405 protein-coding genes, 5 tRNA genes, 4 rRNA genes and 1 riboswitch (1 of these 415 cut by a window edge) are annotated in these 461,373 nt (G+C 38.2%); of the genes, 251 read left to right on the plus strand and 163 right to left on the minus strand.

All coding sequences use genetic code 11. The annotated features are described in order from the left end of the window. Window positions 1–48 precede the first annotated feature (48 nt). From ACJVDH_RS19765 to ACJVDH_RS19775, 3 genes are read right to left on the minus strand one after another with little or no spacing between them, the layout of a single operon-like run. Entirely contained in the window at window positions 49–462 is a 414-nt protein-coding gene (locus ACJVDH_RS19765) for a cupin domain-containing protein (RefSeq protein WP_443945128.1), read from the minus strand. 10 nt (window positions 463–472) lie between these two features. After that, complete coding sequence (locus ACJVDH_RS19770) at window positions 473–1,381, minus strand: helix-turn-helix domain-containing protein (RefSeq protein WP_443945129.1); 909 nt, start codon at window positions 1,379–1,381, stop codon at window positions 473–475. Window positions 1,382–1,399: 18 nt separating this feature from the next. Then, window positions 1,400–2,125: a carboxymuconolactone decarboxylase family protein gene (locus ACJVDH_RS19775; RefSeq protein WP_443945130.1), complete on the minus strand. Its 726-nt coding sequence runs from the start codon at window positions 2,123–2,125 to the stop codon at window positions 1,400–1,402. Between the two features lie 362 nt (window positions 2,126–2,487). On the opposite strand from ACJVDH_RS19775, the gene ACJVDH_RS19780 reads away from it, so the two are divergent. The 6 genes from ACJVDH_RS19780 (at window position 2,488) to ACJVDH_RS19805 (ending at window position 6,435) form a co-directional block, all read left to right on the plus strand. Then, on the plus strand, window positions 2,488–3,108 hold the full coding sequence (locus ACJVDH_RS19780; RefSeq protein ID WP_443945131.1) for a TetR/AcrR family transcriptional regulator: 621 nt from the start codon (window positions 2,488–2,490) through the stop codon (window positions 3,106–3,108). Between the two features lie 93 nt (window positions 3,109–3,201). Next, entirely contained in the window at window positions 3,202–3,987 is a 786-nt protein-coding gene (locus ACJVDH_RS19785) for an SDR family oxidoreductase (protein ID WP_443945132.1), read from the plus strand. A 233-nt stretch (window positions 3,988–4,220) separates the two neighbouring features. Next, window positions 4,221–4,583: a VOC family protein gene (locus ACJVDH_RS19790; protein WP_443945133.1), complete on the plus strand. Its 363-nt coding sequence runs from the start codon at window positions 4,221–4,223 to the stop codon at window positions 4,581–4,583. A gap of 6 nt (window positions 4,584–4,589) precedes the next feature. Continuing rightward, window positions 4,590–5,027, plus strand: coding sequence for an EVE domain-containing protein (locus ACJVDH_RS19795; protein WP_443945134.1), 438 nt, complete (start codon window positions 4,590–4,592; stop codon window positions 5,025–5,027). Then, complete coding sequence (locus ACJVDH_RS19800; protein ID WP_443945135.1) at window positions 5,020–5,481, plus strand: MarR family winged helix-turn-helix transcriptional regulator; 462 nt, start codon at window positions 5,020–5,022, stop codon at window positions 5,479–5,481. The genes ACJVDH_RS19795 and ACJVDH_RS19800 overlap by 8 nt, the downstream gene beginning before the upstream one ends. Before the next feature lie 111 nt (window positions 5,482–5,592). Beyond that, on the plus strand, window positions 5,593–6,435 hold the full coding sequence (locus tag ACJVDH_RS19805) for an alpha/beta fold hydrolase (RefSeq protein WP_443945136.1): 843 nt from the start codon (window positions 5,593–5,595) through the stop codon (window positions 6,433–6,435). 106 nt (window positions 6,436–6,541) lie between these two features. Here the strand turns inward: ACJVDH_RS19805 and ACJVDH_RS19810 are convergent, their stop codons facing one another. Together ACJVDH_RS19810 and ACJVDH_RS19815 are read right to left on the minus strand one after the other, a co-directional pair. Next, window positions 6,542–7,387 (minus strand): hypothetical protein, encoded by an 846-nt coding sequence (locus ACJVDH_RS19810; protein WP_443945137.1) that lies wholly within the window; start codon window positions 7,385–7,387, stop codon window positions 6,542–6,544. A 429-nt stretch (window positions 7,388–7,816) separates the two neighbouring features. Further along, entirely contained in the window at window positions 7,817–8,200 is a 384-nt protein-coding gene (locus ACJVDH_RS19815) for a winged helix-turn-helix transcriptional regulator (RefSeq protein WP_443945138.1), read from the minus strand. Window positions 8,201–8,352: 152 nt separating this feature from the next. Between ACJVDH_RS19815 and ACJVDH_RS19820 the strand changes: the two genes are divergently transcribed. Next, window positions 8,353–8,955, plus strand: a complete 603-nt coding sequence (locus ACJVDH_RS19820; protein ID WP_443945139.1) for a nitroreductase family protein — start codon at window positions 8,353–8,355, stop codon at window positions 8,953–8,955. A gap of 155 nt (window positions 8,956–9,110) precedes the next feature. Further along, a complete protein-coding gene (locus tag ACJVDH_RS19825; protein ID WP_443945140.1) occupies window positions 9,111–9,566 on the plus strand; it encodes a hypothetical protein in 456 nt (151 codons plus the stop codon). Window positions 9,567–9,637: 71 nt separating this feature from the next. Here the strand turns inward: ACJVDH_RS19825 and ACJVDH_RS19830 are convergent, their stop codons facing one another. Continuing rightward, window positions 9,638–10,249, minus strand: coding sequence for a GIN domain-containing protein (locus tag ACJVDH_RS19830; RefSeq protein ID WP_443945141.1), 612 nt, complete (start codon window positions 10,247–10,249; stop codon window positions 9,638–9,640). 324 nt (window positions 10,250–10,573) lie between these two features. Here ACJVDH_RS19830 and ACJVDH_RS19835 point away from each other — a divergent pair. From ACJVDH_RS19835 to ACJVDH_RS19860, 6 genes are all read left to right on the plus strand, one after another. Beyond that, window positions 10,574–10,645: transfer RNA gene (locus ACJVDH_RS19835), tRNA-Arg, on the plus strand. 512 nt (window positions 10,646–11,157) lie between these two features. Continuing rightward, window positions 11,158–11,313, plus strand: a complete 156-nt coding sequence (locus tag ACJVDH_RS19840; protein WP_443947640.1) for a helix-turn-helix domain-containing protein — start codon at window positions 11,158–11,160, stop codon at window positions 11,311–11,313. 181 nt (window positions 11,314–11,494) lie between these two features. Further along, entirely contained in the window at window positions 11,495–11,695 is a 201-nt protein-coding gene (locus tag ACJVDH_RS19845) for a hypothetical protein (protein WP_443945142.1), read from the plus strand. A 122-nt stretch (window positions 11,696–11,817) separates the two neighbouring features. Beyond that, window positions 11,818–14,178 (plus strand): outer membrane beta-barrel protein, encoded by a 2,361-nt coding sequence (locus ACJVDH_RS19850; RefSeq protein ID WP_443945143.1) that lies wholly within the window; start codon window positions 11,818–11,820, stop codon window positions 14,176–14,178. Between the two features lie 8 nt (window positions 14,179–14,186). After that, window positions 14,187–14,360, plus strand: a complete 174-nt coding sequence (locus ACJVDH_RS19855; RefSeq protein ID WP_443945144.1) for a hypothetical protein — start codon at window positions 14,187–14,189, stop codon at window positions 14,358–14,360. 1,108 nt (window positions 14,361–15,468) lie between these two features. After that, entirely contained in the window at window positions 15,469–16,191 is a 723-nt protein-coding gene (locus tag ACJVDH_RS19860; protein ID WP_443945145.1) for an SDR family oxidoreductase, read from the plus strand. Window positions 16,192–16,258: 67 nt separating this feature from the next. On the opposite strand, the gene metG is transcribed toward ACJVDH_RS19860, so the two are convergent. Then, window positions 16,259–18,367: a methionine--tRNA ligase gene (metG, locus tag ACJVDH_RS19865; protein ID WP_443945146.1), complete on the minus strand. Its 2,109-nt coding sequence runs from the start codon at window positions 18,365–18,367 to the stop codon at window positions 16,259–16,261. A gap of 41 nt (window positions 18,368–18,408) precedes the next feature. On the opposite strand from metG, the gene ACJVDH_RS19870 reads away from it, so the two are divergent. The 4 genes from ACJVDH_RS19870 to ACJVDH_RS19885 all read left to right on the plus strand — a co-directional run bounded on the left by ACJVDH_RS19870 (window position 18,409) and on the right by ACJVDH_RS19885 (window position 22,460). Beyond that, complete coding sequence (locus tag ACJVDH_RS19870) at window positions 18,409–19,323, plus strand: S66 peptidase family protein (protein ID WP_443945147.1); 915 nt, start codon at window positions 18,409–18,411, stop codon at window positions 19,321–19,323. Continuing rightward, window positions 19,310–19,717 carry a DoxX family protein gene (locus ACJVDH_RS19875; protein WP_443945148.1) on the plus strand — a complete coding sequence of 136 codons (408 nt, stop codon included), beginning with the start codon at window positions 19,310–19,312 and terminating at the stop codon, window positions 19,715–19,717. The genes ACJVDH_RS19870 and ACJVDH_RS19875 overlap by 14 nt, the downstream gene beginning before the upstream one ends. A gap of 300 nt (window positions 19,718–20,017) precedes the next feature. Then, on the plus strand, window positions 20,018–20,689 hold the full coding sequence (locus ACJVDH_RS19880; RefSeq protein WP_443945149.1) for a hypothetical protein: 672 nt from the start codon (window positions 20,018–20,020) through the stop codon (window positions 20,687–20,689). 262 nt (window positions 20,690–20,951) lie between these two features. Then, entirely contained in the window at window positions 20,952–22,460 is a 1,509-nt protein-coding gene (locus ACJVDH_RS19885; protein ID WP_443945150.1) for a hypothetical protein, read from the plus strand. A 542-nt stretch (window positions 22,461–23,002) separates the two neighbouring features. Here ACJVDH_RS19885 and ACJVDH_RS19890 read toward each other — a convergent pair. From ACJVDH_RS19890 to ACJVDH_RS19935, 10 genes are all read right to left on the minus strand, one after another. Continuing rightward, window positions 23,003–24,481: a RagB/SusD family nutrient uptake outer membrane protein gene (locus ACJVDH_RS19890; protein ID WP_443945151.1), complete on the minus strand. Its 1,479-nt coding sequence runs from the start codon at window positions 24,479–24,481 to the stop codon at window positions 23,003–23,005. Between the two features lie 18 nt (window positions 24,482–24,499). After that, entirely contained in the window at window positions 24,500–27,658 is a 3,159-nt protein-coding gene (locus ACJVDH_RS19895) for a SusC/RagA family TonB-linked outer membrane protein (protein ID WP_443945152.1), read from the minus strand. A 494-nt stretch (window positions 27,659–28,152) separates the two neighbouring features. Then, window positions 28,153–28,824: a hypothetical protein gene (locus tag ACJVDH_RS19900; RefSeq protein ID WP_443945153.1), complete on the minus strand. Its 672-nt coding sequence runs from the start codon at window positions 28,822–28,824 to the stop codon at window positions 28,153–28,155. A 52-nt stretch (window positions 28,825–28,876) separates the two neighbouring features. After that, window positions 28,877–30,268: a RagB/SusD family nutrient uptake outer membrane protein gene (locus tag ACJVDH_RS19905; RefSeq protein ID WP_443945154.1), complete on the minus strand. Its 1,392-nt coding sequence runs from the start codon at window positions 30,266–30,268 to the stop codon at window positions 28,877–28,879. A 17-nt stretch (window positions 30,269–30,285) separates the two neighbouring features. Continuing rightward, entirely contained in the window at window positions 30,286–33,339 is a 3,054-nt protein-coding gene (locus tag ACJVDH_RS19910; RefSeq protein WP_443945155.1) for a SusC/RagA family TonB-linked outer membrane protein, read from the minus strand. Window positions 33,340–33,750: 411 nt separating this feature from the next. Next, entirely contained in the window at window positions 33,751–35,190 is a 1,440-nt protein-coding gene (locus ACJVDH_RS19915) for a SusD/RagB family nutrient-binding outer membrane lipoprotein (RefSeq protein ID WP_443945156.1), read from the minus strand. Between the two features lie 12 nt (window positions 35,191–35,202). Then, complete coding sequence (locus ACJVDH_RS19920; RefSeq protein ID WP_443945157.1) at window positions 35,203–38,439, minus strand: SusC/RagA family TonB-linked outer membrane protein; 3,237 nt, start codon at window positions 38,437–38,439, stop codon at window positions 35,203–35,205. Window positions 38,440–39,042: 603 nt separating this feature from the next. After that, window positions 39,043–40,467: a SusD/RagB family nutrient-binding outer membrane lipoprotein gene (locus tag ACJVDH_RS19925; protein ID WP_443945158.1), complete on the minus strand. Its 1,425-nt coding sequence runs from the start codon at window positions 40,465–40,467 to the stop codon at window positions 39,043–39,045. A 21-nt stretch (window positions 40,468–40,488) separates the two neighbouring features. Further along, window positions 40,489–43,719: a SusC/RagA family TonB-linked outer membrane protein gene (locus ACJVDH_RS19930; RefSeq protein ID WP_443945159.1), complete on the minus strand. Its 3,231-nt coding sequence runs from the start codon at window positions 43,717–43,719 to the stop codon at window positions 40,489–40,491. 499 nt (window positions 43,720–44,218) lie between these two features. Further along, window positions 44,219–46,714, minus strand: a complete 2,496-nt coding sequence (locus tag ACJVDH_RS19935) for a M14 metallopeptidase family protein (protein WP_443945160.1) — start codon at window positions 46,712–46,714, stop codon at window positions 44,219–44,221. Between the two features lie 85 nt (window positions 46,715–46,799). Between ACJVDH_RS19935 and ACJVDH_RS19940 the strand changes: the two genes are divergently transcribed. Continuing rightward, window positions 46,800–48,101, plus strand: a complete 1,302-nt coding sequence (locus ACJVDH_RS19940) for a UDP-N-acetylmuramoyl-tripeptide--D-alanyl-D-alanine ligase (RefSeq protein WP_443945161.1) — start codon at window positions 46,800–46,802, stop codon at window positions 48,099–48,101. A 189-nt stretch (window positions 48,102–48,290) separates the two neighbouring features. Here the strand turns inward: ACJVDH_RS19940 and ACJVDH_RS19945 are convergent, their stop codons facing one another. The 3 genes from ACJVDH_RS19945 to ACJVDH_RS19955 are packed head-to-tail and all read right to left on the minus strand — an operon-like array spanning window position 48,291 to window position 51,437. Continuing rightward, complete coding sequence (locus ACJVDH_RS19945) at window positions 48,291–48,782, minus strand: gliding motility lipoprotein GldH (RefSeq protein WP_443945162.1); 492 nt, start codon at window positions 48,780–48,782, stop codon at window positions 48,291–48,293. Continuing rightward, complete coding sequence (gene ricT, locus ACJVDH_RS19950) at window positions 48,751–50,286, minus strand: regulatory iron-sulfur-containing complex subunit RicT (RefSeq protein WP_443945163.1); 1,536 nt, start codon at window positions 50,284–50,286, stop codon at window positions 48,751–48,753. The genes ACJVDH_RS19945 and ricT overlap by 32 nt, the downstream gene beginning before the upstream one ends. A gap of 2 nt (window positions 50,287–50,288) precedes the next feature. Further along, window positions 50,289–51,437, minus strand: a complete 1,149-nt coding sequence (locus tag ACJVDH_RS19955; protein WP_443945164.1) for a DNA polymerase III subunit — start codon at window positions 51,435–51,437, stop codon at window positions 50,289–50,291. Between the two features lie 277 nt (window positions 51,438–51,714). On the opposite strand from ACJVDH_RS19955, the gene ruvX reads away from it, so the two are divergent. From ruvX to ACJVDH_RS19990, 7 genes are all read left to right on the plus strand, one after another. Further along, window positions 51,715–52,131, plus strand: coding sequence for a Holliday junction resolvase RuvX (ruvX, locus tag ACJVDH_RS19960; protein WP_443945165.1), 417 nt, complete (start codon window positions 51,715–51,717; stop codon window positions 52,129–52,131). Between the two features lie 8 nt (window positions 52,132–52,139). After that, window positions 52,140–52,775: an O-methyltransferase gene (locus ACJVDH_RS19965; protein WP_443945166.1), complete on the plus strand. Its 636-nt coding sequence runs from the start codon at window positions 52,140–52,142 to the stop codon at window positions 52,773–52,775. Between the two features lie 47 nt (window positions 52,776–52,822). Continuing rightward, window positions 52,823–53,491: a glucosaminidase domain-containing protein gene (locus tag ACJVDH_RS19970; RefSeq protein ID WP_443945167.1), complete on the plus strand. Its 669-nt coding sequence runs from the start codon at window positions 52,823–52,825 to the stop codon at window positions 53,489–53,491. 22 nt (window positions 53,492–53,513) lie between these two features. Continuing rightward, on the plus strand, window positions 53,514–54,350 hold the full coding sequence (locus ACJVDH_RS19975; RefSeq protein WP_443945168.1) for a glucosaminidase domain-containing protein: 837 nt from the start codon (window positions 53,514–53,516) through the stop codon (window positions 54,348–54,350). Window positions 54,351–54,398: 48 nt separating this feature from the next. Beyond that, window positions 54,399–55,154 carry a hypothetical protein gene (locus ACJVDH_RS19980; RefSeq protein WP_443945169.1) on the plus strand — a complete coding sequence of 252 codons (756 nt, stop codon included), beginning with the start codon at window positions 54,399–54,401 and terminating at the stop codon, window positions 55,152–55,154. After that, window positions 55,151–55,474, plus strand: coding sequence for a hypothetical protein (locus tag ACJVDH_RS19985; protein ID WP_443945170.1), 324 nt, complete (start codon window positions 55,151–55,153; stop codon window positions 55,472–55,474). Before ACJVDH_RS19980 ends, ACJVDH_RS19985 begins: the two co-directional genes overlap by 4 nt. A 144-nt stretch (window positions 55,475–55,618) precedes the next feature. Next, entirely contained in the window at window positions 55,619–56,632 is a 1,014-nt protein-coding gene (locus ACJVDH_RS19990; RefSeq protein WP_443945171.1) for a DUF3078 domain-containing protein, read from the plus strand. Window positions 56,633–56,654: 22 nt separating this feature from the next. Here the strand turns inward: ACJVDH_RS19990 and ACJVDH_RS19995 are convergent, their stop codons facing one another. Next, window positions 56,655–57,362 carry a hypothetical protein gene (locus tag ACJVDH_RS19995; RefSeq protein ID WP_443945172.1) on the minus strand — a complete coding sequence of 236 codons (708 nt, stop codon included), beginning with the start codon at window positions 57,360–57,362 and terminating at the stop codon, window positions 56,655–56,657. 96 nt (window positions 57,363–57,458) lie between these two features. Between ACJVDH_RS19995 and ACJVDH_RS20000 the strand changes: the two genes are divergently transcribed. The 11 genes from ACJVDH_RS20000 to ACJVDH_RS20050 all read left to right on the plus strand — a co-directional run bounded on the left by ACJVDH_RS20000 (window position 57,459) and on the right by ACJVDH_RS20050 (window position 66,518). Beyond that, window positions 57,459–58,451 carry a helix-turn-helix transcriptional regulator gene (locus ACJVDH_RS20000; protein WP_443945173.1) on the plus strand — a complete coding sequence of 331 codons (993 nt, stop codon included), beginning with the start codon at window positions 57,459–57,461 and terminating at the stop codon, window positions 58,449–58,451. A gap of 288 nt (window positions 58,452–58,739) precedes the next feature. Next, window positions 58,740–60,080 carry a signal recognition particle protein gene (gene ffh, locus ACJVDH_RS20005; protein ID WP_443945174.1) on the plus strand — a complete coding sequence of 447 codons (1,341 nt, stop codon included), beginning with the start codon at window positions 58,740–58,742 and terminating at the stop codon, window positions 60,078–60,080. Between the two features lie 166 nt (window positions 60,081–60,246). Beyond that, window positions 60,247–61,785, plus strand: a complete 1,539-nt coding sequence (locus ACJVDH_RS20010) for a YifB family Mg chelatase-like AAA ATPase (protein WP_443945175.1) — start codon at window positions 60,247–60,249, stop codon at window positions 61,783–61,785. A 174-nt stretch (window positions 61,786–61,959) separates the two neighbouring features. Continuing rightward, on the plus strand, window positions 61,960–62,370 hold the full coding sequence (locus ACJVDH_RS20015) for a GxxExxY protein (RefSeq protein WP_443945176.1): 411 nt from the start codon (window positions 61,960–61,962) through the stop codon (window positions 62,368–62,370). Window positions 62,371–62,675: 305 nt separating this feature from the next. Further along, window positions 62,676–62,984 carry a hypothetical protein gene (locus tag ACJVDH_RS20020; protein ID WP_443945177.1) on the plus strand — a complete coding sequence of 103 codons (309 nt, stop codon included), beginning with the start codon at window positions 62,676–62,678 and terminating at the stop codon, window positions 62,982–62,984. A 1-nt stretch (window position 62,985) separates the two neighbouring features. After that, window positions 62,986–63,708, plus strand: a complete 723-nt coding sequence (locus ACJVDH_RS20025; RefSeq protein ID WP_443945178.1) for a DUF2931 family protein — start codon at window positions 62,986–62,988, stop codon at window positions 63,706–63,708. A gap of 12 nt (window positions 63,709–63,720) precedes the next feature. Next, window positions 63,721–64,212, plus strand: coding sequence for a hypothetical protein (locus tag ACJVDH_RS20030; protein ID WP_443945179.1), 492 nt, complete (start codon window positions 63,721–63,723; stop codon window positions 64,210–64,212). Next, the gene (locus ACJVDH_RS20035; RefSeq protein WP_443945180.1) at window positions 64,209–64,517 is read left to right on the plus strand and encodes a hypothetical protein; all 309 of its coding nucleotides are present in this window, start codon (window positions 64,209–64,211) and stop codon (window positions 64,515–64,517) included. The genes ACJVDH_RS20030 and ACJVDH_RS20035 overlap by 4 nt, the downstream gene beginning before the upstream one ends. Window positions 64,518–64,717: 200 nt before the next feature. Further along, a complete protein-coding gene (locus ACJVDH_RS20040) occupies window positions 64,718–65,092 on the plus strand; it encodes a hypothetical protein (RefSeq protein ID WP_443945181.1) in 375 nt (124 codons plus the stop codon). 93 nt (window positions 65,093–65,185) lie between these two features. Then, complete coding sequence (locus tag ACJVDH_RS20045) at window positions 65,186–65,755, plus strand: Crp/Fnr family transcriptional regulator (protein ID WP_443945182.1); 570 nt, start codon at window positions 65,186–65,188, stop codon at window positions 65,753–65,755. Between the two features lie 85 nt (window positions 65,756–65,840). Further along, a complete protein-coding gene (locus tag ACJVDH_RS20050) occupies window positions 65,841–66,518 on the plus strand; it encodes a type 1 glutamine amidotransferase domain-containing protein (protein WP_443945183.1) in 678 nt (225 codons plus the stop codon). Window positions 66,519–66,580: 62 nt separating this feature from the next. On the opposite strand, the gene ACJVDH_RS20055 is transcribed toward ACJVDH_RS20050, so the two are convergent. Next, the gene (locus ACJVDH_RS20055; protein ID WP_443945184.1) at window positions 66,581–66,844 is read right to left on the minus strand and encodes a hypothetical protein; all 264 of its coding nucleotides are present in this window, start codon (window positions 66,842–66,844) and stop codon (window positions 66,581–66,583) included. 118 nt (window positions 66,845–66,962) lie between these two features. Between ACJVDH_RS20055 and ACJVDH_RS20060 the strand changes: the two genes are divergently transcribed. Then, window positions 66,963–68,345, plus strand: coding sequence for an MBL fold metallo-hydrolase (locus ACJVDH_RS20060; protein ID WP_443945185.1), 1,383 nt, complete (start codon window positions 66,963–66,965; stop codon window positions 68,343–68,345). Between the two features lie 8 nt (window positions 68,346–68,353). Here the strand turns inward: ACJVDH_RS20060 and ACJVDH_RS20065 are convergent, their stop codons facing one another. Next, complete coding sequence (locus tag ACJVDH_RS20065; protein ID WP_443945186.1) at window positions 68,354–69,601, minus strand: glutamate-5-semialdehyde dehydrogenase; 1,248 nt, start codon at window positions 69,599–69,601, stop codon at window positions 68,354–68,356. A 162-nt stretch (window positions 69,602–69,763) separates the two neighbouring features. Continuing rightward, window positions 69,764–70,843, minus strand: a complete 1,080-nt coding sequence (proB, locus tag ACJVDH_RS20070) for a glutamate 5-kinase (RefSeq protein ID WP_443945187.1) — start codon at window positions 70,841–70,843, stop codon at window positions 69,764–69,766. A gap of 179 nt (window positions 70,844–71,022) precedes the next feature. Between proB and ACJVDH_RS20075 the strand changes: the two genes are divergently transcribed. Both ACJVDH_RS20075 and def read left to right on the plus strand, forming a co-directional pair. Next, a complete protein-coding gene (locus tag ACJVDH_RS20075; protein ID WP_443945188.1) occupies window positions 71,023–72,255 on the plus strand; it encodes a M16 family metallopeptidase in 1,233 nt (410 codons plus the stop codon). Between the two features lie 114 nt (window positions 72,256–72,369). Next, complete coding sequence (gene def / locus ACJVDH_RS20080; protein WP_443945189.1) at window positions 72,370–72,930, plus strand: peptide deformylase; 561 nt, start codon at window positions 72,370–72,372, stop codon at window positions 72,928–72,930. 52 nt (window positions 72,931–72,982) lie between these two features. Here def and ACJVDH_RS20085 read toward each other — a convergent pair whose 3' ends face one another. From ACJVDH_RS20085 to ACJVDH_RS20095, 3 genes are read right to left on the minus strand one after another with little or no spacing between them, the layout of a single operon-like run. Beyond that, on the minus strand, window positions 72,983–73,627 hold the full coding sequence (locus ACJVDH_RS20085; protein WP_443945190.1) for a hypothetical protein: 645 nt from the start codon (window positions 73,625–73,627) through the stop codon (window positions 72,983–72,985). A 53-nt stretch (window positions 73,628–73,680) separates the two neighbouring features. Then, complete coding sequence (locus ACJVDH_RS20090) at window positions 73,681–73,926, minus strand: NifU family protein (protein ID WP_443945191.1); 246 nt, start codon at window positions 73,924–73,926, stop codon at window positions 73,681–73,683. 41 nt (window positions 73,927–73,967) lie between these two features. Next, window positions 73,968–75,041, minus strand: coding sequence for an Mrp/NBP35 family ATP-binding protein (locus ACJVDH_RS20095; RefSeq protein WP_443947641.1), 1,074 nt, complete (start codon window positions 75,039–75,041; stop codon window positions 73,968–73,970). A 168-nt stretch (window positions 75,042–75,209) separates the two neighbouring features. Here ACJVDH_RS20095 and ACJVDH_RS20100 point away from each other — a divergent pair, with 168 nt between their 5' ends. The 8 genes from ACJVDH_RS20100 (at window position 75,210) to ACJVDH_RS20135 (ending at window position 83,102) form a co-directional block, all read left to right on the plus strand. Further along, a complete protein-coding gene (locus tag ACJVDH_RS20100) occupies window positions 75,210–77,330 on the plus strand; it encodes a transglycosylase domain-containing protein (protein ID WP_443945192.1) in 2,121 nt (706 codons plus the stop codon). Window positions 77,331–77,355: 25 nt separating this feature from the next. Further along, window positions 77,356–77,892 carry a hypoxanthine phosphoribosyltransferase gene (hpt, locus tag ACJVDH_RS20105; RefSeq protein WP_443945193.1) on the plus strand — a complete coding sequence of 179 codons (537 nt, stop codon included), beginning with the start codon at window positions 77,356–77,358 and terminating at the stop codon, window positions 77,890–77,892. Window positions 77,893–77,974: 82 nt separating this feature from the next. After that, window positions 77,975–78,634, plus strand: a complete 660-nt coding sequence (locus ACJVDH_RS20110) for a phosphatidylserine decarboxylase family protein (RefSeq protein ID WP_443945194.1) — start codon at window positions 77,975–77,977, stop codon at window positions 78,632–78,634. Window positions 78,635–78,770: 136 nt separating this feature from the next. Next, window positions 78,771–79,073: a DUF2752 domain-containing protein gene (locus ACJVDH_RS20115; RefSeq protein WP_443945195.1), complete on the plus strand. Its 303-nt coding sequence runs from the start codon at window positions 78,771–78,773 to the stop codon at window positions 79,071–79,073. Window positions 79,074–79,077: 4 nt separating this feature from the next. Next, a complete protein-coding gene (locus ACJVDH_RS20120) occupies window positions 79,078–79,464 on the plus strand; it encodes a TM2 domain-containing protein (RefSeq protein WP_443945196.1) in 387 nt (128 codons plus the stop codon). 174 nt (window positions 79,465–79,638) lie between these two features. Then, on the plus strand, window positions 79,639–80,736 hold the full coding sequence (locus tag ACJVDH_RS20125; protein ID WP_443945197.1) for a Nif3-like dinuclear metal center hexameric protein: 1,098 nt from the start codon (window positions 79,639–79,641) through the stop codon (window positions 80,734–80,736). Further along, window positions 80,737–81,480 carry a zinc ribbon domain-containing protein gene (locus ACJVDH_RS20130; protein ID WP_443945198.1) on the plus strand — a complete coding sequence of 248 codons (744 nt, stop codon included), beginning with the start codon at window positions 80,737–80,739 and terminating at the stop codon, window positions 81,478–81,480. A 137-nt stretch (window positions 81,481–81,617) separates the two neighbouring features. Further along, window positions 81,618–83,102, plus strand: a complete 1,485-nt coding sequence (locus ACJVDH_RS20135; protein ID WP_443945199.1) for a tetratricopeptide repeat protein — start codon at window positions 81,618–81,620, stop codon at window positions 83,100–83,102. Here the strand turns inward: ACJVDH_RS20135 and ACJVDH_RS20140 are convergent. From ACJVDH_RS20140 to rsfS, 4 genes are all read right to left on the minus strand, one after another. Then, window positions 83,099–84,172, minus strand: coding sequence for a 3-oxoacyl-ACP synthase III family protein (locus ACJVDH_RS20140; RefSeq protein WP_443945200.1), 1,074 nt, complete (start codon window positions 84,170–84,172; stop codon window positions 83,099–83,101). The genes ACJVDH_RS20135 and ACJVDH_RS20140 overlap by 4 nt on opposite strands. Window positions 84,173–84,241: 69 nt before the next feature. After that, window positions 84,242–84,886 (minus strand): LutC/YkgG family protein, encoded by a 645-nt coding sequence (locus tag ACJVDH_RS20145; protein ID WP_443947642.1) that lies wholly within the window; start codon window positions 84,884–84,886, stop codon window positions 84,242–84,244. 66 nt (window positions 84,887–84,952) lie between these two features. Then, complete coding sequence (ftsH, locus tag ACJVDH_RS20150; protein WP_443945201.1) at window positions 84,953–86,959, minus strand: ATP-dependent zinc metalloprotease FtsH; 2,007 nt, start codon at window positions 86,957–86,959, stop codon at window positions 84,953–84,955. A gap of 27 nt (window positions 86,960–86,986) precedes the next feature. Beyond that, window positions 86,987–87,361, minus strand: a complete 375-nt coding sequence (rsfS, locus tag ACJVDH_RS20155) for a ribosome silencing factor (protein WP_443945202.1) — start codon at window positions 87,359–87,361, stop codon at window positions 86,987–86,989. A 44-nt stretch (window positions 87,362–87,405) separates the two neighbouring features. Between rsfS and ACJVDH_RS20160 the strand changes: the two genes are divergently transcribed. From ACJVDH_RS20160 to pfkA, 4 genes are all read left to right on the plus strand, one after another. Further along, window positions 87,406–88,194, plus strand: a complete 789-nt coding sequence (locus ACJVDH_RS20160) for a biotin--[acetyl-CoA-carboxylase] ligase (protein ID WP_443945203.1) — start codon at window positions 87,406–87,408, stop codon at window positions 88,192–88,194. After that, complete coding sequence (locus ACJVDH_RS20165; protein WP_443945204.1) at window positions 88,191–88,640, plus strand: protein-disulfide reductase DsbD domain-containing protein; 450 nt, start codon at window positions 88,191–88,193, stop codon at window positions 88,638–88,640. Before ACJVDH_RS20160 ends, ACJVDH_RS20165 begins: the two co-directional genes overlap by 4 nt. Window positions 88,641–88,788: 148 nt before the next feature. Beyond that, window positions 88,789–90,498, plus strand: coding sequence for a protein-disulfide reductase DsbD family protein (locus tag ACJVDH_RS20170; protein ID WP_443945205.1), 1,710 nt, complete (start codon window positions 88,789–88,791; stop codon window positions 90,496–90,498). After that, the gene (pfkA, locus tag ACJVDH_RS20175) at window positions 90,491–91,474 is read left to right on the plus strand and encodes a 6-phosphofructokinase (RefSeq protein WP_443945206.1); all 984 of its coding nucleotides are present in this window, start codon (window positions 90,491–90,493) and stop codon (window positions 91,472–91,474) included. Before ACJVDH_RS20170 ends, pfkA begins: the two co-directional genes overlap by 8 nt. A 42-nt stretch (window positions 91,475–91,516) precedes the next feature. Here the strand turns inward: pfkA and ACJVDH_RS20180 are convergent, their stop codons facing one another. Together ACJVDH_RS20180 and ACJVDH_RS20185 are read right to left on the minus strand one after the other, a co-directional pair. After that, window positions 91,517–91,843 (minus strand): heavy metal-binding domain-containing protein, encoded by a 327-nt coding sequence (locus tag ACJVDH_RS20180; RefSeq protein WP_443945207.1) that lies wholly within the window; start codon window positions 91,841–91,843, stop codon window positions 91,517–91,519. 81 nt (window positions 91,844–91,924) lie between these two features. Next, a complete protein-coding gene (locus ACJVDH_RS20185) occupies window positions 91,925–92,446 on the minus strand; it encodes a 5' nucleotidase, NT5C type (protein WP_443945208.1) in 522 nt (173 codons plus the stop codon). 145 nt (window positions 92,447–92,591) lie between these two features. On the opposite strand from ACJVDH_RS20185, the gene ACJVDH_RS20190 reads away from it, so the two are divergent. The 8 genes from ACJVDH_RS20190 to ACJVDH_RS20225 all read left to right on the plus strand — a co-directional run bounded on the left by ACJVDH_RS20190 (window position 92,592) and on the right by ACJVDH_RS20225 (window position 100,843). Then, complete coding sequence (locus tag ACJVDH_RS20190; protein ID WP_443945209.1) at window positions 92,592–93,137, plus strand: 30S ribosomal protein S16; 546 nt, start codon at window positions 92,592–92,594, stop codon at window positions 93,135–93,137. Between the two features lie 135 nt (window positions 93,138–93,272). After that, the gene (gene rimM, locus ACJVDH_RS20195; RefSeq protein WP_443945210.1) at window positions 93,273–93,800 is read left to right on the plus strand and encodes a ribosome maturation factor RimM; all 528 of its coding nucleotides are present in this window, start codon (window positions 93,273–93,275) and stop codon (window positions 93,798–93,800) included. Between the two features lie 40 nt (window positions 93,801–93,840). Beyond that, on the plus strand, window positions 93,841–94,461 hold the full coding sequence (locus ACJVDH_RS20200) for a hypothetical protein (RefSeq protein WP_443945211.1): 621 nt from the start codon (window positions 93,841–93,843) through the stop codon (window positions 94,459–94,461). A 48-nt stretch (window positions 94,462–94,509) separates the two neighbouring features. Continuing rightward, a complete protein-coding gene (gene trmD, locus ACJVDH_RS20205; protein ID WP_443945212.1) occupies window positions 94,510–95,184 on the plus strand; it encodes a tRNA (guanosine(37)-N1)-methyltransferase TrmD in 675 nt (224 codons plus the stop codon). 138 nt (window positions 95,185–95,322) lie between these two features. Continuing rightward, on the plus strand, window positions 95,323–95,670 hold the full coding sequence (gene rplS, locus ACJVDH_RS20210) for a 50S ribosomal protein L19 (RefSeq protein WP_443945213.1): 348 nt from the start codon (window positions 95,323–95,325) through the stop codon (window positions 95,668–95,670). A gap of 127 nt (window positions 95,671–95,797) precedes the next feature. Further along, complete coding sequence (locus ACJVDH_RS20215) at window positions 95,798–96,970, plus strand: mechanosensitive ion channel family protein (RefSeq protein WP_443945214.1); 1,173 nt, start codon at window positions 95,798–95,800, stop codon at window positions 96,968–96,970. An 83-nt stretch (window positions 96,971–97,053) separates the two neighbouring features. Beyond that, window positions 97,054–100,392, plus strand: a complete 3,339-nt coding sequence (gene mfd, locus ACJVDH_RS20220; RefSeq protein WP_443945215.1) for a transcription-repair coupling factor — start codon at window positions 97,054–97,056, stop codon at window positions 100,390–100,392. 241 nt (window positions 100,393–100,633) lie between these two features. After that, the gene (locus ACJVDH_RS20225) at window positions 100,634–100,843 is read left to right on the plus strand and encodes a DUF3820 family protein (RefSeq protein WP_443945216.1); all 210 of its coding nucleotides are present in this window, start codon (window positions 100,634–100,636) and stop codon (window positions 100,841–100,843) included. Window positions 100,844–100,881: 38 nt separating this feature from the next. On the opposite strand, the gene ACJVDH_RS20230 is transcribed toward ACJVDH_RS20225, so the two are convergent. Next, a complete protein-coding gene (locus ACJVDH_RS20230; RefSeq protein ID WP_443945217.1) occupies window positions 100,882–101,598 on the minus strand; it encodes a DsbA family oxidoreductase in 717 nt (238 codons plus the stop codon). Window positions 101,599–101,713: 115 nt separating this feature from the next. Then, the gene (locus ACJVDH_RS20235) at window positions 101,714–104,398 is read right to left on the minus strand and encodes a M14 family metallopeptidase (protein WP_443945218.1); all 2,685 of its coding nucleotides are present in this window, start codon (window positions 104,396–104,398) and stop codon (window positions 101,714–101,716) included. A 171-nt stretch (window positions 104,399–104,569) separates the two neighbouring features. Continuing rightward, window positions 104,570–104,769: riboswitch (cobalamin riboswitch) on the plus strand. A gap of 173 nt (window positions 104,770–104,942) precedes the next feature. On the opposite strand from ACJVDH_RS20235, the gene metE reads away from it, so the two are divergent. The 3 genes from metE (at window position 104,943) to ACJVDH_RS20250 (ending at window position 108,501) form a co-directional block, all read left to right on the plus strand. Continuing rightward, complete coding sequence (metE, locus tag ACJVDH_RS20240) at window positions 104,943–107,261, plus strand: 5-methyltetrahydropteroyltriglutamate--homocysteine S-methyltransferase (protein ID WP_443945219.1); 2,319 nt, start codon at window positions 104,943–104,945, stop codon at window positions 107,259–107,261. A gap of 111 nt (window positions 107,262–107,372) precedes the next feature. Then, window positions 107,373–107,759 (plus strand): acyl-CoA thioesterase, encoded by a 387-nt coding sequence (locus tag ACJVDH_RS20245; protein ID WP_443945220.1) that lies wholly within the window; start codon window positions 107,373–107,375, stop codon window positions 107,757–107,759. 70 nt (window positions 107,760–107,829) lie between these two features. Continuing rightward, window positions 107,830–108,501, plus strand: a complete 672-nt coding sequence (locus tag ACJVDH_RS20250) for a class I SAM-dependent methyltransferase (RefSeq protein WP_443945221.1) — start codon at window positions 107,830–107,832, stop codon at window positions 108,499–108,501. Between the two features lie 3 nt (window positions 108,502–108,504). Here the strand turns inward: ACJVDH_RS20250 and ACJVDH_RS20255 are convergent, their stop codons facing one another. Genes ACJVDH_RS20255 through ACJVDH_RS20265 form a run of 3 tightly spaced genes read right to left on the minus strand, consistent with a single transcriptional unit; the run spans window position 108,505 to window position 110,466 of the window. Next, on the minus strand, window positions 108,505–109,314 hold the full coding sequence (locus tag ACJVDH_RS20255) for a phosphatidate cytidylyltransferase (RefSeq protein ID WP_443945222.1): 810 nt from the start codon (window positions 109,312–109,314) through the stop codon (window positions 108,505–108,507). A gap of 38 nt (window positions 109,315–109,352) precedes the next feature. Beyond that, entirely contained in the window at window positions 109,353–109,559 is a 207-nt protein-coding gene (locus ACJVDH_RS20260) for a putative signal transducing protein (protein WP_443945223.1), read from the minus strand. Continuing rightward, window positions 109,540–110,466: a lysostaphin resistance A-like protein gene (locus tag ACJVDH_RS20265; protein WP_443945224.1), complete on the minus strand. Its 927-nt coding sequence runs from the start codon at window positions 110,464–110,466 to the stop codon at window positions 109,540–109,542. Before ACJVDH_RS20265 ends, ACJVDH_RS20260 begins: the two co-directional genes overlap by 20 nt. Before the next feature lie 46 nt (window positions 110,467–110,512). Between ACJVDH_RS20265 and dusB the strand changes: the two genes are divergently transcribed. Together dusB and apaG are read left to right on the plus strand one after the other, a co-directional pair. Next, window positions 110,513–111,520 carry a tRNA dihydrouridine synthase DusB gene (dusB, locus tag ACJVDH_RS20270; RefSeq protein ID WP_443945225.1) on the plus strand — a complete coding sequence of 336 codons (1,008 nt, stop codon included), beginning with the start codon at window positions 110,513–110,515 and terminating at the stop codon, window positions 111,518–111,520. 35 nt (window positions 111,521–111,555) lie between these two features. Then, on the plus strand, window positions 111,556–111,942 hold the full coding sequence (gene apaG / locus ACJVDH_RS20275) for a Co2+/Mg2+ efflux protein ApaG (RefSeq protein WP_443945226.1): 387 nt from the start codon (window positions 111,556–111,558) through the stop codon (window positions 111,940–111,942). A gap of 73 nt (window positions 111,943–112,015) precedes the next feature. Here apaG and ACJVDH_RS20280 read toward each other — a convergent pair whose 3' ends face one another. Together ACJVDH_RS20280 and purU are read right to left on the minus strand one after the other, a co-directional pair. Next, window positions 112,016–112,711, minus strand: coding sequence for a zinc metallopeptidase (locus tag ACJVDH_RS20280; protein ID WP_443945227.1), 696 nt, complete (start codon window positions 112,709–112,711; stop codon window positions 112,016–112,018). 530 nt (window positions 112,712–113,241) lie between these two features. Continuing rightward, window positions 113,242–114,081: a formyltetrahydrofolate deformylase gene (purU, locus tag ACJVDH_RS20285; RefSeq protein ID WP_443945228.1), complete on the minus strand. Its 840-nt coding sequence runs from the start codon at window positions 114,079–114,081 to the stop codon at window positions 113,242–113,244. Between the two features lie 194 nt (window positions 114,082–114,275). Between purU and rmuC the strand changes: the two genes are divergently transcribed. Next, the gene (rmuC, locus tag ACJVDH_RS20290; RefSeq protein WP_443945229.1) at window positions 114,276–115,652 is read left to right on the plus strand and encodes a DNA recombination protein RmuC; all 1,377 of its coding nucleotides are present in this window, start codon (window positions 114,276–114,278) and stop codon (window positions 115,650–115,652) included. Window positions 115,653–115,661: 9 nt separating this feature from the next. Here the strand turns inward: rmuC and ACJVDH_RS20295 are convergent, their stop codons facing one another. From ACJVDH_RS20295 to nadA, 4 genes are all read right to left on the minus strand, one after another. Next, window positions 115,662–116,651: a type IV toxin-antitoxin system AbiEi family antitoxin gene (locus ACJVDH_RS20295; protein ID WP_443945230.1), complete on the minus strand. Its 990-nt coding sequence runs from the start codon at window positions 116,649–116,651 to the stop codon at window positions 115,662–115,664. Window positions 116,652–116,809: 158 nt separating this feature from the next. Then, a complete protein-coding gene (thiL, locus tag ACJVDH_RS20300; protein ID WP_443945231.1) occupies window positions 116,810–117,850 on the minus strand; it encodes a thiamine-phosphate kinase in 1,041 nt (346 codons plus the stop codon). Between the two features lie 49 nt (window positions 117,851–117,899). Beyond that, on the minus strand, window positions 117,900–119,126 hold the full coding sequence (locus tag ACJVDH_RS20305) for a dicarboxylate/amino acid:cation symporter (RefSeq protein WP_443945232.1): 1,227 nt from the start codon (window positions 119,124–119,126) through the stop codon (window positions 117,900–117,902). A 50-nt stretch (window positions 119,127–119,176) separates the two neighbouring features. Then, a complete protein-coding gene (gene nadA / locus ACJVDH_RS20310; protein WP_443945233.1) occupies window positions 119,177–120,172 on the minus strand; it encodes a quinolinate synthase NadA in 996 nt (331 codons plus the stop codon). Between the two features lie 454 nt (window positions 120,173–120,626). On the opposite strand from nadA, the gene nadB reads away from it, so the two are divergent. Both nadB and ACJVDH_RS20320 read left to right on the plus strand, forming a co-directional pair. Further along, a complete protein-coding gene (gene nadB / locus ACJVDH_RS20315; RefSeq protein ID WP_443945234.1) occupies window positions 120,627–122,213 on the plus strand; it encodes an L-aspartate oxidase in 1,587 nt (528 codons plus the stop codon). Between the two features lie 23 nt (window positions 122,214–122,236). Further along, the gene (locus ACJVDH_RS20320; RefSeq protein WP_443945235.1) at window positions 122,237–122,749 is read left to right on the plus strand and encodes a gamma carbonic anhydrase family protein; all 513 of its coding nucleotides are present in this window, start codon (window positions 122,237–122,239) and stop codon (window positions 122,747–122,749) included. Window positions 122,750–122,752: 3 nt separating this feature from the next. Here ACJVDH_RS20320 and ACJVDH_RS20325 read toward each other — a convergent pair whose 3' ends face one another. The 4 genes from ACJVDH_RS20325 to ACJVDH_RS20340 all read right to left on the minus strand — a co-directional run bounded on the left by ACJVDH_RS20325 (window position 122,753) and on the right by ACJVDH_RS20340 (window position 129,204). After that, window positions 122,753–124,393 carry an Ig-like domain-containing protein gene (locus ACJVDH_RS20325; protein ID WP_443945236.1) on the minus strand — a complete coding sequence of 547 codons (1,641 nt, stop codon included), beginning with the start codon at window positions 124,391–124,393 and terminating at the stop codon, window positions 122,753–122,755. Between the two features lie 122 nt (window positions 124,394–124,515). Then, window positions 124,516–126,378 (minus strand): tRNA uridine-5-carboxymethylaminomethyl(34) synthesis enzyme MnmG, encoded by a 1,863-nt coding sequence (mnmG, locus tag ACJVDH_RS20330; RefSeq protein WP_443945237.1) that lies wholly within the window; start codon window positions 126,376–126,378, stop codon window positions 124,516–124,518. Between the two features lie 100 nt (window positions 126,379–126,478). Then, the gene (locus ACJVDH_RS20335) at window positions 126,479–128,338 is read right to left on the minus strand and encodes an ABC-F family ATP-binding cassette domain-containing protein (RefSeq protein ID WP_443945238.1); all 1,860 of its coding nucleotides are present in this window, start codon (window positions 128,336–128,338) and stop codon (window positions 126,479–126,481) included. A 242-nt stretch (window positions 128,339–128,580) separates the two neighbouring features. Then, a complete protein-coding gene (locus tag ACJVDH_RS20340; RefSeq protein WP_443945239.1) occupies window positions 128,581–129,204 on the minus strand; it encodes a GIN domain-containing protein in 624 nt (207 codons plus the stop codon). Between the two features lie 236 nt (window positions 129,205–129,440). Between ACJVDH_RS20340 and ACJVDH_RS20345 the strand changes: the two genes are divergently transcribed. Then, window positions 129,441–130,640, plus strand: a complete 1,200-nt coding sequence (locus tag ACJVDH_RS20345) for a threonine aldolase family protein (RefSeq protein ID WP_443945240.1) — start codon at window positions 129,441–129,443, stop codon at window positions 130,638–130,640. On the opposite strand, the gene ybeY is transcribed toward ACJVDH_RS20345, so the two are convergent. Both ybeY and ACJVDH_RS20355 read right to left on the minus strand, forming a co-directional pair. Beyond that, window positions 130,641–131,081: an rRNA maturation RNase YbeY gene (gene ybeY / locus ACJVDH_RS20350; protein ID WP_443945241.1), complete on the minus strand. Its 441-nt coding sequence runs from the start codon at window positions 131,079–131,081 to the stop codon at window positions 130,641–130,643. It lies immediately after the preceding gene. A gap of 65 nt (window positions 131,082–131,146) precedes the next feature. After that, window positions 131,147–134,458, minus strand: a complete 3,312-nt coding sequence (locus ACJVDH_RS20355; RefSeq protein WP_443945242.1) for a DUF4175 family protein — start codon at window positions 134,456–134,458, stop codon at window positions 131,147–131,149. A gap of 201 nt (window positions 134,459–134,659) precedes the next feature. On the opposite strand from ACJVDH_RS20355, the gene ACJVDH_RS20360 reads away from it, so the two are divergent. Beyond that, window positions 134,660–135,445 (plus strand): glycerophosphodiester phosphodiesterase, encoded by a 786-nt coding sequence (locus ACJVDH_RS20360; RefSeq protein WP_443945243.1) that lies wholly within the window; start codon window positions 134,660–134,662, stop codon window positions 135,443–135,445. A 44-nt stretch (window positions 135,446–135,489) separates the two neighbouring features. Here ACJVDH_RS20360 and ACJVDH_RS20365 read toward each other — a convergent pair whose 3' ends face one another. Next, the gene (locus tag ACJVDH_RS20365) at window positions 135,490–136,662 is read right to left on the minus strand and encodes an MFS transporter (RefSeq protein ID WP_443945244.1); all 1,173 of its coding nucleotides are present in this window, start codon (window positions 136,660–136,662) and stop codon (window positions 135,490–135,492) included. Between the two features lie 100 nt (window positions 136,663–136,762). Between ACJVDH_RS20365 and ACJVDH_RS20370 the strand changes: the two genes are divergently transcribed. Both ACJVDH_RS20370 and ACJVDH_RS20375 read left to right on the plus strand, forming a co-directional pair. Then, the gene (locus ACJVDH_RS20370; protein WP_443945245.1) at window positions 136,763–137,155 is read left to right on the plus strand and encodes a winged helix-turn-helix transcriptional regulator; all 393 of its coding nucleotides are present in this window, start codon (window positions 136,763–136,765) and stop codon (window positions 137,153–137,155) included. Window positions 137,156–137,223: 68 nt separating this feature from the next. Next, the gene (locus ACJVDH_RS20375; RefSeq protein ID WP_443945246.1) at window positions 137,224–139,593 is read left to right on the plus strand and encodes a phosphocholine-specific phospholipase C; all 2,370 of its coding nucleotides are present in this window, start codon (window positions 137,224–137,226) and stop codon (window positions 139,591–139,593) included. Between the two features lie 35 nt (window positions 139,594–139,628). Here the strand turns inward: ACJVDH_RS20375 and ACJVDH_RS20380 are convergent, their stop codons facing one another. Together ACJVDH_RS20380 and ACJVDH_RS20385 are read right to left on the minus strand one after the other, a co-directional pair. Next, a complete protein-coding gene (locus tag ACJVDH_RS20380) occupies window positions 139,629–140,198 on the minus strand; it encodes a DUF2911 domain-containing protein (RefSeq protein WP_443945247.1) in 570 nt (189 codons plus the stop codon). Between the two features lie 59 nt (window positions 140,199–140,257). After that, window positions 140,258–140,443 carry a hypothetical protein gene (locus ACJVDH_RS20385; protein ID WP_443945248.1) on the minus strand — a complete coding sequence of 62 codons (186 nt, stop codon included), beginning with the start codon at window positions 140,441–140,443 and terminating at the stop codon, window positions 140,258–140,260. A gap of 314 nt (window positions 140,444–140,757) precedes the next feature. Here ACJVDH_RS20385 and ACJVDH_RS20390 point away from each other — a divergent pair, with 314 nt between their 5' ends. The 5 genes from ACJVDH_RS20390 (at window position 140,758) to ACJVDH_RS20410 (ending at window position 148,149) form a co-directional block, all read left to right on the plus strand. Beyond that, on the plus strand, window positions 140,758–141,384 hold the full coding sequence (locus tag ACJVDH_RS20390; RefSeq protein WP_443945249.1) for a TetR/AcrR family transcriptional regulator: 627 nt from the start codon (window positions 140,758–140,760) through the stop codon (window positions 141,382–141,384). Continuing rightward, window positions 141,381–142,700 carry a TolC family protein gene (locus tag ACJVDH_RS20395; protein ID WP_443945250.1) on the plus strand — a complete coding sequence of 440 codons (1,320 nt, stop codon included), beginning with the start codon at window positions 141,381–141,383 and terminating at the stop codon, window positions 142,698–142,700. Before ACJVDH_RS20390 ends, ACJVDH_RS20395 begins: the two co-directional genes overlap by 4 nt. A gap of 8 nt (window positions 142,701–142,708) precedes the next feature. Then, window positions 142,709–143,746 (plus strand): HlyD family secretion protein, encoded by a 1,038-nt coding sequence (locus tag ACJVDH_RS20400; protein WP_443945251.1) that lies wholly within the window; start codon window positions 142,709–142,711, stop codon window positions 143,744–143,746. Window positions 143,747–143,754: 8 nt separating this feature from the next. Then, window positions 143,755–145,302 carry a DHA2 family efflux MFS transporter permease subunit gene (locus ACJVDH_RS20405; protein WP_443945252.1) on the plus strand — a complete coding sequence of 516 codons (1,548 nt, stop codon included), beginning with the start codon at window positions 143,755–143,757 and terminating at the stop codon, window positions 145,300–145,302. 261 nt (window positions 145,303–145,563) lie between these two features. Continuing rightward, window positions 145,564–148,149, plus strand: coding sequence for a phosphoenolpyruvate carboxylase (locus ACJVDH_RS20410; protein WP_443945253.1), 2,586 nt, complete (start codon window positions 145,564–145,566; stop codon window positions 148,147–148,149). Window positions 148,150–148,372: 223 nt separating this feature from the next. Here ACJVDH_RS20410 and ACJVDH_RS20415 read toward each other — a convergent pair whose 3' ends face one another. The 5 genes from ACJVDH_RS20415 to ACJVDH_RS20435 all read right to left on the minus strand — a co-directional run bounded on the left by ACJVDH_RS20415 (window position 148,373) and on the right by ACJVDH_RS20435 (window position 153,442). After that, window positions 148,373–148,621 carry a DUF6952 family protein gene (locus ACJVDH_RS20415; RefSeq protein WP_443945254.1) on the minus strand — a complete coding sequence of 83 codons (249 nt, stop codon included), beginning with the start codon at window positions 148,619–148,621 and terminating at the stop codon, window positions 148,373–148,375. Next, complete coding sequence (locus ACJVDH_RS20420) at window positions 148,621–148,929, minus strand: thioredoxin family protein (protein ID WP_443945255.1); 309 nt, start codon at window positions 148,927–148,929, stop codon at window positions 148,621–148,623. The genes ACJVDH_RS20415 and ACJVDH_RS20420 overlap by 1 nt, the downstream gene beginning before the upstream one ends. Window positions 148,930–148,943: 14 nt before the next feature. Next, complete coding sequence (locus tag ACJVDH_RS20425) at window positions 148,944–149,576, minus strand: peroxiredoxin (protein WP_443945256.1); 633 nt, start codon at window positions 149,574–149,576, stop codon at window positions 148,944–148,946. Window positions 149,577–149,791: 215 nt separating this feature from the next. Next, a complete protein-coding gene (locus tag ACJVDH_RS20430; RefSeq protein WP_443945257.1) occupies window positions 149,792–152,170 on the minus strand; it encodes a prolyl oligopeptidase family serine peptidase in 2,379 nt (792 codons plus the stop codon). An 81-nt stretch (window positions 152,171–152,251) separates the two neighbouring features. After that, window positions 152,252–153,442: a hypothetical protein gene (locus ACJVDH_RS20435; RefSeq protein ID WP_443945258.1), complete on the minus strand. Its 1,191-nt coding sequence runs from the start codon at window positions 153,440–153,442 to the stop codon at window positions 152,252–152,254. A gap of 151 nt (window positions 153,443–153,593) precedes the next feature. Between ACJVDH_RS20435 and ACJVDH_RS20440 the strand changes: the two genes are divergently transcribed. Beyond that, entirely contained in the window at window positions 153,594–154,118 is a 525-nt protein-coding gene (locus tag ACJVDH_RS20440; RefSeq protein WP_443945259.1) for a YfiT family bacillithiol transferase, read from the plus strand. Here ACJVDH_RS20440 and ACJVDH_RS20445 read toward each other — a convergent pair whose 3' ends face one another. From ACJVDH_RS20445 to ACJVDH_RS20475, 7 genes are all read right to left on the minus strand, one after another. Further along, window positions 154,119–154,841, minus strand: coding sequence for a heavy-metal-associated domain-containing protein (locus ACJVDH_RS20445; protein ID WP_443945260.1), 723 nt, complete (start codon window positions 154,839–154,841; stop codon window positions 154,119–154,121). Between the two features lie 100 nt (window positions 154,842–154,941). Then, entirely contained in the window at window positions 154,942–155,769 is an 828-nt protein-coding gene (gene ygiD, locus ACJVDH_RS20450) for a 4,5-DOPA dioxygenase extradiol (RefSeq protein WP_443945261.1), read from the minus strand. A 105-nt stretch (window positions 155,770–155,874) separates the two neighbouring features. Beyond that, a complete protein-coding gene (locus ACJVDH_RS20455) occupies window positions 155,875–156,414 on the minus strand; it encodes a helix-turn-helix domain-containing protein (RefSeq protein WP_443945262.1) in 540 nt (179 codons plus the stop codon). 20 nt (window positions 156,415–156,434) lie between these two features. Then, entirely contained in the window at window positions 156,435–156,938 is a 504-nt protein-coding gene (locus ACJVDH_RS20460) for a DUF3347 domain-containing protein (protein WP_443945263.1), read from the minus strand. Window positions 156,939–156,943: 5 nt separating this feature from the next. Continuing rightward, a complete protein-coding gene (locus tag ACJVDH_RS20465) occupies window positions 156,944–157,759 on the minus strand; it encodes a hypothetical protein (protein WP_443945264.1) in 816 nt (271 codons plus the stop codon). Continuing rightward, entirely contained in the window at window positions 157,759–158,295 is a 537-nt protein-coding gene (locus ACJVDH_RS20470) for a heavy-metal-associated domain-containing protein (protein ID WP_443945265.1), read from the minus strand. Before ACJVDH_RS20470 ends, ACJVDH_RS20465 begins: the two co-directional genes overlap by 1 nt. Before the next feature lie 121 nt (window positions 158,296–158,416). Then, complete coding sequence (locus ACJVDH_RS20475; RefSeq protein ID WP_443945266.1) at window positions 158,417–158,818, minus strand: HYC_CC_PP family protein; 402 nt, start codon at window positions 158,816–158,818, stop codon at window positions 158,417–158,419. An 86-nt stretch (window positions 158,819–158,904) separates the two neighbouring features. Between ACJVDH_RS20475 and ACJVDH_RS20480 the strand changes: the two genes are divergently transcribed. Then, on the plus strand, window positions 158,905–159,621 hold the full coding sequence (locus ACJVDH_RS20480; RefSeq protein ID WP_443945267.1) for a peptidylprolyl isomerase: 717 nt from the start codon (window positions 158,905–158,907) through the stop codon (window positions 159,619–159,621). Window positions 159,622–159,623: 2 nt separating this feature from the next. Continuing rightward, window positions 159,624–160,391, plus strand: coding sequence for an exodeoxyribonuclease III (locus tag ACJVDH_RS20485; protein WP_443945268.1), 768 nt, complete (start codon window positions 159,624–159,626; stop codon window positions 160,389–160,391). 3 nt (window positions 160,392–160,394) lie between these two features. On the opposite strand, the gene ACJVDH_RS20490 is transcribed toward ACJVDH_RS20485, so the two are convergent. From ACJVDH_RS20490 to ACJVDH_RS20535, 10 genes are all read right to left on the minus strand, one after another. After that, on the minus strand, window positions 160,395–160,553 hold the full coding sequence (locus tag ACJVDH_RS20490) for a hypothetical protein (RefSeq protein ID WP_443945269.1): 159 nt from the start codon (window positions 160,551–160,553) through the stop codon (window positions 160,395–160,397). A gap of 11 nt (window positions 160,554–160,564) precedes the next feature. After that, window positions 160,565–161,125, minus strand: a complete 561-nt coding sequence (locus ACJVDH_RS20495) for a 5-formyltetrahydrofolate cyclo-ligase (protein WP_443945270.1) — start codon at window positions 161,123–161,125, stop codon at window positions 160,565–160,567. 105 nt (window positions 161,126–161,230) lie between these two features. Continuing rightward, window positions 161,231–161,791, minus strand: a complete 561-nt coding sequence (gene efp, locus ACJVDH_RS20500; protein ID WP_443945271.1) for an elongation factor P — start codon at window positions 161,789–161,791, stop codon at window positions 161,231–161,233. 168 nt (window positions 161,792–161,959) lie between these two features. Beyond that, a complete protein-coding gene (gene efp / locus ACJVDH_RS20505) occupies window positions 161,960–162,520 on the minus strand; it encodes an elongation factor P (protein WP_443945272.1) in 561 nt (186 codons plus the stop codon). Window positions 162,521–162,918: 398 nt separating this feature from the next. After that, window positions 162,919–163,530 carry an ABC transporter ATP-binding protein gene (locus ACJVDH_RS20510; RefSeq protein WP_443945273.1) on the minus strand — a complete coding sequence of 204 codons (612 nt, stop codon included), beginning with the start codon at window positions 163,528–163,530 and terminating at the stop codon, window positions 162,919–162,921. A gap of 9 nt (window positions 163,531–163,539) precedes the next feature. After that, on the minus strand, window positions 163,540–163,998 hold the full coding sequence (locus tag ACJVDH_RS20515) for a GNAT family N-acetyltransferase (protein ID WP_443945274.1): 459 nt from the start codon (window positions 163,996–163,998) through the stop codon (window positions 163,540–163,542). A 21-nt stretch (window positions 163,999–164,019) separates the two neighbouring features. Then, complete coding sequence (gene lpxA / locus ACJVDH_RS20520; protein WP_443945275.1) at window positions 164,020–164,805, minus strand: acyl-ACP--UDP-N-acetylglucosamine O-acyltransferase; 786 nt, start codon at window positions 164,803–164,805, stop codon at window positions 164,020–164,022. A 3-nt stretch (window positions 164,806–164,808) separates the two neighbouring features. Next, a complete protein-coding gene (locus ACJVDH_RS20525) occupies window positions 164,809–166,221 on the minus strand; it encodes a bifunctional UDP-3-O-[3-hydroxymyristoyl] N-acetylglucosamine deacetylase/3-hydroxyacyl-ACP dehydratase (RefSeq protein ID WP_443945276.1) in 1,413 nt (470 codons plus the stop codon). Continuing rightward, window positions 166,211–167,287 (minus strand): UDP-3-O-(3-hydroxymyristoyl)glucosamine N-acyltransferase, encoded by a 1,077-nt coding sequence (gene lpxD / locus ACJVDH_RS20530; RefSeq protein ID WP_443945277.1) that lies wholly within the window; start codon window positions 167,285–167,287, stop codon window positions 166,211–166,213. Before lpxD ends, ACJVDH_RS20525 begins: the two co-directional genes overlap by 11 nt. Before the next feature lie 121 nt (window positions 167,288–167,408). Further along, window positions 167,409–168,632, minus strand: a complete 1,224-nt coding sequence (locus ACJVDH_RS20535; protein WP_443945278.1) for an HD domain-containing protein — start codon at window positions 168,630–168,632, stop codon at window positions 167,409–167,411. A 111-nt stretch (window positions 168,633–168,743) separates the two neighbouring features. Here ACJVDH_RS20535 and porX point away from each other — a divergent pair, with 111 nt between their 5' ends. The 4 genes from porX to ACJVDH_RS20555 all read left to right on the plus strand — a co-directional run bounded on the left by porX (window position 168,744) and on the right by ACJVDH_RS20555 (window position 172,940). Next, window positions 168,744–170,297 (plus strand): T9SS response regulator signal transducer PorX, encoded by a 1,554-nt coding sequence (porX, locus tag ACJVDH_RS20540; RefSeq protein ID WP_443945279.1) that lies wholly within the window; start codon window positions 168,744–168,746, stop codon window positions 170,295–170,297. 119 nt (window positions 170,298–170,416) lie between these two features. Then, window positions 170,417–170,839: a tRNA (adenosine(37)-N6)-threonylcarbamoyltransferase complex ATPase subunit type 1 TsaE gene (tsaE, locus tag ACJVDH_RS20545; RefSeq protein ID WP_443945280.1), complete on the plus strand. Its 423-nt coding sequence runs from the start codon at window positions 170,417–170,419 to the stop codon at window positions 170,837–170,839. A 67-nt stretch (window positions 170,840–170,906) separates the two neighbouring features. Further along, window positions 170,907–172,136, plus strand: coding sequence for an alanine dehydrogenase (locus tag ACJVDH_RS20550; RefSeq protein ID WP_443945281.1), 1,230 nt, complete (start codon window positions 170,907–170,909; stop codon window positions 172,134–172,136). Between the two features lie 120 nt (window positions 172,137–172,256). Beyond that, window positions 172,257–172,940, plus strand: coding sequence for a M15 family metallopeptidase (locus tag ACJVDH_RS20555; protein ID WP_443945282.1), 684 nt, complete (start codon window positions 172,257–172,259; stop codon window positions 172,938–172,940). Here ACJVDH_RS20555 and ACJVDH_RS20560 read toward each other — a convergent pair. The 3 genes from ACJVDH_RS20560 to ACJVDH_RS20570 all read right to left on the minus strand — a co-directional run bounded on the left by ACJVDH_RS20560 (window position 172,935) and on the right by ACJVDH_RS20570 (window position 175,887). Continuing rightward, complete coding sequence (locus ACJVDH_RS20560) at window positions 172,935–173,432, minus strand: histidine phosphatase family protein (protein WP_443945283.1); 498 nt, start codon at window positions 173,430–173,432, stop codon at window positions 172,935–172,937. The two genes, ACJVDH_RS20555 and ACJVDH_RS20560, sit on opposite strands and share 6 nt — an antisense overlap. 65 nt (window positions 173,433–173,497) lie before the next feature. Further along, on the minus strand, window positions 173,498–174,538 hold the full coding sequence (locus ACJVDH_RS20565; protein WP_443945284.1) for an aminotransferase class I/II-fold pyridoxal phosphate-dependent enzyme: 1,041 nt from the start codon (window positions 174,536–174,538) through the stop codon (window positions 173,498–173,500). Between the two features lie 20 nt (window positions 174,539–174,558). Further along, window positions 174,559–175,887, minus strand: a complete 1,329-nt coding sequence (locus ACJVDH_RS20570; protein WP_443945285.1) for a D-alanyl-D-alanine carboxypeptidase/D-alanyl-D-alanine-endopeptidase — start codon at window positions 175,885–175,887, stop codon at window positions 174,559–174,561. Between the two features lie 239 nt (window positions 175,888–176,126). On the opposite strand from ACJVDH_RS20570, the gene ACJVDH_RS20575 reads away from it, so the two are divergent. The 4 genes from ACJVDH_RS20575 (at window position 176,127) to ACJVDH_RS20590 (ending at window position 180,771) form a co-directional block, all read left to right on the plus strand. Then, a complete protein-coding gene (locus tag ACJVDH_RS20575; protein WP_443945286.1) occupies window positions 176,127–178,643 on the plus strand; it encodes a zinc-dependent metalloprotease in 2,517 nt (838 codons plus the stop codon). A gap of 292 nt (window positions 178,644–178,935) precedes the next feature. Beyond that, window positions 178,936–179,859, plus strand: coding sequence for a hypothetical protein (locus tag ACJVDH_RS20580; RefSeq protein WP_443945287.1), 924 nt, complete (start codon window positions 178,936–178,938; stop codon window positions 179,857–179,859). A gap of 104 nt (window positions 179,860–179,963) precedes the next feature. Beyond that, the gene (locus ACJVDH_RS20585; RefSeq protein ID WP_443945288.1) at window positions 179,964–180,155 is read left to right on the plus strand and encodes a cold-shock protein; all 192 of its coding nucleotides are present in this window, start codon (window positions 179,964–179,966) and stop codon (window positions 180,153–180,155) included. Window positions 180,156–180,240: 85 nt separating this feature from the next. Continuing rightward, the gene (locus ACJVDH_RS20590) at window positions 180,241–180,771 is read left to right on the plus strand and encodes an RBBP9/YdeN family alpha/beta hydrolase (protein ID WP_443945289.1); all 531 of its coding nucleotides are present in this window, start codon (window positions 180,241–180,243) and stop codon (window positions 180,769–180,771) included. 28 nt (window positions 180,772–180,799) lie between these two features. Here the strand turns inward: ACJVDH_RS20590 and ACJVDH_RS20595 are convergent, their stop codons facing one another. Genes ACJVDH_RS20595 through ACJVDH_RS20615 form a run of 5 tightly spaced genes read right to left on the minus strand, consistent with a single transcriptional unit; the run spans window position 180,800 to window position 183,869 of the window. After that, window positions 180,800–181,120, minus strand: coding sequence for a DMT family transporter (locus ACJVDH_RS20595; RefSeq protein ID WP_443945290.1), 321 nt, complete (start codon window positions 181,118–181,120; stop codon window positions 180,800–180,802). A gap of 51 nt (window positions 181,121–181,171) precedes the next feature. Further along, window positions 181,172–181,738 (minus strand): Crp/Fnr family transcriptional regulator, encoded by a 567-nt coding sequence (locus ACJVDH_RS20600; protein WP_443945291.1) that lies wholly within the window; start codon window positions 181,736–181,738, stop codon window positions 181,172–181,174. A 23-nt stretch (window positions 181,739–181,761) separates the two neighbouring features. Beyond that, window positions 181,762–182,184 carry a hotdog fold thioesterase gene (locus tag ACJVDH_RS20605; protein WP_443945292.1) on the minus strand — a complete coding sequence of 141 codons (423 nt, stop codon included), beginning with the start codon at window positions 182,182–182,184 and terminating at the stop codon, window positions 181,762–181,764. Then, window positions 182,174–182,683 (minus strand): DinB family protein, encoded by a 510-nt coding sequence (locus ACJVDH_RS20610; protein ID WP_443945293.1) that lies wholly within the window; start codon window positions 182,681–182,683, stop codon window positions 182,174–182,176. The genes ACJVDH_RS20605 and ACJVDH_RS20610 overlap by 11 nt, the downstream gene beginning before the upstream one ends. Beyond that, window positions 182,664–183,869, minus strand: coding sequence for a sensor histidine kinase (locus tag ACJVDH_RS20615; protein ID WP_443945294.1), 1,206 nt, complete (start codon window positions 183,867–183,869; stop codon window positions 182,664–182,666). Before ACJVDH_RS20615 ends, ACJVDH_RS20610 begins: the two co-directional genes overlap by 20 nt. 224 nt (window positions 183,870–184,093) lie before the next feature. Here ACJVDH_RS20615 and gltX point away from each other — a divergent pair, with 224 nt between their 5' ends. The 8 genes from gltX to ACJVDH_RS20655 all read left to right on the plus strand — a co-directional run bounded on the left by gltX (window position 184,094) and on the right by ACJVDH_RS20655 (window position 193,614). Next, window positions 184,094–185,602 carry a glutamate--tRNA ligase gene (gene gltX / locus ACJVDH_RS20620; RefSeq protein ID WP_443945295.1) on the plus strand — a complete coding sequence of 503 codons (1,509 nt, stop codon included), beginning with the start codon at window positions 184,094–184,096 and terminating at the stop codon, window positions 185,600–185,602. 177 nt (window positions 185,603–185,779) lie between these two features. After that, complete coding sequence (ypfJ, locus tag ACJVDH_RS20625; protein WP_443945296.1) at window positions 185,780–186,622, plus strand: KPN_02809 family neutral zinc metallopeptidase; 843 nt, start codon at window positions 185,780–185,782, stop codon at window positions 186,620–186,622. A gap of 96 nt (window positions 186,623–186,718) precedes the next feature. Next, complete coding sequence (locus ACJVDH_RS20630) at window positions 186,719–187,843, plus strand: sensor histidine kinase (RefSeq protein WP_443945297.1); 1,125 nt, start codon at window positions 186,719–186,721, stop codon at window positions 187,841–187,843. Between the two features lie 18 nt (window positions 187,844–187,861). After that, window positions 187,862–191,452, plus strand: coding sequence for a response regulator (locus ACJVDH_RS20635; protein WP_443945298.1), 3,591 nt, complete (start codon window positions 187,862–187,864; stop codon window positions 191,450–191,452). 14 nt (window positions 191,453–191,466) lie between these two features. Next, window positions 191,467–191,838 (plus strand): response regulator, encoded by a 372-nt coding sequence (locus ACJVDH_RS20640; protein ID WP_443945299.1) that lies wholly within the window; start codon window positions 191,467–191,469, stop codon window positions 191,836–191,838. Between the two features lie 2 nt (window positions 191,839–191,840). Further along, on the plus strand, window positions 191,841–192,659 hold the full coding sequence (locus tag ACJVDH_RS20645) for a CheR family methyltransferase (RefSeq protein WP_443945300.1): 819 nt from the start codon (window positions 191,841–191,843) through the stop codon (window positions 192,657–192,659). Beyond that, the gene (locus ACJVDH_RS20650; RefSeq protein WP_443945301.1) at window positions 192,644–193,225 is read left to right on the plus strand and encodes a chemotaxis protein CheB; all 582 of its coding nucleotides are present in this window, start codon (window positions 192,644–192,646) and stop codon (window positions 193,223–193,225) included. The genes ACJVDH_RS20645 and ACJVDH_RS20650 overlap by 16 nt, the downstream gene beginning before the upstream one ends. A 26-nt stretch (window positions 193,226–193,251) precedes the next feature. Beyond that, window positions 193,252–193,614 (plus strand): response regulator, encoded by a 363-nt coding sequence (locus ACJVDH_RS20655; protein WP_443945302.1) that lies wholly within the window; start codon window positions 193,252–193,254, stop codon window positions 193,612–193,614. A 7-nt stretch (window positions 193,615–193,621) separates the two neighbouring features. On the opposite strand, the gene ACJVDH_RS20660 is transcribed toward ACJVDH_RS20655, so the two are convergent. From ACJVDH_RS20660 to ACJVDH_RS20675, 4 genes are all read right to left on the minus strand, one after another. Continuing rightward, on the minus strand, window positions 193,622–194,578 hold the full coding sequence (locus ACJVDH_RS20660; RefSeq protein WP_443945303.1) for a DUF3137 domain-containing protein: 957 nt from the start codon (window positions 194,576–194,578) through the stop codon (window positions 193,622–193,624). After that, window positions 194,578–195,132: a LemA family protein gene (locus tag ACJVDH_RS20665; RefSeq protein ID WP_443945304.1), complete on the minus strand. Its 555-nt coding sequence runs from the start codon at window positions 195,130–195,132 to the stop codon at window positions 194,578–194,580. The genes ACJVDH_RS20660 and ACJVDH_RS20665 overlap by 1 nt, the downstream gene beginning before the upstream one ends. Before the next feature lie 47 nt (window positions 195,133–195,179). Beyond that, complete coding sequence (locus ACJVDH_RS20670) at window positions 195,180–196,991, minus strand: hypothetical protein (protein ID WP_443945305.1); 1,812 nt, start codon at window positions 196,989–196,991, stop codon at window positions 195,180–195,182. A 100-nt stretch (window positions 196,992–197,091) separates the two neighbouring features. Continuing rightward, entirely contained in the window at window positions 197,092–198,873 is a 1,782-nt protein-coding gene (locus ACJVDH_RS20675; protein ID WP_443945306.1) for a hypothetical protein, read from the minus strand. Window positions 198,874–199,087: 214 nt separating this feature from the next. On the opposite strand from ACJVDH_RS20675, the gene miaB reads away from it, so the two are divergent. The 19 genes from miaB (at window position 199,088) to rrf (ACJVDH_RS20770) (ending at window position 224,320) form a co-directional block, all read left to right on the plus strand. Then, on the plus strand, window positions 199,088–200,503 hold the full coding sequence (miaB, locus tag ACJVDH_RS20680) for a tRNA (N6-isopentenyl adenosine(37)-C2)-methylthiotransferase MiaB (RefSeq protein WP_443945307.1): 1,416 nt from the start codon (window positions 199,088–199,090) through the stop codon (window positions 200,501–200,503). Window positions 200,504–200,618: 115 nt separating this feature from the next. Continuing rightward, window positions 200,619–201,857 carry a sigma-54 interaction domain-containing protein gene (locus ACJVDH_RS20685; RefSeq protein WP_443945308.1) on the plus strand — a complete coding sequence of 413 codons (1,239 nt, stop codon included), beginning with the start codon at window positions 200,619–200,621 and terminating at the stop codon, window positions 201,855–201,857. Between the two features lie 33 nt (window positions 201,858–201,890). After that, window positions 201,891–202,394, plus strand: a complete 504-nt coding sequence (locus ACJVDH_RS20690) for an LptE family protein (protein WP_443945309.1) — start codon at window positions 201,891–201,893, stop codon at window positions 202,392–202,394. Between the two features lie 75 nt (window positions 202,395–202,469). Next, window positions 202,470–203,435, plus strand: a complete 966-nt coding sequence (locus ACJVDH_RS20695) for a hypothetical protein (RefSeq protein ID WP_443945310.1) — start codon at window positions 202,470–202,472, stop codon at window positions 203,433–203,435. A gap of 14 nt (window positions 203,436–203,449) precedes the next feature. After that, complete coding sequence (gene secG / locus ACJVDH_RS20700; protein ID WP_443945311.1) at window positions 203,450–203,803, plus strand: preprotein translocase subunit SecG; 354 nt, start codon at window positions 203,450–203,452, stop codon at window positions 203,801–203,803. 501 nt (window positions 203,804–204,304) lie between these two features. Next, window positions 204,305–204,595: a co-chaperone GroES gene (locus ACJVDH_RS20705; protein WP_443945312.1), complete on the plus strand. Its 291-nt coding sequence runs from the start codon at window positions 204,305–204,307 to the stop codon at window positions 204,593–204,595. A gap of 142 nt (window positions 204,596–204,737) precedes the next feature. After that, complete coding sequence (gene groL, locus ACJVDH_RS20710) at window positions 204,738–206,375, plus strand: chaperonin GroEL (protein ID WP_443945313.1); 1,638 nt, start codon at window positions 204,738–204,740, stop codon at window positions 206,373–206,375. A 296-nt stretch (window positions 206,376–206,671) separates the two neighbouring features. Beyond that, entirely contained in the window at window positions 206,672–212,617 is a 5,946-nt protein-coding gene (locus ACJVDH_RS20715; RefSeq protein ID WP_443945314.1) for a PKD domain-containing protein, read from the plus strand. Window positions 212,618–212,628: 11 nt separating this feature from the next. Then, window positions 212,629–213,636: a PorP/SprF family type IX secretion system membrane protein gene (locus tag ACJVDH_RS20720; RefSeq protein WP_443945315.1), complete on the plus strand. Its 1,008-nt coding sequence runs from the start codon at window positions 212,629–212,631 to the stop codon at window positions 213,634–213,636. Between the two features lie 20 nt (window positions 213,637–213,656). Further along, window positions 213,657–214,316, plus strand: a complete 660-nt coding sequence (locus ACJVDH_RS20725) for an MgtC/SapB family protein (RefSeq protein ID WP_443945316.1) — start codon at window positions 213,657–213,659, stop codon at window positions 214,314–214,316. Between the two features lie 70 nt (window positions 214,317–214,386). Beyond that, a complete protein-coding gene (locus ACJVDH_RS20730; protein ID WP_443945317.1) occupies window positions 214,387–215,814 on the plus strand; it encodes an L-serine ammonia-lyase in 1,428 nt (475 codons plus the stop codon). A gap of 105 nt (window positions 215,815–215,919) precedes the next feature. After that, complete coding sequence (locus ACJVDH_RS20735; protein ID WP_443945318.1) at window positions 215,920–217,113, plus strand: aminopeptidase C; 1,194 nt, start codon at window positions 215,920–215,922, stop codon at window positions 217,111–217,113. Window positions 217,114–218,085: 972 nt separating this feature from the next. Continuing rightward, complete coding sequence (locus ACJVDH_RS20740; RefSeq protein WP_443945319.1) at window positions 218,086–218,397, plus strand: hypothetical protein; 312 nt, start codon at window positions 218,086–218,088, stop codon at window positions 218,395–218,397. A 223-nt stretch (window positions 218,398–218,620) separates the two neighbouring features. Further along, window positions 218,621–220,140: ribosomal RNA gene (locus tag ACJVDH_RS20745) — 16S ribosomal RNA — on the plus strand. A gap of 208 nt (window positions 220,141–220,348) precedes the next feature. After that, window positions 220,349–220,423 (plus strand) — tRNA-Ile (locus tag ACJVDH_RS20750). Window positions 220,424–220,434: 11 nt separating this feature from the next. Further along, window positions 220,435–220,508 (plus strand) — tRNA-Ala (locus ACJVDH_RS20755). Between the two features lie 388 nt (window positions 220,509–220,896). Further along, window positions 220,897–223,772: ribosomal RNA gene (locus ACJVDH_RS20760) — 23S ribosomal RNA — on the plus strand. A 141-nt stretch (window positions 223,773–223,913) separates the two neighbouring features. After that, window positions 223,914–224,025 (plus strand): 5S ribosomal RNA (gene rrf, locus ACJVDH_RS20765). Between the two features lie 183 nt (window positions 224,026–224,208). Continuing rightward, window positions 224,209–224,320 (plus strand): 5S ribosomal RNA (gene rrf, locus ACJVDH_RS20770). The 16S, 23S and 5S rRNA genes sit together here with 2 tRNA genes alongside, the layout of an rRNA operon. A 185-nt stretch (window positions 224,321–224,505) precedes the next feature. On the opposite strand, the gene ACJVDH_RS20775 is transcribed toward rrf (ACJVDH_RS20770), so the two are convergent. The 9 genes from ACJVDH_RS20775 to ACJVDH_RS20815 all read right to left on the minus strand — a co-directional run bounded on the left by ACJVDH_RS20775 (window position 224,506) and on the right by ACJVDH_RS20815 (window position 230,851). Continuing rightward, the gene (locus ACJVDH_RS20775; RefSeq protein ID WP_443945320.1) at window positions 224,506–225,417 is read right to left on the minus strand and encodes an AEC family transporter; all 912 of its coding nucleotides are present in this window, start codon (window positions 225,415–225,417) and stop codon (window positions 224,506–224,508) included. A gap of 23 nt (window positions 225,418–225,440) precedes the next feature. Next, window positions 225,441–226,673: a DEAD/DEAH box helicase gene (locus ACJVDH_RS20780; protein WP_443945321.1), complete on the minus strand. Its 1,233-nt coding sequence runs from the start codon at window positions 226,671–226,673 to the stop codon at window positions 225,441–225,443. Between the two features lie 288 nt (window positions 226,674–226,961). Further along, window positions 226,962–227,381, minus strand: coding sequence for an Hsp20/alpha crystallin family protein (locus ACJVDH_RS20785; RefSeq protein ID WP_443945322.1), 420 nt, complete (start codon window positions 227,379–227,381; stop codon window positions 226,962–226,964). Window positions 227,382–227,422: 41 nt separating this feature from the next. Next, window positions 227,423–227,644: a hypothetical protein gene (locus ACJVDH_RS20790; protein ID WP_443945323.1), complete on the minus strand. Its 222-nt coding sequence runs from the start codon at window positions 227,642–227,644 to the stop codon at window positions 227,423–227,425. Between the two features lies 1 nt (window position 227,645). Next, window positions 227,646–227,909 (minus strand): hypothetical protein, encoded by a 264-nt coding sequence (locus ACJVDH_RS20795; protein ID WP_443945324.1) that lies wholly within the window; start codon window positions 227,907–227,909, stop codon window positions 227,646–227,648. Between the two features lie 171 nt (window positions 227,910–228,080). Continuing rightward, on the minus strand, window positions 228,081–228,422 hold the full coding sequence (locus ACJVDH_RS20800; protein WP_443945325.1) for a hypothetical protein: 342 nt from the start codon (window positions 228,420–228,422) through the stop codon (window positions 228,081–228,083). A gap of 9 nt (window positions 228,423–228,431) precedes the next feature. Beyond that, window positions 228,432–228,983, minus strand: a complete 552-nt coding sequence (locus tag ACJVDH_RS20805; protein ID WP_443945326.1) for an RNA polymerase sigma factor — start codon at window positions 228,981–228,983, stop codon at window positions 228,432–228,434. A 101-nt stretch (window positions 228,984–229,084) separates the two neighbouring features. Continuing rightward, window positions 229,085–230,005 (minus strand): TolB family protein, encoded by a 921-nt coding sequence (locus tag ACJVDH_RS20810; protein WP_443945327.1) that lies wholly within the window; start codon window positions 230,003–230,005, stop codon window positions 229,085–229,087. An 87-nt stretch (window positions 230,006–230,092) separates the two neighbouring features. Further along, the gene (locus tag ACJVDH_RS20815) at window positions 230,093–230,851 is read right to left on the minus strand and encodes a DUF4197 domain-containing protein (protein ID WP_443945328.1); all 759 of its coding nucleotides are present in this window, start codon (window positions 230,849–230,851) and stop codon (window positions 230,093–230,095) included. A gap of 168 nt (window positions 230,852–231,019) precedes the next feature. Here ACJVDH_RS20815 and ACJVDH_RS20820 point away from each other — a divergent pair, with 168 nt between their 5' ends. The 3 genes from ACJVDH_RS20820 to ACJVDH_RS20830 are packed head-to-tail and all read left to right on the plus strand — an operon-like array spanning window position 231,020 to window position 233,479. Next, window positions 231,020–231,598, plus strand: a complete 579-nt coding sequence (locus tag ACJVDH_RS20820) for an RNA polymerase sigma factor (protein ID WP_443945329.1) — start codon at window positions 231,020–231,022, stop codon at window positions 231,596–231,598. Beyond that, a complete protein-coding gene (locus ACJVDH_RS20825; protein ID WP_443945330.1) occupies window positions 231,591–232,832 on the plus strand; it encodes an energy transducer TonB in 1,242 nt (413 codons plus the stop codon). Before ACJVDH_RS20820 ends, ACJVDH_RS20825 begins: the two co-directional genes overlap by 8 nt. Window positions 232,833–232,864: 32 nt before the next feature. Then, complete coding sequence (locus ACJVDH_RS20830) at window positions 232,865–233,479, plus strand: FMN-binding negative transcriptional regulator (RefSeq protein WP_443945331.1); 615 nt, start codon at window positions 232,865–232,867, stop codon at window positions 233,477–233,479. A gap of 91 nt (window positions 233,480–233,570) precedes the next feature. Here the strand turns inward: ACJVDH_RS20830 and ACJVDH_RS20835 are convergent, their stop codons facing one another. From ACJVDH_RS20835 to ACJVDH_RS20875, 9 genes are all read right to left on the minus strand, one after another. Next, complete coding sequence (locus tag ACJVDH_RS20835; RefSeq protein ID WP_443945332.1) at window positions 233,571–234,581, minus strand: inorganic phosphate transporter; 1,011 nt, start codon at window positions 234,579–234,581, stop codon at window positions 233,571–233,573. Between the two features lie 12 nt (window positions 234,582–234,593). Next, a complete protein-coding gene (locus ACJVDH_RS20840) occupies window positions 234,594–235,235 on the minus strand; it encodes a DUF47 domain-containing protein (RefSeq protein WP_443945333.1) in 642 nt (213 codons plus the stop codon). A 277-nt stretch (window positions 235,236–235,512) separates the two neighbouring features. Continuing rightward, entirely contained in the window at window positions 235,513–236,550 is a 1,038-nt protein-coding gene (locus tag ACJVDH_RS20845; RefSeq protein WP_443945334.1) for a sensor histidine kinase, read from the minus strand. Between the two features lie 88 nt (window positions 236,551–236,638). Continuing rightward, window positions 236,639–237,403 carry a TIGR03915 family putative DNA repair protein gene (locus ACJVDH_RS20850; RefSeq protein WP_443945335.1) on the minus strand — a complete coding sequence of 255 codons (765 nt, stop codon included), beginning with the start codon at window positions 237,401–237,403 and terminating at the stop codon, window positions 236,639–236,641. 2 nt (window positions 237,404–237,405) lie between these two features. Next, window positions 237,406–238,662: a putative DNA modification/repair radical SAM protein gene (locus ACJVDH_RS20855; RefSeq protein ID WP_443945336.1), complete on the minus strand. Its 1,257-nt coding sequence runs from the start codon at window positions 238,660–238,662 to the stop codon at window positions 237,406–237,408. A gap of 88 nt (window positions 238,663–238,750) precedes the next feature. Next, on the minus strand, window positions 238,751–239,398 hold the full coding sequence (locus ACJVDH_RS20860) for an HD domain-containing protein (protein ID WP_443947643.1): 648 nt from the start codon (window positions 239,396–239,398) through the stop codon (window positions 238,751–238,753). Window positions 239,399–239,464: 66 nt separating this feature from the next. After that, complete coding sequence (locus tag ACJVDH_RS20865) at window positions 239,465–239,743, minus strand: helix-turn-helix domain-containing protein (RefSeq protein WP_443945337.1); 279 nt, start codon at window positions 239,741–239,743, stop codon at window positions 239,465–239,467. A gap of 144 nt (window positions 239,744–239,887) precedes the next feature. Beyond that, on the minus strand, window positions 239,888–240,382 hold the full coding sequence (locus ACJVDH_RS20870) for a hypothetical protein (protein ID WP_443945338.1): 495 nt from the start codon (window positions 240,380–240,382) through the stop codon (window positions 239,888–239,890). Window positions 240,383–240,451: 69 nt separating this feature from the next. Then, entirely contained in the window at window positions 240,452–241,630 is a 1,179-nt protein-coding gene (locus ACJVDH_RS20875) for a THUMP domain-containing class I SAM-dependent RNA methyltransferase (protein WP_443945339.1), read from the minus strand. A 59-nt stretch (window positions 241,631–241,689) separates the two neighbouring features. Here ACJVDH_RS20875 and ACJVDH_RS20880 point away from each other — a divergent pair, with 59 nt between their 5' ends. From ACJVDH_RS20880 to ACJVDH_RS20890, 3 genes are all read left to right on the plus strand, one after another. Further along, entirely contained in the window at window positions 241,690–242,058 is a 369-nt protein-coding gene (locus ACJVDH_RS20880; protein WP_443947644.1) for a DUF3127 domain-containing protein, read from the plus strand. 226 nt (window positions 242,059–242,284) lie between these two features. Next, window positions 242,285–244,120: a sensor histidine kinase gene (locus ACJVDH_RS20885; RefSeq protein ID WP_443945340.1), complete on the plus strand. Its 1,836-nt coding sequence runs from the start codon at window positions 242,285–242,287 to the stop codon at window positions 244,118–244,120. 172 nt (window positions 244,121–244,292) lie between these two features. Beyond that, window positions 244,293–244,988, plus strand: coding sequence for a response regulator transcription factor (locus ACJVDH_RS20890; RefSeq protein WP_443945341.1), 696 nt, complete (start codon window positions 244,293–244,295; stop codon window positions 244,986–244,988). A gap of 76 nt (window positions 244,989–245,064) precedes the next feature. Here ACJVDH_RS20890 and ACJVDH_RS20895 read toward each other — a convergent pair whose 3' ends face one another. Both ACJVDH_RS20895 and mqnB read right to left on the minus strand, forming a co-directional pair. Further along, complete coding sequence (locus ACJVDH_RS20895; protein WP_443945342.1) at window positions 245,065–245,913, minus strand: menaquinone biosynthesis family protein; 849 nt, start codon at window positions 245,911–245,913, stop codon at window positions 245,065–245,067. 40 nt (window positions 245,914–245,953) lie between these two features. Beyond that, entirely contained in the window at window positions 245,954–246,580 is a 627-nt protein-coding gene (mqnB, locus tag ACJVDH_RS20900) for a futalosine hydrolase (protein ID WP_443945343.1), read from the minus strand. Between the two features lie 98 nt (window positions 246,581–246,678). Here mqnB and ACJVDH_RS20905 point away from each other — a divergent pair, with 98 nt between their 5' ends. The 4 genes from ACJVDH_RS20905 (at window position 246,679) to ACJVDH_RS20920 (ending at window position 252,623) form a co-directional block, all read left to right on the plus strand. Next, on the plus strand, window positions 246,679–247,089 hold the full coding sequence (locus tag ACJVDH_RS20905; protein WP_443945344.1) for a 6-pyruvoyl trahydropterin synthase family protein: 411 nt from the start codon (window positions 246,679–246,681) through the stop codon (window positions 247,087–247,089). A gap of 8 nt (window positions 247,090–247,097) precedes the next feature. Then, window positions 247,098–247,733, plus strand: coding sequence for a GTP cyclohydrolase I FolE (gene folE, locus ACJVDH_RS20910; RefSeq protein WP_443945345.1), 636 nt, complete (start codon window positions 247,098–247,100; stop codon window positions 247,731–247,733). Between the two features lie 142 nt (window positions 247,734–247,875). After that, window positions 247,876–248,757, plus strand: coding sequence for an ACP S-malonyltransferase (gene fabD / locus ACJVDH_RS20915; RefSeq protein WP_443945346.1), 882 nt, complete (start codon window positions 247,876–247,878; stop codon window positions 248,755–248,757). Between the two features lie 134 nt (window positions 248,758–248,891). Next, on the plus strand, window positions 248,892–252,623 hold the full coding sequence (locus ACJVDH_RS20920; RefSeq protein ID WP_443945347.1) for an ATP-binding protein: 3,732 nt from the start codon (window positions 248,892–248,894) through the stop codon (window positions 252,621–252,623). A gap of 44 nt (window positions 252,624–252,667) precedes the next feature. Here ACJVDH_RS20920 and ACJVDH_RS20925 read toward each other — a convergent pair whose 3' ends face one another. Beyond that, the gene (locus ACJVDH_RS20925) at window positions 252,668–253,570 is read right to left on the minus strand and encodes a hypothetical protein (protein WP_443945348.1); all 903 of its coding nucleotides are present in this window, start codon (window positions 253,568–253,570) and stop codon (window positions 252,668–252,670) included. Between the two features lie 204 nt (window positions 253,571–253,774). On the opposite strand from ACJVDH_RS20925, the gene ACJVDH_RS20930 reads away from it, so the two are divergent. Then, window positions 253,775–255,316, plus strand: a complete 1,542-nt coding sequence (locus ACJVDH_RS20930) for a glycoside hydrolase family 10 protein (protein WP_443945349.1) — start codon at window positions 253,775–253,777, stop codon at window positions 255,314–255,316. Here ACJVDH_RS20930 and ACJVDH_RS20935 read toward each other — a convergent pair whose 3' ends face one another. The 3 genes from ACJVDH_RS20935 to ACJVDH_RS20945 all read right to left on the minus strand — a co-directional run bounded on the left by ACJVDH_RS20935 (window position 255,317) and on the right by ACJVDH_RS20945 (window position 259,466). After that, complete coding sequence (locus tag ACJVDH_RS20935) at window positions 255,317–256,477, minus strand: acyltransferase family protein (protein ID WP_443945350.1); 1,161 nt, start codon at window positions 256,475–256,477, stop codon at window positions 255,317–255,319. It abuts the gene before it with no gap. Between the two features lie 134 nt (window positions 256,478–256,611). Beyond that, complete coding sequence (nagB, locus tag ACJVDH_RS20940) at window positions 256,612–258,537, minus strand: glucosamine-6-phosphate deaminase (protein ID WP_443945351.1); 1,926 nt, start codon at window positions 258,535–258,537, stop codon at window positions 256,612–256,614. A 182-nt stretch (window positions 258,538–258,719) separates the two neighbouring features. Then, on the minus strand, window positions 258,720–259,466 hold the full coding sequence (locus ACJVDH_RS20945; RefSeq protein ID WP_443945352.1) for a DeoR/GlpR family DNA-binding transcription regulator: 747 nt from the start codon (window positions 259,464–259,466) through the stop codon (window positions 258,720–258,722). A 259-nt stretch (window positions 259,467–259,725) separates the two neighbouring features. On the opposite strand from ACJVDH_RS20945, the gene ACJVDH_RS20950 reads away from it, so the two are divergent. The 3 genes from ACJVDH_RS20950 to ACJVDH_RS20960 are packed head-to-tail and all read left to right on the plus strand — an operon-like array spanning window position 259,726 to window position 265,187. Continuing rightward, window positions 259,726–262,809 carry a SusC/RagA family TonB-linked outer membrane protein gene (locus ACJVDH_RS20950; protein WP_443945353.1) on the plus strand — a complete coding sequence of 1,028 codons (3,084 nt, stop codon included), beginning with the start codon at window positions 259,726–259,728 and terminating at the stop codon, window positions 262,807–262,809. Window positions 262,810–262,820: 11 nt separating this feature from the next. Continuing rightward, the gene (locus ACJVDH_RS20955; RefSeq protein WP_443945354.1) at window positions 262,821–264,371 is read left to right on the plus strand and encodes a SusD/RagB family nutrient-binding outer membrane lipoprotein; all 1,551 of its coding nucleotides are present in this window, start codon (window positions 262,821–262,823) and stop codon (window positions 264,369–264,371) included. A gap of 21 nt (window positions 264,372–264,392) precedes the next feature. Further along, window positions 264,393–265,187 (plus strand): hypothetical protein, encoded by a 795-nt coding sequence (locus ACJVDH_RS20960; RefSeq protein WP_443945355.1) that lies wholly within the window; start codon window positions 264,393–264,395, stop codon window positions 265,185–265,187. A gap of 106 nt (window positions 265,188–265,293) precedes the next feature. Here the strand turns inward: ACJVDH_RS20960 and ACJVDH_RS20965 are convergent, their stop codons facing one another. After that, entirely contained in the window at window positions 265,294–265,896 is a 603-nt protein-coding gene (locus tag ACJVDH_RS20965; RefSeq protein ID WP_443945356.1) for a porin family protein, read from the minus strand. 243 nt (window positions 265,897–266,139) lie between these two features. Here ACJVDH_RS20965 and ACJVDH_RS20970 point away from each other — a divergent pair, with 243 nt between their 5' ends. From ACJVDH_RS20970 to ACJVDH_RS20990, 5 genes are all read left to right on the plus strand, one after another. Next, entirely contained in the window at window positions 266,140–266,355 is a 216-nt protein-coding gene (locus tag ACJVDH_RS20970; protein ID WP_443945357.1) for a hypothetical protein, read from the plus strand. 198 nt (window positions 266,356–266,553) lie between these two features. After that, window positions 266,554–268,245: a S41 family peptidase gene (locus ACJVDH_RS20975; protein ID WP_443945358.1), complete on the plus strand. Its 1,692-nt coding sequence runs from the start codon at window positions 266,554–266,556 to the stop codon at window positions 268,243–268,245. A gap of 77 nt (window positions 268,246–268,322) precedes the next feature. Next, window positions 268,323–268,637, plus strand: a complete 315-nt coding sequence (locus ACJVDH_RS20980; protein WP_443945359.1) for a hypothetical protein — start codon at window positions 268,323–268,325, stop codon at window positions 268,635–268,637. Between the two features lie 78 nt (window positions 268,638–268,715). Then, window positions 268,716–270,998: a GH92 family glycosyl hydrolase gene (locus tag ACJVDH_RS20985; protein WP_443945360.1), complete on the plus strand. Its 2,283-nt coding sequence runs from the start codon at window positions 268,716–268,718 to the stop codon at window positions 270,996–270,998. A 9-nt stretch (window positions 270,999–271,007) separates the two neighbouring features. Next, on the plus strand, window positions 271,008–273,611 hold the full coding sequence (locus ACJVDH_RS20990; protein WP_443945361.1) for a glycoside hydrolase family 2 protein: 2,604 nt from the start codon (window positions 271,008–271,010) through the stop codon (window positions 273,609–273,611). A gap of 309 nt (window positions 273,612–273,920) precedes the next feature. Here the strand turns inward: ACJVDH_RS20990 and ACJVDH_RS20995 are convergent, their stop codons facing one another. From ACJVDH_RS20995 to ACJVDH_RS21005, 3 genes are all read right to left on the minus strand, one after another. Beyond that, on the minus strand, window positions 273,921–274,247 hold the full coding sequence (locus ACJVDH_RS20995) for a 2Fe-2S iron-sulfur cluster-binding protein (RefSeq protein WP_443945362.1): 327 nt from the start codon (window positions 274,245–274,247) through the stop codon (window positions 273,921–273,923). Window positions 274,248–274,286: 39 nt separating this feature from the next. Then, window positions 274,287–275,297: an NAD(P)/FAD-dependent oxidoreductase gene (locus ACJVDH_RS21000; protein WP_443945363.1), complete on the minus strand. Its 1,011-nt coding sequence runs from the start codon at window positions 275,295–275,297 to the stop codon at window positions 274,287–274,289. Between the two features lie 560 nt (window positions 275,298–275,857). After that, on the minus strand, window positions 275,858–277,912 hold the full coding sequence (locus tag ACJVDH_RS21005; protein WP_443945364.1) for a prolyl oligopeptidase family serine peptidase: 2,055 nt from the start codon (window positions 277,910–277,912) through the stop codon (window positions 275,858–275,860). Between the two features lie 295 nt (window positions 277,913–278,207). On the opposite strand from ACJVDH_RS21005, the gene ACJVDH_RS21010 reads away from it, so the two are divergent. The 6 genes from ACJVDH_RS21010 (at window position 278,208) to ACJVDH_RS21035 (ending at window position 285,618) form a co-directional block, all read left to right on the plus strand. Next, entirely contained in the window at window positions 278,208–281,426 is a 3,219-nt protein-coding gene (locus ACJVDH_RS21010) for a SusC/RagA family TonB-linked outer membrane protein (protein WP_443945365.1), read from the plus strand. Window positions 281,427–281,444: 18 nt separating this feature from the next. Further along, window positions 281,445–282,983: a RagB/SusD family nutrient uptake outer membrane protein gene (locus tag ACJVDH_RS21015; RefSeq protein ID WP_443945366.1), complete on the plus strand. Its 1,539-nt coding sequence runs from the start codon at window positions 281,445–281,447 to the stop codon at window positions 282,981–282,983. A gap of 120 nt (window positions 282,984–283,103) precedes the next feature. Further along, window positions 283,104–283,868: a UDP-2,3-diacylglucosamine diphosphatase gene (locus tag ACJVDH_RS21020; protein WP_443945367.1), complete on the plus strand. Its 765-nt coding sequence runs from the start codon at window positions 283,104–283,106 to the stop codon at window positions 283,866–283,868. 256 nt (window positions 283,869–284,124) lie between these two features. Further along, the gene (prfA, locus tag ACJVDH_RS21025) at window positions 284,125–285,198 is read left to right on the plus strand and encodes a peptide chain release factor 1 (protein WP_443945368.1); all 1,074 of its coding nucleotides are present in this window, start codon (window positions 284,125–284,127) and stop codon (window positions 285,196–285,198) included. Between the two features lie 116 nt (window positions 285,199–285,314). Beyond that, window positions 285,315–285,388 (plus strand) — tRNA-Asp (locus tag ACJVDH_RS21030). 156 nt (window positions 285,389–285,544) lie between these two features. Beyond that, window positions 285,545–285,618: transfer RNA gene (locus ACJVDH_RS21035), tRNA-Asp, on the plus strand. 63 nt (window positions 285,619–285,681) lie between these two features. Here ACJVDH_RS21035 and ACJVDH_RS21040 read toward each other — a convergent pair. From ACJVDH_RS21040 to ACJVDH_RS21070, 7 genes are all read right to left on the minus strand, one after another. Next, a complete protein-coding gene (locus ACJVDH_RS21040) occupies window positions 285,682–285,933 on the minus strand; it encodes a hypothetical protein (protein WP_443945369.1) in 252 nt (83 codons plus the stop codon). 25 nt (window positions 285,934–285,958) lie between these two features. Continuing rightward, window positions 285,959–286,237: a hypothetical protein gene (locus ACJVDH_RS21045; protein ID WP_443945370.1), complete on the minus strand. Its 279-nt coding sequence runs from the start codon at window positions 286,235–286,237 to the stop codon at window positions 285,959–285,961. Window positions 286,238–286,944: 707 nt separating this feature from the next. Next, on the minus strand, window positions 286,945–290,073 hold the full coding sequence (locus tag ACJVDH_RS21050) for an efflux RND transporter permease subunit (protein ID WP_443945371.1): 3,129 nt from the start codon (window positions 290,071–290,073) through the stop codon (window positions 286,945–286,947). A 26-nt stretch (window positions 290,074–290,099) separates the two neighbouring features. After that, complete coding sequence (locus ACJVDH_RS21055; protein ID WP_443945372.1) at window positions 290,100–291,197, minus strand: efflux RND transporter periplasmic adaptor subunit; 1,098 nt, start codon at window positions 291,195–291,197, stop codon at window positions 290,100–290,102. A 5-nt stretch (window positions 291,198–291,202) separates the two neighbouring features. Next, on the minus strand, window positions 291,203–292,474 hold the full coding sequence (locus ACJVDH_RS21060) for a TolC family protein (RefSeq protein ID WP_443945373.1): 1,272 nt from the start codon (window positions 292,472–292,474) through the stop codon (window positions 291,203–291,205). Between the two features lie 57 nt (window positions 292,475–292,531). Continuing rightward, entirely contained in the window at window positions 292,532–293,884 is a 1,353-nt protein-coding gene (locus tag ACJVDH_RS21065) for a sensor histidine kinase (RefSeq protein WP_443945374.1), read from the minus strand. Then, the gene (locus ACJVDH_RS21070) at window positions 293,884–294,561 is read right to left on the minus strand and encodes a response regulator transcription factor (protein WP_443945375.1); all 678 of its coding nucleotides are present in this window, start codon (window positions 294,559–294,561) and stop codon (window positions 293,884–293,886) included. Before ACJVDH_RS21070 ends, ACJVDH_RS21065 begins: the two co-directional genes overlap by 1 nt. Window positions 294,562–294,694: 133 nt before the next feature. Between ACJVDH_RS21070 and ACJVDH_RS21075 the strand changes: the two genes are divergently transcribed. Then, window positions 294,695–295,768: a PAS domain-containing sensor histidine kinase gene (locus ACJVDH_RS21075; RefSeq protein ID WP_443945376.1), complete on the plus strand. Its 1,074-nt coding sequence runs from the start codon at window positions 294,695–294,697 to the stop codon at window positions 295,766–295,768. On the opposite strand, the gene ACJVDH_RS21080 is transcribed toward ACJVDH_RS21075, so the two are convergent. Further along, a complete protein-coding gene (locus ACJVDH_RS21080) occupies window positions 295,769–296,857 on the minus strand; it encodes a glycoside hydrolase family 5 protein (RefSeq protein WP_443945377.1) in 1,089 nt (362 codons plus the stop codon). 50 nt (window positions 296,858–296,907) lie between these two features. Here ACJVDH_RS21080 and ACJVDH_RS21085 point away from each other — a divergent pair, with 50 nt between their 5' ends. From ACJVDH_RS21085 to ACJVDH_RS21105, 5 genes are read left to right on the plus strand one after another with little or no spacing between them, the layout of a single operon-like run. Then, the gene (locus tag ACJVDH_RS21085; protein ID WP_443945378.1) at window positions 296,908–298,266 is read left to right on the plus strand and encodes a hypothetical protein; all 1,359 of its coding nucleotides are present in this window, start codon (window positions 296,908–296,910) and stop codon (window positions 298,264–298,266) included. Between the two features lie 29 nt (window positions 298,267–298,295). Next, the gene (locus ACJVDH_RS21090) at window positions 298,296–300,287 is read left to right on the plus strand and encodes a cellulose biosynthesis cyclic di-GMP-binding regulatory protein BcsB (protein ID WP_443945379.1); all 1,992 of its coding nucleotides are present in this window, start codon (window positions 298,296–298,298) and stop codon (window positions 300,285–300,287) included. A gap of 4 nt (window positions 300,288–300,291) precedes the next feature. Next, window positions 300,292–301,122, plus strand: a complete 831-nt coding sequence (locus tag ACJVDH_RS21095; protein ID WP_443945380.1) for a hypothetical protein — start codon at window positions 300,292–300,294, stop codon at window positions 301,120–301,122. Then, window positions 301,122–302,981: a glycosyltransferase family 2 protein gene (locus ACJVDH_RS21100; RefSeq protein ID WP_443945381.1), complete on the plus strand. Its 1,860-nt coding sequence runs from the start codon at window positions 301,122–301,124 to the stop codon at window positions 302,979–302,981. The genes ACJVDH_RS21095 and ACJVDH_RS21100 overlap by 1 nt, the downstream gene beginning before the upstream one ends. Then, window positions 302,978–304,549 (plus strand): hypothetical protein, encoded by a 1,572-nt coding sequence (locus tag ACJVDH_RS21105; RefSeq protein ID WP_443945382.1) that lies wholly within the window; start codon window positions 302,978–302,980, stop codon window positions 304,547–304,549. Before ACJVDH_RS21100 ends, ACJVDH_RS21105 begins: the two co-directional genes overlap by 4 nt. Window positions 304,550–304,582: 33 nt before the next feature. On the opposite strand, the gene ACJVDH_RS21110 is transcribed toward ACJVDH_RS21105, so the two are convergent. Next, window positions 304,583–304,927 carry a hypothetical protein gene (locus ACJVDH_RS21110; protein WP_443945383.1) on the minus strand — a complete coding sequence of 115 codons (345 nt, stop codon included), beginning with the start codon at window positions 304,925–304,927 and terminating at the stop codon, window positions 304,583–304,585. Window positions 304,928–305,042: 115 nt separating this feature from the next. On the opposite strand from ACJVDH_RS21110, the gene ACJVDH_RS21115 reads away from it, so the two are divergent. The 5 genes from ACJVDH_RS21115 (at window position 305,043) to ACJVDH_RS21135 (ending at window position 310,023) form a co-directional block, all read left to right on the plus strand. Further along, on the plus strand, window positions 305,043–305,576 hold the full coding sequence (locus ACJVDH_RS21115; protein ID WP_443945384.1) for a superoxide dismutase family protein: 534 nt from the start codon (window positions 305,043–305,045) through the stop codon (window positions 305,574–305,576). A gap of 97 nt (window positions 305,577–305,673) precedes the next feature. Continuing rightward, the gene (locus tag ACJVDH_RS21120) at window positions 305,674–306,201 is read left to right on the plus strand and encodes a biopolymer transporter ExbD (RefSeq protein WP_443945385.1); all 528 of its coding nucleotides are present in this window, start codon (window positions 305,674–305,676) and stop codon (window positions 306,199–306,201) included. 283 nt (window positions 306,202–306,484) lie between these two features. Further along, window positions 306,485–306,691 (plus strand): hypothetical protein, encoded by a 207-nt coding sequence (locus ACJVDH_RS21125; protein ID WP_443945386.1) that lies wholly within the window; start codon window positions 306,485–306,487, stop codon window positions 306,689–306,691. Window positions 306,692–306,746: 55 nt separating this feature from the next. Next, complete coding sequence (locus tag ACJVDH_RS21130; protein WP_443945387.1) at window positions 306,747–307,907, plus strand: HlyD family secretion protein; 1,161 nt, start codon at window positions 306,747–306,749, stop codon at window positions 307,905–307,907. Between the two features lie 4 nt (window positions 307,908–307,911). Further along, window positions 307,912–310,023 carry a peptidase domain-containing ABC transporter gene (locus ACJVDH_RS21135; protein WP_443945388.1) on the plus strand — a complete coding sequence of 704 codons (2,112 nt, stop codon included), beginning with the start codon at window positions 307,912–307,914 and terminating at the stop codon, window positions 310,021–310,023. A 71-nt stretch (window positions 310,024–310,094) separates the two neighbouring features. Here ACJVDH_RS21135 and metK read toward each other — a convergent pair whose 3' ends face one another. After that, entirely contained in the window at window positions 310,095–311,345 is a 1,251-nt protein-coding gene (metK, locus tag ACJVDH_RS21140; protein WP_443945389.1) for a methionine adenosyltransferase, read from the minus strand. A 223-nt stretch (window positions 311,346–311,568) separates the two neighbouring features. On the opposite strand from metK, the gene ACJVDH_RS21145 reads away from it, so the two are divergent. From ACJVDH_RS21145 to ACJVDH_RS21285, 29 genes are all read left to right on the plus strand, one after another. Further along, complete coding sequence (locus ACJVDH_RS21145; protein ID WP_443945390.1) at window positions 311,569–312,450, plus strand: diacylglycerol/lipid kinase family protein; 882 nt, start codon at window positions 311,569–311,571, stop codon at window positions 312,448–312,450. Window positions 312,451–312,462: 12 nt separating this feature from the next. Continuing rightward, a complete protein-coding gene (locus ACJVDH_RS21150) occupies window positions 312,463–312,810 on the plus strand; it encodes a translation initiation factor (RefSeq protein WP_443945391.1) in 348 nt (115 codons plus the stop codon). Between the two features lie 248 nt (window positions 312,811–313,058). Further along, the gene (gene pckA, locus ACJVDH_RS21155) at window positions 313,059–314,621 is read left to right on the plus strand and encodes a phosphoenolpyruvate carboxykinase (ATP) (RefSeq protein ID WP_443945392.1); all 1,563 of its coding nucleotides are present in this window, start codon (window positions 313,059–313,061) and stop codon (window positions 314,619–314,621) included. A 332-nt stretch (window positions 314,622–314,953) separates the two neighbouring features. After that, the gene (locus ACJVDH_RS21160; RefSeq protein ID WP_443947645.1) at window positions 314,954–315,784 is read left to right on the plus strand and encodes a MotA/TolQ/ExbB proton channel family protein; all 831 of its coding nucleotides are present in this window, start codon (window positions 314,954–314,956) and stop codon (window positions 315,782–315,784) included. An 81-nt stretch (window positions 315,785–315,865) separates the two neighbouring features. Further along, on the plus strand, window positions 315,866–316,477 hold the full coding sequence (locus ACJVDH_RS21165) for a biopolymer transporter ExbD (protein ID WP_443945393.1): 612 nt from the start codon (window positions 315,866–315,868) through the stop codon (window positions 316,475–316,477). A gap of 6 nt (window positions 316,478–316,483) precedes the next feature. Beyond that, window positions 316,484–316,990, plus strand: a complete 507-nt coding sequence (locus ACJVDH_RS21170) for an ExbD/TolR family protein (protein ID WP_443945394.1) — start codon at window positions 316,484–316,486, stop codon at window positions 316,988–316,990. An 18-nt stretch (window positions 316,991–317,008) separates the two neighbouring features. After that, entirely contained in the window at window positions 317,009–317,830 is an 822-nt protein-coding gene (locus ACJVDH_RS21175) for an energy transducer TonB (RefSeq protein ID WP_443945395.1), read from the plus strand. Between the two features lie 236 nt (window positions 317,831–318,066). Further along, entirely contained in the window at window positions 318,067–318,972 is a 906-nt protein-coding gene (locus tag ACJVDH_RS21180) for a PstS family phosphate ABC transporter substrate-binding protein (RefSeq protein ID WP_443945396.1), read from the plus strand. 74 nt (window positions 318,973–319,046) lie between these two features. Then, a complete protein-coding gene (locus ACJVDH_RS21185; protein ID WP_443945397.1) occupies window positions 319,047–320,762 on the plus strand; it encodes a tetratricopeptide repeat protein in 1,716 nt (571 codons plus the stop codon). A gap of 82 nt (window positions 320,763–320,844) precedes the next feature. Then, window positions 320,845–321,216 carry an NADH-quinone oxidoreductase subunit A gene (locus ACJVDH_RS21190; RefSeq protein ID WP_443945398.1) on the plus strand — a complete coding sequence of 124 codons (372 nt, stop codon included), beginning with the start codon at window positions 320,845–320,847 and terminating at the stop codon, window positions 321,214–321,216. Between the two features lie 208 nt (window positions 321,217–321,424). Beyond that, the gene (locus ACJVDH_RS21195; protein WP_183765736.1) at window positions 321,425–321,967 is read left to right on the plus strand and encodes an NADH-quinone oxidoreductase subunit B; all 543 of its coding nucleotides are present in this window, start codon (window positions 321,425–321,427) and stop codon (window positions 321,965–321,967) included. Further along, on the plus strand, window positions 321,967–322,467 hold the full coding sequence (locus ACJVDH_RS21200) for an NADH-quinone oxidoreductase subunit C (RefSeq protein ID WP_443945399.1): 501 nt from the start codon (window positions 321,967–321,969) through the stop codon (window positions 322,465–322,467). Before ACJVDH_RS21195 ends, ACJVDH_RS21200 begins: the two co-directional genes overlap by 1 nt. A 3-nt stretch (window positions 322,468–322,470) precedes the next feature. Continuing rightward, window positions 322,471–323,685 carry an NADH-quinone oxidoreductase subunit D gene (locus ACJVDH_RS21205; protein ID WP_443945400.1) on the plus strand — a complete coding sequence of 405 codons (1,215 nt, stop codon included), beginning with the start codon at window positions 322,471–322,473 and terminating at the stop codon, window positions 323,683–323,685. Beyond that, window positions 323,678–324,190 carry an NADH-quinone oxidoreductase subunit NuoE family protein gene (locus ACJVDH_RS21210; RefSeq protein ID WP_443945401.1) on the plus strand — a complete coding sequence of 171 codons (513 nt, stop codon included), beginning with the start codon at window positions 323,678–323,680 and terminating at the stop codon, window positions 324,188–324,190. The genes ACJVDH_RS21205 and ACJVDH_RS21210 overlap by 8 nt, the downstream gene beginning before the upstream one ends. A 74-nt stretch (window positions 324,191–324,264) precedes the next feature. Beyond that, window positions 324,265–325,632, plus strand: a complete 1,368-nt coding sequence (nuoF, locus tag ACJVDH_RS21215) for an NADH-quinone oxidoreductase subunit NuoF (RefSeq protein ID WP_443945402.1) — start codon at window positions 324,265–324,267, stop codon at window positions 325,630–325,632. Between the two features lie 132 nt (window positions 325,633–325,764). Then, window positions 325,765–326,775: a 2Fe-2S iron-sulfur cluster-binding protein gene (locus tag ACJVDH_RS21220; protein ID WP_443945403.1), complete on the plus strand. Its 1,011-nt coding sequence runs from the start codon at window positions 325,765–325,767 to the stop codon at window positions 326,773–326,775. After that, the gene (gene nuoH / locus ACJVDH_RS21225; RefSeq protein ID WP_443945404.1) at window positions 326,775–327,812 is read left to right on the plus strand and encodes an NADH-quinone oxidoreductase subunit NuoH; all 1,038 of its coding nucleotides are present in this window, start codon (window positions 326,775–326,777) and stop codon (window positions 327,810–327,812) included. Before ACJVDH_RS21220 ends, nuoH begins: the two co-directional genes overlap by 1 nt. A 2-nt stretch (window positions 327,813–327,814) precedes the next feature. Further along, window positions 327,815–328,318, plus strand: coding sequence for a NuoI/complex I 23 kDa subunit family protein (locus tag ACJVDH_RS21230; protein WP_443945405.1), 504 nt, complete (start codon window positions 327,815–327,817; stop codon window positions 328,316–328,318). A gap of 103 nt (window positions 328,319–328,421) precedes the next feature. Continuing rightward, window positions 328,422–328,925 (plus strand): NADH-quinone oxidoreductase subunit J family protein, encoded by a 504-nt coding sequence (locus ACJVDH_RS21235; protein ID WP_443945406.1) that lies wholly within the window; start codon window positions 328,422–328,424, stop codon window positions 328,923–328,925. Next, window positions 328,925–329,254, plus strand: coding sequence for an NADH-quinone oxidoreductase subunit NuoK (gene nuoK, locus ACJVDH_RS21240; RefSeq protein ID WP_443945407.1), 330 nt, complete (start codon window positions 328,925–328,927; stop codon window positions 329,252–329,254). The genes ACJVDH_RS21235 and nuoK overlap by 1 nt, the downstream gene beginning before the upstream one ends. A gap of 19 nt (window positions 329,255–329,273) precedes the next feature. Further along, entirely contained in the window at window positions 329,274–331,163 is a 1,890-nt protein-coding gene (gene nuoL, locus ACJVDH_RS21245) for an NADH-quinone oxidoreductase subunit L (protein ID WP_443947646.1), read from the plus strand. A 19-nt stretch (window positions 331,164–331,182) separates the two neighbouring features. Continuing rightward, window positions 331,183–332,646 carry a complex I subunit 4 family protein gene (locus ACJVDH_RS21250; RefSeq protein ID WP_443945408.1) on the plus strand — a complete coding sequence of 488 codons (1,464 nt, stop codon included), beginning with the start codon at window positions 331,183–331,185 and terminating at the stop codon, window positions 332,644–332,646. Between the two features lie 3 nt (window positions 332,647–332,649). Beyond that, entirely contained in the window at window positions 332,650–334,023 is a 1,374-nt protein-coding gene (locus ACJVDH_RS21255; protein WP_443945409.1) for an NADH-quinone oxidoreductase subunit N, read from the plus strand. 48 nt (window positions 334,024–334,071) lie between these two features. Next, complete coding sequence (locus tag ACJVDH_RS21260; RefSeq protein ID WP_443945410.1) at window positions 334,072–334,731, plus strand: DedA family protein; 660 nt, start codon at window positions 334,072–334,074, stop codon at window positions 334,729–334,731. 3 nt (window positions 334,732–334,734) lie between these two features. Beyond that, window positions 334,735–335,286, plus strand: coding sequence for an inorganic diphosphatase (locus ACJVDH_RS21265; RefSeq protein ID WP_443945411.1), 552 nt, complete (start codon window positions 334,735–334,737; stop codon window positions 335,284–335,286). After that, window positions 335,286–336,713, plus strand: coding sequence for a hemolysin family protein (locus ACJVDH_RS21270; RefSeq protein ID WP_443945412.1), 1,428 nt, complete (start codon window positions 335,286–335,288; stop codon window positions 336,711–336,713). The genes ACJVDH_RS21265 and ACJVDH_RS21270 overlap by 1 nt, the downstream gene beginning before the upstream one ends. A gap of 8 nt (window positions 336,714–336,721) precedes the next feature. Then, window positions 336,722–337,435 (plus strand): 16S rRNA (uracil(1498)-N(3))-methyltransferase, encoded by a 714-nt coding sequence (locus tag ACJVDH_RS21275; RefSeq protein WP_443945413.1) that lies wholly within the window; start codon window positions 336,722–336,724, stop codon window positions 337,433–337,435. Between the two features lie 128 nt (window positions 337,436–337,563). Continuing rightward, window positions 337,564–338,148, plus strand: a complete 585-nt coding sequence (locus ACJVDH_RS21280) for a DUF4159 domain-containing protein (RefSeq protein ID WP_443945414.1) — start codon at window positions 337,564–337,566, stop codon at window positions 338,146–338,148. 1 nt (window position 338,149) lies between these two features. Next, the gene (locus ACJVDH_RS21285) at window positions 338,150–338,650 is read left to right on the plus strand and encodes an acetyl-CoA carboxylase biotin carboxyl carrier protein subunit (protein WP_443945415.1); all 501 of its coding nucleotides are present in this window, start codon (window positions 338,150–338,152) and stop codon (window positions 338,648–338,650) included. Window positions 338,651–338,703: 53 nt separating this feature from the next. On the opposite strand, the gene ACJVDH_RS21290 is transcribed toward ACJVDH_RS21285, so the two are convergent. After that, window positions 338,704–340,386, minus strand: coding sequence for an SUMF1/EgtB/PvdO family nonheme iron enzyme (locus ACJVDH_RS21290; protein ID WP_443945416.1), 1,683 nt, complete (start codon window positions 340,384–340,386; stop codon window positions 338,704–338,706). Window positions 340,387–340,979: 593 nt separating this feature from the next. Between ACJVDH_RS21290 and porV the strand changes: the two genes are divergently transcribed. Together porV and ispF are read left to right on the plus strand one after the other, a co-directional pair. Further along, entirely contained in the window at window positions 340,980–342,170 is a 1,191-nt protein-coding gene (gene porV, locus ACJVDH_RS21295) for a type IX secretion system outer membrane channel protein PorV (RefSeq protein WP_443945417.1), read from the plus strand. Between the two features lie 4 nt (window positions 342,171–342,174). Continuing rightward, on the plus strand, window positions 342,175–342,651 hold the full coding sequence (gene ispF / locus ACJVDH_RS21300; protein WP_443945418.1) for a 2-C-methyl-D-erythritol 2,4-cyclodiphosphate synthase: 477 nt from the start codon (window positions 342,175–342,177) through the stop codon (window positions 342,649–342,651). Window positions 342,652–342,692: 41 nt separating this feature from the next. Here the strand turns inward: ispF and ACJVDH_RS21305 are convergent, their stop codons facing one another. The 10 genes from ACJVDH_RS21305 to ACJVDH_RS21350 form a co-directional block, all read right to left on the minus strand. Next, complete coding sequence (locus ACJVDH_RS21305) at window positions 342,693–346,097, minus strand: glycosyltransferase (RefSeq protein WP_443945419.1); 3,405 nt, start codon at window positions 346,095–346,097, stop codon at window positions 342,693–342,695. A gap of 203 nt (window positions 346,098–346,300) precedes the next feature. Further along, a complete protein-coding gene (locus ACJVDH_RS21310) occupies window positions 346,301–347,170 on the minus strand; it encodes a pirin family protein (protein ID WP_443945420.1) in 870 nt (289 codons plus the stop codon). A gap of 75 nt (window positions 347,171–347,245) precedes the next feature. Continuing rightward, window positions 347,246–347,776: a YceI family protein gene (locus ACJVDH_RS21315; protein WP_443945421.1), complete on the minus strand. Its 531-nt coding sequence runs from the start codon at window positions 347,774–347,776 to the stop codon at window positions 347,246–347,248. Window positions 347,777–347,919: 143 nt separating this feature from the next. After that, window positions 347,920–348,510, minus strand: coding sequence for a Crp/Fnr family transcriptional regulator (locus ACJVDH_RS21320; RefSeq protein ID WP_443945422.1), 591 nt, complete (start codon window positions 348,508–348,510; stop codon window positions 347,920–347,922). A gap of 12 nt (window positions 348,511–348,522) precedes the next feature. Then, the gene (locus tag ACJVDH_RS21325) at window positions 348,523–348,681 is read right to left on the minus strand and encodes a FeoB-associated Cys-rich membrane protein (protein ID WP_443945423.1); all 159 of its coding nucleotides are present in this window, start codon (window positions 348,679–348,681) and stop codon (window positions 348,523–348,525) included. Window positions 348,682–348,755: 74 nt separating this feature from the next. Then, window positions 348,756–349,943 (minus strand): hypothetical protein, encoded by a 1,188-nt coding sequence (locus tag ACJVDH_RS21330; protein ID WP_443945424.1) that lies wholly within the window; start codon window positions 349,941–349,943, stop codon window positions 348,756–348,758. 10 nt (window positions 349,944–349,953) lie between these two features. Next, window positions 349,954–350,772, minus strand: coding sequence for a type 1 glutamine amidotransferase (locus tag ACJVDH_RS21335; protein ID WP_443945425.1), 819 nt, complete (start codon window positions 350,770–350,772; stop codon window positions 349,954–349,956). Then, window positions 350,773–351,873 carry a carboxylate-amine ligase gene (locus ACJVDH_RS21340; protein WP_443945426.1) on the minus strand — a complete coding sequence of 367 codons (1,101 nt, stop codon included), beginning with the start codon at window positions 351,871–351,873 and terminating at the stop codon, window positions 350,773–350,775. A gap of 24 nt (window positions 351,874–351,897) precedes the next feature. After that, complete coding sequence (locus tag ACJVDH_RS21345) at window positions 351,898–352,989, minus strand: ATP-grasp domain-containing protein (RefSeq protein WP_443945427.1); 1,092 nt, start codon at window positions 352,987–352,989, stop codon at window positions 351,898–351,900. A 102-nt stretch (window positions 352,990–353,091) separates the two neighbouring features. Further along, complete coding sequence (locus ACJVDH_RS21350) at window positions 353,092–353,796, minus strand: esterase family protein (RefSeq protein WP_443945428.1); 705 nt, start codon at window positions 353,794–353,796, stop codon at window positions 353,092–353,094. 150 nt (window positions 353,797–353,946) lie between these two features. Here ACJVDH_RS21350 and ACJVDH_RS21355 point away from each other — a divergent pair, with 150 nt between their 5' ends. Next, window positions 353,947–354,756, plus strand: coding sequence for an alpha/beta hydrolase (locus ACJVDH_RS21355; protein ID WP_443945429.1), 810 nt, complete (start codon window positions 353,947–353,949; stop codon window positions 354,754–354,756). A 47-nt stretch (window positions 354,757–354,803) separates the two neighbouring features. On the opposite strand, the gene ACJVDH_RS21360 is transcribed toward ACJVDH_RS21355, so the two are convergent. Both ACJVDH_RS21360 and ACJVDH_RS21365 read right to left on the minus strand, forming a co-directional pair. Continuing rightward, a complete protein-coding gene (locus tag ACJVDH_RS21360) occupies window positions 354,804–355,484 on the minus strand; it encodes a TIGR02117 family protein (protein WP_443945430.1) in 681 nt (226 codons plus the stop codon). Between the two features lie 31 nt (window positions 355,485–355,515). Further along, window positions 355,516–357,015 carry a M28 family metallopeptidase gene (locus ACJVDH_RS21365; RefSeq protein WP_443945431.1) on the minus strand — a complete coding sequence of 500 codons (1,500 nt, stop codon included), beginning with the start codon at window positions 357,013–357,015 and terminating at the stop codon, window positions 355,516–355,518. A 243-nt stretch (window positions 357,016–357,258) separates the two neighbouring features. On the opposite strand from ACJVDH_RS21365, the gene typA reads away from it, so the two are divergent. The 5 genes from typA to ACJVDH_RS21390 all read left to right on the plus strand — a co-directional run bounded on the left by typA (window position 357,259) and on the right by ACJVDH_RS21390 (window position 362,335). Continuing rightward, a complete protein-coding gene (gene typA / locus ACJVDH_RS21370; protein ID WP_443945432.1) occupies window positions 357,259–359,055 on the plus strand; it encodes a translational GTPase TypA in 1,797 nt (598 codons plus the stop codon). A gap of 99 nt (window positions 359,056–359,154) precedes the next feature. Further along, on the plus strand, window positions 359,155–360,030 hold the full coding sequence (locus tag ACJVDH_RS21375; protein WP_443945433.1) for a lysophospholipid acyltransferase family protein: 876 nt from the start codon (window positions 359,155–359,157) through the stop codon (window positions 360,028–360,030). A gap of 2 nt (window positions 360,031–360,032) precedes the next feature. Further along, the gene (locus ACJVDH_RS21380) at window positions 360,033–360,641 is read left to right on the plus strand and encodes a serine hydrolase (RefSeq protein WP_443945434.1); all 609 of its coding nucleotides are present in this window, start codon (window positions 360,033–360,035) and stop codon (window positions 360,639–360,641) included. After that, window positions 360,613–361,233: a serine hydrolase domain-containing protein gene (locus ACJVDH_RS21385; protein ID WP_443945435.1), complete on the plus strand. Its 621-nt coding sequence runs from the start codon at window positions 360,613–360,615 to the stop codon at window positions 361,231–361,233. The genes ACJVDH_RS21380 and ACJVDH_RS21385 overlap by 29 nt, the downstream gene beginning before the upstream one ends. Window positions 361,234–361,291: 58 nt before the next feature. After that, window positions 361,292–362,335, plus strand: a complete 1,044-nt coding sequence (locus ACJVDH_RS21390; RefSeq protein ID WP_443945436.1) for a hypothetical protein — start codon at window positions 361,292–361,294, stop codon at window positions 362,333–362,335. 88 nt (window positions 362,336–362,423) lie between these two features. On the opposite strand, the gene ACJVDH_RS21395 is transcribed toward ACJVDH_RS21390, so the two are convergent. The 3 genes from ACJVDH_RS21395 to ACJVDH_RS21405 all read right to left on the minus strand — a co-directional run bounded on the left by ACJVDH_RS21395 (window position 362,424) and on the right by ACJVDH_RS21405 (window position 365,591). After that, complete coding sequence (locus ACJVDH_RS21395; RefSeq protein ID WP_443945437.1) at window positions 362,424–362,984, minus strand: type 1 glutamine amidotransferase domain-containing protein; 561 nt, start codon at window positions 362,982–362,984, stop codon at window positions 362,424–362,426. Window positions 362,985–363,080: 96 nt separating this feature from the next. Further along, on the minus strand, window positions 363,081–363,827 hold the full coding sequence (locus ACJVDH_RS21400; protein ID WP_443945438.1) for a glycosyltransferase family 2 protein: 747 nt from the start codon (window positions 363,825–363,827) through the stop codon (window positions 363,081–363,083). Window positions 363,828–364,319: 492 nt separating this feature from the next. Next, window positions 364,320–365,591: a glycosyltransferase family 4 protein gene (locus ACJVDH_RS21405; protein WP_443945439.1), complete on the minus strand. Its 1,272-nt coding sequence runs from the start codon at window positions 365,589–365,591 to the stop codon at window positions 364,320–364,322. 75 nt (window positions 365,592–365,666) lie between these two features. On the opposite strand from ACJVDH_RS21405, the gene ACJVDH_RS21410 reads away from it, so the two are divergent. Beyond that, window positions 365,667–368,864 (plus strand): S41 family peptidase, encoded by a 3,198-nt coding sequence (locus tag ACJVDH_RS21410; RefSeq protein WP_443945440.1) that lies wholly within the window; start codon window positions 365,667–365,669, stop codon window positions 368,862–368,864. Between the two features lie 111 nt (window positions 368,865–368,975). Beyond that, complete coding sequence (locus ACJVDH_RS21415; protein WP_443945441.1) at window positions 368,976–369,725, plus strand: methyltransferase domain-containing protein; 750 nt, start codon at window positions 368,976–368,978, stop codon at window positions 369,723–369,725. A gap of 10 nt (window positions 369,726–369,735) precedes the next feature. On the opposite strand, the gene ACJVDH_RS21420 is transcribed toward ACJVDH_RS21415, so the two are convergent. From ACJVDH_RS21420 to ACJVDH_RS21470, 11 genes are all read right to left on the minus strand, one after another. After that, on the minus strand, window positions 369,736–371,187 hold the full coding sequence (locus tag ACJVDH_RS21420; protein WP_443945442.1) for an alpha-L-fucosidase: 1,452 nt from the start codon (window positions 371,185–371,187) through the stop codon (window positions 369,736–369,738). Window positions 371,188–371,252: 65 nt separating this feature from the next. Then, window positions 371,253–372,155, minus strand: coding sequence for a sugar transferase (locus tag ACJVDH_RS21425; protein WP_443945443.1), 903 nt, complete (start codon window positions 372,153–372,155; stop codon window positions 371,253–371,255). 1 nt (window position 372,156) lies between these two features. Then, a complete protein-coding gene (locus ACJVDH_RS21430; RefSeq protein WP_443945444.1) occupies window positions 372,157–372,930 on the minus strand; it encodes a class I SAM-dependent methyltransferase in 774 nt (257 codons plus the stop codon). Between the two features lie 91 nt (window positions 372,931–373,021). Continuing rightward, on the minus strand, window positions 373,022–373,669 hold the full coding sequence (locus ACJVDH_RS21435) for an FkbM family methyltransferase (protein ID WP_443945445.1): 648 nt from the start codon (window positions 373,667–373,669) through the stop codon (window positions 373,022–373,024). Then, a complete protein-coding gene (locus tag ACJVDH_RS21440) occupies window positions 373,666–374,985 on the minus strand; it encodes a flippase (protein WP_443945446.1) in 1,320 nt (439 codons plus the stop codon). Before ACJVDH_RS21440 ends, ACJVDH_RS21435 begins: the two co-directional genes overlap by 4 nt. 31 nt (window positions 374,986–375,016) lie before the next feature. After that, complete coding sequence (locus ACJVDH_RS21445; protein ID WP_443945447.1) at window positions 375,017–375,673, minus strand: hypothetical protein; 657 nt, start codon at window positions 375,671–375,673, stop codon at window positions 375,017–375,019. Between the two features lie 39 nt (window positions 375,674–375,712). Next, complete coding sequence (locus ACJVDH_RS21450) at window positions 375,713–376,231, minus strand: DinB family protein (protein ID WP_443945448.1); 519 nt, start codon at window positions 376,229–376,231, stop codon at window positions 375,713–375,715. Between the two features lie 22 nt (window positions 376,232–376,253). Continuing rightward, on the minus strand, window positions 376,254–376,952 hold the full coding sequence (locus ACJVDH_RS21455) for a YjjG family noncanonical pyrimidine nucleotidase (RefSeq protein ID WP_443945449.1): 699 nt from the start codon (window positions 376,950–376,952) through the stop codon (window positions 376,254–376,256). 38 nt (window positions 376,953–376,990) lie between these two features. Next, window positions 376,991–377,635, minus strand: coding sequence for a uracil phosphoribosyltransferase (gene upp, locus ACJVDH_RS21460; RefSeq protein ID WP_443945450.1), 645 nt, complete (start codon window positions 377,633–377,635; stop codon window positions 376,991–376,993). A 77-nt stretch (window positions 377,636–377,712) separates the two neighbouring features. Then, the gene (locus tag ACJVDH_RS21465) at window positions 377,713–378,969 is read right to left on the minus strand and encodes a DUF7033 domain-containing protein (protein ID WP_443945451.1); all 1,257 of its coding nucleotides are present in this window, start codon (window positions 378,967–378,969) and stop codon (window positions 377,713–377,715) included. A 130-nt stretch (window positions 378,970–379,099) separates the two neighbouring features. Continuing rightward, a complete protein-coding gene (locus ACJVDH_RS21470) occupies window positions 379,100–379,606 on the minus strand; it encodes a DUF6702 family protein (protein WP_443945452.1) in 507 nt (168 codons plus the stop codon). A 210-nt stretch (window positions 379,607–379,816) separates the two neighbouring features. Here ACJVDH_RS21470 and ACJVDH_RS21475 point away from each other — a divergent pair, with 210 nt between their 5' ends. From ACJVDH_RS21475 to ACJVDH_RS21500, 6 genes are all read left to right on the plus strand, one after another. Then, on the plus strand, window positions 379,817–380,401 hold the full coding sequence (locus ACJVDH_RS21475) for a HupE/UreJ family protein (RefSeq protein WP_443945453.1): 585 nt from the start codon (window positions 379,817–379,819) through the stop codon (window positions 380,399–380,401). A 10-nt stretch (window positions 380,402–380,411) separates the two neighbouring features. Beyond that, the gene (locus ACJVDH_RS21480; RefSeq protein WP_443945454.1) at window positions 380,412–382,784 is read left to right on the plus strand and encodes a M1 family metallopeptidase; all 2,373 of its coding nucleotides are present in this window, start codon (window positions 380,412–380,414) and stop codon (window positions 382,782–382,784) included. A 175-nt stretch (window positions 382,785–382,959) separates the two neighbouring features. Beyond that, window positions 382,960–385,002 (plus strand): excinuclease ABC subunit UvrB, encoded by a 2,043-nt coding sequence (gene uvrB / locus ACJVDH_RS21485; RefSeq protein ID WP_443945455.1) that lies wholly within the window; start codon window positions 382,960–382,962, stop codon window positions 385,000–385,002. Between the two features lie 70 nt (window positions 385,003–385,072). Then, window positions 385,073–386,368, plus strand: coding sequence for a DUF3472 domain-containing protein (locus ACJVDH_RS21490; RefSeq protein ID WP_443945456.1), 1,296 nt, complete (start codon window positions 385,073–385,075; stop codon window positions 386,366–386,368). A gap of 37 nt (window positions 386,369–386,405) precedes the next feature. Beyond that, window positions 386,406–386,603 carry a YwbE family protein gene (locus tag ACJVDH_RS21495; protein ID WP_443947647.1) on the plus strand — a complete coding sequence of 66 codons (198 nt, stop codon included), beginning with the start codon at window positions 386,406–386,408 and terminating at the stop codon, window positions 386,601–386,603. 123 nt (window positions 386,604–386,726) lie between these two features. After that, complete coding sequence (locus ACJVDH_RS21500) at window positions 386,727–386,978, plus strand: DUF4834 family protein (RefSeq protein ID WP_443945457.1); 252 nt, start codon at window positions 386,727–386,729, stop codon at window positions 386,976–386,978. Between the two features lie 28 nt (window positions 386,979–387,006). Here ACJVDH_RS21500 and ACJVDH_RS21505 read toward each other — a convergent pair whose 3' ends face one another. The 5 genes from ACJVDH_RS21505 to ACJVDH_RS21525 form a co-directional block, all read right to left on the minus strand. After that, a complete protein-coding gene (locus tag ACJVDH_RS21505) occupies window positions 387,007–387,468 on the minus strand; it encodes an SRPBCC family protein (RefSeq protein ID WP_443945458.1) in 462 nt (153 codons plus the stop codon). Between the two features lie 10 nt (window positions 387,469–387,478). Beyond that, window positions 387,479–388,402, minus strand: coding sequence for a TIGR01777 family oxidoreductase (locus ACJVDH_RS21510; RefSeq protein WP_443945459.1), 924 nt, complete (start codon window positions 388,400–388,402; stop codon window positions 387,479–387,481). Further along, the gene (locus tag ACJVDH_RS21515; RefSeq protein ID WP_443945460.1) at window positions 388,399–389,220 is read right to left on the minus strand and encodes a DUF393 domain-containing protein; all 822 of its coding nucleotides are present in this window, start codon (window positions 389,218–389,220) and stop codon (window positions 388,399–388,401) included. Before ACJVDH_RS21515 ends, ACJVDH_RS21510 begins: the two co-directional genes overlap by 4 nt. Window positions 389,221–389,295: 75 nt before the next feature. After that, a complete protein-coding gene (locus ACJVDH_RS21520; RefSeq protein WP_443945461.1) occupies window positions 389,296–389,802 on the minus strand; it encodes a GbsR/MarR family transcriptional regulator in 507 nt (168 codons plus the stop codon). A 55-nt stretch (window positions 389,803–389,857) separates the two neighbouring features. After that, window positions 389,858–390,946 carry an alginate lyase family protein gene (locus ACJVDH_RS21525; protein WP_443945462.1) on the minus strand — a complete coding sequence of 363 codons (1,089 nt, stop codon included), beginning with the start codon at window positions 390,944–390,946 and terminating at the stop codon, window positions 389,858–389,860. A 129-nt stretch (window positions 390,947–391,075) separates the two neighbouring features. On the opposite strand from ACJVDH_RS21525, the gene ACJVDH_RS21530 reads away from it, so the two are divergent. From ACJVDH_RS21530 to ACJVDH_RS21580, 11 genes are all read left to right on the plus strand, one after another. Then, on the plus strand, window positions 391,076–393,565 hold the full coding sequence (locus tag ACJVDH_RS21530; protein ID WP_443945463.1) for a YfhO family protein: 2,490 nt from the start codon (window positions 391,076–391,078) through the stop codon (window positions 393,563–393,565). A gap of 318 nt (window positions 393,566–393,883) precedes the next feature. Beyond that, on the plus strand, window positions 393,884–394,738 hold the full coding sequence (locus ACJVDH_RS21535) for a UDP-2,3-diacylglucosamine diphosphatase (protein WP_443945464.1): 855 nt from the start codon (window positions 393,884–393,886) through the stop codon (window positions 394,736–394,738). A gap of 22 nt (window positions 394,739–394,760) precedes the next feature. Further along, window positions 394,761–395,750 (plus strand): glycosyltransferase family protein, encoded by a 990-nt coding sequence (locus ACJVDH_RS21540; RefSeq protein ID WP_443945465.1) that lies wholly within the window; start codon window positions 394,761–394,763, stop codon window positions 395,748–395,750. Window positions 395,751–395,825: 75 nt separating this feature from the next. Beyond that, window positions 395,826–396,806 carry a DUF6427 family protein gene (locus tag ACJVDH_RS21545; protein WP_443945466.1) on the plus strand — a complete coding sequence of 327 codons (981 nt, stop codon included), beginning with the start codon at window positions 395,826–395,828 and terminating at the stop codon, window positions 396,804–396,806. 147 nt (window positions 396,807–396,953) lie between these two features. Beyond that, the gene (locus ACJVDH_RS21550) at window positions 396,954–397,688 is read left to right on the plus strand and encodes a type III pantothenate kinase (protein WP_443945467.1); all 735 of its coding nucleotides are present in this window, start codon (window positions 396,954–396,956) and stop codon (window positions 397,686–397,688) included. Window position 397,689: 1 nt separating this feature from the next. Next, window positions 397,690–398,985, plus strand: a complete 1,296-nt coding sequence (locus tag ACJVDH_RS21555; RefSeq protein WP_443945468.1) for a hypothetical protein — start codon at window positions 397,690–397,692, stop codon at window positions 398,983–398,985. Between the two features lie 8 nt (window positions 398,986–398,993). Next, on the plus strand, window positions 398,994–399,557 hold the full coding sequence (locus ACJVDH_RS21560) for a hypothetical protein (protein WP_443945469.1): 564 nt from the start codon (window positions 398,994–398,996) through the stop codon (window positions 399,555–399,557). A gap of 228 nt (window positions 399,558–399,785) precedes the next feature. Continuing rightward, the gene (locus ACJVDH_RS21565) at window positions 399,786–401,861 is read left to right on the plus strand and encodes a SurA N-terminal domain-containing protein (protein ID WP_443945470.1); all 2,076 of its coding nucleotides are present in this window, start codon (window positions 399,786–399,788) and stop codon (window positions 401,859–401,861) included. Window positions 401,862–401,925: 64 nt separating this feature from the next. Beyond that, window positions 401,926–402,441 (plus strand): DUF2480 family protein, encoded by a 516-nt coding sequence (locus tag ACJVDH_RS21570; RefSeq protein WP_443945471.1) that lies wholly within the window; start codon window positions 401,926–401,928, stop codon window positions 402,439–402,441. A gap of 127 nt (window positions 402,442–402,568) precedes the next feature. Beyond that, window positions 402,569–403,345: a DUF3108 domain-containing protein gene (locus ACJVDH_RS21575; RefSeq protein WP_443945472.1), complete on the plus strand. Its 777-nt coding sequence runs from the start codon at window positions 402,569–402,571 to the stop codon at window positions 403,343–403,345. A gap of 2 nt (window positions 403,346–403,347) precedes the next feature. Further along, window positions 403,348–403,911 (plus strand): DUF3109 family protein, encoded by a 564-nt coding sequence (locus tag ACJVDH_RS21580; protein ID WP_443947648.1) that lies wholly within the window; start codon window positions 403,348–403,350, stop codon window positions 403,909–403,911. Between the two features lie 33 nt (window positions 403,912–403,944). Here the strand turns inward: ACJVDH_RS21580 and ACJVDH_RS21585 are convergent, their stop codons facing one another. Continuing rightward, window positions 403,945–404,598, minus strand: coding sequence for a LexA family transcriptional regulator (locus tag ACJVDH_RS21585; protein ID WP_443945473.1), 654 nt, complete (start codon window positions 404,596–404,598; stop codon window positions 403,945–403,947). Between the two features lie 97 nt (window positions 404,599–404,695). On the opposite strand from ACJVDH_RS21585, the gene ACJVDH_RS21590 reads away from it, so the two are divergent. From ACJVDH_RS21590 to ACJVDH_RS21700, 23 genes are all read left to right on the plus strand, one after another. Beyond that, window positions 404,696–405,829: a hypothetical protein gene (locus tag ACJVDH_RS21590; RefSeq protein ID WP_443945474.1), complete on the plus strand. Its 1,134-nt coding sequence runs from the start codon at window positions 404,696–404,698 to the stop codon at window positions 405,827–405,829. A gap of 207 nt (window positions 405,830–406,036) precedes the next feature. Continuing rightward, window positions 406,037–407,089 carry a dTDP-glucose 4,6-dehydratase gene (gene rfbB, locus ACJVDH_RS21595; RefSeq protein WP_443945475.1) on the plus strand — a complete coding sequence of 351 codons (1,053 nt, stop codon included), beginning with the start codon at window positions 406,037–406,039 and terminating at the stop codon, window positions 407,087–407,089. Window positions 407,090–407,092: 3 nt separating this feature from the next. Beyond that, entirely contained in the window at window positions 407,093–407,641 is a 549-nt protein-coding gene (gene rfbC / locus ACJVDH_RS21600) for a dTDP-4-dehydrorhamnose 3,5-epimerase (protein ID WP_443945476.1), read from the plus strand. Then, complete coding sequence (gene rfbD, locus ACJVDH_RS21605; RefSeq protein WP_443945477.1) at window positions 407,634–408,494, plus strand: dTDP-4-dehydrorhamnose reductase; 861 nt, start codon at window positions 407,634–407,636, stop codon at window positions 408,492–408,494. The genes rfbC and rfbD overlap by 8 nt, the downstream gene beginning before the upstream one ends. 50 nt (window positions 408,495–408,544) lie before the next feature. Next, window positions 408,545–409,405: a glucose-1-phosphate thymidylyltransferase RfbA gene (gene rfbA / locus ACJVDH_RS21610; protein WP_443945478.1), complete on the plus strand. Its 861-nt coding sequence runs from the start codon at window positions 408,545–408,547 to the stop codon at window positions 409,403–409,405. A gap of 111 nt (window positions 409,406–409,516) precedes the next feature. After that, a complete protein-coding gene (locus ACJVDH_RS21615) occupies window positions 409,517–410,791 on the plus strand; it encodes a nucleotide sugar dehydrogenase (protein ID WP_443945479.1) in 1,275 nt (424 codons plus the stop codon). 160 nt (window positions 410,792–410,951) lie between these two features. Beyond that, entirely contained in the window at window positions 410,952–412,088 is a 1,137-nt protein-coding gene (gmd, locus tag ACJVDH_RS21620) for a GDP-mannose 4,6-dehydratase (RefSeq protein ID WP_443945480.1), read from the plus strand. Window positions 412,089–412,541: 453 nt separating this feature from the next. Next, on the plus strand, window positions 412,542–413,291 hold the full coding sequence (locus ACJVDH_RS21625) for a tyrosine-protein phosphatase (protein WP_443945481.1): 750 nt from the start codon (window positions 412,542–412,544) through the stop codon (window positions 413,289–413,291). Window positions 413,292–413,482: 191 nt separating this feature from the next. Beyond that, window positions 413,483–415,975 carry an SLBB domain-containing protein gene (locus ACJVDH_RS21630; RefSeq protein WP_443945482.1) on the plus strand — a complete coding sequence of 831 codons (2,493 nt, stop codon included), beginning with the start codon at window positions 413,483–413,485 and terminating at the stop codon, window positions 415,973–415,975. Between the two features lie 2 nt (window positions 415,976–415,977). Beyond that, window positions 415,978–417,042, plus strand: coding sequence for a lipopolysaccharide biosynthesis protein (locus ACJVDH_RS21635; protein ID WP_443945483.1), 1,065 nt, complete (start codon window positions 415,978–415,980; stop codon window positions 417,040–417,042). Then, complete coding sequence (locus ACJVDH_RS21640) at window positions 417,043–418,494, plus strand: flippase (protein ID WP_443945484.1); 1,452 nt, start codon at window positions 417,043–417,045, stop codon at window positions 418,492–418,494. Between the two features lies 1 nt (window position 418,495). Then, on the plus strand, window positions 418,496–419,308 hold the full coding sequence (locus ACJVDH_RS21645; protein ID WP_443945485.1) for a DUF5672 family protein: 813 nt from the start codon (window positions 418,496–418,498) through the stop codon (window positions 419,306–419,308). A gap of 34 nt (window positions 419,309–419,342) precedes the next feature. Continuing rightward, complete coding sequence (locus ACJVDH_RS21650) at window positions 419,343–420,320, plus strand: glycosyltransferase (protein WP_443945486.1); 978 nt, start codon at window positions 419,343–419,345, stop codon at window positions 420,318–420,320. Beyond that, window positions 420,317–421,261 (plus strand): glycosyltransferase family 2 protein, encoded by a 945-nt coding sequence (locus tag ACJVDH_RS21655; RefSeq protein WP_443945487.1) that lies wholly within the window; start codon window positions 420,317–420,319, stop codon window positions 421,259–421,261. Before ACJVDH_RS21650 ends, ACJVDH_RS21655 begins: the two co-directional genes overlap by 4 nt. Continuing rightward, a complete protein-coding gene (locus tag ACJVDH_RS21660; RefSeq protein WP_443945488.1) occupies window positions 421,261–422,562 on the plus strand; it encodes an O-antigen polymerase in 1,302 nt (433 codons plus the stop codon). The genes ACJVDH_RS21655 and ACJVDH_RS21660 overlap by 1 nt, the downstream gene beginning before the upstream one ends. A gap of 1 nt (window position 422,563) precedes the next feature. Then, the gene (locus ACJVDH_RS21665) at window positions 422,564–423,550 is read left to right on the plus strand and encodes a glycosyltransferase (protein ID WP_443945489.1); all 987 of its coding nucleotides are present in this window, start codon (window positions 422,564–422,566) and stop codon (window positions 423,548–423,550) included. Between the two features lie 29 nt (window positions 423,551–423,579). After that, complete coding sequence (locus ACJVDH_RS21670; RefSeq protein WP_443945490.1) at window positions 423,580–424,593, plus strand: glycosyltransferase family 4 protein; 1,014 nt, start codon at window positions 423,580–423,582, stop codon at window positions 424,591–424,593. Continuing rightward, window positions 424,590–425,339, plus strand: a complete 750-nt coding sequence (locus ACJVDH_RS21675) for a glycosyltransferase family 2 protein (protein ID WP_443945491.1) — start codon at window positions 424,590–424,592, stop codon at window positions 425,337–425,339. The genes ACJVDH_RS21670 and ACJVDH_RS21675 overlap by 4 nt, the downstream gene beginning before the upstream one ends. Then, window positions 425,336–426,223: an NAD-dependent epimerase/dehydratase family protein gene (locus ACJVDH_RS21680; protein ID WP_443945492.1), complete on the plus strand. Its 888-nt coding sequence runs from the start codon at window positions 425,336–425,338 to the stop codon at window positions 426,221–426,223. Before ACJVDH_RS21675 ends, ACJVDH_RS21680 begins: the two co-directional genes overlap by 4 nt. Then, window positions 426,220–427,197 (plus strand): UDP-GlcNAc--UDP-phosphate GlcNAc-1-phosphate transferase, encoded by a 978-nt coding sequence (locus ACJVDH_RS21685; protein ID WP_443945493.1) that lies wholly within the window; start codon window positions 426,220–426,222, stop codon window positions 427,195–427,197. The genes ACJVDH_RS21680 and ACJVDH_RS21685 overlap by 4 nt, the downstream gene beginning before the upstream one ends. A 69-nt stretch (window positions 427,198–427,266) precedes the next feature. After that, on the plus strand, window positions 427,267–429,156 hold the full coding sequence (locus ACJVDH_RS21690) for a polysaccharide biosynthesis protein (protein WP_443945494.1): 1,890 nt from the start codon (window positions 427,267–427,269) through the stop codon (window positions 429,154–429,156). Then, entirely contained in the window at window positions 429,143–430,774 is a 1,632-nt protein-coding gene (locus ACJVDH_RS21695) for a gliding motility protein RemB (protein ID WP_443945495.1), read from the plus strand. The genes ACJVDH_RS21690 and ACJVDH_RS21695 overlap by 14 nt, the downstream gene beginning before the upstream one ends. 15 nt (window positions 430,775–430,789) lie before the next feature. Beyond that, a complete protein-coding gene (locus ACJVDH_RS21700) occupies window positions 430,790–431,428 on the plus strand; it encodes a class I SAM-dependent methyltransferase (RefSeq protein WP_443945496.1) in 639 nt (212 codons plus the stop codon). Here the strand turns inward: ACJVDH_RS21700 and ACJVDH_RS21705 are convergent. Next, the gene (locus tag ACJVDH_RS21705) at window positions 431,420–432,169 is read right to left on the minus strand and encodes a polysaccharide deacetylase family protein (protein ID WP_443945497.1); all 750 of its coding nucleotides are present in this window, start codon (window positions 432,167–432,169) and stop codon (window positions 431,420–431,422) included. The genes ACJVDH_RS21700 and ACJVDH_RS21705 overlap by 9 nt on opposite strands. Window positions 432,170–432,521: 352 nt before the next feature. Between ACJVDH_RS21705 and ACJVDH_RS21710 the strand changes: the two genes are divergently transcribed. From ACJVDH_RS21710 to ACJVDH_RS21805, 20 genes are all read left to right on the plus strand, one after another. Next, complete coding sequence (locus ACJVDH_RS21710; RefSeq protein ID WP_443945498.1) at window positions 432,522–434,243, plus strand: capsule assembly Wzi family protein; 1,722 nt, start codon at window positions 432,522–432,524, stop codon at window positions 434,241–434,243. A gap of 125 nt (window positions 434,244–434,368) precedes the next feature. Continuing rightward, on the plus strand, window positions 434,369–435,178 hold the full coding sequence (locus tag ACJVDH_RS21715) for a polysaccharide biosynthesis/export family protein (RefSeq protein ID WP_443945499.1): 810 nt from the start codon (window positions 434,369–434,371) through the stop codon (window positions 435,176–435,178). Between the two features lie 15 nt (window positions 435,179–435,193). Beyond that, a complete protein-coding gene (locus tag ACJVDH_RS21720; protein WP_443945500.1) occupies window positions 435,194–437,551 on the plus strand; it encodes a GumC family protein in 2,358 nt (785 codons plus the stop codon). 13 nt (window positions 437,552–437,564) lie between these two features. After that, complete coding sequence (gene gmd / locus ACJVDH_RS21725; RefSeq protein WP_443945501.1) at window positions 437,565–438,692, plus strand: GDP-mannose 4,6-dehydratase; 1,128 nt, start codon at window positions 437,565–437,567, stop codon at window positions 438,690–438,692. Continuing rightward, complete coding sequence (locus ACJVDH_RS21730; RefSeq protein WP_443945502.1) at window positions 438,692–439,642, plus strand: GDP-L-fucose synthase family protein; 951 nt, start codon at window positions 438,692–438,694, stop codon at window positions 439,640–439,642. Before gmd (ACJVDH_RS21725) ends, ACJVDH_RS21730 begins: the two co-directional genes overlap by 1 nt. Further along, a complete protein-coding gene (locus ACJVDH_RS21735) occupies window positions 439,643–440,674 on the plus strand; it encodes an FAD-binding oxidoreductase (protein WP_443945503.1) in 1,032 nt (343 codons plus the stop codon). Between the two features lie 9 nt (window positions 440,675–440,683). Next, complete coding sequence (gene rfbF / locus ACJVDH_RS21740; protein ID WP_443945504.1) at window positions 440,684–441,460, plus strand: glucose-1-phosphate cytidylyltransferase; 777 nt, start codon at window positions 440,684–440,686, stop codon at window positions 441,458–441,460. Between the two features lies 1 nt (window position 441,461). Further along, window positions 441,462–442,553, plus strand: coding sequence for a CDP-glucose 4,6-dehydratase (gene rfbG / locus ACJVDH_RS21745; protein WP_443945505.1), 1,092 nt, complete (start codon window positions 441,462–441,464; stop codon window positions 442,551–442,553). Beyond that, window positions 442,541–443,431 (plus strand): NAD-dependent epimerase/dehydratase family protein, encoded by an 891-nt coding sequence (locus ACJVDH_RS21750; protein WP_443945506.1) that lies wholly within the window; start codon window positions 442,541–442,543, stop codon window positions 443,429–443,431. The genes rfbG and ACJVDH_RS21750 overlap by 13 nt, the downstream gene beginning before the upstream one ends. Before the next feature lie 7 nt (window positions 443,432–443,438). Next, window positions 443,439–444,704, plus strand: a complete 1,266-nt coding sequence (gene rfbH / locus ACJVDH_RS21755; protein WP_443945507.1) for a lipopolysaccharide biosynthesis protein RfbH — start codon at window positions 443,439–443,441, stop codon at window positions 444,702–444,704. A gap of 15 nt (window positions 444,705–444,719) precedes the next feature. Next, window positions 444,720–446,039, plus strand: a complete 1,320-nt coding sequence (locus ACJVDH_RS21760; RefSeq protein ID WP_443945508.1) for a hypothetical protein — start codon at window positions 444,720–444,722, stop codon at window positions 446,037–446,039. Next, a complete protein-coding gene (locus tag ACJVDH_RS21765) occupies window positions 446,023–447,087 on the plus strand; it encodes a glycosyltransferase family 2 protein (protein WP_443945509.1) in 1,065 nt (354 codons plus the stop codon). The genes ACJVDH_RS21760 and ACJVDH_RS21765 overlap by 17 nt, the downstream gene beginning before the upstream one ends. Window positions 447,088–447,220: 133 nt before the next feature. Beyond that, window positions 447,221–447,697, plus strand: a complete 477-nt coding sequence (locus ACJVDH_RS21770; RefSeq protein WP_443945510.1) for an acyltransferase — start codon at window positions 447,221–447,223, stop codon at window positions 447,695–447,697. Between the two features lie 3 nt (window positions 447,698–447,700). Continuing rightward, entirely contained in the window at window positions 447,701–448,579 is an 879-nt protein-coding gene (locus ACJVDH_RS21775) for an alpha-1,2-fucosyltransferase (protein ID WP_443945511.1), read from the plus strand. 42 nt (window positions 448,580–448,621) lie between these two features. After that, entirely contained in the window at window positions 448,622–449,938 is a 1,317-nt protein-coding gene (locus tag ACJVDH_RS21780; RefSeq protein ID WP_443945512.1) for a glycosyltransferase, read from the plus strand. A 16-nt stretch (window positions 449,939–449,954) separates the two neighbouring features. Then, window positions 449,955–451,052, plus strand: a complete 1,098-nt coding sequence (locus ACJVDH_RS21785) for a hypothetical protein (RefSeq protein WP_443945513.1) — start codon at window positions 449,955–449,957, stop codon at window positions 451,050–451,052. Then, on the plus strand, window positions 451,049–452,143 hold the full coding sequence (locus ACJVDH_RS21790) for a glycosyltransferase family 4 protein (protein WP_443945514.1): 1,095 nt from the start codon (window positions 451,049–451,051) through the stop codon (window positions 452,141–452,143). Before ACJVDH_RS21785 ends, ACJVDH_RS21790 begins: the two co-directional genes overlap by 4 nt. Further along, on the plus strand, window positions 452,137–452,907 hold the full coding sequence (locus ACJVDH_RS21795; RefSeq protein WP_443945515.1) for a WecB/TagA/CpsF family glycosyltransferase: 771 nt from the start codon (window positions 452,137–452,139) through the stop codon (window positions 452,905–452,907). Before ACJVDH_RS21790 ends, ACJVDH_RS21795 begins: the two co-directional genes overlap by 7 nt. 22 nt (window positions 452,908–452,929) lie before the next feature. After that, window positions 452,930–454,012 (plus strand): mannose-1-phosphate guanylyltransferase, encoded by a 1,083-nt coding sequence (locus tag ACJVDH_RS21800; protein ID WP_443945516.1) that lies wholly within the window; start codon window positions 452,930–452,932, stop codon window positions 454,010–454,012. A gap of 156 nt (window positions 454,013–454,168) precedes the next feature. Continuing rightward, the gene (locus ACJVDH_RS21805; RefSeq protein WP_443945517.1) at window positions 454,169–455,560 is read left to right on the plus strand and encodes an undecaprenyl-phosphate glucose phosphotransferase; all 1,392 of its coding nucleotides are present in this window, start codon (window positions 454,169–454,171) and stop codon (window positions 455,558–455,560) included. A gap of 71 nt (window positions 455,561–455,631) precedes the next feature. Here ACJVDH_RS21805 and dxs read toward each other — a convergent pair whose 3' ends face one another. After that, window positions 455,632–457,560, minus strand: a complete 1,929-nt coding sequence (gene dxs, locus ACJVDH_RS21810) for a 1-deoxy-D-xylulose-5-phosphate synthase (RefSeq protein ID WP_443945518.1) — start codon at window positions 457,558–457,560, stop codon at window positions 455,632–455,634. 211 nt (window positions 457,561–457,771) lie between these two features. Here dxs and ACJVDH_RS21815 point away from each other — a divergent pair, with 211 nt between their 5' ends. Beyond that, complete coding sequence (locus ACJVDH_RS21815; protein ID WP_443945519.1) at window positions 457,772–458,515, plus strand: segregation and condensation protein A; 744 nt, start codon at window positions 457,772–457,774, stop codon at window positions 458,513–458,515. A gap of 93 nt (window positions 458,516–458,608) precedes the next feature. Here ACJVDH_RS21815 and ACJVDH_RS21820 read toward each other — a convergent pair whose 3' ends face one another. The 3 genes in view from ACJVDH_RS21820 to ACJVDH_RS21830 are tightly spaced (each overlapping or abutting the next) and all read right to left on the minus strand, a layout consistent with a single transcriptional unit that may run on beyond the window. Then, entirely contained in the window at window positions 458,609–459,112 is a 504-nt protein-coding gene (locus tag ACJVDH_RS21820) for a hypothetical protein (protein ID WP_443945520.1), read from the minus strand. Beyond that, a complete protein-coding gene (locus ACJVDH_RS21825; protein ID WP_443945521.1) occupies window positions 459,105–460,379 on the minus strand; it encodes a condensation domain-containing protein in 1,275 nt (424 codons plus the stop codon). The genes ACJVDH_RS21820 and ACJVDH_RS21825 overlap by 8 nt, the downstream gene beginning before the upstream one ends. Continuing rightward, window positions 460,376–461,373: the 3' portion of a condensation domain-containing protein gene (locus tag ACJVDH_RS21830; RefSeq protein WP_443945522.1), read on the minus strand. Its footprint extends 283 nt past the window's final position; only the last 998 of its 1,281 coding nucleotides appear in the window; its start codon lies off the right edge, out of view; its stop codon occupies window positions 460,376–460,378. The genes ACJVDH_RS21825 and ACJVDH_RS21830 overlap by 4 nt, the downstream gene beginning before the upstream one ends.

A 461,373-nucleotide genomic window follows, 5' to 3' on the forward strand; every position in this document is an offset into this window, starting at 1 on the left:
TCTTCTGCTGTTACCGCAGAAAACCATTTTACATGTTCTAGTCCAACTCTATCCGAAATGGAAATATGCCCCAGCCGTTTTTTGTCTGTTACACCATTCCAATGCTTCGTATCTGGCGGAATAAACAACATCTCCCTTTTTGATCAACTGATTACGTTTGCCTTCTTGCTGATAAAAACCTTCTCCATCTGTAACATACAGAATTTGTTCTGCGCCGGGGTGCGTATGCCAGTTGTTTCTTGCGCCAGGCTCCAGAACGAAATTTTCTAAAGTATAATTTTTTGGTAATGTAACGTGTTTTAAATAACCTGTGCCTTTGTAATGTATAGAATCAAGCTGGGTATATGCCGCCAAATCTATGCCTCCAGAAATTTTATCCGCTTTTGCGGATGGTTTCAAATGCCCGCACGAAAACAAAACTGCCCTTGCAATCACAGCCAGTGGAAGAGAAATCTTTTTCATCGTAAACAGGTTAATTCGCTTTTTGGTGAGCTTGCCGGTAAACACTTGGCGATTGACCAACCAATTGTTTAAAAAGGCGGGTAAAATGCGGTGGATTTTTAAATCCAAGCTCGTAAGCAATTTCGCTGATGGGCTTATCCGGCGCATGCACTTTTTCTTTTGCCAGGTCTATAATTTTATGGTGTATGTATTCTTGCGCAGTTCTGCCGGTTTGTTTTTTAACCAAATCGCCAAAATAATTTGCAGAAAGATGAAGCGCATCTGCGCAATACGCTACACTCGGCAAGCCAATATCCATTGGTTTTTCAGAAAGAAAATAGGCCTGAAGCAAGTCTTCAAACAGCACAAACACATCTTTATGCACATCTTCTCTGGTGATAAACTGCCTGTCGTAGAAACGGGTACAATAATTCAGAAAAAGCTCAATATTATTGATAATCAAATTCCTGCTGTGCTGATCAATTGGATTTTCCAACTCATAGCGTATTTTATTGAAACACTCTAAAACAAGTAAACGCTCTTTTTTGGAAAGGTGAAGCGCTTCATTAGAATCATAAGCGAAAAAACCATACTGATGAATTTTTTTGCCTAATGATGAACCACGGATCAAATCAGGGTGAAAAACCAAAGCCCAACCTTGCGGCTGAATCAGTTCCGGACTGCGTTCTAAACCCAAAATTTGCCCTGGCGCAATAAACAAAAGCGTTTCATCTTCATAATCGTATTTATTTCGCCCATACGTAAATTCGCCGCATTTGGTATCTTTCAAAAACACTATATACAGTTCAGAAATGTACTGCTCTGCCAGAATGCGGCTAGAGCGCGATTGATCAATTACACTTACCATTGGGTGCAGTGTGTCTTGACCGCGTTCGCGGTTAAATTGTGCCACACTTTCCATTACCCTAATTTTGTTCATGCCTGTCAGAATTATAGGTTACTTACTTTGAAGAATTTTTGTCCAAACCGCCCGTGCAGAATCGGCTTGTTGCCGACTAATTTGCTGTTCAATTTCTTCAAATATGCCTTCCATCTGGCTTTTAGAAATTCCGGTATTCATGCCCATACTGATGTGACTTTGTAGCTGTGCCGATGTTCCGTTCATTGCGGCCAAAGCAGCAATAGTCACGATTTCACGTTGCTGAAAATTCAACACTTCGCTGGCAAAAACATCGGCGAAAAGATGTTCTTTCAAAAAAGCATCAATCCGCGGTGCGAATTCGCCAAATCCGGATGCAGGTTTTGCCTGTGGCATTTTAGTGAGGTTTTCCAATACTTTTCTACCCGTTTCATATCGGCCAGAAGTATCTGTAACCGGTTGATCATCTTTACCTGTAACATCCATTTTTCCATTCGCTTTTCGCGTTTCCAAAACTTCTCTAAAAACAGCAATCGCGTTAAGGCTTCGTGGAAAACCGCAATACGCATACAGCTGTACCAAAGCTTCTTTAATTTCATTTATGGTGAGGCCAGCATCCAGCGCATTATGCAGTTCAGAATTCAGTTTTTCTGTATTTCCGACAGCCGTTAAAGCAGATAAACTTGCTAAACTGCGCTGTTGTGCGTTTAAAGAATGGGGTGTGTTTTCTTGTGCGTTCATAATTTTGGTGTTGAATAGCAGAATTAAAAGCAGCATACTGTATGCAAAAATTTTTCTGTTCATTGGCTTTTACTTTTTATTTACTATCGCCTCTGGCAAACAGTGCGCTAGACGAATTATTTTTTCCTGATGTTTATCTACTTGATTTTTACAACTGTTGAGTACAATAACTGGCAAAATAGCTGCGAGAAAAATTAAACGTAATCTACGTTTCATCGGTTTTCTTTTTGGTTAATGATTGATCATGTGATCAGATGTACGCAAATCTCTATTTTCTGCATGAAGCCTGCTTACACAAATTACGGTTTTATTTACCCTTTTTACAGATCGTGTCGGTAAAGCTTTAGAAATTACTTTTATCCTACGGATAATTAAATTTAATGGCAAGCTGTAGAAAAATTATAAATGACATTAATTTGAAACGTATGTTTCAGATTTGTTTTATGTTTGTCTCATTCAAAATTGAAATGGCCAGAAATGTAGAGTTTAACGAAGCAGCAGCAATACAGAAAGCGATGGAAGTTTTCTGGGAGAAAGGCTATCATGGCACTTCGCTTCGCGATCTTACCGATGCTATGAAAATCAACAGCAGCAGTTTATACAATACCATTGGCGATAAACAGGAACTTTTTGTGCGTTGCGTACGCCATTATACAGAGATCAGAAAAAAAGACCTCGAAACACGCGAAAAAGAAACTGGCTCTGCGTTAGAAATTTTGAAGAAATATATTGACGATGCCGTTAACGTAATCATTACCGGAGAGAATAGTTGCATGGCAATTAAAACCGCATTTGAAGGAGCAACCGATGATGTACGGGTTAAAACAATTCTTAAAGCGGATAGTGATCTGGCATACCAATTCATCAGAGACAACATTGCGCGCGCAATGGAAAATGGCGAAATTTCAAATGATGAAGAACCAGAATTGCTTGCCGATTATTTTAATAGCACCTGGACAGGTTGGCACGAATCTTACTTGTTGCACCAGGATCCAGTAAAAATCAAAAAGATGGCGCAGTATTTTGTTAAACAACTGATCAAATAATTTTTTTTCCCGCTATCTGAAACAATTGTTTCAGATAAAAGCTATACACCGCTAATTTTGAAACAAACATTACAGAATAAATAAAAACAGAACATGACTACAGAAAAAATTCACCAGGATTTATCAGGAAAAATTGCCCTGGTAACGGGCGGTACAAAAGGAATTGGCAAAGCAATTGCCGATAAACTTGCAGCACAGGGCGCCAAAGTAATTACCACTGCACGAAACACTGCAGAAGAAAATGAACATCACTTCATTGCAGCAGATTTAACAAAAGCCGGGGATGTTGCCTCACTAACAGAAACCATTAATCGTGAATTTGGTGGCATAGACATTTTGATTAATAATGTTGGCGGTTTGACTACGCCAGGCGGTGGCTTCAGCACACTAACAGATGAACACTGGGAAAATGAATTGCAACTTAACCTCATTTCCGGAATCCGCCTGGATAGAGCGCTTTTACCGGCTATGATAGAGAAAAAAAATGGCGTAATTGTGCACATTTCATCTGTTGCGGGCAGACAAGCATTATGGAACTTAAACATGGCGTATGCGGTTTCTAAAGCCGCCTTAAACAGCTATAGCAAAACTTTAGCTACAGAACTGGCGCCTAAAGGCGTAAGGGTTTTAACCGTTTCGCCCGGTGCAACCAAAACTCCGCCAATGGAAAAATTTGTGCGTGATTACGCTGCCGCTGCTTCAATTTCTATTGATGACGCGATGACGCAACTGATGGTACAAACCGGAGGAATCCCGATGGGAAGAATGGCCGAGCCAACAGAAGTTGCAAATCTGGTACATTTTCTGGTTTCGCCCGCAGCGGCATATCTAACCGGAAGTATTTATGCCATTGATGGCGGAAGTTTGCCGGTAATTTGACCGATCAAAATTTACAGTCACCTTATCCTTTTAATAACAAAATTTCTAAGTGGGGCAGATACATTCGTATTTCTGCCCCTTTTTTTGGGTGAGTTTTTTACACAAGAAACTCAACAAACTTCTATCGCCTGATTACTCTAATTAAGCTTTAACAAACTCAGAAAAATTAAAAATTAAATTGATTTGTTTTTTGTTGTCGCGCATACTATATTTGTGACAACAAATATAAAAATATGAGAAAATTGACATTTACATCTCTTCAGGTAAGAGATCTGGAACTTTCAAAAGACTTTTATACCAACAAACTGGGCTTTGAAATTGCCGATGCATCAAACCCGGCGGCATGCATATTTAAGTACAATGATGGCGAAGCGAGTTTCGCGATTCGTACGCCTATTGGCGATATCGTTGGCAAAGAACTTGGTGTTGGTGCGTCACTTTGGTTTGCCATAGATGGTGAAGTTGAAGATTTACGCACCGATCTATTGGCCAAAGACGTTCTGGTTTTAACACCGGTACAGCAGACTCCTTTTGGAAAAATCATTGTGGTAAGAGATCCGGACGGATATAACATCACTTTTTTGCAAAGCAATTAAATGGTAATGAACGCCACCAAAAACAAATACTGGATTATTGTAGCCTCTAAAGATCATGTGCAGAATGCTTTGCAACAAGGCATTGCGCAAGCTTGCCACGGCAAAAAATCTCGTTTACTAAGGATGCAAAAAAACGATCTGGTTGTTTTTTACTCGGCTAAACAAACGATGGGAAAACCACAAACATGCCAGGCATTTACGGCTATAGGCAAAGTTGCCGATGATGATATTTACCACGTACAACTTTCAGATCATTTTTGTCCATCGCGTAGGGCAATTGATTTTCTGCCTGCCCGCGAAGTATCCATTTTACCCTTAATTGCCGGATTGAATTTTATAAAAAATAAAAAAAGCTGGGGATTTCCTTTCCGATATGGTTTCTTTGAAATTCAAAAAGAAGATTTTAATTTAATTGCGGAAACGATGCTGAACGATCATGAATAAAGATATTGAATTTCAATTTAAACGGCCGGAAGATAGTCCGGGTTATCTTTTGGGCCAGCTAACGCTCTTATGGCAAAGAAAACACAAACGCATTTTAGATCCGCTTGATCTAACACAAACCCAATTTGTACTTCTAGCTGCCGTAGCCTGGCTCTCTAAAACCAGCGATTCTGTAACACAAGTAGATATTGCCAACCAGGGAAATGCAGACCGAATGATGGTTTCTAAAGTCTTACGAACACTAGAAGAAAAGAAATTTCTAATCAGGATGGCGCACAAAACTGATACGCGTGCGAAGATTGTGCGTCTTACACAATCTGGAGCTGAAGTTTTGCAGAAAGCCATGCTGGCCGTAGAACTTGCCGATCAGGAATTTTTCTCTAGTCTTGAAGCAAATACACCTGCATTTAATGCCGCGATGCTGAAAATTATACAGAGCAACCCAGCCGTATAACCTAGGTTTAGGTATCAGAATTTTCGGCAATAGTTTAATTTGCCCATAAAGGGATTTTCTTGGATAAACCGGACAAAACTCATAGTTTCGGCCCTATAATTTTCAACGCTCATGAAACGCCATCTCATTCAAAACGCTGCTCTTATTCTCGCTTTCATTTGCAAATCGACCATATCTTTTAGTCAGAAGCACTTTACAGACCCTATTGAAATGGACAGTTTACGTTTTATCAAAACGCGTAAACAAATGGATGTGTTGGCTGTAGATCAATTCACTTCTGCGCATTTCTCGTATAAAAATATCTCGATGCCATATCGATTGCTTTTGCCCGAAGTTGAATCAAAAGCAATCAAATATCCGTTGGTAATCACTTTGCACAACTCTTCCAGAATTGGAACAGATAATCAAGCGCAGCTGGAAAATCTGGCGAAAATATGGTTGCGAGAAGATATTCGTAAAGATTTCCCTTGCTTTGTTTTGGCGCCACAATTTTCTGAACGCTCTTCTGTTTACCACGAAAATGAGGAGGGTTTACTTGTTTCCAATCCTTCAACAGAGGTTGCTGAACTGAGTAAACTGATTGATCTGATTGTTAAACAACATCCAAACATCGATCAAAAACGGATTTATTTGATTGGATATTCTATGGGCGGCTCTACCGTGCAAAACTTGTTGCGTTACCAAGACAAAAAAATTGCTGCGGTGGTTTGTATTGCAGCGGTTCCAGATTTTACGGCTACAGATTATCTTCAAAAATGCCCGATTTGGTTAATTCACGGCGCAATGGATACAGAAAATCCTTTCGCCGGAAGCGTTGCGCTTGACAAAAAATTTCAACAGAATCCGTACATGCGTTTTACGGAGTTTACTCATCTGAACCACAATAACATTGTAATTCCATTTTTGCTCAATAGGCAACTTCCGGAATGGTTGTTTAGCTGGAAAAAGCAATAGTAGAGAATTACAACCCGCAAACTTTATTGCAAAGATCAGTAAAATAAATTTCTAGTTTTCTTAGAAGCGCATCTTTAAATAAACAACATTTTATACCTTTAGAAAATTAATTGTTCGACAGGCGATATTCGATATTTATCGTACTGCCATAGCTGCTTACCTTATTGTATTTGAAAAATGTTTCATATTCATTCGGCATTTCAATTACAATTTGATGTTCATTTTCCCAATATGCATTTATCGGGAGTCTTTCGCCTCTGGCTGAATAAATTACCCCTGAACCGCCTCGAAGCGAAATCACAACATAAGTTAAAACACATTCGCCCGAGCCGCTGATTTCCAGCCTCAAACTGGAGAACCCATCTGGCGAGGTTTTTTCGTATATCCGCCACTTAGAAGTATATTTCTGATATTCTTCATCACTGTATTCTCGCTGCTTTGTGCCCGTAACCACAATATGTTTGCTTACGGTGATTACACCCTCATCTGCGATGAGTTTATCCCTCATAGCCTGCCATTTTGCAAGCATTTCTTTTAAGATCGCTACATTTTCCTGCTCTTCAGGAGCATCTTCATAAATAGCCAAATAGTTCTCTATATTATTGAACAGAATAACTCCCTTATAATCTGGAACAAGCATTTGTGAAACCCCTGCTTTGACTTGGTCAGTTAGCTCAATTTCATATCCTGTGTGTGTATGAATATACTTTTTAAACCGCGGAACATTTTTAAACCCCAAATGCTTAAGCAACCTGTCTAATCTGTTCTTAATTCTACCGGATCTTGATTTTTGGATGTCTATTTGGGTACGTTCAATTTCGCTCAAATAGAATTCCTTCATCGGGTTATAGTCGTCAAAAGCAATTCCGTCTATGTGGTTTTCAATTAAATAATTAAGTGTAGCGAGCAAGACAAGCTTATTTCTTTCGCGTTCTTCTTTTGAGTAAGCCAAGGGAGCGTATTTTTAAATAATTTGTTTAGGTTAACTTTCTACAAGATACATTTTCTGATCGATTACTCATTTCTCTGATCTCATCGATGGTTTATTATCGTTTAAGATTTTTATAGTTCCAGTCTAAATTCGGATCAATAAAAAAAGACTTCAGACATGAAAAATCAGTATTCATCTTCCAGAAATCCGGCGCAAAGTTTTACACCATTCAAAAACGTTGACCGCACTGTAGAAACTTTTAAATGCCTGCACTAAACGGCCAGAAACAAAATCCAATTGATGTTTGGCATATTGCAAAAAGCTGTTCAGATTCTGGATCAGCTGGAGCATCTTTCAATTCACAAATGTAATTTTGAACAATTGATTTCTGCACTTAAAATAATGCGATTGAAGAAGTACGCTGGGTAGCGAAGTTTTAAATTTTTGATATCAGGTTTCTTCCAAAACAGTACAATCCATCGCTTCATCTGGTAAAAAAAGTATATTTTGATTTTGCATGCCTGTTTCGTGGCCCCATTTTGCAATGGCCAACAATAAGGGAATTAAAGTTTGGCCAAAATGTGTCAATTCATAATCTACTTTAAGCGGTGGTTTTGTATTATGAGCCGTTCTGCTAATTAAACCATCATCTTCAAGCTCTTTCAACTGTAAACTTAAAGTCCTTTCTGTAACCATTGGGATTTCACGCCTTAATTCGCTATACCTTTTTTTCGCCATCAGATGAATCAAAATTACCGCTTTCCATTTTCCACCAATATATTTCATGGTTAGACTGGTGCTGCATGGATACTTTTTATTTTCTATACTGTACATAAGCTACTATCAATTTTGACCGTTATTGCAAAGGTAAATTGCAGAGTATACTTTTGCAACTATAAAAAGTATAGTTTGTTTTATATCTCGATTGAGCGATAAAATAAACCAATTAAACATCCATAAATTTTAATCCTTAATTTAAAAACAGTATGAGTTTTTTAGAGATTGCCAAACGCAGATATGCGACCAAAAAATACGATTCATCGCAAAAACTATCGGACGATCAGATCGAAGCACTTAAAGAAATTATTCGTTTAAGTCCGTCTTCTATAAACAGTCAGCCCTGGAAATTCACATTTGTAACCCAGCCAGAAGTAAAAGAAAAACTTGCGGCTCAATCTTACATGAATGAAAATTCTATTAATGACGTTAGTCTTCTTGTTGTATTTAGTGTGTTGGATGAGATTGAAGATCTGGAAAGCCGCAACCTTTCTATTTTGCCAGAAGCCTGGGTAAATGGTTTTTATCGTCCAATGGTGAAATCGAGAGGTGAAGCCGCAACAAAATCCTGGATGGAAAATCAGGTTTACCTTTCGCTTGGATTTTTTCTGAGTGCATGTGCCAGCATGGGCTTAGATGCAACACCAATGGAAGGCATTAACCGCCAGGCATATAAAGAAATTCTGAATCAGGACGGTTTCTCACCTCTTTTTGCCGTTACAGTAGGTTATGCTGATCTCACCGATTATATGCATCCTTCTGTTCATCCAAAAAACCGCTTCGCATTAGACGAAGTCGTTACGTCAATTTAAAACGTTTTCGCGTGTCTGTGGTTTTGTAACTGCAGACACGTTATTGGCGTCTAATTTTGCCTTCCAGATTTATAATCGGTTTTATCTGCTTAATCTCTTATCTTGGCTTAACTAAGCTACTGGTTAAAATCTGTAAACGCATCTCTGGTTAAGCAATGAAAAAATTGATCTTTAGATTTTGGAAAAATAATATTTTGATCAGTATTTTACTGTTTATTTTATACAGAGTATTTATTGCTGAATCAAACACAACAGACGACAGCTTCCTGGGTACTGTCATTTACATTATGGAAATTCTGCTCAATCTAGGCTTTTCTATTGTATACTTTATCGCAATGCTGATCTGTTCTGCTGCATTTTTTCTAAACCTGATTCCGAAAATTGTACAACGCTATTTCCTTTCCTTTCTTTCGTTTTTAGGCTTGCCGATAATTGGAGTAACCTGCATTGCAATTGTAGTTATTCGTAATTATCTAACGTTTCAGTATAGTCCTTTTATTACGCTATTTTGTTTTTCGCTAATTTATCTGTTTGTTACTGTGTTTCAATTTTTCCGGTTCCGCAGGAAAGTAGAGGTATTGCATAACAATCTTGTGCCTGAAAAACTTTAACCTCCGAAACAGAACCTTTACACATAAAAAAAGCCGCCCAAATGGGCAGCTTATTAACGTTTTGAAGTATTTTATTTGGATAAAGTCATGGCATTTTGTTCTGCGATCAGAATGGCTTCAGGTGTATATGAAGTTCCTTTAATTGCGGTAAAATCTGTAAGTTTTACATTCTTCATATTGCTGGCTATCATGGTGCTTTGTACAGCAGTACCGTTTAATTTCAACACTGCATCTTCCTTTACAACAGTATATAAACTTTCTGCAGTGGTATTGATTTTCGCTGTAGCGCTCTGACTTAAGAACAACTGAAGGTTTTTTACATCAAAATTCTTTCTAGTTACCACAACAGATTGGCCGTATGCTTCAATCCTTTCCAAATCCTTTACAGTAATGTTTAATGTTACTTGTGTAGTTTCCATTGAATTGATAAAAAGTGTTCTTCCATCTGTGGTTACAGAGGTTTTTGATGCATCGTAATTGCTATCGCCTTCTACTTTTTGAGTATCGCCTTGCGTTAAAACAACCTTTACATTTCCACTTACCCAAATTCTGTTGAATTTAGCGCGATCTAAAGTTTTTGTTTCGGTTTTAACTGGCTCTGAAGCGAATGTTGCCACGGCTGATGAAGTTAATACTACTGCTGTTACTGCTGCTGCGAATAATGTTTTTGCTAAAGTTTTCATATCTTTTATATTTTAGGTTTTTGTTATTGTTTTGATATTAAGACGCCATCAGGCCGCAAACGTTGCAGGCAAAAAGTGCGTATTATACCAGCTTCAATAAGCGCTAGACCAACACACGAAATTTCTCGACGAAAACTTGTACAACGAATAATGTTATACCGAAAATAATTACCAAATGATTGTAATGCATCTAACTTTAATGAAATATGTTGACTGAATCGAGAAAAGACGCGTGTCTTTTTATCATTGGGGATCCTTTGCAGGCAAAAAATTGACTGCGCAGGCGTAAAAACTTTTGTTATATTTGCGCTGCTCACAGAGCTTGGTCCCGTAGTTCAACGGATAGAATAGAAGTTTCCTAAACTTTAGATATGAGTTCGATTCTCGTCGGGACCACCCCTTTTGCCAGTAGTTACATATAGCTGCTGGCTTTTTTGTTTCAAGGGGCTAGAAAAGTAGCATACAAATATTGCTTTCAATACTCAATGTATCTGCTTGCATAAGGTAAAAAAGAGAAACAACTCTAAATGTCGCTCAATTAGGTGTTCATACACAATGTCTATTAATCTGTTTTCATATGATTGTCAATGTTATGTGGCGAAAACATTTTTTGTTGATTGTTAACCACATTTGCACTTGGATTTGTGTTCAATAGGCTCAATTTTAGGAATCACTAATGAAATTGAGCTTATAGACGTGTTAAGGTACTGGCTTATATAGTATTGTGCAATTCAAGAATTTGTGATCTTAGCCTACAAGGATAAACAATTTGGGAATAATTTATTGTGTTTAGTTAGTAATTTATTTGTGTTTTGAATATATTAGCATTGTCTTATCTCTCAATTACAAAAAAGGAAGTAGGTTAGTAATTAAAACTCTGAGAAAACAACAAGAATTAAACACATTATATTGCTTTTAAACATGGAATAACGGTCGAAGCTTACGCCAATATTGAAAATGGACGATTTGAAATCAATACTAGCAAGCTTTATTTAATCAGTTTAATTCTTGGCGTTAAAGCATCTAAAATAATTGAGTCTGCAGAAAATCAAGAAACCAAATAAAAATTAATATTCTCAGAAAGAGTTATTAACCCTAATTTATTCTTAGGCTTAAAGTTTGCATCGTATATCAGTTTTGTACATAAATTCGTTCTATGTCCGGCCGACATGAGGGAATGCTGAAAACCTTTCAAATAGTAAGCAAAATAACCAGCCAAATTAACTGGCGAAATCTCAAAAAACTATGTTACGCACTAAAAAAATTTTATTGTTCGTTGCCTTGGGAGCAATGTTCGCTCAGGCAGCAAGCTTGGTTACTCCTAAAACTGCCTCTGCACAAGAAGAAACATTAGCCGCCGAAAACGGCAGTTGCTATCCTGCGAAAAGTCATATTTGCGGTCTTAACGGACACAACTATAATGACAAATCTTACCAAGGCGGTTAGTCTAAATAAAGAGTCTGATAATCTTCGGACTCTTTATTTTTTAAGCGGACTAGGCCGGGCACATTATTCGTAAATTACCAACAGGTGACAATATACTCTACCCTCAGAGCTAAAATGACTAAATGAAATTCCTATACACAATATTATTCTTACTGCCATTCGCATCATTTAGCCAAACCAAATCGATAAAAATACAACTTACAGATTCAATTTCCACACGACCTATTAGCAACGCTTCAGCCGAATTGATAAGTAAGGTGACAAACAAACAGACCAACGCCATAACCAATTCCAAGGGAATTGCATTGCTAAATCCTACAGTCAATGGAAAATATCAGCTTTCCGTCAAAGCTTTGGGTTACAAGGAAGCCAAAAAATCATTTGCAATAACTAGTTTGACTAAAGATACTTTGGTTATAAATATTGCTTTAACTGAAACATCGACAAGTCTTTCAGATGTCAATATTTCTACCCAGAAAAAAATAATAAAGCGCGAAATAGATCGACTTATTTACAAAGTATCGGATGATCCTGATAGCAAATCCCTGTCACTATTTGAAGTATTGAGAAAAGTCCCATTAATATCGATAGATGGTGAAAAAAATATACGCATCAAGGGATTTGCTAACTTTAAAGTATTCATTGATAACAAACCATCCGCATTGTTTGTAAGAAACATTGCTGATGCATTAAGGAACATTCCTGCCAGTTCAATTTTAAGAATTGAGGTTATCACCTCTCCCCCCGTTAAATACGATGCAGAAGGGCTAGGAGGAATCATTAATATTGTGATGATTAAAAAGGAAAGTGACCTATACACTGCAAAATTTGGTGTAAGATATGTCACTCCTGACGGCCCATCAGGAAATGCCGCCTTCTCATACGCTAAAAAGAAATTTGGCTTTTCTGTAAATGGTGGGATTTCCCAAATTAAATCACCAGAAACAGAAAGTATCCTGATTCGCCTATCAAAAACAAATAACGATAGTTTTATTCAAAACAGTTTAAACCGCTCTAATAACAATTTCCAATACGGCCAGTTTAGTTCGAGTTATCAATTTGATTCTTTGAAACTATTAACGGTATCGGCAAGCATAAATGGTAATAATGGCAAGAATTACACAAGACAAGCTTCGAGGCTGTCAAATAACAATGCTCTCTTGGAAAGTTATGATCTAAATTATAATGATATCAATTCCTCTTTATCATTCGATGTTAACACTAACTATGAGATTAAGTTCAGAAAAAACAGCGAAAGGTTTATTACTTTCTCCTACAGCTACGCCCAAGGAAATGACAAACTGGATAATAATTCAGATCAGTTTTCCACTAATCAACCATTAAATAATACACAGTTCAATGGAGCAGGCAGAAAGGAAAACACATTTCAGATGGATTTATCATATCCAATCAAAAAAGTTCAGATAGAAGCAGGATTAAAAGCGATACTAAGAACCAATTTCAGTGATTATTGGTCTCGAACGTCAACCAACTACATCTACAATAATTTCATTTACGACCAAAATGTTTACAGCTTTTACAATTCTTATTTGTTCACAACAAAGTCCACAGACATAAAAGCAGGGTTGAGGCTTGAGAGAACAACCTCAAACATCGAAGGACTTGAGAGCAATTCCTCCCTAAAGCCATATTTTAGCTTTATTCCGGCATTATCTGTTCAACAGAAACTGTCTGAAGCTAATTCAATTACAGCAAGCTATACAAAGAGATTAGAGCGTCCAGGTATTTGGGAGCTTAATCCCTTTATCAATAATATCGATCCTCGGAATATTTCTTTCGGAAATCCTTTTCTTACCTCTTCCATGACCAATAATTTTGAACTTTATTATAACTATTCGGGTAAAGTATCACTTGATGTGGGGGCAGATTATTCATTCTCAAAAGGCAATATTGAAATTGTAAATCTATTTGATCCCATTACGAATGTATTTCAATCTACCTATCAAAATGGTAGCAGAAAAAGGAATTTTGGGGCTAATATCAGCTTAAGTTTTAAGCCTGGTAAATCGACAAGCGCAAACCTGAACGCTTCGGCTACAAACAATAAAATAGAGGGGCAGCTTAATAACAATTATTACTCAAATTCAGGTACAACTTATAATATATACAGCTCGATTTCTAAAAGATTTGATAAAAACTTTAGAATAAATATGAATGGTTCATATAATAATGGAATCATACTGCTTCAGGGTAAAACTTCCCAAATTTTTACCTACTCTGCCACCATTACAAAATCACTACTAAAAAACAACCTAAATATTACTGCATCAACAACAAACCCTTTCCGCAAGTATCGGTACCTTAATAATGAAAGATTTACAGTTGATTCTTACCAAACTATGAGGCTACAGAATTATGCCCGTCAATTCTCATTGGGAATTAATTACAAGTTCGGCAAGCAAAAAGAAGTGGTAAAGGAAAGCAGTAAGACCATCACCAATGATGACCTAAAACCTCATTAAAAATTCAAATGAAAAAACCTTGGTATAAAAAAGATTTCATCTTTTATCCACTCGTTATGGGTATGAGTGCAGGAATATATTTTCTGGTTGCCAACCTGATCAACCCTAAACCGACTACAGCCAATCTGAAACCTTTACCGACACTTTCGAAAAAACTGAAAACTGACGATAAGATACTTTAACTTCAGAATATTTCTGACACAACAAACACGCTTAAAACCTTTCTTACAAATCAGAAAGAAAAAAACATTGCAATTGTATTGATTGATGGTGGATGTTCTGTGTGTCTTCAAACATTATTTAATTGGAAGATTTTTATAGAAAAAAACCATATTGATAAAAACCGCATCGTTTTTATTGGGTATGACGCATCGGTAAAACAACTTAACTATTCGATGAAGAAAGTTGTTAAGCTCGATTCTGAAATGTATGCAGATAATTCCTATTTATTGGGCAAATTAAATATGATTGGACAAGATAGCGACCTTAAAACACTAATTAATTGATGATAGGTTTTGTTGGCGAAGGTTTTTTGTCTAGTTTTTTGACGAATAAAAGCTTTAGATTACATGTCTAAAGCACTCATTAAAAATAGGAGTAAGCTACAGTATGACAATGATCAACCTGTCGTACTGCTTTTCCAGAACATTTTTTAGAAACATATTCGGGTTATGGAAATCTTATACGCTCCGTCACTACTACTAACTTGAATCCTTAGACCGCTGCTTTCAGAATGTGGGTGAATGGCCGGAAAGTTGGCGATCTTTATATTGGTGCAGGTTGTTTTCGCTTGGTAGGGCTCAAAAAAAAATCACTGATTAGGCTTTCAGGAACTTTTGTCAAGGTGAATTGTCTATTGGAATTTGATATGATGCATATCGTTCAATCTGTTCAAGTATTGGAGTGTTTTATTTTGAGTTAATAAGTCCCGTTATTTAGCTCTGATACAGGTAAATACATAGCCTAAAGGCGTTTCGAAAATTATTTTTTTGTATAAAAATCGATTGACATACTTTATAAGGATAAATAAAAGGTAAAATAATTTGATTCGGAATAATCAATTTTGAATTGATTCACTTTGATTATGTCTTAAGGGTGAATTTTTCTCGTCGGGACCACTTTTTTAAATTTGATTAAAATAAAAGAGGGCTGAAAGCCCTTTTATCTTTAAGTACATTTTTGAGTCTGGAAATCCCTAAAAAACCAAAATCTTCATCATTAAAAAACTGTACTACTCACCATAATAAATACTTTCAATAGTCTGATCTTTGATTATCAATTTAATAGAAGATGAAACTAGCAAATAATAAAATCCTGATTACAGGTGGCGCAAGCGGAATTGGTTTAGGCCTTGCAGAGCGTTTTATACATGAAAATAATACCGTTATCATTTGTGGAAGACGCGAATCTGCTTTAATGGAAGCGGCTGAGAAACTACCGTCGGTGATCACCAAAGTATGCGATTTATCACTCGAAGCAGACCGAATAGACTTATACGAATGGATTGCTGAAAACCATAGCGACTTAAATGTACTGATCAATAACGCAGGGATTCAAAACTGGATGAATATTAGCGATACTGATTTTTACGAAAAAAGCAGCGCAGAAATCACCACCAATATTCTGGCACCTTTACATTTAACAAAATTATTCAGCAACCTAAATATGCTTGACACGATTATAAATGTGACTTCCGGGCTCGCATTTGTCCCACTTTCTTCCGTTCCCGTATATTGTGGTACAAAAGCGTTTATGCGTTCGTTTACACTTTCTCTTCGCCACAGTTTAAAAGATTCTGCGGTTGAAGTGATCGAAATGATTCCGCCAGCGTTGAACACAGATTTGGGTGGTAAAGGTATTCACAACAACTTCCCTTCGGTAAGTGAATTTGTATCTTCTGTATTCGAACAACTAAAAGATGGAAAAACAGAGCTCACTTTTGGTACCAGTGCCGATAGGGCAGAAGCCAATAACGAAACGATTACGGATTATTTCAATCGGATGAATCCATAAAAATTTCGCCGATAAAAAAAGCGCCATTTAACTTATCGTTAAATGGCGCTTTATGTAAAAGAAGAATTTATCGGATTACGCTTCCATTTTGAAAATGCTCGGTCGGTGATACAAATACCAGTTTACCTTCCGCATTTTCTGCCATTAAAATCATTCCTTGAGATACGATTCCTTTGATTTCTCTTGGTGCAAGATTAACAATCATGCTTACTTGTTTACCAATAATATCTTCCGGCTTGTAATGCTCGGCTATACCAGAAACAACTATACGCTCGTCAATTCCGGTATTTACCGTCAATTTTAAAAGCTTTTTAGTTTTTTCAACTTTTTCTGCTGCAATAATCGTCGCTACACGGATATCCATCGCTGAGAAATCATCAAACTGAATGTTCTCTTTCGCCGGAACAGCCACAGCAGCACCTGCAGCATTACTCGCTTTGCTTTGATTTAATTTCTCAATCTGGAAATCAATTTCTGCATCTTCAATTTTCTCAAATAAAAGAGTTGCCTCGCCAATTGCATGACCGCGTTTAATCAGGTTGATTTGACCTGCATCTGCCCAATCATGTCCACCGTTTTTCAGCATATGCATCAATTTTTCAGCAGTAAATGGTAAGAAAGGTTCAATCAGAATCTGAATATTGGCAGCAATTTGAAGAGAGATGTGCAAAATAGTGCGCACCCGATCTTCATCCGTCTTAATCAATTTCCAAGGTTCTGTTTCTGCAAGATATTTATTGCCCAAACGTGCTACATTCATCACTTCGGCCAAAGCCTCACGGAAGCGATAATTTTCTATTGATGCCGATATTTTTGCCGGATAAGATGCCAATTCGTCAATCACAGCCTGATCTACAGGTGTAATTTCCATACAAGTTGGTACAGAGCCGCCAAAGTATTTATGCGTCAGCACCACAACACGGTTTACAAAATTGCCCAGAATGGCAACCAGTTCATTGTTATTGCGTGCCTGAAAATCTTTCCAGGTAAAATCGTTATCTTTAGTTTCGGGAGCAGTAGCCGTTAAAACATAACGAAGAACATCTTGCTTACCTTCAAACTCGCGCAGGTATTCGTTTAACCAAACGGCCCAGTTTTTGGAAGTCGATATTTTTTGACCTTCGAGATTTAAAAATTCATTCGCCGGAACGTTATCTGCAAGCGTATATCCGCCATGCGCCATTAACATTGCCGGGAAAATGATACAATGGAAAACGATGTTGTCTTTACCAATAAAATGAACCAATTTGGTTTCGTCACTTTTCCAATATTCTTCCCAACCACATTTATCATTGTTGAAATTACTGATGTAATACTCTTCTGCCATCGGGTTCCAAACATCCAATTTTGCATAATTGCACAACTCTTTGGTTGCAGAAATATATCCGATAGGTGCATCAAACCAAACGTATAAAACTTTTCCTTCGGCATCTCTAAGCGGAACACGGATTCCCCAATCTAAATCGCGCGTCATTGCACGCGGCTGTAAACCGGCATTAAGCCAACTCTGGCATTGCCCGTAAACATTTGGACGCCATTCTTTGTGCCCTTCAATATATTCGCGCAGTTGGCCTTCATATTTATCCAAAGGTAAAAACCAGTTTTTAGTTTCTTTTAAAATGGGTTTACTTCCGGATAATGTAGACTTTGGATTGATCAGATCGGTTGCATTCAACGTTGATCCGCAGTTTTCACATTGATCGCCATAGGCATTTTCATTGCCACATTTCGGGCAGGTACCCGTTATATATCTATCGGCAAGAAACTGTTTCGCAGTTTCATCATAATACTGTTCTGTTACTTCCTCGGTAAATACGCCTTTATCATAAAGCGTGGTGAAGAAATCTGCAGCAGTTTGGTGATGGGTTTGCGAAGATGTGCGGTGGTAAATATCAAATGAGATTCCAAATTCTTTAAAAGAATCGCCAATAATTTTATGGTATTTATCTACAATTTCTTGTGGCGTTACACCTTCGCGTTTAGCTTTAAGTGTAATCGGAACGCCGTTTTCATCAGAACCGCAAACAAACTTTACGTCTCTTTTTGTCGACCTTAAATAACGGGCATAAATATCTGCAGGTACATATACGCCGGCCAAATGCCCAATATGAACAGGCCCATTGGTGTAGGGAAGGGCAGCGGTAACGGTATATCGTTTTATTTTATTATTATCCAAAACAATTTTTATTATTTTGGCAAAGATAAGTGTTTTTATAGATGATTAAGCAGCCCCCGTATTTAAAAAAAGGAGATAAGATAGCCTTGGTTTGCCCGGCTAAAAAATTGCCAAAAAAGATTGATTTCGCATTGCAAATACTCAGAAACTGGGGATTGGAAGTTGTAATAGGAAAAAGCCTGTATGCCAGCCATCATCAGTTTGCCGGAAGTGATGCTTTACGTGCTGAAGACATACAGACGTTTCTGGATGATGTGTCTATCAAAGCCATTATTGCCGGCAGAGGTGGTTATGGCACCATCCGAATCATAGACCAGCTTGATTTTACGGTGTTTAAACAACATCCGAAATGGGTTGTCGGTTTTAGTGACATCACGGTGTTACTTTCGCATATTATTGCTGAAACGGGAACCCAATGTATTCATGCGCAAATGCCTTATACTTTTGATGAAGCCACACCAAAGTCTTTAGAAGCACTTAGAAAATCTTTATTTGGCGAAACTCTTGAATACAGCTATCATAGCGTATTTAAAAATCGTTCGGGAACTTGTTCAGGTAACTTAATTGGTGGAAATCTGACCCTTCTTTGCATGATGCAGGGCTCTTTATCTGAAATGGATTTTGATGGGAAAATTCTTTTTCTTGAAGACGTTGGCGAACAGGAATATGCAATAGACCGGATGATGCGTATGTTGCAACGTGCAGGAAAATTAAAAAACCTGAAAGGGTTAATTGTTGGTGCATTTAATGAAATTGTGGAAGAAAAAATTTCGTTCGGACAAACTGCGGAAGAAGTCATTTTGGATGCAGTTCGGGAATATGATTTTCCGGTATGCTTTAATTTCCCGACAGGCCATATAGATAATAACCTGAGTATGGTGCTTGGTGCCGATATTACACTTCAAATAGAAGAAAAAAACGTTCAATTCAAATATATCAATAATGGCAATTTTTGACAATTTAGGGAAGTACCGCAATACAGGTTTGTTGTTGCTGCGCTTAGGTGTGGGCTCAATGTTTATTATACATGGTTTTCCGAAACTGGCTGGAGGACCAAACGGCTGGGTAGGTTTAGGTGGAAGTATGAAAGTAATTGGAGTTGATTTTCTTCCGGTTTTCTGGGGATTTATGGCAGCCGCCACTGAAACTTTCGGCGGTTTTCTATTAATCGTAGGCCTTTCTTACCGCCCTGTATGTATTCTGTTAGTTTTCACGATGATTATTGCCACAATGGTACACTTAAATAAAGGCGATGGAATTGGCGGCGCCAGTCATGCCATAGAATTGGGCATCGTATTTTTCAGTTTGATTTTTATCGGACCGGGAAAATATAGTGTGGATAAGAAGTAGGAGATGGCTTTCCTTCACAATGATTCGGCTATTATGTTGTAAATATTTTTCTATAAACAACCAGCGTCATTCTATTTATGAGCCTCTACAAATCGATTAACTATGTTTTAAAATTAATTTCTGAAATCAAAATCTATGGGACTTAAAATTGGAGCATTATAGAGACTGCAAGATGACTGTAAATAATACATGCCGCCTATAGAGATGTATAATTTAGCCAGTATTTCCTGCATGGAAAGATCTATTTATGCTTTGAAGAACAAGCGCTTATGATTACTTTTATACAAAAAACTAATCAAAATGAAAAAAAGCATTTTAGCCGCGGCCCTGTTAAGTATATCTGCTTACAGAAGTAATGCTCAATTTAAAATAAGTCAGGATTTAAACGGAACGCCTATCGAAACCAGAGTTGCAGGAGACGTCGTAGGAAGTATTTATTTATATGATGATTTTTACAAGGGGCATGCTTTGGAGGAAAATAATACGTATTACGACAATCTTGATTTGCGATACGACATACAGGCTGATCGTGTTAGTTTTAAAAACAAATATGGGGCAGAATTTGCGTTCAAGAATCCAATAAAAGAGTTTAAGATCAGTCGCTCAAAAACGGATCCCCAGGTAGTTTTAACTTTTAGAAATGGATTTCCTCCAATTGGAGAATTTACGGAAAAAAGCTATTATCAAGTATTGAACGATGGCAATACAGTAGCGCTTAAAAAACTAAAAAAATCAATTGTAGAGAGTACGCAATACGGTTTAGCAAAAACACAAAAAAATTTTGTTACTTCCGAGCAGTATTTTATTTTTTCGAAAGGAAAGATGATCAAAATCAAGCGTGATAAAAAAAGTATAATCGATGCCTTAGATTCGCATAAAGAGGAATTGTCGAGATTCATTGGGGAGAATGCCCTCAGTTTTAAAAAAGACGAAGACTTATCCAAGCTGTTTGACTATTATAATACGCTGTAAATATAAACCTCTAACCATTTGAGCAAAATAATTGGATACAGTATAGATTCGACAACAAATAATAAATTACACATAAGTTAGTGCTGTATTTGCATTCAAACAACTGTTAATCACCGGAATACAAACAATAAATCAACTACACAATTGAATGGTTCAACATTCATAAAGAAAAGTGTACGATCTATGTACCCCGGAACCCTTTTCAAATCTTTTTTGAGTATTTTGTCTTTAAATCAGACAATAAACGTAAGCTAAAAAAGGTATGAAAAGACAAAAACCACTTACATTAATCGTGTTGGCATTTATCATCTCGGGAATGGTCTCTTGTAAGAAGGGGCTAGAGACTGACAATCAATCAACATTATTGAAGCCAGAAAACAGATTGGCAGGCACGCCCGCCTATGCCTTTGATTGGGAAAACTCAGATTTTATGCCAACCCCAGCTGGAAGTGCGGCAATACCTGTTCCATGGGGCTCGGGAGCAAGTAGACAATTTACAGTTGAGATTGCTAATGACTATAAGTCTGTCAATGGCTGGACATTGGTTTACAATACATTTAATACGTCAGTGCCACAAGATAGACTATACTTTATTCTTTACAATAAATATAGGGGTTTGTTAAGGATGTATTATTATCTTCCAAACACGACCAATTTGATTGCTTCAGCCAATATCGTACATAAACTAGGTATTGAAGGAATGTACGCATCGTCATCTCCAATTATGAATTTTGCGGGCGCTCAGGTTGTAGACTTCAATAGCAATTCGGGTTTTGCATCAACATTGGAACAATGGCAGGTTGCGCCGGCTACTTGGTATGCATTCGAATATGAGTTGGCTTACGATCCGAATCTTTATGCACAAAGTTTTGGTACACTAAATTTTATTTGGCCAATTACTTCGAATCAAATTACTCAGGTTGCTATCAATGGAACCATTACCGGAACGCTTACAGGCAATATATCAACCCCCGGACTGGATTTAACTGTATCACCTACCATATCAATTAACAATGGATCACAACTCACAATTAAAGGAGACAGTGATGTAGAAAAAGCAAAACCATCGATAGCCAGTCAACTGTACAGCTCTTTAAAAAACTTGGTAGCCGGTAAATTAACCAGTGCGTTGGGAGGCGTTGTAGAAAATATATTTAGCGGTATATTTGGCGGTAAAAATGATGCCAGTTCAGACAATGTTAGTTTAAAGATTGACGCTTCTGTATCTTTAACAGGTACAATGACCAGCAATGTTTTACTAAGTGCAGGTGCGCTCAGCGTTCCTGGATACAACCAAGCTTTCACTCCAGGTTTTACACCGCTTTATAATGATGTTTTAGGTGTATTTTATCTTTCAAATAAACCAATTATGGAAGAGGTTGTACATATTATCCCTCAAAAAGATAGCTTTGGAAACTATATCACACCTAAAAGGCAATACGTATATAGTCCTCGCATATCAAGTTTAAACCTAATTTTTAATCCTTCTGTTTTAAATATCGCAACGATACAAAATATCAGATATCAGGCCGTATTACACTATTCTGATATGTACGAAATGGTTGGTGGACATGAAACTGTTGGAGAGAGCCAATATGTTATTGGTTCCACTGTGGGCACAACCGGCCAGGGAGGAGGCGTGGTAGGTGTACGTGTAACGTTTGATGTTGTCCCAAATGATGGCAGCCCTAAAAGTGTAATCACTAAAACTTTCGCAGTGAATGTCGAAACGTCTGAGGTTACTGATCCAGAAGGTGAAGATCAGTGGTAGATACAGGGCTGCTAATGATATAACATTTTAAATTGGGAAAGAGGCTGTCATCTGGAGGCAGTCTCTTTTGTATTTCTATAGTTTTTCCGCAGGCACGGCAGTCGCACGTCCTTTCAAATCTTCAGATTCCTATTCATAAAAGCTTACAGGACCGTTGGAAAAACTTGCATCTATTAATCGTTCCGGACTCATCATAAGTAAGATGGTAAGTTAATTAGCCAAAAATACCAACTGAAAACTATTTTTTGGTTGCCTGACTGGTATACTAAAATACAAAAACTAAGGCAGTAAGGCAACCATACGCCGAAGTCTAATTTAAAAGCTGTTTTATAGTCAATAATAACATGTGTTCAAATCGCACCTACACCCGAACAATTCAGCAATCAAGTTTTTGGGGAAATGACACGCAATTCCAGTTGTCGGTTCTGGTTGCACGCCGGACAATTGTTTAATTCTGTCGGAAGAAAAAAGATTAACAGATTCTATTATAAAAAAACCGTCTCACAAGTACTTGTGAGACGGTTTTTTTATTGTATTAGAGACTACCAGTTAACTGCCGGGTTGTAATTAACTTCATTTAATGGAATAGGGAAAGTGTATCTGGCATCTGCAACCGGAATTGCGGAACCAGCTCCAAATGAAGGAAGTGGGGTGGCCTTTCTAGCAAGATCATTGTAGCGAAAACCTTCGCCGAGAAGTTCAATTCTTCTTTCTTTAAGAATAGTAGCGGCCAATTCTGTCCCAGTTGCTAAAGTTCCAAAGTTATAACTTGCGTCAGAACGTTTGCGTACTGCGTCTAACAATGCTCTAGATCGTACCAAGTTGCCACCTGACGCTAATGCCTCTGCTTCAGCCACATTTAGTAAAACCTCAGAGTAACGAATCATTGGGGCATAGTCCAAATATGGAGAAGTAGCGGAGTACTTGCTTAAAATACGAACAGTATTAGTTGCAGAGAGTGCATAATTTGCAGTAAGAGCAGATTTGCGTGCATCTGTTGATGGCCATATTGGATCAACATAAATACCTGTTCCTGTTTGATTGAGGTAAAACTCAAGATTTCCCACGTTATAGTAATAACCAAATTGATTCTGAGTGCCCGGCGCATTTGTATCTGCAAAAGGGAATGAAAAAATTGATTCTGACGTCGTAAATGGTGTTGCAAAAACACTTGCAATATTGGCTTGCAATGCATGCGCAGTTCTTGCTGTATTTGTAAATGGCGCTACGCTAGGTACAATTTTATTGCCTTCTGTAATGACTTGAGCATAATTTCCCATTGTAAGATATACACGGGTTTTTAAGGCAATAGCTGTGTTTTTATGTGCTCTTGTAGTTCTCAACAAAGCTGTACCATAAGTATCGGGTAAACCTGTTTCAGCATCGTTTAAGTCTTGCAAAATTTGGGCATATATTTGTGCAACAGAACTGCTTCTCAACTCATTATTTGCTGAAGATTGTTCTGCAGTTAATCGCAAAGGTAACCCTCTGGATGCACCAGCATCAGATACGTATGGTTTTGCAAAAATCTGTACCAGCCCGAAATAGGTCAATGCACGGATAAATTTTGCCTCAGCACTATAGTTTGCATAAAGAGCTGGTGTAAGAACGCTTTGATTTGCATCCAGTCCTTTAAGGAAAATATTCACCCGATTGATTGTGAGATACCCTTGTGTCCAAAAATTGTTGACGTAAGTATCAGTTGAGGTTGTTGTTCCCTGATAAACATTATAGCCAGTAACATTATTTGATGTACGGTTTATAAATTCTTCCGCTCTGATATCGTTATATATCTGGTAACGGCCGCCATATAAAGCACCGTTCTTTGCTGACGTATAAAGTCCGTTTACTAAAGCTTCGATACGGGCGGGAGATTCATAGTCATTGGCGTCAGACAATGACAATTCTGGAGCGGCAGTTAAAAAATCTTTCTTGCAAGAAGATATCGCCGTAACCAACGGGATTGCAACAATGGCCATTTTTATAAGTTGCAACTTATATGATTTGATGTGATTTTTCATGTGTATTCTCTTTAAATATTACAAACCTAAGCTGATACCGAATGTGAACTGTCTTCCTTGAGGAATACTATTACGTTCAACACCACTCGCTAAATTTGAGTTTCCATTTGATGAAATTTCAGGGTCAACGCCTGTATAACCGGTAATGATAAACGCATTGTTAACCTGCGCATAAACTCTTAAACTGGAAATACCACTTTTTCCGAAAACGCTCTTTGGTACCTTATACCCCAAAGTTGCAGACTGCAGACGTAAGAAATCTCCTTTTTCAACATTTGCCTCAATCGGAAATGATGAACCATTAGAGATATTATCACCATAAACTACTCTAGGAATATCGGTATTCGTGTTAGTCGGTGTCCATGCATTTAAGGCTTCGGTAGAGTTATTCCAGAAACGTTGATCCAACAAACCTGCTCTTGAACCATTATAGATATAATTTCCGCCAGAATAAGTAAACATTATATTCAAATCAAAGTCGCCATATCTGAAAGTATTGTTAAAACCTCCATACCATTTAGGTAAAGTACTACCCAAAATCTGCTGATCTCCAGCTACAGAACTCGCAACAGTTCCATCCAAATATGTCCAGGCATTTGCACCACCTTGATGTAAATATTGTACTTGCTGCCCTGCTTTGTTAATGAAAATTCTTCTTCCATTTGCAGGATTTACGCCTGCTGTTGGTACTGCGAAAATACTTCCAATGGGATAACCAACACGTGTTACACTGGCAGTCTCTAGGCCGCCTGTAGATCCTGTAATTTGTGTTACCCCTGGTGCTAAGGCAGTTACTTCGTTTTTAATTGTTGTAAAATTCAAGGAAGTTGTCCAGCTGAACTTAGATCCACGAACAGGTGAGCCACTTAGTGCAAATTCAAAACCTCTGTTATACATTGAACCAATATTCTGAAGAATAGAGTTATCTGGAATACCTTTAGATGGTGCCTGAGGAACACTCAAAATTAGGTTATCGATGTTTTTGTTAAAATAATCTGCTTCAAAAGTAATCCGGTCACGCAATAAGCCAATAGTTAAACCAATATCTGTCTGCTTACTGGTTTCCCATTTAAGGTCTTTATTTCCCGCCTGATTGAAGGCCCAACTTAAAGCAGCTGGTCCATAAATACTTGATCCATAGGTGTTGTAAGTATTGTATGCAGCAATATTTCCGTTACCTACTTTGCCATAACTTGCACGCAAACGAAGGGAATTTACAGTTTTACCCAGGGAAGAATTTTTAAAAAATTCTTCCTGTCCAATTTCCCACGCTACAGAGCCACCACCAAATGTTCCGAATCGGTTGGTTTCATCAAAGGCAGAGTTTCCATCTCTCCTAATATTTCCACTAATGAAGTAGCGCCCTTTATAATTATAACTTGCACTAGCTAGGTATGCCTCGTAGGCATTTTGTGTAATTCCATTCCCTCCAGCCACGTTTGTTGTAAACGTTCCTTCGTAGTTAGTAAAGAAACTTGGATCTGCCAAACCTTGTCTTACTGACCCCCAGTTGATTGTTCTTGTTTTCTGAACATCAGACCCTAATGAAATGTTGAAATTATGTTCTCCATTTATAGATTTGTTATAAGATAGCGTGTTAATCCAATTCCAATTATTTCTACGTGCGGTATTATTATAAGCGTAGCCTACAAAGGAATATCCATCGCCATTTATCGGATTCCAAAATTGAATGTTCTCGGTGTTACTTCTATCCCATGAATAAGTAGTTTTGAAAATCAAACCGTCCATTAACTTGATCTCGGCACCTAAATTTGCAAGTAGACGAGTGGTTTCTGAAGAGTTTACATCCTTATCAATTAAAACCGCTGGGTTAGACCATGTGGTTGCAATTAAATTGTTTCCATTACCGGTTGCATTGGCTAAAACACTATAAGATCCATCGTTATTATACGGTCTTAAGTTTGGCGCCAACGCAATAGCAATACGCCCTAAACCGGATGAGTTAAATGCAGAACCTGATGAGGAACCACTGTTTGGAGACGCATTAAAACTGTTGTTGTAATTCATATTTAACAACAATTTCAACCAGTTTGTTGCCTGATGCGTGAGGTTAGCTCGGCCAGAATATCTCTTAAAAGAGTTTGCTTTTAGGAAACCATCCTGATCAGTTAAACCGCCTGATAAATAATAGACTGTTTTATCGGTACCTCCAGAAACAGTTACATTATGGTTTTGCGAATAAGCTGTACGATAGACTACGTCATACCATTTTGTATCCACAACAGATCCATCTGCATTGTAATTTGGAAAGAAACTATTCCCATTTGCATCTCTCTGTGATGCAGTAACTGCATTTGGATTTAATGCCAATGCATTTTTTACCGCTGCATTTTTCGAATCTATATACTGTTGGGCATTTAAAAGTTCTGGTAAACGAACAGCATTTGAAACGCCAACCCAACCATCGTAGCTAACTTTAGCCTGACCTGATTTACCACGTTTCGTGGTAATCACCAGTACACCGGCAGCGGCACGAGAACCGTATAATGAGGTAGACGCAGCATCTTTTAAGATATCAATGGTTTCTATATCTGCTGGGTTAATGTCTCCCAAAGGATTGTTCGTTGCAGAGTTTGCAGATGCATCTGCAGTAGGGTATGGAATTCCATCAACAACAACTAATGGAAATGAGCTCAATGAAATTGAACTTACCCCACGTACTCTGATAACAGGTGGGTTATTTAGCAAACCATTTGGCTGTATAATACTCACCCCAGCGGCTTGTCCAGTTAAACCCTGAACAAAACTCTGTACGGGTTTATCTTTAAGATCATCACCTTTCACACTTGATGCCGCACCCGCAAAATCTTTTCTTTTTATTGTTCCGTACCCGGTTACAATGACATCATTCAAATTCTGCGAATCGCTCTCTAACGCTATGTTAACTGTATTTGAAGAACCAAGTGTTCTAGATTGCGTTGTAAAACCAACGAAAGCGAATTCAAGTGTAGTTGCAGCTGAATTAACTTTAAGAGTGTATTTACCATCTGCGCCGGTTGTGGTTCCTCCGGTTGCACCCTTGATTCTAACACTTACGCCAGGTAATGGCATGCCATCTTCCTTCCCCGTAACTGTTCCTGAGATTGTTCTATTCTGAGCCATTGCACTTGATGCAAATAGCAGGAATATGAACAAACTTTGTAGAAGTTTTTTCATAAAAATTTAAGTTTGGATTAGTTAATAATTAACCTAAGATAAACGAAGTAATTTGTATTACAAATTTTACACAAAGTTTTTTTAGTGTATAATTGATAATTTTTATAGTAAATCGAATTAGCCTAGTCTATTTCGAAGATTTTTAACAAAAGAAAGCCAAATGTATTATTCAAAAAGACTCAAATACGAGTATTTATTAATAAGGATTCATTTTTATCACGAAAATTAGACTCAAAAGTGGCCGTAGCAACGCCGGAAAATTGGCTTAGACAGATAAACATTTAAATTATTTCATTTCTGCAAATAAAATAAGCTTTCATTAACGAACCGCCCAAAATAATGCAATTATCATACAATATTAAAATCAAATTAGAAATTAAGGCCAACATTTCATAAAGACAATCGAATGAAATGATCAAAAACTAAAAAAAAAACGGACTTGACTGTTTAAGCCAAATCCGTTATATACTTAAGTTAAAAAAATACGTTATTCTTTATAATCCATTATAATAAACAAATAATTGAGCTAAGGATTCGTCTTTATTAAAGTTGGTCTTATTATCTTTAATGAAAGTTTCAACTTCGGACTGATGCTTAGACATCAAACTTAGAATTTTAGATTTAGAAGGCTTAACCAATGTGAGTTCGTTTTTTTCTTTATCGAAAACATAAAGTTCGTTCTTATCCAATAACGTTTTGGTAATGGTAGCAGAGTTATAGGTTTTTTCTTCCCAAATCACTTTCCATTGTCTTTTCAGAAGGGTTAATGATCCATCAGCCAAAACCTGGAAATACGTTTCGCCGGTAGTGTGTGATGTATTCGGAAATCCACGACGGAAGATTTTAGCTGATTTTCCATCTGCCCCTGAAAAACTGATTGAGGAGACATTATCAGTAAATATAAGGCTAGTGCCATCCTTACCCTTAAACAACACCTGCTGATCAAGTAAATTAATGTTTAGAGGAACGTCTTTATAGACTTTTCCACCTTGCAACTCGACTGTACCTGGCATCCAGTCTTCGTAAAGCAGTGGATTACCTGATGCTTCAATTCCTTGACTTGCTCTAAACGGTCGCCCGGCGGCATCTTCTAAAATTTGTTGCGCGTTGGCTGCTGTACCCATGGATAAGACAGCTATTAAAAGTACTACAAAATGCTTTCTCATATATCAAAAATAAAAAACCCTTCAGTTAAACTGAAGGGTTTCATAAAATTTATTACCAACCGGCATTTTGAGTCATTGGATTTCTATCCTGCTCAGCCTGAGGGATTGGAAAAACACGTCTGAAATTAGTATATGGTACAGAAGCAACTGATGCATTCCTTCCGGTAATATCACGTTTTAATCTGTTTAACGTAGGGAAACGATCGCCTTCAAAAGCAAGTTCTTTTCTTCTTTCGGTAATGATACGCTCGAAAAGTGCTGTACCTGTCTCTGTAATTGTTGATGAAGGATCTCTTTGTGCAACCAATGTCTGCAAATTAGTAACCGCATCTGTTGTTCTGCCTAAATTATAGGCTGCTTCTGCCGCGATTAAATACATTTCAGAGGTACGCAATACTTTTTTTCCGCCGTATAAACTAATGTTGTTTATCTTATTTATGATATAAGCAGGGTTTTCCGCACGTGCTCTTGTACCCACAGTAATCAAGCCTTTTCTTAAATCTGTTGCAGAGAAACTATTGTAAAATGCAGCAGATGTCAGTCCATCTCCGTAGCCCAACTGGTTATAGAAATATGGAAGTTCATCGAAACCAGCATTATCAATCTGATCAGAAATCACCTCAAAAAGTGTTTCATAAGTTTGTGGCGTTGCAGCTGTCCAGTAGTTGGTAAAGTTACCAAGCGTAAGCAATGCTCTTCCAGAATTTGTGATTACTGATCTTGACTGATCATAAGCCAACTGATAGCTTGCAGCAGTACCTTTATACAAATTTACCTTTGCAGATAAAGCCAATGCAGAATACTTGCTAAATCTAGATGCATTTTGTGTAATAGTCATTAAAGTAAAGGCCTGATCCAAATCTGCCTGAATGCGATCGTAAACTTGTTGAACTGTTGAACGCTGTGGCTTTCCATCGATATTGAAATCCAATACAATTGGAACACCAAGGCCTGCTGGGTTATCTGTGTAAGGACGAGCGAAGGCTTTAACCAATTCAAAATACATTAATGCACGAATAGCGTATGCCTCACCTTTATACTGATTAACATTTGCCTGACTCGTAACAGCCGGTGTAGAGTTGATGATGTTATTTGCTCTCAAAATAACCATGTATGCATTTTGCCAAACACCCAATACATCAGCATTGTTAATTACATAGTTGTAGTTGTTCTGACCGGTGTAACGACCAGAGTTACGCGTTGAAACAAATACATTATCTGCCATTAAATCGCCCATCAATGGAATAGCTCTTCCATAAAGTGTTGAAACCCTTAATCCTGCATATGTACCGGTTAATGCCGTTAATACATCTGTTTCAGTTTTTAAAGCATCTTTTGCATCAATTGAAGTTGCAGGCGGCTGGTCAAAAAATTCTTTTTTGCATGAAGACACCATAAGTGTACTCATCACCAGACCTGAATATATGATATATTTAAAATTCATTTTCATTTCTTTTCTTATTAAAATCCAACATTCACACCGAAAGTAACGGTTTTTGGAATGAACAACTCAAAGTTGTTTGTTCCACCCGTACCGCCAGCTTCTGGGTCATAAGGTAATTTTTTATCTCTTGTGAAAGTCAAAAGGTTTGAACCACGTGCATATACACGTACCGTTGATAAATGCGCTTTGCTCACCCATTCAGATGGAAGGCTATAGCTTAAGGTCACATCTCTTAAACGCAAGAAGTCACCTTTGTACAACATACGATCAGATACTGCGAATGAGTTGGTTCCTGAACCATAAACCATTTTTGGAACATCAGTGATGTCTCCAGGTTTTTGCCAACGGCCAAGTTCAGTAGCACTTTGGTTGTATGAGCCTAAGTATGCGCCACCACTGTTTTGATATTGATAAAAGCCATTATATATCCAGTTTCCATAGCTATAATAGAATAAGGCATCTAAACCAATTCCTTTATACGTTAAAGTGGTTCCAAAACTACCAAAACCTTTTGGTGCAGCAGATTTACCTAATAATACGCGTTGCGCCTGTCCGTAAGTTTCCGTTACAGTTGTTTTAGATGCATCTGTATACCATTGAGGCATACCATTAGCTGGATTCACACCCGCATATTGAGGTAAGTAGAATGATTGGTAATCAACCCCAACCTGACGGATGAATGGGCTAGAAATTTGCTTGTCTGCGATCAGATTAGTTGTAGTATTTTTGTTTAACGCAATGTTAAAGTTCAAACTCCATTCAAAATCTGCAGTTTTTATTGGTGAACCATTCAAAGTTAACTCAATACCACGGTTACGAAGACCGCCGGCATTATTGGTATAACTAGAGAAACCTGTAGTATAAGATACGTTAACAGGCAAAAGCAAGCTTGATGACTGACGATTGTAATAATCGAAAGATGCTGTTAAACGGTTTTTGAAGAAACCAAGATCAGTACCAACATCAAAACTTTTTGTTTTTTCCCAAGTTAGGCTGCTCACTCCATACTGAGTTGGCCCGCTACCGATAGCACCATTATATACGAAGTTGTAACCTGTTCTTGTTAAACCATATAAAGTTCTCCAAGCATTGTATGCTGTACCAGCATTACCTGTAATACCATATGAAGCACGTACTTTAAATTGACTTAACCAGTTAAGATCTTTAATAAAATCTTCCTGCTCTGCATTCCATGTACCACCTACAGACCAGAAATTTCCATATAGGTTATCGACACCAAACTTTGATGATGCATCGCGTCTGAAACTACCTGAAACAACATATCGGTTTTTGTATGAGATATCTCCTAATGCTAACAATGATCCGAATGTATATACCTGATCAGTACCAGTAGTTGAAATTGGTGTAGCACCAACGCTAGGAACCTGATAATTTGTATTCAAAGGAACATTATATGCTGCAACACCTATAGAATAGTAGTTAGACTTCTGAGCCTCATAACCTGCTTTCACATTTGCAGTGAAATCTTTATTGGCATCTAAGTCTACATGGTAGTCCACCAAGTTGGTCCAAACCCAATTGAAATAACGGGTATAATTACGGTAAGTTCTACCACCTACACTACGTCCATCACCATAAGTTGGATTGTTATAAGAAGACTCTTCTATGTTATTATAGTCAATACCGTACTTAGTAGAGAATTTTAAATTCGGAAGTAATTTATATTCCGCAGAAAACGACGTAATTGCTTTTTGAGTATTGTTGGTTCCGTTGTCAAGATCAATAATCGCAAGTGGATTAAATAATCCAGCTCCCGGAGCTAAACCACCCGAAATATTTGGTGAACCATCTGCATTTCTTGCAGGTAGATCTGGCATGATAAATAGTGAACTCAATACCGGGTTACCGAAAGCACCGCCATTTAATAAAGACTTAGTTCTTGAGGTAGAAAGCAAAAGGTTTACACCGAAAGATAATTTTTCGTCAAGCTTATGTTTCAAATTCAAGTTTGCTGAGTAACGATCAAATTTAGAACGTTGCACTGTCGCATCCTGAGTAAAATAACCTCCACCAAAGTGAAATTGAGTTTTATCATTTCCACCATCAGCAGACAGGTTATAACTTTGCTGCTTTCCTGTTCTGGTTACTTCATCGTACCAATTGGTGTTTTGATTAGGGTTGATCTCAAAACCATCAGGAGAAATGATGAAATCTCTAACATTCGCTGGCGTTAAGCCGTATGCAGTAACTAGATCAGGTCTGTTTAATAAACCCTCTCCGATCAAAGTAATATTCTCCTCAGTAGTTAACGGACGTGTTGTATCGTTGAAAGTTCCTGGTTTTACAAAACCTGACTCTGCATCCAATCTAATTTTCGTTTTACCCGCTTTACCACTTTTTGTTGTAATCAAAACCACACCGTTGGCTCCACGAGAACCATAGATAGCAGTTGAAGCTGCATCTTTAAGCACAGTCATGTTTTCGATGTCGTTCGGGTTAATACCTGCTAAAGCATTTGCAGTAGTGGTATTGTTTGAAAGATCACCAGAATTGATTGGAATTCCATCAATTACATATAAGGGATCAGAAGATCCGGAAATCGAACCAAGACCACGAATTCTAATCGACTGAGCAGCACCCGGTTGACCAGAAGCACCTACCGATTGCAAACCTGCAACGCGGCCTTGCAAAGCCTTATCAACAGAAGTGAATGGCGTTTGCTCTAATACTTTTGCTGTAACGGTAGCCGTAGATCCGGTTGATCTTGCTTTGGTTGTAGAACCATAACCTGTTACGACAACATCCGTTAGGGACTTAGAATCAGATACTAATTTTACGCTTGCCGTATTTCCAGACACAGCGAGGCTCTGTGTAAAATAGCCTATGTAAGTAAATTCTAAAGTTGGAGTTTGGGAAGCAACTTTAATGGTGAACTTTCCATCAGGACCGGTTTGGGTGCCGTTTTTGCCACCTTTGAGTCTAACCGACACGCCTGGCATCGGTAAACCATCTTCCTGTGAGGTAACTGTACCTGTGATTGTTCGCTCTTGTGCCATTGCTACACTAGCAACAAGCAGAAGCACGAACAAACTTTGTAGAAGTTTTTTCATGAAATTTAAGTAAGTTAATGATTAGTATTATTTAAGGTTCTAAATATAAGGCTGTTTGTGAATATCTTTTAACATTTTTTAACAACAAAGTTTATATATGATTTTCAAATGACAATTTTTAGATGAGATTTTTGTCTTTTTTCCTATACACTAATAATTCAAAATGCCCTTTTTTAAACACTAAAGGCATATTTTAAGAACATTTCAAACAGTAAATTGCCAAAATACGATAGTATTTTTTTTTGATTTTGAATGCCAAAAATTAGGATACTGAGACGATTTCAATCCTGCTTTATTGAAGATGAAATTTCCAAAAACATTAATAACGACAAATAATTTGAGGTATAAGTGTGTGGAAAAAACAAAAAGCCGGCATTGTATGCCGGCTTCAAAAGAAATTTCAATCTTATTTTAAAATTTATCCCAAAATAATTTGGTGGTTACAACATCGCCTCCAATTTTTGATGCCGCAGCAGATCTGTTTACTTCGTTTACATTCTGCTCCTTAACGGGATAGGTAAATCGTACCGGGAATGCCGTCAAGGCATCTGTGGCATCTTCAAGTGCCGGAAAATCCAATCTTCGTTGTTCCACCCAGGCATCAATCCCACGGTTGTATAATGCCAACCATTTTTGCGTCCCAATCTTTTGCTTCCAGCCTCCTGTCGCTGTTGCATAAGCAACAGAAGTTTGAGCAAGATACGTTGCAGCACTTGCTGCAGTACCACCCCAATCTAAAATTGAAGCTGTTATCGCATTGTTATAAAAAGTAGCAGCACTACCGCCAACGCTATAACCACGTTCTGCAGCTTCTGCCAGTAAAAATTGCACTTCGGCAACGTCAATAAGTGCCCCAGGAAAATCGGCTTTAGTGATGGTAACGGCCGGAGCAGAAAAATTGGCATAAGGGCTACTTTCTCCAGAATTCCCACCAGAATATCCGCCATTTGGATCTAAAGTAAAATAAAATGGCCTTCTTGGGTCGGCGAGTGTATTCATTTGCGTGGTGATTGTTGTATTTGCCACAAAATCTAACCTACCACTTTGCACCAAATCTACCCAGATTGGATTGGTATTCGGCGTAATCGTAGTATATGGGTAACGTGCATTATCTGCATTCGGATTGCCTGAAGAATAGGTAAATACGCCCGAAGTTACGGCAGCTTCTGCTGCAGTTTTAGCGGCTGCCGGATCAGCATCTGCAAGCGTTATTGCGATCTTCAATTTAAGTGAATTTGCCAGCTTTTTCCAGCTTGCTGCGTCACCAGCATAGATCGCATCCGCTGCACCTAAAGTATTCGAACCCGAATTCAAATCTGCAATATCCGTATCTAAGCGAGTCAATAAATTTTTCAAAATTGTTAACCCGTCATCATATTTAGGAAATACATTATCAATATTCAAAGCTTCCGTGTAAGGAACATCTCCGAAGGTTGTAACTACGTAATACCAGGTGTAAGCTTCCAGAATATCTGTAATAGCCAACTGGTTTTTTAGGTCGGCTGAAGATTTACCTTCGGTAGCTGCTACTCTCTTGGATTCGTCCAGGTTTTTTAACACATCCCGGTAAAATGCATTCCATAAATTATCCGGAATGGTTCTGGTTTGTAAATCATACTGACTCTCATCAATATAAGTTGTTTCCTGCCATTGTTGTTCGATCAATCTAAAAATATTGAGATTTACATTGGATGAAGAAACTGTATTCACAAGGCGTCTTTGTGCATTTGTGAATAACGATATAGAGGACACGTTTAACGGGTGTTTCGGATCGACATTTACAGAAGTAATATCTTTCTTACATGCGCCGACAAACAATATGGTTATTAAGGCTAATACTATCTTTTTCATGGTCATTCAGAATTAAAATCTAACTTTTAAATTGAAGGCAAAACTTCTAACACTTGGGTAAGAACCTACCTGGTAACCTTGTACGTTACCGAAACTTAATCCATCTTCAGGATCCGCATTCGGCAGATTTTTATGGATAATCCACAAGTTTCTTCCGATTAGAGAGAGGTCAACACCTTTAACTGGTCCTAACTTACTTACAAATGTTTTAGGCAGTGAATAGCCAAAAACAACTTCTCTCAATTTGATAAAACTGGCATCATAAACGAATGCTGCCGATGGAAGGCGTCTATATCCGTACGATCCAAATTCAGAATTGGTCACCCTTGTTGTATTGGGTGAACCATCTGCCATAACTCCTGGATTAATAAATCCGCCGCCCTGGCTGATCGGTAAACGAGAAGGGTTTCCTAAGTCGTTAATTCCTGCTGTTTCTTCATACATACCTGTTGCCAAACCATAATATTGGTCTAAAGAAAATACACTTCCGCCTTTTCTGAAATCTAAAAGAAAGCTTAAACTAAAATCCTTGAATTTAAAGGCATTATTAATACCGCCAATCCAATCTGGGTTCATATTTCCAATCACTTCGTTTGATGTGGCCGATTGCGCATAGCGACCATTTGCCTGCACAACTTTTTCTCCATTCAAATACACAAAATTACTCCCGCGGATAGTTCCAAATGGCTGTCCTAATGTTGCATTAACACTAACACCTCCCTGAAAACTTTGGATTAAAAGATTTTGAGCTTCATTTCCTGATGCATCTTTAAACAACTCGGTAACTTTATTGCTGTTTTTGGTCCAGTTTACATTGATTTTCCATTCGAAATTGCTTGTTTTCACAGGCGTACCGTTTAAGGAAAGCTCAACACCCTGATTCACTACACTACCAGAATTAAGGTATTGAGAATTGTAGCCTGTTGAGGTGGAAAGACTAACGGGAAGAATTTGATTAACTGTTTTCGTGTTGTAGTATGTCACATCTAAGCCCAACCGGTTGTTTAAAAAAGAGGCTTCTAAACCAATCTCTTTACTTTTTGTTCTTTCTGGCTTTAGATTAGGGTTGTTTTTAATCAATGGTGCAGAAGTCTGAGATCTTCCGCCTATTGGGGTGATCAATGTATACGTATCCATCAAGCTGTATATCGGTGCATCAGAACCAACTTCTGCATAATTTGCCCGAAGTTTTGCATAAGACAACCACTTATAATCTTTAAGCATCTCAGAAAACGTATATCCAAGAGACACCGAAGGATAATAATATACGTTATTGCCATCCGGCAGGGTAGAAGAAACATCTCTACGAATGGTTCCGTCCAAAGTAAGCATGTTCTTATACGTAAAGGAAGCACCTGCAAATACACCATGCACCTCGCGATTCAAATCCTGTTCAACCGGTGCTTCAATCGGGCTTGCAGAATTGCTTAAAGAATAAATTCCCGGAACACCCAAACCGCCGTTCGTAATGGCGTATGTAGATTGTGTTCTTTGCTTTCTGATGTTTAAACCCAAAAGACCTTTAAAATTTAAGTCCGTTGAAATGTTCCGATCAAAATTGGCCAAGAAATCTACATTCGACTCTTTGTAATCTTCAAGATATTTGGAATAGAGTGGAACATCCAAACTGCCAATTGCCTGTCTTTCTTCCTGAAGCTGGTTATATGTATCCAGAGAGTATCTACCCATTAAATTTAACCACGGTGTAACTTTGTAATTCAGATTTACGTTTCCCAAATACCGATTACGGGTATCTGTTTCATAATTTTCATACCTGGCGAAATATGGATTGTCCCAGTAAATTGGCTTTGTTCCTGTAAGATCAGACCAGTTCCAGGTTACATTTTTTCCTGTTCTAAGATAAGCTTGCTCCAGCTCTTTCACATCCACATTGTTTTGCCACCATTGCCTGAAATTGGTTGCCGGATTGTATACACCATTTCCATTATAACCTGTACCATAACGCCCTTTACCATCAATATTGAAGTAATTGACGTCTGCGCCTACGGTAAGTTTGTCGGTAATATTATAGGTAGCGCCGAAATTGAATACATTTTTTTGAATATGGGAGTTGGGTAAAATCCCATTTTGATCATCTCGGTTAAAGCCGATTTTATACGTTCCTTTATCGTAGCTATTGGTTAAAATAATGCTCTGATTATTGGAAACCGGACTTTCAAAAAATGTAGTTGGATCATTTGCACCTGCAACCCAAGGCGTTGCTTTTCTGTAATTTGGCGACGAAGGATCAAATGCATCCCATTGATAAACCAGAAGGCTAGGATCAAATTTTGCACCATACGAAGCATCTTCCGTTAATGGCGCCACCAAATCTAAAATTCCATCTCCGTTAATATCTGCAGAATTGAAATAGGCATCTTCATCCGGTCCGTAATATGGTCCGTAACCTCCGCCGTATTGTTTCTGATATTTCGGAAAAGTTGATTTATCGATACGAGAATATGTTACTCCAGCATTTACTGTGATATTTAGCCCCGATTTTCCTTTTTTAGTTGTGATTAAGATCACGCCATTACTTCCTCTTGATCCGTAAAGTGCAGAAGCGGCCGCACCTTTAAGCACGGTAATATTCTCTACATCATCAGGATTAATATCCGAAGCCGGATTTCCATAATCATAACCTCCGGCACCACTCGTTTGTCCTGATGTATTCATATTTGTGTTGGCCACTGGAACACCATCAATTACAAAAAGTGCCTGATTGTTACCCGTAATAGACTTAACGCCCCTAACAACGATATTGGTAGATCCCCCCATGGTATTATTCTGGCGAATTTCCAAACCTGAAACTTTGCCAGATAAACTGCTACCCAAATTTGGAGATCTGTTTTCACTCACCGCCGCACCATCCAGCGTTTGGGCAGCATAGGCAACCTCATTCCGGTTTCTTTGAATTCCGAGTGCAGTTACCACAACTTCTCCTAATGCTTTTGCATCATCCATAAGTGAGACATTAATTACATTAGATTGGCCAATTGGTTTCACCTGAGCGGCAAAGCCGATTGAAGAAAATTCCAGACTGGTAGATCCTTCTGGTACAACTATTGAAAATTTTCCGTCAGATCCTGTAGATGTTCCTCCGGTTTTTCCAACAATTTTTACACTTACACCTGGCAATGGGAGATTGTCTGCCTGCGAAGTTACCGTACCTGTTATTGTTCGATTTTGGGCATATGCCGAGGCTGTAAAGCACAACAAAATGAACAAACTTTGTAGTAGTTTTTTCATAGATTTAGGTAGTTAGTTTTAATTAATGAATATGCAATATACTTCAACTACTCATTTAAATGAAATCATACGACAACCAGCGTAAGTAATTAATACGCAAAAACACACAAAAACATTCTGCTAAAGCATTATTAATAATACAAAAAACCAAAATCACAACAGTTAGTGTATACTTCAACAGGGAATACAATGCCCAATACGTATTAAAAAAGCATAATATTGTTATAAAATGAAAGCCAGACCTGACATTTAAGAAAAAAAAATAAAAAATTTATACACTATTTAAAGTAACCATAGGCAATCGACCAGAAAAAACAGAAAAAGATCAACAAATTAGCAACAACAATATCGATACACTAAGAACAAACCAGGCAAAGAGGAATTTTTCAAGATTGTGATGCTTACAATATCTGAACGAAAACAAAATTAAGAAGAGAAGCACCGTTACATTGAGCAAGACGGCTGAACGTTCTCTAATCCAAATTTCGCAACAAATCCCAACCAAAGGCAGCTTTTATTTTTTGAAGTCCAGTAACTTGCAAATCAAAGCAGGCAAAAAAAGCCGGTCTTCGACCGGCTTATGAAAAATTAAAACCTTCTAAATTAGAATAGATCCCAAAAAATCTTCGTACCAACTCCATCTCCACCAATTGAAACAGAGGCACTTTCAACGTTTTGTTGGTTTAGCGTGCGCTCACTTGTAGGATAAGTTAAACGCAGCGGGAAAACACTTACAGCTTGTGCAGCGGGCACAAGTACTGGGTAATCTAAGCGCCTGTATTCAATCCACGAATCATAACCGCGATTATAAAGCGCCAGGTATTTTTGTTCACCGATTTTTTGCTTATAATTTCCTGTGGCGGTAGCATATGCAACTCCTGTCTGTGCCAAATAAATTGTTGCTTGCGCAGCAGTTCCGCCCCAATATTCAATAGAGGCGGTGATTGCATTTGTATAATGCTCTGCGGCAGATCCGGCAATTCCCCAACGTTCTGCGGCTTCCGCCAGAATAAACTCAACCTCCGAATAATCAAGCAAGATTGCTTCAAAATCGGGAGCGATAATCATGTCGCTAACATGCGATAAATCTGCGAAAAGATTATTAGAACCCGCATTTCCGCCAACATATCCTCCTGAAGCAGCTTCTGTAAAATAAAATGACCTACGGGGATCATTAAGTGCATTCATTTTATCAATAATTGTAGCTCCGGCAACATAATCTTGTCTGCTGGTATAAAGCGAATTTAAGTTGGTCGAAATTGGGTTATTGTTAGGCGTTGCGGTTTGGTACGCAAACACAGCATTGTCTGCATTACTGGTAAATGCTCCGGAGTATGCAGCTAGAATTTCTGCCTGTGCAGTTGCAGGGTCTACATCCGCAACGGTTATAGCCAACTTAAGTTTCAAGCTATTTGCAAACTTAATCCATGCAGCGTTATCTCCATTATATAATAAATCAGCCGAATCAAAACTGCTATTTCCAATGGTTAGCAGTGCAATAGCAGCATCAAGCCGGCGAAAAAGATCGGCATAGATATCTGCAGCCCGATCGTAAACAGGCCTGTTTACATCACTAAGCGCTTCGCTATACGGAATGTCTCCCCAAGTGTTTACCAAAATGGACCAGGTATACACGGAAGTAATTTCAGTTAATGCAACTCTATTATTTTTTACCGCTGAGGTGAGCGTTGCATCTGCTTCTGTAATTGTTTTGCTCTCTTTTAGATCCATTAAAACTTCACGATACATTGGCGTCCAATAATTTAATGGGATATTTCGCGTAGTAATATTGTACCTCGGCTCATCCTGATAAGTTGTAGCTGCCCACTGTTGCGTCCAGAAACGGAATACGTTGATGTTAACACTGGGTGTGGTTTGATTGTCTGTCAAGGATTTTAATGCATTGGAAAAAAGCGATGCAGCTGAAACTGTTACGGGATTTTTCTGATCGATATTGTATTCTCCAAGATTCTTCGCACAGGATGCCAACAGCATCACTGGCAATATATAAATGAATATTTTTTTCATGATTATTAGCTTAATTAATGGTTAGAACCTGAATTTGAAGTTAAAACCTAGTGTTCTTACAGAAGGATAGGCGCCACTTTGATAACCCTGTATGTTTCCGGAGCTCAAACCTGCTTCAGGATCAGAATAGGGAACGTTTTTATGAATGATCCATAAATTTCGTCCAACCAATGATACGTCTACTCCTTTTAAAACTTTTTCATCACCCAACCATTTTTTAGGAAAAGAAAAAGTTAAAGCTGCCTCTCTAAGTTTGATGTAGCCAGAATCGTAAACGAAAGCTTCTTGTGGATTATTTGAATATCCGTAAGGTGTAACCGAGTTATCATATGCCTCTACCCGTACAGTATTGGGGCTTCCATCTGCAGTAACGCCTGGCAAAACAACACCGCCTCCCTGACTAATTGGAAGCCTCTGCGGATTACCCAAATCGTTCAAACCAGCAGATTCTGGATAAAGGCCGGTAGCTTGTCCATAGTACTGATCGAGCGAAAATATACTTCCACCTTTGCGTATATCTACCAGAAAACTCAGCCCTATATTTTTGTATTTAAAATTGTTTTGAATGCCGCCGGTCCAATCGGGGTTTACATTACCAATAACTTGATTTGCATCTGTTAATGCATAGTAACCGTCGTCTCCAACAATTTTATTTCCATTTGCGTCATATTGAAAACCTACACCTCTTAATGTTCCAAATGGTTGCCCAACTGTTGCATTTAATGTTACACCTCCTTGAAATGAAGCCAGCTGCAAGTTTTCAGTGCCTTCATAAAGCTCAATTACTTTATTTCTGTTCCGGGCAAAATTAATGTTCATGCGCCAGGAGAAATTGGCATTCTGAACGGGTACAAAAAAAGCAGAAATCTCTATCCCTTGATTTCTTACCGTACCCGCATTTACAAACATCTGACCAAATCCGGTTGTTGTAGAAACATCAACTGCCATAATCTGATCTATTGAATTTGAACGGTAATAACTGAAATCAAAACCAATACGCGATTTAAAGAAATTCATTTCTAAACCGGCCTCAATACTTTTAGTGCGTTCTGGTCTGAGGTTCGCGTTATTTAAAATACTTCTTACAGACGCAAGACTATTGCCATTAAAACCTGTGTTCAATACGTACGTCTGATACACCTGTAAAGCTGAACCACTACTACCTACTTCTGCATAGTTTAGTCTTGCCTTACCATAACTTAACCACGTGGACTCTTTCAATAAGTTTGAAAACAGGAAGCTGCCCGCAATAGATGGATAATAAAAGGTATTATTATCAGCCGGCAACGTTGTAGATACATCGCGGCGAATCGTTCCTTCAACAAATACCAATTCTTTATATCCAAAATTTGCACTTGCAAAAATACCGTCAATTGCTGTTCTGCTATACGTTTCTGTAGGCGCGAGTATCGGATTTACGGAATTCGATAATGAATATAAACCTTCGGCAATCAACCCACCGTTGGTAGCAGCGAGTATAGAAGATTCGTTACCTCTACGCAGATTTGTTCCCAACAAGCCTTTAAAACTAATATCGTTTGAAATTTTCTTGTTGAAATTGGCAATCAAATCAAAATTCGTTTCAGAATAAGTTCTGTTGTATCTTGAATACGAAGCCAAATCTGCCCCGCCTATAGCCAAACGTTCTTCTTGAAATTCGTTTGAACCATCATAACTTACTCTTCCTAAAAAATCTAACCATTCTAAAAGTTTCCAGGTTAAGGCAACATTACCAAAATACCTGTTTCTTGTATCATTTTCATAATTTTCATACCTGGTCCAATATGGATTATTTGAATATATCGGGCTGGTTGCCGAAATATCCGACCAATTCCAGGTTGTGTTGTTGCCTGTTCTCTCATAAGCGGTTTTAAGCTCCTGAACGTCCACATTGGTTTGCCACCATTGTCTGAATTGCTGGTTTACATTTAACCCGTCATAACCTGTTCCGTATCTTCCTAAACCTACGATTTGTGAGAAATTTGCATTGGCACTTAAATTTAAATTTTTGGTAATCTCATGATCCGCTCCGAAATTAAACAAGTTTTTACCAATCTTACTGTTTGGCAATACACCACTTTCATCACTTCTTGAATAACCCGCCTTAAAAGTAGTTTTATCACTTCCGCCAACAATATTGATACTTTGTAATGACGTTACAGCAGTTTTATAAAAAGTACTCGGATCATTTGGTGCAGCCACCCAAGGTGTTGCAATGCCATAAGTAGGAGAAGTTGGATCGAATGCACTCCATTGATATACCAATCTGTTTGGATCAAATGCCGCTCCATAAGAGGCATCCTCCGTAAATGGAGTTACATCGCTTAATCCATTACCAAAAACATCATTATACCAAAAATTCCCATCTGGAGATGGATAACCAGTTCTGCTATATTGGTTAACATAACCTGCACCATATTCATTTTGATATTTTGCAAAAGTACTTTTATCTATGTTTCCGAAAGTGAGACCGCTGTTAATGGTGATACCCAAAGAATTCCTTCTACCTTTTTTGGTCGTAATCATAATTACACCGTTTGCGGCACGCGATCCGTAAAGTGCTGTAGCTGCTGCTCCTTTTAAAACGTTCACAGATTCGATATCATCAGGGTTGATATCTGCAGCCGCACTACCGTAATCATAACCACCTCTTCCAGTTGTTTGATCAGAGGTGTTCGTGTTTGCATTACTTACTGGCACACCGTCTACAACAAAAAGCGCCTGATTGTTACCCGTTAATGACTTTGTACCGCGCATAACGACATTAGTTGAGCCGCCCATCGTGTTAGACTGTTTAATTTCTAGGCCTGCCACTTTACCAGATAGCCCATTCACAAAATTGTTGTCGCTTGTACGCGTCAGGTCTGTTCCTTTTACTTCTTGCGCAGCGTAACTTAATTCGCTTTTCTTACGCTCAATACCCAATGCCGTCACAACAACTTCACCTAAAGCCTGTGCATCTTCGGCAAGAGCTACAGTAATAACGTTAGATTGTCCTAATGTTTTTACCTGAGTAGTATACCCAATTGAAGAGAACTCCAAACTGGTAGCTCCCGGTGGTACAATGATTGAAAATTTGCCATCAGGACCTGTTGATGTACCTCCGGTTTTGCCAACCACTTTGACACTTACACCGGGCAATGCAAGCTTGTCTGCCTGCGAAGTTACGGTACCAGTAACCGTTCGGTTTTGAGCATAAGCTGAGGCTGTGATGCACGACAAAACGAACATGATTTGTAGTAGTTTTTTCATAGATTTTCACTAGTTAGTTTTAATAAAATATTACAGCAATATATGCCAACTACGTATTTTTATAAAATTAACCGCGAAATAAGACGTAATAGAATTACACCAAATCATCTATTTAGGAATAATAACGTATAGTTAAAAATACACTTCTGCAGTTTTAACTGTCATATCACAAAACGAAAACCTCAAAAACCACTATTTACACCAAACCAACATGGATTCTAAAAAAACGACTTACTAAATTTTATTTTATTCTTAAAAAATGTAAAATTTTAGTTAAAGAACTGTTAAATTTTCGAGAACATCCTTAGATAGCGACTTAAATAAAATCTATAAGGAAGAACGACTGGTTTGAACAAATAGTAATGAATTGGGGGCAGTAAATCTCCAGACGTGAACAAGAATAAACATTTAAATATCGTAGAAATAAAGACAAATAGAACACCTTATTTGTGGTTTACAGCAAAACCCTTTAAAATTTATTTCTTTTATTGGTTTATACTCAGTAATTACAAAAAACAATATTGCCGAAAAGCGTCTTACCATTCTCCCAAAAGTTACGGAACAATGGATCGTTTGCTAGATAGACAACCTGCCCACGACCAAAATCTTGCACACCGATTAATAAACCAGTTTTTAATTCTTCGCGCACTTTTTTGCCCACTACACCGGCCATTAAACTTTTCTCATTTACGGTACCAACATTCCAGCCTTTGCTAAAAGGCTCATAAATTTTACGATCTGTTTTAAGCGAATAATAGGTTTTGCCTATCCCATACGCAAAAGGATGGGAGGCATCCAGATTAATGCTATAAATTGCTCCAGGAATGGAATAATCATAATCGTCTTTATCTTTATCTTTAAAAAGCAAAGTGCTTACACTCGCTTTTTCTTCCTTTTTTACAGGTTCTTCTTTCCTCTTAATATCAAAACCTTTCTTCTCTAAAACAGATTCAATCGCATCTTCCATTAGAATCAATTTGCCTCCTTTATTGATCCATGTAGAAAGGCCTTCGCCAATGAAATTGCTATAAGAGCCATCGGGTAGAATAAGTGTATTGATTTTCGTAATATCAAGATTGTTAATATCCCGTGCAGCAATAATAGATGGATTTAAGCCTAAATCGTGCTCCAGAAAAAACCAAACCTCACCAAAAGCGAGTGAAGATACTTCATTTCCAGACACCACCGCAACCTTAGGTTGCTTTAAAAGCGGATAAACATTAGAACCGAAATCTTTTCCTTTTTCTACAAAACCGCTGCCCGTGGCCAGAATTGGCTTTTGAAAATAATTTGTGACCGAAATAATTTTCTCTTTCAATCCTCTAACGCTACGCTCATTTTCTGCGCGCAATACAATAAGCGTTCCTGCAGCATAATCTTTTCCGCCAACAGAAAATGGCTGATCTGCTTGTCTAACTTTGATATTTTCCTTCTGCAAAGCAATTAGAAGCATAATATCTTCAGTTCCGCCCCAATTAAATAACCAGGCAAGCGGCTTTGCTAATTCAGAAGAAATTCCTTTAGGTTCTTCCAATTCGCGATACTTTCCGTTTAAACTTTCTTTACTGGCATAAGCCTTTAAGCCATAAACATACGGAAGCGACCAGGCGGTAATATCATACGTGTTAGAATCGGTTACAATCGTTTGTGGTTCAAGCAAAACATTAGCCAACACAGCTTTAGATTGCTGCATATTTACAATCAAATCATTTCGACTCAGCGTAAAAGTTTCCTCTTTTTTCGAATTGTAATCGTAGCCTTTTGCAGTTTTCTCTCCGCCAAAACCAAATTCAATTTTATTTTTGCTTAGCAATTCTGTGAGCTTTTTTAATCTGGATAAATTACCGGCTTTAATTACAAATGTTCTGTATGCACCTGGCGGCTGAGTAAAAGATTGTTGAAAGTAGGCTTTATATTTTTCTAACAACTTATTGTGATTTGCAGACACCACCTCTAATGTAGACATGCCGGTGGTAAAATGATGCGCGATACGATCTTTCAACGTTAAGGTATCGCCATCGCTTGTTATTACCGATAAACCTGCCCGGATGCCGCCCTGCTCATACGTCATTCCAATAGCGCCGTTGTATAGTGGATAGGTATCGCCATAAGATGGATAAAGCAAATCGAAGCGTTCCTTTGTAAAATATTTCCATCCCTGTTCATCAAAATACTTTGCGTTATTTTTCCCGACCGTGATCTGAAATTCTCGCTGCCACGGCGTTATATCCTGATGAATCGGCTCTGCTGCAGGTGCGAAATAATATGGCTGATCGTAGCCCTGTTCATGAAAATCTACATGAACCTGTGGCATCCACATATTGTAAAGCGCTAAACGCTGCTGGCTTTCCAATTGTGTTTGCCACGCCCAATCCCGGTTTAAATCGAAATAATAATGATTTGCGCGTCCACCTGGCCAAGGTTCAATATGCTCTCTGGAATATGGATCTGGATTTGGTTTCGTCCCAGCAACGCTATTATAGTAATTTACATAACGATCTCTTCCATCTGGATTTAGACATGGATCTATTGCCACAATCGTATTCTTTAACCATTCTTTAACTTCTGGATTTTTTCCGGTTGCCAATGTGAATAGCATTTTCATTGCTGTTTCTGTAGAATTTGCCTCATTACCATGAACGTTATAGCTTAACCACAAAATTGCAGGCTGCGCAGCTAAATTTACCAATGCAGCAGAAGTTGTGGTGAGTTTAAGGTTGTTCGCTCTAATTTGTTCAAGCTTTGAAATGTTATCTTCAGAAGATACAATAGCAACCAATAAAGGCCTTCCTTCATTGCTTTTACCATACTCTATTAACTTTATGTTTTTTGGAGAAGCCTGTGCAACTAGCCTAAAATATTCTGCTACTTTATGATGAGGCGTAAAATGTGTTCCCAGTTCGTATCCCAAAAACTCGTCCGGATTTTTAACCTGGGCACTTAGCAAGTGTATAGAAATTACACTTAGCAGCCACAGCACAAACATTTTCTTCATAAAAACAATAATTTTAACTAATGTAGTAATTTTGTTTTTTCTTGTTGCTAAAGCTTAATTTTACAGCATAATTTTTACCAGGCCCATGATCACGACCGAAGAACTTTACCAATTTTACCTTAAAAACCCATCCGTATCTACCGATACCAGAAACATCGGCCACGGAACTATTTTCTTTGCATTAAAAGGTGACAATTTCGACGCCAATAAATTTGCACAACAAGCGATAGACAACGGAGCCGCTTTTGCTGTAGTTGATAACGCGCAATATGCAACGGGAAAACAGTTTCTATTGGTAAACGATTCGTTAACGGCTTTACAAGATCTGGCCAGGCACCACCGAAAACAACTTTCAATTCCGGTTGTCGGGCTTACCGGAAGCAATGGAAAAACCACCAGCAAAGAGTTGATTAATGCGGTATTGAGCCAAAAATTTAAAACTTTTGCAACTGCAGGCAATCTAAATAATCACATTGGCGTGCCTCTGTCAATTTTGTCTATTCAATCTGACGTAGAAATCGCCGTTATTGAAATGGGCGCAAACCACCAAAAAGAAATTGAATTGCTCTGCACCATTGCACAACCAACTCATGGAATTATTACAAATGTAGGCATGGCACATCTGGACGGCTTTGGCGGATTTGAAGGCGTAAAAAAGGGAAAAGCAGAGCTATATACATACTTAAAAAATACACAAGGTTATACTTTTGTGAATCGGGATAACGCGCATTTACTCGAAATGAGCGAAGCTGCCGGCCTTAATAAAATTATTTATTATGGCACAGAGCTAGGCAATGCCATACAGGGAACGTTGCAGAAAAGCGATCCATTTATAGAGATCAACTGGACCAATCACGATCAATTCTCAACAGCAAAAACAAATCTTACGGGAAGTTATAATTTCGAGAATGTGTTGGCCGCTATTTGCATAGGCGATTTTTTTGATATGGAAACTGAAGCTATAAACCTTGGACTTCAAAATTACCAGCCCAACAACAATCGTTCTCAACTGACAAAAACCGCACACAATACAGTAATCTGCGATTTTTACAACGCCAATCCAAGCAGCATGGCCGCTGCACTAAATAACATTTCAACCTTATCTGCAAACCGTAAAACGGCCATTCTGGGAGATATGTTTGAGCTTGGACCAGAATCTGCCCCTCAGCATCAGCTTATTGCCAAACAGGCACAAGAAAGCGGTTTAGACGAAGTGATTTTGATTGGCCAATACTTTTATGCTTTAAAAGATCAAATTGACGCCGTCTATTTCGCAACACCAGCAGAGGCGGCAGATTATTTGCAAAAAAAGCAGATTGAAGATCATTTAATATTGCTTAAAGGATCGCGCGGTATGAAACTGGAAAATCTGTTGCAATACCTTTAAAATTAGAAGAGCAGGTTTCTGCGCTAAAATTATCGCCAGTCCTGCTTTCCGCTCTACTCCGAAAAATTGGGTGAATCGACTATAATTGATAAATAAAAAGAAAAACGTCTTATAGATGATCAATTAGCTAGTCGATACATCATTGGATCACAAAGAATATTCACAAAGCATTGTTAAACCATGTGTTGATTATTTTGCCTGTTCAATTAGGAATCCAGCATCACAAATTTCAGCAAGTGGATTATCGCGCATATTTTGTTCAATTTCAATGCTAAACTTACCTTTATGGGGAAAATGGTAATTGGTTAACACGGGCAAAGTATAATTAAATATATTACCTGATCCGCTTCCCAACCATTCACCATCATTTTTTGCCAATTTGTATTGATACCGTTTAGTTAGGGTATTTTTGCCGTCTTTAAAATGAATCAATACAAAGATATTGGCGTAGCGATAATCTGCTGTATGCCTCAGTTTGAAAAAAACATTGTACGGTTTAGTGTCATCGGCAATATCAAAAGTTGTTACAATATGATTCCTGTACGTCCATTTACGTTCAGGAATCTCTGAATTTGTGTCTACAACATTTGTGGTGCAGCTGGAAAAAAAAGCAACCACAATCAAAAAAAAGTTAACAAAAGAAAATCTTTTATTCTGCAGAAGGTTTCGGTTCAGCGTCATTGCTATTGTTTTTCCGGTTATTGTTCTTTCTTCTGTTGTTCCTGTTGCGATTTTTATTTGGTTCGCCTTTTGGGCCGTCTATTGTTCCAGCAGCATTTTCGGCCTTAACCACAGGTTTTGCAGCGGCATTTTGCTGGCCTTGTGGTTTATCTACCGGCCGCTGTGGTTTTGGCTGATTTGTTTGTTGCTTTTTAGGTGCATTTGCCTGTTGGGCTTTTTGCTGATTCGGATTTTGTTGCTTAGGCGATTGCTGCTTGGGAGCCGACTGTTGCGGCTTCTGTTGTGCATTTTGTGGCCCTTTATTTTGAACCGGTTGATTGCGTTCCGTACCTGGCGTACGCTCTCTACGGTTTTGATTTTGATTGCGGTTATTCCCTTTCTGGTTTTTATTTCTGTTTCTAGAGCGTTCATCCAAACGGGTTAAACTGTCTTGTCCAACTACATTTTCGTAATCGAAAGATTTTTCGACCACAACTGGTGCCGCAACCTGAATAGCTTCTTCTCTTAAATTCGGAACCTTTTTGCCTTGTTTATTTAAGGCCATGATTTCCTTTACGCGCGCTGCAGATACCGGAATCCAGTTTTCATCATTCGGATAACTGAACCACATTACTTTTTTGAAAATATCCGTTTTTTGGTGACGGGCATAACCAATTTCTGTATCTAAATTGTCGATACGATCTGGAATATCTTTTAAAGCATCCAAATAGGTATCCAATTCATAGTTTAAACAACATTTCAACTTTCCGCACTGGCCGGCAAGCTTTAATGTGTTAAGGGATAAATTCTGATATCTGGCCGCAGCTGTAGAAACGGTTTTAAAATTGGTAAGCCAGGTAGAACAACAAAGTTCGCGGCCACAAGAACCAATTCCGCCTAAACGTCCGGCTTCCTGCCGCATACCAATTTGCCTCATTTCAATCCTAATGCGGAAAGTTTCGGCCATTTTTTTAATCAGTTCCCTAAAATCTACACGACCGTCCGCTGTATAGAAAAATGTCGCTTTAGTCTTATCTGCCTGATAATCTACATCGCTAATTTTCATAGACAAGCGCAGATCCAGCGCCAATTTACGCGCCTTATGCATGGTTTCCCATTCCATTTCTTTCGCAGCGTTCCATTTTTCTACATCGGCTTCTGTTGCTTTACGGTAGATTTTCTTGGTCACCTGATCAAGCGTTGTTTTTCTGCGCTTCATCTGTACGCGAACCAATTCTCCGGTAAGCGAAACGTGACCAACATCATAACCGCCCGTTGGGCCTTCTACAGCTACAAGCTCGCCAATTTCCAGATAGACATTATCGCTGTTGACAAAAAATTCTTTACGAGAACCTTTAAATTTTATTTCGGTAACCTGAAAAGGTTTATAACTAGAGGGCATATCCAGGTTGGATAGCCAATCGTGAACTTCCATTGTTGAGCACCCACTGGTGCCACATGAGCCATTACTTTTGCATCCTTTGGGGGTGCAACCACCTCCCGTAGAACAACTTCCACATCCCATAACTAATTGTATATATATTGAGTCCCCGAAGGGAGCGTTTTAAACTTGATAATTTTTACCAATTGTAAAGATACATCTAAAAACAGAATTTTTGGATTCGCATTCCGTTCTATATGATAATGAGCCTTTTCTAACTCGGCAATAATGGCTTCTGCCATCGGCAATGAAAGCACGTGCGAACTAAGCTTTTTTGCCGTTTCTAATGTAAGTGGAGGCAGTTTTACCAGTGCTTCTGCGCCACTTAAAATGAGGCAACATTCTCTTAAATAATTAATGCCGTAACGTAAAAAATTCTTTTGATTTTCTCGTCCCCATTTGGCCATATCGTCAGTAAAATCAATTAAATCCGGCACTTTATTTCCAAAACCCATGCGCAGCCAGCTGGTAAAAGTTCCGGAACTATCGGTTTGGCTGTCTGCAGCCAATGCCTTAGCTTCAATTAAATTTCCATCGGCCAGAAAAGCATAATCAATAGCCTGATGCTCTGTAAGTCCGCTGTGCTCTAAAAGAAAACCAGATACTTCTTCGCTACTAAGCTTCGGAATTTTCACAATTTGTGTACGCGACAAAATGGTACTCAAAATCTGATCCTGGCTCTGTGCAACCAAAATAAACAAAGTATTTGCAGGCGGTTCTTCTATCAGTTTTAATAGCGCATTGCCGGCCTTATCCAAATACTCTGGCAGCCACATGATCAACACTTTAGTGCCTGCTTCAAAAGCTTTAAAGCTAAGTTTCTTTATAATATCGTGGCATTCTGCAATATTAATATTGGCCTGTTTGTTTGCTGCATCTAATTTAGAGCGCCATATATCCATATCAAAATAAGGATCCTGTACAAGCATATTGCGCCAGTCTTCCAAGACATCAACTGCGGTTTTTACACTTGCAGAGGCAAAAAACGGATAAGAGAAATGTAGATCGGGATGAATGTAACGTTCATATTTTCTGCAGCTGGCACACTGCCCGCAACTGTCGTCTCCATCACGTTCCAAACAATTAATATACTGAGCATAAGCAATTGCCAGCGCTAAAGCACCCGAACCAACCGGCGATAAAAAAAGCTGTGCATGACTAATCCTGTTCTCCTTTACAGTTTGAACCAAATGTTGCTTAATCTTTTCCTGCCCGATGATGTTTTTAAATTGCATTTGGTGCAAAATAAGAAATAGATGTGAGAATCGGGATATCCCTTTCCAGATTTGACGATCGGTATACGCACTGGCTTTTTGCCGTTAACAAAAATCGCTTCTCTTCTTTAAGCATCAAATTAGTTTTTCGAGGAAACAAACCAACGTTAAAAAACTGACCAAAAGGGCTTTACATAAAATACAAAACCATTTTTTCAAAAAACCCTACCTTTGGTTTTTTGAAAATTGAAATGCGCTTTTGCCGCAATACACAAAACGCCGCTCCATTAGTACAAATATGGCCCGAATACTTGCCTTCGATTATGGTACAAAACGCATCGGCATTGCCGTGACTGATCCTTTGCAGATTATTGCAACCGGACTGGATACCGTGCACCCTAAAGATGCGATTGAATACCTCAAAAAATATATGCTGACAGAAGAGGTAGAGGCTTTTGTACTCGGCGATCCAAAACAAATGGACGGAACAGACTCAGACTCTAAACAACATGTAAAAGGTTTTTCAACTTTGTTGAAAAAAGCTTTTCCGTCTATTCCACAACATTGGACAGACGAACGCTTTACTTCTAAAATGGCGCAGCAAACCATAATGCAAAGCGGACTTAAAAAATCAGACCGCAGAGATAAAGACCGCGTCGATACGATTGCGGCGACAATTATTTTACAATATTTTATGGAAAGCAACCGTTTATAACCGAATACATGAGCCTGATAAACGAAGATTTACAACACCTTTTATTGCAATACTGTGCACCAGAAAGCAAACTGCTGCAACGGATTGATCGCGAAACAAATCTAAAAGTATTGATGCCCAGAATGCTTTCCGGCCATTACCAAGGCAGAGTTTTGAGCTTTCTGAGCAAAATGATTTCGCCAAAAAGAATACTGGAAGTGGGCACCTTTACAGGTTATGCCACCTTGTGCCTAGCAGAAGGTTTGACAAAAGATGGCCTTTTATACACGCTGGATATTAATGTTGAACTTGAAGACATGGTGCGCGGATATTTTGAAGAATCGCCATATAATGCGCAGATTAATTACATCCTTGGCGATGCCACAAAAACAATACAAGAATTAAATGAATCTTTTGATCTGGTCTTTATTGATGCAGATAAGAAAAACAACGGCACTTATTACGATCTGATCTTCGATCGTGTACGCCCCGGAGGAATTATCATTGTGGATAATGTACTGTGGAGTGGAAAAGTACTTCATAACCAACAAGATAAAGACACCAAGAATATAACTAATTTTAATGATAAGATCGCTGCGGATGAACGGGTAGAAAAATTGATACTTCCCGTTAGAGATGGATTGTTTGTGATTAGAAAACATTAACAAACCTTCATTGCATGTAAAATGCAGTGATAACAACAAAAAAATACATGAAAAAACTATTAACTTTTTGCCTCGTTCTCTTTACCACAATTGTTGCTAAAGCACAAGACACCGAAGATTATATTGAAGAACATGTGGATTATGCACAAGAATTGATGCACGATCATAAAATCCCGGCAAGCATTATCCTGGCCGTTGCCATACATGAATCTGCCGCTGGCAACAGCCGTATTGCCCAGCATCTGAACAACCATTTTGGTGTAAAAGGCCCAAACAACAATGAAGAAATTAAGTCTGCCTATCGCGATTATTCTAACGCCGATGAATCTTATAGTCACTTTGTAGAAATTATGGAAACCCGCGCTCCATTTAATAACCTTTTTGAAAAATACGATCAGTATGATTATCAAGGTTGGGCGAGAGGAATTCAACGTTCAGGATATGCACAGAGCAGAACCTGGGCAAATCAGGTAATCGCTATTGTAAAAAAATATGACTTGTACCAGTTTGATGAACGTCCGGAAGATTACAAAGAACCGGTTTACAAAGCGCCGGTTAAACATAAAAAACGTTCGTCATCCAGAATTTACATTGTAAAATCTGGCGACAATCTGGGCGCCATTGCCAAAAAGAAAAAAACGACTATAAAAGCCCTTATGCAAAAAAACGGCCTTAAAAAATCCAATTTAAAGATTGGCCAAAAGCTAAGATATTAACCGCCACACCACAATCCATATAATGAAATTAAAATTCCTCTATTTAGCCTTTATTGCAATTATTTTCAGCGCCTGCTCTACACGTAAATATGCTAAAAACAATAAGCAGATAGAAAAAGCTTCGAACAAAGCCAACAACAACAGCTATAAAAGCTACAATACGCTCAGTTATATTGATGAATTTAAAGCGGTAGCGATAGAGGAAATGAATGCCTACGGTATTCCTGCAAGTATTACGCTGGCACAGGGCATTTTAGAATCCGGAAGCGGGAACAGTGATCTGGCCAAATATGCAAATAATCACTTCGGTATAAAATGTACATCAGACTGGAGAGGTAAAAACTACTTTAAAGATGACGATCAAAAAAATGATTGTTTTAGAGTATATAAAGATGCGCGCGAATCTTTCAAAGACCACTCTGAATTTTTAAAGCGTAAGCGTTATAGCCCGCTTTTTCAACTGGATAAAAATGATTACAAAAGCTGGGCCCGCGGTTTAAAAGATGCTGGTTACGCAACCAACCCTCGCTATCCAGAAATGCTGATCAATATGATTGAGAAATATGAACTTTATCAGTACGATCAGTCTGAAAACGAAAAGCAAAAGCTTGCTCGCGAAGACCGCGTATTTACACAGATTAATCAAAATATCCCTCAGGAAAAAAAGAAATTTACACCTGTAACTACACCGCCGCCAGGTGCTCAACCTATTCTTGCAGACGGCACTTATACCGTGGTGAAAGGCGACACGTTATACAATATATCCAAAAGATTTAATTTATCTGTAGATGAATTGAAAATGCTGAACGGCATAACAGATGACGGAATTAAACTGGGACAAGTGCTCAAGGTTAAATAATGTTAATCTAAAACCGTAACCGGTTGTTATTTGTAGTTTTGTAAACTGATGAAACTTTTTGCCCGCTTATTTTTATTGTTGATCATTTTCTCATCCAAATTATTGGCACAAAACCACCCTGTGCAGGGCGTAGTTATTGATAAGGAAACCAAGCAGCGATTGGCGAAAGTTTATATCTATAATCTACGTACCGGCGATGGCTTGTACAACAATACCAAAGGCGAATTTAGTACGTATGCAATCCCCGGCGATACTTTAGTTGCCGCGCTAACGGGATATGGTGTAGATACAATGGTTTTTAAAGGCCAGTCTGCGGCTTATTTTCAGTTAAAATCTATTGGTATCCGTTTGCGCGATGTAATTGTACGCGATAAAAAATTAACGCCGCAAGAACGTTACGAAAAAAGCGTGAAAGAGTTTCGTTATGCTACCGAAAAGGGGAGCAGCAGAGATTTGCTAAACCTGGGCAATGGAGGTGTTGGACTTGGAATTGATGCCATTTACAATCTTTTAAGCCGCCAGGGAAGAAATGCACGCCACTTACAGAAAATACTGGAGAAGGATTACCGTGAAGATCTGATTGATTTTCGTTTCAATGCCACATTGGTACAAAGAGTTTTGGGAATCAAAGGAGCAGAGCTTGATGATTTTATGTTGCAATACAGACCAACATATCAGTTTGTGCTGGATGCAAATGATTATGCTTTCAGCATGTTTATCCGCAATGCCTATAAAAATTACAAAATCAATCCGCGGGCATTATCCCTTCCAAAACTACCAGTGCTAACCATAGAAAAACTGTGAGAAAAATTTTGGTTGTTAAGAAGCTCCCTGCAGCGGGAATGGCTTTATTTCCTTTCATTTTGGTAAAATATGAAGCGCTTAAAAAAGACATCATTATCATCAATCACGAACGGATTCATTTAAGGCAACAATTAGAATTACTCATTTTTCCCTTCTATCTATTGTATCTTCTGAATTACCTGATTAACCTTCTGCGTTTCAGAAACCACGATCTGGCCTATCGCAATATTATTTTCGAAAAAGAAGCTTATCAGTTTGAAAACGACTTAACCTACCTCAAAAAAAGAAACTGGTTTGGCTGGTTGCGCTGTAAATTCTAGCGTCCAGAGCAGAAAAATATTGTTTTCAACGCCGTTAAAATCTGCTTATAAAATCAATAAAATACTTAAAATGAATTGTAATAGGCCGGCTTCATTTTGTTAAAACCTTTTTATCTATAAATATTTTCTTTTTCTTTGTATACAATGAAAAACATTTTAGTGCCTATCATCCCCATTCTACTATTATGCTCCAGCCGGTTGTACGCCCAGGAAGTGGATACCATTCCAATTAATACACAAGGTATGGATATCAAGCTAAAAAGGAGTCCGCTGCCAAGCAGACAAAACCCTTTAAACTTTGAACCGGTAAAAATTCCGCCCTTTATTGTAAACGCAAAAGTGAATTACTGGAAAACCAAAACAAATGTTGGTATAAACGTAAATCAAGCTTCTTTTAGTAACAACTGGAAAGGTGGTGGTGTAAACTCACTAGCGGTGGGCGGACTTGTAAACTATAAAGCAGAATACAACAAAAACAATTATAGTTATGTAAGTGAGGTTATTTTGCAATATGGGAAAGTTAAAAATAAAGATCAGGTACAAAAGAAAACCACAGATAGGATTTACTGGGATAACTCTGCGTCCTTTCAATTGTCCAAAAACTGGTATTTCTACGGGTCAATCAACTTCCAATCTCAGTTTGATAGCGGTTTTTCTTATGCAACAGTTGATAATGTAGAAACCGGCACACTCATTTCAAAATTTATGGGACCAGGATACTTAACAGAATCTGTCGGTTTTGAATATAAACCAAATAAATACTTTTCTTCCAGAATTGGTACAGGTACGGCACGCCAGACTTTTGTATTAGATGATGCAATTTACAGTGCGCCAGCAACGCCATTAACCACGGCTTATGGTGTAGAAAGAGGTAAAAAAGTACTAAACGAACTCGCTTTTCAGGTAGTTACGAATTACGAAAAGGAAATTGTTAAAAATGCCACTCTAAAAGCCAAATACTTATTGTTTATTCCTTACAAAGATGTGGCCTGGAAAAAGATAGATCACCGTTTGGATATTTCTCTTGTAGCAAAAATTAACAGCTTTATGAATACCAGTTTAACTGGCGTAGTCCTGTTTGATGACGATACAGGTACAGATAAAATACAGGCCAGCCAAACACTTGCGCTTGGCTTTGCCTTCGTATTTCCGAGATAATTTCATGCTTTATTGGTAAAAACTACCAATAAGGCATACTTACAATTTGATTAAGGCCGACGCCTTTACCTTTCAAATATTGCTTAAATCTTTTTACAGAACTGCTTTTCCCGGTAAGGTAAAATGCCGCATCTTTCCACATTTCCCAGCATTTCGGATGCATATTATCCATCCAGGTTAATGCATTTTGTGCAGGCATAGATGAATTTGTGCTAACCGTATCAATTCTTAATACCAAATGATCTACTGCATCGGCATTTTCTTCTTCAACTTCCAGTATACCAAAATATTCGCCTCCGCTTTGCATGGCAACTTTGCCAAAACACTCGTATAAACCCAAACTGGTTTCATCGCCAAAGAAAAAGTGTTGATCGTTATGGGTGTTAAATTTGACTTTAGCATTGTCTATTACAAAATCAAATGAATTTCCCAAATCAATGCGTTTTGCAAATTCATTTCCGTAGCCTGAGCCGCTTAAATAAAATATGACCTGGAAAATATTTTTTTCGACATTAAAATCAGAGATGGAAAACTGCCTGTAATCTTCGGCACTCACTTTAAATATAATTTCGCCACCGGCCTGAAAAGCTGTATTTTCAGCATCACATTTAAAACTCACCCGTTTTATATTTTTGCCCAGCATTTCTATTTGGACAACGCTCGCAGTATGTATATTGTCGTTGATAATCTTCTCTATCGGATCTACCAACCAGCCTGTTGTTTTGGACATAGTATGATAATGTTTAGTAACTTTGGGCAAAAGTAGTTGTCAAATACCCAAGCTATTTTACACAAGAAGGAGTAAAGTTTATACCAAAGGGATTTTATGGCGTTAAGTATTTTTGATAATCAGAACCAGCAATATATTGTAAACAGCTTTTGCGACGCAGAAATATCACAACCTTTGGTAACAGAAAGGCGAGAGAAATTCAGCTTTCCTTTTGGCGATGCAGAAATTATTCAGATTGCCTTTTCGGGGATTTTTATCATTTATGGCGATGTAATTGTGCGCGAAAAGCGCTTGCGCGTTAAATCTTTTGACGAACCAGATTTGGTTGAGCTTCATTTTTCACTAACCGGTGGCGGAACAATGGAAAACTTCCTCACCAATAAAACACATTGCATTAAGCCAAACCATCATCTTATAGTATACACACCAGATTTTGATGGCATCGCCGATTTCCAAACAAATAACAATTGTAAATTTTTTGAAGTACATTTCCAGCGCGACAAATTTATTGATCTGACCTGTGAAAGCAGTATACTACTTAAAAAATTTGCCGATGAGGTTGCTGCCAGCAAAGCTGTAGAGATTTCTGAAGAAAGTTTACCGATAAGTTTGGCCATGTATACTTGCATACAGGATATTATGAACTGCAAAGTTACGGGCGGTTTAAAACTCTTGTTCCTACAATCCAAATGTTTAGAATTATTGGCTTTACAAGCCGAAGCTTTTGAGCTGGCCCATCAGAAAGAAGAAAAACAATGCTTAAGATCAGGTTACGACAAAGACCGGATTGAGTTTGCAAAAGATTATTTGATTGAACATGCAGCAGAACCTCCATCATTAATGGAGCTGGCCAAACTTGCAGGCATTAATGAATTTAAGCTGAAACAGGGCTTCAAAGAAACTTTTCAGAACACAGTTTTTGGTTATCTGAGCGATTATAAAATGATGAAAGCCAAAGAACTTTTGCTTGAAGGTGCAAAAGACATTAAAAATATTTCTGATGAACTCGGTTATTCTTCTGTTCAGCATTTTAGTACTGCCTTCAACAAAAAATTTGGGATTAGTCCGGGGAAAGTTAGGAAAGCTTAAAAGCTGCTGAACGCCAGATACTAAACCCGATTGCAGCGGAAATACTTTTTGTTTTTTCACAAAAAGATTGGAGTGAAAAGCGGGACTGTAGTATCCAAAAATGCACAAACTTTAATTTTCTAATGGAAACAGAAACTATACAATGCATAATACTGCTCAATCTAAAACTTTTTGCGTTTAAAGTTTTAGATTGAGCAGCAAATATTTACAAGCAAATTTGATACATTTGCCTTTTATTAAAAACAAGTGGCTTTTTGCAATGGCAATTGGCTTTTAGCTTAAAAAAAGATGTTTGATAATTTACAGGACAAGCTAGACAGAGCATTTAAAGTATTAAAAGGTCAGGGCAGCATTACCGAGATCAACGTGGCGGAAACCATGAAAGAGATCCGTAAAGCACTGTTAGATGCCGACGTTAACTATAAAACGGCCAAAACATTTACAGATGATGTGCGGCAAAAAGCATTGGGACAGAATGTATTAACTTCTGTTTCTCCGGGCCAACTGTTAACCAAGATCATGAATGATGAGCTTGCTGCGTTAATGGGCGGAGAAGTAACTGAACTGGAAACCAAAGCAAACCCAACCATTATTTTAATTGCAGGTTTAAATGGTGCCGGTAAAACAACTTTTGCAGGTAAACTGGCATTGCATTTAAAAGGCAAAGGCAAGAAACCTTTATTGGTGGCTGGAGATATGTATCGTCCGGCGGCAGTAGATCAGTTGGAGGTTTTGGCTACATCTGTTGGGGTTTCTGTATACGCAAACCGCGATTCTAAAGATCCTGTAGGCATTGCGCTTGAAGGTATTGAACATGGTAAACAAAATGGGAATAATGTAATTATTATTGATACGGCTGGCCGTTTGGCAATTGACGAATCTTTAATGAATGAAATTTCTGAGGTAAAGGCGAAAACCAATCCGCATGAAATTTTATTTGTAGTGGATTCCATGACCGGGCAAGATGCCGTAAATACAGCAAAAGTATTTAACGATCGTTTGGATTTTACCGGCGTTGTATTAACCAAATTGGATGGTGATACACGTGGTGGTGCGGCACTCTCAATTAAATCTGTTGTCAATAAACCCATTAAATTTATTGGTACAGGAGAGAAGATGGAGGCACTTGATGTGTTTTATCCAGACCGTATGGCTTCTCGTATTTTGGGAATGGGCGATGTGGTTTCTCTGGTTGAACGTGCTCAAATGCAGTTTGACGAGAAACAAGCTGCAGAACTTCAGAAAAAAATACGCAAGAATAAATTCGATTTCAACGATTTTTATAGCCAGATTCAGCAAATCAAAAAAATGGGCAACATGAAAGATTTGATGGGCATGATTCCGGGAGTAGGAAAGATGATGAAGAATGTTGATGTTCCGGATGATGCGTTTAAATCTATTGAAGCCATTATTAGTTCGATGACACCTTTTGAAAAGGAAAATCCGGATGCAATACAACAAAGCAGACGTTTGCGCATTGCAAACGGATCTGGAACCAAGGTTGAAGAAGTAACGAAGTTGCTGAAACAATTTGAGGATATGCGGAAGATGATGAAACAATTCTCCAATCCGGCGGCCGCAGCAGCCATGATGAAAGGCATGCCAAAAATGCCAATGGGCAAACGATAAACTCGAAATTAAACCATATACATCCCGATCATTTCCTGGTCGGGATTTTTTTATTTATAGCTTTTTTGCTTGTGCATAAAATTTGAAAAATTACTTATCTTAGGCTTATCTCCAAATTATTCATCCCTGGATAATTTTCCATCCCAGAAACCTTCAATTCACTTAAATGCTGGTAAAAACATACGGCAGTGCGGTTTATGGCATTGATGCTTTAACCATTACGATAGAAATTAGTATAGGCAAGGGCAATAAATATTTCATCGTTGGATTGCCAGATAATGCTGTAAAAGAAAGTCTGCAACGTGTAGAAAGTGCGATACAAATCTCTGGATTTAAAATGCCTCGACAACGGATATTGGTGAACCTGGCACCGGCCGATATTAGAAAAGAAGGCTCTGCCTATGATTTGCCCATTGCCATTGGAATTTTAGCGGCATCAGGGCAAATCCCGCACCAGGAAATTGGTGATTACTTCATCATGGGCGAATTGTCTTTAGACGGAAATATTCAATCGATTAAAGGTGCGTTGCCCATCGCTGTGCAAGCAAAAAATGAAGGACTTAGAGGTTTTATTTTACCAAAACAAAATTCAAGAGAAGCGGCAATTGTAGATGCATTAGATATTTATGGGATGGAAAACCTAACGCAGGTGATTGCATTTTTCAATAAAAGCGGCCATTTCGAAACCGTTCAGGTAGATACCAGTGCAGAATTTTTAAAAAACGTTGGCAATTATGAACATGATTTTTCTGACGTGAAGGGGCAGGAAAACATCAAAAGAGCACTTGAAATTGCTGCCGCGGGTGGCCATAATGTAATCTTAATTGGCCCGCCTGGCGCCGGAAAAACCATGCTGGCAAAACGGCTGCCAACCATTTTACCACCACTGAACTTAAATGAAGCTTTAGAAACCACAAAAATACACTCTGTTGCCGGAAAACTTCCAACTACAGATGCATTGATGACCGTCAGGCCATATCAATCTCCGCACCATACCATTTCTGATGTTGCGCTTGTTGGTGGAGGAATAAATCCGCAGCCTGGAGAAATTTCGTTGGCACATAACGGCGTACTATTTCTGGATGAACTGCCAGAATTTAAAAGAACGGTATTGGAAGTGATGCGGCAACCACTGGAAGATCGAAAAGTTTCTATATCAAGGGCGCGTTTTTCCGTAGAATATCCGGCAAGTTTTATGTTGATTGCTTCTATGAATCCTTGTCCTTGCGGATTTTACAATCACCCGGAAAAAGAATGCGTATGTGCACCAGGCATTGTACAAAAGTATCTGAGTAAAATATCTGGTCCGTTGTTAGATCGGATTGATCTACATGTAGAAGTTACACCCGTTAATTTTTCTGAATTGGTTTCTTTTGGCGATACCGAAAAAAGTACATCTATCCGCGAACGCGTAATTGCAGCAAGAACCATACAAGATAGTCGCTTTGCGTTACATCCAGATTTACATTACAATGCGCAAATGAGCCCGAAAATGGTTAGAACTGTTTGTAATATAGATTCTGCCGGAATTAATCTTTTGAAGACAGCAATGGAAAGATTGGGGTTATCTGCGCGGGCATATGACCGGATTTTAAAAGTTGCACGCACCATAGCCGACTTAGCGGGTAGTGAAAATATAGAGCTTGAGCATTTGGCTGAAGCAATTAATTACCGCAGCCTCGATCGTGATGGCTGGGCAGGTTAATCCGTTTAACAGGTTAATCCGTTTAATATGTGTCAAAATGAAACCAATACTGCAGATCATTTATGCTAGGCTATTAAAATGAAACAAACCATATAGACATAGAGAAAGGAAAATAGTTGAACTGTAAAAGCTATATGTTCTATGCAAACTTCGCTAACCTCAAATTAACTCACCATGCCAACAAAAAGCTATCTTAGAGAATTAACGTATAACGTCCTGGGTGCAGCAATTGAAGTACACAAAGTGCTCGGACCAGGACTATTAGAAAATATTTATCATCAGTGCCTTAGTCATGAACTCCATAGCCGTGGAATCTCATTTGCATCTGACTTATCGATCCCGGTATTTTATAAAGAAATAGAAGTCAATACCAATCTAAAATGCGACCTTTTTGTAGATAATCTACTCGTTGTCGAATTAAAAGCGGTGACTAAAATGGAGCCGATATTTGAAGCTCAAATTCTAACTTATATGAAACTACTGGAAGCTCCGCAAGGATTACTCATCAATTTCAACACTGTAAATATTTTCAATCAGGGACAGAAAACATTTGTGAACGACTTTTATCGCTTTCTGGGCGATTAAGCAATAAACATAGTATAATTTTGATTAATCGAGCTTTTCATTAACTTTAAATATCTAATGAAAAACGCTAATCATGATTCTAAAGTCAACCATTCAACAAGAACCCGCCCTTCAACATTCTTCTATTCAAAGAATTAATCTATCGCCAATAGAGCATTTTCATCGTTTTTTTTATTGAATCACCGAAACACTTACACTTGAAAATCATGCTCTGAATATCCTGTATATAGGCACCAGGCCATCTGGGAAATTCAGTTTTATAGATAAGTAAACCTGACAATAGCACGCTTGCCTACATGGAAATAATGAAAGAAGAAAAAGATAAAGAAATCGCGAAGCAGAAAAACAGTAACCTAAGTGTTTTGCTCATTTTTGCGAATTGTATTTTACTGTTTTTTTTTACAACGATTTTGGATAGAGGACAAAAACTTGAAGAAGGTTTAGCTGTATCCGGACTAATTTTTATTGTACTACTTGGCGGGTATGCCTTCACTTATCACGGAAAAGGATACCGAACCGGCAAATGGCTTTTCGGTATCGCTGTATTAGCCGCTTTAATTCTTTACGGTTTATTGTGGTACGCAACACAATTGGGCCACGCTTTTGCGCACTAACATGAAAATTAACAATCTAAATAAGTTCTACATCGCATTAGGTATTTTACTTATTGTCAGTTGTATCTATAAGTTTATAGGTTACAAAAGCTGGGAACGATACTATTATTTTGCCGATGCGAGTGCGCCAAATACATATCCGGTACATGTGCGCAATTGTTATTTCATCACCGCTGATGAAGGTGATTTTGCAGTAGTCAACACAGAAGAAGTCAATAACTTTCAGTCTATATGGGGATGGGATTATTATTCGCCAAATGCAAGAGAAAAATTCCGAACACCAGAAAAGTTGGTTATTGAATATGCTTCCTACCGCGATTCTAAATTCTACTCGGATACACTAAAACTACCGAAAGAAAAAATTTTGGCTATTTTCAAAGCTTCAGAACATAACAACACGCAGATTCCTTTGTCTGGTAGAAACGGAGATATATATGGATTAAGATTTGCCGTTGGGATTGCCAACAACGGAAATATTTTACTTTGGTTACACGGCCGAAATATGGAAAAATTGATTTTAAAAACCCGCATTGCCGCCAGAGAACCAAAAGGAGATCAAACCTATTTTGAGTCACGATTACCTAAAGCAATCTACCTAAAACGGGTTTTTGAAAATTTACCAGATAGCGTAAAACAAAGCTTTGAACAAGGTTTAGATGCGAATGCCAATTATGCCGACAGCCCAAGCCGTTATATAGACCGAAACCGCGATATGTGGAAATGATAAAACTCATCGATGGATACCTCAAATCAATCTCCAGCTGCACACTTGCAGAAGAAACTTCGCAAAAGACTAAAACAATGGTTGCTTATGGCTTTTACTGTTGCATTGTGCACTAGTATTCAAATTCTCTGGGCTGCACCGGATGCAATGTCTTCTGCAGATTTAAGCTCGTCGCCACTCGGTTATTTGCATTGGCTTTGCATTTTACCTATCTCTATAACTTTAGCTCTAAATAATTGGTTTGGCAAACACCAAACCACTATAAACTGGCAACTGACAATCCTCACCGGATTTATGGTTTTGTATTGGCTTTCTGTTAATTACGTAGAATTTGTTGATCGAGAAGCCAGCTGGAGCACATTTTCTACAACAGAAAGCTGGTATGCAACAGTCATGATTTCGAGACTTCCAATTGGCGTTTGCGGCGTTGTTTTTATTTTATCGATGTATTTTCTTCTGGAGAAAGCCGAAAGCGATCTAAAACAAAACATCAGCTGCAGATGATATCCAAATCTATTGTTATTCAAATCCTCATCCGCTTTGCATTTTTAATTGTGCCATTGCTGGCCATTTATCTGTTGATGGTGTTTACATACAATCCGCATGCGCGTTGCGTTGGCAACGAACATCGCCACACCATGGGTCCAATCGCTTATGTAATTATTGCCGTTACAATTGCCGCTGTCTGGTGCTTCGCTATATTCACAGAAATTACAATCAGAGTATTTAAAAAAAACACAAGAATGGGCTACCTGCTTATTTTCACATTGGTTTTTGCTGGCGCATGCACTATATTTCTATTATGCTAAGAGATAAACTAATTCAGAAAGAAAACCACTTTTTATTCTTGTAAAACACATTTTCTAAAATCCGTTTGAAGCAAAATTTCTGCACCAGGTATTTATACCTATATTAAATACCATTTTTATTTTGGCACACCTGTTGTAATAGCGCTGTTACATTTACTAACTTAAACAGGGCAGGAGTGCCAATCAAAAAACTCAATCCTATGAAAAAGACAATTCAAATGTTAAGCATGTTTCTAATTGCGCTCACAGTTATGGCTTCTTGTAAAAAAGACACAGATCCGGCAGATACCGATTTTTTTGTTGGTACATATAACGGAACTGTTTCTTATACCAACGGAAGTAATACCATTAATAGTTCTGATGGCCGTGTTACCGTAAGTAAAGTTGGTGAGACGTATAGTTTTTATTTTGGCAACAATATCCCGGATATAACCGGCGTAAAATTTGCTAAAGATGGAGACAACAATTATGTAAGTATCGGGACAGGTTTAACTGGAATCCGGATCAATGAAAGTTCGCTAAATTTACTGGTGAGTAAAGATGGGCAAACCTGGACTGCCGATTGCAAAAGATAAAATTTAAAAATCCCGGGTTAATCCGGGATTTTTTTTGACCATATACCATCTGCAGCTGTACAGTAAAAGTTAAAATTTATTTAGCTTTAGGCCATGAGCCTCGAATTGAGAAAACATCTTGAAGAAATCATTAACCTGAGCGATCAGGAGTTTGCTGCGATTAACGATTGTTTTAAGTCAAAAAAATTAAAAAAAAATCAGTTTCTAATTCAGGAAGACGAGCAGGTAAACAATCTATATTTCGTGATTAAAGGTTTGCTTAAAGCAACCTATCTGGATCAGAATGGCAAAGAATACATTATCCAGTTTGCGATGGAGAAATGGTGGGTTTCTGATTTTCAGGCCTTCTATCAAAACCATCCGTCAAACATCAATATCATTTGTCTCGAAAATGTTGAGCTTCTTTCCATCTCTAAAGAAAACTTAGAAGAATTGTGCAGCAAGAGCCATAAAATGGAACATTTTTTCAGAATTAAAAACAGTTTTGGCTATGTAGCATTGCAACAACGGATATTGTCTTTACTCAGCACCAACGCCCGCGAGCGGTTTGATCAACTCATTAAACAATATCCGCAGCTTATGCAGCGTGTTTCTAAAACTTTAATTGCTTCCTATCTCGGCATTTCCAGAGAAACCCTAAGTCGATTACATTCAAAATCGTGATCTGCCGCACAATAAACTTGTGATGTATATCCTGTATAACCACACCAACTCATCCTAAATTTGTTGTACAAGAAAAAAATACATCATGAACAAGAAAATTTTATTCGTGCTTACAAGTCACGACGAATTGGGAAATACAGGTTTAAAAACAGGATTTTGGTCAGAAGAATTGGCCGCTCCGTATTATACACTTAAGGATAAAGGGATAGACATTACACTTTCATCTCCAAAAGGCGGGCAGCCACCTATCGATCCGAAAAGTGAAGATCCATCATTTCAAACCGATACAACAAGAAGAATGGATGAGGACAGTGTTCTTCTTGAAAAACTAAAACACACCATCCCTTTGGATGAGGTGAAAATGGAAGATTATGATGCAGTTTTTTATCCGGGAGGCCACGGCCCGCTTTGGGATCTTGCAGAAAGTAAAGTCTCTCAAAAACTTATTGCAGAATTTTATACCGCAAATAAACCATTAGGATTTGTTTGTCATGCACCCGGCGTATTAAAAGATGTAAAAATTAACGGAAAAGCGCTTGTGAACGGTAAAAATGTTACCGGCTTTACCAATACCGAAGAAGAAGCTGTTCAACTTACAGATGTTGTCCCTTTTTTAGTTGAAGATATGTTGATCCGGAATGGCGGTAAATATTCTAAAATTGAAGATTGGCAGCCTTATGCCGTAGTAGATGACTTGTTGGTAACCGGACAAAACCCGGCATCATCAGAAAAAGTTGCAGAAGAACTTCTAAAATTGATCTAGGCTTTTGAATGGAGTCATTTTATACAAGTTTGATCTTGTATAAAATGACTTTCTACACCTTCTTAAAGTTCATCTTCGTCTTCTTCCTCGGGAACATAAGCGATAATGGCTTGCCCAATGGCGTTCACTTCTTCATCTTCCTCAAAAATAGGAAGTTCAGTTTTGTAATCCATTTTTAACCAAATAGAAGAAGTATCTTTAACAATCTGGATATATTCTTTGCCATTTTTAAAAATCGTATAGGTATCGTTTCCTTCGGGGAATACTGCATAAGTCTGTTCGCCAACTTCTACATCAAAAGGTTCTTGCATAATTGTTTTTTTCATCAAATATAAAACTATGTTTTTGAAGCAGATGTAAAGTTCATCGCTAAAAAATTACCTCATCCTGTTTCATAATCGAGCCATTTATACTACTTTACGGCTTAATTACCTATTTAAAGAAATGAAGTTAACGTTTTGGGGCGCTGCGCAACAGGTAACCGGAAGTATGCACTTGCTCGAAATCGGGCAGTATAAAATATTGATAGATTGTGGTTTGGATTACGAGAAAGAAACCTATCAGGAAGAAAATCTCCAGTTTCCGTTTAACCCTGCAAGCATTAATTTGGTTATTCTTACACATGCGCATATAGACCACACCGGCAATTTACCAACGCTGGTTCGCTTGGGCTTTGAAGGACAGGTTTTGTGTACTTCAGCAACTGCAGATTTAGCCGCAATTCTATTGACTGATACGGTAAACATTTTTTTAAGAAAAGAAGGCAGAAAACCACGAAGCAAACGCGGCCATTTTAGCGGCCCAAAACCCTTGTATCTTCAGAAACATGTAATGGATACGATTGATCGCTTTGTAACCATCGGATTCGACAAACCTTTCAGAATTAATGGCAACATCAGTTTAACTTTTATCCCGATGGGACATTTATTGGGCGCAGCGGCAGCAGTGCTTACGATAAATGATAATGGGGAAGAAAAAAAGATTGCCTTTACCGGCGATATTGGCCGAGAAAATTATCCTGTTCTGATCAATCCTCAACCTTTGCCACCTGTAGATTATCTGGTGAGTGAATCTACTTACGGAGGGCGCTTGCACACCAAAACGGAAACCTTGGAAGAAAGGCTTGTACGCGAAATTAATGAAGCTTGTATAAAAACGCCAGGAAGGTTAATTATTCCGGCATTTAGTATCGGCCGTACGCAATCGCTCGTTTTCGCGTTGAACCAGATTTTTACTAAAGGTTTATTGCCACCTGTTCAGATTTTTGTAGATAGCCCAATGGCCATTCAAGCTACTGAGGTTTACCGCAAACACCACAATCTCGTTAACCAGGAAGCTAAAGATTTTTATCAAAAAATGGGCGATGAATTTGAGTTTGAACATCTGGCTTATGTTCACACAATGAAAGAAAGCAAAGATGTTTCCAACTACTTTGATCCCTGCATTATTATATCTTCTGCTGGTATGTTAGAAGGTGGCCGCATTCAAGATCATTTGTATTACAATATTCAGAATTACTACTGCACCATTTTGTTTATCGGCTATTGCGCAAAAGGAACGCTGGGCTATAAATTACTGCGCGGAGATCCAATTGTTCGAATCAAAGACAGAGAAATGATGGTGTATGCTACAATTCGGCAAACGGATTTACTGAGCGGACACGGAGATCATGACGATTTGGTAAAAACAGCTAAGCAAACCGGGAAACCGAAACAAGTATTTCTGGTGCATGGCGAAGATTCTAGCTTAAACAGCTTATCTCTTGCCTTGCAAGAAGAAGGTTTTAATGTGTCTATTCCAAACCGTGGCGAATCTTTTACGATATAGTTTGCAGATTAGTTTCTAATTTGCCCGTTTCCCTGCACAATCCATTTATAACTGGTTAATTCTTGCAAACCCATTGGTCCGCGGGCATGTAATTTCTGTGTACTAATGCCAATTTCTGCGCCCAAACCAAATTGAGCGCCATCCGTAAATCCGGTAGAAGCATTTGCATACACCGCAGCAGCATCTACCTGATTAAGGAATTGCGCTATATGCGTTGCATTTTCAGAAATTATGGCTTCACTATGTTTAGAACTGTAATCAGCAATGTGATTTAAAGCTGCCTCAAAATCATCAACCACCTTAACAGCCATTTTTAACGATAAAAACTCTGTTCCGAAATGTTCTGGCTTCGCCCGATGAAGCAAAGCATCGGGATATGTATTTAGCAGCACTTCATAACTTTTATCATCTGCAAATAACGTTACTTCTCCATCAGCCAAAGGCGATAAAAGGGCAGGAATATCATTTACCCGACTTTCATCGATTAACACACAATCTAGCGCGTTACAAACAGAAACCCTACGTGTTTTGGCATTAAAGATAATTGCTTTCCCTTTTTCCAGATCGCCAAAGGCATCAAAATAGGTATGTACAATTCCAGCTCCGGTTTCAATTACCGGAATCTTACTGTTTTCGCGCACGTAATTGATCAATGATTGGCTTCCTCTCGGAATCAAAACATCAATAAAACCGCGCGCTTGAAGCAATGCTTCTGTTGCAGGCCGATCGGCAGGCAATAAAGTAAGTACATCGCGGTTAATCTGATGCTGTTCTAAAACACTGTGAATTACAGCTGCTATGGCCAGATTAGATAGCTCTGCATCGCTTCCACCTTTAAGTACCGCAACATTTCCGGTTTTGAAACAAAGAGAAAATACATCGGCCGTTACATTCGGCCGCGCCTCGTAAATTACACCAACAACACCCAACGGAACGCTAATTTTTTGAATATGAAGATGGTTATCCAGATTTTTATCCGATAAAATTTCGCCGAGCGGACTGGCCAATGCAATTACGTTTTCAATGTCTTTGGCAATATCTGCAATGCGTGCAGCGGTTAATTTTAGACGATCGTATTTCGGATCGTTCTGCGGCATTTTACTCAGGTCTTTAGCGTTCGCAAACAAAATACTATCGGTTTGCTGAACAAGCGCCAAAGATAAATCGGACAGCACAAGGTTGATTTTATCTTTAGATAATGTGGTTAAGACTCTTGACGCCATTTTAGCGCGTTCGAAATATGTTGTGTATGGCATAGATTTTAATACATTTTTAAGCGCAAGGAAGATAAATTCTTCCTTTGGATTAACCACCGAGTGAGCCAAGTTTTCACAGAGGAATACAGAGTGACTTTTTTTAGCATCAGGTTATCAACTCAGGTATGAAAACTTTCCGCTTTTACCTTTCTGTTTTCCCCCTCAAATTACCGAATAAAAATAATCATAATGAACCAGGGCTTTTTCCTTTTTCTGCCCAACACATTCTCTGGCTTTATCGGCACCATATTCTGCAATTCCCAAGCCAATTAGCTGATCTTGTTCATCAATAATTTTAATGATATCGCCTTTTAAAAAATCTGTTTTGATTTCAATAATTCCAACGGGCAACAAACTAGTTGCTTTTCCTGAAGTTAGAACCGCTTTTGCGCCGTTATTTAATCGAACAACTCCGGTGGCTGCAGTTTCTGAATGTGCAATCCACTTTTTCTTTCCCGATTTACTTTTTTCCGGAACAAAGTGTGTATGAATCAATCTGGCATCAAGCAAATCTGTCAAAACCTGATCTCTTGTTCCATTCGCAATATGAACATGTATACCAAGTTTGGCCACTTTATGCGCCATTGTTGTTTTAGTAATCATTCCGCCACGCCCGAAAGATGATTTTCCGGTACTGATAAAAGAGGCAAGATTAGAAACCGAGCCCGTAATTTCTTCAATTACCGTGGAGCTTTCCAGCTTCGGATCTCCGTTATAAATCCCATCAACGTTAGAAAGAATAACCAGCGCATCGGCATTTAGCATAGAAGCAATCAACCCGGCGAGTTCATCGTTATCGGTAAACATCAACTCTGTAACCGAAACCACATCATTTTCATTAACTACTGGGATCACTTCATTTTGAAGCAGAATTTGCAGGCAGTTTTTCATGTTCAGGTAATGCGCCCGGTCGCGAAAATCTTCTTTTGTAACCAGCACCTGCGCACATTGCAAAGCATGCTCAACAAAAAAATTAGAATAGGTATTAATCAATTTTACTTGCCCGATAGCTGCAAGAAGCTGGCGTGTAGTTACGGAATCCTGTTTTTCAGAAACTTTAATTAAACTTCTGCCAGAAGCCACGGCACCAGATGAAACCAATATAACCTCTATTCCTTGTTTTTTAATTTGCGCAAGTTGATCAACCAAATGTCTGATGCGCAACTCATCGGGCAATCCATCTGCCCGGGTGAGTACGTTAGAACCAACTTTGACTACCAATTTTTTATACGCTAACTTCATTTTATTAAACAATATGCGATTAAGAACGGCAATTTAACATCATTTTTCATTAAAATAGCTGGAATGACGGGATGGTCTTCATTTTTAACAAATTGGCAATATTTACACTCCTTAATGGGCTTTCAAAATTACATCAGTCAGAAAAACCACAATAAATAGTTCTGTATCTTTGCCGGTCAATGGAATACAATGTTCACACTTTGCCCAACGGAATCCGTTTGTTGCACGTACCTTCGGCATCTACTATATCTCATGCCTGTATAATTGTCAATACCGGATCACGCGATGAGCCTGAAAATAAGGCCGGTTTAGCACATTTTATAGAGCATCTGATTTTTAAACGCACAGAAAAAAGAAGCACAACGCAGATTTTAAACCGATTGGAAAGTGTTGGTGCCGATTTGAATGCATATACAACAAAAGAATACACCTGTGTACATGCATCATTTCTCAATCCTTATCTCGATCGTACACTAGACCTTTTTAATGATATCATCTTTCATTCTACCTTCCCTGCAGAGGAAATGGAGAAAGAAAAAGAAGTTGTACTGGATGAAATTGCATCTTATCTGGATCAACCTGAAGAAGCCATCAATGATGATTTTGAAGACATGCTTTTTTCTGGTCACCCGCTGGGAAACAATATTCTAGGAACTGTAAATTCTGTTAAAGGATTTACGAGAGAAGATGTACTAAATTTCAGGAAAAAGAACTACCTCACCAATGAAATCGTAGTTGCTGTAATTGGCAATTACGCTTTTAAAAATTTTGTATCTAAAGGAACAAAATACTTTAGTGATGTTGCGGAAAATAGTGGAAAACGAAACCGAAAAACGCCAGACATACTTCCGGTTTTTAACAAAACAATTTACAAACCTATAATGCAAAACCATTGCATAATAGGCGCACAGACGTATTCTACACACCATTCATTAAAAGCCGGGTTGATGTTGCTGAACAATCATTTCGGCGGAAACGGAATGAGTTCTGTACTTAATCTTCAGATTCGGGAGAAACATGGCATTGCGTATACCATTGAATCTAGTTTTTCGCCAATGAGCGATAGTGGAATTTTCTCTATTTATTTCGGAACCGACAAAGAGAAGCATCACCGTGCATTAAAGTTGATTTTAAAAGAAATCCAAAAATTAAGAGACAATTCGCTCAATGAAATACAGTTGCAGAAAGCGAAAAATAAATTTATAGGTCAGATTGCGCTAGGCGAAGAAAACCGAATTGGGTTGATTATCGCTATGGCCAAAAGCCTGATCGATCACGACAGAATTGATTCTATCGAAGAAGTGTTTGAAAAAGTAAACCGCGTAAGCACTACAGAAATTGCCCAAATTGCGAATGAAGTTTTGAATATTGAAGCCCTTAATGTCTTCACTTTCGCACCAATAGAGGAATAATTCATATTTTTGTATTTCCGGGTAAATTTTACCCTTTAAAGAATAGGCTGGAAAAATAAATTCTGGCGAAAGTTTTTACAATAACGCAGGTCTCAATCTGCAAAAACAATAACAATGAAATTACCAATAGTGGCTTACGGAGATCCCGTATTAAAAAAAGTTGGACAAGAAATAAACGAGGAATATCCTGAATTGAAACAACTGATCAGTGATATGTTCGATACCATGTACAATGCAAATGGGGTAGGATTGGCTGCACCTCAAATTGGCTTGCCAATTCGTTTGTTTATTGTAGATACTGGCGAAGATGAAGATGGTACGCCAGGTTATAAACGTGTGTTCATTAATGCGCAAATTGTAGAAGAAACCGGCGAGCCATGGGCTTTTAATGAAGGCTGTTTAAGTATTCCAGATATCCGGGAAAACATTATGCGCAAACCCAATATCAAAATCAATTATCTGGATGAAAATTTTGTAGAGCATACAGATGACGTAGACGGTTTGCCTGCACGTGTGATACAGCATGAATATGATCATATAGAAGGAAAACTATTTACAGATAAAGTAAGTGTTTTGCGCAAAACGATGATCAAATCAAAGTTAGATGCCATATCTAAAGGCAATATCAGAACAGAATACAAAATGAAGTTCCCAAATAAAAGTAAAAAGAGATAGTATTTAAACAGAAAAAGCCACTTACGTGGCTTTTTTTATATTTAAGATTTTCTTATTCATTATCAGCGCTTCGGCTCTTATCGCCATCAAATATTTGCTGCATCAGTTTTCCCCACGCAAAAGGATTAAGTAAAGGAATAGTTTGAACCATGTTTTTATTCACCATCCTATCGAAATTATAGCGGTAATTCTGACTCGAAATTTCGCCAGCATCTCTTGGTAATGTTTGAACCATTCCGTTTAATGCTGCTCTTGAAAGGTTTTTCTTCGCAATAGCCATGTCATCATCCGCAATTTTCATGGTTAAAAAGGCGCGTGTAAATTCTTCTGTAGTTGCCCATGGAAAAACTTTCACGGTTGGCAAATTCATCACTTCTACTTTAAGCTTAACCATTATAGTATACTTACTATCAGGTGTACTTTTCGGGATTATAGTAGAGAATTTTTTGTAACCAATGGCGGTAAACAAGATTGTATCACCGGGATTTACAATAAAACTAAAATAGCCGCGGTAATCGGCCGCAACTCTTTTACTGTTTTGAGAAAGATTGGTTATGGTTACGTAAGGTATTACATTGGTGCTATCAATATCGGTGATAATCCCCGAAAATTGAATCAATTTTTCCTGTTCCGGCTTCTGTTGGGCAAGAGCGGTTATGGAAAAAAATAAGAAAAACAGTATAGCACAATATTTCATTAGCACAAAAGTAACCCTAATACTAAAACCAGCTTGTTAAATTGTGTTAAAGCCTATTCTTGTTCTGCCATGTTAACGGCCACTACAGAAGTAATCTCTGGAACAGCTTTCATAATTGCTTGTTCTATACCCGATTTCATCGTCATAAAACTCATTGGACATGACCCGCAATTTCCTAAAAGCTTCAACTTGACAACCTTGTCGTCGGTAATTTCTTCAACAGAAACATTACCCCCATCTGCCAATAAGTATGGTCTTATGGTTTCCAATGCCTGTTCAACTCGCTCTGTTAAATTCATTATCTGTGTTTTTTAAAAAGTATAAAAATAGTATTTTTTTGTTAATTAACGACTTGCGCATTGTGTATTGACACTTGTTGCGCAATTTTGCTGGCAATATCTCCAAAAACAACGTCCAAAACTTCACTTTCATTTAGTGACACGGGCAAGCCCTGGTCGCCACCTTCGGCGATGCTTTGTACAATCGGAATTTCTCCCAGAAAAGGCACATCAAAGTCTTCAGCCAATTTACGTCCGCCACCTTTACCAAAAATATAGTATTTATTTTCTGGCAGTTCAGCAGGTGTAAAATAAGACATATTTTCTATAACGCCCAAAACCGGAATATCAATTCCAGGCATTCTAAACATTGCCAATCCTTTATGTGTATCCGCAAGTGCAACTTGTTGTGGTGTTGTAACCACAATAGCTCCTGAGATTGGGAAACTTTGTGTTATAGTAATATGAATATCGCCTGTTCCCGGTGGAAGATCTACAATCAGATAATCCAATTCGCCCCAACTTGCATCGTTAAATAATTGTTTAATCGCATTTGATGCCATTGGCCCTCGCCAGGGAACGGGCTGACCCGGATCTGCAAAAAAACCTAAAGACAATAATTTGATTCCATATTTTTCTATCGGCAAAATTTTCGTTTTGCCATCTGCTGTTTCTTCTGCAGAAGGCTTGGCATGTACCAGATCAAACATTGTAGGTACAGAAGGACCATAAATATCTGCATCTATTAAGCCTACTTTTGCACCATCTTTAGCCAAAACTACCGCAAGATTACTTGCCACAGTTGATTTGCCTACGCCCCCTTTACCGGAAGAAACCAAAATGATGTTCTTGATGTTATCTAAGGAAGAAGTGTTGATTGGCTGAGTAACTCTGGATGTTACATTGATCGTAATATCTGCCTCTGCCGAAACAAAATGCTTAATTGCATTGGTACATGCATTTTTTAACATGTCTTTCATCGGGCAGGCAGGAGTAGTAAGCTCTAAGGTAAAACTGACCTTGTGGTCAACGATCTGTAAATCCTTAATCATGTTTAAGGTAACCAAATCCTTTTTCAGATCCGGATCTTCAACATTTTTAAGAGCATCCAAAACTTGTTGGGGGCGTATTTGCATCATATTAATTAAAATTCAAAATTAACAAAACATAGCCACAAATACTTTTATTTAGGGTTTTTAACTGTAATTTTAACACGAAATAAACATTTGATTGTTACGTTTAAGCATTTAACCTTTTTTCAGCAATTTATGCAAATACCGAAAATTAACATTCCCAAAAAATATTTGAAGATTGGAGCCTGGATTTTAGGTGTTTTTTTACTGCTTTTCTTTGCACTTGGCGCGGTAGCATATAGTAAACGTGAAGCCTTGCTTAAAAAAATGGTCGCTAAAGCGATAGCAAAAGCCGACAAAGATTACGGGCTGGAAGTAAAGATTGGCTCTGCCGGATTTGCCGGACTGAGTACCGTTAAAATGACCAACCTTTCTGTTGTACCAAAAGACCGCGACACACTTTCAAACATTGCTGAAATGAGCATTAGCGTTCGCTTGTTCCCGCTTTTGGTCGGCAATGTAAAACTCTCTGATGTAGTGCTCAAAAACGGTTATGTTAGTGTGGTTTTTAAAGATTCTACCAGCAATATCGATTTTATCCTTAAAAGAAAAAAGAAAGACAGCACAGAAACCAAGAGCAAAGTAGATCTTTCTGAAATTGCCAGTAATTTATTGAATCAGGTATTGTACAAAATCCCTGATGATATGGATGTAAAAGACATGGTTTTTAACCTGAATGATCATGACACAGCCAAACTAAGCTTTGCTACAAATGCAGTTATTGACAATGGCGATCTGCGCTCTACCATAGATGTAAACCATGGAGAAGCCCGCTGGCATGTGGATGGATTGGTAAAACCAGGAAAAAGACAACTGAGTTTTCGCGCTTATGCCGATGGCAAAAAACTTGAATTACCTTATTTAAACAATAAACTGCATGCGAAACTTAGCTTTGACACCTTACAAACCGAATTAAAAGATGCCCGTTACAGCGGCGGAGATTATAAAATATCTGGATCGTGGGCAGTTAAAAATATGCTCATCAACCAAACCCGTATTGCGAGCAACGATATTGTGGTTCCGAACGCAAAACTGGATGCCGACATTTTAGTAGGATCTAATTACCTGGCTTTAGACAGCAGCTCAACTGCATATATCAAAAATGCCTCAATACATCCTTTTGTTAAGTATACATTGGGTAAAAATAAAATTTACGAGTTAAAACTAAATGCAGAAGAACAAGATGCTCAAAGCATTTTCGAGGCTTTTCCGCAAGGTTTGTTTGAATCATTAGACGGCCTAAAAGTCCAGGGGAAATTAAAATACAACTTGAATTTTTATCTGGATACAGCCATTCCGGATAGTGTTCGCTTCAGCAGTTCACTCTCGCCGGTAGATTTTAAAATTCTACATTGGGGAAAAACAGATCTTCAAAAGATTAACAGCACTTTTGTTTACACACCATATGAATACGGAAAGCCAATGCGCGATATTACCATTGGCCCGCAAAATCCAAATTTTACACCTTTAACCTCCATTTCAAACAACTTTAAAAATGCTGTTCTAACCGCAGAAGATCCATCTTTCTTTACCCACAATGGCTTTGTAGAAGAATCAATCCGGAAATCGATCGCTGTTAACTTCAAAGAAAAAAAGTTTAAAAGAGGTGGCAGCACCATCAGCATGCAGCTGGTTAAAAATGTATATCTAAGCCGCCAGAAAACTTTAGCCAGAAAAGCCGAAGAAATTTTGATTGTATGGCTTATCGAACACAACCATCTGATTAGCAAACAACGCATGTTAGAAGTGTATTTTAATATTATGGAACTTGGCCAAAACATTTACGGTATCGGAGAAGCTTCGCGGTATTATTTTGGTAAACATCCTGCTGATCTAACCATTGGCGAAGGCTTATTTCTGGCCAGCATTGTACCTAAACCTAAAGCGGCAATGTATAAATTCGTATCAGACGGAAGTTTAAAACCATATATGTTCAACTACTTCCGGTTTATGGGAAATATTATGGCCAGAAGAGGTTTAACCCCGGCAGATACGTCTGGCTATGGCTTTTATAATGTACGTTTAAGAGAAGGTTTACGCCGCTATCTTGCACCCGACACTGCGGCTGTTGACACAACCATCTTTGACGATGACGACGATGCAGCGCCTGTAATTATGCAAGACAAAAACAAAAATTTATTTGACCGGATTTTTGGTTCTGGGAAAAAAGATACGGTAGAAGCGAAACCCGCCGACACAACAAAATCAAAAAAACAGTTAAGACAAGAACGCAGAGAGCAACGTAAAAGAGAAAAAGAGCTGGAGAAACAAAATACTCCGGCAGGCCAATAATCAAAACAATAGAATTTAATATAACATGCAAACAGTAGAAGTAGGGGACAGAACTTTTGAACTTTTTTTAGAAAACGACGCTATCAACAAAAAAAACAGGCTTATTGCCACGCAAATAAACCTGGCGTATGAGAATAAATGCCCACTATTTATCGGCATTTTAAACGGAAGCTTTTTGTTTATGGCAGATTTGATTAAAGAAGTTGAGGTACCCTGCGAAGTTGCTTTTATGCGCGTAGCTTCTTATTCTGGCACAGAAAGTACAGGAAATGTAAAAGAATTGATTGGCCTGCCAGAAAATATCGAAAACAGACATATTATCCTCGTAGAAGATATTGTAGATACCGGTTTAACATTAACCCACATCATAAAAGAAGTAAAAAAGAAAAAGCCGGCTTCGCTAAAAGTTTGCTCGTTATTGGTTAAACCGGCTTCTTTACAATATGAGATAGAAGAGCTGGAATATATTGGCTTTGAAATTCCGAATGAATTTGTAGTAGGCTATGGATTAGATTACGACGGATTAGGCCGCAATCTGAAAGATATTTACAGAACTCGTTAATCCACACCAATCAAAATCCAAGAAAAAACGCTAATTGCGATTGATATATTTTTCGCACCTTTGTTCTAAAATCTCTATTACAATGACGATACATAAAGAAGGCTACACAACTATTGCCATCACTGTTTTACTTATTTTCGTAATCAACGCTGTTGTCGATTATAAATATTATGACATTACCTGGCTAAGGTGGTTTATCTATATTTTTTCTGCAGGATTATTCATCATTGTTTTACAATTTTTTCGCAACCCAAGCCGCAGTTTCTCTTCAGGAGAAAATCTTGTAATCTGCCCCGCAGATGGCAAAGTTGTGGTAATTGAAGAAACCGAAGAAGGCGAATATTTTAAAGATAAACGCTTACAGGTTTCTATTTTCATGTCGCCGGTAAATGTTCACATCAACAGAAATCCAATTTCTGGTGTTGTAAAATTCTTCAAATATCATCCCGGCAAATACCTTGCAGCGTGGAATCCGAAATCTTCTACAGAAAATGAACGTACTACAACAGTTGTAGAACACAAAAACGGAACACCGGTTTTATTTCGTCAAATTGCTGGTGCATTGGCGCGTCGTATTGTGTGGTATGTTAAAGAAGGAGACCAGGTTACACAGGCAGAACAATTTGGTTTCATCAAATTCGGTTCTCGTGTAGATGTTTTTCTTCCGGTAGGTACAAAAGTAAACGTTTCTCTTAACGATGTTGTAAAAGGCGGCATTACAACGCTTGCCGAGCTGTCTTAACAGCAAACGGCTTTCTTTTAAATTTTCAAACTTCTGGCTTAACACTTTTTATCCTGTACATTCCTATTTAGAATACTAAATCCTTTGTTGCAAAATGTTGTAACATTTGAAATACGAAACACTCTAATTATTGTAAATGAAACAGATAAGAAGGCTAAATTTCGAAACTTTGTTTTGGCTCACAGCAATACTTTTGCTGGCGTTAAGCAATAGTCAAGAGCATCATTTTACGCTTTGCCCAATTGCAAATATGGGCTTTGAAAATTGGTGTCCGGGTTGTGGTTTAGGCAGATCGATAGGCGATATTTTACATGGCCGGTTTATCGAGAGCTTTCATCACCATTGGTTTGGCTTTCCTGCGTTACTCATTATCATTTACAGAGTGTACACGCTTTTAAAAGGAAAAAAAGTAATTAAGATTTCAACCACAAACACATAGAAAAATGGACATATTTCAATCTCCTCTAATGTCGTTACCAGGTATAACGCCAGAAGAATATTCATATTTACAACAAGCCACTACAGGTTTAAATGAACAGCAGCTGCGCAACTTCTTGATGATTTATGCAAGCAGACGAAAACAAGCTTCAGAAATACTTATTCTGGCACTTATTGGCTTCTTCGGTTTTGCCGGTATCCACAGATTTGTAATCGGGCAGGTAGGCATGGGCATTTTATATCTGCTAACCGGCGGTCTTTGCGCCATCGGAACCATAGTAGACATTATCAACCACAAAAGCTTAACTTTTGAGTACAATCAGAAAATGGTATTTGAAAGCTTACAAATGTTGCGCATGGGCGGTTTCCAAACCAAACCATCAGAATTTTAAGCAAAGCAAGTTCAGTGCAAATCACAATGTACTGCCCCGCTATACATTACAAGTCCGCACCCGAAAAAAACGGGTTGCGGACTTTTCATTTCTATCGGGTTTAATTTACGCAGGCATCTGCCATTAAACCCCATCATAGTTTACAAACAAAAAGCAAATACATATCTTTATAAAATGAAGTTAGCGGAAATCACAAACTACCTGGAAAGCATTGCGCCTTTAAACTATCAGGAAGATTACGACAATTCTGGTTTAATTGTTGGCGATCCGAATATGGAAATCAGAGCGGCCCTGGTTGCTTTAGATTGTGTAGAAAAAATTGTTGACGAAGCAATATCAACAGGTTGCAATCTCATCATTACACACCATCCAATTGTTTTTAAAGGTTTAAAAAAATTTAACGGCAAAACCTACGTAGAACGTGTGGTTATGAAAGCCATACAAAACAATATAGCCTTGTATGCCATACACACCAATTTGGATAGTATTCATACCGGAGTAAACGCTCGGATTTGTGAACGTTTAGGTTTAACCGGCACAAAAATACTATCACCAAAAACAGGTATTTTAAAAAAGCTGGTCACGTATTGTCCGTTGGCACAAGCAGAGCAACTTCGTTCGGCTTTGTTTTATGCGGGTGCCGGCAACATTGGCAATTATAGCGAGTGCAGTTTTAATGCGCAGGGTTTTGGCACATTTAAAGGCAATGATCAGTCTGATCCATTTGTTGGCGAACGCAATATTCGCCATCGCGAAGAAGAGACACGTTTAGAAATGGTATATCCGGTACAAGCCGAACGAAAAATATTGCTTGCCTTATTCGAAAACCATCCTTACGAAGAAATTGCATATGACATTTACCAGCTCGAAAACAAACACCAACTGGTAGGATCTGGAATGGTTGGCTGGCTGGAATATGATATGGACGGGTATGATTTTTTACACTTGGTAAAAGACCGTATGCAGGCCAGAGTAGTTCGGCATACCGAATTGCCTCCAAAACGGATTAAAAAAGTTGCGGTGTGTGGTGGCTCAGGAAGTTTTTTACTCAGAGAAGCCATCGCTGCCGGCGCAGATGCTTTCATTACTGCAGATTTTAAATATCATGAATTTTTTGATGCAGAAGAAAAACTTGTGATTGCAGACATCGGACACTTTGAAACTGAACAATTTACCTCAGATTTATTGCTTGAAATTATTCGGAAAAAATTTACTAACTTTGCAATCCGTTTAACGGAGCAAAATACAAACCCCATAAAATACTTGTTTTAAATGGAACAAACCGTAGAGCAAAAGCTAAAAGCTTTATACGAATTACAAAATATCCACACTAAAATTGATAAAATCCGTCAGGTAAGAGGTGAGCTTCCAATGGAAGTTGCTGATCTTGAAGATGATGTATTAGGTTTAGAAACTAGAATCCAAAAAATTAAAGGTGAGCTTGATGATTTGGAGGATGCAATTGTAACCCGTAAAAACACCATCAAAGATGCTCAAGCCAATATCAAAAGATATGATTCTCAATTAAAAGAGGTTAAAAATAACCGTGAATACGATGCTTTAACTAAAGAAATTGAAATTCAAGGTCTTGATATCCAAGTTTCTGAAAAGAAAATCAAGGAGCATGGGTTTGAAATCACTTCTAAAACCGACGTTTACAATGCTGCTTTAGCAGATTTAGACGGCCGTAAAAAAGATTTAGATGTGAAAAAAGCAGAACTTGATGTAATCACTGCAGAAACTGAAAAGGATGAAGACGATTTGATTACCAAAGCCAATAAAGCGGAAACTCAAATAGAAGACCGTTTATTGGTTGCATACAAACGTTTACGTAAAAATGCAATTAATGGCTTAGCTGTTGTAACTATCGATCGCGATTCTTGTTCAGGATGTTTCAACCAGATTCCGCCTCAACGCCAATTGGATATCCGTCAGCGCAAAAAAATTATTGTTTGCGAACATTGCGGTCGTATCCTGGTAGATGAAGCATTAACTCACGAAGTTGCTGAAGCATAATTTGCAGATACTGCATATAACAGAAACGGCTCCGAAAGAATACTTCGGAGCCGTTTCTGTTTGTATTTAAAACAAGAAGTGTATTTTAACGTTTATCCCTAAACGTTTTAAACCAAGCAAAGACGGCCTTTGTGTATATGTCCAGAATACGATTACTATTCCTTTTTATTTCGATTAACCTGCCAACGGCACTTTTCGCCAACTTCGATTTCAACACCAATTGTCAAAACGCATATAGAAGCATTTTTGAGCTTAAACTCGGTAATGCAAAAGCCTATATCAACACAGAAAAGAAAGCGCATCCAGACAACTCAATGATTCCATTGCTGGAGAATTATGTGGATTACTTCACCTTGCTGACCTCCAATAGTAAAGATGATTTTGACCGACTTAAAGCAAATAAATCCATTCGGTTGGATAAAATTGGCAACGGCGATAAGAGTTCTCCGTACTATTTGTTTGCCCAAGCAGAAATTAATCTTCAGTGGGCTTTAATCCGCAGCCGTTTCGGCGAATTTTTCAATGCAGCAATGGAAATCAGGCGCGCCAATAATCTACTTAAAGACAATACTAAAAAATTTCCTGATTTTCTATTAAATTTTAAGGGTTTAGCATTAATAAACGCTGTACTGGGAAATTTGCCAGATGGCGCACTAAAAACGGCATTAGCAACCTTTGGCTTTAAAGGCAATATGCAAAGCGGCTTAGATATGTTTGAAAAACTGACCAATGAGCTGCCTAAAAGCCAGTATTCTGCTTTTTACAATGAAACCGTTTTCTACTATTTATATGTACTTACGGATGTTGCTCATGATGATTCCTCATTTGCAAAAACGATGAAATATACGGATCACATCTCCGATACGAGTTTACTCAAAAGCTATCTTAAAGCATATGTTAGTGTGAAAACCGGCCACAGTGACGAAGCCATTGCAATTTTGAGTCGCAAACCAGAAAGTACCGTTTATCAGCCTTACCCTTATCTCGATTACCTGGAAGGTATAGCGAGATTAAATAAACTAGAACCATCTGCAGCTGCATGTTTTAACCGTTTTTTACAAAATACAAAAGGCACAGACTATATTAAAGATGCAAACCTTCATCTTGGCTGGCTATCGCTTATTAACGGCAACAAAACGGCTTATAACACTTTTATAGACAGGGTAAAATCTAAAGGCTATACTTACGCTGAGCGCGATAAACAAGCGCTGAATGAGGCCAATGATGATGCTCCGAATGTGGCTTTACTCAAAGCACGTCTTCTTGCTGATGGTGGTTACATGGAGAAAGCAGAACAAAGCCTTTCCACAAAAAGTATAAATTCCTTTTCCACGCAGAAAGACAAAACTGAATTTAATTACCGAATGGCGAGAATAAAAGATGCTTTAGGCCAATTTGATGCCGCTTTGATCTACTACCAGCAAACTATAAATGCAGGTAAATCACTCAAATACTATTTCGCTGCAAATGCAGCTTTACAAATGGGCAGGATTTATGAAAGAAAACAAAACATCGCAAAAGCAAAAGCATCTTATACGCTCGCCATTGCGATGAAAAACCACCAATACGAAAGTAGTATTGAAAGTGAGGCAAAAACAGCTATAAAACGCTTAAATAATTAAAATTTGTGAATGAATGCATTGATGTGCATGCCCGCACCAACAGAAGCGAAAACAGCTACATCTCCTGGCTTAACACCGTAACCCTTGACTTTACCTTTCAATACCAAATCTAAAAGTGTTGGTACGGTAGCTACAGAACTGTTGCCAAGCCATGAAATCGTCATTGGAACCAGGTTATCCGGAACGGTTTCTTTTCCATACAATTTAAATAACCGTTTCATTATAGCAGAATCCATTTTTCCATTGGCTTGATGAACGAAAACAATATCGATATCTTCAACATCTAAACCAGATTTATCTATAGCTTTTTTAATCACCTGAGGCACCTGTACAACTGCAAATTCATACAATTTACGTCCATTCATTTTTAGGTAATAATTGCCGCTGGTTTCATCTGGATTAAAGCCTTTACCCATGGTTAGTAAACTGGCGTAATTAGAATGGGTTTCTGTTTTGTGGGCAAGCAATCCTTTCGGCGTTTCACTTTCTTCGGCTTCAAAAATTACCGCACCGGCACCGTCAGAAAAAATCATACTGTCGCGATCATGCGGATCTATGATTCTGCTCAGTGTTTCTGCACCGATAACCAAAACGCGTTTGGCATCGCCACTTTTAATATAATAATTGGCTTGTATTGCACCTTGTACCCAACCAGGACACCCGAATATTAAATCATATGCTACACAGTCAGGATTAACAATACCAATTTGTTCTTTTACTTTTGCTGCCAGAGAAGGAAGAATATCAATTCTGTTCGTATCAACACGAAGATCACCGAAGTTATGGCAGAAAATAATATAATCCAGACTTTCTTTATCTATACCTGCATTTTCGATTGCTGCCTCGGCAGCTTTGGCGCCCATATCATGGTTGAGCAATTCTTTACAGGCATATCTTCGCTCAACAATTTCAGTGATTTCAGAAAACTTATGGATAATCTCCGCGTTTCCCTTTTCCATCTTATTCCCATTCTCAAAGAAAGTCGAATTTAAAAATTCATTACCGGAAATAATATTTTCTGGAATATAGCTTCCAGTCCCGCTAATGACAGTATTTATTAATTTGCTCATAAATTATACTACATACCAAATCGGTATGCAGTATAAAACTATAGTTTAAAAATTAAATAAAGAAATTTTTTAACTAAAATCATCAATTAAAAATACAAACAACTCTTTAGGACCATGTGCGCCAAGAACGAGTGTTTTTTCAATATCTGCAGTACGACTGGGGCCCGTAATGTTACTGATCATACTTGGAATCTGATTTCCATACTTCACCTTAAGTAAAGAAAAGGCATCTTTCAAGTCTAATACCAACTGACTGGTTTTGGCAATTACAATGTGATGGTGCGGAAAAATACTCAATCTTCTGCCTGCTGCATTTGCATTACTCACCATAACACTACCGTTTCTTGCGATAAGAGATTCACAAAGCGTAATACCAACTTCGGCCTGATCAAAATCTTTATCGGTTTGATAGAAAGGAAATTCATATTTAGAAAGAAATTCTTGCAGTTCTGGTTCCCAGCAATAAATTTTACGCCACTTAAACTGATCTGCCAATTGGAGCATATTTTCGATAAAATCGATTCCATCCTCGCAAAAAATAAAATTTCCGGATACAGCCGCCAATTGTTCGGCAAATACAACCTCTAAAGGATCTGTGTTTAATGGATACAATCGGCTTTCTTCCAAATTGGGATAAGGATTTTCCTTTTTTTCCAAAAGGGCTTTCCTAATCTTTTTGAGCATTTGTTCTTTAGCAGTTGTATTTTCCTTCATCATTAAAAAAAAGCTTCCCTAGTTTTGAGAACTAGGGAAGCAAATGTATTGTTTTTGAAATTATAATTATGCTTCTACAGGAGTAATTTGTCCTGGCGTACCACTTTCAGCTTCATTTTCAAATAAACGTTTTCCGAAAATGGCTTCTAAATCATCTTTAAAAAGCACTTCTTTTTCGATCAGAATATCTGCAAGCTGAATTAGCTTATCTTTGTTGTCTTCAAGCAATTTGATTGCTCTTTGATATTGGCCTTCAATCAATGTAGAGATTTCGCGATCGATGGTTAAGGCAGTGTCTTCAGAATATGGTTTTGAGAAGTTATATTCATTCTGACCTGAAGAATCGTAATAGGTGATATTTCCAAGCTTATCGTTCAAACCATAAATGGTTACCATTGCACGCGCTTGTTTGTTTACTTTTTCCAAATCGCTCAAAGCGCCGGTAGATATCGTATCGAACATTACTTTTTCTGCAGCTCTTCCGCCCATCGTTGCACACATTTCATCCAACATTTGGTGCGGACGAACAATTAAACGTTCTTCCGGCAAATACCAGGCTGCGCCTAAACTTTGTCCGCGCGGCACAATAGTTACCTTAATAAGCGGAGCTGCGTGTTCCAACAACCAACTCACAGTTGCGTGGCCAGCCTCATGAATCGCAATTGCGCGTTTTTCACTTGGCGTGATAATTTTGTTTTTCTTTTCAAGGCCTCCAACAATACGGTCAACAGCATCTAAGAAATCTTGTTTATCAACTGCCGATTTATTTTTACGTGCTGCAATCAAAGCCGCTTCATTACAAACATTTGCAATATCTGCACCAGAAAAGCCAGGAGTTTGTTTAGCTAAAAATTCGGTATCCAATTCTTCAGATTTTTTAAGCGGGCCAATATGAACCTCGAAAATCTGTTTACGTTCTACAACATCCGGCAAGTCTACATATATCTGTCTGTCAAAACGACCTGCTCTTAACAATGCTTTATCTAAAACGTCTGCTCTGTTGGTTGCTGCAAGAATAATAACATGTGTATTGGTACCAAAACCATCCATTTCAACCAACAATTGGTTTAATGTATTTTCTCTTTCATCATTACCTCCCATTACACCATTCTTACCGCGTGCGCGACCTATCGCATCAATTTCATCGATAAAAATGATACATGGTGATTTATCTTTTGCTTGTTTAAACAAATCGCGAACGCGTGATGCACCAACACCTACGAACATTTCTACGAAGTCAGATCCTGAAAGTGAGAAAAATGGAACTTGAGCCTCGCCGGCAACAGCCTTTGCAAGCAAGGTTTTACCTGTACCTGGTGAACCTACCAACAATGCTCCTTTTGGTATTTTTCCACCTAAATCGGTATATTTTTTTGGATTTTTAAGAAAATCCACAATTTCCATTACTTCTGTTTTGGCTTCTTCCAATCCGGCAACATCGTTAAATGTTATGCTTACCTGGCTTTCTTTATCGAATAACTGCGCCTTTGATTTTCCAATACTGAAAATCTGACCACCGCCGCCAGCGCCACCGCCCATTCTACGCATCATAAAAATCCAGAAACCAATCAGCAACAATACCGGAAGGATGATACTTAAAAACCAACTTGCTAATGGATTGCTCCGACTTGTTTTTTCGGCTACAATTCTTCCGCGATCTGCCGGAAGATCTTTTTGAGATTCTACCAACTGTTTGTCCAATCCATCCATTGTTCCGGCGTTAAAATAAACTGGCGGATTAGAATTTACATTTAAAGAACTATTGGTTTTATAGGCTTTATATTCTGGTTTATCCAGACTTGCTTTTTTAAGATAAACCTCGGCTCTAACCAGGTCATCAGATTTGTAGGCAACTACTTTTTCAACGTCGCCGGCTACCAACATTTTTTCAAATGTAGGGTAGGTAATTTCTTTCCCGCCGTCTCCGCTCAAAAGATATTGAGCAGCAACAATGGCCACAATAATCGCCGCGTAAACCCAGAAAATATTGAATTTTGATCCTTTCTGTGGTTTTTTAGGGATATTGGGCATTCTTCTCCCGGGTTTCTCGTTTTTATTTTGCTTATCGTTCATCTGTTTTTCAAAAATTAATTTTGGAAATTAAGCACTCTGATAGTTGGTGCTTTCGGCATCGCCCCAAAGTTCTTCGATGCCATAAAAGTGACGTTTTTCCGTCTTGAAGATGTGTACAACCACATCAAAATAATCAAGAATAACCCAATCTGCAGATTCAAATCCTTCTTTATGTCTGGGATCCGTCTGCGTGGCTTTATAAATCTCTTTTTCTACGCTATCGGCGATAGCCTTTACCTGAGTCCCGGAGTTGGCACTCGTAATAATAAAATAATCCGCTACAGAAGTATGAATATCCCGAAGGTCTAACCGCACTATATCTTCGCCTTTTTTCTCTTGGATGCCATGAACGGCCAATTCAGAAAGGTATGTTGAAAGGGTTACTATTTTCTTTTTTACCATTAAAATGCTTTAATTTTGGAATTACAATATTATAAATTCAACACTTGCAAAATAACACTTTTTCGACACTATTTGTTGGTCAAAATTTAATCAAATTAAAAGAAGTTGATTCTACTAATAACTTTTTAAAAAATTTGTTGTCAAATTCCGAGCCATTAACAGAAGGAACTGTAATTATGGCAGATAATCAGTTTGCCGGCCGTGGACAACAAGGTAATGTCTGGCTTTCAATGCCTGGAAAGAATATCAGCATGAGCTTGTATTTTAAACCGTTTTTCTTGCCTTTACAAAAACAGTTTTACCTTAATATCATCACTAGTTTAGCGGTAAGCGAAGCTTTATCGCTTTTTATACCTGAGGGAATATCGGTTAAATGGCCAAATGACATTTACCATTACAACAAAAAACTAGGCGGAATACTAATTGAGAACAGCCTGTCAGGCATTATGATTAAATCAACCATTATCGGCATTGGCATAAATGTTAATCAAGGCATTTTTAACGCAGATATTGAACAAAAAGCTGCTTCAGTCATTCAAATTTTACAAAAAGAAATCCATTTGAATGACATTATCGATAAAATATTTGTTTTAATGGAAAAATACTACCTAATTTTGAAATCAGGTGGTTATAAAACGCTCCACGAACACTATCTCAATCGGCTGTACAACTTTAAAGTTAAAGCGAATTATAAATCAGGAAGCGATTATTTTGATGGAACGATCGAAGGTATAGATGAAGATGGGCGGTTAGTTGTTGAAGTAAATGGAGATCAAAGATACTTCAATTTTAAAGAAATAGAATTTTTACACTCAATAAATACACACAAATGAAAAAAATCACATTAATCCTGGCAATGGTAATGTTTACTGTTGCAGGCGCTTTTGCTCAGATTGAGAAACCCGTAACCTGGGCCTACACAGCAAAAAAAGTTGGCAATAATGAAGCAGTTGTTTACATTAAAGCGTCTATTGAAGACAGATGGCACATTTATTCTCAAAATGTGAAAGATGGCGGCCCCGTTAAAACAACATTTACTTTCTCTCCGTCTAAAGACTTTGCCTTGGTAGGAAAAACAGCAGAACCAAAAGCCATTGTGAAATACGAAGATACCTTCAAAATGAACGTAGCATATTTCGAAAATGCTGTGATTTTTCAGCAAAGAATTAAATTGAATAAAGGCGCTACCGCAGTAAAAGGCAAAGTAGAATACATGGTGTGTAACGACAAACAATGTTTGCCTCCGGAAGAAGTTGAATTTAGCGTTCCCGTTAAATAACTGACAATTAATTATTTACAAACAGTCCCGTTTTTTATTGGGACTGTTTCTTTTTAAAGTAAAATCTCCCTAATGTTTAGTGCGATAAACCGTTGATTGATAAATTATTCTTAATTTCACGCTCCAAAACTCACACACAAACACACAAATGAAAAAGATTTTATTTTTTACTTTAATGGCGGCGCTATTTCTCATGCTTCCTGCTGTTAAAAGTTACGCATTAGTAACTCAAGACACCACCCTGACCGCACCACCAGACGATATGGTGTTTACTGAAGTTGGTTCTGCACAAGATAGCGCAGCCAATGCATTGGTTAAAGATTCTGTAAGCACAGATACGGTAAAGAAAACCCAAACTTCTCCTGTAGAAAAAACCACAACAGATAACTCAGAAAAACTAACGCTTTGGCAAACTTTTATTAAAGGGTTGATTGGCGGCTTTCTGGCCTTCTTAATGCCTTGTATTTTTCCAATGGTTCCGCTTACAATCAGCTATTTTACAAAAAGAGCCGGAAGCAGACAAAAGGGGATAGGCCAGGCACTTATTTACGGCGCATCCATAATTGTAATTTATGTCGTTTTTGGCTTGCTCATTACCTTACTTTTCGGTTCAGGAAAATTAAATGAACTGAGCAGCAGTGGGTGGTTTAATCTTGCATTTTTTATTTTACTCGTAGTATTTGCAATCTCATTTTTTGGGGCATTTGAAATTACCCTACCAAGCTCTTTTGTAAATAAAATTGATCAAAAAGCGGATTCAAGCAAAGGTTTAGGCGGCATTTTCTTTATGGCTGCTTCTCTTGCATTAGTTTCTTTCTCTTGCACAGGTCCAATTATTGGCACATTACTGGTAGAAGCAAGTTCAAAAGGAAACATTTTAGGCCCTGCGGTAGGAATGTTTGGTTTTGCATTAGCACTGGCATTACCATTTACACTGTCAGCGATTTTCCCTGGATTTTTAAGCAGTATGCCAAAATCCGGCGGATGGTTAAATAGCGTAAAGGTATGTTTAGGTTTTCTAGAATTGGCTTTGGCATTGAAATTTTTATCTGCTGCGGATTTAGTTTGGCACTGGGAGTGGTTTGACAGAGAGATTTTCCTATCCTTATGGATCGTAATATTTATTTTGATGGGTATTTATCTGCTTGGCAAAATCAAGTTTTCTCATGACAGTGACGTTCCATACGTATCGGTTCCAAGACTATTTTTTGCAATCATCTCATTTTCATTTGCCATGTACATTGTACCTGGTTTGTGGGGTGCGCCTGTAAATATTTTAAGCGGTCTTGCGCCACCATTCAATACCCAAGATTTTGTACTTGGAGGCAACTCTTCCGCATCAGCAAATACAACGCCCTCCGGATTTCCCGCTCAGGTAAAATACAGCGACTTACTACATCCACCACGTGGGTTTAATGCTTTCTTTGACCTTGAAGAAGGATTGGAGTATGCAAAAAAAGTCAATAAACCTGTAATGATTGATTTTACCGGGCATGCTTGCGTAAATTGCCGCGAAATGGAAGACCGGGTTTGGATAAATCCAGAAGTGGGCCGTTTAATTAAAGACGAATTTGTTTTAATTCAACTATATGTGGACGAAAGATCTGTACAAATGCCTGCTGAAAAAGTACATAGATCAGAAATTCTACGTAAAGACACCAAAGATCTCGGAACTTGGAACGCTGATTTTCAGGCAACAAATTATAATGCAAACTCACAACCATTTTATGTTCTTACCGGACAAGACCTAAAACCTCTTGTTCAGCCGCAAGGCGCAATATTTGACGCTAAAGAATATGCTGCATACTTACAAAGTGCGTTAGATGTATTCAAAAGCCAAAAAAAAGCAAATGAATAAAATACAGAATATAGGCGTTCTAACTTCTGGAGGAGATTCTCCGGGCATGAATGCTGCCATTAGGGCCGTAGTACGGACCTCGATTTATTATGACATACAAGTAACCGGATTTATCCGTGGTTACGAAGGATTGATTAACAATGATTTCATCCCAATGGACAGAAAATCTGTTGCAAACATCATTCAACGTGGAGGAACCATCCTTAAAACTGCACGTAGTGAGGCATTCAGAACACCTGAAGGACGGAAAATTGCTTATGAAAATTTAAAAGCCCACGGCATTGATGCACTTGTTGTTATTGGTGGCGATGGAACCTTCACCGGTGCGAATGTTTTCTCAGAAGAGTTTGACTTCCCCATTATGGGAATGCCGGGCACTATTGATAACGATTTGGCAGGAACAGACTTTACTATTGGTTACGATTCTGCACTAAATACTGTTATTGATGCCGTTGACCGTATCCGCGATACTGCAGAATCTCACGACCGTCTATTCATCGTTGAAGTAATGGGACGTGATTCTGGATTAATCGCTTTGCGAAGCGGAATTGGTGCCGGTGCAGAAGCGATTATGATTCCGGAAGCAAATATGAATGCAGATGACATTTTACACAAACTGGAACACAGCCGCAAAGACAAATCTTCAAAAATCATTATCGTTGCAGAAGGCGATGATGCTGGCGGAGCATTTAAAGTAGGCGAGATCCTTCAAAAGAATTATCCGCATTACGATACTAAAGTTTCTGTTTTGGGCCATATTCAACGCGGTGGAAAACCAACTTGTATGGATCGCGTTTTGGCTAGTCAACTTGGTGTTGCTGCAGTTGAAGGCTTAGTAAATGGCGAACGCGGTAAAATGGCTGGTATAATCGATAAAGAAATTGTTTTCACACCTTTCGATCATGCAATCAAACATATTGATGCCGAAAAGGTAAGTACCAGATGGTTGAAATTAATTGATATTCTATCGTTTTAAAAAGAGAAAGTCCCGCCAAATAAATTTAGCGGGACTTTTTACTTATAAATCTTCCAGTATTACGGCGGTTCCGCTGGCGGTTACCATAAGCATACTGCCACCCTGGCCAACGGTTTCATAATCTAAATCGACACCAACAATTGCGTTTGCGCCCATTGCAGATGCATATTGCTGCATTTCGTTTACGGCTATATCTTTTCCTTCTCGCAATACGCGCTCATAAGAACCAGAACGGCCACCAACAATATCGCGGATTCCGGCAAACAAATCTTTGAAGATATTTGCACCTATAATGGTTTCTCCAGTGACCAGACCAATGTATTTTACTATTCTTTTGCCCTCAACAGAAGGCGTTGTGGTTACTAACATAGTTTTGTATTTGTTTTTAGAACGGCAAAATCCAGAAATGTTACATCTTTTCGCAACACAAATGCAGATTAGCTTTTAAAATTACAGCAATAAATCGCCAATTTCCTTCCAGGTATTTACCCTTTCATATTCGTTAATGAGTAAGTTGTGCGGGGAAGTAAACAACAGTGGCCGGCCATCAAAATTGGTGAAATTTTTAATTCTGTCGTCAATAATAATATCTGCGCGCACAATTTTATTGCCACAGAACATAATGTGTTGCCAGTCAATAAACGGAAAATGATCTGCTAACCAATCGTATTTATCCGTGAGCGAATTTCTAAATTCCATCGCCGCAGAAACAATATATACGTCGTACTTTTCTTGAAGGGCTTTAATGACGGTTTGGCTGTCGGCAATAACTTCTAAATCGCGAAAGAAACCAGGCTCGTTAATATATTCAAACCATTTGCGGTTTACTTCTTCGGGTACGTGATGATATATTTCGTTTCCGGCATCAATCTTTAAATCTAATGGAACGTTATAATCTCGGTTGTATAATTTTATAAATTTTGTTAGAGCGTCGGCAATTACCTCGTCCATATCAATTGCAATTCTTTTCATTCGTATATTCTGGTTCTGTGCTGGTAAATATGCTGAAAACAAAGAAATTAAACTATGTTTTTAATTTCCAGTATTTTAGTTATCTTTGCAGCCCCGCAGTACGAAGCTCCGGGAACTATGTTGAATACATAATCAAAACTAAGAAATGGCAACTAAAATCAGATTGCAAAGATTCGGTAAAAAAGGAAAACCTTTTTTCCACGTAGTGGTAGCAGATTCTCGTGCTCCACGTGATGGTAAATTCATTGAGCGTTTAGGTTCTTATAACCCAAACACCAATCCTGCTACTATCGATATTAATTTCGACAAAGCTTTAGACTGGGTAACCAAAGGTGCTGAGCCTACGGATACTGCTCGCGCAATTTTATCTTACAAAGGTGTTTTATATAAAAAACACTTAGAAGGTGGCGTGAAAAAAGGTGCTTTAACTCAAGAACAAGCAGATGAAAAATTTGCAACTTGGTTAGATGCGAAGTCTGGCAAAATCTCTGGTAAAACAGAAGGCTTGGCAACTTCAAAAGCAGAAGCACGTAAAACTGCTTTAGCAGCAGAAGCGAAGAAAAAAGAAGACAGAGCAGCAGCTATTGCAGCTAAAAATGCTCCGGTTGCAGAAGAAGTTGTTGAAGAAACTCCTGAAGCGACTGAAGAAGCTCCTGCAGCAGAAGCAACTAAAGAAGAAGGCGCAGAATAATTTAATTTATTTTGATGCAACAAATAGCGCCCCGATTTATCGAGGCGCTATTTCTATTTTAAGACAAAAGCTATAAAAATCTGCGTTCGGGAACATTCCAAAACCCAGAAAAGCACAAAAACCCTTTCGGTAAACATGAAACACGAAGAAGCATTTTATATTGGCTACGTTACAAAAACTCGCGGATTAAAAGGAGAAGTTCAGTTATTTTTTGAATTTGACGATTACGAACAACTCGCCTTTGATATTGTTTTTGCCGATATGAATGGGAAGTTAGTGCCTTACTTTGTTTCATCAGCAAAACTTCAGGCCAATAAAACAGGTTATTTTAACTTTGACGACATCGACCACATCGATAAGGCACAACCTCTTTTAAAAAAGAAATTGTATTTACCGCTTTCACAAATGCCAGAACGTGGCGAAGACGAGTTTTACTATACAGATCTTAAAGGTTTTATAGCTGTAGATGAAATTTTGGGCGAGCTTGGCGAAATTCTGGAAGTGCATGAATATCCGCAACAGTTTGTTGCTTCTGTAATGTATAAGGATACCGAGATTCTTTTTCCTTTGAATGAAGATTTTATCGTAGAAATAGATGACGAAGAAAAAAGATTAAACCTGGATTTACCAGACGGCCTTTTGGATATTTATCTTCAGCAATAAACACCGTAAACTTTTCTACAGGCTTTTCCGTTTTACTTGCATGAGGCAGGTTTTAATTCTAATCATTGTAATATTGGTCTGGTTTGGTTGCAAGCCTGAGAAACGCAATACAAAAAATGCGGTTACAGAAAATAAAGGGAATATTGTAAAAAAACCAACCTTGCAGGATTCTGTTGAACAGGCCTCAACCAAAATTTTAACTGCGCTTAAAAACAAAGATTATCCGGCCTTTGCAGCAACTTTTCATCCGGTAGATGGCGTTCGCTTTTCTCCTTACGGGTATATTGATCCAACACATAAACATATTTTAGGAAAAGATTTTAGCGAAGCAATAGCCAAAAACTGGACCTTAACCTGGGGACATTATGACGGGAGCGGAGAGGCCATTAAACTTAAAGTAAAACCCTATATAGAGCAATATATCTACAACGCCGACTACCTAAATGCAGATGAAAAAAGTTTTGATGATTTTATTGGCAAAGGAAATACCATAAACAACCTGAAAGAATCCTATCCAAATCTCCACTTTATAGAATATTATTTTAAAGGCAAAGACGAAAAAAACAAAGGTTTAGACTGGACCAGCTTAAAACTTGTTTTCAAAAAGTTAGAGAACCAGTATTATCTGGTGGCGATCATCCACGATCAATGGACGATTTAATGTTTTCCGATTGATAAATAATTTGCCCATTAAACTTACCTTTGCGCCATGCGTTTTGATATCATAACCGTTATACCCGGCTTGCTAGAAAGCCCTTTTGCCCATTCTATTTTACAGCGTGCACAGAAGAAAGGAATTGCCGAAATTTTTGTACATAACCTTCGCGATTATTCTACACATAAACAAAAAAGTGTAGACGATTACCAATACGGTGGCGGCAGCGGAATGGTAATGATGATTGAACCCTTTGCAAACTGCATTGAAAAGTTACAGGCAGAACGCGAATACGATGAGATCATCTTTATGAGTCCGGATGGAGTAACCCTAAATCAAAGCATGGCCAATGAATTATCGGATAAAAAAAATATCATGATTCTTTGCGGCCACTATAAAGGAATTGACCAGCGTATACGAGACATTTATGTAACACGTGAAATTTCTGTTGGCGATTATGTGTTAAGCGGAGGAGAACTTCCGGCTGCGATTGTTGTAGATGCAGTTGTTCGTTTAATCCCTGGGGTGTTAAACGATGAAACCTCTGCGCTATCGGACAGTTTTCAAGGCGAATTATTAGACGCACCTGTATATACACGCCCGGCAGATTGGAAAGGCCATAAAGTGCCCGAAATTTTACTCAGCGGACACGAGGCAAAAGTGAATGAATGGCGCCATGAACAGGCGCTGGAGCGTACACAGAAACGACGCCCTGACCTTTTGAAATAGAAGCAATTAACCCTTTGAAATGTGGATTTCAAAAAGATTGTGGAAAAAATTAAAATAGACTTTTTTATTCCAAAAAAATTACCTAATATTGCAATCCGAATTTCACGGGTTGAAATATCGATTTAATAGCTTAAAATCATGGATTTAGTAAAATTTGTTGAAGAGCAGGCCATCGCGAAAAAAGATTTCCCTGCGTTCAAGTCTGGCGATACAGTGAGCGTACACTATAAAATTCGCGAAGGTAATAAAGAACGTATTCAGATTTACCAAGGTGTTGTTATACAACGTAATAGTGCGGGTGCAAACGAAACTTTCACCGTTCGTAAAATGAGCAACGGTATTGGTGTTGAGCGTATCTTCCCTTTCAGTTCTCCAAACATCGAGAAAGTGGAAGTGAATAGCTATGGTAAAGTTCGTAGAGCAAAATTATTCTACCTACGTGCTTTAACTGGTAAAGCTGCTCGTATCAAATCTAAAAGAGTATAATTTATACCATTATATAAAAAACCTCCCCGATAATTTATCTGGGAGGTTTTTTTGTTTAGCAAAATTTTGCGTGTCATCATCTCGCAAAGCGATTTAAAAAGCGCTTTAACCAATTTTTTATGTCAGCATGCTAGATTATTCCATTTTTAACGAAGTGTTCTGGGGAAATACAATAAAAGAATATTGCCTCTTCGGAACCATTTTTTTATTAGGAATTATATTTAAAACCATTGTTTCCCGTTTGCTTAGCAAATTATTGTTTAAGCTTTTTCAGCGCTTTTCGAGCCAGGGACATGACGATACTTTTGTAGAATTGTTATTGAAGCCAATTGAGGTTTTTATCCTTTTTGGCACGCTTTATCTTTCTATCAATCAACTTAAACACCCGCTTGAAGTTGCCATTTTCCATTACCATAAAATGGTTGGGAAAAACAAAGAATTAATTCCGGTTACTTTAGGCGAATGTATAGACCGCATTTTTCTTTTTCTGATTATTTTATCCATCTTTTGGATCATCTTGAGAATTATTGACTTTATCAGTCATGTACTTTCTTATCGCGCCTCTTTAACAGCAAATAAATCAGACGATCAACTGGTTCCATTTTTAAAAGAACTGTTCAAAACCATTGTTGTATTTATTGGTTTTTTTACGCTGCTGGGTTTCGTTTTCGAAGTAAATGTCCTCACACTGATCACTGGTTTAGGTATCGGCGGTATCGCCATCGCATTAGCAGCAAAAGAAAGCCTGGAAAATCTACTCGGTTCATTTACTATTTTTCTGGACAAACCTTTTGTAGTTGGCGATCTGGTAAAAGTAGACGGAGTTGAAGGAACAGTAGAAAAAGTTGGTTTTAGAAGCACGCTGATCAGAACATCAGAAAAAACGATGGCTACGATTCCAAACAAAGGAATGATTGATGGTGTGCTGGAAAACATGAGTCTTAGAAACTTCAGACGCGTAAAATTTTCATTCGGAATTACATACGAAACCGATGCCGAAACCATTAAAAAAATTGTAGGCGAAATTAAAAGCTACATCCGTGAACACGAAGCGACAAGCGCAGATGGAAATGCATATTTTGAAGGTTTTGGAGATTCTGCTTTAAATATTGAAGTGATTTATTTTGTTTCGATTACGGCCTACAACGACTATTTAACGGTGAAAGAAGAAATCAATTTCAAAATTATGGAGATTGTAATGCGCAACAAGTCTGATTTTGCCTATCCAACACAGCGCTTGATCAGTGATCAGACAACGCATACAGATCATAAAGAAGTAGGCAACGATACGATGGATTAATTATACACCAATAAATTGTCTCTGGCGTATAAAACCTTTGCTTCAATTGTGGGTTAATTAAAGATATACCTTAAATTTGCGCCTTGAATATTCGCGATTTAATAAACAGATACAAAACCGATGAACGGGTAACTGGCTTTACGCAAGCGTTAAACAGTTCTAAAAATCCTAAAATTCAATTAAAGGGTTTGGTGGGTTCATCAGACGCAGTTGTTGCGCTATCCTCCTATTTTCTTTTGCACAAACCAATGCTTTTTATTTTTCCCGATAGGGAAGAAGCGGCATATTTCCAATCCGATCTGGAAAGTATTTTGGATAAACAAGTCTTGTTATTTCCTTCTTCTTACCGTAAATCTTTTGATTTTACGCAAGTAGATACGGCGAATGTTTTGGCCAGGGCCGAAGTTTTAAATGAATTGAACCACGATTCTGAATATGGAAAAATTGTGGTTTCTTATCCCGAAGCTATTGCCGAAAAAGTAATTGACCGTTCTGCACTCGAAAAAAACACACTGGAAATCTCTCTCGGCGCTAAATTGGGCATAGATTTTATCAATGAATTTTTAATTGATTACGATTTTGACCGCAGCGATTTTGTGTATGAACCGGGGCAATTTTCTATCCGTGGTGGTATTGTAGATATTTTTTCTTTTTCTTCTGATCTGCCTTACCGCATCGAGTTTTTTGGCGATGAAGTAGAAAGCATCAGAAGTTTCGAAATAGAAAGCCAGCTTTCGGTTTCCGATGTAAAATCATTAACAATTGTTCCAAATGTACAAGCTAAATTTCTGACCGAAAGCAACATTAGTATTCTAGATTATATAGATGCAGATACGCAACTCTGGTTTAAGGATGTAGAATTTACTTTAGATATTGTTAAAGGCGGTTTTAAGAAAGCGGTAGAACTGTGGAAAGCTTTGTCTTTGGCAGATAAGGCACAAAACCCCGAATGGATTGATCCTAAATTTGCATTTACAGACGAGCGTTTGCTTGGAGATCATCTTCAGGATTTTCCTATAACAGAGTTCGGCAAGCAATTTTTTTATAAAACAGATTTACGTTTCGAGTTTGAAACCAAACCACAACCTTCTTTCAATAAAGACTTTAATTTACTGATCCACAATCTAAAAGAAAATGAGAAAGAAGGAATCATAAATTTCATCTTTACAGATTCTCCAAAGCAGGTTGAACGGCTATATGCCATTTTAGAAGACATTGATAAAACCGCAAAGTTTACACCGGTAAACAGTATGTTGCGCGAGGGTTTTATCGATCCAAAACTGGATCTGGCCTTTTATACCGATCACCAGATTTTTGATCGTTACTACAAATACAAACTCAAAAAAGGTTATCAGCGCAGTCAGGCTATAACATTAAAAGAACTTCGGGAACTAAAACCCGGAGATTATGTTACCCATATTGATCATGGAATTGGAAAATATGCCGGTTTAGAAAAAGTAGAAGTAAACGGCAAAACCCAGGAAATGATTCGTTTGGTTTATGCAGATAATGATTTGCTTTATGTAAACATCAATTCGTTAAACCGCATTGCAAAATATAGCGGCAAAGATGGTGGCGCACCAAAAATGAATAAGCTGGGTACCGATGCCTGGGACAAACTGAAAAAGACCACTAAAAAAAAAGTTAAAGACATAGCCCGCGATTTAATTAAGCTTTATGCGCTTAGGAAAACGCAGGCCGGAACTGCCTTTTCTCCTGATGGCTATATGCAAACCGAACTGGAAGCTTCATTTATCTATGAAGATACGCCAGATCAATTAAAAGCCACTCAAGATGTTAAAAAGGATATGGAATCGCCACATCCAATGGATCGGTTGGTTTGTGGTGATGTAGGTTTCGGTAAAACTGAAATTGCCGTACGTGCAGCTTTCAAAGCGGTTGCAGAAGGCAAACAAGCTGCAATACTGGTTCCAACAACAATTCTTGCACTACAGCATTTTAAAACCTTTTCTTCGCGTTTAAAAGATTTTCCCGTAACGGTAGATTATATAAACCGTTTTAAAACCAGCAAACAGATTAAAGATACTTTGGCAGAGGCTGCCGCGGGTAAAGTAGACGTATTGATCGGAACACATCGTTTATTGAGTAAAGATGTGAAGTTTAAAGATCTGGGCATCATGATTATTGATGAAGAACAGAAATTTGGCGTAACCGCTAAAGAAAAATTAAAAGCTTTGCGGGTAAATGTAGATACGCTTACGCTAACCGCAACACCAATTCCAAGAACACTTCACTTTTCATTAATGGGCGCAAGAGATTTGTCTATCATCAGCACGCCACCACCAAACCGGCAACCCGTTAGCACAGAATTGCATGTATTTAACGATAAATTGATTCAAGAAGCGGTACAATTTGAACTGGATCGTGGCGGACAGGTATTTTTTATTCACAATAGGGTGAATGATTTGCCTCAATTGGGTGGACTAATCAAAAAACTGGTTCCAAAGGCACGTATAGGCATTGCACACGGGCAATTAGATGGAGATGCGCTGGAAGATGTAATGCTCGACTTCATCAATGGGGAAAAAGACGTTCTTGTGGCAACAACAATTATCGAAGCGGGTCTGGATATACCAAATGCCAATACCATAATCATAAACCATGCGCACATGTTCGGTTTAAGTGATCTTCACCAAATGCGCGGCCGTGTTGGACGGAGCAATAAAAAAGCCTTTTGTTATTTACTATCTCCGCCACTTTCTACTTTAACTTCTGAAGCGAGAAAAAGACTAAGTGCAATTGAAGAATTTTCTGATCTTGGCAGTGGTTTTAACGTTGCAATGAGAGATTTGGATATTCGAGGAAGCGGAAATCTACTTGGAGCAGAACAAAGTGGATTCATCGCAGAAATTGGTTTTGAAATGTACCACAAGATTTTGGATGAAGCCATTCAGGAACTCAAAGAAGCTGAATTTAAAGGCCTCTTTGAGAATGAGCCTGCAAGGCCTTTTGTAGGTTTTACACAAATCGATACAGATCTGGAATTGTATATTCCAGACGCATACATAACCAACATAACAGAGCGATATAATCTGTATACAGAATTATCCAAACTGGATACCGAAAACGAACTGAACATTTTTGAAAAGGATCTTGCAGATCGTTTCGGCCCGGTTCCACCGCAGGTAAAAACCATGTTGAGCGTTGTTCGTTTACAATGGCTGGGTAAAAAACTTGGTTTTGAGAAAATCAGTTTTAAGAAAAATACGCTGCGCGGATATTTCCTGAGCGACAAACAATCGGCCTACTTTGATTCTGAAATTTTTAATAAAATCCTGAATTTCGCACAAAATCACCCAAGAATGTGCAATTTAAAAGAAGTTAAAAACACTTTGAGAATTGCATTCGATAATATCGCGACGGTGGAAGAAGCTATTCAAGTTTTAGAACTAATTGATTAAAAACGTTAATTGAGTCAGCCTGTTGACGGAATTAAGGTTTTAACGTCAATCACTTTTTTTGGAGAACCTAAGACCAACACGAGATTGATTTAGTTGAGGTAAAAGACGGCCAGTTAACTGCGGTTGATTTTAAATGGACCAATCAAAAGAAGAAAGTGCCCGGCTTTTTTGCCAAAAACTACCCGAATGCATCTTTCACCATAATAAATAAAGACAATTACTTAGATTTTATCATTTAAAAATGGATCCAAAACTGCTGATCGATTTAGTGAATATGAAAATGCCTTACGGGAAGTATAAAGGATATTTAATTTGCAATATCCCTGAAAGTTATTTGCTTTGGTATAAAGACAAAGGTTTTCCTAAAGGAAAATTAGGTGATTTAATGGCCACAATGTTTGAAATTAGAGTAAATGGCCTGGAATATTTATTAACGCCGTTAAAACGGTAAATTAGCAGAACATACAAGTTACGTTCTGCTAATAAATTTTAAATTTCACAGCCATTTTCGTCGCAAATTGCGTCATCACTTTTGTTTAATGAAGTCCATGTAGTTTTTGGCTGCGCCGCTTTCCACTCATTAAAACCTTTTGTTAATGCTTCTTTAAAAGCATCTACTGGTTGCGCGCCAGAAATGGCAAATTTTCTGTCTAGCACAAAAAATGGAACACCTCTTACGCCAATATTTTGCGCTTCATAAAGATCGTAACGAACAGCTTCTTTGAACTCTTCTCCAGATAACATATTCTCTGTTTCAGACCGGTCGAGGCCAATTTCTGCAGCAATGTCAAGTAAAATGCTCAGCTCGCCGATATTTTTTCCATGTACAAAGTGTGCTTCAAAAAAAGCTTCCTCCGCTGCATTTTGTAAACCATGTTTAGCTGCTAAATGGATAACCCGATGTGCATTAAATGTATTTGCTGGGATATTGGTGTCAAAATTAATGGTTAAACCAGTATTTGCCGCCATATCTACCACCTGTTTAGTCATCTGTTTAGCCTGCGCTACGCTCATTCCTTTGCTTTTAGACAGATGTTCGTAAACATTTTCGTTAGTGGTGTTGTGGTATTCCGGACTTAACTGGAAGCTCTTCCATTCAACATCAATTTCATTTTTAAAAGGCAATTGTTCTATTGCTTTCTCAAAATGGCTTTTACCAATATAACAAAAAGGACACATTACGTCCGACCAGATTTCTACTTTCATACCGCAAAATTATGCTGAAAAACCGGCCAGATGGTAAGCTAAAAGTAAAGTTAACGCCAGACAATGGCAACATTGCCAGGCGTTAACATCAGAATAATTTTCCGGCCAGCTGTATTTATTGTTTGTATAACTGGTTAAACAATAACTTAAATGTTCCATGCGTTTGTGCCCTGAAGGTAATTTCAGGCCCGAAAGCATACAGTGTTCCTTTGCCAATCTGAGATTGAAAACTGGTTATGCCATCTTTTAGATAGGCTTGACCCCATGCCCAGCCACTGCGAAGTGCCGTATTAGAATTAAACCACATAAGCGGTTCAATTTTGTACGCTGATGATGAAGATGTGTCGATTCTAAAAACCGGACTTTCATCAAAGTAAACATCTGTAAATTTATCTAAACCCCAGTTCGCAGCTTTCGCCTGATCAATTTCTGTCTGCAGAACACTTCCTGGGATATAGTATTTTTCATCCGGAAGTTTAGTTTCCTTTCCACCAATGTTTTCTACTATTGCATTTTTAACCGGCAATCCCAATTGATAGGCAAGATTTGTACTGCTGCCCATCGTCACAATGCGGCCGCCATCTTCCATAAATTTTTTAAGCTGAGGGATAGAATTTTCGGAAGTAATTCTGCCAATACGATTTTTATATTCTTCGGGAACATCTTCCGGTTTAGGGCCAAAATTGCGCATACTACTATTTGCACCAACAGCCGGAATTGCTCCGCCAACAAAAACAATTACGTCGTATTTGGATTTCAGGTTTCCGGCATCAATATCTTTTGCGTAAACCAGTTCTACCGCATAATGGTATTGTTCCATCATCCACCTAATCCATCCAGAAGGCATAGAACCTCCATAAACATCCCAAAGAGCAATCCTGGCTTTTGACACTTTAGCTTTATTTTTTGGTTCATTTCCAGCTGTCGATTTTACATTCGCTTTTTGCAAAACCCCAATTGCTTTAGCCGAACTTTTTACATAAAAATTTCCATTGGATAAATCTCTCTCTACCGCGATATCTGCATTCAAAAGATCGTTCACCGCGGTAAAAGAATCATTTTGCTTTGCGCTAAGAATAAATCCTTTCCCTTTCGCAACGGTATTTTCAGGGGATAGCAATACACCGGTTTCCAAAATTTTGAATGGCCCGGAAAAATCATTTAGTATACGATCAAATTTCACATTCATCAGATAAGCTAGAGTCCAACCAGCAGCATCATAAGGCGCAATCGGTGGCCCGCCTGGATATTTGAAATCATTCGGGTGATCTTGTGGTTCAAACATATCAAGAACGTGTGGCCTGAAAGCCTGATTGGTTTTCACGATATAACTTCCGGCAGGATATTTTTTCCCTTCTACAGTAAAATCTGCAGTTGCTTTCTGAACAACAATTCCGGTTTTAATGAGCGCATTTAAGAACTTAATTGCCGTATTAAAATCTGGCTGATTTGCCGAAAGAATATATCCGCGTGCATCGCGGTTTGCCGGGTTATTCATTACCGTATCAAAAGCTTTCATGCTAAAAGAACGGCGGCCGCTAAAATCTGCATTTTTAGGTTCGGCTTTATCTGCAGCCGTTATTGCATCTATTTTTTTAGGAGAGAAAGACCAATTGTCCTTTTGCCCTCTTTCTATAGAATTTTTGCCCATCTGATAAATGTTGTACAGCAGCTCGTCTCGATAACGTTGTGCATAACCCAATACAGCATAATTAAGCGAAACAGAATAATCTATAGAGTTTTTAAAATACCATTTGCGGGGCGTAACAGGGTTTGGTGTATCGCCACTTGGCAGCAAACGAGAAGGTACCAAAGGAATTTCTGATGGTGTCGGACTGCCGATAATTTCTGTAAGTAAACCCACCATATTGTGAAAATAGGTGGTTGTACGCAAACCGCCATTGTACCAGGTAGAATAAACAGAACCGCCGCGTTGCGTATAACCCGGCTTGTGTTCTACATTCATTCTATTGTGCATAGCGGCACCAACGGCGTCAAGACTGGTTAAAATAGTCGGATCAAAAACATAGTTGAAAGGATCTCTGTACGGAGGACCTGCAACGACAGTTCCCGCGGGCCCCGTTTGATGGTGATTATACATAATCTGCGGAATCCACTCTACAAACAACTGTCGCCCGATATTTTGCGTTTCTTTGAGGTTAAGCATAAAAAAGTCCCGGTTGTTGTCGTGTCCGGCATATTTCTCATATAGGCGAGGCAAACCAGACAAGCTTCTTTTTTTAGGGTCTTTCTCTCTCATATACCAATTGCTCACCAGCTCTTGTCCATCAGGATTTGCATGTGTAAATAAGATGATTACGTTATCCAAAATCCGCATGGTTTCGGGATCGGTTTTAGATGCAAATTGATACGCCGTTTCGATCAATTGATGTGCGCCAACTGTTTCCGTTGCATGTAAACCGCCGTCAATCCAAACCACCGCTTTACCTTCTTGCGCCAACTTTTTTGCGTCTTCGTCGCTAAGTTGGGCTTGGGCCAATTTTTGCGAAATTTGCTTATAGCGCTCGAGATTTTCGATATTTTTTGGGGAAGAAACAACCAACATATATTGGGTTCTGCCTTCTTCAGTTTTACCGATATCGACTAATTTGACACGTTTAGACGTTTGCGCCAATTTTTTAAAATAAGCTTCGGTTTGTGTATACGTAGCCAGCTGGTAATCGTCTCCAATATTAAAACCAAAATGGGATTTTGGATCGGGCACTTCCTGCGCAAAAGTTTGTGCGCTTGCTGCCACTAAAAAGACCAGTAAGAGCTTTTTAAAGTAGTTTTTGATCATAGTTTGGGTTTGTTGATACTCAAATATACTGTAGAAAAATTTTTATAAACGGCTTGCGCTAAATTTGTTACTTTAAATTTTTGGAACAGTAAGATGCATTAAAAACGATATTTCCTGAAATCCTGCGCCCGAATGTCTACATTTGCCTTTGATGTAAGTTCTTAACTTTATTTTTCATCAACCAGTATAGGTTCCCGATGCGGATCGGGATTAAAAGGGAATCGTGTGAAAATCACGAGCTGTCGCGCAACTGTAAATCTTGTCCATCAGGACAACGATCTTATCAAAATGCCACTGTTTCAAAACATCGGAATGGGAAGGCGATAAGATTGGAGATAAGTCAGGAGACCTGCCATTATTGAATTGACGATGCTTTCGCGGTATGAAGCAATTGGTCAGGTCTGATAGGTACAGGATAAATTAAATTTATTCAATTTCTGCGCCCATTTTTTGGTGTGCTGTTGCCTTCTGCTTTCCAATTTTTTCTGCCCAGGCAATATAGAAAAGAACTTTTAACGATTTATTTACTTAATCTTTAAAAGCAATGCAAACGCAAAACTTAGGCTACCCGCGCATTGGTAGTCACCGCGAACTGAAGAAAATCTGCGAAAATTATTGGGCAGAAAAAACCGGATTGAAAAACGTACTTCAGGTAGGAAAAAACATTCGCCACGAAAATTGGCAATTACAGAAAGATGCCGGAATTGATGTTATTCCGTCTAACGATTTCTCCTTTTATGATCACGTACTTGATCATTCTTTGATGTTTGGCGCCATCCCGAAAAGGTATAACGAAGTAATTCTGAAAAAGGGAAATGCAGAGCTTGATCTGTACTTTGCTATGGCGCGCGGCTATCAAAAAGATGGTTTGGATGTAGTTGCAATGGAAATGACCAAATGGTTTGATACCAATTACCACTACATTGTTCCGGAATTTTACAAAGACCAGCCTTTTAAACTATTTTCGACAAAAATTATCGACGAGTTTTATGAAGCCAAACAATTGGGCATTATCACTAAACCAGTGTTAATCGGCCCTGTTTCTTACCTTTTGCTTGGCAAAGAAAAAGAAGCTGGCTTTGAACGGATTGATTTAATTCAAAATCTCCTTCCGGTATATCTCGAAATTCTTACCCGCCTTAAAGCACTTGATGTGCAATATATTCAGTTTGATGAGCCTTTCCTAACGCTAGATTTATCGGAGAAAGCGAAAGCCGCACTTCAATATGTATATGCAGAAATCAGAAAAGCTTTTCCGAAACTAAAAATCGTTTTGGCTACATATTTCGAAAACCTGGGCGAAAATACAGGTTTGGCAACAGCTTTACCGATAGATGTTTTACATGTAGATTTGGTTCGCGGAGCAGATCAGTTAACTACAGTAATCCAATCTTTGCAACCTGAACAGACACTTTCTCTCGGACTTGTGGACGGCCGCAACATTTGGAAAAATGATTTCGAAAAATCGTTAGCCGTGATCGAAACAGCAACAAAACAACTCGGCACAGAACGCGTCTGGATTTCGCCTTCCTGTTCATTAATCCACTCGCCAGTAGACCTCGAAAATGAAACAAACGAACAGAATCTTAATGCAGAGATAAAGCAGTGGTTGGCTTTTGCCAAGCAAAAAATTGAAGAAACTGTAATCTTAAGAAAATTAATCAGCAAAGAAAGCCCTGCATCTACCACGCAGCAATTTGAAGAGAACAAGCTTGCAATTGCAAATAGAAGAGATGCTAAAGTCATCCATAATCCAACGGTAAAGGCACGTACAGCAGCATTAACAGATAAAGATGCACAAAGATTTAGCGCCTTTCCATCGCGTAAAATTACACAGCAAAACCTGTCATTACCCAATTATGCAACTACGACAATTGGATCTTTTCCGCAAACGACAGAAGTTAGAAGCTGGCGTGCTAAATTTAAAAATGGAACCTACACCCTTGAAGAATACAATAGCTTAATTGCAGAAGAAACAGCAAAGGCTGTTAAATGGCAGGAAGAAATTGGTTTAGATGTTTTGGTACATGGCGAATTTGAACGGAATGACATGGTTGAATACTTTGGCGAGCAATTGGAAGGTTTTGCCTTTTCTAAAAACGGATGGGTACAAAGTTATGGTTCAAGGTGTGTTAAACCGCCAATTATTTTCGGCGATGTTTCCAGACCAAAACCAATGACGCTAAAATGGACAAGCTACGCACAATCGCTTACCACAAAATACATGAAGGGCATGTTAACCGGTCCGGTAACCATTTTGCAATGGTCTTTTGTGCGGAATGACCAACCTCGTTCAGAAACCTGCAAACAGATTGCTTTGGCCATCAGAGATGAAGTGTGTGATCTGGAAAATGCCGGAATTAAAATTATACAGATTGATGAACCTGCCATTAGAGAGGGTTTGCCTTTGCGTAAAAGTAAATGGCAGGAATACTTAAATTGGGCAGTAAATGCATTTAAAATTTCGGCAAGCGGCGTTAAAGATGGTACTCAAATCCATACACATATGTGTTATTCTGAGTTTAACGATATTATTGAGAATATTGCGGATATGGATGCCGATGTAATTACAATTGAAACATCACGCTCACAAATGGAATTATTGGATGCCTTCGCCGACTTTAAATACCCAAATGAAATTGGCCCTGGTGTTTACGATATTCATTCGCCGCGCGTACCCAAAAAAGAAGAAATGCTACAGTTGCTGCAGAAAGCAAAATCGGTTATTCCTGGCGAACAACTGTGGGTAAATCCGGATTGTGGTTTGAAAACGCGCGGCTGGGACGAAACCAGAAAAGCATTGATAGAAATGGTTGAGGCAGCAAAAGAAATGCGCAAAACAGAAGCTGTTTTGGCTAATTAAACCCGCTAATTATGTGAAAAATTGGCAATTAGCCTATGTTTTACACAACTAAGTTATAGCTTTGGCAACATTCGGCAATTTACCGGATGTTGCCAAAATTTATTCAAAAACATGACGTTAGAAGAAAGAATCCAGAACTCTAAAACCAGTATATTCAAAGCTGTTTTCCCAAATACAACCAATCATTACGATACGCTTTTTGGTGGTACTGCCATGCATTTGATGGATGAAGTGGCTTTTATTACTGCAACACGTTTTAGCAGGCAAATTATGGTTACTGTAAGCAGTGACCGCATCGACTTTAAAAAACCAATTCCGGCGGGTACAATTGTAGAATTAATCGGTAAGGTAATCCATGTTGGAAACACGAGTTTAAAAGTGAACGTAGAAATTTACATCGAACAAATGTATACCGAAGGACGAGAACTTGCCGTACATGGCGATTTTACTTTTGTGGCTATTGATGAGCAAAAGAAACCGGTACAGGTAATTAAATAATCGTACAAAATTTTGCAGAAATCTTGTAATTTTCTTTTGCCTGCTGTAGTTAAGTTTGAAAAAAAGCAAAATGGAAAAGAAGCACAGTGAACAAGATTTTATAGCAATTGCCAAACAATTGTGTTGCCCTGAAGGCGAACACGGCATTAAAACCGGCGAGATGATGAATGTCAATAATATCGGAATGACGCATTCCGCAATTGATGATCTCAACCTTCAAAATGGAGAAAAGGTATTGGAAATTGGACATGGAAATGCTGGTCATTTGGCTGCTCTTTTCCAAAAATCACCTGGTGTTACCTTTTTTGGAATTGATATTTCTGAAACGATTGTTGACGAGGCAAAAAAGATAAATCAGCAATTTACAGCAATGGGAAAGGCTCAGTTTATCTGCTCAAATGGAACAAATATTCCTTATCAAGATGCTTTTTTTGATAAAATATTTACCGTAAATACGATCTATTTCTGGCCTGATCCAGTTTCGTACTTAAAAGAAATAAATCGCGTGTTAAAGCCTTCTGGCTCCATGAGTATTTGTTTTGCAGATAAATCTTTCATGGAAACACTTCCCTTTACGCCTTACGGATTTAAACTGTATGATGTGAAGGAGTTGCAACCAATTCTTGAAAAATCTGGTTTTATAATCAGTCACATTACAGAAAAAACAGAGCAGATTAAAAGTAATGCGGGTTTCGATGTAGAAAGAAAATACTTTGTGGTTTCGCTCAGCAAGAAGCGATAAATTTTAATACAATATCAAATATAAGTACGCATATACAACCGGCGCTGCAAGCAATAACCCATCAAAACGATCCAGTAAACCGCCATGTCCTGGCAACAAGCCGCCACTGTCTTTGGTATCTAAACTTCGTTTCAGCATCGATTCAATCAAATCTCCAAGTGTACCAAAAGAAGAGATCAAAATGGCCATTCCGGCCCAAACCAAGGGAATTTTTTCTGTAAAGAAAAAAGATAAAGCAATGGCTGCAACCACGCTGGTAAACATCCCTCCCAAAAAACCTTCCCAACTTTTTTTAGGCGAGTGGCGTTCAAATAACTTCCGTTTTCCAAACTTCATTCCAAATAGATAAGCGCCGGTATCGTTTGCCCAAAGCATCAGCATAAAAGACAAAGGATAATGAAAACTGTAGTGGTTCCAGTTTTCTATGAAACCCAATGCATGGAAAAAACAGAATGGTACCGTTACATAGATGAAACCAACAAAAGTGTAAGAAATATTGGCAAATGGAATTTTGTTCTTTTTATACAGCTCTGATATAAATACCGAGAAAATTAACGGAATACATAAAAGCAAGTACTTGGTATCATAACGTAGGTAATGCAGACCTGCAGCCATTAAAAAAATTAATGCGCCGGCAATCAAACCAATATTTCTATGCGGCCGGATGCCGGAAGTTTTTACAAGTTTATAGAACTCAAATAAACTGAGTATACTCAATACAAGGTAAAATATCGAAAATGTATAGCTACCCAAAAGAATGGACGCAAGCATTACGATGGTAAAAAAAAAGGCTGTTATGGCTCTGGTTTTCATTTGTTGGGGATTAAAAAAGAATTGTATTGAAGCATTTTCTATTCAATCTCATTTTGAACGATGTATTCAATGGCCTGGTTAAAATCATCTTTATTTACCAATACATTGATTTCTCCAATATTATAAGCAGAAACTTGTTTATTGATTACTACCGCCGGAATCCCAGCTTCTGTTAGTCCTTGTTTCAACACTTCTGCAGCGAATGTATCGCTTGTGGTATATACTTTAATCCAATTTTCGCTCACGCTGTATAGTCTGTTTAAAAAATCCGAACAAAGCTAGGGTTATTATTGCACTAATTAAATAGCCGTACCACGGAAAGCCAACGGGTTCGTCTACTTTATCTAATGGAAGATTGTTTTTTTGCATATAAAAGGCCACACATACCGCGTAACCATTATTTAAAAAGTGGCCAAACATGGCGTACCATAAACTTCCGCTGTAATAATATAAGTAGCCGAAACCAGCGCCAAGAAGCATCCGGGGGATAAAACCATAAAACTGCATGTGTATGGCACTAAAAATAATTGCCGATAGCCAAATGGATGCATGCGGGTTGCCATACATTCTGTGCAAAGTGCGTTGTACACCGCCACGAAACAAAAGTTCTTCTCCTATAGCTGGCAGCAGCGCGATTACAACCAGATTAACAACAAAATCGAAATTGTTCCTTACCGTAATGAGTTTAATTGTTGCCTGTGCAGCAGATTCTTCTAATTGTTTCATCCAGGCTTCAATGCCACTCAAAGCGCTGGGCAAGCTCATTTTCTGATTGAGCAACGTTACCCATTCCATAAATGGCAAACTGGCAAACAGAATTAAAAATACGAGCAACAAAGGCAAAACGGTCACTTTTTTAAACCTGTAGAAAGAGGTTAATTTTATTTTTTCTGTAAGCGCCAGTAATATCGCCGGCGCGGCCATCATACCAACAGAAGAACTAAATGCCTGCAAAATTTTGAAGCCATCAATACTGGAATCGGTAATCTGGCTGGAGAGAATCTGTAGTACAACATCTTTCCCATAAAAGATAAAAACAATGCCTCCAGCCAATGTGGTAAAAACCAATGTTCCTAAAATTGCGTAAGCAATAAGTAAAAGTAGTTGTAAGAAGGGGTTGATTTCCTCTTTACTAGCGTTTGGAAAATTCATTATTTGTACCTTTGCCTGAGTTTTAAGTATTTCAATATAGAAAAAAATGTCTGTAAAGATAGGAAATATAGATTTAGGAGAATTCCCTTTATTGCTTGCCCCGATGGAAGATGTGAGCGATCCGCCTTTCCGCTTTGTGTGCAAACAAAATGGAGCGGATATGATGTATACAGAATTTATTTCTTCGGAAGGGTTGATCCGAGATGCGGCAAAAAGCCGGGCAAAACTGGATATTTTTGAATATGAAAGACCTATTGGAATACAGATCTTTGGTGGAGATATTGAACACATGCGTGAAGCATCTGAAATTGCTTCTGCCGCCGGCCCAGATTTAGTAGACATCAATTATGGTTGCCCGGTAAAAAATGTGGTGTGCAAAGGTGCCGGCTCTAGTCTTTTACAAGACATAGATAAAATGGTGAAAATGACTGATGCCGTTGTTAAAGCATCGCACCTTCCGGTTACAGTAAAAACGCGCCTGGGCTGGGATGACAATACCAAAAATGTATATGAAGTTGCAGAACGCCTCCAAGATGTGGGTATACAAGCCTTAACCATTCATGGAAGAACCCGTGCGCAGTTGTATAAAGGCGAAGCCGATTGGACACTGATCCGCGAAATTAAACGAAACCCAAGAATAAAAATTCCAATTTTTGGAAACGGAGATGTGGACAGTCCGGCGAAAGCTGCAGACTGGCGCTTAGAATATGAAATTGATGGAATCATGATCGGCCGTGCCGCAATTGGTTACCCTTGGATTTTTAGAGAAGTAAAACATTTCTTTAAAACCGGCGAACGTTTGGCCGGCCCAACAATTGAAGAACGTATTGATGTTTGCAGAACACACCTGGAAAAATCAATCGAATGGAAAGGCCCGAAAACGGGAATTTTTGAAATGAGGCGTCACTATGCCAATTACTTTAAAGGATTGCCAGACTTTAAATCATACCGAATGAAACTGGTGGCAGAGCCTGATATTAATAACATTTACAGCATTTTAGACGAAGTGGCAGAAAAATTTGCAGATTTCGATGCAACCAAGGTACTGGCTTGATTTTTGAAAACTGTTTTATACACCCGAAATAAATCATGGTTACAGCAATTACAGATGGAGTTAAAGTTTCAGTAGAAACTGTTTACCAACCAGAATATTCAAATCCGACAAATGAACATTTTATGTTCGCCTACAGGGTAGAAATTTCAAACCTTTCAGATTATGCTGTTCAGTTGTTGCGTAGACAATGGTATATTTTCGATTCCAACAGCAGTAAAAGAGAAGTAGAAGGAGAGGGCGTTGTAGGCTTGCAGCCAGTTATCAATCCTGGCGAAACACATGTTTACGTTTCTGGATGCAACCTTAAAACAGATATGGGCACCATGCATGGAACCTATTTGATGAAACGTTTAATGGACGATGCTGAATTTGATGTAAATATTCCGGAGTTTCAGCTTATAGCACCTTTCAAACTCAACTAATTTAATTTTTTGCATAAAAAAAGCGGTAAGGATTTTCATCCTTAACCGCTCGGTTTTCATAGTTAGATATTCTTTAATCTCTGCTTCTTCCAAAGAGCATAGATGCATAGTAAAGTAAATTGGCCAGTGCGCCTACAGCAGCAACAACATAAGTCATTGCTGCCCACCATAATGCATCTTTAGCCTGCGCATTTTCTTCCTGAGTTTGCATTACGCCATAATTTGTTTTCAACCAGGAAAGCGCTCTGTTACTTGCATCAAACTCAACTGGCAAGGTAATTATACTGAATATGGTTACCAAAGCTAAACCAGCAACACCAATAGCCAAAACAATTGGATTTCCGGTAAAACCGATTAGTAACACACCGATTAACAATACCCATTGCAACAGGTTAGAAGAAATGCTCACAACAGGAACCATACTGCTTCTAAGCTGCAACCAACTGTAAGATTTTGCCTGTTGCAAAGCATGTCCACACTCGTGCGCTGCAACTGCAGCAGCCGCAACACTACGGCTATAATATACATCGGTGCTCAGATTGACCGTTTTATCTGTCGGATTGTAATGATCCGTTAATTGTCCTTCAGTACTCATCACCTTCACATCGTATATCCCATTATCATGTAGCATTCTTTCAGCTACCTCTTTGCCCGATAAACCTGAGCTGAGTTCCATCTCGGCATATTTAGAAAACTTATTTCTGAATCTCCACTGGACGAACATGCTCAACACTAATACCGGGATGATTAATATTAAATAAACTCCCATTTTCCTTATGTATGTTTTTCATTTGCGGTATATCAAAAAGCGTTCCCAATATTTTTTCTGTATACAAAAAACGAAGCTTTCCATTCGCCAATTGTAAAAAATAAACCTGTACAGAGAAAGATTGCCCAAGGTCTCTATCAAAAATTTAGACAAAAAAACAAGATCGGCTAAGGGAGTGATATGCTGTGCGATATAAAAAAAATTGGATTTAGTTTCTTTTATATCGAAATCAAAAAACAGGAAAAAATGTGTGTTAAAAGCCTTTTTTTGAAAGGAAATGATATGTTTCGATGATCAAATTTGGAAACGAAAATGAACATCAACAACAAACAAAACACCTAGTTATTGCACCAATGTGAACGCTCATTTTTCACACCAAAAAATCTCTAATTCTGTCTTTGTTAAACTTAAAACAAAATGAAAAAAGTAAAGTTGATGATGTATTTTAAATTGAACAATCTGGTTAATAAAACTAAACCAATAGTTGAAATGCTATCTTAAAGGAATAATAGACTTTTAATCTGACGGATTTATTTGAAAACGATGGTTTTATTTCCACTCACAAAAACACGATCTTCAACGATTAGTTCAAGCGCATCAAGCAAAACTTTTTTTTCGATTTCTTTTCCCGCCCGAACCATTTCTTTTACGCCAAAATTATGATCAACCGAAGCTGTATGTTGTGTAATAATTGGTCCTTCATCTAAATTGTTGGTTACGAAATGTGCTGTAGCACCAATAATTTTTACACCACGTTCAAAAGCTTGCCGATATGGATTTGCGCCAATAAAAGCTGGAAGAAAAGAGTGATGTATATTTACAATTCGTCCTTCGTAATCTCCAACAAAAGCAGGAGAAAGGATTCTCATAAACTTTGCCAATACGATATAATCTGCATCAAATCGGTTAATAATCGCTTTAAGTTCGGCTTCAAACAACGATTTTTCTTTATCAACATGAGAAACATAAAAATAGGGAATGCCGAGTTTCTCGCTAAAACTCCGTAAATCTTCATAGTTTCCAATCACAGCCACAACTTCTGCACCAAGCGTTTTAAATTGGTTCTTAATCAGAATTTCTGCCAAACAATGGTATTCTTTAGTTACCAAAACCACAATTTTCTTTGCGTTTTCATCAATCAGATCAATCTGTGCAGCTTCTGGCAATTTTTCAAGCAATTGATCACGAAGTAAATTTAATTCTATATTAACGCCTGTGCATGCAATCCTGGTAAAAAATTGTTTATTTGGCTCATCTACAAACTCACGCATGGCGATAATATTGAGTTGGTGATTGGCTAAAACGTTGGTAATACTGGTTACCAGACCCACGCGATCTGCGCATGAAATCCTGACCGTAAGTTCATTCATATTAAATATCTAAGTACTTCAATGATAATTATTTTATTAGAATCTTCAAATTTTTATCCCTTAGGAAGAACTTATAATTCACTGAATGTGTTGCTGTAACGATGCATTTTATCTAAATTAATTCAGCAATTGCATCGCACATTATTTTGGTAAATTCATTTAAAATTTAGATTTTTACTAAAATTTTTATCATTATGGAGATTGCATCTATTGGCCTTTTACTTGTTATTTTAATTGTTCTGATTATCTTTTTCTTTAAAAAACCACAATCAACTTCGTCCATTACAGCTGCAGAGTTTGATTTCGTAAAAAACGAGAATGAGCAGTTAAAAATCGCATTGGCAAAAGCTGATGAAAGGGTTTCTAATTTGTCATCAGAAAAAGAACATATAACCATTTTGCTGAAACAGGAACAAAACCGTTTGATAGATGAGTTGCAACTGGAGCGCGACAGACTTGCTGATGCAAACCGAGAGTTGGAAGGCACACGTTCATTTTATCGGGCCGAAAAAGAAAAACTGGCCGAACAAAAAGCCAGTTTAGAACTAAACCAGCAAAAGTTTAATAAGGATTTTGAATTGATTGCCAATAAAATACTGGAAGAAAAATCGACAAAATTTATTGAGCAAAACAGAAGTAATCTCGATTTGATTTTAAATCCGCTGAAAGAAAATATCAAAGCTTTTGAAGATAAAGTAGAAAAAGTTTATAAAGCAGAATCTGATGAACGCAACACATTGAAAGGTGTAATTTCTTTACTGATGGATCAAAGTAAACAAATACAGGAAGATGCAAATAACCTCACTAAAGCCTTAAAAGGAGATACAAAAAAACAGGGAAACTGGGGAGAAGTTATTCTGGAAAAGGTTCTGGAACGGTCTGGTTTAGTTCGCGATCAGGAATATCGGATACAAGCATCTCATATGTCTTCTGATGGGAACCGCTATCAACCAGATGTTGTAATTGATTTGCCTGATGATAAGCATTTGATTGTAGATTCTAAGGTGTCATTGGTGGCGTATGAGCGTTCCGTTTCTGCTGATACAGATGAAGAGCGCGATGGTTACGTTAAACAGCATCTGGCCTCTTTAAAAAACCATATTCAGGAACTCTCTAACAAAAATTACCAGGCGCTTTATAAAATCAATTCGCCAGATTTTGTTTTACTTTTTGTTCCGATAGAATCGTCATTTAGTGTTGCGGTTCAAAAAGATGCAGATTTATTCAATTTCGCATGGGATAGAAAAGTGGTTATTGTAAGTCCGTCTACGTTATTGGCAACATTACGCACCATTGCCAGTATGTGGAAACAGGAGAGACAAAACCGAAATGTATTGGAAATTGCGCGTCTGAGCGGAAATATGTACGATAAATTTGTTGGCTTTATTTCTGATATGGAGAATATTGGAAAATACGTAAAACAAAGCCAAGACGCTTATGACAAAGCACTTAACAAATTATCTGAAGGTTCTGGCAATTTGGTAAATGCATCTGAAAAAATAAAGAAATTGGGTGCAAGAGCAACGAAGCAAATCGATAACAAATATATAGACAATAATGAATTGTTTTAAAACCGCTGGTTATTTCAGATAAGCACTTTTTATCCGTCCGGCAGCATTAATATTTTGCCCATTAAAGCTGTTGATCAAATCTGCGTATGCAACAAGTGCGGGCACGCTTCTTTTAAACTTTGGATCGTCGCTTTCACTTTCTATCCAAAATTGTTCATACAAATAAATTTCGCCTTCAGGATCGGGAACCATTTGAAAAGTATTGATCAGATTCATAATCGTATCGTTGCTATAGGCGGTAAAAACAGTTGGATTGTTACGCCCAACTAAAATTTCTCCGGCAATTTCGCCACCCCACAAAAATTTTTGAACTTTTATATTTTGCCAGTTCATTCGCATTTCTTGATTTGAGAAACGAAAACGGCCAGTGTGGAGCCTCGGTTTTAAAACCAATTCAAACTGCGTAGCCCATTTTTCTATGAGTACTTCACGTTTATCGGGCAAAACCATATTTTCATCAATATAATTACCACGTTTTAATTCATCTACCAAACCTCCAACCGCGCCTAAAGCAATATTAGATTTTTCGGCAATTGTACGATAAGAGCGTTTTAATAAATCTACGTCGTTTAATACAGCAAATAAAAACCTCAAACCTGCCACTTTCCACAACTTACCTGTAATCGGTATACGAACTGGTGTAACTTGCTGATCATTAATAAAGATGAAGATTTCATCCGTTTTCAGCATGCAGTTTCCGGCCACCTCTAAATAGCTGATATTTTTTTTACGCAATTCTATTTTTAACGTACTGGGAATATAATGTGCGATAATAAGCATTTCAGAACCGAGCGCAAAAGCATCGGCTTCCAGAACTTCCAGGTCTTTAATACGCAGCTCCTTTCTGGTTTTTAAAATCAGCTTTGCGGCGTTGTTATTAAATTTCAGTTCAACAAATCCTTCTCCATCTTTTTCCTGATCAAGTTCCACAACAGAAGTTATACCTGTTATGGTTTCCAATTTATTAAGTGCGTTAAATATTATTTCGTGATATCTCATTGTTCATATCTTACATGGATCATTTATCATGAACAATCAAAGATAATGAACAAAAGCGTAAAGAATGAATAGCAGATTTATTTTTCAGGCTCCAAATACAACGCATAAAAAAAGCGCTGAGTGATAAACCCAGCGCCCTAAATAAGAATTAATTTATTTTATTTTTTGAATGCGTTCCAACCTTGAGCTTTCAATTCGTGAACATTGTTCGATTTAGAAATCATTTTGCATCCAGAATTTTTATCGGTTACGTGCCCGATTACTGTTATGTCTACATCATGTTTCAATTTTTTATAATCTTCCTGACTGATCGTAAATAACAATTCATAATCTTCGCCGCCGCTCAGTGCACAAACTGTCGGATCTATTCCCAACTCACGTGCAGTTTCATATGTCATTGGATCTAGCGGAATTTTTTCTTCGTAAATTGTAATTCCTTTATCAGACTCTTGTGCAAGATGCAGAATTTCTGAAGCTAAACCGTCTGATACGTCAATCATCGAAGTCGGTTTAATATTCATTTCTTCCAGAAGTGCCACAATATCCATTCTCGCTTCTGGTTTTAACTGGCGTTCTATAATGTAATCTTTTCCTTCAAGATCGGGTTGGATCTGAGGGTTCTCTAAATAGATTAACTTCTCGCGCTCTAAAATTTGAAGTCCAACGTAAGCGCCACCCAAATCTCCGGAAACACAAAGTAGATCATGCTCTTGTGCACCATTTCTGAATACCAATCTATCTGCATCTGCATAACCAATACTGGTAATGCTAATAACCAAACCTTGTTTGCTTGATGAAGTGTCGCCGCCAATCAAATCAATGTTGTATTTATTGCAGGCAAGTTCTATTCCTTTATAAATTTCTTCTACTGCTTCTAAAGGAAATTTACTGGAAACACCAATTGACACCGTAATCTGACTGGCTTTTCCATTCATTGCATAAATGTCACTTAAATTTACCTGAACGGCTTTGTAACCCAAATGCATAAGCGGCACGTAAGCCAAATCAAAATGAATACCTTCCAAAAGTAAATCTGTAGATACCAGTGTTTGTTTCCCTTTTGAATCCAATACGGCCGCATCATCTCCAATTCCTTTTACAGAATATTCGTTTTTAATTTTAAAATTTGTAGTGAGGTGTTTAATCAAACCAAACTCGCCTAATTCATTAATATCTGTACGTTCTTTATTTTCAAACATATTTTTTTGTTGTCCTAAGACTAATTAATTTACAATTTATTCAAACAGATTATCTCTTTAACATCCAATTTTTGCCTTCTACAAAACGGGCAATTAACATCGCGCAAACATTATCGCCTGTTGCATTCAGTAAGGTTGCCATTGGATCTACCAAAGTTCCGATAATCATCGCTGGCGGCAACGCTTCTGGCGGAAGTTGATATGCCGAAATCATTAAAAGTTCGCCAATATATCCGCCATTTGGAATCCCGCCTTCAACCACACTAACCAAAACGGTAATACCTAAAGCAATTATAATCGTATCTACGTGGGCAAGTTCTTTACCGAAAATGGCAAATACAACCGCAATTTTTACAATTGAACTGATGCTTGACCCATCTTTATGTAACGTTGATCCAAGCGGAATCGTTACATTGGCAATATATCCCGGAACACCCATTTTTAACGTTGCATCAAGATTTGCCGGGATAGTTGCAATACTGCTACATGTCCCGATTGATGTTAGCGAGGGTACGATATTGTTTTTCCAGAAAATTTTTATTGCTTTAAAACCACCGGCAACAAATGCATAAAAACTAAAAAACACAACAAAATAAAATGCACCAACCCCGTAATACAAACCCAGCGCTTTTGCATATGTACCAAAAAGTTGCGGACCAAAAACACCAACCTGGTAAGCAAAATATGCGCCGAGGCCAACGGGGCCAAGTTTCATAATGAGTACAATAAGTTTTTTCATTACTTCATTGCCAGAAACAATAAACTTCTTAAAACCATCGCCCGCTTCGCCTGCATATAAAGTTGAAAAGCCAACAAGTACTGAAAAAATAATTAATGCCAGCATGCTTCGTCTGCTCCCAATTTCATAAAACTCGCCAACGGTGAGCAGCTGTGTAAGTTGTTCGCCAACAGATTGCATTTTACCGGTTTCCGATACCGGATTTGATGCAATTAAATTTTCGTGAATCGGAAAAATCCAGTTTGCAGCAAGTGTAACAATTGCCGATATTAAAACCGTAGACAGAAAAACCAGCACCATTACAGTTAACAGTTTACCTAATTTTTTAGATCTGTCTATATTCGCAAGTGCAGAAGAAACCGCAAAAAATACCAGTGGAACTACGGCAGTAAACAACAAGTTTAGAAAAATATCGCCCATGGGTTTTATTGCTTCTACACTTTTTCCAAAAATTAAACCAACTACACTTCCGGCAGTAATACCCACCAAAAGCCACAATAAGCCAGAATAATTTTTAAGTATATTGTTTTTTTCCATGTAGTTATTTTTCCGTCATTGCTTCGTGCCTCGCAATGACTTGTTATTTATTATAACCCCAGCTCTGCAGAAATATCAAGCATTCGTTGAATCGGTTTACGGGCCTGCTCAATGATGTGTTCTGCAACAGTAACTTCAGGCGAACCGTTTTTCAAACATAAATATAACTTTTCCAGCGTATTTCTTTTCATGTACGGACAATCGTTACATGCACAACTATTGTTTGGCGGAGCCGGAATAAAAGTTTTATCCGGACAAGCTTTTTCCATTTGATGGATAATTCCACTTTCTGTTGCCACAATAAATTCTGTAGCCGGATTGGAAATGGCGTATTTTAAAAGTCCGGTTGTAGAACCGATATAATCTGCCATTTGCAATACAACATCTTCACATTCTGGATGCGCAATAAACTTTGCTTGTGGATGGCGTTCTTTAAGCTTTGTAATTTTTTCTTGAGAGAAAATTTCATGAACCATACACGCACCGTTCCACAGTACCAAATCCCGACCAGTTTTTTTAGCTACATAAGCACCCAGATTACGATCTGGTCCAAAAATAATTTTTTGGTCTTTAGGTAAACTCTCTACAATTTGCACCGCATTGGTACTGGTACAGACAATATCACTTAAAGCTTTAAGTTCGGCTGTACAGTTTACATAGGTTATAACCAGATGATCTGGATATTTTTCCTTAAACTTTTTAAATAAATGCGGCGGACAACTGTCTGCTAATGAACATCCTGCCTTAACATCTGGCAGTAAAACTGTTTTTTTAGGCGATAAAATTTTGGCTGTTTCTGCCATAAAATGTACGCCTGCAAATACAATTACATCAGCATCTGTTTTGGCGGCTTCTTGAGAAAGGCCTAAACTATCGCCAATATAATCTGCTATATCCTGAAGATCAGGATCTTGATAGTAGTGTGCAAGAATAATTGCATTCTTCTCTTTCTTTAATCGCTGAATCTCAGCGAATAAATCCAGCGTCGGATCAATGTCTTCTTCAACAAAGCCTTTTTTGTTAATTTCTTCTAAGGTATCTATCATCTGTTAAAATTCTTTTTTTGTTGATTTTGAAGGAGGGTCAAATATACAGCCTTTCCACATCTCAATAATTAATAAAATATTTAATTAAAGAAATCTTATTTGTTTATTAGTGTGTTAGTATTGTTAACAAAAATCGGAATTTTCTTTCTTCCAAATAACTTATTAGACGTTTACCAACATTTAGATTACATTTCTTTAACATCATAAGACTGATTTTCAATACCATCTATTTCGACTTCAATATTTATCAATAACAGAATGTTAATTGTTTATAAGTGTGTGAAAAGTTAATTACTTGTAGAATGTTGCTCAAAAATTGCGGAAAAGATTGTGGCAAATTGTGTTTTTAGAGTAGCTTTAAACATTCAAATAAATTTGTTAGCATAATATATACATAGAATTAACACTTATTCAATATTTGTTAACATCGTGGATAAAGTAAAGGTTTTTATTAATGAGGAAAGTAGATTTTCTGGTAATCGGCTCTGGAATAGCGGGTTTGAGTTTTGCACTTAAAGCAGCAAAATATGGTAAAGTTTTAATCGTTACCAAGTCAAACGAAGACGAATCGAACACAAAATATGCCCAGGGAGGCGTTGCGGTTGTTGTAGATAAGGGCGATTCTTTTGAGAAACATATAGAAGATACGCTGGTTGCAGGAGATGGTTTATGCGACCCTGAGATCGTGGAAATCGTTGTAACAGAGGGGCCTCAGCGTATACAAGAGATTATAGATTATGGTATAAACTTCGATAAAGATAATGCTGGTTTTTATGATCTCGCTAAAGAAGGAGGCCATTCAGAACATCGGGTTTTGCACTATAAAGACATCACGGGATATGAGATAGAACGGGTATTGCTAAAAGAGATTCATGACAATTCCAACATAGAGATATTAACACATTACTTCGCTTTGGAGTTGATAACCCAGCACCACACAGGTGAATTTGTGGATAAGCGCACTGAAGATATTAACTGTTATGGGATATATGCCTTTAATACAGAGCTTAACGATGTGGAAAAGATCTTAGCAAGTGTTACAGTGATGGCATCTGGTGGTGCCGGGCATGTATATTCTGCTACAACTAATCCGGTTATTGCGACAGGCGATGGTATGGCAATGGTTTATCGTGCTAAAGGAAAAGTTAGGAATATGGAGTTCATTCAGTTTCATCCCACGGCGTTATATCATCCTGGTGAGTATCCTTCTTTTTTAATTTCTGAAGCTGTACGGGGTTTTGGCGGAGTTTTGCGCCGTAAAAACGGTGAGGAGTTTATGCAGGAGTATGATGAAAGAAAATCTCTTGCACCTAGAGATGTAGTTGCGCGTGCGGTTGATAATGAGATGAAAAAATCTGGCGATGATTTTGTTTACCTGGACATTACCATGCGCAGTAAGGAAGATATTTTAAGGCACTTTCCAAATATTTATGCAAAGTGTTTATCAATCGGTATTGATATGACCAAAGATTATATTCCGGTTACACCAGCTTCTCACTATATGTGCGGCGGTATATTGGTTGATGAATACGGACGTTCTTCTATCAAAAATTTATATGCTTGCGGCGAGTGTTCGTCTACAGGTTTGCATGGTGCCAATAGATTGGCTTCCAATTCCTTATTAGAGGCAACCGTGTTTGCACATCGCATATATCAGGATGCTATTGCTAATTTTAAAAACAACACTATACCGGATAATATTCCAGATTGGAATTCGCAAGGTGTAACCCAAATTAACGAAGATATTTTGGTGACGCATAACCTCAGAGAGCTTCAGAAAATTATGGGTGATTATGTAGGGATCGTGCGTTCAGATTTCAGATTGGAACGTGCCCACCGGAGATTATTTTTGATTTATCAGGAAACTGAAGAGTTTTATAAAAAGAATAAGGTATCGGTTAAATTGTGCGAATTGAGGAACGTCATTCAAACTGCCTATCTCGTTATAAAATCTGCGATGCAGCGCAAAGAGAGTAGGGGACTTCATTATACAACAGATTATCCGTCACATGCCGAAATATTGGTTGATACTGTGTTCTAGTTTTTTATTTTAATTAAAATTTTATGCCTTTAATACTACCTGTCCTTGGAAAATCTCCACAAATTGGAAGAGATAATTTTATTGCGGAGAATGCCACTATTGTTGGCGATGTAAAACTTGGAAACAATTGCTCGGTTTGGTTTAATGCGGTCATCAGGGGCGATGTGAATGCCATTATTATTGGTAATGAATCCAACATTCAGGATGGTGCAGTTATTCATGCAACATATCAGAAAGCTTCAACACATATTGGCAATCGGGTTTCTGTGGGTCACAATGCCATTGTTCATGGTTGCACAGTAGAAGATAATGTCTTAATAGGAATGGGCGCAATCGTAATGGATCATGCTGTGATAGAACAATATTGTATAATTGCGGCCGGTTCTGTTGTTTTAGAGAATACAATTTGTAAGTCGGGTTTTTTGTATGCAGGTACCCCAGCAAAACAAATAAAGCCCATTACTGAAGAGCAAAGGGCTTTATTAAATAAATTGCCAGACAATTATAAATTATATTCCAGCTGGTTTAATTGTTAAATATTATGGTGCCGGCGGTTTCGGAATGGTGAGGACTTCCTCACGTTCCCAGTTTGGCTTTAGTGACATTTCCATTGTAGAATACCAGATTTTTTCTGGTTGGGTTTGATCTTTTAAATTTCCTGTATCCCAGATTCCGTTTTTGTTTTCGTCATAAATTACCCTTACGAAATATTTTCCGGCAGGATTTTGTAGAAATGCAATCTTCGTATCTTTAGAAATTACCTCCGATTTTATTGGAACTTTTTTCTCATTTATAAATTCCACAATATAACTTTTACTGGTATCAGGAACGCTAACTTTGAGCATTAATGACGAATAGCTATCGGTACTTTCCAACTGGAAAAGTTTCTTAAACTCTTTGTTTTTAGCGTTAAATATGGCCGTAAACGCGTCTGCACCTAGGGTCAATTCATAAGTTCTTTTGTTTCTCCAGGGATAAACAACATAATATTTAAGAAAATCTACAGAATCCTTAATCACCTGAAAGTTTGTGCGCTTTACAGAATCTTCAGTTAAGGTAATTTTTGAAGCATCTGCTGCTGTGATGGGAAAATTGAAAGTAAGCGCGTATTTTTTAAATGGGTTAAGCTTATTGGATATCGTATTGTCTTCCGCTTTTACGTCGCGCGTGTACGTATCTTTTTTACCGCGAGTGATATTTACAGTTTGAAGGGTTTTTCCTTCATCCTGGATCGCAACTTTGGTTGAATCGAAGGTTAAATCGGTTAACCAAATGCGTACTGTATCATTGGTCTTGTTGAAATGAACATATTTACCTTCGTCTGTTTTTGGTGGATCAGTTATGGTGATTTTAGGCGATTTAAGCGATTTATTAAATAAAAGTGATAGACTGCCATCATTATTTAATTTGCGATCCAACACTCTAAATTCATTGGCTATTTCTTTAAATACCTGCAGATTAACATTGTTGGTATCTCCATTCAATACTATTGGATCTTTAATAAAACCCACTTCGTCATTAATTTGCTGATAAATTTTATCACCGCTCGTTCCTTCTTTTAACGCATAGATCTTATATTTTCCTGCTCTTAGGTTATTTAATTTATAATTTCCGGAGCTGTCTGTTGTTGTATAGATTGAAGGTCTTTTTTTTCCGAAGAGTGTATCTCTTTGAACAGGTAATATCAAAACTGTCACCTCTTTTTCCAATTCTCCGGTTAAGGCATTATCTACTTTCCCACTAATGGATAATGAATCAATTTCAGGGCCGGTAGAGAATACATAAGATAGATTTTTTACGACGTTGCTTTCGTTTACATCAGCAATAGATTTTCCAAAGTTTAAAGTATATGTAGTATTTTCTTCCAAAGAATCTGGCAAAGTAATTTCCAATTTCTTTTTTTTCTTTTTTAAAACCGGAGTACTTTCCAATTCAGGAGAAATGGAAAATTCCTTAGACTCATCTTTGATATTAAAATATTCATCAAATTCAATCAGTATTTTTTTTGCCGTGAAATTCCGCGTCTGATTTTTTGGTGTCATATTTAAAATCTTTGGCGGCGTAGTATCTCTTGGCCCACCTTGGGGCGCTTGGATACTGGCACACGCAGCAAGCAGCAATAAACACAATAATATGCAGGCATTTTTGAGGTTAAAATATTGACCTTTTATTTTTGGCATTTTTTAAGCGATTTAAAGAGTTTTTAGGCTTTCTGGATTGATATGACTAAAAATATTTTTTAATTGATTTAATGAGATATTTTTATTTAGTGATTTTTAATTAATAAGTATTTGATAATCAACTACTTATTAATATAAACCATTAATACGGAGATATCAGATGGAGAAACTCCAGAAATTCTTGATGCTTGTCCTAATGTTCTCGGTTTTATCTTAAATAATTTTTCTCGCGCTTCTTTAGAAATGGAAACAATTTTATTGTAATCAAAATCAGGATTGATTTCTTTGTCTTCCATCTTCATCATTTTTTCTACAATCTCATTTTCTTTTTCAAAGTAACTCTCGTATTTGATTTTGATCTCTGCTTGTTCAATGGTTTGTTGATCAAGCTCTGCTGTTTTTTCGCTAAGTGCTTTACTAACTTTTATTAGATCTTTCAGTCCAACTTGTGGTCTGCTTACTAAGCTATAAAGTTTTACGTTTTGATTGAGTGTTGCCGAACCCAATTTTTCAAGCATCGGATTTGCATCTTGCATTTCGATACCTTGAGTTTTGGTAAATTTTACTAAATCATCTGAAGCCGCAATTTTATGTTTTACTTTTTCCAATCGCTCATCAGAAATGAGGCCAAGCTCGTGGCCAATTGGAGAAAGTCTGATGTCGGCATTATCCTGTCTTAACAAAAGACGGTGTTCTGCTCTTGATGTAAACATTCTATAAGGTTCTTCTGTGCCTTTAGTTACCAGATCATCTATTAAAACGCCAATATAGCTTTCTGAGCGTTTCATGATGAGCTCATGTTTGTCCGTAATTTTTTGGTGTGCATTGATACCAGCCATAAATCCCTGGCAGGCTGCTTCTTCATAACCTGTAGTACCGTTAATTTGTCCAGCCAGGAAAAGATTGCTAATCAATTTTGTTTCCAATGTCAGTGACAACTGAGTAGGAGGGAAGAAATCGTATTCTATGGCATAACCTGGTCTAAACATTTTTGCTTGTTCAAAACCTGGTATTTGACGTAGAGCTTTAAATTGAACGTCTTCAGGAAGCGAGGTAGAAAAACCATTTACATAAATCTCGCAAGTATTCCATCCTTCAGGTTCTACAAAAATCTGATGTCTGTCTCTCTCTGCAAAGCGGTTAATTTTATCTTCTATTGATGGGCAATATCGTGGACCTAAACCTTTAATTCTTCCTGTAAACATAGGCGATTTCTCAAAACCTTCTTTCAAGGTTTCGTGAACCTCACTATTGGTATAAGTAATCCAGCAACATCTTTGGTCTTCCGTGACAGGAGTATCTGTAAAGGAGAATTTGCTTCTGTCTTCATCGCCCCATTGTTCCTCCATTTTAGAATATTCCAAACTACGGCCATCAACACGTGGAGGTGTACCAGTTTTCATTCGGCCAGCTTCCATTCCCAATTCTACGAGTTGTTCTGTGATCCCTGTTGACGATTTTTCAGCCGTTCTACCACCTCCAAATTTTTTTTCGCCAATATGAATAATGCCATTCAGAAATGTTCCGTTAGTCAGCACAACTGCTTTACTTTCTATTTCTATACCCAATGATGTGCGTACACCATATACTGTATTGTCTTTAACGAGAAGACCATTTACACTGTCTTGCCAAATGTCTAGGTTTTTTGTTGCTTCCAGAGCAAGACGCCATTCTTCAGCAAAACGCATCCTATCAATTTGTGCACGGGGGCTCCACATTGCCGGCCCTTTTGATTTATTAAGCATGCGGAATTGTATGGTAGATTTATCGGAGATAATCCCTGAGTAACCACCAAGCGCATCAACTTCTCTAACAATCTGGCCTTTTGCTACACCGCCCATTGCTGGGTTACAACTCATTTGGGCAATAGTGCCCATGTTCATTGTAATTAGTAAAACTGAAGAACCTAAGTTTGCTGCTGCCGCCGCGGCTTCACAACCTGCATGTCCTGCACCTACAACAATTAAATCATATTTTGAAAACATTGTATTTTTATTTCAAGTGTTCCACGTGGAACATGTATTGTTTTGTTCTTTAATTTTCGCAACGTTTCACGTGAAACATAACGAAGTATTTATATTATAATTATTCTGATAATTCTAACCAGCGCATTGTAACGTCATCCAAATTATTTTTTAATATTTCAATTTGCGTAGAAACTTCTTGTATTTTGATATAATCGCTGCTATCAATTTTAAGGAGATTATTATTTAAAGATTTGATTTCATCTTCAATTTCTGCCATTTCCTTTTCGCAATTTGATAATTCTTGCTGTTCTTTAAAACTAAGTTTTTTAACCGTCGCAGTATCTTTATTCGGAGTAGTGGCGGGTGCCTTTTTATTTTCGTTTTTAATTTTTGGCTGTTCTAAACTTAATCTATGTTCAGAATAGTTTCCATTGTATATTTTAACTACGCCTTCACCTTCCATAATAAAAAGCTGATCACTCATTTTATCTAATAAGTAACGGTCGTGAGAAACCAACATCAATACACCCGGGAAATTTTCAAGAAACTCTTCCAGTACATTTAAAGTATCAATATCTAAATCGTTGGTTGGCTCATCTAGTATTAAGAAGTTAGGATTGAGCATTAGAACCTTCATTAAATTTAAACGTTTCTTTTCACCACCACTTAATTTCTCCACCATTCCATGTTGTTTTTTTGGAGGGAAAAGGAATAACGTAAGCAATTGAGAAGCCGTGATTGTAGAACCATCAGCCATTTTTATATACTCTGCATCAGATTTTACAATATCTATTACACGTTCTTTCGGATCGAAATCTAGTCCGCCTTGTTTATAATATCCAAATACAGTCGTTTCTCCAGTATCTACTTTTCCCTGGTCAGGAGTAAGGTGACTGGTAATTATATTGAGTAGGGTAGACTTTCCGGTTCCGTTTTTTCCAGCCAAACCAATACGGTCACCTTTTTTAAAAGTGTAACTGAAATCATTAATAATTGCACGATCATCAAACGCTTTTTTGATGTGTTCCAACTCAATGATTTTACCACCTTGTCTAGACATTTTCATTTTCAGGGTGATGGCTTGGTTGTCAGATTTCTTTTTGGTTTTTTCTTCCAAGTCATAAAAAGCATCAATACGTGCCTGTGATTTTGTTGCGCGTGCCTGAGGCATTCTTCGCATCCATTCCAATTCCTTTTTTAAAAGCTGCTGGTTTTTATGTAAAACCGTCGCATCTAAGGCTTCACGCTCAGCTTTTTTCTCCAAGAAATATGCATAGTTTCCGTTGTAATTGAAGATCTTACCACGGTCCAATTCTACGATAGTATTACATACATTATCTAAAAAATATCTATCGTGGGTAACCAGTAAAATTGTTTTTTGCCCGGTGGTTAGTAATTTCTCCAACCATTCAATAGTATCAATATCCAGATGGTTGGTAGGTTCATCCAATACTAAAATTTCCGGATCTTCGATCAATAATTTAGCAAGTGCCAAACGTTTCTTTTGCCCGCCGGATAGGGTAGAAATTTTTTGTTGCAAATGGGTGATACCCATTCTGTTTAATATCGTTTTTATTTCGTGCTCATATTCCCATGCATTATGTTCACTTAATTCTTCATATAATCTGTTTAATGTCTTTTCATCTGGATTTGGATTCTCAATTAATTCTTCATATTCTTTAATTAATTGCTGTTGTTTGTTTTCCAAGGAAAATATAAAATCACTAATAGAAAAGCCTTCAGTAAATTGTGGTTCCTGATCAAGAAACCCGATTTTAACCGCTTTATTTTTTACAATTTTTCCTTCCAGAGGTGCAAATCGTTCGGCCAATAATTTTAACAAGGTACTTTTTCCTGCGCCATTAATCCCGACCAAAGCCACCCGCTGGCCTGCATTAATGCCTAAAGTTAAATTTTTAAATAACCATTCATCATGGTAACCATGGCCCAGGCCTTCTGCCGCTATTAGTGTGCTCAATTTGTTATTGTTTCAGATTTATAAAAGAAAATTAGTGCAAAAGTAAGGATAAAATCTTGGCTTTTTGATGCATTAAAACGCTTATTACAAATCAAATACTTTGGAGCTTTTTATTGGTGCATAATGGTAAAATATAGTAAGTCTGCGGATATTATAGAATTTAGGTTGGGCTACAAAACGAAACAGCGGTAGGAATCGCTCCTCCGCTGTATCTCATTAACTAAAACTAAACTATATTTTCTTTAAAAGATGGTTAAAATAACTTCTCCTTTAGTATCATCATTTTTTGTCGTGAGACTTGTACCAGGCATTGCTGTTATCGTACTGTCTGCCGCATTAAAAGCACTCATATTTACATTTGACATTGAGCCAAGTACAGCCGAGTAATTTTCGGTTGATCCACTTAGTTTTAAGCTGGATTGTGCATTTAGTACAGAGCTTAAAGCAACAGTATTGGAGTTGATATTGGCTTTAGCATTATCATTCAGCGTAATCTTCAAATTTAAAAGATTAAAGCTGCCCGCAGTTTCTACTACAACATCGTCTGATGCTTCAATACTGGTCAAATTGTTTACGTGAGCAATTACAGTCAAGGTTTTTTTATCAAAAGAACTTATTCTAAGCTCATCTTTCTGTTGTTGAACCAACGCATTTTTTGCGTAATAGCTATCGTTAATTTCGATGCTTTCTTTTGCATCCTGAACCCAAATAAGTTTTACGTTTCCGCAGACCTGAATTTTATTTATGTTTTTGACAGTTGAAATATTGGTGTAACATTGTGATTTGTTTTCGGTAGCAAACGCAGATGTACTTAATACGATTGCGGCTAATGTTGTTGCAAAAATTGCTTTAAAAGAGGTTTTCATTTGTGTGTTGTTATTTAAACACCTTGTTGTGTGTTTTCAGATATAAGACTCTTGCTTGCTTAAAAGGTTGCACGCCAAAATTCTAAATTATACCATCTCATGATTATCATAGACGAACACCCATTATTTTTAGACAAACAACCGATTTTTTTTTAACTTAGGTAAATAAATGTAGATGCCAAATACCATCAAAAGTTGACAATACAATTTGGATTGTCTAAATCCTTGATCTTACTATGAGTAATCTTAAACGCCGTGATTTCCTAAGGCTTTCTACAGTTTCTGCAGCGGCTTCTTTACCTATTATGGCAACTGCCAAGAGGATAGATGTACCTGAAAAAAAACAAGAAAACCAGGTAGCTAAAGACAGTGAAGCTGTTTATTTTATAAATGACGGGATTTTCTATAAGCCAGAACATTTTCTTACTAAACTTCAGGAAATTAATCGCTCTACTCCAATAGAGCGGGATAGTTATGGTGAAGGAGCAACTTTAGAAAAGTTACTTCAAAAGTTTAAAGAGATAACCGGAAAAGAGGCTGCTGTTTATCTTCCTTCAGGAACGTTGGCCAATCAAATCGCAATAAGTCTACTGTGCGGATCTGCTACGAAAGCTTTCGTACAAGAAACCAGTCACGTTTATCGGGATGAGGGAGATGCTACACAGACCTTGTTTAATAAACGTCTGATTCCGCTCGCAACTGGAAAATCTTATTTCACGTTGGAAGAGCTACAGGCATCAATTAGATATCACCAGAATGGAGAAGCTTTTTTAGGTGCAGTAGGCGCGGTTTCTATTGAATTACCTGTACGCCGTTGCACCAATCAATCTTTTCCTTTAGAGGAGCTTAAACGTATTTCAAAATGGTGCAAAGTAGAAGGATATAAGCTTCATCTGGACGGCGCACGATTACATATGGCTTCATCATTTAATAATTTAACGATAAGGGATTATACAGATCACTTTGATACAGTATACATGTGTTTATATAAATATTTGGGGGCAACTGGCGGAGCTGTATTGTGTGGCGAAAAATCCATCATCGACCAAACGCATCACTTGATCAAAATCCACGGCGGCGGTATTTTTACAAACTGGCCGAGTGCTGCGATGGCTCTTTATCACTTAAATGATATTGATGAAGTGATGAAAAAAGTTCTATCTTCTTCGCGGGAATTGTTCGGGATGTTTAAGGCAATCCAAGGACTGAAAGTTATTCCTGTTGAGAATGGAACCAACCAGTTCAATGTTTTGTTAGATAAAAATGTAGACCCTGTAAAGCTAAATACTAGACTTCGATCGGTACACAATATTATCTTCGGCCAACCGCAAGAAGATGGCTTTGTAAAAATTAAGGTAAATCCGACCTTGTTGAGAAGGGAAAATAAATTGATAATAGAGTCTTTTAAAGACGCAATTTCTTTTGCCCGGCGCTAATTATACCTGCAAGTCAACATCTTTTCGGTAACTTAAATATTCGTCTTCCTTTTGGGTCATCAAAGTTTTAGCCGCTTTTCCTTTGTCTTTATAACCCAGAAGATGCAGTGTACCATGAATCATAATTCTGCAAACCTCATCAAAGTCATTTGCCTTAAATGTTTTCGCATTTTCCTGCACGCGTTCTATACTGATGAAAATATCGCTTACAATTGATTTTTCTTCGTCAGAATTATCAAAAGTTATGATGTCTGTATATGTATCATGATCCAAATACTGCTGGTTTATCCCCAACAGATATTCATCGCTGCAGAAGATAAAATTGAGTTCTTGCAACTTAAAACCCTCTTTTTCTATCGTTGCTTTAATCCACCTTTTTACTTTTAATTTATGCGGAAGGTTATATTTAACTGATTCTGTAAAGAAAGAGATTGCAGGCATATGAAGTTATTTTGTCCGCAAATTTAATAATTAAAAACAAACTGTATTAGAACTGAATTTTAGTTTTAATTATTGATATTCAATGATTTAAAATATTCAGTGATTTTGTTTTTATAATAATAATTAAAGCTTGGCGGCAATTTTTGCAAAACATCACTTCCATTTTGTTGCTGTTTTTTATACTGATCCAGCATTTTTTGATAAGATGGCGGAAATTCTTTTGCTGCTTTACTTTCTCTTTTGCTATCTTCTTCCTGATCGCGTTCTGCTTTTTCAGCTTCAAGAAGTTTAGTCATCAATTCTTTCTGGCGGTTTAAGGTTTCCTGTTGCAAACGTTTATTAACCAAATCGCTTTCTGTCTGTTTCATTTCCTGAATGGCTTTATTCAGGTTGCCCATTTTACCGGAACCATCTTTATTTTCCTCTCGGTTAATTTTTTCTAACGCCTGGCGGATCATTTGCTGTTCCTGAGCCATTTTGCCAAATTCCTGGCTCATTTGTCCTTTGCCCACAGTTCCTTGGTTGCCACTTTTTTGCATCTGGTCTCGCGCCTGTTGCATTTTTTTATTCAGCTGATCCTGCATTTGCGAAAGCTGTTTCATTCCTTGCTTTTGTTTGCCTTTGCCACCTTTTGAGTTTTTAGACATATTCTGGAGTTGATTTAATGCCTCATTGAGCATTAGACTTAAATTATTGATAGATGTCATCGTCAATTGCTGGTAGCGATTGGCTTCTGGGGTTTTCCGCTCACCAAGATTATCCAAACTTTTATCCAGATTGAAATTGATTTTATTCATCTCTTCGTTTACCGTAGATTCAATTTGTGGTACCCGTTTACTCAATGCATACAAACTGTCAGAAATGGTTTTAAGATTGTCTTTAATGGTTCTTTGCTTTTGTACGTTTACGGTATAAGAAGGATCGGCAGAAGTCATTTTTTTAAGATTCAGCATTACTTTTTCCTGTTCAAAAGAAGTATTGAGCAAATTTTCCAGTAACCGGCGCAACTCTTTTGCATTCAGGTTATTTTCCATCTCTTCGCCTTGCTGTTGCATATCGCTCATTTTTTTTGAGAGCTTCTGCATTTGATCTGCTGCTTTGTTTTGTTTCTGGCTTGCGCCTTTGCTATCTTTCTTATCTAAAGCATCTTTACTGTTTTGTTGTTCTTTTTGAATGTCTTCAATCTCTTTTTCCGGATTTTCAAAAGGATTGGGTTTTTCGAGCGATTGATTTTTTTCGGATAACTTTTTTAAGTCTTCTTTTAAATCTTTCGTTTCTTTATTCAGCGCTTCTTGTTTTTCTTTGATTGATGATGCATCGTTTTTTTTCTCTGCAGCTTGATTTGCCAGTTCTTTCTGCTCTTTTGCCAATTCATTTAACCGGTCTATATCGTTTTGCAGATTTTGTTCAAATTCAAGCTGTTTATACAACTCCAGAATCCGGTCTAGTTCATTTTTTAAAGTTTTATTGTCTAGTTGCATTTTAGACAACTCATTTTGAGTTTGCTGCTTATCGCGCTCATTTATCATATTTTGAAGCTTTTGCAGCAGCTCTTTTGTTTTCTCATCAAGAACATTGTCAAACAAATCCTGGATTTGTTTTTGCTTCTCCATAAGTTCTTGTGTTTGCGCCTGATCTTCTAATTGCTGGTTATTTTTTTCATTTAAAGCTTTAATCTCTTTAACAGATTCTTCCAGTTGTTTTTGCTTATCCAACAATTGCTCTATTTGTTTTTTATCTTCAAAAGACAACTGTTTTTTATCTATTAAACTTTGGGCAACCTTTTTACTTTCTTTCTCTACGGTATTTGCCAAACGTATAGCAGATTGCATTTTTTGTTTTAATGCCTGGTTATTTGCGTTAACTTTTTCTGCATTTTCTTGTTTTGTAGGTTGTTTAAATGTTTTGGTTTCTGAGCGGGAAATTTTAGCGCCATTCACGCCATCATTATCGGCAACTTCAAAATAATATTGCAATTCTTGACCAGGTTTCAAATCCAAAGATTTTGCATTCCAGAAATAGAAAAATGTATTTTCTGTCTTATTGCTTTGAATAGGAATATTTTTTCCGCCAGAGCCAATTACTTTGTTGCCATCTTTAATGGAATATTTAAAACTTAATCGGCTAAATCCATAATCGTCAGTTACTTGTCCGTTAAAATAAATTGCTTTAGCATTAATTGAATCTGGTTTTTCTGTAACCGTTATTATCGGAGATTGATCTTTAATCACGGTAATTTTATGACTGAGCGAGTCACTTATCGTCACAAATTCATTTTTTGGTGTAATGCTATAAGTAGAGTTATTGTGTATTTTAATACTAAAAGTTGAAGTGTTTTCTGCCACCTTGAGCACATATTGCGCATCATTAAATCTGAACAATAAGTTGCTGCTTTTTTGCGTTTCAAAGCTCCAGTTTATTTTTGTGCCTTCTGGCAACAATACATCTCCAACGTTATTGATGGTTTCTGTTTTTCTGTTTAAATAGGGCGGATAGTTTACAGTTGCTTTTGCATTAAGTAATTCGGGTCTGGGTTTAACCGAAATTGTAAAACCTTTTGAGCTAAAACCTCCGCCTTTAAAAACAAGCAACTTATCAGACTGAATGTTTTTAATCTGATAATTAAACTGACTGATGCTCTTTTTGGATAATTTGTACGTGTTTTTTCCATCTTCTACGTAGACATCAGATGGAAATTCGTTGCCGGTAAGTTTCACATCTACCGTAAAATCATCGCCCTGCGTAACACTTAAATCTTTATTTTGGACCGTAAAATCAAACGGAGCTTTCGGCGCGATATATTCATCATATCTTAGAAAACTGGATGTTCCATCGCGTAAAATGGCCGGCGCAATAATGCCAATAAGCAAAATAACCGCTACAGGTATAAATAAGAATTTGAGGTATTTTTTATTGTCGTTAATACGAACTGCGGTATAAAATGGAACAGGTTTTAACTCCAGTATTTTCTGATCGACGCTGGCAAGAATAAGCCGATTGTTTTCCGGCCGGTTTTCTGCCAAACGATATAATTGAAGTGTATTGAGCAATTTATCTTTAATATCTGAGAAGTGATCGCCTATGATTATAGAAGCTTCATCAAAAGACAAATGCTTGCCCAATTTTAGCATAGAAAGCAAGGGTTTCAGAATTAGAAAACCAATGAGCAGCAAAGAACATAACAGATAGGCGAAAAAAAGAATCGTTTTAAAAACTGCGGATGGATTTAGGTAATAAACCGCTACAAATACCAGTAAGTAGAGCGCCAACAAAATAGCTGCAACATAAATACTGCCCCGTAAAATTTTATTGAGGTAAAACTTACGGATAAACTCGTCTATTTTTTTAATCAGCTCATTATAGTTGTTACTCACCATATCTATATAAAAGTAAATATACTAACGCGCAAATGAAATGGAAATTTGGTAACGTATTTGTTTGAAGAAAATATTGCTTTTTACCACAAAAGGAGTGCTTTAAACGCGTCTTTTCTATTTTGTTTATATTTTGGTTACATTGGTTTTAAACGCAGTTCATGCCAAAAAACTAAATTTGGGGCATAAAACATAAAATAATATATGAAACGAGTGTTTACATTTACCATTATGGTATTCATTTTTTCGACATCCTTCGCCCAGAAATTTAACTGGAATAAAAATCAGGTTATTGCACACCGTGGTGCCTGGAAAAAAAATAATTTCCCAGAAAATTCAATCGCTTCTTTAAATGAAGCAGTACGTATTGGTTGTTACGGATCTGAATTTGATGTTTGGATGACTTCTGATCATATTCTTGTGGTAAACCATGATGCTGAATTTCAGGGATTGACAATTGAGAAATCTACCTACACAGAGTTGTTGACCAAAACGATGAACAATGGAGAGAAAATCCCGACTTTAGAGCAATATCTTCTTGCAGGTAAAAAGCAGAAAAAAACAAAATTGATTCTTGAAATTAAACCATCTAACATCAGCAAAGAATGGGGAATTGAAGCCACCAACAAATCAATAGAATTGGTTAAAAAACTGAAAATGTTGGATTGGATGGAATATATCAGTTTTGATTATGATTATTGCAAACGTGTTTTGGAACTTCTTCCAAATGCTAAAGTTGCCTACCTGAGAGGCGAAATTGCACCAGATCAATTGAAAACAGACAAACTTACCGGAGTAGATTATCATTATAGTATTTATCAAAAAAATGCTTCCTGGATAGAAGATTCACATAAATTGGGTTTAACCATTAATGCATGGACAGTTAATACTGTTGCCGATATGCAATGGCTTTTAGAACGCAAAGCGGATTATATTACAACAAATGAACCCGAATTGCTTTTTGAAGAATTGAAAAAAACAACAAAATAAAATTGATCAACATGGGATGGGTTATAAAACCTATTCCATGTTTTTTAAGCACAGCATTCATCTCTGTTTCCTGCTTTTTCCTTTTTCTCTACATAACTGCGCAATAAGATCATAATGAGCGCCAAGAATCCAAAGCAAACACCTATCCACGGTGTATTTTCAATTCCTTTGGTTACAATAATCCAACCTCCAATTGTTGTACCTAATGACACGCCCAAATTACCGAAAGAAGTTGCCAGACTATTCGCAAACTCAAGTGATTTTGGTGCAGATGAAATCATATACGTAGATGCATTTAGAAAACTGGGTGAATATAAAAAGCCCCATAAAGCAACAACCAATATCGTTGCTAGAGTATTTTCACCGGAGAAAGAAAGCAGTATCGGAATTAAAATAGTGCCCGATAGAAATAAAGCTGTGGTGCCGGCAATATTTTTGTTCAGCATTTTGCCTGCAAGCCAATTTGCAAAAACTCCTACAGCACCAAATAAAAACAACATATAGCTTACCATAGTATTGTCCATATTTTTCGCTTTACCCAAGTAATCGGCAAAATAACTGTAGGTAGAAAACCACGCGGTTATCATGAAAAAGTTCATTGCTGTACTGATCAGAAAAGTAGGTTTTGTTAATATACTGATCTGGCTCCCGAACGAATTTTTTTGGGTTACAGGCATAGAAGGCATTGCAAAATAAATCGCGCAAAGTGCGATCGCGCTTACACTAGCCTGTACAATAAAAGAGGTTCTCCATTCCAAAATGCTAGAAAGATAAGTTGCAAATGGAACGGTTGTAACCATAGCAATTGCTACACCGCTAAATACAATTCCCATCAGTTCATTTTTATGTTTGCTATCGCCTAATGAAATTGCTGCTGCCAGCGCATTTGCAATAAACACGGGTTGTAGAAATGCAGGCAAAATCCTTAACAAGATCATCAACCAAAAAGGAGGCGAAAAAAAGGAAAATGTTGCACTGAGTAAGAAAATCAAAATAGAGAGGAGCATGATATTTTTACGGTTGTAACCGCTAGTAAACAAAGTCATAAAAGGGCCGGTAATTGCGATTACCAAAGCAAAAGCACTTAATAAAATGCCCGCTTTATCAATACTAATGCGGTAATGTTCTGCCACTTGCGGCAAAATTCCAATGATCCCAAATTCTACGGTAATAACCCCAATAAAGCCCAGGCATCCGATGTAAGCATATTTTTTCATGAATTGTAATTTCGAATTAATAAGAGCGCAAACTTACTGGCTATATCTCTATATTTGCCACAACACGTTTAAATGTATGGTACATACAAATTTGTAAGTAATGGGAAACAGGAAAGAAAATTCTACAAATAAATTGAATGAAGAACATATTATGTCTTGCGATCTGGCATATGCAATTTGTAAAATGGGCGGGCGATGGAAATTATTGATTCTTTGTAAATTAGAGTCTGGGAAATTAAGGTTTGGAGAAATTAGAAAGCAAATACCAGCGATTACCGAACGGATGTTAACCTTACAATTGCGCGAGTTAGAGAAAGATGGCTTAGTGAAAAGAAAAGTATATGCAGAAGTGCCGCCAAGGGTTGATTATGAACTTACAGATATTGCTAATGAACTTATCCCAATATGGTCTGAATTGCGTAAATGGGGTGCTAAACACCGTTCTGTTTCGGCCATACAAAATATTGAAGAGGCAGAATTTCAATTGCATTAATCTGGATACAAAAAGCTTAAAAGCTTTCATTTTTCTACCTTGCAGAATCTTCGGTATATATTAAAACCATGAACTCACGCAGAGATTTTTTAAAAAAAGCGGCCGTTTTGGCCGGATCGGCCGGTGCAAGCAGTGTGCTTTCTACATCGGTCTTAAAAGCTATGGCCATTAATCCCGATCCGGGAACATCATTTTATGATGCCGAGCATATTGTTTTTCTGATGCAGGAGAACCGATCTTTCGATCATATGTTCGGGAAAATGAAAGGTGTTAGAGGATTTAATGATCCACATCCGCACATTCAACCCGATGGAAATAAAGTTTGGTTACAAAAAGATTTGCAAGGCTACACGTATGCTCCGTTCCATGTTGATATCAATAAAACTAAAATAACCTGGCAGGGCGGTTTGCCACATTCGTGGAACGATCAGGTTGCAGCCAGAAACGGCGGGCGATACGACAAATGGTTGCCCGTTAAAACACCGATGACACTTGCGCATTATGATAGAAACGATATTCCGTTCTATTACGGTCTTGCCGATGCTTTTACCATTTGCGATCAGCATTTTTGCTCTTCATTAACCGGAACTACACCCAACCGTTTGTTTTTCTTTACTGGTACAATTCGGGGCGAGAAAAGTGAGAATAAGGTTGCAGTGGTAAATAACGATCAGGCAGAATCGCAGAATAACGTTTTTGTAGATTGGCCAACTTTTCCGGAATTGCTTGAAGATAATGGAGTAGATTGGCGTATTTACCAGAATGAACTTTGGACGTCCAAATTGCCTGAAGGCGATGTAGACGATTGGTTAGGCAATTATGGAGATAATCCAATAGAATATGTAAGCAGACACCAGGTAAAACTGTCTGCGTACTTTAGAAAAAATGGCGATCATACGGTTAAACCTGCATTAACAGCAAAAGAAGTTCAGGCTAAATATGATCAACTTTCGCAAAGAGAGAAAAATCTTATTGATAAAGCATTTACAACAAATATTAGTCAGCCCGATTATTTGGAATTGGCACCTTTTACATTTACCAACGATAGGGGAAAGGAAGAAACGATACAGTTGCCAAAAGGCGATATTTTTCACCAGTTTCGCAAAGATGTAAATGAAGGGAAATTGCCAACGGTATCTTGGTTGGTTGCTCCACAGCGTTTTTCTGATCATACCAGTTCGCCATTATACGGAACCTGGTACGTGAGTGAAGCATTGGATATTCTAACGCAAAATCCAGAGGTTTGGAAGAAAACTATTTTCGTACTTACGTATGATGAAAATGATGGTTATTTCGATCATCAACCACCTTTTGTAGTGCCAAATCCGCTGGATAAGGACTCTGGAAAAGTATCAGAAGGCATAAACTATTCTACCGATTTTGAAAATGGAAAAGGCAGTCCAATTGGTTTGGGCTATCGCGTTCCATTAATTGTAGCATCTCCGTGGAGCAAAGGCGGTTTTGTAAATTCGCAGGTTTTTGACCATACATCGTCTTTAATGTTTATGGAAAAATGGCTTGAAAAGAAAACCGGTAAAAAAATCAGAAGCAATAATATAAGCGACTGGAGAAGAGAAATGTGTGGCGATCTTACTTCTGTTTTTAGGCACTACAATAATGATAAAATTACCAGCCCAGAACCGCTGATGCGTAATAAAGTGGTTTCTGATATTGCTAATGCCAAAAGCAAACCTGCACAAATAGGACCGGTGGCATTAAACAAAATCGAAATTGGCAAAATAAATACGCTGGATGCATTTGCAAGCAATCAAAGTATTTATATGCCAAAGCAAGAGTTAGGAACTAAGTATGCATGTGCGCTCCCTTATCATTTATTGGTTGATGTAGAACTCAAAGGAAAAAAAGTTGCCCTTCGTTACGAGGCTATAAAAAATACTTTTGGCAATGCACAAGAAAATGTCGGCGCACCATTTAACATGTACACCAATAAAAAATTTAAAGGTGTAAACGGAAAGGTTTGGGCGTATGGCGTAAAAGCTGGTACCGTTCTTCGGGATGAGATTTCGCTGGAAGATTTTGACGATGAAATTTATGATTTCGAGATTAATGGCCCTAATGGATTTTATCGGTATTTTGCCGGATCTATAAAAAATCCTTCTGTTGTGATTAAGGTTTATCCAGAACAAAGCGGTTTAGTTGCAAAAAAAAATTCTGGGAATTTGATTTGCAGTTTTGAAAATCTGGGGCAAGCAGATCTTATTTTTCAGGTAAAAGACAATGCCTATAAAAATGCATTGAAAGAGATCCGCGTGAAAGCAAAATCTAAGGTTGCACATAAAATGGATCTCGTTGCAAATAGCAATTGGTATGATTTCTCTATAAAAGTTAATGGCAACAAGAGTTATTTAAACCGCTACGCCGGAAAGGTGGATACTGGAGAAATTACCCAAACAGACCCATTTATGGGCGGAGTATAAAAAGTAAAAGCGCTCTTACAAGCGCTTTTACTTTTTTAAAACGTGATTGGCAATTCTACCATGGTTTTATCCCAACCTATTAGTAAAAAAGCACCAACATCTCTTTGAGTAAAAGTGATGGAAAAAGATTCTAATGGCTTAGCCATTGTTTTAACGGGTACGTTTACACGTACAATATCCCTGGATTGATCATAAGTAAATGCGCCCCATCTATCGGTTTGGCTACTTACAATAATTGTCCAGATATCGTTGTTTGGAATCGCAAATAAGCTATATCTGCCGGGTTTTATCTTCTTGCCGCCAATACTAACTTTCTGGAAGAATTGAATATCGGTACTTTCATTTGCGCCCAATCGCCAAACTTTTCCAAATTGTTCCAGTACACCAAAAATTTCTCTTCCTTTTTTTTGCGGACGAGAGTAAACTACTTTAATAATCGGAGCTTTCCAATCTTCCGCTTTTGCTTTCGCTGCGTTTAAAGGAAAGTAAACAATATCTGCCGGACTTGAATCTACAGCCGGCCATTTGAGTTCTGTTGGGATGGCTTGCTGAGCCTTTGCGCCAAAGCACAATGCAACGAAAACAAAAATGAATAGGTTTTTCATTTGTTTCGAATTAAATAAAATCCCGATTTGGGATTTCGCATCAAATAGGTTGATTTCGATTAGTATTTTCTGCCTTTTACAATGGCATTAAGGAACAATCCTGCGGTTAATAATCCTAAAACACCACCAAGCAAGGCGAAGATATAATTTTGTGTAATTATCGCTCCGGTTAAAATACCGAAGAATAATCCTAAAGCATAATAAAGCCAGTTGAAGTTATTGTTGCTGTTTTCTTGTGCATTCATGTTATTATAATTTGCCGACAAAGTTAATATTTATTTTAAGTTTTACCGGATAAAGGCAAGGTTTACTAGAATTATTTAGAAAATTAGTTTCAGACAACGTTGTATTGGTATTCGGAACATCAAATCAATTTCTAAAATACTTTGCTTTAAGTAAAACGATTGCTAGGTGATACAGATCAATTCCTAATAAAGAATGAAGATTTGGTGAAGTTTTGTAACTATAGATCATTATTTATCAAACAAATGTAAAAGAAGGTAAAAAACATTTGGATATTAATCAATCGTTTGATTAATTTTGTACGGTCAAATAAGAAATGAAAACAGAAAAGATAGATAAAAGACAAGCCATTTTAGAAGCTGCTGAGAAACTGTTTTGTGAAACAGGATACGAAGGTACGTCTACGCGTCAGATTGCCAAAGAATCTGGAGCGAACATGGCGATGATTAATTACTATTTCGGATCGAAGGAAGGTGTTTTTATGGAAATCATGACCAGCCGCATTGCAGGATTTACTTCTCAGTTGAGAATCATCAACGAGGATAAGGTTTCTGCATTAGAAAAACTCCACAAAGTGATTGAGGGCTATGCAAATAGAATTTTCACGAACATCGCTTTTCATAAGATGATGCATCGTGAGCTTTCTCTATCTCAAAGACCGGAAATGTACGATAAGATTAAAGATGCGATGAGCCACAATATGGTTGTGATTGATGAAATTATTGAGGATGGAATAGAAGAAGGTAACTTTAATTCTGTTGATGTCAGAATGCTGATTTCAACCATTTTCGGAACCATAACCAATGTGGTAATTTCTCCTCATAAAGTACTTCCAAATTCTACCTTAAACATAGAAGATCCGAAAGACAAGAAAATTATCAAAGATCGCGTCATCGCGTATTTACAGGATTTAACAACAGTTTATTTAACAACAAAAAGATGATACCCAAATCAATTAGATTAATGCTTGCGGCATCATTAGTCCCAGCAACTTTATTTGCCCAGAGTTCAAAGGAACTAAATATCACTCAAGCAATAGAACTCGGCATCGCCAACAGTAAAAATCTGAAGCTTTCGCAGAATAAAATCGATCAGGCGGTGGCAAAACTTGAAGTCGTGAAAGACAATGCTTTACCTACAGCTTCGGCCAGTTTTATTTACAACCACGCAGAAATTCCAACAAACCATTTTAGCCTGGGTGGTGATGCATCTACATTTAATTTACCAAAACGTGCCGATGCATTTATTGGAACAGCTGCAGTACAAGAACTTGTATATGGTGGTGGTAAACTTAAATATGCTAAAGAATCAACAAAATTACTTGCAGAAGTTTCTCGTTTAGATGCCGATAAAAGTAAAGAAGAAGTAACTTATGCTGTAATCAATACATATTATGCACTGTATAAAGTGCTTCAAAGTAGAAAGGTAGTTGATCAGAATCTGGAATCAATTGCTGCACAGATTAAACAGGCACAACGGTTTTTCGATCAGGGTATCGTAACCAAAAACGATGTTTTGCGTTTTCAGCTTCAGCAGGCAAACGTAAAGCTGACCCAAATGGATATTGAAAGCAACCGCAAAGTGATCAATTATAACCTTGATATCTTACTGGGCTTGCCTGAAGATACTGAAGTTAAAATTTCTGATCCGGATGTAGCTGGCAGAACAGCTGGTCCGCTGGCGGATTATATTAATCTGGCTTTGGCAAACCGCCAGGAATTGAAACAATTGGATGTACAGGATAAAGTCGCAGATTACAATGTAAAATCTATCAAGGCAAATACTTTACCAACAGTTGGTGTGGGCGCAAATCTCTATTACATTAACCCAAGCGGCAATTTTATCCCTCCGGTAAATCAATATCTTTTACCTGTTACTGTAGGCGCAACGGTTTCATGGAACTTTGGAAATTTATGGACAAATAAAAACAAGGTAAATGAAGCTAAAGTACAGCAGAAAGAAATCACTTTGCAGAAAGATATTTTATCAGACCAGGTTAAAACAGACATTAATAAAAATTTCCAGAGCTATCAGGTAGCGGTAGATAAAATCCAGGTATTGGAAACTTCAATTGCACAGGCAACGGAAAACGATAGATTATTGGCTTCCAAGTATAAAAACAATGTGGCATCTGTTACAGATAGAATTGATGCAGAAACATTGCTTTATCAAGCAAAAATCAACTTAGAAATTGCTAAAGCAGACGCTGGTTTGGCATATTATACTTTATTAAAATCAACAGGAAAAATAACGCAATAAATACGGCAATGACAACTGAAAAGAAAAAGAAAAATATAGTAGTACCTATTATTCTGGGTGTTTTACTAGTAATTGGTGCAATTTTCGGCATCACAGAGTGGAATTATTACAGTAAACACGTAGATACGGATGATGCTCAGATTGATGGAGATATCAGCCCTGTTGTTGCGCGTGTTAGTGGTTATGTTCAGGATATAAAATTTGAAGAAAATACACATGTACAAGATGGTCAGCTTTTAGTTAAGCTTGATGACAATGATTTCAAAGTTAAATTAGAGCAGGCACAAGCCGGAGAAAAAGGCGCAAATGCAGGAGTTGGTGTAACGCAATCGCAAATTATTGCCACACAAGCCAATACAAGTACAGCAAAAGCAAATGTGGATGCTGCTCGTGTAAAACTAAATCTTGCACAAAAAGATTTCGATCGTTATGCAAACCTGATTAAAGATGGTTCTATTACGCAACAAGCTTATGATCAGGCTAAAGCGTCTAAAGAATCTGCTCAGGCAGCTTATCAGGCGGCAAAAGATCAATATACTGCTGCAGTTAAACAAGTTGGAACAAGCCAGTCTCAATTGGCAGTAAGTAGCAATGTAATCAGTCAGCGCCAAAGCGATATCGATTTTGCTAAACTTCAGCTTTCATATACAGAAATTAAAGCACCAGCATCTGGTATTGTATCTAAGAAAAATGTACAGAAAGGACAATTGGTTCAAGCAGGTCAATCTTTGTTTTCAATTGTAAATGACGGTAGTATTTACGTTACGGCAAACTTTAAAGAAACCCAATTGGAGAAAATCAAAGAAGGTTCTAAAGTAGAAATTGAAGTGGATGCTTATCCAAATGAAAAAATTGAAGGAGAGGTGTATAATTTTTCACCAATTACAGGTGCAAAAGGTTCTTTATTGCCGCCAGATAACGCAACAGGTAACTTCGTAAAAGTTGTTCAACGTATTCCGGTAAAAATCAAAATTCATCCATCGAAAGAGATGCTTGCAAAATTACGCCCAGGCATGAGCGTTCAGGCATCTGTTTCAACTAATTAAAAAATAAAATGGCCGAAGTAGGTTTAAAAAAGTGGGTTATTACTTTTACCGTGATCACAGCTTCACTGTTGGAGCTGATTGATACTACGATTGTGAACGTTGCAATTCCACAAATACAGGGAAATCTGGGCGCAACCCTTGAGGATGTTGCCTGGCTTTCTACCGGCTATGCGGTAGCAAACGTTATCGTATTGCCGATGTCTGGCTGGTTGGGAAACCGATTTGGCCGTAAAAATTACTTTCTTACCTCCATTATTGTATTTACGCTTGTTTCTTTTCTTTGCGGAAACGCGACTTCCCTTGGTGAACTTGTTTTGTTCAGGATTATACAGGGGTTAGCCGGCGGTGGTTTAATTTCTACTGCACAAGCCATCTTAATAGAAACCTGGCCACGCGAAGATGTAGGTATTGCTACTGCTTTGTTTGGTTTAGGTGCAGTAGTTGGACCAACTGTAGGCCCAACAATTGGTGGATACATTTTGGATATCAGTTCTTGGCCGTGGATTTTTTACGTGAATATTCCCGTCGGAATACTGGCCGCCTACTGTACATATTCGTTCGTCAAGGCGACTCCGAAGGAAGGGCAGGGTCAACCTGTCGACTGGTGGGGAATCGCGTTGCTGGCTGTAGCAGTAGGTAGTTTACAAACTGTTTTAGAAAAAGGCGAAAGTGAAGATTGGTTCGCTACGCCTTATATTACCGCTCTAGCTGTAGCTTCTGTTGTGGGTTTGCTACTGTTTATCTGGAGAGAAACCACTACCGATCACCCGATCGTGAACTTCAAAATCATGCGCCACAGAAGCTTTTCTGTAGGTATGGTCACTTCGTTTGTTTTGGGTTTCGGTTTATATGGATCGGTATTCGTATTTCCGGTATTCTGTCAGAATTTGCTGGGCTTTTCGCCACTGCAAACCGGAGAGCTTTTATTTCCGGGCGGTTTATGTACGATTATTATGATGCCTTTTATTGGTATTATGCTTAAAAAAGGTGTTCCGGCGCAGTTTATGGCAACAGGAGGAATGTTTTTATTCTTTGTTTTCTGTTGGATGCTGAGCAACTCTACCTTACAATCCGGAACCGGCGATTTCTTTTTGCCGTTGGTGATTCGCGGTATTGGTATGGCACTTTTATTTGTGCCTTTAACCACACTTGCTATTCAGGATTTGAAAGGCCCGGAAATTGGTCAAGGATCAGGATTAAACAACATGATGCGCCAATTAGGAGGTTCATTTGGTATTGCGGCTTTAACAACATTAATCCACGTGCGCCAAGGTTTGCACAGAAGTAATCTTTTGGTAAATGTAAATGAATACAACCCCGCATTTACGGAGCGTTTCAATATTCTGATTAAAGGATTTATGGCTAAAGGACAAAGCTATATTGACGCGCAACACATGGCATTAAAAGCGATGGAAGGTTTAATTACCAGACAAACTATGTTGCTCACTTATGATGATGCATATTGGGTTGCAGGTTTAATTATGCTGTTTTCTATACCTCTTTTATATTTGCAGAAATTTAAGAAAAATGCAAATATTCCTACAGATGTCCATTAATATTGGCAAGGAAATCACTCAACAATTGTTAAAAAACAAAACGGCCTATCTATTTTATTAGATCGGCCGTTTTAACCCAAAAAATTAACAATCAATGCAATGCCCTTAAACATTGCATATGTTCTTACTCAGGTAAGAAATACCCAAATAAGATTCTAAAATTAATTTTTTTTGTACAATTATCCAAATTGTAAGCAATAGAATTTTAATACCTTAGGCATTTTTTGTAGTATTACCTTATACAAAAACAATGATTAGATCATGCCTAAACTTCGTTTAACAACACAACGAGAATCTATTTTCAACAATGAGGTTATCTCAAAATTTGAACTTTTTAACAGCCTGTTTCTTACACTCCCTTTTTATAAGATTAAAGATACCGGAACTTTGCTGCCGCTTTTTTTTAAGAGTTGCGAAGAAGGTATTAAACAAGGCCAGACTCCGGCTCAGGTAATAGAAGAGTTTTTTAAAAAATATACCAGTTATACAGAACGAAAAGATATTGTAGACTTATTGTTTCGTTTTATCCAGTATATTGAACGCCAGGTTGTACTTTTTGATGCTATTGAAGATGCATCTTTCTCCAAATTGAATACAACAGATGAGCAAAGTACGCTTGCCTTTATTCTGAACAAAAATTCGGATAATAAAACAATGCTTGGAAAAATAGAAAAGCTCATTGATGATTTATCTCTACGTTTGGTTTTAACGGCACACCCAACGCAGTTTTATCCGGGCAGTGTGTTGGCAATTATTACCGATTTGACCCGGGCAATTAAAGAAAACGACATTACAACCGTAAACTCTTTATTGCAACAGTTAGGAAAAACACCTTTTTTCAATAAAAAATCACCAACACCGGTAGATGAGGCTTTAAACTTAGCCTGGTTTCTGGAAAATGTATTTTATTTTGCGGCCGCAAATATCCAGGCAGAAATTGATCAGAATCTGGATGAATACAATCTTGAAACAAAAAAAATCCTTGAACTTGGTTTTTGGCCGGGCGGCGATAGAGACGGAAACCCGAATATACATGTAGAAACCACATTAGAGGTTTCAAAAATGTTAAGGCAGATTTTGTTTAGGTGTTACTACCGCGATTTCAGAGTGATCAAACGTCGCGTTACATTTAGAGGTGTAGAAGAAAATATTGCTAAACTGCAGGAAGTATTGTATAAAAATGCTTTTGATGAAACGGTAGAAATTGAGGAAATTTCTGAATCGTTGAAGGAAAACCTCAACAAAATAAAAGTAACATTACTTAACGAACATGAAGGTTTATTTGTGGATTTGGTGAATGATCTGATCCGAAAAATTGATTTGTTCGGCAATTATTTTGCGTCATTGGATATTCGTCAGGATAGTCGCGTATTGCGGAAGGTACACGCATATTGCCGACAGAATAAGCCTATTTCATCTCTATATCCGGGAAACTATGATCAGTTATCTGAAGCAGAAAAGGTCAAACAAATTTCATTTAAAGAAGCGACAATCAACTACGCAACAGAAGCAGATGATCTGGTAAGTGATACCATTAAAACCATAAAGGAAATTAAAGGTATACAGCAGCGTAATGGCGAAAAAGCGTGCCATCGATTTATCATCAGTAACTGTCAGCAAGCGAGTGATATTCTTCAATTAATAGAATTATTCTTGTGGAATGGTTGGAGTAAAGATGCTTTAACGATCGATTTTGTGCCGCTATTTGAAACGGTAAACGATTTAAAAGTGGCTGCAGATGTCATGGATACGCTGTATAGTAATCCATTTTATAAAGCGCATCTGGCATCAAGAGGAAACAAACAGGATATTATGTTGGGTTTCTCAGACAGTACCAAAGATGGCGGTTATTTAATGGCAAACTGGTCTATCTTTAACGGCAAAACATCACTCACAGAAATTTCAAATAAACACAATATCCAGCTGGCATTTTTTGACGGACGTGGTGGCCCGCCTGCACGTGGCGGAGGTAAAACCCATCGTTTTTATGCTTCTATGGGTAAAGAGATTGCAAACAAAAACATTCAGCTTACTATTCAAGGACAAACCATCAGTTCTCAATACGGTTCTGTAGAAAGTGCGGAATTTAACATTGAACAATTGATTAATGCGGGAATTTCTGCGGGTTTAAAAGAAAAGCACAACATTCTGCTGGATGCAGATAACAAATCGCTTTTAGACAATATGGCGGGTGATGCCTACAAAGCTTTTGTAGACTTGCGCGAGCATCCGCTCTTTGTGGCTTATCTGGAAAAATTGTCTCCGCTGAAATTGCTTTCTCAGGCAAATATCAGTAGTCGCCCGGTGAAAAGAAATGGCGGTGGTGAGATGAAACTGGAAGATTTACGCGCCATTAGTTTTGTAACTGCATGGAGTATGTTGAAACAAAATGTTCCGGGATTTTACGGAATGGGAACAGCACTAAAAAACCAGGAGAAAGCAGGCAATTGGGAAAAGGTAATAAAGGTTTATCAAGAATCTGATTATTTGCGCACCATTGTAGACAACTGTATGATGAGCATGAGCAAATCAGATTTTACCATAACTGCGCACTTGGCCAGCGACAAAGAATTTGGTGCGTTTTGGGTGCAGCTGCATGATGAATTTGAATTGGCAAAGGAAATGCTTTTAAAGCTCTCCGGACAAGAAAGTCTTATGGCTAACTATCCGGTAGATAAAAAATCTATCGCAACGCGAGAGCGCATTATTTTGCCTTTGGTACTGATTCAGCATTTTGCATTAGAGAAATTGCTGCACGATCATAATGAAAAAGATCAAAATGCTTTGGAAAAGCTGGCAGTTAGAACAGTTTTTGGTATTGTAAATGCAGGCAGAAACTTAGCCTAAGAGAACGATATTTCAAAAAATCCGTTATTCCGAACAACGGCGGTGGGTTGTGGAGGTGTGTAAAGCAATCTGTCTAATTAGAAATATAGTGTTAGCATTAAAGATTGCTTCCCCGAAAAGTTGGGGCAGGCTGTGGTTCCTCTTCATTTTGAAGAAGTATTTTAAAAACAAAAAGACCTTTGCACTTGTGCAAAGGTCTTTTAAAATTAGCTCGAACTCTATATTATCGATCAATTGAACCCATTACCTTTTGCCCGAAAGCGTTTAAGGCATCACGCTCTGGCGTTCCATCTTTCACCATTTGATGAACTTCAAGGGCGCCGCAAATGTTCGTAATCAATTCTCCAGCAACATCAACGTCGGTTTCGCTAACACCTCTAAATTCGCAAAAAGCTTCTAAAACTTCCAACGTAGCTTCAAGTTGCTCTGGCGTTGTGCTTTGGAAAAATTGTCTGATAACTGGAATTTTCATTACTTAATTTTATTAAAAAGTTCAACTAAACCTTCTTGTTTGTTGGTTTGCACCTGATCTACCAGGTTTCCACCTTCAAAAGCTGCAAAGGTTGGCAAATTATCAACATTTGCAAATTTGCGTGAATTAGGTAGTTTCTCAGCATCAACAATCAAGAATGCTACATCTTCATTTTCTGCAGCCAGTTTTTTAAATTTTGGTTTCATGATTCTGCAATTGCCACACCAAGATGCCGCATATTGAACCATAACCTTACTGTTATCCGCTAAATATTGTTGAAGATTATCTTCTGTTAATTCTAAAAACATAAGTTTTAATTTAGTTAGTTTGCACTTAAATATTCAGCAACACCAGCTCTGTTTGCATTCATTGCTTCTTTACCTTCTTCCCAGTTTGCAGGGCAAACTTCGCCATGTTTTTGAACGTGTGCATATGCATCAATCAGACGTAAATATTCTTTAACGTTTCTACCCAAAGGCATATCGTTTACACTTTCGTGGAATACTTTACCTGTTTCATCGATCAAATAAGTTGCTCTATAAGTAACGTTTGAACCTGCGAACACTTCGTTTCCTTCTTCGTCATAAGAAACTTCCTGATCCAAAATATCTAAAAGACCAGCCAATTGTCTGTGTGTATCTGCAAGAATTGGATACGTTACACCTTCAATACCGCCATTATCTTTAGCTGTATTTAACCAAGCGAAATGAACTTCATTGGTATCGCAAGATGCGCCAATTACAATTGTATTTCTTTGATCAAACTCAGGTAATGCAGCCTGGAAAGCATGAAGCTCTGTTGGGCAAACGAAAGTAAAATCTTTAGGGTACCAGAACAATAACACTTTTTTGTTTTTGTTAACTGCTTCTTCAAATACATTGATTTTCAAGTCATCACCCATGTCTGACATTGCATCAATACTAACGTTCGGGAATTTTTTACCTACTATTGCCATGATTAATTATCTTTTTTTTCTTGGTGCAAAGGTACGTCTAAAACCCACCACAAACAACCCAATAGAAGTAATTATCAATCGTTAATATTGATGCTTGTATAGATAAAAACTATACTTAAATTTTAAAATATAAATATGACTTATCTTTATGATAACAGTTTGAAGTACAGTTTTGATAATATTTTCAATCTTTTGGCCAGCGTTTAAAAGCAGGTTTATGGCTTCAAAGTGTTTTCGTAAAGTTGAAAAATGCGTTTGTACTCATCTGTCCAGCTGCTCGGTTCAACAAAACCGTGGTCTTCAACAGGGTAAACAGCAAGTTCCCAGTTGTTTTTTCCAAGTTCTATAAACCGCTGACTTAAACGCACAATATCCTGAAAATGGACATTCACATCGACCATTCCGTGTGCCATCAGTAGGTTTCCTTTAAGTTTATCTGCAAAATTGATCGGCGAACTTTGTTTATAAGCAATCGGATCATTAAAAGGTTCATTTAAAATGTTAGATGTATAACCGTGGTTGTAATGTGCCCAATCTGTTACGGAACGCAAAGCCGCGCCACTCGTAAATACATCGGAAGCATTAAACATGGCCATCAAAGTCATAAAGCCTCCATAAGAACCTCCATACATGCCTACATGCTTAGGGTTTACACCATAATTTTCCACGAGGAATTTTACTCCGTCAATTTGGTCTGTTAAATCTTTTCCCCCCATATGTCTGTATATACCAGTACGGTGGTCTCTTCCATAACCAGAACTGCCTGTATAGTCAATATCGATTACCGTGTAGCCGTTATCTGCCAGTAAATTGTTGAACATATATTCGCGGAAATACGTACTCCAGCCGAAATGTACATTTTGCAAATAGCCGGCACCATGCACAAAAACAACTGCCGGATGGTTTTTGTCTGGATTTTGCGATTTATATACTCTTGCATATACATCGATACCATCACGATTTTTAAACGTAACCATGTCAGGCTCGCGCCATTTATAAGAATTAAATTCTGCAGATGTAGATTGGGTAATTTTTACAGGCTTTGCTCCGGGTTTATTTGCTTGTAAATACAATTCGTTAGGCTTATTCATGAATGAATAGTTTATGGCGAGATATTTCTCATCAGGAGAAAGCGTAATCTCGTTTAAGCCTTTCATGTTAGTGATCTGGTTGATTTGGCCGCCATTTACAGATACCTTAAAATAATTGGTAATTCCGGGATGTTCTTTATTCGCAGTGAAGTAAAAGGTGCTTTTATCTTTTGAAAGTTTTAAAGTTTGTACTTCCCATTTTCCGGATGTGAATTGTTTTTTTTCGCCGGTAGAGATATTTGCTACATAAAGATGCGAATAGCCCGTGGCTTCACTCTGATAATAAAATCTATCATTATCAATCCATCCTACATTTCCGGAATAATAACCTCCAATTCCGGGTCCGCCGATCCATGCTTCATCGCGCTGGCGATCAATTAATGAAAGTGAACCAGAAACAGCATCCAATTTAAGAATCCAACGGTCTTTATTGTCTGATGAAAAAGCAACAATTACGGCGCGTTTTCCATCTTCACTCCAAATTGGCGCATTTAGATTTACGTTACGGTCGGCATTTTTCTTTTTTGCTTCTTCTAAAGGTTTAGGATAATCTTTCAGATAATCCGGCAGATCTTTAATTCCCGGAATACTGGCCGTGTTAATTTTATAAACCGTATCTCGTTGCGTATCGTAAATAAAGTTTTCACTGGTATTTTCTGTTTCTCCAACTTTTGCACGCGTTGGAATATCTTCTGTATAACCAGAGGCTGTAACGTAATTGGGTACAATGGTATTGTGGTTCTGAGCGGCTGTTGTAAGCTTGTAGGAAATGAAACGCGCATCCGGACTGATCACAATTCCATTAAGAAACTTGTCTTCTGTTGGAAGCTCTTTAAGTGCTTTTTCATCAGAAGCAGCGGCAAACCGATTTCGGCCTGTGCGGTTTCCACGTGTACCTTCTGAATTTCGTTTTTTTATAATATCGAATAGATCAGATTGTTCTGTTTTGAGCCATTTGTCTTGTTCTGTTACCGCTTTACTTTCTGGTTTTCCGGTTTTTTTACCCTTGGTAAAATTGGTTACTTGTTTGGTTTCTGCCGTTCTCAGATCCAGAATGTAAACGTTATCTCCTTTTTGGTAAGAAATCTTTCCATTGGCTAAAAACGTCGGATTACTTTCCCGTTCCATCGTATTCGTTAAACGGGTTTCTACATTCTTTTTAAAATCTTTCAGGTATATATCGCCGCTTTTTTCGCTCAGGCCCAAAGATTGATTTTGATTGTAGAGGTAAATTGGCGAAATATTTTTTTCGTCCTCCTTTTCTGCAGCTTTAACGGGTTTGGATGATGTAGATGCAACTTTGTACAAATCCTCCTTTGGTTTTCCTTCCGGATTCCAGTTGAAGTAGAGTGTTTTACTGTCTGCACTCCATCTGAAACCAGTAGGAGAGATGCCCATCCATTTCGGATCGCGCATAATTTTTTCTACAGTTAAAGGAGCGAGTTGTTGTGCAAAAGCGTAAGAACTGCCAGACAGCAGTAAAAATAGTATATATTTCTTCATGAATTTTAGCTTAGGATAGTGCAATTTAGATATTGCAACAGCTTTTTTCATAAGGAAATGGAAATGTTACAACATTACTGCTTAACGTAAAACCTTGCCGGTTTTATCAACGTTTACAATATCAAAAGGTTTAAGATATTCATTGGCAATAACTGCAAATTCTCTGCGCGTTAACGTTTTTTTAAGATCGAAAACAGAGTGAAATTTATATGCCTTTTGCCATTTCTTTTCAAGTTCGGTTTTTGTGGCTTCTACAGATTTATTTCCGACATAACAAACCATGGAAATTGCGTTTTCTAGATTTATTGGAACATCCTGATGGTCGTCAAACCAAATTTGTGCCTTATAATAATAGTCTTTAATGGGTTGTTTAATTTCTGCATAGTTTACGGGAAGATCTGGATTAAAGAAAAGATTCTGGCTTTTTTCTTCGCATTTAAGGACTCCTGTTAAACAGATTTTTTGAATTGCCAGCCAGTTTGAATCGATCGGACGAATATCCTCAATTGGAAAAAGTGATGATTTAAAACTCAGTAGTTCGCCCTGTACGCGTTTCAAATTCACTTCACTTATTTTTACTTTGAAAAAAGCGGAGTATGCTGCAACAGCGCCGGCCGATTGTCCTATTTGAAAATCCACCGGATCAATGTACAGTAGATTTTCTTGTGCGGGTATAAACAAATCATATAAAGACACTACGGATGCAGTTCCAGAAAAAGCACCAACAGAAGTTCTGTAAATATTGTTCTTATAATCAACTGAAGTTTTTTTTATAGGTTTTAAGTCTGCCAATTCAAGCGATGAAAGAAATTGCGCTGATTGTGCGGCAGCAAAAATTAAAGCTTTTGCTCTTATTTTCCTGTCTTTTGAAAGCCGCAATTCCCAACCGCTGCCAGATCTTTTTAACTCGGTAAAAGGCAAATTGTTGATGACTTTAAAAAGCTTGGAACTATCAGACCAGTCGCTTAAAATGGCATTAATCCTTTGTTTGTTCATTTCCGGTAAAGAAACCGAATCGGCAATTTTGAGTGATTTTCGAGCTTGTTTCTCGAAAGCTTTTAAAATACCATTATCGTTTATTTTTTCTAATTCGTGAATATCAAAGCCATCTTTTTGCGTTAAAACTAAAGCCTTTACGCCCGATTCTGCAGCTTGTATGCCTGCCGCAAACGCACTATTGCCATTTCCCAGAATCAATAAGTCCGTTTTAATTGTCTGCGCAATGAGAATAGATGGAAACAAAAGTGCTAAACCTAAAAACAAACCTTTCATTCGAGTATTTTAAAATATGTTGCAATATGGTTTAATTGCGTGGTATTTTAATGCATGTGAAGGTTTAAATCTGTTAAATTGAACAAAAAGACCAATCGCATTTTACGCATTTATTTATATTCGTACATCAGCAAACATTGTTATTATAGTTATGGATTTAGAAAATCTTAAATATCCTATCGGGAAATTCGTCATGCCCGAAAAATTTGATCAAGAGCAGGCATTAACCTGGATTTCTGAGATAGAAAATTTACCTGTGCAGATTAAAAGCGCTGTTCAAAACAGATCGGATGAAGAATTGAATGTTGTTTACCGGCCTGGCGGTTGGACACTAAGGCAGGTTATTCATCATCTTCCAGACAGCCACATCAATGCGTACATTCGTTTTAAGCAAGCCTTAACAGAGGATGTTCCGGTAATTCGTCCTTATTTTGAAGAACGCTGGGCAGAAACAGAGGAAGCCAAACATGGCGATGTCGAAATGTCTATCGAATTATTATCCGGATTACACAAAAGATGGACTGCATTTTTAAAAACGCTAAAGCCGGAAGATTACCAGCGGCGGTACACTCATCCGGCTTTAGGCGAAGAACTTACTTTGGCGTACATGCTTGGAAATTATGCCTGGCATGGCAAACACCATCTGGCACATATAACCAATACATTAAAACGCTAATTACATCATTATGAGCATTGCAGCGCTCATAGCAATCATTAATGCATCTTCTACAATGGTTACTGTACTCATTGGCAGGTTAAAAACCGCACCTAAGCATGCGCACTGAATTTTCTTTTTGTTCAGCACACTTTCCAATACACCTAAAATTGACACGGTCATCACCACCAATGTTACCCAATTTACAATTACCGGAGAAACGTTGAAAGCAAAGCTAAGGCCTAAGCCAAGTTCTATAAAAGCATAAATGTATCCCCAGGCATTAAATTTTTTAGCAACAATATCATACATCGCGTAGCTTTCTGCAAAAGCTTTCAAATTGAGCATTTTGAAAAAAGAAAAGACAAGGAAAAAACCAGCCATAAAGACGCGCATAAAGAGCATAAAATTCATAGCGTCACCTTGCCAGGATGCAATTAAAGAAACTGCTGTAACATAGGCGAAAATTAATAAAATAGGCTTGTATGTCGCTACCCATGATTTGCTTTCAGAAGGCATTGAAAGTTCCGATTCACTAGCGCTGATTTGATATTTGCTGTCTGCGCCGCCTAAAGCGGTTTGTAAGCTTTGCAATGAAATGTGTTTTTCCATTCCAATTGTGGCAGAGTTGGTATCTTTTGAAACTTCTACAGAAGTTACATCGGGCAAAAGGAGTAAATTATTTTTTACTTTATTTTCGCAACCTCCGCATGTCATTCCGGTAAGTTGATAAGTGTGTGTCATAGCTGTATTTTTTTCAAAATTAACAGCTTTTGCTGCCAATAGTGTTATAGAATATCCATAAAGATTTACAACATTTCAGAAAAAGTATAACCGATAAAACTTAAGCGCCAATTAACACAGAAGTCATCGTTAATGATCCACCAACGGCCTTATCATTAAAGAATGAAATTTCTTCTTTGTCTTTTTTCATTCCGAGCGAATAAATCAGCGGTAAATAATGTTCTGGCGTTGGTATAGCCAACATGGCTTCTTGTCCGAGATTTCTGTAATCTATTAAAGGTTTGTGATCGCCATTGGCGATTAAATTTTTAAATGTATTGTTGATGTCAATTGCCCAATCATAACCACCGCCATGAATCATTTGCCAGTTTAACATGCGTAGATTATGAACCATATTGCCACTTCCAAGCACTAAAATGCCTTTTTTCCGAAGTGCATAAATTTCTTGCGCAATCTCGTAATGTTCTTGTGGCGATTTAGTATAATCTATACTTAATTGCAAAACCGGAATATTGGCTTCCGGATACATGTGCCGCACTACAGTCCACGATCCGTGGTCCAAACCCCAATCATGATCCAATCCTACAGATGTAGAATGAATCATTTGCGGAATTTGCGCCGCGAGTTCTGGATTACCGGGCGCAGGATATTGTACATCAAATAATGCTTGCGGGAAACCGCCAAAATCGTGTATGGTTGTTGGTAGATCCATTGCCGTAATAAAAGTGCCGTGGGTATACCAATGTGCAGAGACGACCAAAACAGCCTTCGGAGTCGGTATTTTTCTTCCCAGTTCCGACCAACTTTCACTAAATTCATTTTGCTCAATACCATTCATCGGTGAGCCGTGGCCAATAAAAAGCGCGGGCATTAACTCCGTTTGAGGTAAACCCTGCGTAAAACTCCTGAATTGCGATAGTGCTGACATAATTTCGCGTTGCGATAGTTTATTTATCTAAACAACGTATACAAAAGTAGGAATTGAGCATTTTTTGCCGCTTAACGTATGATAAGAAAAGAGAACAGCTCGTCGTCAAATCTCGTCAAGTGTTTTGCGTGTTTCAATTGTTTTTGCTTTGTATTGTGAAGGCGTGACTCCGGTTACCTTTTTAAATTGCGAAGACAAGTGTGCAACACTGCTGTAATTGAGTTGATAAGCAATTTCGCTCAGGTTCAGTTCGCCATAAGTGATCATTTCCTTTACGCGTTCTACTTTTTGAGCAATGAAGTATTTTTCTATCGTTTGTTCTTCTGTTTCTGAAAATGCTGAAGTTAAAGCATTGTATTCCAGGTTTAGTTTTTCGCTTAGAAAAGCAGACAAATTTACTTTTAGCGGTTGTGGATTGTAGTGAACGAGATCTACAATTGCCGATTTTATCTGCCCGGTAATTTGTGCTTTTTTATCTTCCAGTAATTTAAAACCAAAAGTACTGAGGCGAGCATCAATTTGTAATTTTTCTTCTGTCGATGGATTTTCTTTAATAGAAACTTCGCCGAGATCAACCGATAAAGGGGTAAGGCCAAGTTTTTCCAACTCGGCCTTTACCACCATTTTACAACGGTTGCATACCATATTTTTAATATGCAGAATCATTATTTCGATGCGATGGTTTCTGAAACATCACCGCACTCAAACATCATACTGCCATAATATGGGTTTTCTATGTTTTCTTTTTCATTTAACCAGCTTGCTTTTGCCATTGGACAATGCTGTACATAAACGGTGTTGTTATTGAATTTAATGTTTCTAATCGTTTTAATCATTGCAGAAGAAATCAGTTCGAATGCTTTACGCTGTACTTTAATGTCGTTGGTCCCTGCAAGTTCTGCAGCTTTGCTTTTAATAATACTTGCTTGTTCCATCCAGATTTTATGCTGATCTGCCGAGAGTTCATTGTGTGGCACAGCATTTACCTTTTCTGTTAAAACTTTAACTTTGTCTATCGCTACATCTTTTTTGTCTGATGCAAGCGCATTTTTTACATCGTAATATCCGGTTAAAACCTGGTTTAAGGCTACATCTGTTTTGCTTTGTGCAAATGCGATTGCCGTACCGGTAATGGTAATTAATGCAATTAAGCTTAATATCTTTTTCATGTGTCTTATTTTAATACGTTAAAAAAATTAAATTCTGCCCTTAATAGGTACATGTTTTTGGTGTATCTGTTTTCAATATTTCCAAAAGTTTGGAACCTATAGCCCAGATCAATACGGGTTTGGCTATTGATAATCATTTGAATGGCCGGCGCAATATCCATATACGATTGTCCGGTTGATGGATCTGTTTTGCCAAGCAACTCTAGGTAAACATTGAAATTTGGTTCTTTGTAACTCTTATATACAAAAGGCAAAACCAAATATCCGGAAGACAGGCTATATGAAAACATGTTGTTTGGTTGTGGCATGCCGACAATCTGTTTGTCTGCATCTTTAAAAGCATGCGCATAACCTAAAGTTGCAGACAAAGCCAATTTATGCAACAATTGCGTAAAAACCAATCCACCTTGTATGCCGCTGTTATCGCCTTCTAAGTTAATATCCCGTGTAAAGGTTGGCCTTTTACTGGTGCTAATTCTCCCAAAAGCGGCCGCTCTAAAATGACTTTGTGCTTCATCCAGAGAAAGAAAACGGTATTTGGCATATAAGCTTCCGCCTTCCAATCTGTATTTACCATCCATATCAGATAGAAAAGCCTGTCCGTGCATCATAAAGTTTTTATTGAAGCCAAACATGATTTCCGGAATAGTTCTGCTTACAAAATCGGGGTTATTGAACATGCCTTCATTTGTTAAGCGTATACCAACAGATTTTGTAGGCATATTGCTTGCCGGCTCACTAAACACATATAATTCTTGCGCAGAAACCCAATGTATTGCACTGAATATCATCAGTGCAATTGCTAGAATGCGTTTTGCCATTAAGAAATTGTTACGTGGTAAATGCGGGTTTTTTTCCCATTCACAGTGCCCACTCCGCTTGCATATGCATCAGAATTGACAGATGGAGCTTGCTTTTTAAATGCAGAACCAGAGATAAAATCTTTGTCAATTATACTGACTTTGGTGGGGCCGTTTAGCGTTTTACTTTTTGCATTTACGAAACGATATACGCTATTACCAATTAACGCCTGGCCTTTATCGTCAACTTTTACTTGGTCAAAATCAAAATTTGCAACCAATCCGCCAACAGAAAAACCCGCGTCTTGCACTTTTTTGCGCACCATATCCAGATTGATATCTGCACCTTTTTTAAAGGTAAGAACGAAGATGTTTTTATTAAGATCTGGTTTAACTGAGCTGATAAAACCCAGCGTTTCTAATGATTTTTGTGTTGCATTTGAGCACATAGAACAGGTTAATCCGGTTACCTGTAAGTCTGCCGTTGAGATTTGTTGTGCTGATACTTTTACGGCAAAAAGCAACATAATAATGCTGAAAATTTTTAGTGTTTTCATGATTTTTAGGATATAAATTAGGGAAATTGACCTCGGTGAGGTCCATTATTTTTCTTTTGGAAAAGCCGAAAAATCGGTTTTCCATTAGCAGTCTTTTCCAAATGAAAAGTGCCAGAAAATCCTAATTTCTAAAAATACAGTTGAAGATATGAATGGCAACCTTGGGGCTAATTGGTGGTGCCTTGTTGAGGATTTTGCTCGAAAAATCAGATCCGATATTTTGAAAAAAACTGAAAGATGGCAATTGGAAGAAAAGCTGCATCGAAAAAAGCTTCGGTAATTTTATCTGCGCTTCGCTTTGATGGCTGTCTTTAACTTTTAAACTAACTTTCGTGTTTTTACAACATCCGTCGTCTTTTTTTTGGGCAGGAATATCTTTACAGAATTTGCAAGTTACTTCATTGCTGAAAAGTTTAACGTTCTCTAATTTCCCGCCACAAAAATGTAAACTCAGCGCAACGCCAATAACACTAACCGTATAAAATACGGCTAAAGCAAGGGCTATTTTTTGTCTGAGCTTCATTTTACAAAGGTAAAGGAAAAAAAAATTAAATTGCGCCCAAAATTATATGTTGAATTTCATTTTTGTTTGAACAGCCGAAATCTGATATGAAAAAACTCCTCTTAGCTTGTATTCTCTTCGCCACGTTGTCGGTTTCTGCCGCAAAGCCAAAACATCAATATGTGCGTATAAAAACCACTTTTGGCGCGTGTATTATCATGTTGTATAATGAAACACCATTACATAGAGATAATTTTTTAAAGTTGGTTAAAAGCGGTTTCTACAACGGTACATTATTTCATCGTGTAATAAAAGATTTTATGATTCAGGGAGGAGATCCCGATTCTAAAAAAGCAATGCCAGATTCGTTATTGGGCGAAGGTGATGTTGGGTACACCATTCCGGCGGAGTTTCGCGATAGCTTATTTCATAAAAAAGGAGTTTTGGCCGCTGCGCGCGATAATAATCCTGAAAAAGCATCCAGCGGATGTCAGTTTTACCTAGTTCAAGGGAAAGTTTTTACAGATGAGCAGTTGAATAGCCTCGAAGAGAAACGGTTAAAATTTAAAATTCCGGAATGGCAACGTGCTGTTTATAAAACCCAAGGCGGAACGCCACATTTGGATCGTAATTATACTGTTTATGGAGAAATTGTTGAAGGAATTGCTATGGTAGACAGCATTGCTGTGGTAGCGAAAAACAGCCAGGATAGACCGCTGACAGATGTGAAAATGGAAGTTTCTTTGTTAAAAAAGCGAGAAGCGAAGAAGCTGGAGAAACAGCGTATTCAACAATTGTTTAAGCAAAAACTTATCTCAAATTAACAATGAAAATTATATCCTACAACGTTAATGGAATACGTGCAGCAAGTACAAAGAATTTTTTTGGCTGGTTGCAAGCAACCAATGCAGATATGGTTTGTTTGCAGGAAATTAAAGCATCGCCGGTACAGATTCCGGAAATTATTGCTTTGGTAGAGCAACTGGGCTATCATCATTATTGGTTTCCGGCACAAAAAAAGGGATATTCTGGCGTTGCTATTCTCAGCAAAATAAAACCAAACCATGTAGAGTTTGGCTGCGGCGAAGATTGGATAGATGACGAAGGACGAATTTTACGCGCAGATTTTGACGATTTTTCTCTAATGAGTTTATATATGCCTTCTGGTTCAAGTGGGGAAGAGCGGCAAATGAAAAAGTATGAATTTATGCGGTTTTTTGATGTTTATATTGCTGAGTTAAGAACCGAAATTCCCAATCTAATTGTTAGCGGAGATTATAATATATGCCATACGGCGATGGATATTCACAATCCAAAATCGAACGCAAATTCATCTGGTTTCCTTCCGCAGGAAAGAGAATGGATGCAACTGTTTTTGGATAATGGATTTATTGATGCGTTCAGGCATTTTAATCAAGATCCTCACCATTACACCTGGTGGAGCTACCGTTCTGGCGCACGGGGTAAAAATTTGGGTTGGCGTATTGATTACCATTTGGCTACGCGGCCAATGGAAGCGCGGTTGAAAAGCGTTAAGATATTACCAGATGCAATTCATTCTGATCATTGTCCGGTTTTGCTTGAGTTGGTTTAGATTTTACAAATGATCTTGTTCAAACTGCTCGCCAGCTTTAATCATCAGTTCAATTTGTTTTTTATCTGCGCTAGTTAGCTCTTCCTTTTCCTGAAGTTCAAATAGCGCAATCATGTTTTCTTCGTATTGTTTTTCTGTTTTGATAACGATTTCGTTTCCCATGATTGCTTTTATTAAAATTTTATAATACCCGAAGGGGTGATGCAAAAATCAAGTCGAATGTCGTGTTCATTCACATCATCGATTTTTTCTACCGGGGGAAACAAAGATAAACCAAATTTTTGAGCATTTGAATGGAGGAGGAAACGATCGTAAAAACCTTTTCCGTAACCCACTCGGTAACCGTTCAAATCAAACGCCAATAAAGGTATAATTACCAGATCTGCATTGCCGTTGTGCCTAGCGCCCGATTGTGGTTCCAAAATATTAAAAAGACTTTTTTTGAGATCGTGTTTCCCCAAATATTCATGATGGCTCATTAAGGCTGTTTCAAAATCAGCTTTGGGTACAATAATTTTAATGAGCGGATAATTTTCCTGCAGCCAATCAATAAATAAAAATGTATCGGGTTCTTTCTTTTCAGTTATTGGCAAGAAAATATGAATCGTGCTGATTTCGCTGAAGTTTAGTTGTGAAAAATGATGCAACAGCTGTTTACAGGCCAACTGATATTCCTCATCAGTCATACTTAATCTCTGTTGTTGATTTATTTTTCGGAGTTCAGCTTTAACCATCGATCTTAATTTTTTAGAAAAACCCGGTTTGGTTTCCATCGGTTTTACTAAAATAGAAAAAGCCTTTGACGATCAATCAAAGGCTTTCTCCATTGTTGTTCAATTTTATTTCACACGCTCTACGTATTCGCCAGTGCGGGTGTCTATTTTAAGTTTATCACCTTCGTTTACAAACATGGGCACTTTAATTTCTACACCATTTTCTAACGTTGCACTTTTTTGTGCGTTGGTAGCGGTGTCAGCTTTTACTGCTGGTTCAGAATAAGTAACCGTTAACTCTGTAAAGTTTGGCAATTGCGCCATAATTGGTTCATCACTTTCTACAGAAACAATCACGTTCATGCCTTCCGTAAGGAAACGGATTGCCGGACCGAATAACGCTTTATCTACATTAATCTGTTCATAAGAAACATTATCCATTACAACCAAATAATCGCCATCTTCATAAAGATATTGATAGTCGTTTGTTTCTACACGGCAAATTTCAACTTGTTCATCCGTATTCATACGGGCTTCAACAATTTTACCTGTTTTGATATTTCTCAGTTTGCCAACATAAAAGGCGCCACCTTTACCTGGTGTACGGTGGATAAATTCTTCTACGGTAACCAATTCGCCGTTTAAGCGTAAAATGTTTCCGTTTTTAACATCAGATGCTTTTGCCATAATAATTTCCCAACAGGCTTTTGCATTTGGCCTATTTTTGGTTCGGCAAAGGTAAAATTATTTTCAATAAAAATGAGGTGCAAATTGGGCAATGCAGAAAGTTATTGCCTAACAGAGAGAAAGTTTTGGCCAGTTAATCTTGTAACCGGCCAGATATTTTTTTCGGGATTATTTTACTCTTTCTAAATAATCGCCGGTTTTGGTGTCAATTTTAACTTTATCGCCTTGGTTTACAAACATCGGAACCCGGATTTCAACGCCGGTTTCTACGGTTGCATATTTTAGCGCACTTGTAGAGGTGTCGCCCTTTACAGCGGGTTCTGTATAGGTAATTTCCAATTCTACGGTATTTGGAATTTGCGCCATGATTGGTTCTTCACTTTCAAAAGCAACAATTACATTCATTCCCTCTTTTAAGAACTTAATTGCAGGACCAAAAAGGCTTTTAGTGATATTAAATTGCTCAAAACTGGTATTGTCCATTACCACTAAAAAATCTCCATCTTCATATAAATATTGATAATCGCTGGTTTCAACGCGGCAAATTTCTACTTCTTCATCGGTACGGAAACGATATTCAACCAATTTGCCTGTTCTTACGTTTCTCATTCTTGCCTGGTAGAATGCGCGTAAGTTTCCGGGCGTACGGTGTAAAAATTCTTCTACGCTTACCAACTCGCCGTTAAAGCGAAGTACATTTCCACTTTTTACTTCTGATGCTTTTGCCATTTTAATTAAGATGTGATTATTTATTTGCTAATTGACCACAAATGTAAAAACTATTTTATGTATTAAAAAGATGCTGAAGTAGCAGTACGGCTGGATTTTGATTAAAAATGCCCTGAAAAAAGAAATGCCTTCGGGAACCACTCCGAAGGCATAATCAACCTAAACCTCAAACTAAACTATGAAAAAAATCTTTTGCCTTTTTAAGGGCTATATTATAATCTACTGTTGTAGATAATCTTTTACTTCCTGAAGGATCGAATTGTTTAAATTTCTTCCTTTTTTCGTGCCGCAAAGGTAAGAAGAAATTTTCATTCTCAAAATATAATTGAAAAAAAATATTTTTAATACAATTTTATGACAAAATGAGCGGAGTGGGATTGATTTCTGATGCGGTCAAATTACTTGAAATCAGTTATTTGTAACTGAGTTTTGCAGAAATCGTATTCGTGAATTTGATTTGACCCAATTATGGTTAATCGGTTTTTTGCAAATTTTTCCATCAGTTCCTGATACCAATCTACGCCTTGAACATCGAGATTGCTTGTGGGTTCATCTAAAAATAAAACAGGAGTATCTGCGCAGCAAGCGAGCGCAAGTTTAGTGCGTTGCTTCATTCCGGACGAGAAATATTTGATTTCTTTGTTTTTTGATTTTTCCAAACCTAAAAACGAAATCAAACTTTTTTTATCCATTCCGGGCGAAAATCCCTTGAACCTGAAATGAAAATCTATAATTTCTGTAAGGGTAAAAGTTTCTACCAACTCCAAATAAGGCGCAGCTAAACTGATATAGCGGTAAATGTTTTCTACTGGAATCTTTCCATTGTTAAAGGAGATTTGACCTTCAGACGGACTTAAACTGCCTATTAAAACACTAATTAGAGTTGATTTCCCTGAACCATTAGGGCCTAGAATAGCATAACTTTCGCCAAAGTGAAATTCGGCAGTAACATTTCTGAAAATCCATTCTTTGTTGAATCTTCGGCCAACGCCGCTTAAATCAATCTTCATGAATAGAAATTATTTTAAGATTTTTTGCAGACAAACGCTATTGTCAATGCCAATGTACTGACCATAATTAGGAATAACCGAATAGCCTGCCTTCTGATACAGAGCGATGGCTTCTGGTTGTTTTTTCCCGGTTTCAAGTACGCATCTTTCAAAATCTAACGATTTGCTCCAACTTTCCAACTCCGTTAAAATGATTTTAGCGATACCTTGCTGCCTGAAATCAGGATGTACAAACATCCTTTTAATTTCTGTGCTGTTTGCATCAAATGGCTTAAAGGCACCACAACCAACAGCTTTTCCGTCTTTAAAGGCGACAACCACTTCTTTTATGGCAGCTATTTTATTGTACTGCGCATAAAAAGCATGGTCTTCACCATCCCGAATGGCTAAATCTTTATCCAGTAAAACAACTAATGATTTAAAATCGGGATGATCTGAATCGGTTCTAAGGAGTGAAAAATTATCCATTCGGGCTAAAATTATATGGGTTTAACTGCCCATTCCGAAACCTTTCATCACACCTCTGTTAGAGTTGCGGATAAAATCTACGATTTCATCTCTGATTTCGGTTGGTTTAAACTCTGCTTCAATCATATCTAGCGCTTTGGTTACGTTGTTGTGTTTAACAAATAACACGCGGTAGATTTCTTGAATTTCATCAATTTGTTCGTTTGTAAAGCCTCTGCGGCGTAAACCAACAGAGTTAATTCCGGCATAAGAAAGCGGCTCGCGCGCAGCTTTTACATAAGGCGGCACATCTTTACGTACCAATGAACCTCCGGTTACAAAAGCATAAGAACCAACTTTCACAAATTGGTGAATGGCTACCAATCCGGCCAAAACCACATTGTTGCCCACGGTAATGTGTCCAGCGAGTGTTGTTCCGTTAGAAAAGATACAATTGTTTCCAACCTCACAATCGTGTGCGATGTGCGAATAGGCCTGAATTAAGCAATTGCTTCCAACAACTGTTTTCCATCTGTCTTTTGTTCCACGGTTTACAGTAACACATTCGCGGATTGTGGTATTGTCGCCAATCTCTGCAGTGGTTACTTCGCCTGCATATTTTAAATCCTGAGGTTCGCCTGAAATGACCGATCCAGGGAAAATCCGACAGTTTTTACCAATGCGCGCACCGTCCATTATGGTTACGTTGGACCCGATCCAGGTTCCTTCGCCAATAACAACATCTTTGTGTATGACAACAAAAGGTTCTATTACGACATTCTCTGCAATTTTTGCCTGGGGATGAATGTATGCTAAGGGTTGTATCATTTGCTATTGGGCGGTTTCTGTTTGTTTAACTTTAGTAATTTGAGCCATCATTTCAGCTTCTACAACGATTTTTTCTCCAACCATACCTACACCTTTCATTTGTGCAATGCCGCGGCGGATAGGTTCTAGCAAATCGCAACGGAATACGATAGAATCGCCAGGAAGTACTTGTGCCCTGAATCTTACATTATCAATTTTTAGGAAATAGGTTAGATAATTCTGAGGATCCGGTACGGTGCATAAAACCAGGATTCCTCCAACCTGAGCCATAGCTTCGATTTGAATAACACCGGGAAAAACCGGAGCTCCAGGAAAATGGCCTTTAAAAAATTCTTCGTTCATGGTTACGTTTTTAACGCCAACAACATGATTTTTAGAGAGTTCAAGAATTTTATCTACAAATAGAAATGGTTGGCGGTGGGGAAGTATTTCCATAATTTGCACCACATCCATCAAAGGTTTTGAATTTGGATCGTAAACTTTTTGCACCTTCTTGTTTTTTTCTTTTTTGATTGCCGCTTTAATTTTTTTTGCGAAAGCAACATTGGCAGCGTGCCCAGGTCTGGCCGCCATAATGTGGCCTTTTAGGTGCATTCCAACCAAAGCCAAATCGCCAATCATATCCAATAGTTTATGGCGGGCAGGCTCATTTTGGTAACGCAGCTCCATGTTGTTTAAAATGCCTTGAGGTGCAACATCTATATCTTCGCGGTTGAAAAGTTTAGCCAAGTGATTTAACTCATCTTTGGTTACTTCTTTATCCACGATTACGATTGCATTGTTTAAGTCGCCACCTTTAATCAGGTTATGCGACAATTGATATTCAAGCTCATGCAAGAAACAAAATGTGCGGCATGAGGCGATTTCTTTTTTAAATTCTGCAATGGTGTTTATCCCCGCATGTTGGCTTCCCAAAACGGGCGAGTTGTAATCGATCATGCAAGTGAAACGATAATCGTCTAATGGCATGGCAACAATTTCAACCTTTCTGTCGGCTTCTGTATAGGTGATATTGTGCGGAATGGTAAAATATTCCCGGTCTACGTTTTGTTCTACAGCGCCAATTTCTTCCAGAAGATCAATAAATTGGATAGAACTTCCATCCATGATTGGGGTTTCAGGTCCGTCCAGTTTAATCAGAACGTTATCCAGGTCCATGCCCACAAGTGAAGCCATAACGTGCTCTACTGTACTAACGCTTGCGCCGTTTTGTGTAATGGTGGTTCCGCGAGAGGTATCTGTAACATTATCTGCGTCAGCGTCAATAATGGGCTGGCCTTCTAAATCTATCCGTTGAAACTTAAAACCATGGTTTTCTGGGGCAGGGCAAAAGGTTAGTGTTACATTTGCTCCAGTATGTAAGCCCACACCAGATGCAGATATTTCTCCTTTAATCGTTTTTTGTCTAACGTTCATTATGTATTGTATTCTTTTCCAATTCGGCTGTAAGCCTTTTCAATTCTTCTTCTAGGGCATTAATTCTTTTTTCAACATCAGGAAGATGTTTGAATATAACAGAGGCACGCATCCAGTTGCGTAAAGGTTGTGCCGGGCTTCCGTGCCATTGTTTGTTTTCTTCTGTAATGTTGAAGTTGATGCCGGCTTGTGCGCCAATCTGCGTTCCTTTCGCCAAACTTAAATGTCCGGCAATTCCAACCTGGCCACCAATAACACTATTTGGACCAATTTTGGTACTTCCGGAAACACCAGATTGTGCGGCAAGAACTGTATTCTGACCAATTTCTACATTGTGCGCAATTTGGATCAGGTTGTCAATTTTAGCGCCTTTTCGTACAATAGTAGAACCCATCGTTGCTCTGTCTATTGTGGTGTTGGCTCCGATTTCTACCTCATCTTCAATAATAACGTTCCCAATTTGAGGGATTTTGCTGTAACTACCATCTTTTTGCGGCGCAAAACCAAAACCATCGCTACCAACAACTGTATTAGAGTGTATTGTTACATTATTGCCAATCTGGCTTCCATGGTAAATTTTTACACCCGGGAAAAATGTAGAGTTATTGCCAATTTTAGAATTGGCACCCACAAAGGTTTGCGCATTTAAACGGCAATTGTCGCCAATAGTTACATTTTCAGCCACATAAGCAAAAGCATCGATAAACACATTATTGCCAATTTTAGCTGTTGGATGAACGAATGCCAATGTATCGATGCCGGATTTTACTGCCTGCGCATTTACCGCTTCATTATATTTATCCAGCAATAGTGTAAAAGCGCTGTAAGGATTATCTACCCGTATCAATGTACTGGTGTAAGACTGTGTTGGCACAAAGTCTTTAGATACAATAACAACCGAAGCCAGTGTCGAATATAAATAATTTTCGTACTTCGGGTTAGACAGAAAAGATAACGATCCTTCCTTGCCTTCTTCTATCTTTGAAAGCTCTGTAACGGCTATGTCGGGGTTTCCATCAACGGAACCGTTTAAAAACTCGCTTATCTGCTTGGCAGTAAATTGCATCTTACAAAGGTAAATGTTAAATTGAAATGAACAAATAAACCTAAAGGGCTTAACGGGATATATTCTCTACAATAATAAGACATTAAACGGCAGTGAAACCCAATTATTTTGTTAAATAAGCTTAAATACCGCGTGGATAGCACAGTACGTACTTTTCTACCGTTTTTTGCAGAGATTCCAGATTAGACAGATCTGACGCTTTCGCGATGTCTACAATGCTGTTATTTTTCATTAAAATTTTAATATTTCCTACGCCAGCATTATAAGCCCTGTTCTGTATGGAATCTGTAAATACGAAATAACGAACCTCTTCTTGTGAAATGCCCAATACATCGGCAGCAGCCTTTTCCAGAAAACGGATGCGATCTGCATCGGCCATTTCATTGCCCATTTCTACTTTATACAGGTTTCTGGTGGTTAGCATTTCGCACAAAGCTGATAAGATTTTATCCGGATGTTTTACCCAAACTTTTACGGCCGCGTAAATATCCTGATCATCCAGATTGGTGAAATGTTCCAGGTTAATGTGCTGGTTAAAGAAGTCTGAACCGGTTATGTTCTGTGTAAGAAAATGTTTTAAAGATGGAGCAGCAAATAACTCTTCGCCTTTACTGCACAATTCTTTGGCGCGTTCCAGCAATTTTACGAGAATCATTTCGCCAGAAATAACGGTTTTATGCAGGTAAACCTGCCAATACATTAAACGACGGGCAATCAGGAATTTCTCGATGGAATAAATTCCTTTTTCTTCAATAACCAGATCATCATCATAAATATTAAACATTTTTATAATCCGGTCAGAACTGATTACACCTTCGCTAACGCCCGTAAAAAAGCTATCCCGGTTAAGATAATCCATGCGATCGAGATCGAGCTGACCGGAAATAAGCTGGTGTAAAAAACGTTTTGGATAAGTACCATTAAAAATCTCAATCGCCTGGGTAAGTTGTCCGTTAAAATGAGCGTTTAAATCCTGCATCAGCTTTGCTGAAATGTCTTCGTGCCGAATGCCTGTAACCAATGAATGTTCTAGCGCGTGCGAAAAAGGACCATGTCCAATGTCATGTAAAAGAATTGCCAAACAGGCAGATTCTTCTTCTTGTCTGGTAATTTCATGGCCTTTACTTTTTAGCACTTCTATAGCCAATCCCATTAAATGCATGGCACCCAAAGCATGATGGAAACGCGTATGTAAAGCGCCGGGATAAACCAAATGCGTCATACCAAGTTGCTTAATATACCGCAGGCGCTGAAAGTAAGGGTGAGATATTACATCGTAAACCAATTCGCAGGGTATGGAAATGAATCCATACACGGGATCGTTTATTATTTTCTTTTTATTCAATGGTTAAAAATAGTTAAAAGCCAATATACGGTACAAAAATTGCTATTTTCAATTCGTGTAAAATAATCTGTCAAATATACTGGCATTGCTAACCCATTTTTACAAAAAAACATGCAAGAAACTAAAATTTTATGGGCCGATGATGAAATCGACTTATTAAAGCCTCATATTCTGTTGCTTAACGATAAAGGTTACCATGTAACTACATTTACAAATGGCAACGACGCACTCGAAGCATTTGAAAAAAACCAATTCGATCTTGTTTTTCTGGATGAAAATATGCCCGGTATGAGTGGTATAGAAACCCTTTCGGCAATTAAAAACATCAATCCGGAAATTCCAGTAGTGCTGATTACCAAAAGCGAGGAAGAAAATCTTATGGAAGACGCGATTGGAAGTAAGATCGATGATTATTTGATTAAACCAGTAAACCCTAAACAGGTTTTACTAACGATAAAAAAACTAATCGACAATAAACGGTTGGTGAGCGAAAAAACATCAATGGCTTATCAGCAGGATTTCAGGCGTTTGGGAATGACACTGAGCGATAGGCTTAGTTATGAGGAATGGATTGATGTGTACAAAAAGATCGTATTCTGGGAACTGGAACTCGAAAAACTAGACGACCCGCAGATGCATGAAATTTTAACTATGCAGAAGCAAGAAGCCAATACTCAGTTTTCTAAATTTATTGGCGAAAATTACCTGAACTGGATTAAAGACAAAGACAAAGCGCCAATGCTTTCTTTTGAGTTGATGAAGAAAAAGGTATTTCCATTAATTGGTGATCATACGCCGGTTTTTTTCATTTTGATTGATAACCTACGTTACGATCAATGGAAAATCATCAATCCGCTGATCTCTGAACATTTCCGTATAGACGAAGAAGAGATGTATACCAGCATTTTGCCTACAGCAACTCAATATGCCAGAAATTCAATTTTTTCTGGATTGATGCCTTTGGATATGGAGAAACGTTTTCCGCAACTTTGGCAGAATGACGACGATGAAGGCGGAAAAAACCTGCACGAAGAAGCTTTTCTAGCCGATAATATTAAACGGAATCTGCGTAAAGAATGCAAATTCAGCTACAACAAAATTTTGACTTTTGAGCAAGGTAAAGACTTGGTTGACCAGACCAATAACCTATTGAAAAATGATTTCAATGCAATTGTTTTTAACTTTGTAGATATGTTGAGCCACGCGCGTACCGATATGCAAATGATTCGCGAATTGGCTAATGACGATGCCGCGTATCGCTCATTAACCCTTTCATGGTTTGAGCATTCGCCACTTTTTGAATTGCTGAAAAAGATTGCCCAGAAAAAAGTAAAAGTTGTTATTACTACCGATCATGGAACCATCCGTGTAAAAAAACCGGTTAAAGTAATTGGCGATAGAAGTACAAATACCAATTTGCGCTACAAACAAGGCCGGAATTTAAACTTTAACGAGAAAGAAGTTTTCCTGATTAAAAATCCTCATGATGCGTTATTGCCAAAAGTGAACATCAGCAGTAGTTACATTTTCGCACAGGAAGACAGCTATTTCGTTTACCCTAATAATTACAATCAGTTTGTAAATTATTATAATGAAACTTTCCAGCATGGCGGAATTTCTCTAGAAGAAATGATTATTCCAATCATTACGTACTCGCCAAGATAATATTTGATGCCTTCAGCTTTAGATGGGTTAAACTAAAGCTGAAGGTTTTAAATTCTTCTGTATTCAGCAATCTTAAAGATTGGAATTAAGTTTTACTTTTGTGTTTTTATGATCTTTAAATGGAAATAGAAGTAAATACTCTTGAGGCTTTACCGCATGTGGCAGAACAGCTTTTGGCCTTTTCGTCTGCGGCGAAAACCTACACTTTTGAAGGCGAAATGGGTGCCGGCAAAACCACTTTTATTAAACAATTCTGTACAGTTCTGGGCGTAAAAGATGTGGTATCCAGTCCAACCTATTCTATTGTTAACGAATATGAAGGAAGCGGTACGGCAGTGTATCATTTTGATTTTTATCGGATAAAGAGCATTCAGGAAGCTTATGATATGGGCTATGAAGAATATTTTTACGGAGATGGGATTTGCCTGATTGAATGGCCACAACTCATTGAAGAACTTTTGCCACAAGACCGGATTTCTGTACACATTGAAATTATTGATGAGTTTAAACGAATATTCAGGTTTCAAAAGCATAACATTTAATCTTCAATAGTTTAGCATATTATGCGTATCTTCAACAACCTAAAACATATATACATTTAAGCACATCATGGCTACAGGATTACGCGAGGGAATGGCCGATATCGCCCGTCAAGGTCTGTTGCAAACCCAGGAAGCAACACTAGAAACCCGAAACAGGAAAAATAGCCTTTATATAGGGATTCCAAAAGAAATTTCTTTCCAGGAAAACAGGATAGCACTAACACCATTATCTGTTGCATTATTGGTTAATAATGGTCATCGTGTGGTGTTGGAAAGCGGTGCAGGCATTGCCGCCAATTTTACAGATAACGAATATGCAGAGCAAGGCGCTAAAATTGCTTACGATAAAAAGGAAGTTTTTGAGGCCGATATTCTGGTTAAGATCGCTCCGCCAACGCTCGAAGAAATTGATTTGATGCACAAAGGTCAAACGCTTATTTCTTCACTACAAACCGGCACGCTTAAACAGGAATATTTGAAAGCTTTGATGCATAAAAAAATTAATGCATTATGTTTTGAAAACCTGCGTGATGAGGGCAATGTGCTTTGCGTGGTTCGTGCAATGAGTGAAATTGTTGGATCAACTTCTATTTTAATTGCTGCAGAATATTTAAGTAACGTTACCGGGGGAAAAGGTTTGATGCTTGGCGGTTTTACTGGTGTTCCACCAACTGAGATTGTGATTTTAGGCGCAGGAACCGTTGGCGAATATGCCGCCCGAACCGCTTTAGCGCTTGGTGCAGAAGTAAAGGTGTTTGACAGTTCTATTTATAGATTAAGACGTTTACAAAATAATTTAGGAAACAGCCGCGTATTTACTTCGGTGATGCAGCCAATTGTTTTAAACAAGGCAATTGTAACTTGCGATGTAGTAATTGGAGCCATTCGTGCCAAGCACGGGCGCAGCCCTTGCGTAGTAATGGAAGAAACCGTTGCACGGATGAAGCCACACTCGGTGGTGGTAGATGTGAGCATAGATCAGGGAGGTTGTTTTGAAACTTCAGAAGTTACCAATCATGCCAATCCGGTTTTCCGGAAATATGATGTCATTCATTATTGTGTGCCTAATATTGCATCGCGTGTTCCGCGCACAGCTTCTTATGCGTTAACCAATATTTTCGCGCCAATTTTGTTGGATATTGGCGAATATGGCGGATTGACGAATATGGTTTGGAACAATCCAGGCATTCGCGAAGCCTTATACATTTATCAAGGAAATGTGACGAATAAAGATCTTGCAGATATGTTTAATCTTCAGTATAAAAACCTCGAACTTTTAGTTGTCGCCAATCAATAATGATTTCTGTCATTGCAAGGCATGAGCAATCTTAATGTGCAAATTATACAATTGTTGCAAGATTGTTTGGTTGGTAAAAAATGCCTTCCTGCAATGATGGCCAAATGATTTAATTCTATTATGAAAGTAAGTTGCCTTCTATTTTTTATATCTTTTTCTCTTTTTGCTGCTGCACAAAGCAATCCATTACCGAAGAAAAAGTTAGTTGTCATAAATTCTTTCAGTCAATATCAGGCTTCTATAAAGTCGAATCCGAACAATACCTTAATCGAAATCAAAAAAGCCATTCCGGATATTAAGCTCGATATCCGCTATGCAACCACAAACAACTTTATGCACCAGGTTATGTATAAGCAGGCAAGGGCTTTTGCACGTAAACCGGTTGTTGGGGCATTAGGCAAAATACAGGCAGAGTTAAAAAAGAAAGGTTACGGATTAAAAATTTTTGACGGCTACAGGCCATATACCATTACTGTGGCTTTCTATAAAAAAGCGAGTGATAAAAATTTCGTAGCCAACCCAGCTAAAGGCTCAAAACACAATCGTGGCTGCGCGGTGGATTTAACGTTAATTGATTTAAAAACAGGCAAAGATTTAGAAATGCCAACGCCATATGATAGCTTTTCTGCGGCCGCCGCGGCAAAATTTGAAAAGGTATCTCTTAAAGCAAAAAAAAACAGAGATTTTTTAATTGCCACAATGGCGAAATACGGACTTATTGTACTCGATAATGAGTGGTGGCATTATGATTTTAAAGGCTGGAAAAACTATGATTTAATGGATATTCCTTTCGAGAAATTATAAATGATGCGGATTGCCGTAATAATCCGATTTAACCTTTGCTTTGTTTCCCTTTAGTGTCAAATGGAAGATATAGTCATAATCATCTTCCGCCAGTTCATCCTTTGGTTTTTTGGCGCCAAGTGCTTCAATAATTTGCATTAACGTATTAGAGTGGCCAACAATTATGATTTTTTTGCCAAGATAAGTTTTCTTAATCAACTCAACCATCGCCGGAATTTCTGTATATGAAATTACCTTTGGGATAACCAATGAATCAATTGTTTGTCTGGTGCGTTTATATGGCGTAGTAAATGCAACATCAATGTTTTCTTTTTTGAGATAAATGGCTAATGCTGCGGCTCTTTCTTCTCCTTCTACAGATAAATCGGGGTCTTTTTCTTGCGGATTTGCTTTTTCTTTTTCGGCGTGGCGTACAATCCAAATATCGGTGGTTTGTGCATATAAAGCAGTTGTGCTTAAAGAAATAAGTAAAAGAGAGATTAAGTTTTTCATATAAATAAATAGGAGCCTAAAGATTGTAAATAATATCTTAAAGAAAGAAAAACCTATATGTGCATTTAAAGCGCTAACGCAAGTGATTCGATATCTTCATCACTGTGCCAGCTGCTCAACACAATGCGGTTTATCGGAAAACTGTTCTGATCTGGATAGGGAAATGAAGAAATTAAAATCTTATGGGTAAGTAATCGTGAGGCAATGCCGGGATCTTCCAATAGAAATACAGGAAATGAAGCGGTGTACTTCCAATTTTTAAACTTTAAACTTTTGAGCTTGGCGACGTTTTTTTCCAGCTTTAATCGTTCACTTGCGTAAATACTTTCTGCCTGTATAAAAGCAAAAAGTGCTGCGGCAGAAGGAGGAGAAGCGCCAATAAAAACATTACTCTTTTTAAGTTTTTCGACAACAGGGGCAGAAGACAATACAATTCCGGCATCAACACCAAGCGCTTTCGCCATAGAGGCAACAACAATATTGGTAATGTTTTCTTGTTTCGGTAAAGTATCGAAAGCGCCCAAACCAGCGTGATTGATTCCGATTCCGTGAGAATCGTCTACTATGAGGATGATTTCTTTTGTTGGGTCTATGCGTTTCAGGAAATCAAAATCGTAAATTTCAGGAAACAAATTGTTCATAGAATTGCTAATCAAAACCCAATTTCGCACAGATGAGGAATTTATCTGCTGCAATACCTCTTCGCTCCAGTTTGTAAACAATATTTCGTTTACTTCTGGCGGATTAACATTCCACAAGGCCGGATGACTGGCAGGCGCATATAGTATATTTCCGTGTGTGGCGAAAGTTTGAACCACCATTTGTGCGGCAAGGTAACCGCTAGATGTAATTAATGAAGCTGATGCATTAAACATTTTTGCAGCATAGTTTTCAGCTTCATCGTATATCCCCAATTGAATGTTGTTTGATCTGCTGGTTCCGTTATTGAGTCCATATCTGGAAATACCTTCTATAACATAAGCGAGAAATTCTTGGTGATTGGGTATGCCGAGATAAGCCGTTCCGCTGAAATAGAGATAACGCTTTCCATCCAAAATAATCTGGTTAGAAAGAGGCTGTGATAAAGATTTTAAATCAAAATTCATCGCTCTGCGCAGCTTTTGTATTAAAACGTATCGTGTATATAAGTCATAATGCGTACCATTTCTGCCCGCACTTCTGCCGTTGGTTTAACAAATCCATTGTTCATAAAAGAGAATATGTAGGTTTTGCCTTTTTTGGTGAGCACGTATCCACTTTGATTGTGTACGCCGCCCAATGAGCCCGTTTTTCCATATACAAATGGAGCATCGGTTTTTGGATAAGCATTTTTTAATGTTCCTGATTTTCCTCCTGCCGGAAACATATTGTAAAGTTTTTGCGGATTATTAACCGTTCTGTAAATCGTATCCAGCAAGTAGACCATATCCCGCGGCGTAAACAGATTTTGCCTGGAAAGACCAGAACCGTCTACCCATTTGGGTTTATCAGGTAAAAAAGACAGGTAGTTTTTAACGATATAATGAATTGCTTTTGAAGTGCTCAAAGTATCGCCCAGTTGGTCTGAACAGGCGAGTAACAAATGTTCGGCAATAAAGTTATCGCTTGGCAACATCATGTGTTTCAAAACCGAATCGCGGCTTGCGCCAGGCAAGGTTTTCACATTGGCCGGAATTTTGAAATTTATCAAAGCTACAGGTTTGTGCAGCGTATCTGCTAGAATTTCTATTGTGGTTTGCTCACTGGTTTTGTATGGGTTTTGCTGGTTGTAATTGCTTGGGACAGCAACTGCAGGATAACGAAAAGTATTGGTTAGAAAATCGCGCGTAACCTGAAAATTACCCCTTGTTTTGCTTGAATCAACTTTAAAACCAGAAGTGAAGATTTTAGGACTGATGTTGATTTTCTCTGTAGATTGATAAACAGACGTAACCATATTGTCCATAATGGGCAATTCTGTAATTTCTGGTTGATAGTAATAATCGTAGTCATCCCAAGACCAGCCTTCTCCAAAGAAAGTGCCGTTATATCGCCCCGGCGCAAAGTAAAGTTTCTTATCAGAAGCCAATAAAAAATTGTACGCACTTTTATCTTTCACCGCAAATTGCAAGAAAGACGGATCGCCTGTTCCCCAAAAAATTAATGAATCATTTGTTTCAATGTATTTAAGTGCCGCCATGCGCTCAGGAAGCATTTTTAAACTGGCATAAAAAGTAAAAAGTTTGGTGTTTGAGGCAGGCGTAAAATATTTATCTGCATCTTTCTGAAAAATCATCTGCTTATTATCCATGTTATATAAGGCAAACCCGACCTGATAGTGTTTGATCACTTCAGATTTTTTAAACTGCTGCGCGACTTTTCTCGATATGCTCTTATTGGTAGAGCAAGAAGTGATTAAGCAAATGAATAATAAAAATATCAGGAAAAAGGATTTCACGCTTTTAGAAAGTAACATGTTGTGCAGGTTATTGATTTTTGATACCTAAATTATTAAATTTAATGATATGTTAAACAATAATCTATGATTATGGCCAGATAAGTTGAAGGTTAAAGAAATTAAACCGAGAAATTTCTCTTTGATGTACAAATTGGCGATTTGCGAACCTTAAATTATGTAATTTTCCAAATACATGTATTTTTAAAGTTTTCCAACATTTAACTTTACGGCTTTAACCAGGCAAAACAACATTATTCATGAATAAAAAAATTAAGCTACTTGCTTTGGCAGGTATTATAGTTTTTGGCGTAGTACAATCCGACTCGGTTTACGCTCAGAAAAAATCTAAAAAAGCAAAAGGTGCACCGGCAACTCCGGCTGCAACTGCAGCAACCCCCCCGGCAAAAAAAGAAGGTATTAAGCCTTTTTCTGAAGTGGTAACCGCCAAAGCCAAAACAACCAACGGGATGTTTAAAACACATAAGGTTGATGATAAATGGTATTTTGAAATTCCGGATTCTGTATTAAATAGAGAAATGTTGGTGGTAACCCGCGTTTCAAAATCTCCGGTAGGCGTAAAAGTGGGCAACCAGCAATACGGCGGTGAAGAACTGAACGAGCAGGTTTGGAAATGGGAGCGTAGGGGCAAGCAGGTTTACATTCGTGTGCCAAGTTATGCAACCAAGGCAGATCCAAACAGCGATATGTATCAATCGGTACAGAACTCAAACCTGGCACAAATTCTGGCCAGCTTCGAAATTAAAGCGTACAATAAAGACACGACTGGGGTTGTGATTGATGTAACCGATTTTTACAACGGTGATATCATGGCTATTGGTGCAACAGACCAAGTGCGTAAAGCATATAAAATTACTGCATATGATGTAAACCGCTCGTACATTGATACGATAAAAACTTTTCCATTAAATGTTGAAGTAAAAACTGCCAAAACCTACCGCGCTGCAGAATCGCCTACGGATAATAGTAACGGCGCAATTACTTTCGAATTTAATACATCGATGTTGCTTTTGCCAAAAACGCCGGTAAAAGCGCGTATTATGGATAGCCGTGTGGGTTATTTTGGCCAATCTCAAATTGATTACGGTTCTGATGCGCAAAAAGCAGAACGTACTGCATACATTCACCGCTGGAATTTGATACCTAAAGATACTAACGCTTACAAACGCGGAGAATTGGTAGAACCCCTAAAACCAATCATCATTTATATTGATCCGGCAACGCCGAAGAAATGGGTTCCGTTTTTAATTCAGGGAATTAACGATTGGCAGGTTGCCTTTGAAGCTGCGGGTTTCAAAAATGCCATTATGGGTAAAGAAGCGCCAACAGCAACACAAGATCCACAATTTGATGTAGACGATTCCAGGTATTCTGTAGTGCGTTATTTCGCTTCTGATATTGCAAATGCATATGGCCCGCATGTTAGTGATCCGCGTACTGGCCAGATTTTGGAAACACATATCGGCTGGTACCACAATGTGATGAACTTATTGCGCAACTGGTATTTTGTACAAACTGCAGCCGTGAATCCAGAAGTACGCAAAGCAAAATTTACAGACGCGCAAATGGGCGAGTTGATTCGTTTTGTATCTTCTCACGAAATTGGACATACTTTAGGTTTGCCACATAACTTTGGTTCCAGCTACGCATATCCTGTAGATTCTTTACGTTCTAAATCTTTCACAGATGTCCACGGAACTGCACCATCTATTATGGATTATGCACGGTTTAACTACATTGCACAACCGGGTGATGGCGTAACTAAATTGCATCCTCAAATTGGCGAATACGATAAATGGTCTATTAAATGGGGATATTCATGGATTCCGGGAAACAAAACTGCAGAGCAGGAAAGAGAAATTCTGAATCAATGGACATTGAAAAATGCAGGAAATCCATTGTATTTCTATGGCCGCCAGGGCACCATGCTTGATCCGCGTTTGCAAAGCGAAGATTTAGGTGATAATGCGATGAAAGCAAGTGCCTACGGGATTGCCAATTTGAAACGCATCCTGCCGAATGTAGAAAAATGGACTTTCCAGAAAGGAAAAGAATACAGCGATCTGAAAGAAATCTATACAGAAATTGTTGGACAATACAACCGCTACATGGGGCACGTAACGGCTAATGTGGGCGGTTTAAGTGAAAACTTCAAAACCTACGATCAAAAAGGTGCGGTGTATGCATATTTGCCAAAGGCGAAACAAAAAGAAGCCATTACATTTTTCAATCAGCAGTTGTTTACTACGCCATTATGGTTAATCAACAATGAAGAATTGTCTAAATTTGACAACGGAACCTTGTTAAACAGAATTAAATCTGTACAAACCAATACCTTGTCTAACATTTTATCGGCACCTCGTATTGCACGTTTATTGGACAATGAAACCAAAAACGGCGTTGCTAAAGCCTATACTTTACCAGAATTGTTTACAGATTTGCGTTCATCTGTATTTGCTGCTGGCCATGCAGATGCATTTAAACGCAACTTGCAACGCGCTTATGTAGATCGTTTAGAAGGCTTAATGACAAAAGATTCTGACCTTCCGCCAGGATTCCCGGCAGAATATGCAGCGAGTTATGGTTTAACGCCAATTAATGTTGCCCTTTCAGACATCAGACCTTTGGTTAGAGCAGAGCTTAAAACATTGTTAAGTACAACAAAAGCAAGATCTGCAGCCGGAGATGCCATCAGCAAAGCACATTATGATGATCTGAATATCCGGATTAAAAATATTCTTGACCCTAAAAAATAAATCTTCATTGATGTTATTAAGACAGGACAAATCTTTATAAAGGTTTGTCCTGTTTTGGTTTAAGAATTATAAAGTCAATTGTGATTTCTGCATAGAAAATCAATACCCAAAGCTTGAAAATCCAGGTTAAGGAAAAACAAAACAAGTCGAAAAGTTGTCATTGAACCGGTTTCATTTCAAGTCTAAAAATCTATAGTGCCAAAAAAAGATATTGTTTTGCAAAAGGAGAATAGCCAACCGGCTTAACAAGCGTTTAATTTATAATATTTATTTTAGCAACAGAATTTAGCTTATGATTAAGAATATAATACGCGTTTTCTTTGCCTTATTGTTGCTCTCCGGCTGTGGCCGATCTAAAACAAATGATGCTACATTAAGAGATTTTACATTTGCCCCGGTAAAAGGCATTAGGTATGAAGAGGTAAAGCGCCGCTTTAGCGATGGTTTATCTTTCAATAAAGAAGGTTTTATGCAAGAACCTTCATGGATTATTGAGGTTGCTGCGGAAGATACCATGATGGCCTGGAGCCCGCAAAAACAGATTATGCAGAAATTCTACCTTCAATATGACCACGGAAGCGTATACAATTTTGCAGAGGAATTTTTCAGGGTAAAGCACATTAGTAAAGATAGTTTGGTGTTCCAAAGAATACAGGTAGATGGAAAAGTGATTGCGAAAGATTTCCGATCGGATGTAAACATGACATTTTACGCCCAGGATTACATCAAAAATAAGTTGAAAACCACACCTAAAGAATTGCAAAAACCAACGAAAGCAGATACTGCATTTATTAGAGAACGTTCTGATGCCGTAAACCGAGATGGTAAAGATGCTTTCGCAGCAAGAGTACCGGTTCAGTTTATCCCAAAAAGTAAAATTGTTAAGGTAGAAAAATTTAGCACAGCTGATAAATTGAACGGACGGACAGCAGCATATGATTACATGTTTCCTCGATATCGGATAGAAATTGACCGGGCTTACAAAGATTTTGCTTATGAATGTTATGCCGTTGTTGATTATACCGGAGCCATTAGAATTTTGAATGTTAATGGCGTATTGCCAGATGCAGCAGAAGGTAAAAAAAGGATGATGCAAGGTGTGGCAGACATCTACGTGCGCAACCTTTTTACTGTAGTTCCCGGAACTACAGTGGGTATACCACATAACAGTCAGATTACGCTAACCTTGGTTGGGAAGGCAATTAAAAGGCCTTAGTAATCTGTGTCTTACAAAATTTTAACACTAAATAAATGTTAAAATTTATTTTTATTTTAAAATAATAAGACTACCTTGCAGACTTAATTTAATATTTTAATACAATGCAAGAAGGCACAGTAAAATTCTTCAACGTAACTAAAGGTTTTGGCTTTATCATCCCTGCGAATGGCGATAGCGAAATTTTTGTTCATTCAACAGGTCTTATCGATGAAATCCGTGAAAAAGACAAAGTTCAATACGAAGTTGCAAACGGTAAAAAAGGCTTAAACGCCATCAATGTGAAAGTAATTTAATTTATTATCATATTTGCAAAAGGGCTGTTCTCTAAAAGAGCAGCCCTTTTTATTTTAAACAAAATTGACCTAAAACACAATTTTGATGACAAACTATTTCATTATACCCGGATTGGGCAATTCTGGCGATGACCATTGGCAAACTCATTTTGAGCGATCTGCCTCCACTTTTATTCGTATACAACAACGCGATTGGGATACACCATCTTGTACAGAATGGATTGAAGAAATTGAAAGGGCTTTGAAAGGATTTGACTTATCAACGGTTGTATTAATTGGACACAGCTTGGGTTGCGCAACTATTGCAAATTGGGCCAATCGGTTTGGTCATCAGATTAAAGGTGCGCTGCTTGTTGCGCCGAGTGATGTTGAAGCACCAAAATACGATTTTAAAACTGCGGGTTTTGAAAAAATGCCGCTAAACGCCTTACCTTTCAAAACAATTGTTGTAAACAGCAGTAATGATGAATGGGTTTCTGTAGAACGCGCCAAGTATTTTGCGGACGCCTGGAAAAGTGAATGGATAGATATTGGCAATGGCGGCCACATCAATACAGCATCCGGTTTCGGAGAGTGGCCAGAAGGTTTGGAGATTTTAAAATCATTGGATGTATAAATCACCCAATGATTTTATTTCTATTGTATTAATGCGATGCAAAAAATTTTAATCCAAGGATAGAGGCAATCAATGTCCCGATAAAAAACAAACGCCAAAACGTTGCGGGTTCGTTAAAGTACAAAATACCAATAACAACTGTTCCCACAGCACCGATTCCTGTCCAAACAGCATAAGCCGTTCCCATCGGCAATTCTTCTAATGCTTTATTGAGAAACATGAAGCTTAATACCGCACAAATTAAAAATCCTGCGCTCCATTTTAGTACCGTAAAGTTTTTTGAAAGGTTGAGGCAGGTTGTAAATCCGATTTCCAAACAACCCGCAATAATTAAGTAGATCCAGCTCATGCTGCAAAACTAATAGAGAAGTTTGCCAGAAGATTTTACAAATGTTAAAAATTATTTCATGGCTGCTCTAATCCGGCTCAAAGTTACCTGAGTTACGCCTAAATAAGAGGCGATAATGCCCAAAGGAATGTTTTTTAATGCTTCTGGATATTGCAAAGTCAAAGCTTCATACCGTTCAGATGCGGTTTTAAATTGTTTTGAAATAAAACGTTCTTCAGTTTTAATCAGCTCATGTTCGGCCATTTTTCTTCCCCAGTTGGCCAAATCCGGATATATCTGATAAAGCTCTTGTAAACGAGAAGCTTTTATTCCGTAAACCACAGCATCTTGTAAAATGTCTATGCGTTCATAGCCTGCTTTTTGATAAACATAACTATTAAAGGATAAACAAACATCACCTGAAAAACCTAACCAAATGGCTACAGGTTTATATTTGATGAGAATAGAAGCTCTTGCAATTCCGCTTTCAAGAAAGTAAAAGTGGTCTTCGTATTTGTTTTCCCGAATCAAAATGGCACCTTTTTTCAATTCAGAGCGCTCCAGTTCACTTGTTAACGCGGTTATAGCACTCAAGCTTAATGCTGCGGTAGAACGGATGGTGTGCAGTGTATTTTGCAAAATGCAGAAGAAGTTAAAATGAACTATTGAGGTTTTGGAATAATGGCTACAGTTAAACGGCTAATGCAATTCATTTTTCCTCTGTCGTCATACATTTTTATTTCCCATACCTGGGTTTTTGCGCCTATGTGTAGCGGTTTGCAAATTCCGGTTACTTTGCCGCTTTTTACCGGGCGTAAATGATTGGCGTTTACTTCTAAGCCAACCGCCAGATATTTTTCTGGGTTAATACACATAAAAGAAGCAATACTTCCAAGTGTTTCTGCCAGAACTACAGAAGCGCCACCGTGTAAAATGCCAACGGGCTGATGTGTGCGCTCATCTACAGGCATGGTGCCAGTCAGAAAATCTTCTCCAATTTCGGTAAACTCAATCCCAAGCAATGCGCCAATATGATTTTTTGGCCTGTTGTTTAGCTCGTCTACAGTAAAATTTTTAAACCACATGATAACGATCTTTAAGTATAGATATATGATGGATAATATGTCCGGCGGCAATATATACTATTGCGCGAACTGAGATTTCACGATCAGATGCCGTACCTTTTCGGTTCAGTTCTTCTTCGTTCAGGGATTTATATAAATAGAGATTGGCTTTGCGTAATGCAGAAAATTCTTCCATCAGATCTGCAAGAGGGCGATCTGCAAATCGGGCATTGTTTACATAATCATCTTCATCAAAACCAGGAAGATGTTGCTGCTCATTTCTGGCGAAGCATGTAACTCTAAAAGCAAATACACGTTCGCAATCAATAATATGCCCCAGCATTTCTTTCAAAGTCCACTTGCCTTCTGCATAAGCAAAATCGGCTTTGTCTGCATTTCTATCAAACAATTCCGGAAGCGTAATTGCTTGGTTTATCAAAATTTCTATAACATCGCCATCCACTTTGCTGATGTACGTTTCGCCCCAAATTGGGTATTCATTAGGCTGTGGTCGGTTCATATTTTAAACTGCTTTTCAAGATAATTCTAAAGGTTGTGCCTTTACCCATTTCAGATTCTTTTACGAAAATTTCTCCGCTGTGGTAATTGGTCACGATTCTTTTGGTCAAAGATAAACCCAATCCCCAACCGCGTTTGCGTGTGGTGTAGCCAGGCTGGAAAACGGTATCGAACTTAGATCTCGGAATACCTTTTCCGGTATCTGATACATCAATAAAAACCTGTTCTTTGGCCAAATTCTCAATAATATTGATTGAAATGGACCCTTCATTTTCTATTGCATTCGCTGCATTTTTAAGCAGGTTTTCAATAACCCAATCAAATAGCGGAACGTTTAACAGTGCGCGAACCTGTTCATCTCCGGTGATGCTAAATTTCACTTTATCTGAAGTTCTGACTTTGAAATAATCGATAAAATTGCTGATCACAATAAAAACAGTATGGTCTTCCAGAATGGGTTTTGAACCAATTTTACTAAATCGATCGGTAATGATTTCCAGTCGTTTAACGTCATTTTCCATTTCGGCAATAAGTGGATCATCTTCGGCATCAAATTTAGATTTCATCAGTTCAATCCAAGCCATTAATGAAGAAATAGGTGTGCCCAGTTGATGTGCCGTTTCTTTAGCTAAACCTACCCAAACGTGGTCTTGTTCATCTCGGCGAGCAGAACTAAAGGCCGTATAAGCAGTAAGCAAAAACAAGAAAATCACAATCATCTGGATATACGGGAAATACCTCAGTTGTGTAAGCACAAATGAATCTCTGTAATAGGCTAGAAATTTATCACCAAAAATATTGAGTTCAGAAGGCTTATGCTGGGCTTTCATTTTATTGAGTTGCCGTACATAGTACAAACTATCGTACTGTAGATTTTCCGTTCCGGGGTTCCAGGTTTTTGTAGTATCTAAACCGGTAGAAGAAATTACGACACCATCTTTGTTAATCAGAATTACCGGCATTTTTACGTTTTCCCGAACATCATTAATGAGACTTTGTGATAAGGGATCATCATACAATTGCATTGCCCGCTCCTGTACGCGTACCCACAAACGAAACTGAACAGCTTCTTCACGCTCCATTTTTTTAACAAAAGAATCGGTATAAAATACAGAGGCGATGCCAATTAATATGGCGAAGATGAGGAGTAAAAACTTCCAGCGGCGTTTCTTTTCGTACGGATTCATGCTTTGAAGGGCAAAATACAATAACAAAACGAAAAAAACATAAAACCATTATGCTTTTTAAAAAACCACTAAGCAGCATTTTAAATGTGTAATGGTTTCATCACAAATGAAAATAAAGTAAAATCGATGAAAAACATATCTTTGTAGCGAGCACAGTGCGTTGAGCTTTTAGCGTGGATTACACCATTGCCTCAAGTTCCCAACTCCCTGCTCTTTACTTAATCATGGATAAAAAAGTTAGAGTAAGATTTGCACCCAGCCCAACAGGAGGCTTGCATTTAGGCGGCGTACGTACCGCTTTGTTTAATTATTTGTTTGCCAGAAAAAACAACGGAACTTTTGTTTTGCGTGTTGAAGATACCGATCAGAACCGTTTTGTGGCGGGCGCTGAAGAATATATTGCCGAGTGTTTGAACTGGTGCGGCATTACGCCGGATGAAAGTCCAAACCAACCCGGAAATTATGGCCCTTACCGCCAAAGCGAACGCAAACCCAGCTATCGCAAATTTGCCGAACAGCTGATAAATGATGGTTATGCGTATTACGCTTTTGATACACCAGATGAATTAGACGCAAAAAGAAAAGAATTTCCAAATTTCCAATACGGACAAGCGTCTCGTATGCAAATGCGCAATTCACTTACTTTGGCTTTGAGCGAAGTAGAAGATTTACTTGCAGCCAAAACGCCGCACGTCATCCGGATTAAAGTACCGGAAAATGAAAACGTACATTTTAACGATTTAATTCGTGGTGATGTAAGTTTTGATACCAACCTGGTTGATGATAAAGTTTTATTAAAAGCCGATGGAATGCCAACATATCACCTTGCTGTTGTTGTAGATGATAAGGCAATGGAAATCTCGCACGCTTTTAGGGGAGAGGAATGGTTACCATCTGCACCAATTCACATTCTGCTATGGAAATATTTGGGTTGGGAAGATGCAATGCCGCAATGGGCGCATTTGCCATTAATTTTAAAACCAGATGGGCACGGTAAACTCAGCAAACGCGATGGAGACCGCTTAGGTTTTCCGGTTTATGCGATGAATTGGACAGATCCAAAAACCGCAGACATTACCAAAGGTTTCAAAGAAATGGGTTTTATGCCAGAAGCTTTTGTGAATATGCTTGCACTTTTGGGTTGGAATGATGGAACCGATCAGGAATTGTTCTCTTTAACAGAACTGGAAGAAAAATTTTCTGTAGAACGCATCAGCAAAGCTGGAGCTAAATTCGATTTCGAAAAAGCAAAATGGTATAACCATGAGTGGATCAAAGCAGACAGCGCATCACGTTTAGCACCGGCCGTTAAAGCAGAACTTGAGTTGGCGGGTATTGAAATTAAAGACGATGCATTTTTACATACGGTAATTGATTTGATTAAATATCGCTGTACCTTATTGCCAGATTTTATTGCACAAAGTCAGTATTTTTTCTCTGTACCAACACAATATGATGTTGCTTCTGTAAAACCAAAGTGGTCGGCAGAAAAAGCAGCTTTTTTTGAGGAGTTTGGTGCACATCTTGATCTTGCTGATGCATCAAAAGCTGAACTTTCTTTTAAAGCTTTAGCAGAACAAAAAGGTTTTAAACCAGGAGAATTAATGTTGCCTTTTCGTATTATGTTGGTTGGCGGCAAATTTGGCCCTGGCGTTTTTGATATTGCAGTATTGCTCGGTTTAGATGAAACCCAAAACAGAATTAGAAGGGGAGTTGAAGCCTTTAATGCTTAAAAATATTGGCCAGACAATTTATCTGGCCATTTTCGTTTGCAATAAAATTAGTTCGCAAAGCAGTTTCCATACGTAAAAGGTTACTTCCATCAAAGATGTTATCGCCAAAATATTTCTACATTAGCGGAACAAAGAGTCTTTTAACTTGGTTAATCGTTTAAGATAAATTTTAAAGATATGCAATGGTTTGGTAAAGGCAGTAATAATGTAGAAGATAGACGCAATAGCGGAGGTGGACGTACAATTTTAGGCGGCGGCTTGGGTTTAATTATTGTTGTTGTTGGTCTGTTTTTCGGGAAAGACCTGAGCGGATTGGTTAGCCAGCTTCCGCAAACAACGGAGCAGGGCGCAGTCAAAAAGGGTGTTCCAAAAGATGATCCTCAGGCACAATTTGTGTCAGGAGTTCTGGAGTCAACCGAGCAGGTTTGGACGAAGGAATTTCAAAATATGAATAAAGCCTATCAGAAGCCAACGTTAGTGCTTTTTAGAGATGGCGTACAAACCGCTTGTGGTTACGCCAGTTCTAATGTTGGCCCGTTTTATTGTCCGGGAGATCAATACGTTTACATTGACCTTTCCTTTTACGATGAATTGAAAAATAAATTCGGAGCAGCCGGAGATTTTGCTCAGGCATATGTGATTGCACATGAAGTTGGCCACCATGTACAAAATCTTTTAGGTATTTCAGCAAAGCTGGATGAGGCCAGAGGAAAAGTAAGCGAAGCAGAGTACAATCGTTTATCTGTAAAACTTGAACTTCAGGCCGATTTTTTTGCAGGAATCTGGGCACATCAGGCACAAAATCTTAAAGATTTCAGACTTGATGAAGGCGATATTGAGGAAGCATTAACTGCAGCCAATGCCATTGGAGATGATAAACTTCAAAAAGAAGCCACCGGACAGGTAAAGCCAGATTCATTTACACACGGAACGTCTAAACAACGGATGTTTTGGTTTAAAAAAGGTTTCGATACCGGAGATGTTAAGCAAGGCGATACCTTCAACACAAATAATTTATAAATAATTAAAACCATTCTTAGGCTTCCTTGTTTGTTTACAGTTAAAGAGAAATCTTTTACCAAACAATTAATCCCGACTTCTAAATTGTATATATAGATGATCCTCATAGTCGATGACAGGCCTGAAAACCTGATATCTTTACAAAAAGTACTCCAAGCACACAATTTTGAGGTAGATACCGCATCATCAGGGGAGGAAGCCCTGAAAAAAGTTTTGAGGAATAACTATGTCCTGATTATTTTAGACGTTCAGATGCCAGACATGGATGGGTTTGAAGTTGCTGAAGCCATCTCTGGCTTTAGCGGAGCAAAAGATACGGCCATCATTTTCCTCTCGGCCGTAAATACAGAGCTTAAATTTATTACTAAAGGATATCTGAGTGGTGGACTGGATTACATCACTAAACCGGTAGATATTAACATTCTATTGCTTAAAATCAAAACTTTCTACCGCATTTATGAGCAAAGCCGAAAGCTGAATGAAGTGCAGGCAAAACTGCTTGAAGAAATCGAATTTAGAAAAGAAGCTGAGCATAAAAAAGACGAATTTATAAGCATTGCCAGTCATGAACTTAAAACACCATTAACCAGTGTAAAAGGTTATATACAGTTGTTGCAAAGAAGTTTAACGCGCGATGATAAAACGATGGCGCAAAATCATCTGGAAAAAGCCAGTATCCAACTCGAAAAATTAAACGACCTTATTGTTGATCTTCTTGATATTTCTAAAATAGAAAGCGGAAAAATGAAGTTTAATATGCAGCATTTCTGTGCCGATAAGATGGTTAACAATGCAATAGAAATGCTTCAGCAAGCCAATCCAGACTTTATCATCAGTAAAATTGGCGAAACGCATGAACAGGTTTTTGGCGATGAAATGCGCTTGGAGCAAGTGGTGGTTAACTTTATAACCAATGCAATAAAATATGCACCAGGCACCAACCAGGTTAATGTAACCATTAATATTAAAGATGGTAAGCTTTATCTGGCGGTTAAAGATTTTGGTATCGGGATTTCCAAAGAACAGCAAAACCGCATTTTCGAAAAATTTTATCGCGTAGAAGAAAGCAGCAATCGCTTTAATGGCCTGGGCATAGGCTTATATATTTGCTCAGAAATTATTAAAAGGCATGGCGGAAACGTAGGTGTATACAGTGTGCCAGATGAAGGTTCTGAATTTTACTTCATCATTCCTATTGAGCAAACCCAAATCGAAAACTAAACTTATACTTTCATATCAATGAAAACTACTTTAAAAAATAATTTACGGTTAGGCCTTGGCCTTTCGCTAATTATTCTTTTTATCAGCTCCCTGGCTTCATTTGTCAGCATCAGCAACCTCATTAAAAGTGTTGATTTGGTTAAACACAGTGATGAAGTTATTCTAAATTCTGAAAACGTCATCTCCTACCTAAAAGATGCTGAAACCGGGCAGAGGGGTTATTTGTTAACCGGAAACAAACTGTTTTTAGATCCCTATAATGGTGCTACAGATTCTGCTTTAAAAGTTTTAGACAGAATTAGTGAAAGCACCAAAGACAATTCTGTACAGAAAAAGAACATCCAGAGCCTGCGTAATATTGTAATTAAACGCCTTGATATTATTAAATCTACAATAGAGATCAAATCACTTGGCGGTGTAATCGATCCAACGGTATTGTTTCAGGGCAAAACCTACATGGATCAGGCGCGTACAACAGTAAACCGAATGGTGCGGGAAGAAAAACAATTGCTGGCCAGGAGGAGTGAAGAACTGAATAAACTTGCCGCGTATACACCAATCCTGATCGTAATTGCTGCGATTCTGGCTATACTCATCACTTTGTTTTTCTACAGGAAAGTTTCTATAGATTTTGACGAACGTGTAAAACTTCAGGAAGAAATTGAAGATAAGAAACGCGAAATGGAGAAAAGGATCGCGGCTATAAAAGAAATTGCACTACAAATTTCAAACGGAAATTACGGCGTTTTACTTGATGCGCAAACTCAGGATGATATTGGCGAATTGTCCACATCATTGAATAACATGTCGCTATCGCTAAAAAAATCATTCGATACTTTAGAAGAGAATGAATGGTTGCAAACCGGTGTTGCCAATCTGAATGTGAAAATGGTTGGAGAGAAAGACGTGTTCCATCTTGCGGATGATATTGTAGAATTTTTAGCGGTTTACACTAAAAGCCAGATTGGTGCAATTTATTTGTTTAAGGACGATGGTTATTTACATCTGAAAGGCACTTACGCTTTAAATGCTAAAGGTATGCAACCGGTTTTAGAAATTGGACAAGGTTTGGTTGGCCAGGCGGTTAAATCTGGAAAATCTATCGTACTGGATGAAATTCCGGGAGATGAAAATACCATCAGCTTTGCTGCGGGTACCATCCGGCCGGCGCAAATTATTGTGCTTCCAATCGTTAGAAATGAAATTACCATTGGCGGTTTGGAACTTGGCACAACAAGTAATTTTACCGATCTGCAACTGCACTTTTTAAACCTTGTAATGTCTGATGTGGGCACAGCCTTACTTGGCGCACAAAACCGGCAGAAGTTACAGCAACTTCTTGAAGAAACACAGGCACAATCTGAAGAATTGCAGGTGCAGCATAATGAGCTTGAAGGTTTAAATGCAGAACTTGAAGCGCAAGCCCAAAAATTACAGGCATCCGAAGAAGAATTGCGCGTGCAACAGGAAGAATTGCTGCAAAGCAACCAGGAACTGGAAGAGCGCAGTAGCCTTTTAGAGGAAAAAAATGAACTGATTGAAGAACGAAACATCGAAATTCAGCAAAAAGCGGAAGCTTTGGAGTTGAGTACACGATATAAGTCAGAATTTTTGGCCAACATGTCGCATGAGCTTCGCACGCCGTTAAATTCTATTTTATTGTTGTCGAGATTAATGTCCGAAAATGAAGAACTGGATGCGGAGCACAAAGAATATGCAGAAGTCATTCAAAGCTCCGGACAAGGTTTACTAAGCCTGATTGATGAAATTCTCGATCTTTCAAAAATTGAAGCTGGCAAAATGGAGCTTGATCGCACCAACGTGAAACTGGATGATGTCCTGATTACCATGCGCTCACTTTTTAATCCTCTGGCAAAAGAAAAACAACTGGATTTAGTGGTTGACAAATTGGATGGCGTACCAGAATTTCTGCATACCGATAAAATGCGCATGGAGCAGATTCTAAAAAATCTGTTGTCGAATGCACTAAAGTTTACGGCACAAGGGGCTGTTAAATTGCAAATTAGTAAGAATGAAAAACAACAGTCGCTGGTATTTCAGGTTTCAGATACCGGAGTAGGTATTGCTCCAGAAAAACAAGCAATGGTGTTTGAGGCTTTCCAACAGGCAGATGGTTCTACGCGGCGTAAATTTGGCGGAACCGGATTGGGTTTATCAATCAGTCGAGAACTTGCAAAATTGCTGGGCGGATATATAGAACTGAAAAGTAAAGAAGGCGAGGGTAGTACTTTCACACTTGTTTTACCAATAGATAAGGCAAAAGGTATGGAAGATATAGACGTGGTTTTTGAAAAGCCTGTCCAAAAGATTATCGCAGAGCCGGTTGTTAAAAAAGTGAGTCCACTTACTGTTGCCAATATTCCGCAAGATATTGAAGACGACAGAGAGAATATCCAACCTGATGACAAAGTGATTCTTATCGTGGAAGATGATACGCCTTTCGCAAAAACTTTGCTCGATTTTACTCGAAAACGCAATTATAAAGGTTTGGTTGCTGTAAGGGGCGATGTTGGGATAGAACTGGCAAAAGCCTACAAACCGCTGGCCATTTTATTGGATATTCAGTTGCCTGTAAAAGACGGCTGGCAGGTGATGGAAGAACTGAAATCTGATCCTTTAACACGCCCGATTCCGGTTCACATCATGTCATCACTGCAAGTAAAAAAAGAAAGTTTACTAAAAGGTGCGGTCGATTTCATTAACAAACCTTTTGCTTTTGAGCATATGCAAGAGATTTTCCAGAAACTGGAAGATGCTTTGAGCAGATATCCCAAAAAGGTATTAATTGTAGAAGAAAATGAGCAACATGCAAAAGCGTTAAGCTACTTCCTAAGCAATTTTAACATCCAGACGGAAATTGTTAGTCAGGTAAATGATGGCGTTTCTGCATTGCACAAGCCAGAAGTTAACTGCGTAATTTTGGATATGGGCATTCCGGACAAACATGCCTATGAAACTTTAGAAGTGGTTAAAAAAACACCAGGGTTGGAGAATTTGCCAATTATCATTTTTACCGGCAAAAACCTATCTAAAGGAGAAGAAAATCGCATTAAGCAGTATGCAGATTCTATTGTGGTCAAAACGGCGCACTCTTATCAAAGAATTTTAGATGAAGCCGGTTTGTTTTTACATTTGGTTGAAGAGAAAAATAAAGATAAGGTTAAACCTTCTAAAAAATTCTCTGAATTGCAGGATGTACTTAAAGATAAAACGGTATTGGTTGCAGATGATGATGTGCGCAATATTTTCTCGCTTACCAAAATTCTTGAACAGCACAATATGCGCGTACTGGCTGCTACAGACGGTAAAGAAGCACTAAAGTTATTGAATGAAAATCCGAAAATAGATGTGGTTTTAATGGATATGATGATGCCTGAACTAGATGGTTATGAAACTACAACCGCTATCCGTCAGGACATTAAATACAGAAACCTGCCAATTCTTGCGGTTACTGCAAAAGCAATGATGGGCGATCGCGAAAAATGTATAGCCGCCGGAGCGTCTGATTATATTAGTAAACCTGTAGATATGGACCAACTTATCTCGCTTTTGCGGGTTTGGTTATACGAAAATCATTACAAATCATAAGCCGTTATTCCCAAATGTTACAAAAATTAATTCTCATTATCGATGATGATAACCGAAACATTTTTGCCCTAAAAGCTGTTTTAAAGGCCAAAGGTTTTAGTTGTTTGTCTGCAATCAGTGCGCAGGAAGGCTTTTCCATTATTCAGCAAAATCCAGAGGTTTCCATCGTATTGATGGATATGATGATGCCAGATATGGACGGTTATCAGGCAATTGCCACAATGAAGAAATCGGCGCTCATGCAAAATATTCCAGTATTGGCCGTAACGGCGCAGGCTATGGTTGGCGATCGTGAGCGTTGTTTATCAGCAGGTGCCTCCGGATATGTATCTAAGCCCATTAATGTTGATGAATTGTTAACCCAAATAGAGAATTTTACCCAATAATAGTGATTACGGATGCAATAGATAATGAACAGATAGAATGCTTGCTTAACGATGTTTTGGAAGTGCATGGATATGACTTCCTGGAATATTCACATGCATCGATAAAAAGACGTATTTCGCGGTTGTATGCGTTAGATAATTTTGTAAGTTTTGCAGAATTTCGATATACAGTCCGTTCAGATAAGCAATATTTTAAAAGATTTCTGGAAGAAATTACGGTTAACGTTACAGAGATGTTTCGCGATCCTTCTTTCTATCGCGCATTGCGAAATGAAGTTTTACCTGTTTTAGGCACTTATCCTTTTATACGGATTTGGGTTGCCGGATGTTCTACCGGAGAAGAAGCCTACTCTTTAGCCATTGTTTTAAAGGAACTGAATTTGCTTAACAAGGCTTTGATTTATGCTACAGATATTAATCCTTCTGTTTTGGAAAAGGCCAAAAAAGGGATGTTCCCATTAAATTACCTGAAACAATATTCAGAAAATTATTTGCAATCTGGTGGGCTTAAAGATTTCTCTTCTTACTATACCGCAAATTATTCTCTGGCAAAGTTTGACGAAGGTTTAAGTAGAAAAATGATTTTTTCTACACACAATTTGGTTTCAGATCATTCCTTCAATGAATTTCAATTGATTCTTTGCAGAAACGTTCTCATTTATTTTGATAAAGATTTGCAACACAAAGTTTTTAATTTATTTGACAGCAGTATAGAGAAGCTTGGTTTTCTGGCACTTGGAAGCAAAGAAAGTTTAGAGTTTTGGCCAAAAGCAAAAGAATATAAACGGGTTAAACTGGAAAAAATATGGCGCAAACTTTAAATCTTTCTTGCAAAGCACTCATCATTGGCGGATCTGCAGGGAGCTTAGATGTATTGCTCGAAACTTTTCCGGCTTTATCTGCAGAAATTAACTTCCCAATCATTTTGGTTATCCATAGAAAAGCCAGTAAAGAATCTTTGTTGATTGATCTTTTAGCCGCACGTACCGCTTTGAAAGTTACAGAAGCAGAAGAAAAAGAGATATTAGAGCCCGGCAAGGTATATGTTGCGCCGGCAGATTATCATTTGCTTATTGAAGAAGACCACAGCATTTCGCTGGATTATTCTGAAAAAGTAAATTACTCCAGACCTTCTATAGATGTTACATTCCAGTCTGCTGCAGAGGTTTTTAAAACGGAATTAGTTTGTATATTGTTGTCAGGTTCAAATGCTGATGGCGTAGAAGGTTTAAAAACAGTAAACAATTTTGGGGGAAGAGTGGTTATACAACATCCCGAAACGGCACTTATGCCTTACATGCCTCAACAGGCAATAAATAATGTGAAGCCCGCTTTGGTTTTAGCAGCCACAGAAATGGCCGGATATATAAATAATTTAGTGCGCTAACGCGGGTTTGAGCTTTTAGAAGAAATATGGAAGAATTGAAGAAAGTGTTTGTTTTTGATGATAATAAGGATATTCTGGATCTTTGCACCTTTATTTTGGAAGATGCCGGCTATGCCATTAAAACTTCTGAAAGTGCAAATGACATTGAAAAACAAGTTGCAGAATTTATGCCCGATTTGATTTTTATGGACAATTGGCTACCAGATATGGGCGGTGTACAGGCCACGAAAGCAATAAAAAGCCATCCTGAACTTAAACATATTCCCGTTATTTATTTTTCGGCAAATAATGATATTTCTGCATTGGCAGATGAAGCTGGCGCAGATAGTTACCTATCTAAGCCGTTTGATATTGCAGCGCTTGAGGCGATTGTAAAAAAGCATTTATAAGCTAATCTCAGGTTTTTCCCCAAATTCTGGTGTTTAAATCCAGCTCGCGTACAATGCCATACATAAAATTTATAGTGGCAATGTCTGTTTCTAAAGCTTTCGGGTCAAGAAGCGTTTTAAATATAGGCGCTTCGAAATGATTTCTTGAAAGAAAGAAAGCGATATACATTCTCGATTTTGTAAATGTGACAGAAATAGTGCCGCCAGATTGTGCGTTAAGTTGAAGAATGCGCTCCATTAATGCCGGTGTTAAAATATATCGGCTTTCTACCTGATCGGTGCCGTAAGTAATGAAGGTTTTCTGAAAATCGGGATTTTCCAGCGTGATGATTTGATCGTTGCCAAAAGAAAATATATTTTTAGAAAGCCACGCACCTATTGCGCCGGTCATTCCTTTAGGCCGAACGATGGTTGTCGCGCCAAAATTTTTATTGAAATCTGCTACGAAAATAATGCCCTTAAAAATGTCGTGCCATTCAATTCTTTTCCCATTATCGGTTTTTTCTTCAGTTCTGTATTCCGCATGTACTTCCGCAAAGTAGAAAGCTGTTTTTCCCGCATTTCCGCGTACCAGGTCTTCCGTTTTGTATCGGTCTGGCGATGTGGAAAACAATTGAGATTCTACAAACTCCTGCTCATAAATACCCAAACTTGGTTCTAGGGTTAAACTTTCGTCAATAGATTTTAGTGCAGTTCCAATTACATCACGTTTAAAAGCCATTTTGTAAATCTGCAATTCACCATTTATCTTAATCAGCAAAACAATGCCATACACCAGCGGAACCAATCCGGTAATAATCGATAGCAATACCAATCCTGAAATAGAGCCGCCAATGGCTATAAATGCACCAATACCTACAAAGAGATATCCTTTTTTTTGTGTCGTAGCAATTTTTTGACGCGAGATTTCTAATGAAGCCAATACATTTTGCAAGGCCGCATTACTTTGGATATTTGCTTGCATTATCGGTTAAACAAATCTCTTGCGTTTATATTTGCGCGTTCTTCTTGTGCGGTTTCTAAAACAGAAACGGGCTGAAAATTAAACAGACTGGCAAAAATACTTCCGGGAAACATCATAATCGAGTTGTTGTATTCTGTAACAGCAGAATTGTAGGTTCGTCTTGCTGCGGCAATCTGTTCTTCACTTTCTGTCCAGGTGCTTTGCAGATTAATGAAATTGGCATTTGCTTTTAAATCGGGGTAGTTTTCTACGTTAACCATTAAGCCACGTATACTGCTGCTTAAAGCAGAATCAACGTTGGCTTTTTCCAGATCGGTGAGATTGCCCGCGCTGGCTTTAGTGCGCAATTCTACAATTTTGGATAATGTTTCCTGTTCATAATTGGTGTACTGTTTTACGACTTCAACCAAATTTGGAATCAGATCGAAACGCTTTTTTAACATTACATCAATTGCAGAGAATGCATTGGTAACCTGATTGCGTTTTCCTACAACACCGTTGTAAAAGAAGATAGAGAAAAGTAAAATAACGAGGATGATGATGGCGATAATCATAGGATTTTTTTGATTAAAGATATAAAATGATGTAAAATGTAAAGGGTTTATTTTTGTTGTTCTTGCATTTCTTTTAACTGCCGGCGCTTTAAGCGTTTCAATTTTCTTTCGCGGTGGCTTTCTTGCATGGCACGGAAGTTTGCAATATGCGCTCGCATTTCATTTTGCTTTTCTTCGGTAATACCGATACTGTATTTTATGCCGGTGTACAAGCTGCGCCAAATCATATTAAAAAAAGATGTTTGCGCAGGTTTTTCATAATTTACCGTAGCGGATGTAAATTTTCCATTCACATCCGGATTTTCTGCATGGATAATTAATGCATTGGCCAGAAAGGAAAGCAATCCGCGTTTAACCAAATGATCTTTCTCCGGATCATTGCGCAACAAAGCAACCGACAAATCATAATATGCGAAATCTACGCTTCCTTTTGAGCCGAGATTGTTGGCGTCGAATTTGAATTTCAGATAATCTACATTACCACGGTTAATTTTTACCAGACCTAAAGGTTTGGTAATGCGGTTTAAAGCGCGGGCGTTAAAATTTTGTAAACTTCCGTTGTACGAAAAACTGCCATCGCTGGCTATTAGATCAAATTTAAAGTCTACATCCAGTTTCCCTTGTCCCAAAAAATAAGATGTCAGATTAACATCCATCATCGGGTTAATTGCTTTAATTTTATCAATGTTGGTCGCATTTTTAATCAATCCAGAAGTATTTTCAAAAGTTAGTTTTCCAATCTGCCCACTTTCTGGATTGTATACGCCATAGCTGACGTTTACATCTTTTAGCTGTATTTTCTGAACCAGAATGGGCATAGATAAATGTTGAAGCAATTGGTGCGGAAAACGCCCGGCTTTACCGGTGCCGGTTTTTCTTTTTAAGCTTCCATTGCTAAAAACTGCCACAGAACTATTTGCGATAGACATTTCTTTCGCCCAAAGTTCTTGCTTGCTAATATAAAGGCTCAAATCAATACCGTTCATTAAAACGTTTCGCAATTGTATGTTAAACCTGTCTCTGTCATAGCCGGCAACACGGCCAAAATCCATCTCTGTAAATAAAGGATCTAATGACAACTTACTCACTCTAAGTTTTCCGGAAGACGCTCTAAAATCTAGTTTTTGCAGTTTAACGGAATACATTTCATCCGGTGTGCGGTATTCATAATTGTTTAGGTTCACCAAAACATCTTTCAATAAATAAAACCGCTTTGGGTCATCAATCGAAGTAGAATCTATCAGTAAATCACTCAAGGTGATATTTAAATCGTCTATGGCAAAAACCTGTGTGTTTGTCTTATTCTTATTGAGGTATTTAAAGCTAACATCGTTAAACCTGATTTTTTGGATACTAAATTCGGCTAAACTTTTAGAAATGAAGGTATAAGGCGATTGTAATGGTTTGGGTGCTCTGCCTTCATTGAAGGCAAACTGGCGATTTACCATTGCAATATCGGGCTTGTCAAAAATGACTTCTTCCAGTTGAAGCTTACGTTCCCGATATAAAATCCAGGGATGAAAATGCTTAACCGATAATTTTTTTAGCGATACGGTATACAGGTTATTCGGCGCACGTTTTAAAAGGGCAAGTTTCCGGTATCGTTTCATATCCGGAATAATTTTTACATTATGTAAAACAGCATTGCCAGTTAAAGCATTAGTAGAAACATTGCTGAAGCTGATGGTATATAAACTATCTGTAGATTGATACAATAAGGATTTAATTTGCGCGGATAAGAAAGGCCGGGATTTTGCATTCAGAATCCATACAAGCATAAAACAAGCGAAGAAAATGACGAGCCCGATACCTGAAACCCACTTTATAACTTTGAAAAAATTCCGTTTCGCATCAGACATGTGTTAAGATTAGATTTTTCAACAATATAATGGTAAAATCCTGATTGCAGAAATTCAGCGGCTCAATTTCATTATTTTCCAGATTGGGCGGTGCACTCATCTATTTATTCTTTTTTTTACGTTCCGCTTTTCGGTCTTCTTTCTTTTGTTCTTTAACTTTTTTGGCTATTTTTTTCTGTTGTTTTACGGGGTCTTTTATCGGGATGGCGCCAATACCAACAATATCCCGAATGCCTACAAATACTGTTTTCCACATCAAATTAAAGAACGAAGCGGAGTTAATACGCGTGTTGCTCATCGTTGCGGTTCTCGGTGCTTCACCTTTTTGCGGGTTCTCATCTTTTACCAGCACGTTATTGGCCAGAAAAGAAAGCAAGCCTTTCTCTTTGGTGCCTTCACCATCAATATTGTCTGAAAGCATTTTCACTTTCAGGTTTTTATACAACATATTCATCGATCCCGAAGCCATTCTTGTATTTCCCTGCGCTTTAAAATCGACATGATTTACATAACCGCTTTCAATTTCTACCAGACCTAAAGCTTTGGATAAAGGATTAAGGTGTGTAAAATCGAAATTGTTCATGTTTCCACTGTACGCAAATGCACCGTTTTTATCCGTCAGGTTAAAATCAATCTGAACATTTAATTTTCCTTTGCCCATCAATAAAGTATTGAGATTGGCCACGGCATGGTTGTTTTTGCTTAACATAACGCTGTCATTGGTTACGTTCAGAATATTTCCATTCAAAGCATTAAAAGAAACGGATCCTTTTTTTCGGCTCGCCGGATTGTATTCTGCATAATGCACATCAATGGCAGAAAGTTTTACGGTATCAATCCGGATCGGGAAATGGAGTCTTTTTAAGGCAACGTGCGGAAAATTTTTGCCCTTATCCAATCCTGGCGGAGGGCCAGATTCTCTGCTCATAAACACTTCAACTTTAGCGTTTTCTAAACGAAGTGAGCTGGCATGTAATTTTTGATCGGTATTTAAGGTTGCAAAATCGACACCTTTTAGCTCAATCTTCCCGAAATCAAGGTTGTAGCGGTCTTTCTGTACTTTATATTTTCTGGCAAAGGTAAGCTCAGGATAAAGCGGCGTAAGTTTCAATCCTTTAACCAAAATGTTTTTTGATGCAGCAGAACCCATAATTGTATCTACGCGCATATTGTACATTTTATCTTTAGTAACCGATTTATATCCTGCAATTCTAAAAGAAACATCTTTGGTATAATAGAATCTTGTCGTGTCCATTACGGAAAGCGAATCGAGCAGAAAATCTTTAACCCGAATGTCCAGATGACTTACCTTATTTACCGTTTTTTTTGCGGTGCTTTTATTGGTATAATCAAAATCAGCGTCTACAACTCTGATGTTGTTTACCTGCACCATTTTAAACGTTTTCGAAATCTGCTCATAAAGCGTTTTGTCTGATTTTGCTGTATCAGCTTTTTTCTCAACTTTATTATACGTCGCATGAATGGATGGATTATCGAGCAAAATTTCTCCAACATTTAAACGCTTTTTAAAATAGGCGGTTAGAATGCCTACTCTACTAATCTGCAATTTTTTCAATTCAATCTCGAAGAGATGCGCAGGAGCAATTTTTTGCTTTTTTAAACTATCGAAAACCGATGGATTGGCTTTTAGTTTTACATCGCCCATCGCCAAACTTCCGGTAACGATATTCAGATTGATGGTCTTGAAATCAATGGTATATAGATGTTTAGAACCGTCATATACAGCTTCTTTAATTTTTTCTGAAAGAATCGGTTTCCATTTGGCACTGATGAACATTGCACCAAAAGCAATTAAAAGAATTAGCGCACCTAAAATACTACCAATCCATATCCACAATTTATGCCTGTTTTTTGCTGTCATTTTCTTCAATTATTGCTATAGAACAGTTTTGGCTATTAAAGGTTTGCGTGACAAACAGCTATAGGTCATTCTATAAACGTGGTTTTTCGTGACTAGGAAGATAACGAGAGGCAAGAAACATCACTATACTGTAAAAGCGTAAACTAAATATGTCAATTTGTCACTTTTAATATAATTTATGTATTTTTGCAATCCAAAAAATCTTATTTAGATAATGATTGATTTACAAATACAGGATAAAGCACATGATGAGGCCCGGCAGGGTGAGGCATTGATTTTGGATACGCCTCAGAAAGTGGATGCCCGCAAATTATATATTGAGAGTTATGGTTGCGCGATGAATTTTGCCGATAGCGAAATTGTAGCATCTATTCTATCTGAAACCGGATTTGAAACTACCGGAGATTATCATCAGGCAGATGTGATTTTCATTAATACCTGCTCTATTCGCGAAAATGCCGAAACACGCGTACGCAACAGACTTTCTCAGTTTGGCGTAGAAAAACGCCGTAACCCAAAGTTGATTGTGGGCGTTTTAGGCTGTATGGCAGAGCGTTTAAAATCTAAATTTTTGGAAGAAGAACGTCTGGTAGATGTTGTTGTGGGGCCAGATGCCTATCGCGATTTACCAAATTTAATTGAGCAAGTAGAAGATGGGCATAAAGCGGTAAACGTTTTGTTATCCCGTGAGGAAACTTACGCAGATATTAGTCCGGTACGCTTAAACAGCAACGGAATTACCGCATTCATTTCAATTACAAGAGGATGCAACAATATGTGTTCATTCTGTGTAGTGCCATTTACACGTGGGCGCGAGCGCAGCAGAGATGCACATTCTATTGTAGAAGAAGCAAAAGGACTTTTTGAATCTGGTTATCGCGAGGTTACTTTACTTGGACAAAATGTAGATTCTTACACCTGGACATCTGAAGATGGCACAGAAACGGTAAACTTTGCCCAATTACTGGAACAAGTTGCGTTGTTAAGTCCGCTGTTGCGTGTGCGTTTTTCTACATCGCACCCTAAAGACATTACTGACGAGGTTCTATATACGATAGCGAAATACGACAACATTTGTAATTACATTCACTTGCCGGTACAATCCGGAAATTCACGTGTATTGGAATTGATGAACAGAACCTATTCTCGTGAATGGTACATCAACCGTGTCGATGCCATTAGAAGAATTATCCCGAACTGTGCAATTTCTACAGATATCATCGCAGGTTTCTGCACCGAAACTGAAGAAGAACATCAGGATACGTTGACCATTATGGATTATGTACAATATGATTTTGCCTATAATTTTGCGTATTCAGAGCGTCCGGGAACTTTAGCCGCACGTAAACTGGAAGATGATATTCCGGAGGAAGTTAAAAAACGCAGATTGGCAGAAATTCTGGCAAAACAACAAGCACATTCGCTTATGCGTTTGCAGGAATGGGTGGGGAAAACCATTCATGTTTTGATTGAAGGCACTTCAAAAAAATCAGATAAAGATTATTGTGGCCGTGGAGATAGCGGTGCAATGGTTGTGTTTCCCGCAGTGGAAGGTGTTAAACCGGGTCAATATGCGGATGTTTTGATCGAGAAATGTACTTCTGCTACGCTGATCGGAAAAATAGTTTAGAGTTTTCATCATTGCGAGGCAAGAAGCAATTCTAATGCGATGGCTATAGCCCAAAGTTTAAGATGGCTTCGTGCCTCGCAATGACGGAGCTGATCTAAAATTTGAAATCTAAAGAATGGATACACAGAATATAAAACAACGTTTCGGAATTATTGGCAATTCGCCTTTATTGAACCGTGCCATTGATATTGCCAGTCAGGTTGCACCAACAGATATGTCTGTTTTAATTACCGGAGAAAGCGGAAGTGGTAAAGAGGTTTTTTCGCAAATTATCCATCAGTTAAGTGCACGTAAACACGGTGCATTTATTGCCGTAAACTGCGGCGCTATACCGGAAGGCACTATAGATTCTGAATTGTTTGGGCACGAAAAAGGTTCATTTACCGGCGCACATGAAGCGCGTAAAGGATATTTTGAGGTGGCCAACGGCGGAACGATTTTTCTGGATGAAGTTGCAGAATTGCCGCTAGGTACACAGGCGCGTTTGTTGCGTATTCTGGAAAGTGGCGAATATTTACGTGTAGGTTCATCAAAAGTTCAGAAAACCGATGTAAGAATTATTGCCGCAACCAATGTTGATGTATATAATCGGGTAAAAAACGGCAAATTCCGTGAAGATTTATATTATCGTTTAAATACGGTTCCTTTGCGGATTCCGGCATTGAAAGATCGGAAAGAAGATATTTACCTGTTATTTAGAAAATTTGCAGCAGATTTTAGCGATAAATACCGCAGTCCGGGTTTACATCTGGAACCCGATGCAGTACAGATTTTAACCAATTACAGCTGGCCCGGAAATGTTCGCCAGCTTAAAAATATTGCTGAGCAGATTTGCGTATTGGAGAAAGAACGCGATGTAACCGGACAGGCAATTTTGAACTATATCCCGAATGAAGCAGGCAGTAATTTGCCAATGGCGATTAATTCTGCTTCAAAAGAAGATTTTACGGAAAGAGATATTTTGTATAAGGTGCTTTTCGATATGAAAAAAGATATGGTAGAGCTGAAGAAACTGGTTGCAGAGATTATACAGCACGGGGGAAATACCGCAACTGTTCTGGCGGATAATCCACAGTATATCAATCAATTGTATAGAGATGTAGAGTTGCCTGGTGGCCAGGATCATGCGTTTACCATTCAACATCCGGCACCAAACAATAGTGGCAACAATAATACTGATTATTTTACGCACGATGCGGAAGAGATAGAAGAATCGTTATCATTAGTAGATAAAGAATCAGATCTAATCAAAAAAGCATTAAAAAAGCACAAAGGTAAGCGGAAGTTTGCCGCTCAAGAATTGGGTATTTCTGAACGTACGCTCTACAGAAAAATTAAAGAACTGAATTTGTAAAATTTCCTTTAACTTAACGGGAGCATCAACAATATGAAAATTAAATTATTTGGTCTGTTAATCATTGCTGCATTAAGTTCTTGTGCCTATTCATTCGGAGGTGCATCCATTCCAGCCGAAATGAAAACCATTGAAGTGCGCGTGTTTGAAAATACAGCGCCATTGGTTGTACCAACATTGAGTAATCAGTTTACAGAAGCGGTAAAAACAAGGATTCGAAACCAAACCCGTTTAAGCATTACCAACAATGAAGGGCAAGCGGTATTAGAGGGAAGAATTACGGGATATGATATTAAACCTGTAGCATTACAATCCAGTACAACACCAACCGCAGGAGCCAATCGACTTACTATAACTGTTGCAGTTAAATACACCAATACATTAGATACCAAAAGTAGCTTTGAAGAAAGTTTTACAAGATATTTTGACTTTCCGCTAAATGGTGGGGCAATAACGGCGCAAACTCCTGCTGCAATCGCCAATATCAATTTACAGCTTACTGAAGATATTTTTAACCGGGCTTTTGCGCAGTGGTAAGTAACTTTAAACGAAAAAGGATACGCAGTTTTTTCAAAGAACGATCTAATTTTTAACTTAGCTACAAACAATAGAATGGAGAACACACAACTACTGGCACAATTAATTGCTCAACCTGGTAAGGTTAGGCCAGAACATGCGCCGATGTTGCGTGAAGCCCTGCAAAAATTTCCCTATGCACAGCCCCTTCATTTATTACTGGCCAGAGTAGAAGCGGGCCATGTGCAGAAAGCCGCTTTATATACAAATGGCAAAGCGCTGCATAATTTCTTGCAATTCCCAACACTTGAAGAAGAAATAAGTTACAATGAGCAGCAAAAACAACCTGCTGAGGTTGAACAAAAACCAGATTTAGAGCAAGTTGAAGGCAATGTAGCAGTAAGCCCCAATCAAGAACCTGTTCCTTTTGATCCCGTGGCGACATTTGATTTTTTTGCCTTTGAAGAAAAAGAAAATATTCAGGCTGCGCCACAAGAACCACCACATATTGAAACGGTGGTTCCGGATGAGCCGGAAATTAATTTTGTCTCAAAGTATGATGACGATCAATTGCCGTATACTTTTTTATGGTGGCTGGCGAAAACACGTAAAGAGCACGAACAGGTTTTTCAGCCTTACGCGCATGTTAATACAGTGAAAGCCAAAACTGCAGAACCTGCGCATGCAGATGCCAAAGCTTTTCAGCAACAATATGTAGAACATATTTTCCATATTCAAACACCATTTGAAGTTGCAGATCATCTGGCAGAATATCCAAATGCCGATGTTAAAGACGCAAAAGGTGCAGAAATTATTGAACGTTTTCTTAAAGAAGATCCGACAATAAAGCCACCAAAGCCTGAACAGATTGACAATGAAAACAAGGCGAAAAAGAGTGCAGAAGACCATTACGACTTAGTATCGGAAACTTTGGCTAAGATTTATATAGAGCAGATGCTTTATCACAAAGCCATAGATACTTATAAAAAATTAAGTTTGAAATATCCAGAAAAAAGCCGTTACTTTGCCGACCTCGTAGAATCTATAGAAAAGAAATTATAATAAAATATATTACCATGGTAACCTTTTTAATCATTTTATTAATTATTGTGTGTATCGCTTTGGGCTTATTTGTTTTGATACAAAACCCAAAAGGCGGTGGTTTGGCATCAGGTGCAGGAAGCAGCAATATGTTTGGTGTACAGCGTACAGGTGATGTTTTAGAAAAAGGTTCTTGGATCTTGTTAACCCTCATCGTAGTATTGACATTGGGCATTACGACAATTGCCAAAACAAATGGCGGTAACGCAGGTGCTGTGGGTAACTCGGCAATTCAGGAACGTTTGGATAAAGCGCCATCACCATCTCCACTTGGCGGAGCATTAAACAATGCTAAACCAGCGCCAGCAACAGATACAACTAAGAAATAATAGAATAATAACAAGCATTTGAAAGCTTTCCTCTAAAGGGAAAGCTTTTTTTGTGAGGTTTAATTTTTCATTTGAATAATGTTTAGAGCTGTTACTTGTATTCAGTATCTATATAAGACTATAAAATGGTCGTCATTGAAAGGCACGAAGCAATCCTCATGCATTAGCAGTAGCATAGAAAATTAAACCAGTTGTGGTAAAATTGCTTCCTGCTTCTTGATGAGGACTTTTATTGAATAATACAATCACTTCGTTATTGCACCTGAGCGAATTACTTCTATGCAAGAAGCAATCGAATAGGACATAGTTTATCGGCATAAAACAATACCGCCGCTGAAAGTGATACCGTTTTTGCTGCCAAGCTGACATTTAATAATTCAAGATCAATTTAATAATGACAGAAGTGGTGAAAATTTGTCCTTTCAAAGCTATTGGCATAAAAAATGTTCTTTGTTCGGCTGTTAAAAAACATAAAATCAAAATAAAAAAATAATAAAAGTTATGGCATTAAACCTAAAACCAATTGCCGGCACATCAAACAGGGTAATTGTTGAACCCGCTGCGGCAGAAGAAAAAACTGCATCAGGTTTGTATATTCCTGATACTGCAAAAGAAAAACCATCAAAAGGAACCGTTGTTTCTGTTTCTGAAGAAGATTCTGACGGTAAAAAACCAAGTGTAAAAGTTGGTGATGTTGTAATTTACGGCAAATATGGAGGTACTGAATTTCCTTACGAAGGAAATGATTACTTGATTATGCGCGAGACAGATATCTACGCAGTAGTAGGATAGTTATTGGTGGTGGATTGAATTTTAACATTTTAAATTCAGCTTAAATCAAATAAATAGTTACAAATTATAAAATGAAAGATTTATGAGTGAACAATGTTTAGATAAGCATTCTCTCAAACAATCTTCAAAATTTAGAAAAGAAATGTCAAAACAAGTAAAATATAACGTAGAAGCACGTGACGCCCTTAAAAGAGGTGTTGATATTCTAGCAAATGCAGTAAAAGTAACTTTAGGACCTAAAGGTCGTAATGTAATCATCGATAAAAAATTCGGTTCGCCGGCAATTACTAAAGATGGTGTTTCTGTAGCAAAAGAAATTGAATTGAAAGATGCTGTAGAAAATATGGGTGCTCAAATGGTTAAAGAAGTGGCTTCTAAAACTGCAGATATTGCAGGTGACGGAACAACTACTGCAACTGTGTTGGCGCAGGCAATTATTACTACAGGTATTAAAAACGTTGCTGCAGGTGCAAATCCAATGGATTTGAAACGCGGTATCGATAAAGCCGTAGCAGCAGTTGTAGAAAACCTAAAATCTCAATCACAAGCGGTTGGCGATGACAACAACAAAATCAAACAAGTTGCATCTATCTCAGCAAATAATGACGAAGTAATCGGTTCATTAATTGCCGAAGCAATGGGTAAAGTTGGTAAAGATGGTGTAATTACTGTTGAAGAAGCAAAAGGTACTGAAACCGAAGTTAAAACGGTAGAAGGTATGCAGTTTGACAGAGGTTACTTATCTCCATATTTTGTAACCAATGCAGATAAAATGGAAGCGGAATTAGATAACCCTTACATTTTAATTTACGATAAAAAAATCAGCAACATGAAAGAATTGTTGCCGGTTTTAGAAAAAACAGTTCAAACAGGTAAACCTTTGGTAATCATTTCTGAAGATTTAGATGGCGAAGCGTTAGCTACCTTGGTTGTAAATAAAATCCGTGGTTCATTGAAAGTAGTTGCTGTTAAAGCACCTGGTTTTGGTGATAGAAGAAAAGCAATGTTAGAAGACATCGCAATCTTAACTGGCGGTATCGTTGTATCAGAAGAAAGAGGTTATAAATTAGAAAATGCTGATTTAACTTACTTAGGTTCTGCTGAAAAAGTTGTAGTTGATAAAGACAATACAACTGTAATTAATGGTTCAGGTAACTCAGACGATATTAAATCTCGCGTTAGCCAAATCAAAGCACAGATTGAAACTACAACTTCAGATTACGATAAAGAAAAATTGCAAGAGCGTTTGGCTAAACTAGCTGGCGGTGTTGCTGTACTTTATGTAGGTGCTGCAAGTGAGGTTGAAATGAAAGAGAAAAAAGACCGTGTTGATGATGCTTTACATGCAACCCGTGCGGCTGTAGAAGAAGGTATTGTTGCTGGTGGTGGTGTTGCTTTCATCCGCGCAGTTGCTTCTTTGGCAGAACTTAAAGGTTCTAATGAAGATGAAAATACAGGTATTCAAATCATCCGTCGTGCAATTGAAGAGCCATTACGTCAAATCTGCGAAAATGCAGGAATTGAAGGTTCTATCGTTGTACAGAAAGTAAAAGAAGGTACAGCAGATTTCGGTTACAATGCACGTACTGATGTTTATGAAAACTTAATCGGTGCAGGTGTTATTGATCCAACTAAGGTAAGTCGTGTTGCGTTAGAAAATGCAGCTTCAATTGCAGCAATGTTATTGACTACAGAAGTTGTATTGGCAGATGAGCCTGAAGAAGGTGGTTCACCAGCTATGCCTCCAATGGGCGGCGGTGGTATGGGCGGCATGATGTAATTCATATTCCCAAAAACACTTTCGTGTAAAATATTCCCCCAAGGTAAATTCACTTTGGGGGATTTTTTTTGCCCGTAATATGTCATTTCAAGCATATCAGGAGCACTAGCTATTCATTTTGTGCAGTTGGTGTAAAAATTTATACTAATATCATTTTTGTTACGTTCTTTGTCGCTGAATATTTATAGTTGCGTAATTAAAGCTCTTACTCTTCAGTCAGTATCAGGATGCTCAAGGTTTATACCAAACAACGTACAAAAAACGCCCTCTAAATCATTCCCTAGTGTTAGCGATTTATGAAGACCTGTTGTAATAGGAAATGGCCATTTTACGCTCTGGTAATTGGGCTAGTGTTTTATGTATCAAATTGTTGTGCTCAGCTAAATGCTGGAAGGGTAGATGCAGGGCCATACACGCCAGGCAGTACTATTGCCGCTACATTTACGATTGGTACATCAAGCTGTATTGCGACGGATAATCGCTTTGAAATGTATCTTTCTGATGCTTCCGGAAGCTTTTCTACAGAAAAATTGATCGGGAGTTATACTGGTTTTTATACAACGTATGTAAATGGGGTTATACCTGTTGGCACCCAGGCGGGTGTAAACTATAAAATCAGAATTAAATCTACCAGTCCCGTATTCGTAAGTTCAGAATCTGCTGCGTTTGAAATTAAAGCAGGAACCGCCATAGAAGCTAAAATTACATCAACTTATTTAAATACAACAAATACCGAAACTTTTGGTACATGTTTAAGCCGGGCAGATAATCCATTTTTTCTTAAAAATGAATCTACGGCAAGCAGCACAGTAAGTGCAACTATAACCGATGGTGCTTCTGGCGGGGGAAGCAGTACAATAAATTTTACTACACCCAACCAAAGTTTTACGGCACAACAAACCCATTACACCATATTTTCTAAAGCGGTAATGCCCGATGGTTCTATAGCTACAAAAGCGTACTTACTGGTTAACAATAAAGCAATCACTGCTTTTGGTACATCGGGAAATAACCTGGTTTGTTTGCCTTTAGGTTTGCTGGAGTTTAACGTAGATTTTACTTCTCCAACCGGAATTCAAAACAATTTTCCAGGTGATTTATATACAATCACCTGGGGCGATGGAACAACGTCTGTTTATACCATTTGTGATATCATCCAAAATGGAGGAAAAGTTCAGCACCCCTATCAGCGCTCATCGTGCGGCAGCACTTCTACTACCAGTGCCGGCACGGTGTACAATGCTTTTGCAGTTTCTATTAACGTAGGTAATAATTTTTGCGGAACCATTGGTACACCGGTTTCGTCTTACGCAAAAGTGGTCGTTAAACCCATAAATGCATTTTCTTTTACTTCTCCAGGATGTACAAATACCAATGTGACTTTTACCAATACTTCTGTTTTGGGAGAAGATCCGAATACCAATACACCCGCTTGCGCGCCCAATACCGTAACGTACAACTGGTATGTAGATGGTGCTGTTGTTGAAGTAAATCAACCGCGTTCATTCAACTTTGTTTATAAATTTACGACACGTGGCGAACATACAATTCGTCTCGAATCCAGAAGTTCCGGAGCATGTGATGCAGATCCGGTAGAAATGAAAATCTGTATTCAGGACCCGCCAAAACCTGCTTTCACTTTGCCCATAACCACTATTTGTGTCGGCTCAACGCTCAAACCGACTGATGGATCGGTAATAGACAATATTTGCGATGGCGGAAATACGTACAGATGGGAAGTTTCGCCTGCGGTAACATATGCAAATGGCACAAACGCAACCAGCAAAGAACCTGAATTTCGCTTTGCAAATGCCGGAACGTATACAGTCAGGCTGGCCATTACAACACCTTCATGTGGATTGGTTTATTCTGCACCTCAAACAGTTGTTGTAAATACGACGCCAACGGCGAGTCTTTCTCCAAATATCAGCTTATGTAATTTATCAGTTTACGATTTTAATCCAACCACTACCGGGCCTACTAAAACCACACTAACCGGAACAACAAGTGCTAAAACCGATACCTATTTATGGACAGTAAGCGGCGGTGCATTTTCTTTTGCAAATGGTACAACTGCTGCTTCTCAATATCCTTCAATAAAGTTTGAAGCGTATGGGGTTTATACCGTTGTAGTTACACATACCAACAATTGCGGAGTTGCAACCGCATCACAAACGTTAACTTTTATTACTTCGCCGAAAGTGAATGCGGGCGCTGATCAAACTATCTGTTATAATGTTCCAAACTTTTTACTTGGGGCAGCCATCACCGGAACGGTACAAAACTTTACCTGGGTTGGTGGTAACGGTATTTTTGCGCCGAATCGCAATGCTTTAAATGCAACATATACACCTACTGTTGCCGAACGAAATAGTGGAAGTGTGAATCTGGTGTTACGTGCGGTTACCGGTTTGAGCGGTACTTGTGCACAAGTTGATGATGAAGTGGTATTGAAAATTCTACCAAATGTTACCGTTAGCAGTGCCACCAGTAAAAATATTTGTACGGGTGCTGCCGTTGCATACACACCAGCCAGTACGCCAGTTGGCGCAACTTTTAGTTGGATAGCAACAGGCTCTGCAAATGCTTCTGGATTTTCTACCTCAGGAAGTGGAAACATTACCGATGTTTTGACGAATAACGATCCGAATGCAGATGCAACCGTTACTTACACCATTATTCCGCGTTTAAATGATTGCGATGGTGCGCCATTTAATTTTGTTGTAACGGTAAAACCGATACCCATTGTAACGTTGAATGCCGCAAATACTACAATTTGCAATCGTACGGTCGCAGGGATTTCGTTCACTACAAATTCTACAAATACAAATTATACGTTCACCAGTACAGCATCTGCTGGCATCAGCGGAAATACAAACCAAACCAACGCCACTGCAATAACCGGAATAAGTGATATTTTGCTAAATAGCGGTAGCACAACAGGCACGGTAACATATACTGTTACACCAGTATCTACTGCCGGTTGCTCCGGAACTCCGGTAAGTATCACTTTGAATGTTCAGCCGAGTGTAACTCAGGCCAATGCAGGTGCTGATGTAGAAATTTGTAATGCTACAAGTTATCCTTTGTCGGCCAATACGGCAGAAGTTGGCCTTGGAAAATGGAGTGTAGTTTCTGCACCAACGCCTGTAACGTTTGCAGATGATGCTCAGCCTGCAACAACCATTTCTGGTTTGGTACCAGGAAATGTTTATACTCTGAGATGGACAATAAGCGATTTTGGATGTTCCGTTTCTTCAGATGATATACAACTTTCAGTTAATCCGGAAACAGTTGCCGGTACAACTGCTGGCACAGTGAATGTTTGTGCCGGTACCAATACTGGGAATATTACGTTAACTGGCCAGGTTGGACGAATTATCCGTTGGGAAAGATCTGTAGATAATGGGCAGAATTGGGCAACAATAACTTCTACATCAAACCCATACGTATACACCAATTTAACAGAAACCACACAGTTTAGAGCGGTTGTACAGAGTGGCATTTGCGCAGAACAGATCTCGACAGTGAGTATTGTGACAGTTAATCCGGTTACTATAGTGGCAAACGCTGGCCAAAATCAAAGCTTATGTAGTGGCAACGGAATTACTTTGAATGGAAACAATCCGATGCCAAACACAGGTTTGTGGAATTTGGTTTCCGGACAGGAAGATGTTGTAATTACAGATCCGGCATTATACAACACAAGTGTTACAGGTTTGCAACCGGGGCAAACGTACCGCTTCCGGTGGACGATCAGCGGAATTGCTCCTTGTCCGCCAACAACTTCAGAAGTAACCATAACCTATTTTCCGCCAGTTATTAATACCATTTCCGCTCCGGAAATGACAATCTGCAACGGGCAAAATATTACGATCAGCGGAGGCACACCTTCCGGCGGAACAGGGACTTTTACTTTCCAATGGCAACGCAGTGCCGATGGCGATGTGTGGACAAATATTCTCTCGGCAACGAATAAAGATTTGACGCTTCCACTAACTGCATCAACATATTTCAGGCGATTGGTAAACAGCACAATCTGTACATCAATAAGCAATTCTGTACAGATTACCGTATTGCCAACACTCACAGGAAATACAATAAGCGCTGATCAGACGATTTGTTCAGGAAGTGTTGCCGCAGAAATTACGGGTTCAACACCGATGGGTGGAGATGGAACTTTTAGATATCAATGGCAAACCAGTAACAATGGGACTACTTTTACAGATATCTTAGGCGCTACGGGAATCAATTATCTTCCGGCGGTACCAACCGCAACACAGTTTTTCAGGCGAGTGGTGAGTAGTGGAACTTGTGCGTTTATCATCAGTAATCTTGTAAAAATTACAGTAAACCTTCCGGCGAAAGCCGAAATTTCTACTCAATTGGGCAAAGGTTGCGCACCATTTCAGTTATCGGCATCTAATGTCTCTGCAATTCCTTATCCGGGTCGTAACGGAACCTACACCTGGTTTGCCAATAATGTACAAATTGGATCCGGAATAAGCTTTCCGGGATATACAATTTTAAATCCCAATGAAACGGTTACCATAAAACTAGTTGTTTCAAGTAGCCTGAATTGCAATAGCGACGAGACAAGTATCACCATTTCAACTTATCCAACCGTTAATGCAAATTTTACGCAAAGCGCTGCCGAAGTTTGCGGAACAACCGCGATACAGTTTACAAATACATCCAATTCTTTAACAGATGCAACCTTTAAATGGACTTTCGGGACTGTTGGTACGTCAAATCTGGCACAGCCAGAAGCGATAACTTTTCCGGCAGACCCTACAGGGAAAGACGCGCTTTACGAAATTACGTTAGAAGCAACTACGCCTTGCGGGATCACCACAAAAACATCTACAGTACTTATTAAAGGCACGCCGGTTTCTGTTTTTTCTCCCGATAAGACAACAGGCTGTTCGCCGTTGGCGGTAAATTTCAGCAATACATCTCCGGCAAGTTCCAGAACTACATATACCTACGATTTTGGCGACGGCTCTGCACCGATAACTACAACAGATAAAAGTAGCGTAAGCCATTTGTTTACCACAAATATTGTGAGAAACTATATGGTAACAATGACTGCAACGAACGATTGCGGATCTAGTACTTCCAACTACAACGTTACGGCTTCTCCGAATACTATTGTTCCGGAACTGGTAATCAATAGCAACGAACACAGAGGTTGTGCACCATTTACCGTAAACCTGGTTAACAATACAAGCGGTGCCACTACATTTCTATATACGTTTACCAATGAAGATACTGGCGAAATTAGTACCGTGCTAAGCAATTCGGCACCCAGTACTTTGCCATATACCTTTACTAAAGCAGGGCGCTATACGATAAAACTCGACGCAAGAAACGATTGCTCTGCCAATTCTACCACAGAAACGATAGAAGTTCTCGCACAGCCAACAGTTGCCTTTACTGCAGATAAAACGACCGGCTGCGATGGACTTGTTGTAAAGTTTAAAAACAACAGCGTTGGTGGCGTAGCCTATGTTTGGGATTTTGGCGATGGTTCTGCAACATCAAATGAATTTGAGCCACAACATACTTTTACCGGCCAAGGCAAAAAATATACCGTAACACTTAAAGCCACCAATATTTTGGGCTGTACAAATACCATAAGCATTGCGAATTATATTGATGTTGTATTACAGCCGGTAGCTGCTTTTAAAGCGAACCCCGGAAATGAGCAATCTATTCCAAATTTTACCTTTAGGTTTCAGGATACAAGTACTGATGCTGTGAGCTGGGAATGGACTTTTGGTGACGGAACAAAGTCGACAATCCAAAATCCAACACACGTTTATGCAAATGAAGGCGCATATACGGTTACCTTAAAAGTATTAAACCGTACGGGTTGCAGCGAAACAAATTTTCAAAGTGTGCGCATTATTGGTGTGCCAGGTTTTCTAAACCTTCCAAATTCATTTATGCCGGCAAGTGCGAAAAATGAGATTAAAACCTTTAAAGCAAAAGGAAAAGGAATACAATCCTGGGATATGAAAATCTTTAACAAATGGGGCCAAATACTTTGGCAAACTACGGCGCTTGATGATGGTGCACCATCTGAAAGCTGGGATGGAACATACAAAGGGCAAGATCAGCCTCAGGGCGTGTATTACTGGAAAATAGAAGTAAAATTTATAAATGGAAGCGATTGGCAAGGAATGAGTTACGATGCCTCAGCTCCGAAAAAAACAGGTGTAATATATTTAATAAGATAATGATGAGAAGGATGATATTACCATTTATAGTGTTGCTGACCCCATTTGTGGGATATACGCAGGATTATATTTACTCGCAATTTTACAATGCGCCTATTTATCTTAATCCGGCATTAACAGGCCAGTTTGAGGGAGATATTCGTTTGAACGCCCTTTACCGGAATCAATGGACAGGTTTGGGCGGCGATTTTTCGTACATGACCGCTTCGGGTGATTTAAACCTACATCAAATTAATAGTGGCGTAGGGCTGATTTTCAACAGAAGCAGTGAAGGCACAGCTTATCTGCTTAAAAATAATGTTGCTGCAAGTTATTCTTATATTATTGATGGCGATAATTTTACGCTTTCTTTTGGCTTGCAGGCCGGCGTTACCAACCAAAAACTAAATTGGGACAGGCTGGTCTTTGGCGATCAGGTAGATATTGAAAGTGGTTACATTCCGGGAAGTATTTCTGGGGCAGAACGCCCGAATGTAGACAGCAGATATTATTTTGATGGGAATGCAGGCGGTAACCTGGTGGTTGGAAAGTTTATGGTTGGCCTTGCTGCGCATCATTTGAATAAACCCGATGAATCCTTGTCTGCATTTCATGCAAAACTCCCAATGCGTATTTCAGGGAATATGAGTTACAAGTTTACAATTTCGCCAGATCGTTATGACCGGGATGGCAGTTACTTGATTCCGTCTGTAGTTGCTTATAAACAGCAAAATGTCATGTCTTACAGTGCAGGGGCACAATATAAATATGCCGGAATTAATGCCGGAATCTGGTACCGTTATGATGGCAACGCTGTCGGTCATGATGCAATTGTATTTTCGGTGATATTCGATATTTTCAATCGGCGTACCAATGGCGAGAAATTTAGATTGGGAATTAGTCACGATGCAACAACATCAAAACTAAACTACTCCAATACCGGCGGAACATCTGAAATTGGTATTGGCTATGAAAAATATTTTCTCAATAGTTCTAATGGCGGCCGCGCTAATGGTTTAAGATGTTATGATTTTTATTAATTTGCCTCAAAATTTTGGCAATGGAAGATATTCTGCAACAATCTCATTTCATCACGCAGAGCGAAGTAAATAAATTTCTGCTGGCTACATTACTCTGCGGGATTATTGGTGCCGAGCGCGAATACAGAAGTAAGTCTGCCGGATTGAAAACCATGATTATGATTGGTTTAGGCGCAACACTTTTTACCATCCTTTCTGTAAGAATAGGGGTTAATAGTCACGATCGTATCGCGTCCAATATTGTTACCGGAATAGGTTTTTTAGGCGCCGGGGTAATTTTTAAAGAAGAAAACCGGGTTAAAGGTTTAACAACAGCTTGTATCATCTGGATTGTTGCAGCGATTGGAATGGCCGTTGGTTCTGGCTATTATGAACAAGCCATTGGTGTCACCGGCGTTGTACTTATCGCTCTGCTGGTTTTTCCATATCTGGAAGAGGTTGGCGATCGCCGTTTTACCAAGCGCCTTTATCGAATTGTAAAAAAGCAACACACGCATGGCGATTTGGAAAGTTATGAACAGGTTTTTAGAGAAAGTAAATTAAAGCCCCAACGTGGCAAGCATCAACTCGTTAATAATATTATTACCGGAAATTGGGTCGCAACCGGAACACCTAAAAATCATCAGAAATTTGTAGATCGTATGTTGCAGGATCAGGATATTATTGAGTTTGATTTTTAATTCGCGCAACGCGACTCCAATTCTGATATTTCCGAAAAACTATCATAGCTTTGCATAACTAACTATTGCAATGCTAAGAGAACAAATTTCGGTTTTTGATATTTTTAAGATTGGGATTGGCCCATCCAGTTCGCACACACTCGGGCCATGGCGGGCAGCTCAACAGTTTACGAACTCGCTGCAGGAAAAAGGCTTGTTACAGCAAACCGAAACCATCAAAATTCTATTGTATGGCTCACTTGCCAAAACCGGAAAAGGACACGGAACAGATGTGGCTATTTTATTGGGTTTAACAGGTGCAGATCCGGTTACTTTTGATGTTGATGCCGTAACGCCTACATTTCTAACGATACAGAAAGACCGAAAACTTACTTTAGCCAATCAGTTAACAATTGGGTTTGATTATAATGAAGACTTGTTGTTTCTGTTTACAGAGAGTTTGCCATTTCACCCAAATGCAGTAACTTTTCAGGCCTTTTTAAATAATGGAAAGGCTTTTTCAGAAACCTATTATTCTATTGGTGGTGGTTTCGTTATTAAAGAGGGTGAAGACAATGCAGGCAAAACACAGGTAGAACTTCCTTTTCCCGTAGAAAAAGCAAAAGAACTATTGCATTGGTGTAAAACAACCGGTTTAAAAGTAAGCGAAATTGTTCTGGAAAATGAACTTGCATGGAGGTCTGAAAAAGAAACCAGAACGGGTATTCTTCAACATTTCCATGTCATGCGCGATTGCATTTTCCGCGGGTGTCATACCACAGGATTTCTTCCTGGGGGACTAGATGTTGCTCGCCGCGCATTTGCATTAAATAAACGTCTGATCGCAAAAAATGAATATTCAGATTTTGATAGCTGGATTCAGGCAATCCGGAACGGCGGAAATGGATTCAATTATATTTTGGATTGGGTAAGTTGTTTTGCTTTGGCGGTTAATGAAGAAAATGCATCTTTTGGCCGTGTAGTAACTGCACCAACCAACGGCGCTGCGGGCGTAATTCCGGCAGTATTGCAATATTTTATTGTTTTCTGCAATGGATATAGCGAAGAAAAAATTATTCAGTTTATTGCCTGTGCTTCTGAGATTGGCAGTATTTTCAAAAAGGGCGCTACCATTTCAGCCGCAATGGGCGGATGTCAGGCAGAAATTGGCGTCTCCTCTGCAATGGCTGCTGCGGCACTGACAGAATGTTTGGGCGGTTCTCAAAGACAAGTGTTGATGGCCGCAGAAATTGCAATGGAACATCATTTAGGTTTAACTTGCGATCCTATTGGAGGTTTGGTACAGGTGCCTTGCATAGAGCGGAATACTATGGGCGCAATTAAAGCTATAACAGCAAGTCAACTTGCATTGCAAAGTAACCCGGATAAAGCAAAAGTAAGTCTGGATGCTGTGGTTAATACCATGTGGGAGACGGCATTGGATATGAATGCAAAGTATAAAGAAACCTCTGATGGCGGTTTAGCTACCAATATTCCAATCAGTTTACCAGAATGTTAGTCTAATTTTACATTAAGTTAACCCCTACAACAGCATTATTACACGTTGTATATTTCAAAACCGGTAACAATTGATAATTTCGCCGGCAGAATAAATTCATAAAAAATGTACAACTACACCAAACTAAGTTTTCTTGGATTGGCGTTTTCGTTATCTACATTGGTAACTTACGGCCAAGACAATCTGGTTAATTCTCTCAAAAACAATCAAAGTGAAAGCAGCAAAGATGCCTTCAAATTCACAGAAGTCATTAATCTGGCCAATACGCCGGTTCAAAATCAAGGTTCGTCCGGTACTTGCTGGAGCTATTCAACAAATTCTTTTCTAGAGTCGGAAATGATTAAAGCAGGCAAACAACCTGTTGTTCTGTCACAGTTATTTTCTGCACGTAATGCATATGTAGAGAAAGGTAAAAATTATGTGCGCATGCACGGTGCGGTTTCTCTGGGTGATGGAGGAGCATTGCATGATGTAATCAATATGTACAAGAAATATGGCGCAGTGCCTCAAGAAGTATATACTGGTTTGAATTATGGAACGAAAACAAATAAAACCGCCGAGCTTGGAGATCTTGAAAAAGGTGTTCTCGATGCAGTGGTGAAAAATGCCAATGGCGAGTTGACACCTAACTGGTTGAAAGCGTACACAGGTGTTATCGATGCATACCTGGGGCAGGTTCCAGAAAACTTCACGTACAAAGGCAAAAAATATACGCCAAAAACGTTCGGACAAGAAGTTGTGGGTTTAAATCCAGACAACTATGTAGAGCTGTCATCTTTTAATGATCATCCCTTTTATACTAAATTCACTTTACTTGTACCGGATAACTGGTCATTTGATCAGGTATATAATGTACAGCTAAATGACGTTACCGATATTATCGATAATGCATTGGAGTCTGGTTATACTGTGGCGTGGGCTACGGATGTGAGTGAAAAAAGTTTTAGCTGGAAAAACGGAGTGGCTTATATACCAGAAATTCCTTTCAATGAGATGACCACGCAACAAAAAGCAGAGATGTTTAATGGCCCAAAACCAGAGATGACTATAACTCAGGAAAATCGCCAGTTGGCTTTTGACAACTATCAAACGACAGATGATCATGGAATGCACATTGTTGGATTGGCAAAAGATCAGAATGGTAAAGAGTATTACATTGTAAAGAACTCATGGGGCGCTACAAATGATTATAAAGGTTATTTGTATGTAACTAAGAACTATGTAAAATATAAAACTACAGCATTTCTTTTAAATAAGGCCGGCATCCCTGCTTCCATATCTAAAAAACTAGCATTGTAAATAAGAATATAAAACAAAAACGGCCGTGATCATTCACGGCCGTTTTTGTTTTATAATAATTCGATTCCTATCAGTTTTTTCCAGGTCAGGTAGGTACCAAGTTAACCCCAGGTTAACCCCTCGTTTACCTGTTGTTTACCTGTTGGGTAAAGCGGAGGTAAAGAATAAGCGAAGGATAGGTAAAGAAGAGGCCAACAAAGGGTAAAGGAATTGGCTGTTTTGTATTTGGTAAACTGTGAGGTATCGTAATGATAAGGGATATGAATTGCGCCCACTGATATTCAGCGATTTCATGCACTTTATTTCAGGAGTGGTTATTTTTCTTTTGACCGCAAAAGAAACAAAACTCCCGGCCTAAAATTGTTCTATTAAAGTTTGGAAGGAAGATAGAGTATTGTAAACCGAAAAACTTGTGATGTGGGTTTATCAGCAAACGGGAATCCGTGAAGGGGCCTTATATCTATCAATGAGCAATAATCTCAAGGGCTTAGCATGGCTTAAGGCCTTCGTATTCTCTATGTCTATATGGTAAAGTATTATTTGCCCCCTCAAACAGTCTGAAATTTTCGTTACAAACGGGGAAAAGGTCTTCATCTCCTCTATGTCTATATGGTGAGAAAAAACATTTGCCAACTTAGATAGCTAATGCGCCTGTTACAAACGGGGAAAAGGTCTTCATCTCCTCTATGTCTATATGGTGAGAAAAAACATTTACCATCTGAGATAGCTAATGTACCTGTTACAAACGGGGAAAATGTCTTCATGTTCTATATGTCTATATGGTGAGAAAAAAATATTTGCCAACTTAGATAGCTAATGCGCTTTGAAATCCTCTGGTAAGACTGGTTAGAAACGCTTGCGGGCTTCAAACACTTAAGTTGCTCGAATTGTTTTGAAAGACGTTTAAATTTTTCTCATTGGTAAACAGGGTTTTAAGCGATTGATAAAAGAAATAGTGTTTATTGTATTTGCGTGGGTATAATTTTTTTCTACCTTTGCACTCCGCTTCGGAAGGAAGGGGATGCCGGTGAGGGAGAAAGAGAAGAGATAAGGCAAAGAATTGAAAAGAGGATAGGAAGACGTTATATTAAAGGATTAACTGAAATACAACGAAAAGAGTTAGGGAAAAAAATAAAAAATATTTTTCTTGCGAATAACAAAAAGTTTCCTACCTTTGCAATCCCAAACGGAAACGAAAGGGAAACCGGAACGGCGGATGTCGGGAAGGAGATAAAAAAAGAATTGAATGGTTGGTGTGGATTGAGGGATGAAAAAGACCTTTAAGAGATACAAACCAGAAGATATACAAAAAGATCGGCCGTGAGGTTTAGAAGATCAATAAGTTCTTAAAAGAGATGTCAATGTAGCGCAGTGGGGTAAAGAAGTACGTATTCAAGTACAGAATACCTCAACTGAATTTTCAAGTCAAAACCTGACAGACAAAATTAAAAAAAGAAGACTATTTTTAACGATAGTTAAAACTGGTCAGAATCAAAAAGAACATTTTACAATGGAGAGTTTGATCCTGGCTCAGGATGAACGCTAGCGGCAGGCCTAATACATGCAAGTCGAGGGGTAGAGGAAGCTTGCTTTCTTGAGACCGGCGCACGGGTGCGTAACGCGTATGCAACCTACCTTTATCAGGGGGATAGCCCGGAGAAATCCGGATTAACACCGCATAAAATCACAGAACAGCATTGTTTCATGATCAAATATTTATAGGATAAAGATGGGCATGCGTGCCATTAGCTAGTTGGCGGGGTAACGGCCCACCAAGGCGACGATGGCTAGGGGCTCTGAGAGGAGAATCCCCCACACTGGTACTGAGACACGGACCAGACTCCTACGGGAGGCAGCAGTAAGGAATATTGGTCAATGGGGGCAACCCTGAACCAGCCATGCCGCGTGCAGGAAGACTGCCCTATGGGTTGTAAACTGCTTTTGTACGGGAATAACCACTGGTATGTATACCAGCCTGAATGTACCGTAAGAATAAGGATCGGCTAACTCCGTGCCAGCAGCCGCGGTAATACGGAGGATCCAAGCGTTATCCGGATTTATTGGGTTTAAAGGGTGCGTAGGCGGCCTGTTAAGTCAGAGGTGAAAGACGGTAGCTCAACTATCGCAGTGCCTTTGATACTGATGGGCTTGAATGAACTAGAGGTAGGCGGAATGAGACAAGTAGCGGTGAAATGCATAGATATGTCTCAGAACACCGATTGCGAAGGCAGCTTACTATGGTTTAATTGACGCTGAGGCACGAAAGCGTGGGGATCAAACAGGATTAGATACCCTGGTAGTCCACGCCCTAAACGATGAACACTCGCTGTTGGCGATACACAGTCAGCGGCTAAGCGAAAGCGTTAAGTGTTCCACCTGGGGAGTACGCCCGCAAGGGTGAAACTCAAAGGAATTGACGGGGGCCCGCACAAGCGGAGGAGCATGTGGTTTAATTCGATGATACGCGAGGAACCTTACCCGGGCTTGAAAGTTAGTGAATTATTTAGAGATAAATAAGTGAGCAATCACACGAAACTAGGTGCTGCATGGCTGTCGTCAGCTCGTGCCGTGAGGTGTTGGGTTAAGTCCCGCAACGAGCGCAACCCCTATGTTTAGTTGCCAGCATGTAATGGTGGGGACTCTAAACAGACTGCCTGTGCAAACAGAGAGGAAGGAGGGGACGACGTCAAGTCATCATGGCCCTTACGTCCGGGGCTACACACGTGCTACAATGGATGGTACAGAGGGCAGCTAGCTGGCAACAGTATGCGAATCTCATAAAGCCATTCACAGTTCGGATTGGGGTCTGCAACTCGACCCCATGAAGTTGGATTCGCTAGTAATCGCGTATCAGCAATGACGCGGTGAATACGTTCCCGGGCCTTGTACACACCGCCCGTCAAGCCATGGAAGCTGGGGGTACCTAAAGTATGTAACCGCAAGGAGCGTCCTAGGGTAAAACCGGTAACTGGGGCTAAGTCGTAACAAGGTAGCCGTACCGGAAGGTGCGGCTGGAATACCTCCTTTCTGGAGCAGGGTTGACTACCCACTGTGCAACATGATACTCTTAAAAAAAGACAAAAAGAAGAAATACCCAAAAGATTAATGAATCAATTGTAGAGAACTATTGTGGTTAAGATACAAGGATGATATTAAGATTAGCAGGAAACAAGGAAGCGGTAGCGGTAATATACAATCTACTATATACTGCCGAATAACTACTGTTACTTATTACAGTCCCGTAGCTCAGCCTGGTTAGAGCACTACACTGATAATGTAGGGGTCTCCAGTTCAAATCTGGACGGGACTACAGAATCTTTCGGGGAATTAGCTCAGCTGGCTAGAGCGCCTGCCTTGCACGCAGGAGGTCAACGGTTCGACTCCGTTATTCTCCACATTTGAGCTATACGCTTAAAGAAGAAAGCATAAAGCTTTCAAAACAAAAAAAGGTTATCAGGATTGGTAATATACATTGACATTAAGTAAACAAGAAGAAAACGCCATAGGGGCACATAGAAACGGTTCGAGCCCGCAGTTTTTTACTAACGAAGCTGAAATAAGGCTTAGGTTAGGGCACATGACACCCTATACCTTTATACCCTTCACCTTCAGATTCAGTAAAGTTCTTTGACATATTGGAAGAAGTTAAAAAGAAGAGCAAACAACAATAGGCGACTGTTGTGTTTGTGCTCACCCGACTAAGAGGTAACTCGAGGTTTGGTATGAGACATCATAACAAGAGCAAAAAAAGCATACTATACGGCGCAAAAGGCGTATAAGTAGAAGAAAGTAAGAAAGAGTACACGGGGGATGCCTTGGCTCTCGGAGGCGATGAAGGACGTGATAAGCTGCGATAAGCCCTGGGGATCTGCAAATATGAACTGATCCGGGGATTTCCGAATGGGGCAACCCGGCTGGTTGAAGACCAGTCACAATAATGAGCAAACCTGCCGAACTGAAACATCTAAGTAAGCAGAGGAAGAGAAAATAACAATGATTTCCTGAGTAGTGGCGAGCGAAAGGGAAAGAGCCCAAACCATCCATGTTACGGCATGTGTGGGGTTGTAGGACTGTGATGTGGTTACAATGTAATGAAGTGGAACGGGATGGGAATCCCGGCGAAACAAGGTGATAGCCCTGTACACGTAAGTACCATTGACCTAACAGTATCCTGAGTACCGCGAGGTCGGAGACGCCTTGTGGGAATCTGCCGGCACCATCCGGTAAGGCTAAATACTCCCGAGAGACCGATAGTGAACCAGTACCGTGAGGGAAAGGTGAAAAGAACCCCGAACAGGGGAGTGAAATAGAACCTGAAACCGTGTACTTACAAGCGGTCGGAGCTGGCAAGTCCAGTGACGGCGTGCCTTTTGCATAATGAGCCTACGAGTTACTCCTCTCTGGCAAGGTTAAGTGTTTAAGGCACGGATCCGAAGCGAAAGCGAGTCTGAATAGGGCGCATAGTCAGAGGGGGTAGACGCGAAACCTTGTGATCTACCCATGGACAGGTTGAAGGTGCGGTAACACGTACTGGAGGACCGAACCGATAAACGTTGAAAAGTTTCCGGATGATCTGTGGGTAGGGGTGAAAGGCTAATCAAACTGGGAAATAGCTCGTACTCCCCGAAATGTTTTTAGGAACAGCGTGGATATTAAGTTTCATAGAGGTAGAGCTACTGATTGGGTGCGGGGGAGTCAAATCCTACCAAATCCAGACAAACTCCGAATGCTATGAAATATGATCTGCAGTGAGGCGCGGGGTGCTAAGGTCACGCGCCGAGAGGGAAAGAACCCAGACCATCAGCTAAGGTCCCCAAGTTACAGTTAAGTTGAACTAACGAGGTCCGGTTGCACAGACAGCTAGGATGTTGGCTTGGAAGCAGCCATTCATTTAAAGAGTGCGTAACAGCTCACTAGTCGAGCGGCCGGGCATGGATAATAAACGGGCATTAAATTGTACACCGAAGCTATGGGATTGAAATATATCGGTAGGGGAGCATTCTATATGCAGCGAAGGTATCTGGTAATGGGTGCTGGAGCGTATAGAAAAGCAAATGTAGGCATAAGTAACGATAAGGCGGGCGAGAAACCCGCCCACCGAAAGGATAAGGTTTCCTGATCAACGCTAATCGGATCAGGGTTAGTCGGGACCTAAGGAGAACCCGAAGGGGAAATTCGATGGACAACTGGTTAATATTCCAGTACTTTTTATAACTGCGATGTGGGGACGGAGTAGTGACACTGCCGCGATCTGACGGAATAGATCGTTAAAGACAGTAGGTATTAGAACGGTAGGCAAATCCGCCGATCTAGCTGAAAGTCGATAGTACCGCAAGCCTTCGGGTAAGTGGATAGCGCAGGTAATCAGACTTCCAAGAAAAACCGCTAAGCTTCAGGTTATAAAAACCCGTACCGCAAACCGACACAGGTATCCGGGAAGAGGATTCTAAGGTGCTCGAGTGAATCATGGCTAAGGAACTCGGCAAAATGGCCCTGTAACTTCGGGAGAAGGGGCGCTGTCAGCAATGGCAGCCGCAGTGAAAAGGCCCAGGCGACTGTTTAACAAAAACACATGGCTTTGCAAAATCGAAAGATGAAGTATAAGGCCTGACACCTGCCCGGTGCTGGAAGGTTAAGAGGGGATGTCAGTCGCAAGGCGAAGCATTGAATCGAAGCCCCAGTAAACGGCGGCCGTAACTATAACGGTCCTAAGGTAGCGAAATTCCTTGTCGGGTAAGTTCCGACCTGCACGAATGGTGTAACGATCTGGGCGCTGTCTCAGCCATGAGCTCGGTGAAATTGTGGTCCCGGTGAAGACGCCGGGTACCCGCAACGGGACGGAAAGACCCCATGCACCTTCACTACAATTTAACATTGACATTGGGTACAGGATGTGTAGGATAGGTGGGAGGCTTTGAAGCGGCGTCGCTAGGCGTCGTGGAGCCAACGTTGAAATACCACCCTTTCTGTATTCGGTGTCTAACTCCACAAGTTGGAGGACATTGTTTGATGGGTAGTTTGACTGGGGTGGTCGCCTCCAAAAAGGTAACGGAGGCTTTCAAAGGTAAGCTCAGTACGCTTGGTAACCGTACGCGGAGTGCAATAGCATAAGCTTGCTTGACTGTGAGACATACAGGTCGATCAGGGTCGAAAGACGGATATAGTGATCCGGTGGTTCTGCATGGAAGGGCCATCGCTCAAAGGATAAAAGGTACGCTGGGGATAACAGGCTGATCTCCCCCAAGAGCTCATATCGACGGGGAGGTTTGGCACCTCGATGTCGGCTCGTCACATCCTGGGGCTGGAGAAGGTCCCAAGGGTTCGGCTGTTCGCCGATTAAAGTGGCACGCGAGCTGGGTTCAGAACGTCGCGAGACAGTTCGGTCCCTATCTGTTGTGGGCGTAGGAATTTTGAGTGGGGCTGACCTTAGTACGAGAGGACCGGGTTGGACTAGCCTCTAGTGAATCTGTTGTTCCGCCAGGGGCATTGCAGAGTAGCTACGCTGGGAATAGATAAGCGCTGAAAGCATCTAAGTGCGAAACTAGCCACGAGATGAGAATTCCATATAGGGCCGTAGCAGACTACTACGTTGATAGGCTATAGATGTAAAGCTGGCGACAGCACAGTCGAGTAGTACTAATCACCCGAAGCTTTCAAAAGCAACATAACGTTGTTTGCTCTTCGAGCTTAACTTCTTTCAATAATATGTCATTTAAGGCTGGAAGGCTAAAAGATGAACAGGCAGAAGGTAATACCTTCCCTCCTTCAATCTTGTAACCCTCAACCTTTAATAAAAATATTCAGGTGCCTATATCGGTGGTGTCCACCTCTTCCCATTCCGAACAGAGAAGTTAAGCCCACCAGAGCCGATGGTACTGCGGTAACACGTGGGAGAGTAGGTCGGTGCCGAACCTTAAAGAAACCTTGTAGTAAACACTACAGGGTTTTCTTGTTTTATAGAGAGTGTTATGTTTGCTCTCTCGAATTGAATTTTTGAATAGATATAAATATAGGCGGAAGGCTTAAAGACCAAAGTAAAAAAGCTACAGTAGCTTTAAGTTTTAGTCTTTTACTTTTAAGCTTTAATAAAAATATTCGGGTGCCTATATCGGTGGTGTCCACCTCTTCCCATTCCGAACAGAGAAGTTAAGCCCACCAGAGCCGATGGTACTGCGGTAACACGTGGGAGAGTAGGTCGGTGCCAAACCTTAAAGAAACCTTGTAGTAATCACTGCAAGGTTTTCGTTTTTAATGTGCTTTCCAAGTTTCAGTAAACAATTAGGCTTGTTAATGTTTTGCACATCGTCACGTACACAGTGTTCTCCCTTATCAATTGTGCTTTTTCAGCTTCGTCTAATATAGTTCAGTCAAATACAAATATTATCTTGGCGGTCAGAAGCTATTTGTATTTGTTAGAATTATCCACCAGATGGCGGTAGTTACAAAGCCGATTACTATTCCCATTCCAATTACCAGACTGGCAACTTTAGGGTTTAGGTTGTATTGGCCTGCAACAACACCAGATGTCACCAGTGTTGGCATCGACATCTCGAATATGCTTATTTGAACAATCTTCCCAGTTAAGCCTAAAAAGAGTGCAACCAAACTTACCAGCAAAGGAGCCAATATCAGTTTGAAAAGTAAAGCTGTGCTGATGTGTTTAATCTCCCGAAACCATCCATCAAATTTAAGCTGTAAACCAATAGAAAATAGCGCAAGTGGAGCAACTGTCCCTGCGAGCTTATCAATTAGCGGATCTAAAAAACTAATGTTTAGAAGCCTCGGTACAATCAATGCGAGTGTACACCCAATTAGAGGAGGAAAAGTTAATACTTTTTTAATGACGTGTTTTGCATTCAGCTGTTCGGTTTCTGAAGCACGGATTGCAGCGACTACGCCAATTGTAGACAGCAATGCAAAGGTCACTTGATCACAGATGATGGCAATCCCCAAGTACTGTTCGCCAAAGTAAGCGGTAACGAGTGGAAACCCAATGAATGATGTATTGCTTAAAGCGCTGGTTAACTTTAATCCTGCGGCTGTACTTTTATCAAGCTTATTTTTTTTGCTGTATAAAGTAATGAAAAGCCAGCCAAGCATCCATATGAAAACAGGAGCCAGTACAGGGAAAAATAAATCACTCGTCCAAATAATGTGCGGTAGATATTTGAAAGATACTGCAGGAAGTGCGATGTAGATGATCCATGCATTAATTCCTCTGTGGGCATCGTTAGGCAAGGTGCCACTTTTTCTAAAAAGCAAACCTGCCAAAATGCATAATCCAATGAGAATAAAATTAGACATTTACCATTAAGGTATAAAATCAGTTATGATGCAGAAGGTTTTGTTTTTTTCTTTTTAAACCAAGCTTTCTTTTTGCTACCACCACTTTTATGCTGTAGTTTCTTTTCTTCAACAGCGGTAATTTCCATTGAGGCAATTGCCTCTGGCAATTCTATACGCGGAACAGGTTTCTCAATCAGCTTTTCAATATTATCAAACTTGCGTCTGTCCCGTCCATTTACAAGCGTAATGGCAGTACCTGTTGTTGCTGCTCTGGCCGTTCTTCCAATTCGGTGAACATAATCTGCAGGATCGTTCGGCACGTCATAATTGATCACCAAATCTATTCCTTCAACATCAATACCGCGAGAAAGTACATCTGTTCCAATCAGAATTGGCAACCTTCGGTTTTTAAACGCCAACAGAATGTCTTCACGCTCTTTTTGTCCCAGATCTGAATGAAAGGCTTCCGCCTTAATTCCAAGGCCTTTAAAAGCTTTATACAGTGCCTTAACTTTTTCTTTTGTAGAGGCAAAAATAATACTGCTCTTGTATTGATCATCTTTAAAGATGTCTTTCAATAAAGCTTCTTTTTGCTGGTCATGTATATTATAAGCCTGTTGATTTATACCTTCAGCAGGTTTTGAAATTGAAATCGTGATTTGTTTAGGATCATTTAAGATTGTTCCCGCCATTTTCCTGATTTTTGGCGCCATCGTGGCGGAGAACAATAATGTTTGGCGTTTTTGTGGAAGATAACTTACAATGCGCATAATGTCATCATAAAAGCCCATATCCAGCATTCGGTCTGCTTCATCCAAAATCAGATGTTGCAAATGCTGCAATTTTAATGCACCAGATGATAGATGTGCCATCAAGCGGCCCGGTGTTGCAATAATAATATCTACACCTTCTCGCATAGAACGTTTCTGCTGTTCATATGCAATTCCATCACCTCCGCCATAAACGGCTAAAGAACTGATATTTGTAAAATACGCCAATGCCTCAACCTGCAAATCAATTTGTTGAGCCAACTCACGCGTAGGCGCTAAAATTAAGGTATTATTGTGTCGATCTTCAGCGCGACTAATCATGTCCATTACAGGTAATAAGTAACTGGCTGTTTTTCCTGTGCCGGTTTGGGCGCAGGCAATCAAATCATGTTGCTCTAAAATTACAGGAATAGCTTGTTCTTGTATCGGAGTTGCGCTTTTATACCCCATAGCCATTAAGCCTTCGTATAAATCGGGGTTGAAATTAAAGTCGTTAAAATTCAATCTGTTAAATTTATGTACTGAAACAAAAGTACCTTAAATAAAGGCGAATAACAAGCCGCATTTCCGAATTTCCATTTTCTCTTATTTGAAAAACAATTGCAGAAGCATTTACGAAAATTTAGTCCCGCCTTTGGTTACGCCGATAAAAAAAAATCTGCCTCCCTTCAATCGGGTTTAGGTTCAATTGGCCTTAACTGCTATTTACGGAAAAACCCAAGAAATTTATAAATAAAAAACCCCAGGCAAACGCTGCCGGGGTTTGAGGGAAAAAATATATGATAGTCGAAACTAATCTACAGCGATATCTTTCGCCGGACTATTCGTTTCGGGATTTTTAGGTAAATCAACACGTAAAATACCGTCTTTATAAAGCGCAGAAATCTGATCGGCCAAAACCTTATCATTTAAAGAAAAGGCTCTTTTGAATGGCCAGTTACCATATTCTTTTCTGGTAAATTTATGTGTAGCTGTTTCCTCCTCTTTTGGTGTATATTCAACATTAAGCACATCATCTTTTGTAAAAACTTTTAGGTTTTCTTTGTCCAGCTCTGGCGCGTATAGATAAATTACGTAACGATCATCTATTTCTTCAATATTCGCGGGAACATGTTTAATTTTCTGGTTAAAGAAACCATGCTGGTGCCTTCCAAATCCATGTCTGCCACGCGGGCCAAACTTACCGCGCGCATCAAATCCTCTATAATTCATTTTGCCATTATGGCATCTATTTTCGTAATACATATTTTTAGCTATTTATTGTTAAATGTGGTATCAATAGATACCGGCGCAACGGCTGTATCGTTATGATGCCTGTAATTTTGATGTGGTTTAACACCACAATCCCTGTGTTGGTAATGCCTATTGCTGAAGTCCAATCGGTTTGGATACCCTTTTTGCACGGCAAGTGCATTTAGACTGTAAAATGTACCCACGGCTGCCGCGAATGCAAGTAGAAATCTAAAAGGTCTCATCTTAATAGTTTATTTCTACGTTATGCAAACTGTGCGTACCTTTCAAATTTGTAGTGAATGAATATCCATCAATGGGAACAATGGGTTCATAACCAGATTCGTGATCGTAATACTTTACAAACCTACTGCGGTTGCCAAAGAAGATCATTCTGAAGGCCATTGCCACAAACAAAGCAACCAACATATATTTGAACACAAATGGCGCAAAGAAAAGGGTAGCACCCAATATTACACCGAAACCTATAGCTCTTATTATTTTAATCATTTTTTGTCGTTCTTTTTCTAGGTAGACGTGGCTGCTCTAATTTTACTTTAAGAAATTTTATTTTTTTTAAAATATAGCTAATCTCTTGTCTCGATACTGTTTTTCATTAGAAACGGATCGCGTGTTTAGAGCATTTACCGCATAAAAAAAGCCAGCGTAAGCTGGCTTTTTTTATTCTTCCCGTTTTCTGTGCCAGTCTCTACACCTGGTTTTATATTCTGAACGGAACCGATCTCTTTCTTCTACGCTCATATTTCTCCACTTCTCGCGCATTGCGTATTTGCGTTCGGCAAACTTCTTGCCACCACCTTTTCCAAAACTACCAAACAGCAACCGGCATAAAACCAGAAGGCCCAGCGCCTGCCAGAAGTTTAAACGCCCAACGTGGGCAACTTCGGGCAGAATTGAATTCCATAAAAACCTGATGGCAAAGCCTAAACAAGTGGCGCCTAAAATGGCCACAGGGATAAAAAAGAGAAACTTTTTACCTCGACTAAAATTTCCACGCCTCATAATCCAAAGTTAATAGTTAATAAATTCCTGATATAAATATTGTAAGCGGTTGCGAAGGTGTTTCACTGCGTAACCTTTTCTTGAAATTAATGTTTTAATGTTCTCGCCGGTTTCATTTGCAATATCCTGAAAGGTGCGGTCTTCCAGTTCATTTTGTACAAATACATAGCGTTGATTTTCCGGAAGTTCGTCTAATGCAGTAAACAATTGATCCCAGAATAGCTTTTTTAAGCTTTCTTCTTCCGGACTGTAGGATTCTGCAAACAAGATTTCGCGGAAACTGATTTCGCCATCTTCGTCTTCAAAAGCCAAATCTTCAATCAATTCGTCTTTTTGTTTTCTGTATCGATCGGTAATTTTATTTCGCGCAACGCGATAAAGCCAGCTCCCAACCTGCTCAATAGCATTCGCCTCAGGTTGATTGCTGAACTGATACCAAACATCCTGTAAAATATCTTCTGCATCCTCATCTGTGTTCACCCGCCCGCGGATGAAACTGAAAAGACGTTTACCATAGTCGGCAACAGCAGAAATTATTGTTTGGGATTCGTTTTTTGGCACTATATATTCTTTTACATCTGTGTAGACGTGCGAAAGCAATTTTTACTTTAAATTACTTTATTTTTTTTGATTAAGAATATAACGATTTGGTATTCAGTTTTTTATTTTAAAGTTGCTGTCGGATTGCTGCCCTGATCAATCAATTTTTTAATAGATCCTTTCAAATCTGAAGTATAAATTTTGTTTTGATCAGCATCAGTTTCGGTTCCACTGAAGAAAATACGGTCATCAGCAGTTACAAACAAATAAGAGACATGAACTTCGGTGGGAGAAAGTCTGCTGAGTTTTTTATCTGCTAGATTTAGAAGATAAACAGATTGAATCCTATGGTTTGCCAGATCAGCATCTTCTGCATTAAAAACAAGTTGTGTCTCGTTTTCCACAAAGAAAAACCGGCTGTTTTTAGTGATGTTTAATGGAATCCCCAATTGGCTGGCGATGTTTTTAGTATCAATTTTTTTCCCGTTTGCGGTATAGATACAAAGATTTTTTAAATCATGAACAAGCACTTCTGTGTCGTTTTTCCAGGTTGGCCCATATAAATTTGTATTGGATGAACCATCCAACGTTATATAACCGGATTGATCGGTTTTTACCAGTGCTACTGTTTCAAGGCCGTTTTTGGAAAGAACATTAATGGCGATATTTTTGCCATCTGGCGCCCATGATGCACCAAAATAATCCGGATAATTGACCACCAATCGGCTTTGCATTTTGTTTTCCATATCGGCAATCCAGACACTTTTATGTCCTGTACTATCGCTTACGGTGTATGCAAATTTATTTCCATCAGGCGAAATTGCCGGGTCAGTTGCGCCACCAAAAGAAATCTGTTTTAACGTATCAATACTCGTAGCAACTATTTTATCTCCATTTTGATAAGCCAAAGCGATTGCCCTGTTGCTGAGTGAAACTGTATCTAAAAGTGCATGCGTTTGTTTTTCATCAGTATTCTGGCTATCGGTACATGCGGAGAACAATGCAATTACAATAAATGAGAGGTTGCGGATGGATTTAATCATGCACAATTTTACAAATTGTTTTTAAACAAAAAGATCCGGATTTTTCTAGAAAACCGGATCTTGCTTTCTTATGATATTTTAAATTTTTTAACTTTTCTTTTTATCTGCGTAACCAAATACCTTTTGTAATAAAGTCGAACTTCTTGAACCCAGATTATCTCTAATTTTTAACTCTTCTTTCGCCACTTCAATAAAAAGACCATCAATAGCTTTTTGGGTTACGTAATCTGTTAAATTCGTGTTTACGGGTTTCACTAAAGGCAATTTGTTGTATTGTGTAGTCAAATCGCCATAATATTTTGTTGCATTTACTTTATTTAAACTGTTGGTTACAATCGGACTAAATTTCGCTGACAGTTGCGCAGTCGTTACCCTTTTAAAATATTCTGTTGCGGCGTCTTTATTGCCCAGCAAAATATTAGTCGCATCTGTTAATGTCATTTGCTTAATTGCAGAAATAAAAATGGGTTTTGCTTCTTTTGCTGCATCTTCTGCAGCACGGTTTAAACTGGTAATTACATTATCACAAAGTGAGTTCATTCCAAGCGATCGCAATGTTTTCTCTACTTTTTGCGCTTCCGGAGGCATCAGAATTTTAACCGCAAGGTTACCCAAAAACCCATCTTTTACAGATAAACGGTCTGCTCCGGCAGATACGCCAATCTCTAAAGCTTCTTTAATGCCCTGGCCAATTTCCAAACTAGTTGGTGTGCCTGTTGCAGATGTTGTGCTGCTTTTTGAAGTTACTTTTTTAAGTATATCACCAATTTTGATCTGGGCAGATACAGGTTCTTTAGCTAGAACCATCAGCGCAACTGCCACAATTGCCAGGTTTAATTTTTTCATTGATTTAATTTTTATGGAATCAAAAACAGCCAAAAGATGGATGCCTAGCCAAAGATACTTTTTTCTTCTCTTTGCAGATATAGATTAATCAGAGATTGATTCATTCTGATGCGGTCTTCACAAAAATATTTTCTATACTTGAAGGATAATTTTCATTGGCCCTATTTTTTGAAATTCATAAAAAACACAGCTGGCGCACGTCAGTATGAAGATTCTGATCTCATTGCAGAGTATAAGAGAACTGGCGATTTAGACGCTCTGGGAACCTTATACAATAAATATATGCATTTGGTTTTTGGGGTGTGTTTCAATTATTTTAAAGATGAAGAACAGAGTAAGGATGCGGTGATGCAGATTTTTGAAGAATTGGTTGGCAAACTCAAAGTGCATGAAATTCAGAATTTTAAAAGCTGGCTTCACGTACTCACCAGAAACCATTGCTTAATGGCTTTGAGAAAAACATCCAAACAAAATACTGTGCCGCTAGACGAAACTTTTGTGGAAAATACAGAGATTGTGCATCTGGATATAGACAACACAAAAGAAACTCAGCTTACCATAATGGAAAAGTGCATGGATACTTTACCAGAAGAACAACGAAAAAGTGTAGATTTATTCTATCTGCAAGAAAAATGCTATAAAGAAGTTGCTGAAATAACCGGTTATGATATGCTCAAAGTGAAGAGTTATATTCAAAATGGTAAGCGGAATTTAAAGATTTGTATAGAAAAGAATAGTGGTGAATAACGATTGGTTAGATATTGATGTGCTTGAAGATTATCTTGATGGTAAGCTTGATGCAAAGGCTATGCACTTCGTTGAGCGCCAGGCTCTAGAAGATCCCTTTGTTGCGGAAGCGATTGAAGGTTTACGCCAATCGCCAAAACGCAAAGAGCACATTTCTCTTTTACAAAAACAGCTTTACCACCGCATTGCAAATGAACCGGTAAAGAAAAAAATCTGGGGCATTACAACACAAAGACTCAGCATTGCTGCCACAGCAACTGTGGCATTTATTGCCGTAAGTATTTTGTTTTTTATGCGTGAAACAAACCGCAAAAATGCAGAAACTGCACAACGCAAAGCCAATGGAATAGAAGTTACGCTGGATACATCCACTCAAATTACCGCAAGTAAAAAACCGCTCGTAGACGCATCGCCCGAAGTAGATAAAACAGCGGTTATAGATGATGCAATTAAAGAATCAAAAAGAGTAGATCTCGCTCAAAATTCAAGCAAATTTTCCAAACAGACAGGAAAAACGGCATTAACATTTAGCAGAAAGGAAACGACTTTACCTACGGCGGCAATAGACCCGGCATTAGCACAAAGCCACGCATTTGCTGCTGCCCCAGCAAACTCAACAAGAATTGTGTATAACGGAAATGTGGTGTCTCAGGAGGGAAAACCAATTTCAGGTGCAATTGTAAAAACAGCCGATGCCAAAAAAGTAACCGCTACAGATGTGAATGGATTTTTCTCTCTGCCTGTAGATAGTTTAGAACGGAATAAAGAAATTCTGGTAAAAGCAGATGGTTATGACGAGAAAATTGTAAAACCAGATGTGAATGCACTTCGCGCAGCATTAACCGGTGATAAATCTCTGAATGAAATTGCAATGGTTACCGGATCAAACGGGCACGCTAAACAAAATATTCCCGCGCCTAAAATTGTACTTAAGGCTGATCAAAATTTGAATGGTAAAATTGCCGGAGAAATTTCAAAGCCGGTTCCAGTATCTACAATAGATTACAATCAATACCTTGAACGCAATAACAAATTGTACAATGCCGCTGATGGCGATCAATATATTATTGTCCGGTTTAAGGTTAGGAAAAACGGACGGCCAACACGCATAGAAGTAATCAAGTCTATTGATAAGCGATTGGATAAAGAAGCCAAACGTTTAATCGAAGCTGGTCCAGATTGGGTATTGCCAAAAAATGGCACTGATACCGTAGAAATGAGTATCCGGTTTTAAAAATAAAACGCACCACATTCCAAAATCATTTTATGTACAATTTACCACGTTATGCAACTGCCGGTAGGGCAGAAATTATTGAATTTATGCATACGCATGATTTTGTTACGTTGATTGGATTCGATGGAGAATATCCTGTAGCCACGCAAATCCCGGTAGAAGTTGTGGTTTCAGATGATCAGATCAAACTCATCGGACATATTATGGCCAATACCGATCATTGCTCTGCATTCAAACAAAACGCAAATGTACTGGCTATTTTTACCGGCGTAAATGCCTATATCAGCGCTTCGGTTTATGAGCAGCCCGCTGTTGCTTCCACCTGGAATTATAAAACCGTGCAGGCAAAAGGACAAATCAGACTGATGTCTTCAGAAGAAACTTATCTGGTGATTAAGAATTTGACTGATAAATACGAAAATCCTCAGACCAGTAAGGCAGCATTTCGCCAAATGGATGAAGCTTGTATTCAAAAACATTTAAAAGCAATTACCGGATTTGAGATTGATGTAACCAATCTCGCCCATACATTTAAGCTTAGCCAGAACCAATCGGCAGAAAATCAAAGGCAAATTATTGCGAATCTGGAAAAGAGCGGTAGGAGAAATGATCAGGATTTGGCCAAAGAAATGAAAAAAAATCTTTAATCTGTTTTCTGCATTTGCAGAAATTTTAACCCATAAAAAAAGCCAAAGTATTAAAACTTTGGCTTTTTGAATATAGTATTCGGATTTTGTTTTATTTGAAGTAGTAAATTGCTGCATAAATAAGTGCAGCAAGTGTTGCAGAAACCGGAATGGTTAAAATCCATGCCCAGATTAGGTTAATGGTTACACCCCAACGAACTGCAGAAACACTTTTAACGATACCAACACCCACAATAGAACCGGTAATGGTGTGCGTGGTAGAAACAGGAATTGCAAAATGTTCTGTTATCCCTAATGTAACTGCTCCGGCAGCTTCAGCTGCTACACCTTCTAATGCAGTAACTTTAGTGATTTTAGAACCCATGGTTTTAACAATTTTCCATCCACCACTCATTGTGCCGAGCGATATGGCTGAATAACACGCAACAGGAACCCATCCTGGCATAGATTCAAAATCAGGTATCACTTTTGACGCAATTAGTGCTGTAGCAATAATACCCATTACTTTTTGAGCATCGTTACCGCCGTGGAAAAAGCTCAATGCAGCAGATGAAAGCAATTGTAAACGTTTAAACCATTTTTCTGCGGTTGCAGGTTTGGCGTATCGGCAAATGTTTATAATAATTAATGTAATGACAACAGAGATGACCATACCAATTACTGGCGCCAGCACAATGAAAGATACAATTTTAACTACGTATCCCATGTTTACAGCATCTAAAGCACTTGCGCCTGTAAGCATTGCATGTGTCATACCTGCGCCTGCAAAACCGCCAATTAAAGTATGCGAAGAACTGGACGGAATGCCATACCACCAGGTAAGTAAATTCCAAATGATGGCAGCAACAAGTCCGGCGAAAATTACTTCGAGCGTAATATATTGCTCAATAACAGTTTTGGCAATGGTATTGGCCACTTTATGGTCGGTAAAGTAGAAATAAGCCGCAAAATTAAACAGTGCGGCCCAAAGCACAGCCTGAAAAGGTGTAAGTACTTTGGTAGATACGATTGTAGCAATGGAGTTTGCTGCATCGTGGAAACCGTTAATGTAATCAAAGGCAATAGCCAGAATGACTACAACAACCAGTAAGGTAGTTACCATGTTTTAAATTTATTAAGCGTTTTTAACAAGGATAGTTTCAAGAACATTGGCAACATCTTCACATTTGTCTGTCGCTTTTTCTATCGTTTGTAAAACCTCTTTTTGTTTAATCAATTCTATTGCGTTGGTTTCATATTCAAAAAGGCGTGCAACAGCCAATGTAAATACGTAATCTGCCTGGTTTTCTCCGCTGTTGATGCGGATACAAGCGTCAGCAATTACACGGATATTTTTAAAACTTCTCAATTCTTTGATGGCTTTATCAATATCAGTACACATTTCGACCAGCAATTCTGCAATTTTAACGATAGGTTCGTTAATGGCGTTCATGTTGTACATCTGCATGCGGTTTGCTGTACCGTAAATATAATCTGCAACATCATCTACGGCAGTCGCCAATTGGTGAATGTCTTCTCTATCAAATGGCGTGATGAAATTTCTACTCAATTCCAGAAAAATAGAATGGGTAATATCATCACCTACATGTTCTAAACGTTCAATTTCTTTGAAAATCGCCTTTCTGCTTTCAGGATCTGCAGTGCTTACCATTGCCAAAAGTGTTTCTGCAATTTTTAAAGCATTGCTTCCAGCTTGTTCAAATAGAGGATGGAATTTTCTGTCTTGAGGGGTAAAGAACTTAAAAATATTGTTCATGTCAATTTTTATATCCTGCAAAATTACGATGTCAATGTTAATTTAATGTTAAGTTGTTAATTATATTAAGGAATCGTAACGTGTTTAGTGCTGAATGCGAGTCTGTTTGGTGTATTGTACAGGCTTTGAAAATCATTTAATAACAAGTGACTTATTCAGAGGATAGGTCGAATTGCCCAGATATTTACATTGAAATTATAGCGCATTGCAGTTTGAATGGCGCAACATTCTGTCGCATTATAACCGAAATGTATACAGCGCTGTTGTTTGCGCTAAATTAATTCAACGCTTTATCTGCTTTTTGAAGTGTAAAGGCAAATGTGGTTCCAATGCCCGGCGTGCTTCTTACAGAAATGGTTTGTTGGTGTGCTTCAAGAATATGTTTTACAATGGCCAATCCTAAACCTGTTCCGCCAACTTCGCGCGATCGGTGTGTATCAATTCTATAAAACCTTTCAAATAAGCGGAGCAAATGTTTTTCTTCTATTCCAATACCATTATCGGTCACTTCAATGAGAAATTGATCATGAAGTTCAAAAACTTTAATTGCTGTTTCGCCATTATCCACACCATACTTAATGCTGTTTACGATAAGATTGATCATTACCTGGCGGATTTTCTCCCGATCGGCATTAACCATTGTTGCGGCAGTATATTTATCTTTGAAAAAAAGCGTTATGTGCTTAATCTTTGCCCGGTCTTCCAGGTTGTCCATTACTTCTTTCGCAAGATGAACGAAATCAAATTTTTGATAATGAATAGGAGATTCTCCGGTTTCGAGTTTAGCGATTGCATCTAAATCGTTAATGAGATAACTCAGACGTTCTACATTATTTTCTGCTTTTTTTAGAAAAATTACAGCCTGATCCGGATCGTCTTCAATGCAATCTTGGAGGGTTTCAATATAACCTTGGATGGCGAAAAGTGGTGTTTTAAATTCGTGCGATACGTTTGAGAGAAATTCCCGTCTGAATTGCTCTTGTTTTTTGAGCATATCGATTTCCTTCTTCTTCGCGCCAGCCCATTCTTTTACCTCGTGTTCTACGTCGTTAATCGGGTCGGAACTTACATATTCGCCTAAAGCATCTTTCAAATCTTTACCCAGTTTTAGATTGTGTATCAATTTGTAAATCAGCTTAATCTTAGTGTAAATGTATTTTTCCAGCAGGTAATAAAAAACCAGAAAGCTGGAAAGGAAGGAAACGCCGAAGGAAATGGCCAGATAATATAAACTGTGCTGAAAGTAAAAGTTAACCATGCCGATAGACAATCCGACGGCAAGGGCAGTAAATAAGACCAGCACACTAAGTTTCATGGTGCAATTTAGTTCTTTTATGTTAATGGATTGTTAAGCCATATGCTTTTTATGTAAGCCGAATTTTAACAAAGCAACTTGCCGCCGTTTAAAAAACTTGCTTTTCTGTTAAGTATTTCCAATATCTTTTGGGCACATGCTGTGTATGAAGTTTCATGTTTTTTCTGGCCACAATATTGGTACTTTTAAAATAGTCTTTCCATAAATCTGCATACAAGCTTTCTTCATGATCCATGAATCCATTAGAAAGGGATTTTTTTTCCAGTTTATCTGCGAAATTTATCGTTATTTCTTCAACATTGTTCAGGTTATAATAAAGTCCGTAATGTCTTTTAAGATCATAAATGATCCATTGCTGATCTGCATATCGGTTTTTAAAGTGGTTGGAAATGAGCGGTAAAACATTAAAATCGGGATCAATGTGCGCGTAGAACATTCCATCTGCAGTTTTTTGAAAACGAATAAAGGCTTCCATACGATGCTTTTCGCGTTCTACGCTTTTCGCAAATTTCGATAAAGAAATCACATGTTCATTGCCATAATTTTGCTCTGCACCTTTATCGTTTTGAAAGATGTAACAACAAAATTGAAATAAATGATTGTATGCTTCTGGAAGTTCGGAGAGATAGCTGCAATAGAATTTGCGCAACCAGTCTTTTTGAAGCTTTTTTTGCAAAGCGTTCCACACCCGGTCAGATTTTTCCATATTATTTACTACGACAAAGCTGTTTTCAAACGCATCTGGCTGAAAAAGACGATCGAGTTTAAGTGTGGTTGATCCGGATTTGCGTTCAAACCACTCAAATACAGAAGTCAATAAACCGATAAAAGAACCATCAAAAGTATATACCATAATTAAAAAAGGAGCATTTGGCTACTGTCTGTTTTTAAATATTTACTCTGGCTTTCTGCTAAAATAAACGCTTTAATCTGCGTTCCCTGGTAATCCCTAAGTTGGTAAGGGCTATCGGCACATGTGATAAAATGTTTGGCCCGATTGTAGGCGACACCGATTTTTTTCAGTTGATCTATGCGGAGTTTTCCAAACTTTCTGGCCTGAACAATTTTTTTGGCAGACATGATTCCAATTCCGGGAATGCGCAAAATCATCTGGTAATCTGCAGTATTAATATCAACCGGAAAATGCTGCATATTTCGAATCGCCCAGCTTAGTTTCGGATCTATATCTACATCCAGATTCGGGTTTGCATCGTTCAGTATTTCCTGCACTTTAAAGCCATAAAAACGCATAAGCCAATCGGTTTGATACAATCGGTTTTCCCGTAAAAGTGGAGGCTGTGTTCCCAAAATCGGCATTCTGGTGTCGTTGCTAATAGGGATATAGCCAGAATAGTATACCCTTTTTAGTGCGAAATTCTGATAAAAAGAGTTTGCGGTATACATAATTTCTTTATCTGTTTCCGGCGTGGCTCCAATAACCATTTGTGTACTTTGGCCAGCTGGCACAAACTTGGGGACATGTTTGATTAGTTTTTTTTCTTCAGAAAGCTGGATCATTTGTTTATTCACGAAATCCAGTGGTTTAATCACGTCGATATGGCTTTTTTCTGGCGCAAGAAGTTTCAGGCCGGCTTCTGTTGGCATTTCGAGATTAATGCTCATCCGGTCTGCATATAATCCAGCTTCTTTAATCAGTTCATCACTTGCTCCCGGAATGGTTTTTAAATGGATATAACCATTGTAACGCTGCTCTAGTCTGAGTTTTTTAACCACAAGCAGCAGGCGTTCCATTGTAAAATCTGCATTTTTAAAAATGCCAGAACTAAGAAATAACCCTTCAATATAATTTCTGCGATAAAAATTCATGGTTAGGTCAACTACTTCATCCACTGTAAAAGCTGCACGTTTAATGTCGTTGCTTTTTCTAGAAACACAGAAAGCACAATCGTAAATGCAATGATTGGTTAGAAGAATTTTCAGAAGGGAAACACAGCGCCCATCTTCTGTATACGTGTGGCATATGCCCGACGAATGGGAATTGCCGAGGCCTTTATTGTCATTCTTACGGTTGCTCCCGCTAGAAGAACATGATACATCATATTTTGCAGCATCGGCTAATATGTTTAGCTTTTCACGAATCCTATCAGACATGTTAGTAGATTTTTACTAACAAAAATAGCCATTAAAACTAATATATTTAGTTTTAATGGCTATAAATTACATTCTGAATAAGAATGAATTATTTTGTTCCTTCCCATTCCTGGTAAAACTGATCGAGATATTGCAGCATAAATTCATGCCGCTCTGCCGCGATTGCTTTTCCGGTTTCCGTATTCATCATATCTTTAAGCAACAAAAGTTTTTCGTAAAAATGATTGATGGTTGGCGCAGTAGTATTTTTGTAACTTTCTTTATTCAAGTGTTGCTCCGGAGGGATCGATGGATCGTAGAGTACGCGGTTTTTAAAACCACCATACGTAAAGGCACGCGCAATTCCTATTGCTCCAATGGCATCTAAGCGATCGGCATCTTGTACAATTTGCATTTCCTTTGAACTGAAAGATGCATCATCAAAACTGTTTTTGAAAGACATGTTTTGAATAATCAACTTTACGTGCTTTATCGTTTCTTGCGGAACATCGATAGAAGCCATAAAATCTTCAGCGATTTTTGGCCCGAGTTGTTCATCACCATTGTTGAATTTTGGATCGGCAATATCGTGCAAAAGGGCCGCAAGTTGGACCACAAGTGGCTCGCCAAGTTCTTGCGCATTAATGCTTCTCGTTGTTTTTAAAACACGTTCAATGTGAAACCAGTCATGACCAGCTTCTGCATTTTCTAAAGTTTTCTGAACAAAAAGAATAGTTTTTTCAAGTATTTCCTGCATAGTCGTATCTAATAACGTCAAAGATATTAGATTTAAACAGGCCTCTGAAAAAATGATATCAACAGCTTAGCTTGCTGCCATTCTTTTTTCGTCGTCAGAAATAATTTTAATCAGGTCTTTATGGTCCAGAACCAATAAATGACTTGGATCTACTTCTAAAATTGCAGCGATCTGAAATAACCGATCTACGGTTAATTTGCTGTAACCGAGCTCGATTTTGCTGTAAGCGTTTTGGGAAATATCAAGCTTCGCAGCAAGATAATCTTGGGTATAGTCTCTGTATTCTCTAATTTTTCTAATGTTCCCAGCAACGTTCCTCGTCTTTAAAGCCAATACATCTTCCATAGGGGATAATTTAATTTTAAGTTCTAGGTAATTACGCAAAACCTTTCACTTTGGTTTTTTTTAATGGATAATTTTTTAAGAATTTTTTTTGTTATTGGAAGGTAATGTTTTGATTTTGGGATAGATGGCTTTGCTGGAAAACGATTAATACAAGCCCCAATCGTCTTCGATATCGTCTTTTTCGAAATGCTTAACCCACTCTATAAAGACCAGTCTGAATCTTTCAATTTCAAATAAAACGATATCCTTGTATTCTGGAGTACAGATTTCGAACATGTCTGCAGCTCTAACCTGCACTTCAAGTTCCTTACAGTTTGTGCGGATGATAGATGCATTTTCCATGCGGAGGATATAGGTATCTGCACCTTCTGCACCAATAATTTTGGGGCATAACATAAGTGCATTCTGCATAATCAGATCGGTTGTCATTTCTGCAAGTTCACCTTCAAGTGTCTCACAAAATAAAGCAGAATACTTATATACTTCCCGTGCCTGGTTGTAGAGCGTTTTGGCTCTGAAGACTTTCAATCGCACTTTTTCAGCATCAGCAGAAGAGAGGTTTTGTTCATCCTCGTCATTTCTGCCGATTCGATTAAATTCTTCCCATTCGGGCATATGGTTCATGTCATCAAAATCCATATTTTCAAATTATTTCTACGCAGAGAAACGTAGGAGCGTGTAATATATTAATTTTTATGTAGAAATAAATTAGTTATCGACAGGATTTATTCGCCTGGTTCCATCGTAAAGTTCATATTCCAGTAACCTGCAATCTAATTTTCCGTTGTAAAATTCTACTTTTTTGGCCGCTTTTAAACCGATTTTTTTTGCAAGATCCGGGTTTCCGGTAAAAATATAACCGCTGTAGCCTTTACAGTTTTGTTTCATAAAATCGCCCATTCTTTTGTAAGTCAACTCCAGTTTGCTGTGTACGCCCAATCTTTCACCATATTCCGGATTAAACACAACAGCGCCTTTTCCACCGTCGGGCACAGGAGTTTCCTGAAAATCACAAACTTGGAAATCAATTAAGGTATCTACACCAGCAGTTTTAGCATTTTTACGGGTTACATCTACAGCATCTTCAGAAATATCGGTAGCGACAATTCTAAAATCAATGTTTTTTATCACTTGGTCTTTCAATAATCTGCGTTCGCTGAAAAAAAGTTCTTCATCATAACCTTTTATGTGCATAAAGCCGTAGTTCATCCGGTAAAGACCAGGAGCGCGGTTTGTCGCAATTAATGCAGCTTCTATAGCAAGAGTTCCTGACCCGCACATTGGATTAATAAATGGCGATTTGCGGTCCCATTGTGTGGCGTAAATTACGCCAGAGGCTAAAGCTTCAAGCATTGGTGCTTTTCCAGGAATTTTCCGGTATCCGTGTTTGGCCAGTGTTTCGCCTGATGTATCCATAAAAACAGTTGCTTCACTATCTTTCCAGTATAAATGCACAACACTTTTATTGGCCTCAGAGCCTGAATTTGGACGCATGCCTTTTTTATCTTTTATCCGGTCTACAATTGCATCTTTAACTTTTAAATTTGCGAATAAAGGCGTTGTGATATTTGGATTGTCTACATTGGATGTAACGGAAAAATAACCAGAAAAATCAATTAATTCTTCCCATTCAATGGCAGAGATTTCTTTATACAGATCGTCTGGAGTATTGGCCTTAAAATCTTTAATCGCATATAAAATCTGGCTTGCGCACCTTAAATTAAGGTTTAGGCGAATACATTCACTCAAGGTTAAATTGAGTTCTAAGCCTGTTGAAAAAAGGCGTTCAACCGTATAACCTAAAGCTTCAACTTCTTGGTTTAAATAGCTAGAAAGACGTTTGTTGCAGGTGATAACAACTCTGCTTTTATTGTGGAAAACTTGCATAATAATATTTGCGAAGTTATCAATAAAATTATTGAGATTTGAAGTTTATAGTACAAGTTATGGAAATTAAAGGAAAAGTACACGAAGTAGGAGCAACGCAACAAGTGAGTGAGACGTTCAAAAAACGCGATATAATAATAGAATATGCAGAAAATCCAACATATCCAGAATATATTCGGTTTGAAGCATTGCAAGATAAAACTGCATTATTAGATAGTTTTAAAGCGGGTGATGAGGTTGAGGTTTTCTTTAATTTGCGTGGCCGTCCTTGGACAGATAAATCAGGTAAAACATCATATTTCAATAGTTTGGTGGTTTGGCGTATAAATGCTGTAGCTGCAAATGCTCCAGCTCAAGGTGCACCAGCTTATGCAGCTCCAGTTGATGTGAGCAACGCGCCAGGCGATGACGATGATTTGCCTTTCTAATAAAGATTCTTTTTTAAGCAAACAATTTTGAACTATGCCGGAACTTTGTTCCGGCATTTTTTATATCCGAAAAATGCGTTTCACAATTCATTTACAGCCAGATAAGCGGTGTTAAAATATGTTAAAAACCACATCTTAAAGCCCTTATTGCCTAATTTTGATTTGTAAATAATTTTTACACTCCAGGCATTTACAAGAAAATCATATTATTGCCAATTGCTAATTAATGAAAAAAAGAAGTTTTTTATTCATAACCATCTTAATGACAATTGCCCTGCTTGGGGTTTTTGTAATGCAGTTGTATTACATTAAGGAGGCATATGATTTAAAATCTCAGCTTTTTGATGAGCAGGTAAATCAAACGCTAAATACAGTTGTAAGCAAAGTGCAGCGACTTAATGTGGCCAGCAATATCAATAAAAAAGAAGAAGAAAACCGTTTAAAACAAGAAGAAGATCTCCGGAATCGGGAGTTTGAGATTAAATCATTAAAACAAGATTTTGCGCAGGAAGAAGAAATTCGCAAAAGCCAGCAGCAGGCACAAATAGAAAACTACCTTAACCAGCAAGATAGTTTAATTCATGTGTTATATAAGAGTACACAGGTTTTAACCGAAAAAGCCTTTAAATCACTTTCTACCTACGACCCGAAAATGGGCAGATCTCTGCTAGATGTGCAGGTAGACGCCGTGGTGGATAAAAACTACAACCTTAAGGGGTACAGTATGCGTTCCAAATTGGCTTCTCCGGATAATAAAACCTTTAATTTCAGAACACTTATTACGCTACCTGATAGTATTCGTTACTATGGTGAAGACAGAACAACAGGTTCGCCGGCATTAATTACGCTACCGAAAATTTCAGATGAACTGGATAAGAAATTTAACAGAGAAGATCGCCTGGCAAAACTTAAATACGAGCAGGCATTAAGCGCATTAAACAAAGGGTCAAAAAACTATTCCTTATCAGGTTCTGCCTTGTTGCAAGATGTTGAGAAAGAAATGCGTGAGGTAAATATCCCGATTTACAAACGCATTAATTTTAATGATCTGAACGAGTTGCTAAATAGAGAATTTGTAAATCATAATATTTTTCAGCGTTATGATATGCAGGTCAAGCTTGCACAGAAAGATTCTGTGCTCTTTTTGCAGGCCTCGAATCCCGGTCAGCCTTTTCAGGATAAAGACACTTACCGCGTGCCTTTATTCGGCAACGATCTTTTTAGAGATCCAGGTATTCTTGAAGTTAATTTTCCAAATAAAAATTCAGCTATTATTTCCAACTTGCGTGCAACACTGGCGTCGTCTATCGGGCTGCTTTTGGTGTTGGTATTTATTTTTTCTTATACGCTTTACGCCATTTTACAGCAGAAGAAAATTTCTGAAATGAAGACCGATTTCATCAATAACATGACTCACGAATTTAAAACGCCGGTGGCCACGATTATGATTGCCAGTGAAGCGTTAAAAGATTCTGAAGTTACCGAAGATAAAGCGAGGTTAAAACGCCTTGCCGGAATTATTTATGATGAAAATGTACGGTTAGGAAACCATATTGAACGCGTTCTGAGCATTGCCCGATTGGAAAAGAACGAAATAAAAATGGAAAATGAAGAAGTGGATATGAATGATCTGGTTACAATTGTTCTGGACAGTATGAGCCTGCAGTTGCAGAAAAAAAATGCCACAATTCACCTTCATACAGAGGCGACAAACGCAAAGGTAAAGGGCGATGAGTTGCATTTATCTAATGTCATTTATAATTTAATAGACAATGCAAATAAATATAGCGTCGAAAATCCGGAGATCACCATCGCAACGCGTAATACTGCGAAAAATCTTATTGTAGAAATTTCCGATAAAGGGATTGGGATGACTAAGGAACAGGCTAAACGGATATTTGATCAGTTTTACCGGGTTCCAACGGGAAATCTTCATGATGTAAAAGGCTTCGGATTGGGGCTAAATTACGTTCAGGATATTATAAAAAAATTAAACGGAACCATTAAAGTACATAGCGAAAAAGACATTGGCACCACCTTTGAAATATCGCTACCTTTATAATCTATAACCATCGGTACAAAAGCTTGCTTTGTCGATACATTTCGGTTTCCAAACCCAAATTGCCTAATATAGCAGTAAACTAATATTTTATACTACTAAATTAGCCACTATGCAAAGTCAAAACCAATTTTTAAATGTAGGCGAAGCTACTTACGTTAGTAAATTAAAAAAGATGAAAAAAATACTTCTCGTAGAAGACGACCCTAACTTAGGTTTATTATTGCAAGATTATCTACAGCTTAAAGGTAAATTTGACGTAGTGCTTTGCACAGATGGCGAAGAAGGTTTAAGATCTTTTAACAAACAAAATTTTGACCTGTGTATTCTTGATGTGATGATGCCCAAAAAAGATGGTTTTACTTTAGGTAAAGACATCAGAAAGGTAAATGCGCACATTCCAATCATATTTGCAACCGCAAAGACCATGCTCGAAGATAAGTCTGCTGCATATGATCTTGGTGGAGATGACTATATTACCAAACCATTTAGGATTGAAGAACTTTTATTGCGTATAAACGCAATGTTTAAAAGAATTTCAAGCAAAGCAGCTGGCGGAGAAGAAACCGTAGAAACCGAATTTACCATCGGAAAATATGTGTTTGATTACACCACACAAATTATTACGCTGGCAGATCATCAACAAAAACTTTCTACAAAAGAAGCCGAGCTGTTGCGTTTATTGTGCCTGAAGAAAAACACCGTCTTAACCAGGGAAGAAGCACTTCTAACCATATGGCACGACGATAATTATTTTAACGGAAGAAGCATGGATGTTTTCCTGAGTAAACTAAGAAAATACCTGAAAGGCGATCCGGAAGTTGAAATTATTAATGTGCATGGAAAAGGATATAAATTACTGGTCAATTAGTTTTTTCGAAAATTGACGGTGAACAAAGCGGCAGATGATCAAATCATCTGCCGCTTTGTGTTTTAAGCCTGTATAATTAAATATAAAGATTTTCTTGTATTGAAGGAATAATGCCTTTTTCTGTTGCGATGCCAAACAATGTATCAATCGCTTTGCGGCCTTCGCCACCTAGGTTAATGCTATATTTATTTACGTAAAGTTCAATATGTTTATACATCACCGCTTCATCCATCGCTTGTGCATGTTCACGTATAAAATCTATTCCAGATTTGGGATGTGCAAAAGCATATTCTACAGATTGCCTAATCAATCTGTTTACTTTTAATTGCACCTCGCGGTCTAACTTCCTGTTGATTACAATCCCGCCTAAGGGAATGGCGCAGCCCGTTTTTTTCTCCCAGTAATCACCCAAGTCAACAATTTTTGTTAATCCTTTATCTTGATAAGTAAATCTGTTTTCATGAATAATTAAACCCAGATCTATTTTATCGTTAAGAAGAGCATCTTCAATTTCCGAAAAAACCATTTCTTGCTTGTTCTGAAGTTCAGGATAGGCGATTCCCAATAGAAAATTGGCCGTTGTGTATTTTCCTGGAATGCCCACACGCAAGTTATGCGCATTGTTTTTCAATTCCTCGGTCAGGCTTTCTGCAGTATATTTATGGCTGATAAGTAAGGGCCCAACGCCGAAGCCCAAGGCACTTCCCGAATCCAAAAGGGCATATTGATTGGCTACATATGCAAAGGCGTGAAAACTTAATTTTGTAATATCTAATTCGCCACGGAGGGCTTTGTGGTTTAGCGTTTCCACATCATCAAAACAAACTTCAAAGTGAAGTCCTTCGGTATCTATTTTTTGGTGAATTAGTGCATCAAAAATAAACGTATCGTTAGGACATGGGGAAAAACCAAGTGTAAGTGTCATAGCTCAAAAATAGGTAGTGTTCAAAATTAGTTCGTCATAATCAATTCATATCTCCAATAAAAGCAATTAGCCAGTCGTTTAAATTTTTAATGGCCAATCCAATTTTCCAGTTGTCTTTGTTTCTGGGTTCAACGTAATTGGAGATACTTCTGATTTGCAAACAATCCAGCTTTTTTCTGTTGCAAGCGTAAAAAACAGCAGCACCTTCCATACTTTCCGTTACCGGATTTAGGCGTTTTAAGATCGCTGCGATACTTTTTTCATTTCCGCTTACACGGTTTACCGTAATCGCAGAAACCTTAGGTAAATCTGTTTCTATTGTACCACGAGCGGCATATTGACTTTGGCCAAAACCTAAATCGGCAATTGCCAAAAATTCGTCACCATTTTCTGCACCTAACTCTGCAAATGTATCTTCGGTGATATTAACCAGACTGCCCAATTTTAAGTTCCTGTCAAAACTTCCGGCAATGCCGATATTTAACACCAGATTATAATTTGCCGAAGAAAGTTGTTCACCCAGAGCAAATGCAGTTGCCACCATACCTACGCCGGCAATCAACACATCGAAATTTTTTCCTTCCAGAAAATCACCTTCCGGTAAATTGTGGTGTTGCAAAAATGGGCTCAATTCTGCTTTCGTGGCAGCAACAATCAAAGTTTTCATGCCGTAAATGTAAGCGTTTGCTCAATTAATCAGCAGCTTTTGTGTTTAGTTCTTAAGCTTGAGGCTTTATCCGTATATTTGCGCTTTATTGTACTATAATGATTTATATAACGAGAAAAGCATCTTTTAATGCAGCGCATAAGTTGGCGCGGGCAGATTGGGATGAGGAAAAAAATAGTGAGGTTTATGGCAAATGCGCCAACCCAAACTGGCATGGTCATAATTATTGGCTTTATGTGACTGTTAAGGGCGAAGTAAATCCGGAAACGGGTTTTCTGGTAGACTTGAAGTGGCTTAAAGATGTAATGAATAGTTATGTGGTAGATAAAGTTGATCATAAAAATCTTAATCTCGATGTAGATTTTATGAAAGGAAAACTGGCTTCTACAGAAAATCTTGCTATTGCAATTTGGGAGCAACTTCTTCCGCCTATTGCCGAAGTTGGTGCCACACTTCACTCTGTAAAAATCTATGAGACGGAGAATAACTATGTTGAATATTTTGGCTAGAATACCGAATGGAAAATAAAGATGTACTAAAAGGCGAATCCAGAGATGGATACGTGAAAATAGACCGATACAACGATTCTAAAATTACTGCAGTTGCAGATCATTATAAAGATATTCTGAGCCAATTGGGTGAAGATCCTGAAAGGGAAGGTTTGCAAAAAACACCAGAACGTGTTGCTAAAGCCCTTCAGTATCTAACACACGGATATGACTTGAAACCAGACGATATACTGAAATCGGCTATGTTTGAAGAAGATTATAGCCAAATGGTTGTAGTAAAGGATATTGAGGTATACTCTATGTGTGAACACCATATGTTGCCTTTTTTCGGTAAAGCGCATATTGCTTATATCCCGAACGGACATATTGTAGGATTAAGTAAAATTCCGAGAGTTGTTGATGCTTTTGCCAGAAGGTTGCAGGTTCAGGAACGTTTGACCAATGAAATCAGAGATTGTATACAAAACACTTTAAACCCGCAGGGCGTTGCTGTTGTTATGGAATGCAGACATTTGTGCATGGCTATGCGCGGCGTGCAAAAACAAAACTCAGTAACTACAACTTCGGCCTTTACCGGAAGTTTTTTAAGTAATGACAAAACCAGAGCCGAATTTTTAAGGTTGATTACTGCGAGCCTCGATTAAAAGACGCGTAAGCCATTAGTTAAGAGATTACAATTGGTGCAAGTAGGGCGAGCACAAAAATCAAATAGAAAGTAACCTGTATTGGGCTGTACTTTGGAATCAAAAATCCGATTGCGGTTTAATATACACTAAAATAATTATAATGAGAGCATATGTATTTCCCGGACAGGGAGCGCAGTTTGTAGGAATGGGTAAAGATCTTTATGAAAATCCATTGGCTGCCGAATTGTTTGAAAAAGCAAATGAAATTATCGGTTTCCGCATCAGCGATATCATGTTTAGCGGTACTGATGAAGAACTAAAACAAACCAATGTTACGCAACCTGCAATTTTTTTGCATTCCGTTATTTTAGCAAAAGTATTAGGCGATAATTTCCAACCTGCTATGGTTGCAGGCCATTCTTTAGGCGAATTTTCTGCGTTGGTTTCTGCCAATGCGTTAAGTTTTGAAGACGGACTGAAGTTGGTTATTGCACGTGCAAATGCCATGCAAAAAGCTTGTGAAGCGCAACCATCAACAATGGCTGCAATTTTAGGTTTGGCAGATGAAGTGGTTGAACAGATTTGTGCAGAAATTGATGCAGTAGTTGTACCGGCAAATTACAACTGTCCGGGTCAGTTGGTTATTTCTGGAAGTATTGAAGGAATTGATCTGGCTTGCGAAAAACTAACTGCCGCTGGCGCAAAACGCGCGTTAAAGTTAAATGTTGGTGGCGCTTTCCACTCGCCTTTAATGGAACCTGCTAAAATAGAATTGCAGGCGGCAATTGAAGCGACAGAAATTTCTGTGCCTGTATGCCCGGTTTATCAAAATGTTGATGCAAAACCGTATACAGATCCTTCAGAAATTAAAGCAAATTTAATTAAACAGCTTACAGGTGCTGTTCGTTGGACACAAACCGTAGAGAATATGCTTGCAGACGGTGCAACAGAATTTATTGAAGTTGGCCCCGGAAACGTTTTGCAAGGTTTAGTAAAAAAAGTGAATAGAACTGTTCAAACGGCAAGCGCAAGCATCGCCTAAAGTTGATATTTAAGGGCGTTCGGGTGATTAGACGACCTACCAGAAGGGAAATTTAGCACGACTATTGTGCAGGTAATTTCAGTTTTAATCTTCTTTTATCCGAACGCCCTTTTACACATTACAATAAATAACCGATGAAACTGAGCTTTGGTATAAAAATTAGGTTCCTCTTGCTCATATTGAGCTGTTGTTTAATTATAACATCACTTTCGCTCAATCGGTTTAATACAAAAAATGAAATTCTGGAGCACGATGCACGCGAGCTTCAGGAAAATCTATCGGCCAAAGAACGTATTGTTCAAGATTTTTTGGCCGATAAAAATCTGGTAGAACGGGCGAAGAAATTCCATCTTGATACCAAAGATGAAGTTGAGTTTTTAACGACTTTTCGCCGCAATGCCGGCATAAATCTGCTCACTTACGAAAACAATAACCTGCGATTTTGGAGCACAATCAAAGTATCAGATGTTGTGCCATCAAAGCTTAAAGAAGGCAGTTCGTTCGTCTCTTTCCCTAACGGATGGTATGAGGTAATCAGAAGTAAACAAGGTGATTTTGACCTGATTTTTCTGATTGCTATTCAAAACCAATACAATTTTAAAGAAACGGATTATTTTAAGAATGAAATTGATCCTTTACTTTCAACTTCAAAAGTGTTATCAGTTGCTTCTTTTACAGATAAAGATGCGTATCCAATTAAAACATTAGACAACCGATTTCTCTTTGGCCTAAAAATTAAAACATCTTATACAGACGATTATTATTCTGTAACGCAGCTATGGCTTTTTATTTCCGGCATGGTTTGTATTTGTATGTTTTTCAATTCTTTAAGTTCTTTATTGGCCCGGAGAGGTTTTGTTGTTTTTGGAACGTTATTGCTGGCCGGATTTTTTGCGGTATTCAGATTTTCAGATCTGTATTTAGGCTGGTTTAACCACAGATTTCCGTTGTCACTCTTTAATCCGAAAATTTATTCGGAGAGTTTCCTGATGCCATCATTGGGGGATTTCCTGATGAATGTAATCGTGTGTACCTGGTTTTTACTTTTTGTGTATAACCACAGAGCGCAATATAAATTTCCGAACTGGGCCAAACAAAATAAAGTGTTTAGCTTTCTGGTGCACATTCTTTTTCTTGTGGGTATCGGGTATGCTGCATTTGTTACAGATAATCTTTTTTTCGGGTTGATATACAACTCTAAAATTAATTTCGACATTGGTAACATTTTAAAACTAAGCTCTAACAGTTGGGTCAGTATTGTAATTCTTTGTTTGGTTTGGTTTCAGGTTTACCTGATTACGATTGTTTTTAGCTATGTAAGTAAGCAACTAAAAATAAGCAATAAAGAACGGCTAATCATTTTTCTTGCCGGTTTTACGGGTATGTTTGTGTACAAGCTATCAACAGATTTTACCGCCTTTTTTATCGTGTTTGCGCTGGTGCTTTTTATTGTTTGCAGAAGCGTGTATGTGGAGGGAGCCAAGTTTACCATTGGCCTTTTCGCGATTGTTTTCTTTTGCTTGGCTTTCAATACATCGATAAAATACATCAAATACAAAGACATTACCGAAAGAACATTAAGAGAACCTCTGGCGCGGAAAGTGCAGTCGTCAGAAGATCCGAATGCCATTGTTGCCATTGATGTTCTGGAAGATACGCTTCAGAAAGATGAGTTTCTGGTCAAATACTTTCAACAGCGCCAGCCCAACAGTTATTCCATCATAAAAAACCACGTTAAGACTTTTATGGATGGGTATTTAACTCGGTATGATTATCAGGTATATGCCTACGATAATTTGGGCAAACCCATTAACACTACTACAGAGCAACCTTTAAGTAAATATAAATCATTAGTACAATCGGGCTCGGTTAAAATAGAAGGTGCAAATTATTTTTATCAGGTTAATAATACATTTGGTTATCAAGACTATTTCGGGATCATATCTTCTGTAAATCAAGGTAATTTATTGGGTACATTGGTGATCGAACTTCGGTCTAAACCGTATAACTACGACAATCGTTTGCCGGATTTACTTGGCGATCAAAAATTAATTAAAGGCGAAGATTTTAAAGGATATTCCATTGCATTTTACCTCAATAACCGTTTATTAAATCAATCAGGCACGTATACTTATCCTTTGGATGGAAGTGTATATAAAGGTAAAAAAGACGATTTTGTAATCAGTAACGATAATGAACAGCATTATAGTCACATGATTTATAAACCGAATGACAGTAAGATGATCATCATCAGCAAAGAAAAGGTAGATTATGTAGAACGGCTTGCCGCTTTATCTTTCTTTTTTATTGTTTTCATCATTTTCTCGCTGTTGTTGTATGGCTTGGTCTGGTTAATTAAACATCTGGACGATGATAAATTCAGTTGGTTCAGCATTAATAGATCGTTAATGATCAATGCGAACAAAATCCTATATAAAACCAGAATACAACTCTCTATCGTATTGTCTGTAGTGGCTACCTTACTTATTGTGGGATGGACAACTTACTATTACATGTATAATGAGTACAGGGACCAGCAAGCTTCTCAGATTAAAGATAAAATTAGAAAAGTACAGCAGAATTTTGAAAAACAATTGTTTACAAATGGGGTAATCTCTATAAATGATGGCGCAGAAGCCGATTTTAACAATTTTGCAGATGTAAACAATGCCGATTTAAACCTGTATGATACTGGTGGAAATCTGATTATGACCACCAATCCAAAATTGTATAATTATAAGATTATCGGCCGGAAAATGGGGCCTTTGGCTTTTGCGTATTTAAGCAAGCTGAAACGGTCTGAATTTATCAATCCGCAAGAGAAAATCGGAAACTTGGTTTATGCTGCGGCATATTCGCCCATCCGCGATGCTCAGAATAAAACGATTGCATATATCGGTCTGCCCGATTATTCTAATGAAGAAGAGTATACGGATAAGATTGCTTTGTTTGTGAGTAATCTGATTAATATTTATGCGCTGGTATTTGTGGGCGTTGGTGTTCTGGCCATATTTTTGGCCAATCAGATCACCGGACCGTTAACTTTTATACAAGAAAACATCAGCCGGACTAAAGTTGGGCAAAAAAGTGAGCCCATTGTTTGGCGCAGGCACGATGAAATTGGATCACTAATTCGGGAGTACAACAGCATGATTACAGCTTTGGAAGAAAGTGCAAAAAAACTTGCGCGTTCTGAGCGGGAAAGTGCCTGGCGGGAAATGGCCAAGCAGGTTGCGCACGAAATTAAAAATCCGTTAACACCTTTAAAATTGGGTGTTCAACTTTTGGAGAAATCCTGGCGGGAAAACGATCCGAATTTTGAAACGAAGTTTAATAAATTCAGTAAATCATTTATTGAGCAAATAGACAGTTTGTCAAAAATTGCTTCAGAGTTCTCCACATTTGCAAAAATGCCGGACACTATGCTGGAGAAAACACTTGTTTTACCCCTAATAGAAAAAGCCGTAGAAGTTTTTAAGAGCACGGAGAACGTAGAAATCAGGATCGAAAACCGTTCAGCAAAACCTATTTTGGTGATGGCAGATCACGATCAGTTTCTAAGGATATTTAACAATCTGTTTAAAAATGCAATAGAAGCGGTAATGGACGATCGTTTATGTAAAATAAATGTGGTGGTTTATAATGACGATAAACAAGCCTTTTTTGAAATTAGAGACAATGGCAATGGCATACCAGAAACATTAGCCGATAGAATCTTTGTGCCTAACTTTACTACAAAAACTTCCGGAACGGGATTGGGTTTAGCTTTTGTAAAACAAGCGGTAGAAAATGCAGGTGGTGTAATCAGTTTTACTTCTGTGCAGGATAAAGGAACCACATTTTACCTAAGTTTTCCCATGGCATAGCATATAGCTATCCAGAAGGCGATTAAGCCAAATGAGCGAAAAAGTTACCTCAATTCTATTTGTGCTTTTCCCATTGTGCCTCCATCAGCATAAAGAATGGCGGTATAAATTCCTTTAATAAAAGCCTTTGGATTTGGCCAATCTATGGTGTATAAGCTCTCGTCGTCATTGTAGTCAATAGAGATAGAATGGCTGTATTGCATGTCTTGTCCGTCTACTTCAAACCGGTTTTCTTCATTTGCCAGTAAGTTTCCTGCCGGATCAAAAACGCGAAGAAATATAGTGTGCGGGCCCCGGTGTGCCAATTCATTAGGGATAATGGAGAAGCGTACGGCTAACCTTTCTGCTGTAGAAGATTTGCTTACTTCTATTTTTTTACCGCTTGATTTTACCCTGAAAGCAATAATTTCTGCAGTTTTTACCTTCAAGGTTGCTGCAGTTTTTACCTTGGCATTTAAGTTAGAGTTTTCTGTCTCCAAGTTATTTGCCCGGTTGCTGATGGATTTTACGGCATTTTCCAGGCTGTCCTTACTGATTTTAAGAAAAGCATTGTCTTTTTGAAGCTGCGCAATTTGATCACCGTAATTTTTTACAAAAGTTTTCAGATCATTGATCTCGCTATTTGCTTTATCGAGTTCGCCTTGTGTAATCTGTCCTTTTTCCAATGCCGTTTTGAGCTCAGCAATTTTTTCTCGGGCCAGCTTTTGTTCATCAACAAGTTTATCACTCAGATCGAGGTTTAAGGCATTTACTTTATCCAGTTCAACTTCAATCTTTTCAACTTCCAGTTTTAATTTATCTTTCTCCGTACTTACTGTAACAAATCTCTGGCTTTGCTGCCGATCTTTAAAGTATAGGAAAACGTTGGTGCCAATGAGTGCGGCGATGACTATCACTAAAAAATAAATTTTATTTCTATCGCCCTTATTAACGCTTTGTGCTTCCATTTTCAATAATGCTGTATCTTCTAAATCGATATACTTTAAAATCCCGCGAGCGTGCGAGTTTTCGGGATTTTGTATAAAGGGCGCAAAATAAAATTTTTAGTTAACTTATATGAGTTTTTAAAAAAAATCGTTTACTTGCTGAAGTCCTGGTTTTCCAAAATCGACAACAACACACAAATTTGAATAAAAAAACAGACAGAAATAATGGTTAAAAACTTCCTATGCGCACTTTTTAGTTTATTTGTAGTACCCTTTGTATTAAACGCACAATCAATATCAAAAATTGCACCAAAAAGGGAGTTTAGGGGTGTTTGGGTGGCAACTGTTACAAATATCGATTGGCCGTCGAGACCGGGCTTAACTGTAGATCAGCAAAAACAAGAGTTAATAGGAATATTGGAGCGACATAAAAGCCAGGGTTTGAACGCAATTATACTACAGGTAAGGCCCGCTGGAGATGCATTTTATGCCAAATCTCGTGAACCTTGGAGCCAGTGGTTGATGGGCAAACAAGGTCTGGCGCCTGCGCCAGGATACGATCCACTCGCTTTCGCCATTAAAGAGGCGCATTTTAGAGGTATGGAGCTGCACGCCTGGTTCAATCCCTATCGTGCCAGTATGAGCAGCGTTACTGCATTTGATGAGACGCATGCATTTAAAAAGCATCCGGAATGGTTTTTTACGTACGGAGGCAAAAAACAATTTGATCCGGGGATTCCCGAAGTACGCGAATATATTGTACAAGTTATTTTAGACGTGGTGAAAGGTTACGATGTAGATGGCATCCACTTTGATGATTATTTTTATCCTTATCCATTAGCAGGCCAGCGCATAAATGATGAAGATACGTTCAAGAAATTTCCAAATGACATTGCAGAGATAAAAGATTGGCGCAGAAACAATGTAGATCTTCTGATTAAACAACTTGACGACAGCATTCATCATTATAAAAAATGGGTTAAGTTTGGAATAAGTCCGTTTGGTATCTGGAGAAATAAATATGAAGATCCGGAGGGTTCTGCTAGTAGTGGTTTGTCTAACTATGCAGAGTTGTATGCGGATAGCCGTAAATGGGTAAAAGAAGGTTGGGTAGATTACATCAACCCACAAATCTATTTCACTTTTACCAGACGTGTCGCACCTTTCGCTACGCTTGTAGATTGGTGGAGTAATAACAGTTACGGCAGGCATGTCTACATTGGTCAGGGTGCATATCTGGTGAATTCCAGAGCTGAGGCAGCCTGGCGAAATCCTTCAGAATTGCCAGATCAGATCCGGTACCTGCGCAACAACAACCGAATACAGGGTAGCGTATATTTTTCATCAAAATCATTAAGTACTGTTGCCCGTGCCGTTGCAGATTCATTGAAAAATGATTTGTACAAATATCAGGCACTTCCACCGCAAATGCCATGGTTAGATGAGGTACCACCAAACGAACCTCAGGAGTTAACTGCTGATGCGCTAAAAGATGGTGTGCATTTGAAGTGGCAAAAGCCTGTAAAGGCAAGCGACGGCGAATCTGCTTCTGGTTACGTAATTTATCGTTTTACTGAAGGCGAAAAGATTTCTACGCTAGATCCAAAAAATATCTTAAAAATCAGCTTTGAAGAATATACAAGTTTTATTGATACAGCTGTTGAGGCTGGTAAGCGTTATAGTTATCTGGTTACTGCACTCGATCGACTTAAAAACGAAAGTGAAGCTAGCGGTCCGGTAGGCGTTGAAGTTCCTTTAACCCGATAGCTAAACCTTTATGATAATATTTTTTCGGTACATCCAATACAGCAGAATATAAAAACCCATCACGTACGATATAGCCCACGCCAAAGATGCATTGACTGGCGAGAAGTATGGCGTGTAGCAGGTTTCATACAACCAGCTGAGCACGTTAGTACTGCTTCCATCTGCATTTGTAAATAGGATCAGGCCCAGCAATCTGGGCATTAAACCGGCTAAGAAGAAAACCGTTATGGCATTTACGCCGTAAACGACAAATGGCGTTGTATATTTTTTATATCCCTGAACATCAATTATCCAATAACATAGTGCGAGTGCCATTGCGGCCAAACCGCCAGCATACAAGACGTAAGAGCTGGTCCATAATGCTTTGTTGATTGGAAATTGGAGATCCCAGAGTAAGCCAAGTATAACAGACAAAATGCCGGCAGAAAATAACCAAGCTACTTTGGTTGGATTATCCACATCTTTTCTTCGCATCCAAATACCGGTTAAAATTCCAAAAAGGCAGGTGCCAACGGCCGGCAAGGTACTCAACACGCCTTCCGGATCCCAGGTTTTGGATGACGCCCAGGTATGGGATTCTGTTAAAATCAATCGGTCTATCCATGCAGCGAGGTTGGTTTCAGGTTCTAAGTTCGCATATCCAATTCCCGGAACGGGAACAAAAGTCATGAGCCCCCAATAGATGAACAAAATCGCAATCAGCAACTTGAATAATGTTTTGTTAGAGCATTTTAGAAATAAGATGCTGCTGATGATGAAAACAATCCCAATTCTTTGTAATACGCCCAACAACCGAACGGTTTTAAATGCATTTAAAATATCGCTGTGATTAATAGCAGAATTAAGTATTTTTCCGAAAATTGCAAGAAAAAAACCTAAGAAATATAAAATTAGCCCGCGTTTTATTGCTTTAAGAATTGTTTTCTGATGGCTGGAAGGATCAGTTTTGCTGCTGCTCATGGCGAAGGCAATGGAAACACCAACAATCCATAAAAAAAATGGAAATACAAGATCGGTAGGCGTACAACCATTCCAGCTTGCGTGCTCAAGTGGCGCATAAATATGTGCCCAGCTTCCAGGATTGTTTACCAGAATCATTGCGGCAACAGTTAAGCCTCTAAAAAAATCAAGAGAAAGGAGACGTTGTTTGGGTTCTGGCATGATTGAGGGAGGTCATTTGGTTCAGAACGAATTTAGCATATTTTTTAAACATGCAAAATGGAGAAGTTGTAGTATAAAATACCCTTATAAAAAAAACCTGCACCAGGCAGGTTTTTTTTATCAATTGAATTTGATTAATCTTCAAATTTCCAACGCACGAAAGCTTCCATTGCTTCATATTCGGCGAGCCCTAAATCATCATAAGCTTTTGCCGTTTCGCGGTTGCGATCTTCGGCACGTTGCCAAAACTCGCGCGCGTCATCGCCAGGGAAAACAGCACGGTCTTTTTGACTTTGGTGTTTGAAAATTGCAAAACGTTTGCGTTCTACTTCTTGCGGACTTAAAGGAACCGCCATTTCAATTTCGTGGGTTTCAAATTCGTGCCATGCGCCGCGGTACATCCACAACCAGCATTCTTGTGCCCAAGCTTCGGTTTTACGCAGATGTTTAAGTGCTGCAAGAATGATGTTGAAACATACGATGTGCGTGCCGTGCGGATCTTCAAAATCGCCGGCAGCAAATACTTGCTGTGGTTTTACTTTTTGAAGCAATTCTATAGTGATGTCTACATCTGCCTGTGTAACCGGGTTTTTCTGGTTTTTTCCACTTTCATAAAACGGAAGTGCCATAAAATGGATATGGTCATCGTCTAAACCAGAATAACGGGCACCAGCAATTGCTTCGCCTTTACGGATTAAACCTTTAATGGTTTGGATTTCTTTGGTATCAACCTGATTGGGTTGTTTTTTATCAATAAACTCGCGCATGCCTTGATACAACTCTTTCATTTTTGAGTTATCTAGGCCCATTTTCTCTGCAAAATCTATGTTAAATTCTACGAAACGTAAAGCATCGTCATCCCAAACGGCGGTATTTCCGGAGGTTTGATACGCAACGTGAACATCGTGTTTCTGATCGGCTAGGCGAATAAAAGTTCCACCCATCGAGATTACATCGTCATCCGGATGCGGTGAAAAAATGATCACTCGTTTTTTTGCAGGTTCTGCGCGTTCAGGGCGTTGAGAATCATCTGCATTTGGTTTTCCGCCCGGCCATCCGGTAATGGTGTGCTGAAGTTTATTAAAAATATGGATATTGATGTTGTAAACCGGCCCTTTTTCTGTAGCCAATTGCGCCATACCATTGGTATTGTAATCGTCTTCAGTTAGTTTTAAGATTGGTTTTTTTAATGTATTGGCCAACCAGATCACAGCTTTGCGAATCAATTCTTCGGTCCAAATGCAATCTTTAACCAGCCAAGGTGTGTCAAAACGGGTTAGAAGAGACGCAGCATCCTGATCAAGCACAAATTCTACATGATCTGAAAGTTGAAGGTAAGTTGCCGGTACCTCTCCAGACATTTCGCCTTCTACTGCTTTTTTTACAATTGATGCTTTCTTTTTATTCCACGCCATCAATATAATTTCACGCGCTTTAAAGATGGTACCAATCCCCATTGTGATCGCTTTAGTTGGTACAAAGTCTTTACCACCAAAATCACGAGCGGCATCACTTCTTGTCAAATCATCAAGCGTAACCAGGCGTGTGCCAGAGTTTGGCGCAGAACCCGGCTCATTAAATCCAATGTGACCGGTACGTCCAATACCTAAAATCTGAATATCCAATCCACCCAATTCACCAATCTTTTTCTCATAATCCAGGCAGAATGCAGGAATATCTTCCAGCGCTAAAGTGCCATCAGGGATGTGGACATTGTTTTTGTCAATATCAATGTGATCGAAAAGATTTTCGTTCATAAATGTAACGTAACTCTGCGCTGCCATTGGCTGCATTGGATAGTATTCATCCAGGTTGAATGTAATTACATTTTTAAAACTTAATCCCTCTTCTTTGTGCAACCTTACCAATTCGGCATAAACTGCAATTGGGGTAACACCTGTTGCTAAGCCCAGTACTGCAGGTGTGTTGTTTGCTTGTTTTGATTTAATGAGTTCAGCAATGCGATGTGCAACATTAATCGAAGCAATTTTTGGATTTTCGAACACGCTCACAGGGAGTTTTTCGAAGCGTGTCTCCTCCAGTAGATTTAATCTAGCCATTTTTTTTGTATGGATTTTAATGTACGGAGCAGTAAATATAGACACTTAAACCCAATTTTTAGCCATGTTTTTTTGTTTTAATGCCGCTATTTTAATCGAAATAAAAATACAGCCAAAAACAAACGTTTGATTTTATGGTAAAAAATCGGTAATCGAGATCAATTTATCTAATCAAGCTATTATTAAAAAATGTTGATGTTGTGTGTTGTATACTGGTTAAGCGATTCATGCTGCGGATCAAGCTCGGTTACCAGATAGCTGATGCTATCTAAATCGCAAACTTTTAGTTTTAGCGTAATGTCTAATTTTTCTGAGATACACAATACAGCTGCATTTTTTGAACAAGCCAACATCGCTTTTTTTAGTTGGTTAATTTCCCAGTCGGTATCGGTTAATCCACTCTCGGGATGTAATGCGCTGGTTCCCATCAGGCATAAATCTGCTTTAATTTCTGCCAGCTGAGTAATAACGTGGCCGCCATAAGTTACCTGAGAGTTTTTTGAAAAAAGGCCTCCAATCAATATCACTTCTATATCTGCGTATTTGGCCAGTTCTACTGCAACCAGCGGACTAATAGTAAAGAAAGTTCCGGAAATGTTTTTCGGCAATTGTTTGGTGAGCTCTAATACGGTTGTACCGCCGCCCAATAAAACGACCATGCCATCTTTAACCAATTGTGAGGCTTTTTTAGCGATTGCGATTTTACTTTCGCGCGCGTAAACGGAGCTGTCATCAAAAGAACTGTGATAGGATTTTGAAAGTGCACCGCCGTGAACTTTGAATAAATGACCATCATCTACAAGTTCTTGCAGGTCGCGCCTGATCGTGTCTTCAGAAACAGATAAGAGCTGAACCAGGTCTGATGTAAGTACACGGTTGTGTAGGTTGATCTGGCGCATAATAAAATCGTGGCGTTCTTTTTTGAGCATAACTGATGGCTTATACAACGAAAGTAGAAATAATTTCAAAAAAACCAATAGTATGCGTGTTTATGCGTTTTTGTGCAATAATATTTTGTGTTTGTGTACTGTTGGCCTTGATAAATTGTTTTTTTATTCAAAAAGATTTATGATATTAGCTAAATAATGATAAATATGCGTTTTTATGCATGTTTGTGATTAGAGTGATCAACGAACAGCTAACAGAATACAACTAAACAATTTTTTACTAACCTTCATTGGCATTTTTATGAAAAAAAAGCTACTACTAATTTTTATTGGTATGGTTTTGTTGCTGGCCCCAGCCTACGCGCAACAATTTACCGTTACCGGTAAAGTAACCTCGGCAGATGGCGCCATTCCGGGAGCATCCATCAGGGTGAAAGGAACCACGCTGGTATCTCAAACCAATTCCACAGGAGATTTTTCTGTGAAAGTTTTAAAAACCGATGTTCTTATTGTTTCCTATATCGGTTACAGAACCCGTGAAATTACGGTTGGTAACAATACGGAGTTAACGGTAACCCTGGTAACGGATGCCAGCAACTTAGAAGAGGTTGTGGTTACCGGACAAGGCATAACCCGTAGCAAAAAAGCGATGGGATATGCCGCGCAAACCTTAAAAGGAACAGATGTTTCCGATACGCAACGCGACAATTTTTTAAATGCTTTACAAGGGCGCGTTGCGGGAGCGGTTATCACACCAACAACGGGAGCACCTGGTGCTTCGTCCCAAATTGTATTGCGTGGAGGGGTATCTCTTGACGGAGACAACCAGCCTTTATTCGTAGTTGATGGTTTACCGATATCCAATAAAACATTTTCTGATTATGCTTTGGTTGGACAGGGGAACTTCAACCGGAGCAATGATTATGGGAACCGTGGTATGGACATCAATCCGGAAGAAATTGAATCCATTACAATTTTAAAAGGGCCGGAGGCAGCTGCACTTTACGGAACAGAGGGCGCATCTGGAGCAGTTGTCATCACAACCAAAAAGGCAAAGGCCGGAACAGCCCGTGTTACGTACAGCAACGATTTCAGGATTGAAAACGCGTATCGCTTTCCTGAAATCCAGATGGTTTACGGAGGAGGAGCAGGAGGCATATTTGACGAAGAGCTGAGAACCCGTACCTATTTCGGCGCAAAATATCCGGCAAATCTCCAGATGTATGATAATGTTGGGAATTTTTATAAAACGGGTTTTACACAAAAACACAACGCATCGGTTGAAGGTGGTTCAGAAAAATTATCTGTGCGCTCGAGTCTTTCATACACCGATCAGAACGGTTATTTGCCAAGTACTGGTTACAACAGCATCAATTTTAAACTGAGCGGCGTGTCCAAAATCAGTGACAAACTGAGTTTGAATGCATCGATAAATTTCATCTCTTCTAAAACAGATAAAATTTATCGCGGAACAGGCAGTGCAATGTTGAGCGCTTTATCCTGGCCTTTGATTGATGATATGCGGAATTATATTGATCCCGTAACTGGCGGTCGGCGTACCATTACCGGAAGCCTCAGCGGTGAATTGGATAACCCATATTGGGCAATCAATAAAAATCCAAACTCCGATAAACTGAACAGGTCCATTACCAATATTGGTTTGGATTATACACCTACAAAATGGTTCTCTGTTACTGGTCGGGTTGGTGCTGATATGTTTACTCAAACCGGAATGTCGGCTTATCACCCGCAATCTTATGCTGCAAATGTGTCGGGGACTTCCTATTCTGGTGGTGCAATCAATACTTATACTGATGTGAAGCGTCTCTTTAATGCCTCATTGGTGGGAACTTTCAGAAAAGATTTCGGGAAGTTTAAACCAGTATTGCGTATTGGGGGCGATTTAATGGATGACGCAGATGAAACCAATGCACAGTTTGGAACTCGGTTTTATGAGCAGGATTATTATAGCATCAATAACACAGACCCGACCACACAGCGTGTAGCATACAACAATATTATCCGACGTAAAATCGGAGCATTTGCTCAGGCTGAACTGGGTTATGATGATCTGTTGTATTTAACTTTGACGGGCAGGCAGGATTATTCTTCGACATTGCCTATCGCCAATTATAGTTTTTTCTATCCGGCAGCATCGTTGAGCTTTGTATTCTCTGATTTGAAAGCACTTAAAGATTCAAAATGGCTATCTTTCGGTAAGTTGCGCGCATCTTATGGTCAATCGGGGAAAGACGCCAGAAATGCATACGTTACCTCTACTAAATTGGTGGCTCAAACAACTACTGGTGGTGGTTTTGCAACAGATGTGACTGCGGGTAATCCCAATTTGGTTGCTGAGTTTACAACATCCAAAGAGGCAGGTTTCGAGCTTGGATTTTTCAATAACCGCTTATCATTCGATTTTTCGATCTATGAAAACGTTTCTGATAAACAAATTACTGCACCTCGTCTGAGTTATGCAACAGGCGCCATCTTAGGTTATATCAATAGTGGAAAAATCCAAAATCGTGGTTTCGAATTGATGGTTAAAGGAACGCCAATTAAAAAACAGGATTTTAGCTGGGACATCTCTGCCAATATTTCTAAAAATAGAGGCAGATTAATTTCTCTTCCGGCAGGTCAGGATGTTTTCTACCTTTCTGATACCTGGTTAACAGATTACGCGCGTGCTCAATATACTGTCGGTTCGTCGCTTTTATCTATGGCGGGGCTCAATTATTTACGTAATAATAACGGACAAATTCTCATTAGTCCATCAACTGGATTGCCGATTAAAGATGTAAACTTTACACCCATTGGCGATAGAACACCAGACTTTACTGCTGGTATTACCAATAGTTTCCGGTACAAAAACTTCAATCTGTCTTTCTTATTGGATATCAAAGTTGGCGGAGACATTTATAATGCAACGGAAGAATATTTGTACATCCGCGGATTGTCTAAGCTGAGCCTGGATCGTGAAGTGCCACGCATTATAGATGGTGTGTTTAGAGATGGTTTGGAAAATACTGCAAACCCAACAAAAAATAACATTGTAGTTATCCCTTATATCACTACCTCTTACTATGCAAACTCTTTCAATACTGCAGATTTTATTCAAAAAGATGTGAATTGGGTGCGTTTGAAAGACATTACGCTTAGTTATTCTTTGCCAAAAACATTGTTTGCCAAAAGCAGAACATTTAAGAGTGCTACTGTTTTCGTTACCGGAACAGATTTGCTGATGATTACCAATTACAATGGCGTTGATCCACAAACGAGCGGTTTAAGTGCTGCAGCAGGTGGTTTGGGCGGATTAGGCATTGATTATGGGTCTGCAGGTCAGCCAAGGGGTTATAATTTTGGCGTTAGAGTTGGTTTTTAATTTAAAAAGAAATGAAAAAGATATATTTATTGATTTCGGTTTATGCGATTGTGTTTTCCTCTGGCTGTAAAAAGTACTTGGATGTTAATACAGATCCTGCAACGCCGCAAGAGGCAGAGAGTAGAACCTTAACTCCACCTTTGTTTGCACAGATGGAACGTGGTGTGCAATTTGATTCCAGATATTTAGGCGGAATTATTCAATACTTTGGGGGAAATGTTAATGTGGGTGAAACGCATGGTTATATCGCTGCAAGCGATGCGGGAGGTGAAATCTGGAGGACAAATTATTATGGTCTGGGTGGAAACCTGAACTTGATCATCAGTAAATCGACTCAAAAACAAGAATGGAACTACGTTGGTCTTGCACAGGCACTAAAAGCCTGGGGTTGGCAGATCACAACAGATTACCACGGAGAGATTATACTTAAACAGGCTTATGAGCCCAATCGCTATACTTTTGATTATGATTCGCAAGAAGATGTGTATGCTGAAGTGGTGCGTCTGGCTAATCTTTCTATAGAAAATTTTTCCAGGACAGACGGAACTGGTACAGTTGGAAAGATGGCAACGGCGGATCTGGTTTATGCAGGAGATAATGCCAAATGGATAAAATTCAATTATGGGCTTTTGGCACGCAATGCCAGTAATCTTATTAATAAATCTGCATACAATCCGGGTAAAGTTATAGAATACGTAGATAAATCATTAGCGAGTAACGCCGATAATTTTATTGTTCCAAATACAGGGTCTTCATCTGCAAACGGAAATTTCTTTGGTCCGTTAAGAGCAAATTTGGCCTCGTATCGTCAAACCGCTTTAATCGTTGGTTTGTTAGACGGAACATTTTTCGCGGGTACAAGTGGCGCGGTAATCGATCCGAGGCGAAACAATATGATTTCCGTTTCTGCTGATGGCGTATTTCGTGGAACCTCTCCAGGCTCTTCAGATCCGGGTACTGCAACCTTAAAAAACCAGATTCCAAATCCCTGGGGTGTTTTGGCTAGTGCAAATCCGGGCGCAGGTGCAGGAAAATATCTGTTTAAAGATAACGCAGGTTTTCCGGTTATGACGTATAGTGAAATGCAATTTATTAAAGCAGAGGCGGCGTTCAGAATGGGCAATACTACTCTGGCTTTAGACGCTTATACCAGTGGTATTTCTGCCAGTATAGATTTTGTGAGTGCATTGGGGACTGCAATTTCTTCTGCAGACAAGACCGCTTATATGAATAGTGCGTCTGTAAGACGCTCGGCCGGAACTTTAACATTGCGCGATATCATGCTGCAAAAATATCTGGCTTTATATGCCTATGGCTTTGTTGAAACTTGGAGCGATTTGCGTAAGTACAATTACAATGAAGGAGATTCTAAAGGGAATAATCCATATTTAGGAGCCTTTGTTTTTCCGCCTGCATTTTTCGCTGACAATGGAGGCAAACCCGCACAGCGATTCCGTCCGAGATACAATTCAGAATATATTTGGAATGTAGAGGCATTGAAAAAGATTGGTGCGGATCAGATCAACTATCACACCTTAAAAATGTGGTTTTCTCAACCTTAATCCCAATTAAACAAGAACGAAATGAAAAAGATAGTATATTTAATTGTAGTCTGTGTCGTACTTTTTTCTGCTTGTAAAAAGATGGCACTGGTTGAAACGACCAAATACGAAACAATTACACCAGGCGATCCGAAATATAGTTACGTGAAGATTTTAAATTTATCTCCTGGCAGTCCGGTTTTAACTTTTAATGTCGATGGCGCAAAATTTTCAGCGGCACTTTCCTCCGCAGGATCTGTAAATGCAGGTTACACTTATAATGGCCTTTTCCCAGATTTAGGTTATGCGGTAGCTACTCCAGGTACGCGTATTGTTAGCGGGAATGTTATTCCGTCGGCAACAGCAGATGCAAACTTAGAGGTATTTAATGCATCTGTTAATCTTGCTGCCGGAAAGTATTACAGTATTATTCCTTACGGAATATACAATACTACGACGAAGAAAATACCTTCTTCTTATATTATAGAAGATATTCGGCCAGCAACAGATACGACGAAAATATTTGTCAGAATGGCAAATTTTTACAACAATGGGCCAAGTTTGGATTTGCTTAAAGATTCGGCTACTGGTACGAAATTAATTTCCAATTCAGCATTTGGAACTGTTTCAGATTGGGTGTCTATCCCAAATCCCGGCAATACCTCTACGCCTTCTAATAAGTTTTATTTGAATGTCGCAGGAACTTCAACTACCTTGATCAGTGCAGGAGCCACACTTAGCTTGTCAAAAGGCAGGGCTTATACAATCTATTTAAGGGGGACGCTCGGAAGTACAGCTTTCCCAGCCACGATGAGTACATACACAACTTTTTATTAAACAACTGATACCAAAAACACCAAGTCCGAATCAACTTGGTGTTTTTGTTTATAAAGTATTTCAGATAAGCGCCAGCTTATCCGGGAGCTGGTTTTCTGGCGCAGAACTACAAAATCTTAAAACCTAAGCTCAACTGAAATAAGTTAGGGTTTTGTTTATATTTATCGCTTTTGCTGATGTTAGTTAAACCCGCTTCATAACGCAGATCTACGGAAATATTTCCTACATCAACACCTGCACCCGCCTGGATACCAAAAGCCTGGTTTTTATAGTTGTCAAAATCTGTTGCCTGTTGATAGGCCGAATTGAATGAAGAGTTTTCATCCAAAACCAAAGATAAGACCGGGCCTGCCATTAATCTGAAGTTCAAATTATTGCCACCAAAACGTGTACCCACTAACACCGGGATATCTAAAGTTGTAAACCGAACTTTACCTTCTGCGCTTACTACATTTCCGTTATCGGTTGTTACGTTTACAAATTTGTTCCCTTTACTTCCAATATAAGCTTCTGGTTGCAGGTATACGCTAGAACCACCAATACGTGCCCATGCACCTACCTGATAACCCAGTCTGTTTTCTTCGCTTGCAAAATCTGCGTTAATTTTAGCCAAATTTACACCAGCTTTTACGCCAAGGTTAAAGGTTTGTGCGTTGCTTGTTGCCCAACATACCGTTAGAAAAACAATAGAGAAGAATAATTTTTTCATGATTTAATTTTTTTGCTTGTGTTTAGAAATACCGTGGCAATAAAGTGCTTACCTGTATTTCAATCCTAAACTGTTTTTTTCTCTACAGCTACAGGCATCTGAACATCCTACGGCTGCATGGATTTCCCCCGTGCAATTATCATGCTAGTTAAAGTAATAATTATGCTTTTTTTCTTCAGATGTGATAAAAAGCCATCTACCTGAGGCAAATATTTTTTACTTTTGCTGGAAATACAATTTGTTATGGCGAATTTTCAACTCACTTCTGAAACAGCATTTAAAGTAAAAACCAAGTTTTTAAGGAAATACCGCGATCTTGCGAATGAGCCTTTGGATTTTACACCTGGCCATGAAGATCAGCTGGTTGAAGATCTGATGCGCTTGGTAAAACGCGATCGTACCTATATTGAATTTACCATTCAAAAAGCATTGGCCGATACTAAAGGAAACAGACTTTAATATTACGCATTTTCTTTTCTGATTTTTGAAGAAACTCTTCTATCGTACTTGTAACGTTTAAAATACGCGGCTATTCGCCGTGCCTATTTTTTATATTCCTTCACTTTTGTACATTTACTTTTGGGCTGTAGCCATTTGAATCGTCAATCCAGATTTTAGAATTGCCTTTCAATGCTTTTATACCGAGATCACCCACCCATGAAAAAAACTAAATATATTTCCCTTTCTGTCTTGTTTTTACTTGGCGGCCTGTCTTTCGCCTTTCGCGATGATCTTTTTCTTGTTTCTAAAAACCTCGATATTTTCGCTTCAGTCTATAAAGAGATTAACATGAACTATGTTGACGATACCAGTGCACCGAAGCTGATGAAAATTGGTATTGATGCCATGTTAGACAGCTTAGATCCGTACACGGAATATGTTCCCGAATCTGAGATCGAAGATTACCGCTTGAAATATGTGAGTACTCAATATGGAGGTATCGGCGCCAGCACATTGCTAATTGATGGGAAGTTGTTTATAAATGAAGTGAGTGAAGGTTATCCGGCAAGTAAACAAGAAATCCGTGCCGGAGATCAGGTGTTAAAAATTAATACAATCGAAGTTAAGGGTAAAGAACGCAACCAGATTAGTCAGCTTTTGCGCGGCCCTAAAGGAACTGAAGTTAATTTAGTTTTGCTTAGAGAAGGAAAAGAACTCAGTAAGAAATTAATCCGGGAGGAAATTAAACAACCTAATGTGAGTTATTCTGGTATGGTTGGAGATGGTATTGGCTACATCAAACTAGATAAATTTCTGGAAAATTCTGGTCAGGAGGTGAGAGATGCACTTGTTGCAATACAAAAGGAAAACCCGAAAGGCGTTGTACTGGATCTACGCAATAATGGCGGAGGAATTTTGCAGGAAGCGGTAAAAATTGTAAACCTTTTTGTACCCAAAGATCAGTTGGTGGTTACGCAGAAAGGAAAGAATGTAGAAAAAACCATTACCTATAAAACCTTGCAGGCACCTTTGGCACAAACAATACCCCTGGTGGTTCTGGTAAATGGAAATTCTGCATCGGCATCAGAAATTGTAGCTGGTTCGCTTCAGGATTTGGACCGGGCGATAGTTATTGGTCAGCGGAGTTACGGCAAAGGACTAGTACAGCAAACTTTCAGCTTGCCGTATAATAGTTTGGTTAAAGTTACTGTAGCAAAATACTATACGCCATCTGGCCGCTGTATCCAGAAATTGGATTATGCCCATAAAGATGCAGATGGCAGGGCAGAGCAATTTGCAGATTCTACCATAACGATGTTTCAAACCAAAGGCGGCAGAAATGTATACAGTGGCAACGGCGTTTATCCGGATGTTGTAGTTGATGCAGATAAACTGAGTCCGGTTACCATCACTATGCTGACTAAAAGTCTGTTTTTCAATTTTGCCAATCAATATAAAAAGGAAAAACCAAGTATCCCATCAGCAAAAACCTTTAAAATTTCTGATGCAGAATATACTGCCTTCTCTAATAGTCTGGCCGATAAAGACCTGACTTATCAAAGCCGTACGGAGCGTTTGCTTTCAGACTTGAGAGCAGAGGCGGCCAAAGAAAATAAATCTGATCAGGTAAAAACTGATCTGGAAAACCTGAAATATAAACTTACTTCAGCGAAAAAAAACGACCTCGCTTTGCATAAAGACGAAATCAAACGCGTGCTCGAAACACAAATTGTAAGTCGTTATTTTTACGAAAAAGGTAGAATAGAACAGAGCTTTCAATACGATAAAGAATTGGCCGCCGCTAAAACCTTGTTTAGCAACCAGCCTCAAATGCTGGCCATTTTAAAAGGAGATGGCAATTTCAAAGTAATTGGTAAACCTGGCAAAGAAACCGCTTCCATCGATTGATTTCCATAACAAAGCCGTTAAATACGCATTTTGTTGCCGTAACTTTTTAATATTTTTGTTAAGTTGCGGCAGAAATCATGTTAAAGTCTATCATCTTTTTATTTTCTACCGTATTCACATTTAGCTTTATACCTGCATGGGCTATACAGGCACAATCGCCACAGCAGCCCGGTGAAAAAAGCAAAAACTTTTATTTTATTGCTATTGGTAAAACGGTTTACGTAGGAGGTAAAAGCTATTTCAACAGTTCACTGGTAATGGGCAATCCATTAGCCAAATGTGTAGATATTGATGGATTTAATGTTCTTTCTAACGGTAGTTACTTTAGAGTTCCGCCAAACGAAACAATAATCATCACTGTTGATGAGTCAACGTTTACAACCAAAACTTAAAATTACATCCCTTTGGGGCGTTTTAAATAAATATCAAAACCAAAAACAGCCGTAGGTTATTGCGGAGCACAAAACAAAATGAAAACCAAAAGACTAAAAAGACTTCTAGTTGTTAGCGCTTATCTCACTACAGCGTTCTCTGCAACGCTATCCCTTACACATGCTCAAGCTCAACAAAAAACAACATTAACGCAATATGTAGATCCATTAATCGGATCGGCCAAACACGGTCACGTATTTGTTGGTGCAAATGTGCCTTATGGCGCTGTTCAACTTGGGCCAAACAACATTATGGAAGGCTGGGACTGGTGCAGTGGTTATAATTATGTGAGCAATACCATCACCGGTTTCGCGCATACACACTTAGGTGGCACCGGAATTGGGGATTTAGGCGATGTTTCCATCATGCCTGCAACAGGTAAAGTAATTTTAGAAAAAGGTAAAAAAGGTGAGGAAGATAATGGTTATTTATCCAAATTTTCTCATGATAATGAAATTGCGAAAGCCGGATATTACAGCGTATTGCTGGATAAATATCAGGTAAAAGCAGAGCTTACCGCAACGGAGCGTGTAGGTTTTCATCAATATACGTTTAAAAGTGGAGCGGAAACGCCACATATTATGGTTGATTTAACCGAAGGTATTGGATGGGACGAAAGCACTTCAACATCACTAAAACAAATTGATGCAACCACAATCGTTGGTCATCGCAATTCTAAAGGCTGGGCAAAAGATCAGCGTTTATCTTTTGTGATTAAACTTTCTCAACCGATTCAGAGTTTTTCTGTTTTTGAAGGTGGAAAAGAGAAAAAAGGCGCTGATGTTAAAGGTGTAAAATTAATTGCAGCAGTGGGTTTCAAAAACATCAATAACAATGTTTTGCAGGTAAAAGTGGCCATTTCTCCGGTAAGTATCGAAAATGCAATACTTAATCTGAATACGGAACTTCCAGGCTGGAATTTCAAATCGACAGTAAAACAAGCGGATGCCAAATGGGAAAAAGAACTTGCAAAAGTTAAAATCGATGCATCAACCACAACCAAAAAAGTATTTTATACGGCACTGTTCCATACCATGGTTGCGCCTTCATTATTTAATGATGTAAACAAAGATTATCTGGGTACAGACAAGAAAATTTACCGTAAAGCGGGTTTCAATAACCTGACTACTTTTTCTCTGTGGGATACCTATCGCGCAGCACATCCGCTATTTACGATTCTTCACCCGGAAAAGATAAATGACGTGGTAAATACAATGCTGGCCATATACAAACAACAAGGCAAATTGCCCGTTTGGCATTTGATGGGCAACGAAACCAATACGATGGTGGGTTACCATGCTGTTCCGGTTATTGTAGATGCTTATTTGAAAGGTGCACGTGGTTTCGACGTTAATCTTGCTTACGAAGCTGTAAAACAATCTGCCATGCAGAAAACAGATGGGATAGATTACATTCAGGATTTGAAATATATTCCTGCAGATAAAGTGAACGAATCTGTTGCAAAAGCATTAGAATATGCGATTGATGATTATTGCATCGCGATGATGGCGAAATCATTAGGCAAAATGGTCGATTACCAGTATTTTCTGAAACGCGCAGGTTTATACAGCCAGTATTTTGATCAAGATGTGCAGTTTATGCGTGGTAAACTGGCTGATGGTTCTTGGAGAACGCCATTTAACCCGGTAAAGTCTAAACACCGCGAAGATGATTATACAGAAGGTAATGCATGGCAATATACCTGGTTGGTGCCTCAGGATGTAGAAGGTTTAGTGAAATTGTTTGGCAGCGAAAAAGCATTTGTAAATAAACTCGATTCGCTATTTATTGTTCCTGCAGATTTAGGTGAAGACAGTTCGCCGGATATTTCTGGCTTAATTGGCAATTATGCACAAGGTAATGAACCTGGTCACCATATTCCTTATCTGTACAACTATGTTGGTCAGCCCTGGAAAACGGCAGATCTGATCCGTAAAATTGATCATGATTTTTACACTTCAAAGCCAGACGGACTTTGTGGAAACGAAGATGTTGGCCAAATGAGCGCCTGGTATGTATTTACGGCAATGGGTTTTTATCCGGTAAATCCGGCAAATGGCGCATATGTAATGGGCTCGCCTTTGGTAAAACAAGCCAGTATTTCGCTTCCGGGAAATAAAACGTTTAGTATAAAAGTAAAGGGTAACAGTGCCGAAAACAAATACATTCAAAATGTAACACTCAATGGAAAGCCTTACAGCAAGTCTTACATCCTTCACAAAACAATTGTTGCCGGAGGAAAAATGGAAATTGTGATGGGCAATACACCTTCTGCAACTTGGGGTGTACATCCGGCAGACCGTCCAGTATCTACAAAATAAGCCGAAGCTATGAAGAAAATATTTTTATCGTTATTCGTACTATTTAGCTTAGCCACACAGGCACAGCAACGTTACGAACTAAACTCAGGTTGGGTTTGCCAAAATATTAAAGAGGTAAATGCCAGTGGAAATCAGATTTCAACTGCAGGTTTTACTACCCAAAACTGGATGCCTGCTACTGTTCCCGGAACAGTGTTAGGTACGATGTTGGATAATAAATTGGTTCCGGATCCATTTTATGGAATGAATAATGAAAAAATTCCAGATGTGTATAAAACCGGTAACGACCATTATACTTATTGGTTTGTAAAAGATTTCCAGGAAAAAGCCACCGCAAATGAACAGGTTTGGTTACAGTTTCGCGGAATCAATTACAAAGCAGAAATCTTTTTAAATGGTAAGAAAGTAAACCCGACAACGCACGAAGGCATGCATTTGCGTGCGCAATACAACATTACCAATTTGCTTGCTGCGAATGGGAAAAATAGATTGGCTGTAGTGGTTTATCCGCCAGATGTTGTAGGCAATCCAAACGGTGGCCAGGGTGGCGATGGTACAATCGCCAGAGGTTTAACTACACAATATACTGCCGGTTGGGATTGGATTCAACCTACACGCGATCGCAATACCGGTATTTGGGATAAGGTAACGATCGAGAAAACGAAATCTATCGATCTTAAAAACCCGCATGTTGTTACATTGGTGCCAGGTAAACGTTTTGTAGAAGGCAAACAGCAAGCGGCAACGATTAAAGTGAGTGTTGAGGTTCAAAACCCAACGTCAAAAGCCGTATCTGGTATTTTGCAATATCAGATTGCTGGTAAAACTGTACAAAAAAGCGTTTCTGTTTCGCCGAATTTTAATGGCGAAATTCAGTTGGCAAATCTTAGTCTGGAAAATCCAAAACTTTGGTGGCCGAATGGTTATGGTGCACAGGATTTGTACGATATGCAGATCAAATTCATCAGCAATAACCAAATTCTGGATCAGGAACAATTGAAAGTTGGCGTGCGCCAGATTGATAACATCTGGAATGAGCAAACCAAAAGTATGGGCGTTTTTGTAAATGGACAACGCATCTTTATAAAAGGTGGAAACTGGATTATTTCTGATGCGATGCTGCGTTTCACAGATGCGCGTTATGATGCAGAAATCCGTTACCATAAAGACATGAACCTGAATCTGATTCGGATTTGGGGTGGAGCAATTACAGAAAGACCAGAATTTTACCAGGCATGCGATAAATACGGGCTTCTGGTATTTCAGGATTTCTGGTTTAGTGGAGATGCAAATGGCCGTTGGGTAGATCCGCTGAAAAAGGATGACCAATGGACAAGACGTAAATATCCGGATAACCACAGTCTGGTATTGACGGCAGCAGCAGATCAGATTAAAATGATCCGAAACCATGCTTCTCTTGCTTTTTGGTGTGGTGGAAATGAAATTACTCCGCCAGAAGATATTTTGGTTCCCCTGCGCGATGAAATTCTTCCAAAGCTAGACGGAACCCGCATCTTTTTTGAGTTTTCGAATAGCGATGAAATGTCATTCAATACGCTTGGCGGTAATGGAGACGGTCCTTACGGAATTCAAAAAATCAGTACATTCTGGGATCAGAAAACTTTTCCTTATAACTCAGAAGTGGGTTCTGTAGGTGTGGGCGATTTTGTTTCTCTTCAGCGGTTTATTCCGAAAGAAAACCTGATTGCACCGCAAATGAAAGAAGTAGATTCGGTTTGGGATTATCACAAATATATTGGTTATGATGAACACATTGCACCTTATGGAAAAGCTAAAGATGCTGAAGATTTTGCCATGAAGGCGCAAATCGTAAATTATGATCAGTATCGGGCACTAATGGAAGGTTTTTCTTCGCACATGTGGGATTGGTATACCGGTTCTATTATTTGGAAAACGCAAAACCCCTGGACGGCATTGCGCGGACAGATGTACGATTACTACCTCGATCCAAATGCCTGTTTATATGGTTTGCGTAAGGGAAGTGAGCCACTACATGTGATGATGAATCCGGTAGATAGTATGGTTATGCTGGTTAACAATGGTTTTAAAACCCACAACAGCATTATGATCCAGGCTAAAATTTATGATATGGATGGGAAGGATTACCTCGCTACGCAGGTATTTCAATCAATTGGTCCCTCATCTGCGCGACGGTTTTTTCCGCTTACAGATGTTTTAAAGAAGCTCAACAAAAAAGACGGCGTATTCGTTTCACTTCGTTTATTTGATGAAAAACAAAATGTGCTGAGCGAAAACATTTACTGGCTTGGTGATAAAGATGGAAATTATCCAGGCATACAGCACCTGAAAAAAACGCCATTAAAAGTAACTGCTGTTCGCAAAGAACAAGGAAAAGTTGCCGTTACATTAAGCAATGCAAGCGGAAACCCGGTAGCATTTTTTAATCGTGTGGCTTTAATAGACAACACCACTGGCAAACGTATCTTACCAGCTTTCTACGACGACAATTATGTAAGTATTTTGCCTGGCGAAAGTAAAACTATTACAACAGAATATCCCGATAAAAACACCAATTTGGGCGTTGAGGTTTATGGTTGGAATGTAGACAAACAAAAGGTTGCAGTGAATTAAAAATATAAGAAAACGAAAGGAATTGAGGTGTGGCGGGCTGCAGTCCCGCTACCACTTCAAGTCCTCACCTTGAAAAAAGGCTGCGGGCTTTTCGCTTTATCGGGTTTAGCTCACATTGTATGTCTCTGCGCGGGTTGTATTCTCCTTCAGATTTCATCGCGGTAGCTTTTGACTAAAGTATTCTGCATGGATCACCTTAAATCTGCAGGAAATAATTCAGAAGAGAATACAATCACAAAAACCCAAAATACAAGGCATAAAAAAAGGTCGATATTGTTAACAATATCGACCTTTTTATTTAAAGATAAACTAGTCTGCGCCGTGTAACTTAACTTTTAAACCATCCATGTTGTTGTTTAACTGCAACTGGCAGGCCAAACGCGAATTTGGCAGAAGATCTGGTAAAGTATCTAACATCGCGTACTCGTCATCTGTCATTTCGTTTAATTTTTCTTCGCCTTCCAAAACATCTACACAACAAGTTGCGCATAAAGCCATTCCGCCACATGTGGCTAAAATGTCGTATTCAGAGGCTTTTAGAAACTCCATCAAACTCAACCCCATATCTGTTGGGGCTTCGTGTGTGGTAACCGAGCCATCCGGCTCTTGCATGTATATTGTGATATTGTTTTCCATTTTTTACCTTTTTAACTCGGCAAATATAAGAGAAACCACTTAAAATTCTGATACGCCGTTTACCGTTGTATACTTCATGGTGTATTTAACTCCCGGATTCATATACTGGTAAGCGCTATGGCTCATTAAAGCTGCCTCATGGAAACCACAAAGAATCAGTTTCAATTTGTTGGTATATGTGTTGATATCGCCAATGGCATAAATTCCTGGGATATTTGTAGAGTAGTCATCAACATTTACTTCGATTGCACTTTTGCTGATGTTTAAATTCCATTCCTCAATAGGGCCTAATTTCGGGCTCAAACCAAATAATGGAATTAGATGATCGGCTTCTACCACTGTTTTCTCCATGCTGCGGTTTTGGATAATTTCTACCTGTTCTAATTTATCAGAACCTTGTACAGCGTTTAGATTACTGTTCAGGATCAGGTTTATTTTGCCGCTTTCTGCCAGGGCCATTACTTTCGCAACAGAGTCTGGTGCGCCACGGAAACTCTCGCTTCTATGCACCAAAGTAAGTTCAGAACAAACTTCAGCTAAATAAATTGTCCAATCCAAGGCAGAATCGCCACCACCGGCAATAACCATACGTTGATCACGGTATTTCTCCGGATCAAGAATCATATAATTTACACCTTTACCGTTTTCAAATTTTTCCAGGTTTTCTACCGCAGGTTTGCGTGGCTCAAAGCAACCCAAACCACCGGCAATTACAACTGCTTTGGCTTCAATTACTGTACCCATATTGGTGGTTAAAACGAAATCGGCTTCGCCACGTTTTTCCAACCCTTCAATACGCTCGCCCAATGTGAATGTGGGATGAAAAGGTTTTGCCTGTTCCATCAAATTATCAATGAGTTCCTGAGCCAAAACAGATGGATATCCGGGGATATCATAAATCGGCTTCTTCGGGTAAATTTCAGACAACTGACCACCAACCTGTGGAAGGTAGTCGATCAAATGACAACGCATTTTCAATAAACCGGCTTCAAAAATGGCAAATAAACCAACCGGACCAGCGCCTATTACGGCTATATCAGTAGAGATCATTCAAAAAAAATTTGTTCGCAAAGTTACGAAATAAACTTTTAGGATTTCTGTTATTTAGAAATATTCCAGATAATTCTGTAAGACCATCTTATCCAGTATTTTATATGCCTTAAGCATCTGTAAAACGAAAAAACATCTATTATGCGTCTCAAAGTCAAATTATAATTGGTCTATGGGTTTTGTCGCAATTTAAGATATGACAAATTTTAGACCTACTACACTGACAAAAATTCGGCTTATTCTCCTCTTATTTAGCTAAACTACCAGTGTGTTTAAGAAAAATTTAAAGGCCAGGATAAACTGTACCGGCAATGAGAAACTTCACAGAGCCATTTGGCATCACTAACATTTGATTTGCTATAGTAGTGTTGCGGGTATTAACCAGAATAAATAGGTTTATTATATGGAGTTTGTTCGGATCTTAATCGGGTTTTTACGATTGATATCCGAACAAACTCCGAACAAACTCCGATCAAATTCCGATGAAGCTCCGATGAAATAGTATAATATGGTCACACCTTTGACCCGGATGATTGTATCAGAAAACCCCGAAATCTGTACTAAAAATTCTTCTCGTTTTCGCTAACCTTTAGGTTGTAAAACACAAAACTCCATACGTCTGTGGCTTCTTCAATCTGTTTGCCTGTCGGTTTTCCTGCGCCGTGCCCCGCATTGGTGTCTATACGGATAAGCATTGGCCTGCTTCCTGTGTATTTTTCCTGAAGCGTAGCGGCAAACTTAAATGAATGTGCCGGTACTACGCGATCGTCATGATCAGCAGTAGTAATCAATGTGGCCGGATATTCAGTATTGGTTTTTATATTATGTAAAGGGGAATATTTAATCAGGTAATTGAAATCTTCCTCTTTTTCGCTTGTACCATATTCGACAACCCAACCCCAGCCGACAGTAAATTTATGGTAGCGCAACATATCCAATACGCCAACCGCTGGTAAAGCCACGCGAAATAAATCCGGACGTTGAAGCATACAGGCGCCAACCAATAAACCGCCATTAGAGCCTCCGGCAATAGCAATTTTTGCCGGATTGGTATAATTGTCCTGAATTAGATATTCTGCGGCTGCAATAAAATCGTCAAAAACATTTTGTTTGTTTTCCAGCATACCCGCTTTGTGCCAGGCTTCACCATATTCGCTTCCGCCACGCAAACTGGGTTGCGCGTAAATTCCACCTTGTTCTAAAAAGGCAATTCTGGATAAACTAAAAGCAGGGGTAAGGCTAATCTGAAAACCTCCGTAAGCGTATAAATAAACCGGATTTTCACCATTCAGCTCAATTCCTTTTTTGTGAACGATGAACATGGGTACCTGAGTTCCATCTTTTGAAGGATAAAAAACCTGTTTCGTTTCGTAGTCATCTGTATTGATCTTGATTTCAGATTTTCGGTACAAAACGGAATCTCCGGATAGAATATCGTAACGGTAAATCGTTCCGGGAGTAGTGAAATTAGAAAAGGTGTAAAAAAAATCTGTATCGTCTTTATAACCACTAAAACCCGTTGCGGTACCAATTTCAGGTAAACATACCGTTCTTATTTTCTTCCCGTAAAGATCAAATTGCTCAATATATGTGCTGGCGTCTTTAAGGTAACTTGCCCAAAGATAACCACCTGCGGTAGCGAGGTGTTCCAGTGCAAGTGAAGACTCCGGAATAAGTGTTTCCCAATTTTCTGGTGATGGGTTTTTCGGGTTAACGGACACCAGTTTCTGGTTTTCGGCGTTCAGGTCTGTAGCAACAAGAAGCTTCCCGTCGCGATGGTCTATTACACTGTGGTTGTGGTCATAACCTTTAATCAGGATTTTCAATTCACTTTCCTGATCGTGAAGATCCTGATAGTAAACTGCGTTTCCTGAGGTTCCGGCGCTGGCCGTAATCAGGAGAAATCGTTCATCTTCTGTTACTTCTGCACCGAAATATAGGTTTGGATTCGTATTGTCTTCAAAAATCAGTTCGTCCTGACTTTGCAGTTCGCCCAGTTTGTGGAAATAAATTTTCTGATGCGTATTGGCGCCCGAAAAATCTGTTCCATTTTTTGGCTCATCAAATTTGCTGTAATAAAAGCCATTACCTTTCCATGCTGCACCAGAAAATTTGGTCCATTTTAATTCATCATTTAATTGGGTTTTAGTTGCAATTTCCATGATATAAATATTGCTCCAGTCAGACCCGGCCTGTGCAATTGCGTAGGCTACGTAACGTTTATCATTAGAAAAGCCTAGAAGTGAAATGGCTGCGGTGCCACTTTCGGTTATGGTATTGGGATCTAAAAATAACACTTCTTCACCATCTAAACCTTGTTTGATATACCAAATGCTTTGGTTTTGTAAACCATCGTTTTTGGTATAAAAATAGTTTGAGCCAACTTTAAAAGGCGCACTTTGTTTCGGATAGTTCCAGATTTCCGTGAGGCGGGATTTGATCTTCTCCCGGAAAGGAATTTCTGCCAGGTAGTTTTGCGTAACGATATTTTGTGCATCTACCCAATTTTTGGTTTTAATCGCATTGTCATCTTCCAACCAACGGTAAGGATCTGCAATAGGAACACCAAAATAATGATCTATGATATTGTTTTTTTCGGTTTTAGGGTATTTCATGTGTATTCAATGAGGGTTTTCTAATGTTCACTAGGTGATAATGCGAAAATATATAAAGAAAAGCTTTCGATCAGGTGATTATCTAATTATTGTTGTGTAAAGCTTATTTAAACTAAAGCCTTAGTACTCATATTTCATATTTTTTTTGCAAAGTATATCAAAATACAATAGATTCGCGCCTTATTAATCGGACAAACTAACTTATTTTGAAAATTTCCCTCAAGCTGGAGCGCGTAACTGCGTTCTTACGGCTATACCATTTAACTAAATCATTTTTTAACCTAAACAAATCAGCATGAAGCAAAAATTACAAATTTTTATTGCCTTTTTGTGCCTTTTCGTAGCCTTCGATGGTTATGGGCAGGCCAGAAAAATTACCGGAAAGGTGGTGGATGAAAAAAACATCGCTATTCCATCAGTGAGTATCGTCATTCAGGGCGGAGGTTCTACACAAACCGACCTTTACGGAAATTTCAGCATTTCTGTTGCAGATGGTGCAACATTAGTATTCAAATCTCTTGGTTTTCAAGACAAAACTGTGGTTGTTGGCGCACAAGCCTATTACAGTGTAAAGCTTGAAGATGCAGTAAGAGCACTTGATGATGTGATCGTTGTAGGTTACGGAAGCCTTAAAAAAGAAGCTATAACAGGTTCTGTAGCTTCTGTTGGCGCAGATGACATTGCAAAAAGGCCGGTAACCAATGCATTAACTGCATTAGAAGGTGCTGCTCCTGGAATTCAAATTAATAACTCATATGGCGAGCCCGGTTCTGCACCGAGTATTCGTATCCGTGGTTTTAGCTCAATTAATGGAAGTTCAACGCCGCTTTTTGTAGTTGACAATATTATTTATTCAGGTAGTATAAACGATATCAATCCTAATGATATTGAGTCTATTTCCGTATTGAAGGATGCAACTTCTTCAAGTTTATATGGAAGTAAAGGTTCTAACGGGGTAATTATCATCACAACAAAAAAAGGAAAAGGCAGCAATTCATCGCTAAACTTTAGTGTGAACCAAGGTTTATATACCCGCGGTATTCCAGAATATGATAAAGTTACGCCACAAGAATATATGGGTGTAGCGTTTTTAGGTTACCGTAACCAGTTGATGACGGCAAACCCAAACCTAACTGTTGCACAAGCCAATCAAACGGTGAATGCGAACTTAATTCCAACCATTTTAAAAACGAATATTTTCAACTTGCCAGATAACCAGCTTTTTGATGCGAATGGTAATTTGCTGCCAAATGCGCAGATCAAAGGAACGTATGCGGAAGATTTGGATTGGTTTAAGCCAATTACCAGAGACGGCCGTCGCCAGGATTATAATTTAAGCGGTCAAAATGGTGGTGAAAAATCCAGTTTATTTTATTCGATGGGTTATTTAGATGAGCAAGGTTATATCAAAACATCAGATTTTGAGCGTTTCACTGGCCGTGTTAGCGGAAGTGTGAGCCCTAAATCATGGATTAAGGCAGGTTTAAGTTTGAACGGAAGTTACCAGATTGCAAACAATACAAATGGTAGCGGAAGTGGATTTACAACACCTTGGAATTTTGCCCGTAATATAGCGCCAATTTATCCGGTGTATGAGCACGATCAAACTACAGGCGAATACAAATTGGATGCTTTAGGAAACAAAATTTATGACAATGGGGTAAATTCAAGATTGCAATACCTGAACCGTCACGTGATCTGGGAAAATGAATTGAATATGGACCGTACCTATCAAACCTCATTACTTTCTCAGGGCTATGTAGATATTAGTTTTTTAAAGGACTTCAAATTCTCTGTAATTGGAAGCAATACCTTGAGAAACTCTGAACAGAGAACGTATGATAATGCCATTATTGGTGATGGAAATGGAAATAAAGGAAGGACTTCAAGAACCATTTACAGAAGAAATGAATTGACTTTTCAGCAGCAATTGACCTACAGAAAAAGTATTGGTGACCACAATATAGATGTGTTTGCAGGACATGAAAACTACTACTACAGATACAACTATCTTTACGGATACAAAAATACCGAAACATTTGCCGGCCAGGTAGATATGGTTAATTTCAGTCAAATTACCAGTCTTACTGATTACGAGCAGAACGATCGCACGGAGAGTTATTTAAGCCGTGCACGTTACAACTACAAAGAAAAATATTTCATAGAAGGGTCTTTTAGAAGTGATGGTTCTTCAAGATTATATTCTGGCAACAAATGGGGTAATTTCTGGTCTGTTGGCGGTACCTGGTTGGTGTCAAAAGAAAACTTTTTCGAGCCACTTAAAGATCAGGTTAATGATTTAAAACTGAGGGTTTCTACTGGTAGAGTAGGGAGTATCGGCTCTGTAAATCTTTACGGATATATGGCACTTTATACCATCGGCCAGAACAACAACCTTGCTGCGCTTTATAAATCTCAAAATGAAGCAAGAGATTTACAATGGGAAGGTCAACGCGCAACTTCTGCAGCGATTGAAACCCGTTTATTCAATCGTTTAAATTTATCTGTTGAGTATTTTGACAAAGGTTCTGATGGTTTGCTTTTTGATGTAAACTTGCCATTATCTGCAGGTGCAACCAGTACTACAAGTGGTGTTTCTATCGTTCAGAAAAATATCGGTAAAGTTAGAAATAACGGTATTGAGCTTGCTGCTGATGTTGACATCATTAAAAATAGAAATCTAACCTGGAATTTTGGTGCTAACGCGACTTTCCTGAAAAGCAAAATTATTTCTCTACCTGCAGAAAACCGTGCAAATGGTATCATCACCAATCCTTTCAAGTATGTTGAAGGACGCTCTATCTATGATTACTTCTTGTATCAATATGCCGGTGTAGATATGATGACTGGTCAGGCACTTTATTATGCAGATGATGCAACATACAGTCCAACCAACACAAGTGGTGCTCATTACCCATTTTTGGTAAATGTGAATGGCGTAAATTATACCAGAAATGCTACTTATGCAAAACGCGACTGGAGCGGTTCTGCAATTCCTGATGTTACTGGTAGTTTTAATACTAGTGTGAACTACAAAAATTTCAGCTTATCAACATTATTTACCTATTCAATTGGGGGTAAAGGATTCGATTATTCTTATATCTCATTAATGGGTGTAACGTCTACGCCAAGTGCTGTGCATAAAGATATCTTAAAATCATGGAATGGCATTCCGGAAGGTATGACTGCTACATCGCCAGATCGGATCAACCGTGATGCTACGCCTCAAATTAACTTTACAAACAGTCAATACAACAACAACAGCATCAGCAATAGATTCTTATATGATAACTCATATTTTGTAATCAAAAACATTGCTTTGGGTTATACACTTCCGAAAGAAGTTACGCGTAAGCTCGATGTGAGCAAAGTTTCGTTCAGCTTCCTGATTGACAATTTAGCCACGTTTACCAGAATGAAAGGCTTAAGTCCGCAACAAACATTTGGCGGATATAGCGAAAGCCAGTTTGTTCCTTCGCGTACTTTCTCTTTAGGAATTAATGTTAGTTTGTAAGCTTTTAAATAAAATTAAATGAAGAATTTAAATAAATATATCATCGCAATCATCACCTTGTCGATGTTTGCATCTTGTAAAAAAGATTATCTGGATACCGCTCCAACTAATGCTACGGGTACAAATGTTGTATTTGAAAGTACAGCCAATGCTGCACTCGCCGTAAATGGTTTAGCGAAATTGATGACGCAACAAAAAATTTCTAGTCAGGGTTTTAACGGCGAGGGAACCATTAAAATGTGGTACGGAAATTACGCGGGCAACCATTTCGGTGTGAACTTACCAGGATGGTCTAGCGTAATCAATATGGAGTATTACGCAAATCCAACCAGCACATATACATATTATCCTTGGTATTACTATTATGCAATTATTGGAAACGCAAACACCATCATCAACCGGATTGACGGTGCATCTGGCCCGGAAAGTGAGCGTCAGTACATCAAAGCACAGGCATTGACATTCAGGGCTTATGCATACATGATGTTGGCACAACTTTATGGAAACCGTTGGGCAGATTCTAACAATGGCGCAACTTCTGCAGTTGTACTTAGAACAGATGAATCAACAGGTGATCTTCCTTTGTCTACGCTTGGACAGACTTACGATTTAATCTATAGCGATTTAAATACTGCAATTGCTTTATTTACGTCATCTGGCAAAACACGTACTTCGGCACAGTTTTATTTAACCGATATTAACGTGGCTTATGCCACTTTTGCAAGGGCGGCCTTAAATAAACAGGATTACGCTACCGCAGAAAACTATGCAAACAAAGCAAGACAAAGTTTTCCTTTGATGACCGTTGCGCAATATAAATCAGGATTCAATACGCCAAATACCGAATGGATTTGGGGTTCTTATGGTGCGACAGATGAAACCCTGTATTTCTATTCATTCTTTGCCTACATTGCTTACAACTCTACAGCATCAACCATTACGTCTACGCCAAGATATATGAGCAAAGATTTGTGGACCAAAATCCCAACGACTGATATTAGAAAAGCTTTGTTTTTAGACCCTAAAAATCTTGCGTTTAATGCGACAACAGGAGAAGGAAGTGCTGCTTTAACGGCATCCGCAAAGGCGCAATATCCGGCAATGGCAGCTGCGGCAAGGTCTTATCCATATATGCAGTTTAAATTCTCTGCAACAGATATGCCGGGCGTTGGTAATTTAAACCATTTCAGAAGTTCTGAGATGATTTTGATCGAAGCCGAAGCAAAATACCGTCAGAACAAACCTGCTGCAGAAATTCAGGCTTTATTGAATGGTTTAACACGCACAACACAAAGAGATCCAAGTTACAATTGTACGTCTACTGGCACAGCTTTGCTTGAGGAAATCAAAACTTACCGTGCTATTGAACTTTGGGGAGAAGGTTTCGATTTCTTCGATTTGAAAAGATGGGGTGATAAAATTCAGCGGAAAAGTTTTGCAAACGGAGGTAACTTTGTAAATCTTTTAGCTGTTACAATTGAACCAAATGCCAATAACAACTGGAAGATTGTAGTGCCAAATCGCGAAAGCGATTATAATGGTGCAATTTTGCCATAATCTGAATACATAATTATATGTTTTAAACGCCCGGTTCCTGAGAGAACCGGGCGTTTTTCGTTTGCCTTTATTCATTAGTTTTTACACTTTACTGTTTTTCGCCTACCTTTGGCTCTGCACATGAACAAGAACATTTACTTCGCTTCTGATTTTCATTTGGGAACGCCTAACGCGCCCGAAAGCCGGCTTCGTGAAGCGAGAATTGTACGTTGGCTGGAGTTTATCGCCCCAAATTGCAGTGAGTTGTTTTTAATGGGTGATATTTTTGATTTCTGGTTCGAATACTCAAAAGTAATCCCGAAAGGTTTTATCCGCTTACAAGGTAAGCTGGCAGAAATGGCAGATAGTGGAATCAAGATTTACTTTTTTAAAGGCAACCACGATATGTGGGTTCGCGATTACTTTACAGAAGAAATCGGGATGGAAATCATCAGCGATGAAATGATCATGGAACGCAATGGGAAGAAATTTTTTCTTCATCATGGAGATGGACTTGGCCCCGGCGATCATAAATATAAATTTTTGAGAAAAGTCTTCAGAAGTGGCCTTTGCCAATGGTTGTTTGCACGTGTACATCCAAACTTCGGGATTGGAATTGCCAATGCCTGGAGCCGTGGAAGTCGCGCTGCGCAAACAGAAAAGGAAACGTATTTAGGTGCAGATCAGGAATGGCTTGCTGTTTACGCAAAAAAACAGCTCGCTCAACAGCATTTTGATTACTTTATTTTTGGGCATAGACATTTACCACTTGATTTGGATTTGGGCAAGGGAAGCCGATATATAAATATTGGCGAATGGCTGAATTACAACTCTTATGCTGTATTTGATGGCCAGAATCTGAAATTAGAATATTTTGAAAATCCGCTTGGTGATGCTGTGATTTAGTGTCGGATTGTCGTCCTTTCTAAAAACAAAATCTAAAGATATTTTTTCCTTCTAAAATCGTAGTTTTGCATTCTTTATTGCAGAACAGCGGTTTATAAACCCGATTGCAGCGGCAGTTTCGATTTTCTTCGAAACTACAGCGTAAAGCGGGACTTACAGCGTTTGTTGCACTACAGAAAGTTTTCCAAAAAATAAACGCAGGAACTGTAAAATGATCGGCTGTTGTTTCAGGAAGCATACATAAAATAAAATTACCATGTTAGATAAATTAGAAGCCATTAAGCTGCGCTGGGAAGATGTAGAAGAGCAGTTGAGTAATCCGGATGTGATTCAGGATATGAAACGCTTTGCGGCTCTGAATAAGGAGTATAAAGACCTGACCAAAATTGTGGAGGAATATAAGGTCTATAAAAATGTAATGAGTAATATCGATGCCAATCGCGATATTCTGGCTAATGAAAAGGACCAGGAAATGCGTGAAATGGCTAAAGAAGAGCTTGATCTGATGTTAACACAACAGGAAGAAATGGAAGAACGAATTCGTTTGATGTTGATTCCTAAAGAGCCTGAAGATGCGAAAAATGCCGTTTTTGAAATCCGCGGTGGTACTGGTGGTGATGAAGCTGCGCTTTTTGCCGGCGATCTTTACCGGATGTACACGCGTTATTTTGAAACTAAAGGTTGGCGTGTTGAAGTGATGGACGTTACTGAAGGTACCGCTGGAGGTTATAAAGAGGTGGTATTGAAGGTGAGCGGTGAAGATGTGTATGGTACATTAAAGTATGAAAGTGGTGTACACCGCGTTCAGCGCGTGCCTGATACAGAAACGCAAGGCCGTGTGCATACATCTGCGGCTTCTGTAGCCGTTTTGCCAGAGGCGGAAGATATTGATGTGTACATTAATCCGGGTGATGTTGACTTACAGACATCTCGCTCTGGTGGTGCCGGCGGTCAGAACGTAAATAAGGTTGAAACGAAAGTGCAACTTACACACAGGCCTTCTGGAATTGTTGTGGTGTGCCAGGTAGAACGTTCGCAGTTGGCGAATCGCGAATTGGCTATGGAAATGTTGCGTTCCAAATTGTACGATTTGGAAGTGCAGAAAAAACATGGTGATATTTCTGCGAAACGTAAAACGATGGTTTCAACTGGTGACCGGTCTGCGAAGATTCGTACCTATAATTATCCGCAAGGCCGCGTTACAGAACACCGTATCGGATTGACGATGTACAATTTACCGAACATTATGGATGGCGACATTCAGGAAATTATCGATGCATTGCAATTTGCAGAGAATGCAGAGAAAATGAAAGAAGGTGCTGTAGAATAAAAAAAGAACCTGACTGTGAATGTGTTATAGCTATTTGAAAAAAAAGTTTGCAAATTCATAAAAGGTGCCTATATTTGCAACCTCGAAAGGGACAAGCAATTGAAACTGGAGAAAAAGGAGTGGTAGTTCAGCTGGTTAGAATGCCTGCCTGTCACGCAGGAGGTCGCGGGTTCGAGTCCCGTCCATTCCGCAAAAAGCCTTTAGATTTAATTCTGAAGGCTTTTTTGTTGGAGTTTGAATTGTTTTTCGGGCTTCAAAAAAATAAAAATATAATAGTAGAATTTCAAAAAGAAACTCTATATTTGCGACCTCGAAAGGGAAAAGTAATTTAAACTTTTGAGCAAACGGAGTGGTAGTTCAGCTGGTTAGAATGCCTGCCTGTCACGCAGGAGGTCGCGGGTTCGAGTCCCGTCCATTCCGCAAAAAGCCTTCAGATTTATTTCTGAAGGCTTTTTTGTTTCTATTGCATTGAGGAAATTGGGATCAATCTATAGATCTTAATGCTGCTAATACACCTCCGGCGTAATTCGTATTTGAATTATAGGTATAGACCATAACTCCGCCCTTAGCACCTTGTGTAGGTGTCCATTGTGCAAGATTCAGATCTACGGTCAAATTCGATCCGCCTTCGGCATAAGATCCGAAGATTACTTTATTTGCTGGTATGTTAGTAGTTCCGGTTGCATAGTTCATCATCAACTGGCAGTTTGCGACTACATCTAAGCCAGAAGCCATATGCAATTGGGTGACATGGTTTGCCTCAAGTCCGAAGTATGGTCAGTGCTTCAATACAAGATAAGAAGTTCGGATTTGCATCCATAGAGCCGCTATACCAGCCATAATAGCCAGTCACCGCATAGTTCGGAAATGTTGGGATTGGATTTGGACGCGCTCCGGAATGTTCAATATCCTGACTGATCACATCCAGGTGATGGGTATCCAATAATAAGGTTTTTAGTGCTGTTGCCCAGACCTGCGGGCTGCTGTAACCGTTTGGCGTAGCACTCTGCCAGCTTACATCGTCATCAGCATTCTGCAATACTAAAATTCCACGATCTTATAAAAAGATTTTATATCGCTGAAATACTAGCCATAAGACGAATAATTTGACATCATATTGGTACCTGTGGGATATTGCAACGTATTCAGATATTGCCAGAACTTACACCAAACAAGAAGACCATATCTACACCATCCGGAATGTCGAGTAATTTAAAGGTCGGATTTCACCCATCGGTGATGTAGTAAGCAATAAATTTTGGTGGTCTGATGTTGCGCCAGGTAACTGATTTGGGCTAAGACCAGAGCTGTTTTGTTCAACTTCTGATTTCTTACAACTGCTGTACATGAAGATACATGCCAGTGAAACGATCCATAGATAGGTTCTGTTTTTGCATAATATAATTTAAAGGTGATAAATTAATGTAGCGTGCTAAGAGGGCCTAAAAGGATGATTCAGACAGATGTAATATTAGAAATAAAGTGTTTTTACGAATTGTTTCTAAGTGCCAAATGATTAATCGCTATTATTTGTCTGCGCATGGGAGGAGGTAGGGTAATAACAAGAGGAAATATGAGATCCTGCAGCGATAGTATGGAATTTGACCCAACAGCTTAAGTATGGTGATCATTTACTCAAAGCAAAAAGTGTTGTGGTAACACACACATATTGCTTTATTTTATAAGTTGAAAAATGCCCCCGCAAGAATCCTCCGGCAGGGGCTGGAAACTAAGATAGATAGTTTTTTAATTCGATATTGGAATCAGTTTTTCTACTTTTTTGCGGTAAGACCAGTAGAAAACGATTGGATAAACAAACAGGTTAAAAATGGTATTGGTAATCAAACCTCCAATTACAACGATAGCTAGTGGTTTCGAAGCTTCTGAGCCGATACCGGTAGACAGTGCGGCTGGCATCAGTCCGATTGCTGCCATCATTGCTGTCATCAATACAGGTCTGAAACGTGTAGCAATTCCATCGCGCATTGCGTCTGTAAATGTCCACGATGGATGATGTTTAAGCGTTGCAATATTACTTTTGAATCTTGTGAGGAGAATTACTCCGTTTTGAACACAAATGCCGAATAGTGCAATAAATCCAATTCCGGCGGAGATGTTGAAATTTACGCCAGCAACCAATAAAGCCAGGATTCCGCCAATCATTGCAAAAGGAACATTATTCAGTACCAATAAGGCATCGCGGATATTCCCGAACAAAACAAATAGAATAAAAAATATGAGTAGTAAACTTACCGGAACTGCTTGCGACAATCGTGCCGTTGCCCTTTGCTGGTTTTCGAAATCACCAGCCCATTCCAGTTTATAGCCTTCAGAAAGTTTAATTTTATCTTTTACCTTTTGCTGTGCTTCTGCAATTACGCTACCCATATCACGACCTCGGATAGAAAACTTAATGGCGCCATAACGCTTGTGCTTGTCGCGGTAAATCATACTCGGACCGATAATTTTCCGAATGCTGGAAATTTCGCCGAGCTGTACCGTTGATCCGTTGATGGTTGGCACCTGTAGTTTTGCGATAGAACTTTCGTCATTTCGGAAATCTTCCGGATAGCGGATAATCAGATCAAACTTGCGCTCGCCTTCATAAATTTCTGTGGCTGCTTTACCGCCAATTGCCATTTCAATCACTGCATTTGCATCGGCTGTGCTTACACCATAAAGCGCCATTTTCTTTTGATCGAGGTTGATTTGAAGTTCCGGCTGACCTAAATTCCGTAAAATGCCTAAATCTTCAATTCCATCAACTGTTTTCAAAATCTGTTCAATCTTCTCTTCTTCCTTCTCAATATAATCGAAATTCTCTCCAAAAAGCTTTACTACAATAGAGCCTTTAACACCAGAAACAGCTTCTTCAACGTTGTCAGAAATAGGTTGAGAAAAGTTCAGGCTGATGCCAGGAAAACCTTTCAGTTTTTCCTGCATGCGTTCAATCAGCTGTTCTTTACTTTGTTTGCGTTTCCATTCTTTACGCGGATAAATATCTACGTGAAACTCCATATTATAGAAACCTGTTGCATCGGTTCCGTCATTTGGCCGGCCGGTTTGCGACATGACCTGCTTTACTTCTTCAAAACTCAAAAAGATTTTCCGGATTTCATTAGATAGTTTTTTGGTTTCATCTAACGATACGCTTAAAGGCGCAGTTGCACGCACATATATAGAGCCTTCATCTAAACTTGGAAGAAACTCTGTGCCTAGAAATTTAAAACTAAATGCACCCAAAACCAATACTACGATAGAAACGCCGAAAGCGAGTTTCTTTTTGCTGAAGCAGACGTCGTAAAATTTTAAAGTGCCTTTGCTAAGCCAATCCAGAAATATGTTGTGTTTTTCCCTTACGTCTTTTTTAAGTAACACACTAGACATGGCAGGTACAAGTGTAAACGTTAAAATCAATGCACCAAGAAGTGCGAAACTTAATGTCCACGCTAGGGGAGAAAACATTTTGCCTTCAACTTTTTCAAAGGTGAAAATTGGCAGTAAGCCAGTAATGATAATCAGTTTTGCAAAAAGAATACCTTTTCCGTTTTCCAGACATGCTTTTTTAATGAAGCCGAGTTTACTCATTTTATTGAACCGCTCCATACCAACGCTTTTCGCGCGATGATCAAGTGCGACAAAAATTCCCTCAACCATTACAACTGCGCCATCAATAATAATCCCGAAATCAATAGCACCCATTGATAGTAAGTTTGCCGGCATGCCTTTTAGTTTCAGACAGATAAACGCAAAGAGTAATGCCAGCGGGATAATGATAGATACAATTAATGTTGTACGCCAATCGGCCATAAACAGAAATACGATTAGGGTTACAAAAAGTATTCCTTCGAGCATATTGCCCATTACGGTATGTACAGAATAATTTACCAGATCTTCCCGATCGTAAAAGGGTTTGATTTTAACATCACCAGGCAAAAGGCTACTGTTTATTTCGGTGATTTTCTCTTTTAAACGCGCAATTACATCGCTTGGATTTCCACCTTTACGCATTACAACAATACCTTCCACAACGTCCGGATCACGGTCTCGGCCAACTTGTCCAAGTCTTGGCAATGCCGATTCGGCTACATCGGCAATGGTTTTTACAAATACCGGCGTTCCATTTACGTTATCTACCACAATATTGCGGATTTCGTCTATGTTGTTTAAAACACCAATTCCGCGCACCACGTAGGCTTGTCCGCTTTGTACAATTACGTCACCACCAACATTGATATTGCTTTTAGAAACCGCTTCAAAGAGTTCTGTTGCACTTACACCGTATTGAATGGCTTTTTGTGGATCTACGGTAATCTGATATGTTTTTACCTCGCCACCAAAACTGACTACATCGGCAATGCCCGAAACGGAAAGCAATTCTCGTTGGATCACCCAATCTTGCAAAGTTTTAAGTTCACGAATAGATTTTTGATCGCTGGTTAAGGTATACCTGAAGATTTCACCAGTTGGGCCATATGGCGGCTGAACTTCAGGCTGTATGCCTTCTGGCAAATCGGCTTCATCCAAATGGTTGTTTACCTGCACACGCGCCTCTGCATAGTCTACATCGTCTTCAAAACTTACCTTTACAATAGAAAGCCCAAACAGTGACGATGAACGGATGCTGGTTCGTTTTTCTGTTGGGTTCATTGCAATTTCAAGCGGCCTGCTTACAAATTTTTCTACCTCTTCTGCACTTCTGCCTGGCCATTGCGTAATGATCGTAATGTTGGTATTGGTTACATCCGGAAAAGCATCAATTGTAGTGTTTTTGAAACTGAGGTAACCGGCGGCAATTAATATAAATGTGGCAAAGAAGATGAAGTATTTGTTCTTCAGGGCAAAGCCGATAATACTTTTTATAAATTTATTCATGCTCGATAGGATCTAAATTTGAATGATTATTGTCCTTTCAGGCTTTCAAAAAGGAAAACTTGTTTAGAAGCAATTAGGCGATCGCCGGCAGAAACGCCTTTACTGATGTAGGTTTTGTCTGCACTTTTACGGCCAATGGTTACTTCGCGGATTTTTATTTTATTGTCTTTATCCAGAAGAAGTACAAAGTTTTTATTCTCGTCAAAAATCACCGCTTTAGAGTTTACAACCGGTAGGGTAGATGCAGAACTCGCCAACACTTTTACCGTGCCCAACATGCCGGGTTTTAGCAAAAAGCCAGGGTTAGGCACCACAACTCTTGCATTCATTACTTTGGTATCCTGATCAATCAGGTTGTATAATTTGTCTATTTTACCGGTAAATTCTTTATCCGGATAGGAAAGTGTTGTTAACCGCACCTCATCGCCATTTTTTAGTCTCGAAATGTCCGATTCATAAACATTTACCATCACCCAAACATTAGATAAATCGGCAATGGTAAATAAGCTCTTTTCATTATCTGGGCGCAACTGCATGTTGTCTGTCACGTTTTTTTCAATTACAAAACCCTGAATGGGCGATTTTATGGAATAAACACCATGTTGATTTCCGCCGTTTATAGCTAATACCTGTGCAGATCTTTTGGCTTCTGCTTTTTTGATTTGTACATCATTTTTTGCTTCTTCCAGTTCTTTTGCTGATGATAATCCACTGGTATAAAGTTGTTCTGCCTGTTTTAATGTGCGTTCTGCATTTTTGAGTTCGGCATTGGCCGAGATGACTTCTTTATCGTAACCAGCCATTTCAGAACTGGTTACAGTGGCCAATGTCTGGCCTTTAGAAACATGATCGCCTAAACGAACGGTAACGCGGTTTACTGCGCCGCTTACCATAGGAAAAAGTTCAGATTTTCGATCATCATTGGCACTTATTTTCGCAGAGAACATAATTTCCGAACTGCTATTTGCCTGTTGTACGGTATCTATTAATAAGCGGTTAATTAAAGAATCTGTTACCGTAAATTTTTCTTCTTTTACCGGTGTTTTGGTATTGCTGCAAGATGTTGCCAGTAACGCAGCAGAAACGAGCATTATATTTATTGTATTGTTCTGAAAAGGTTTCATTGTACTTATTTGAAAATGTTGGAGCCAGTTACATAATTGAGTTCTTCTCTTGAACTCATGCGTTCGAATTGAAGGGTGTTAAGTTGTAGCGTATTGTCTTTGTATGATTCATAGAGATCGAGAAACTCGATTAAGCTGATGTTTCGCGATTTGAAATTCTGGATAAGTCCGGATACGAGTTTGTTAAAGTCCGCACTAAACTCCGGATCAATTTCCTCTACACGTTTTTCATTTCTTAACGCAGTATTATAGCTGTTAAAAACCTCATTGTTTAAAGTAATTTGCTGTTTTTTGATGTTTGCTGTTGCGGCGTCAATACCAACTTTTGCTTTTTTAATTTCGCCTTGGTTGCGGTCAAACAATGGAATTGGAATTTTAATCCCGATACCCGTGTATTTATCCGGGTAGTTTCCTTTTAAATCATAAGCAAGCGATAATTCAATATCAGGAACAGCCATTGCTTTTTGCAGACGTAAGTTGGCTTCATTAAACTGAAGATCAGTTTGGGCATGTTTCAAATCTGGTCTGTTGTTTTTTGCAGAATCCAGCAGTGTTACGTACTGATAACCGGATATTTTTTGTTTGTTTAATGTGTTGGCAGGTATAATTAACGAAAGTGGTGTTGTGGCATCTATTCCGCAAATCGTTTTCAAATCCCGGTATTGATCTTCAAGATCGTTTAACAAACCTGTATATTCTGCTTTCAGTCCAATTAGTAAGGATTTGATGCGGATGGCATCTTTAACAGCTACATTGCCCATCTTTAACTGAACATCGTAGGCTTTTAAAAGCTGCTCTGTTGATGAAATCTGACTTGTGTAAACCTGAATAGATTGAGCCGTAAAATATGCTTTGTAAAAAGTGTTTCGCAATTCAAATTTTAAGGTGCGCATTAAATCGAAATATTCATATTCTGCTAGTTTCACGCCAGATTGGGCAAGTTTGATGTTCTTGTTGCGTTTGCCGGCCAGCTTAAACAATTGCGATATCGAACCTGCATATTGCCCTCCGGCGTAAGAGGTTTGCAGAAACTTTTTGGTTTCGCGGTTGTACAATTGGTTTTCGTATTCCAGCTCAGGATTGTCAAAAAGCCGGGCGGTAATGATATCGGCTTTTGCCGATTCTATCTGATAGTTGCTTAACAGCAATTCATAGTTGTTCTTTAGAAAAAGACTTTCGGCCTGGCTGAGTGTCAACTTCAAAGAATCGGTTTGTGCAAAAGTTGCCCTTGCCTGCATGGCGAAAAGAAAAATGAGCAACGTACATATTTTTCTCATGTCGGCAAAGCTATTTTTACCGAATTAAATGCGAATTAAATGGAAATTAAAAGCGGATTAAAGTTGCGGAATACTTATGCTAAAGGTGTTTTCAAGGGCGTTTTCTTTGCTGATGGAGATTGTTCCTTTAAAGAGATCAATTATTTTCTGTGCCATATAAAGTCCCATTCCATCGCCTTTAAAACCGGCTTGTGCAGATCGGGTGTAGAATGGTTTGAAAATTTCAGACTGGATGTCTGCTGCAATACCCGAACCCTTGTCTGTAATTCGGATCAGGTAATTTGAGTCTGAAATATCGAGTTGACAAACGACTTCCTGATCTGCCGAAAATTTGAACGCGTTGGAAATGATATTGTCTATCGCGATGCGCAACAGCACTTCATTGGCCAGAACAACTGGTTTACAATCTGGCTGAATATTCAATTTCAATTTCAGTTTTTTGTGCTGTTTTACAATCCATTCAGATTGTATCTTCATGAGCAATTCTGCGAGAGAAATTTCGCTAAGTTGTGAATGGATCAGATCAAGGTCCATTTTGGCCAAACTGAGTAAGCCATTAATGATGTGATCCATTTTGTCGGCATCCTGCAAAACCTGGTCAAAAGCTTTCTGGTACTCGGCAACCTGTCGGTTTTTAGCCAGAGCCAATTCAGAAGTCATCATAATACGGGTAATTGGCGTACGCAGTTCATGCGATGCATTGGCAACGAAAGTTTTTTGCAGTGTAAAAGCTTGTTCCAGTTCATCCATTAAATGATTGAAACTTTTGGCAATAAGGTTAATCTCGTCTTTGTTGTTGTTTTCTGCCACACGGATTTCCATATTCCTGGATCCAATTTGTTTTACTTCGTGCATAAAACTGCTTAAAGGTTTCAGCATTTTGGTCGCAATCCATCGGCTGAGAAGCAGCACAACGATAGAAATACCCAGAAATACGAAAATCATAATTCTGAGCAGCTTATTTAAACGGTTGTGCGAGCCCTCATCATCTGCTGAAGCCAGAATTACAAAATCGCCCTGATTGTCTTTGTAATAAATGCCTACCACCTGGCGCTGTCCGTCTGTATATTTTAAATGGCCTTTTTTACGTACCTGATCGATAACAGATTTTGTCCAGTATTGTGCTTCATCGCCAATAAATGTTGCTCGGTTTCGGTCGTCATAAATCCGTGTCACTTCTCCATTAAGTTTCTGAAGATATTTGTGCCGGATTTCATTCAAGGCATCCCGACTAATTTCATCTGCTTCGAGGTAGAGTTTTGCCGTAACCATCGTCCGATCGGTTAAACGTTCAAAAAAATCAGCCTTCAGAAATTTCATAAAAGTAAAATATACCGTGCATAAAACCGCCAGCAGCAGCGAGGTGCTGATGAGCGTAAAATACAATGCAATGCGGTCTTTTATCTTCATTATTTCAAAATGTAGCCCATATTAATTTTGGTGTGAATGAGTTTTCGTTCAAAATCTTTGTCTATTTTTTTTCGTAGAAAATTGATGTAAACGTCAATTACATTGGTTCCGGTTTCGAAATGGATATCCCATGCTTGTTCTGCAATAAATTGGCGAGAGAGTAATCTGTTGGGATTTCGCATAAATAACTCAAGTAAAATAAATTCACGTGCACTCAGTTCAATGCTTTTTCCGGCGCGGCTCACTTCTTTACTGTAAGTATCCAGCAGCAAATCCTGGAAAGACAATTGGTGTTCATTCTGTGGTTTTTCAAGCACTTGTCTTCTCATCAGTGCATTTACTCTGGCCAGCAATTCTTTTAAATGAAAGGGTTTTACTAAATAATCGTCTGCACCAGCATCAAAACCGATAACTTTATCGTCTACAGTTCCCATTGCAGTAAGCATTAAAACGGGCGTTGCAATGCTGTTTTCACGCAGGTGCCTGCAGAGTTGTATGCCGTCTAAACCGGGCATCATGATATCCAGAATGTATAGGTCGAAAGGTTGTTCAAGGAATTTTTCGAGTGCCAGAATCCCGTCGGCTACCACACAAATTTCGTATCCGTTTTCTTCTAAAGCCGATTTTAAAAGTTCGGCAATTTTTACGTCGTCTTCCGCTATTCCAATTTTTGGCATAAAACAAATGTAAACAACTCTATATAAAAAATGCGATCAACTTGGCAACAGCTTGGTTTAACGGCAATAATTATGCCTTTCAAAACCATTTTTAACCTTGGCTGTTTAGGTGTTGATTAAATCTTCTTTGCGGATGAATACAGAAACAGACGATATTTTCTATAAAATGGCCACGCAGTCTAAAGATGGTTATTTCCTCTTTAATGTTGCTGAGCGGAAATTTGATTTTTTAAATGCTCATGTTTCTGAGATTACGGGTTTGGAGCAAAAGGTTTTGGATTTTTCGCCGGGAAAATTATTGGATCAGATCCATCCCGATGATCTGGAACATGCAATTTATTGCTATGAAGAATGTATTGTTGAAAAAAAAACAGCCAAATATGAATTTCGTTTGCTTAATCCTACAGTAAAATATGTACGGATTGGAGTGTTTCCGATGGAAACCTCCGATCAGTTTATAATTTGTGGCATACTGGAGGATATTACCGTGGCAATTAACAATAAAATCAATACAGAAAGAATCAATAAGAAGAAAAACATTACACTTGAAGTGCTTTCTCACGATCTGCGCGAGCCTTTTGGATTGATCCGGATGACAGCTTCTGCTTTAACCAACCAGGTTAAAGTTTCTGGTAATGAAAATCTGCTTGAAGGTTTGGCTTTTATTCGCGATATGTGCGATAGAAACATCAAGCTGGTTCGTAGCATTATTAACCATGAATTTTTAAAATCGGCAGAGATTGAACTAAAGAAAGACCGCGTTGAAATGGTTTTTCAGCTTCGCGAAATTATACGTTTTTATAAACGTTCTCAACTTAAATTTACGCGACGGTTTGATTTTACGGCATCTGATGAAAGTATTTACGCCACAATTGATAACATGAAAATACAGCAGGTTATTAATAATCTGATTTCAAATGCCATTAAATTTACTGTCGAAGGAGACTTAATCCGCTTGCGTGTAGAAGAAAAATCAGAAACTATTTTGATCTCCTTACAGGATAGCGGCATTGGAATTGCCGAAGAAAAACAGCCGGTACTTTTTGATTTGGCAGAAGCCGGACTTAAACCCGGTTTAAAAGGTGAAGAATCTGGTGGTTTGGGCATGGGCATTATCAAACATATTGTAGATCTGCATCAAGGTAAAATCTGGTTTGACACTGTAAAAAATGTAGGGACAACTTTCTTTATTGAATTGCCCAAATAATTAATCCGTTTTGGCGCCAATCGCTTTGAGCATGGTTTTACTTAAGGATTTATAACTGGGCTTGACGTTAAAAAAAGAGAAATTTTCATCGTAATCCCAAATAATTCCCGGAACATTGATTTTATCCAGTTCGGTCCTTACACAATACAGGTAATTGCTGATACTTTGTTCTGTTGCATATTTGTTGTATACGCCATACTCGCCGCACAGTAAAGGAACGTTGTATTTTTTTGCCCAGGCATTCACAATTTGCAGTTTATCATGTATGGCACCATATTTCCCTTCGTTGGGGTAATTTTTGTAATTAATTTCTCCAGGCGTGCCGGCAGCATCTGTATTTAGAGCTGGCATTAGCCCATTTTGGTAAGGGAAAGGAATTTGCGTAGTACTTACCTGTTTGCCAGACCAGGCTGCGCCTTGATGTGTAAAAATAAAAGGCTCATAAAAATGAAAAGTGTAAATAAGATTTGAAACCGGATAAGGTTTAATTCGGCTCAATTCATACATACTATTGTAGTTTGATGCGCCAATAATGATTGTACGTGCTGGCGATGAATGCCGTATTGCAGCAATTATTTTTAATGCAGAATTTCGCCAATCTTTATCGTCAATCGTCGGTTCGTTAAACAATTCAAAATATAAAGCATCATTAGAAATGTTGCGGTATCTTTTTTCCAAGTCTTGCCACAAAGAAATTAAAACCTGAGTATCTTCTGCCAAATGGCCCTTTCTAAGGTTTCCATAATGATTTACCAAAATAAGTTTTAGCTTATAGCGTTTGCACATTTTTAGAGCATACGCTAAGTGTTTGCTGACGGATGTTTTTTGTTCTGTTGTGCCGGAAATATAAAACTGCTGAAAGGCAACCGGAAGCCGGATGGTTCTAAAACCTAAGCGGGAAATCAGTTCAAAATCCTGTTCTTTTAGTTTTTCGCTCTTTAAAATATCCGGATTCCAGTATTGTTCAAGCCAGGAAACGTTAATCCCCTTTCGGATCGATTGATTTCTGTCAGTGGCGATATCATGTGCAGCGGCGCCAAGAATATTTAGACTAATAATGGTTAAAATAATATAAAAATTTCGTTTCATTCGTCAAATTGTATAGCTTTAAGACGTCTATTCGTCCCTATATTATGAAGATGCAGTCCAAAGATACTGTTCTGCAAGCTATTCAAGTCAATGATCTGGCTTATAGCAAGCAGTTGGTAAAAAAATCCCTATACTATTCAAATATAATTGTTTGGACAGTCATATTTATCTATCCCATGTTTGGGGTTTTGGATTATATCTATGCAAATGCATTATTTCAGATACTTTTTCTGGCTAAAATAGTTTCGGTTTTTGTTATTTTTCTGGTGTATGACATTACACAAAGAGTGGGAAAATGGCCTTTACTTCCGTTACACGTTACGTTTACACTAATTTCAGTTAATGCAGCGCTGATTTGTAATTTGGTTGATTTTGATGTTGCTCCGATATTCTTCTTACTATATGCAGCGCTTTTTATGCTGTTTAATTTGGCGGTATTCTGGCCGGCATCATATTCTTTCGGGCATTTCTTTGGCTGTTTATTGTACATCGCGATTGCGTATCAAATTCTAAATACAATTAGTGTTGAAGTTTTTTTAACGCAGGGTGCAGGTTTGTTTATAATGACAGGTTTCTTCTCTTGCTTTATTCCTGTTGCGCGATATGGAATTATCCAGCGCAATACATTGAGTGAACTCAGGATAAAGAATACCACATCACAACTGCGGGTTTTACATGGCGAATTGGTGGATAAAAATGTGCAGGTAGAAGCTGCGAATACGCGGCTAACAGAATTGGTGATGCAACAAGATACCTTTCTAATGCTGGTAAAAGAAGATATTGAACGGTTTATTGGCGCCATTAATGATGCTGCACACCGATTAAGAATACAGGGGACTTCTAATCTTGCGGATACCGTTCTGAACGTTCAGGCCATCAATCAAAATGTAATGCGTTTAGAACAATTGGTAGAAATTTTCCCGAATGAAAATATGGCGCCATCCAGCCATGTTGTTTTGGATCTTCAATTTGTAGACATACATCACTCATTACTTGGCGTAGGTAAATGTATGGAAAGTTTATTTGCACTCTATAATGTTAAACTTGTAGTAGACCATCAGCAGTTAAACTATAAACTGGATCAACTCTATTTTGATCAGTTGCTTTTCAATCTTTTTGCCAATTGTCTTAAATTTTCTGAAACCAACAGTACCATAAATTGCAGTTTGACATCGGTAGGCGAGCATGCTGAACTTCAGGTTGTTTGTTTGCCTTCTGCCTTAGTTGATGTGGAAACGGATTTGATTGTACAGGATACTGCCACTGTGCAAAGTTTACAAAAAGGCCTTGGGCCTGGTTTTTACGTTGCCAAATTGCTGGCAGAACGTATGGGTAACCAGTTAACTTACCATAAAAACAACGATTTTGTGTATTACATTCTGCGTTTTGGCGCGGCGCAAATCAAATGATATACAGCAGATTAATTCATCCTCAGTTCATGAAAAAAATTCTATCCTTATTTCTATTTCTGTTTCTTTACAGCGTAGCTTTTTCACAAGAATCATTCAAATCCTATGGTTTCGGTACGCAAATTATACAAGGGCTGGAAGGGCAGTATACGTATTACATCCGGCTGTTGCCCAGTCAGCAGGTAAATGGTTCGGCAATTGTGCTTAATGTAGAAGCGCCAAAGGCACTTAATACGCAAAAATCATTTATTCATATTTTGGTAAATGATGTGCCAAACTACAGCGGGCATTTCCAAACGGATTCTATAAATAAAATTTTGCTACGTCTGAGCACAGACGAAACACAAAAATCAGATTTTCTAAAAGTTACGGTCAGAAGTCAGCTTTTTATTGGTGATGATGTTTGCCAGGATGAAAACAATCCGGCACTTTGGTTGCGTGTGTTGCCTTCATCATCCATTATATGGAATGCCAACAAAACGTATAATGCCTCGTCCGTTCATCTTTCCAATGCCCTGTTTTCTAAAAAAGCAATCGTTTATCCGAATAACATTACAGCGGGTGAGTTGCAGGCTGTAGCTTTGGTGTATGCACGGTTAAAGAAATATGGAATAGAGGAAATTAAACTTTACCCGATGAACCTGGCGCCGGATTCTTTGAAAGATTATATCTTCATCGCTTTGCGAAACAAACTGCCCAGAAATTTAAGTCACCTGGTAAATCGGAAATTGGCCAAAGGCGATGGTTTACTATTCTTGCACAAATCTAACGAGATCGAAAAAAAGGGCTTTAAACAAATTTTATTCCTTACGGCAGATGATGTTGCCGGAATTTCAAAAGCGCTGAATGCTGTACTTACGCCGGGTTTACTTTCGGCTACTTTTCAGGATGAGCTCATAATTAAAAAAGCATATTATAAAAAGCTGCAAAAAGGCAATAGAATTTATCTTTCTGATTTGGAAGATGGGAACAATATTATGAATGGCAGCGGAACGTTAAGCCATACCTATAATTTTAAAACATCGGCGCTTAGCAAATTGCCGGCAGACTTAAATCTTCAGTTTCAGGTAAAATACACTGGAATTTCAAAAAACGACCGTGGATATTTTAACATTTACCTGAATGGAATTTTGCTAAACAGCCGGCAACTTAATGAAGCAGGCGCCTTGTTGGTAAATACTACAGCGAACCGTTATCAACTAAAGAAGTTTAACACGCTAAAAACCGAATTTGTATTTTATCCGGTAAATGGTGTTTGCTCTGGTAATTTCAGGCACTTTATAGGACAGGTTGATGCGCACGATTCATACGTAGAAGTTGCCGATGCACTCGAAGAAAAACAGTTGAGCTTTTACAGTTATCCGGATATTTTTCAGCAAAATACGGCAATATTGGTTGGTAAAAATGCGCTTTCCAAATCTGTTAAAGCGATATCTGATTTGGTTAGTCAGCTAAACGATCATTACAGCAATGAGGTGGTTTATCGCCCGGCAATTGATTTTACCAACCATGCAGACAAATATCAAAATCAAAATCTGATTTTAATTACTAAGCGAAAGGATGCTTTATTGGCAGGATTTAAAAACATGCCTTTGCATTATAAAAGTGATTTCACCATTTTTGATGACAACCACAACAATCCGATTTATACTCTTTCTACGCAGGATGCTTCTGTAATTACCCAGATTTTTAGAGATGAGAATCATCCGGCGGTTTTATCAGTAACCTTGCCAGAGCAAAATGAAGCAGCAAACGCACTCGAAAGAACTGTTTTTGATCTGGGCGAGCAATTGAGCTTGATTTCTGGCAATACGCTGGTTAATAACCAAACCAATCATTTGATGTTTAATCTGGAACGCAATAGTAATAATGTTGTGTATGAGATTTCTGGCAACAACCAATGGATTGCTTTATGGGCAAAATACAAATTACTGATACTCGCCGGCACTTTGGTTCTAATTTTTATGGCATATTTATATGTGCGCGCCAAGGTTAAACAATCGCAAAAAATTATCAATTAAAAATATGCATTTACATAAACGTTTGTGTGCCTTTGGCATTTGTCTGCTTTTTACCGTTGGCCAGGCTTGGTCAAGTGGTTTTCCAATGCGGAAGGGGAAAATCTTACTTGCTCCATATTTAAGTTATTTTACTGCAAATGGTTATCGGGATTTATCTGGCCAGAAATTCAGTTATGGCAACAATGGAAAATATACTTCGGTAACTGCACAGCTTTATCTGGAGTATGGTTTAACAGATCGGTTGGATCTTGTAGCCAAACTGCCTTTAAGTGCAGCGCGCTATCGAGACGATTTCCAGAACAACAGCAATACTTCTTTAACTGATCTGGAATTGGGATTGAAATACAATTTCGCACAATTTAATCAGGATAAATACTATTTTTCAGGTCAGGCATTGGCCAATATTCCCATGTACAGCAATAGTAAAATGCCTTTTGCCGGATATGGACAATTCGGAACAGAACTTAAGCTGATGCTGAGTGGAAGCCCTTCAGATAAATCTTATTTTAATGTAGAAAGTGGCTATCGCCAATATTTTGGGAATAAAGCTGGCGATGTTGGTCAGATTACATATTTGGCTACTTCTGGCTTTTATCTGGGCAAAAACAATCAGATTACCGGAGAATTTAGCGGCGTAAGTTCATTTAAATCCGCGCAGTTTAATCCAACAAATCTGGCATACAATACACAATTTACTTTTGTTAAAGCGAGTTTAGGGTTGGGGCAAAGAGTAGTAAAAGACAGTTGGGTTTTCGCCGGGCTTTTTCACGATGTGTTTAACCGCAATTCCGGAATTGGAGAAGGTGTAAGTTTAACAGGGATTATCCGGTTTTAATGGTGAAAAAAGATCGATTTCTGTTAAGTGAAGTATTGGTTGAACGTGCATTAATTACGCGCGGTCAAAGTACGGACATTACTGCATTTGCCAGTGCCAACAATTTATCATTTGTAAAAATGGCACTTAACTTTGGTTACGTAAGCCGAAAAGCCTATCAGAAATGTTTAGAACAGGAAGGATATGTTTTTGCAGATATCCGTAACGAAAAAATTGATCCGGAGGTTGTTGCAGCTGTAGAACTCATGCAGGTAGATAAGAATCTGATTTTGCCGTTGCATTTAGAATCTGGTGTGCTTACGGTTGCAGTTGCCGATCCGACTTTTAGCGATGTTTTGCCGCAACTGGCACAGAAGTTTAATGCCGAATTGCAGGTTTTAGTTGCGTCTGATTTGGATATTCTTTGGCTGGCACATAAATTTCTTGGCGAGAAATACGTAAAATCTGCTGTTTTTGATTTGCTTAACCGCGATCCGGATAGTTCTGCGCTGGTCACTTTTACGTCTAAACAACTCGTCGTTATTTTTATTTCACTGGCCTTAATTACCACGGCACTTTTTTTAAGTTTTATAGATACAACCATTATTATCAATATTGTGGTGAGTACCTTTTTCCTGGTCGCAATTGTGTTCAAACTGTTTCTGGCCTTAACGGGATCAAAATTTGAATTGTTTCAGGTGGTGAGTAAGAAGGAAGTTAAAGCATTGAAAAACGATGATTTGCCCGTTTTTACCATTCATCTTCCGGTATATAAAGAAGATAAACTGATCCGTAAACTGATCTGGAATTTGCAATCATTGGATTATCCACGCGAGAAATTGGATATTAAATTGCTGATAGAGGAAGACGATGATAAAACACTCAATGCCGTTCGTGATCTGGATTTCCCTGCGATTTTTGAGGTTGTTGTTGTTCCGTTTCATATGCCAAAAACCAAACCCAAAGCGTGCAATTATGGCCTGCATTTCTCTCGTGGTAAGTATTTAACCATTTATGATGCAGAAGATATTCCCGATCAGGATCAGCTGAAAAAAGTTGTACGTTTATTTGAAAAGCTACCCCCACATTTTATCTGTATACAATGTGCGCTCAATTATTTTAATCGGAATGAAAATATCCTGACCAGAATGTTTACGCTTGAGTATTCTTACTGGTTTGATTATATGTTGCCAGGTTTAGATACATTGAATATCCCCATCCCGTTAGGCGGAACAAGTAATCATTTTAAGTTAGAAAATTTAAGAGAACTTGGGGGCTGGGATCCATTTAATGTAACCGAAGATGCAGATTTGGGTATCCGCGCATTTGCAAAAGGCTATAAAGTTGCGCTGGTAAATTCTACCACATATGAAGAAGCGAACAATGAACCTTTCAACTGGATCAGGCAGCGTTCGCGCTGGATAAAAGGTTACATGCAAACCTATCTGGTGCACATGCGCAATCCGAAAAAGCTAATTGATAAAATTGGATGGCGTGGCTTTTTAGGCTTTAATTTCTTTATTGGCGCCACACCACTTACATTTTTGGTTTATCCGCTATTGTTGTTGCTGTTTATATCTTATCTCGTTTTTGATTTGAAAAACATGCGCACCATTTTTCCGGATTGGGTATTGTACATTTCTATTTTTAATCTGGTGATTGGTAATGTATTGATGATTTATGTAAATATGCTGGCGGTATTTAAAAGGCGCTATTACGAGTTAATTCTATTTTCGTTATTTAACCCGCTGTATTGGCTTTTGCATTCCATTTCGGCCTATAAAGGACTGTGGCAATTAATTACCAAACCCTTTTATTGGGAAAAAACCAATCATGGTTTAAGTAAAGTTTCTACACATCAAAAAAACGGAATAGGATGAAAATAAGCCTGACAAAAAACACCGTTTATACAACAGCTGTATTGCTTTTTGCTTACTACCTTTTTGTGGCCTACCAGATTTTCAAAAATGGAACTTTTAGCAACGAAGGTTTGTTTTATGCAGAAAAAGCAGCACTTCTGGCAAATAAAGATTTAGATAAACTCAAACTGGTAGGTTTGGTTTTTCCGCAAATCCCGTTTATCTGCACCTGGCTTTTTTCTATATTCAATCAGGTATTTGCTCCATTTGCTGCATCTGCTGCGGGTACAGCTATTCTATTTTATGTAGTAGTTAGCTCTATCGGAAATCATCCCTCCAGAAATTGGTTATTCCTGGGTATTTTGCTCACGTTTGTTTTTCATCCGGGCTTTTTATTTGTTGCCGTTTCCGGCAAAAGCATTTACATGATGCTGATTTTCTTTTACCTGTTTATATCTAGTTTTTTCAGGTATTTTAAATCCAATACTTCTTACCACATTTCGCTGGCCAGTATTTATTTTACATTACTGATTTTTTGTAAGTTTAAGTTTATCTGGCTGGTGCTTTTTATCCTGCCGGTAATTTTTGTTTCGGCTTTGCAATCTATGCAGATTGGGCAATATTTCTTTCTTGATCGTATAGCATTTGCATTAAATTCTGTCTCCATCCGCCGGAAGTTGGTCAATAAAACCATCGCCGTTTATCTGGTGATTTTTGCTCTGCCTTTAACCACACTCTTTATTTATAAAATTCTGAATCAGATGTATACCGGCGATGGAAATTTTTTTCTGGATAGCCCGTATGCAAATTTCTCCGCAATTGTAAATCAGACCGAAAATTTTGAGGGCTTTCTGAAAAACAGATTAAATGTTTTTCTGCCCGAGGTGAATTTTTTAACCAGCGTACGCGTAATGGTTTATGCACCTTTGCTGTTGTTTTGTTTAGCCATATTTAAAAGCACATTGCGCAATATGTTTATTGTGCTTTCGCTGTTTTTCTTTGTAGAATTTCTGAAGATAAAATACGCGGGTGTATACATTCCGATAGAATATTATATTGCTTTTATTTGTCTCTCCTGGGCAATCATATTAAATTCTAGTCAAACACGCACAATACGCTATACGGAGCAGTTTTATATCGCCATTATTTGTGTGCAGATGAGTACAGGTTATTTGATGATGGCCGGTTCGCATATTCCTGAAGAACGAAAATATGCAGCATCGATGAAGAATTTTATGTTGCAAAATAAAACAGAACATCAGAATGGAGAAACACGAATTGCGAACTATGTTAAAAAGCTTCCATACAATGTTTCAATACTAGCGGATGATGCAACTGCGTATCGGATTATTGCATTATCGGCACCTGCCAAACGCTTTCTGGTGCCTGCACAGAACCGTTTCCTTTCTGCATTTGAACAGCCGGAAACATATGTTCAATATATCCTCATCAATAAAAGAGAAAGTGTACTCAGCAATTTTAGTTTGCTTTCGCAAAATATGTTACTCAAGCTTGATCAAAAACAAGTTGACTACAAAACCTGTATAGAAGATCAGAACTGGATGTTGCTTCAGCTGGTTAGAAAATAAAAAAGGAAGAGTTCATCGCTCTTCCTTTTTTCGTTAACAGAATAATTCCTGTTCATCCCGATCGGCTGTCGGTATTTTTTTGAGAAAATCATCGAAAGATGACCCAATATTGTCAGAATAAATTCCGTAAGCATCCAAAATGTAACCCAGGTTTTTATCCTGATCTTCTACCAGATAAAGAACCGAATTGTCTGCAGGGTCAGAATCGCCCTCAAAACGGTATGTCTTAACAATGGTCAAATCTTCGGGTTTATATATTTTTCCGGTTTGACTTTGCATCTTGCCATGATCCGTGATTTTAAGCTCGTTATCTTTTCCTTTAAGCCTTAATTTCTCCAAAATCTGGCTCAAAGTGTTCATTGCTGTTTGATGTTCCATAGTAATATGATTTGATACTTGCAGAACACCTGGCAGATGCAAAAGGTTTTCAATTGCCAGCTATATCTAAAACCAAATGAGCAACAAGATGTTAATCTGTAAACTAAATTTAATAATGATGAAAAAATCTCTTCTCACACTAGCTGTTGCGGGTTTGGCTTTACTTACGGCCTGCACCAAAACAGAAAAAGAAATTGCAAGTGCCACATTGGCCGAAACAGCGGATCAGTCTAAAACAATTGGTACTGCAAAATTTTACCAATTGGGCGATGGTAAGATAAAAATGGATATAGAAATGAATTATGTTGCCCGCGCAGATAGTAATGTTGCAGTCCACTTTCACGAGCATGGAGATTGCGGTAATATGGGCGAAAATACACACGGCCATTGGAATCCAACAAAAGAAGACCACGGGAAATGGGGTTCTGAGCATTACCATAGCGGCGATATCGGAAACATTATGTTAGATGCAAAAGGACATGGAACGGTATCCGTTACTACCGACCGGTGGAGCATAACCGAAGGCGATATTAAAAACATTATTGGCCGAGGCATTATTGTGCATGGCGGAACTGATGATTATAAAACTCAACCTACCGGAAATTCTGGTCCGCGTGTAGGTTGCGGAGTCATAGAAGCCGTAAAATAACAACGGTGCAGCGTTTAAGAAAAAGGTGATTATTATTGATCACCTTTTTTTATGCAATATGTGTTGGTTTGTCATCATTCTAAAAAACCTAAAACGTATGGCAACTTTAAACGAATCTTCAAACAGCAAGGCTGTAAAAGGAAGAAGCAAAAAACCGGTACCACGTGTAGATTTAACCGCGATGGTAGACCTGATGTTTTTGCTCACCACATTTTTCATGTTGACCACAACACTAAGTCAGCTTAATGCTGCAGATGTGGTAAAGCCCGATAAAAGCGATGATACAGTAACGGCCGATTATCCTGCATCCAGAACGATGACCATTCTATTGGCAAAAAACAGCAATGTTGTCTATTACATGGGCACCAGCAAAAATGCAAAAATGGCCGTTACAACTGTGGCCAATATTCAGCAAGAAATATTGGTTAATATGCAGGCCGTTCATTCTGCAAATGCCAAGGCAAAACATCTGCTTGTGATTTTGAAACCCACTAAAACCGCCAGGTTTAAAGATTTTGTAGATCTGATTGATGAAATGAAAATTGCAGATGTAAAATCTTACGCCATTGATGATGACCATCAAACTCTGGAAGAAATTCACTTTTTGAAACAGAAGGCGCTTTAAAGGCTTAGAGTATTTGCGAATAAAAAGAATAGCGTAACACAGACATTCAATGGTTAAAATGAATGACAGTATTAAAGCATGTTCTTTTTCCTAAAACCCCGGTTTATATGTTTTAAATCGGGGTTTTTGTTTTATTAAATGCCTGTTAAGAATCATTTACATATGTTTAATACTACACAATAGCATGCAATATTACTACATTCGTATCAGTGCTTGGCCAAGCCTAGGCGTCATCCTGAAAAGCCTTTAAAGAGTAGGGAAATCAAATCACAAAAATCCTATTATGAAAAGATTAGAATTAAACAAGCTGGGCGTACAAGAAATGAACACAACTGAAATGTCTCAAGTTGAAGGTGGTGGTATTGTTAACGATACATTAACTCAACTTTTGGCTTCATTAAGCGGAACTTTAAACGCTGTTGGCGCAGACACTTCTTCATTCCTAAACAAAACTGTAACCAACGTTTTGAAATTGGTTTGGAGCTTATAAGCATCATTATTTTAACCGTTATCCGCAAGGGTAACGGTTTTTTAATAATATCTCTATGCCTTTAACCACATACTCAACAAACAAACTTTCTAATACTGCATTGGTTTACCGTTTCAAAATCAGTAAATCCAGTCAGGCTATTTATTCTACTACTGTGATCATTGTGCTGATTACATTAGCGGTGTTGCCGTTTATTAAAATCCCGATCAGCGTAAAAGGCAGCGGTATTTTACAATCTTCTATAGAAAAAACAGAATTGACTGTTCCGGTAAACGGCAGGTTGATTGTATACAAGCTAACAGACAATAAAAGACTAAAACAAGGTGATACCTTATTGGCAATTGATGCAGGTTTGCCCAAACAGCAAGATGCGTTGGTAGAAACCAGAAAAAAACAGATTATAAATTTTCTTAATGATATAGATGTGTTACTGTCTTTTAGAGCAAGTGCACAAAATTTACAAACCGGACAATATGCCGCATCATGGCAACAATATGCACAGGAATCCAAAAACGCAGGAATATCCTATCGTCAGGCAACAACAACGTTTGCACGTTACAATAAATTGTATCAGAATAAAGTGCTCACGCAATCCGAATATGAAAAATATAAATACGAGTTGGAACAAGCAGAATCTGCTTATTTAATGGTTCGTACAAAATATAAAACCCAATGGCAAACAGAGGCAAACGGATTTAGAAATGAGCTTCGCCAGCTTTCTGGTCAGCAGGCAGAGTTGGAAGAGCAAAAGAAACAATACGTTTTACGCGCACCTGTAAATGGATCTGTGCAAAATTTAGCCGGATTGCAGAATGGTGCTTACGTATTTGCCAATCAAAAAATTGGGGAAGTTTCGCCAGATGCTGGTTTAATCGCTTATTGTTACATCCAGCCGGCAGATATCGGACTGATTAAAAAAGGTCAGGAAGTACGTCTGCAAATCAATGCCTACAATTACAACCAATGGGGATTGGCTTCTGCAAAAGTGATCGATATTTCTGATGATATCATTATTTCAAACGGCAACAAACCGGTGTTTAAAGTTAAATGTGAGATAGACCAGAATTTTCTGCGCCTTAAAAATGGCTACAAAGGTTACCTGAAAAAAGGAATGGATTTTACCGCGCGCTTTAAAATTACCAAAAGAAGTTTATACCAGCTTTTATATGATAAAGTGGATGATTGGGTAAACCCGAACGTAACAGAGAAAATTTAAGGCTATGAGCATAAAAGTTAAACAACGTGACATTACCGATTGTGGTGCGGCTTGTCTGGCTTCTGTAGCAGAACATTATAAACTCGCGCTTCCTGTTGCGCGCATACGCCAGCTTGCCGGAACAGATAAAAAAGGAACCACAATTTTGGGCCTTGCAGAAGCTGCAGAAAAGCTCGGTTTTGAAGCCAAAGGTGTTAAAGCGCCTTTTGAAAGTTTGTTTAAAATCCCTAAACCCGCAATTGCGCACGTTATTGTAAAAGAAATTCTTCAGCATTATGTTGTAATCTATAAAGTTGGTAAATCTGTAATCGAATTTATGGACCCGGCCGATGGGCAGATGCATCAGAAATCGCATGAAGAATTTAAAAAGGAGTGGAGCGGAACATTGTTGTTGCTGTTGCCTGCCGAAGATTTTAAAGCGGGAACTGAAAAAGAAACCATCAAAGGACGATTTTGGAACCTCATTAAAGCACACCGGCCGGTTTTAACACAAGTGCTTTTTGGGGCAATTGTTTATACGATTCTAGGTTTATCAACCTCAATCTTTGTGCAGAAAATTGTCGATTTCGTATTGGTAGACAGCAATAAAAACCTGCTTAATTTAATGGGCGTAGCTATGGTTGTGATTCTGCTGGTTCAGCTTTTTATCGGCCTAGCCAAAACAATATTTACCTTAAAAACCGGCCAATTAATTGATGCCAGATTAATTTTGGGTTACTACAAGCATTTGCTTAGACTGCCACAACAATTTTTTGATACAATGCGTGTAGGCGAAATCATCTCCCGGATTAACGACGCAGTCAAAATAAGAGCTTTTTTAAACGATGTTTGTGTCAACTTTTTGGTTAACATCTTTATTGTGGTGTTTTCTTTCGCCATGATGTTTACCTATTACTGGAAACTTGCTTTGCTTACGCTTTCGGTTATTCCGCTCTATGCACTGATTTATTTCCTGACGGATAAATTGAATAAACGCACTCAGCGGATCTTGATGGAAGATTCTGCCGAGCTTGAGTCGCAACTGGTAGAAAGCCTGAATGCCGTTGGCACGATTAAACGTTTTGGTTTAGAAGAACATGCAAATGAAAAAACAGAACATCGTTTTATTAAACTTCTTCAAACAGGTTTTAAATCAAATATTAATGCACTCGCATCTGGAACATCAAGCGAATTTATTTCGAGGTTTCTTACCATTATATTATTGTGGATCGGCGCAGGTTTTGTTTTAGATAATTCTATAACGCCGGGAGAGTTGCTTTCATTTTACACCTTGATCGGGTATTTTACAGGTCCGGCTTCTGCACTTATCGGGATGAACAAAACCGTACAGGATGCCGTAATTGCCGCCGATCGTTTGTTTGAAATTATGGATTTAGAGCGAGAAAAAGACGAAAACCAGATTGAACTTGATGCCGAAAAAATTGGTGATATTTATTTTGAAAACGTCACCTTCAGGTATGGTACCAGACTTGCGGTTTTTGAAGACCTGAATCTTGTGATTCCAAAAGGACAGTTTACGGCAATTGTTGGCGAAAGTGGTTCTGGAAAATCGACATTGATGTCTATCCTGCAAAATATTTATCCTATACAGCACGGAAATGTCCGCATCGGGAAATACGATCTTAAATACATCAGTAATGCTTCGCTCCGGAAAATCGTTTCTGTAGTGCCACAACAAATAGATTTATTTGCCGGCAATGTAATTGATAATATTGCAGTTGGCGCAGATGAGCCCGATATGCAAAAGATCATAGATATTTCTACCAAGCTTGGTTTAATCGGTTTTATAGAAGCTTTACCGAAAGGTTTTCAAACTTATCTTGGCGAAAATGGAGCAACGTTATCTGGCGGCCAGCGGCAGCGTATCGCTATTGCACGCGCATTATACCGAGATCCTGAAATTCTCATTCTGGATGAAGCCACATCATCACTTGATTCAGCATCAGAACAGCACGTGCAGAAAATGATCGCTTTGCTTAAAGAACAAAAGAAAACGGTTATTGTAATAACGCATCGATCAAGTACGCTGAATAACGCAGATAAAATTATCGTTATAGATAAGGGAAAAGTTATTGAGCAAGGGCTACATAAAGAACTCGGCTACAATCTGGCTTAAAGTATTGTAGATATAAGGGCAAATAAAAGCCCTCCGTTTTTTAAACGGAGGGCTTTTATTTTTTGACTTATTTACAAGCCGAACGCTGTTTTAACCTGATCTACATAATCTAGTTTTTCCCAGGTGAAGAGGTCAACTGTTACGGTTTTTTCTTCTCCGTTTGGTGCTCTGAAGGTTTTCTCTACAGTTTCTGGTGTACGGCCCATATGTCCATAAGCAGCAGTTTCGCTATAAATTGGATTTCTAAGTTTCAAACGTTGCTCGATAAAATACGGGCGCATATCAAAAATTGATTCTACAATTTTTGCAATTTCTCCATCGGTTTTGTTCACTTTAGAAGTGCCATAAGTATTAATGTAAATACCCATTGGTTTTGCTACACCAATTGCATAAGAAACCTGAACAAGAATTTCTTCTGCTACGCCTGCAGCCACAAGATTTTTCGCAATATGGCGGGTTGCATAAGCCGCGCTTCTATCTACTTTACTTGGGTCTTTACCAGAAAAAGCACCACCGCCATGCGCACCTTTACCGCCGTAAGTATCTACAATAATTTTTCTTCCGGTTAAGCCGGTATCGCCATGCGGACCACCAATTACAAATTTTCCGGTTGGATTAATATGGTATTGAATAGCATCATTAAACAAATGCGCATACTGTGGATTGTCTTTTATGATTCTCGGAATCAGAATTTCAATTACGTCCTGTTTGATTTTAGCCAGCATTACACTTTCTTCATCAAAATCATCATGCTGTGTAGAAATTACGATAGCATCGATACGTACAGGTTTGTTGTTGTTATCGTATTCTAAAGTCACCTGACTTTTAGCATCCGGGCGCAAATAAGTGATTTGATCATTTTCGCGTCTCAAAACAGCCAGTTCCTGCAGTAGTTTATGAGAAAGATTTAATGCTAAAGGCATATAATCTTCGGTTTCGTTTGTTGCGTATCCGAACATCATACCTTGATCGCCTGCACCTTGCTCTTCTTTATTGCTGCGGTCTACACCTTGATTAATATCTTGAGATTGCTCATGAATTGCAGATAATATACCGCAAGAGTTGGCCTCAAACATATATTCACTTTTCGTGTAACCAATTTTTTTGATAACATCGCGGGCAATTTGTTGCACATCCAGATACGTTTTAGATTTTACTTCACCTGCCAAAATCACTTGTCCTGTGGTAACAAGAGTTTCGCAAGCAACCTTCGATTCTGGATCAAAAGCAAGGAAGTTATCGATTAGCGCATCAGAAATCTGATCGGCAATTTTATCTGGGTGACCTTCAGAAACGGATTCTGACGTAAATAAATATGACATTTATTAGAAATTAGTAATAAAATAAACGATTTAAAAATGCCAAAACCCCTGAAAACAGGATTCAAATTGATTGGAGGAGGTATTAGCACTTTTTTTTAAGTGGTTGCAATCCGGTTCTTTTTAAAGGAACATAGCAAATCAATCCACTTTCTTGCGTGCAAAATTAGCATATTTTCTTTATTTCAAAAATTATAGATTATTTTGTGCCCTCATTCTTTTGGCTTTGCGGACAAAAACGAACATCTTATTTATCATCAACCCGATTTCGGGCGGAAAGGGCAAACAACGTATCCCAGACTTTATAGACAAGTATTTGGATAAAGAAAAGTTTAGCCCAAACTTTGTTTTTACGGAGTATGTTGGTCATGCCACAGAGCTGACGGACGAAGCTGCCAACAAAAACTTTGACATAATTGTGGCAGCCGGCGGCGATGGAACCATAAATGAAGTTGCAACCAAAGTGCTCCAACATGGAAAAACACTGGGCATTCTTCCACTTGGTTCCGGAAATGGTTTGGCTCGTTTTCTTAAAATTCCTAAAAATCTTCGAAAAGCACTTCAGTTGATTAATGCAACTAAAACAGACCAAATTGATAGTGCAACCTTTAATAAAAAGGCTTTTTTCAACCTGGCAGGAATGGGATTTGATGCCCATTTGAGTTCAGTTTTCTCGGAAGATAAGAAAAGAGGCCTGAGCGGATACGTCAAATTGGGATTGAAAGAGATTTTTAGTTACAAAGCGCAAAATTACCAGATTGATATTGATGGTATAACGTACAACCGGAAAGCTTTCGCTGTAACGGTTGCCAATTCATCCCAATACGGAAACGACGTATATGTGGCGCCGAATGCTTCTGTAAAAGATGGTTTACTAGACGTTTGCATTATTAAACCTTTTCCTATTCTGAAATTACCTGTTTTAAGTTATGTGATGTTGCGGGGAACTGCAGAAGCATCTGATATGATTGAAATTATTAAGGGTAAAAACATCCGTATCCAGCGCGAAAGCGACGGGGCGGTACATGTGGATGGCGAACCTTTGCAAATGCCTGCGGATATTCAAATTGAAGTAAAACCACAATCGTTACGGGTCATCGTACCTTAATTATTTTACGTTATGAAAAAGAAGAACAGTTTGAGCGACTTAGGCGGGATCATGTTTTCTACAGATCCGGATTTTAAATATGAAGAGGAAGTGGATGACACACCTTCATTGCCAAATAATCAGCAGGATTTGCGCGTAATGTTAGATAAAAAGAATCGCGGAGGCAAAGCCGTTACACTCATTACAGGTTTTAGAGGCCAACAAGAAGATTTGGAAAAACTTGGTAAGATGCTTAAAAATAAATGCGGCGTTGGTGGTTCTGTTAAAGATTGGGAAATCCTGATTCAAGGTGATGTACGCGATAAGGTGATGGCTATACTTCAAAAAGAAGGGTATATAGCAAAAAAAGCCGGGGGGTAAATTTTGTTTTGGCCGTATTCGGCAAGTAAAAAGCAATAAAAAAGCGAATTTTAATGGTATTTTATTACTGTGTTTCTTGATGGCTTAGTGTATTTATATATTTATTTAAAATATTTTTTATTGAATTAAATCACTGTAAGTCAGCTGTTTGCTTATTGTGTATTTAGTACAATATGTAAATAGTTGACTTGAAATAGGTTTAATTTTTCCTTTTTCCTGCCTACCTTTGTTGTCCTAACCCGTTAAGTATGAGCAGGAGACAACTATCCGTTCCAAATTTGAGTTATCTGAATATCAGCGATGATACGATCATAAAGTATCAGTTATCTGCTGCTGAATTAATCCAGGATGCCATAAAAAATAATGAAGGCACTCTTTCGTCTGCTGGTGCTCTGGCAATAGACACTGGAAAATTTACCGGCCGATCGCCAAAAGACAGATTTATCGTTTATGACGATATTACTGAAAATTTGGTTTGGTGGGGCGACGTCAATATTAAAATCGATCCGAAATATTTTGACCAGTTGTTCCAAAAAGTAACGGATTATTTAAGTGAAAAAACAATTTACGTACGGGATGCCCATGCTTGCGCAAATCCGGATTATGCGTTGTCCGTTCGCGTGGTAACGGAGAAAGCATTTCAAAATCTGTTTGCATTGAACCTTTTTATCCGTCCAAGCGAAGCAAGTTTGGTGGAAACTCCAGAATGGACGGTTATAGCTGCACCAGGTTTTATGGCCAACCCAGAAGTAGATGGCACCAGACAAGAGAATTTTTCGATTATTAATTTTTCGAAAAAAGTGATTCTTATAGGTGGTACGGGTTACACAGGAGAAATTAAAAAAGGCATTTTTTCGGTTTTAAATTTTGTACTGCCGGTTTATAAGAATATTCTGCCAATGCATTGTTCGGCAAATGTAGGTGCTTCTGGTGATACAGCTATATTTTTTGGCCTTTCCGGAACAGGTAAAACGACGCTTTCGGCAGATCCTGAACGTGGTTTAATCGGTGATGACGAACACGGTTGGAGCGAAGATTCAGTATTTAATTTTGAAGGCGGTTGTTATGCCAAATGCGTAGATCTTTCTGAAGAGAAAGAACCACAGATCTATAACGCGATTAAATTTGGATCCTTGCTGGAGAACATTAACTATTACCCTGGTGGCCGTGAGGTTGATTTCAGCAATATCGATAAAACAGAAAATACAAGGGTTGCTTATCCTATACATTATATAGATAACGCAGTACTTCCGTCTGTTGCTGCACAACCTTCGAATATCTTTTTCCTTACTGCAGATGCATTTGGCGTGTTGCCGCCCATTTCAAAACTAACTGTTGAACAAGCTATGTTTCATTTTATGAGTGGGTATACAGCAAAAGTTGCAGGTACAGAAGCTGGTGTGGTTGAGCCTCAACTTACCTTTTCTGCCTGTTTTGGAAAAGCATTTTTGCCACTTCACCCAGAAAAGTATGCGCAATTGCTTGGAGAGAAGATGAAGCAACAAAATGTAAATGTTTGGCTGGTTAATACAGGATGGATAGGCGGTGCCTATGGAATTGGAAAAAGAATGCGTTTGTCATACACCCGCGCAATGATTACCGCTGCAATTAAAGGAAAATTGGCGCATTCAAATTATCGTCAACACCATGTGTTTAAATTAATGATGCCATTAACTTGTCCGGATGTGCCGGATGAAATTTTAGATCCCGCAAAGAGCTGGAACAATCAGGAAGAGTACTTTTTGAAGGCTTATGAATTATCCGACGCTTTTTTTGAAAATTTTAGACAATTTGACAAGGCTACTCTTTAACAAGGTGTTAAGAACGTTAAAATTATGTTAAAACCCCTTTAAAACGCTTTTTTTGCACGAAAAATTTGCAATTCGTATTTTTTTTAGTTTTTATTGTGGAAGAATTGCCTCCGGCTGAGGCAATTTTTTTGTTATACACGCTCTTGTGTTAACCGTAAACTAAATATTAAGTAACGATTTGATTGTTTATCGATTTATTAATTTGTAATTTAAAATCAATTTATAAATTTGTTTTTCGCAACATTATCAGGTAACATTCGTTGTGTGTAGTACAAAAAGTAAAAAAAGCTAAAAAATTAAAAACAAGAACTAAAACTAAAAATTTAAAAAAAATGGCAAACGCACCAAAACCAACAACTGTTAAGAAAGAAAGCTCTTCTAGTGCTTCAAATGTATTTGCAACATTAGTTATTCCAATTTGTATTGTGATTGGTTTTATCATTTGGAGATATGTATTAGGTGATCCAAGTAACTTTATCGATAACAACAACGAAAATTTACCATTACCTAACAACTATCCTGGTACAGCTTTTAAAGGGGGTCCGATCGTGGCGGTTTTAATTGGATTGTTATTGACTACAATCGTTTTCTCAATCGAGCGTTTTATTGTTATCGGTAAAGCAAGCGGAAAATCTAGTTTAGATACTTTTATCATCAAAGTAAAAGGTTTATTGAATGCTGGTAACATCGAAGCTGCAAAAGCAGAATGCGATAAACAACAAGGATCTGTAGCTAACGTAATCAAATCTGGTTTGAAAAAATACAGCGAAGTTGAAGCTGATTCAAATTTAGATGTTGAACAATCTATCGTTGCCATCCAAAAAGAAGTTGAAGAAGCTACTGCTTTAGAAATGCCTATGTTGGAGCAAAACTTAACTATCATCGCTACCTTGGTATCAATCGGTACTTTGATCGGTTTATTGGGTACAGTAACAGGTATGATCCGTGCATTCGCCGGTTTGGCTAACTCTGGAGCTCCGGATCAAGCAGCTTTGGCGGTAGGTATCTCTGAGGCATTGATCAACACAATGACTGGTATCTCTGTATCAACTTTGGCAATTATCATGTATAACATCTTAACTTCTAAAATTGATAAATTAACTTACGCAATTGATGAAGCTGGTTTCAGCATCGTTCAAACATACGCTAGTTCGCATAAATAAGAATTTTGAAAATATTTTTACCGGCTTTATGGAAAACCGGGAAAAAGTTCATCATTGTTAAAAAACTAGTAAAAAAATATTATGCCTAGAATTAAAGTTAAAAGAACCAGTACAGTAACAGACATGACCGCCATGTGCGACGTGGCCGCGCTGTTGCTTACGTTCTTCATATTAACGGCTACGGCAAGACAACCTGAACCTTTGGCGGTATCAACTCCTTCTTCAACGTATGAGTTTAAAGTACCGGCAGAAAATAACGCCACTTTAACAATTGGCCAAGGTAAGGTGTTCTTTGAGGTGGCCGGACCTGCTGTCAGGATGAGGACGTTGGAATTAATGGGCGAAGAGTATAAAATCAACTTCACCCCAGAAGAAAAAACAAAATTTAGCGGACTTGGTAGTTTTGGTGTACCAGTACAAAGTCTGAAAGACTTACTCGCAATGGGTAGTGCGGATAGAATGAAGCCTGGAATCCAACCTGGAATCCCTGCAGATTCTACCAATAACCAATTAAACTCTTGGGTGCTTAACGCACGTAAAGCAACCTCTGAGATTAATAACCAAGCCATGCGCGTGAGTATTAAAGGAGATTCTAAAGAAGAATATCCTGTAGTCAAAAAGATTGTTGACATTCTTCAGAAACAAAAAATCAATAAATTTTTATTGGTTACTAATGCTGAAGCAAAAAAGTAATAAGAAATGGCAGAATTAAATACAGGCGGGAAGAAAGCCACACCAAGGGTTGATATGACTCCGATGGTGGATCTGATGTTTCTTTTGGTAACATTCTTTATCTTGACTACAGTAATATCTACACCACAAGCAATGGATATTGTTAAGCCGGATAAAGACGATAACAACCAAGACAACAGATTAGAGCTTAAAGCAACAAAAACCATGACTATCCTTTTGGGTAAAAATGATAAGGTAGCTTGGTACATGGGAGAAGCAGGTAAAACTGCTCCAACTTATGAGAGCTTAGCACAAGTTGACAAGGCGATCATTCAAAACAGAAAAGTTGCAGATGCATCTGGAGTTGCTGGCGATTTCGTAGTGTTGGTAAAACCAACAAGCGGTTCAACGTTCAAAAACTTCGTAGATATTATGGATGAATTGGAGATATTAAAGGTGAAAGTTCGTCAGATTGATGATGATAACATCTTAGATAGCGAAAAAGAGTCGATGAAATCGCAAGGAATTTTATAAACAAGTAAAACATTAATCATGTCAAAATTAGATATATTCAGAAAAGAATGGCTTGAGGTTGTTTTTACGGATAAAAACAAAAATTATGGCGCGTACCAATTGCGTAAATCAAATGGTACAAACACAACCAAAGCTTTATTAATTGGTTCGGTCGTATTTCTTGTTTTGTTCTTTTCTCCAAAAATCTATGGGTTAATTAAAGGATCCGGAGATCAGGAAGAAGAGCAAATGAAAGCTCAGGAAGTCGTAATTGCACCGCCACCACCGGTAAATCCGGAAACACCTCCACCACCACCGGTAGAGCCACCGCCACCAAAAGTGGATCAGGTTAAAATGCCACCTCCAATCGTAAAGCCAGATGAGCAAGTACGTGATGAGGAGCCACCAACCGTAGAAAAATTGAAAGAAGCTGATCCAGGTCAGCGTGACATCAAAGGCGATCCAACTGCAGACATTGTAATTGCTGCACCAGTTGGTGAGGGACCAAAAAGAGAAGCTGCAGTTGCGGTAGATGATAACCAGGTTTATGACTTCGTTAGTATCGAAAAACAACCAGAATTTCCAGGAGGTTTGGCTAAGTTCTACAAGTACTTAGGTAATGCAATCAAGTATCCGCCAATGGCACAAGAAAACAACGTACAAGGTAAAGTATTCTTGTCTTTCGTTGTGGAGAAAGATGGTAAATTAACCGATATTACAGTAACACGTGGTTTGGGTAGCGGAACTGACGAAGAAGCGATTCGTGTATTAAAAGCGAGTCCACGTTGGAATCCGGGTATTCAAAATGGTAAACCTGTAAGGGTAAAATACAACATCAACGTTAACTTTACATTGAACTAAAAGTAAATGTTAAATTTTGATATTTTTAAGCAAAAATCGCCTAAACAGCGGTTTTTGCTCATTTTAGGGCTAATCATGTTTGTTTTTTATGTGATCCTCGGCCTCGCATTTATCTTTTGGACAGCGCTTCCACTTAATATTGATAGAGTATATAAAATTCTAATCGGTATATTTTTGATTGTTTATGCTTTTATCAGACTATTGAGTTTAGGTAGAAGAGACTAAGTTATCCCCTTATGAAGAACCTGCTATTCATTTTATTATTGTTGGGCTTTATATCCTGTAAACAAAAGGATAAGGATAAAGAAGAGGCGACTACACAAGGCTATACCAGTGGTAATCTGGATATTCTTGTTGATGAAAGTGTTGGGCCTATCGTACAAAAAGAAATGGATATTTTTAGTTTAGATTATCCAAAAGCAACCTTTAGTACTGTTTTCAAGCCTGAGCAAAAGATTATTACATCTTTCCTTAACGATAGCATCCGGGTGATTGTATTGCCTCGAATGCTCACAAAAGAAGAAGAGAAGTTTTATCAACAACGCAACATTCGAATCAATACCTTACGTTTCGCTATTGACGGTATTGCTTTAATTACAAATAAAGATAATATTGATAGTACAATTAACGTTATAGAGGTGATTGACGTTTTACAGGGTAAAAAAACAAACAAAAAACTGATTTTTGATAACGCTTACTCCAGTACATTTCATTATTTTAAAGATTTGGCCCAAATAAAGGAGTTCCCGAAACAAGGTGTTTATTCGAAAAATTCAAGCAATGAGGTCATTCGTTTTGTTGCAGAAAATAAAGATTTTATTGGTATATTGGGCGTAAATTGGCTGTCTGAGAACAATACAGAGGTTTCCGATGCACTTGCTAAGATTAAAGTTTTAGGTGTAAAGAATACAAAAGGCGGTATCGGAGACGATAATTATTACAAGCCAACACAACAAAATCTAATAAATGGTGTTTATCCTTTTCTAAGAAATATTAATATCATTAATTGCGAAGGCAGAGGTGGCTTAGGTACAGGATTTTCAGTTTGGCTAACCAGCCAACGCGGGCAACTGCTTGTTTTGAAGTCCGGACTTGCACCACATAAATTAATGCCGAGAGAGATTAACGTAAAAAAAGAATAGTAAATAAATAAATCATAAATCGAACCACAGAGTATAAATTGCTCTAGGATTAATTAAAAAAACAGGAAAATCCGATGAAAATTTTAAAGAAAGCAATAACCTTAAATGTAGGTTTAGTGTTGATGGGTTCTGCAGTTTTTGCTCAAAATTTAAACGACGCGAAAAAAGCGATTGACGCTGAACAGTATCAAAAAGCTTCATCAATGTTGAAATCATTGGTTAGCTCATCTAAAGACGGTGAAACATTTTATAACCTTGGCTTAGTTTACCTAAAAACGGGTTATATTGATTCGGCTAGAACAGTGTTTACACAAGGTTTAGCTGCGGATCCGAAAAACAATCTAAATCTGATTGGCTTAGGAGAAGCTGATTTATTGTCTAACAACCCTACTTCTGCTAAAACGAATTTCGATAAAGCAATTGAAGTAAATAAAAAAGACTACAAAACGTATTTAAATATCGGCCGTGCGTATTTGGCACAAGATAAACCATCTGACGATGTGTCTAAGCCAGATTTCGAAAATGCAATTGCCAATATCACTAAAGCAGATGAATTGGATTCTAAGGATAAAGATGCAGATGTATTCTTGGCTTTAGGTGATGCATATGCTTTACAAAAGAAAAACTCTGAGGCGTTAGGTCCATACATGCGTGTTACTGATGTTGATCCGAACAACAGAAGATCTAAAACACAGATTGGTAAAATGTACAAGGAATCTAAAGCATTCCCTGAAGCAGAGAAAGAATTAAATGATGTAATTACTGCTGATCCAAATTATGGCCCGGCTTACCGCGAATTGGGCGAGTTGTATTTGATCTGGGGTAGCTTTGGCGTAGATAAAGAGAAATCTGCTAAAGCGGTTGAGAACTACAAGAAATATATGGATTTGACGGACAAATCTTTGGAGTCTCAGTTGCGCTATATGCAATTCTTATTTTATGCAAAAGATTTCCCTACTTTACAGCAAGTAGCATCTAGCGTACAAGTACCTGCAGATAGCCCAAAAGCGGCAGTTGTAGCAAGGTTGAAAGGTTGGTCTGCTTATGAAAATGAAAATTATCCACAGGCACTTACTGATATGACAGATTTTTTCGCGAAAGAAAAAGATCAGTCTAGAATTTTAGCAAACGATTATCTTTATTTAGGTAAGTCTCAACTTAAAGCTGGTCAAGATAGCTTGGCTCTAATCAATATCGAGAAGGCTGTAGAAAAAGATTCAGTAAACGCAGATGCTCTAGCAGAAATTGCAAAAAGCTACTTTGATGCAAAGAAATACGACAAAGCAGCTCAGATTTACGAAAAAGCAATCAAAGCTAATCCTAACGGAAAAGGGTCATTATATAACTACTATTATGAAGCATTAGCATATTATTTTGATTATGCAGGTAAATATAGTGCTAAGCAGAATCCGACTAAAGATGGTTTGGTAAAAGCAGATTCTGCAATTGCAAAAGTGACTCAATTGGCACCAGACACTTATGATGCATATCTTTGGAGAGCTCGTATTAATAGTTTAGCTGATGACGAGAAAGATCCAAAAGGCTTAGCAAATCCACACTTCGAAGAGTTTATCAAAAAAGTAAGCGAAAAACCAGAAGTTGCGACAGCTAATGCTAAGAAACTGTCTGAAGCCTATGACTCTTTAGGTGGATTCTATTACTATAAAGATAAAGATAAAGCAAAAGAATATTTTGCTAAAAGTATCGAAGTATATCCATCGGGAACTTTTGCTGCTGCTAAACTTAAAGAGTTGAATGCTCCTGCAGCACCAGCAAAAAAAGGTAAATAATAATTTTAAATAGCAATTAAGAAAAGGCAGAGTTTGGTTACTCTGCCTTTTTCTTTTACTTTTGCATCAAAATATGTCAATTATGCAAGTTCAAAGCGCCCCTATAGATTTTTTACCTATTATTTTTCAGGTTATTGTGGCTCTAGGTTTTGTGGTAACTACGTTGGTTGCTACTCACTTTTTAGGTCCAAAACGCAAAACCAGCGATAAGCTGGAAACTTTTGAAGCCGGTATTAAAGTTGTGGGTAATGCGCGTCAGCCATTCTCTATTAAATATTTTGTTGTAGCTATTCTCTTCGTACTTTTTGATGTTGAAGTGATTTTTATGTACCCTTGGGCAGTAAACTTCCGATCATTGCGTATGGAAGGTATGATTGAAATGTTCATTTTTATGGGTACATTATTGCTTGGTTTTATCTATGTAATCAAGAAAAAAGTTCTCGACTGGAACTAATTCTATAATTGCTGCTACCTGTCTTTGCTCTACTACATTTCTGTTGAAATGAAACAGGAAGTTAGTGTGTAGCAGGTACACTAACAAAAGCCATACAGACCTATTTAGAAAGGTTCTAAATCAATGTAAGCTAGTTCAATTACCTTTTAAATATTGTAATTTTGCTGCTCATTCCTTAATTGGGAATGAGCATTTTTTGTTTTTAGACATGAGTGAAATTAATATAGTAGATGCGCCACCGGGAACCGAAGGGCCTGGCTATTTTGCCACTTCCCTGGACAAAGTAATAGGCTTAGCCCGCTCAAATTCATTGTGGCCTTTACCTTTTGCAACTTCTTGTTGTGGAATCGAATTTATGGCAACCATGGGTTCTCATTACGATTTGGGTCGTTTTGGCGCAGAACGTTTGAGTTTCTCCCCACGCCAGGCAGACGTTTTAATGGTTATGGGTACTATCGCTAAAAAAATGGCGCCAGTACTTAAACAAGTGTATATCCAAATGGCAGAACCACGTTGGGTAATGGCAGTTGGCGCTTGCGCAAGCAGCGGAGGAATCTTCGATACCTATTCGGTATTACAAGGTATTGATGAGGTTATTCCCGTAGATGTTTATGTTCCGGGTTGCCCGCCAAGACCAGAAGCAATCCTAGACGGCTTTCAACGTATTCAGGATTTGGTGAAAAATGAATCGGGAAGACGACGTAATTCTGACTATTATAAACAACTTTTAGGTCAATACGGCATCAAATAATGGAAGAGACTACGTTAAATAACGATATCCACGTTAAGCTGACTGAAAAATTTGGTGAGAAAGTTACGGCTGTTTCAGAGCCATATGGCTTATTAACCTTTGTAACCTATAAAGATGTGATCATTAATGTGCTTTCGCATCTTAAAAACGAACTTAAATTTAATTTCCTTACAGATATTACAGCAGTGCATTATCCGGGAAAGGATCACGGAATTGCAGTTGTTTACCATCTTAATAATATGGTAGAACGTGTAAGAGTTAGAATTAAAGTTTTTATCTCTGAACAAGATCCAACAATCCCAACAGCAACGTCGGTTTGGTTAGGAGCCAACTGGATGGAGCGGGAAACTTACGATTTATTTGGGGTTAAGTTTGAAGGACATCCTGATTTGCGCCGTATTCTAAATATGGACGATTTAGGTGTTCATCCAATGTTGAAACAATATCCATTGGAAGATCCGAACAGAGTTGATAAAAAAGATGAATTTTTTGGAAGGTAAGCTATGAATCATAACCATCCCGTATTTACAGATAACGACCCGCAAAGCGAATTGGTTACCTTAAATTTAGGTCCAACTCACCCCGCAACCCACGGTGTATTCCAAAATGTATTGCAGTTAGACGGTGAGCGTATAGTTAGCGGCGTTTCTACCATCGGATATATTCACCGTGCTTTCGAGAAGATTGCGGAACATCGTCCGTTTTACCAGATTACTCCTTTAACAGATCGTTTAAACTACTGTTCATCGCCAATCAACAATATGGGCTGGCACATGACCGTAGAAAAATTATTGAATATTAAGTTGCCAAAACGTGTAGACTATCTTCGCGTTATTGTAATGGAACTTTCACGTATCGCCGATCATATTATCTGTAATACGATTATTGGTCAGGATACCGGCGCAACAACTACTTTCCTTTATTTGTTCCAGTTTCGTGAACATATTTATGAGATTTTTGAAGAAGTTTGCGGCGCACGATTAACAACAAACATTGGTAGAATTGGTGGTTTCGAAAGAGATTTCAATGATATTGCCTTCGCCAAAATCAGTAAATTTCTTAATGAATTTCCAAAGGCGCTTAAAGAATTTGAAGCCTTGCTAAACCGTAACCGTATTTTCATCGATCGTACGGCTGGTGTGGCTGAGGTGACAAAAGAAAAAGCGCTTGAATACAGCTGGACAGGGCCGCTTTTACGTGCTACTGGCGTGGATTACGACGTTCGCGTTGCCGATCCGTATTCATCTTATCAAGATTTTGATTTTGAAGTTCCTGTAGGTACAAGTGGAGATATATATGATCGTTATCTGGTGCGGAACGAAGAAATGTGGCAAAGTTTGCGCATTATCGAACAAGCGCTAGAGAAAATTAAAGCCGAGCCAAAAGGCATATTTCATGCCGATGTTCCGGATTTCTATCTTCCTCCGAAACAAGAAGTTTACAACAATATGGAAGCATTGATCTATCATTTCAAAATAGTGATGGGCGAAATAGATGCACCAAAAGCAGAAGTTTATCACGCTGTGGAAGGCGGAAATGGCGAATTGGGTTTTTATCTGATTAATGATGGCGGCCGTACACCTTATCGTTTGCACTTCCGCAGACCAAGTTTTATAAATTACCAAATGTTTGCTCCGATGAGCGAAGGCATGTTATTGTCTGATGCCATTATCAACATGAGTAGTATGAACATTATTGCAGGAGAATTAGATGCTTAAAGTAGAAGAAACAGCACCTGTAGAGTTTTCATCAGAATTGCTGGCCAAATTTGATGACGTTAAAAGTCGTTATCCGGAAGGAAAACAAAAATCGGCATTACTGCCCTTGCTACACTTGGTACAAGCCGAATTTCTTTGGGTAAGTACATCAGCAATGGATAAGGTTGCCGAATATTTAAACATTCAGCCGATTGAGGTTTATGAAGTTGCTACATTTTATACAATGTACTTCTTAAAGCCACAAGGTAAATATGCTTTAGAAGTTTGCCGTACAGGCCCTTGTTGCCTTGTTGGGGCAGAAAAGATTCTGGCACATCTGGAAGAAAAGCTTGGCGTTAAAGAAGGCGAAGTTACGGCAGATGGGTTATTCAGCTTTAGAGGAGTTGAATGTTTAGCTGCTTGTGGTTTCGGGCCAGTTTTGCAGATCAGTCCAGAGTATACATTCTACGAAAACCTGACAACAGAAAGCGTAGATAAATTGATTGAAGATTTAAAAAACAAATAACCCCCGGCTCCCGGAAAAGGGAGTTTTGATAACGAGGGGAAAAGTCCCCTTCAGGGGATTTAGGGGTATAAATAATGAGCCGTAAATTACTACTAGAGCATATAAACGTACCAGGCATTAACACGCTTGAAGTTTATCGCCAAAAAGGCGGATACCGCGCTGTGGAGAAAGCCTTGAAAACTTTGACTCCTGAAGATGTTGTTGAGGAAGTTAAAAAATCTGGTTTGCGTGGGCGTGGTGGTGCAGGATTTCCTACCGGAATGAAATGGAGCTTTTTGGCCAAACCAGAAGGTGTTGCAAGATATTTGGTTTGCAATGCTGATGAATCTGAGCCAGGAACATTCAAGGATCGCTTTTTAATGACCCATATCCCACATGCATTAATTGAAGGAATGATAGTTTCCAGCTTTGCTTTGGGTGCTAAAGTTTCTTATATCTACGTTCGTGGAGAAATGATGCCTCAAATCCGTATTCTGGAGCGTGCAATTGCTGAAGCAAAAGCTGCAGGTTGGTTGGGTAAAAATATTTTAGGTTCAGGTTACGACCTCGAATTGTATGTTCAGCCTGGGGGCGGTGCTTATATTTGCGGTGAAGAAACTGCCTTATTAGAATCATTAGAAGGAAAACGTGGAAATCCGCGTATTAAACCTCCTTTTCCGGCAATTGCTGGCCTATATGGTTGCCCAACGGTAGTAAATAACGTAGAGTCCATCGCAGCTGTTGTTCCCATCATTAATGACGGTGGAGAAGAATATTCAAAAATTGGTATTGGTAGAAGTACAGGGACGAAGTTGATTTCTGCATCAGGAAACTTAGTTAGGCCTGGAGTTTATGAAATTGAATTGGGCTTGCCTGTTGAAGAGTTTATTTACTCTGACGAATATTGTGGCGGTATTGCCAACGGAAAACGCCTAAAGGCGACAGTTGCAGGTGGTTCATCTGTGCCCGTACTCCCAGCAAACCTTACGCTAAAACTGGCGAACGGCGATCCGCGTTTGATGAGTTATGAATCTTTATCTGAAGGTGGTTTTGCTACCGGAACAATGATGGGTTCTGGTGGTTTCATCGCATTTGATGAAGATCAGTGTATTGTTAGAAATACTTGGAATTTCGCTCGTTTTTATCATCACGAAAGTTGTGGACAATGTTCTCCTTGCCGTGAAGGTACAGGATGGATGGAAAAAATCCTTCATAAGATAGAACATGGTCATGGCTCTATGGATGACGTTGATTTGTTGTGGGATGTACAACGTAAAATTGAAGGAAACACCATTTGTCCGCTAGGAGATGCAGCTGCATGGCCGGTTGCGAGTGCAATCCGTCATTTTAGAGATGAGTTTGAATGGCATATTAAAGAACCGGTAAAAAGTCAGCAACAGAATTACGGTTTGGCAGATTATGCAAAGCCGATTGAAAAAGCGCCGGTAACGGAAGAAAAATAATTAAGGCTACTATTAAGCATCACGTCATTGCGAGGAACGAAGCAATCCTAATGCAATAGTGAAAAAAGAAATAAGATTGCTTCGTGCCTCGCAATGACGGCAAGAGCATAAATAATAAGATTACCATTAACCATGAGTGAAAAAGTTAAGGTTACGATAGATGGAATAACAGTAGAAGTTGATAACGGAACAACGATCCTGAATGCTGCACGGCAAATTGGGGGAGAAATTGTTCCGCCAGCAATGTGTTATTATTCCAAATTGCAAGGCAGTGGCGGTAAATGCCGCACTTGCATTGTTAAGGTGACTAAAGGTTCGGAAAAAGATCCCCGCCCGATGCCAAAATTGGTTGCTTCATGCCGTACCACAGTAATGGACGGGATGGAAGTACTCAATATCACTTCGCCGGAAGTGTTGGAAGCACGTGCCGGAGTGGTAGAAATTTTGTTGATCAACCATCCACTGGATTGTCCGGTTTGTGACCAGGCAGGTGAATGCGATCTTCAGAATTTAGGTTATGAGCATGGTTTGCAGAAAACCCGTTATGAGTTTGAACGCCGTACTTTTGATCGTATCGATATTGGCGATAAAATTCAGCTGCATATGAACCGTTGCATTTTATGTTACCGTTGCGTATTCACTGCCGACCAAATCACCAATAAACGTGTTCATGGTATCTTAAACCGTGGTGATCATTCAGAAATTTCAACCTATATCCAAACAGCTGTTGAGAACGATTTCTCCGGAAATGTTATTGATGTTTGTCCGGTAGGCGCATTAACAGATAAAACGTTCCGGTTCAGAAATCGTGTATGGTTTACAAAACCCGTAGATGCACACCGCAACTGCGATCACGAAAAATGCAATGGTAAAGTAACGCTTTGGTACAAAGGAGAAGATGTTTTACGTGTAACTGCGCGTAAAGATCAATTTGGAGAAGTTGAAGAATTTATCTGTAATACTTGCCGTTTCGATAAAAAAGCAACCTCTGATTGGGTAATTGAACATCCAACGCATATTGATGATACTTCGGTTATTGCGTCTAACCATTACGAAACATTAAAGCCTTTGCCGGTTATTAAACCGAATGCAGCTTTGCAAGCAGCTAATGAAATTGAATTACATAAAACAGTAAAATACTAATGGATACCGGTTTTATTATAGAAAAATTTATTCTGGTTGCCGTTATTTTCGGAATCAGTTTAGTCGTAGCCATGTATTCTACATATGCAGAGCGTAAAGTTGCGGCATATTTGCAAGATCGTTTGGGTCCGGATAGGGCAGGTCCTTTTGGCATTTTGCAACCATTGGCTGATGGTGTAAAAATGTTTATGAAGGAAGAAATTATTCCGGCAACTTCCAATAGGTGGTTATTTATCGTTGGTCCTGGCTTGGCTTTACTTTGTGCCTGTATTGGTACAGCAGTAATTCCATGGGGAAGCCCGGTAGAAATCGCTGGTAAAATTGTTCCGCTTCAGGTTGCAGATATTAATGTCGGTGTTTTATACATCTTTGGCGTGGTATCACTTGGTGTGTATGGTGTAATGATTGGCGGTTGGGCATCAAACAATAAATATTCGTTGTTAAGTGCCATTCGCGCTGCATCTCAGAACATCAGTTATGAGATTGCAATGGGTTTATCTATCATCGCATTATTATTGGTTACCAATACTTTAAGTTTGAAAGATATTGTAGATCAGCAACATGGCTGGAGATGGAATGTATTGTATCAGCCGCTTGGTTTTATCATTTTCATGGTGTGCTCATTTGCAGAAACCAACCGTGCACCTTTCGATTTACCAGAATGTGAAACGGAATTGATTGGTGGTTATCATACAGAATATTCATCAATGAAACTCGGTTTTTATCTATTTGCAGAATACATCAATATGTTTGTTTCTTCTGCAGTGATGGCCGCTTTGTATTTCGGTGGTTATAATTATCCAGGTATGGATTGGATTGCTGCACATTGGGGACCAACATGGGCACCATTGTTTGGTACCGGAGTTTTCTTTTTGAAAATTGTACTGTTCATTTTCTTTTTTATGTGGGTACGCTGGACAATACCGCGTTTCCGTTATGATCAATTGATGAATCTGGGATGGAAAGGTTTAATTCCTTTAGCCATTGCAAATATTATAGTAACAGGTGTTGTGATTGCGATTATTGAGAAGTTTTAATTATGGAATCATTAAGTAACAAGAAAAAAGTACTGGAACAAAAGCCGCTGAGCTTTATGGAGAAAATGTACCTACCAGCAATTGCGAAAGGTATGGGCATTACCATCAGTCACTTATTTAAAAAAGAGGCTACCGTTAGATACCCTGAAGTAGAACGCGAATTTTCGACCAATTTTAGAGGAATGCATTCTCTTAAACGCGATGAAAATGGAAAAGAACGTTGTACGGCTTGTGGTTTATGCGCATTGTCTTGTCCGGCAGAAGCCATTACCATGATTGCTGCAGAGCGTAAAGCGGATGAAAAACATTTATATCGTGAAGAGAAATATGCAGCTACATATGAAATTAATATGTTGCGTTGTATTTTCTGCGGTTTGTGTGAAGAAGCTTGCCCGAAAGAAGCCATTTACTTAGATGGCCCAATTGTGCCGGCCGATTATTTACGTAAAGATTTTATTTACGGAAAAGATAAATTGGTTGAAGCGCCGCTTGAAGTAAAAAAATAATTTAACTAATCGTCATTGCGCGGAACGAAGCAATCCTAAAGCAATGGTTTGAGAATAAGATTGCTTCTTGCCTCTGTTAAAGGAGATTTAAAATAACAAATTAATGAGTACACAGGTATTCTATTTCGTAGCCACATTAAGTATCATCTTTTCGCTGATGGTGATTTTTGCAAAAAATCCGATTCACAGCGTTTTGTATCTGATCCTTACTTTTTTCACATTTACCGTTCACTACGTATTGTTGAATGCACAGTTTTTAGCCGTTGTAAATTTCATTGTTTATATGGGCGCAATTATGGTGCTTTTCCTTTTCGTATTGATGTTGCTGAATCTCAACAAAGAAACAGAACCGGTAAAATCCCCATTGATCAAAATTGTTGGAATAATTGCCGGAGGATGTCTGATCGTTACTTTGATTGGTTCGTTAAAATCAGCCAGTATTACAAATCCTTTAATCCTTAAAAATCCGGGATTAGGTCTGGTAGAGAACTTAGGAAAGGAACTTTTTGGTCCGTTCCTGTTGCCGTTCGAGTTGTCATCTTTATTGCTCTTGTCTGCAATGGTTGGCGCAGTTTTATTATCTAAAAGAGATGAGGTAGAAGCATAATGGAAAATTTAACTACACAACTTCAAGGCGTACCGCTTAACCATTACATTTATTTAAGTGCAATCATTTTTACGATTGGCGTAATTGGTGTATTAACAAGAAGAAATGCAATCGTTATTTTTATGTCAGTAGAACTGATGTTAAATGCCGTTAATCTTCTTTTAACCGCATTTTCGGTACACAGCAACGATCCTTCGGGTCAGGTTTTCGTATTCTTTATTATGGCTTTGGCTGCTGCAGAAGTTGCGGTTGGTCTAAGTATTATCGTAATGGTATACAGAAATACGAAATCAATAGATATTAATGTTTTAAATCGCCTTAAGTGGTAAATATATAGTAAGAATGACAATAGAACAATTGATTTGGTTGGTTCCATTACTTCCTTTTTTGGGGTTTGTAATTAACGGACTGGGCAGAAAATCTTTATCTAAAGGCCTTGTTGGAGTTATCGGAAGTGGAGTAATTCTGGCTTCTTTTATCATCAGCATCGTTATTTTCTTTAGTTTACAAGGCGATACGCAAAAAACCCACGAGGTATTTTTATTTGATTGGATTAGCGCAGGCAGTTTGCACATTCCACTTTCATTTTTGGTCGATCCGCTAAGTTCGATCATGTTATTGATTATTACCGGCATCGGATTCTTAATTCATCTGTATTCTACAGGTTATATGCACGATGATGAAGGATTCGGTAAATTCTTCTCTTACCTGAATCTGTTTGTTTTCTTTATGCTTTTATTGGTATTGGGATCAAACTACATTGTAATGTTTATTGGTTGGGAAGGTGTGGGCTTGTGTTCTTACCTGTTAATCGGGTTTTGGTACACCAATAGCGCATACGCATCTGCTGCAAAAAAAGCATTTGTAATGAACAGAATTGGTGATTTGGGTTTTCTACTCGGAGTTTTCCTGATGTTCAATTTTTTCGGAAGCGTTGAGTTTTCAAAAATATTCCCTCAGGCGGCTACTATGCTTCCGGGCAATAACACTTTATTCTGGATAACCATTTTATTATTTATTGGTGCGTGTGGTAAATCTGCGCAATTGCCGTTATTTACCTGGTTGCCAGACGCGATGGCCGGTCCAACACCAGTTTCGGCTTTAATCCATGCGGCAACAATGGTTACTGCAGGGATTTACATGATTGCCCGTTCAAGTGTATTGTTTGATTTGGCTCCTGTTACGCAAAATATCATTGCAATTATTGGTACCGCTACGGCCTTAGTTGCTGCAATAATCGCACTTACACAAACTGATATAAAGAAGGTTTTGGCTTACTCTACCGTTTCTCAGTTAGGTTACATGTTTTTGGGCTTGGGTGTTGGTGCATATACCGGATCATTTTTCCACGTATTGACACACGCATTTTTCAAAGCCTTGTTGTTTTTGGGTGCCGGTTCAGTTATACACGCCATGCACCACGAACAAGATATGCGCCACATGGGTGGATTGAAATCTAAATTGAAAAACACTTACGCAACGATGATGATCGGTACCATCGCAATTGCGGGATTGCCGCCGTTTTCTGGTTTCTTTTCTAAAGATGAAATTCTGGCAAATGCTTTTGAACACAATAAGGTTCTTTGGGCAATTGGTCTTTTCACTGCGTTTCTTACTGCTTTTTATATGTTCAGAATGATGTTCCTTACTTTCTTCGGAAAATACCGCGGAACACATCATGAAGAAAGTCATATTCATGAGTCTCCGGCCTCAATGACAATTCCATTAATTGTGCTAGCCATTCTTGCTGCAGTTGGTGGAGCATTGAACATTCCACACGTTTTTGGTGGAAATACCTGGCTTGAGCATTGGTTAAGTCCGGTTGTTGCCCAACATGAGTTAAATTTGGATCATACCACAGAATATGCTTTGATGGGTGTTTCGGTTTTGGCTGCATTAGCTGCAACAATCTACGCATATAGCAAATACGTAAAAGGTGCACATGTGCCCGTTGCCGATGAAGCGCCACGTTCTGCTTTAGCAAAATTATCATACAACAAATTTTACCTGGATGAGATCTACGAGTTTTTAGTTACAAAACCGTTAGATGCATTGTCTAAATTTTTCTATAAAATCATCGATAATAAAGTTATTGATGGTATTGTAAATGGTTTAGGTTGGGGAACAAATGAAACCAGTAAAGGCATTCGTTTGCTGCAAAGTGGAAATGTAGGTTTCTATATTTTTATGATGGTTTTTGGAATCATCGCATTGCTGTTATACACTTTATACATATAAAAAGGGTTCAAAAATAATAATGGAGCAACTTTTACTACTTATATTTCTACCGCTTGCAGGTGCTGTTATCTCTGCATTTTCGGGTAAGTCGGCCAAGATCGTCTCTACGGTTTTCGCCGTAATTTCTCTGGGTTTGGCTTTGGTTATGGCAGGTAATTTCATTCCTGATGCAAGCACACAATTTGAAGCTAATTTGCCATGGATTGCCGATCTGGGCATTCGTTTTCATGCCGGAATTGATGGCATCAGCATGTTAGTTGTATTACTAACCAATATTCTAATTCCAATTATCATCTTATCTAGTTATAAGCACAAATACGAAAACTCAGCAGCTTTTTATGCGCTGATTTTATTTATGCAAACGGGTTTGCTTATCGTATTTACAGCAATGGATGCATTTCTATTTTATATTGGATGGGAAGCAGCATTAATTCCGATTTATTTTATCTGTGCCATTTGGGGCGGAAAGGACCGTGTTAGAGTAAACATGAAATTTTTCGTGTATACAATTGCGGGTTCACTTTTCATGCTAATGGGGATTATCTATCTGTATTTACAGAATCCTGCTCATAACTTTGAGATTCAGGCTTTTTACCATTTGCCGTTAGATGCAAGTCAGCAAGGCTGGATTTTCTGGGCCTTTTTTATTGCCTTCGCTATAAAAATGCCGATTTTTCCTTTCCATACCTGGCAACCAGATACGTATACTGTTGCACCTGCACAAGGTACTATGTTGCTTTCTGGTATTATGTTAAAAATGGGGATTTACGGGGTGATCAGATGGTTGTTGCCTATCGTGCCTCACGGAGTACAAGATTGGTCTGGTTTGGTAATCACTTTGTCTATCATCGGAATTATTTATGCCTCAATTATTGCTTTTAAACAAAAAGATGCAAAACGCCTGGTTGCATATTCATCTATTGCTCACGTCGGTTTAATTGCTGCCGGTATTTTTGCCTTAAATCAACAAGGTATGCAAGGCGCAATGATGCAAATGCTTAGCCACGGTATTAACGTTGTAGGTTTGTTCTTTGTACTAGATATTATATCATCCAGATTAAAAACCAATAAAATAGAAGAGCTTGGCGGTTTAGCTAAAGTTGCGCCACAGTTGGCTATTGCCTTCTTAATTATCGTTTTGGGAACAGTTGCTTTACCAGTAACAAACGGTTTTATTGGCGAATTTCTGTTGCTTTTAGGCATTTATAATTATTGTGCCTGGGCTGCAGCTATTGCTGGCTTAACCATCATTTTTGGTGCAGTATATATGTTGCGCACTTATCAGAATGTAATGCTTGGCAAAACAAATTCGCTTACGTTAACTTTTACCGATATTCAAGGAAGCGAAAAGTTGGTACTATTTATCATTTGTGCGTTGATCATTGTTTTGGGTGTTTATCCAAAACCTTTGCTGCACATCACAGAGGCATCTGTACAACATTTATTAGAACAGGTAAATCAAAAATTAACATCAGTAAAATAAGCAATGAATATAATTATAACCATTAGTATAACCGCTTTTGTAGTGCTTTATGCCGGATTGTTTAAAGCAAACAAAGCGTTATTGCCGCTTACTGTTATCGGTTTGCTTACCGCACTTGGATTTACCTTTGCAGCCTGGAACAGTAATATTGTTCACTATGATATGATCAAAGGCGATAATTTCGCACTTGCATTCTCCTCAATCTGCATTATCGGTACTTTATTGATTTTTCTACTAACCCAAAACTACTTTCACTCTAAGAGCGATAACATTGCAGAATATTATACATTAATCCTTTTTGCCCTGGCGGGGATGATCATGATGGTATCTTATAAAAACATGGCTATGTTATTTGTAGGACTTGAAATTATGTCTGTGAGTTTGTATATCCTTGCCGGAATACGTAAAAAGGATTTTGCCTCTAACGAAGCTTCATTAAAATATTTCTTAATGGGTGCTTTTTCTACGGGCTTCCTACTTTTCGGAATCGCGTTAATTTACGGTGCGTCTGGTTCTTTCGATTTAGATAAAATACAGGCTTACCTGGTTAACAATAATCAGAACATCTCTCCAATTTTTTATCCGGGTGTGATTTTGATGATGATTGGTTTAAGCTTTAAAGTTGGTGCAGCACCTTTCCATTTTTGGACACCAGATGTATATGAAGGTTCTCCAACCTTAATTACTACATTCATGAGTACTGTTGTTAAAACAGCAGGATTCGCCGCTTTTTTAAGATTATTTGCAGATGCTTTTGCACCGCTTCACGATTTTTATGTGGTTCCGCTAATGGTTATTGTTTGCCTTACCTTATTTATCGGAAATGTAACCGCATTATTTCAGAAAAACTTCAAGCGCATGCTTGCCTATTCAAGTATTTCACATGCAGGTTACTTATTGTTTTCAATCATTGCATTAACAGGCAATTCTGCCAATAATGTTTTGGTTTATGCAGCAGCTTATACTTTTGCGTCGATCATTGCATTTGCGGTTTTGATTCTTGTGAAGCAAAAAGTTGGAAATGACAGTTTCGACAGTTTTAATGGCTTAGGCAAGAAAAATCCATTTGTTGCAATCTGTTTAACCATTGCCATGCTTTCTTTGGCGGGTATTCCGCTAACGGCTGGTTTCATTGGTAAATATTTGATGTTCTTAAATGTAATGCGAGAGTACCAGGTGTTGCTTGTTGCCTTCGCCATCTTAAATGCATTAGTTGGTTTTTACTACTATTTTAGAGTTATTGCTGCAATGTGGTTTAAAGAAGGCGCAGAAACAGAGTTGAGTGCACCGATTCAATACAAAGTTGTATTGTTGCTTTCTGCATTGGTAACAATCATTTTAGGTATTTATCCGGCATTTGTTTTAAACCTGATTTAATAAACATCATTGTTAGAGAATTATTTGTAGTTTTACGAATAATTGAATATGCACGATTTTTGGACTAACCTGCATCACCTTATTGATCCCGAGAAATTATTGAGGGAGGGCGGTTTCTATCTCGTCGCATTTGTAATTTTTGCGGAGACCGGTCTGTTCTTTGGTTTCTTTCTTCCTGGCGATTATCTTTTGTTTCTCGCCGGAATGTTTGTAGCTACAGGCAAATTAGATGTGAATATTTTTGTACTGCTGGTTGGTTTATGTGTAGCCGCAATTTCAGGTAATTTTACTGGTTATTGGTTCGGGCGTAAAACTGGCCCGATGTTGTACACCAGGAAGGATAGTCTATTCTTTAAAAAGCGTTACCTCAAAGCAGCAGAAGAATATTATCACAAACAAGGCGCCTTCGCATTAATAATGGGACGGTTTGTGCCAATCGTACGCACATTTGCACCAATATTTGCCGGTGTAGTAAAACTCGATTTCAAACGTTTTGCATTTTATAACGTTCTGGGTGGTGTACTTTGGATCTGTTCATTAACCCTTTTGGGCTATTTTCTGGGCAGAAGATTCGAAAAAGAAATTAACGATTACTTATTATATATTATTATTGGGTTTATCCTTATCACAACTATTCCATTATTCATTACATTTGTAAGAAATAAAGTGGCGAAAAGTCCGGATGAGGAAAAAACAGATTTAGATTAAAAAATGGCAAAAGACGATCACCACGCTTGGCATAGCGTATCTCCGGGCAGTAACCTTCCTGAAACGGTTAATGCAATTATTGAAATCCCTAAGGGCTCAAAAGCAAAATACGAAATAGATAAAGAATCAGGTTTAATTAAATTAGACAGGGTTCTTTTTTCATCTGTAATGTATCCTGCCAATTACGGCTTCATTCCACAGACCTATTGCGACGATAAAGATCCATTAGATATTTTGGTTCTTTGTTCAGTTGATGTGTATCCAATGACTTTAATTGAAGCTAAAGTTGTTGGCGTGATGCACATGGTTGACAATGGCGAGCAAGACGATAAAATTATCGCAGTTGCTGCACATGACATGTCTGTAAATTATATTAATGATTTGGATGAATTGCCTCCACATCAAATGAAAGAAATTGTTCGTTTCTTCCAGGATTACAAAGCCCTAGAAGGGAAAAATGTAACGATTGAACATTTATTGGGTGTTCGGTATGCACATAAAGTGATTAAGGAAAGTATAGAACTTTATAATACTACATTTAGAGAATTAGCTTAATGGATTTACCCTCGGTCAGTTTGTTTTTAAATTTTGAGTTAGGTACGATATTATTCCCCAACCAATTGTTGCTCGTGGCAACAGATCCGGCAGATTCTTCTGGTATTGGATGGCGGTTATTCTTCGCATTATTTTTGGTGTTATTAAACGGTTTTTTTGTTGCAGCAGAGTTTGCAATAGTAAAAGTTCGGGCATCGCAAATTGAAATCAAAGCAAAAACTGGCAGCCGGGTTGGCAAAATGGCCAAAACCATTATTCATAATCTAGACGGTTATTTAGCCGCTACACAGTTGGGCATAACGCTTGCATCACTCGGCTTGGGTTGGGTTGGTGAAGACGTTATGCACACTATCTTTAAAAACCTTTTTGACAGCTTAGGTTGGGGTTTCAGTGAAGCATTTATTCACTCTGCATCCACAATTGTGGCCTTCTCGGTGATTACAATTATGCACATCGTTTTCGGTGAGCTGGCGCCAAAATCATTCGCCATTCAGCGCCCGGTTGCAACAACTATGTTTGTATCGGTTCCGCTTCAGTTATTTTACGTGGTATTTAAACCGTTTATTTGGGTACTTAACAGCTTCGCTGCCGTAATTTTGAAACCGTTTGGGATAGACACATCTGCTGGGCACGAGTCTTTGCACAGTACAGAAGAATTACAATATTTATTAGATCAAGGAAAAGAAAGTGGCGCATTAGACAATAACGAGCACGAGTTGATCAAAAATGTGTTCGACTTTAACGAGCGTGTAGTGAAAAACATTATGGTACCACGAACCAAAATTTCGGGTATTGAACTTGCATCGGATAAAGAGGAAGTTATCGATACAATCATAAAAGAGGGCTATTCACGGTTGCCTGTTTATGATGAAATTATGGATAAGATTGTCGGTATTATTCATGCAAAAGATATTCTGCCTCTTGTGGCATCAGGAAACGGTAGCTGGACGCTTAAAGACATTATTCGCAAACCGTATTTTGTAACGGAGACCAAGAAAATTAATGATTTGATGAGCGAGTTGCAATCCAACAGGATTCAGATTGCCATTGTACTAGATGAATTTGGTGGTACTGCGGGTATGGTTACACTTGAAGATATTGTTGAAGAACTTGTTGGAGAGATTCAGGATGAGTATGATGAAGAAAAGCCATTGGTAGAAAAGGTTTCTGATAATGAATTTATCGTAAGCTCATCAGCTACAGTGTATGATGTAAACGAATATCTACCACACGATTTGCCAGAAGACGAAGATTTTGATACCATCGGAGGGCTGGTCTCTCACATATTTGAACGCATTCCAGAAGTTGGAGAGAGCACAGATTCCTACGGTTACCTGTTTACCATTCTTAAAAAAACAGATCAAAATATTGAAACCGTTAAACTAGAAATGGTGATCAGCAAAGAAGATATGGTTGATAATCATTAAGTCTGATTATGCATATTTTCTACACTCCAGATATTTCAGGCAATTCTTATCAACTTAATGAAGAAGAAAGTAAACACTGCATAAGGGTTTTGCGTCTATCTGTCGGCGACGTTATTCAGCTTGTAGATGGAAAAGGTGGGTTTTACACCGCAGAAATTACTGCTGATAATCCTAAAAAAGTTGGTTTAAGCGTCCTAAAAGTCCAAACGGAGTTTCATAAGCGCAACCATTACCTTCATATTGCTGTTGCACCCACTAAAAATATAGACCGTATAGAGTGGTTTTTAGAAAAAGCAACAGAACTTGGGATTGACGAAATTACGCCGATCATATCCGATCGCTCTGAACGTAAAATTGTTAAAGAAGACCGGTTAAATAAAGTTATTACATCTGCGGTTAAACAATCTATAAAAGCATATCATCCACAATTAAATGACGCCATTTCTTTGGATCAGTTTTTAAAAACTCCATTTGATGGTGAATGTTTGATTGCGCATTGTATAGAAAGTGAGGAGAGCGGGGAAAAAAAATATATTTCAGATCTGATCGAACCACATGGCCGTTATCTGATCTTAATTGGACCCGAAGGTGATTTTACACCTGCAGAGGTAGAAACTGCTTTGAATAAAAACTTTAAACCACTAACTTTAGGTGAAAACAGACTTAGAACAGAAACGGCGGCACTCGCAGTGTGTTTTGAAGTCAATTACCTAAACCGATAGTGCAATTGAAGAATCGTCCAAATACTGCATTCCCTTTTCTTTCAAAAAATAGTGTATTCACGTCCGTTCTGTGCATAGTTGTTTTTGCATTACTTTCGTCTTTTAGTACAAATACACCCAGTTACCGTATGGCGAAATTAAAATATAACGGCGGTGGTGATTGGTATGCCGATCGGACGGCACTTCCAAATTTGATTGCTTTCTGCAATTCAAATCTTAAAACCAATTTTTATCCTGAAGAAAGCACAGTTGAAGTGAGTAGCAAAGAGATATTTAATTATCCTTTTGTTTACATGACTGGGCACGGAAATGTTGTTTTTAACGATCAGGAAGTGCAGAACCTCAGACAATACTTGATCGGTGGAGGTTTTCTTCATATTGATGACAATTATGGTCTTGATAAATTTATTAGACCGCAAATGAAAAAAGTATTTCCTGAGCTCACTTTTATAGAACTTCCGGCCAATCATCCGGTTTATAATCAAAAGTTTAAATTTCCAAATGGTTTGCCTAAAATCCACGAGCATGACGGGAAACGCCCTCAGGGTTTTGCATTGGTTTATAAAGGTCGTGTTGTTTGCTATTATACGTTTGAATGCGATTTAGGAAATGGCTGGGAGGATTTTGGAACCTATCCTGAAGATACTCAAGAATCCCGTACAAAGGCGCTTAAAATGGGCGCAAATCTGGTTCAATACGCTTTAACTCAATAATATGTACAAAATTAATGTAAATGGCCAGTTCCATTTTGAAGTGGAGCATAAAAATGGAGAAGTTAAATTAGGTGAAAAGGTACTTTCACTTGATGTTTTGGACTTGCCGAATGATCGCGCCAGCATTCTTTATGAGAACCGATCTTACAATACCGAACTTGTTGAAATCAACCGGCAGGAAAAAACCTGTAAGTTAAAAGTAAATGGGAACGTATATGACCTGAAGGTTGAGGATAATTTTGATCAGCTACTCAAACAGCTTGGCATGGATAATTTGTCATCTGTTAAAATTTCTGAAGTAAAAGCGCCAATGCCAGGTTTGGTTTTGCGCGTTTTGGTTGAAGAAGGAACAGAGGTTAAAAAGGGTGACAGTTTGGTTGTGCTGGAAGCAATGAAGATGGAGAATATTTTGAAATCTGCAACCGATGGAACGGTCAAGAAAATTCTGATTAAAGAAGGCAACAAGGTTGAAAAAAATCAGATTATGATTCAGTTTTCCTAATCTGAATAGAAAGATTCAATAGAAAAGGGCTTCAATTGAAGCCCTTTTCTATTTTATTTACCTCTGCTAACCCGATACGGTCTCGGAGGAGGAGTTTTGAAATTTCTTTTGCCTTGAGTACTGATTTCAGGTGCGCCCAACATCGTCATAGCACAACGGAAACCAACTTCAGCTGATGATTCATCTTGTTGCATGAAACGACGCGTTGCAGGATTTAACCAGTAAGCCATGTCATTCCATGAACCGCCTTTGTATACTCTGGATTTATCATTAACCAAAGTTACACCCTCGTCATTCAGCAATTTGTTTTGTCTGTCGCGGTAACCCCGTTCATCGGCTTGATAATCGGTTACGCGCGCCTTTGGATCTGGAGATTTTGAAATTGAATCAGATCTTTTTGCCAAAGCCTGTTTTTCTGCCCAGCTTAGTTTTCTGCCAGAATACGCATTTTCCTTAATTGGATTGCCATATTTATCTAGCGCAATTTTACCGCTTTGAGCATCCGCAAGTTGTTTGTTCTCAAAATAGTTACCACGGTAAGGGTTAAATGCATCAGCATCTGTAAAAGTTGCAGTTCTATACACATCATTTACCCACTCATTCACGTTTCCTGCCATGTTGTACAAACCAAAATCATTAGGAAGGTAAGAAATTACCGGAACGGTCAAATCTCCCTTATCATTTAATGATCCGCCAACACCCATATAATCTCCGGAAGAACGTTTAAAGTTCGCCTGAATCATCCCTCTGGTTTTTTTTGCTGCAGAGCTTACACCCAAACCATTCCACGGATAAATTTTATTCTGGTTAATGTTTTCGTATTCTGTATTTCCAATCAAACCAAGTGCGGCATATTCCCATTCGGCTTCAGTTGGCAGACGATACGGCTGCATAATTACACCATCTTCTAAAGTTGCTGTTCTGCGCGGTTGGCCGTTGCCTTTGCCGCCAGCATTTGGTGCCGCACCAGCTGTAGAGGTTGCTGCGCCAGCTTTAATATTGTAATCTACGGGAGCATTTTTTCCTTTATCGTCATATTGACCATTTAGATATGCATCGGTATTAAATGGTTTATCTGGTTTCGGGATTGCAGCTGCAGTAGTATTATTTCCTCTGCCAGTAGAATTTCCACTTTGTAAAGTTTTATAATCGGTCAAAATGCCTTTTTCCCGCAAAATAAACTCATTTGCGCGAGAAGTTCTCCATGTGCAATAGCGAGAAGCTTGTTCCCAGGATACGCCAACTACTGGATAATCGCGGTAGGCCGGGTGTCTTAGGTAATTATCTACGTAAGGTTCATTATATGAAAGTGCTCTACGCCAAACCAAAGAATCGGGCAGTTCATTGTAATAAAATTCCTGATCTTCAGGGAAGTTATACCTGATCCAGTGAAGATATTCCAGCCAATCTGTATTTGAGACTTCTGTTTCGTCCATATAGAAAGACGGAACCGTAACTTGTCTTTTGTAATTGTATATGTTTGGTTCTACGCCTGGAACTTCAATTGCGCTACCACCAACAACTAAAACACCACCTTCAATAGGAATTAATCCCGGACCGGGCGCTCGTTTGTATTTTGTGGCGACTGCAAATGCACCAGAAGCATTTTTCTTGCTGTTCCGATCTGCGTAAGGAATCCCAGTCTTACTGGAACTGTTCCCTCCTTTAGAGCTACAGCTAGATAAAAATCCTACCAAGCACAGGCAGGTGAAAGAATATAGTATAAATTTTTTCATACGTTATTAGGGATGTGCGCCTATGGCAATTCAACTGATAAAATTAAATAAATTTATATGAATAATAAACTTTGCGGCAACAATATCTAAGAATATATTTTATATGCCTTAACGTATTATTTTTAGACGTATTGTGTATACTTGAAAATATCTCTTTTTTTTATTTAAATCACTAATATTGAGTACTCTATTTTTCGGTCTCGACAGAATATCTAAGTTGTTTTATTAATTTTTTTTCAAAAATCTATTTGTTGTGGTCTTTAAATTTGGTTTAGATCCGGTGGGTATTTTCAAAATTTGGCTAAGGTTTTACCAACTGAAAAATCTCCTGAAATCTGCATTTGGTCAAAACAATGTGTTAAATTAAACTTTGCCTTAAAAAACCCTTTAAAGTATTGTGGCAACCTAAAGCCTTGTCATTCTTTTTGTTATCAAATCTTGTCTTCAGCTACGTGTAAAAATAGTATGTTTAATTAGTAAAGACTTTGATAATTCGTAAATTTGATAAAATATAACTTTTGGTTTTGCGTTTACAAGGAATATTCGCCATTAAATCTGAATACCGAAGATCTAAAATTACGTACCTTTAAAGGATGAATTTCAAGTACATTAGTAAACTTGCTTTTTCTGCAATCTCTATGGCTTTGGTGTTTGGTAAAACAAATGCTCAGGTAAGTATAGGTAGTACCCAATTTAATGGTAGCTCTACAAATAATATTGTTACAGCCGTTCCTTTTTTATTGATTACACCAGATGCACGCGCGGGTTCAATGGGTGATGCGGGTGTAGCTGTAATGGGCGATGCAAATTCTGCAAGTATAAATGTATCCAAACTCGCTTTCCTGGATAAACCGTACGGTTTCGCTGTTTCATACAGTCCTTGGTTAAAAAACCTTGTGCCAGATGTCAATCTCGCATACCTCAGCGGATATTACAAATTGGATGAGCGGAATACCATTGGCGCATCTCTCCGTTATTTTTCTTTAGGCTCGATAGAATTAACAGATATCAATCAGCAAGATTTAGGTACTTCTAATCCAAGTGAAATGGCATTTGATGTTTCTTTCGCACGGAAATTTGGAGAGGAATTTTCTTTAGGTACTTCATTACGTTATATCTATTCAAATTTAACAGCTGGCCAATATTCATCAACAGGATTAATTAGAGGAGGAAGCGCCATTGCTATGGATGTTTCTGGTTTGTACAAAACACCAACAATAGTATTTGGACGCGAAACTGTGCTTTCTGTTGGGGCCAACATCTCTAACATAGGCACGAAGATGAGTTATTCTGATAATGGAGTTAATTATTTTCTACCTACTAATTTAAAACTCGGAGGTGCTGCAACAATAGCAACTGACGAGCTAAATACGTTTACGCTGGCACTAGATTTTAATAAACTTTTGGTGCCCACTCAACCAATTTACAATTCTGATGGTCAGATTATAAGTGGAAAAGATCCGGACAGATCTGTTCCAGCTGGGATTTTTGGTTCATTTAGCGATGCCCCAGGCGGCTTTAGCGAAGAAATTAAAGAAGTAGGCATTTCAACAGGATTGGAATATTGGTATAATCAGCAATTTGCACTTCGGGCAGGTTATAATTATCAAAACCCGGCGAAAGGCGATAGCCGGTATTTTACTTTAGGCGTTGGACTTAAGTATAACGTTTTTAATATCGATTTCTCCTATTTAATGGCGAGCACGCAGAATAGTCCGTTGGCCAATACCTTGCGTTTCGGTCTTTTATTTAACTTTGGCGACAAAGGTTTAGTTAGAAGATAAGTAAATGAAAATTAGAGTAGGTTTTGGGTTTGATGTTCATCAATTAAAAGATCAACATCCATTTGTGGTAGGCGGTGTACATTTAGAACATCATAAAGGGGCTTTTGGCCATTCTGATGCAGACGTATTACTGCACGCCATTTGTGATGCGCTTTTGGGTGCCGCAAATTTAAGAGACATTGGTTTCCATTTTAAAAATACAGATGAACGCTGGCGTGGCATCAGCAGTTTAATTTTACTAAAAGAAACGGTAAAATTGCTTACAGAAAAAGGTTGGTCTGTTGGGAATATCGATGCGATGTTGTGTTTAGAAGCACCGAAAATTAATCCACATATCCCAGCCATGCAAGAAAATATCGCGCAAGCAATTGGCATTTCTACAGAAGATATCTCAATTAAAGCTACAACAAATGAGCAAATGGGTTTTATTGGCCGCGAAGAAGGTGTGGTTGCTTATGCGGTTTGTTTAATAGAAAAATAAAGAATTAATTTTGGCTCCGGTAAAAAAACCGGAGCCAAAAACTATCCAATTGTTTCCTTAACATTTCCGGTTCTTTTCAACGTTCCCCAGGTTCCTAATTCTCCTTTTATCGCTTTGCGCATAGAGCGGAAAAGTACAATATACATCAGCTGTCTCCAGAAAAACCGTTGCGGAAAAATGTATAACAGGTTCTTATATTTCTCTTTTTCCATTTTAAAAGCAATTCCGGCAAAGAACATATCTACAATAATAAAAATGATGTAGTAAAACAACACCTGTCCAAAACCGTTATGCAAACTTAAAATTCCGGAAAAGCCGGTTAACGTAAGATTATTAATGGCACTGAGCGAGAATAATCCACTAATCAAAGAGATCAGCATAAACAAATCTGCAAGCGGCGAGAAAAGTGGAAGTATGATTTGATAAATTAGAATATTTGGCATTCCAACCATACCAAAATAGCCATACTTTTTATTTAATAAAGTGTCTTTGTTTTTCCAGAAACTTTGCATCACGCCAAAGCTCCAGCGAAAGCGTTGTTTCAGCAACATATTTACGGTTTCTGGGGCTTCTGTGTATGCAATAGCCTCTGCACAGTTTTTCACTTTATAACCTGCACGTAGAATACGCATGGTTAAATCACAATCTTCAGCCAATGTATCCGTTGTAAAACCGCCAACCTGCAACACAACATCTTTTCTAAATGCGCCAATTGCACCCGGAACTACTGTAATGGTGTTCAGTAAATCAAACGCCCGGCGATCCATGTTCTGAGCAGTTATGTATTCAATAGATTGCCATTTCGTAATTAAATTATGGGCATTTCCTACTTTCACAGTTCCTGCGACGGCGGCAATTTGGTCTTCATAAAAATACCGCATAAGTTCTTTGATAGCATCAGCTTTCAGTTGTGTATCTGCATCAATACAAATGATAAATTCTGCTGAAGCCTGTTCAATTCCGAAATTTAATGCAGATGCTTTACCGCCATTTGCTTTACGGAAAACCCTTACCTGAGGATGTGTGCCATATTTTTCCTGAACAAGTTTAAACGTCTGGTCTTTTGAGCCATCGTCTACAAAAATAAGTTCAAAATGCGGGTAATCTAGTTTAAGCAAACTGTTAATGGTTTGTAAAGCGGTTACTTCTTCATTATACGCAGGAATAATGATGCTTACTTTTTCATCGGTTGAAGAGGTTAAATGCTGTGCATTTTGCTGTGAGCGTTTTTTCTGTTTAAGCGCAAGAAAGGCGATAAAAATAGTCCTCAATATGGCCAGAACAATAGCAACAGAAAAAATCACATTTAATACGATGTTTCCGTAATAGAAAAAGGTAATAAAGAGATAGTCGCCAGATCCGCTGAAGCCGCTATTGGCCATAGATTGTACAGCAGGCATTAACTCCGATCTTTTTTTGCCCATCAAATTGCCAACAGAAACAAATTCATATCCCTGCGATTTGAAATATTTGATAATTCTTGGTAAAGCTTCTACTGTCGCTTCGCGATTTCCGCCGGCATCGTGTAGTAAAAGAATATTTCCATTGTCTTTTTGTTTCACTACAGCATCAAAAATCTCATCTGCAGTTTTGCCGGGCTCCCAATCTTCAGGATCAATAGATTCCCCAATATTAATGTAATTTTCTTTTCTGCTTTGCGCAACTGGAAGAATTTCGGCTACGGTTTGAGGTTCGGCATCTGCATTAAATGGTGCACGAAATAAAATGGTGCTGTGGCCGGTTATGGCTTCAATTAATCGCCTTGTGGCATTTAATTCAAACTTTACGCGGTTTGGCCCGATGGTAGACATATCTGGATGAAAAAAGGTATGATTGCCAATTTCATAACCATCATTATATTCCTGCCTAAGCAATTCCATATTTTTTTCGGCCATAATTCCAACAACGAAAAAGCTTCCCGGAACATGTTCCTGTTTCAGAATGTCAAGAACCTGAGGTGTATAAACCGGATCGGGACCATCGTCAAATGTCAGGGCAATTTTTTTATCGGCTTCGCCAAAACGTTTGATTACATATTTTGTAGGAAGTCTGGTAAATTTTTGATCAGCAATGCTGAAATCTGATTTATTTACGGTGAAACGCACACTTCCAGGTGTTGGAGTAGACATCAAATCCAGAATTTCTCCATCGCCAAGGTAATCGATTCCGCCCATTGTAAGTGCAGAAATGTTGCGCAAGTCAATTGGTTTTTTCTTTAGTGCATCCAGACTTAAATCATCAGAAATGAAATTCCAAACGCGGCGGTCTTCAGAACCTAAACGCCATAAAGCAATCCCAGCAATTCCCCAATCATCTGCTTTTCTGATGAGGTTAAAATTGGTCGCAGCGTCTGTAAAATATACCTCATGCTCAATGCCGCTGCCATCTTTGTAGGTAAAATTTAAGTTGGCAGATTCTGGATTAAACTGAACTTTGCTTTTATAATTCACAGCAACCGTCATTGCTTTTTCGTACGTTACAGGTATCCCTACATTGTTTTTTGGCCAATCGTATCCATAACATGCCAAAGCCAGAATTACTTTATCTGCGTCAACTTTGTCGCAAATGTCATCCAGTTTTTCCTCTACCCATTCTTGATGAGAAATATCACCGGCATTACTTTGATCGGTGTGTTGATCATAAGCCATCAATACAATATAATCATTGTAGTGCTGCAAAATTTGTGGATTGTAATCGTCATTTTCTGGTGAAATATCCTGAGAAACAATCAATTTTTCGGCGTGGAACTGCGTGTAAAGATTAGACATAAATTGATTGAAACGATCTGTGTTTTCAAGATTGAGTTCTTCAAAATCTATGTTGATACCTTTATATCCATGCCTTTTTACCAAAGAAATCAGATCGCCGATTAATTTTTGTTGTGCGCCAGAATTATTTAGTAATCTGCGTACGGCTTGTCCGTCCCAATGGTCTTTATTGTAATTAGACACCACTGCAATAGCCATTTTTTTCCCTTTATGGATTACATTTAGCGCCGCTGTATCGGTTTTGTCAACAATGGAATCTCCATTTAGGAAAAAGGATTCTGTTGCAATCATATCAAGATGGCCAATGTTGCGCTTTAAATCGCTGATGGAGTTGCTTGCACTTCCGGCCCAGTTTACGTAAAAGGCCACGTTTAGGCGTTTTTTATCGCCATGCTTGGCAAGTTGTCTTTGCTCACGGTCTTTTTTTATCTTTTGAAGTTTCGATTTTACGATGGTAAAATCTTTGTATCGCTGAGATTTTTTAAGTTTTTCTAATTGTTTTTGTGTGAGCGGATTTTCTGTATTGATAAAAGGCAGATTTGGTGCCTGAACGGAAGAAAGCGTATACACCACACAAATGATGGCGATTAAAAAAACAAAGAAAAATGTACGGCTGACCCAAGTGAAGGTATACCAGCGTTTTTTTGTTTCCGTTTGAAAGATTTGTTTTCCGGGCATGATAAGATCTGATTTGCAAACAAATTTCTTCAACCAAAGTGAAGATTGTATGAGTTTTTAAGATGGGAAATTTTAAGCTATACGGCTCGGATACGAAGGGTAATAAGCGTTTGATTATTAATCTCAAGATAAAAAAATCGGGGCACAAAAAAAGCGGAACTTTAGAGAAAAATTCCGCTTCATCGTAAATTAATTTGAAACAATTATTCGTCAAGATAGCCGAACCTGCCTTGGTTGTAATCGTCTATCGCTTGCTTAATTTCTGCTTCTGTATTCATTAAAAATGGACCATACTGTACAATTGGTTCATGTATTGGCGCTCCACTTAAAACTAAAATCACGCAATTATCAACTGCTTCAACCTCAATGCGTTCTCCGGCATTGCCAAAATGAACCAGATTGTCTGCGCATGCAATTTGATCGCCGTTTAGTTTCACGGCACCTTCAATAATCATGAATGCTGTATTAAAGTTAGCTGGAAAACTGAAATTCGTATTTGCGCCTTTATTTAAACGTGCATGATATACCTGAATTGGCGTAAATGTTTTAGCAATGCCTTTTTGGTGCTGATATTCGCCTGCAATAATTTCAATCTTTCCGCCATTATCCGGCAAGTTATAAACCGGCATATCCGCTTGTTTAATTGCCTGATATTTCGGTTTAGACATTTTATCCTTCGCCGGTAAATTCACCCAAAGCTGCACCATTTGAAATGGGCCGCCATTTAAGCTATAATTTTCTTCGTGATATTCTTTATGTAGAATTCCGCTTGCCGCCGTCATCCATTGTACATCCCCAGGAAAAATTTTGCCGGTATTTCCAAAACTATCGTGGTGTGCAACCGCGCCGTGGTAAGCAAAAGTTACCGTTTCAAAACCTCGATGCGGGTGCAAACCAACACCGCGTGGTTCTTTGCGCGCAGAAAATTCAATTTTCGATCCGTAATCCAGCAAAAAAAATGGACTCATGTCTATTTTGTATCCGCTTGGAAAGAAATTATGTACCCTAAAGCCATCGCCAACCATATGTGGCGCAGGTGCTTTAAGTATGTTTTTTATTTGTTTAATTTCCATTACCTTTTATTAAATCAGGCATGGTGCAAAGAGCATGGAACTGTTTTGTACTCCGGGCTCTTTGCTCTATGCTAATTATCCTTGTTTTGCAAACTGCAATTCGCCTAAAATGCGAACGTCTTCGCTTAACATTACGCCACCAGTTTCTAATGTTGCATTGTAAACAAGGCCAAAATCGGTACGGTTTATTTTTCCGGTTAAAGTAAAGCCAGCTTTTGTATTTCCCCAAGGATCTGTTGCGGTGCCACCAAATTCAGCTTTTAAGGTTATAGGTTTGGTTTCGCCTTTCAAGGTTAAATCGCCTTTTACGGTATAATCATCGCCATCTTTTTCAACAGATGTTGACTTAAATGCTACTTCGGGGAAATTTTCAGCGTCAAAGAAATCGGCAGTTTTCAAGTGATTGTCACGGTCTGTATTTCCGGTATCGATGGAAGAAATATCGCCCTGAAAAGAGATTTCCAAATTTGAAAAATCATCGCCTTCTACGCTTAAATCCGCAGAAAAAGATTTTAAACTACCCGTAACAGTAGTAATCATTAAGTGTTTTACTTTAAACTGTAATTCGCTGTGGGTTGGATCTAATGTCCATTTAGTAGTTGCCATATCTTTCAATTTTTTAAGATTTTCAATATTTACAACACAAAAGTAGAGTCATTGGTTCAATAGCGTATTGATTTATGGTAATTAATGGTTGGAGGTTTTTGAATGTTGAATACAGTTGGGTTGTTGCCTTAACCCATTCAGGATTAACCTTTTCTGAAATGTTTATTGGCGAGTTCTTTACGTACCCGACTTAAAGATTCTGGAGTAATGCCCAGATAAGATGCAATCATCCATTGTGGCACACGTAAAGTGAGGTTTGGGTAGAGTTTAATAAAATCGAGATAGCGTTCTTCTGCGGTAGCACTTAGGAGCATATTAATGCGTTTCTGCATAAAACGGATGGAATTGTTTAGCAATCTTATCTGCATTGGCTGAAGGCATGGCACTTTTCTGGCAGCATCTTCCATAAAATCATTCGGCATTAAAACCGCTTCTGTAGCTTCAATGGCATCGATAAAAAAAATGGTCGGCTCGTTAATCATATTGTCTCGATCAGAAAGCAACCAGTTTTCTGGTGCAAATTGCAGAATATGTTCTTTTCCTTTTTCATCAATTGAATAAGCGCGCAATAAACCCTTTCCTACAAAAAAGCCATGTTTTAAAATGTCACCTTTGTATTGAACAATTTCGTTTTTATCAAATTTCTTGACTTTTAATCCTTGAGAAATGCTTTCAAACTGTTCATCGGTAACATTTATTTTTTCTTGTAAGTAGGTTTTGAATTGCTGAATCATAAAGTTTACGGCTTACTTTTTTGCGGGTTTAATATCCGAAAAATCAACACCACATTTACAATTTCCACCACAACCATCTTTTTTTACCTGTAAAGATTTATAGACCATGCGGCCAACATAAACCAGTGCAAAGGCAAAGAGTAAAAAAACCAGAATTGTTTGAGTATCCATAATGCAAATATAATTAGGTTTAGGTATTTGGGGCTTCAAATAAATGTAATATTAAAGCGTTTTGGTCAATGGTATTACTTCTCCATAAAAGCTACAGTGCCGCCAACCCAATCAAAATCTGCATTGTATCTTACGCCAATCATTTTGCCTTTACTCACCCTGGCCAGATTGATACAGAGCTGAGGTTCTTCGTTTTCGGGCCATAAATACATCAATCTGATTTCCGCTTTTACGCCTCCGTTTGGCGCCTTTAATGCCGGCGCGTATTCTACTTTTCTTTGTAAAATCCAGTTTTCAGGATCGGTTATCAAAGTGAGATCTGCCACAGTAACATCTATTAAAACGCCGCTTCCGGCGAAAGAGAACAATGGTTTTAAAACATAATTTTCTAAATCAGCAGGAATTTCTGTTAGTTGATTCAGGAAATACGTTTTCGGTATAAAGGTGCCGCTCAGAAATGGCATAGTGTATTTACTGATACGGTAAAACCAGTTTGGATGTGTAATCCACTCTATTTCGAGTTCTGCTCTTGGGTCAAAAGAGTTGGTGAAAATTTCGGTATTGTTCGCTACCTCGTCGAAAATGAGGCGGTTGTATATTCTTTTAAGCTGAACAAGGTTGCCGTTTTCCTCGTAAAAAAGTTGATTGCCAATTTTTCTGATTTCTTCTAAAGCCAGAATTTTAATGCCCAGCAGTTTTTGCGTAACAAAGAAATCGATTGCTGTTTTTTGGTTTTTTGCATCAACATCCATAAGAGCAACTTCGTGAAGCTGATGATTACCAACAATTACTTTTTTAAGCAATGCGGTGTATTGATCTAAATCGAAGCCATTCATGAAATAATCTGTGCTGTCATCTAGTGCAAAAATCGTTTTATACGTGTTGCCGAGATGCCATTGAAAACCATATAATGATGGAAAGCCCTGCATTTCAATGAGTTTTGGTACAAGTACGCCATTGTCATCTTCGGCGATTCCAAAATCGAAGGTAAGAAAATGCGGATGTGTACCCTCATTCGGAACCTTCCAGTTTTTTGGAATAGATTTTTCAGTTTTAGCTTTAAAATGGGGTTCTTTTATTTGTTGAATAATTTCTGCTCCGGCTGCAATCAGTTTTTCTTTTAGATCTTTGGGGATAAAAACCGGAGTCTCTGCTACGCGAAACGGAATTTCAGGATAATCTTTTTGCAAAGCTTGTAGAAAAAGCTGGTATTTTTCTTCTGTAAAATTCTGGTTGTAGGTCTGGCGTTTTTCTGGAATCATCTTTAAATTATCAGTTTAAACCATTGAGTACGATTTGTAAAAAATTTGGCAAAATTATACTTTGTGTACGCATAATCCGTGTTGGATCTTCCAAGCTATTCAACATATCTAAATATTTTTCTTCGCCGTGCGCATCAATAATTGTGCTTTTCTTTTCATCCAGAAGTAAATACATTTTCATCCCAATGGGATCTGCTTCTGGATGAAATTGTGTGCCAATTACTTCATTAGAAAAGCGGATGGCCATCATGCAGCGTTCAAGATCTATATGTTTGCGTTCTTTTTCTATGCCCAGTAGGGTTGCGCCCTGTTTTTCAAACACACTAAAATCAGGTTCAATGACCTGCCAATCTCTGCTGTCTACAGAAAAAAATGGGTTTTGTAAACCCTGAAAAATGGGATCGCTTTCGCCATCTTCTGTCAGTGTTATCGGGAAAATACCAAAAGCATTGGACCGACGAGTAGTTACATTTCCAAGTTTGTATTTTCTGCAAGCCAGCTGAAAAGAATGGCAAATTAGAAAAGCATATTTTTTGTAATGATTAGTTTTTGAGTTGAATTGTTCAATTTCATCCAGAAGGTGAAAAAAATCATTTTCCCATTTTTCGCCTTCACTTTCTATCGGGTTTCCGGGGCCGCCACTAGAAATGTAAGCATCGTAACTTAAATCCGGAATGGCACCATTTTGCCGTAAATCGAAAATATCGAACGAGAGCTTAATCTGTTGTTCTGTTCCGAAACGGGATAAGATTTCCTGAATGCCCCGCATGCCTTGGTTTGGTTGCCCGTTGTTCATATCAATTACGGCAATTTTCATTGTTTTGCTCATTTACTTGGCGCCGATTAAAGTTTGACTGGTGATGTAATCGACTACAGATTCAAAGCTCCCGGTTTGCTGATAAATGGCCAGCTGGCGATCTGCGCCGGTTCCGTGCTCTAAAATTTTGTGCACATATTCTATGTCTTTTCTGCAGCCTAAATCGTCTACTACATCATCTACAAAATCTAAAAGTTCGAGAACCAGATTTCGACAGTTTACTTCCATTTCTTTACCAAAATCAATCAGATTGCCATCAATTCCGTAGCGTGCAGCGCGCCATTTATTTTCGTTAATCAATGCTCTGGAATAAGAAATAAAAGTTAGATTTTGCAAACGCAACTTGTATAGTTTGGCGCAAAGTGCCTGGAAAAGTGCAACAAAAGCCATGGTTTCATCAATTAGCATGGGGCAATCACATACCCGAAATTCGATGGTTTCAAAGAAAGGATGTACGCGGATATCCCACCAGATTTTTTTTGCGTTATCTATGCAGTTTGTTTTGATCAACAATTTAACATAGCTGTCATAATCTTCAATGCTATCAAAAACGTCCGGAATGCCAGTTCTGGGAAACTTATCAAAAACTTTTGTCCGGTAAGATTTATACCCGGTATTTCGGGCTTCCCAAAAAGGAGAATTGGTAGATAAAGCAAATACATGGGGAAGAAAATATCTTACCTGATTGGCAATGTGTATAGCCAGCTCTCTCGATTGAAATCCAACGTGTACATGTAAACCAAAAATGAGGTTTGAACGCGCTGCTTCCTGCAATTCATTTACAATCTCGCTGTATCGAGGGTGTTCTGTAATCAATTGTTTTTCCCAATGCGAAAAAGGATGTGTGCCGGATGCGCCAATCCGCAATCCCTGTTCTCCGGCCAGTTGCGAAACTGTGTACCTGAGCTGCGAAATTTCTTTACGGGCTTCTTCTGTATTGCGGCAAATTCCGGTGCCCACTTCTACAACGGCCTGGTGCATTTCTGCTTTCACCTGGTCTTTGTGTATCTTTTGGGCAGCCTCTACAATTTTTTGGTCGTGTGAAGTCAGTTCTCGCGTAACTGGATCAACCACCATATATTCTTCTTCAACGCCGAGGGTAAATTCATTCATCTTTATGCCTGCTAAATTTTTTAACTATGATTTTTTCGCTGGTATTTTTTTAACTTTTGAACTTTTTTCCGCAGTTGGTTTTTTTACCGGTGCAGCTTTTTTCTTCTCTTTTAATGTAGATGAGGATAAAGATTTCCCCTCAACTGATGCTCTGATGTATTCGCCCCAGGTAAGATTATCGTGATCGGCAATTTGAGCCTTTGCACGCTCAATGGCGTAATTTGCAGAAGTTTCCACCACCCATTCAAAATTTTCTTCGCCAACGCTTTTTAAGTCGGCATCTGGTGCCGGGTTGCAAAAATCTATTGCAATAGGGATACCATCGCGCACCGCAAATTCTACAGTATTAAAATCATAGCCCAGGTAAGTACACAGTTTAATTACATACTCTTCTATGGTTTTGAGCAATTTTGTACTTGATGGGGGTGTATCTACCGCATAACGCAAATGGTGAGGGTTGCGTGGGTCATACTGCATTATTTTTACATGTTTGCCGCCAATGCAGTAGCATCTGTAGTATTCATCAAAAATAATTTCCTCCTGTAAAAGCATTACCAGCTGTTCTGTGCCGGCGTGTTTGCTGAAAAAATCTTCCTTATCATGCAATTTGTAGACATCGCGCCAGCCGCCGCCATCGAATGGTTTCATATACGCCGGAAAGCCAACGTAGTTAAAAATAGAATCCCAATCTAAAGGCATGGTTAAATTGCTGAAAGATTCTGCGGTTGTACCTGTTGGATGTTGCCTGGATGGAATTAAAGCCGTTTTAGGTACAGGAACACCAATTTGCTCTGCCAGAACATTGTTGAAAAATTTCTCATCGGCACTCCACCAAAAAGGATTGTTAATCACCGCTGTTCCTGTAGCAGCTGCATTTTTTAAAGCTGCGCGATAAAATGGAACATCCTGAGAAATCCGATCGATGATTACTGCATAATCTAAAGGTTTATTCTGCAGGATCAGATCAATTTTTACGGCTTCTGCCGTTATTCCATCTTCTGCTTTTTGATTTATTCTATTGATAATGGCTTCAGGAAAAGAGCGTTCCTGACCAAATAAAATCCCAATTTTTTTCATTTGTTTTTCTTTAACTGAATCCGGAGGTTTTTCTAGCATTTATAATGTTTTTCTGCCGTCTTCATCGGTTTAGCATTTATATTGTTAACTACTCAGTTTTGTAATGTTTGTAAATGAATGTTTACAGCAAATTTTTTACTGTTAAAGTTGTGCGATATAATTCGGAAACATTTCGCGCCAGATTGGCCAGTCGTGGTCTGCATTTTCCCTTACATCCAACCAATGGTTAATCCCTTTTTGCTGAAGTATAGTAGATAGTTTCTCGTTATCCGGCCGGCACATATCGCGGTCTGTTGTGCCTAAAGCAATTTTTAGGTAATGTAGTTCTGGATTGCTGTTGTTCGGGACAAAATCTACCGGATTATTAAAATATACATCGTCATTATAAAAACCATCCAATTGGCCTGTAATGTCAAAAGCACCGCTCATGCTAAACAAATGGCTTACAGACCAAGGATGCCGAAAAGCAAAATTTGCAGCGTGGTAACCACCGAAACTGCAACCTGCCGCGATTACTTTTTGGTGCCCGGTTTCCTGTTTAGCCAAAGGAACCAATTCTTCCAAGAGGTATTTATCATACCAGATATGGTTTTTTACACGCTCTGCCGGATGGATTCCTTTGTTATACCAACTGAGTTGATCAATCCCGTCAGGGCAATAAATTTTAACCTTTCCAGAGTTGATAAATCCTTCTACAGAATCAATCAACTTGAAATCCTTAGCTTCATAATATCGACCCATACTGGTGGGAAAAAGTACAATTGGAATGCCGGCATGGCCAAATGTGAGCAGATCAAGCTCCAAATTTAGATTGGGGCTGTACCATTTTTTGTGTTCTTCTTTCATAAGCTAAAAAATAGATTCAATTAAGATAGAGAATTTATAGCATTTGTGCGCCAATTGTTTGATTATTTGACCGATCAAGAAATTGGCGGATTTGATATTTAACGAGATTTGTACCTTTGCTTCAAATTTAACAGAGCGAAACGAGTGGGGATGTACAGTATAACTTTAGCACCAGAAACAAATAGTAAAGAATATAAAATCACTTCTTCTTTTCTTAAACGAGAAGTTCAGATCGATTTATATTATCCACAAGGTATTTTAGGCAACGAGGAAATTGAGTTGCTTTTGCTTAATGACGGGCAAGATGTAGCAAAAATGGATTTTGCTAAAATTTTACAAGATGCACATCAACATAAACGCAATAAAAGATTATTTGTAGCGGCTATTAAAGCTGGCGCAAACCGATTAATGGAATATGGCGTTTCTGGCGTTCCGGATTTTAAAGGCCGTGGTGCAAAAGCGAGTCTTTACAATGACTTTATTGTGCAAGAACTGATGCCTTTTATTAAAGAGACGGTTGGTATTCCTATCTCAGGAAAAATTGCTTTTGCAGGTTTTTCTTTAGGTGGTTTATCTGCTTTTGATATTGTGTGGAACAACCCTCAAATATTTGATGCTGTAGGCGTTTTTTCTGGCGCATTTTGGTGGCGAAAGAAAGATCTGGCGGATGGCTATACCGATGCAGACCGTATTTTGCATCAGAAAATTGAACACATCAGAACTAAACCAGAAATGAAATTCTGGCTGATGACAGGTACAGAAGATGAGCAGGCCGACCGGAACAACAACATGATTATTGATTCTATAGACGATACCATTGATGTGGTCAAAATATTGCTTAAGCAAGGATATACACGGCCAAACCAGGTTTTCTACTACGAGAAAGTTGGCGGTAAACATGATGTTCCGACCTGGGAAAGTGTAATGCCGGCGTTTTTAAAATGGGCATTTGAATGGTAATTGATCAATAGTTTCGTCTTTATGAATTAGGCGTGCCAATTGTTTTTCTATTGATATTTCAGGAAAATTCCGGTGTCAAAAATTGTCCAGTAACACGCTTTTAAACCGGCATATTTTAGGGCGCTGTTTGCCCATGTGTTGCAGGTTTTAAACATACTGTAACTTCCGACGCCTTCATAAAAGGCATCAGAATTATCGTAATTGAGTGTTGTTGCAATATTTTTTATATGTCCTTCGGCAGTTCGCTCAAAACTATTGGAAAGGTATGTAACAAGTTTTTGATACTGAACTTTACTAATGCGGATTTTTTTGCATTGTTTATCTTCTTTTACGGTTGTATAATACGTAGTATGAACAGCCGATTTTCCCAAACCAAATACTGCATTTACTGCCGTGCTGAATTTTAAATCTGAAAACTCTGGAGTTTCGAGATAAAATTTTCGATCGCCCCAACCCATCGCCAGAAATGTCGAATTTGTATCTGCAGATTTCGTGTCCGCAAATTTAATTTCTTTTCGCCAGTCTATTAGTTCATTAGCTACCGGAACAGCAATGTCTGTATGCACGCCATTGGTCATAATGTAAATGTCAATTTCCGGAATAGGTTTTACATCTGCATTCACGCTTAACCTGGACAAAGAAAATGCTGCGGTGAAATATACAGCAAGCACACCAATAAGCACAATTACAGTTACGGATGCTATTTTTAATGTTTTTTTAACCGTCATTTTGATGCATTAACGTTCGCGGTAAATATCTTTAGCGCTTGTATTTGAAACCAGGATTCATGATTGGCCGTTCAGTTGAATTGGAAACTTTCCATGACGTTCTATACATCCAATCGGTCATTTTCTTCAGTTTTTCATAATTGATGTGTTCCGGATCGTCTTTTGGTGTATGATAATTAGGGTGCAACAAACTGGTATAAAACAAGGCCGGAATGCCCTGCTTTAGAAATGGAGCGTGGTCACTTCTATATAGAAAGCCTTCTTTATGTGCGGGATTATCCCAAACGGTATCAAGTTTAAATTTTGGTCCTTCAGTATTGGCTTTGTGCGCCATTTTAGTAAGCATTAAAGAGGTATTATTTGCGCCTTGCGTACCCAAAACGGCTGCACTGTCTACAGAGTTTCCACCAATCAGATCTGCATTTAATACGGCAACAATTTCTTCCTTTTTAACTGTCGGATGAAGTGAGTAATAGGTTGATCCAAATAGATATGGCTCCTCAGACCCAAAAGAAATAAATAGTTGCGATCGTTTTGCCGGTTTTTTATGGTACGCCCTGCCAATTGCCAGCATCGCCACAATTGCACTTCCGTTGTCGTCTGCGCCATTATAAATAGAGTCGCCATGTTGCGCTTCCCGAATGCCCATGTGGTCAATATGGCTTGTAATCAGCACGTTTTCTTTTTTAAGTTTAGCATCAGTTCCGTCAATTTTTCCAATAACGTTTACCGAAGGATATAAAAAACTCTCGGTAAATACATTGGCTTTAAAATGCGGATTACTTTTAAGCAGTTCGATATTTTTGCCAAGCATCCAGAATGCCGGTATTGCAACTGTTCCCGGAAAAACCATTCCTGCGGCATTTTCGAGTTTATAACTTCCTCTTTGAAAACGAATATGGACATGTTCATCCCATCCAATTTGTGTAAATTCATCGTTGGCGATAAAAATCATTCCTTTCACTTTTTTATCTGCAAGTAAAGTCCTGTATTTAAGTAAGGCTAACCTTTGCATAAACCGCACCTGCGGGAAAGCAACATTCAGATCCAGATCTGTATACGTTGGAATCAATGCAACAACCTTATTTTCCAGCGTTGCAGCATCGATATTTTCTTTTGTGCCTTCGCCAATGTAGATGATATCTGCATCAATATTTACCTGAGATGTTTCAATCGCCAGAATATCTTTGCCCAGTTCAAGTTTTTGGTTGCCTGCAGCAATATTGCTTAATGGCGAAACACGATCGCGTTGTACGTTAAAAAACTGAAAAAATGTTCCGTCAATACCGGCAGGTTTCATGCCTGCGGTGCGCATTTTATCGGCAAGCCATACGGCTGCGCGCAATTCATCGGGCGAGCAAAATTCTCTACCTCTAAAGCTATCGCCTGCAAAAGTATAGAGATCACTTTCCAATTCTGCTTGTTTAATTGCGGCTAAACCTTCTGCAGGAGCGACTTGAGCGGATACATTAGCTGTAAATAATGTAGAACACAAAATCAATGCAGTAAATTTTAACGGAAGTTTTTTCATTGTTATAAGGGATATGGTTGCTAAAAGCAAGTGTACGAAAAACAGATGTCATTTGTAAAATGAATCGACGAATGGCTAAGAGATCTGGATTTTGTTTGCTGGAATTTTTAATTGAAGGCTTATTCGGTCATTTCTTGTTCAAGATGAAGCAATTACAATATTAATTTCTTATTAATTACTTGTTCAGATAGTGAGAAATTGAATTCGAAATCTTATCTTTGCGCCAAATTTACAGGCGCATTTATGCAAAAGATTAGAAATATAGCTATTATAGCACACGTTGACCACGGTAAAACTACATTGGTTGATAAGATTTTACACTCTTGTTCTGTTTTTCGTGATAACGAACAAAAGGGAGAATTGATATTAGACAACAATGATTTAGAGCGTGAACGTGGTATCACAATCGTATCTAAAAATGTGTCAGTTCAATACAAAGACGTAAAAATTAACATCATTGATACTCCTGGTCACGCGGATTTTGGTGGTGAAGTAGAGCGTGTGTTGAAAATGGCCGATGGTGTACTTTTATTGTGCGATGCTTTTGAAGGTGCAATGCCTCAAACGCGTTTCGTTACGCAAAAAGCTTTGGCATTAGGTTTAAAGCCAATTGTAGTTGTAAACAAGGTTGATAAAGAAAACTGTCGTCCTGAAGAGGTTTATGAGCAAATTTTCGAATTGTTCTTTAACCTTGAAGCAACTGAAGAGCAATTGGATTTCCCGGTAATTTATGGTTCATCTAAACAAGGATGGATGAGTACCGACTGGCAAAAACCAACAACTGATATTTTTGCCTTATTGGATGCTGTAGTAGAAAACATTCCTGCTGCACCGATGAATGAAGGTACCTTACAAATGCAGATTACTTCGTTAGATTATTCATCTTTCGTAGGTCGTATTGCGATTGGACGTGTTCACCGTGGCACGATTAAAGAAAACCAACCGGTTACTTTAATCAAACGCGATGGCAAAGTTGTAAAATCTAGAGTAAAAGAATTGTATACTTTTGAAGGTTTAGGTAAAGTTAAAGCCTCAGAAGTTAAATCAGGAGATATTTGTGCGGTTGTAGGTATTGATGGATTTGAAATTGGTGATACTATTGCAGATTTCGAAGCTCCGGAACAATTGCCGGTAATCAGTATTGATGAGCCAACAATGAACATGTTGTTCACCATTAACAACTCTCCTTTCTTCGGTAAAGAGGGTAAATTGGTAACTTCTCAACGGATCAAAGATCGTTTGATTAAAGAGATGGAGAAAAATTTAGCATTGAAGGTGGTTGAAACTCAAGGTGCTGATTCATGGTTGGTTTATGGCCGTGGTATTCTCCATTTGTCAGTTTTAATCGAAACGATGCGTCGTGAAGGTTATGAATTGCAAGTTGGACAGCCACAGGTTATCGTTAAAGAAATCGATGGTAAAAAACATGAGCCAGTTGAAACATTAATTGTAGATGTACCTGCTGAAGTTTCTGGTAAAGTAATTGAATTGGTAACTCAGCGTAAAGGTGAGTTGTTGATTATGGAACCAAAAGGTGATTTACAACACTTGGAATTCGAGATCCCATCTCGCGGTATTATCGGTTTACGTAACAACGTTTTAACAGCTACTGCTGGTGAAGCAATTATGGCACACCGTTTCAAAGCTTACGAACCTTGGAAAGGTACGATCCCTGGCCGTTTGAATGGTGTATTGATTTCTATGGATAAAGGTACGACTACTGCTTATTCAATTGATAAATTACAGGATAGAGGTCGTTTCTTTGTAGATCCGGGAGTGGATATTTACGAAGGACAAATTTTAGGAGAGCATATCCGTGATAACGACTTGGTAATCAATATCGTAAAAGGTAAAGCTTTAACTAACATGCGTGCATCAGGTACTGATGATAACACCCGTATTGCACCCGCAATTAAATTTTCGTTAGAAGAGGCTATGGAGTACATCCAGGCAGATGAGTATATCGAAGTTACGCCACAAAGCATGCGTTTACGTAAAATTCTTTTAACAGAACAACAACGTAAAAATAACGGTAGATAGTTCGCTTATACCCTTATCATACTATCCAAAGCCCCGACCATAAATCGGGGCTTTGTTGTTTATTGCCGTTCGCTTACCTTTGCGCCATAAATCAATTGCATGCCGAAAAAGTTTTTAACCCAAATGGGGATTTTTTTTATTTCCGTATTGTCAATTCTGCCCATGTGGATGCTTTATCTTCTTGCAGATTTGGCTTACGTTTTACTTTACCATGCATTTGGCTACAGGCGAAAAGTAGTACGCGAAAATTTGATTAATGCCCTTCCAGAACGTACAATAAACGATATAAAAGAAATTGAGAAACGTTTTTACCGATATCTTGCTTCGCTGATTTTCGAAATTGTGAAAATGAACAGCATCTCTGAAGAACAAATCCGTAAGCGATTCATATTTCATAAAAAAGAACTGATTCAAAGTTATTTGGATCGGGGCGAAAGTATTTTAATCTGCTCGGCGCATTATGGCAATTGGGAGTGGGGAACGCTAGGCATTGGGTTGAATTTTAAAGCCGAACACTATCCAATTTACAAACCATTAAGTAACCCGACTTTTGATGAGTGGTTCAAAAAAATACGCAGCCGTTTCGGAAATAAAATGATCGCCATGCGGCAAACCTTCAGAGCTTTACAAGCCAGTAAAAATGAAATCAGCATCTTTAGTTTCGGTAACGATCAGGCACCGGTAAAAGACGATTCCAATTATTGGACAACATTTTTACATCAGCCGGCGGCAATTCAACTCGGTATAGAGAAAATCGCCAAAAAAACCAACCGACCAATTTTTTACCTTAAAGTAAATGTTGTAAAACGTGGATATTATGAGCTGGATTGTGTTCCACTTTGTTTAAATCCGGCAGAAACTGCAGATTTTGAGATTACCGAAATGCATACCCGTTTGCTGGAGGAAATTATCCGCGAAAAACCAGAATATTGGCTTTGGAGCCATAGGCGATGGAAACATAAACCCAACTCATAAAAATGAAAAGTGCTAGAAATTACCTTAAGTGGTTTTTTGTTTTAGTACTCGTGGCAATTTGCCTCTTGTTTTTGCAGCGGCCGTATTTGCTTAAAGTGCTGCGGTACCGCACGCCAAATCCGGATACTTATCTCGCCTTTCCACAAGCGATGGTTTCTCCGCCAGACTCTGTTTTCTTTTTTAAAAGGGCCGGGAAAATGCGAAAAGATTTGGATACCGTTTTGGTGCGCAACGGCGAAAACCAAATGGTTAGCTTCAGTCAATATTTTAAGCAAGGCCAACTTTCTGCATTTATGGTTATCCGGAACGATAGTATTATTTATGAGAAATTTTCTGAAGGTTTTTCCGAACACACCTTAACAAGTGTTTTTTCTGGAGCCAAAAGCATGGTATCTATTATGATTGGACAGGCGCTTGACGAAGGAAAAATCAAAAGTTTGGAAGATCTGGTTACAGATTACATTCCGGAGTTGAAAAGCAATCCGGCATTTGCCAGAATACGCGTTAAAAATCTTTTGGATATGCAATCCGGATTGGAATTTAAAGATGCTTTAGGCGGTTTAATCAAAGCGTTCTTTGCCGATGAAACGAAGGTATTATTACACCAATAATATGAAAGCAGAGCTGATGAAAGTGAAACTTGTACATGCGCCCGGCACAGTTTATCAATACAAAAGCATCGACCCGATTTTATTGACCTGGGTGCTGGAAAATGCAACCGGGAAAACTGTAGCGCAATACTTTCAACAACATATCTGGAAGCAAATTGGAGCACAATATTTTGCAAGTTTCGGTTTAGATCAAATAGATGGATTGGCCAATACGGCAAGCCGTTTTCAGGTTACTGCTATAGATTGGGCAAAAATTGGGCGGTTGTATCTCCATCACGGGCAGTTTAATCATCATCAGGTTGTACCAGAAAATTGGGTGCAGCAATCTATTAAATTGGGAAATGGGAATCCGGCGCCCGCAAAAGGCTGGCAAAAATCTGCCAATCATTATTTATGGTGGATTCCGCAAGAAGGTGAAAACGGCGATTTTGCAGCCGAAGGCATGTCTGGCCAACGTTTATATGTTGATCCGAAAACCAATACCATCATCGTTCAGTTTGCGCGCCGCGGTGCCGGCGATTATCCCTACAGAAAAATAAGCCGGTATTTATCGGGCTTACCATTTGTTTATCCAAAACCAAAAACCGAGTAGAGAAGGAATTGAACGCATAACCTTTGCGCTTAATTTTTTAAAATGCTACATTGCTGTTGTGGAAAACAACGATGTTAAAATTTCAAAAAAGAAACCAATCTTTCCGGTTACGCCAGCGCTGCAAAAGTATTTAAGATTGTACCAGAGAGAAGCCAGACTTCCAATTGGCTATGACGATTTAATGCAATTCAATGAAGCTTTTCCGATTATGAATAAAGACGGGAAAGATTCACTCTGGGAAGGACCAATTTATGCCCAGGATGATATAGAAAAAATTCATAACGGACTGAAAGAAATTTATGCGAATTTAAAAGCGTCTGGAAACCTGCGTATTGTAGAGCATAAATACATCGATCGGATCGAGTATTGCACCTTCGGAAATACACATCCCTTTCGCATTAGGATTGTAAACCGCTTAAATGATGTGTACGATTACTTCTATGTAAAAAAAGCCGATGCTTCAAGAATTTATGGATTGGAGATGGAAGAAATTCTTTCGCCTAACCAGGTTAATTATCTGGTTGATGGAAATACGTTGATAGAAGAACATATTGCCGGCATTCCGGGCGATGTTTTTACCAACGGACAATTGTACAATCCGGAGTTTAACCCAACTCGTATTGCCAAAGAGTTTGTGAAATTTAATGAACGCTGCCTGATTATGCTCTTGGGCGATATGCGTGCGTATAATTTTGTGGTACAAATTACGCCTGATTTTGATGATATACAATTCCGCATCCGCGCGATTGATTTTGATCAGCAATTTTACGAAGGTAACTTAAAGGTTTACTTGCCGCAGTTTTTTAAAGAAAACCTGCCTTATGTAAAAATCAGTATGGATCAGCTTACAGAAAAAACGGTACTGCAATATCAACAAGAGGAACGTTCATCTATCGTGCATCGTGTACGCAGCGAAAGGCATCGCTTAACCGATCTTCGGGATGTGTCTAAAAAAGAAGCGTTAACAACACCAGAGAACATTGCAAAACTAAAAGAAGGTATGGCAGAATACTTTAAAGAACCCAATTATCTGAAATGTGGTAATATGACTGATATTATTGAGCTTAATATTAAAAATATTATTCGTCAGGTTAAATTGTAATTGCTACAAAGGCAAATATTTTTCCAATGAAAAACGGCCAGATCAACCGGCCGTTTTTTGAGTGAATCTAGAAAGAGCGCGTAATGTTTTAGGCGTGTTGGCCTTCATGTACGCCTTCTGCAAATTCCTCTACAATTTTATCGTTAAATGCTGGTAAATCTTTTGGCGTTCTGCTGGTAACCAAACCTTGGTCTACAACCACTTCTTCATCGCTCCATTGTGCGCCTGCATTAATTAAATCTTGAGCAATGTTATTTACAGAAGTTACTTTTCTTCCTTTAACAACATCGGCATTGATTAATGTTTGTGGTCCGTGGCAAATTGCGGCTACTGGTTTTCCGGCAGTAAAAAATGCTTTCACAAAAGCTATTGCTTTTTCATTAACTCTAAGCTGATCTGGATTTAAAACGCCTCCGGGCAAAACCAATCCTTGGTAGTCATCAGCATTTACTTCGTCCAACGTTTTATCTACCTGAATATCTATAGACCAGTGATCGTGGTTCCAGGCTTTAATTGTGCCGCTTTTTGAGGAAATTACATGTACAGTTGCGCCTTCTTCTTTTAATCTTTTTACAGGTTCTGTTAACTCTACTTCTTCAAATCCGCTCTCTGAAAGTACAGCAATATTGCGGTTACTTAATTGTCCCATAATTCTTTATTTTAAATCGGTATATAAAATAGAGACATCAAAAAAATTAGATTGTTTTTAGAAAATTAAATACGGCAGATTAAGGATAGCGTCTTATTAATCATTTGTTCTTCGGTGTTTCACGAAATAGAAAGCCAGATTGCAGGCAATTCTGATGTGGTTAAAAATATTCGGAACAAAGCCATAGTATTTACTGAATATCCGAAAGCGCTCTTTTAAACTTGCTGCGTGTTTCTTTTTGCTCATGCCGCCAACAAGATATTTAGCTACGTAACGGTGTACATTTACAATGTTGGATGCTTTTTTAGCCGCTTTAATGATCCAGTCAATATCAGCGCTGTACTTGTATTGCAGATCATAAGGTTGGGTTAAATTTCTACGGATATAAATGGCCTGATGGCTGATGCTCATACCGAGTTTAAAACTGGTCCAATCGAATTGTTCTGGTGCTTCGTGTCGTCTCTGCCCCAAACTTTTCCAATTGTCATCGTACATTTCGGTTTCGCCATAATAAATATCTGCCCAAGGCGCAGAAGCAAATACATCTTCAACAGTTTGCGGATCATAAATCTCATCTCCGGAATTCATAAAAAGGATGTAATCGCCTGTAGCCAACAACAGTCCTTTGTTCATTGCATCATATATCCCTTTATCCGGTTCAGAAACAATTTTTGAAATGCGGTTTTTATACTTGTAGATAACAGCTAATGTGCCATCTGTTGATGCACCATCTATAATGATATATTCTATTTTTTTATAGGTTTGAGAAAGTACAGAATTGATCGTTCGCTCAATGTCGCGAACATTATTGTAGACTATGGTGATGACGGTTAGTTTTGGCATTTCTAATCCATTAATTTTTTAAATGTTTCTGCATCTGGTAAAAGGCCTTTAAAAGCTTTTGGTCATGTTGAGCTCGTTTTTTATTGTAATATCTTGATTGTCAGTTTTTTTCTAATCGACCCAACCGTGTTGGGTCAATTAGAAAAAATTCTTCCCAAGATTCAAAAAAGAAACGCATTCTTTTTATTCCCGAAGCGGAAAAACCTCTTAAACCAGGTAGTTCTGCTTGCAAATCATAGGAAAGTGTATCAATTATTTTTGCTCACCCATTTTCTTTATTAATTTTTTCAGGTATAAAATTCCTACAGCAAAATAGAGCATTAAAAGTTCTTTATTTACAGAGAATGCGGCTTTATATCGGCTGTTTAAAATCGCAGATTTTAATACACGTATGCTTTCAGAATAATTATTGATTTCGCCCATCTGAATGTTATTTCCCTATAAATCTAAAAAAACAAAAGCTTTTATTCTGTAAACACTTGCCGGAATCAGCTATTTGGGTTGAAGATCAATCAAAGTTTCATATAAATTGATGTGTTCTGCTGCAATAACTTCTTCAGAAAAATCGGAAAGAATACTAAATCTGGCTGCTTTTTGAATTTCTTCTTTATTTGGACGATGGTAAAGCCATTCAATGCCATTGGCCAGATCATTGGCATTTTCATATTCTGCTAAATACCCATTTTGCATATGTTTTACCATATCCGGAATGCCGCCGGTTGTAAATGCAACAACGGGTGTTGCACAAGCCAAACTTTCCATTACGGTATTGGGCAAATTATCTTCAAGTGAGGGCGTAATGAAAGCATCTGCTGCAGAATAACATTTTGCCAGATGATCGTCTTTATTTATCGTTCCTAAAAAAGTTGTTTTAAAAGGAAATTCTGGCATTTCAGCATTGTCTTTATTGCCAAAAATAACCAGTTCTACATTTTCTTTTTTTATTCCGGGCCGGCGCGCAAGAATTTCCAATGCTTCAATAAGATAAGGTGTGCCTTTGTGTTTATCATTTTTAGAAGGCATAAAACCACTCATCAGTACAAATTTATCGGGATTGATTTTGAGTATCTTTTTCGCTTCAGATTTTACATAAGGTTTGAAAATCTGGGTTTCTATGGTGTTTGGAATAACTGAAGTTTTTCTTGTGCCCAACAAACTGCTAAATTTTATTGAATTTGCCATCCAGCGACTTGGTGCAACAATATGAAAATTTAATTCTGTATATGCTTTTTGCTTTCTGGACCAGGTTTTATGCGAAATATCGTCCTTTCCACTCATCTTTAAAATTGGACAATGACCGCATTGCTGATGGAAATTTTCGCAGCCATAACGCACATGGCAACCGCCTGTAAAAGCATTTGAATCATGAAAAGTCCAGACAATTGGTTTTTCCAGTTCGTCTAACTGGGCAAGAAATTTAGGGTTTAAAAAACCGTGATTAATCCAGTGTAAATGAATTACATCTGCATTTTTTACATCGGGATGCTGAATCACAGATCGGCCAAACCACTGTACACTAAAAGGCGTTTTTACAGATTTGCTCAACCATTTAGAAAAATAACGTTCAGAAAAGATATTGTAAACTGCTTTTGCTTTTTGAAAAGGCGTTTTAGTAAACGTATCAATTTGAGGGTTCTGACCAAATTTATAATACACCAGCACTTTAGAGTCAATCCCGGAGGCCTTGAGTGCATCACTCAACCGTAAACAAGCGCGGCCAGCGCCGCCATTTCCATCGTAGGTATTTAGGTGTACTACTTTCAAATCCTTCAAAAATACATTTTATTGTTAACGATTATAAAAACTGTTGCGTAATTTCCGCTTTTAAAGCCAAACTCCATGATTAAAACTTTTTTTAGGGCACTTTTTGCAGTTGCATGTGTGCTGCCTATACACAGTTATGCGCAAAATCAAAGTTATTTTGCAGCGTATCCAGCATTAACGCCAGATGCGCAGACAATAGTATTCAGTTATGATGGTGATATTTGGAAAGTCCCGGTTAAAGGCGGTCTGGCTTCCAGAATTACGGCTATGCAGGGCGAAGAAATTAATCCTAAAATCTCGCTAGATGGCAAATGGCTTGCCTTTTCATCTAATCAGTTTGGCAATTATGATGTGTACATTATGCCCATGTCTGGCGGAGATATTAAGCAACTTACCTTTAACGATGCAACAGACGAAGTTGACAATTGGAGCTGGGATTCCAAAACTATCTATTTCACTTCTGGCCGCTACAATTCTTTTTCAAGTTACAAAGTTGCGGCAAGCGGCGGTACCGCAATGCGCTTATTTAGCAATTATTTTAACACCACACACCATATTGCTGAAGCACCAAATGGCGAATTGTTTTTTAGCGATACCTGGGAAAGTTATCGCTTTGCGAACCGTAAGCATTACAAAGGCGCATACAATCCAGATATTCAATCATACAACCCGAAAACTAAAAGTTATAAGAGATATACAGATTATATTGGAAAAGATTTCTGGACAAGTGTAGATCAGAAAGGAAATATTTTCTTTGTTTCTGACGAAGGAAATGACGAGTATAACCTCTATACATTCATCAACGGAAAGAAAACAGGTTTAACCAGTTTTGATTCATCAATTAAAAGACCTTTTGTTTCTGCAAGTGGCACAACCGTTGTTTTTGAAAAAGATTACCAGATTTATACCTATGATGTTGCGACGAAAAAAGTGGAGAAAGTGAATATTGCAACATCGCGCAATCAGATATTAAGCAAAGACCAGGAGTATGATGTCCGTGCAAATATTTCTGCTTTTGATGCCGCTCTTGATGGGAAGAAACTTGCTTTTATCTCGCGTGGTGAACTTTTTGTGAGCGATGCAGACGGTAAATTTATCCGTAAAATTACGCATAGCGGAGAACGTGCGATGGAATGTAAATGGATGGCCGATAATAAAACCATTTTGTTTAGTCAAACGTCTAATGGCTACCAAAACTGGTTTACTGTAACTGGAGATGGAAAAAGTACACCGAAACAGATTACGACAGATAAAGCCAATAACCGCGATATTTCTTTTAATAAAAGCAAAACCATGGCCGTTTATTTAAGCGGAAGAAATGAATTGAGGTTGATGGATTTAAAAACAATGACCAGTAAAACCGTTGTTAATGATGAGTTTTGGGCTTTTCAGAATACGCCGCCAAGTTTTTCTCCGAATGATGAATATTTGTTGTTTACCGTATACCGTAATTTTGAACAAGATATTCTGGTACACCACATTAAAAATAATAAAACCATCAATTTAACCAATACCGGCGTAAGCGAAACAAATGCGGCCTGGTCGCCAGATGGGAAATATATCTTTTTCACAAGCGATCGTACCAAACCTGCTTATCCAACAGGAATGAGTCAACCGCATATTTACAGGATGGCACTTGATTATTATAATGAGCCATTTCGTTCTGATAAATTTGATGATTTATTTAAAGAAAATAAACCAGAACCTAAAGATGTTAAACCAGGTTTAGACACTGAAAAGGACGATAAAAAAAGCAAGAAAACAGATTCAGCCAAGAAAAAAGACGAGCTTAAACCTACACCAAAACCTGCAAGTATTATCACAATTAATACTCAGGATATTTTAGACCGTGTAGAATTGGTAAGTCCAAATTTTGGCGGGCAATATGGTACAGATGTATTTGCCAAAGGCGATAAAACTTATGTTTTTTATACCTCAAACCATGAAGGCGGTGCGCGCGCAATGTACCGAACAATTATTGAACCTTTTGAAGCCAATAAAACGGAGAAAGTTAGCGATGGTGGCGATTATTCTATTATCCAGTCTGGAGATAAGTTTTTTACCTTAACCCGCGGCGTAATCGGGAAATACAATCTTGATGCAAATAAACTAGATAAATTAGATCATTCATACAAATTTACCAGAAACCTGAATGCCGAGTTTAATCAGATGTTTTATGAAACCTGGGTAGGTTTGGATGAAAACTTTTACGATGAAAATTTCCATGGCGTAAATTGGGAAAAGATGAGATCTCGCTATGCGGCTTATCTTCCATACGTAAACAACAGAAGTGATTTAAGAATTTTATTGAATGATATGCTGGGCGAATTAAATTCTTCGCACATGGGTTTCAATAGTTCTGGAGCAGAAGAGCGCAAAAATCTAAATTACATCACAAACGAAACTGGAATTATTTTCGATAACGAACAGCCATTCAAAATTGCAAGAGTTGCAGCTAAAAGTAATGCTTTTTCCAATACAGATATTAAACCGGGCGATGTATTGAAAGCCGTAAATGGTGTAACGGTTGATGAGAAAATTGATCGGGATTATTATTTCAGTAAGCCATCTTTAGATAAAGAAATGACCTTGACTTTAGAACGGAATGGAAAAGAAATGTACGCCAATGTACATCCGGAAAGTTCGGCTTCTTTACGCAATAATCTGTATGATGAGTGGATTAGCAATAACCGCAAGAACGTAGATAAGTGGGGAAACAACCGCATTGCATATTCTTATATGAAAAATATGAGTGGTGGAGAGTTGGAACGTTTTTTACTGGATATGGTAGCTCAGGAAGAAAATAAAGATGCAATTATTTTAGATCTGCGGTACAATACAGGCGGAAACGTGCATGACGATGTTTTGAAATTTCTGTCACAGCGGCCATATCTTCAATGGAAATACCGTGGAGGTAAAATGGCGCCACAAAGCAATTTCGGCCCTGCGGTTAAACCAATTGTATTGCTAACCAATGAGCAATCTTTAAGCGATGCAGAGATGACTGCTGCGGGTTTTAAACAACTTAAACTCGGCAAAATTATTGGTACAGAAACCTATCGCTGGATTATTTTCACTTCTGCAAAAGGTTTGGTAGATGGTTCTTCTTACCGTTTGCCATCTTGGGGCTGTTATACAATGGACGGTAAAAACATAGAAAAAGAAGGTGTAAAGCCAGATATTTATGTTAAAAATACTTTTGAAGATCGTTTGGCAGAGCGAGATCCGCAACTGGAAAAAGCAGTAGCAGAAATTTTAAAAGATTTAAAATAGTATCATCCTCAATTGCTGTATTGTTGAAGCGCGCATTTCAACAATACAGCAATCGAGGCTTTATAAATTCATATTCTTTCCGTTTCTTTGGAATTGGATTCAAATTAAAAAATGGCAAATTTATTAACAGACAGAGCGTTTTGGGTAAGTTATTGGGAAAGTAAAAAAGGACTTGCAGTTCAACTTCCGGCCAATTATTTGTTTCATCAGCAATTGAGTGAAATCATTCAGAAAGAAAAGGTTAAAAATGCGATAGAACTGGGTGGTTTTCCGGGTTATTATGCCGTTTTTCTAAAAAAATATTTTAAGCTCGATGTCACGTTGCTTGATTATTTTGTACATCCTCCAGTTGTGCATGAACTGTTGCAAAAAAATCAGATGCAAGCGCAGGACATTCATATTATCGAAACTGATTTGTTTAACTATACACCAGAAAAACAATATGATTTGGTATTAAGTTGCGGATTAATAGAGCACTTTAACGATACAGAAGACATCATCAAAAGGCATATTGCTTTTGTAAAAAGCGGCGGCACCTTATTTATCACTTTGCCAAATTTTAAGGCGGTAAATGGTTGGTTCCAGAAGAAGTTCGATAAAGAAAACTACGATAAGCATAATATCAATAGCATGGACCCAGAGTTATTGAAAGATATCTGTGAACGTGCTGGATTGCAGGAAGTAAAATCCGGATATTTCGGTCGTTTTAGTGTATGGCTGGAAAATGAAAATCAAAAATCTACTGCCGTTCGGGTATTCAAAAAAGTAACCTGGCTTGCCGGAAAAATCTTGACTAAAATTGTTCCTTTCGAAAGTAAAAATCTTTCGCCTTATATTATTCTTACAGCAACAAAATATTGATTTTTCCTGGTTATTTAGCGAACTTATATAAACCAAATTCGCTAAGTGTAAGACATACCGGCGATTTTGTTATGCTGAGCTTAACTTTACTGCTGGTTACCGGAACATCTAATTTTACCAATCGTCTTGCGCCGATGCTGGTCCCTTCATAGATACTTTCCCAACGGTTATTTTTCCATATTTCCATGGTAAAACCTTCTATACGCTGCCCCAAGGGGATATATTCGCGAAGGCTCACAACATCGAAAGTTGTTTCTGTACCCAAATCCAATTCCAATGTTGCGGAATGAATCTGATCACTGCTTGCCCAATAACTTTCTTTTTTATTGTCCAGGATATTTGCTGCACTAAATTTTTTACCACGCGTATCACTTGCAAGTACAGTTGCGTTTTTGGCCAGGTTTTGTGCAAAAGTGTGTTTTAGTATATCGCCAAAGCCTTTAAGTGCAGCAACATCATCATCGTGTAATTGTCCGCGGGTATCTGGTGCCAAACCAAGGTCTAAGCCGGCGCCGCGGCCAACACTTTTCAGGTACAAATCAAATAACATATCTGCTGTCTTGGGCTGTTCATTTTCATGATAAAACCAACCTCTTCTTAAAGGAACGTCGCATTCTGCTGGCATCCAGAATTTTCCGTTTCTAATTCCTATCGGGCTTTGTGGATAATTTGCTTGTCCGGGAACAGCAACATTTTTACCATCAGGTGCTATAGGCGTGAAGGTTGCCCAGCTCGTTTCAGCAGCACGGCCATTTTCATTTCCAACCCAACGTATATCTAAACCAATATCACTGAAAATGTTGGCCATAGGTTGCATCTTTCTGGTAATTGCCCAAGTGTTTTCCCAATCGTAATATGTGGTATTGTCTGTAGAACGTTTTTCTTTTGCGCCACCATAATAGCCGTCCCCACCATTTGCGCCATCGTGCCAGCTCATAAACAATTTGCCAAAGTTGCTGTACAATTCTTTGAGTTGGGCCTGGTAAATGGAAAGATACTGATCAGTTCCGTACAAGGCGTTATTTCTATCCCAAGGCGAGCAATAAACGCCAAACTGCATGCCATTTTTGCGAACCGCTTGTTCTACTTCTTTTACTAAATTTCCTTTACCATTTCTGAAAGGGCTTTTGCTGATATTGTATTCAGTGGTTTTTGTTGGCCATAAGGCAAAACCATCGTGGTGCTTGGCCACCAAAATAATCCCTTTTAGACCTCCATCTTTAGCGGCTTTTATAATTTGATCGGCATTAAAATCGCTCGGATTGAAACTTTTCGGATCGGCATCGCCAAAACCCCATTCTTTGTTTTCAAAAGTTGTTGGAGTAAAATGGATTAAACCATATACTTCTAAATCATGCCAGGCCAATTGTCTTTTTGATGGCAAAGCGCCATAAGGTTCTGGTGCGAGTTGTGCTTGTGCAAATGTGCTGAGAAAAATAAGGAGTAAAGGAATAAATTTCATTTTGGTTTAGGAGTTGGAATTTCGAAACTACAAACTAAGCCTATTAAAAATATCAGTCATATTGGCTATTTGTTAAGTTTTTCGGTAACAAATCGTTTAATTCTTGCCCATAACGAACCTTTTCTGTTGGCTAGAAATGATTTAATTTTTTCGTAAACAATTGTATCCTCTTCGATTTGTGCAGGGAAATCAGTAATGGCATTTGGGTTAATTTGTACGTTGTAGATATCATTAATTCCAGAATGCACACCGGTACCGTCATGACCAATATTGTTTACAAGCGATTGAGAAGGGTTCAGTGTTAAGCCACCTTTTAAGAAAATAGATGCATACCATCTAATGGCCCAACTGTTGTTCTTGCCGGTTTTAAATTCCTTCATTTGTTTCCAGAAATTCATTGTATTATCTATCGCAAAGGCGGATTTTTTCTGCGCATCGAACTGTTTCATCAATACATCTATATTAGGCTCAAAATGTTGCCAGGCACGTTGCCATGTTGCCCAACCCCAACTTGTTGCGGCTCTGAAAAAAAATGTTTCGGGTAGGTTTTCGCCTTTAAGCGGATACATGTATGCGCCAATATGCATTACCTTTTCTTCAGTTTCGTAACGCGTTAAGCCATCATTAAAATACAAAAGAGTATTAGGAGCACTAACCAAATCATCCTCAAAAACAATTACTTTCCCGTATTGAGAAATGAGTTCTGTTACGCCGGCAATGACGGAGTTGGCCAGCCCGATATTTTGTTCTCGTAGAATAATTTTTACAGATTTAAACCCTTCCACATTCTGAATCACATCGCGTACTGCCTCTACTTTTTCATTGTCTTGCGGCGTTTTTGGCCCGTCAGAAAAAATGTAAAGCCGACTGTCGACAGCCAGGTGGTTTTGTTTTAAAAATTTTAACGTACGTGCGGTATGCTGTGGTCTGTTGTAAACAAAAAGTGCTATTGGTGCGAGGTTTTGCATATTAAAATATCTGCAGTTTTGAATCTGATTTCTGCGTAAGAACGGTATAAGCACTGGCAAATTGCTCTTGTTTTTTTTTGCCAAAAATATTTCCTAAAATTATTTTGAGCCAATATTCCAAGTCGATTTTTAATGTCTTTGTTAAGATTTTCGGCTTTTTGCCGTTTACAAAAGCATTGAATTTTGAAACTTCGGGTTTGGTGAGTGTAATTTTATCTTTAATAATTTTTAAACCTTCGCTCTGTAATAAAAACCTTAATGAAGTTGGTGTATACATGTTAATGTGGCCGTAATCCAAAAAGTGTTTCATACGTTTATCTACATCAAAGCGATAATCGCGAGGTACTTCAACTACTATATATTTAGCCACTCTTTTAATTTCGCGAAGTAAAATTCTCTCGTGTTCTACATGTTCCAAAACGTGACTTAGAATAACTAAATCGAAAGAATTATCTGGATAGGGGATTTGATAGCCATCAAAAGTTTTGGCTTCTACAAGAGATTTAAGCTTTCTGGATTGGATTAAATCTACACCGCTTTGTGCAATTTCTAATGCGAAAAGTTGATCGGCAAATTGCCATTCATCCAGAAAATGCAGGATACTGCCGTCGCCGGCACCAACTTCCAGAACTTTTGTTGGCCGTATATTGCCAGAAGTTACATCAACAATGTTACGGGCTTTGTATTTTGCGCCCAACATACGCCATTCTACATCGTTATTGGTGTAAAAATTATCGTAGGCAGATTTTATATTTGTACTTAAAGGCTCTATCATTGATCACAAATATAACTTTTGGCAAGTATATTTATTAAGAAAGTAATTTAAGAGATATTTAAGCCCTCTTTAATTTTTTGATAGATTAAAATTATATGGAAAGGCAGTTTTGTGCTTTATAAAAAACAGAAGTTGCTTTCTCGTAAAACAAACCTGGAGAAATGCCACTAAAATACAGTTCTTTAAAACCCTGTTGAATTAAAAATGATCGGGCTTCATTGTAAACTTCTCGCTCACTATCATCCAATACTAAAACTCCGCTTGTAGATAATGCATTAACACTATGCTTACAGCAGTTTACGCGGTCGCGGCCATCAACAATTATAATGTCGTATTTTTTATTTAATGTTGATGCTTTTTTTGAATATTCTCCATTGGTCTCAAGTTCGCAAAAAATAATATTTGCATTTTCAGGGCTTGAGTTTTTTACATTATCAAACCAGCCTTTGTCATGTTCAACAGAGGTAACAGACTTTGCCCTTTCAGCATAAAATATTGTAGAACTTCCTGAGCCGTACTCGAAAATATCTAAACTCTTATTAATCCGATTTTTGATAAAATCTATAAAGGAATACGTAACCCAAGGCAGAGCTTTTCCGTTTCCGTCTACTGCCCGTTTCTGGTCGAATGCCGTAAACCATCCGATGTTTACCAAATAACCCTTGTGCCCATATGATAGTAATGCTTTGAGCCTGCTTGGGTTTGTAATTAGGGACCTTAATGCTTTAAAAGTGTTCAACGTTTAAAAATTTTTTGATAAGATGAGATCAAAAATAATGATTTTAACATCATTATACCCTGTTGACGTGTTTTTGCGACAAATAAGAGATAAAAAGACGATATTATTTGTGCAATTAAGGTAGCAATAGACGCGCCAATTCCTCCGTAAAGTGGTATAAACCAAAAGTTTAATAGGATATTTACGATCGCGCCTAGAGCTGTGCGTATAAAGGAAATTTTAGTATAACCTTCGGCAAGTAAATACTGACTGCTGGCTACACCAAGAAATGTGAAAATGCCAGACCAGATGTGTATGGAAAGCATTTGATCAGCACCTTGAAATTGATTTCCATAAAGTATTTTAATTATAAAGCTTGCGGTAAAGGAAACAAAAAGTGCAACAGGTAAGCTTATTGCAATTAATAAGTCGTAAAGGTTTTGTAGTCTTTTGATATATCTTTCAGTATCCGTTTTTCTGGCATGAACAATTGCAGGGAAAACGGAAGTTACAATGGCTACGGGAATGAAATACCATGCTTCGCTAATTTTTGCCGCGGCGCTATACACACCCACGGCTGCGCTTCCCTCACTTTTGAGCATTACCTGGTCAATTTTCATATAAATAGAAACCATCACTGCTGACAGGATAAGCGGAAAGGATTGCTTTAGTAAAGATTTTGCGCGTTCAGTTTTAAATTTCCAATTCAGAAGATTCAGGCCTTTGTTATGGTACATAAGGAGTAATCCCACTGCTAAAGCTAAACCATCAAATACTAAAGCCCAGGCAAACCAAATCACATCAGCATGCAGATATACCAACAGGATTTTGATACCTGCAGATACGATAACACAGATGTTCTGAACATGAACAACGTATTTGGATTGAACCTGCGACTGAAAATAGGAATCGATTATATTAAATGACTTGAAAAAAGAAGCGAAAGAAAGTAAAGCAACAATTAGCGTTAAGGGTTTATTATCACCAGCAGAAAAATGATGTAAAAAAAGATAAATACCAATTGAAACAGGAATAACAAGAAGATTTACGGCAAGACGAAGCCAGAGTGATGTCCCCAAGATTTCATCTCTTTTTTGAGGCTCGTTAATAATTTCGCGGATAATGAAAGAGTCAAGGCCAAGCGTTCCAACTGCTGCAGTAATGGCTGTTAAAGCATCTGCAAAACTCAAATCTCCAAATGAAATCGGACCGAGAAAGCGCGCAACAATAAAGCCGATTACCATACTCAGGATTTTCCCGAACATTAACCAACCGGTATTTTTTAGGTATTTCTCAAACGCCGCTTCATCAAAACCTTTTATTGTAGGAAATTTCATTGGCACAAAGATGTGAAAAAAAGCGCGTTTATTAACTCAATGGCGCGCCCACTGCAATATCACATCTGTGGCCTGTTTCGCCATGTTTTGGGTTTAACTTTACTTCGGTATTTCCGGAGGTGGATTTCAATTCCGGCGCTGCTGCAGCTTGTGTTGTGGTTTGCACAGGTTTAGAATCTAGCGGTACACCAACTGCAATATCACAACGGTGATTCGGTTGCCCGTGCGGTGGATTTATATTTTTTCCTGTTTGAACGTAAGCAACCTGTGTTTTCTTGGGTGGCAATTGTTTAACAGCTGTTTCTACAGGTTTAGAATCTAACGGTGCACCTACGGCAATATCGCAGCGGTGATTCGGTTGTCCATGTGCTGGATTTAGTTTTTTCCCTTCTGTATTTGAAACTGCCAGAGCGGGCGACTGCGTTTGTACAACTGCGGGTTTGGGCTGCGGTTTCGCAACACTATTTAAAGGAGCGCCAACAGCTAAGGCGCAATTGTGGCCCGCTTGGCCATGCGGCGGATTAAAAATTAATACGGTATTTGTATTTGTTTCTGGAGCCTTTTCGGCATTGTTCCGAATGTTTTGCGCCGCCGAAGGATTAAAACTGCCCGTTTGGGGATTGTCTTTTTTTGGAGATTGGCATGCCGATAAACCACCAAGCAAGCAAACATAGAGAAGTTTTTTCATGACCGTTAATTTGGATGTACACAAATATGCCGAAAAAAATCAGGCTTTAAAACTCCTTTCAATTCGCTCAAGTTGTTTTAAATGATGTTTGAGATGAACTTCAATAAAACGAAACCATTGTTTTGCGTTAAGATAGCCAAGTCTGGGATGTTTTGTTTTCACCTGTTGGTTTCCGTCAGGCAATGTTATCCAGGTTTTTTTCAACGCCTCTTCAAACTCCAGAATGAAATCTAAAGCTTCAGTTTTACTGATTTTTTTTACACGATCTACCAAGCGTTTGGGTACTTTATATTTTTTCCCCGGTGGCAATGAACCGAAAAAAAGAATTAGTTTAACTGCAAAATGTGTCGGTTTTATTTCTCCTTTTCCCTTCAGGGCATTGTTCATCGCAATTAAAGAAAGCAAGCTCGAATCGAAAATGTGCGCGTATACTTCGCTATAACTCCACCCACCAATTGGTGGCGTTTTGTCGAAAATCTCATCTGGATATCCCGATAGTTTGGCGCTGTAAAAAGCAATTATCTTATCTAAAGATTTTTTGATTTTCGAAGATGTCATTCAATAAAGATAGACGAATTGACTAGAAAAACTGCAACAATTCGTTTAATTGCATAATCTCTTGTTTAACGTCTGCTGGCTTTTCCTTTTTCATCGGATTGAAGAAAATCGCATCCATTCCGAAATTCATTGCACCGTAAATATCGGCTTCTAAACTATCGCCAATCATAATACTTTCTGCTTTGCTGGTTTTCGCTTTATCCAAAGCATATTCAAATATCAGCGGATGGGGTTTGTTTACGCCAACATCTTCAGAAATGATCACATTGTGAAAATATGGATTTAAGCCAGATACATTCATCTTGGTTAAAGTGGTTTCTTTGAAACCATTTGAGATAATGTGAAGGATATATTTCTGTTGCAAATAAGCAAGAACAGTTTCAGCGCCTTCAAATAAATTGGTTTTTGTCGGCGAAATATTTACATAATCGTCTTCAAATTTCTGCGGAACTGCATCTGGATGAATACCGAGCTGTATAAAGGTTTTGCTAAACCGTTCTGCGCGCAAGAACTCTTTGGTAATTTTACCCAAATGATAATCTGCCCAAAGTAAATGGTTGTTTTCAGTATATCTGGAAATAAAATCATCGCAAGAATTCAAACCCAGTTTTTGCAATTTGTAGGTTTCATAAAGTTCCTTCAGGGTTTCTTCCGCATTGCGGTCAAAATCCCAGAGGGTATGATCCAGATCAAAAAAGATGTGTTTTTTATGGTGGTGCATATTGGCGTTAAAGTTCGTTATTTTTTCTAAACGGCATACTAAACCTTTTCGCCATAGGCTAAATCTCCTGCATCGCCCAATCCGGGCACAATGTAAGATTTGCTGGTCATTTCCTCATCAATTGCGCCCAGCCAGAGATTTGCTTGCGGTAAATTTGCCTTCACGTAGGTAACGCCTTGTGTGCTTGCAATTGCGGCGACAATGTGTAACTCCGCAATTTTGTATCTATTCAGCAATTCTTTACAACAGTTTACCATGCTTTGGCCTGTGGCCAGCATTGGGTCTGCCATAATCAGAACTTTTCCGTCCAGGTTTGGTGTAGAGATGTAATCCATTTGAATACTAAAAGCTCCATTGCTGGCTACTTTTCTGTAGGCAGAGATAAAGCAACAATCTGCTTTATCAAAAATGTTGAGCAAACCTTGTTGCATCGGAAGGCCTGCACGTAAAATCGTTGCAAGAACGGGTTGTTGTGCAAGGATTTGACTGCGAGAAATACCCAGCGGAGTGGTAATTTCTTTTTCAGTATAATGCAATGATTTGCTCACTTCATAGGCAAAAAATTCGCCCAAACGTTCCAGGTTTTTTCTAAAACGCATAGAATCTTTCTGCACATTTACGTCGCGAAGTTCGGCTACAAAAGTATTTGCAATAGAGGTTATTTTGCTCAGATCAAATATCATACGTTCTTTTCTGGCTTGTACCAGAATGGCGCAAATTACTAAAAGTATTCTGATAGAATGGAGATGTAGCAGTTAAATTAAGGGGCTATAGAATGAAAAATTTCGGCAAGTTTTTTGTATTTCTCAGATCCGGAAATGTTTTTTAACGCCCAGCAAATGGTGAATACGCCACTTACACCGCGTATTGTATTTTCATAATTCAATATTTCATTTTGGGCCTCGCGAGGGGAAATTCCGGAAAGATATTTACTGGTTAAACAGTAACTATTGATTTGTAAAGAAGTTACTTTTTCGAGTTGAAGATCGTACCAATTGAACGGTGTACAGGTTCCGGCGCGGAAACCGGCGACATCAACATAACCCATAGAATAATCTGTAGAAACACCCAAATTAAGTACATTCAGGTAACAAGTTGGGAGTTTTAAAGGCTCAAGCTGTAAACTGATTGTATTTGTTTGTGCCGGTTGGATGCTTTTTAATATTCCGGCGGCGGTTTTAAATACTCTTATTTTTTCTTGGTGATCAATACATGGCCTTAACAAACCAATTTGATGAGTTTCCAAAACTTTGGAGAGCGCTTTTATTGGGATAAATGAGGACTCTACGCTCGGTAGATTTAGAAAAAATAGCAGTCTGTCTGGCTTTTTCCGAAGTGAGGGATTTAGTTGATTAAGTACTTTTACCGGATTAACCTCTAAACCGGTAATTTCATCAAACTTTCCATTGAGATACGAATTGTCTTTACTGAGCAATGCATTGCTGAAAAATTTCAGTTTATTGCTGAATCCTGCCGGGATAGTTGGCGAAATCTGAACAGTAACTATCGGTTTTACCGTAAATTTTTTAAATAAAAATCTAAATTCCGGGTAACGTTTGCTGATGATACTTTTAAGTATGAGCGCCCATTCGTCTACAATTGGACGATCGAGGATTTTGAGTTTGTACTGCAGACTTTTTGATGCCTTGAAATCGCCTTTTTCCTTTTGCGCATAAATGTATTCCTCATATCTTGAAACAAAATAGAAAGAAGCCGCAAAAACATCAAAGGGTAAAGCAGAGTTTTGCACCGGAAATGGAACCTGGTAATCGCCAAAGGAAACCAACTTAGGCACAATTTCTTCCAATTTATTGCTCAGCAGAAAGGAGGCGCTTTTAAAAAATAATTCATCGCCAAGTGGCTGATCTGCATACGTTATTTTAAAGTGCTTACTTTGCAGATAATATTGACGGTTGCCTGTAAATTCTACTTCCGTTTTAAGGATTTCTTTAAAAATAAAGGTGAAAATATATTTGATCCGTGAAGTTAAAATCGGAGAGAAAACAATCAGGTGCATAGCTTATCTGGCGAAGAAAAATCTTCATTTAAGTGTACAACAATTTTCCTCTCGGAAATATTTTTTGTTAAGAGCGTTGCAAGAGTTAACTTAATTTAAACGCCGCTCTCTTTTAATACAAATTCTGAAGTTAAAAGTTTGCTGCGAATTTTCGGTCAGGATATAATATTTTTGAACTTTTTCTAACTGATCCATTAACCAAATGAACAATACTCATCTGATCTTCAAACTGATCATATAAAATAGTGTCTGTTATTTCCATTGATTTCACTGCAGCAGTTTTAGGTACTTCAAGATAAACGTTTGTGGCTTCATGGTCTTGTTCAAAACCAAGATAATTCATTACCACTGTTTTTCCGTTTACACGAAGTTGAACATGCGTTGCGAGGTATTTTTTTACCAGTTCATCCATTCCGTTTTTTAGTGCCGGATTAGACAAATCGGTTTTTTGCTTGTACAGTTTGGATAAAACCGCTTCAAAGTCATCAGAGAAAATCCGGCAACTTATTTCCAGGTTTTTTTCTTTCGCGTTGTAATTTACTTCCGTTGTGCTCACATGCAAGGGATGTTTGGTTCCTGCACTCAATGAGATGCCAATGAAGAGTAAAAAAAACAGGCTATACTTAAATTTTGACATGATGTTGGCCGGGTTCTAAGATATGTTTTGCAAAATTACGACATAAAACGTGTTAGTTTACGCTCAAATTCTGTTTAAGAGAAGGGTTTTTAGGTTAAAAATGGTAACAAATTTGGGATTATTGTCATAGATTTTTGTATACATTACCGTTTCTGTGATTTATACTTTAATTTTAAACTTTAATGTAATTCATCTCCAATCAATCGCTAAATGCCTTTACAAGATTTCGTTTTCTATTTTAAATTAGGATGGGAACATATTATCAGTCTAGATGCTTTAGATCACCAGCTTTTTATTCTGGCACTTGTTGCAATTTACAGTTATCAGAATGTAAAACAAGTGTTGATTTTGGTTACCGCTTTTACTATTGGTCATTCACTAACGCTTTTGCTTAGCGTAATGGATATTATCCGTTTTGAAAGCAAATGGGTAGAGTTTCTTATTCCCTGCACCATTGTTTTTACTGCGGTAAGCAATTTGTTCAGAAGAAATTTTTCAATGAAATCTGTAAGAATCAATTATTTTCTGGCGCTTGGCTTCGGACTTATTCATGGAATGGGATTTGCAAACTCTATCCGCATGATGTTGGCTAAAGACCAGAACATTGGCTGGGGATTATTTGGGTTTAACATTGGTTTGGAAGCCGGGCAGGTTGCGCTTGTATTGGTTATTTTGCTATTTACATTGATATTATTTAATTACACAAAAATTAAACGAATGAGTTGGGTGCTGTTTGTTTCAGCATCCGTTTTTAGTTTAGCCTTAAAAATGGCTTTAGAACGCATTCCTTTTTAACAAAACATATATGAATAAACTGTTTACTTTAACCGGCCTTCTGCTTTTTTCCGGAAGCCTGGTGTTTGCTCAGAACATACAGAATAATCCGGGCAGCAACCACGGGAATAAATTTGAGCAATTGGGTACTATTCTGCCTACGCCGAATGAACAACGAACAGCAAGTGGCGCGCCAGGTATAAAATATTGGCAGCAACGCGCAGATTACAACATTAAATGTGAGCTGGATGAGAAGAATCTTCTGCTTACAGGTGCAGAAACGGTAACCTATACCAATAACTCGCCAGATCCGCTAACGTATATTTGGTTGCAGCTGGATGAAAATGAACACAGTACAGATAAGAGTTCCAATTATCAGGATGCAACAAAAATGCCAGCAAACGGAACTGTAGAATCTTTAGAACGCTTAAGCAGTAAAACAAACAATGGTTACGGAATTAACATTGTGAAGATTAGCGATGCTCTTGGTAAAAACCTAAAGTATACTGTGAACAAAACGATGATGCGTGTCGATTTGCCAGCACCACTCAGAACCGGGCAAAAATTCATTTTCAATATCGATTGGAATTATAAAATTACCGACAGAATGAGCGTAGGCGGCCGTGGTGGATACGAATTTTTTCCTACAGATGGAAACTATCTCTTCACCATGACGCAATGGTATCCGCGGTTATGTGTATACAGCGATTTCCAGGGCTGGCAAAATCACCAGTTTACCGGAAGAGGGGAATTTGCCCTAACTTTTGGCGATTTTAAAGTGCAAATGACGGTGCCTGCTGATCACCTTGTTGGTGCAACAGGTGAGTGTATTAATTACAGTGCTGTACTTAATCCAACACAACTTGCGCGCTACAACAAAGCAAAAACAGCTACAGAGCCGGTAGAAATCCAAACCCTCGCAGAAGCTAAAACTGCTGAAGCTAAAAAAGCAACAGCGAAAAAGACATGGGTTTTTCAAGCCAGTAATGTACGTGATTTTGCCTGGACAGCATCGCGTAAATTTATTTGGGATGCTATGCCACAAAAAATTCAAGCCAATAACAATACTGTTATGTGTATGAGTTTTTATGGAAAAGAGGCTTATAACCTGTACAGTAAATTTTCTACGCGGGCAGTTGCACACACAATAAAAACATATTCTGATTTTACCATTCCATATCCTTATCCGGTTGCACAAAGTATAGAAGCGGCAAATGGAATGGAATACCCGATGATTTGTTTCAATTACGGGCGTACAGATGCAGATGGAACCTACAGCGAAAGCACAAAAAACGGAATGTTAGGTGTAATTATTCATGAAGTAGGGCATAATTTCTTCCCGATGATTGTGAATAGCGATGAACGTCAATGGACTTGGATGGATGAAGGTTTGAATTCTTTTGTAGAATACCTTACAGAAGAACTTTGGGACAATAAATTTCCAAGCAAAAAAGGCCCGGCTTATACGATTGTAGATTACATGAAACTACCGAAAGATGAATTGGAACCTATTATGACCAATTCTGAAAACATAACCCGTTTTGGTCCAAATGCGTATTCAAAACCTGCAACCGGATTGAATATTCTGCGCGAAACCATTATGGGGCGTGAGTTATTTGATTATGCATTTAAAGAATATGCCAGAAGATGGGCATTTAAACATCCGGAACCGGCAGATTTATTTCGTACGATGGAAGATGCCAGCGGCGAAGATTTAGATTGGTTTTGGAGAGGTTGGTTTTACGGAACAGATCCTTGTGATATTTCTTTAGACAGTGTGAAATTTGCGAAAGCAGATTTCCCGAAAGAAATTCCAGCTGCCAGAGCACGCATGGTAAAAATGGATAAACCTGCCGTAAATGCTTTTGAAGATATTTCTAAAATCCGCAATAAAGGCGATAAAACAATTGGCTTCTATGTAGATAAAAATCCGTCTGCTCAAGATTTTTATTATAAATACGATAGGGGAATGGTGAGTGTTGATACCACCATAACCACTAAAATGGAAACCCAATTGCCGTACGATGTTGTTCCGGCTTCAGAACAGGATCAATACAAAAATAAGTTCTTATACGAACTGAGCTTTAGTAATAAAGGCGGATTGGTTATGCCAATTATTGTAGAGTTTACGTACAAAGACGGAACTAAAGAATTGGATCGCATTCCGGCTCAGATCTGGAGACACAATGAATTGAAAACCTCTAAGTTTTACGTTAAAGACAAAGAGGTAGAATCTATTCTAATTGATCCATTACGTGAAACAGCAGATATTGACACCAGTAACAATAGCTGGGGAGGCAAAGCTAAAGAAAGTAAATTCCATGCTTTCAAAGCAAAAGCCGGAGGTGCCGTTAGGGGCCAGTCTGTTGGTAAAAACCCAATGCAACAAGCTGCGGGCAAATAACACAGATTTCTTTTTATCAATCCCTTATTGCCAATAGAAATGGCGATAAGGGATTTTTTATTTCCGCGCCGCATTGTATCAGAATCATTTGATAGATAAAAATCATCACGGCGCTAACTTTCCTGACTTTTCCCTGTTTACTCTTTGAGTCTCAAATCCGTATATTTGATATCCAATGAAATTTAAAATCACCTCAGAATATAAACCTACAGGAGATCAGCCTGGGGCAATTAAGCAATTGGTTGAAGGCGTAGAATCCGGCGAGCATTACCAAACTTTATTGGGTGTTACAGGGTCTGGCAAAACCTTTACCGTGGCCAATGTAATTGAGCAAACTCAGAAACCAACCCTAATTCTTAGTCACAATAAAACGTTGGCTGCACAACTGTATGGCGAGTTTAAACAGTTTTTTCCAGAAAATTCTGTTAACTATTTTGTGTCTTACTACGATTACTATCAGCCAGAAGCGTTCATCGCATCCAGCAATACGTACATCGAGAAAGATTTAAGTATAAACGAAGAAATTGAAAAACTGCGTTTGCGTACCACTTCGTCTTTGATGAGTGGCCGTAGAGATATAATCGTGGTTTCTTCCATATCGTGTATTTATGGTATGGGAAATCCGGAAGATTTTTCGCGTATGGTTTTCCGTTTTGGCGTTGGTTTAAGGATTTCCAGAAATGCTTTTCTACATAGTTTGGTAGAAATTTTATACGCCAGAACAACTACAGAATTTAAACGCGGAACTTTCCGGGTAAAAGGAGATACTGTAGATATTTTTCCGGCTTATCTTGATCATGCTTACCGCGTTTCATTTTTTGGCGATGATATTGAAGAACTCACGGCAATTGATCCGGTAACAGGCAAAACCATAGAAAAAATGGAAGACATGGCCATTTATCCGGCCAACCTTTTCGTTACACCAAAAGATCGCTTCAATCAATCCATTTGGGGCATTCAGGAAGAGCTTGAGATCCGCAAAAATCAATTGGTGGCAGACAAACATCTTTTAGAAGCCAAAAGGCTTGAAGAAAGAACCAATTTTGATATCGAAATGATGAAAGAACTGGGCTATTGTTCCGGTATCGAAAACTATTCCCGTTTCTTTGATGGCCGCCAACCTGGAATGCGCCCGTTCTGTTTGCTGGATTATTTTCCTGAAGATTACCTGATGGTGATTGATGAAAGTCATGTTACTGTACCACAAATCCGTGCGATGTATGGCGGCGATCGATCCAGAAAATTGTCACTGGTAGAATATGGTTTCCGTTTGCCTGCAGCATTAGACAACCGGCCTTTAAATTTCACTGAATTTGAAGGATTGGCTCCACAGACAATTTACGTAAGTGCAACACCTGCAGAATACGAGCTTGAAAAATCTGAAGGAGTGGTTGTCGAACAAGTCATTCGACCAACGGGATTACTTGATCCGATTATAGAAGTGCGGCCCGCAATTAATCAGGTTGATGATTTGCTGGATGAAATTGATTTAACCATAAAAGATGGCGGGCGCATTCTCGTAACTACGTTAACCAAACGAATGGCAGAAGAACTGACCAAATATCTGGATCGGTTAAATATTAAAACCCGTTACATCCACTCCGAAATTAAGACATTGGAACGGGTAGAAATTCTTCGAGGATTGCGCTTGGGCGAGTTTGATGTGCTGGTTGGAATCAACTTGCTTAGGGAAGGTTTGGATTTACCTGAAGTTACACTTGTTGCCATTTTAGATGCGGATAAAGAAGGGTTCTTACGTTCAGAAAAATCATTGATTCAAACCATCGGCCGCGCGGCGCGTAACGATCGTGGTCGCGTAATTATGTATGCCGATGGAATGACTGAAAGTATGGAGAAAACCATTGACGAAACCAATCGCAGGCGCGAAAAACAAATTGCATACAATCTTGAGCACGGCATTACGCCTAAAACAGTTGGCAAATCTAGAGAAGCCATTTTGGAGCAAACTTCTGTATTGGATTTCTCTCAAAAAGCCAGCGCCAATAAGGCGCGCGCCTATGTAGAAAATGCCGAAGTGAGTATTGCTGCAGATCCTGTGGTGCAATATATGGGTAAAAATGAATTGCAACGCGCTATAGACAACACCAAGAAAGAGATGCAGAAAGCGGCAAAAGATATGGATTTCTTACTGGCAGCAAAACTGCGAGACGAAATGTATGCTTTAGAGAAAATGTTTAACGAAAAATTTCCTAAGTAACGTTTTGATGGTTTAAAAACGCTTTGAATTTATTTATTTATATTGCTGTACATCAGTTGTCTAAACCAATATGAAAGCGTTAAAAGTAATATTGCCGATTGTATTCTGCAGCGTTGGCCTGCACATCCGGGCACAAAGCATTTCCATTCCTTTGGGTGGAAATGCTTTCAGTTCTAAACATAATGAACGCAACAGGACCGTAACGAATAAAGGCCTTGAAAACTGGACAGATGCAACAGAACAATTTACGGTGTATCTGCGCGTCTCTAAACCAGGATCAATAATTCTCTCAGTAAAAGATATTTCCGTTACCGGGAAATCCACGCTTCAATTTGCTATCGGTAAGGAAGCGAAAAAAGTAATCTTCAATCCAAATCAACAGATTCAAAATTTGGTTGGCACATGGACAATCAAAGACACAGGTTATGTTGCTTTAAAAATTAAAGGATTGGAAAAAACCGGATCAAGTTTTCCATCTATTTCTGCCATTCAGGTTTCCGGTACAGCAATTGATCAAAACACGGCTTATGTAAAAGACAACAAAGGCAATTTTTTTTACTGGGGAAGGAGAGGGCCATCTGTACACCTCAATTATTTACAACCGGAAAATATACAAGCAGAGTGGTATTACAATGAGGTTACAGTGCCTGTTGAGAATGATGTTATTGGCTCTTATTTCATGGCCAATGGATTTGCGGAAGGTTATTTCGGAATGCAGGTAAACGGCCCGAATGAAAGACGAATTTTGTTTTCTGTCTGGAGTCCTTTTGCTACAGACGATCCTAAAAGTATCCCCGATTCTCTTAAAATCAAAATGATTAAAAAGGGCCAGGGCGTGCAGGCAGGAGAATTTGGCAACGAAGGCGCGGGCGGACAATCGTATTTAAAATATTCCTGGAAAGCTGGCAGTACGTATAAATTTCTGTTGCATGGTAAGCCAGATTTAGATGCCGCCGATAGTTCAACAACATATACCGCTTATTTCTTTGCACCCGAATTAAATGAGTGGAAATTGATTGCGCAGTTCAAACGCCCTAAAACCAAAACATATTTGAAAAGATTTCATTCTTTTCTCGAAAATTTTTCTCCGGTTCAAGGTGATTTATCCCGGAAGGTATGGTTTGATAATCAATGGATTTGTGATGATCTCGGCAATTGGGTCGCACTTACAACCGCACGCTTTACAACAGATAATACGGGCGTGAAAGGTTATCGCATGGATTTTTCTGGGGGGATCGATAACGGGCATTTTTTTCTTAGAAATTGTGGCTTTTTTAGTGATTTTACCTTTCCCAAAACTTTTTTTGAACGTCACTCTGCAAATAAAAAGCCTCAAATTGATTTCAATAAATTGCCCGATTTTTAACGATATTGTATATTTTTTGAGTTTATTTGCCAGAATTATGGATGGACAAAATAGAAAAGATATTTACCCCGGCTTGGAAGTTGGTATCATCTTAAAGAAGGATCAGCGATCTGGAAATATCACCTATGGTGTGGTAAAAAACCTGCTTACTTCTTCAGCATTTCACTCAAGAGGAATTAAAGTACGATTGGAAGATGGACAAATTGGCCGCGTAGCAGAAATTGTAGAAGATTAGTGAACATTGAAAAATTGCTCAAACATAAAAATAACCCGATTTGTAATGAAAATGCAATTAAAGGCGAAAAAGGTAACAAATTCTGTTCCCACACGTCTATATTTGTATTAAGCGTAAATTAAGATGGCATTAATTAAATTCATATTTATAACAATCTTGGTGCTGTGGATTATCAGAATGTTAATTCGCCTAATTTTGCCCATGTTGTTTAATAACCTGGCAAGCAAAATGCAACAGCAAGCATCAGGGCAACAGTATCAACAACAAAAAAGGAAACCGGAAGGTAAAATCTCCATTGATTATATGCCTCCAAAACCCGATCAGAGTAAAACGGATAAGCTTGGCGATTTCGTTGATTACGAAGAAATAAAATAAAGGAAAGTCTCGGTGCAAAACCGGGACTTTATTTTTTACAAAGGTTTTCTGCCTCAAGTTTAATGATGGCATTTCTCTTGCACAGCAAACGTTTCATATAAAACCTTAGAAAAGTATGTTCTGCAATCCAGCCTAAAAATCCTAAGGGCGCTTCAAATTCAAAAACATCCAGCATCTCTGTAGATTCTTCTTTGGCATTAAAGTAATGCAAGTGTTTTAAACTTTTAAACGGCCCTTTTACCATTTCGTCCATAAACTGATAAGGCTTTTTCATATCTGTAACCTGGCTGGTCATTTTAAAGCGGATGCCGAAATGACGGGCAAGCCAGGTAACCGATTCATTCAAATCAATTAATCCGGTGGTTTTTCCGGCAATTGCCTTTTCATTGGAGGTTTTCATCGAATCCAGATGAAGATCAATACTTCTTGATAAATCAAAACATTCATCAATCGGCGCGTTAATTTCTGTTTTTAATGTAATCAGTTGCATTTTATTTGCACTAAATTCTTAAACTTATAATGTCATGTACAGCTTCATCAATTTTCGCATATTGAAATTTGAAACCGCTGTTTATCAAATTTTCTGGTTCAACCCACCTGCTTTTTAAAATGAGTTCAGTTTCAGTTCCAATTAATCTGGCGCCAATTTCTAATAACCATGCAGGAGATGGTAAGCCAAAAGGCGCACCATAACTTTTTCTGATGCAGGCCATCAAATCTCGGTTTTTTACCGCATTCGGTGCCGCACAATTTACAACCCCATCAATATTGTGGTTTAGTAACCATTCAACACTTAAAGCAACATCCTGCTCATGCACCCAACTAACATACTGTTTGCCGTCTCCTTGCGGGCCGCCTAATCCAAATTTTGCCAGATTCAGCAAACGCGGAAAAGCGCCGTCACTTCTGCCCAAAACAATCGCCATTCTTAGCGCAATTTTTCGGGTTGCTGGTGTTTGCTGTTCAAAGAAAGAAGCTTCCCAGGCTTTGCAAACATCAATAGAAAATCCATGTCCAATCTCTCCGTTTTTTTCGGTTTGAGGCCGGTCTTCCGCATGACGATAAATGGTAGAGCTGGTCACATTTATCCAAAGTTTCGGCGGATTTTTAAGCGTTTGAACGGCCGAACCTAATAATTTTGTCGGAACAATCCTAGAGTCCACAATCTCTTGTTGATTTTTTTTCGTGTATCTGCAGTTTACATTTTTGCCACAAAGGTTAACTAAAAGATCGCTATGCTCAAGTTCTGCAGCCCAATCTCCTAGATTTTTTCCATCCCATAAAATGGTTTTAATGTTGCCCGTTTGTTCTTTTTCCTTCCGGGATAAGATCACAACCTCATTTGCATATTGGCCAAAATGTTGGCTGAGAACTTTGCCTATATAGCCGTTTCCGCCGGCGATTACAACTTTGTTGTATTTCATAATTCAAAAATTAAAATTAAGCCCAGAACGATTAAACGATAAATAAACCAGCTTACGGTTGGGAGCCAGCCCAAACCAAGCAATTTGCTGCGGCGGATGTGCTCTAAAAACATAAGGCCAGCAATCGTAAAGAAATAAGAAAGAAATAATAAAGCCGGAACTTCTATGAATTGCGCTAAGAATAATATCGGTAAAAATGCGAGCGCACCAGCCAGAGAAATGGTCATCATGTTTCCTAAATATGCCCAAATCATTTCTTTTTTAAGAAAAAGCAAAACCATGCCTTGAAAAAGAATTTGTGCCCCACAGATTAAATACTCGCGGTAAGCACTGCCAATGGGAACAAATTCTGTTAAATGACGGGCATAGTTGGTTAGAATGAATGCGGTAACACACCACGAAAATGCAAGATAAAATAACCTGTAATGCAGTTTAAAAGCAGGTTGAATACTGTTTTTTATGGCAGCCGCCGGTATTATTATTTTTCTGTTGAATGAAATAAAAGCATATATTTTGCTCATGAACCAAGCAAAAGGTGCAAAAGAAAAAATGGGTTTCATGATTGGAAAACGATTGGCGATCACTTTAAACAACGATTGAATGCCATAAGTTACTTCGCCCGTGTTTGTATTGATTAGCGCAATTTCGTTTGCTGCGCGTTGGCGGTCTAGCGTTGCGCATTTTCCGGTAAAATATTCCTGATAGGCAACTCGGCCGTCTTTTTCGAGCATTTTACTACTGATGAATGCTTTAGTGTAAAGTCCGCACATCGGACATTCTGCATCGAATAAAATTTTGTGATTGGCTAAAGTTTTCATATCAGTTGTTTTAAAGTTTCAGAAAAAAATGAAACATAAATTACTAAAAAAAAGCCGTTTCCGACTTTTTGATTTTTATTTAAAAATCTTCAATATCGATCCCCAAAACCAGCTCTCTTCAGCTTTTAACATGGTTTCGAGTGCTTTATCGGCATTATTTGCAAAATTCTGAATATCTGTAACAGATTTTTTGAATGTTTTATAATCGGCACTATCTTCATCGCCTTCTACAGTAGATAAATCGCCAAGAACTTTCATTAAAGGTTCAAGCTCACGTTTTTTTCTTTCCTTGGCCACTTGGCGTGCAATGTACCAAACGTCTTTATCGGCATAAAAAAACTCTTTGCGTTCGCCGGTTTTCAATTGCTTCTCAATTAGTCCCCAGCCAATTAAATCTCTTAAGGTCATATTGGCATTTCCTCTCGAAATGCTCAGTTTTTCCATGACTTCTTCGGTAGTTAACGCTTCCGGAGAAATCAGCAACAAAGCATGAACCTGTGCCATAGTTCTGTTAATTCCCCATTCGGAGCCTAACTTCCCCCAGGTTTCAATAAATTTATGGCGTGCAGCATCTAATTCCATATTCAAAGATAATATCGTTTTTTAAACTTTCAAAATTTATTGAAAATTAATTATTTCAAGATTTCTTTTTACGTTTTACTTCGATAAGTGCGTTTTCCCAAGGGTTTGTAGAGCCACTTACCATTTGAAGAACTTTTTGCTGTGCTGGATCGAAATATACAGACCGCTGAAAAACAGGTAGAGCCATTTCAGGTTTGAAAAAATTACCTGGCGCAAAGCCCGCTTCACCATTTTTCGCCCGATCGAGATCAAATTTCACTTTTGTGTTGACATATTCTTCATGCTGTTTCTCTCCATTCATAAAAGGAATCAACCATTCAACAGATTTTTTGATTGATGCGCCTTTATTGCTTTTATACGTATAAAAGTTTGGCCCCTTGCCGCGGTCTATAGCAATGGCCAATTGGAGCATCGGTTCTAAATCGTAAATGTGATAATGCATGGCATCTCTTTCTTTAAAATCCCAGCTGGTTCCATCGGCGTTCAAGTTGGTGTCGATATGTTTTTTTAGCATATCTTGCGTCCATTGTATTACAGCCTTGTCCTCAATCGCATAGCCGATTTTTCCAACAATTTTAAGTCGGTGTGCATTCCAGTTGTTTATTGCTGTGGTGCGGCCAGCGGTCATTCTTTTGCTGTGCATCTCTGCTTGCGCGGTGTTTAAAAGCCATGCTGAAATCAGTTTATTTTGTTTTTGATTTAGCTTAGATTTGATCAGATCATAGGCTTCAATGGCACCATCAAGATTGGTATCATCAACAGGATTTCCGCCGGGTTGGTTTCTTTTAGCCCAATTAGAAAGGAAATTCAAGCTTTGGTTAAAATATTCGTTTTTGCCGGTAATTCTAAAGAGAATTGCCAGATCGTACATTTTGCGCATATCTTTTAAAGCTTCCCATGTGCGCGTTTTAATGGGATTTCCTTTCAATAATCCTTCAGTTCTGATGGTATCTATAGGGTTAGGTTTGTCGGCCATAAAAACTTTCGCCTCGGCTTCAAACTTGCCGAAACTTTGTGCTAAGCTTTCATCGCTCTTCATTTTTTTCTTCAGCTGCTCAATTTCTGTTGTGTTAAAACTGACAATTTGAGCCAATGCATTTAGATGGAGGATGAGTAATAGGACAATACAGGCAAACTTTCTCATAATAAATTAGTTGATGTGGAGTGGATAAAAACAAATCTAAATTTTTATTCCCTGCACACCGCATTTATTCCTTTTTTATACCATGCAATTTTTTATTTTTGACGTTCGTTAAAACTTAAACAAACCTTAATGAATAACTGGTTTAATAAAAATGGCATTCATTTAGCCATAATTGCATTTTTCGTAGTCATTACATTTGCCTACTTCAGTCCTGTTTTGCAAGGTAAAGTGCCTGCGCAGAGCGATGTCCTTCAATCAAAGGCAATGCAAACAGAGATTATGAATTTCAAGGAAAAAGATGGCAAAGCGCCTCTTTGGACCAATCAAATGTTTGGCGGAATGCCAGCTTATCAAATTTGGGTTCCTTATACATATAGCGGCGCCACTTATGGAATAGCATTAATTACCAAGGCATTTCCAAGTCCGGTGGGTACAGTTCTACTGTTGCTTCTGGGGTCTTATTTTTTGTTTTGCGTAATGAAGTTAAACCCGTGGTTGGCATTGGCCGGCGCACTGGCATTTACTTTTACAACGTATAATTTTGTTCTCCTCTCAAGCGGACACAGTAGTAAAGCACTTGCAATAGGCTTTTTCGCTCCGATAATTGCTGGAATATTACTCACCATGCGCGGAAAATATTGGTTAGGTGCAAGTTTTACGGCTTTATTTTTAGCACTCGAAATTCGGACGAACCACGTACAAATGACTTATTATTTGTTTTTGTCGATTTTGATTTTTGTAGGTATAGAACTTTATCAGGCTATCAAACACAAAACTTTGCCATCGCTTGGCAAGTCATTTTTGTTTTTGGGTTTATCTTTAGCGGTAGCGGTGATGATTAATGCAAGTTTGCTTTGGTCTACTGCAGAATATGCAGCAGAAACCAATCGGGGTAAATCTAATTTGACTGCTGCAACAACAGAAAAGGATTCCGGTATGTCTAAGGAATACGCATATCAATGGAGCCAGGGTGTAGGTGAAAGTTTTACTTTCCTTATTCCAGATTTATATGGTGGCGCTACAGGCATAGATCAGCTTGCAAAACCAGAAAGCCATATGTATAAAGCGGTTTCTGAATTGACAGGTGGTGATCCAAATTCAACTATGCAAGCTATTCAGTCTTTGGCGGGGCAATTGAATCTTCAACAATATTGGGGAGAAAAGCCTTTTACACAAGGTGGATATTATTTCGGTGCAATTATTTGTTTTCTATACGTCTTCGGTTTGTTTATCGTACGCAGCCGCTTCAAATGGTGGATTTTAAGCACAACCATATTGTTTATGTTGCTGTCTTTCGGCAGACATTTTGCATTGATAAGCGATTTGTTTTTTGATTATTTCCCATTGTACAATAAGTTCAGAGCTGTTGAATCTATTCTGGCTGTAGTTGGTTTAATGGTTCCAATACTTGCTGTTTTGGCGATAAAAGAGGCGCAAGAAGGAAATATCGAACAGAAAATTTTAATAAAAAAGCTGACATGGTCTGCTGGGATTACTGGCGGATTTGCTTTGCTTGTAGGTATTGCACCAACCTTATTTTTTAGTTTTAAAGCATCAAACCATCAACAAATCGTAGATGCATTAACACAAGGTTTGCAAAACAATGCTACAATGGCACAAAAAATTGCCAATGCAGTTGTAGAAGATCGGATTTCAATTGCCAGAGCAGATGCCTTGCGGTCATTTTTCTTTATTTTGGTAGGATTTGTTTTGATCTGGGCCTTTATCAAAAAGAAATTGAATGCACAGTTTGCTTTTGGTTTACTTGCGCTTGCAGTATTGGTCGATATGTGGCAGGTAGATAAGAGATATATGAACAATGCCAATTTTGAGGCAAAATCATCCGTAGACAATTATTTTAAACCACGTGATGTTGATACATTTATTTCGGCAGATACCGATCCTGATTTCAGGGTTTATGACCAGTCTATCAATACATTTAATTCGGCCAGTACATCTGCATTTCATAAAACCATCGGTGGTTATCATGCAGCGAAATTAAAACGTTATGATGAGTTGATTGAACACCAAATGACAAAAAGCATCAATCAGGATGTTTTGGATATGTTAAATACGAAGTACATCATCACTCAAGATCAGCAAAATGGATCGTACAAAATGCAGCGTAATCCAACGGCTGCCGGCCATGCATGGTTTGTTCAGAGTGTGCAATTTGTAAAAAACGCTGATGAAGAAATGAAAGCCATCAGTAGTTTTGATGCGAAAAAAGAAGCGATTGTGGATGAGAAATACAAAGATATGATGGATGCCAAACGTTTGGGTACAGGTGCAGAAGGTTTCATCAAATTAACCAGTTACAATCCGGATCATTTGGTTTATGAATATTCAACATCAAAAGAAGCAATCGCTGTGTTTTCTGAAATTTATTACGATAAAGGCTGGAAAATGTACATTGATGATGTAGAAAAACCATATTTCCGTGCAGATTACGTTTTACGCGCTGCACAATTAGAAGCCGGTAACCATAAAGTTGAGTTTAAGTTTCATCCGAATTCTTACTATACAGGAGAAAAAATTTCTTTGGCGGGCTCTATCTTGCTGCTGGTTGGTTTGGGTTTTGGCTTTTATAGCGAAGAGAAAAAAAGAAAAAAAGCGTAAAGGCATAATCCTTTTCCGCAAGTGCAAGCCTCCTCGAATGTGTTTTCGGGGAGGCTTTGTTCGTTTAACACAATTAAATTTTTGCATTCAAAATTAACAGTGTCGTAACATTTGTTTGATATACAGCGTCTTATATTTGTATTGTAAGTTCGAGGATATGCTAGAATCATTTTTCGCTGTTTGCCTTTTAATTATTGTACTCTACTTTTTCAGCCCATTTGAAGTCAAACTTGATGAGGAAGAAGACTGGTAGTTTACCAACACTTATGTTAACTGCGCCAAAGCGTGGTTCCAAACCTACACGCCAAAAAAATATTTATGGAGAAGAGAAACGTTGATCTGGTTGTCATTTCTGATGTACATTTAGGTACCTACGGATGTCATGCAAAAGAGCTTCTGAAGTATCTGAAAAGTATTAAGCCAAAAACATTAATTCTAAATGGTGATATTATTGATATCTGGCAGTTTAGTAAAAGTTACTGGCCGGAATCACACATGAAAGTGATTAGGAAGTTAATGAAATTTGTTTCTGAAGGCGTTCAGGTACATTATCTTACCGGAAATCATGATGAAATGTTGCGCAAGTTTGATGGAATGGAAATGGGCTCATTTCATCTTCAGAACAAATTAATTTTGGAACTTGACGGAAAAAAAGCCTGGTTTTTCCACGGAGATGTTTTCGATGTAACTATGCAACACTCTAAATGGTTGGCCAAAATGGGCGCTGTTGGATACGATACACTCATCCTGATTAACAGTTTGGTAAACTGGATTTTAACGGCAATGAGAAGAGAGAAAATGAGCTTTTCTAAAAAAATCAAAGCCAAATTTAAGGATGCCGTAAAGTTTATCAACAGTTTTGAGCAAACAGCTTCTGAGCTTGCGATAGAAAAAGGTTACGAATATGTGGTCTGCGGGCACATTCATCAGGCAGAAAAACGTACCATCACTGCTGAAAATGGCAGTGTCTTGTATTTGAATAGTGGCGACTGGGTAGAAAGTTTAACTGCCTTAGAATACCACGACAGCCAATGGACCATCTTTAAATACGAACACAAAGATTTTATAAAAGATGAAGCGGAAGATGGCTTGCTTTCTGACGCAGAAGATTTGAAACAAAAGTTAGATGTAAATTTGCTTTTGCAAACAATAAAATACGAAATTGCCCAATAATTTTTTAATATTCGGGCAATAAATGAAAATACTTTACGCAATTCAAGGCACGGGGAATGGTCACATCAGTCGTGCGCGCGAAATTATTCCGTTGCTTCAGAAGTACGGTGAACTGGATATTCTGGTGAGTGGAACGCAGGCCGATGTAAAATTAAGTCAGCCTGTGAAATACCAGTTGCATGGCTTTAGTTTTATTTTCGGTAAAAAGGGCGGAGTAGATCATTTCAAAACCTGGAAAAATATGAATCTTTTCCAATTCAGGCGTGATATGAAGCAAATCCCCTTAGGAGATTATAATCTGATTGTTAATGATTTTGAACCTGTGACGGCTTGGGCCTGCAAACTTCAGGGTATAGAAAGTGTGTCGCTCAGTCATCAAGCGGCATTCAAATCTAAAAAAGTACCGCGTCCGCGCAGTTTAGATTGGGGGAAAATTATCCTGAGTCGTTATGCGCCAACAAAGTATCATATTGGTTTTCATTTTGATCGTTATGATTCTTTTATCCATACGCCTGTAATCCGCGCAGAAATCCGATCGCTGGAAGTGAAAAATCTGGGGCATTATACCGTTTATCTTCCGGCAATTGACGATAAGCGACTCGTTAAATTGCTGCAAAAAATACCGCAGGTAAATTGGGAAGTGTTTTCTAAACATTGTAAAGTTGGCTACACAGCAGAAAACGTTTTTGTAGAGCCGGTTAACAATGAGAAATTTAATCAAAGTTTAGCAACCTGTGAAGGTCTTTTTACAGGCGGCGGATTTGAAGGCCCGGCAGAGGCACTTTATCTTAAAAAGAAACTTTTGGTAGCGCCTATGAAATTTCAGTTTGAGCAACAATGTAATGCTTATGCACTGAAAAAATTTGGGTTGCCTGTTATTTGGGGAAGCAATAGAAACTGGTTACCTGTTTTAAGAAAATGGGTTGACAATCCTCAGCAACACGAATTTTATTTTCCGGATGAAACTGCAGAAATTATAGATCAAATGGTTAAGAAATATGCCAGAATTTAGTGCATCCCGTTTAGTATTCACCTTTCTGTGGTTCTGTTAAAATATTTTCTTTACTTTGCCTACTCTTAAAAAGGCATGATTAATCAATTCAGGAAATTAAATCCCATTAATCTTATACTCTTGTTTGCTTACGTATTTTTTATGCGTATGGCTATCTTTTATGATTTACCTGAACACCTTTCATTCAATTTATTAGAGCCTTTTGCCCGGCCTCTAATCAACATCGATTTTGAAGATCTTTTTCCGGCACAAACCAATATTATTTTAGCAGCAATTGTGCTGTATGTGCAGGCTTTGATTTTTAACCGGGTTATCAATAACCACAATTTACTGTCTAAGCCAAGTTTTCTTCCCGGACTGATGTATGTTACCGGGTCTAGCTTATTTCTGCCGTTCATGGTTTTAAGTCCTGCGTTAATCTGTAATTTTCTACTGATCTGGAGCATCGATAAGTTCCTGAAACTTGGTAAAAGCCTCAATTCCATCACAACCGTTTTCGATATTGGGATGATCATCGGAATTGGTACCTTGTTCTATTTCCCTTTTACATCAATGTTATTGATGATTTTTCTGGCGCTTTTGTTGTTCAGATCGTTTAATTGGAGAGAATGGATTGCGGGTCTAATTGGTTTCTTAACTATATTTTTTTTCATCGCCGTATATTACTACTGGAACGATAATTTGGGTTCATTTTATCAGATTTGGAAACCCCTTGTCAATAAATTTCCATCCGCTTTTAAAATTAATTACAGTGATTACCTGGTACTGATTCCTGTTTTCATCATCATCATTCTGGCTTCTTTACAATTGAGGGAAAATTTTTTCCGTAGTTTTATCAGTACAAGAAAAGGCTTCCAATTGCTCTTCTTTATGTTTATAATCGCTGCCGGAAGCTTTTACATTAAACCCGATTTTAGAATCTGGCATTTCTTGTTGTGCGTACCTCCGGGCGCTGTATTGCTGGCTTATTATTTTAGTAACGCCAGAAAAAAATGGATCTATGAAACCCTGTTTTTACTGTTTGTAGGTGCCGTACAGTATTTTCTTTTTGTTTAACCTTTTTTAACAAATAAGCGGGATGAAACTGGGCAAAGATTAATAGCTTTGTGGCATAGAGTTTACAGATAGTGGTTTTTGAAATTTTGCCAGGCAAACACATCGCATTTTTGATGCAGGAAGTTAAGACTCGATAAAGGATTATAAATGAATAAATTAAGTATCGATATTGGGAATTCATCTGCTAAAGTTGCTGTTTTCAACGATCGTGAAATTATTTATTATGAGCGTTTTGGGCAGTTAGACGTGTATCAACTCACGGAGATCATCGAAACATATAATCCCCAAAAATCTATTGTAAGTACCGTAAGCCAACAAATTAATCACCTTGAGGTGATATTAAAAAATCAAACAGAGTACATCCGGTTTTCTACCGCTTTAACAACTAATGTAAGCAATAGATATAATACGCCAGAAACTTTAGGATTGGACAGATGGGCAGCAATATTGGGTGCAAATGTGTTGGCCGGCGAAAACACAATATTGGTAATAGACGCAGGGACGTGCATCACTTACGATTTGCTTACTTCTACCAAAGAATATTTTGGAGGAAGTATAAGCCCGGGGATTTTAATGCGTTTTAGAGCTGTGCACGAATTTACCGGAAGGTTGCCATTAGTTGAGTGGGATAGAGAAGCCGAAATACCCGAAGGAAGAGATACTGCAACCGCCATTAAACAAGGTGTTTTGCAAGGGATAATAAATGAAATTGAAGGCTTTATTGCCAAAATTAATATAAAAGAAAGCCGTTTAAAGGTCATTATAACCGGTGGAGATGCTAATTTTTTGCATAAACAATTACAAAACAGCATCTTTGCGCCTCAAATTATAAATGATCCATATTTAGTATTAAAAGGATTAAATGAAGCTATTGCAGATTAAAATGTACAAAAAAGTTATTTATATTACAGCCATAATCGTTTCCGTTTGTGGTTTAAGTGCGAAAGCACAAATCACTACCGCATCCCCATATTCTAGATACGGACTTGGAAATATTAAAGGATCTTTACTGCCTCAACTTAGGGCAATGGGTGGAATTTCTACTGCTGTGAATAAAGTAACTGGTTTTAATTATATCAATATGCAGAACCCTGCATCTTACGGCGGGATAAACCTAACCACAATTGATATTGGTATGAGTTCCAGCTATACCACGCTATCGAGAGGCGATCTTAGTGAAAATAGTTTTAATGCAACTTTGAGTCACGTAGCCCTTGCAGTGCCGGTAAGCCGTAAATCCGCAATCAGTTTTGGTATTTTGCCTTATTCAGACCTCGGTTATTCTTACAGAAACACAACTACCGTAGATACGGTTTCTGCAGATCAGCTTTATCAAGGTGAAGGTGGTTTATCCAAAGCGTATTTCGGATATGGACAAACTATTGGTGACCATTTAAGAATTGGTGGTAATGTTGAATATCTTTTTGGAAATCTCCAAACTACACGGGCCGTAGAATACACGGAGACAGGGGCGTTAAATGCAAAATTGATTAATAAAAACGCTGTAGGCGGATTTAATTTCAGTTATGGTATTCAATACGACTTCAATGTAGGCAAAAAAACATCGGTAACTTTAGGCTATTCCGGTAGTACAGCCGGAAAAGTATACTCTACCCAATCTTTTTATGCCACAAGATATACGCGTGATTTAACCACCGGAAATGAAAATACCGCAATTGATACCTTAAGTACTATAGAAAATGGTAAATCAAACTTGACGTTACCGCTTACTCATAATTTTGGTATCGCGATCCAACAAAACGATAAATGGTTGATTGGAGCCGATTTTAGAACGGGGAAATGGTCTGCGACAAGTATAAATGGTGTTAACCAAGGTTTACAAGATAGTTGGGGTGCTTCTTTAGGCGGTCAGTTTACGCCGGATTATACTTCTTATAACAGTTATTTTAAACGTGTTGATTATCGTTTAGGTTTTAGTTACGATAAGACTTACATCAATGTAAATGGTCAGGATATTAAACAAATGGCAGCAAGCTTTGGTTTCGGTTTTCCATTACCTAGTGCAAACGCCGGAACAGCATTTTACAAAATTAACTTTACGACAGAAATCGGTCAGCGCGGCACGTTAAGCAATGGTTTGGTTAAAGAACAATATATCAATTTTCATTTAGGTTTTACACTAAACGATACGTGGTTTAGAAGATACAGAGTGGATTAATGAACAGCATGAAACGGTCTTACCTGGTGATGTGGATTTTGATGCCATTATTTTTGGTATCTTGTGGAGAGGACGACCTGAAAAATGTTAATTCCGTTTCCAGTAAAAAAATAACGTTAACTAAGGACCGCACTTTAGGTGTAGAAATTATTTACAGTGATTCTGCTCGCGTAAAAGCGAAGGGTAATGCGCCAATTATGGACAAGGTTACACCGACTACCGGAAGTCCGTATCAGGAAATGCCAAAAGGTGTTAAAATCGATTTTTTTAATCCAAGCGGTGAAATTGATGGGACTTTGATTTCGGATTATGCCATTCGCCAGGATCAATACCTGCGAACAACTTTTCGCAAAAACGTGATCGTTAAAAATTCTAAGGGTGATACTTTCTCATCAGAAGAGCTAATCTGGGATGAAGCAAAGAAAATTTTTTATTCTACACAAAGGGTGTTTGTGACCAGTATAGACGGTAGCGGCGGTAATGGAATAAATTTCAAAGCTCCACAAGATTTTAGCAGCTATTCTATGGATGAAGGTAGTGGAGAAGTTGCATCAAAACCCGGTCTGTTTTAGTTTGTTATACTGCGATCATCAAAAAGCGCATTTTTCGCATAGATAACACAGAATTTCCTTGAAAAAATAAACAGAACCGAACAAAATAAATTCGAAATAAGCGCAGCTATTTGCTTAAAAATTAAACACTTGATAAATAAAATTTTGTATTTTCTTTTTTAAGGCAAATTTGTATCTTGCGCCCTCTTAAAAAAACTAAATAAATTTATACAGTACAATATGGGATTGATGACATTTTTGCGTAACCGGGCTGGCTATATCTTAGTCTTTGCTATTGGTTTTGCAATTGTTGCATTTTTAGTAGGTGATGCAATTAACGTGGGTAAGCCTTTCTGGGCAGCGAATCAAAAAGTAGTGGGTACAATTGATGGAAATGATATCAGCATTGATGATTTCGGCCCTAAAGTAGAACAAGGATTAAATCAATACAAGCAACAATATGGCGGCAGTGCCAACGCGCAGATGACAGCCATGGCTGTAGATCAGGCTTGGAATGCTGAGTTGGCCAAAGTATTGCTGACTAAAGAATATGACCGTTTAGGTTTAACGGTTTCTGATGATGAATTGCTTGATCTTTTGCAAGGTCAGAATCCAAGTCCGTTAATCAAACAATACTTTTCTAACCCACAAACAGGGCAGTTGGATCGTGCAACTTTAATGAACTTTTTAAAATCTAAAGAAGCACAGGCTTTACAACAATCTGCAATGTTGCAAGAAGAAATCAAAAACCAGGCTTTGCAAACCAAATATTCTAATTTGATCCGCAATTCTGTGTATGTAACTTCTTTAGAAGCAACAGATGAATATACAAACCGCAACAAACTGGCGAGTTTCAAATATGTGAATTTAGATTATACCTCTGTTCCAGACAATTCTGTGAAATTGAGCGATGGAGATTATTCTGAATATTACGAAGCCAATAAAGCGCGGTTTAACAATCCACAAGAGAGCCGTTCATTTGAATATGTAACTTTTAGCATCGAGCCAACTGCTGCAGATTCACTAGCCATTAAAACCCAAGTAGAAAAAATCGCTGCAGATTTTAAAGTTGCAACCAACGATTCTTTGTTTGCTGCAATTAATTCTGATGTAAAGTTGCCATTCACTTATTTAACTAAAGGTAAATTAGATCCGGCAGTAGATTCTGCAGTGTTTGCTTTGCCAGCAGGAAGTTTCTACGGACCAAAATTGTCTGGAAACTCTTATAAAATTGTTAAGGTTGTGGATACTCGTTTATCTCCGGATTCAGTAAAAGCAAGCCATATTTTATTAGATCCGGCTAAGCTTGGCGGTGAAGACAAAGCGGAGAAACTTGCAGATTCATTAAAAAATCTAATTCAGAAAGGTTCCAGTTTTGCTGATCTTGCAAAAGAGTATAGCGTAGATGGATCAAAAGATAAAGGCGGGGAATTGGGCACATTCGCACGTGGTGCAATGGTGCCTGAATTCGAAAACGCAGCTTTTGACGGCCGTACTGGCGATATTAAAATTGTAAAATCTCAATTCGGTATCCATGTTATTAAAATCGAAAAACAAATCGGTTCATCTAAAGTGGCAAAAGTTGCTTACGTAGAGAAAGCCCTGGGCGCAAGTAGTAAAACACAAGCTGCTGCATATAAATCTGCCAGTAATTTCTTAAATGATGTTAAAGGAAATGATTTTGCTAAGTACGCAGAAGGCAAGAAATTGAAAGTTGCTGTAGCAGATAAAATTACCGCAACACAGGGTTTTGCTCCAGGATTAGACAATCCACGTAAACTGATTCAAGATGCTTATGCAGCAGATCAGGGAGATGTATTGCCAGAAATCTACAACATGACCAATGCTTACGTTGTAGCGCATTTAACAGCTGTAAATCCGAAGGGAACTTTACCACTTGAAGCTGTTAAAAAAGAAATTGAGCCGATGGTTCGTAATGCTGTTAAAGCCAAAATGCTTAAAGATAAATTCGATAAAGCAGGTAAAGGCAGTTTAGATCAGATTGCTTCTAAAGTTGGCCGTACAGTAAATCCGGTTCAAAACGTTGTTTTTGCAAATCCGGTTATTCCTGGTGTAGCACAAGAAAATGCTTTGGTTGGTAGCGTATTTGGATCTCAGCCGGGTAAAATTTCTGCTCCTGTTGAAGGTGACAGAGGTGTATATGTATTTACAGTTGATGGATTTACAAATCCTGCACCAATTGCAAACATGTTTAAGCAAAAAGAAGGCATGTTGTTAAGTTTGGGTCAGCGTTCATTGGGTGCAGCGTTCCAGGCTTTACAAGACAACGCCAAGATAAAAGACAATCGTGTGAAATTCTATTAAATAGAAATTACGTAATTTTGTAACCGTTCCGATTATCGGAACGGTTTTTTTTATTTTAAGCGCTATGGAAATTCAGGAAAATATCGTCAATAAAGTTGCAAACAGTGGTTTAATCACTTTAAATCTGGAAGATTATTATCACGCCGGAGAAAGGGTTTTATATGACATTAAGGATAATCTTTTTCATGGATTAATTTTAAAAGAAAAAGATTTCAGAGATTTTATTAAAAACCACGATTGGAGCCAATACCAGGATAAAAACGTTGCCATTATTTGTTCCGCAGATGCCATTGTGCCAACTTGGGCTTACATGTTGTTAGCCAACAGAATGCGCGCTTATGCCAATGAGGTTGTATTTGGAGATTTGAATGCGCTGGAAGCCGTAATGTTTGCTAAAGCGCTTGCCAGAATAAACCCTCAAAATTATGCAAATGAACGCGTAGTTGTTAAAGGTTGCGGCGATATCGATATCCCGGTTTCGGCCTATGTAGAAGTAACCAATTTGCTCACTCCGGTGGTTAAAAGTATTATGTTTGGAGAACCTTGCTCAACCGTTCCGGTCTACAAAAGAAAGGATTAATTTTTGGTTTGCTTTTTGTATATTCATCTTTAAACTAACCTTGGGATTCAAGAAATAACTTCGCGACAGCAAAAAATATATGGCTGTTTCTTTAAAAGGTTAAGCACATAACGAAACACAAAAGCAAATGAAAAAGATATGGATATTGGTGGCTGTTTTTGCCTTTGTGGCATTTACTGCAACAGGGCAAGAGTTGCCGGTTACGAAAGAGCCGGTTTTTCAGGCAGGCGAAGTTTTAACTTATAAATTGAGATATGGGTTTATTACTGCTGCAGAAGGAACGCTTAAGGTTTTAAACTCTGACCTGAAATTTGACGGTAAACCAACGTATAAACTAACGGTAGACGCAGAGACCTCAGGCACTTTTGATGTGTTTTATAAGATTAGGGATCACTATGATTCCTATATTGATAAAACAGATCTGCTGCCATATTTTTATCAGGAAAACATTAGAGAAGCAAGTTACCGCCGGCAAGATAAAGCTCGTTTTTCACAAGATATAAAGAAGGTGGTTTCTAATCGGGGTACCTTTACAACGCCAACAACTCAAACTTTTGATCTGGTATCGGCGTATTATTTTGCCCGGAGTTTGGATGTAACAAAGCTGAAAACCGGCGACAAGTTTAAACTAAACTACTTTTTGGGGGATGAAATTTCTGCACTGGAAATTGAATATATTGGTAAGGAAACATTAAAAACCAAACTCGGTAAAATTCGCTGTTTGAAGTTTAGTCCGTCTATAAAACCCGGACGGATTTTTAAAAAAGATAGTCGTTTGTATTTGTGGGTTACAGATGATGGAAACCGCGTGCCAGTGAAAGCCCAGGTAGAGATATTGGTTGGTGCAGTAACCATGGAACTGAAGGATGCCACAGGATTAAAATATGCTTTAGCAAAAGAATAATGATGATAGAAGTCGAAAATGTGCTGGTGCACGAAGATGTGTTAAAAGAAAATTTTGTTTGCAACCTAAATAAATGCAAGGGGATTTGTTGTGTAGAAGGAGATTCTGGTGCACCTCTTGATCATGAAGAAAAAGCAATTCTTGAAGACATCTATCCAAAGATTAAACACCTCTTAAACGAGAAAGGAATCAAGGCGATCGAAGAACAGGGTGTGTATGTGGTAGATGAAGATGGAGATTTGACTACGCCCTGTGTAGATCGGAATAAAGAATGTGCTTATGTTCTTTTTGAAAATGGTATTACAAAATGCGCAATAGAAAAAGCATATGAAGAAGGAATTGTAGATTGGAAAAAACCAATTTCATGCCATTTGTACCCAATACGTATTACCAAGTATCCGGAGTTTGAAGTTTTAAATTATGATCGTTGGCACATTTGTCACGATGCGTGCACCTTTGGGAGAGAACTTAAAGTACCAGTTTATAGCTTTTTAAAAGGTCCCCTCATCCGTAAATATGGAGAAGAATGGTACAAAGAATTGGAAAATGCTGCCGCTATCGTTTGATTTTTATTTGATTTGAGTGCTTTGGGTTGGTGTTCAAATCAAATTTCTGGTAATTTTTCCTTTAATAATATACATGGAAACAATATTTTTTCTGGAGAGAATGGTGTCACCTTTAAAATTCGGATTGGAGGAACGTAAAATTACTTTGCTTTTATCAATATGTTCAAAAACCAGCTTAATGCTGCGTAAACCATTACTTTCGTCATCTGTCATTACCACATAAGCTTCTCCCCATTGCAGTACTTCGAAATTGAAAATCTGTTTTACGGCAATTATATCTCCTGAGGCATATTTTGGATACATGCTATCGCCGTAAACAGGAAGATATGCTGTGCAATCATTAAAAGGACGGTAATTGACAAAATATTCTGCTTTTTCTTCGTTAAGCTCCGGGGTTTCCATTTCCGCTAAACTGATGTCAAAGTAAGGAACACCTTCTTTAACTTCAGAAATTACAGGTCCTTTTTTCAGGAACATCTCTCCAATTCCGGTCTCCAACCAATACAGATTTACATGGAAAATCGCTTCCAGACGGAATTTTATAGAATTGGAAATGCCCATTCCATCTTTTCCGCGAATAATATCTGAGAAGGAACCTTGCTTTATATTTAATTTTTCTGCAAACTCTTTTTGTGTGCGAAAGTTGAGTGTATTCATGATCAATCTTAATCTTTCATTTTCAGTCATCGGAAGAATATTATAGAGTATCGAATAAATATAGAAATATGAAATATTATGTATACATTTGATTTACATCCCATAAGATACAAAATTATTTGAAATTATGGATTTTTACACTCAAGCTGACTTTTTCGAAGTTGATCAGTTTTTTTCCAACTTTGATTTAGATCAAAACCACGCACTGCTGGAAATCTGGAGTGCAAAGTTAATTGCAGAATCTTCAGAACCCAGTCCAATTTTACCTTTTGATATTTGGAATTTACAGGATCAACTTCGTCTTGTTTTAAGTGCGGCATACAAAATAAGTTTTTTCCTATCAGATGATATGCTTTCTCAAGTCAGTGCTTTGGCCGATGTAACACCTGTTTCAGACCTGGATCATTTCGATTGTCTTTCTTTTGCAGAACAATCTGCACCCATAGAAACTTTAAAGCAAATATTTGAAAAGAAGCCAATTGATGTTGTTTTGCAACAACTTGAATTTTATACTTGGGAAGCGCTTTTAAATCCAACACTTCGATTTGCAGAAGAATTGCACGTTTTTGAATCATTGATTAAAAAGTTGATGTTAATTGGCCGGTGGATCGCATTTTCTGAGGTTCTAAAAACCCGATATATAAATCCTGATGCATACGTTGGGAGTGACCCCATGTCTCTGAACATCTCGCAACGCCAGAATCCGTATAGTGTTATAGAGCAATTTTTCCATGCGAGGACTTTAGGTCGTTACCGTGAAATTATGAGAAGCTGGGCGAGGTCAGCCTCATCTATTGGGCTGCAAATAAATAATCCGGGCGAAATTTTATACCTGCACGAAAGCGTCATAAAAGTTGTACACGCAGCTTATATTATTGGAAAATTTAGAATTGAATATAACAATAAGCGCAAGTATTCCGGCCAGAGTAAATACTTTGGAGATTGGCTGAGCCAAGTTAGACGGCAACAAATAGATGATTTTTCTGCGACAGAAGCCGATTTTCAATTGGTTTGTTTGGAAAGAAAATATCGGGAGCAACCCTTACAATTTCTTCACCAAACCCTTACATTATCTCAGATGCATACTATTCGAAGTGGATTAAGCCAATGGCTTGAAGCTGCAATGCATAAAGAATATGATTTAAGCGATGCTGATGAGCAATATAAATTTTCTTTATTTGATTATCTCGAACAGCTGTTTGAAGTATTGTTCATTATGGTAACGGGTGTTCAATTAGATGTCAGGAACAATGTAAATTGAATATAAAATTATTTCTGATGAAAAGGATCAGGAATAAATACAAATTAAATCAATATAGAAAGACGGATTTTTTGATAATTTGTCTGTTTACATTTATGTTTTTCCAAAAATTGAGTAAATCAGTATTAAATCTTCGATTTTAAGTGAGTCTTGTTTGATTTTCGTATAATCTGTGTTACTTTAGCGAGTCGAAATCATTTAATAACTGTGAAAAAAATTCTAATCACTGGTGGTGCGGGCTTTATAGGTTCGCATGTTGTACGCCGCTTTGTTAATCAATACCCTCAATATGAGATTGTAAATTTAGACAAATTGACCTACGCAGGTAATTTGGCTAACTTAACGGATATCGAAAACAAACCAAATTATCGGTTTGTGAAGGAAGATATTGCAGATGCAGAAGCGATGAATACGCTTTTTAAGACTGAGAATTTTGATGCCGTAATCCATCTTGCTGCAGAAAGCCATGTTGATCGTTCTATCGCCGATCCATCAGCTTTTGTAATTACAAACGTCATTGGAACAGTTAATCTTCTAAACGCCGCACGCGAGTTTTGGAAGGGTGATTATGATAAGAAACGTTTTTATCATGTAAGTACAGATGAGGTATATGGTGCTTTAGGTGAAAGCGGAATGTTTACAGAAGAAACTTCATATGATCCACATAGTCCGTACTCTGCTTCGAAAGCAAGCTCTGATCACTTTGTGCGCGCATATCATGATACTTATGGAATGGATTGTGTAATTTCAAATTGCTCAAACAACTATGGTTCGCATCACTTTCCCGAGAAGTTAATTCCGTTGGCCATTAATAATATTAAAAACAACAAACCCGTTCCAGTCTATGGGAAAGGAGAGAATGTACGAGATTGGCTTTGGGTAGAAGATCATGCAAGAGCAATTGACGTGATTTTTCATCAATCTAAAACAGGAGATACCTACAATATCGGTGGTCATAATGAATGGAAAAATATTGATTTGATTCATTTGTTGTGCAACATTATGGACGAGAAATTAGGTAGAGAAGCAGGAGAATCTGCAAAATTGATTACGTATGTAACCGACCGGGCAGGGCATGATTTGCGTTATGCAATTGATTCTACAAAATTACAAAATCAACTGGATTGGGTACCAAGTTTACAATTTGAAGAAGGTTTGGCAAAAACTGTTGACTGGTATTTGCAAAATGAAGAATGGTTAAACAACGTAACTTCTGGCAATTATCAAAGCTATTACGAAAATCAATACAGCAATAAATAATACATGGAAATTGAACAAACAGGACTGAAAGACTGTATCATCATCAAACCTAGAGTGTTTGATGATCCGCGAGGATATTTTTTTGAAAGTTTCAACAAAAATACCTTTGAAGAAAAAACGGGCCTTTCTGCAAATTTTGTGCAAGATAATCAATCGTTTTCTTCATATGGCGTAATCAGAGGTTTGCATGCGCAAACAGGAGAATTTGCCCAGGCAAAACTGGTTCGTGTTTTAAAAGGTGAAGTGTTGGATGTTGCTGTAGATGCCCGTCAGGGTTCGCCAACTTTTGGTAAACATATCGCTGTTAAGTTAAGTGCAGAAAATAAGTTGCAATTGTATATTCCACGCGGCTTTTTGCACGGTTTTGCCGTCTTAAGTGAAACTGCAGAGTTTTTTTACAAATGCGATAATTTCTACAATAAGGATTCAGAAGGCGGTGTATTGTATAACGATCCTGCATTAAACATCGATTGGCTTATTCCGGCTGAAGATCATTCCATCTCCGATAAAGATCTTGTTTTGAAAACATTTTCAACCATGTACCATGTCTAAAATACTTGTAATAGGTGCAGGCGGCCAATTGGGGCAATGCCTTAAAACGGTTGCAGAGCGAAGAAAAATTTCTGACATTACTTTTCCTGCGGAACAAGAGGCAAACATTCTTCAAGCCGATATTTTAAATCAATTACTGGCGCGCGAGCAGCCATCTTTTGTCATTAACTGTGCGGCTTACACTGCGGTAGATAAAGCGGAAGACGAGCAAGAAGTGGCAAAGGCCGTTAATGAAACTGGAGCCGCTAATTTGGCCGAGGCGTGTAAATCAGCCGGTGCGGTTTTAATACACGTTTCAACAGATTTCGTTTTTGGCGGAGAAACGGTAAAATTACTAACAGAAGATGATATTGCCAATCCAATAAACGTATACGGTTTAACAAAACTTGACGGCGAAAAAGCCGTACAAAGAGTTTTAGCAGAACATTATATTTTACGGACAAGCTGGTTATACTCTGAATTTGCAAACAATTTTGTGAAAACTATGTTGAAGCTTGGTGCTGATCGTGATGAGCTGAATATTATAGCTGATCAGGTTGGTACACCAACATATGCAATTGATCTGGCAAACGCTATTTTTGAAATAACTGAGCAGGCTGCGCCTAATTATGGCGTTTATCATTACAGCAATGAAGGGGTAACATCATGGTTTGATTTTGCAAAGGCAATTTTTCAAATTAGCGAAACACAGGTTAGGGTGAACCCAATTCCGGGATCGGCTTATCCAACGAAAGCAACCAGACCTGCCTTTTCCGTAATGGACAAGAGCAAAATTAAAAATACATTTAATCTGGAAATTCCTTATTGGAGAGATAGTCTGGTAGAATGCATTAAGCAAATTAAAAACAATTAATTAGAAAGTCTGTCGGTTTCATCAATTTACAAACCGCAAATAAGAGATATATGAAAGGCATAATCCTCGCTGGCGGCAGCGGAACACGTTTACATCCCCTAACATTGGCATGCAGCAAACAAATGATGCCTGTGTATGATAAGCCAATGATTTATTATCCTTTATCTACACTAATGTTGGCTGGTATCAGAGAAATTCTCATTATCTCTACTCCACATGATCTTCCAAATTTTCAAAAACTTTTAGGAGACGGAAAAAATCTTGGCTGTTCATTTAGTTACGCTGTTCAGGCAGAGCCAAATGGTTTGGCGCAGGCTTTTGTTATTGGAGAAGAGTTTATCGGAAACGACAAAGTTGCTTTGGTTTTGGGGGACAATATTTTTCATGGAGACGGAATGGCAAAATTACTTCAAGCCAGTTCAAATCCAGATGGGGGAGTTGTTTTTGCTTACCAGGTTTCAGATCCGGAACGTTACGGCGTGGTAGAGTTTGATCAAGACAATAAAGTAATCTCAATTGAAGAAAAACCTGCTGCACCTAAATCTGATTACGCTGTTCCCGGATTGTATTTTTACGATAATGAAGTCGTAGAAATTGCTAAAAACATTAAACCATCACCTCGTGGTGAATACGAAATTACCGATGTAAACAAAGTATATCTTGAACGCGGCAAACTAAAAGTTGGTGTTTTAAGCCGCGGTACTGCATGGTTAGATACCGGAACTTTTACTTCTTTAATGCAAGCCGGGCAATTTGTCCAGATTATTGAAGAAAGACAAGGATTGAAAATTGGCTGTATTGAAGAAATCGCTTATCGCATGGGTTTCATCACCGCAGAAGAACTTCGGGCAATAGCTACACCATTAGTGAAAAGTGGATACGGAAGCTATTTGTTGAAACAGATTAAATAGAAAAAATCTATAATGTATTGTTCGCCATTTCAGTATGCTGGAATGGCGTTTGTTTTAACCCGCATCACGCAAAAAAAATTATAACTTATATTTGCAATTCAATAAAGTGATATGGATAAACAATTACAGATTGCAATTGTAGGACTTGGTTATGTAGGTTTGCCGCTGGCCATTGCTTTTGCGCATCAATACAGTGTGGTTGGTTACGATATCAACACAAATCGAATTAATGAACTAAATACAGATTTCGACCTGACTAAAGAAGCAGATTTAGAAGAGCTGCACAACTTGAAGCTTGGTGGTCAATTACGTTTCACCTCAACAATAGATGAAATCTCATCATGCAATATCTATATTGTAACGGTTCCAACACCGGTTGATGAGTTTAAAGCACCGGATTTGTCTCCACTTTTATCGGCGACTAAATCTATCGCTCTGCACATTAAAAAAGGAGATATTGTTATCTATGAATCAACCGTTTATCCGGGTTGTACTGAAGAAGATTGTGTTCCGATTCTTGAAGAATACTCCGGATTACAATATAACGTAGATTTTTACTGTGGATATTCACCAGAACGGATTAATCCGGGAGATAAAGTAAATACGCTTACCAAGATAAAGAAAGTAACATCTGGTTCAACACCAGAAATTGCGGAATATATAGATAAACTCTATTCGTCGATCATAACAGCGGGTACACATTTGGCACCAAGTATTAAAGTTGCCGAAGCTGCGAAAGCGATTGAAAATGCACAACGAGATATTAATATTTCTTTCATGAATGAGCTTGCGTTGATTTTTGATAGAATGGAAATCGATACAACTGATGTGTTGGCGGCAGCATCTACCAAATGGAATTTCCTTAATTTCCGACCGGGTTTGGTTGGCGGACATTGCATAGGTGTAGATCCATACTATCTTACGCACAAAGCAGAAGCACTTGGTTACATTCCAGAAGTTATTCTTTCGGGGCGAAGAGTAAATGATAATATGGGTTTCTTTGTTGCCAACAAATGTATCAAACTCTTGGCAGCGGCAAACAAAGCGATTAACGGAGCGAAAGCACTGGTTTTGGGATTTACATTCAAGGAGAATTGCCCGGATTTTCGAAATACCAAAGTAATTGATGTGGTAAATGAATTGAAATCTTTTTCGATGGAAGTTCATATTCATGATCCTTGGATAGATCCCCAACGCGTAAAATCGGAATATAATTTGGCAGTAGATTGCGTTCTAAGCACGGATGAAAGCTATGATCTGATTGTTTTAGCAGTTGCGCATCATCAGTTTCGCGAGTTGGATTTTGCTGCGTATAAAGCTAATGGAACAATTATTTTTGATGCAAAATCTTTTATCGATCGGGAATTTATCGATGCCAGGTTGTAAAATAAGCAAAAATAAAGCATTAATCCATTGATCGAAACAGGTGATTAGTCAAAGCGTAAGGATTTCAAGATCATTGTGCTTGGTTGCTATCCGTAAAAACAATCCGGAGATAAATGATCTAGACAAGAAGATTTTAAATACTAAACAATAAAATAATCACATGAAGGTTGCACTTATCACCGGCGTAACAGGTCAGGACGGCGCGTATTTAGCTGAGTGCTTGTTGAAAAAAGGATATATGGTTCACGGTTTAAAACGTAGGTCATCATCTTTTAACACCGATCGTATAGATCATTTATATCAGGATCAACACGAAAGCAATGTCAACTTCAAACTTCATTATGGCGATCTGACCGATTCTACAAATCTGATTCGCATCATCCAGGAAACACAGCCTGATGAAATTTACAACCTCGCGGCGATGAGCCACGTTCATGTAAGTTTTGAAATGCCAGAGTATACGGCAAATGCAGATGGCATTGGTACGCTTAGATTGTTGGAAGCAATCCGGATTTTGGGTTTGACCCAAAAAACCAAAATTTATCAGGCATCTACTTCAGAGTTGTATGGTTTGGTTCAGGCAGTTCCTCAGTCAGAAACTACACCGTTTTATCCCAGATCGCCTTATGCAGTGGCAAAAATGTATGCTTACTGGATTACAGTAAATTATCGCGAAGCCTACAATATGTATGCCTGCAATGGAATATTGTTTAATCATGAAAGTCCGCTAAGAGGCGAAACCTTCGTTACGCGTAAAATTACGCGTGCGGCTGCAAAAATTGCCCTTGGTTTGCAAAGCTGTTTGTACTTAGGCAATCTTTCTGCGCAACGCGACTGGGGCCATGCAAAAGATTACATCGAAGCCATGTGGCTAATTTTACAGCAAGAAAAAGCTGAAGACTTTGTAATTGCAACCGGAATTACGACACCTGTTCGTGATTTTGTTCGGATGGCTTTTGCAGAGTTGGGAATCGATGTAGAGTTTTCAGGTAAAGATGAAAATGAGAAAGGCGTAATTGTTGGTCTTGACGTAGATCAGTTAAATACTTTAGGTATTGATTACAGTAAACTATATCTGGGCACTACAATTGTTAAGGTTGATCCGAAATATTTTAGGCCAACCGAAGTGGATTTGCTTCTTGGGGATCCAACAAAATCCAAAACGCAATTGGGTTGGGAACCTAAATATGATCTGCCAGCTTTGGTGAAAGATATGGTTCATGCCGATCTTACTTTAATGAAAAAAGATGAATTTCTTAGAGGTTCAGGTTTTAAAACGCTGAATTATTTCGAATAAAAAACTGCTTTTCCTCTACATTATTTTGTAGAGGAAAAGTGTTTTCTTTCTGATACCTCTATGAATATCCACAATTTTTATGACCTCTTATATCACCTTTTTGTGATGTGAGTCATTCAATTCGGTCGGATAAAAATTATTACTTAGATAGTTATTGTCTAAAGTAGATTTAAAAGGTAATTCTTAGCGAACTCATAATTACTTATTGGAGTCTTAGAACAAAATCTAAGTATTTTCTGCTTGTTTTTGTTACAAAACTATTGATTTGTGTTTAAAATTCTTATCTTTATCTCCCAGATGAATGAGACATCCCCGTTATAATTCTGTCTGTTCATCAATCACCTATTTTTGAAAAACTTTTATGGCTTATATAAGCAAAATTATGTGAATCCCCAATTTTTGTTTGTTGACCTCGTTTAGATATTAAAGTTTTACACCCTTATTAATAAGTTTATGTTAAGTTTTTTTAGTAAAAAGAGCAAGATAACAGATATTTCTTGGTTGGGAATAGATATGCACTCCCATATTCTTCCTGGAATAGACGATGGATCGCCGGATGTCGATACAAGCTTAAGATTTGTAAAATCACTGGAGAACTTAGGTTATAGTCACTTGATTGCAACACCGCACATCTATAAGGAGCTTTATCCGAATACTTTTGAAACCATTTCAGAAGCAAAGAAAAATTTACAAGAGGCATTAAATGGAGCGGGCGTTTCCCTGAAGTTGGATTTTGCTGCCGAGTATATGATCGATCAGGATTTTGATTTGGAAGCAGAGTTATGTCCGGTTCAAAAGAAACACCTTTTGATAGAGATGTCTTATTTAAACGAAAGTCCTAATATCAGTCAGCGTGTTTTTGATGTAGAAATTAAAGGTTTTACACCTATTTTGGCACATCCAGAACGGTATACATTTTATTTTAAAGACAAAACACGGTTAAAACGTTTCAAAGAAAAAGGATGTTTACTTCAGCTTAATTTGTTATCTGTTGTAGGCTATTATGGTAAAGAGGTTAAACAACTTGCAGAATACTTGTTGAAAGAAAACATGTACGATTTGGCAGGCACAGATCTTCATCACGATAAACATTTAGACACTTTAACAAATGCGGTACAATCTGGTAAATTATATGAAACTATCGGACACTATCCATTTAAGAATAAAGAATTATTTCAGCAACAATTTGATGCTGTAATTTAATTGCGGAACAATCATCAGTCAAACTCCAACGCCCAGATTGTTAAAATTTGTCAATCTTAACACAAGACCAATCCTAATCAAATAAATTTGTATTTTTGATGCGCTAATTCGTGGCAAATGATCCGAAAAATTGTTCTTATAGAAAATTTTCGTGATCATTGCGGTTGCGAATTTTTGTAAACTACCTATACATGAAGTTTAAAAGTCTATTCAAAATTACCCTCTTTTTCTGTTTCCTGATTATTTCGCAGTCCTCGTTTGCACAAACCAACTATTCGGATATTAAGGTTGACGAGCTTAGTGATGCGAAAATTAAAGAGTTAATGCAACGCGCAGAATCTATGGGATATTCAGATGCTCAACTGGAGCAACTGGCCGTAGCACAGGGCATGAAACAAACTGAAGTTGATAAACTACGTACACGGGTAGAAAAGATCAGAAAACAAGATGGTTCTCAAAGTTCATCTTCTGGTGGTGATGCAACTTTAACTAAGCCATTTGTTGATATTGAACGCACAAGAACGGCTACCAATCAGAAACGGGCAGATTCTGCTTTAAGAACCAACCAGGCAGCAGCTGCATCAACACCAAAAGCCAAAGTTTTCGGGCAAGAACTCTTTGCCTTATCTTCGCTGCAATTTGAACCGAATTTGAGAATGGCCACGCCAAAAGGTTATATTATTGGGCCAGACGATGAATTATTGATAGACATTACGGGCGATAATGAAGTTAGTTATAAATCAAAAGTAAGTCCGGATGGTGCAATCCGCATTCAGTATGCCGGATTAATATTTGTTGGCGGTTTAAGTATCGAACAGGCAATTTCAAAAATAAAATCTTCTCTATCGGCTACTTATCCCGCAATGCGGACAGGTAGAACTTCGGTTTCTGTAACCTTGGGTAATATAAAAAGTATTGCTGTAACGGTTGTTGGCGAAGCAGTAAAACCCGGGACGTACACAATTTCCTCGCTTGCCTCACTTTTTAATGTTTTAAATATTTCTGGTGGTCCAAGTGCTAACGGTACTTTCAGGAATATTCAGATTGTACGCAACAATAAAATTATCAATACGGTAGATATTTATGATTTTCTATTGAATGGAATCCAGAAGGGAAACATTCGTTTGCAAGATCAGGATGTGATCAATATTCCGGTATACACTACGCGTATTGAATTGAGTGGCGAAATTAAAAGACCAGCAATTGTCGAAATGAAAAATTCAGAAACGCTGGCTGATGCTTTGCGTTTTGCAGGTGGTTTTGCGGATGATGCTTATTCTGCTCAGATTAAAGTTTTGCAGAATACCAGCAGAGAAAGAAAAGTAACGGATATTAACGAAGCCGATTTTGCAACTTATAAGCCGAAAAACGGAGATAAATTTGTTGTAGAAAAAATTCTTGATCGATTTGCGAATCGTGTAGTAATAGAAGGAGCCGTTTTCAGACCTGGCCAATATGAAGTTGATGAACAGCTGACTTTAAAAAAATTGATTTTAAAAGCCGATGGTTTAAAAGAAGATGCTTTTTTAAATAGAGGTTATATATCGAGGTTAAATGCAGACAATAGTCTGGCTTTAGTATCTTTTGATGTAGCTAAAATTATGAATGGTACAGAGCCTGATATCAAAATTCAGCGCGAAGATAAAGTAACCATCAACTCTAAATTCGATTTGAGAGACGAATACAGAGTAAGTATACAAGGTGAAGTTAGGCAGCCGGGAACGTTTAATTTTGGCGATGGAATGAATCTTGAGTCTTTAATTCAGATGGCCGGCGGTTTCCGCGAAGGAGCAACGCCAAACCGAATTGAAATTTCCCGTAGGATCAAAAATAGTGATGCAACTTCGGCATCAGCACAAACTGCAGAAGTGTTTACTGTAAATGTAGATCCGGATCTTAATGTTCAGGATAAAGGTTTTGAACTTAAACCTTTTGATATCGTTTCTATAAGGAGTTCAGAAACCTATCATGTACAAAGCCAGATTAAAATTGAGGGCGAGGTTTTGTATCCGGGAATTTATACCATAACAAAAAAAGATGAACGTATTTCTGACGTTATAAAACGAGCCGGTGGGTTAAGTCCGCTGGCTTATGTTGAAGGCGCGTCTTTGCGTAGAACGGCAATTGGTGGCCCAAGAATGGACAGTTTGGAGACCGCAAGAGAAGAGAGAGAGAAGCTCTTGAATTTGCAACGTTTGAAGCAATCAGGTGCTAGAGATACCACAAGTTTAGATAAAGATCTGGCTGTATTAAGAAGTGATTTAGTAGGTATTGATCTGGAACGTATTTTGGAAAAACCTTTATCAAAATATGATCTTATTTTGGAAAATGGAGATATTATCCGCGTACCTAAAGAACAACAAACTGTTCGCGTTACCGGAGAAGTTTTAAAACCCAATAGTATTGTATACCAACGAGGAAAAAGCTTCTCAGGTTACATCAGCGGATCGGGTGGTTTCAGTTACAATGCCTATAAAAAAGGTGCATATATCGTGTATTCAAACGGATCGGTAGCGGCAAACCGTAAATTTTTATTCTTCAATAATTTTCCGAAAGTAAAACCAGGTGCGGAGATATTTGTACCTAAACGCGCCGAACGAGAACGTTTAAATGCGGCCACATTTATTGGATTATCTACAGCACTTGCTTCTTTGGCTGCTATTATCGTCACTTTGATCCGCTAGTTATGTCTGAAAACGCAAGTAAAGAGATCACCTTAAAAGAAATGGCACTCAAAGTAAATGAGTGGTTCAAATATCTAAAATCCAAATGGTTGATTCTTTTAGTTGGCTCTTTGTGTGGAGCCGTATTGGGATTTTTATATGCAAGTTATAAGAAGCCTAAATATGTGGCCATAAGTACTTTTGCACTTGAAGATTCAAATGCTGGCGGAGGCTTGGGCCAAATGGCTGGATTGGCCTCAATTGTTGGAATAGAAATAGGTGGCGGAGGAAACGGTGGTGTTTTTCAGGGCGATAATTTAATTGAGCTTTACAAATCGCGTACAATGATTCAACAAGCGTTATTGACCGAGGCGAATTTTGACGGCAAAAAACAGTTATTGATTGATCGGTATATAGATTTTAACAGGTTAAGAGATCAATGGGCGGAAAAACCGTATTTGAAAAATATAAATTTCCATAAAACACAAGATGAACGTTCAGCGCGTGCACAAGACAGTATCTTGGGCGCTGTAGTTAAAGAGATTGGCCGCGTTAATTTAGTGGTTACCAAACCAGATAAAAAACTCAGTATTTTGAAAGTTCAGGTGACTTCAAAAGATGAATTGTTCTCAAAAGCGTTTAATGATCAGATTGTTAAAAACGTGAATGAGTTTTATGTGCTTACGAAGACCAAAAAATCTTTGCAAAATGTTGCGATCCTACAGCATCAGGCAGATTCCGTCAAGCGCGAATTGAATGGCGCTTTAGAAGGAATGGCTGCATTAACAGATGTTAATCCAAATGCCAATCCCGCTAGGCAAATCTTGAAAGTACCTTCGCAAAAAAGACAGGTTGATGCACAGGCAAATACAGCGATATTAACAGAGTTGGTAAAAAACCTGGAAATGTCTAAAGTCTCTCAGCGAAAAGAGATGCCATTAATCCAAATGATAGATGCACCGGTTTTGCCACTTAATAAAGTAGAAACAACAAAACCGCAAGGTATATTCGCTGGTTTTTTTCTTACTGGCTTTTTATTGTCATGTTTCCTGATTGCTAGAAATGGTTTCTTATCAATGATCAGATAGATGTCGGGATTGAAGAAAAATATTGTTTTTAATACACTTCTTTCCCTTTCTCAAATTCTGTTTCCTTTAATCACGTTTCCATACGCATCTCGTGTTTTGGGACCAGATGGTATGGGGGCAGTAAATTTTGCCGATAGTTTTATCACCTATTTCCTGATTTTTTCTGCGTTAGGTATTCCGCTTTACGGTGTGCGCGAAATCGCGAAAGTTAAAGGAGACCGACTTGCGTTGGGCAAAGTTTTTTCTGAATTGATTTTTATTCACCTGGTAACATCTTTACTTTCCATTGCCATTCTTCTCGGAATTAGTCTGGTCAACCAGAAAATGTATTCTAATTTTATGTTGTATCAAATCGGGATGTTTATCCTTTTGGGCAATGTATTTATTGCAGAATGGTTTTTTCAAGGCATAGAAAAATTCAAATATATTGCCGTTCGTACCGTTTCCATCAGATTTTTGACGATCATTTTGTTATTTGTTTTTGTTCATTCTACCGAAGATCGCAATATATATTATGGACTTAATTTGTTGGCAACATTTTTGGCGGCAGCCACTAATACGTTTGCAGTACAACGTATGGTTCCAATATCCTTTCAGAAACTGGAATTGAAAAGACATTGGAAACCGCTTTTCATTATTTTTTCTAACAGCATAATTACCACCATTTATTTGGTTTTTGATACCATCATTCTCGGTTTTTTAACTGCAGATGTTTATGTTGGTTATTACGCCGCTGCCATGCGGATTAGTAAGTTATCATTGGCGATAATTGGAGTTCTATCGGCGGTGCTTTTGCCTCGCTTAACTGTGGCTTTTAAAAATGGCAACCATGAAGAAGCTAGAAAACTCTTAAATACATCAATCAGTTTTGTAATTTTTGCGAGCATTCCTATAGCTTTTGGTACATATTGCCTTGCTCCGGAAATTATCGCACTTTTTGCCGGCAATACATACGAACCAGCAGTTGGCTCATTGCAAATTTTATGCTTCATTGTCATTTTTGTGGGTATTGCACAGGTTTACGCACACCAGATTTTATTGCCGCTGCATCAAGAGCGTAAAATTTTGTTCGCTTCCATCATCGGTGTTGTAATTAGCCTCAGTTTAAATTTTTTACTGATTCCGTCACTAAAACAAAACGGTGCGGCCATTAGCTCACTTGCTACAGAAGGTTGTGTAACCGCGGCACTTTTCTATTATTCTTTCAAATTATTTCGGTTAAAATTTCCAGTTATGCAACTTGTGCAGGCCATCATCAGTGCGGCGTTGTTTTTAGCAATTCGCTACGCGGTTGTGCAGATTACCAATACGCCGATTTTGGTAATTGCCGCAACAGTGCCTGTTTCTGCAATTAGTTATTTTTTGCTACAGGTTTTTGTATGGAAAAACCGCACAGTACTTAATGTTTTAGGCGGTTTTGGACCATTAAAATTTCTTCAAAAAATACCTTAATATGAAAGCTTGTGTCATCATTCCGATATATTCTGATCAGATTAAACCCTACGAGGGAATTTCTATGGATCAGTGTTTTCGTATTTTGGGGCAACACCAAATTTATTTTATACTTCCTCAACGACTGGAGACATTTATAAAACAAAACAAATACGTTAAAGAAGGTAAAGCAAAGTACAAAACATTTAACGATAATTTTTTCAAAGACATTCCTTCATACAATCGTTTAATGAAGTTTTCGGGTTTATACCGCTCTTTTCTCCATTATGATTTTATGCTTATTCATCAACTCGATGCTTTTGTATTTAGAGATGAATTGCTGGAGTGGTGTAAAAGAGGATACGATAACATTGGCGCGCCACTTTTTGAAGGGCATGATTTTGCAACAGCCGATAGTCCGCTTGTAAGTTTAGGTAACGGCGGTTTCTGCCTGAGAAATATACAAACCTGTTATAAGATTAGCACCACTTTTAAGAAACTAAAATTTGTCAGAACTTTTGACGATGTTAATCGTCCGTTTTACATCAATTTTTACAGATATATTAAACATCAGCACATCTATATTTATTCGGGATATCCATTTCAACCAATTATCAATGAAGATTTGTTTTGGGCAGAAGTTATTCCTGAAAATTTTCCTGATTTTAAAATGCCAACAATAGCCGAAGCCATCAATTTTAGTTTTGAAGTAAATCCGGGTGTGTTGTACGAAATCACAAATCATAAATTGCCCTTCGGTTGTCATGCCTGGTGGAAGTATGATTTTAACTTTTGGAAAAGCCATATAGAAAAATTTGGATACCCGTTAGACTAGTCTAATGTTATAAAAATTTGCACATTTGTAACCTATGGGAATAAAACTGCGCTTGTTACAATCTAATGATGATGCTTATTATCTCGATTGTATTGATGAGCTCTACCGTACGATTGAAAACGATTCTTCTTTTTCTGAAGTCAGCCGTAAGCTTGTTCTTTTTAGCAGAGTAAAGTCTTTCCTGATCCGGAAAATGATTCATTTCCCTTTTCTGTATAAATTAAAGCTTGGAAGCAGAAGAAATGCAATCATTAATTTCGCATCTATGATCAGTGGCGATTTTCGGCTGCTAATGCCTTATGCATTTTCTTCGCGGTTAAATTTTATTTATATGTACGATGTTTGGCCGCGTTTTCATAAATGGATTTTTCCGCTGCTCGATTTTTTTAACGTACGCTACGTTTTTTTTTCGTCTAAACAGGTGTTTGAAACCTTTACTTCCAAATATTCTCGAATAAAATGTAAAGCGGTTTGGTTGCCTGAAGCACTAAAAGCGGATGATTACTGTAGCAAAGTTTTAAAAGAGAGAACTATAGATGTTTTGGAATTTGGCCGGATGTACGATACGTACCACAACCAGATTACCGGGCCGCTTAAAACTGCAGGATTAAATCACATATATCGGACAGCGGAGATGCCTTTTCTTTTTCCAGATAAGGCATCTTTTACAAATGCTTTGGCATCTGCTAAAATTGTAATTTGCGTGCCTTCAAATATCACACATCCAAACAGAGCAGAGTATATCTCGTCAATGACTTTGAGGTATCTTCAGGCCATGGCATCCAAATGTTTAGTGGTTGGGATATTGCCGTCTGATATGTTTGAAGTTTTCGGATACAATCCAATTGTCGAAATTGATGAAAATCGACCGGCAGAACAGTTGTTGGATATTTTGAATCAATATGAAAGTTATGAATCTTTGATTGAGAAGAACTATAAAGAGGTTTTAAAAAAACATCAGTGGTTAAACCGTTGGGACATAATTAAAGCCAAAATGCTGGAGGAAATATGAAAGAACCACTCGTAAGCATTATCATTCCTTCTTATAATTACGCACACCTTATTGAAGAAACTTTATTTAGTGTAGTACAGCAGCGTTATCAAAATTGGGAATGCATTATTATTGATGATGGTTCTACAGATCAAACGGTTTCCGTCGTTAACAATTTTATCTGTCAATATCCAACACGTTCTTTCACATTTGAAGTTGTCGAAAATGGAGGAACTTCGGCCACAAAGAACCATGGTATCAAGCTTGCTCAAGGTAAATACGTACAGTTTTTAGATGCTGATGATTTGTTAAGTGAGGAGAAACTATCTCATCAGGTTGCATTGGCGGAAAGAGAAAATGCCGGATTGGTGTTCTCTGAATCAAAATTTTTTGAAGGGCAGTTTACACAGCCGGAAATGATCCAAAAATATCCCGAAGGTTTTCTGGCCACCAAAACGTTAGAAAAAAAAAATCTTTTTGAACATTTGGTGCGGAATAATGTATTAACGATCAACAGCGCGTTAGTTGCAAAAGAACTCGTTGTTAAAGCCGGAATGTTCGATGTCAATCTGAAAAACAATGAAGACTGGCTGTTTTGGTTTAAAGTTGCACAACTTCATCCGAAGTTTATTTTCGATGGCAATCCAAAATCCATTGCATGGATCCGCGTTCATGGAAACAGCGCCATGACCAATCATGCAAAAATGTTTAATGGCGAAGTTGTTGTACGCCAATATATGGACGAGGTGTTTTCAAATGCCGGAAACAGTGAAGATCAAAAGCATTTAAAGAAACTGAATCTCGATTTATTGGCTTTGCATCAAATTCGATCATTAAGTATCGCCGCTGGCATGAAATATATTTTCAGTAGTTTTATCCGCAATCCGGTTCAGGGCTTTACTGTGTTGTTGCAGGGAGCTTTCAAACTGGGTGTCAGAATTTATAAAAACACAAAAAATTAATGGATAAAAAGTTATATCTGCTAATCCTCGCCATCGCGGGGTTCGTTGCCTTAGATGTATATCTTATTTATCGCTATGCATCCTGGGGATGTACAATTGGAGAATTAATCCCATTTTCTGGTTTTATGTTAACTGCACAGGCACTAACCATATTTTCTGTTATCAGATTTAATCAATTTATCAACCCTTTTACCATCTACAGTATTTTCATTTATATCGCTGGCTTTTCATTTCTGGTGTTATCCGACCGACAGGAGGAATATAGTTTCGAGTTTATGCTTGTAATATTTCTCAGTGTACTTTGTTTTGTTATAGGCGGTCTGGTTGCCATGAAAACCTATGCCTTCAGTTTAAAAAGTTACATTCCTCCTTTAAGTCAGCGCTTAAGTTTGGGGTTTTTATTGTTGGTTTTCTTATTTGGTATTGCTGTTTTCGTGATGGAAATCAGACAGCTGGGTTATCTTCCGATTTTAAATCTTGGTAATGCGGCTGTTTATGACGATTTGAATGAAAAAGACGTTACGCCGTTGCATAATTTTATTGTTCTGAATTCTGTATTGCCAGCAATGTTCTACATCCTTTTTAAAAAGAAAACCATCCGTTTTTGGCAGTTTTTATTACTTACAGCAGTTTCTAGTTTCATTATTCTGAATTTTTTCAGCAGGCAAATCATCGTTTTGTTTCTATTTGCGATGTTAATGGCATACAGTTATTATAAAACAATTCCCATCGTTCGGTTACTGTCTATCGGAGTTGTTTGCGTCGTTTTATTTATTGTTTTGGGAAAACTACGTGGCGGATCATCTGAAGACGGACAGTCGATGTCTGTAAATGAATTCTTAAGAGATTACGGCGATATTACTAAGCCTACAAACATTATTGAAACCTATCTTTCATTGTATGGAGCAGTTAATTTTTCTGCAGCAAATGCGATTGTAAACAATGCTCAGCGAGATTCTTATGTAAGTTATGGGGTTTACGTGGCTCGTCCGGTAATTACATTGTTGCCTGTAGATAAAAATCAAACCTACCCGCTTTTGTATAGCTCATATTCTAAAATCGGAACATATTTAGTCGATCCATTTTTGGATTTTCGTTGGTTTGGTGTTCTAATTTTTAACTTTCTCTATGGGTTGCTTTCCGTGAACTCCTTTAAAAATTACGCAGCCAAAAATGGAGAATACTACATTGTAGAATGGTCACTGTTTATCTTTTGTATTTTCATGTGCGCCTTTACCAATTTCTTCCACATGTTTTTTGTTGCTTTCTTTTTTGTGATAAACCGTATAGCGATTAAGTGAGATGAAAGAAAACTGGCTGCTTACCATTCTAATGGCCACCTACAATGGTGCGCAGTTTCTGGAAAAACAATTGCAGAGTATTTGTAGCCAAACGTATACGCACTGGGAACTGATTATTCGTGATGATGGTTCTGATGATGAAACATTACATATTATCGAGCATTTTGCGCAGAAAGATAAACGCATTTCCAGAATTGAATATGGAAATTTACATGGAACACCCTGCCGCAATTTTTCCCAACTTTTTGATTGGGCTTACGAAAATCAACGCGAGACGATTCTTTTTGCCGATCAGGATGATATCTGGCTGCCCAATAAACTTGAATGTTCATTGAATGGACTGGTGAAAAATGAAATCATTTTAGGTACCAAAACGCCAATTCTTTGTTACAGTAAGTTGAGTTTCATTGATGAGGACGATCGAAAAATTGATGCAGAGATCCCCTTGCCGCAAACGCTAAAACTAAACGTACTTCTGCATGAAAATTATGCCTGGGGTTGTACCATCATCATCAACGCAGCTGCTGTTCAGAAAATCAAACATATCCCAACAGAATCTGTAAATCACGACTATTACGTGGCTTTGGTGTGCGCGGCCTTCGGGAAAAATGTTCTGCTGAATGAAAATTTAATTCTGTACCGCCAGCACGGCAAAAATGTAAGCGGCAATGTAGATAAGATGAGTTTTACTGCCAGATTTCAACGTTATCTCGGTCAATCTGATACCATGCTGAAACCACTTATAGCAAATTATAGTTTGGTTCAAACTTTTTATGAACGTTATGAAACCGATCCGGCTTTTGCCGAAAAGCAAATTGTAGCTGGTTTTTTAAAGAAATATCAATCCGGATTTTTGCCTTTGGCACTTTATATGTTAAAGCACAAACTTATGAAAATCGGAATTGGGAAGAATATGGTATACTTTTACACCTTATTTTTGTTGCGCAAAAAAGTAGTGCAGGCGGTAGAGACAGGAGGTCGTGTTTGATACTTCATTACGATAATATCATTTATAGCTTGCAAAAAGCAGGCGGAATTTCCACCTATTGGACAGAACTCATCAGCCGTTTACTGCGCGATGGCACCGATATTTCTTTTACCGAATTGCCCAATCAGAATATATCCAGAGCACAACTTTTCATTCCACAAAATCGAATTTCGGGCTTGTCGAAAAGTAGTTTATTGATTAACCGCTTTAGAGATTTAAAATTGAGCGATCGGCGTTCAGATTTTATTTTCCATTCCAGTTACAACAGAATTACCCAAAACCGCCACGCGCATCAGGTAATTACCATTCACGATTTTGTACATGAAAAATATTACCGTGGCATGCGCCGATACCTCCACTTGTATCAAAAAAATAAAGCCATTGCTTTAGCAGAAAAAATTCTTGTGGTTTCTGAGAATACAAAAAGAGACTTGATGGCGTATCACCCAAAGCTAAAAGAAGATCAAATCTCTGTAATTCACAATGGAGTATCTACAGATTTCTTCCGCCTTGCAGATAAAAATCCTTACAGCAATCGGCCATATATATTATTTATCGGATCTCGTGCCTATTATAAAAATTTCGATTTTGCAGTGAATGTACTCGCAGAATTGCCCGATTTTGAGTTTTATATTGTCGGCAGCCCTTTGTCTGTTGCAGAACAACAATTGGTAAATGCAAAAATTAATAATCGATGGAAAGTATTTACTCACGTAGATAATGCCCGGTTAAATCGGATTTATAACGATGCATATGCACTGATTTATCCATCGTTTTATGAAGGTTTTGGAATACCTTTGGTAGAAGCCATGAATACTGCAACGCCTTTTGTTGCGCTAAATACATCGTCTATACCAGAAGTTGCGGGTTCTGCAGGCATTTTGCTCAATCAATTGCAGGTTGATGATTTTAAAGAAGCACTATTGAGTATAGAAGCGAAAGCACCAGAGTTGGCTGATGCGGGCCTTCTCCAGAGCGCACATTTTTCCTGGGAAAAATGCTATCAGCAAACCGTTCAAGTTTATAAGGATATGATTAAATGAAGATTTCCATTATTACCGTAGTTTACAATAATGAGAAAACAGTTCATACGGCTATTGAATCTGTTTTGTCGCAAAGTTATGCCGACGTAGAATATATCGTTATTGATGGAAAATCAACAGATGATACACTGGCTATCGTCAATCGCTATGCGAAATCTATCGATAAAATACAATCTGAACCGGATAAAGGCATTTACGACGCAATGAATAAAGGCATTTCGTTGTGCACCGGTGATGTAATTGGGATTTTAAATTCTGATGATGTTTACGCAGATAAATTTGTGCTCGAAAATGTGATGAAAGCCTTTCAGAACGACCATGAATTGGATATGGTTTACGGTGATTTGGTTTATGTAAAAGCAGATGATGTTGATAAAATTGTACGGAGATGGAAATCGACAGCGTATTACAAAAGATTTTTTGAAGATGGGCACGTGCCGCCACATCCCTCGCTGTTCATAAAAAAGACCGCTTATCAGCAAGTTGGGTTTTTCAATACAGAAATGAAACTTGCAGCCGATTATGATTTTATGCTTCGGTTGTTTAAACTTTTCGGTTTTAAAAGTGCGTACCTCAATTGTCTTTTTGTGAAAATGAGATTGGGCGGTGCCACAAATGCGAGTTTGAAGAATATTGTAAATGGAAACCTTGAAATTTTACAATCCTGGAAGAATAACGGATTAGAAGCTCCCTTTTTGCTAATGCCAAAACGGATATTTAAGCGCTTAACACAATTTTTGAAATGAAAATCATTTTAACAGGTGCAAACGGTTTTTTGGGAAAAGCCATTGCGGCGTATTTTCAACAAGAAGATGTGGTTGCATTGAGTAGAACTGCAGCAGATATTAATTTCGATTTAAGTGCCGGCGTACCCGATTTGCCACTTTGCGATTTGGTGATTCACAGCGCAGCAAAAGCGCATAGCGTGCCTAAAACAGATGCAGAAAAAAAACTGTTTTATGCAGTAAATGTTCAGGGTACTGAGAACCTGTTGAAAGCGCTGGAAAGCAATTCTGGTTTGCCAAGATCTTTCGTTTTGATTAGTTCTGTTTCTGTATATGGCCTCGAATCTGGAGAAAATATCGATGAATTACAGCCATTAAGAGCAACTGATGCATATGGAAAAAGTAAAATTGAGGCAGAACAATTGGTAGAATCCTGGTGTAAAAAAAACAATGTGATTTGTACCATTTTGCGTTTGCCTTTATTGGCAGGGAAAAATCCGCCAGGAAATCTTCAGTCGATGATCCATGCCATTGCAAAAGGTTTTTATTTTAACGTTGCTGGAGGAACGGCTAGGAAAAGCATGTTGATGAATACAGATGTTGCTCCGTTTATCGCGTCTATTTTCCAAACCGGAGGAATTTATAACCTTACTGATGGTAAACATCCATCTTTCAAAATGCTTGCAAGTGTAATATCAAGTCAGCTGAATAAGAAAAGGCCGGTTTCTTTACCTTATTTTTTGGTTAACTTAGCCGCAAAAATTGGCGACTTGCTGGGTGCAAAAGCACCAATAAATAGTAAAAAGCTCAGTAAGATGACCAATAGTTTAACGTTTTCAGATCAGAAGGCACAAGATACAGGTAGCTGGGCACCAAAATCTGTTGCCGACAATTTTACCCTATGATTTATCTAAAACTTGTTTTAGTATTTGCACTGCTGTTTGGGCTGATGAACCTTTATCTAAAGGTTGCAGACCGTTATAACGTGATTGACAAACCTAATGAACGTAGCTCCCACACGGAACATACCATTAGAGGCGGAGGTATAATTTTCCCAATTGCAATGTTACTTGCCTTTTTATTTTCAGGTTTCGAGTATGCCTGGTTTACAATTGGTTTACTTCTCATCAGTGTAATCAGTTTTCTTGACGATCTTAAACCACGTGATTTTAAAGTCCGCTTTTTTATCCATCTGTTGTCTGTTCTATTTTTGTTTTTTCAGCTTAAACTTTTTCAGTTTGATTGGTATGTTTTATTGCTGGCGTTATTTTTTGTTATCGGAAGCATCAATGCTATAAATTTTATGGATGGAATAAATGGAATCACGGGAGGCTATGCGCTGCTTACTCTGTTAACTTTATTGTATATCGATATTTTTAGTGTTGCATTTATAGATCATATGTTCATAATAGTAGCCATCATTTCGGTTATTGTATTCAATTTTTTCAATTTCAGGAAAAAAGCAAAATGTTTTGCCGGAGATGTAGGTAGTGTCAGTATCGCATTTATATTACTATTCTTTTTGATCAAACTAATGGTGGTGAGCAACAATGTGAGCTATATTTTGCTTCTTTTAATCTACGGATTAGATGTGGTAACTACCATGTCTTTTAGGATGTTGCGAAAGGAAAACATTTTTGAAGCCCATAGAACGCATTTTTATCAGTTTTTAGCCAACGAAAAAAAGATACCGCATTTAAAAGTTGCTTTAGGCTATTGTTTGGTTCAATTTGCAGTTAATCTGGGTATAATTTGTTTTCCAATCGACAAATTATCTTATCTTGTGCCAATTTTAATCATAACAGGTACGCTTATTGTTCTCTTGCGATTAATTACTCAGGGGTTTAAAAAATTGATCGGTCATATAGATATAGATTAATACTTAAGATATACGGTGTTCAGGATAATTAATATAGTGCCGCGGTGGCTGATTTTCATTATTGATTTAATGATGTGCCTATTCTCCCTGGGGATTGCCTATTTTATTCGATTCAATTTCAACCTTACCAATCTTGACCTGGTATCCTTCAGCAGAATCGCACTGGTTTGTACAGCAATCAACACAATTTCTTTTTTTCTGGTAAAATCATACAGTGGTATCGTACGTTACACCAGCGCACAAGATATTTTTAGAATATTATTTGCCGTGTTGTTGGGTTGTATCATGTTGTTTGGTGTAAATATTTCTTCAACGGCATTTACCACAGAGCTTTTCTTGTCCAATATCGTTATCGTAGTGTATGGTTTGGTTAGTTTTTTAACATTGATTGCATACCGAATCTTGGTAAAATCCATATTCACTTATGCCAAAAACCTGCATTTAGATCAGATGCGTGTGGTGATTTATGGTGCTGGTGAAGCAGGTATCGCAACAAAAAGAACGTTCGATCATGACAATCGTGTAAATAAAAACATTGTCGCTTTTGTAGATGATGACATCCGAAAAGTAGGCAAAACTATAGATGGTGTACGCATTTTGGATGCGAAAGATTTAAAAAATCTGATTTTAAACCGAGAGGTTGATGAAATTATTTTTGCGGCTTATAGCATACCAAATGATGTTAAGAATGAAATTGTAGATGCCTGTCTGGAATATGATGTGGTTATTCTGAACATTCCACCACCGAATGTTTGGGTAGAGGGACGTCGCCAATCGTCACAAATTCAGAACTTAAATATTGAAGATCTTTTAAATCGCAAAACGATTGAAATTGATGTAGAAGGCATTCGGGACCAGATTCGCAACAAAAGAATTTTAATTACCGGAGCTGCCGGATCAATCGGAAGCGAAATTGTTCGTCAGTTAATTAAGTTTGAACCCAGTTTGATTATTCTGAATGATCAATCTGAGACCGCTTTACACGATCTCTATTTAGAGCTTGAAGAGTTTAACCAAGGCGCAAACTACCATGCTTTTGTAGGCGATGTACGCGATAAGGAGAGAATGGATTTTCTTTTTCAAACCTATAAACCACATTTTGTATATCACGCAGCGGCTTACAAACATGTTCCGCTGATGGAAGACAATCCTTGCGAAGCAATCAAAACAAATGTTTTAGGTACGAAAATCGTTGCAGATCTTTCAGTAAAATATGGCGTACGTAAATTTGTGATGATTTCTACAGATAAAGCTGTGAATCCCACAAACATCATGGGCGCATCCAAACGCATTGCAGAAATTTATGTACAATCGTTAAACAATACGCTCACAGATTACAACCATATTTTCACAAACGGTTTAAGCTATATTAATGGATTAAATGTTAAACCTATTACCAAATTTATTACCACACGTTTTGGGAATGTTTTGGGCTCTAATGGTTCTGTAATCCCAAGATTCAAGCAACAAATAGAGAAAGGCGGCCCGGTTACGGTAACACATCCTGAAATCACCAGATATTTTATGACCATTCCTGAAGCCTGTCGCTTGGTTTTGGAAGCCGGGAATATGGGAATGGGCGGAGAAATCTATATCTTTGATATGGGTAAATCTGTAAAGATTATCGAACTGGCTAAAAAAATGATCCGTTTAGCAGGTTTGATTCCCAACCAAGACATTAAGATTCAATATAGTGGCTTACGCCCTGGCGAAAAATTGTTTGAAGAGTTGTTGAACGACAATGAAAATACAATGCCTACGCATCACCATAAAATCATGATCGGAAGGGTTCGGGAATACATATTTAATGATGTAGAAAAACAGATTTACAAATTAGTAGACTGTGCCAAATCTAACGACAACAGACAAGTGGTGGTGATGATGAAAGAGTTGGTACAGGAATATAAAAGCAACAATTCCATATACGAAGAACTCGATCACGCGAATGAAAAAAACTAATACGCTATTAAAATTTTCTATACTTTTAACGTTTGCACTTCTGCTGCGGTTTCAAAGCAGTATGGCTCAAACGCCCAATCAGAATATTCCCTATTCTTTCCAGTTTTATCAGAAATTAAATTCATCAGTTTACGATACAAACTCGCGTTTCCACAGTTCCATCAAAGGATATTATGGAGATGACAGTATATTGGTTCAGCGCTATCAATCGCTCATGAGCATGGGCACGGATTCTTTAAATCGCCGTTCTTGGTTAAGACGCAAAGCGACTGAGGAGCATCTAATCAATTTTAAAGGTGATGATTTTGTCGGGTACATTGATTATGTTCCGGATTACCAGATTGGACGTGAATTTAATGACAAAACCACCACATGGTTAAATACGCGTGGTTTTCAGGCAGGTGTAAATGTAGGGAAGCAATTTTCATTTTACACCAGCTTTTACGAAAACCAAGGTGTCTTCGCGAATTATGTTACTGATTTTATCAATACAAACCAGGTTGTGCCAAGTGAAATGACTGGCAAACTGGGTGAACGAACCAAAGATTGGAATTATGCTACTGCTTTAATGTCCTTTACACCAAATAAGCACATTAATTTGGCGCTGGGTTACGATAAAAACTTTATAGGCGATGGTTATCGTTCGATGTTATTGTCTGATGTAGCGGCAAATTATTCATTTTTACGACTTCGAGCCACTTTAGGAAATGTACAATATCAGACCATTTTCGCTTATATGTTAGATCCTGGTGCAACTCCTTTAACAGAAGACAGGCGCTTAGGTGATCGGGGGAAATGGATGGCTGCACATTACTTAGATTGGAACATTACCAAACGTTTTTCAGCAGGTTTTTTTCAGGCTGTAACCTGGGCAGATGCCGAAGTGGAGGGAAAACGTGGCTTTGATTTTAACTACGCTCATCCTTTTGTCTTTCTTCGCGCAGTTGAAAGTGCCAATACCAGTTCTCCCGACAAAATGAGACTGGGCATTAACTTAAAATATGAAGTTTTCGATAAAACTGTTCTTTACGGTCAGTTCATGCTTGACGAATTTACAGCACGAGAATTTTTCTCGAATACAGGTTATTGGGCAAATAAATGGGCTGCGCAAATTGGTTTCCGCGGATCTGATTTATTTAAAGTTAAAAACCTGAATTACCTTGCAGAATTTAATACGGCCCGGCCTTATACCTATTCACACTTTGACCGCGTTTCCAATTATGCAGCGATGAATCAGCCATTGGCACATCCTCTGGGTGCAAATTTCCGCGAGTTTCTAGGAATTATGAATTATACGTACAAACGTTTTGATTTTCAAGGTCAGGCCATTTATGCCAACTACGGAGCAGATCCCGAAGGTTTGAACTATGGCGGAAATATCTTTTTGCCGTATGGAACGAGAGTTCAGGATTACGGCAATACAATCGGTCAGGGCATTAAAACCAATTTGTTCTTTTCAGAAGCTAAAGTTGCCTATATCGTAAATCCAAAATACAATTTACGTTTAGAATTGGGTGGAATTTTCAGACGCGAATCTTCTTCTTTAACCACACAAAATACAAAACTCATTACTTTCGGAATCAGAAGTAGCTTCCGTAATTTATACCGCGATTTTTAATTTCTGATACTTAAGATGAACATTGTTCTCAACCTGAAGAAGCTTTTTAATTATGTTAGATTAAACCTTTCCAGAAGATTTCTGTACAAATATGGAATTGGCAGTAGGGTGGAGAAAGACATCTGGGAACATCAGTTTGAAAAAGGTGCCTGGGATTATTTGTATTCTAATGAAGAATCCGGGCATTATCTCAGCATTCGGAAATTATATGCAGAACATAGTAAAGGTACGCTTTTAGATGTGGGTTGCGGACAAGGCGTTTTGTTTTATTATCTGAAAGATGAAATCGAAGACCCGGCAGACTACTATGGAATAGACATTTCTTCAACAGCAATTCTGCAGGCCCAAAACGACTTTCCCGGCTTTAGGTTTAAACAAGTTGATTTTGATAGAGATAAAATCACTGAAAAATTTGACGTTCTTATTTTCAATGAGTGCCTGTATTATTTCAACAAGCCTTATGAACGCCTGGCGCGAGCCATTCAGGAAAATTTAAAACCTGGGGGTAGCGTAATCGTTTCCATTTTTGATTACGCTGAACATGCACTCATTTGGAAACGTTTGAATGAGCAATATAATTTTGTTGACATTGAAACCGTACTAAATTCTAAAGGACAACGGTGGAAAATCGGTTTATTCAAACCTTTAACCTAACAATTTTTTCTTCAACAGAAAAATCGGATCATAAAAGTAACGCATAATATTATAGCGCTTACTCAGTTTAAACCGGATTTTTTCCAGATCATCGGTATCGTGAATGGCGAAACGACGGAGTGAAAATTTGGTTTCAAAAGGAGAGTATATGGAGATGCCGAAATTGTAGCCTGATTTTATCAGCATTTGCTGATGTCTTTTCGGTACCTTACCATAAGGATAGGCAAACGAGTAAACTTTTGAGTCGAGCAAATCAGTTAAAACTTGTTTTGAATTGCTAATTTCTGCGAAAGCCAACTCATTACTGGCTTCAGTTAATCGAATGTGTTTTTCGCCGTGACTTCCAATTTCCATTCCATTAGATTGGAGGTAGATGAGCTGTTCTGCATTCATCAACGAAACCGGTATTGTACCCAATTCGTCGATATCCCAAGTGTTTAATCCGTCTATTTGATCTGTTGGGATGTAAAAAACAGCTTTCATTTTTCGTTTCAGAAGTTCTGGTATTGCGAAATCAAATAAACTAATCGGGCAATCGTCAAAAGTGAGAATAATTTTGTTTGTCAGATCTGGTTTTTTCCAACCCCGCTCGTTAATTTCCCTAAAAGTGGAGGTTTTTAATCCTTTTTCCTCGATGCAATCTAACAGCTCTAAAAATTTCTGGTGACCGATTGACCACTTCTCTAAAGTTGCATGCGGAGAATCGGCTACATGGTGTAGCATAACAATCGGAATATTCATTTAAGTAGAAAGGAAGTGTTCTGTTTTATATTCAACTCCAAAGAAACAGATTATTAAAATCAAAACATAAATCAATCGTCTTTTTATTCCGAAATTTATTAATGCATTAAAATATTGTCGTTATTTACTCTCGAACACCATTTCGATTAATTTTTACATTTGGATTAGCGGATTAAATACTTCATTTTTGATCTTAATATGTTTGTGGCATAGTTTTGGCTCAAAGCGGGCGGCTGTGGGGAATATTCCCGCAAATTTGTGTATAATATAAAACGAAGTTTAGAGATTGAAGAACTTTACCTACCTTTGCGAAACGATTAACGAGATCTCATTGAAATTTTTACGCAAACCCATGAGGATTTTAAGCCTCTCTTTCTTATTCACTACCTTTAGTATTTTTGCATTCGCACAGACTTTACCCGTCGGTTTATTGGAAAATGTAGAAGATGCTTACCGCAGGCAACAGTTGCTTGGGAAAGATAGTTCAAATAGTTCTTATATGATTCGCCCGATGTTTATGAACGATAAGAACAACCTGGCTCTTGATCCGGATAGTGCAAATTACTCGCTTCATAACTTCAGAAAATTATTGTGGAGCAATCCAAAACTTAAAGCCGCGATATATGCTTTGCCGGTAACCTGGCAACAACAATTCAATTCTCACCATCCTTACGGAATGAACGATGGATCAATGGTGCAGGCAAGAGGTTATCAGACACAAATTTCTGCGGGTATCTATGCGAAAATCGGTCCTTTAAGTATTCAATTTAGACCAGAATACGTTTTCGCAGAAAACAAAGGCTTTCAGCGCCTGGCTGATGCACCGAATGGAGTGTATTGGAACACGCCCGTAACAACTACTTTTTACAACAAAATAGATCTGCCTGATCGCTTTGGAAATGGCGCTTATAGTAAATTAAGTTTGGGACAAACAAGTATTCGTTTGAATGCAGGTCCAGTGTCTTTTGGATTTTCCAATGAAAATTTATGGTGGGGTCCAGGTGTTAGAAATTCACTCTTGATGAGTAATAATGCTTCAGGATTTAGACATTTCACATTGAATACAACCCGGCCGATAAAAACTTATGTTGGCTCATTTGAAGCACAAATTATTGGAGGACGTTTGGAGAGCTCCGGAGTTAATTTGATAAATGATCCGACAGTCCCGATAGCAATTAGAAATGAACTTATACAAAAACCTTATGATTGGAGGTATATCTCTGGATTTGTATTTACTTATCAACCAAAGTGGGTACCAGGTTTATATTTGGGGTTAGATAGAACATTTATCGTAAATAGCAAAAATATGGGGAGCGGCTTCAATGCATATTTTCCGATTTTCAGCCCCGCTCAGAAATCTGCATACGAGACAGGCACCGTTAATACGGACGATCTTGCTGAAAGAGATCAGTATATTTCTTTCTTTACAAGGTATGTCCTGCCTGAAAGCCACGCAGAAATTTACTTTCAATATGGAAGAAATGACGCTGCACAGGATATACGGGATGGAATCGTAGAGCCTGAGCACACCAGGGCTTATGTCGTTGGTTTTCGTAAGCTTGTTCCATTAAAAAGGAATAATGAATTTATTCAAATTGGAGTGGAGCTTACACAATTGGAAAAGGGGACTACTAGAGAAACCCGTGCGAGTGAAACCTGGTACTCCCATTATCAGGTATTGGATGGTTATACAAATAAAGGACAGGTACTTGGTGCAGGAATCGGGCCAGGTAGTAATTTGCAGACGTTAGATGTGAGTTGGGTAAAAGGGTTAAAGAGAATAGGTTTACAGTTTGAGCGTAAAGTGAATAATAACGATCTATTTTATAGTTTCGCATACGCATCTGCAGATAAAAACCAATATATTAACAGGCATTGGATTGATTTGTCGATCGGCACAAATTTTTCCTGGAATTACAAAAAATTGATTTTCAATGGCCAGTTTACCTATATCCGTTCGTTAAACTATCAGTATCAATGGCAAGACAGCAATCCTCCTGGCGATTATTGGAATTGGAATAAACAGGATGTGAATAATTTACATGCTAAGATTGGTGTTGCATACTTATTTTAGTTTTCATTCATTAGAACTGAATCCATGAACAATTTTATATTTACAATTAAATGATTAATTTCGGGCATTTTATGATTTTTAACCACAGTTTGTGCACATGTGTGTGAAAGTCTATTAGTAACTATATGAGAAATAATAAATCTTTAAACATTAAAAAGCAAGTGGTTTATATTTTTGCTTTAATGGTAATTCTTTTATCGTCGTGTGTGAGCAATAAGAAGATTGCATATTTTCAGGATATACAAACTGTAAATCAAGCTCAACTTGAAAATGCGACTAAATTTACTGAACCCACAATACAGCCTGATGATATTTTGAGCATAAACATATTTACATTAAATCCGCAAACTGGAGTAGTAGTTAATCAAGCCGCAAATAATCCTGTTTTAGGTGGTAATACGAACAATAGTGTAGCTACACAAAGTTCGGGATTTCTCGTTGATAAAAATGGAGATGTTGAATTATCTCTTATAGGGAAGGTGAAAGTTTCTGGTTTAACAACTTATGAAGCTAGGGAATTAATAAGGAGTAAAGTATCTGATGTTTACAAGGAACCAAATGTACAATTACGTTTTGCTAATTTTAAAGTGAGTGTTTTAGGAGAAGTGAATGCGCCTTCCGCCTACACATTGCCCAACGAAAAAGTAACTATTTTAGATGCGCTGAGTTTAGCGGGAGATTTAACGATTTACGGAAGAAGAGAGAACGTTCTTATTGTAAGGGATAATAATGGTAAAAAGGAATTTGCAAGATTAGATTTGAACTCCTCCAAGATCTTTGATAGTCCTTATTATTATCTGCGACAAAATGATGTGGTGTATGTTGAACCGAATAAAAGGAAAGTTTCTGCCTCAAACTCCGCTCAAGTTCAAACCATTAGTGTTATCGCATCGGTTCTTTCTGTCATAGTAGTTGCAATAACCAGTTTTAGATAGTATCATTTTTTATACATGAATATTAATAGCGAAAATAAAAGGATCGATAATAAAGAAAAGCAAATTGAATTAAAATCAATCCTAACTAAGCTTTCCGATAAATGGCATTGGTTTCTTTTTAGCGTTTGTATCTGCTTACTCGCAGCTTTTTTTTATATAAAAGTAACACCTCCTATGTACTTAGTAGGTGCTCGTGTGTTGGTGAGTAGCAATGAAGATGGTGGAGGTATGGGGAAACAAAGTGGTGCATTAATGGATTTAAGTAGTATTATCGGAGGTAAAAATTCTGTGGATAATGAAGCCGAGATTCTAAAAACTCGTTTTTTGATGGAACAGGTTGTTAGAAAAATGCAGCTTAATATAAGTTATTCTAAGAAGGAAGGCCTAGTCGAAAAAGAGTTGTATTTCTCCCCATTTAAATTGGTTATTCTCAACAGTGTCGATACTATAAAATCTACAAAATTAACCTTTAAGAAACTGAAAGGTAAGAAATTTAGTCTATCTGGAAAAAAATTTAATAAGATCACCGAATGGAACAAAAGACTGCTTATTCCTGGTGTTGGAGAAGTATTAATGTCACCGCCTGAAGTGCCCATGAGTTATGGAGATGTTGAGTATTTTGTATCGATTAAATCAATTGATGAAAGGGTAAATGAGTTAAGTAGACAACTTGTAGTAGAATTTACCAATAAAAAATCGACAATTATTGATCTGAACTTATCTTATGGCTTGCCCAAAAAGGGTGAGGATATTTTGAATGCTTTAATAAGCCAATATATTTCAACGAATTTGGAGGATAAAAATATTATAGCTGATAGTACTACACAATTCATTAGAAAAAGATTAAATGTTATCGCCACCGAGTTAGGAGACGTAGAAAATAAAGTTGAGGGTTTTAAGCGAAATAACAACTTGGCTGATATGACTGAGCAAGGTAAATTATTGGTGCAAAGTTCAAGTCAATTTAGCGATGAATTGGCGAAAGCTGAAACTCAAGTAACGATTTTATCCGATTTAGAAAACTATTTGAGAGACGAAAGTAAGAATAAAAGGGTGTTTCCAGCTTCGTTACTTCCACAGGATATGGTTTTTTCTGGTTTAATGAATCAATACAATGCTTTGTTAATAGAAAGAGATAAGCAATTGCTGAGTGTAACAGAAACAAGTCCCTTCGTTCGTAATGTCGATGAGCAAATAGCTAGTCTAAGACAAGGGATACTGGCAAATATACAAAGTACGAAAAACACATTTGTAGTTAGCCGTGATAAGCTTAGAAAACAACTTAGTCAAGCAAATTCTCAGATTTCTGGTGTTCCCGAAATCGAGAAGGACTATTTGCAATTGGCTCGAAATCAAAAAATAAAACAAGAATTGTATATTTTTTTAATGCAGAAAGCAGAAGAAACCGCTATTTCAAAGACATCAAACATATCAATTGCTAAAACTATTGACCCTCCTAAGTCTGCTATTAATCCAATAAGTCCAAAGAAGAGATTAGCTTATGCCACGGGGACTATATTAGGCCTTTTGATCCCAATCGGTTTACTGTTTCTAATCGAAATATTAAGTACCTCAGTATCCTCTAAAGAAGATATTGTAGAAAGAACCTCCGTTCCAATAATTGGAGAAATAAGTCACAATAGTAGCAACGATAATCTCGTCGTAGTGAGTAGCGGTAGATCAGCAATCTCAGAGCAATTTAGAGCTTTAAGAACGAATTTATCGTTTTTCTTGAAAGGTGAAAATGGGAAGATAATTCTGCTAACATCTAGTATGTCAGGCGAAGGAAAGTCTTTCACCGCAATTAATTTGGCCAGTATTCTTGCTTTATCCGGTAAAAAAGTTTTATTAATGGAGTTGGATTTAAGAAAACCTGGACTGTCGTCTAAGTTAGGTGTTTCTAATGATGTAGGATTTAGTAATTATTCAATTGACCCTACGCTTAACATCGGCAATATCATCAAGCCTTTAACTTTGAATCAAAATATGTTTATCATTTCGTCAGGACCACTTCCTCCCAATCCTGCTGAGACTTTAATTGCTGCTCATATTCCAGATTTAATTAAGGATCTCAAACAGAAGTTTGATTATATATTAATGGATGCGCCACCTATCGGAATTATTACTGATGCACAATTACTTGCAGATTATTCGGATGCTGTAATTTATTTGGTAAGACAAGGGGTGACGCAAAAGGATCAAATACAAATTGTAGATGAGTTGTATACTGCAGGGAAGTTAAAAAATATGGGTATAGTAGTCAACGACATAGTCCACAAACATTATGGTTACGGTTATGGTTACGGTTCATATGGACAAGAAGTTGAAAAAAGTACCTTTAGAAAAGTATTTGATAACCTAAAAAAAAGTTAAACTAAAATTATTAATGAAAGTTGCACTAATTACCGGTATAACAGGACAAGATGGCGCCTATTTGGCAGAACTGTTATTGGAAAAGGGATATATGGTTCATGGTATTAAAAGAAGAAGTTCACTGTTTAATACCGATCGGATTGATCATTTGTATCAAGATCCGCATGACAAAGATGTTAGATTTAAACTGCATTATGGCGATCTAACAGATTCTACCAATCTAATCAGAATTGTACAAGAGGTGCAGCCAGATGAAATTTACAATTTAGGTGCGATGAGTCACGTAAAGGTATCTTTTGATTCACCGGAATATGTAGCGAATGTAGATGGTATCGGAACTTTACGTATCCTAGAAGCCGTAAGGATATTAGGCTTAGAAAAAAAGACTAGAATTTACCAGGCATCAACTTCTGAATTATATGGAGGCATGCCGGAAAATAAAAATGATAAGGGTTTTTATGATGAAAATTCTCCATTTTATCCACGTTCTCCTTATGGTGTAGCCAAGATCTATGGATTTTGGATCACAAAGAATTACCGTGAGGCTTATAACATGTTTGCCTGTAACGGGATCTTATTTAACCATGAAAGTCCTCTAAGAGGTGAAACATTTGTAACCCGTAAGATTACACGAGCAGTAGCGAAAATAGCACAAGGTTTACAAGATAAATTGTTTTTAGGCAATTTGGAAGCGGAGCGCGACTGGGGACATGCCAAAGACTATGTGGAAGCGATGTGGCGAATTTTACAGCAGGATACACCTGAAGATTATGTAATCGCTACAGGTGTAACGACTAAGGTTCGTGAATTTGTCCGTATGGCATTTGCTGAAGTGGGAATCACTATTGATTTTAAAGGTGAAGGCGTAGCAGAAAAAGGTTTTGTAGGTGCTTGTGCCAATCCTGAATTCCAGGTGGCAATCGGTACTGAAGTAGTAGGTGTAGATCCTTCCTACTTCCGTCCTACTGAGGTTGATTTATTAATCGGTGATCCAACCAAGTCCAAAACTAAATTAGGCTGGAAACCAAAATATGATTTAGCGGCTTTAGTAAAAGAAATGGTAGCTGTTGATGTAGATCACTTCAAAAAAGAAACACTTTTAAAATCTCATGGCTATGCCATTAAAAATCAATACGAGTAATGACAGAGTTGTATCTGAAAGATAAGTTTTCTAAAATATACGTTGCTGGCCACAAAGGGATGGTAGGCTCTGCGATTAAGCGAAAGCTGGAAAGCGAAGGTTTTCAGAATATTCTGGTTGCTGATTCTAAAACCTTAGATTTACGTAATCAGCAAGCCGTTTCAGATTGGTTTGATAAGAATCAGCCTGAATATGTTTTTTTGGCGGCTGCAAAAGTTGGTGGGATTGTCGCCAATAATACATATCGTGGAGAATTTCTGTATGATAACCTGATGATTCAAAGCAATATTATTGAGGCATCCAGAAAAGCGGGTGTAAAAAAGCTTATGTTTTTAGGCTCCTCCTGTATTTATCCTAAAATGGCCTCACAGCCATTAAAAGAGGAATACTTATTATCAGGTGAATTAGAACCAACCAACGAACCTTATGCCATTGCAAAGATCGCAGGAATTAAAATGTGTGATGCTTACAGAGATCAATATGGATGCAACTATATCTCTGTTATGCCCACCAATCTTTATGGCTTAAATGATAATTATCATCCTCAGAATTCACATGTATTGCCGGCATTAATCAGAAGATTTCATGAAGCTAAGCAGCAGAAATTGCCAAGTGTAACCATTTGGGGTTCTGGTACACCAAAACGCGAATTTTTGTTTGCAGATGATTTAGCGGAAGCCTGTGTTTTCTTAATGCAGCATTACAATGAGCCCGGATTAGTGAATGTGGGTTGTGGTGCTGATTTGAGTATTGAAGAATTGGCAAATCAAATTAAAGATGTTGTTGGCTATGAAGGTGAGATTGAATACGATTTAACTAAGCCAGATGGAACACCACGAAAATTAATGAACGTTGATAAGCTTAATGGCTTAGGATGGAAGTTCTCCACTTCGCTTAAAGATGGCCTGCAAATTGCTTATACCGATTTCAAGAACAAAACGTTGGAATAAATGAATTATACATTAAAGGTTGCCGAAATTCGAAAGGAAACCGAAGACGCGGTAACCTTATGCTTTAAGCAACCCGGCTTAAAGAAAATAAAATATCGAGCTGGGCAATACTTAACCTTAATTTTTCGAATTAATGGCAGGCGTTATATCAGACCTTATTCTTTTTCTTCTAGTCCTGGTGTAGATTCATTTCTGGAAGTCACTATAAAACGCGTGGAAAATGGTTTAGTTTCCAATCACATTAATGATATGATCAAAGTGGGGGATTCAATTGAGGCTATGCCACCTATGGGTGATTTCGTCTTTGAACCAAATGATCATTTGACTGATGTTTACTTTTGGGGAGTAGGTAGTGGCATTACCCCCTTAATTTCCATTATTAAGCATATTCTGAATTCTACGGAGCATATTAATGTCCATTTGAATTATGGCAATAGAAATCATGAAACGACCATTTTTAAAGATCAGATTCACGCCTTAAAAATCCGGTATGCTGAGCGATTGACCACCAGGCATTTTCATACTAAATTAGTCATTGATGAAGCGAATCCATATCTGATTCAAGGGCGGATTGACCAGGAAAAAGCTCTTCGCATTCTAAATCAAGATCTTGCCCCTGAAAATTGTGCACATTATATTTGTGGACCAGCGGGGTTGAAAGAATCTGTAAAAAATGCCATACAAAATAGATATGGAACCTTAATCAACGTGTTTTCAGAAGACTTTGAACTCATCAAAGATCCAAAGGATTTTGAAGATGTGTACACACAGAAAATTTCATTAACCTTCGAAGGCAAGTTGCATACATTAGAGGTAGCTAAGGGGAAAAGTATCCTGGAAGCCGCATTAAATGCAGATTTAGAATTACCTTATTCATGCCAAACAGGAAATTGTAGTACCTGTAAAGGAAAATTGGTTACGGGTAATGCGAAGATGATCGGATTAAGCAAACAAAGAGTGGACTTAGAACAAGACGAATTTTTGCTCTGTTGCACGCATCCGATAACAGAGAATGTACATATAGAAATATAAGATAAAAATATGAAAGTTGTAATACTTGCAGGCGGTTTAGGTACCAGGCTGATGGAAGAAACAGAAGCCCGTCCAAAACCAATGGTTGAAATTGGTGGTAAGCCGATTTTATGGCACATTATGAAAATATATGAAGCCTATGGCTATAATGATTTCGTATTGTGTTTAGGATACAAGGCCCAAAGCATTAAAGAGTATTTTTTGAACTACTATCTCTATAATTCAGATGTATCTATTGATATTGAGAAAAATAAGGTTGACGTACACTTTTCCAATTCTGAATCTTTTAAAGTTACTTTAGTGGATACGGGTTTAACCACCAATACCGCTGGTAGAATTAAAAAAATTCAAAAATATGTGCAGGATGAAACGTTCATGCTTACTTATGGGGATGGTGTTGCAGATATAGATATCACTAAATTGGTTGCGTTTCATAAAAGTCATGGTAAATTGGCCACGTTGACCAGTATCCAGACACCCGGGCGTTTCGGTAATATTGAAATGGACGAGCATGGTGCCGTTAAACACTTTGTAGAAAAACCGCAGGGTGATGGCATGTGGATTAATGGTGGTTTCTTCGTTTTGGAACCAGGTATTTTCAAGTATCTGGAAAGAGACATGGACGAAATTCAGTGGGAAAATATACCTCTAAAAGAAATCGCAAATGACGGTCAATTGGCCGCATTTAAACATTCTGGTTTTTGGAAACCGATGGATGCACTGAGAGATCGCATTGAACTGGAGCAACTTTGGTCTACTGGTCAGGCAAAATGGAAAATCTGGTAAGATGAGTTTTCAGAATATATATCAAGGAAAAAAGGTACTTATAACCGGACATACCGGTTTCAAAGGGTCCTGGATGGCGATCTGGCTTAAAGAATTAGGCGCAGATGTGTATGGTTATGCACTGTTGCCACAGTCCGAAATGGATAATTTCGTTATCTGTAATCTAAAAAGTCATATCAACCATTACGAAGGTGATGTACGTGATGGTAAAAAACTGAAAGACTATTTTCAAGAGGTGCAACCTGATTTCGCTTTTCATCTGGCTGCGCAACCCCTCGTTTTATTGTCTTATCAAGATCCCGTAGGCACGTTTGATACCAATTTGATGGGTACAGTTAATTTCTGGGAAGCGGTAAGAGCCACCCCTTCTGTTAAAGCTGCTGTAAATGTGACTACAGATAAATGTTATGACAATAAAGAATGGGTTTGGGGTTATAGAGAGAACGATCCAATGGGTGGAAAAGATCCTTATAGTGCTTCGAAAGGTTGCTCAGAGTTGATCACTAATTCATATCTGGAATCATTTTTCAATATTGAAGGCACCTGTAATATTGCCTCTGCCAGAGCGGGTAACGTGATTGGTGGTGGGGATTGGGCGATGGACCGCATTGTGCCGGATTATTTTCGTGCGGTAAAAGAAGGACGTAAGTTGGAAATTAGGAACCCATACGCTACCCGGCCATGGCAACATGTGTTAGAGCCCTTAAGTGGTTATTTGAATTTAGGTGCACAACTCTATTCAAAAGGTAAAGGTTTTAGCGGTGGATGGAATTTTGGACCTGAAGATATGACCAATTATTCGGTAAAAGAACTGATCGATGAAATGCTGCATTTAGATGCTGATGGTGGTTACATTATTCCGGAAGGAACCAGCAAGTTACATGAAGCAGTATTATTAAAATTAGACATTTCAAAAGCCTCTAATTACCTAAAATGGAAGCCAGCATTAAGCTTTAAAGCTACCGTTGCCTTCACTTTAAATGGTTATAAGGATGATTTAAATAGCGAAGCAAACATTTATTCGTCTAGAGTCGGTCAAATAAATGAATATGTTCAAAGCGCTAAATTAAATCAAATAGAATGGGCTCAATAGAAAAGATACTCGTTACTGGAGCAACAGGCTTTTTAGGTAGTAAAATATTACAAAATCTATTGACTATCGGGTATAACCCTGTTATTCTAGTGCGAACAACATCAAATCTATGGCGAATTAAAAATATAATATCGCAGTGCGAAGTTTTCACTATTGAAGAAAATGGGGGAAATATAAAGGATCTGTTTGAGTTATATAATGTTACAAGCATTATTCATACAGCAACTGAATATGGTAGAGATAAGCCTCTGTCTACACTATTAAGAACGAATGTCATCTTCCCGATTCAATTGATTGAATACGGACTAAAAAAAGAGCTTAAACTATTTATCAATGCAGATACCTTTTTTGCCAAACCTCAATTTGAACAAGATTATTTAAATCAATATACAGATTCTAAGCGTATTTTGGAAAAGCTACTCAAAGGTTTATCAAGGTTACTAGCGGTTAGAAATGTTAGACTTGAACATATTTTTGGAGAAAATGATGCTGATTCAAAGTTTTTTACCGCAATTTTTAATCAACTTGTTCGTAACGAGCCTGAAATTTTACTAACAGATGGTTATCAGAAAAGGGACTTTGTTTATGTCGATGATGCAGCTGAAGCATTCGTAAATATCCTGCAAAAGACAAACAATGAGAAAGGCTATATTGAATTCCAGACAGGTCTTGGTAAATCAGTCAGCGTTAGGGATCTTGTTGAAGAAATGGCAAAGTTAACAGGATCTAAGTCCGTATTGAAATTTGGGGCATTGCAAAATAGAGTAGGAGAGATTCCAGACTCCTTCGCTGACTTATCTGAACTTACTAAAACAGGTTGGAAAGCTAAGTACGATTTAAGTTCAGCAATTATTAAGATGATTAAACTAACAAAATAAGTTCAAAATGAATATTGATTTTAATTTAAAAACGTTTAAACCAGCAGTTGCAGGTGTAGACTATATTCCTGTAACGGGAAAAGTTATTGAAGAGGATGATTTGCTTTTATGTATGGAATCTGTTGCAGACGGATGGCTTACTGCAGGAAGATTTGCTATAGAATTCGAATCTGAATTTGCCAAGTATTTCGGTGCTGCTAAAGCATTATTAGTTAATTCAGGCTCTTCTGCAAATTTGGTCGCATTTTATGCGCTCACCTCACCTAAATTAGGTGAGCGGGCTATAAGACCTGGAGATGAGGTGATTACGGTTGCAGCAGGATTCCCAACTACAGTGAATCCTATTGTACAATTTGGCGCTATACCTGTCTTTATTGACGTTGATGTTGCTTCGCACAATGTGAAAGCTGATATGATTGAAGCAGCCGTATCTCCTAAGACAAAAGCGATCATGATTGCACACTCCTTGGGTAATCCATTTGAATTGGATGAAGTAATGCGTGTAGCAAAGAAATACAATTTATGGGTAATCGAAGACGATTGCGATTCATTAGGCGCTACTTATAAAGGTAAAAAGACCGGAACTTTTGGTGATATCTCTACCTTTTCATTTTATCCTGCACATCACATTACCATGGGTGAAGGTGGTGCTGTAATCGTAAACAATCCGGAACTCAGTAAACTTGCGGAAAGTTTTAGGGATTGGGGACGTGATTGTTACTGTGAACCTGGTAAAGATAATACCTGTGGATGCCGCTTTGGACAGCAATTAGGATCTTTACCATATGGTTATGACCATAAATATACATACTCACACGTAGGATTCAATTTGAAAGTCACGGATATGCAAGCTGCTTTGGGTGTATCGCAGATGAAGAAAATTGATCGGTTTGTTGCAAAAAGGCGTGAAAATTTCGCTTTGTTGTATGACAGAATGAAGGAGTTTGAAGATGTTTTCATTTTACCAGAGCCAACTAAAGATTCAGAGCCTTCCTGGTTTGGATTTTTAATGACTTTAAGAGACGGTGATTCAAATGATCGTCATATGCTCGTACAACATTTAGAAGAGAAAAAAATTGGAACAAGATTATTATTTGCTGGTAATCTATTGCGTCAACCTGCATACGCAAATGTTGAACATCGTGTGGTTGGTGACCTAACAAATACAGACATTATCATGAATCAATCCTTTTGGTTGGGCGTATGGCCTGGCTTGGATGCGACTCATTATGATTACATCGCTGATGTAATAAGAGAGTATATAAATTCTTAATTATCTGTTAAAAAGATGAAGTATAAAGTTGATAAAGCGATAGCTTGGACTATAATAAATCGTTCAATAGGTGTCATCAAAGGCCCGTTATCGCTTTATTTTATAATTACCTTTCTTACCCCAAAAATTCAGGGGGTATGGTATGCATTTGGCAGCTTAAGTGCATTAACCATATTTGCTGAATTGGGCTTTTTGACTATTATTACACAGTTTGTTAGCCACGAATTTGCGCTGATGAGCGAAGAAGGGGGGCAAATAAATGGTAGTCAAACACAATTGAATCGTTTTTTTGGGCTAATTAAGTTTTCTTTCAGATTTTACTCCATCGTCGTACCTGTAGCAATAATCTTATTGGCAGCAATTGGCTCTTTTTTTTTCAGATCAGAAGATCCAAGTATTAAATGGGCATGGATTATTTATTCTATAGCTGGAGGTATAGATCTGTTGTTAAGTCTTTCTCAAGCTATATATGCTGGGGTAAATAGAGTTAAGGAGGCACAAATTAATGCCTTGATATATTCCTCTCTTAGTACCATTACAACTTGGATAATGTTAACATTGAAGTTTGGTATTTGGGCTATTGTTTATGGAAATTTAATTGGCGTTTTTATGGCGATGATTATATTTTATTTTAGAGGAAAAATGTTCTGGAAACAGGTAACTGAGTTCAAATATGTACAACAACATTCTTTTTTGAAAGAAACATTGCCTTTGCAACTTAAGTATGCTGTTTCTTGGATAAGTGCTTATTTTATATTAAATACTCTTATTCCTACGGCATATAAGTTTACTACAAAAGTAGAAGCTGGGCAATTGGGCATTACACTCGCACTTGTTGGTGCAATTACATTAATCTCCAATGCTTTGGTAAATGCAAAGGTGCCTTTGATTAATATGTTTGTGGCTAAGGCTAATTATACTGATTTAAATATACTTTTCAAACGTTTATTTAAACAAAGTATAGCATTACAAACATTTGCTTTTTTTATGGCAGTATTCATGTTGATTATTTTAAGAAAATATCAGCCGCACTATGCTGATCGGTTTTTGCCGATATATGATGTTATATTATTAATGACATTACAGATACCGCAACTTGCCATAAATTTTCTTTCTATATATATGAGGGCACATAAAGAAGAGCCTTTGATGTGGGCAATTTTATTTCAATCTATATTAGTCTTTGTTGCCGTAACCTTTTTTATGTATTTCTATAACTTGAGAGTTGTTTTATATGCCATGAATTGTATTTATTTTCTAATAGCGCTACCATTAACTATTTATATTTTCACGAAAAAGTACCGATCATATATACATTATGCAAATCACAGGTAATCATAATATTATTCTTTCTATCTGCATTCCAACTTACAATCGTGCAGGATACTTGTCGGCTTGTTTAAGATCAATTTACAATCAAACAATCCTTAGTGATTCTATACAGGTTGTTGTGTCAGATAATTGCTCAACTGACGATACAGCTTCCATTGTTCGAGAATTTCAACATCATCCAAATTTTCTATATATCCGCCAAAGTGAAAACATTGGCATGTCACGAAATATACTTGCTGTTGTAGAACAAGCATCGGGTGAGTTTTGCTGGATTACCGGAGATGATGATTTCATAATTGATGGTGCGATAGACAGGTTGGTTGAATTGATAAAAAAACATCAGGACGTTGATTTCTACTTTACTAAATTACAAGGTATAAATCTGAAAGAATACGATGCTTATGAAAATTTTGATACTTCGCTATACCCTTCAAAAAGAAATAAAGAATTAGTAATAGAAAATATTGAAAAGTGGGAATATTTAATTAGGCCAAAATATTCAGGTATTTTTATGGGCGAATTAATGGCTGGCGTATTTAGAAGATCTGTATGGAATCAAGTTACGGTAACACCACACGGTGAATTTTTAAGTACGGTTGAAGATTCTTATGTATTTTGTGTCGTTTATGCCAATGCCTTTTTTGGTAGAAAAGCAATCTATATTCATACTCCAATCATTTTAGTATTAGAAGGAGCAAGAGAATGGATGGACAGATTAGGTTATATCCTTATCGTAATTATTAAAGATTTGATAGACCTATATAAATCAAAAGGATTGGACAAACGAGTTTTAGCTGAGTGCTATGCCGAATATGTAAAACTCACTATACCACATGCTTTAAGGTACTTTTGGCACGGCTCCAATTACAAAGACAAGATTTCGCTAAAGAAATATTATAATTTTCTGAAATCAAATCCGAAAGAAACTTTTAAAGGAATGTATCTATACGTTGGGTCATCTTTCAAAACACAATTACGTAGAGGAACTTCAAATATTATAAAATTTCTTAGTCCCAGAATGCATGCAAGACTTAAAACAAAATACTCATAAATTTAGTTTCTATCACTTTTTGAAACACATATATCAAAAGTGTTACGCTATTTCGACTACGGTTTTAACAAGGATAATCTTTAATCTTAATCATGTTAAGCACGGCACTGTTAGATCTGTAGGTCTTCCATTTATGGAAATAAATAATAATTCCCAATGTATTTTTGGCGACCAATTTGCAATGGTAAATGAAGCAAGGTTCGCTACACTGGGTAAAAGTAATCGATGCAAAATAGTCGTCTATTCTGGAGCAAAACTTGAAATTGGAAATAGTGTTGGGATGAGCAACGCGACCATTGTTTCCTCTCAATCAATAATTATAGGTAATAATATTTTAATTGGAGGTGGTGTTACAATAGTTGATACAGACTTCCACTCTCTTAATCCAGTGCATTGGCATACAAAATACGATGAAGAGAATATGAAAAGTTCGCCAGTTGTTATAAATAATAATGTATTTATTGGGATGGACAGCATTATACTAAAAGGTGTTACAATAGGCTCGAATGTTATAATTGCTGCTGGATCTGTTGTCTCCAAAAGCATACCCGACAATCAAATATGGGCAGGCAATCCAGCAAAGTTTATTAGAGAGAATAATATTAATTAGATAATGGATGTAGTAGTTTTTTTTAATGGACTTGGAAATCAAATGTCTCAATATGCATTTTATTTGCAAAAAAGAGAGATAGATAAAAGGACGGAATATATAGATTTTTGTCGCCAGCATAATGGTTTAGAGCTGAGCAGAATATTCAACATAAATATAGAAACCAATGCAAAAAAGGGTATTCTATACGTATTATTTAGATTTTTACTAACAGAGAAACTTAAATTAGTAAATTTTTTAAAAAATATCTTTAAGAAGCGTAAAATTAACATCATAAAGGAAAAATATGATTATAGTTTTAACAAAGATTATTTAATGCCGAGCAAAAGTGGAATAACGTATTATTTTGGTGGATGGCCAAGTGAAAAATATTTTATATCGGTTAAAGATAAAGTAGCAAAATCCTTTGAATTTGTTAAACCAGAGGATGAAGATAATGTTACCATGCTAAATAAAATAAAAACAGAAAACAGCGTTGCTATTCACATCAGACGTGGTGATTATTTACAAGGAGATAATATTAATATATTTGGGGGCGTGTGTACGGTAACATATTTTGAAAATGCCATAAAAAAAATTGAAGAAAGTGTTATAAATCCACATTTTTTCGTTTTCTCAAATGATATTCCATGGGTTAAAGATAATTTGAACATGAAAAATTCAACTTACGTAACCTTTAATTCTGGAGAGAATTCTTGGAAAGATATGTATCTGATGTCAAATTGTAATCATAATATTATTTCAAACAGTACATTTAGCTGGTGGGGAGCATGGTTAAATAAAAATCCAGAAAAAATAGTTATTTCTCCTTCTAGATATTTAAACAATGATGTTAAAACTGATGTATATCCGGATTCTTGGATAAAAATTACAGAATACTAATTTTAGTGAAACCTATTCAAGGTCATAAGGGAAAAAATAACGATGAACAAAAATATTATATATACAATTGTTGCAAAAAATTATCTGGCGCTAGCAAAAACACTTGTTGAATCAGTAAAGAAAAATAACGACCAATGGCAAGTTGATACTGAATTTTATGTTTTTGTTGCTGATGAATTCGAAGTGAGCCAACAATTTGAGATTGACGATTGTGTTATAATTGAATGCAAGGAACTTGGGCTGAAGGATTATTCAAGTTTAGCATATAAATATGATATCACTGAGTTCTGTACAGCATTAAAACCATTTTGCTTAGATTATCTTTTCGGTATTAATCAAAATGCAAAAATCATTTATTTCGATCCTGATATATGTGTGTTTTCTTCATTAGCGCCTATATTTAAATCATTAGATGATAAATTATGTGTATTAACTCCACACTATATTACGCCTGAAGTTAATTATTCAGGTGTGGTACCGGAAGAAATGATCCTTTGGGTTGGCATATTTAACTTAGGATTTATTGCTGTAAATACTCAGAATCCTAATTATAAAATCTTTATCGAATGGTGGAAAAATCGGCTTTTTGATAAATGTTATGCAGACAAGCAGGATGGACTACATACCGATCAAAAGTGGATTGATTATGTTCCTTCATATTTCCCTAATGATGTACATATATCGCACAATATGGGCTATAATGTCTCTATATGGAATTTACATGAGAGGAAGATTATTATTGATGGTGATCAAAAATTCTATATTAATTCAACTGATCAGAAGAAGGGTTACGAGTTAACTTTTTTCCATTTCTCGGGATTCGATATAGATAATAAAAATGTGATTCATAAACACCACCCTGTACTAAATATATCTAATAGGCCTGATATGATTCCCTTATTAGAACTCTATAGGTCATCACTCATTAATAACGGAATTAATACTACCATAAAATGGAAATATAGCTATGGGACCTATGATAACGGGTATCCTATAACACAATTCCATCGTCGTTTATTCAGACGTATGTTACAGATGCAAGTCAAACTTGGAGACCCTTTTTCTATTACCGAAGGTACAATGTATCAATTACTTAAAGCTAACAACCTGTTGACAAAAGTAAATCAGACGGATAAATTAAAAGCAACGAGTATAACAAAATATTCAGGGAAGATTAAGATTGTTCTAAATATTATGAAGAGGGTAAAAGGCTTGATAGGGGTAGATAAGTATTCACTATTGTTAAAATTCTTATTAAAGTACTCACGTACAGAAAATCAAATTTTCTTAATTAATGAGCTGAAGGATCAATACACTTTCTATAATGAAAATCGAATTGATTCTATTAACTTAAAGTAAGAATTTAATCAAGCTAATGCTTTATATAAAGAACAATATACTTTCTGTAATCATAATTATTGGGATTATACAAGCTATTATCACCAATATTTTAAGTATAGGTATTCCCCTGTTACCTTTATTTAATGTGTTTTTTTTGCTGTTCTACTATGCAACTTCATTATTTGGAAATCATAAGATCAAGTTCAATGCTGAATTTTATATCTTATTTCTGAGTCTGTTGATTTTATTCTTAATTGGCATTGCTAAAGACTCGACAAATTTTAAAGAAATAATATTCCATTTAAATGTAATAATAGCTTTAATAGTAGGAAAAACAGTAGCTAAGGATTCTGATTTTCAATTCAAAATTCCAATAAAATTTTTGATTGCCTATCTTGTAATATCTATCATTATCCATGTTTTTTTCTGGGAGATAGTGGCTGCCAAAATTTATTCAGGTGATGATTATCTGGGACTTAAGACCAATGGTTTTAATAGATTGTATGGCCTACTATTTAATCCACTAGCTAATGCATATTTTTTATTATTAATGCTTTTTTTCACATTCGCAATTCATAAAAAAGGCCTTTTTATTTTAAAGTTTTTATTAGTAGCATGCATTTCCTTAGCGATTACGAGGGGAGCGATAGTTTCACTTGGATTGTTTCTTGTTTTCTATTTAATATATGAAAGCAAGTGGTTTTATATTGCCTTGATTAGTGGATTTGTATACCTAGCATATTTATTTTTTGAACCAGTAACTATTATAATCGACTCGATTATTAAAATGGAGGACTCGCAAGGTTCTGCGCAAGCACATAATGCATCTATGTCTAATGCAATTGATTATATTTTGAATACTCCATTTGGAGGTGGCTTCTCTGATCAATTTGTAGAAAGCTGGATTTTGAATTACGGATTATATTATGGATATGCTGGCATCGCAGTTTTATTAATATTTATGGCGTACGTAGGCATAAATTTGTTAAGAAAAAGAAAAATATACTTTGCAATGCTATTTGTTTCGTTCTTACCCGTAACGCTGATCATACCTTTCCATACCTTTAACTTACCGATAGTGCTTTTTTTTGTTTTTACCTATTACCTTTATTATAGAAAATTACCAGTATGAGAATTGGATTTGATGCGACATTGCTAAGAAATGGATTTTTTACAGGAATTGAGAAATACGTCATAAATTTTTTGAAAACCATTAATGAAAAAGAAATTGATTTTGAGTTTTATGTTTTCATCCAAGACGGGTTCCCGGATTTTTTAAAAAAAGAGTTAAATAATTTAAATCTTATACATCTCCATAGTGCAAACAGGATTATATTGGATCAAATTCTGATTCCATTACATTCAAAAAAATTAAATCTTGATTTAATACATTTTCCTGCTTTCGCACCTGGTCTATTATACAGAGGAAAAGCAATTGTAACTGTTCATGATGCTACATTCTGGAAATACCCTCAGACAATTTCAAAAGGTGGTAAATACTATTATCGACCCATTTTAAATCATTCAGTTTCTAGAATAAATCATTTCATAACTGTATCTGAAAGTTCAAAAGATGATTTAATAGAACATCTAGGATTATCAGCCGAACAAATAACGGTAGTGTATGAAGCTTTAGATGGTGATTTCGACAGGCTTCGTTCGAAACAGAATAACGAGAATAGTAAGTATAGTACCGATAAATATATATTAAGTGTGGGTACAATAGAGCCGAGGAAGAATATTCAAACGTTAATAAAAGCTTTTTGTATTCTGAAACAACATTATAATATAAATTATAAATTAATATTGACTGGTAGAAACGGATGGAAAGATAAGCTTGAGATTCCAGCCGATACTTTAGATAATATAATTTTTACTGGGTATGTCTCTGATGTAGAGTTATTAGGTTTATATAAAAATGCCTCGTTATATGTCTTTCCTTCGTTGTATGAGGGATTTGGTTTTCCATTATTAGAGGCGATGTCAGTTGGCACTCCAATTGTAGCTTCATTAACATCCTCATTGCCGGAAATTGGAGGGAGCGCTTGTATATACGTAAATGATCCCCTTAGCGCAGATGAATATGCAAAGAATATTTTCGAGGTTTTAAATGATACTACTAAGCAAGAAATAATGATTAAGTCTGGATATCAAAGAGTAGAAGAATTTAGCTGGAACAAATGCGTTGAAAAAACATTAGATATATATAAGTCAGTATGCTAAATAGGATAAACTTTCTTGGTTACGATTTTGTTTCGGAACAAAGTAATAAGTCAGTGGTGGATGATATATTAAAAAATACCTCTTTTGGGGATTCAAATAAATTGCCATTCTTGATAACACCAAACGTTGATTATTTAGTTAAACTAAATAAACGTGAGAATTTCGATTTAAAACAGGCACTTCTTAAGTCCAGATATATTTTGCCAGATGGTATGCCGATTGTTTTATCCTCGAGATTTTTTAACAGGAACTTATCTGCGCGACTTACTGGTAGTGATTTATTCCCTATATTATGGAGGAAGTCGATTTTTTTATCAAAAAATATTTTAGTCTTATCAAGCTCCGACGAAATTTCAATAAAGCTAAAAAAAGAATCACCTAATGTTGAATCTCTAACTATGCCATTTTTTTCAGCTGATGACAATACTATAATTGATAAAATTGTTTTAGATTGTATTGAAGTTATCCTAAGTAAAAAGACTTATGTGGTATTTATTGGGTTAGGTTTTCCTAAACAAGATATTATTGCTTTAAGGATTTATGAGTCTTTAAAGAAAATACCTAGTCAGCCGATGCCTTTATTTTGCATGCTTGGAGCATCTTTTGAATTTTATTTACATATAAAAAAAAGGGCACCCCTGTTTTGGCAAAAAATTGGAGCCGAGTGGTTGTTTAGATTTATGAACGAACCAACAAGGTTGTTTAAAAGGTACTTCATTGATAGTTGGGCTTTTGTTCAAATTCTATTTAGAGAATCCAAATGATGCATTATAAAAAATAGATATCGTGAAAACTAATACATATACCTTAATCATGGCCGGCGGCGTCGGTTCCCGTTTTTGGCCAAAAAGTCGTAATCATTTCCCTAAACAATTTATCGACATCTTGGGAACCGGTGAATCTCTTTTACAACTTACCTATAAAAGGTTCCTGAATGTAGCTCAGAATGAAAATATTTTCGTCTTGACAAATACGAGTTATGCAGATTTAGTCCAAAAGCAACTGCCTGATATTTTAACGGAGAACATTTTATTGGAGCCGAGCCGTAACAATACTGCACCATGTATAGCATATGCTACCTATAAGATATTACAGCAAAACCCGGATGCCAATATTGTAGTTGCACCTTCAGATCATTTGATATTAAAGGAAAATGTTTTTTTGAATAAGATAGAACAGGCCTTGCAATTTACGGAGCGGAACGATGCTTTAGTGACTCTAGGTATCAGTCCAACAAGACCAGATACAGGTTATGGCTATATCAAATTTGACAATACAGAGTCAAACTCGGAGCTGAAAAAAGTTTCCGCTTTCATGGAAAAACCAAATTTAGATAAAGCAAAAGAATATTTAGCCGACGGTGCTTACGTTTGGAATGCAGGTATTTTTATTTGGTCTGCCAAAAGTTTGAAAAATGCATTTCAAAAATATGCCTCAGAAATTGATGAAGTTTTTACCAAAGGAGACAACCTGTACAATACAAACGAAGAGCAGCAATTTATCGCTGAGCATTATCCAACCTGTCCGAATATATCCATTGATTATGCGATTTTAGAAAAGGCAGATAATATTTATACCATTCCTGCGGACATTGGTTGGTCTGATTTAGGCACTTGGGCGTCATTACATGAAGTAGCAGAAAAAGACGAACATAAAAATGTGATTAATGTTGAAAAGTTCGATATTAAAGATACACATAACTGCATTGTACATTTGCCGAAGAATAAAGTTGCTGTCATCCGTGGGCTTGAAAATTTTATCATTGTGGATGATGGTGAGGTCTTAATGATTTATCCAAAAAACGAGGAACAAGAAATTAAAAAGGTTTCTCAAAATGTAGTGGCGAAGTTCGGTGAGATATTTTCCTAAAGTAGTTGAGCTTTAGAATTATCGGTTACTCTTTTCTGTAGATAGAATAAATACACTCTAAAACAATTTGTGTAACTTAGCGCTATTATTGGGCATGGAAATTGTGGACTAGCGATAAGTTCACAATTTCTATCCCGAACTAAATTCTAATTGCTTATGCAAACACGTTACTTATTCATTTTAAAGTATATTCTACCCATTACAGATTTGGTAATGGTGAATTTGGTGTACTTTTTTGCCTACGAATTTACTGGTTACCTAGGAAAGGCTGTAACATCTGAATTGCAATGGCACTACATCGTAGTCTGTAACCTGATTTGGATTGTAAGTACCACATCGTTTGGTTTATATACAGAATACGGATCGCGCAGAATAGAAAGAATTTATCGGGGCACCTGGAAAAGTGTGGTTTTGCATGGAATTCTATTTTCAATCTATCTTTTCTTCTCTAAACAAAATGATTTTTCAAGATCGTTTCTTTTGGTTTTTTACGGATCATTAGGGCTTTTGTTTTTAATTAATCGTTTTGTGGGCACGTCTTTTCAATTTCTGTTATTCAATCATTTGAGAGGTGTAAAATCTGTTGCGATTTTAGGAAACAATGCAACAGGCTTGCAATTGGCAGATTATTTCGAAAAGCAGCGGTACATTGAGTTTCACGGCTTTCTAAATGATGTTCCTAGTGACTACCTCGATCGTGATGGGCAAATTTCTGAGATCGTTGGACAACAGTTTAAAATGGCTTTGGATAAAGGTGTGAAAGATATCTATGTAACCATTGCGCCGGAGCGTATGGCTGATATGACTTTATTAACAGAAGAAGCAGAACGCCAATGTGTGCGTTTGAAATTTATACCTGATATCAGTGGTGCATTATTGTCGCCATATACCGTAAGTTATTTAGGAAATGAATTTCCGGTGATTTCACTGCGTTCTGAGCCTCTTGAAAAAGTACATAACCGATTTAAAAAGCGTTTGATCGATATTATCTTCAGCGGAATGGTCATCTTGTTTGTATTAAGCTGGTTGTATCCAATCATCGCGCTTTTAATAAAGTTGCAAAGCAAAGGCCCTGTTTTGTTCAAGCAATTGCGTAGTGGACGTGATGATGAACCTTTTTGGTGTTTCAAATTCAGGAGTATGCGAATGAACAACGATAGCGATAAACGCCAGGCGAGTAAAAACGATGATCGGATTACACCAATCGGTAAGTTTTTGCGTAAATCGAGTTTAGACGAATTGCCACAGTTCTTTAACGTATTTATGGGGCATATGAGCGTTGTTGGTCCGCGGCCGCATATGTTGAGCCATACAGAACAATATAAGGGAATTGTAGATCAGTTTATGGTGCGTCACTTTTTAAAACCAGGAATTACGGGTTGGGCGCAAGTAAATGGATTCCGCGGAGAAACCAAAGAAGATTATAAGATGGTTAAACGGGTAGAACACGATATCTGGTACCTCGAAAACTGGAGCGCCATGCTCGATGTTAAAATTATCTTCATGACTGTTATCAACATGGCAAAAGGAGAAGAAAACGCGTACTAAAATTAGATATTTTACTAAAATACAAAAGGGACTCAATGTTGATTGAGTCCCTTTTTTTATGGTTTATTTATTTAACCTGCCATACTATTTGTTGTTCTTTTTATTCCGAGTTTCTTAACGGTTGCAACAATTGTGGCTTTATCATAGCCGCATTCTGCCCAGAGTTCTGGTTGCTCGCCATGTTCGATAAATTCATCCGGAATACCCAAACGTACAATATTACTGTTGTAACCGTGATCGGCCATAAATTCTAAAATCGCAGAACCTACACCACCTTGTAAACAGCCGTCTTCAACGGTAATAATGTTTTTATATTTTGCGAAAACTTCGTGCAGCATTGATGCATCTAAAGGTTTTGCAAAACGTAAATCGTAGTGCGCAGGATAATAACCCTCGCTGTTTAATTCATTTTGTGCTTCTACTACGAAGTTACCAACATGACCTAATGTTAAAACTGCTACGTCTTCACCATCAGTAATTTTTCGGCCTTTGCCAATTTCCAATGCCTTAAATGGACGTTTCCAATCGGGCATAACGCCATTTCCGCGAGGATAGCGAATCACAAACGGACCAATATTATCCTGCTGAGCAGTAAACATCAAATTCCGAAGTTCTTCCTCGTTCATAGGAGAAGAAACCACAAGATTGGGGATGCAACGCATAAAAGCTACGTCATATGCGCCATGATGCGTTGCACCATCAGCACCTGCTAAACCCGCACGATCTAAACAGAAAACCACATTAAGTTTCTGAATGGCTACATCATGAATAACCTGATCGTAAGCCCTCTGCATAAAGCTGGAGTAAATGTTGCAAAAAGGCAAAAGCCCCTGTGCAGCCAGACCTGCTGAAAAAGTTACGGCATGCTGCTCAGCAATACCCACATCAAATGCCCTTTTCGGCATGGCTTTCATCATAATATTTAATGACGATCCGGATGGCATTGCAGGTGTAATACCAACAATTTTATCATTCGCCTCTGCCAGTTCAACCATGGTGTGTCCAAACACATCCTGGTATTTTGGAGGTTGCGGTTTATCGGGAATACTTTTTTTGATCTCTCCGGTAATTTTGTCGAACAAGCCTGGCGCATGCCATTTGGTTTGATCTTTTTCTGCCAGTGCAAATCCTTTTCCCTTTACCGTTACGCAGTGCAAAAGTTTTGGTCCGGGGATATCTTTTAATTCTTTGATTACCTGCGCTAAACGTTTCACATCATGACCATCAACCGGGCCGAAGTAACGGAAATTGAGCGCTTCGAATAAATTGCTTTGTTTTAATAAGGTTCCTTTTACGCTTTTCTCAATCTTTTTCACATACTTATGCGCATTTGGACCAAGTTTAGAAAGGTTGGCAAGTACGTGAGAAATGTCGTCGCGGAAACGGTTGTAAGATTTCGAAATGGTAATGCTCGTCAAATATTCTTTCAGCGCACCAACATTCGGATCGATAGACATGCAATTGTCGTTCAGGATAACCAAAACATTGCTGTTTTCTATTCCGGCGTGGTTTAATCCTTCAAAAGCCAAACCTGCAGTCATTGCGCCATCACCAATTACAGCAACATGCTGGCGATCGGTTTCACCCTTAATTTGTGAAGCCACAGCCATACCTAAAGCAGCAGAAATGGAAGTAGAAGAGTGGCCAACGCCAAAAGTATCGTATTCGCTTTCGCTGATTTTAGGGAAACCGCTTATACCTTTATATACGCGGTTGGTGTGAAACAACTCACGGCGGCCGGTTAGGATTTTATGTCCGTATGCCTGGTGGCCAACATCCCAAACGAGTTTGTCGTAAGGCGTGTTTAAGGCGTAATGTAAGGCAACAGTAAGTTCTACCACGCCTAAACTGGCACCGAAGTGCCCACCATTTACACTTACAATGTCTATGATGTATTGACGTAATTCCTGGCTTATTTGTTCTAAGTCAGTTTCACTATATTGCTTCAGGTCAGCAGGATAGTTAATTGTTGATAATAGTGGGCCAGCTTTTACTTGCATTCAATTTTCTGGTAAAAAACAAGATACAAAGTAAGGTATTTTTGTTGTAATATCGAAGAGAATAATAAGGGTTTTATTGTCTTGTGTAAGTATGGTAATTACGCGCGGCATGTCTGAAGGACAAGTTATCAAAAAACAATAATGCAACAGTTCTTCAATTTGATAGAGTTAGGCGATCTATCCATCTTTTTCCCTATTTTTGCCACCGTCCATGCAAGCAGAAAATTTTGAGATTAAACTTCCAATATTCGAAGGCCCATTCGATTTGTTGTTGTTCTTTATTGAACGCGATGAACTGAATATTCAGGATGTGGAGATCTCAAAAATTACCAACGATTTTCTGTCTTATATTCATCAACTTTTGGCTTTAAATGTTGAAGTGGCAAGCGAGTTTATTTTGGTTGCTGCAACGCTGATGCGGATAAAATCTAAAATGCTTTTGCCGCGTATAGAGTTGGATGGGGCCGGAAACGAATTGAATCCCGAACAAGATTTGATTGCCCGATTGATTGCCTATAAACAGTTTAAAACTGTTTCTGAAGAGTTGAAGGTATTTGAAGATGGGCGATTAAAACTGGAACGCCGCGGCAATATTGATTATGACCTGAGTTTGGCTGCAGAATCTTCCAGCCATCAAGATGAATTGCTTTCGCTTGATCTGTATCGTTTATTAATAGTGTATAACCGCTCTATGCAGAAATACGAATTGCGTAGTGAAGAAGTGAAACACACCGTTGTACAATATCCTTATACAATAGAGCAGCAAAAACATTTTATTGCCAATCTGCTGGATATCAATAAACAAATTGATTTCGCCTTTGTCCTTAAAAACTCAGAAAACAAAGTGCACTTTGTGTATAACTTCCTGGCCATTTTAGAAATGCTGCAGCAGCAAATTGTAGAAATCAATATCGGTAGTGGCTACAATAACTTCAACGTCAAAGCCGTAAATTAAACAGACCGCGATCCTTTATGAAAACGGGTATCAGTGGTTTTAGCGTTTAGTTTTAGAAACACGGAAGTGAGGCCTGGTATTGTATCTCAATTCCTATAGCTCCCTTTTCAATTTTTTAACAGATAGAATTGGGAAAAAAAGCGAATAAAAACCTGCAAGTGTACCCATCAAAACTGATGATAATAAAATGTTGTAACGGTAACCTTCTGGCATAAAAAGATACAGCGCAGCAATACCAGCAACAGCAATTAGAAAAGTTGCAATTGCATGTTTTCCGGCCATTCTAAAAATGTATTTATTCTTGGGGAAATTCTCTTTAATAACCAGATCAAACCTTCGTTTAATGCCCGCTTCAATTGTTTTTTTCAGAATATCAAAAGTGAGCATAAAAGGCAATAGAAGAGACATTGGGAGCAGGAAACGCGCCAGATTTTGTTCGCCATTTAGCAATTGTACACTGCCTTGTTCTTTAAAAACCAAATAAGGAATTAATGCATTGAACAAAACATTTGGTGCCAGATAAATGAGCATATTTTTACACAAAAACATTCTGCGTTTTACCCTTCTGGTGTAAGTTGTTTCTACTTCTTCAAGCATATACAACGGTGTTAGAAACGTTTAGCAATGTCATCAATGCACATGCTTTTTGGGTAATTTCTTTCGCTTGCGCTTCTGGCAAAAAAGAGGCATTAGAGAGGAAAGAAAAATCGAGTTGATTGTTAAAGCTGCTCAACACAAGTGTATTGGCGTTTCGCCATGGGAAAGCTACAGTTGGACTATAAATGGTTTCGATCTTAAAATCCTGGTAAGTTTCCTGAATATCCAGTCTGCCCATATTGCTCAACGTAATATCGTGAGAACCATTCGTTGATTTTAGAAAACCAATCATCCGGTTTACCGAAGAATGGAAATATTCGCTCATATTCAACAAACTGAAAATTTTCATTTCAGAAATTTTCTTGTCCAGATCGGTTTTTAAAGCACGCGCATGATCCCAAAAATTTATTAGTTTCGGGTTGAGATTCATTTCTGCAATTGGCGCAAAGGCGAATAAGGTATCTTGTTTAATGGACGGAATAAAACGGCGAATATCAACCGGACTGATCACCTTCCCATGCGATTTTTCTTTTTGAACAGTTTTAAAAGCCAGTAAAAATGCTGCGCATATTGCTGCATGAACACTGGTGTTTTCTTGTTTACATCTTGTAATAAACTGGTGCGTTTCAAAAGGATTTAATTTCCAGTGGATCACGTAATTGTTTTCAGGAGCGTTTTTTGCCTTGGTATTTTTAAAGAAAAAGTAAAGTTTGGCCAAAGCTGAAAACACTTTCCCTTTAAAATGTGCCGCTCGGCCATTATCAAAATTTGCAGGAAGCAAATCCTGAACGCTATTAAAAGATGAATACGGATGAAGTTCTTGTTGCGGATTATCCATCAAACTCATCAATTCCCGCATTAGGTTTAAAATACTTGTTCCATCGCAAATGCAATGTGGCAAAACCAGAAGCAATTCAGAATAGGCATGTCCTTTTATCCAGATTAAACGCGCCAATGGCTCATTTTCACGATCAAACAATGCATACCATTCTTTTTTTGATTCCGTTAACCAATCTTGTTCATCATGACGTGGGATGATACGCAAAGGAATGCTGGCTATGTTTTCATTGTGTACAAAATAAGGTTCCTTGCCGCTGTTGTCAATTTTCATCCGCAATAGCGGATGTTTTTGCTGAATTTTGGATAAAGCCAAACGCAATTTTTCTTCATCAATCTTTCCGGATATTTTTGCAGTAAAAACACAGTTTAATGGTGTTTTCGAATCTACATGCATAATTCTTTCGCCAAGTATTAATCGTCTTTTCATGCGGCTTCAGTTAAAGGTTGGGTTAAAAGATTGTCCAGAATTTCCATCATTTTTTCTTTAATCGCTTTTCCTTCTGCGTACGGTAAATAGCCCTCGCTAAACATAAACGAAAAATCCATTTCTCCGCGGTAAGTAGAAGTTACCAAAGTTGTGGTATTGCCCAACGGACCAATAACAGACGGACTAAAAATGGTTTCTATTTCGAAATTTTGATAATGCGAAACGATATCCAGTTTACCCAGATTGGAAAACATACAATCGTTACTGGATTTTCCGTATTTAAGCAGATTGCTGAATTTTTTCAATGCAGAATGGCAAGATTCCATCATTAGCATTAAATTATATGGATTTAATTTTGATAGTTTCTGACTGACATCAGCCTGAAGTGTTCTTACCTGATCAATGAAACCTTTTTTCAAATCAGCAGAAAGCACAATCATTAACCCGAAAGCAAAAATATGATCGGTTTTAATTAATGGATTGTAGTTGCGCACATCAACAGGCAATGAAATTTTGTTAAATGCTTTAGTACCACGCACGGATTTGAATGCACACAACAATGCGCCACTTAAAAGGGTGTTAACTGTAAATTGGTGCGTTTTGCAAAACTGGATTATCGCTTTGCTTTGCGCCTCAGTAAGTTTCCAATTGAGCATGTAATCTTGTTGGCGTTCTACGGCTGTTTTTTTTACCGGAATAAGGCGCAACGCTGTTGTAGTTATTTTGCCAATTAATCCGTTTTTTAATCTTTTAGGGAAGCTTTTCAATACTTTTTGCGGCACAATATCCTGCAAATTCAGAATAGGTTTTTCTTTTCCAATATCAGCTTTTGGATTGTCAAGCAAAGCGAGTAAAGCTTTAACAATAGAAATGGTTGCTGTTCCATCGCAAAGGCAGTGGTGAATAACCAATAAAATTTCGGATACATCTTCGGCACGTAACCACACTAAACGCAACAATGGATTTTTAGTCGCATCAAACGGCATACTCCATT

This window comes from Pedobacter terrestris (assembly GCF_052343045.1).
Taxonomy (GTDB): domain Bacteria; phylum Bacteroidota; class Bacteroidia; order Sphingobacteriales; family Sphingobacteriaceae; genus Pedobacter.

Bases quoted from the DNA above. Each gene is read 5' to 3' on its own strand.
- ACJVDH_RS19905 (WP_443945154.1), bottom strand. From the start codon at position 30,268: ATGAATTTTAAATATATCATATATTCAGGTCTGGTGATGAGTACACTT.
- ACJVDH_RS19890 (WP_443945151.1), bottom strand. From the start codon at position 24,481: ATGAAAAATCACATCAAATCATATAAGTTGCAACTTATAAAAATGGCC.
- ACJVDH_RS19815 (WP_443945138.1), bottom strand. From the start codon at position 8,200: ATGTACAGTATAGAAAATAAAAAGTATCCATGCAGCACCAGTCTAACC.
- fabD (WP_443945346.1), top strand. From the start codon at position 247,876: ATGAGAGCATATGTATTTCCCGGACAGGGAGCGCAGTTTGTAGGAATG.
- mqnB (WP_443945343.1), bottom strand. From the start codon at position 246,580: ATGAAAACTTTGATTGTTGCTGCCACGAAAGCAGAATTGAGCCCATTT.
- ACJVDH_RS21685 (WP_443945493.1), top strand. From the start codon at position 426,220: ATGATTTATCTAAAACTTGTTTTAGTATTTGCACTGCTGTTTGGGCTG.
- ACJVDH_RS21430 (WP_443945444.1), bottom strand. From the start codon at position 372,930: ATGATAGAGCCTTTAAGTACAAATATAAAATCTGCCTACGATAATTTT.
- ACJVDH_RS20280 (WP_443945227.1), bottom strand. From the start codon at position 112,711: ATGGGAGTTTATTTAATATTAATCATCCCGGTATTAGTGTTGAGCATG.
- ACJVDH_RS20015 (WP_443945176.1), top strand. From the start codon at position 61,960: ATGCCAACAAAAAGCTATCTTAGAGAATTAACGTATAACGTCCTGGGT.
- ACJVDH_RS19935 (WP_443945160.1), bottom strand. From the start codon at position 46,714: ATGAAGAAAATGTTTGTGCTGTGGCTGCTAAGTGTAATTTCTATACAC.
- ACJVDH_RS21020 (WP_443945367.1), top strand. From the start codon at position 283,104: ATGAACAAGAACATTTACTTCGCTTCTGATTTTCATTTGGGAACGCCT.
- ACJVDH_RS21640 (WP_443945484.1), top strand. From the start codon at position 417,043: ATGTCGGGATTGAAGAAAAATATTGTTTTTAATACACTTCTTTCCCTT.
- ACJVDH_RS21555 (WP_443945468.1), top strand. From the start codon at position 397,690: ATGTACAAAAAAGTTATTTATATTACAGCCATAATCGTTTCCGTTTGT.
- ACJVDH_RS19910 (WP_443945155.1), bottom strand. From the start codon at position 33,339: ATGAAAAAACTTCTACAAAGTTTGTTCGTGCTTCTGCTTGTTGCTAGT.
- ACJVDH_RS21565 (WP_443945470.1), top strand. From the start codon at position 399,786: ATGACATTTTTGCGTAACCGGGCTGGCTATATCTTAGTCTTTGCTATT.
- ACJVDH_RS20355 (WP_443945242.1), bottom strand. From the start codon at position 134,458: ATGGTGAGTAACAACTATAATGAGCTGATTAAAAAAATAGACGAGTTT.
- ACJVDH_RS20555 (WP_443945282.1), top strand. From the start codon at position 172,257: ATGAAAGTAAGTTGCCTTCTATTTTTTATATCTTTTTCTCTTTTTGCT.
- rfbG (WP_443945505.1), top strand. From the start codon at position 441,462: ATGAGTTTTCAGAATATATATCAAGGAAAAAAGGTACTTATAACCGGA.
- ACJVDH_RS20795 (WP_443945324.1), bottom strand. From the start codon at position 227,909: ATGATTAAAATAATAAGAGCTATAGGTTTCGGTGTAATATTGGGTGCT.
- ACJVDH_RS20775 (WP_443945320.1), bottom strand. From the start codon at position 225,417: ATGTCTAATTTTATTCTCATTGGATTATGCATTTTGGCAGGTTTGCTT.
- ACJVDH_RS20610 (WP_443945293.1), bottom strand. From the start codon at position 182,683: ATGAACCGACCACAGCCTAATGAATACCCAATTTGGGGCGAAACGTAC.
- ACJVDH_RS21440 (WP_443945446.1), bottom strand. From the start codon at position 374,985: ATGAAATTTCCTACAATAAAAGGTTTTGATGAAGCGGCGTTTGAGAAA.
- ACJVDH_RS21305 (WP_443945419.1), bottom strand. From the start codon at position 346,097: ATGCCCGGAAAACAAATCTTTCAAACGGAAACAAAAAAACGCTGGTAT.
- ACJVDH_RS20985 (WP_443945360.1), top strand. From the start codon at position 268,716: ATGAAAACCAAAAGACTAAAAAGACTTCTAGTTGTTAGCGCTTATCTC.
- ACJVDH_RS20605 (WP_443945292.1), bottom strand. From the start codon at position 182,184: ATGTGGTTTAAAAATTTTACTGTAGACGAGCTAAACAACAGGCCAAAA.
- ACJVDH_RS21290 (WP_443945416.1), bottom strand. From the start codon at position 340,386: ATGAAAAAATTTATACTATATTCTTTCACCTGCCTGTGCTTGGTAGGA.
- ACJVDH_RS21230 (WP_443945405.1), top strand. From the start codon at position 327,815: ATGGAATCATTAAGTAACAAGAAAAAAGTACTGGAACAAAAGCCGCTG.
- ACJVDH_RS21395 (WP_443945437.1), bottom strand. From the start codon at position 362,984: ATGGGACAATTAAGTAACCGCAATATTGCTGTACTTTCAGAGAGCGGA.
- pfkA (WP_443945206.1), top strand. From the start codon at position 90,491: ATGAATAAAATACAGAATATAGGCGTTCTAACTTCTGGAGGAGATTCT.
- ACJVDH_RS20440 (WP_443945259.1), top strand. From the start codon at position 153,594: ATGGATTTAGAAAATCTTAAATATCCTATCGGGAAATTCGTCATGCCC.
- ACJVDH_RS20455 (WP_443945262.1), bottom strand. From the start codon at position 156,414: ATGGTATGCAACCGTTGTAAAATGGTGGTAAAGGCCGAGTTGGAAAAA.
- ACJVDH_RS21310 (WP_443945420.1), bottom strand. From the start codon at position 347,170: ATGGAAATTAAACAAATAAAAAACATACTTAAAGCACCTGCGCCACAT.
- ACJVDH_RS21150 (WP_443945391.1), top strand. From the start codon at position 312,463: ATGAAAAAGAAGAACAGTTTGAGCGACTTAGGCGGGATCATGTTTTCT.
- ACJVDH_RS21190 (WP_443945398.1), top strand. From the start codon at position 320,845: ATGCAAGTTCAAAGCGCCCCTATAGATTTTTTACCTATTATTTTTCAG.
- ACJVDH_RS20405 (WP_443945252.1), top strand. From the start codon at position 143,755: ATGGCCGAAGTAGGTTTAAAAAAGTGGGTTATTACTTTTACCGTGATC.
- ACJVDH_RS21160 (WP_443947645.1), top strand. From the start codon at position 314,954: ATGGCAAACGCACCAAAACCAACAACTGTTAAGAAAGAAAGCTCTTCT.
- secG (WP_443945311.1), top strand. From the start codon at position 203,450: ATGGTAACCTTTTTAATCATTTTATTAATTATTGTGTGTATCGCTTTG.
- ACJVDH_RS21360 (WP_443945430.1), bottom strand. From the start codon at position 355,484: ATGACGGTTAAAAAAACATTAAAAATAGCATCCGTAACTGTAATTGTG.
- proB (WP_443945187.1), bottom strand. From the start codon at position 70,843: ATGAAGTTAGCGTATAAAAAATTGGTAGTCAAAGTTGGTTCTAACGTA.
- ACJVDH_RS21530 (WP_443945463.1), top strand. From the start codon at position 391,076: ATGAATAACTGGTTTAATAAAAATGGCATTCATTTAGCCATAATTGCA.
- ACJVDH_RS20140 (WP_443945200.1), bottom strand. From the start codon at position 84,172: ATGAGCAAATTAATAAATACTGTCATTAGCGGGACTGGAAGCTATATT.
- ACJVDH_RS21590 (WP_443945474.1), top strand. From the start codon at position 404,696: ATGGATTTTTACACTCAAGCTGACTTTTTCGAAGTTGATCAGTTTTTT.
- ACJVDH_RS21615 (WP_443945479.1), top strand. From the start codon at position 409,517: ATGGATAAACAATTACAGATTGCAATTGTAGGACTTGGTTATGTAGGT.
- rfbC (WP_443945476.1), top strand. From the start codon at position 407,093: ATGGAAATTGAACAAACAGGACTGAAAGACTGTATCATCATCAAACCT.
- hpt (WP_443945193.1), top strand. From the start codon at position 77,356: ATGCAAACAGTAGAAGTAGGGGACAGAACTTTTGAACTTTTTTTAGAA.
- ACJVDH_RS20525 (WP_443945276.1), bottom strand. From the start codon at position 166,221: ATGAACGTTAGACAAAAAACGATTAAAGGAGAAATATCTGCATCTGGT.
- ACJVDH_RS19845 (WP_443945142.1), top strand. From the start codon at position 11,495: ATGTTACGCACTAAAAAAATTTTATTGTTCGTTGCCTTGGGAGCAATG.
- ACJVDH_RS21545 (WP_443945466.1), top strand. From the start codon at position 395,826: ATGATTAATCAATTCAGGAAATTAAATCCCATTAATCTTATACTCTTG.
- ACJVDH_RS19825 (WP_443945140.1), top strand. From the start codon at position 9,111: ATGAAAAAATTGATCTTTAGATTTTGGAAAAATAATATTTTGATCAGT.
- ACJVDH_RS20835 (WP_443945332.1), bottom strand. From the start codon at position 234,581: ATGGTAACTACCTTACTGGTTGTTGTAGTCATTCTGGCTATTGCCTTT.
- ACJVDH_RS21260 (WP_443945410.1), top strand. From the start codon at position 334,072: ATGCACGATTTTTGGACTAACCTGCATCACCTTATTGATCCCGAGAAA.
- ACJVDH_RS21750 (WP_443945506.1), top strand. From the start codon at position 442,541: ATGGGCTCAATAGAAAAGATACTCGTTACTGGAGCAACAGGCTTTTTA.
- lpxD (WP_443945277.1), bottom strand. From the start codon at position 167,287: ATGCAATTTACTGCCAAGCAGATAAGCGAGTTTTTAAACGGTTCCGTT.
- ACJVDH_RS20640 (WP_443945299.1), top strand. From the start codon at position 191,467: ATGTTACAAAAATTAATTCTCATTATCGATGATGATAACCGAAACATT.
- folE (WP_443945345.1), top strand. From the start codon at position 247,098: ATGGAAAATAAAGATGTACTAAAAGGCGAATCCAGAGATGGATACGTG.
- ACJVDH_RS21055 (WP_443945372.1), bottom strand. From the start codon at position 291,197: ATGAAACCTTTTCAGAACAATACAATAAATATAATGCTCGTTTCTGCT.
- ACJVDH_RS20865 (WP_443945337.1), bottom strand. From the start codon at position 239,743: ATGGAAGATGTATTGGCTTTAAAGACGAGGAACGTTGCTGGGAACATT.
- ACJVDH_RS21500 (WP_443945457.1), top strand. From the start codon at position 386,727: ATGGCATTAATTAAATTCATATTTATAACAATCTTGGTGCTGTGGATT.
- ACJVDH_RS21650 (WP_443945486.1), top strand. From the start codon at position 419,343: ATGGGAATAAAACTGCGCTTGTTACAATCTAATGATGATGCTTATTAT.
- ACJVDH_RS21790 (WP_443945514.1), top strand. From the start codon at position 451,049: ATGAGAATTGGATTTGATGCGACATTGCTAAGAAATGGATTTTTTACA.
- ACJVDH_RS21465 (WP_443945451.1), bottom strand. From the start codon at position 378,969: ATGCACCTGATTGTTTTCTCTCCGATTTTAACTTCACGGATCAAATAT.
- ACJVDH_RS19920 (WP_443945157.1), bottom strand. From the start codon at position 38,439: ATGAAAAAACTACTACAAAGTTTGTTCATTTTGTTGTGCTTTACAGCC.
- ACJVDH_RS20400 (WP_443945251.1), top strand. From the start codon at position 142,709: ATGACAACTGAAAAGAAAAAGAAAAATATAGTAGTACCTATTATTCTG.
- ACJVDH_RS20800 (WP_443945325.1), bottom strand. From the start codon at position 228,422: ATGAGGCGTGGAAATTTTAGTCGAGGTAAAAAGTTTCTCTTTTTTATC.
- ACJVDH_RS20245 (WP_443945220.1), top strand. From the start codon at position 107,373: ATGACGTTAGAAGAAAGAATCCAGAACTCTAAAACCAGTATATTCAAA.
- ACJVDH_RS20095 (WP_443947641.1), bottom strand. From the start codon at position 75,041: ATGCAAATACGCCCCCAACAAGTTTTGGATGCTCTTAAAAATGTTGAA.
- ACJVDH_RS20715 (WP_443945314.1), top strand. From the start codon at position 206,672: ATGAAGACCTGTTGTAATAGGAAATGGCCATTTTACGCTCTGGTAATT.
- uvrB (WP_443945455.1), top strand. From the start codon at position 382,960: ATGAAATTTAAAATCACCTCAGAATATAAACCTACAGGAGATCAGCCT.
- ACJVDH_RS20580 (WP_443945287.1), top strand. From the start codon at position 178,936: ATGATTAAGAATATAATACGCGTTTTCTTTGCCTTATTGTTGCTCTCC.
- ACJVDH_RS19795 (WP_443945134.1), top strand. From the start codon at position 4,590: ATGAACGCCACCAAAAACAAATACTGGATTATTGTAGCCTCTAAAGAT.
- ACJVDH_RS20875 (WP_443945339.1), bottom strand. From the start codon at position 241,630: ATGCAAGTTTTCCACAATAAAAGCAGAGTTGTTATCACCTGCAACAAA.
- metE (WP_443945219.1), top strand. From the start codon at position 104,943: ATGCAAACGCAAAACTTAGGCTACCCGCGCATTGGTAGTCACCGCGAA.
- ACJVDH_RS19995 (WP_443945172.1), bottom strand. From the start codon at position 57,362: ATGTCCAAAACAACAGGCTGGTTGGTAGATCCGATAGAGAAGATTATC.
- ACJVDH_RS20945 (WP_443945352.1), bottom strand. From the start codon at position 259,466: ATGCTCAAAAAAGAACGCCACGATTTTATTATGCGCCAGATCAACCTA.
- ACJVDH_RS21120 (WP_443945385.1), top strand. From the start codon at position 305,674: ATGGCAACTTTAAACGAATCTTCAAACAGCAAGGCTGTAAAAGGAAGA.
- ACJVDH_RS20840 (WP_443945333.1), bottom strand. From the start codon at position 235,235: ATGAACAATATTTTTAAGTTCTTTACCCCTCAAGACAGAAAATTCCAT.
- rfbD (WP_443945477.1), top strand. From the start codon at position 407,634: ATGTCTAAAATACTTGTAATAGGTGCAGGCGGCCAATTGGGGCAATGC.
- ACJVDH_RS21280 (WP_443945414.1), top strand. From the start codon at position 337,564: ATGGCGAAATTAAAATATAACGGCGGTGGTGATTGGTATGCCGATCGG.
- ACJVDH_RS21815 (WP_443945519.1), top strand. From the start codon at position 457,772: ATGCAAGCAGAAAATTTTGAGATTAAACTTCCAATATTCGAAGGCCCA.
- ACJVDH_RS19975 (WP_443945168.1), top strand. From the start codon at position 53,514: ATGAAATTAAAATTCCTCTATTTAGCCTTTATTGCAATTATTTTCAGC.
- nadA (WP_443945233.1), bottom strand. From the start codon at position 120,172: ATGATAGATACCTTAGAAGAAATTAACAAAAAAGGCTTTGTTGAAGAA.
- ACJVDH_RS20935 (WP_443945350.1), bottom strand. From the start codon at position 256,477: ATGCCAGAACCCAAACAACGTCTCCTTTCTCTTGATTTTTTTAGAGGC.
- ACJVDH_RS21250 (WP_443945408.1), top strand. From the start codon at position 331,183: ATGGAGCAACTTTTACTACTTATATTTCTACCGCTTGCAGGTGCTGTT.
- ACJVDH_RS20585 (WP_443945288.1), top strand. From the start codon at position 179,964: ATGCAAGAAGGCACAGTAAAATTCTTCAACGTAACTAAAGGTTTTGGC.
- ACJVDH_RS20855 (WP_443945336.1), bottom strand. From the start codon at position 238,662: ATGTCTGATAGGATTCGTGAAAAGCTAAACATATTAGCCGATGCTGCA.
- ACJVDH_RS19765 (WP_443945128.1), bottom strand. From the start codon at position 462: ATGAAAAAGATTTCTCTTCCACTGGCTGTGATTGCAAGGGCAGTTTTG.
- ACJVDH_RS20860 (WP_443947643.1), bottom strand. From the start codon at position 239,398: ATGCAGGAAATACTTGAAAAAACTATTCTTTTTGTTCAGAAAACTTTA.
- ACJVDH_RS20420 (WP_443945255.1), bottom strand. From the start codon at position 148,929: ATGTTTTTAGAATTAACAGAAGATAATCTTCAACAATATTTAGCGGAT.
- ACJVDH_RS20670 (WP_443945305.1), bottom strand. From the start codon at position 196,991: ATGTCTGATGCGAAACGGAATTTTTTCAAAGTTATAAAGTGGGTTTCA.
- ACJVDH_RS21105 (WP_443945382.1), top strand. From the start codon at position 302,978: ATGAAAATAAGCCTGACAAAAAACACCGTTTATACAACAGCTGTATTG.
- ACJVDH_RS21680 (WP_443945492.1), top strand. From the start codon at position 425,336: ATGAAAATCATTTTAACAGGTGCAAACGGTTTTTTGGGAAAAGCCATT.
- ACJVDH_RS21090 (WP_443945379.1), top strand. From the start codon at position 298,296: ATGAAAAAAATTCTATCCTTATTTCTATTTCTGTTTCTTTACAGCGTA.
- ACJVDH_RS20120 (WP_443945196.1), top strand. From the start codon at position 79,078: ATGGACATATTTCAATCTCCTCTAATGTCGTTACCAGGTATAACGCCA.
- ACJVDH_RS20320 (WP_443945235.1), top strand. From the start codon at position 122,237: ATGCCTTTAATACTACCTGTCCTTGGAAAATCTCCACAAATTGGAAGA.
- ACJVDH_RS20890 (WP_443945341.1), top strand. From the start codon at position 244,293: ATGAAAAAAATACTTCTCGTAGAAGACGACCCTAACTTAGGTTTATTA.
- ACJVDH_RS20020 (WP_443945177.1), top strand. From the start codon at position 62,676: ATGAAAGAAGAAAAAGATAAAGAAATCGCGAAGCAGAAAAACAGTAAC.
- ACJVDH_RS21100 (WP_443945381.1), top strand. From the start codon at position 301,122: ATGGTGAAAAAAGATCGATTTCTGTTAAGTGAAGTATTGGTTGAACGT.
- ACJVDH_RS20880 (WP_443947644.1), top strand. From the start codon at position 241,690: ATGGAAATTAAAGGAAAAGTACACGAAGTAGGAGCAACGCAACAAGTG.
- ACJVDH_RS20850 (WP_443945335.1), bottom strand. From the start codon at position 237,403: ATGGTATATACTTTTGATGGTTCTTTTATCGGTTTATTGACTTCTGTA.
- ACJVDH_RS20145 (WP_443947642.1), bottom strand. From the start codon at position 84,886: ATGAAGGAAAATACAACTGCTAAAGAACAAATGCTCAAAAAGATTAGG.
- ACJVDH_RS20030 (WP_443945179.1), top strand. From the start codon at position 63,721: ATGGATACCTCAAATCAATCTCCAGCTGCACACTTGCAGAAGAAACTT.
- ACJVDH_RS20365 (WP_443945244.1), bottom strand. From the start codon at position 136,662: ATGAAAAAATATGCTTACATCGGATGCCTGGGCTTTATTGGGGTTATT.
- ACJVDH_RS20395 (WP_443945250.1), top strand. From the start codon at position 141,381: ATGATACCCAAATCAATTAGATTAATGCTTGCGGCATCATTAGTCCCA.
- ACJVDH_RS21510 (WP_443945459.1), bottom strand. From the start codon at position 388,402: ATGAAATACAACAAAGTTGTAATCGCCGGCGGAAACGGCTATATAGGC.
- ACJVDH_RS21470 (WP_443945452.1), bottom strand. From the start codon at position 379,606: ATGTCAAAATTTAAGTATAGCCTGTTTTTTTTACTCTTCATTGGCATC.
- ACJVDH_RS20570 (WP_443945285.1), bottom strand. From the start codon at position 175,887: ATGTTACTTTCTAAAAGCGTGAAATCCTTTTTCCTGATATTTTTATTA.
- ffh (WP_443945174.1), top strand. From the start codon at position 58,740: ATGTTTGATAATTTACAGGACAAGCTAGACAGAGCATTTAAAGTATTA.
- ACJVDH_RS19895 (WP_443945152.1), bottom strand. From the start codon at position 27,658: ATGAAAAAACTTCTACAAAGTTTGTTCATATTCCTGCTATTTGCATCA.
- ACJVDH_RS19880 (WP_443945149.1), top strand. From the start codon at position 20,018: ATGAAAAAAAGCATTTTAGCCGCGGCCCTGTTAAGTATATCTGCTTAC.
- ACJVDH_RS20785 (WP_443945322.1), bottom strand. From the start codon at position 227,381: ATGAATTATAGAGGATTTGATGCGCGCGGTAAGTTTGGCCCGCGTGGC.
- ACJVDH_RS20685 (WP_443945308.1), top strand. From the start codon at position 200,619: ATGGATACACAGAATATAAAACAACGTTTCGGAATTATTGGCAATTCG.
- ACJVDH_RS21220 (WP_443945403.1), top strand. From the start codon at position 325,765: ATGAGTGAAAAAGTTAAGGTTACGATAGATGGAATAACAGTAGAAGTT.
- ACJVDH_RS21335 (WP_443945425.1), bottom strand. From the start codon at position 350,772: ATGAGCAAAACAATGAAAATTGCCGTAATTGATATGAACAACGGGCAA.
- ACJVDH_RS20115 (WP_443945195.1), top strand. From the start codon at position 78,771: ATGAAACAGATAAGAAGGCTAAATTTCGAAACTTTGTTTTGGCTCACA.
- ygiD (WP_443945261.1), bottom strand. From the start codon at position 155,769: ATGTCAGCACTATCGCAATTCAGGAGTTTTACGCAGGGTTTACCTCAA.
- ACJVDH_RS21340 (WP_443945426.1), bottom strand. From the start codon at position 351,873: ATGAATGAATTTACCCTCGGCGTTGAAGAAGAATATATGGTGGTTGAT.
- efp (WP_443945271.1), bottom strand. From the start codon at position 161,791: ATGGCAAAAGCATCTGATGTTAAAAACGGAAACATTTTACGCTTAAAC.
- ACJVDH_RS20295 (WP_443945230.1), bottom strand. From the start codon at position 116,651: ATGAGATATCACGAAATAATATTTAACGCACTTAATAAATTGGAAACC.
- ACJVDH_RS21165 (WP_443945393.1), top strand. From the start codon at position 315,866: ATGCCTAGAATTAAAGTTAAAAGAACCAGTACAGTAACAGACATGACC.
- ACJVDH_RS21350 (WP_443945428.1), bottom strand. From the start codon at position 353,796: ATGAAAGAAGAACACAAAAAATGGTACAGCCCCAATCTAAATTTGGAG.
- ACJVDH_RS20995 (WP_443945362.1), bottom strand. From the start codon at position 274,247: ATGGAAAACAATATCACAATATACATGCAAGAGCCGGATGGCTCGGTT.
- mnmG (WP_443945237.1), bottom strand. From the start codon at position 126,378: ATGTTTTCAAAATATGATTTAATTGTTGTAGGTGCAGGACATGCAGGT.
- ACJVDH_RS20050 (WP_443945183.1), top strand. From the start codon at position 65,841: ATGAACAAGAAAATTTTATTCGTGCTTACAAGTCACGACGAATTGGGA.
- ACJVDH_RS21175 (WP_443945395.1), top strand. From the start codon at position 317,009: ATGTCAAAATTAGATATATTCAGAAAAGAATGGCTTGAGGTTGTTTTT.
- ACJVDH_RS21070 (WP_443945375.1), bottom strand. From the start codon at position 294,561: ATGCCAAAAATTGGAATAGCGGAAGACGACGTAAAAATTGCCGAACTT.
- ACJVDH_RS20375 (WP_443945246.1), top strand. From the start codon at position 137,224: ATGAACTCACGCAGAGATTTTTTAAAAAAAGCGGCCGTTTTGGCCGGA.
- ACJVDH_RS21315 (WP_443945421.1), bottom strand. From the start codon at position 347,776: ATGGCAACTACTAAATGGACATTAGATCCAACCCACAGCGAATTACAG.
- rfbA (WP_443945478.1), top strand. From the start codon at position 408,545: ATGAAAGGCATAATCCTCGCTGGCGGCAGCGGAACACGTTTACATCCC.
- ACJVDH_RS21710 (WP_443945498.1), top strand. From the start codon at position 432,522: ATGAGGATTTTAAGCCTCTCTTTCTTATTCACTACCTTTAGTATTTTT.
- porX (WP_443945279.1), top strand. From the start codon at position 168,744: ATGCAAGAAACTAAAATTTTATGGGCCGATGATGAAATCGACTTATTA.
- ACJVDH_RS21690 (WP_443945494.1), top strand. From the start codon at position 427,267: ATGATGTGCCTATTCTCCCTGGGGATTGCCTATTTTATTCGATTCAAT.
- ACJVDH_RS20360 (WP_443945243.1), top strand. From the start codon at position 134,660: ATGAAACGAGTGTTTACATTTACCATTATGGTATTCATTTTTTCGACA.
- ACJVDH_RS21345 (WP_443945427.1), bottom strand. From the start codon at position 352,989: ATGCTAGAAAAACCTCCGGATTCAGTTAAAGAAAAACAAATGAAAAAA.
- ACJVDH_RS21785 (WP_443945513.1), top strand. From the start codon at position 449,955: ATGCTTTATATAAAGAACAATATACTTTCTGTAATCATAATTATTGGG.
- ACJVDH_RS20845 (WP_443945334.1), bottom strand. From the start codon at position 236,550: ATGAAACTTAGTGTGCTGGTCTTATTTACTGCCCTTGCCGTCGGATTG.
- ACJVDH_RS20390 (WP_443945249.1), top strand. From the start codon at position 140,758: ATGAAAACAGAAAAGATAGATAAAAGACAAGCCATTTTAGAAGCTGCT.
- ACJVDH_RS21770 (WP_443945510.1), top strand. From the start codon at position 447,221: ATGGAAATAAATAATAATTCCCAATGTATTTTTGGCGACCAATTTGCA.
- ACJVDH_RS21425 (WP_443945443.1), bottom strand. From the start codon at position 372,155: ATGCAAAACCTCGCACCAATAGCACTTTTTGTTTACAACAGACCACAG.
- purU (WP_443945228.1), bottom strand. From the start codon at position 114,081: ATGAATGAACTTACGGTCAGGATTTCATGCGCAGATCGCGTGGGTCTG.
- ACJVDH_RS21235 (WP_443945406.1), top strand. From the start codon at position 328,422: ATGAGTACACAGGTATTCTATTTCGTAGCCACATTAAGTATCATCTTT.
- ACJVDH_RS20980 (WP_443945359.1), top strand. From the start codon at position 268,323: ATGTTAAAGTCTATCATCTTTTTATTTTCTACCGTATTCACATTTAGC.
- ACJVDH_RS20410 (WP_443945253.1), top strand. From the start codon at position 145,564: ATGCCTAAACTTCGTTTAACAACACAACGAGAATCTATTTTCAACAAT.
- ACJVDH_RS20325 (WP_443945236.1), bottom strand. From the start codon at position 124,393: ATGCCAAAAATAAAAGGTCAATATTTTAACCTCAAAAATGCCTGCATA.
- ACJVDH_RS21015 (WP_443945366.1), top strand. From the start codon at position 281,445: ATGAAGAATTTAAATAAATATATCATCGCAATCATCACCTTGTCGATG.
- ACJVDH_RS21255 (WP_443945409.1), top strand. From the start codon at position 332,650: ATGAATATAATTATAACCATTAGTATAACCGCTTTTGTAGTGCTTTAT.
- ACJVDH_RS20255 (WP_443945222.1), bottom strand. From the start codon at position 109,314: ATGAAAACCAGAGCCATAACAGCCTTTTTTTTTACCATCGTAATGCTT.
- ACJVDH_RS20885 (WP_443945340.1), top strand. From the start codon at position 242,285: ATGAAAAAAAGAAGTTTTTTATTCATAACCATCTTAATGACAATTGCC.
- ACJVDH_RS20815 (WP_443945328.1), bottom strand. From the start codon at position 230,851: ATGAAAAAATTAAACCTGGCAATTGTGGCAGTTGCGCTGATGGTTCTA.
- ACJVDH_RS19930 (WP_443945159.1), bottom strand. From the start codon at position 43,719: ATGAAAAAACTACTACAAATCATGTTCGTTTTGTCGTGCATCACAGCC.
- ACJVDH_RS20470 (WP_443945265.1), bottom strand. From the start codon at position 158,295: ATGAAAACACTAAAAATTTTCAGCATTATTATGTTGCTTTTTGCCGTA.
- ACJVDH_RS20380 (WP_443945247.1), bottom strand. From the start codon at position 140,198: ATGAAAAACCTATTCATTTTTGTTTTCGTTGCATTGTGCTTTGGCGCA.
- ACJVDH_RS21325 (WP_443945423.1), bottom strand. From the start codon at position 348,681: ATGGATACTCAAACAATTCTGGTTTTTTTACTCTTTGCCTTTGCACTG.
- ACJVDH_RS19980 (WP_443945169.1), top strand. From the start codon at position 54,399: ATGAAACTTTTTGCCCGCTTATTTTTATTGTTGATCATTTTCTCATCC.
- ACJVDH_RS20485 (WP_443945268.1), top strand. From the start codon at position 159,624: ATGAAAATTATATCCTACAACGTTAATGGAATACGTGCAGCAAGTACA.
- ACJVDH_RS21525 (WP_443945462.1), bottom strand. From the start codon at position 390,946: ATGAGAAAGTTTGCCTGTATTGTCCTATTACTCATCCTCCATCTAAAT.
- ACJVDH_RS21210 (WP_443945401.1), top strand. From the start codon at position 323,678: ATGCTTAAAGTAGAAGAAACAGCACCTGTAGAGTTTTCATCAGAATTG.
- ACJVDH_RS21715 (WP_443945499.1), top strand. From the start codon at position 434,369: ATGAGAAATAATAAATCTTTAAACATTAAAAAGCAAGTGGTTTATATT.
- ACJVDH_RS21705 (WP_443945497.1), bottom strand. From the start codon at position 432,169: ATGAATATTCCGATTGTTATGCTACACCATGTAGCCGATTCTCCGCAT.
- ACJVDH_RS20130 (WP_443945198.1), top strand. From the start codon at position 80,737: ATGGAACAAACCGTAGAGCAAAAGCTAAAAGCTTTATACGAATTACAA.
- ACJVDH_RS21630 (WP_443945482.1), top strand. From the start codon at position 413,483: ATGAAGTTTAAAAGTCTATTCAAAATTACCCTCTTTTTCTGTTTCCTG.
- upp (WP_443945450.1), bottom strand. From the start codon at position 377,635: ATGATATTTGATCTGAGCAAAATAACCTCTATTGCAAATACTTTTGTA.
- ACJVDH_RS20665 (WP_443945304.1), bottom strand. From the start codon at position 195,132: ATGATTATCGCCATCATCATCCTCGTTATTTTACTTTTCTCTATCTTC.
- ACJVDH_RS20235 (WP_443945218.1), bottom strand. From the start codon at position 104,398: ATGATCAAAAACTACTTTAAAAAGCTCTTACTGGTCTTTTTAGTGGCA.
- rsfS (WP_443945202.1), bottom strand. From the start codon at position 87,361: ATGGTAAAAAAGAAAATAGTAACCCTTTCAACATACCTTTCTGAATTG.
- ACJVDH_RS20125 (WP_443945197.1), top strand. From the start codon at position 79,639: ATGAAGTTAGCGGAAATCACAAACTACCTGGAAAGCATTGCGCCTTTA.
- ACJVDH_RS21550 (WP_443945467.1), top strand. From the start codon at position 396,954: ATGAATAAATTAAGTATCGATATTGGGAATTCATCTGCTAAAGTTGCT.
- ACJVDH_RS21115 (WP_443945384.1), top strand. From the start codon at position 305,043: ATGATGAAAAAATCTCTTCTCACACTAGCTGTTGCGGGTTTGGCTTTA.
- ACJVDH_RS19775 (WP_443945130.1), bottom strand. From the start codon at position 2,125: ATGAACAGAAAAATTTTTGCATACAGTATGCTGCTTTTAATTCTGCTA.
- ACJVDH_RS20695 (WP_443945310.1), top strand. From the start codon at position 202,470: ATGGAGAACACACAACTACTGGCACAATTAATTGCTCAACCTGGTAAG.
- dusB (WP_443945225.1), top strand. From the start codon at position 110,513: ATGTCTGTAAAGATAGGAAATATAGATTTAGGAGAATTCCCTTTATTG.
- ACJVDH_RS21720 (WP_443945500.1), top strand. From the start codon at position 435,194: ATGAATATTAATAGCGAAAATAAAAGGATCGATAATAAAGAAAAGCAA.
- ACJVDH_RS20035 (WP_443945180.1), top strand. From the start codon at position 64,209: ATGATATCCAAATCTATTGTTATTCAAATCCTCATCCGCTTTGCATTT.
- ACJVDH_RS21270 (WP_443945412.1), top strand. From the start codon at position 335,286: ATGGATTTACCCTCGGTCAGTTTGTTTTTAAATTTTGAGTTAGGTACG.
- ACJVDH_RS19965 (WP_443945166.1), top strand. From the start codon at position 52,140: ATGAGCCTGATAAACGAAGATTTACAACACCTTTTATTGCAATACTGT.
- ACJVDH_RS21730 (WP_443945502.1), top strand. From the start codon at position 438,692: ATGACAGAGTTGTATCTGAAAGATAAGTTTTCTAAAATATACGTTGCT.
- ACJVDH_RS21330 (WP_443945424.1), bottom strand. From the start codon at position 349,943: ATGATTCCAGAAAAACGCCAGACCTACAACCAGAATTTTACAGAAGAA.
- ACJVDH_RS20435 (WP_443945258.1), bottom strand. From the start codon at position 153,442: ATGAAAGGTTTGTTTTTAGGTTTAGCACTTTTGTTTCCATCTATTCTC.
- ACJVDH_RS19940 (WP_443945161.1), top strand. From the start codon at position 46,800: ATGATCACGACCGAAGAACTTTACCAATTTTACCTTAAAAACCCATCC.
- ACJVDH_RS20550 (WP_443945281.1), top strand. From the start codon at position 170,907: ATGGCTACAGGATTACGCGAGGGAATGGCCGATATCGCCCGTCAAGGT.
- ACJVDH_RS20180 (WP_443945207.1), bottom strand. From the start codon at position 91,843: ATGTTAGTAACCACAACGCCTTCTGTTGAGGGCAAAAGAATAGTAAAA.
- ACJVDH_RS20495 (WP_443945270.1), bottom strand. From the start codon at position 161,125: ATGGTTAAAGCTGAACTCCGAAAAATAAATCAACAACAGAGATTAAGT.
- ACJVDH_RS21320 (WP_443945422.1), bottom strand. From the start codon at position 348,510: ATGATTCAGCAATTCAAAACCTACTTACAAGAAAAAATAAATGTTACC.
- ACJVDH_RS20870 (WP_443945338.1), bottom strand. From the start codon at position 240,382: ATGGATTTTGATGACATGAACCATATGCCCGAATGGGAAGAATTTAAT.
- ACJVDH_RS19770 (WP_443945129.1), bottom strand. From the start codon at position 1,381: ATGAACAAAATTAGGGTAATGGAAAGTGTGGCACAATTTAACCGCGAA.
- ACJVDH_RS20060 (WP_443945185.1), top strand. From the start codon at position 66,963: ATGAAGTTAACGTTTTGGGGCGCTGCGCAACAGGTAACCGGAAGTATG.
- thiL (WP_443945231.1), bottom strand. From the start codon at position 117,850: ATGTTTGAAAATAAAGAACGTACAGATATTAATGAATTAGGCGAGTTT.
- nagB (WP_443945351.1), bottom strand. From the start codon at position 258,537: ATGGCTAGATTAAATCTACTGGAGGAGACACGCTTCGAAAAACTCCCT.
- ACJVDH_RS19785 (WP_443945132.1), top strand. From the start codon at position 3,202: ATGACTACAGAAAAAATTCACCAGGATTTATCAGGAAAAATTGCCCTG.
- ACJVDH_RS20460 (WP_443945263.1), bottom strand. From the start codon at position 156,938: ATGAAAAAGATATTAAGCTTAATTGCATTAATTACCATTACCGGTACG.
- ACJVDH_RS20165 (WP_443945204.1), top strand. From the start codon at position 88,191: ATGAAAAAAATCACATTAATCCTGGCAATGGTAATGTTTACTGTTGCA.
- ACJVDH_RS21420 (WP_443945442.1), bottom strand. From the start codon at position 371,187: ATGAAATTTATTCCTTTACTCCTTATTTTTCTCAGCACATTTGCACAA.
- ACJVDH_RS20135 (WP_443945199.1), top strand. From the start codon at position 81,618: ATGTCCAGAATACGATTACTATTCCTTTTTATTTCGATTAACCTGCCA.
- ACJVDH_RS19790 (WP_443945133.1), top strand. From the start codon at position 4,221: ATGAGAAAATTGACATTTACATCTCTTCAGGTAAGAGATCTGGAACTT.
- ACJVDH_RS21675 (WP_443945491.1), top strand. From the start codon at position 424,590: ATGAAGATTTCCATTATTACCGTAGTTTACAATAATGAGAAAACAGTT.
- def (WP_443945189.1), top strand. From the start codon at position 72,370: ATGAAATTACCAATAGTGGCTTACGGAGATCCCGTATTAAAAAAAGTT.
- ACJVDH_RS21540 (WP_443945465.1), top strand. From the start codon at position 394,761: ATGAAAATACTTTACGCAATTCAAGGCACGGGGAATGGTCACATCAGT.
- ACJVDH_RS21735 (WP_443945503.1), top strand. From the start codon at position 439,643: ATGAATTATACATTAAAGGTTGCCGAAATTCGAAAGGAAACCGAAGAC.
- ACJVDH_RS21200 (WP_443945399.1), top strand. From the start codon at position 321,967: ATGGAAGAGACTACGTTAAATAACGATATCCACGTTAAGCTGACTGAA.
- ACJVDH_RS20305 (WP_443945232.1), bottom strand. From the start codon at position 119,126: ATGGAAAAAAACAATATACTTAAAAATTATTCTGGCTTATTGTGGCTT.
- ACJVDH_RS20515 (WP_443945274.1), bottom strand. From the start codon at position 163,998: ATGGATAATTTTTCACTCCTTAGAACCGATTCAGATCATCCCGATTTT.
- porV (WP_443945417.1), top strand. From the start codon at position 340,980: ATGAATTTCAAGTACATTAGTAAACTTGCTTTTTCTGCAATCTCTATG.
- ACJVDH_RS20490 (WP_443945269.1), bottom strand. From the start codon at position 160,553: ATGGGAAACGAAATCGTTATCAAAACAGAAAAACAATACGAAGAAAAC.
- ACJVDH_RS19875 (WP_443945148.1), top strand. From the start codon at position 19,310: ATGGCAATTTTTGACAATTTAGGGAAGTACCGCAATACAGGTTTGTTG.
- ACJVDH_RS21010 (WP_443945365.1), top strand. From the start codon at position 278,208: ATGAAGCAAAAATTACAAATTTTTATTGCCTTTTTGTGCCTTTTCGTA.
- ACJVDH_RS21050 (WP_443945371.1), bottom strand. From the start codon at position 290,073: ATGAATAAATTTATAAAAAGTATTATCGGCTTTGCCCTGAAGAACAAA.
- ACJVDH_RS21780 (WP_443945512.1), top strand. From the start codon at position 448,622: ATGAACAAAAATATTATATATACAATTGTTGCAAAAAATTATCTGGCG.
- ACJVDH_RS20340 (WP_443945239.1), bottom strand. From the start codon at position 129,204: ATGAAAACCTCTTTTAAAGCAATTTTTGCAACAACATTAGCCGCAATC.
- ACJVDH_RS19800 (WP_443945135.1), top strand. From the start codon at position 5,020: ATGAATAAAGATATTGAATTTCAATTTAAACGGCCGGAAGATAGTCCG.
- ACJVDH_RS19970 (WP_443945167.1), top strand. From the start codon at position 52,823: ATGAAAAAACTATTAACTTTTTGCCTCGTTCTCTTTACCACAATTGTT.
- ACJVDH_RS21695 (WP_443945495.1), top strand. From the start codon at position 429,143: ATGAAAAAAACTAATACGCTATTAAAATTTTCTATACTTTTAACGTTT.
- ACJVDH_RS20225 (WP_443945216.1), top strand. From the start codon at position 100,634: ATGGATCCAAAACTGCTGATCGATTTAGTGAATATGAAAATGCCTTAC.
- ACJVDH_RS21355 (WP_443945429.1), top strand. From the start codon at position 353,947: ATGTACAGTATAACTTTAGCACCAGAAACAAATAGTAAAGAATATAAA.
- ACJVDH_RS20565 (WP_443945284.1), bottom strand. From the start codon at position 174,538: ATGAATTTTGATTTAAAATCTTTATCACAGCCTCTTTCTAACCAGATT.
- ACJVDH_RS21575 (WP_443945472.1), top strand. From the start codon at position 402,569: ATGAAAAAGATATGGATATTGGTGGCTGTTTTTGCCTTTGTGGCATTT.
- ACJVDH_RS21375 (WP_443945433.1), top strand. From the start codon at position 359,155: ATGCCGAAAAAGTTTTTAACCCAAATGGGGATTTTTTTTATTTCCGTA.
- ACJVDH_RS20055 (WP_443945184.1), bottom strand. From the start codon at position 66,844: ATGAAAAAAACAATTATGCAAGAACCTTTTGATGTAGAAGTTGGCGAA.
- trmD (WP_443945212.1), top strand. From the start codon at position 94,510: ATGCGTTTTGATATCATAACCGTTATACCCGGCTTGCTAGAAAGCCCT.
- ACJVDH_RS20635 (WP_443945298.1), top strand. From the start codon at position 187,862: ATGAAAACTACTTTAAAAAATAATTTACGGTTAGGCCTTGGCCTTTCG.
- ACJVDH_RS21060 (WP_443945373.1), bottom strand. From the start codon at position 292,474: ATGAGAAAAATATGTACGTTGCTCATTTTTCTTTTCGCCATGCAGGCA.
- nadB (WP_443945234.1), top strand. From the start codon at position 120,627: ATGAGGAAAGTAGATTTTCTGGTAATCGGCTCTGGAATAGCGGGTTTG.
- ACJVDH_RS21480 (WP_443945454.1), top strand. From the start codon at position 380,412: ATGAATAAACTGTTTACTTTAACCGGCCTTCTGCTTTTTTCCGGAAGC.
- ACJVDH_RS21130 (WP_443945387.1), top strand. From the start codon at position 306,747: ATGCCTTTAACCACATACTCAACAAACAAACTTTCTAATACTGCATTG.
- ACJVDH_RS19945 (WP_443945162.1), bottom strand. From the start codon at position 48,782: ATGACGCTGAACCGAAACCTTCTGCAGAATAAAAGATTTTCTTTTGTT.
- typA (WP_443945432.1), top strand. From the start codon at position 357,259: ATGCAAAAGATTAGAAATATAGCTATTATAGCACACGTTGACCACGGT.
- ACJVDH_RS19870 (WP_443945147.1), top strand. From the start codon at position 18,409: ATGATTAAGCAGCCCCCGTATTTAAAAAAAGGAGATAAGATAGCCTTG.
- ACJVDH_RS20475 (WP_443945266.1), bottom strand. From the start codon at position 158,818: ATGAAGCTCAGACAAAAAATAGCCCTTGCTTTAGCCGTATTTTATACG.
- ACJVDH_RS21205 (WP_443945400.1), top strand. From the start codon at position 322,471: ATGAATCATAACCATCCCGTATTTACAGATAACGACCCGCAAAGCGAA.
- ACJVDH_RS20065 (WP_443945186.1), bottom strand. From the start codon at position 69,601: ATGCCATACACAACATATTTCGAACGCGCTAAAATGGCGTCAAGAGTC.
- ispF (WP_443945418.1), top strand. From the start codon at position 342,175: ATGAAAATTAGAGTAGGTTTTGGGTTTGATGTTCATCAATTAAAAGAT.
- ACJVDH_RS20415 (WP_443945254.1), bottom strand. From the start codon at position 148,621: ATGAAAATTCCAGTTATCAGACAATTTTTCCAAAGCACAACGCCAGAG.
- ACJVDH_RS21285 (WP_443945415.1), top strand. From the start codon at position 338,150: ATGTACAAAATTAATGTAAATGGCCAGTTCCATTTTGAAGTGGAGCAT.
- ACJVDH_RS20930 (WP_443945349.1), top strand. From the start codon at position 253,775: ATGGTTAAAAACTTCCTATGCGCACTTTTTAGTTTATTTGTAGTACCC.
- ACJVDH_RS21415 (WP_443945441.1), top strand. From the start codon at position 368,976: ATGGCAAATTTATTAACAGACAGAGCGTTTTGGGTAAGTTATTGGGAA.
- ACJVDH_RS21775 (WP_443945511.1), top strand. From the start codon at position 447,701: ATGGATGTAGTAGTTTTTTTTAATGGACTTGGAAATCAAATGTCTCAA.
- ACJVDH_RS21825 (WP_443945521.1), bottom strand. From the start codon at position 460,379: ATGAAAAGACGATTAATACTTGGCGAAAGAATTATGCATGTAGATTCG.
- metK (WP_443945389.1), bottom strand. From the start codon at position 311,345: ATGTCATATTTATTTACGTCAGAATCCGTTTCTGAAGGTCACCCAGAT.
- ACJVDH_RS20010 (WP_443945175.1), top strand. From the start codon at position 60,247: ATGCTGGTAAAAACATACGGCAGTGCGGTTTATGGCATTGATGCTTTA.
- ACJVDH_RS21125 (WP_443945386.1), top strand. From the start codon at position 306,485: ATGAAAAGATTAGAATTAAACAAGCTGGGCGTACAAGAAATGAACACA.
- ACJVDH_RS21135 (WP_443945388.1), top strand. From the start codon at position 307,912: ATGAGCATAAAAGTTAAACAACGTGACATTACCGATTGTGGTGCGGCT.
- nuoK (WP_443945407.1), top strand. From the start codon at position 328,925: ATGGAAAATTTAACTACACAACTTCAAGGCGTACCGCTTAACCATTAC.
- ACJVDH_RS21585 (WP_443945473.1), bottom strand. From the start codon at position 404,598: ATGACTGAAAATGAAAGATTAAGATTGATCATGAATACACTCAACTTT.
- ACJVDH_RS19915 (WP_443945156.1), bottom strand. From the start codon at position 35,190: ATGAAAAAGATAGTATTAGCCTTAATAACCATATTGTTTGTCGGCGCA.
- ACJVDH_RS20045 (WP_443945182.1), top strand. From the start codon at position 65,186: ATGAGCCTCGAATTGAGAAAACATCTTGAAGAAATCATTAACCTGAGC.
- ACJVDH_RS21505 (WP_443945458.1), bottom strand. From the start codon at position 387,468: ATGCAACTGATTACATTAAAAACAGAAATTAACGCGCCGATTGATGAA.
- ACJVDH_RS20265 (WP_443945224.1), bottom strand. From the start codon at position 110,466: ATGAATTTTCCAAACGCTAGTAAAGAGGAAATCAACCCCTTCTTACAA.
- ACJVDH_RS21410 (WP_443945440.1), top strand. From the start codon at position 365,667: ATGATTAAAACTTTTTTTAGGGCACTTTTTGCAGTTGCATGTGTGCTG.
- ACJVDH_RS21095 (WP_443945380.1), top strand. From the start codon at position 300,292: ATGCATTTACATAAACGTTTGTGTGCCTTTGGCATTTGTCTGCTTTTT.
- gltX (WP_443945295.1), top strand. From the start codon at position 184,094: ATGGATAAAAAAGTTAGAGTAAGATTTGCACCCAGCCCAACAGGAGGC.
- ACJVDH_RS21455 (WP_443945449.1), bottom strand. From the start codon at position 376,952: ATGCACCACCATAAAAAACACATCTTTTTTGATCTGGATCATACCCTC.
- ACJVDH_RS19850 (WP_443945143.1), top strand. From the start codon at position 11,818: ATGAAATTCCTATACACAATATTATTCTTACTGCCATTCGCATCATTT.
- ACJVDH_RS20965 (WP_443945356.1), bottom strand. From the start codon at position 265,896: ATGAAAAAATTATTCTTCTCTATTGTTTTTCTAACGGTATGTTGGGCA.
- ACJVDH_RS21365 (WP_443945431.1), bottom strand. From the start codon at position 357,015: ATGAAAAAACTTCCGTTAAAATTTACTGCATTGATTTTGTGTTCTACA.
- ACJVDH_RS20075 (WP_443945188.1), top strand. From the start codon at position 71,023: ATGGAATACAATGTTCACACTTTGCCCAACGGAATCCGTTTGTTGCAC.
- ACJVDH_RS21110 (WP_443945383.1), bottom strand. From the start codon at position 304,927: ATGGAACATCAAACAGCAATGAACACTTTGAGCCAGATTTTGGAGAAA.
- ACJVDH_RS20830 (WP_443945331.1), top strand. From the start codon at position 232,865: ATGTACAATTTACCACGTTATGCAACTGCCGGTAGGGCAGAAATTATT.
- ACJVDH_RS21495 (WP_443947647.1), top strand. From the start codon at position 386,406: ATGGATGGACAAAATAGAAAAGATATTTACCCCGGCTTGGAAGTTGGT.
- ACJVDH_RS20615 (WP_443945294.1), bottom strand. From the start codon at position 183,869: ATGAATCCGTACGAAAAGAAACGCCGCTGGAAGTTTTTACTCCTCATC.
- ACJVDH_RS19885 (WP_443945150.1), top strand. From the start codon at position 20,952: ATGAAAAGACAAAAACCACTTACATTAATCGTGTTGGCATTTATCATC.
- ACJVDH_RS20430 (WP_443945257.1), bottom strand. From the start codon at position 152,170: ATGAAGAAATATATACTATTTTTACTGCTGTCTGGCAGTTCTTACGCT.
- ACJVDH_RS19820 (WP_443945139.1), top strand. From the start codon at position 8,353: ATGAGTTTTTTAGAGATTGCCAAACGCAGATATGCGACCAAAAAATAC.
- ACJVDH_RS21475 (WP_443945453.1), top strand. From the start codon at position 379,817: ATGCCTTTACAAGATTTCGTTTTCTATTTTAAATTAGGATGGGAACAT.
- miaB (WP_443945307.1), top strand. From the start codon at position 199,088: ATGATTGATTTACAAATACAGGATAAAGCACATGATGAGGCCCGGCAG.
- ACJVDH_RS20170 (WP_443945205.1), top strand. From the start codon at position 88,789: ATGAAAAAGATTTTATTTTTTACTTTAATGGCGGCGCTATTTCTCATG.
- ACJVDH_RS21795 (WP_443945515.1), top strand. From the start codon at position 452,137: ATGCTAAATAGGATAAACTTTCTTGGTTACGATTTTGTTTCGGAACAA.
- ACJVDH_RS20370 (WP_443945245.1), top strand. From the start codon at position 136,763: ATGGGAAACAGGAAAGAAAATTCTACAAATAAATTGAATGAAGAACAT.
- ACJVDH_RS20905 (WP_443945344.1), top strand. From the start codon at position 246,679: ATGATTTATATAACGAGAAAAGCATCTTTTAATGCAGCGCATAAGTTG.
- ACJVDH_RS21760 (WP_443945508.1), top strand. From the start codon at position 444,720: ATGAAGTATAAAGTTGATAAAGCGATAGCTTGGACTATAATAAATCGT.
- ACJVDH_RS21000 (WP_443945363.1), bottom strand. From the start codon at position 275,297: ATGATCTCTACTGATATAGCCGTAATAGGCGCTGGTCCGGTTGGTTTA.
- ruvX (WP_443945165.1), top strand. From the start codon at position 51,715: ATGGCCCGAATACTTGCCTTCGATTATGGTACAAAACGCATCGGCATT.
- ACJVDH_RS21005 (WP_443945364.1), bottom strand. From the start codon at position 277,912: ATGAAATACCCTAAAACCGAAAAAAACAATATCATAGATCATTATTTT.
- ftsH (WP_443945201.1), bottom strand. From the start codon at position 86,959: ATGAACGATAAGCAAAATAAAAACGAGAAACCCGGGAGAAGAATGCCC.
- ACJVDH_RS20230 (WP_443945217.1), bottom strand. From the start codon at position 101,598: ATGAAAGTAGAAATCTGGTCGGACGTAATGTGTCCTTTTTGTTATATT.
- ACJVDH_RS21515 (WP_443945460.1), bottom strand. From the start codon at position 389,220: ATGAAAACTTTAGCCAATCACAAAATTTTATTCGATGCAGAATGTCCG.
- ACJVDH_RS21195 (WP_183765736.1), top strand. From the start codon at position 321,425: ATGAGTGAAATTAATATAGTAGATGCGCCACCGGGAACCGAAGGGCCT.
- ACJVDH_RS21665 (WP_443945489.1), top strand. From the start codon at position 422,564: ATGAAAGAAAACTGGCTGCTTACCATTCTAATGGCCACCTACAATGGT.
- ACJVDH_RS20040 (WP_443945181.1), top strand. From the start codon at position 64,718: ATGAAAAAGACAATTCAAATGTTAAGCATGTTTCTAATTGCGCTCACA.
- ACJVDH_RS21170 (WP_443945394.1), top strand. From the start codon at position 316,484: ATGGCAGAATTAAATACAGGCGGGAAGAAAGCCACACCAAGGGTTGAT.
- ACJVDH_RS21065 (WP_443945374.1), bottom strand. From the start codon at position 293,884: ATGAAGATAAAAGACCGCATTGCATTGTATTTTACGCTCATCAGCACC.
- ACJVDH_RS20590 (WP_443945289.1), top strand. From the start codon at position 180,241: ATGACAAACTATTTCATTATACCCGGATTGGGCAATTCTGGCGATGAC.
- ACJVDH_RS20675 (WP_443945306.1), bottom strand. From the start codon at position 198,873: ATGACAGCAAAAAACAGGCATAAATTGTGGATATGGATTGGTAGTATT.
- nuoF (WP_443945402.1), top strand. From the start codon at position 324,265: ATGAGCCGTAAATTACTACTAGAGCATATAAACGTACCAGGCATTAAC.
- ACJVDH_RS21265 (WP_443945411.1), top strand. From the start codon at position 334,735: ATGGCAAAAGACGATCACCACGCTTGGCATAGCGTATCTCCGGGCAGT.
- ACJVDH_RS21645 (WP_443945485.1), top strand. From the start codon at position 418,496: ATGAAAGCTTGTGTCATCATTCCGATATATTCTGATCAGATTAAACCC.
- ACJVDH_RS21700 (WP_443945496.1), top strand. From the start codon at position 430,790: ATGAACATTGTTCTCAACCTGAAGAAGCTTTTTAATTATGTTAGATTA.
- efp (WP_443945272.1), bottom strand. From the start codon at position 162,520: ATGGCAAAAGCATCAGAAGTAAAAAGTGGAAATGTACTTCGCTTTAAC.
- ACJVDH_RS20730 (WP_443945317.1), top strand. From the start codon at position 214,387: ATGCTAAGAGAACAAATTTCGGTTTTTGATATTTTTAAGATTGGGATT.
- ACJVDH_RS21560 (WP_443945469.1), top strand. From the start codon at position 398,994: ATGAAACGGTCTTACCTGGTGATGTGGATTTTGATGCCATTATTTTTG.
- ACJVDH_RS20735 (WP_443945318.1), top strand. From the start codon at position 215,920: ATGTACAACTACACCAAACTAAGTTTTCTTGGATTGGCGTTTTCGTTA.
- ACJVDH_RS20345 (WP_443945240.1), top strand. From the start codon at position 129,441: ATGAGTAATCTTAAACGCCGTGATTTCCTAAGGCTTTCTACAGTTTCT.
- ACJVDH_RS19855 (WP_443945144.1), top strand. From the start codon at position 14,187: ATGAAAAAACCTTGGTATAAAAAAGATTTCATCTTTTATCCACTCGTT.
- ACJVDH_RS20650 (WP_443945301.1), top strand. From the start codon at position 192,644: ATGGCGCAAACTTTAAATCTTTCTTGCAAAGCACTCATCATTGGCGGA.
- ACJVDH_RS21380 (WP_443945434.1), top strand. From the start codon at position 360,033: ATGAAAAGTGCTAGAAATTACCTTAAGTGGTTTTTTGTTTTAGTACTC.
- groL (WP_443945313.1), top strand. From the start codon at position 204,738: ATGTCAAAACAAGTAAAATATAACGTAGAAGCACGTGACGCCCTTAAA.
- ACJVDH_RS20970 (WP_443945357.1), top strand. From the start codon at position 266,140: ATGGCGAATTTTCAACTCACTTCTGAAACAGCATTTAAAGTAAAAACC.
- ACJVDH_RS20990 (WP_443945361.1), top strand. From the start codon at position 271,008: ATGAAGAAAATATTTTTATCGTTATTCGTACTATTTAGCTTAGCCACA.
- ACJVDH_RS21520 (WP_443945461.1), bottom strand. From the start codon at position 389,802: ATGGAATTAGATGCTGCACGCCATAAATTTATTGAAACCTGGGGGAAG.
- prfA (WP_443945368.1), top strand. From the start codon at position 284,125: ATGTTAGATAAATTAGAAGCCATTAAGCTGCGCTGGGAAGATGTAGAA.
- apaG (WP_443945226.1), top strand. From the start codon at position 111,556: ATGGTTACAGCAATTACAGATGGAGTTAAAGTTTCAGTAGAAACTGTT.
- ACJVDH_RS20480 (WP_443945267.1), top strand. From the start codon at position 158,905: ATGAAAAAACTCCTCTTAGCTTGTATTCTCTTCGCCACGTTGTCGGTT.
- ACJVDH_RS19900 (WP_443945153.1), bottom strand. From the start codon at position 28,824: ATGAGAAAGCATTTTGTAGTACTTTTAATAGCTGTCTTATCCATGGGT.
- ACJVDH_RS21040 (WP_443945369.1), bottom strand. From the start codon at position 285,933: ATGGCTTCTGGCTTAGATGTAGTCGCAAACTGCCAGTTGATGATGAAC.
- ACJVDH_RS21400 (WP_443945438.1), bottom strand. From the start codon at position 363,827: ATGCCAAAACTAACCGTCATCACCATAGTCTACAATAATGTTCGCGAC.
- ACJVDH_RS20185 (WP_443945208.1), bottom strand. From the start codon at position 92,446: ATGAAAAGAATTGCAATTGATATGGACGAGGTAATTGCCGACGCTCTA.
- ACJVDH_RS19860 (WP_443945145.1), top strand. From the start codon at position 15,469: ATGAAACTAGCAAATAATAAAATCCTGATTACAGGTGGCGCAAGCGGA.
- ACJVDH_RS19990 (WP_443945171.1), top strand. From the start codon at position 55,619: ATGAAAAACATTTTAGTGCCTATCATCCCCATTCTACTATTATGCTCC.
- ACJVDH_RS20705 (WP_443945312.1), top strand. From the start codon at position 204,305: ATGGCATTAAACCTAAAACCAATTGCCGGCACATCAAACAGGGTAATT.
- rimM (WP_443945210.1), top strand. From the start codon at position 93,273: ATGAAACACGAAGAAGCATTTTATATTGGCTACGTTACAAAAACTCGC.
- ACJVDH_RS21655 (WP_443945487.1), top strand. From the start codon at position 420,317: ATGAAAGAACCACTCGTAAGCATTATCATTCCTTCTTATAATTACGCA.
- ACJVDH_RS21820 (WP_443945520.1), bottom strand. From the start codon at position 459,112: ATGCTTGAAGAAGTAGAAACAACTTACACCAGAAGGGTAAAACGCAGA.
- ACJVDH_RS21080 (WP_443945377.1), bottom strand. From the start codon at position 296,857: ATGAAACGAAATTTTTATATTATTTTAACCATTATTAGTCTAAATATT.
- ACJVDH_RS20215 (WP_443945214.1), top strand. From the start codon at position 95,798: ATGCTAGATTATTCCATTTTTAACGAAGTGTTCTGGGGAAATACAATA.
- ACJVDH_RS20000 (WP_443945173.1), top strand. From the start codon at position 57,459: ATGGCGTTAAGTATTTTTGATAATCAGAACCAGCAATATATTGTAAAC.
- ACJVDH_RS20725 (WP_443945316.1), top strand. From the start codon at position 213,657: ATGGAAGATATTCTGCAACAATCTCATTTCATCACGCAGAGCGAAGTA.
- ACJVDH_RS20025 (WP_443945178.1), top strand. From the start codon at position 62,986: ATGAAAATTAACAATCTAAATAAGTTCTACATCGCATTAGGTATTTTA.
- ACJVDH_RS19925 (WP_443945158.1), bottom strand. From the start codon at position 40,467: ATGAAAAAAATATTCATTTATATATTGCCAGTGATGCTGTTGGCATCC.
- ACJVDH_RS21180 (WP_443945396.1), top strand. From the start codon at position 318,067: ATGAAGAACCTGCTATTCATTTTATTATTGTTGGGCTTTATATCCTGT.
- ACJVDH_RS20595 (WP_443945290.1), bottom strand. From the start codon at position 181,120: ATGAGCTGGATCTACTTAATTATTGCGGGTTGTTTGGAAATCGGATTT.
- ACJVDH_RS21450 (WP_443945448.1), bottom strand. From the start codon at position 376,231: ATGACATCTTCGAAAATCAAAAAATCTTTAGATAAGATAATTGCTTTT.
- ACJVDH_RS19830 (WP_443945141.1), bottom strand. From the start codon at position 10,249: ATGAAAACTTTAGCAAAAACATTATTCGCAGCAGCAGTAACAGCAGTA.
- ACJVDH_RS21535 (WP_443945464.1), top strand. From the start codon at position 393,884: ATGGAGAAGAGAAACGTTGATCTGGTTGTCATTTCTGATGTACATTTA.
- gmd (WP_443945501.1), top strand. From the start codon at position 437,565: ATGAAAGTTGCACTAATTACCGGTATAACAGGACAAGATGGCGCCTAT.
- ACJVDH_RS20250 (WP_443945221.1), top strand. From the start codon at position 107,830: ATGGAAAAGAAGCACAGTGAACAAGATTTTATAGCAATTGCCAAACAA.
- ybeY (WP_443945241.1), bottom strand. From the start codon at position 131,081: ATGCCTGCAATCTCTTTCTTTACAGAATCAGTTAAATATAACCTTCCG.
- ACJVDH_RS20445 (WP_443945260.1), bottom strand. From the start codon at position 154,841: ATGACACACACTTATCAACTTACCGGAATGACATGCGGAGGTTGCGAA.
- ACJVDH_RS20200 (WP_443945211.1), top strand. From the start codon at position 93,841: ATGAGGCAGGTTTTAATTCTAATCATTGTAATATTGGTCTGGTTTGGT.
- ACJVDH_RS20090 (WP_443945191.1), bottom strand. From the start codon at position 73,926: ATGAATTTAACAGAGCGAGTTGAACAGGCATTGGAAACCATAAGACCA.
- ACJVDH_RS20655 (WP_443945302.1), top strand. From the start codon at position 193,252: ATGGAAGAATTGAAGAAAGTGTTTGTTTTTGATGATAATAAGGATATT.
- lpxA (WP_443945275.1), bottom strand. From the start codon at position 164,805: ATGATACAACCCTTAGCATACATTCATCCCCAGGCAAAAATTGCAGAG.
- ACJVDH_RS19805 (WP_443945136.1), top strand. From the start codon at position 5,593: ATGAAACGCCATCTCATTCAAAACGCTGCTCTTATTCTCGCTTTCATT.
- tsaE (WP_443945280.1), top strand. From the start codon at position 170,417: ATGGAAATAGAAGTAAATACTCTTGAGGCTTTACCGCATGTGGCAGAA.
- ACJVDH_RS21385 (WP_443945435.1), top strand. From the start codon at position 360,613: ATGAAACGAAGGTATTATTACACCAATAATATGAAAGCAGAGCTGATG.
- rfbH (WP_443945507.1), top strand. From the start codon at position 443,439: ATGAATATTGATTTTAATTTAAAAACGTTTAAACCAGCAGTTGCAGGT.
- ACJVDH_RS21085 (WP_443945378.1), top strand. From the start codon at position 296,908: ATGCAGTCCAAAGATACTGTTCTGCAAGCTATTCAAGTCAATGATCTG.
- pckA (WP_443945392.1), top strand. From the start codon at position 313,059: ATGAGCAGGAGACAACTATCCGTTCCAAATTTGAGTTATCTGAATATC.
- ACJVDH_RS21570 (WP_443945471.1), top strand. From the start codon at position 401,926: ATGGAAATTCAGGAAAATATCGTCAATAAAGTTGCAAACAGTGGTTTA.
- ACJVDH_RS20950 (WP_443945353.1), top strand. From the start codon at position 259,726: ATGAAAAAAAAGCTACTACTAATTTTTATTGGTATGGTTTTGTTGCTG.
- rmuC (WP_443945229.1), top strand. From the start codon at position 114,276: ATGGAGATTGCATCTATTGGCCTTTTACTTGTTATTTTAATTGTTCTG.
- ACJVDH_RS21635 (WP_443945483.1), top strand. From the start codon at position 415,978: ATGTCTGAAAACGCAAGTAAAGAGATCACCTTAAAAGAAATGGCACTC.
- gmd (WP_443945480.1), top strand. From the start codon at position 410,952: ATGAAGGTTGCACTTATCACCGGCGTAACAGGTCAGGACGGCGCGTAT.
- ACJVDH_RS21765 (WP_443945509.1), top strand. From the start codon at position 446,023: ATGCAAATCACAGGTAATCATAATATTATTCTTTCTATCTGCATTCCA.
- ACJVDH_RS20810 (WP_443945327.1), bottom strand. From the start codon at position 230,005: ATGATTAAATCCATCCGCAACCTCTCATTTATTGTAATTGCATTGTTC.
- ACJVDH_RS20690 (WP_443945309.1), top strand. From the start codon at position 201,891: ATGAAAATTAAATTATTTGGTCTGTTAATCATTGCTGCATTAAGTTCT.
- ACJVDH_RS20510 (WP_443945273.1), bottom strand. From the start codon at position 163,530: ATGAAGATTGATTTAAGCGGCGTTGGCCGAAGATTCAACAAAGAATGG.
- ACJVDH_RS21660 (WP_443945488.1), top strand. From the start codon at position 421,261: ATGGATAAAAAGTTATATCTGCTAATCCTCGCCATCGCGGGGTTCGTT.
- ACJVDH_RS21625 (WP_443945481.1), top strand. From the start codon at position 412,542: ATGTTAAGTTTTTTTAGTAAAAAGAGCAAGATAACAGATATTTCTTGG.
- ACJVDH_RS21580 (WP_443947648.1), top strand. From the start codon at position 403,348: ATGATAGAAGTCGAAAATGTGCTGGTGCACGAAGATGTGTTAAAAGAA.
- ACJVDH_RS20385 (WP_443945248.1), bottom strand. From the start codon at position 140,443: ATGAATGCACAAGAAAACAGCAACAATAACTTCAACTGGCTTTATTAT.
- ACJVDH_RS20660 (WP_443945303.1), bottom strand. From the start codon at position 194,578: ATGCAAGCAAATATCCAAAGTAATGCGGCCTTGCAAAATGTATTGGCT.
- ACJVDH_RS20920 (WP_443945347.1), top strand. From the start codon at position 248,892: ATGAAACTGAGCTTTGGTATAAAAATTAGGTTCCTCTTGCTCATATTG.
- ACJVDH_RS20960 (WP_443945355.1), top strand. From the start codon at position 264,393: ATGAAAAAGATAGTATATTTAATTGTAGTCTGTGTCGTACTTTTTTCT.
- rplS (WP_443945213.1), top strand. From the start codon at position 95,323: ATGGATTTAGTAAAATTTGTTGAAGAGCAGGCCATCGCGAAAAAAGAT.
- ACJVDH_RS21075 (WP_443945376.1), top strand. From the start codon at position 294,695: ATGAATACAGAAACAGACGATATTTTCTATAAAATGGCCACGCAGTCT.
- ACJVDH_RS20465 (WP_443945264.1), bottom strand. From the start codon at position 157,759: ATGGCAAAACGCATTCTAGCAATTGCACTGATGATATTCAGTGCAATA.
- ACJVDH_RS20110 (WP_443945194.1), top strand. From the start codon at position 77,975: ATGACGATACATAAAGAAGGCTACACAACTATTGCCATCACTGTTTTA.
- ACJVDH_RS21490 (WP_443945456.1), top strand. From the start codon at position 385,073: ATGAAAGCGTTAAAAGTAATATTGCCGATTGTATTCTGCAGCGTTGGC.
- ACJVDH_RS21185 (WP_443945397.1), top strand. From the start codon at position 319,047: ATGAAAATTTTAAAGAAAGCAATAACCTTAAATGTAGGTTTAGTGTTG.
- ACJVDH_RS20630 (WP_443945297.1), top strand. From the start codon at position 186,719: ATGATCCTCATAGTCGATGACAGGCCTGAAAACCTGATATCTTTACAA.
- ACJVDH_RS20720 (WP_443945315.1), top strand. From the start codon at position 212,629: ATGATATTACCATTTATAGTGTTGCTGACCCCATTTGTGGGATATACG.
- ACJVDH_RS20425 (WP_443945256.1), bottom strand. From the start codon at position 149,576: ATGGCAATAGTAGGTAAAAAATTCCCGAACGTTAGTATTGATGCAATG.
- ACJVDH_RS20575 (WP_443945286.1), top strand. From the start codon at position 176,127: ATGAATAAAAAAATTAAGCTACTTGCTTTGGCAGGTATTATAGTTTTT.
- ypfJ (WP_443945296.1), top strand. From the start codon at position 185,780: ATGCAATGGTTTGGTAAAGGCAGTAATAATGTAGAAGATAGACGCAAT.
- ACJVDH_RS21275 (WP_443945413.1), top strand. From the start codon at position 336,722: ATGCATATTTTCTACACTCCAGATATTTCAGGCAATTCTTATCAACTT.
- ACJVDH_RS19955 (WP_443945164.1), bottom strand. From the start codon at position 51,437: ATGCAATTTAAAAACATCATCGGGCAGGAAAAGATTAAGCAACATTTG.
- ACJVDH_RS20975 (WP_443945358.1), top strand. From the start codon at position 266,554: ATGAAAAAAACTAAATATATTTCCCTTTCTGTCTTGTTTTTACTTGGC.
- ACJVDH_RS20895 (WP_443945342.1), bottom strand. From the start codon at position 245,913: ATGACACTTACACTTGGTTTTTCCCCATGTCCTAACGATACGTTTATT.
- rfbF (WP_443945504.1), top strand. From the start codon at position 440,684: ATGAAAGTTGTAATACTTGCAGGCGGTTTAGGTACCAGGCTGATGGAA.
- dxs (WP_443945518.1), bottom strand. From the start codon at position 457,560: ATGCAAGTAAAAGCTGGCCCACTATTATCAACAATTAACTATCCTGCT.
- ACJVDH_RS20790 (WP_443945323.1), bottom strand. From the start codon at position 227,644: ATGAGACCTTTTAGATTTCTACTTGCATTCGCGGCAGCCGTGGGTACA.
- ACJVDH_RS20085 (WP_443945190.1), bottom strand. From the start codon at position 73,627: ATGAAATATTGTGCTATACTGTTTTTCTTATTTTTTTCCATAACCGCT.
- nuoH (WP_443945404.1), top strand. From the start codon at position 326,775: ATGGATACCGGTTTTATTATAGAAAAATTTATTCTGGTTGCCGTTATT.
- ACJVDH_RS20955 (WP_443945354.1), top strand. From the start codon at position 262,821: ATGAAAAAGATATATTTATTGATTTCGGTTTATGCGATTGTGTTTTCC.
- ACJVDH_RS20560 (WP_443945283.1), bottom strand. From the start codon at position 173,432: ATGAAAAACTTAATCTCTCTTTTACTTATTTCTTTAAGCACAACTGCT.
- ACJVDH_RS21805 (WP_443945517.1), top strand. From the start codon at position 454,169: ATGCAAACACGTTACTTATTCATTTTAAAGTATATTCTACCCATTACA.
- ACJVDH_RS20925 (WP_443945348.1), bottom strand. From the start codon at position 253,570: ATGGAAGCACAAAGCGTTAATAAGGGCGATAGAAATAAAATTTATTTT.
- ACJVDH_RS21445 (WP_443945447.1), bottom strand. From the start codon at position 375,673: ATGAAAAAACTTCTCTATGTTTGCTTGCTTGGTGGTTTATCGGCATGC.
- ACJVDH_RS20190 (WP_443945209.1), top strand. From the start codon at position 92,592: ATGGCAACTAAAATCAGATTGCAAAGATTCGGTAAAAAAGGAAAACCT.
- ACJVDH_RS19780 (WP_443945131.1), top strand. From the start codon at position 2,488: ATGTTTCAGATTTGTTTTATGTTTGTCTCATTCAAAATTGAAATGGCC.
- ricT (WP_443945163.1), bottom strand. From the start codon at position 50,286: ATGGGATGTGGAAGTTGTTCTACGGGAGGTGGTTGCACCCCCAAAGGA.